Origin of the sequence: Leucobacter viscericola (assembly GCF_011299575.1) — a bacterium.
Classification (GTDB): Bacteria; Actinomycetota; Actinomycetes; order Actinomycetales; family Microbacteriaceae; genus Leucobacter; species Leucobacter viscericola.
This window is the reverse complement of record NZ_CP049863.1, coordinates 2,934,208-3,393,275: the sequence shown is the minus strand read 5'-3', so window position 1 is coordinate 3,393,275 and position 459,068 is coordinate 2,934,208. Positions and strand designations below refer to the sequence as shown.

Here is a 459,068-nt window from a genome sequence, read left to right as displayed (position 1 = left end):
TGCTCCTCTCCATGCGCGGTACCTCACGGGTCTACGAGCAGCGCAGCAACGGGTTCTCTGAGATAGCGCAGCGAGTGCGCGACGAGGCCAACCCGAGCACTCGAAAACTTCGCAAGATCGAGTTGCTTGCGCAGCGCTCGAAGGCCGATCTCGTACACGAGCGCGAGCAACGATTGGGGTGGCGCGAGGGCGCTGTGCTTTCCTGGAGCGGCATGCGTGGTGTGGTCACACTCGCCGCAGCGCAGTCGATTCCGCTGGGTACCCCCTACCGTGCGCACCTGATCCTGGTCGCCTTCGGTGTGGCCGTGGTCACGCTCCTGCTGCACGGGCTCACCCTGCCCCCGCTCATTCGCAAGCTCTGGCCAAAGGGAGCCAACTCGGGTCCAAGCGCCAGCGAACTCGCCTCGCTCAGCAAAGACCTCATTGAGGCGGGCAACGAAGCTATCGATGATGCCGTCGCGAATCAGAAGAAGTCGAAGGAACCAGATCCGGCGTCTTCCGAGGCTATTGACCGCGCCCGGGCCAGTGCGCGCAACGCACTCGCTCCCATTGCACTCGCCCTCCCTGAAACCGGGAGGATCATGATCTCGAGCGAGGAAACACCGGCACAAAGCTATCTGCGCTATGCGCGGCTCGCGCTCGAGGCGCAACGAAACGCTCTGCTCGAGGAGCGCGCTATCGGTCAGTACAGCTCAGAAGCCCTGCGCACCGCGGAGCTCGCTCTCGATGCCCACGAGACCCGGCTCATGCCGCCCTCGTTGCACTAAGAGTTGCCCGCTTAACTCTCCGCCCGAACCGGGTTCAGATGGTGACTGAAGACGATGCTGGTGCGCGTCGATGACACGGCGGGGTGCGCGGAGAGGTTCTCCATCACAAAATCGCGCACGTGATCCGAGTCGCGCGCCGCGAGGTGAATGATGAAGTCTTCGACACCACCGAGGAAAAAGAGCTGCATGACCTCGGGAAGTGCCCGGAGTTCGTTGCTCATTTCGGCAATGCGCTGACGCGCCCCGGATCGAACGGTGACACTCACGAGCACCTGCAGCTCGAGGCCCATTGCACGTGGATCGACGGTCGCGGTAAACCCGGTGATAATGCGGCGAGAAACCAGGTTGCGCACTCGCGCAATACAGGTTGACGCAGCGACTCCCACACGGTCGGCGAGCTCCGCATTCGTAATGCGACCGTTCGCCTGCAATTCCTCAATAATCTTGCGGTCGATTTCATCGAGTTCGACATCGAGGCGCAGATTCTTCGAAGCTTCAGACACCAAAACCCACCTTCCGCTAGCTTTCAACTCATAATCTAGACGAATTCCGAAGAGAATTCACCTTTCCACCACGGAATACGAATATACTGCACAATCAGTACGTTCTCTCGCGCGCAATATCGATTACGCTGTTGGTGCCGCGAGCTAACGCTCGACTATCCACATTTCGCGACTTCTGTTTGGAGCACAACATGCGCGTCGGTATTCCCACCGAGATTAAGAACAATGAGAACCGCGTGGCAATCACGCAGGCCGGTGTCCACGAGCTCGCTCGTCGCGGCCACGAGGTCTTCGTCCAGGCTGGCGCCGGACTCGGATCCGCCATCACCGACGCCGAGTACATTGCTGCTGGCGCAAAGATCGTCGAGGGTGCAGACGACGTTTGGGCGCAGGCCGACATGATCCTCAAGGTCAAGGAGCCCATTGCTGCTGAGTACAGCAAGCTGCGCAAGGATCAGGTGCTCTTCACCTACCTGCACCTCGCTGCAGACAAGACCCTGACCGAGAAGGTTCTCGAGTCGGGCACCACCGCCATCGCTTACGAGACCGTGCAGCTGCCCAGCCGCGGTCTGCCGCTGCTTGCCCCCATGTCTGAGGTCGCTGGTCGTCTCTCGGTGCAGGTTGGCGCTTACAGCCTCATGAAGGCCAATGGCGGTCGTGGCATCCTTCTCGGCGGCGTTACCGCAACCCGCCGCGGCAAGGTTGTTGTTATCGGTGGCGGCGCCGCCGGTGAGCAGGCAGCTCGCATCGCCTACGGCATGGGTGCAGAGGTGACCGTCATCGACATCTTCATCCCCCGCCTGAAGCAGCTGGAGGACGAGTTCAACGGTCGCATCCAGACCCGCACCTCGAACGCTCACAACATCACCGAGGCACTCAAGGAAGCGGATCTCGTCATCGGCTCCGTACTGATCCCCGGCGAGAAGGCCCCCAAGCTCGTCACCGACGAGATGGTTGCACAGATGAAGCCGGGCTCCGTGCTCGTCGACATCGCAATCGACCAGGGTGGCTGCTTCGAGAACTCGCGCCCCACCACGCACGACGATCCCACCTTCGCGGTGCACAACTCGATCTACTACTGCGTGGCAAACATGCCCGGTGCGGTCCCCGAGACCTCGACCGCTGCACTCACCAACGCAACCCTCCCCTACGTTGTCGCACTTGCCGACAAGGGCTGGGTCGCTGCACTGAAGGCTGATCCCTCGCTCGCAAAGGGCCTCAACGCACACGCTGGTGTTATCACCAACGCTGGTGTTGAGCAGGCATTCCCCGAGCTCGCATCGTCGAGTGTCGAGGAAGTACTGGCGGCTCAGGCGTAACACGTCGCGCTTGCAGGCTTTACGTTCACGCAGCGCCTAGGCTGTACTGCATGGATTTGAAGTTTTCGTTCGGAGGGGCCTCTCCCGACCATTCTCACGATGGTCCGGGTGAGGCCCCTTCGGGCATTCCGCTCCCCTTTTCAGTCGCGCCGGCTTCCACGAGCAGCGTGCTCGAGGTGCAGGTGCGTTGCACCGACTCGGCAGTGTTCGCCGAGGCGCTCTCTGGCGACGGGGTCACCTACGGTCGAGCCGAGGTTGACGAGGCGGATCGGGATCCGCGCGCGCTGGCACGCGCTGCGCAGTCGGCGGTGGCGCGCGTTGTCGCCGAGCTGGAGGGCCCGCTTGCTGAGTCAGTCACCGCGATTGTGCTGCAGCTTAACGGCGCAGAGTCGCGGATCATCGAGGAGCTTGGGTTCGAGGCAGCTCAGGATCCTGCACTCGCTCTCACCTCCGAGGCCTTCCAACGCCGCACCGGTGTCGCCTTGGGCACGCCCGTGCGCGCTGCGTAGCTGAGTCGGCAGCTTCTCTGCTCAACACAGGTCTAAGGCCGCCTGATGTGCACCCAGCCTGCACATCGCCTGCGAGCGCCAGATGGCCGCCGCTCACCTGACGAGAGTCCAGCTTACCGACGAGCGGCCCCCTTACCAGCGCGTTGGAAAGGGGGCCGCTCGTCGACTATCTGGACACTCGCCGATATCTGTATTTACCATCCACACCAATCACCTGCGCAGTAGAAGGTCAACAATCATCGACAGACGTTACCCCGCATTCTGAAAGCGAATGATGCGGTCGAGCGCTTCGGCCACGGCGGCCTCACCCGCGGCGTAAGACAGCCGCACAGCTTGCTTTCCGGCGACAGGATCGAAGTCGACACCCGGGACGATCGCGACGTTTGCGCGCTCCAGCAGCGCCCGGGCGTAGTCAACCGAGTTCTCGAAGCGCGCGAGCTGCGGCCCGAGTTCTGAGTAGTAATAGAACGCGCCGTCTGACGGTGCGGCCGTGCCCCAGTTCAGTTGCGGGGCCGCATCAAGGATGAGTGCCCGCGCCCGCGCGAAGCCCTCAACGATCTGGTCTCGCTCGGCGTAGGTTTCGGGCGTGAATGCCGTCAGCGCGAGTTCCTGCGCAGGAGCGGGTGGGGAAAGCGCAAAGTTCGACGCGAGCGCCTCCAACGGTGCAACCAGGTCCTCCGGCAGAATCGCCCAACCGAGACGCCAGCCGGTCATGCCCCAGTACTTTGAGAACGAGTTAATGACGATCGCCTCGGGCTCCACCGAGAGCACACTCGTTCCCCTGGGGTCGGGTGATCCTGGCTCGGGGAAGGTGATGCCGTGATAGATCTCGTCACTGATGAGGGGCACGCCTCGTGCACGACACCACAGGGCGAGCCTCGCGAGTTCTTCGCGCTGCAGCATCGTGCCGGTCGGGTTGGCGGGTGATGCGATGATGAGACCCGCGAGTGATCCGTGTTGCTGGACTGCCTGGTCGAGCAGTTCGGGGGTCGGCTGGTAACGGGTCTCGGGGCCCGTCGGGATCTCAACGACCTGCACCCCGAGCGCCGTCAGAATGTTGCGATACGCGGGGTAACCGGGGCTCGCGAGTGCGACCCGGTCTCCGGGGTCGAACGCGGCGAGAAACACGAGTTGAAATGCGCCGGAGGAGCCTGTGGTGACCGCGACGGTGGTCGGATCAACATCGAGGTCGTACCAGTCGCGGTAGTGGCCCGCGATCGCCTCGCGCAGCGGCATGGTGCCGAGTGGCCCCGTGTAACCGGCGGGCTTGATCGAGCCCGGCACGGGGCGAGCACTCGGCTCACCCGCGCACAGCGAAACAACGTCGTGACCGTCGGCCCGACGGTTCGCGATCTCGTCGGTGATGCGCATAACCTCAAAGGCCGGGATGTGTGATCGCTTCGAAGCTGTCATTGCCTGTACCGCCACCGCGGGGGCGGGCAGGGTGCGAGACGGAGGAGTTTTGAAGGGACCACCTGGTTTTGCCATACCCCCACGCTAGCCGGAAACGCGGGTTCGCGTCGAAGCATCAATGTGACGCAAAAAGATGATGAGCCACCCGAAAATGATTCCTGCCGCCACCAGCTCAAAGGCGGCGAGGTTGTAGTACTGGACCGGCCAGAACAAGATAGCCGAGACGGCAATGCCGATGAGGCAGACATCAGAGAACAGCAGGAACGTTCGTGAGAAGCCGTCGAGCAGCCAGCGCAACCCGATGAGAAGCACTCCGAAGACCACGGCCATGCCCGTTGCGAAGGAATTGTGCACCAGCACACTTACATTGACCGGCACCGTGCCGACACCCGCGAGGCAAGCCCCAATCGCAACAAATGACCAGCCAACCACACGAATATTTCGCGTGCGGCTTGGCGGCGCGCCCTCCGCCCAGGTCTCAAGCGCCGGGGCCATCAGGGTCGCGAGCGAGGCGAGCAGCAAGCCGCTCACAATCAGCGTTGCGTTGAAGATCTTTCCGCTGAGATCAGTTCCCACCCCGAGCTCACTAAAGTGCAGCTTCCACCACTGCGCATCGGAGGTCGTGAGCATCGCCACAACAACCCCGCCCGTCATAAACACCGCAAGCAGCGTCGAAAGTCGTGTGGTGGTGATGTCGCCAGCCGAGAGTGTTGTTGCGTAGGCGGTTACGGCGCAGAGGATCGTCACGATCATGGTGCTCGTGAACACATCAAGCTTCAGCCCCGTAAACCCACGCACAAGCACGGCGTTGGTGAGGCCGACCACCAGCAGCGCAATGCCACCGTGCACCAGCGAGATCGACACAACGTTCACCACACGTTGAATGCGGGCAGACATCGGTGAGGATCCGGGAAGGCTCGGGAGTGGGAATCGTGTGTGTTCGATCGCAGCCGCCGTCATTGCCGTGAGCGCTGCCAGCAGCATTCCAAGCGTGCCGGGCGACACCGGACCCCACAGCGGAACGTCTCCGTAAAACACGATCAACCCGACTATGGCCGCGGCAATCGCTGCGATGAGCGCGGCGGACATTGCCCGCACTTCGCGCTGCGCCGCTGGCGCATCGCGAAGGTGATCCTCTCCCGGGTACAGCAGTTGAAAAAGGCTGTCGGTTGCGCGGCGAATTCTCAACCTCAGTGTCGGCATGGCTTTAGTGTATGGTCTCGGCTGGCGGGGCTTGGGCGATTCCGCGCTCGGTGAGTCGCAGGTACCCAGAGAGCGCGGCTACGCCTTCCGAACTCGTGGGTAGGCCGTCTCCGAGCCTTTCAGACGAGACCAGGTGGGCGGCCCACTGTGCCCTGCTGATTGCCACATTCAGGCGGTTCCGCATGAGCAGGAACTCAAGCCCCCGCGGCACGTCTTCCGCACTCGACGCGGCCAGTGTGACAATTGCAATCACGGCCTCTTGCCCCTGAAACTTGTCGACGGTGCCGACCCGAACCTCACCCAGGCCCGCACCCGCGAGCGCTTGTGAAACACACTCGACCTGGGCGTTGTAGGGCGCCACCACGATGAGATCCTGCTGGGTGAGCTGACGAGGCATGCTTCCAAGCTCGTAGAGAGTACCGCTGAGCGCTTCCCGGGCGATCCGCACCACTTCCGCGGCCTCCTCGACGGAGCTGGTCGAGTTGCCCTCGTGCTCAACGGGGTGCCAGCTGAGGCCAGCGGCTCCCGCCCCCTCGACCATTCGGTGGGAAGCCGTTGGGTGCGCGTGCAGGCGCCCTTCATAAGCGAGCTCGGAGACCACCTCTGCGAGTTCAGGCCGCATGCGACGTGTTTCAGCGAGGAAAAAACCGAGCTCTTCAGGGATCGTCTCGTGCTCACCGAGCAACCAGCCGAGAGCCGAGGTGTCAACCGGTTCGGGGTGGCTACCCTGTGATACCTGGGGCAATTGCTGCGGATCACCGAGCAGCAAGAGTCTCTGCGCGGCAACCGACGCAGCGATCGTCGGGGCAAGCGAGAACTGGCCCGCCTCGTCGATGACCAGCAGGTCGAGCTCCTGGCGAAGAACGCGCGTTTGGTTCGCAAAGTCCCACGCGGTTCCACCGACAACGCAGCCAAACCCACTGCGCGCGTGCTCCGCAAGAAACGCAGCCTGTCCATTCCGCGCAAGCACCGTATAGCCGGGCTGTGGCGCTCCTTCAGTGAGCGCTCCCCCCTGCGGCACCTTGGCAGTATGCTCAGCTGCCAACCCCGCTTCTACAACCCCATCGAGCACGTTCTCTACAACCCTGTGGGACTGCGCGACGACGCCGATACGCCAACCGTGATCTTCGACAAGCGTCTTGATAACTTGAGCGGCGAGATAGGTCTTCCCTGTTCCAGGCGGTCCCTGCACTGCCAGGTAGCTACGGTCGAGTCGAAGCAGCGCCGAAATGACCGCGGCGATGGGATCGTCTTTTTCGTCAAGCTTCGCTGTTCCGTCTGGCCGGTCGCGAAGCCGTGGCGGGGTGCGACGCATAAGGTCGACCACCGGGTCCGCAGGAAATTGCCCTCGCTGCAGTGCCGCCGCCAGCGCAGAGCCCCACTCCTCGATCGCACCGCGCTGCGCCCCCGCTGGAGGGGGTGGTCCCGGCACGAGGGCGGTCGGGAGCCTGTCGTAGCTTTCAATGCCGCCGGCAAGCATTTCCTCAACGGTCACGCCGTCATCGTGACGGTCAACAATTTTCACCCGTCGTGTACCCCGGGATCCGGGTTCCGCTCCGGGCTGCGGGAACGGAGACGGGTACTCGTACAGCAGAAACGCGTCAGCGCCAATCTTGAGGTTGCTCCCCGGGGCGATCTCGCCTCGCAGTCGTAGCCGTCGTCGTTCAACTCGCGCCCGCATGGGCAGGTACCAGTCGGCAACCACCCTGCTCATGCCCTCATCAACGATCAACACGTCACGGGTATCTGCCCAGTCTTCGACGGGGTCAATGAGGCGTGCGAAGTGCGCCCACCAGAAGGACTTCTGCTCACGCTGGTGATAGTCGATCGCACTTGCGGCGAGCGCGGCCGCTTGTCGATCTCGCGGATCCTGTGCCGTTTCCGCGTGCTGGGTGAGCGCCTCGGCTACAGGAGAGAGTTCAAGTCGTGGCGCTTCCGCCTCTGCGATTGTCTCTACCGGGTACGGTGCAATGCGATGCTCTGTGGCGAGCGTCAGCATCCAGTCGCGCAGGCGAAGCGTCGAGACGCAATCGTAGCGGTTGTAATCAGCGATGGCGTCGAGGCGATGCTGCCCTTCAGCGCGGGTTGTGGGGTCGGCGGCACTGAGCTGAGCCATGGCCTCCGCATACTCAGTGACGGACTGCGCGGCACTCGTTACCCCCGCCTCATCGCGCAGCTCGGCTCCCATGTAGAGGGGTTCAAGTTTCTTAATGGAGTACGAGCGGGACCCCACCCGCAGCGCGCGCCGCACGATGGGATACAGATCAACAAACACGTGCTCGCGCAGCAGCTGATCTACCTCAGCCTCGCCCACTCCGTGACGCGCTGCGAGACTCAGCAGATGCGTGCGCTCGTAAGCTGCATAGTGGTAAATCTTCATCGCTGGATGCTGCGCGCGTCGCTTACGGACAAGTTCGAGGAACTCCACGAGTGCCTGCTTCTCGGCGTCAAGCGTGTGCGCCCAGAGCGCCGTGAACCGCTCACTCGCATCCACCATTCCGAAGAGGTAGTCGATGCCCCACCGGGCCGATCCTTCAGCTCCCGGCTCTCGATACATTGGGTCGCCCTCAAAATCGAAGAACAGGTCACCCGGATCAGGTGCGGGGATCGCAGCGAGCGCTGCCGGGTCAAACACTTGAACAGGCGGCGCTTCCCCGGGAAGCGCGGCAAGTTGCACTCTCGCTTGTTGAGAGAGCCGCTCTACTACCTGCGGGTGCAAGCCAGAAATCTCGGGTATCTCACCGTCTGCGATCGTCGCCACGGCGTCGATGATGCGGTAGCCCGCGGCAACGAGTGCGTCGCGCTGGACACTGCGAATCCCCGCTATCAAGAGCGGATCGCGTGCGCGTATTATCTCCGGCTCGCACACCTCGCAGCGGCCACAAGCAAATACGCCGTCGGCACCCCACGAGATCGGCTCCGCACTCTCGCGAGTGCCGTCGCTGCCAGTTACTCTCGCGCGATCGAGCAGAATGTCGTGAAGCCGGCCTCTACGACTTCTGAACACCGGGGAGATATCTGCCAGGCGGTGCCGCGACCTGGCACCGTCTCCAAGAATGAGTGTTGTCTCAGGGGCGGCGCGCACGCCGACGCGTTCCAACTGCTCCGCATACGCCGCGAGCTGCATCAGAGCGGTGACCTTGGCTCGCCTCGCAAGTTTTGTGTCTTGCACCTCATACGCACCATCTGGCATGCGCTGCAAGAAGTCAGCGAAGCCAATAAAACCAATAGCGGGATCTCCCGTCAGCAGGTCGGCCGCACGCTGTTCTGGGTCAAAAAACGTCGCCTGAAACACGATGTCGGCGCCGCCAGTGAATGCGGCTATGGTCGCTTCTGCTGCTTCGAGGAGATCGCTCTCAGCAGTTCGCCGTTCTGACACCGGGATTTCTACAACGCCGCCCGGCTGCCCGACAGCCCCCTCGCCAAATTGCTCGCGATAGCTCTGGAGCACGCGCTTTTCATGCTCGTCGCCAAGGCCAGCTGCTCGCCTAAGCATTGGATCGTCATCGGGCGGAACCTCGACGTCTCGACCAAATTTCACATCGACTCGGCGCAGGAATGCAAACTCACACATGCTCGCAGCAGTGAGGTCACTCGCGCTCGTCATGAGCCGAATGCCGCCGTCGCTGTGTTGCTGTATGAACATGCGTGATCCTCGTTTCTACCGACAACTTGCACTACGAAGAGACTATGCCCGCCCTCAGACATTGACGGTCTTCGCACTAGATAACTCATCGCAGCACTTGCGATTGGGGGTGCACTGCGCGCTAGGGTGGAACGGACGCGCGTCGATTGACCAACCGGGAGGTGTGGCGTGATCGAGTTTGAGCACGTTTCAAAGGCATACGCTGACGGCACCGAAGCTGTCAGTGACTTTTCGGTCACCGTGCCTTCTCGCAAGACTGTGGTCTTTGTCGGTTCATCTGGCTCGGGCAAGACCACTCTCTTGCGCATGGTGAACAGAATGGTGGAACCCACCGCGGGGCGGGTGCTCATCGACGGCGAAAACGTGCGGGATCGCGACCCGGTGCAGCTTCGACGCTCGATTGGCTACGTGCTGCAGCAGGGTGGTTTACTCCCCCACCGCACAGTCATTGACAACGTTGCGACTGTGCCCGTGCTTGAGGGTAGATCGCGCGCAGAAGCCAGAAAAGACGCTCGCGAGCTGCTTGAGCGCGTCGGCCTCGATCCCGCACTGGGAAAACGGTACCCGCCTCAGCTTTCAGGCGGCCAACAGCAGCGAGTTGGCGTGGCACGCGCCCTCGCGGCTGACCCCAATATCTTGCTCATGGATGAGCCATTTGGCGCTGTCGATCCGATTGTTCGACGCGAGTTGCAGCGAGAGCTGATCCGGCTCCAGTCGGAACTTGGCAAAACGATCGTGTTTGTGACCCACGATATTGACGAGGCTTTTTTGCTCGGCGATGAGGTCGTGGTGATGCGCGAGGGCGGGCGGATCGCGCAGCGTGGCACGCCAGCAGAGATTATGGCGAACCCGGCAGACAGCTTCGTACGTGAATTTATCGGAGCGGATCGCGCCGAGCGACGACTCAACACACTCGAGGTGGATGGACGTCAAATTGCGGTCGATGAAGACGGCCGCGCAGTTGGAGTGCTGAACTCGTGAGCTGGTTGCTTGAAAACTGGCCTCGGGTTGTCGAACTCATGGCCGATCACCTCCGCCTGAGCCTTCCTCCGATTCTGTTTGCAACACTGATTGCCGTTCCCCTGGGCCGACTCGCATTTCGGCGCCCAAGAATTGGCGGCCCGCTTCTTTCCACGGCCGCCCTCGCATACTCGATCCCAGCCCTGCCGCTTCTCATTGTCATTCCTGTGGCGCTCGGTGTCCCCCTCCGTTCTTGGCAAAACATGGTGGTTATGCTCACCGTGTACGGTGTTGCTCTTCTCGTGCGCTCAGCAGCCGATTCGTTCGCCTCGGTTGACCCAAAGGTGCGCGAAGCGGCGGTCGCGATTGGGTACTCGCAACCTGGGCTGTTTTGGAGGGTTGACCTGCCTCTCGCGCTGCCCGTTCTTATCTCGGGTGTTCGAGTTGTCGCGGTTTCAACCATCAGTCTGGTGACGCTCGGAGCACTGATTGGTGTGTCGAGTCTCGGAACGCTGCTCACCGACGGATTTCAGCGCGGCATCGCCGCAGAAGTCTGGGTTGGCGTCTTGGCAACGGTTGCGCTTGCGCTGGTGTGTGACGTGCTCATCATCGCGCTGGGCAGGGGGCTCTCGCCCTGGGCCCGGGCGCTCCGGTCCAAGCGCGGCCCACGGTCGCGCGCCGGTTCAACAGTCCGATCGCGAGTCGCCCAGTGAACCTCTTCAGCGAGACTCTCGCGTGGCTCTCCGACCCCGCCAACTGGGCCGGGCCCAGCGGGATACCCACCCGACTGGGTCAACACCTCGCGATCACCGCAATCGCGGTGCTCCTTGCCGCGGTGATCTCACTTCCGGCCGGTGTGCTCATCGGCCACACTCGCCGCGGCGCAGGGTTCGTGGGTGGGCTTACCGGCGCCGCCCGCGCCCTGCCAACGCTGGGTGTGCTGACGCTCCTGGGACTGGCGTTCGGGATCGGTCTCGCTGCGCCACTTCTCGCGCTCATTGTCCTCGCGATCCCCTCACTCCTAGCCGGGGCGTACGCGGGGGTGCAGTCAGTCGATCCCACGCTGCCCTCCGCTGCTCGAGCGATCGGGTTGAGTCCGACGCAGGTCATTCTGCGCGTCGAAGTACCGCTCGCGCTCCCCATCTTGGTCGGGGGCATTCGGGCAGCGACCCTGCAGGTTGTATCAACGGCGACACTCGCCGCCTACACCGCAGATTTTGGACTGGGCCGTTACCTCTTTGCCGGCCTGAAGACAAGGGACTACCCGCAGATGCTCGGCGGCACGATACTCGTCATTGCGCTGACACTTGCCTTGGATGTTGTGCTCGCGTGCTGCCAACGGGCTGCGCAGCGGGTTCGGGATCCTGGCGGCACCTCGGGCTCGAAGAAACTCAGCGATGCAACCAACCATGATCGAACCAACACTGTTCAACACCTACACCTCCGCCGGAAGGGTTCAACTCCATGATTCGCTCCAACCGCAAACGTTCGTTCCCACTCTCCGCGGCCATTCTCGCGGCGGCAACCGCAGGGGTGCTAGCACTCTCAGCCTGTGGCTCAAGCGACCCATTGGCAACCGAGTCGAACAACGACACGAAGGCCAAGGACAGCACCATCGTCATTGGCTCGCAAGACTATTACTCGAACGAGATCATCGCCGAGATCTACGCACAGGCGCTCGAATCCGCTGATTACTCGGTTGATCGGCAGTTCAGGATCGGCCAGCGCGAGGTCTACCTGCCCGAGATCGAAGCGGGCAAGATCGATCTCTTCCCCGAGTACACCGGCAATCTGCTGCAGTACTGGGAGCCCGACACCACGGCACGCCTCTCTGACGATGTGTACGCCGCGCTGACCAAGGCCACCCCGAAGGGACTGCGTGTGCTTGAGCAGTCTCCGGCCACGGACCAGGACAGCTACACGGTCACGCAGGACTTCGCCGACAAGTGGAAGCTGAAGGACGTAGCCGACCTCTCAAACGTGACAACCCCGCTGACGCTCGGGGCTAACTCCGAAGCGGAATCGCGACCCTACGGACCAAAGGGCCTCGCAGATCTCTACGGCATCAAAGATGTCGGATTCACCCCGATCGAAGACAGCGGCGGGCCGCTCACCGTCAAGGCCCTGAAAGACGATTCGATTCAACTCGCTGTCATCTACACTGCCGACCCAACACTCAGCGCGAACCATCTTGTATCGCTCAAAGACACCAAGGGAGTGTTCCTGGCTTCACATGTCGTGCCGCTCGCGAGCGACCGTGTCGACGAGAAGGCCGCCAAGATTATCAACAAGATCAGCGCCGCTATGAGTCCCGAAGATCTCATTGCCCTCAACGGGGAAAGCGTGAACGATGAGGAATCCGCGGCGAAGATCGCTCAAAAGTGGTTGGCGGACAACAAGCTGGTCTAACTTTGAGACGGGCCCTCGCTCACAATCGTGCGAGGGCCTCAATGTCTTCAAGGAACGCAGCCTGTTCTTCGGCCGAGACCGTAGCGCGGGTCACACCGAGCGCGGCGAGATAGTCGGAGGTCGCAAGCTCGGTCGCCGAGTCGTCTTCCTGTCGCACTCCGGCACGCAGCGCGCGTGCGAGCGCATCCTGCGAGGCGCGGCGAGCAGCGTACTCGATGTCCGCGGGTGTGAGGCCTGCGCTGGCCGCGACAAGTGCCGCCACGTCAACGTCCTGGGCGATCTCGGCGGGCACATACCGATGCCAGATCGCGTTGCGCGCTTCGTCGTCGGGTAGTCCGATCGGCAGCACGTAGTCGAACCGCCCGTGGCGTAGGAACGCCGCGTCGAGTGCTCGCACGAAGTTCGTCGCGCACACCAGCAAGAGGCCCTCGCGATCCCGAAACTCCGCGACAATCTTCAGTAGCTCGTTTGTGACTCCCTGCGTGGGAGAGGGCGGATCACCGCGCCGCTGCGAGGCAATCTCTTCAACCTCGTCGATAAACACCACCGCGTGCTCCAGTTGCACGATCTGTTCAAAAGTCTCGCGCAGGGATGCGGCCATGCTTGTGACCCCGTCGCCCAGACGCGAGGGGAACACCTCAACGAAGGGCCAGTCAAGGCGAGAAGCCACGGCTTTGGCAAACGTTGTTTTGCCGGTTCCGGGAGGCCCAAACAGCATCACGGCACGCGGCGGCACTACGCCGTAGCGATCCGCGAGATCGGGTTGGGCTAGCGGCGCGACCAGGCGCTCCTCAAGCAGTTGCTTCTCGTGCCGCATACCGGCAACGTTTCCCCAGAGATGGCGCGGCAGCACTCGTCCGCCCACGTCCTTCAACAGGTCGAGTTCACGTCGCTGCACGGGCATCTGCCGTTCCAGATAACGCAGGCTGTGCCGGGTGACAAACCCGTTTGAAGTCAGCATCTCAAGGCGACTCCCCTCGGGCATCAGCACCGAGAGCGTCGACAGCCCGAGTGGCGCCATCCGCCGCTCAAGCGCATCGAACAGGGCCCCGGAGACGTTCTCTGAACGAGCGCCCTCCTCGATCCCGAAGAACACCACCCAGCCCTGTGCGTGCGCCGCACGTCCCACAGCGGCCGCGACGATCTCATCGTCCCGCACCGCGACAACCGCGTGATCTTCGCGACAGGACGCGGTGACCTCTGCGAGCGAGTAAACCGGCTGTTCCGCTGAGGTGCGCGCCTCCCACCACAGCCGCACAACTGCATCGAGATCGTCATCGTGAAATTCGCGAATGTGAATGCGTGCCATGTTTGCATCATGCCAGACACACGTACTGTAACGACAGTGCTGCACCCCGAAAATTTCCCGCACGGTGATCGGGCGGTGATCCCGAGCCTCGAAGCCGCAGGGAGATTCACAGCCCACCCATTCGAGAAACCAGCTAGGCTGGTGCGGTTGGCGTGAAAACGCCACGCGTCGCTATTCACCGCACCGCCCGCCAGCATCACAGGCCTGGGCGCCGTTCGGCCCGATCCGCGGCGAACGGATGCGCGATCCCGCGCACTCGATATTTTGCAGCGACGCACGGTGTTTGCGGTTCCGTATTCTCTAGATCGTCACAGATCCTCGGAATATTTCGAGCGTGCGCACCGTCGGCTGCTCAAGCATGAAAGGTCCCAGTGACCGAACAGACCACTCCAGCAACGCCCTCCTTCCTGGATCTCGGCGTTCCCGCACCCCTCGCAGACGCACTCGCCAAAAATGGCAAGTCTGCACCGTTTCCGATCCAGCGCGACACCCTGCCCGACACACTCGCTGGCCGCGACGTGCTCGGCCGCGGACGCACGGGATCAGGCAAGACCATTGCGTTCGGGATCCCGCTCGTTGCAAACCTCGCCGAGAACGTGGCGCAGAAGCGTCGTCCGAACAAGCCGCGGGCCATCGTGCTCGCCCCGACTCGTGAGCTCGTCACGCAGATCGCGGAGACCATCAAGTTTCTGGCTGATCCAGTTGGCGTACGCGTCACGACCATCTTCGGGGGCGTCTCGCAGCGCCGCCAGGAAGAGGTGCTTGAGCGCGGCGTCGATATCGTCGTTGCCGCTCCGGGCCGCCTCGATGACCTCATGAAGCAGGGCATCGTTGACCTAGGCTCGGTCGAAATTACCGTGCTCGACGAGGCCGACCACATGGCCGACATGGGCTTTCTGCCCGTCGTCACCCGCATTCTCAACAAGACCCCGCAGCGCGGCCAGCGCCTGCTGTTCAGCGCCACACTCGACAACGGCGTAGACAACATCGTCAAGAAGTACCTGCACGATCCGATCATGCACTCGGTCGATTCGGCAGAGTCCCCCGTGCCCCAGCTCACGCACCACGTGTTTGAGGTCTCGGGCAAGTCCGACAAGGACGCACTCATCGAGGCGCTCGCGAGCGGCACCGCCCGCCGCATCTTCTTCACGCGCATGAAGCACCAGGCGAAGCGTCTTGCCAAGCAGCTGACCGCACAGGGCATCCCCGCGGTGGAGCTGCAGGGCAACCTCTCGCAGAATGCGCGCGACCGCAACCTCGCCGAGTTCGTCAGTGGCGAAGCGCGCGTGCTCGTTGCGACCGACGTTGCTGCCCGTGGCGTGCACGTCGACGGTGTGGACCTGGTCGTGCACATCGATCCCCCGGTCGAGCACAAGGCATACCTGCACCGCTCCGGCCGCACCGCCCGCGCGGGCAACGAGGGTGACGTTGTGACCCTCGTGCTGCCCGAACAGCGCGGCGAGATGAAGTCGCTGCTGCGCCAGGCCAAAATCAAGGTCACACCCCGTCACGTGAACCCGAACGCGGCGAACATCGACCCGGAGGTGCTCGCGCTTATTGGCGAGGTGGCGCCGCGCCTCGATCCCAAGGAGATCGAGCGCAAGCGTGCCGCTAACCAGAACGCTCAGCAGCGCGCTGCGGGCCATGCACCCCAGGGTGAGGGTCGCAGCCAGGGCGCTAACGCAAAGCGCAAGCGCTCGCGCGGCGGCCGCGGTGGATCAGACAATCAGAGCCAGGGCGGCCAGAGTCGGGGTCAGGGCTCCGGGCGCGGTCAGGGCTCCGGGCGCGGTCAGGGCTCGGGTCGCGGTCAAGGTTCCGGATCCGGCCAGAGCCGTAACGGTCAGGGCTCAGGATCCGGCCAAACCCGCGGTGGCCAGGGCGGCTCCGGCGGCCAGCAGGGCGGCCAGCGCCGCACCGGCCGTCGCGCGAGCGGAGGCGGATCCAGCACCGTCTACTCGACCAACAGCTAGCAACACACGCACAAACGGCCCGCAACCCACCAATCTGGTGAGGTTGCGGGCCGTTTCTGATCTGCGCGGCAAGCTGCCCACCGAGCCCGCACCCCAGCGCCGAGCCCGCGGTTCACAGCCGCAGGCTCGGCGCTGGAGCGCACTTTAGACGCAATGCCGAGCCGAACCAGGCCCGACAGCGCTACGCGTTCAGACGCTGAAACTCAGTCCAAATCTCGGCGCAGTCGTCACGGCCCTCGTCGAGGTGCTCCATGTCGAAGGCGGCGGGATCGCTGCCGTCGAGGTAGTCGCGCAGGTGCTGATCCGAGAACCCGTTGTCGGCCGCATCGACACGGGTGGAGGCGAAGAAGCACTTCGAGACTCCCGCCCACATCATGACGGCGACGCACATGGGGCACGGCTCGCAGGTCGCGTACATGGTGGTGCCCGCGAGATCGAGCGTGTTGAGCTTGGCGCAGGCCTCGCGCACAGCCACCATCTCGGCGTGACCGGAGGGATCCGTGTCGCGCAGCACGGTGTTGCCCACCGCGACGATCACCTCTCCGGAGGCGTCGACAAGCGTGGCACCAAAGGGGCCACCGGTGCCGGCTTGCATGCCCTCGATCGTGGCGTCACAGGCGAGTTTGAAGTAGTTGTCCATGATGATCTCCTAGTTACTAGATGCTAGAGGTGGGGATTGCATTCCGGCGCCCGGCAAGCAGCGTGAGGGTGTAGCCCACAAAGCCGATGATGAGGCCAGAGAAGAACGCCAGGTTGTTGACCTGAGCGAAGAACTCAATGGACGACACCCCGGGCAAACGTCCACTCATGGTGAGCACAAAGCTGATCGCCAGTACCGCGATCGCACGCCAGTTGTAAGCGGGGAGGGATCCGCGCTCGCCCCCGCGGTAGTCCGCGTAGATGCCGGGGATGTCTACTCGGCGACGGCGCTCGATGAAGTACGAGGACAGCATGATGCCGACGATGGGCCCGAACAGCGACCCGATAATCGAGTAGAACAGGAACAGCATGTTGGTGTTCTCAACAAACTGCCACGGCAGAATCAGTGTGCCAATCACCGCGGTCAGCAGAGCACCGCGCTTCACCGTAAAGAACTTCGGCAACTGTGCGGCCAACTGCAGGCCAGCTGGCAGCATGTTTCCGAACACCACAAACGCAACAGCTCCCACGTTCATCGCGATAATCAACACCACGACCACAAACGGGTTGCCGATCGAGTTGATCGCCTCAACAAACACACCCGGGCGGTTGATGTCGAAGTTGCCGTTTGTCGCCACCTGCAGCGATGCCACAAACGAGACCGCGACCAGCGCGAACAGCAGATACGATCCGATGACACCAATCGGGAATCCGATGGCGGGCGCTCGCAGCGACTTCGCGTTGCGAGTGTAGTCTCCCGTGTTCACGATCGGGCCTGCCCAGTTCGAGACCAGCATTGAGACGCAGGTGATGAAGATGATCGGAGTCACCGGGCTATCAACCACACGCACCGAGAAGGTCTCGCCAAGGCCGCCTGCGTTAATCACGGCAAGCACCACGGCAATGACAACGAGCACGTACACGACGGGGTTTGCCCAGGTGCTGAACTTACCGAGAAATTTCTGCCCGGCGAGGAACAGACCGACCGTAATCACCCAGGTGATGACGTAAGAAATCAGGGTCGGAATCGGCAGCCCGAGGAACTCGGCGCCGCCACCAATCTGCAGGAATCCCGGGAAGATCGTGTCAAACACGACGTCAAAGGCCTGCGCAGACGAGACACTGGTGATTCCGAAGAACATGAAGCCCGCAATGATGCCGCGAATCCAGGTCGGGATCAGTGCGCCCTTGTGACCAAACGCCTCACGCACCTGCATTGCAAACGGCACCCCGTACTTTGCGGCAGCCTGCCCGTTCAGCACATACCCCACCGAAACGATCACGGCGGCGGTCAGGATCGCGCCAACCACCTGCCACGCGTTCAGCCCGAGAGCGAAGAACGTCATCACGGTGAAGTAGCTCAGAATGTTGTGGATTGGTCCCATCCACACGGTAATAAACTGCGGCACTTTCCAGGTGCGATCCATGGGGCGGATCGGCAGCACATCATCAACGTAGCCGCGCGAGCGGTATTGCTCGACGGCTTCGGCGCCCGGGTCAATCAGACCTCGGGTTTCTGTGTCTGTCATTGTGGCGTTCGCTTTCTGCGCTGGGCGCATGGTGGCGGGTCCTGGGGAGTGCTACGACCGTGCCCTGCCCGCCTGAGGGGCACGTTCGCGGCTTTGGCGGCCGACCCAGCTCTCAGAGCTAGGCGCCGGCCTCTCGCAGCTGCGCGGCGATCTCGGTAAATCCGAGCTTCTCCGCGTGCTGCAGTGGTGAGACGCCCCACTGGTCGACCATCTTCGGGTCAGCTCCGGCGTCGAGCAATATCTGTACGATCTCTTGCTGGGCCGCATCGCCCTCCCGCAAAATGATGGCCTCTAGCAGTGGAGTCCACCCGCAGAGATTTGTGTAGTTCACGTTCATGTCGGGCAGCGTTGCGAGGTAGCGCGTTAGCTCGACATACCCCTTCTCAGAGGTTGGGTGGATCCCGTAGCCGTCGAACCGGGTTCTCCGCTCAATGTCGGCGCCCGCGGCGACCATGTGACGGGCGACTTCAATGTCGTCGTTAATGCACGCCCACAAAAACGGGTTGAGTTTGACGCGGTTCTGCGCGTTGATGTCTGCACCCGCCTCGATCAACGCATCGAGAGCGTCGAAGTTGCGGGCGCGCGCCGCGATCAGGGCGGCAGAGGATCGCTGCTGCTCGGTCGTCGCCGTTGCGCTGGGATCGGCGCCGGCTGCGATCGCCGCACGCACTTCGTCGGCGGAGGCGGTTGCGACAAGCTCGGGCCACAGGGTTTCAGTCATGGGTATTCACTTTCAGGTTCGCGGGCAATTGCCCTGGGATGGGTCGAAGTAAAAGATTGTGGGCATCAACGAGGCCGGTGAGCGCGTCTGAGCCCGAGGTTGATCCGATTGCCGCAGTGGCTGCAAACGTCTCAGAGATCGCCCTCGCATCATGTTCGAGCAGAGCACGGCCCGCCGCGGCAAGGTCATGGTGGAATGAGCGCTTGCAGGCCGCGATAAGAAAGTGTCGACTGATATCCGTGGTGCGTCCAGCACCATCGGAGCCAAGCAGGAGGTCGCTCAGGCACACGGCGACTGCGAGTCGCGCATCTGCTGAGTCGGGGTGCAGGGAGAGTGTCGCGAGTGCACCAACGAGATAGTCATCACCAGACGGGGTGAGACCTATCCCCAAACCGATGAGATCGGCGATGGCCCGGCGCAGGCTGTTGAGAGGGGAGGTGGGGCGTTGGGAGAGCTGCCCGGCGAGGGCGAGGGAAAATGCCGATCTCGCGTGTTGGAGCCGAACAGCGACGGCGCGATCGAACGGGAGCTGAGAGGGGTTTGGGGTGAACGCTCCCGGAGGATCAATGCTGTAGGGAGGTTCTCCGTCGTCAAACGGATCCCGAGTTTCGAGCGCGCTCGCGGTGAGCGGTTCGACGCGACAGGTAAAGTACGTGATCCCGTGCACGTCCACCGCCAGCGCTGAGCTACCGGCGTTCCCGAGCACGACCGCATGTTCGCGAAGAGCGACGGCCTCCCCCGCGCGTACGCCCACGAAATGCCTCTGAGAGGTAATCATGGCTCCCGGTTGCGGCCGCCCGGTGCTCGCGAGCAGGGTGAGCAGCTCACCGTCGACAACGATGTTTACCGCGTGATCAAATGCGCTATGAACCGTCGTGTGAATGGCCTGCTGAGCCGCCTCAGCTAATACGGGCCGCCAGATCTCGTCGGCCACAACCGGGCGAGTTCTTGACGGGTTCTCAAACATGACGCTATGCGGTCTTTTTGACGGGTTGCTTCGCGTAGCGAATACCCTCGTCAAGCTGCGGCACAATTTCCGTGCCGATCCGGCGCGCAAGCAGGTCGTCGAGCCGGTCGAGTGGCCCAATAAGCACTCGGCCACCGGCCCGCGCCACGCGAATCGCGGCATCAACCTTCGGCTGCATCGATCCCTCAGCGAAGGGGATCTGCGAGATCGCATCGGCGGAAGCGGTGAGAATGTCACGCTGCTCGGGGGTGCCCCAGTTCTCACTCACAAAGTCGCCGTCGGTGAGCATGATGAGCATGTCGGCTTTGATGTCGGCGGCAAGCGCGGCACTCGCCGCGTCTTTGTCAACAACGGCCTGCACACCAACGCGCCGCCCCGATCCCTCTTCTTTCACGGGAACACCGCCGCCGCCAACGCAGACAACAAGGCTGCCCGCCTCGAGCAGACGACTCACGAGTGGTGCCTGCACGATTGACTGCGGAACGGGTGAGGGAACGACACGACGGAAGGCGTCGCCGTCTTTAGCGATGGTCCAGCGGTACTCGGCCGCGGCTTCGGCCGCGTCGTGCGCCGAGTACTGTGGGCCGATGAGTTTGGTGGGGCGGTCGAAAGCCGGATCGTATTCGTCAACCACGGTTGTGGTGAGGATCGCTGTCACCTCTCGTTTGCCGCCGAGTGCGTTCGAGAGCTCCTGCTGCACAACGTAGCCGATCATGCCCTGCGTCTCGGCGCCGAGGATATCGAGGGGGTAGGCCGCGACATCCTGGTAGGCCAGATTCTGCAGCGCGAGCAGTCCAACCTGCGGGCCGTTGCCGTGGGTGATGACAACCTCGTTTTCGGTGGCGAACTGCGCGAGCGCGGTGCAGGCCTCGCGCACGTTCTTACGCAGGTAGTCGGCAGTCATGGGCTCGCCACGTTTGGCGAGTGCATTTCCTCCGAGTGCGACGACAGCGCGCATGGGCTTCCTCCTCAGGCACCCCGGGGTGGGGATCCAAACTCCAACATTCGTGGAACACCCTCAGCCTAGCAGGTTTTTGTATACCAAAGATTGCGCACATCGCCACAAATTGCGCAAAACACGTCGCTTGTTCCATTTTTGGCATACCATTAGCAATAAGGACGCACACCCCTGCGATCCTCTCTGGAAAGGAATCCGATGAGCCGGCACATCAGTATTCGCAAGAACACCTACCTTGATTCGGTCTCGCTCATGTCCATGAGCACAAAGGCAAACGGCGTCGATGGCGTCTCGCAGGCATTTATTGCCATGGCGACGCCGATGAACAAGGAGGTGCTGGCCAACCTCGACATCACGGATGCCGCGATCGAAGAGGCGAAGCCGAGTGACCTCATGATCATCGTTGACGCGGAAGACGCGCTGCTTGAGAGCGCGATCACCGCGGTCGATGACATCATCGCCCGCAAAAACGACGGCGGTGCAACTGCCTCCGAGACCCGCTACCGCACCCTCGACAGCGCGTTTGAAGCCGCTGCCGATTCAAACTTGGTACTCATCTCAGTGAACGGTGCATTCGCGGCTCGCGAGGCTCGTAAGGCCCTGAACGCCAACAAAAACGTCATGATCTTCTCTGACAATGTGTCGGTCGAAGACGAGCTCGAGCTGAAGCAGCTCGCTCACGAAAAAGGTTTGCTCGTGATGGGACCCGACTGCGGCACCGCAATCATCAACGGCACCGGGCTCGCCTTCGCAAACGCCGTGCGCCGCGGCTCCATCGGTGTTGTCGGGGCCTCGGGCACCGGCAGCCAAGAGGTCTCGGCGCGCATCCACGATTTCGGCGGCGGCATTTCGCAGCTGATCGGCACGGGTGGCCGGGATCTCTCGACCGAGATCGGCGGCATCTCAATGATCGATGGCATCCGCGCACTCGATGCCGATCCCGAAACCAAAGTTATCTTGATCGTTTCGAAGCCGCCCGCCGAGGAGGTCGCCGAGAAGGTGCTCGCCGTTGCGGGCGCCGCGTCGAAGCCTGTCATCGTTACCTTCCTGGGCTCATCGCGCACCGAATCGGGTTACGACAACGTGCGCATCGTGCAGGGCACCAAACCCGCAGCACTCGCGGCGGTTGTTGCGAGCGGCATCGATGAGTCCACACTCGACCTGCACCCGCTCAACCTTCCCCTGATCGCGGAGGTGCGCGCGAAGCTCGCCCCCGAGCAGCGCTTCATCCGCGGACTCTTCTGCGGCGGAACGCTCTGCGACGAGGCCATGTTTGCCGCAATCGAAAAGTTCGACAACGTCTACTCGAACATCCAGAAGGATCCGGCTCGCGTTCTCGGCGCGACCGATCCGTCGCGGGAGCACACCTTCCTCGACATGGGTGACGACGATTTCACGAACGGACGCCCGCACCCGATGATCGATCCGTCCCTGCGTTTGAAGCGCATCGTTGAGGAGGCGAAGGATCCCTCCGTGGGTGTCATCGCCATGGACTTTGTGCTCGGCTACGGTTCACACGAGGATCCCGTTGGGGTCACTATCGATGCGATCACCGAAGCGAAGGCCATCGCGGCAGCCCGCGGTCAGCACCTCGAAATTCTCGGCTACGTGCTCGGCACCGACCTCGACACCCCGGCCATCGCTGAGCAGGTTGCACTGCTTGAGGCCGCAGGCGTCACCATTTCTTCTTCCTCCACCAACCTGGGCCTGCTAGCCCGCGAATTCGTCGCCTAAGGAGCATCAGATGAGCATCAACGATCTGTTCGCCAGCACCCTCAAGCCAGTCAACCTCGGCCTGGACATGTTCGCCGACGACCTGCGCACGCAGGGCGCCGACCCCGTTCTGATGGACTGGACCCCGCCCGGCGGCGGCGATCCCGAGGTCATCTCGGCGCTCTCCCGCCTCGAACGCCCCGAACTCGCCGAGAAGATCGACGCTGCCAACCAGGTAGCACTCGATCGCATTCTGTCGGCGCAGCCCTTCCTTGAGGGGTTCGGCCAGGCCATCGACACGGTGCCCGGCATGACAAAGAAGACGATCTTGCACGCGGGCCCGCCGATTGAGTGGGAGCGCATGTGCGGCCCCATGCAGGGTGCGGTCACCGGGGCGCTCGTATTCGAGGGCCTCGCAAAAGATCTGAGCGAGGCCGCTGAACTTGCCGGATCAGGCGAAATCACCTTCTCCCCCTGCCACGAACACCAGTCGGTCGGTTCGATGGCCGGTGTCACGAGCGCGAGCATGTGGGTGCACCAGGTCACGAACCGCACGCACGGCAACAGGGCGTTCACGAACCTCTCCGAGCAGCTCTCGAAGATTCTGCGCTTCGGCGCCAACGATCAGTCGGTCATCGACCGTCTGAACTGGATGCGCGAGGTGTTCGGCCCCATGCTCTCCGCGGCAATGGAGCTCAACACCGACGGGATCGACCTGCGCCTGCTGCTGTCGCAGGCGCTGCACATGGGTGACGAAGCACACAACCGCAACGTCGCCGGCACGACGCTACTGATTCAGGCGCTCACGCCGTACATCGTCGAGACCGACTTCTCGACGAAGGAGAAGCGCGAGGTGTTCGACTTTGTCGCCTCGTCCGACTACTTCTCTGGCCCCACCTGGATGGTGACGGCGAAGGCCGCCATGGACGCGGCAAACGGCATCGAAAACTCGACCGTCGTCACGGCGATGGCCCGCAACGGTGTCGACTTCGGCATTCGCGTCTCGGGCACCGGCGACCAGTGGTTCACCGGCCCCGCGCAGCAGGTCGTTGGCCCCATGTTCGCGGGCTACACCCCGGCAGACTCGGGGCTCGACATGGGTGACTCCGCGATCACCGAGACCTTCGGCATCGGCGGCTTCGCCATGGCCGCGGCTCCGGCAATCGTCGCGCTCGTTGGCGGCACTGTCGACGACGCGATGAACTACTCGCGCACTATGAACGAGATCACGACGGGCAACAACTCCAACGTCACGATCCCGGCACTCGACTTCATGGGGGTACCCAGCGGCATCGACGTGCGCAAGGTGATGGAGACCGGCATCCTGCCGCTCATCAACACCGCTATCGCCCACAAAGATCCGGGAATCGGCATGATCGGCGCGGGCATCGTTCACCCGCCCGTCGAGGCCTTCCAACAGGCGCTCGTCGCGCTCTCCGAGAAGATCGCCTAGACACCGTGTCATTCTGCGTGAGCTTGCGAGTCGCAGAATCTACCCGGTCAAAGCTGAACCTTCAGTTAAAGGCAGCCTGTCTTGCGGTAGATCCTGCGACTCGCTGCGCTCGCGCAGGATGACACAATTACGCTATTCAGCCTCAAGCTTCCGCTTCACAATCGGCATCGTCTCGTAGCGGCTGTGCTCAACGTGCGCCAGCGCCAGCGCCGCAGCGCGCTCGACCTCACCGGCAACAATGGCGGTGCACAGGTCGTGGTGCTCGTGGTGCAGGTGGCGCTCGTCACGCTCCGTGACGATGTGAAACAGCCGCTGCGTGCGAGCCCGCACAGGCACCATCAGGGTCTGCAGCAGGCTGTTGTTCGAGAGTGTCACAATCCCGTCGTGGATCGCAGCCGTCGCCTCGGCAATCTCATCTCCGTCGCCGCGGGCGATCACGGCCTCGGCCTCTTCGAGTGTCGCCATCAGCGCCTCGCCAGAGCCCCCGCCGGCGCAGTACTCCGCGGCGAGCCGCGCAGCGAGCACCTCAAGCGAGCGCCGCACCTCAAACAGTTCGACGATCTCTTCAAGCTCCATCGGAGCCACCACCACACCCCGTCGGTGATTGCTCTTGATGTAGCCCTCGGACTCGAGGCGCGGAAACGCCTCGCGAATGGGAACACGCGACACCTGCAGCTGCTCGGCAAGTTCGCGCTCGCGGATCCGGCTGCCGGGCGGCATTGTGCCGTCAATGATGCGGTCCCGCACCCACTGGTACACAAACTCATCGAGCGCCACACCGGTCGCCGTGTCAGACGCAGGCGACGTCATCGTGCGCCTCCGATAACAACTTCCGCAAACCGCGAGGCCATCCCAGACCAGGTCTTGTTCAGTTCGGGATCAGCGGCGCGCACCCTCTCCACCACTTCATCGGCCACGAGGTTGAGCTCCGCGAGCCCCTGAGGGTCATCCGCAGCCCAATCACTCGCGGTCTGGCTCAGAGCCTCCGGGTGAAACTGCACGCCCCAGGCGCGCGGACCAACACGGAACGCCTGATTCTGGCAGCCTGCGCTCGACGCCAACAGTGTCGCTCCCTCTGGCAGCTGATCCGCCTCCAACCAGTGCCACTGCACCGCGGGCACAGTCGAGTCACTTAGTTCGCCGAACAGCGGATCTCCCGCGGCTTCGCGAGAGAACGCGACCGACTGCAGCCCGACCTCGGGCCCCTCGGGGTTCGTTCGTACGTGGCCCCCCAGTGCCGTTGCCATGAGCTGCGCACCGAGGCAAATACCGAGGGTCGGCACCTGCTGCTCAACACCGGCCGCCAGCAGGGCGCGGGTTGAGGGCAGCCAGGGCGCTTGCTCGTCGTCGGTTGGCCCCATTGATCCGCCGAGCACGATGAGTCCGTCGTAGCCGTCGAGTGTGTCTGGTACAGGTTTATCGCTCGTGGGCCCAACTCGGTCGAGTTCAACGCCGCTCTCAGTCAGGCTCGACATGAAAAGCCCGAGTCCTGCATCCGCCTGATGCACTACGACAAGCACGCGTGCGTCGCTCATACTGCGATCTCCCTCGTTTCCATTCTTTCCGCGAGCACTCGCGCACGATCAACCAACCAGCGAAAGATCGCGTGTTGCGCGGGTTCAACCGCGGCGGTGTCTTCAGGATGCCACTGTATCGCGATCAACTCAGCCGTTTCGTGTTCCAGTGCCTCGACAACTCCGTCCGGTGCGAGACCGGCGACCCGGAGACCCATTCCAACCGTCGAAATCGACTGGTGGTGATACGAAGAAACAGGCAGTGATACTGAACCCACAACTGACGCGAGCAACGAGTCAGGTTCGATCGCAACCTCGTGCACGCTGTTGCGGTGTGGACTGTCAGCGGGCAGATCCTGCACGAGTTTTCCGCCGTGCTCGACGTTCAGCAGCTGGAACCCACGGCAGATTGCAAGCACGGGGATTCCACGTTCCATCGCGGCGGCGATCATGTCGGCCTCGAACTGATCCTGAGCCGCAAAATCCGCAACGGAGGTCGCGGGCCCCGGCTCTTCTCCGTAACGACGTGGATCGACATCGGATCCTCCAGGGACCAGCAGCCCATCGAGACCGCGCAGCCGCTCGGCAGCGGGTGACGGCCCCTCGGCAAACAGCGTGAGGGGCTCACCACCAGCGCGCACGACGGAACGGAGCACGGCGGAAGACACCGCGCTGCCGTCAAAGCGCAGACCGTGAATCTGGTTTGACCACATGCCGGTCACGCCAATGCGCGGAACGCTCATCTGGCTCATTCCTCGGTCGCTGCGAGCAGCGCGGGCTCGAGCGGGAACGGCAGCAGCGGCATCCACTTGCCCCACACCGCCTTTAGCGAGCCGTCTGCGATGACCGCCTCGATCGCCACGTTGATCTCGCTGCGCAGCGCATCGTTGCCGGGCGCGACGCCGATCCCCCAGCGGTTGCCGGTGAGCACAGTGAAGGCCTCCACAAAATCGGGGTCCTCTTTGCCGAGCGGGATCATCACCACGTCATCGTCAACAAACCCGTCAATGGCGCCCGAGCGAGTTGCCTCGATCATGTCGCCGAACACATCGTCACTGGCTCCGAAGCTGACCAGTTCAACACCGGGGAAGGTCTCGGCGAGCTTCATATTGGTGGAGTTGGCGATGGCGCCGATCCTGTAGCCGTCGAGGTGCTCGGCGGCGCGGGCAGGATCGTCGGCGCGCACGATGAGCGTCTCGTTGAACACCGCGTAGGGGTGTGTGAAGTCGACGAGCGCGGCGCGCTCGGCTGTCATGCCCTGACCGCACCACACGGCGTCGGCTTCGCCGCGGCGCACCGCCGGGATCATCTCTTCCCACGGCAGCATGACCCACTCGATGTCGGCGCCAATGCGGTCTAACACGAGCCGCGCAGCCTCGGGTTCGTAACCGTCACGGGTCACACCATCGGGGCTCTTCGCGAAGAGCGGCAGTGCCTCTGAATCGATGCAGGCAAGACGAATCTTGCGGATGGTGTTGCCATCCTCAATATTGTTACTCACGGAATTGCCTCCCAGTACTGATCGAACTCCCACTGTGAAATCTGGCCGCAGTAGCGCGCCCACTCATCTCGCTTCAGTTGCAAGAAGATACGCGTGAGCTCTTCGGGGATCGCGCCCATCAGATACTCGTCCGCTTCGAATGCCTCGATCGCGCTGCCCAGGGTGTTCGGCACCACGACCCCGTCGAGAACCGCGCTCGGCTCCCCCGGGTCACCCGGGTCGAGCTGCGCTTCGAGCCCGTGCTCGATCGCGGCGAGCAGGTACAGGTGCGAGAGGTAGGGGTTGACGCTCGCATCGGGCAGGCGGTACTCCATACGGCCGTTTGCCGAAATGCGGATCGCAACACCTCGTGTATCGAGGCCCCAGTCGGCGCCGGAGGGTGCGAACTGGCCCGCGTCCCAGTACCGCTTGTAGGAGTTGACCGTTGACCCCATCACGAGCATTGATCCGGGGGTATGCAGCAGCATGCCACCGATTGCGTGGCGGGCCGTTTCGGTCGCGTGCAGTTCAACTCGACCGTCTTCGATGACGTTTTCGTCTTCACCGTCTCCGGTCACCCGCCACAGGCTGAGGTTGTGGTGGCACCCGTTGCCCATTTTGCCGTTATAGGGCTTCGCCATGAAGCTCGCCTGCAGACCGAGCTCGCGCGCGACCTGCTTGCAGATCTGACGATAGGTTGTCATGCGCTCGGCCGTCAGCTCGGCGCGGTCGTAGTCCCAGTTCAGCTCAATCTGACCGTCGTCTTCGTAGTCACCCTGAATCATGGTGAAGTCGAGGGCCTGGCCGTAGCTAATGACCTTCTTGTACACGGGACGCATCTTCTCGAGGTTTTCGACCTGGTAGGCCGGGCTCTGATCCTCCTTGGAAACCACCTCGATGCCCGGGCCTACCCAGGTCATCTCTGGTTCAAGCCCGCTGCGCAGTTCGAGGCCGGTGCGCTCGGTGAATCCGCGGTGCGCGGCTTTGAAGAGCGCGCGGGTGTCGAGCGGAATGAGACGCCCGCCGCCCTCGTCCAGGTGCGGCGGATCGTAGGCGGTGCAGAAGATCCTGCCCACCTCGGTGTCCCAGGGCAACACTTGGAAGGTCTCCGGATCCGGAAGCCCCCAGAACTCGTGCGCGTCGACACCACCACCGATCAGTTCACCCTCGCGGCTCGTCTGCAGGTCGGTGAGTGCGGTGCGGTGGAACGCGATCCCCTTCTTGAGCATGCGCTTGTAGAGCTCAGCCGGCACGACCTTCGCGACGGTGCGGCTGCCGAGCGTCGGCAGCATGTAGTAGATGTATTTCACACCGCTGTCGACGATCTTGGCGCCAAGCGCCTCGACCGTTTCGGGGCGCATGTTCGCCTCTTGGTGGCGCGAGAAAGCCGTTGTGTCGGCGAGAATCTCGCGGAGCGCGGCGCCGAAGCGCCCGCCCGAACTGAGGTCTGGCATGTGAGCCCTTTCATCGTTGGAAGGCTGGAGGTTTACGTGCGGGTCAATGGTTTGCAGCATAGTTACGCTCCTTTGCGTACCGAAAGGGTGATGGGCAGGCGAACGGGACCGTGGTTGCCGGAGTCGGGCAACCACTCGTCGCCACCGGGGCAGGTGATGTTGGTGAAATTCTGGGCGAGCAGCGGCAGTGCCACCCCCATATCGGCACGCGCGATGTAGTGCCCGAGGCAGTGGTGCACCCCTCCACCAAAGGTGTGGTGCGGCTCGCGATCCTTGGCCTGAATATCGATCTCGGGATCGGGGTAGGCCGCGGGATCGGTGCCACTCGCCATCGTAAAGAGGTGCACGGTCGTGCCCTTCTTGATGCGCAGGCCCTCAAATTCGAAGTCTTCGTTGGCCTCACGGGTTACCCAGCGAGTTGTTGGATTCACGCGAAGGGCTTCTTCGAGCGCGGGTTTGGCAAGCTCCTCCGGGTTCTGAGCGAGCAGCTCCCACTGATTCGGGTTGCGCATGAACGTTTGCAGCACGAGTCCGATCTGGTTGCGGGTGGTATCCATGCCCCCAAACAGCATCAGCACGAGTCCGTTGCGCAGCTCGGCATCCGTCAGTTTGTTGCCCGCCTCGCTGAACTGCACGAGACGCGAGACCACGTCTTGACCGGGGTTTGCCTTCCGCTCCTGGATGAGCTGATCGACAAAGTCATACAGCTCCTGAACGGCAACGTCGATCTTCTCGATGTCTTCCTTAATTTCAACGCTCAGGGCGTAGCCCACGGTGTTGGCGCGATCCGCGATGAAGGGCCAGTGCTCGTGCGACAGCCCCATCATGGTGCAGAGCGCGCGAGTTGCAAACGGCTCCGAGAAGTCGGCGACAAACTCAATCGCTTCGCCGCGCGCGACCTTCGCCTTAATGTTGTCGATCAGTTCATTCGCGAGATCGGCGAATTCAGGTTCAAGGCGACGAGCGGTCGTCGGTGAAAACGCGGGGTTCAGCAGACGGCGGATGCGGTGGTGCTCCTCGCCCTCAAGCACGAGGAGATTCTTGGCCCACCACTCGTAAAAGATTCCGCTGTGAACGCCGTGGTGATCCGGCCACTTGGCACTGCCCTGGTTCAGGCTCGGGTGCTTGAGCAGCTCGGTGACCTCTCGGTAACGCAGCACGCCGATGCCGTAGTTGGTCTTCGCGTACCAGTTGCGCTCGCGGGCATCCCGGACCGCTTCTGAGCTCATCGCGAAGTCTGGGGACGCGATGTCGAGGTACGCCGCGTCAAAGTTGGCAACGTCTGCGAGATCGATGCTGTTGGTCATCCGTACTCCTTTGTCGAATTTCCTGCCGCGTCTTCAACGACGAAGCAATTCTTGAAATAAGTTATATCTGAATGATTTAAAACGCAAGTGCAGATATGAAATTGGCCGCGAACTGAACGACTTGAGAAATAAAACATTCACACAACGAATGTTTATGGTTACAATTACGCTATTGAGATGCGGACTCGCACACCACCACACGCAAAGGAGCCACGATGACGGGCACTCACCCCCTCCACGTCGCCATCGTTGGCAGCGGCCCCTCCGGCTGCTACCTGGCGCAGTCCCTTCTGCGCAGCCTGCCGGACGCTCAGATCGTGATCTTCGATCGACTCGCATCCCCCTACGGCCTCATTCGTTACGGTGTTGCCGCCGACCATCAGCACACCAAGGCCATCACTCGCCAGTTCGAGCGACTCTTTCAATCCCCCAACGTACGCTTCGCCGGAAACATCGAGCTCGGGCGGGATCTGAGTCTTGACGAGCTTCGCGAGCACTTCAACGCCGTGGTGATCGCAACGGGTCTGAGCGGCGATCACGCACTCGGCGTGCCCGGCGACACGCTCCCCGGAGTCATCGGCGCGGGTTCACTCACCCGCGCACTCAACGCGCATCCCGACGAAACCGCAGAGCTTCCCGCGCTCGGAGATGACGTCGTGATTGTTGGTGCGGGCAACGTGGCCCTCGACCTCCTGCGTTTTCTGGTGAAGGATCGTGAGCACTACGAGGCGAGCGACATTGCAGACCCGCTCCTCGAACGCTATCTCGCCGCCCCGGCGAAACGCATCACACTCGTGAGCCGCTCTGCAGCCGCACTCTCAAAGGGCGACCCGCAGATGCTTCGCGAACTCGCGACGCTTCCTCGGGCTAATTATCGGCTTCACGAGGCATCCGAACCACTCAGTAAGGTGCCATCAGATCGAGACCTCGATCGCACCGAAACGGCGCGAGTCGCCGCCTTTGAAGAGCTCCTCTCAGCGGACCGTGACGCTCAGGGTGGCCCCGAAGTCACGCTGTGCTTTGGCATGTCGCCGCTTCGGGTGCTCGGTGACACTGCGGTCGAGGGTATCGAGCTCACCTCGGGTGAAACAGTAACGCTCGTGCCCGCCTCCGCGACCCTGACGGCAATCGGGTTTGCGCCGACGGGCGCGTTCACTGAGCTGATCACCACCCACGCCAGTAACGCAGAGATTGGTCGCGTTGAACCCGGCCTCTACCGCACCGGCTGGGCGAAGCGCGGCCCTCGCGGAGCTATCCCCGAAAATCGCGCCTGCGCCAAATCTGTTGCCGAGGAAATCGTCGCAGACACGACCTCCGGCTCACTCCCGGTTTCGGCGGCTACACTCGGTTTCGAGGGTCTACCCGCCGAGTTGCGAACACGAGCCATTGACTACAACCAGTGGCTCACGCTCGACGCTCACGAACGTGAGCTTGCTCCGGCAAGTCGAATCCGACAAAAGATTTCAGACCACGACCGCATGGTTGCAATCGCGCGAGGCCAGTCCTAGCCCGCCTCCGTTTCAATATGCGTTCTGAAGAAAGGAAGACCCCAGTGAAGTTCACAGTTCTATACGGCACCGAATCCGGCAACTCAGAGTTGATCGCCGAGGATCTTGGCGCCAAGCTTCGCGAGACTGAACTCGATGTCGAGGTGCACGATCTGCAGGATGTTGACCCCGCAGACCTCACCCCGGAGCGCTTCTACCTGGTCGTGTGTTCAACTCACGGCGACGGCGATCTGCCCAATACCGCAATCCCGTTCGCCGAGGCCTTCGACGCCGCGCTGCCCGATCTGACAGGCCTGCACTACGCCATGTTTGGCCTCGGTGACACCTTCTACGAGGCAACCTACAGCCAGGGCAGCGAGCACATTGATCGCCGCTTCACCGCACAGGGCGCCGTTCGTGTCGGCGAGTACGGCCGCCACGACGCTTCGTCGTGGGATCTCGGCAGCGACCTCGCGCTTGAGTGGCTGCCCGGTGTGCTCGAGGTGGCAAGCGAACCAGCTGCCGCGTAGGGGCGGGATCGTTCGGCGCGCTAGACGGTCGTGAACACCTTGCTCACGATGCGCCACGCGCCGTCGCGCCGCAGCAACCCAAAGTGGTTGCGAAAATTCGCGCCCAAGAACTGCTCTTCTTCGAGGATCGCGCTCGCAACGTTGCCGGTGATTTCAATGCCGTGAATGTTCGCGGTATAGGCCCCGGTAGCAGGCTCGGCTGAGCCGACCACGTTCGCGGCGAACTCCTCGCCACTCATGGTCACGTAGTCATCGCCGAGGTATCCCCACATCGTGGCGTTCTCATCGAACGCGTCGCGAACCGCTTTGGGATCGGCGGCGACACAGCCATCAACGTACTTCTGGACTGCGGCACGAACTTCTTCGGTCATGAAAACAGGCTATGCAGCGCCGCCGATGTTCGATAGTACTGGAGTGCTCGGCTGTTGCCTCAGCGCGTGCGTCAGGGCTTGCTGCCTCGCGTCCGCTCCACGAGGGCCCCAAAAATACGCTCTCGATCGGCAACGTTTGCCTCCGGCTCCTCAGGGTGCCACTGTATACCGAGCACCCAACTCGCCTCGCGATGCTGAGTGCCCTCGACAATGCCATCGTGAGCGAACGCCGTGGCACTGAGCGCCGGAGCCACCTCGGCGACGGCCTGGTGGTGCCCGTTGCGCACGGTAATTTCAGTGCGGCCGAGAATCCGCGCGATCTCGGAGTCTCCCTCTAGGCGCACGTCCTCGTGAATGAACAGCGGTGATCCTGAACCGCCGCGGTGTTGCTCCCACTTTTCGATGTCTGGGATCAGGGTGCCGCCAAAAGCGACATTGAGCAGCTGGGATCCTCGGCAGATAGCGAGCGTTGGCAGGTCCCGCGCCACCGCCTCGCGAATCAGATCGATGCAGTACTCATCTGCCCGCCTGTCGACACCGTACTCGTTCTGGGGCGGTGGACCGGTGTAACCGTAGAGCGATGTGTCGACGTCGCCGCCACCAAGAAACACGATGGCGGCGGCGCCCGCGAACACGTCTTCCGTATTCGCGAGCGCCGGGGCGGCCGAGTCGATGAGTCTCGGCTGCCCTCCCGCCAGGCGCACCGCGTCAAACGCGATGCGCGTGAACTCGTCTTGCATCTGCTGCGCGGCAGGTCCAATACCGGGAAAGGTCACCGAAACCACCATTGGAATCAGCGGACCGCCGCTGTTCGCCACGTCAGCCATCCGAACTAGCGCACAACCGTTTTGATGGCACCGCTCGCGTCACCCGCTGGTGCGTCACCGCGCGCGTAGGCCTTCGAAACGAGCATGTAGATCCACCCAACGGCGACAACTCCGACGGTTGTCATGATCAGCAGGTAGTCCTCGGCCCAACCACCACCGGTCGGGCGCGGCCAGATAATGTTGACCACCGCGGCGAGACCCCACACCAGTGCGACGATGTTGACGGGGTACGCCCAGAAGCCCAGTTGGAATTTTCCGGCGGGCTTCCAACCGAGTATGCGGGCGCGCAGTGCAGCAAGCACGACCATCTGGAACCCGGCGTAGATGCCGACCGTGCCGAACCCGACCATCGCGGTGAGCGCGTCCTCGAGAAACAGTGAGAGCACAACAACCGCCGCGGGAAACAGGCCAGCCACCAGCAGCGCATTGTGGGGCACGTGGCGACGCTCGTTGAACCGCGAGAGCACGTGCGACGCCGGCAAAAAGTGGTCGCGAGCCATGGAGTACACGAGGCGACTTGCGGCGGCCTGCAGGCTCGTAATGCACGACAGGAACGCCACGACGATCACCAGCATGACCAGCGGGAAGATGGGGCCAAATGCGTTGTGCAGCAGCACACCAATCGGGTCGGTCACTTCACCACTTGCAACCGCACCAAAATCGGGAACGGCAAGCACAAGCGAGAACACGAGCAGGTTCGCGGCGAATCCGCCAATGTAGAGCGTCATGCGCATCGCCTTCGGCACACGCATACTCGGATTTTTGATCTCCTCGGCAACGTCGCCGTTCGCCTCAAACCCGTAGTACGCGAACATGCCGATCAGCGCGGCGGCGGCAAACGCTCCGAGGTAGCCACCCGGTGCATCGTTGCCAATGCCCTGGTTATCGAACAGGATCGACCAATCGTGCTGACGACCGAAGAGCAACAGGTAGCCGCCGATCACAACGGATCCCACAAGCTCTGCGATGAGCCCGACGGTTGCGGCCATGCCGAGAACTCGGGTGCCCATGAAGTTGAGAATCGTGGCGATCACGAGGGTGCCAAGCGCAATGAGTACCGTGCCGCCCGCATCGAGTTCTGCACCGAATACCGAGGCGACAAATGGCGCCGCACCGTAGGCGACGGCCGCGATGGTGCCGATGAGGGCAACGACGTAGATCCAGCCGTTCATCCAGGCCCACTTGCGGCCCCACAGACGCCTTGACCACGGATACACTCCGCCGGCCACCGGGTAGTTCGACACCACCTCACCGAAAACGAGGGCGACGAAGAACTGGCCGACGAGCGCGATAACGAGCGCCCACGCCATCGGCGGACCCGCTTGTCCGAGTGAAATCGCAAACATCGAGTACACGCCCGCAATAGGCGAGAGGTAGGTAAATCCGAGTGAAACGTTGCCCCAGAAACTCATCTCACGTTTAAACGTTGTGTCGTAGCTGTAACCGAGTGAGGCGAGATGTGCCGCGTCCTCGTCGTGATCGGTGTGTTCGACAGTTGGGTTCGCTGTATCCATGGTCGTCAGGTACTCCCTTGTACGTTGGCCAGAGAAGCCGCACTCACACGAGTGCGGTCTGATACAACCTACATCTAGATGTTTTAAAACTCAACAAATGATTGAGTAAATTCATTCGAGCATGTCCATTTTGAGCGATTTCATTTATTTATAGATGAATAACCTCAGGCAGAAGTCTTGGCTCCCCTTATTGGTCACTCCGCCAGTAAAGGCTAGGATGATGACATCCATGTCCCCATTCACCCAGGAGATCTCGAGATGACTACGTGGCGCATGCCTATTGAAGGACACGAGCAAGAACGGCTCTGGCTGGCATGGCCCACGACCGGCTACACACTCGGTGACACCGAAGCTGAGGTCGAAGAGGCACGCACCACCTGGGCCGCAGTCGCCAACGCCGCGAGCGAGTTTGAGGCGGTCACGGTCGTTGTGAATCCGGGCGACGAGGCAGTCGCGGCCCGTTACCTCTCGAGCCAGATCGATACGCTTACCGCACCTCTCAACGACGCGTGGATGCGCGACATCGGACCGAGCTTCGTGCTCGGCGAGAACGGGGAACTCGGCGCCGTCAACTACGTCTTCAACGGCTGGGGCGGGCAAGACTGGGCGCAGTGGGACAAGGATCAGCACATCGGCCGGATCGTCGCCGAAGCCGCAGGCGCAACCCTCATCAACTCAGAAATGACAAACGAGGGTGGCGGAATTCAGGTCGACGGCACCGGCCACGTGATCCTCACCAAAACCGTGCAGTTGGATCCGGGCCGCAACCCAAACTGGACTGCTGAGCAGGTTGAGGCAGAGCTCACCCGCACGATTGGCGCAACGAGCGCCATGTGGCTTCCTCGCGGTCTCACACGGGATCACGACACCTTCGGCACCCGCGGCCACTCCGACATTCTCGCGGCGTTTGCGACCCCGGACCACCTGCTCATGCACCGTCAGGATTCCGAGTCGCACCCCGACCACACCATCGCCCGGGCGAACCGCGAGGTCGCCGAGCGCTACCGCGATGATCGCTCCGCCGGCTTCGAGATCATCGATATCCCTGCGCCCACAACACTGCGCGATGAAGAAGGCTGGGTCGACTACAGCTACATCAACCACGTGGTCATTAACGGCGCCGTGCTCGCGTGCTCCTTCGACGATCCCGCCGACGATCAAGCGCTCGCAACACTTCGTGAGGTGTACCCCGGCCGCAAGGTGATCGGGATCGATGCCCGCCCGCTCTTCGCGCGCGGCGGCGGCATTCACTGCATCACGCAGCAGCAGCCGAAGGCGTAGACGCGGTTTCTGCCTCGCAGACTCGCAGCAACGAGAGAAGCGGCTGGCCTGTCCGGGTCTTTCGACCCCAACGGTGAACTGGCTGCCGCTTCTTCCTACAGTGTATCAGCGAGGCGAAATTCAGTCACGTTGCCCATATGGTCAAAAACCATCACTTGCTGAATTCGAGTTTGTCCAAAAAACCGATACCCAATCTGCGCGAGAGCTTCACTGTCCAGTAGCCCACATCGCTGCAAATCGATAACCAGGATTTTGGCCTGTTTCCGACCTCTTGTGAACTGATTGCTGATGGTGCTCGCGCCTGCGCCCTGGGGACTCTTAAACTCCCAGAATTCACCATTTACTGTCACGTCAGGGTTCTTTGCATGCTGTGCGTTGTTGATCCGATTGAACACAACCTCATACCCAAGTTGTTTGAGCTTCTCAGCGGTGGCGATCTCATGCGGTTCGACATGCAGTCCGCTCGGAACCACGATCGAACCTGACGGGCGCACACATAATCTCCTCTCCGAGCCAAATTCAGATGAATTTCACGCTAGTCAGAGCGCCGCCCAGAAGGACGTGATCGGTCGAATTGTGGAAAACCCCGTCGCAATTTCGCAGATTTCCGATTGTTAGCGACTCGCTCAACCCGCCGGAGCCAATACCCGACAGGCACGCACTGCCGAGCATTTTCAAACTGTGCGAGATGAACATCGGCCCGTGCCCTCCGTCCATGACAGACTGGCGGGATGCGCCACGCTGGTGACGCCCTCACAACATCGAAGGATTCAGGTATGACCGCCGAAGCTCTCTCCCCGGAACTCGAGACCATCGTCGCGAACGCGACCGCTGCAGCACCCGCGTTTGCAGCCACCAGCCCGAAGACACGTGCCCAGGCACTCGTTGCTGTCGCTGACGCCCTCGAAAACGCAAAGGCATCGCTCGTTGAGATCGCGATGCGGGAGACGGGTCTGACCGAAGCTCGTCTCAACGGAGAGGTCACCCGGACCGCCGTGCAGCTTCGGCTCTTCGCAGACACACTGGTCGACGGCTCCTACCTCGATGCGCGTATCGACTACGCCGATCCCGAGTTCGCCCTTGGTGTTCGCCCCGACATTCGCCGCACTCACATTCCAGTCGGCCCCGTCATCAACTTCTCCGCCTCAAACTTCCCGTTCGCGTTCTCGGTTATGGGCGGCGACTCCGCCGCGATCCTCGCAGCCGGCTGCCCCCTCATCGTCAAGGCCCACTCCGGCCACCCAGACCTGAGTGACGCCACCGCCGAGGTCGCTTCTGCCGCTCTCACCGCCGCGGGAATGCCCGCTGGCACGTTCCAGCTCATTCACGGCCGCGAAGCCGGAGTCGCCGTACTCAAGGATCCCCGGGTCAAAGCCGGTGCCTTCACCGGTTCAATCGGCGTCGGTCGCCTCCTCGCAGACATCGCGGCGTCCCGCCCCGCACCGATCCCCTTCTATGGTGAACTCGGCTCCGTCAACCCCGTGTTCATCACCGCAGACGCAATCGCCGAGCGCGCGGCCGACATCGCCTCGGGCTACCTGGTGAGCGTTTCAGGATCCGCGGGCCAGCTGTGCACCAAGCCGGGCTTCGCGTTCATTCCGACCGACTCCGAGCTTCCCGCCGCAATTCAGGCCGCCGCGGGCGAACTCCCGGAGCACCGGCTGCTCGATCCTCGCATCGCACGCAGCTTCGAGGAGCGCCGCCAGGCAATCGTGAGTGCTCCCGGCGTGCGACCGGTCATCGAGGGCGGCATCCGCTTCGACGAGGCCGGCCACGGCTGGGCTACGCCCACTATCGTCGCTGTGTCGCTCGAAGACTTCCGCGCGAGCAAGGAAGCCCTCGTCGAGGAGGCGTTTGGCCCGCTCTCCATTCTGGTCGAGACCCCCGCTGGCACGGACCTTGCGGCCCTGATACCCGAGTTTTACGAGGGCAATCTCACGGGCACCCTCCACCTCAGCACCATCGAGGGCACCGGCGAAACCGCAAACGCGGCGGAGCTGCGGACCCTCGTTGACGCGATCAGCCAGCAGGTTGGCCGGGTGCTCTTCAACGGCTGGTCAACCGGAGTTGCGGTGACCCCTGCGCAGCAGCATGGTGGCCCCTGGCCCGCGACCACAAACGACACGAGCACTTCGGTCGGGTCTTCAGCCATCAAGCGATTCTTGCGCCCGGTGGCCTACCAGAACGCGCCCGCGGCATTCCTACCCGAAACACTTCGTGACGCCAACCCCCTCGGTGTGCCACAGGCAATCGCACCCGCGGGCGAGTCGAAGACCTGGGGATCCGCAGCGCAGGGTTAGCCCCACAGCGTTAGCTCAACAGGGGGTAGCTGCGCGGGTGCGCCGGGGAATATGCTGAGGCCATGAAATCAGCATCCCTGCGCACCTCAATGATTGCGACGGCAGCGGTCGCGGCGATCCTGCTCTCGGCCTGTGCCAGCTCGACCGAAAGCACAAAGGGCGTCGAGGGAACCTGGGGTGACCCGAAGGCCAAGGGCTCCCCGTCGCTCGAGTTCACGGCAAACGGTGAGTACACGGGCACCGACGGTTGTAACACCGTTGGTGGCTCGTTTACCGAGGCCAAGGACGGCACCATTGATCTTGGGGCGATGCGGTCCACGCGAATGTTCTGCGAGGGTGTCGACACCTGGCTAGAAACAGCTCACGAGGCGACGATCTCCGGCGACAAACTCGTCATAAAAAACGAAGAGGGCGCCGAAATCGGCACCCTCTTGCGTTTCTCGTAAGTGAGGCTAGTTCCAGAGAACCGCCAGGCAGACGTTCACGATTGAGAGCCCAGCGATCGCCCCGAGCACACCCGCCGAAACGTTTTCCTTCTTGCGGTTCATGAGGATCAGCACAATGATGCCGATCAGCACGAGCAGCTTCACGCCGATCTTCATGTTGTTCGGCTGACCGCCCATCATGTAGATCGTGCCAACCAGCAGCAGTCCGGTCGCAAACAGCAGCGATGCGCCGTGCAGCACACCCGGCAGAATGCGAGCCTTGCCAAGCTTCACGGCGGGCAGCTGAGCCAACGTTCCGCCAAGCACCACACCGAACCCGATGATGTGCAGTACAACTAAAATCCCCTTGACAATTTCCATGGGACCATTCTCTCCTATATTTACGGTCGAGGTCTGCGATGCAGCATTACGACCAAACGCGTCCTAGTGGAAGAAGTGCCGCTCACCGGTGAAATACATGGTGACTCCGGCAGCGGTGGCGGCCTCAATCACTTCGGGATCCCGAACTGAACCACCCGGCTGCACCACGGCCCGCACGCCAGCGTCGAGCAGCACCTGCAGGCCGTCAGCAAACGGGAAGAACGCGTCAGAGGCTGCAACTGCGCCCCTTGTGCGGTCGCCCGCGCGCTCAACAGCGAGGCGGCAGGAGTCGACCCGGTTCACCTGGCCCATACCAACACCAACCGATGCGCCGTTGTTGGTGAGCAGGATCCCGTTCGACTTCACTGCGCGGCAGGCTCGCCACGCAAATTCCAGCTCGGCAAGGGTCTCAGCATCGGCCGGCTCCCCCGCCGCAAGCTGCCACTCGGCTGCGGGCGCAAAGGACCGATCTGCGTCCTGCACCAAAAATCCGCCCGAGACCTGACGCAGCTCGATCGGGTTCTGCTCGAAGTCCACGGGCAGCACGAGCAACCGCACGTTCTTCTTCTGGGTGAGGATCGCGAGCGCGTCCGGCTCGAAGTCGGGAGCAACCACTACCTCGGTGAAGATCTCTGAGACGGTCTGAGCCATTTGAGCGGTCACGGTGCGGTTGGCCGCAATCACACCACCGAAGGCGGAGACGGGGTCGCAGGCGTGAGCGAGCTCGTGCGCCGCTGCGATGGGATCAGCCGCCCCCTCAGGAGCCACGGCGATTCCGCAGGGGTTCGCGTGCTTGATGATTGCAACCGCGGGCCGCTCGTGGTCGTAGGCTGCGCGCACCGCGGCGTCAGCGTCGACGTAGTTGTTGTACGACATCTCTTTGCCGTGCAGCTGGGTGGCCTGGGCGATGCCGGCTCCCTGAAGCTCGGTGAAAAGTGCGGCGCGCTGGTGGCTGTTCTCGCCGTAGCGCAGCACGGCCTCACGCATGCCAAGCATTTCATAGCCGATTGTTGAGTCGCTAGGTGAGGCGTCACTGGGAGCCTCGAAAATCATGTCGATTGAGAGTTCTGCCTCTGCCTCGTCGTCGGCCTCGGCGGCCGGGGCATCACTCCAGGTGGCATCCTCTTGATCGAGGAACCAATTTGCAACCGCACCGTCGTAGTTTGCGGTGTGCATGAAGGCCTCGGTTGCGAGCGAACGACGCAGCGCCAGTGTGGTTCCCCCGGCCTGCACAGCCTCGATGACCTCGTCGTAACGGCCCGGATCCACCACGATTGCCGCGTTGGCGTGGTTCTTAGCCGTGGCGCGCACCATCGCGGGGCCACCAATGTCGATGTTTTCGATGATGTCGGCGGCGGGTTTGCCCGACTCCACCGTCTCCTCGAAGGGGTACAGGTTGACGACCACAAGCTCAAACGGAGCGAACCCAAGCTGGTCGAGCTGCTCGCGATGATCCGCGAGGCGCAGATCTGCCAGCAGCCCCGAGTGCACTGCGGGGTGCAGCGTTTTCACGCGGCCATCGAGCGCCTCAGCGAAGCCCGTAACCTCCGCAACGTCGGTCACTGAGTGGCCAGCATCACGAATTGTCGCGGCGGTGGAGCCAGTGGACACCATTTCGACGCCCGCTTCTGCGAGCGCTCCCGCCAGTTCAAGCAGGCGAGTCTTGTCGCTCACAGAGATGAGCGCGCGGCGAACCGGGATCTGATCTCGATGGGTGTAGAGGCTGGGATCGTGGCTCTGGACTGCCATGTAGCGGACTCCTTTGAGGTGGGTGGTGAAACCTGGTGGTGTTCTAGGGAAGGTTGAGGGTGCCCAGGGCAATGTCGCGCACCGTGCGCACGAGAAGCGGGCGTTCGAGCTGCTTGATGCGCTCGTGCAGCTCGGCTTCGGATTCTTCGGGCAGCACCTCGACGCGTGCTTGGCGAAGCACGGGCCCGGTATCGACACCCTCGTCGATCACGTGGACGGTGACGCCCGTTTCTGTTGCCCCCGCGGCGAGCGCGTCTCGCACGGCGTGAGCGCCCGGGAAGAGCGGCAGAAGCGCGGGATGAGTGTTGATGAGATTCGGCGAGAACTCGCGCACAAACCCGGCGGGCAGGATCCGCATGAGCCCTGCACTCACGACCAGCCCGGGCTCGGGCCCCGTTCCGACGCCGTGTTCTTGGATCGCCGTAGCAAGCAACTGACCCCATTCTTCACGGTTCTCGGAATCTTTCGGGCGCACGATGAAGGTGGGAATGCCGGCTGCGCGAGCGTGTTCAAGCCCCGGAGCATCGGTGTCCGATCCGACACACACAATTTGCGCCGGATAGTCGGGATCGGCGGCTGCCTCAAGCAGTGCTTGGAGGTTGCTACCGCCACCGGAGATCAACACAGCGAGTTTCAGCACCCGGCTAGTCTACATTCCTTGGTGACCCGCTCACGGAGCACTGCACTGATACCCCTCGCACGGCAGCTTGGGGTCGCGCGGTGTCACTCCTTCGGGCACTTGCAACAGCTGCTCCGCCCGGGCTGGCCACGACTCCATCAAGCCTCGCGAGGTCATCACGAATAACGAAGCATCACAGTCCGGATCATACGGCGGCTGCTCGTAGTCAAACGCTCGAAGTTTCTCGGGAGACCATTGCTCCCGAAGTTTCTCACTCGCTTTCATCTCCCTATCTTTTGAGCTGCTCAAGCCCCTGATGTATTCAGAGTTCAGCCCAGTGAGACCCTCGACGCTTGGCTCCGCGGGAATCTCAACCCTCTGCTCTTTCGACAAGCCCGCAGACATAATTTTCGGCACCATCAGGATGGGAATCTGAGGGCCTCGTACAATCAGGTCATAGGTGTGGTAATTGCCCAGCCGCACCTCTTTAGCGGGGTTAGTCGTGCAAGAAACAGTCCCCGCTCGCTGAAAAGAACCGCAATCCGTGTACATCGTCGGAATCAGGCTTCTCTTTCCGCTATTTCCCTTCTGATCGATTACCGTACAAGAGGCCAATTTTGCCGCGGGAAACAGTGGGGCGGTTGCCGGAACTCCCCACGCGATTACACCGCCGATAACCGCGAGTCCTAAAAGCGAAGCAAATGCCTTGGGCAGGTTTCGAAAACGCCGCTCATCAGTATCCACGCGATAAGTATTGCAGCGGGCCGATACTACAAGGGCGCACTCACCGGGTGTGTGGATCCGTTCCCGGCCAGCCTTCCAGATCTGGCCTGAAATATCGGCGAGAGTGCGTTTCAGCGTCGAGAATGCGTCTCGGAGCCGCACTCTCGGCATTGAAACGCAAGCTCGGCAAGTAAGTCGGGGCGAGTTTTAGAGAAGAGGGCCTCCTCTTGAGCCGCCCAGCGATCCCAGTGGGGCGCGAACATCTTGCCGTCGCGGGCGAGGGCTCGGGATCGCCGCAGCTCTGTGGGGCACTCGATCCACACGCTGCGAACGTTCCCTACGTTCTCCCGTACCGCCCAGCCTTCAGCGGCGGCGAGGTTCTCTCGGGTGATCGCGCCGCAGCCCTCAATAATGAGAGGGGTTGTTTCGTTTATCGTTACCCACTCCGCAAACGCGCCAAGCTCCCAGTCGTAACGACGGTACCGCCCGGCAGCGAGCGCCTCAGCAACAGCGCGGGATCCCTCGGCGAGCCCGTCCCAGCCCGGGTACAGGTCTTCCACCCGCAGCACCTGCACGCGGCGCCCAAGCGCCCCCAGCCGGCCAACAAGCTTCTCGGCCAGAGAAGTCTTGCCCGATCCCGAACGACCGTCAATGAGCACAACATCGGCCGTCACGAGCTCAGACACCAGTTCACCAAACACTAAAACTCTCCCCGAAATTCGGATCCAATGCGGTCTGCCCGCAGCCGATCCGCCACCAACATCACCGCAGCGGTGAGCGCACCCAGCACAACGGCACCGGCCAATCCAGCCCCGTAGCTGCCGGGCGCCTGGTGCCCAATTAACTGAGCGATCACCACGGGCAGCGTCTGTTCCCCCGGGCGCACCAGAAACGAGGTCGCCCCAAACTCACCGAGCGAGGCCGCAAACGCAAATCCGAGTGCAAGGCCTGCCGAGCGGCCAACCATCGGCAGGTCTATTGTTCGCAATACTGCGAGCGGAGAGGCACCAAGCGAGGTCGCGGCAAATCTCAACCGCTGATCGATCGATCGCAGCACCGGTAGCAGCGTACGCACCACGAGTGGCAAGGCAACGAGCGCCTGCGCGATCGGAATGAGCGCAACGGAGGTGCGCAGATCGAAGCCGATCCCGAGCGGTTTGTTCATGGTGAGCAGCAATCCGAAGCCGAGTGTCACAGCGGAGACACCGAGCGGCAGCATCACAAGGCCGTCAAAGAGGGACATGCCTCGGCGCAGCACGTCCGAACCGGGTCGGCGCGACAGCACCAACGCGATCAGCACCCCCAGGAACATCGCAATCGCCGCCGCCACGCACGAGATTCGCAGCGACAACCAAATCGATTCAAGCACGGTGCCCTCAATCGGCAAATCAGCAGAAGAAAACAGTGCCGCGTAGTTGCCGAAGCTCCAGGAGCCGTCCGCCGCCCGCAAAGATCGCCCCAGCAGGGTCAGGATCGGAAGCGCGTGCAGGATCAGCACCGTCGCACCAAACATCACGAGTGCTGGCAGATCCGCGATCCCCGGCCGTTTTTCCCGCTGCCCCTGTGGCGCCTCGGCGCGCAGTTCAACCGCGCGCTCCCCCGAGCTGCGCAGTCGGGCAGAAACCGTAAGCGCAAGCCCAACAATGACGAATTGCGCCAGCGAAAGCACTGCCGCCGAGCGCAGATCAAGAAACTGCACGGTGAGCCGATAGATCTCTGTCTCCACGTTGGCAAACTCGCGACCACCGAGGATCAACACGATCCCAAACGATGTCGAACTAAAGAGGAACACCAACGCTGCCGCCGAGGCGAGCGCTGGAACAAGTGCCGGGAACGTAACGGTAAGCCAAGCACGCACGCGCCCCGCACCCATCACCCGCGCGGCCATGGCAGCGCTATCGTCGAGCCTGGCCCAAAACCCACCGACGGTGCGCGCAACAACGGTGACGTTGAAGAAGGCGAGCGCAATAATGATGGCGACAAAGCTGCGATCGAGGCCGAGCCACTCAAGCGGGCCTCCCGGCCCGAGCAGAGCCGTGAACGCCGTACCAACAACAACCGTTGGCAGCACAAACGGCACGGTAAGAAATCCTCGCAGGAAGGCTCGTCCGGGGAAATCAAGCCGGTACAACACATATGCAGCAGGCAGACCGAGCAAGAGTGAGATGACGGTGGATCCCACTGCCTGCAGAATCGTTTGCCCAATCACCTGCCAGGTGCGAGCATCTCCAAATACTTCCGGAATCCCACTCAGGTCGAGCTGGCCATCATTCGTGAGTCCCGTTGCGACCAGCGAGACCACCGGCCACACAAAAAACAGCAGGATGAAGCCGAGCGGCAGCAGGGTGGCGAGCGTCCACCCGAGCCACCGCCCGACATGCAGCGAGTGGTTAGAGGCCGATCTTGTCACTGAGTGTGCGCAGCCATCCCTCACGGCCCTGCTCAATCTTGGCGCTGGGCAGGTCGTGCAGTTGGCCCTTGGTCGGCATCGGTGCAAACTCCGCCCAGTTCGCGGGGAGCTTGACCTCAGCATCCATCGGATACATATACATAGCGTCGGGGATGGTCTCTTGGAACTCGCTCGACACTAGGTAGTCGAGCACCGCCTTTGCACCGGCCTGGTTCGTTGCACCGGCAAGCACTCCCGCATACTCGATCTGATTGGAGCAGGTGTCGAGCAAGGCTTTTGTGGTTGTTGCGGTGCCATCATCGTTTGTCGTGAAGGCGGGCGAAGAGCTGTAAGAGACAACGATGGGCTTTGTACCATCGCCTCCACCCTTTGTGAACTGTCCGTTGTAAGCCTCGGTCCAGCCCTGCTCGATCCTCGCACCGTTGTCGACGAGCTTCTGCCAGTAGTCAGCGAATCCGTCCTCACCAAACTCGGAGACCGTGCCGGTAAGAAAAGAAGCACCGGTTGAGGAGGCAGTCGGATCAAGCAGCACCGTGAGGTCCCGGTACTTGGGCGCGGTGAGGTCTTCGTAGTTCTGTGGCTCAGCGATCCCGCGATCCTTAAACCACCCTGTGTCGATGTTGATGCACGTTGCACCGACATCTACCGGGGTAAGCGATCCCTTGTTGTCGAAGGCGTAGTCGGCAGCGCTCTTGGGCAGACCAGCGGGAACATAGGCCTCCACCACATCGTTGTCTACGACCCGCGAAGCAAAGGTGTTGTCGACACCAAAAAAGGCGTCCGCAATCGGTGCCCCCTTTGTGAGCACCAGTTTGTTAGTGAGCTCACCGCCGTCACCAGCCGAAATGACCTTGACGTCGTAGCCGGTCGCTTTGCTCGCCGCGGCTGCAAACTCCTTGTTCGGAAACGAGTCGTGCACCACGAGGGTGACCTTCTTGGAGTCTTTCTCCGTGGCCCCCGCCTGAGAATCAGTCGAGCACCCGCTCAGTGCAAGACTGACCGCTGCGACAAAGACGATTGGGGCGAACATGGCGCGACGAGCGCGCGCGTGGATATGCGTCATTGAGAGTTCCTTCCTCCGCTGGTATGAACCAGATCAGGTTGAACGGTCGGAGCTCGCGTGCTCCCTCTCAGCCCCTCGCGCAGGGACTCCCGTGGATTGCCCTCTTAGCCTAGTGATTCGGGGCAGTGCACGCTAGTCACGCGTGCACTGCACCGATCCCGATTTACCTCGTTCGGCTAGGCATCACGGCGCCGCCTCAGCAGACGCGACCCGCTCAGCAGAATCCCCAACGCAATCAAAGCTGCAGCAAGTAATCCATACCCCCACAGTTGAGAACCGGTAAGTGCAAGACCAGGCATCAAGCCAACCCCTGAGCCGGTTGTGTCGACACCGCCTGACTTCGGGCAGCTCTTTGCATTGCACTTGAAGGTGTTCACCACCGTTATCTGCAGTTGCTGCATCTGCTCCGGTGATCCTGAAGTCACCACAACCGGCTTGCTCGTTGTGGCACTCACGGAGACCGAATCTGCCCCGCCATTGTCAACCTCATTGCCGAAGCACTTCGCCCCTAGCGGCAAGTACTGCGGTTTGCCGTCGTCTTGAACAAGCATTTTGGTTTGCCCGCCCTTGATTTTCACAGTTCCCGAGTACACCTGAGCTGCCAGAGCCTCACCGTCTGAGGTCTTCTCCTCAACCTGGCAAGTCACAAGAACCGAAAAGACCGCTTTGCTGAAGTGATTCACAGCTTCGGTGTCACCCTTGAGCTTCTTCGAGAGAGTGAGGGTGCCTGCAGAGTAGTAGTTGGTTAATGAGGCAGTTACGACCCCCGAGCGTTGCGTTTCGCTGTCCCACGGCACGCTCACACTCACCGGGACAGCAGCTGCGTCAGCAACTCCCGCGTCGGTTTCGGTCACCTTGCACTCACTAAAAGCAGGCAGCGGACCCAGAACATCTGAGGTCACGGAAGCTTTAGCGTGCGCTTCAAGCGTGACCTGCTGTTGCAACACCGATTCTGAGCCGAAAGTACAAGCTACGTCAAACGTGAGTGATTCGTTCGCGGCGAAGGGCTTAACACCCGTCCCGGCCAGCAGCTTGTTGATCTGCAGCCCTCCATTTGGCAACAGCCCGGCGTCGATATTCGGATTACTCTCGTTGATTCCCAGAAGAACCGGATCGGAGTCGCCGGTTGTGGTATCGGCCTTGGAATTGAGTTCGGGGGTAACCCCCTCAGTTTGCTTTGTCGTGAACTCAGTTCCGTCGGGACGCACAAATGTGACTGTGTAGCCGTTGCTGTCAGATGCACGAAGACCAGCTAGGGTGTATTTTCCGCTTGCGTCGGTTACAGCGGTAACGTCTACCGGGTTGCCGAGATCATCGACGCCGTGAACCCGCACTGTGATTCCCTTTGCTCCCGGCTCAGGCACCCCATTGAAATCATCTTGCGCGCCGTTACGGTTGAGGTCCCACCACACACGGTCTCCTAGCGTGGACGCAACCACAACCTCAGGGCGGTTCAGAGGGCCCACCGCGTTATCGAGGCCGGTCGCAGCTGCCATCACCTTATTGACATATTTGTCTCCAGCTCTATTGTCGATACCGACCAGCGAGACCTCCACTTCGATCACCTCTCCTGCAAGGTAGTCACCCGGGCGCTGAACGCGCACGGCCGTCACCTCACTCAGCGAGGTGGGGCAGGCTCCCACTCCACTCACGACCGCTCCGCCGACCGGGGCGTCACACCACACAGTCAAGCCATCCGCGGCATTTGACGCGTTCTTGGGATTCGCCGAAGGTGCGGCAGCATTGGTGTAGAGCACGACAACATTGGGGCCGCCCTGAGTCGCATTTGCCGACACAAACTCAAACGTTCCGTTGTACGTGCTGCCCGTGCGAGTACGGTCGGGCAATACATCAATGACATCAGGGTTTGACACCGCGCTCGTTGTCGCGACAGGCATGGTGTTTGTCAGTCGGATCGCCCAGCGGTTGAGTTCACGTGTCGCGGCCTCCGGACGGTTTACCTGCGTAATCGGGGTTAGAGAAACTTTCTCGAGCTTCACACCCGCGATGTTGCTAATTTGGACCTGCGCGTTTGCACTTCGCTGAGCAAGCTTCGAGGCATCTCCGTCAGCCCACACGACCACTGTGTTCTGGTAAACGCCGTCTTTTGCGGTGGGAGACACCTCAGCGGAGAGCAAGATCGGATCAATTGGGTCGTTGATCGTGTGCTTCGGATAAGTCCAGCGAATGTATGTCTCTCCCGCCGCGCAAGCTGCCCGCTTAGCGTCGCTCGGGGTTGACCCGTTCACGACCGTGGTCGGGACTGGCGTCGATTCGAGATACGTTTGCGAGGCGGGCAAGCAGTCTTCCACCCACACATCGTTCTCTTTGACCTGTGTTATTTTTCCAGAGGTGAGTGAAGGCGACAGCTTGTACTGAACCAGATCACCACCCGTAACCTGCGGAGGCATCGCAAGAAAATCACCGCTGTCTCCTTTTCGCACCTGTTTCACAATGCGCGCCTGAGCTGTCGAGTAGATGAGGCGATCGCCAGGGCTGCCACTGTGCCCATTCGGATCAGTCACGGTTGCACCAGGAACATAGTTCGAGCGAGTCCAAGTACCGGAGTCTGCGAGCACCTGTGCCATCGAAAGTCGCGCGAAGTTCACTCGCTTATTTGCCGCCCAGTTGGGAATGATATCTCCCACCGCAATGCCGGTATCGGCAACACGCATTCCAATAGAAAGGTATGCCTGCACATTGCTGAATTGCCCCAGCGTGGCACCCTGGGTTTTGTCAAGAACCAGGTGCGCACGCACGCGCCCCACTGCGGTGTAGATTCCTTGCCCTGCGAGGTCAGGATCGTTGCCAGGAACCATCTCAGGCGAGTCGTACCAGGGTCCCTGAGCGTCGCCGCACTCAGATCCCGCGTTCGCCGAGCCTGGCAGCGCCGAATATTGCACCTTAAGGCCGGGGGTTTCGCTCTTATCTTTTGCGTTGCGGATGAACCCCGCGACGTCTTTCACATTGTTGTAGCTCGAGATCCACACCGGGTCTCCCCCGGACGGCAGCTGCTGTCCCTTACCCTCTACTGAAGCGGGGTAGTCGGCAGCTCGCAGATGTATCCGCGTGTTGTCCCAGGCATCGCATGCGACAACACTCACGTCAGCGGGCAAAGCCATGTTGGATCCGCCAATCTGCAGAATGCTGACGACGTCTTGATCGCCTGAAACCGTGATGTTTCCGCTGCCTGCGATGGCTCCGCCGGGAGGCCCCTCGTACAAATAGTTGACGCCACTGAAGTCGTAAGGGCTGATATTTCCGCTAGCCCCGGGCACCGCCGCGAAGGACTTGCCAAAGGTACCCGGCACCTCAATCTTGACGCTTGTTGTGCGGTAGTCGTTCCAATTCAAATCGGGATAGACACTCGATTTCGGGCCGGGCTGGTCGGCACTTGTCTCGTGATCCGTCACGTCGAATCCCGACATGCTGAGGTTTGAGTAAACGTTTCGTGTAGTCAGGCTCCAAGAGTTGCCCGTGTCGACACCAAAGTCTTGGATGGTAGAAACCGGAGTATAAACACGCACGTTCAGCGCAACCGCGTACGCGACGTTTGCGGGCAGAGCTGACCCGTCGGAAGAAGTTTTGGAGGGGAAGGTGCGTAGCGTCATGTCTGCCGCAGAAATGTTGATCGTAGCAGGCTTACCCGGCCCCGGCTGCGAGATCGACAGGTTTCCTGAGTCACGAACTGAATTCTCGGCGGTGTAACTACCCCCGTTGATTTTTGAGCCCGGTCCTCCTGCAAGACCCGAAGTGTTGGTACCAATGCGCGTGCCGTACTTATCAAGATCGGCATTCATTGCAGCGTATTGAGCGGCGCTCAGCCCGGGGTACATCGACTCTGGTGAGAGGTCATCTACCAGTGTGATGTCGCCGATGGCTGGCATCGCCCCCTTACCACCCGCGGGTGCGGAAATGTACAGGGGGTAAATTGTCGACATGCAGGCGATCGAGCTATCCCACGGGCATGACTGCGCATAAGCGCCCCAGGCGTAGCCGCTGTTTTCATACTGGCTGATCCCGTTTTTTGAAAGATCCCACATGAGTTTGGCGGAGGCCTTTACCGTAGGCAGTGGGTCGTCAGCGGGAACCGGCGCGGTGAGACCGTCAGCTGTAATGGAGGCGGCGGGAATCGTTAGCTCCTGCCCCTGATGCGCCAGATTCAGCACCTTGGCCGTTACAAACACGAAGTCCGTCGCTGCGGTTTTTGTTCCCAAATTGCAGGTGAGAGTTTGTTCAGAAAGCTCATTGACCGAGTTCGCCGTGAGAGGCAGGTTGGGCGTTCCCGCTGTGGCCGGCGCAATTTGTGATCCTGGCCCTTGGCAGTAACCGGGCACCTGCGTAATCTCCATGCCCTTCGGGAAGGTCACGGACCAGGTGAGGTTATCCGCGGTTGTGTCAGCTACCGCATACTCGACTCGGTAAGTCACGGTGTCATTCACTCGAACGATGTCGTTCGATTCGCCCGAGTCATTTCCCGGAGAATCATCTCCGGGGGTAAACGGAGCGGTTCCGGTGCTGTAGGTAGAGATCGTAAGGGAAATGTCGGGCAAATCCTCGCCTGACAATAGCCGTTTCGGCATCTTTAGTGCGGGCACGTTGTTTACCGCAGTGCCGGTTTCTTTCTCCGTGGCAGAGGGCCCAGGGGTCTCCGCTGTTCTTCCCTGCGTCTCTGAAGATGCCGTTCCTGCGGCTGTAGAGCTCTGGACTCCATTTTCTTGGGATGCATCGTTTGAGTTGTCTTCCGCCCAAGCCGCACCAACAGGGGTGACGGTAGCGCCAATCAATATGGCAAGTGCGCTCGCTAGAATTTTTCTGCGTCTTCCAGAGTTCATTGTTTGTCTCACAACCACTTGCGTCCTCCGTGTGGGGTCATTTTCTAGTCAGATTCGCGTGTCCGGTCTGTCTTTGCGCCGCAGAGACAGACCGGGGGTAGAAAGAGAGACCCCTAACGCGAAAGACTTTTACGCCACTTTGAAAAGAAATTTTCTGTTGGTCTCAGGGGCTATTCGACAAGCGCCCAGTTTGGCGTTGTGTCGTCCCCCGCAGGCATCGCAGATTCATCAACCTCCTGCTTTGCAGGTTCGGGTTCAGTGTCGGCCCGGTTCTTCTCCGCCTGTATGTCTTGTTTTGTGGGGCGAGACACCTCATTCAACTCAGCTCCCGCGGAATCTGTTCGCCCATTGTCCATTTGCGGTTGTGCCTCCTGCGGAGTCAGGAGAAGTACTCCGGCAATCGCAGCCGCCAAAAGAAAGCCCGCAACAACCACCCGAAGACCACCACCCGGAACCAGACCGGCCCCTCGCCCTACCGCTGCTGCGCTGTCTTTTGGCACCAACGCCAAGCTCGCCGCGGTGCCACCAGCGAGCAGCGGCCCAACAATAAGCCTAAGCGACTGGTTCAATCGTTTGAGCTCAGCGAGTTGCCGCACACACGTTCCACAATTGAGCAGGTGGCCCTCGACTCTTGCCCTATCTCGTTTACCCAGGCCACCGCGCAAGTATCCAGCTAACAAGGCTGCCAACCCCGCGCACTCCGGAGCAGCCTGTTTGGAGTACAACTGGAGGTAGGCCACACGCAAGCCTTCGCGTGCCCGAAATCCAAGAGCGGCTGCAGCTCCCGTAGTGATGCCGAGTTCTTCACCGACTTCTTCGTTGGTAATTCCCTCAACTTCAGTGAGCCACAATACGTGTTGCCAGGGCCTCGTCAATGCGCGAAAGGCTGCCATAAGCTGGTCTCGCTCTGAAAGCCTTTCCGAGAAATCATCTTCAATGAGATTAGGGTGTACAGCAAGCTCCTGGTCCGAGAGCGTCTCGGTGCTTCGGTCAGTCTGAGAAGATCGGAATGCTTCACTCCGAACGGCAGTGAAGAGATACGCTGCGAACGACTGCGTGGGCCCAAGTCCGCGTCTGAGCGCGGCGAGAGTCTTCACAAATGCTTCGGCAACTACGTCTTCCGCACGGTGAGGCGAGTCCACGAGCCGCAGCGCGCGGACATACGCGGCTCTGCGATACCGTTCGTACAGTTCTGCAAAAGCTTCCTGTCTCAGGTGTTCCTGAGTTTCGGGGTCGCCAACGATATCAAGCAGCGTGGAGTCGTCAGATTCAACGCCAAAGTGAATGCGAGCCATTGCGACCTCTGTTTACCCGTTGGCACACTTGCGCGTGTGCCAATCACGTCAGCATTCACCCACCCCAGGTGAATGCCCCGGACCATCGTAAGCGTGACTCGCAGAATTGCATAACCCTGTGGGTTGATTACCAGCGAAAAGTCAACATACCTTTCATTCAGCTGTCAGTCGTCTTCTCGCGAAGACCACCACCGAGATCGCGATTTTGGCTGTTCAGGAGTATCCGGTTCTTCCATGGTGTCCCAGGAGTAAGCGCGCAGCAGCTTTTCCTCCTCCGAAATCTCTTCGTTGACAGCCTCGGGAGCAGTTGGCTCAGGATCGTGAGTGGCCTGGTCGTAAAGTTCAGGGTCACGCGTCGGCACCTCAAACGCGTACGGCTCCGTCACGAGCGAGTCTAATTCGCTCACTATGTCTTCAGCGTAGGCCAGCACGTCCTCAGAATTCGATGCCTCTTTGAGATTTCGAACTTCATCAAGCTCAATAGTTTCGTATTCTCCGAGATGAATGATTTCAGCACCGTCGGTCTGACGCGCTTCATCGTCTTCCGAGCGACTCTGCGTCGCGTCAAGTACCGGAGACGGTTCTGAACCTTCCAGTCCGTCTGTCAGATCGGGCAGCATCGCACGAACCCGCGAGTAGTCCGTCTTGCGAGCAGCGACCCCGAGTACAGCGCCGACACCGAGTTCCAGGGCGACCAGTCCGCCAACGAGCCAGGGAGCAGGCCCCACCGTAGCGAGTCGATCAGGCCCGATGGAACCCGTCGCAAACGAGGCCAACGCGGTGACCGCGAGTCCAGCCAGCACTGCGGCTCCCACCGGAATCACGAGGGCGACCGTCCAGCTCGCCCGTCGAATCTCGCCACGACTCGCGAACAGCACTCCGAGCCCAAGCCCAACTAGCGCAAGCAGCAAGGGGGCAATCAGGCCCGCGCCTCCCCACCCCTGCGGAATGGCCCCAAACATCGGTAGCGCGGGCAAGGGCCCCAGCAGCGCATCAAAGGGCGAGGCAGAGCTCCCCGCACCAACGGCGAATCCCGCTCCCGAAAGCCAAGAGATGCCCCAGATCAGCATCGTCGGCAGGTAGGCGAGTTGCAGAAGGAACAATAGGAACGCGCCCACACCGTCAAGCTGCAGGTTCTGACTCAGGGTCATGATGCTCACGTAGCCCGCAATAATCGCAACCGTGAGGCCGACGCTTGCGAGGCCCACCACACCAGCGAGAAACGCTGCGGCAAGCCTCACGGCCTCTGCAAGTCGTGCGGGGAGCGCGGCCGCACCGGGCATTCCCAGCCGGTCAAGACCCTGCTGCTTCCAGCGCAGGATCGTGAGCCACCACTCGTGTTCATCTCGCGCAGCCCGCACGAGAAACGCTGCACCAGAAGCACAGCCGTAGACCAGCGCTGCGACGAAAATTGCGACCCCGGCAGACCAGGCAATACGACCGTGGGCAAAGGGCACAACGAGGCTTGCAGCCACCGCAAACCCGAGAGCGCCTCCAATGACACCGGCAAAACCTATCCCGCCGCGCCGCCCGAAACGCCACCCCGAACGCATCGCGAGCAATGCCGTAATGAGTGTGATGCCGAGCGGTGCAAGTGACAGGGTGAACTTCAGCGGTGCTGCGGCCAGCCCGAAGGAGATGGCCGATTCCTGCGTCAGAGAAAAGGTGAGCGGAACAAAATGGCCGAGCAGCCACACCGCAGAAATATTTGAGGCGACATCGCCCGGCTCAGCCGCCAGACCGAATGTAACGGTCCACAAAAGCAGTGCCGGTATGGCAACAATCGCGATCCCCGCGATGGCCACGGCGAGCGCTTCTATCGCAGCAACCACTGCCGTCAACATGGGTCTCATCGTCCCAAAGTCTAGCGCTTTCGAGAGGGAGGGAGCCTTGGAGCCCCGAGGTACCTCAGCATGCCCTCAACCCGCACGATCACGGATCAGGCACGCAACGCCTCCACCACGTACGCAGAATCTCGAAACTACTTACCTCACTGAGTCGAGTTCGACACTCGAGCCCTCAACATACGTACTTACTGAAATTCGGCGCAATTTTAGGCCTTGTTTACATACCGTCGACTTTGTAAGCACGCATCATCTTACGATTTCAGGAGTCACTTCGTGCGTTCCACAGCAAAAACCATACTCGCCATCGCCGCCGCGTGTGTGCTCGGACTGGGCAGCATCGGGGCAATGGGAGCAGCAGCAAATGCGGCGAACATTTCCGGCGCAATCACCTCGGTGACCACCACGGAACATGTCGTTGCGAGCGGTGATCGACTCACCCTCGATTGCACCTGGGCGATCCCCGATCGCTCCAAGCCCGGCGACCAGTTCACCATGCAGTTACCATCCCAGCTCAAGTGGGACCCGACCGTGGCAACCACGTTTAGCCTGCTCAGCCCGGCACCCGAAAAAGAGCCGGTCGCAACGGCTTCTGTCGACACGACCGGTCTCGTTACGTTCACTCTCACAAATTACGTCTCGACTCACCCGCTTAACGTTCACGGCGACTGCACCTTCTACACCCAGGTCGTTTACTCCGGCGGTACCGCCGAAACGATGGACCTGGACTTCGGAAACGTCGTCATGAAGTTGAGCTACGATCCGGACGCCCACGCCTGTCCTTCGTGCTCGCAGGAGCCGACCGAGGCGAAGAAACTCATGTGGTGGAGCGACGCGGAACAAACAAAGGTCGACGCCTACATCCTCACTCCGAAGACAAGAATCTCGGGTCCGGTCACGATCGTGGATGAACCCGGACCGGGCCTTGCGGTTATTTGCCCCATCCTTGAAGCGAACGTTAGCTCAGACTTCTACCCGGGCAACGGGATGGCCGCGGCACCCTACGATGCGGTCACTCCCGACGTGAACTGCACCGCGTCAAAACTCACCGTCACCTGGCCAGATCTGCCCGCCGACAAGTACATCACCATCCATTTGCAACTCAAAGTGACCGATCCCAGCATCAAGAACTACTCAAACTCGGGAACCGTCACCATGAACTCCGGCGAGGTTACACCCGTCTCGGCGAAGACCGTGCGGCAGGAAGCGGGCGGAAGCGGCAGCGGGGAGGATGACGATACGCCGACAACTCCTCCAACCACACCACCCACCACGCCCCCGACGACTCCGCCCACCACACCACCAACAACGCCGCCCACGAAACCTGGAACCCCGGTGACTCCAGTAACTCCTGCAACCCCAGAAACTTCGGCGGCTCCCAGAGAACTCGCCGTCACGGGTTCCAACGGAGACGCGCTGGGTCTGGGACTTGCAGCAGCCCTCGGCCTCACCGCGATTGGAGCCGGCGTAATCGCCGCTACGCGTCGCACCGCCCGCAAGCAGTAACGGACGCCGCGATCTAGCGGGACTGATCCAAGGCACGCGCTTCCTCGTGGAGCGCGTGCCTTACCGCTTCCAGCGCCGGGTGCATACCGCTTGCGGCGCGGGCCGCGGTGAAGACGGTGCGCTGCGGATCCCCCTTGAGGCGGGCGAGTCGTAGCTGATGGGAGGCCCCGCGGTGCACCAGATCCGGCAGCAAGGCAACCGCGTTTCCGGTTTCGATGAGCCGCACGTGGGTCTGCAAATCGGCGGTTTCGTAACGCACATCGGGCTCAAACCCCGCGCGCCGACACTGCTGCAAGGCCCAGTGACGCGAGGCTGCTCCTTCCGGCTCCATAACCCAGGGCAGCTCGGCCGCGTCTTGCAGTCGCTCGACGGCGTCGAACGCGGGATCACCAGCGCCTTGCGGCGGCAACCCGAGTCTGATGTGATCCCGAATCAGCGGCTCGCGATCCAACCCCGAAAAGTGCGGTGCCGAGTGCCCCGGGTACTGCTCGGCCACAACGAGGTCAAACGCTCTGGCACGCGTCTCTTCGAGGCCGGCTTCGGGTTCGTGCTGCACCATCTCGACTCGTAAGTGCGGGTGGGTCGCACGCAGCCGCCTGAGCACCTGCGGCAACAGCGCCAGCAGGGCCGTCTGAAACACGGCCAGCCGCACCGTTCCGGAGACCTCGGCGTGCGCACGATGCAGCGCCGCCTCAGCGCGTTCAAGCCCCGCGAGCAGCTCCTGGGTTTCTGCGACGAGCGCCTGCGCGGCGGCGGTGAGTTCGAGAGTTCGACCGACTTTATGAAGCAGCGGCACACCGGCTTCACGCTCCAGCAGGGCCAGCTGCTGCGAAATAGCGGAGGGGCTGTAACGCAGCGCTTCGGCGACCGCGGCGACGGTGCCCCGCGTATCAAGCTCCCAGAGCAAACGGAGCCGTTTCATCTCAAGCACATCGCACCCCAAATCATGCAGTTTTGCTTCACACTATCCCACATAAACTGTCGCTTTACTTCATTCTTGCAACGAGTGAAACTGGTGACATGAACAACCGAACGAGCGAGGTAATCGTGGCCACAACTGACGTCCGCCCCCAACAACTCGCGGATGAAGCAATCACCCTCGTACGCCGCTGGCTCGCCGAGGCCGCGCAGGTGCCAGCCGACCCCTCGGCGGAACGCCTCGCGGGTCTGCTGCGCGACCCGAACGGCCTCGATTTTGCCGTCGGCTTCGTTGACGGTGTGGTGCGTCCAGAAGACCTCAGCGTCGCAGCGAAGCGACTCGGTGAGCTCACACCGCTCACCCCCAAGTTTTTGCCCTCGTACATGCGAGGCGGCATGGCGCTCGGTGGTGCGCTCGCGAAACCCCTCTCGGGTGTCGTTGTGCCGGTGGCACGTCGGGTGCTACGCGAGCTCGTCAGCCACCTCATCATCGACGCGAGCGATGCAAAACTGGGCCCGGCCATCGCCAAGATCAAGCGCGACGGTGTGAGCCTCAACATCAACCTGCTCGGCGAAGCAATCCTGGGCAAGTCCGAGGCCGAGCGCCGCATCGAGGGCACCCACAAACTCCTCTCTCGCGATGACGTCGATTACGTGTCGATCAAGGTCTCGTCGACCGTTGCGCCGCACAATCACTGGGCCTTCGATGAGGCCGTTGTCGAGATCGAGCAGCACCTTCTCCCCCTCTTCGAGCGGGCCGCTGCCGCGTCGCCGCGCAAGTTCATCAACCTCGACATGGAAGAGTACAAGGACCTCGACCTCACGCTCGCCGTGTTCATGAGCATCCTTGACCGCCCCGAGTTTCTTGATCTTGAGGCTGGCATCGTGCTGCAGGCCTACCTGCCCGACGCCCTCAGCGCGATGATGCGCCTGCAGGAGTGGTCGGCGGCCCGCGTCGCGCGCGGCGGAGCGCCCATCAAGGTACGCGTTGTGAAGGGCGCGAACCTGCCGATGGAGCTGGTCGAGGCGACAATCCACGGCTGGGAGGCGGCGACCTGGGGATCAAAGCAAGAGTCTGACACGGGTTACAAGGCCGTGCTTGACTACGCTCTGCACCCCGAGCGTGTGCAGAACGTCAGGATCGGCGTCGCCGGTCACAACCTCTTCGATGTCGCGCTGGCCTGGCTGCTCGCGAAGGCCCGCGGCGCCCAGAGCGGAATCGAGTTCGAGATGCTGCTCGGCATGGCCACGGGTCAGGCCGAGGCCGTGCGGCGTGAGGTCGGCGGGCTGCTGCTCTACGTGCCGGTTGTGCACCCGCAGGAGTTCGATGTTGCGATCGCTTACCTGATCCGCCGCCTCGAAGAGGGGGCAAGCCACGAGAACTTCATGTCGGCCGTCTTCGAGCTCAACGACAACTCCGCGCTGTTCGAGCGGGAGAAGGATCGCTTCCTCGCCTCGCTCGCCGCTCTTGAGGCCATCACCGCCGACGGCGATCCCGAGCACTTCAGCGTTCCCGCTCCGCAGCGCACACAGGATCGCCGCGTTTCGCGGGCAGACAGCGCCGACGACAGGGTCGCTGCAAGGGTAGCCGCGGGCATCACCGGGTTTGAGAACACACCGGACACCGATCCTGACCTGCCCGGCAACCGCGAGTGGGGTCGCGGTATCGCAGACCGCATGGTGAACTCGCAGCTGGGCAAGGCGACCGTCGAGGCTGCGCTCGTGACGAGCGAGGCCAACCTCGAAGCCGCAATTGAGCGCGGCCGCGCGGCGGCTGCCGGATGGCAGGCCCTCGGCGCCGACGAACGCGCGCGGATCCTGCACCGCGCGGGCGAGCGGATGGAAGCACGCCGAGCCGCACTGCTTGAGGTCATGGGGTCGGAGTGCGGCAAGACCCTCGACCAGGGTGATCCCGAGGTTTCAGAGGCCATCGACTTCGCGCACTTCTACGCCGCACTCGGCCAGGCGCTTGAACAGGTCGACGGTGCTGAGTTTGTGCCGCAGAACCTCACCGCGGTGATTCCGCCGTGGAACTTCCCCGTTGCTATTCCTGCCGGGGGCGCCCTCGCAGCGCTCGCGGCGGGATCCAGCGTCATCATCAAGCCCGCGACCCGGGCTGCCCGATCCGGTGCTGTCATGGTCGAAGCGCTGTGGGAGGCCGGAGTACCCCGAGACGTGCTGCAGATGGTGCAGTTTGCGGATCGTGCGCTCGGTTCAGCCCTTGTCGCTGACCCCCGGATCGACCGGCTGATCCTGACCGGCGCCTACGAAACGGCAGAAACGTTCCGCGGCCTGCGCCAGGACCTGCCGATTCTCGCCGAAACCAGCGGCAAAAACGCCATCATCGTGACTCCCAACGCCGACTTCGACCTCGCCGCGCGCGACGTCGCGCAGTCAGCATTTGGGCACGCCGGGCAAAAGTGCTCCGCCGCGTCACTCGTGATTCTTGTGGGTTCGGTTGCGCAGTCGAAGCGGTTCCGGGGGCAGCTGCTCGACGCGGTGCGCTCGCTCAATATCGGCACGCCCGATCAGCTGACCAGCCAGATGGGCCCGATGATCGCGGCGCCATCCGGCAAACTGCAGCGAGGCCTCACTACGCTTGAGCCGGGGCAGACCTGGATGGTCAAGCCGGGCGCGGTTGATAGCGATCATCCGCTCGCCCGCGACGCTTCGGGGGCCTCGAAACTGTGGACTCCCGGCGTTCGCGAGGGTGTGCGTCGCGGCAGCGAGTACCACCTCACGGAGTACTTCGGGCCGATCCTGGGCATCATGACCGCGTCGACACTCGACGAGGCGATCGACATGGTCAACGAGATCGACTACGGCCTGACGAGCGGCCTGCACTCCCTCGACCGCGATGAGCTCAAGCTGTGGCTCTCGCGCATCGAGGCAGGCAACCTCTACGTCAACCGCGGCATCACGGGTGCTATCGTGCGCCGCCAGCCGTTCGGCGGCTGGAAGAAGTCGGCGATCGGCGCGGGCACCAAGGCCGGCGGTCCCAGCTATCTCTTTGGGCTCGGCTCATGGACGGACGCCCCGGTTGCTGCTGATTCTCGTGCACCGATGCCGGCCGCTGCCCCGCTCTTGCGCGCAGCGCAGCAGGCTGAGCTGCCGAGCGAGTCATTGGAGTGGCTGCGGGCCGCCCTCGGCTCTGACGCTGCGGCGTGGGAGCAGGAGTTCGGTGTGCACCGCGACGCTTCGGGGCTCGGGATCGAGCGCAACGTGCTGCGGTACCTGCCGACCCAGGCGGTGATCCGTGCAACAGCAGATGCCACACCGGCTCACGTGGTCCGTGCGGTTGCCGCGGGTGTTGCCGCGGGATCGTCGCCCGTACTGAGCCTGCCGGTTGCGCTCCCCCAGGCCGTGCTCACCGCATTTGAGGCTGCTGGTGTTGCGATCCACTTTGAGGACGATGCCGCGTGGTCCTCACGCGTTGCCGCCCTCGCTAAGCGCCAGGGGCCAACCGCAGGGGCTCGCGTTCGTATCGTCGGCGGGGAGTCTCGCGAGGAGGTCGTTCAGGCGACCTACGAGGCATCCGGCGGCAAGCCCGACATCGCGGTCTACGGCGGCCCGGTTGTCTCGGCGGGCCGCGTCGAGATGCTGCCGCACCTGCGCGAGCAGGCAGTGTCGATCACGGCCCATCGATTCGGTACGCCGAATCACCTGAGTGATGGTGTGATCTAGTGAGCGCGGAGGGTTCGTCGACAGCGTCCTGGATTCGCACGACCGATTACCACACGGCGGGCGAACCCTTCCGCATCGCGCACGCCGACTCACCGGTGCCGCCGGGTGCGACCGTCGCAGAGCGCCGCGTCGCCGCAATCGCTGACGCCGCGGGTGCCGATCGGATCCGTCGTTTGCTCTGCAACGAGCCGCGTGGTCACGCCGACATGTACGGTGGCTTCATCGTGCCGCCGGACGACGAAGGGGCCCACTTCGGTGTGCTGTTCTGGCACAAGGACGGCTTCTCAACCGCCTGCGGGCACGGCACGATCGCGCTCGGTGTGTGGGCAACCGACACGGGTTTGGTCGAGAGTGATCCCGATGGTGTGACCGAGGTCAGGATCGACGTGCCATCCGGTCGTGTCGCGGCTCAGGTCGAGCGCCGCAACGGGAAGCTAGTCAGCGCGACGTTCCGCAATGTTGCCTCGCACGTGATTACTCGCTCGGTGCCGGTCGAGACGAGCCGAGGCCGAGTGCTTGCGGATCTGAGTTTTAGCGGGGCGATCTACGCCTCGGTGCGGGCAGCCGATGTGGGGCTTTCCGTTGATCCTGACCACTACACCGAGTTGATCGCAGTTGGTCGCGAGGTGAAGTGGGCGCTCAATGAGGCTCCCGAGGCGCAACACGCAGCCGACCCCCGGCTCTCGGGGGTCTACGGCACGATTCTGTGGGACGACCTGGGTGCCGGGCCCGAGGGTCCAAGGCAACGCAACGTAACGGTCTTCGCCGATGGCGAGGTCGACCGGTCGCCGTGCGGATCCGGCACTGGCGCGAGGGTTGCGCTGCTCGCCGACGATGACACACTCACGTCTTCACAGACGCTGGAGCACCACTCGATTGTCGGCACGGTGTTTCACGCGCGTTGGGAACCGGCTGGAGTGGGTGCCGATAGCGAATCGCTCGTCACACCGTTCGTGACGGGTGCAGCGTTTCAGACCGGTGAGCACCGCTTTGTGCTCGATCCAAGCGACCCCGTCGCAGAGGGGTTCGTGCTGCGGTAGGCGCCGAGGTCCAGTAGCCATGCTCCAGGACCCCTGACCTTGTACCCCAGTCTCCACAAGGACCGAACGTTCGGCAAGGATCCTAACCAGAGGCAAGGAAACCAACGCGACAGTTACTTTGCCTCAGGTTAGTTTCCTTGCCCCGGGTTCGGGGGCCGGGTTCGACAGGGCTCCGGGTTCAGCGGGGCCGGTTCAGCGGACCCCCGCCACCTCAGCGAGCTAGCGCGAGACCTGATCCATCCACGCCTCAAGCCCATCCGCATCGATCGGCAGCACGTCGCTCAGCACGTCGATGCCGTCCGAGGTCACCACAAGGTCGTCCTCGATGCGCACGCCGACGCCGCGCAGCTCGGGCGGCACGGTCTCGTCCCACGCGTGGAAGTACAGGCCCGGCTCAACCGTCAGCGCCATGCCCGACTGAATCGTGCCGCCGAGGTACGTCTCGTAGCGCGACGACTCGCAGTCGTGCACGTCGAGACCGAGGTGGTGGCCCACCCCACACACGATGTAGCGACGGTGCTGCTGGCCCTCGGGCGAGAGAGCCTCATCAACCGAGACCGGCAGCATGCCCCAGTCGTGGAGCCCCTGCGCGATAACCTCCATGCAGGCCGCGTGGAAGTCTGCCCACAGCCGACCCGGGCTGACAGCCGCGAGCCCCGCACGATGTGACTTCTCAACAAGGTCGTGCACCGCGCGCTGCTCGGTACTGAACCGGCCCGATGCCGGGATCGTACGAGTCACGTCGGCCGTGTAGCCGCTGCGGTTCTCAACTCCCATGTCGAGCAGCAGCAGTTCATCACCGCGAATCTCCCCGTCCGCACGCACCCAGTGCAGGATCGGTGCGTGCGCACCGGCTCCCACGATGCTGGCGTAGCCGGGGCCGTTGCCAGCGGTGCGAGCCCAGCGGTCAAACGTGCCCTGCAGCCAGCGCTCGCCGCCGCTCTCAACGGCAGTCGGGATCTCACGCCGCACCTGAGCGAAGCCCTCAGCGGTAGCCAACACGGCCTTGCGCAGCTCGGCAATCTCCCACTCGTCCTTAAACGCGCGCAGTTCCGAGAGCACGCGGGCAAGGGTCGCGGATCGCGGGCGTCCATCGAGCGCGCGGCCCGCGCCCGTGCCGACGACCGCTGCACCGGCCACGAGCGCGTCCTCACCAACCGTCAGCTGCGAGATCGGCGCGGTGCGCAGCTGGAGCGCAGTTTCAAGTTCCGAAAGCCCCGGGATCGGCCCAACCCAAAGCTCGCCGTGGTTCGCGTCGGCGTGGAACGCATCGTCTCCGGGCCGCGCGGGAGGCGTGAGATAGAGCGTCGCGTCGTGCCCGCCCGCGACCGGGTTCATGACCAGCACCCCGTCTTCAACCGAGTGACCGGCCAGCCACAGGAAGTCGCTGTCGGCGCGGAACTCAAAAAAGGTGTCCCCCACGCGCAGCTGGGCGCGTCCCGCGGTGACCACGATGGTCTTGCCAGGAAGCGATTCAGAGAGTCGCCTGCGGTGCGCCGCCGCGGCAGCAACAGCGCCCTCTTCAAGTCGAGGCGTGCGATCCGCGTCGCCCCAGCCCTGCTGGATCCAGTTCGTGAAGCCCGGCACTTCGGCAAGCCGCGGCATGCGGGGATCGCGGCGTACCGCACGCGACATCGGAATGCTCGACTCCCAGTCGACGACCCGCACCTCTCGTGCGAGTCCGGTCAGCGGGTGGTCGTCGTGTTGCAGGGACATGTTTGTGTTCTCCGTTCGGGGGTTTTGGATTAGCGATAGCCGCTGTGTCATTCTGCGCGAGCCTGCGAGTCGCAGAATCTCGTGGAAGATCCTGCGACTCGCAGGCTCGCGCAGCATGACGGTGGGGTCAGTCGCGCGAGCGCTTCGTGCCGCCGAGGCGCACCTCGAGCGCGGCGAAGAGGCGCTCAGCGACATCGCCCAGGCGCAGGCCATCGTGCTCAAACTCGTTGGTCACCCAGGCGTGCAGCCCGGCCACCCGGCCAGCCGTCTCGAGTGAGAGCTGAGCGTCGACATACATATCGTCGTAGTAGACCGCCGCCTCAACCGGCACCTCGTTGCGGGCGAGCACGGCAGCATCGTATAGATCAATCGGCTGCTCGTGCGCGGCCAGATGTTCGACCGCGGCTTGGAAGCCCTGCAGCGGCGAGATCTCCGAGAACATCCACGGAAACACGGTCTCGCCCGTGAAGTTTAACGGCCTGGCGTCCTCCGCGAACTCGAAGTGCCCATCTCGCTCTCGCTGCGCGGCCCACGCCGACGGCCCGGGACCATAGATCGCCTCCTGCAGCGCGATGAACAGCGGGTTCGTCGCAAAGCTAGTGGCCGCCTCGACTTCGGCAAGAAACACATCGCTGAGCCGGGTCTCGGCCTCGTCCGCAAACGCCTCGTCGAAAATCCAGTGCACACGATCGAACCCCGGCTTCATGCCAAAATCGAGCCCGAGCAGCTGCAGGCGGCGCACGGTGAGGCGGTCACCCGAGGGCAATCGCACATCGGTCGAGGCCAACAGATCAGCGACCCGGTCGATCCGCGAGGTCAACTGCGGATGCCTCGCGCGGAACACACGGTTCTTCTCCGCGATGCGCGGGAAGGTGCGCGAGTACACAACAGCGGGATCGGGATCGAGGCTCGGGATGCCGCCCGTGATCGCCGAAGCGACGACCGACTGCGGAAAGTGCGAGAGGTACTGCAGCGTCAAGAACCCGCCGTAGCTCTGCCCGAGCGTCCACCACTGGCGTCCGGAGAAGTGCTTCTCGCGCAGCGCTTCGAAGTCGCGCACGATCGAGTCGGCGCGGTGCAGTGCGAGCCGACGGGCACCTTCCTCGGCGGGCATCGACGCAAAATCAGAAGTCGACAGCGGCGTCGACCGCCCGGTGCCACGCTGATCTGGCAGGATCACGCGGAAGCGCTTCACGGCGCTCGCGATCCAGCTGTCTGCCCCGAGCGGACGGGGTGACTTGCCACCGGGACCACCCTGCAAAAACACGAGCAGCGGAAGATCCTCGCCCTGCTTCGTCGCGTCGATAACCTCGCGCGCGAACACACGAATGGTCTCTCCGTCGGGCTGAGACCAGTCGAGGGGAGTTTCAACCCACAGGTCACGCGCCACAAGCTGTTCGCCAACCGGGTACCAAGTGTCATTCATCGTCGCGCGGTCCTTACTCTCGAATCCAACAGGGCGTACAGCATGTCAACAACCAGGTTCGACACCACCACAAACAGGCCACCGAGCAGCACAATCGCGATAATCACGGGCCGATCCTGCATCGCAACGCTGGTCACGGCCAGCGAGCCGATTCCGTTCAGGCCAAACACCTGCTCGATAACAATCACTCCGCCCAGCAGCATACCGATGTCGATGCCGAGCTGGGTGACGAGTGGCGGCATGGCGCTGCGGAACGCGTGCACGTAGATGACCCGCCGCTCGGTGAGTCCCTTCGCACGCGCGGTGCGAATGTAGTCCTGACCCAACACCTCGAGCATCTGCCCGCGGGTCAATCGCGCGTACACCGCCGCGATCACGAGGGCGAGCGTGATCCACGGCAGCACAAGGTGCCAGGCCCACTGCAGCGGATCCTGCGTAAACGGCACGTACCCCGACGGCGGGAAGAGTGTGATCCCGACCTTCGTTGGCAAAAAGTAGAGCGTGTAGAGCGCGATCATGCCGAGCACAAACGTCGGGAAGCTGATGCCGACAATCGCAAAGCCTTGACCGAGTCGGTCGCGCAGGCTGCCCGGGCGCTTCGCCGACGAGATACCGATCGGGATACCGATGGCGAGCCAGATGATAACGGCGCCAAACACGAGCGACATCGTGATCGGAATGCGGTTCACGATGAGATCGCCCACCGGCATGTTCGTGCGGTAGGAATAGCCGAGGTTGCCCTGCAGCAGGTTACCGATGAAGATGCCGAACTGCTCGATCATCGACTTATCGAGGCCGAGGTTCACGCGAATTTGCGCCATGAGTTCTTCGGTCGCCTTGTCACCGGCGATGATGCGCGCGGGGTCAGACGGCGACACGTAGAACAGCACAAACACAAACACGCTGAGCAAAAACAGCACGAGCGCCCCAAAGGCGAGTCGTGACAGGAAGAACCGAGTCATGCTTTCGCTCCTCTCACTGAAGTTGGATCAAGCGCGTCTCGCAGGCCGTCCCCGAGTAGGTTGAAGGCGAGCGTCAGCGCGAGCAACGCGAGACCCGGAACCAACACCATCCAGGGTGCAACGAGATACATGGAGCCGTTTGCCGCGTCCGCGAGCATGTTGCCCCAGCTGGGTGTCGGCGGCACGATGCCGAGCCCGAGGAACGAGAGTGTCGCCTCGAACACAATCGCCGCGGGGATCATCAGTGTTGTGTAGACGATGATCGGCACAACGAGGTTCGGCAGCACGTCGCGATACATCATGGAGAACCGCGACTCCCCCAGCGAGCGTGCGGCCTCAATAAACTCGCGCTCGCGCAGGGCGAGCACCTGGCCGCGAATCACTCGCGCGAGCCCCGACCAGCTGAAGAACACAATCACCACGATCGATAGGCCCAGGCTCGGCCCGAGCACCGATACGAGAGCGATCGCAACGAGCAAAAACGGCACGCTCATCACGAGGTCGATCACGCGGCTCAGGATCGTGTCGGTCACGCCGCTGAAGAATCCAGCGATCGTGCCGATAATGACGCCGATCGCGGAGGCCGCCAGCGAGGCGACCACACCCACGAGCAACGAGATGCGAGTGCCATAGGCGAGCCTCACGAGAATGTCACGCCCTAGCTGGTCGGTGCCGAGCAAAAACTCGGCGTTTGGCCCCACCGGGATGCCCGCGGACGACAGCCCGGTCTCGCGGAACTGCTCGGTCGGGCCGTGCCCGGTCCACTGAGCAATCAGCGGCGCCCCGATCGCGAAGAGAATCGCGAACAGGATCACGAGCGCCGAGGCGATGCTCGCCGGATCCTTTGACAGGCGCCGCATGGTCAACTGCCACGATCCGCGCGCCTTGATCCCGACGGCCTGTTTTGCAGCCATGCCCGGTGTCAGAATCCGGGTGGTTTTGAGCGCAGTCTTCGGGGTCATCGCGCCACCTCCTCGGTGACTCGCTCCGGCAAATCGAGATAGGCCGCAGCGAGGAGCTTCTTCGTAAAGGGTTGCTGCGGTGACCGATACATCGATTCGGGATCACCGAGCTCAATAATGCGCCCGCCCTCCATCACGGCGATCCGGTCGCACATGTGCCGCACCACCGCTAGATCGTGCGAGATGAAGAGGTACGTAAGACCGAGCTCCTTTTGCAGCCGGTCGAGCAGCCCAAGCACCTGAGCCTGCACCGTGACGTCGAGCGCCGACACGGGCTCGTCGAGAATCACGAGCTCGGGATTCAGTGCAATCGCGCGGGCAATGCCAATGCGCTGGCGCTGGCCGCCCGAGAACTGCGACGGGAACCGGTTGTAGTGCTCAGGATCGAGCCCGACCTGCTCAAGCAGTTCCTGCACCCGGCGCTGGCGATCCTTTCCGCTTGCCACCCCGTGAATGCGGAAGGGATCACCGACGATCGAGCCGACACGTCGCTTTGGGTTGAGGGACCCGAAGGGATCTTGAAACACCACCTGCACCTTTTTGCGCTGCTCGCGCCAGGCGCGGCCCGTGGTCTCTGAGATGTCGCGGCCATCAAACGAGACGCGGCCGCTCGACGGCGCAATCAGCCCGGCGATGGTGCGAGCGAGTGTGGTCTTGCCGCAGCCGCTCTCGCCAACGAGTCCCAGGGTTTCACCCCGGCGCACATCGAGTGAGATGTGGTCGAGCACTGTGCGATCCTCGCCCCGCTTCTGCTTGAACGAGAGTGAGATATCGCTAACTTCGACAATGTTGTCGGCAGGGGCCTCGTCGGCCACCGAGATGACCGGCCGCGAATCCATACTGAACGACGACGAGTCGATCAAACTCATCGTGTAGGGATCCTGCGGATTCGAAAACACCTCGGCGCTCTCACCCAGCTCCATGCGATTGCCCTGGTACATGACCATCACCCGGTCAGCCACACTCGCCATTACGCCGAGATCGTGGCTGATCATCAGCACCGTCGCGCCCGATTCCTGCTGCATCTCTGCGAGCAGGTCGAGGATCTGCGCCTGCACCGTCGAGTCGAGCGCGGTGGTCGGCTCGTCGGCGATAATCAGCGAGGGACCGAGCGACAGGCTCATCGCAATCATGACGCGCTGGCGCATACCGCCGGAGAACTGGTGCGGGTAGGCGTCGAAGCGGCTCGCAGGGTCAGGGATATGAACCTTTGTGAGGAGTTCAATGGCCCTGGCCTTGGCGGCCTGCTTCGACGCCCTCTCGTGGGCGCGAATCTGCTCGACGATCTGCCAGCCGATCGTGTACTGCGGGTGCAGACTCGACAGCGGATCCTGAAAGATCATGCTGATTTCTTTGCCGCGCTTGCGTCGCAGCTGTTCGCTGCCCAGCGTGAGCAGATTCTCACCACGGAAGAGCACCTCCCCCGTGGTCTTTGCCGCAGGGACGAGCCCCATCGCCGACTGCACCAGCACCGATTTTCCCGATCCCGACTCACCAACGATTCCGAAGAACTCGCCCTCCCGAATGTCGAAGGAGACGTTTTTGACCGCGTGCACCGGGCCGTCCTCGGTCGGAATATCGACCACCAGATCCCGCACTTGTAGGAGCGACATGGTTACTGCTTCAGCCAGATGTTGGTCCAGTCGCCGTTCTGGGCGAGGGCGTAGATCTGGAAGTTCTGGACACGATCAGAGTGGTAGTTTGCCTTCTTGCGCGCCACGATACTGACAATCGGCGAGTCTTTCATGACGGTCTCGTCGACCTGGTGCCAGAGCTTGCCCGCTTCTTCGGGGGTGTCAGCGGCGAGCGCCTCACCCGCGAGCTTGCTGGCCTCCGCGTTGTTGTAATCGACGTAGTTGTACGACTGCGGTGTGCCGTCGAAGAAGAACTGTGGCTGGAAGACACTTCGCGCGGCGCCGCCAACCCAGTCGGGTGACCAGCCGACAAGGGCAACGTCCCAGGCACCGCTCTTGGCGTTCTCGGGGTTCGTCATGAAGTTGGCGTAGTAGTCCGTCGGCGGCACGGGGAACAGCTCAACCTTGATTCCCGCCTTTTCGAGGCTCGCCTGCACGGTCTGCGCAATATCTGGCTGCGTGCCCAGGTTGCGGTAGGGAAACTTCAGGGTGAGGTTGGTAACTCCGGCTTTTGCGAGCAGCTCCTTCGCTTTCTCGGGATCAGCCTTGCCGCTGCCGTCGCCGTAGGGTGCGAACTTCTCGTAGCCGTTGATGCCGGGGCCAAAGATGCCGTTTGTGACGGTCGCGATGTCTTCGCCACCCATCACCTGCACAACCGCTGGCTTGTCGATCGCGTACTGCAGCGCCTCGCGCACCTCGGGCTTCTGCAGCGCGCTGGCGTTATTTGTGGTCTTCGTGTTGATCCACAGGAACTGGTCAATGCCGCCGTTCTCCATGGTCGTGAACTTCTTGTCGTTCGCCGCGGTCAGCTGCTGAATGTTCGCGGGGCTCGGCTGCAGGTCAAAGAGTGCGTCGGCAGATCCAGCTTGCAGCTGCTGCATGGCCGCGTCTCCCTCAACGCCCATCGTCATCTCGATGCTGTCGACGTAGGCCTTACGAAGGGGATCACTGTCGGCCTTCCACGACTTGTTGCGCTCGAGGGTGAGCTTCACGTCGGGGGTGTACGAGGAGATCGTGTACGGGCCCGAGGCAATGAAGTGGCTCTTGTATTCGGGAGAGTCGGGCAGGTAGTCGAGCACCTCGACTGGAGCCGGGTTCGCGTTTGGCAGGCTCAGCATCGAGGTGAAGTCTGAGGCGGGCTCAACGAGTTTGAAGATGACCGTTTGGTCGTCGGGGGTCTGAATGCCCGAGATGTCGTGAGACTCGATGTAGTCCTTCATGGGTCCGACCTCGGGCTTCACCGCGGCGAAGCCGGTGCAGAACTCGTCCATGCCCTCGATGAGGTTGATGAAGTAGCTGCCAAGCGCCGAGGCGATGTGGGGGTTGCAGATGCGCTTGATGCCGCGGGCAACGTCACCCGAGACGATGGGACGCGCGCCATCGGGAGCATCCCAGGTCGCGTCGTCGCGCAGCTTGATCTCGTAGGTGAGGCCGTCCTTGCTCGGAGTTGGCACCTCTTTCGCAAGGTCTGGCTGCAGTTTGGTACGCTCGGCCTCGTCGTTCGAGGCGGTGTAGCTGAGGATCGAGCGCGAGATCGAACGGACCACACTCTCCGAGGGCACGTAGGCGGTGAGCTGAGGATCAATGTGGTCGGCGTCGCCGTTGGCGAGCACCTTGAGCACCCCACCTTTCTGCGGTTCTCCTGAGGCATCCGCAGCGGATCCGCCGCCGCTCGCACAGCCTGAGAGCACCAGGGCAAACGCGGCCGCCGCCGCGGCAATTGGCAAAAGTCGTCGTTGTGTCATCGAGTATCTCCTTTGAATCTCGTTCACGACGCCGGAAGGCATCGCAACACCAGCAAAACACCGGGGGTTCACGTGGTGATATCCGGGGGTCAACGTGGTGGCATGTGCCATATTACATTGCATTGAAGTATTCACCAGCACCGGGTAGTTTCCCCACCCCTCCCAGGCTCCTCCCCAGACCCCTTCCCAGACCCCTTCCCAGGTCCCCTCCCAGATCCCCTCCCCGCGCATGCCAGCCGGTACTGGCACACCAACCGGACCGAAATTGGCGTTGTGAACCGGCTGACTTGTGAGCACCGGCCGGCAAACGCGGCGCCGTCCTACCAGACCCACTTCCACCACCAAACTCCACCTCTACCTCCACCACCAGCCTCCACCTCCACTCCAGCCCCACTTCCACCCCAAACCCACTCCCTAACCCCAAATACCCACAATCTCCCCAGCATCTTGCCGACACTCCACCAAGGTGCTACATTGTGCAATGTCACACCTTATTAAACTTTCAACCCCTCAAACACACTCATCGAAAGGCCCGTTCATGACCGAGAAGAAGCCCTGGCACGGAGTCATCGTCGCCACCGCCCTCCCCTTCAACGACGATCTCTCCGTCGATTTCGATGCCTTCGGCGAGCACGTCGCATGGCTCGCAGAGAACGGCTGCGACGGGGTCGCACCGAACGGATCGCTCGGCGAATACCAGAACCTCAGCGAGGCAGAGCGCGCGCAGGTCGTCAAGACCGCCGTCGACGCTGCCCCCGAGGGCTTCACCGTCATGGCGGGTGTCGGCGCCTACGGCGCGCTACAGTCCGCGCACTGGGCAGAGCAGGCAGCAGAAGCCGGTGCGCAGTGTGTCATGCTGCTCCCCCCAAACACCTACCGCGCGAACCGCGAACAGGTGAAGGATCACTACGCCACCGTCGGCAAGGTGGGCCTACCGATCGTCGGTTACAACAACCCCATCGACACCAAGGTCGACCTCGTGCCCGATCTCATTGCCGAGATCCACGCGGCTGGCAACATGGTGGGCGTCAAGGAGTTCTCCGGCGATCCCCGCCGCATCTACGAGATCAAAGAGCTCGCTCCCGACATCGACATCCTCATCGGCACCGACGACACCGTGCTCGAGGTTGGCCTCGCGGGCGCAGTCGGCTGGGTCTCCGGTTACCCCAACGCGATCCCCCAGTCGTGCATCGAGCTCTACAACCTGTGCACCTCGGGCAACGCGCAAGACCTGGTGCGCGCGCAAGACCTGGTGCGCGCGCAAGAGATCTACCGCGATCTCCACTCGCTGCTGCGCTGGGACTCAAAGGTCGAGTTTGTCGAGGCCATCAAGCTCTCGATGGATGTTCTCGGCCGCAAGGGCGGCGCGTGCCGCCCACCGCGTCTCCCCCTGCCGCAGGCTATCGCCGACAAGATTGTTGCCGACACCAAGGCCGCGGTAGCCAAGGGCTACGGCAAGTAATCTCAGGGGGTGAGGATCGGTACCTGCTGATCCTCACCCCTGTTCCCACCCACAACACACGTTCCAGCCCACCCAGGAGCACTCATGCGCACTTCACGGGTTTTTCACGCGGTTGATTCCCACACCGAAGGCATGCCCACCCGCGTCATTACGGGCGGCGTTGGCGTCTTTCCCGGCGACACCATTGCGCAGCGGCGCACCTGGTTCATGGAGAACAGCGACGAGATTCGGCAGCTGCTCATGTTCGAGCCGCGGGGTCACGCTTCAATGAGCGGCGCCATTCTGCAGCCGCCAACGCGGCCCGACGCCGACTGGGGCGTGCTCTACATTGAGGTTTCCGGCTGCCTGCCGATGTGCGGACACGGCACGATCGGCGTCGCTACGGTGCTCGTTGAAACGGGCATGGTCGAGGTCATCGAGCCCGTCACCACGATCCGGCTCGACACCCCCGCGGGACTCGTTGTCGCGGAAGTCGCCGTGCGCGACGGCCGCGCCGAGCAGGTCACCATCGTCAATGTTCCGTCGTATGCAGAGCGCCTCGACGCAGAGGTGGAAGTGCCGGGGATCGGCACCGTCTCATACGACCTCGCCTTCGGTGGCAACTTCTACGCCATCGTGGAGCTCGAAAAACTCGGCATCGAGTGGCGTGAGGATCGCGCCAACAAGAACGAGCTGCTGGGGGCCGGGCTCGCCATCATGGACGCCATCAACAAGGCCGATGAACCGGTCCACCCCGAGCGGCCCGATATCCGCGGCTGCCACCACGTCTACCTGCAGGCACCGGGTTCCACGGCCGAGCGCTCGCGGCACGCCATGGCAATCTATCCCGGCTGGTTCGACCGCTCCCCCTGCGGCACGGGCACGAGCGCCCGCATGGCACAGCTTCACGCGCGGGGCCTGCTGCCGCTCGAGACAGACTTCATCAACGAGTCCTACATCGGCTCCCGCTTCACAGGTCGACTACTCTCAGAGACCGAGGTCGCCGGAAAACCGGCGGTCATTCCCGCCATCACCGGGCGCGCCTGGCTTACCGGTACGGCGCAGTACTTTCTCGACCCGTCCGACCCGTTCCCGAAGGGATTCCTGCTGTGAACAACCTCCCGTACTTCAACGCCGACGAGGTGCGCGCGGCGCTCCCCTACGACCGTGCGGTGCGCGCGCTCGAAGAGGGCCTGCAAGGCGGGGTGAATCCCGAGGAAGACGGGCCGCGCTTGTTCAGCCCGGCACCAGACGGCGAGTTTTTGCTCATGCCCGCGCAAGGCAACGATTTCAGCGGCGTCAAGGCTCTGACGGTCGCCCCCAACAACCCCGCGCGCGGCCTCGAAAAAATTCAGGGCCTCTACATTCTGTATTCTTCAGACACGCTCGCCCCCGCCGCGGTGCTTGAGGGGTCGAGCCTCACGGCGATCCGCACCCCCGCGGTCACGCTTCTCGCGGTGAGCCGCATCGCCGCGATGGACGATTCGTTTCCCGACGCACCCCGGATGCTCGTGTTCGGAGCCGGGATTCAGGCTGCCGGGCACATCGCGGCAGCGCACGCGCTCTTTCCCTCCGCAGAATTCGCGGTCATCGGACGCAGCGCCGAGCGGGTTGCAAGCCTCAGAGCGCAGTTCCCCGACCTCGAGATCACGGATCGCGGAGCCGACCGCGATGCCGCCGTGCGCGAAGCGGACGTGATCCTCTGCACCACAACCTCGACTTCACCCCTGTTTGACGGCTCACTCGTGTGCGACACCGCCATCGTCGCGGCCGTCGGAACACACGGGCTCGACCACCGCGAACTCGATGATGCGCTGGTGTCGCGCGCCGACATCGTGGTCGAGGGCCGCAAGTCCGCCCGCGCTGAAAACGGCAACCTTTCCACTGCGCTCTCCGACGAGGACTGGGAGCGCCGTCCACCGGCAAACCTCAAGGACCTCGTCACTGGTGGCTTCGTTCGCACCCCCGGTCGGCCTGCCTGCTATACCGGAGTAGGCATGTCGTGGGAAGATCTCATTTGTGCGGCCGCGGTGTTCACTAAAGGACAGTCAGCTTCAGGCCGGTGACAAGAGAGCCCTGAGGAGACACCATGTCAGCAGTACCGAGCACCCCCAAAGGCCAGAGCTCTCCGCTCCGGCCACTCACGCGACCGCTCAACCTGCGTGAGACTGTTCTCGAGCAGCTGCGAACGGCGATCATCACCGGTGAGATCGCTGAGGGTGAGCTCGTCTCCGCGCCAACACTTGGGCTGGCGCTCGGGGTATCGGCGACCCCCGTTCGCGAGGCGATGATGGATCTGGTGCGCGAGGGCCTGGTCGAGACGATCAAAAACAAGGGCTTCCGTGTCACCACCATGAGCGACTCCGATCTCGACGACCTCGCTCAGCTTCGCCGCCTGATCGAGCCGCCCGCTATGCAGATGGTTGTTGGCAACATCGATGACAGCACTCACGCGGAACTTGTTGAGCTGGCCGAGGCCTGCCAGCAGGCAGCCAAGCGCGGCGACCTCGTCGAGTATCTCCGCGATGATCGCGAGTTCCATGCCTTCCTGTTGCTGCAGTCAGGCAACCAGCAGCTCGCCAATCTCGCGACTTCACTGCGCCTCAGGGCGCGCATGTACGGCATCGCGACGCTCGCCGAGAACGGGCTCCTCGCCCACTCGGCGCAGGAGCACCAGCAGTTGCTTGAGCTGCTCCGTTCGGGCGACGCTGAGGCCGCCGAACAGCTCATGCACGAGCACATCGCACACACCCGTAAGTCTTGGGCGACGGGTACTCCCGAGGCTGGTGTGCAGGCCTCCTTGGACAAGGAATCAGACAGGACCACATGACAGCCAGCACGGACGTGATCGTTATAGGCTCCGGCATCATCGGAGCCGCAACCGCCTACTTTGCTGTGCAGGCGGGGCTGTCAGTCCGTGTGATCGAGCGGGATCTTCCCGCGAGTGGAACCACCTCCCGCTGCGAGGGCAACATCCTCGTTTCCGACAAAGAACTCGGGCCCGAGTTGGAACTCACGCAGTTTTCTCTTGGTCTTTGGAAGGGCGAGCTCGCCGAGCACGGCGCGCTCTGGGAGTTCGAGTCAAAGGGCGGCATCATTGTTGCGTCCAAGGAGTCGAGCCTTGCTTCCCTCGACCGCTTCTCTACGGCACAACGATCGTTCGGGATCACGTCCCATTCACTGTCCCCCGACGAACTGCGCGGGCTCGAACCGCACATCACTGAACGCGCACTCGGTGCCGCGTACTATCCCGAAGACAGTCAGGTGCAGCCGATCCTCGCGGCCTCCGAACTACTGCGACTCGCTCGCCTCGCCGGGGCCGTCCTCGAGGTTCGCACCCCGGTCACCGGGTTTATCCACGCCAGTGACGGCGACCGCATCACCGGCGTTCGCACTCCCAACGGCGATTTCTCTGCGGCCCACATCGTCAACGCCACGGGAACCTGGGCGGGCGAGGTCGCAGCCCTCGCGGGTGTCAACGTTCCCGTCAAACCGCGCCGCGGCTTTGTGCTCGTGAGCGAGCCGCTGCCCCCGATGGTGCACCACAAGGTCTACGCGGCCGAGTACGTCGACAATGTCGGCAGCTCCGATGCTGGTCTGCAGGCCTCGCCAGTGGTCGAGGGCACTCCTGCTGGCACGATCCTCATCGGGTCCAGCCGCGAACGCGTCGGTTTCGACGGCACGGTGAGCCCCGAGGCCCTGCGCACTATTGCGCGCAACGCGATCCAGCTATTCCCGTTCCTTGAGCGCACGCGGATCCTGCGCCACTATCACGGCTTTCGCCCGTACTGCCCCGATCACCTGCCCGTCATCGGCCCCGACCCCCGGGCGCCCGGACTGTGGCACGCCTGCGGCCACGAGGGTGCCGGTATCGGACTTGCCGCGGGCACCGGAAAACTGCTCGCGCAGGCGCTCGCTGGCGAGACCCCCGAGCTTTCCCTGAGCCCGTTTCGCCCCGAACGATTCGAGGAGGTCACCGTATGAACGACACACCAGCTCCGAACCCACTCGACGAGGCTGCGGCTCCCGCAGCACCGGTTCAGGCCAGTTTCTGCGGCGAACCCATCACTGCCGAAACCGGGGCAAGCGTCGCAGCGGCCCTGCTCGCGAGTGGTCGCCCCGCCTGGCGCACGACCCGCGACGGCAAGCCGCGCGGGCTCTTCTGCGGCATCGGTGTCTGCTTCGACTGCATCGTTGAGATCGATGGTGAATCCGGGCAGCGCGCCTGCATGATTCCGCTTCGGGAGGGCATGGAGATTCGTCCTGTGCAGACGCCATCGCCGTCACCGTCACCGTCACCGTCGCTGGAGAAGGAGACAAACCCGTGAACGAAATACGACAGCCACAAACTCCTCCGCACGTTGACGTGGCCATCGTGGGCGCGGGTCCAGCCGGTCTCGCTGCGGCGAGCGCCGCGGTCGCCCAGGGCGCGAGTGTCGCCGTCATCGACTCCGCCGAGCAACCGGGCGGTCAGTTTTGGCGGCACCGATCCGAGGCTGCGAGGGTTGCTGACGACGGCGCCTTCCACCACGGCTGGAGTGACTATCTGCAGCTGCGCTCAAGCTTCGACGCGGGCGTGGCTTCGGGGCGGATCCGGTACGTACCCGCAACAAGCGTCTGGTTCGCGCGGCAACTCGGTGATGGCCGGTTTGCGCTCGAACTCGCGCCGAGCCACGGCGCTGGTGTGGCCGCCATTCCCTCGTTACGAGCGGCCAAGCTGATTCTGGCGACGGGAGGCTACGACCGCCAGCTTCCGATCCCCGGCTGGGATCTGCCGGGTGTCATGGCGGCTGGCGGAATCCAGGCGTTCGTCAAACAGAACGGCATGCTGCCGGGGTCGCGATTTGTCATCGCGGGCACTGGCCCCTTCCTGCTGCCCGTCGCCGCAAACATTGTGCAGGCGGGCGGCACGGTCGCCGCGGTCTGCGAATCGGCCAACCTCACCGGCTGGCTCCCCCGCGCCCACCGCGCGGCGGGGGTGCCTTCCAAAGCGATTGAGGGTCTGGAATACACCCGAGTATTCCTGCGTCACCGCATCCCGTACCGCGTTCGCACCGTCATCACCGAAATACTCGGAGAGGATCGCGTGCGAGCCGTTCGCACGGCCCGCGTCGACGCGCGCGGCGCGGTTGTTGCCGGCAGCGAGCGCGACATCGAGGGAATCGACGGGGTCGGACTCGGCTGGGGCTTCACCCCGCAAATGGAGCTTCCCGTGCAATTGGGCGTCGAAACCCGCGTCGACGCCGACGGCTCACTGGTGGGTGTGGTTGACGAGGCCTGCCGGTCATCAGTTCCGGGCCTGTTCTTGGCGGGTGAACTCACGGGCGTTGGGGGCGCCGTGCTCGCGGTGATCGAGGGCAGGATCGCGGGGCGCGCGGCGGGGTCAGCGGCCATGAGGGCCGCGATCGGTCCACCCACCGCGCAGGAAAGAAGAGCCGTCAATCGCCAGCGCTCATTCGCCAATGCCATGCACCGGGCCCACCCTGTGCCTGCTGGCTGGCAGGATCGCCTGCACGACGACACGGTCGTGTGTCGTTGCGAAGAGGTGCCCGCTGGCGCTCTACACAGAGCCAACACCGAGCTCGCCGCCGAAGACCTGCGCACGCAAAAGGGCGTGACCCGCGCGGGCATGGGCTGGTGCCAGGGCCGAGTGTGCGGTTTTGCGGTGTCGTGCCTGTCTGCGCCCGCCGATCCTGCCCCGCAAGCCTCACTCAGCACCTCTGCGAAGCGCCCGGTAGCCCAGCCGATCCCGCTAGGCGCGCTGGCTGAGCTCGCCGACGACTAGCTTCAGGCCCCCTGCGGTGAACGCCAGCCACCGCGTCATCCTGCGCGAGCGCCAGCGAGTCGCAGGATCTCCCCCTGGATTCTGCGACTCGCAAGCTCGCGCAGAATGACGCGAACGCCTACGCCCCCAGGTACGCCTCGATCACTCGAGGATCGGCCGCAAGCTCCTCCGCGGAGCCCTGCATCGTGACGCGACCTGACTCCAGCACGTAGGCGCGGTCGGCAATCTTCAGGGCGGCACGTGCGTTTTGCTCAACAAGCAGGATCGTCGTGCCCTGTTTGTTGACCTCCGTGATGATTTCCATGACCTGCTTCACGATGAGGGGCGCGAGACCCATTGAGGGCTCGTCGAGCAGCAGAAGCTTCGGCCCGCCGACGAGCGCCCGCCCGAGCGCAAGCATCTGCTGTTCGCCGCCGGACAGCGTGCCGCCCTGCTGCTCGCGGCGCTCGGCAAGACGCGGCATGAGCGCGTAGGCCTCATCCGCACGCTGGTTGATGAGCTTTTGATCCTTCACCAGGTAGCCGCCGAGCAGCAGATTCTCGTGCACGGTCATCGTGGAGAAGATACGTCGACCCTCGGGAATGTGCAGCAGACCCGCTCCAACCAAATCCCAGGGCTGCAGCTTGGTGAGATCCTTATCTCCCCACTTCGCGATTCCACTCTTGGCCCGCACGAGACCCGAGATCATCGAGAGGGTCGAGGTTTTGCCGGCGCCGTTGTTGCCGAGCAGCGAAACGATCTCGCCCTCGTTGACCTCGAGACTCAAATCTCGCAGCGCGTGCACGCGGTTGTAGAACAGCTCGACGTGTTCCAGTTTGAGCATGCTCATTCTTCTTCCTCCCCGAGGTATGCCGCGATCACAACGGGATCCTGCTTGATCTGCTCAGGGGTGCCGTCAGCGATCTCCTTGCCGTAGTTCAGCACGACGATGCGTTCCGACACCTCCATAACAAGGCCCATGTCGTGCTCGATGAGTACGATCCCGACCCCCAGATCGCGGATCTTGCGGATCAGCCCCATCAGCTCGTTCTTTTCGCTGTGGTTGAGGCCCGCTCCTGGTTCGTCGAGCAATAGCAGCCGGGGCTGGGTTGCGAGCGCTCGCGCGATCTCAACGCGACGCTGCTCGCCATACGGAAGCTGCGTGACGAGCAACTCGTCGTCGGCCCGGAAGCCCACAAAGTCGAGCCAGCCCCGCGCGTCCTCATCGCACTGTCGCTCGCTCTGTTTGTAGCGCGGGGTGTGCAGCATCGCATCAAGAAAGTTCTGCCGCAGGTGGGAGTGCATCGCCGTTTTCACGTTCTCAAGCACGGTCATCTCGGCGAAGAGACGCACGTTCTGAAAGGTGCGCGCCATCCCGCGCTTCGTAATGTACGAGGGTTTGCGGCGCGTAATCGACTCACCGCCAAAGGTCACCGAGCCGCGGTTCGGCTGGTAAAAGCCCGAGATGCAGTTGAAAGCACTCGTTTTGCCCGCGCCGTTCGGTCCGATCACCGAGACGATCTCCCCCTCACTCACCGAGAAGGTAACGCCGTCGACCGCTTTGATGCCGCCGAAGGAGACCGCGAGATCCTTCACCTCGAGTAAAGGTGTAGCAATAGCTGTCTGACTCATCGCCGCTCCTCATCCGTGAACACTTCTTCATCCGATGCACCGACCACGGAAACCGCAGAGGTCGGCGGGACCCCCGGGATCTCGCGCTTCTTCAAGAACGGCAGCACCGCGTTGGCGGGCCAGATTCCCTTGGGCCTGAAGATCATCGCAACAACCAGCAGCACACCGAAGATCAGGTACCGCCACTCAGAGAAGTCGCGGAGCAGCTCCGGGGCAAGGGACACAAACAGCGCGCCGATAATCACACCCGGCGTCGATCCCATGCCACCGAGCACCACCGCCATTAGCACGAGCGCAGAGTACAGAAACTCGAAGCTGTTGGGCGATATCGCCGAGAGGTGACTCGCCATGAGAGTACCCGCGAATCCGCCCCAGACGGCACCGATGATGTAGGCGAGCAGCTTCGTGGCGTAGCCGTTGATGCCCATCGCCTCGCTGACGTCCTCGTCATCGCGCACCGATTTCCATGCGCGCCCGAGTTTGCCCTTGCCGAGACGCGAGACGGCGACAACAGCAAGGCCGATCCCCACAAACAACACGAAGTAGTAGAACAGCACCTTTGCGTTGAAGTGAATCCCTCCGATGTCGAGACCGTCAGCGAACGACCAGCCGAAAAACGACCAGGTCGGGATGCCGTGGATGCCGCTCGGACCACCCGTGATCTTGAGGTTGTTTGCGGTGATGCGAATAATCTCACCGAAGCCGAGCGTCACGATCGCGAGGTAGTCACTGCGCAGCCGCAGCGTCGGGCCGCCGATAATCACGCCAGCAAGAATGCACGCGACGATCACAAACGGGATCGTCTCAAGCATCGACAACCCGAACTGGGTTGTGAGGATGCCGCTCGTATATGCCCCGACCGCCATAAAGGCGATGTAGCCGAGGTCGAGCAGACCGGCATAACCCACCACAACGTTGAGGCCCATGGCCAGCACGATGTAAATGAATGCCGAGGTGAGAATCGAAATGATGTAGGGCGTCGCCGAGATAAAGGGAATGATCGCGGCGACCACAAAGAGCACAAGCGCGAGCAGCTTCATGAACCGCTCGGGCGCGAGGATCCCTGAAATAGCTGGCGGACGCTCGATGGTAGGCCGGGGCGCTTTCAAGCGCGGGGCTTTTGTTTGAGACATGGTCACACCCTCTCCACGACGCGTTCGCCGAGAATGCCGGTCGGTTTGAAGACGAGGAACAGGATCAGGAACCCGAACGCAAACACGTCGCGCCACTGGCCCCCGAGAAAGTGAGTGCCGAATGATTCGAGCAGTCCGAGCACGATCCCACCGAGCATTGCCCCGTAGAGATTGCCGATACCGCCAATCACCGCCGCGGTGAACGCCTTGAGCCCGATCACAAACCCCATCAGAAAGTCGATGGTGCCGTAGTAGGCCGCCGCCATCACGCCAGCAGCACCTGCGAGCGCCGAGCCAATAAAGAACGTGCGTGAAATCACCTTGTTAACATTGACCCCCATTAGCAGGGAGGCTTTCTGGTCCAGCGCAATCGCGCGCATCGCGCGCCCCTCGCGGGAGTGCATCACGTAGCGCTGCAGCAGGAACATGAGGATCGCGGCGACCAGCATGAGCACAAGCTGTGGCATCGTGATCCTCGCCCCGAACACCTCCACGGGAGCGCCCTGCAGCCTGATCGGAAAGACGAGTGGGCTCGCACCGAAGATCTGCCGCACCGCGTACTCAAGGGTGAACGAGACACCAACCGCGGTAATAAGTGCCGCAAGCCTCGGGCTCGTGCGGAGCGGTCGATAGGCAACCCGCTCGATGAGCACACCGATGCCTCCGGTGAGCAGCATCGTGATGAGTAGCACAAGAAGAAGGATCGGGATCGAGCCGAGGCCAAACAGGCCGGTCATGCCGCCGAGCACAACAAACGCGAGAAACGAACCGAGCATATACAGGTCGCCGTGCGCGAAGTTCAGCAGCTTGATGATGCCGTAGACCATGCTGTAACCGAGCGCGACGAGTGCGTAGAACGAGCCGACGAACAGCCCGTTCCATATCAATTGGAACATCGTGAAGCCTCTTTGCTGTCGAGTGGACGTTGCAGAGTTGGGAACGGGCCGCCCGGAGCGAACTCCGGGCGGCCCGTCACGCTAGCTCTTCAGATCGTCCTTCAGCACGAAGGCACCGTCTTCACCCGTGGGCTCGACGATCACGAAGCCGCCACCCTCACGAGAGCCGTCAGCCGCAAAGGTGAGATCTCCGGTCAGTAGCGGGAAGTCCTTGAGATCCTTCAGCGCCTTCACCACCGCGTCGTAATCGGTGCCACCGGCATTTTTGTAGGCCTCGGCGAGGGTCTTGACCGCTTCGTAACTCTGGATCGAGTACGGCCCCGGATCCGCACCGTTTGAGACCTTCTTGTAATCAGCGATCCACTTGTCGCCACCCTCGAGCATGTCGGGGGTTCTGGTGAAGGTACCAACAACGTTCTTGATGGAATCCGGTCCGGCGATTGCCGCGAGCTGCGCATCTACAGAGCCGTCACCGACCAGGATCGGCCCATCGTAGCCACCGCCACGAAGCTGATTGATGAGAAGCCCACCCGCCTGGTAGTAGCCCGTCCACACGACGAAGTCGGGGTTTGCCGAGAGCACACTGTTTACGTTGGCGGAGAAGTCCTTCTCCTTGGGGTTGATCGACTCGCGCTTCACAACTTTGAAGCCGTCGGCCTGCTTCTCAACGGAGTCCGCGAGGTCGACCGAATAGTCAGTGTTGTCGTCGATCACCACGACCGACTTTGCGCCAACCTTCTTGATGTACTTCACCGCAGACTCAGCCTGCTGCGTGCCGGTGCCGTTGATCATAAAGGCGCCCTGACCGACGAGCTCGTTTGAGTTCGCAGCGGGGATCACCATCGGTACCTGGGCATCCGCAAAGATCGGCAGGGTCGGCAGCGTTGCCCCGGAGCAGTATCCACCGACCGAGCCCTTCACACCCGCGGTGACAAGCTTGTTCGCCGCCGCGACCGCCGCGGTGGGATCACAACCGTCGTCTTCGGTGACGAGCTCAAGGTCGCGCCCGTCAACTCCACCGTCAGCGTTGACCTCGTTGATGGCAAGCTGCGCACCAAACTTCATGTAGTCGCCGAACGCTGCTTCAGAGCCGGAGAATGGTGCGAGCATGCCGAGCTTGATGTTGCCCTTGCCGGAGTCACCGGAGTCCCCGCCGCTGGCGAGGCCACCCGAGCAGCCCGTGAGAGCGAGGCCGATTGAGAGGGCAACTGCTCCGGTCGCTACGAGCCTCGACCTGTGAGATTTCCGGGCTGTTGCTGATCGTTTTAGGGACATGTTCTACCTTTCCTGGATACTTCGTTGAATCTTGGGAAGAGTGTGCGACATCACCTCTGACGCCATGTGCAATATTACATTGTATAGTTGACGTGTTTCCATTTTAATGTCACGAATCGGACACAATTCTTATCTACACGGTCGTTATCTCACGAAAAGACCATAAGAAATCAACAGTTTTACCACGCGCCTATCGGCACCATTTCGATCGAAGGAACTAGATATGACCGTCGAAGCTCTCTCCCCCGAACTCGAAACCGTCGTCGCAAACGCGGCCTCAGCGACTGCCATCCTAGCGGCGACCTCCCCCGGCGCTCGCGCTTCCGCGCTCGTTGCGGTCGCCGACGCCCTCGAAGCCGCAAAACCCGCGCTTGTGGCGATCGGCATGGAAGAAACCGGTCTTACTGAAGCGCGCCTCACGGGCGAGGTCACCCGCACCGCTGTGCAGCTGCGCCTTTTTGCCACAACGATCCTCGATGGCTCATACCTCGACGCCCGCATCGACTACGCCGATGCCGACTTCGCGCTCGGAGTACGCCCCGACATCCGTCGCACCCACATTCCAGTCGGCCCCGTCATCAATTTCTCCGCCTCAAACTTCCCGTTCGCGTTCTCGGTTATGGGCGGCGACTCTGCCGCGATCCTCGCAGCTGGTTGTCCCCTCATTGTGAAGGCGCACTCCGGGCACCCCCGGCTCAGTGACGCCACCGCAGAGGTCGCGTCCGCCGCTTTGGCCGCGGCGGGAATGCCCGCTGGCACTTTCCAGCTCATCCACGGTCGCGAGGCCGGTGTCGCAGTGCTGAAGGATCCGCGCATCAAGGCCGGTTCATTCACCGGCTCGATCAGTGTCGGCCGTCTCCTCGCAGACATTGCGGCCTCGCGCCCCGCCCCAATCCCGTTCTTTGGTGAGCTCGGCTCGGTGAATCCCGTTTTCATCACGGCCGACGTCATCGCCGAGCGCGCAACCGATATCGCGTCGGGCTACCTCACGAGCGTTGCGGGGTCCGCCGGCCAGCTCTGCACCAAGCCCGGGTTTGCGTTTGTACCGGCAGATTCGGATCTCCCCGCTGCGATCCAGGCCGCCGCGGGTGAGCCCTCCGAGCACAGGCTTCTCGACCCCCGCATTGCACGCAGTTACGAGGAGCGCCGCACCGCGATCCTCACCGCCCCCGGTGTGCGGGCTCTTGTCGAGGGCGGCATTCGCTTCGATGAGGCAGGGCACGGTTGGGCAACCCCGACCATCGTCATCGTTTCGCTCGCGGACTTCCGAGCCAGCAAGGAAGCGCTCGTCGATGAGGCCTTCGGCCCGCTCTCGATTGTGGTTGAGACGCCTGTTGGCACGGATCTTGCAGCGCTAGTGCGCGAGTTCTTCGAGGGCAACCTCACCGGCACCCTCCACATCAGTGATGCCGAAGGCTCCGGCGATTCCACAAACACCAACGAACTCCGCGTCCTCGTGAACGCGCTCAGCCAGCAGGTGGGTCGTGTGCTGTTCAACGGCTGGCCCACGGGAGTCGCCGTCACCCCCGCGCAGCAGCACGGCGGTCCGTGGCCGGCAACCACCAACGACTCGAGCACCTCGGTCGGCACCGCGGCGATCACACGCTTCCTGCGTCCTGTCGCCTACCAGAGCGCCCCCGCGGCATTTCTACCTGAGGTACTTCAAGACACCAACCCACTCGGCGTCCCCCAGGCCATCGCGCCCGCGGGCGAGTCAAAGGCGTGGGGGTCGGCGGCGCGCGACTAACCCGCGCACACCACGGCCGCTACCAGGCGGCAGCAACCTCGCGGTGAGCTTCGAAGAGCGGAACCGTCGTACCCTCGGGCGCGCGACCAAACCCGCACTCCGTTGCGACCCCGAAGTCACGTGATACGTGACGCTGAGCGGTGGCGATCCGGCGGCGTGCGCCCTCGGCACCGTCCTCGCGGTGCACAAGTCCGAGGTACAGTTCGGTCTCCTCGGGCAACACGAGTTCTGCAAGCGGTGCAAAGAACGCATCGTCGTCACGCTCAATCGGCACGGGCAGGTGGAGCCAGTTCAGCGCTCGAGTCGTCTGCTCTGCCGTGAGATTAGCGAAACGGGTGAGGTTCGCGGCATCGCCGGGTTCTACAAAATGCTTCTCGGCCACGTCGCCGTAACACAGGTGCACACCAACCTCGACGTCCGCGGGCAGTCGGTCAATCTGCCGCGCCAAACGCGAGGTCGTGCCCGCCCACACATCGTCAAACCAGGCGTGGCGTCGCAGGTCGGTGGCCGCCTCTTCCAATATGGCGAATTCCACGGCGGCATCCCACTGCACGGCGATCTCATCGTGCGGGACGACCGCGAGGATCTCGTCGAGCTCCGCGGCGAGCGCGGCCTCGTAGACCGGTTCAAACGCTTCGCGATCCTCTGCGCGAACAAAGCTCCCCACAACACCGAGCGGTGTGGGCAGCGACACTTGGAACCGCGTGCCGCTCGCAATGACCCCCTGCTGCTTCAGCTCCGCGAACACCTTCCAAGACGCGAGGGCAGCCTCCGCGTAACCGAGCGGCGGCAGCACGAGATCGGCGGCGTCCACGCCCTCTGCGATCCGCACCGAGCGAATGTCTAGCATCCGCAGCGGGATAGGAGTGTCTCCCACTCGCTCGATGCCCTCCGCCGCGGCGAGGCGGCCCGGCTGAAACGCGATCCAGTGGAAGCGCTCCCCGACTTCGCCGTCGGGAATCCGCTTAAGCCATGGGCCCAGAGTTTCTGCGGCGACCCGCATGGTCGTCTCCGCATCATCGAAATTGATGCTCCCCACAAGATGAGCACCGCGGATCGTTTGGCTGCTGGGTTTGGTCTCAGTCATGATTGCCAGTGTAGTTCGTGGGCAGCGTGAGGATCACAAGCCGCAATTGCCCCGAGCATCCCCCGCCGGTTCCCGCGTCTGTCCGATGACACTGGCTTCTGAGTAAATACACAGAGCCGGGTTCTCGCCACTGTGAGTGGCAAAAACCCGGCTCGATGTGGATCGCGTGCGATCCTGCGGTGCTAGTTACAGTGCCGCATACACCTCTCGCAGCAGACGCGCGGTCTCGGACGGCGTCTTGCCGACCTTCACGCCCGCAGCCTCGAGTGCTTCCTTCTTTGCCTGCGCCGTGCCAGCCGAGCCGGAGACGATGGCGCCTGCGTGGCCCATCGTCTTGCCCTCGGGTGCGGTGAAGCCTGCGACGTAGCCGACGACCGGCTTCGTCACGTTGGCCTTGATGTAATCTGCGGCGCGCTCTTCAGCGTCACCACCGATCTCACCGATCATCACGATGGCCTTGGTCTCGGGGTCCGCCTCGAACGCTGCAAGCGCGTCGATGTGGGTGGTGCCGATGACGGGGTCGCCGCCGATGCCGATGGCGGTTGAGAAGCCGAGATCGCGCAGCTCAAACATCATCTGGTAGGTGAGGGTGCCCGACTTCGAGACGAGGCCGATCGGCCCCTTGCCCGTGATCGTGGCGGGGGTGATGCCAGCGAGTGCCTCACCGGGGGTGATGATGCCGGGGCAGTTCGGCCCAATGATGCGGGTCTTGTTGCCGGTGGCCTTGGCGTGCGCCCAGAGCTCGGCCGAGTCTTTGACCGGCACACCCTCGGTGATGATGACGAGCAGGCCGATGCCCGCGTCAATCGCCTCGACGGACGCGTCCTTGGTGAACGCGGGCGGCACAAACGCCACCGAGACATCGGCGCCGGTTGCAGCCATGGCTTCAGCGACCGAGGCGAACACGGGCAGCTCAACGTTTGCACCGTTGGCGTCAACGTGCGAGACAGTGGTGCCAGCCTTGCGAGCGTTGACGCCGCCCACTACTTGGGTGCCAGCGGCGAGCATACGCGCGGTGTGCTTGGTGCCTTCGCCGCCGGTGATGCCCTGGACGATGACCTTGGAATCCTTGTTCAGGAAGATCGACATTGTGTTCCTTCTTCTACGTTCCGGTGCGGGCTAGCGTGCGTTGGCGAGTTCGGCGGCCTTGTCGGCGCCCTCGTCCATGGTCGCTGCGAGGGTGACGAGCGGGTGGGCAGCATCGTTGAGGATCTTGCGACCCTCATCAACGTTGTTGCCGTCGAGGCGCACGATGAGCGGCTTGTTGGCCGAGTCACCGAGCTTCGCGAGCGCACCCACGATGCCGTTGGCAACCGCGTCACAGGCGGTGATGCCACCGAAGACGTTCACGAACACCGACTTGACCTGCGGGTCCCCGAGGATCACGTCGAGACCAGCGGCCATCACCTCAGCCGAGGCGCCACCACCGATGTCGAGGAAGTTCGCGGGCTTCACTCCGCCGTGGTTTTCGCCGGCGTAGGCGACAACGTCGAGCGTCGACATGACGAGTCCCGCGCCGTTTCCGATTACGCCGACCTCACCGTCGAGCTTCACGTAGTTGAGATCCTGCGCCTTGGCCTTTGCCTCGAGCGGATCTTCAGCTGCCTTGTCGGCAAGCGCGTCGTGCTCGGGGTGACGGAACTCGGCGTTTTCGTCGAGCGAGACCTTGCCGTCGAGCGCGATGATGTCGCCTGCGCCGGTGAGCACGAGCGGGTTCACCTCAACGAGCGTTGCGTCTTCGCCAACGTACACGGCGTAGAGCTTCTCGAAGACGGCCGCAACCTTCTCAACCAGCTCTTCGGGGAACTTCGCGGCGCGAGCAATTTCGATTGCCTTCGCGGCATCGATGCCTGCGATGGGATCCACCTCGATGCGCGCGAGCGCCTCTGGCTTCTCAACGGCAAGCACTTCGATCTCCATGCCGCCCTCAACGCTGCACAGCGAGAGGTAAGAGCGGTTTGCGCGGTCAAGCAGCACCGAGAAGTAGAACTCCTGGGCGATGTCTGCGCCGGCTGCAACCATCACGCGCTTGACGACGTGACCCTTGATGTCGAGGCCGAGGATTGCCTCTGCGGCCGCGAACGCCTCATCAGCATTCTTTGCGACCTTCACGCCGCCGGCCTTGCCGCGGCCTCCAACCTTTACCTGAGCCTTGACGACGACCACGCCGCCAATCTTTTCTGCGGCAGCGCGAGCCTCTTCGGGAGTGTCCGCGATGATGCCGGCCAACACCGGCACCCCGTAACGCTCAAATAGATCTCGTGCCTGGTATTCGTACAGATCCACGTACTATTCCTTTGCTTGGGATTCTTAGGTGCCCGAGGCAAAAATGTCTCGATGTCGAGATAAATCGACCAGAGGTCAGTCTAACACCGTGCGGCGGCTCGGGATCACCTTACGGTCCCCCGTGCGGAGACTCGGAGGCTACTCCAACTTTTCAATCGGTGCGAGTTTCACGAGCAGCTTTCGCTCGCCCACCGAATCAAACACGGCGTGTGCGATCCGCTTTGAGCCCGCTCCCGTAACCGCAGAGACCCGCCCTTCGCCGTACTCGTCGTGGCGAATCCGGTCACCGGGCGCGAGCTCCATGTCACCGTTGTCGCGCACGTTCCCCATAATCGTGTTGGGAAACCCGCCGCCAGCGGCCTGAGCCTGCTTGGCCGCCTTTTTGCGCTCGCGCCACTTGTCGAGCGCCGACTGCATGTTGCCGCTCGCGGGCTCGCTGACGGCTGCGCTTGAGTAACCACCACTCGACCCAAAACTCACGGAAGAGTCAGTGCGCGAGCGTGATCCCGACCCGCTGCCCCCATAGCCGCTACCGCGCGGAGCGTTCAACGCGCGCGACTCGGTGCCGCCGCGGCTCGTTACCTCACCCGGCGACTGCCGCCAGTCGATGAGCCCCTCGGGAATCTCCTGCAAGAACCGCGAGGGCATCGCCACCGACACGTCACCGAACACCGCACGGGTGCTCGCGAGTGTCAGGTAGAGCCTTTCGCGGGCGCGCGTAATGCCGACGTACATGAGGCGCCGCTCTTCGTTAATGCCGCCGACCTCGTCGACCGACATTTGGTGCGGCAGCAGGCCCTCTTCAACACCGGTGATGAACACGGCCTTGAACTCGAGGCCCTTTGCCGTGTGCATGGTCATGAGCGAGACCGTGCCGCTTGAATCGTCGAGATCATCGGCAGCCGCGACCAGGCTCACCTCGGTGAGGAAAGCAATCAGCCCGGCACCCGGCTGCTTCACGTCAAACTCACGAGCCACCGCTACGAGCTCTTCGAGGTTCTCGGCGCGCGCATCGTCTTGCGGGTCGCGCTTCGCGCGCAGCTTCTCGATCATCTCGGTCTCATCGAGAATCAGCTTCAGCAAGTCGCCCACTGGCGCTGGCGCCTGATCGTGCTCGGGATCCCCCGCTGCCATCTTCGCGGCACGGGTCAGCATCTCAGCAAGGCTCAGGATCGCGCCGCGCACCTTTGGCCCAAACGAGAGTTCGTCGCAACGCAGCATCGCCTCGTGAAAGTTGATGCCCTGCGCCTCCTGGAAGTTCGCGAGGTGCGCCTCCGCCATCGGCCCGATGCCGCGTTTCGGAGCCCCCAGTAGTCGCGACCACGTAATGGGGTCGTAGGGGTTCGCGATGCTCGTCAGGTACGCCATCGCGTCTTTAATCTCGGCGCGCTCGTAGAACTTCGTGCCGCCAAGAACGCGATACGGAATCGCGGATCGAATCAGCAGTTCTTCAAGCGCACGCGTCTGCGAGTTGGTGCGGTAGAACACGGCGATGTCGCTGTAGTTGAGGCCCGCACGGTGCAGATCCTCGACCTCTTCGGCGACAAAGCGGGCCTCGTCGTGCTGGGAGTAGCCGGTAAAACCGACGATCCTCTCGCCGTCTCCCTCTGCCGTCCAGAGGTTTTTCTCCTGGCGGTCGAAGTTATTGCCGATCACCGCGTTTGCGGCCGTCAAGATGTTCTGCGTCGAGCGGTAGTTCTGCTCGAGCTTCACAACCTCAGCGCCCGCAAAGTCGCGCTCAAACTCGACGATGTTGCGAATATCGGCGCCGCGGAATGCGTAGATCGACTGGTCGGAGTCGCCGACAACCGTGAGGCTCGCTGCCGGGATACGCCCGGAGGCGTCGAGCTCGCGGTCCCGGATCGGCGGCACCAGGCGTTCGACTTCTTCGGGTTCAACCGGGCGGGTGAGCTCGCGAATCAGGGAGTACTGCGCATGGTTGGTGTCCTGGTATTCGTCTACCAGGATGTGCCGGAAACGCCGCTGATAGATCGCCGCGACATCGGGATGCGCCCTGAATAAGTGCACGGTCTGCCCGATGAGATCGTCAAAGTCGAAGGCGTTGGCGCGGCGAAGCTCCTGCTCGTACTGCTTAAAGATCTCAACGAAGAGGCGATCCCGCGGATCGCTCTCGTTCATCGTTTTGGAGTAAGCATCGGCGTCGGTCAGTTCGTTCTTGAGGCGCGAGATCTTTGATCCCGCGTTCGCCGGGGTGAACCCGTAGGTGTCAGCGTCAAGCTCTTTAATGATGCGCTTCAGCAGGGCCCGCGAATCGGCAGAGTCGTAAATGGTAAAGCCGGAGACGTAACCGAATCGCTCAGCCTCACGGCGCAGGATCCGCACGCACGCGGAGTGGAACGTGGAGACCCACATGCCCTCCGCCCCCGAGCCGAGGAGTCCATCGATGCGCTCGCGCATCTCGGCCGCAGCCTTATTGGTAAAGGTAATCGCGAGGATCTGGCTCGGCCAGGCCTCACGATTGCGAATCAGGTGTGCAATGCGATGAGTGAGCACACGGGTCTTGCCTGATCCTGCCCCCGCCACAATCAGCAGCGCCGGCCCGCGAGCAACGACAGCTCGCGCCTGCGCCGGATTGAGCCCATCAACCAGTGGATCGGGCCCGTTCGCTGCGGCGCCACCGTCACCGGCACCGGCCGCACCCGGCCCGTAAGGGATCCCAGAAGGGTCAAGAAGTTCGAAGTCGCTCATCGTGCCACCAGTCTAGATTGCACCACTGACATTCACGCTCCGCGACTCCACCACCCTGCAGGCGATCCCGTCACCGCCGCTGCCCCACCCCTGCTGACAAGCCATGGATTCGTCGAGCGGCCATCAATTTTCATAGCTTCTCGACGAATCCATGGCTTCTCAGCGGCACGACGACTGGTGGGACGCCGCAGCACGGAACGCTGAACAAGCTCGCGCAACCCCACCGCGACACTTTCAGACAGAATAGAAGGATGTCCGCCACTTCCCGCGCCAATCCCTCCGTTCTCGTATTCGCAACGGGCGGCACGATCGGCATGCGCAACACCGACAACGGGCTCGCTCCCGATCCCGATTTCCCCGAGATCCTCGAGGCGATCGTTGCCGACATCTCGACTCCACTCGGAATCAACTGGCGCATCAATCATCTGCACCCCTCAATCGACAGCGCCAATGCAGACGCGAGCACGGCCCCGCGCATCGCCCGGGCGATACGTGCCCGAGTACGCACGCAGCGGCCGCGTGGCGTAGTGATCACACACGGCACAGACACCCTCGCCTACACGGCCTCACGCCTCGCCTTCGAACTCGCAGATCTGGGCGTCCCCGTCGTCGTGACCGGCAGCCAGTTTCCCCACGGCGCCGACAACACCGACGCAATCACGAACCTCACACTCGCCATTCGCACCGCCGCGCGGGCCGCGCACGGCTCACCGGTCTCGATCGCGTTTGGCGGCGCGATCCTGCCCGCCGTTCGGGCCAGCAAACACAGCAGCACCTCACTTACCGCGTTCGCGGCTGAGCTTCCGCTCGCTGCACATCCGGTGGGCGTACCGAAGCTGCTCGCAGAACCCGACAGCCGCAACCCCGTTCGCGTTCTGAGTTTCCGCTTCGTGCCGGGTGTCACCGCAGAAGACGTGCGTGCCGCGGTCGGCGGCAAACCCGACGGGCTCGTGCTCGAGTGCTACGGCAGCGGCAATGCCCCCATGGCACGCCCCGGCATGCTGGGGGTGCTGCGTGAGATCTGCAGCGAGATCCCGGTCCTGGCGATCACCCAGTGTTCGACAGGCGGGGTGGATCTCACACGCTATGCCGTGGGACACGAGCTTGCGGCAGCGGGGGTGCTCGATGGCAGCGACCTGACGCTTGAAGCAGCCATCGCAAAACTCGGCTATCTTCTCGACGCGGGATTTAGGGGTGAGGATCTCGCGAAGCTCCTCAAACGTAACCTCGTAGGCGAGTGCGCGTCTCGGGACTAGGCCCGTCTCGCAGCCGCCCCAGCCCGCAATCCGCAATCCGCGATCCCCCATCCGGTGTAGCCATATAGATAGTTGCGGCGAGCCGAACCCGCAATATGGCTACACCCGATTCTGGTGCGGGGGGGGGCTAAGAACTCTCGTCGCGCACCATACGCGCAATGTCAGGGTGATCCACAAATATGCCGTCGACGCCCGATGCGAGCACGAGCTCAAACTCTCCTCGCCAGTCACCCCACTCGGCGCCGTGCACCGAGCCCTGAAATCTCAGATTGAGAAAGCGATTCTCTGGGCGCAGCGTCCAGGTGTACACGTGCAGGCCGCGGTCGTGAGCGCGCTGCACAAGGTCGGTCGTGCCGGTCGCGCGGCCAAGCGCGTTGAGGTGGAGAATATTCCACTTGGCAACGCTGATACCGTCAACAACGGTTGCTAGAAGGTCGAGTCCGGCGTTGCTGCGAAACCAGGCGTAGCTGCGAGCTCTGTGACTGCGGTTTGCTTCATGGGCAGCAACTTCGTCGGCGGGGCTGCCGATCCTCTCGGCAAGAAACACGAGCTGAGCCTGCACATCAGCCTCACGCAAGCGCAGCAAAGCCCCAAGTTCGAACGCCTCGATGATGAGCTGTTCGGGTCGTTCCGACCACCCCGTCGCCGCGAGTTCCGCGAGTAGCAGCTCGACCAGATCGAGCCCCAGCTCACGAAAGTAATGGTCGTGTTTGATCTCAATCACGATCCGCAGCGGCGTACCCTGTGCTTCGCTCTGCGCGTCAGCAATGCTGAGTACGTCACAGAGGCGCAGGATCGGCTCAGTGTTGTCGTAGGTTACGTTTTCAGGCCGGATCTTCGGCAATCTTTCCCTGCAACGCAGAGTTGCAAGTTCTTCCCACGTGAAGTCCTCGGTAAACCACCCGGTGAGGCGCACTCCATCAACGGTTTTGGTGGTGCGCCGGTCGGCAAACTCCGGCCGGTCTGCGACATCGGTTGTGCCCGAGATCTCGTTTTCATGGCGTACGACCAGCACACCATCACTCGTCGCCACGATGTCAGGCTCGACCGCATCGGCGCCCAGCTCGAAAGCGAGCCGATAGGCGGACTCGGTGTGCTCGGGGCGATACCCCGGAGCACCGCGGTGTCCGATGACGAGCGGAGGCGTCGATGATGCAGGCAGTGCTGACATAGTTCGAGCCTAGATCCTGCGCCTCCGGCGAACGAGCCCAAAAGACTCAGCCGCAGCGAAGCTAGACACCACTAGGCTTGAGTAAACTCACACGCCTGGAAAGGAATCCGACGCATGAGCAACCCGGCTCTCAGCAACAACCCGGCTCTCAACGGTAAGACTCTTACCGCTGAAGAACTTCGCCGTATCTACGATCAGCCTGCTGCGCAGACCCAGCGCCCCGGAGTTGATGCGTCGGCAGCCGCTGCTGATAGCGTTCAGCAGCCACCGGTGATCGTCCCCTCCGACAAGCCAATGACCTACGAGAACACCATCTCGAAGACCGTGATGCTGTTCCTCATCGTGCTGGCGTTTGGTGCGGTTGGTTGGTTTATGCCGGCTCTGGCGCTGCCAGCGGCAATCATTGGCCTCGTCCTCGGGCTCGTCAATGCGTTCAAGAAGGAGCCGAGCGTTCCGCTCATCGTGCTCTACGCGGCGTTCCAGGGTGTGTTCCTGGGTGGTATCTCGGGGCTAGTTGAAGCCCAGTATTCGGGAATCGTTTCGCAGGCTATTCTTGGCACGCTTGCCGTGTTTGCGGTTGTGCTGTTGTTGTTCCGCAGCGGTAAGGTGCGCACCAGCCCTCGCGCGACCAAGATCTTCATGGTCGCGATTATTGGCTACGGTGCCTTTTCGCTGGTCAACTTCATTCTCATGCTTACTGGTGTGAACTCGGATCCGTGGGGTGTCTACGGGGCACGAATCAACGGTTTCCCAATCGGTATCATTATCGGCGGCCTCGCGATCCTGCTCGCCTCATACTCCCTGGTCATGGACTTCGAAATGATCCAGAACGGCGTCAAGAACCGCGTTCCCGAGAAGTGGGCTTGGTCGGCAGCTTTTGGACTCATGGTGACGCTGATCTGGCTCTACTTTGAGATCCTGCGCCTGCTCGCGATTCTGCGCGGCAACTAATACCGACGGAGCAACAAGGGTCCGATGACCATAACCGACTACGAGACCGACCAGCGGGAAGCCCTTGGCAGCTTTCTGCGTGCAAAACGTCAGCAGCTGAACCCTGTTGATGTTGGCTTACCCGCTGGCGGCCGTCGCCGCACGCCCGGTCTGCGTCGCGAAGAGGTTGCGGTACTCGCCAACGTTGGCGTCTCTTGGTACACCCGGCTTGAGCAGGGAAGAGATATTAGCCCGTCTGATGCTGTCATCCTGGCGATCGCTGACGCGCTGAGGCTCAACGGCTTTGAACGTGAGTACCTCATGCAACTTAGTGGTCGGCAGGGCAACCAGCCCGAACCCATCGACTGCCGACGCCATAAGAACGTTCAGCGGATCCTGCAGAACCTCAACGAGCTGCCAGCGGTGTGCCTGGACCGCTACATGAACGTGTTCGCAACGAACACACTGGCCGCAACACTGTTCGGGTGCGAGGTCGGCCGCAACTCTCTCGAAACCTTTTTCCGGGAGCAGCAGTGTTCACAAAAGTTCCGCGATCACTCAAACACCGCCGCCATGCTGGTCTCACAGTTCAGGCGCAACGCGGCCAGATACCCCGGTGATCCTCGATTTGCCAATATCTCCCGCGAACTCACCAAGTCATCTCCTCATTTTGCGCAGCTCTGGAGCGATCACACTGTCGGGGCCGAGCTCATATTTGGGCTTCGTTACTGCGATGACGTGCACGGTACCGTCGACTTTGATTCCACCACACTGAGCGTCGCGGGAGAGAACGATCTGAGGGTCATCGTGTACCTCCCGCAGGGCGACGACAATGCTGAGGCACGCTGGGAAGCGATACGAACCTCGGTAACCCAGCAGACAGCGCTGCGCCTCGCCGGCTAACCTGACGCGGTTAGGGTGGCACTCCCAATCCCTGCATAACCAGACTCTGTAGCGAAGGTTTATCCGCCTACAGACTGGTGCAATGAAAACTGCAATCTCCCCTCCCCTGTTTTCCTCTAGGGAACGCATCATCCTGTTCGTTCTGCTCACATCTCAGTTCATGCTGTCGCTCGATTTTTCGATTGTGACAGTCGCGTTGCCCGCGCTCGGTAAGGATCTTGGCATCGCCACAAGCGACCTGCAGTGGGTCGTCACGATTTTTGCGCTCGCTTCAACGAGCCTGATCTTGGTAATGGGAAGGATCGCTGAGCGCTTTGGGCGCAAGCATCTCTTCCTCATCGGCATGGCATTGCTCACAGTCGCTTCCACGATGGGTGGTCTCGCACAGAGTGCAGAGATACTGCTGACGGCGAGGGCTCTTCAAGGAATTGCCATTGCGATCACAACCCCCACTGTCCTGGGACTTCTTACCGCGTCCTTCGCTGAGGGGCCACTGCGCACCAAGGCGCTCTCTTACAACGGACTACTCCTCACGCTCGGATTCTCGGCAGGCTCCCTCCTGGGCGGCGCCCTCACCGATCTGCTTGGTTGGCGTTTCACCTTCTTTATCAACGTGCCCATCGGGGTGGCGGTCTTTGTCTTAGCACTCGCACTCGTGCGGAAAGATTCTCCCGCATCTGCCACCCGTGTTGACCTTCCAGGTGCGGTCGTGATCACTGCGGCGCTCGTGGCCTTTGTGCTCTGGCTTCGTGAGATTGAGACGGGAGGGATCGCGAGCCTTACCTCGGGACTCCTCATCGCATCCGCGGTCGCACTCTTTGCGGTATTCGGGCTGATAGAGCGCAACCGCGCACACCCGCTCGTTCAGGTGGCATTACTTGCCCGGCCCTCCGTGTTTGTCGGCAACTTGGGTGGAATTGTGACGGTTTCCATGGAGACCGCGAAAGCGTTTCTACTCACGCTGTATTTGCAGCAGGTGCTTCACCTCTCTCCCCTGCTCACCGGACTCGCGCTTGGAGTTCTAGGCGTAGGGTGCATTATCGGCAGCTTCGCTGCGTCAAGTCTTATTAATCGCTGGGGAGCCGCAACCACTCTCACCGCCGGGCTCGCACTGCAGGGAGTAACCGCACTCACCCTTGTACTGCTGGGGCAGGATCTCACGAGCGGCTTCACTCACATCCTTGTCGCCACCTTCATAGGTGGCTTCGGGCACTTACTCGCGGTCGTCGCTTACTCCGTTGTTGGCACCTCGGGGCTGAGCTCGACTCAGCAGGGCACCGCAGCGAGCATTATCGGCATGTCTTTCCAAATCGGAATGCTGGTCGGAATTCCAGTGATCTCTATCCTGGCATTTGCCGGAGGGGACAGCCACGTACTTGCAACGGGAGACACGCTCAACGCGCTGCGTTTTGGTTTCGCCGCAGATGCGGTATTCACGCTGGTCGCGGCGGCTGTTGTGCTGATCTATCGCATAACGGCGACGCGCGTGCGTCCAATTGACGCCGGAGAGCAGGATCAGCATTCCCCACACGAACTCGTCGAGGTGACCAACTAGCTTCCTCCCCCTCAGCCGGTGCTCCCCCGTCAGCCGGTTGGATTCGCAAGTTTCCAACCGGCTAACGGGTGAGCACCGGCTGAGGTGTCTTTACAGTGCAACCCGGTGGCCCGTGCGATACTAAATCCATGAGCACCGAGGTGAACGACTACTTGGCCACACTCCCTGACGAGGAGCACGAGCGCATCCTCGAAATCTACACTCGCGCAAGCGAAGTTGTGCCCGAGGCAGAGCAGGGCCTGAGCTATGCGATGCCGTGCCTCATGTACAAGGGCAAGGGCCTCATCGCGGTCATGAGCACCAAAAAGCACATCGGCGTGTACCCCTTCGGAAACCTGGGTGAGCTCGCCGACGCCGTCGCAGAGGCCGGGCTCGACAGCACCAAGGGATCCATCCATCTTAAGATGGGGCAGAAACTCCCCGTTCCGCTGCTCGACCACTTCCTGCAGCGGCGGGTTGCCCAGATCGATAAGTAGCTCGGCACTCCGCATCCGCGAGCCAGCGCCAGCGGTGTCTGTGGGAAGATAACGAAGTGCTTGGTGAACGGATCCGCAATCTTCGGCTGAATAGCGGCATGACTGCGCAGCAGCTTGCTCAGTCAGCCGAGCTTTCCCCTGCACAGGTGAGCCAGATCGAGCGTGGAAACAGCGATCCCAGCCTCGACGCCCTGCGTCGCATCGCGAAGGCACTCAACACGCCGCTGTTCGACCTCTTCGCGGAGCGTGAGGATCGCCCGGTGCGAGTGGTTCGCGAACACAGTCGTATGATCGTGCAATCCCCCAGGGGCGGCATCTCTTATTCCCGGGTCTCCCCCGGAAGCGGCATGCTTGAAGTGCTCGCGGGCGAGCTCGCGCCGGGAGCCGCATCACACGACGAGCCGTGGTCCCATCCCCCGAGCGAGGAGTGTGTGCTCGTCACCAGCGGCACACTCACCGTGGAGGTTAACGGCGAAGACTTCACGCTGGGCCCCGGTGACAGCGCCTATTTTGCGTCGATCCACCCTCATCGTTACGTGAACTACACCGACGAGATTGTGCGTTTCACTATCTCAATTAGCCCTCCCGGCTACTAACGGCATCTACTCCCACGAGCAGCAGCCGCTCATATTCGCGCGCGTGTCAGATTTAATTTAGTTGAAGTTTTATTTAATTTAAGTAAACTGAGAATCGCGCTCACCAACGACCGCGAGCGCACCGCCGCGAAACCTCGGCGGCAACCCCTCTTGGATAAAGGTGTCCTGTGAGCAAAGATCAACCAGCTGCACCCCTTGTGTTTCGAATTGGCCTCTTTGGTGCGTTCATCGCACCAATCGTGTTTGTTGTCTCCACGATCATGTTCTTCGTGGTGCTACGCGCGTTCGATATGAACGCGCTTACGGCCGCGGCCCTTGCCGGGCTTTTCATAGCGGCCCCGTTTGCCCGCGGGTACGAATCGTTCTGGGCAGCCGCGGCGAAGGGAATCTCTTCCAAGACCTCGGTCACACTTCTGCTGCTCTTGTTCTCTATTGGGCTCACTTCATCCCTGATAAAATCAACCGGCATCTCTGAGGGATTCATCTGGCTCTCACTCTCCATCGGCGTCCACGGCGGACTCTTCATCGCCATAACGTTTGCCGCCGTGTGCGCAATTGCCATGGCGACCGCCTCTTCGCTCGGCACTATGTTTACAGCGTTCCCGATCTTCTACCCGGCGGGCGTCATTCTGGGAGCGGACCCCGTCCTACTCGCGGGAGCGATCCTCTCCGGTGCACTGTTCGGCGACAACCTGGCCCCCATTTCCGATTCGACGGTCATCTCTTCAACCACACAGCGCTACCGCACTCGCGAGGGAACCGCAGAGGTGCCCGGAGTTGTTGGCAGCCGTCTACGCTACTCACTCACGGCCGCGACAATCGCGTTTTGTTTGTTCCTCGGTATCGGCACCCTCGTCTCCCCTGGCGGTAGCGCGGTGAGCGATGTCTCCCCCGATGATTTCTCGGCGCAGGGTCTGTGGATGCTCATCGCAGTTGTGGTGCTGCTCGGCACAGCAATCATTACCCGCAATATTTTTAAGGCGGTTACCGCAGGGCTCGTCTCGGGGATCATCGTCGGCCTCCTCAGTGGGGTGCTAGAGCCCTCGGGAATCGTCGGCGTAAAAGACGACGCCATAACCGGCTTCCTGGTTGGCGGGGTCGCCAACATCTTGCCGATCATCGGCCTCAACGTCGTTATCTTTGCCATGCTCGGGGTGCTTGAGAGCGCGGGCGTGCTTGATCGGCTCGTCGACAAGGTTGTGTCGAGCGGCTGGGTTACGACCCCGAGACGGGCGGAGATAGCGATTGGATCCGGGATCCTCGCCACAACAACACTGTTCGCCGGGGTCAACGGTCCGTCGATGCTGGTCTTTGGTCCCATCGCCGATCGGATCGGGGCGCAGGTGGGGCTGCACCCCTACCGCCGCGCCAACGTGATGGACTGCTTTGCGCTTGGCCTCGGCAGTGTCGTTCCGGTGGTGAGCTCGTTCTTGTTCATTGCGAGCCTGCTTACCGCCGACCAGGGCACTGCGCCGGTTCTTGATCCAATGTCGATCTTTACGGGCTCTTTCTACCCGCTGGTACTCACGTGCGTCATCGCTGTAGCCGTTGCAACAGGATGGGGGCGTCGCTACGAAGGCATAGACAGCGCCCTCGAAAAGAGCCAGGCCAACGCGGTGATCGTGCCGGATCATGACACCGAACAGCCGCTCAACCCAACCGGGGCCTCCCTCCCGCAGACCAAGACCCCTCAGACCTCAACACAACACTAAGGAATACCCATGACAACATCTACCAAGCCACTATCGCCGGAGCAGTTCCGAGAGCTTTTTCCGATCCTTGACGATGCCCCGCATTTTGCGAGTTGCAGCCAGGGAGCGCTTTCGGACCACCTGGCCCACACGATGCAGCGCATGACGGCAAGCCTCATTGATGCGCAGGCCCCCTGGGGCGCCTGGGTCGGCAAGGTTGAAGAGTACCGCGCGCTCGCGGGTCAGCAACTCGGCGTGAGCGGCGAGAATGTGGCGGTGCTCTCGTGCGCCTCGGAGGGGGCTTACCAGGCCGTGTCATCGCTCGACTGGAGCGGAACCCGCAACCGTCTGGTCACCTCCGATCTCGAGTTCCCCTCGGTCGGCAACGTGTGGCGTGCGCAGCACGACAATATTGAGGTCGTGAATGTCGCGGGCATCGAGGCGGCTCTGCACGCAGACAACTGGATCCCGCTCATCGACGAGCGCACAAAACTGGTATCGATTCCGCTGGTGAGCTACATCAATGGCACCAGGCCAGAGGTCGAGCGGGTCATCGAACACGCCCATTCCGTTGGCGCCCTCGTCTTCGTCGACGCTTACCAAGCGTCTGGCGTCGTGCCGTTCTCCGCGGCAAAGCTCAACTGCGACTTTCTCGTTACCGGAAACCTCAAGTACCTCTTGGGCCTCCCCGGCATCGCGATGCTGTACGTTCGCGACTGCGCCAACGTCGAGCGCAGTGCTGACCTCACCGGCTGGTTCGGTCGGGTGAACCCCTTTGCGTTCGACCCCGCCGGCGTTGACTACCCCGAAAACGCGCGTCGTTTTGAGATGGGCACACACCCCATCCCGTCTGCATACGCCGGTGTGGCCGGCTTCGAGATGATTGCAAAGCTCGATCCCGAACAAACCTGGAGTCACGTCACCTCGCTGCGCGAGCGCCTGGCAATTGAGGTCGCAAACCTCGGTTTCACTATTGATTACCCGTCGGATCCCGCGCACCGCGGGCCGCAGGTTGCGCTCGTTGGGCTTGATCCCGATGCGCTTGCGGGTCGCCTCGCGGAGCGCAGGATCGGCACCTCGCCACGAGGTGAGCGACTGCGGTTGTCGCTGCACGCGTACTCCAACAACAGCGATATTGACGCCCTAGTGCAGGCGTTGAAGGAGCTGCGCTAGCCTCCAAGAAACGCTGAGGGCCCCAGCTCAAACGAGTTGGGGCCCTCAGTCGTGTGGGTGTAAGAACTTGTGTGGTGCGCTACTCAGCGGCTCCGTCACCATCACCGTCACCGCGGGGCATACCGAGAATGAACCCAGCGACCGCGCCAATTGCGAGACCAACGCCGATCCCGGCACCGATCATGTTGCCGATGGCGCCAACAAAGCCACCAACCGCACCGCCCAGAACGATTCCGGCGATGATCCACACCACGGACACCCCAAACAGAGGGTTTTTGTTGTTGTTCTCGCTCATGGTGTCCACGTTACGCCGTAAACTCGGCGCCCTACTCCCACTCAATCGTTCCCGGCGGCTTCGACGTGACGTCAAGCACCACGCGGTTCACCTCGGGCACCTGGTTAGTGATGCGGTTAGAAATACGAGCGAGCACCTCGTAGGGCACACGTGTCCAGTCGGCCGTCATCGCGTCCTCAGAAGACACGGGGCGCAGCACAATCGGGTGGCCATAGGTGCGGCCGTCGCCCTGCACACCCACGGAGCGCACGTCGGCGAGCAGCACCACCGGGCACTGCCAGATCTCGGCGTCAAGCCCTGCAGCGGTCAGCTCGGCGCGCGCAATGGCGTCTGCCTCGCGCAGCGTTTCGAGACGATCCCGAGTCACCTCACCGACAATGCGGATTCCGAGCCCGGGTCCGGGGAACGGCTGGCGGCCAACGATCGCCTCGGGAATGCCGAGCTCACGACCGATCGCGCGCACCTCGTCCTTGAACAGCGTGCGCAGCGGCTCGATGAGCTCAAAGTCGAGGTCATCGGGCAGGCCGCCCACGTTGTGGTGCGACTTGATGTTTGCGGTTCCGGATCCGCCGCCCGACTCAACCACATCGGGGTACAGCGTGCCCTGCACCAGAAACTTCACCTTTTCGCCGGAGGCGGCTGCCTCGCTGACGAGATCACGCTGCACCTGCTCAAAGGCTCGGATGAACTCGCGGCCAATGATCTTGCGCTTCTCTTCGGGGTCAGTGACGCCGGCAAGGTGTCCGAGGAAGGTGTCAGCGGCCTCAACCGTAATCAGGCGCACACCCGTCGACTCAACGTAGTCCTTTTCGACCTGCTCGCGCTCGCCCTTGCGCAGCAGTCCGTGATCCACAAACACCGCGGTCAGCTGGTCGCCAATGGCGCGGTGCACGAGGGCCGTCGACACGGCGGAGTCAACGCCGCCGGACAGCGCCGAGATGACTCGAGCGTTACCGACCTGCTCGCGAATCCGCGCGATCTGCTCCGAGATCACGTTGTCGGCGTTCCAGTCGTTTGCGATGCCGGCAACGTGGTGCAGGAAGTTCTCGAGCACCTGCTGGCCGTGGTCAGAGTGCTTAACCTCGGGGTGCCACTGCACGCCGTACATGCGCTTTTCCGCGCTGCCGAAGGCGGCCACCGGCGTGACGGCGGTCTTCGCGAGCACCTCAAAGCCCTCGGGGGCCTGCTGCACTGCGTCGCCGTGGCTCATCCAGACGTTTTGCGCGTCGGGCTGACCGCCGAGAATCGCTCCGCCGCCACCGAGAACCTGCGCATCGGTTGCGCCGTACTCGCGGTCGCCGGTGTTGCCAACGACACCACCAAGTGCACGGGCCATCACCTGAAAGCCGTAGCAAATGCCGAGGGTCGGGATCCCGAGCTCAAAAATGGTGTCATCAAACTGAGGCGCGCCCTCGGCGTAAACCGACGACGGACCACCCGAAAGCACGATGCCGAGGGGCTGCTTCTCGCGAATCTCGGCGGCCGTAATCGTGTGGGGCACCAGCTCGGAGTACACACCCGCCTCGCGCACACGGCGCGCAATCAGCTGGGCATACTGTGCACCAAAATCAACGACGAGAACCGGGCGATGCCTGGTGTGGGAGCTTGAGGTCATGAACGGCCTTCCGGGCTGTGCGCGGACGATGCCGCGGTGGATGAATCTGGAGAATCTGAGGCTGCTGCAGCGGGCTCAACATCGTGCGTGGCGAGGAACGCATTGACCTCGCGCACGACCCGAGCCTCAAGGATGAACGACATGAAGGGCACGACACCGCCGAGCGCGATCAACAGGAAGCGCCAGAAGTTCCAGCGCATCGGGCTCCACAGCATGAAGTCTGAGATCAGATAGATCACGTAGAACCAGCCGTGGGCAATCAGGATCGCTTTGAAGAGATCGAAGCCCCCCGGTTGGAAGTCTGACTCGACGCCCGCGGGTGCAAGCGGCTCAAACTTCGCAAAGCCGTCAGGCCCGAAGAGGTACAGCTGCACGTTGAACGCGTACTTCATGACCATGACAGCGCACAGCAGAAGCAGCATCACACCGGTGATCACAGAGGTCACCTTGTAGACGCTCAGCGCTTTGCGAATGCGGGGGTAGTCGGCGGGTTTGGGCTGCAGTTGCATGGCGTCCATTCTATTGCGTCACAATTGAGGGTCGCTGGGTCGGGTCGCAGCGGCCGCGGAGTCGGGATCAGGTTTGCGATCGGCTCCGGGATCACTTCCGACCCCACCCTCAGCTTCTTGCTTGAGGAGCTTCAGCTCGTGCTCCTTCTCCCAGGCGTCGCGCGCGAGGCGGAACCAGAAGAACACGGCGAACCCGGCAAACACGACCCACTCAATGGCGTAAAACACGTTGAGCCAGCTCACCTTCTCAGGCGGCAGCGGTGCGACCGAGTCAATCTTGTCGAGGCCGCTCATCAGCGGCTCGACAGAGGTTCCCTCGTGCATAACCAGGTATCCGGCGTACACGGGCGTCTGCACGTCTGCCCAGAGGTTCGCAAGGTGCGCGGGCAGCATGGTTTGCAAACGTTGAGGATCGTCCGTCGGCTCTGGAATCTGCGCACCCTCGGGTGGCATGTAGCGCCCCTCAAAGGCCCTCGACTGGGCGAATGCGGGATCAGCGTCAAGTCGCTTAATCGCCTTTTCAGCGGCGGCCTGATCCGGGGCCCACCCAATCGCAACAGCGAGGTTCCCGTTGGCCTCAGCCTCGGGGCCCTCGGTTACCAGGTGCCCAATCACCCAGGCACCCGATTTACCCTGGTTTTCACGCGGCGTGAGCACCTGGGAGTCTCCGGGCACAAAGGAGCCACGAACGCTCACAACGACACCCGCGCCATACTCGTTGACGCCCTTGCCGAGTTCGGTCGCCTCCGAAAGCGGACGCAGGGTCTCCGTGTTGTAGTTCTGCTCTTCGTCGCTGCGAATCGCGTTGCTCATTTGCCACTGCCCGAGCCACGCAAAGACGGCAGCCACGAGGAGCGCGAGCAGGAGTGCGAGGATCCACTGGGGCCTGCGCATCACCCGCGCGAGTGTCGGGTCACCGAGGTATTCAGCCTTACGAGATGGTTGCGACAACGAACTGCGCTCTAGCGCTCTGCGTGAACGAGGTCAACGCGCTGGAAGCCCTTGAGGTCTGAGTACCCGGTCGTCGCCATAGCGCGGCGCAGGGCACCCATGTAGTTTGCGGTGCCGTCAGCAATATGCGCGGGACCGTTGATGATCTCGGCCAGGGGCGCAACGGGATCCACGGCGACACGGCGTCCGCGAGGCAGATCCTCGTGGTGCGCTTCTTGGCCCCAGTGCCAGCCACGACCCGGGGCGTCAGAGGCGCGCCCGAGAGCAGCGCCCAGCATCACGGCGTCGGCGCCGCAGGCGACCGACTTAATCATGTCTCCCGAGGTGCCGAGGCCCCCGTCAGCGATCACGTGCACGTAACGGCCGCCGGACTCGTCGAGGTAGTCAGTACGAGCGCCAGCGACATCAGCGAGCGCGCTTGCCATTGGTGCGCGGATCCCGAGCGTGGCCCGGGTTGTGGAGGAGGCTCCCCCACCGAATCCAACGAGCACACCGGCAGCGCCGGTACGCATAAGGTGCAGCGCCGACTGGTACGTCGCTGCGCCACCAACAATCACTGGTACGTCAAGCTCGTAGATGAACTGCTTGAGGTTGAGCGGCTCGCGCCCCTCTTTTGCGACGTGCTCAGCCGAAACGGTGTTGCCGCGAATCACGAACAGGTCGACACCCGCGTTGACGACGGTCTCAGTGAACTCGGCGGTGCGGTGCGGTGAAAGCGCACCCGCAACGGTCACACCGGCGTCACGGATCTCACCGAGGCGATCGCGGATCAGCTCGGACTGAATCGGCGCGGCGTACAGCTCGCGCATGCGACGCACCGCGGCCACCTCATCGGTGATCTGCGAAAGCTCTTCGAGCAGCGGCTCCGGGTTCTCGTGCCTGGTCCACAGGCCCTCAAGATTCAGCACACCGAGCCCGCCGAGTTGCCCCAGTTCAATCGCCGTTGCGGGCGACATCACCGAGTCCATCGGTGCACCCAGCACGGGAATCTCGAACTGGAACGCGTCAATCGTCCACGAGGTCGAAACGAGCTCTGGGTCTCGCGTGCGTCGGGTCGGAACTACCCCGATCTCATCGAACGTGTATACGCGTCGTGCACGCTTGCCGCGGCCAATCTCGATCTCGTTGCTCACTCATCCAGTCTATCTATCCGGGAACTTGGATCCTGCGACTGCGCGCAGGATGAAGGGCTACCGCTTGTAGTTGGGTGCTTCCACAACCATCTGCACGTCGTGCGGGTGCGATTCTTTCAAGCCTGCCGCAGTGATTCGCACGAACTGGCCACGCGCTTTGAGCTCTTCGACGGTGCGCGCACCAACGTAGAACATCGACTGCCGCAGCCCGCCGATCATCTGATGCGCAACCGCACCGACCGGCCCGCGGTAGGGCACCTGACCCTCGATGCCCTCGGGAATCAGTTTCTCATCGCTCGGCACGTCAGCCTGGAAGTAGCGATCCTTCGAGTACGAGGTGCGCTCACCGCGTGTCTGCAGCGCGCCAAGCGAGCCCATGCCGCGGTAGTTCTTGTACTGCTTCCCGCCGACAAACACGAGGTCTCCGGGGCTCTCGTCGGTGCCAGCAAGCAGCGAACCCATCATGACCGAGGACGCACCCGCAACGAGCGCCTTGGCGATGTCGCCCGAGTACTGCAGTCCACCATCAGCAATCACCGGCACGCCCGCGGGGGTCGCAGCGCGTGCGGCCTCGTAGACAGCGGTCACCTGCGGCACACCCACACCCGCGATGACACGCGTTGTGCAGATGGATCCTGGACCAACACCAACCTTGATAGCGTCTGCGCCAGCTTCAACGAGTGCCTTGGCACCCGCGTACGTCGCAACGTTTCCGCCGATCACGTCGACACCGGCAAACGCCGGGTCGGCCTTGATCTTGGCGATGATATCGAGCACACCCTTGCTGTCGCCGTTCGCGGTGTCAACAACGAGCACGTCAACACCGGCTTCGAGCAGCGAACTCGCGCGCTTCCACGCGTCACCGAAGAAGCCGACAGCCGCACCAACACGAAGTCGACCCGAGTCATCCTTCGTGGCGTTGGGGTACTGCTCCTCTTTGTCGAAGTCCTTCACCGTGATGAGGCCGGTCAGCTTGCCCTCACCATCGACCAGGGGCAGCTTTTCGATCTTGTGCGTAGCGAAGATGTTCGCGGCGTCCTCGCGAGAGATTCCAACCGGCGCCGTGATCAGCGGCATTTTGGTCATTGCGTCTTGAACGCGAACCTGGCTACGATCCTTGGGATCGATAAAGCGCATGTCGCGGTTTGTGATAATACCGAGCAGCACACCGGCCGAATCGACAACGGGCAATCCAGATACGCGGTACTCGCCGCACAGTGCGTCAACTTCGGCAACCGTCGCGTCAACCGTTGTTGTCACGGGGTTTGTGATCATGCCGGCTTCACTGCGCTTCACGCGGTCAACCATCTCGGCCTGATCCTGAATCGAGAGATTGCGGTGCAGAATGCCGAGTCCACCGTTGCGGGCCATCGAAACAGCCATGCGCGTCTCGGTGACGGTGTCCATCGCGGCCGAAATGAGCGGAATGCTCAGACGAATACGTCTCGTGAGCAGAGTCGAGGTGTCAGCCTCGCTCGGAATGACGTCGGTGTGCGCTGGCAGCAGCAGCACATCGTCGTAGGTGAGACCGGTGAACGCGAATGGGTCACGCTGTTCCATTGAACCTCGCTTGCTAGTGGATGAGCGGGTGATAAAGGGTGCTGGATGCGGCTCCCCCATACAAATCGACCCGAAGGCCTGTGCAGATTAGTCTAAGGGAATCGGCCCGGTTGCAAGCTGTGCCTGTGGCGAACGGCGCAACTGAATGACCATGTCGGTAATCAGCAGCACGAGCGCAACCCAGACCGCGATAAATCCGATCCATCGTCCGACTGAAACTTCCTCGTGCATCACAAGATAGCCGTACAGGAAGCCGAGGATCGGCGTGAGAAACTGCAGGAATCCGAGGTAAGAGAGCGGCAGTCTGCGCGCTGATTCACCAAACAGGATCAGCGGTACCGCCGTCATAATCCCGCTGCCGAGCACGAGCAGCATGATCCCCGGACCAAACGTGTACGCAGTGAGCCCGGCCGTGGCCGCCACGATAATCATCTGTACAACACCGACGGGCACGGTGACGAGCGTTTCGACAGTGAGGCCGGTCAAGCCGTCAACATGTTCACCGACGTGTTTGTGCACGGCGCCGTACAACCCGAAGGTCAGCGCCACACCAACCGCGATCCAGGGGAACGATCCATAGGCGATTCCCGCGATCACAACACCAACGGTTGCAATAGCCACCGCGGTCCACTGCAGCCGAGAGAGCCGTTCCTTACGAACCACGACCCCGATCAGGATCGTGAACAGCGGGTTGATGAAGTAGCCAAGGGAGGTCTCGAGCACGTGACCCGTCATCACACCGATGACAAAGATCTGCCAGTTGGCGTAGAGCAAAATACCCGAGAGCGCGAACCAGCCGAGCAGTCGCGGGGTGCGCAGTATTGCTGAAATCTGCGGCCATCGCTTTGTGAAGGTCGCGAGGATCGCGCAGAAGATGAGCGAGGTGCCAACTCTCCAGGGAACAACCTCGAGAGGGCTCACCATCGCGATCAAGCCGAAGTAGAAGGGGAACGCACCCCAGATCAGGTAGGCCCCGATTCCATAGCCGAGCCCCGCCCGAGTTTGTTTCATCGAGACAGTCTATCGAGCATTGAGAACGCGAGAGGGCCCGTCGATCCAGTGATCAACGGGCCCTCTCAAAACAGTTCAGCGCTTAGCGCGTGACGACTGCGAGGATGTCGCGAGCCGAGAGAACGAGGTAATCGTCTCCGCTCACCTTCACCTCGGTGCCACCGAACTTCGAGTAGATCACGATGTCACCAACAGCTACGTCGAGGGGAATGCGGGTGCCACTATCCGAGATACGACCGGGGCCTACAGCCACGACCTCGCCCTCCTGGGGCTTCTCCTTGGCGCTGTCAGGGATCACCAGACCGGATGAGGTGGTCTGCTCTGCTTCGACCTGCTTGATAACAATACGATCTTCGAGCGGCTTGATAGCGACCGACACAGTTGACCTCTTTCCAATTGCAAAGTTGATCTCGCGCCCGCCCGATGCGAACGCGCTACAGCAGAGTCTATGACCCCGATTGGCACTCGTGCAAGGGGAGTGCCAACGAGCGGGCGTTGGATCGCGGATAGCGAACAGGGCACGGATTCCCGACCGCCCGCTTCAAAGACTGCACCATTGCCTGTGCTCGGCCATAGAATACGAACATTACCGGAGGAGAAATCATGTCAACACCAAACGTTCCGCAGCAGCCAGCAGCACCCCAGCAGCCGGGGTACCCTGCACAGCAGTACACAACCCAAAACCCCGCGCCTCAGCAGGGCTACCCGCAGGCACCCGCACCGGCTCAGTTCACGCAGCAGGCGCAGCCCGCAGCTTCGAAGACAACAACTCTCGACAAAACAAACACCTTTGCGTTGGTGTCCATCATCCTCGCGTTCATTTCACCGATTGCCGCGATCGTCTTCGGCCATTTGAGCCTGAGCCAGATCAAGCGCACGGGTGACGCCGGTCGCGGCATGGCTCTCACCGGACTCATCATCGGTTACGTCTACGCCGTATCGATTGTCTTTTTCATCATCGCTTATGTTGGGCTAATCGTTGCGCTCGTGGGGTCTGCTAGCTACATGAGCCGCTACTAAACATTTCAAAAGCATGACCGAAGAACCTCCGGGGTGGCGAGCTCTACTCACGCAAGACGGGCTCGACACCCTGCGATGGATCGCGGGCGAACGCGACGCAGGTCGAGCAGCCAGTGAGATCAATAGTTCCCTGCGTGCCCGCGGTCTGCCCGCAGACCAGGTGGCGGCGCTACTCACGCAGGCACTTCTGCGTGAAAAAGCGCGCACGAAGTTCGGCGACCGAGCAGAACAGTTCCTGTTCACACAAGCCGGGCTCGAACAGGCGACTCGATCTCGAGTCGCGGCATCCCACGCTGAGCGTTTCAGGGATGCCGGGTGCACGAGGATCGCCGATCTGGGTTGTGGGATCGGCGCGGAATCCCTCGCGCTCCTTGAATCGGGGATAGACCCGCTCGCTGTAGAGCTCAATCCGCTGACCGCAGAGATCGCAAGTCACAATCTGCGTGTTGCTGCTGCGCTGCTCGGGCGCCCCGAGCCCGAGGTCCAAGTGGGCGACGCAGAGCAGATCGGGCCCGAAGATGCGGACGGCGTATTTCTGGATCCCGCGCGGCGCACCGCAGGGCACAGCGACACCCGCCGAGTGTCTTCTCCTGACGACTACTCCCCCTCGCTCAACTTTGCGTTTGACCTGGCTTCGAGACTGCCCACCGGCATCAAACTCGGGCCAGGCTTCGACCGCGAGCTGATCCCCGACGAAGCTGAAGCGCAGTGGGTATCCGTCGACGGCCAGGTCGTTGAAATGGGACTCTGGTTTGGCGCTGCGGCCAGACCCGGCGTTCACCGTGCCGCGCTTGTTCTCAATGGCGCAACCGGCAGCGCCGAACTTACTGCTTCGGAAGACTCAGCAGACGCCGACCTCCGCGATCTCGGCGAGTACCTCTACGAGCCAGACGGCGCCGTCATTCGAGCACGTCTGATTGGCAGCCTTGCAGCAGACCTGAACGCGGGCATGCTGAGCGAGGGTATCGCCTACCTCACCGCAGATCAGCTCGTCCCGACACCCTTCGCACAGGTATTCCGCGTCGTCGAGACGCTCTCCTCGCGAGAAAAGGATCTGCGCCGCGCAATGAGCGACAGAGGCATCGGATCGCTGGAGATCAAAAAACGCGGTGCAGACGTGGATCCTGCCGCACTCCGAAAACGACTCAAACTGCGCGGGGACAATCACGCGACACTGTTCCTAACGAGGGTCGCAGGAAAACACGTCGCCCTGCTTGCGGAACGCTGCTAACGGCAGTCGCTAGTTTTTCTTCGATTGGTCTTCCAGCTCCTGCAGTTGCTGCTGGAAAGCCGGGTCGTTGAGCGCGGAGTTGATAATGGAGAGAAAGTAGGCGAGCGCGATGATCCCGGAGAGCATCGCGAGTGATCCGACAATAATGCCGATAAGAGACATTCTCTTCGATTGACCTCGCCTGCGGGCCACGATACCCAAGACCAGGGATACTGCGCCCCCGATAATTCCTGCGCCGAGAATCCAGAACGGCCAGGAAAGCAAGGCACTGACGGCACCGATAACGATCGAAGAAAGGGCTAATCCTTTCGGCTCGGCGGGCTGCAACGGCCCTGTGTTCTTAGACATCACTCTCCAGAGCATAGTTTGCTGCGTGAAAAACGTCAGCGAGCCGCCCCCAAAGGTTCGACTCGCTGACGTGGTACCGGCTACTTGAGAGCCCGCAACTTTGGTTTAGTAGTTAATCTCGCTGCAGAGCACTTCGTTGCCCGCAACCATGACCGAGGTTGCGCCATCGAGGCACTGCTGAGCCGCATCGATACCGGCCGAGGCCAGACCGATAATGGCGATGATGGCGATGATCCAGCCGATAGTGGCGATCGCACCAACGATGATGCCGATGAGAGCGGGGATGTTCTTTGCTCCGGCTTTACGGGACTGAACCATCGCAACGATGCTGAGAATCAGGCCGATCAGCGGCATGATGAAGGCCAGGATCAACCCGACGATCCCGAGGGTCTTTCCTGGAACTGCAGCGGGAGCAGCGTTGTAGGCAGGAGCCGCGGGCACACCGGGCGCCGCCGGTGCGGGCTGCGCAGGTGGAACGGGCTGAGCCGGCTGAACAGGCTGGTTATTGTCGGGCAGGTTTTCAGACATGATGCTCCTCAAGGCATAAACGAGTACAAAGAGCGGATCCCCTAATCCACACAACTAAAGATAGCGTGCGGGAAGGACACGGTGCCAACCATTGCCACGCCTTTTCCTAAGACGTACAATCGGTTTGCTGGGTTAGCGCACCTGAATGTCTTGCACAGGAAGTGTTGAGTCCGCGCCAAAATCAAGTGAAGATGGCGCATACCCTGCAGCTACAAGTTGCGCTCCAAGCGAGGCGATCATGGCACCGTTGTCGGTGCACAGCGAAAGCGGTGGCACACGCAGCTCAACGCCCGCGGCGAGCGCCCGCTCCTGAGCCAGCTCACGCACCCGCGCGTTCGCGACAACGCCACCTCCGAGCAGCAACCTGGGCACCCCGAGATCTTTGCAGGCGTTGAGGGCCTTTGTCAGCAGCACATCGGCGACTGCCTCGCGAAAGCTGGCCGCCACGTCTGCGACCGGCACTTCTTCGCCCGCGCCGACACGCTTTTCAACCCATCGGGCAACCGAGGTTTTCAGCCCGGAGAACGAGAAGTCGTAGCGATGCTTTTCCATGTCTTTGGGCAGCGAGAGTCCCCTCGGAAAACGGATCGCGTTCGGGTCTCCGCCCTCCGCTACCCGGTCGATCTGAGGCCCACCGGGATAGGGCAGGCCGAGCAGACGGGCAACCTTGTCGAAGGCCTCACCCGCGGCGTCGTCAATGGTTTCGCCCAGCATCTCGACGTCACTGACGAGGTCACGCACGAGCAACAGCGAGGTGTGCCCGCCCGATACCAGAAGTGCAATGGTCGGCAGTTCGAGCTCGCCGGCCTCCCCCACTGCGCCGCGCAGGCTCGGTCCCTGTAACAGATCTGCACCAACATGCCCGACGAGATGGTTCACCGCGTACAGCGGTTTGCCCAGCGAAACAGCCAACGCCTTCGCAGCCGCCACCCCAACCATCAACGCGCCCGCGAGCCCCGGGCCGCAAGTCACCGCGATTGCGTCAAGGTCACGAAGCTCCACATCTGCGTCAGCAAGCGCACGCTCAATCGTGGGGGTCATCGCTTCGAGGTGCGCGCGCGCCGCGACCTCCGGCACCACTCCGCCGAAGCGAGCGTGCTCGTCCATCGAGGAGGCGATCGCATTGGCCAGCAGCGTGCGGCCCCGCACAATCCCGACCCCTGTTTCGTCGCAGCTCGTTTCGATGCCGAGCACCAGTGGCTCCTGCGGGTTCATGCGCGATCCTTCGTATCGAGTTTCATCACTACTGCATCAATGCTGCCCGGTTGGTAGTAGGCGGGGCGGATCCCAATGTCTACAAACCCCAGTGAGCTGTAGAGCTTGCGCGCCACCGGGTTGTCTGCCCGCACCTCAAGGAAGATCTCGCGCACACCACGTTCAACTGCCTCGTCAATAAGGGCGTTCATGAGGCGTCGCCCCTGACCACGGCCACGCATGTCGGGCACCGTCGCGATCGTCTGAATGTCTCCGTCGGTGCCGATCACCATGAGCCCGGCGTAACCCTTGATCGCCCCAGCCTCGTCCGTCAGCACGATGTAGTGGCGGTGATCCGCGGTCAGCTCCTCGCGCATCATGTCCCGGCTCCAGGCCTCACCGGCGAAGACCGAGGACTCAATCGCCCAGATACCGTCAAGATCGGCCTCGGTGGCGAGGCGCAGGGTGAGCTCACTCACGTGCTCACCCGTTTCGGCGCACCCGGCTGCTTCACGTCGGGAGCCCTGAGGTACAGTGGCTGGTCTGGTTCGAAGCCGTGACCGGCGGCGATCCTACGAGCCGCAAGCTCAACGAGCCGTGCCGCGGGAATACGCTCGGGCCAGACCTCGTGCTGAACGGACACATAATCCGCCCGCGACACCAGGTGCGGATCGACGCTGCGCACGGGCACTCCGGCCCAGTCAAGACCCGTGTACTCGGTCACAAAGAGTTCTCGGCGACGGGCATCCTGCACGACCCTCACCCCTGAGGCCGCCCCGCTGTCGAGCACCTCGAGCGCAACGGCTTCGTGCCCCTGGAGCGGCAGCAGCGGAACCCCTCGACCCAGCGCAAACGCGTGCGCGGCGGCGATTCCGACTCGCAACCCGGTGAAAGGACCTGGTCCGATCCCCGCGACAACCGCGCTCACCGCTTCGGGGCCAACACCCGCGTCGTCCAGCACCCGCGAAATGAGCGAGCCGATACGTTCAGCGTGGCCAAGCGCGTCATCGCTTGCTGCCTCGAATATCTTTCCGTCCAATCCCAGAGCAACGCTCGTGCCGAGAGCGGTATCAATGGCAAGAATGCCTCTTGCGTCAGTGCGCCCGTTCACAGCACGCCCCCTGCCCAGCGCTCACCGTAACCCAGCACGGTCACCTCTCTCGGTTCGACCGGTGCTTCCGACCAGTCAATGTCTTCGTCGTCTCCCGATCCCGTCGGGCGCGCGATCACGACCTCAACCCAGGAGCCGCGCTCTTCAACGAGCCCGGCACCCCACTCCGCCACAACGACGGAGCGTTCAAAATCAATGTCAAGGTCGTCAAGCTCTTCTGCACCCGCGAGCCGATATGCGTCAACGTGCACGAGCGGCGCACCGCCAACAAGCGAGGGGTGCGTGCGGGCGAGCACAAACGTTGGGCTCTGCACGGGTCCACGAACCCCAAGCCCCTCGCCGATCCCGCGGGTCAGCGTCGTTTTTCCGGCTCCGAGCGGACCGGTGAGAATCACCAGGTCCCCAGCCTCGAGCACCCTACCGAGTCGCAACCCGAGGGCGTGCATTTCTTCGGGATCCGCTACCTTGGCCTGCTGGCGAGAACTCACAACCTCACTCACGCCTGCGCTCCGTCCACCGGGCATCGGTGCACGCGCGTGCCGATCCCCACAATAATTTCGTAGTTGATCGTGCGCATGAGACCCGCCCAAATCTCGACGGGAGGGTTGCCCAGCTCGGGATCGCCAAACAGCACAACGGGGTCGCCGAGCTGCAGGCGGCCAGCAAGTGGGCCCACGTCAACGATGAACTGGTCCATGCCGATTCGCCCGACGATGGGCCTGTGCTCACCGGCGATCGTCACCCAGGCGCCAGCACCGTTGAGAGCACGCGGCATGCCGTCGGCATACCCGATCGGCACCAGGGCGAGCGTCGTTGCGGTTTCGCAGACGTGGTTAAACCCGTAGGACACTCCCGTGCCTGCAGGAACCCCTCGCAGGGCAACAATTTCAGAGCGCAGGGTCATCGCGGGAATGAGGCCGAGCTGAGCCGACGTTGTATCGGCGAACGGACTGAGACCAAAGGCTGCGACCCCCACACGAACGGTGTTGTAGTGCAGGTGCGGCGAGCGCATTGTGGCGGCACTTGCCGCGAGGTGGACCATCTCAGGCTCAACACCCGCGGCGCGCAGCATTTCGACCGCCGCGTCAAAACGCGCAGCCTGGGCCCGATCGTTCTCGTCGCCCGCGTTGGCGAGGTGGCTAAAAATACCTCGCACACACAGCACACCCGCGCTCACCAGTTCAGCGGCGCGCTGAAACAGGGGCTGCCATTCTTCGGGTGCTGCACCATTGCGACTCAGTCCAGTGTCAATTTTGAACTGCACGGTGGCGACTTTATTCTGTGCGATTGCCGCTGCCGCAACCGCTTCCAGGTGCCGGGAGTGGCTCACGCCAATTTCAATGTCGGCAGCGACCGCGGCCGCGAAGTCAGTGTGCACACCGTGCAACCAGCACAGGATCGGGCCCGCGATCCCGTTTTCTCGCAGTGACAGCGCCTCTTCGAGATCAGCAGTGGCGATCATTGTCGCGCCGCCGGCAAGAGCGGCGCCAGCGGCAATTGCCGCGCCGTGTCCGTACCCATCGGCCTTAACGACCACAATGACGGCCCCACCCGTCAGCTCGCGAATACGCGCAACGTTGTGCCTGATTGCGGGTAACGAGATCTCAGCGACCCGCATTGCCTCTGCGCCCATGGCTACTCCGATCCGTGTCTTGCATCGAGCGTACTCGCTTCGATCACCACAAAAGCCGTCGCAACTCCGGCGTCGTGTGTCATCGAGAGGTGGATCCGATCCGCTCCCCGGTTGGCAAGCTCACGGCTGAGGGTTTCGCTCTCGACAAACCCCGGCACACGATCATTTCCGCGAGTAACGGCCATGTCGTGCCAGGTGAGTTCGCCGGATCCACCCAGCGCCTTAATCAGTGCCTCGCGAGCGGCAAACCTGGCCGCCAGCGAGTGCAGCGACAGCTCCCGCTCTGCGGGTGCGAACAGCCTGTCGCGCAGCGCGGGAGTTCGAGCAAGCTGCCGTTCGAAGCGCGGAATGTCTACCGTGTCGACGCCGATACCGACAATCACGCTGCTGCGTCCTTTGTTCTACTCAACCGTCACTGACTTCGCGAGGTTGCGCGGCTGGTCAACGTCGAGCCCCTTCGCGGTCGAAAGCTCAAGCGCGAACCACTGCAGCGGAACAACCTGCAAGATCGGCTCAAACAGTGCGTCAGTGAGCGGCAGCCGGATAACCTCGTCGGCGTACGGCAGCACAGCGGTGTCGCCGACCTCAACGATTGCGATGACGCGTGCACCTCGGGCCCGGATTTCCTGAATGTTGGAGACAACCTTGGAGTGCATCAGCGGAGCCGTGCGAGGGCTCGGCACGAGCACAAACACGGGCTGGCCGTGGTCGATAAGCGCGATCGGACCGTGCTTCAACTCACCGGCGGCAAAACCCTCGGCGTGGATGTACGCGATCTCCTTGAGCTTAAGCGCGCCCTCGAGGGCTGCCGGGAAGCCAACGTGGCGACCCAGGAACAGCACCGAACGCGTATCCGCCATCCAGTGTGCGAGCTGCGTGATCTCTGCGTGCGTATCAACGGCAGCGCGCATCTTCTCGGGCAGCTCTTCAAACTGCTGCACAGCCTCTGCCAGCGCCTCTGCGCTCAGCTCGCCGCGCACGCGGCCGAGGTGCAGGCCGATCAAGAAGAGGGCCGTGATCTGAGCGGTAAAGGCCTTTGTCGAGGCAACAGCAACCTCGGGGCCTGCGTGCGTGTACACAGCAGCATCGGACTCGCGAGGGATCGTGGCGCTCTGTGTGTTGCACACGGAAACGGTCGTGACGCCCTTCTCAATCGCGTACTTCACGGCCATGAGGGTGTCCATGGTCTCACCGGACTGGCTCACCGAGATCACCATGGTGCGGTCGGTGAGCACAGGATCGCGGTACCTGAACTCGTGGCTCAGCTGCACATCGACCGGGATCCTCGCCCACTGCTCGATAGCGTAGGCACCGATCTGCCCGGCGTACGATGCCGTGCCACAAGCGATGATGATGATGCGATCGATGCCGCGCAGGCGGTCATCCCCCAGCGCCGTGAGCTCGGGGATCTCGACGGAGTCGCCGACAATGCGTCCGCGCACCGTGTTGGCGATGGCCTCCGGCTGCTCGTTGATCTCCTTCGCCATGAAGGAAGACCAGCCGCCCTTGTCGGCGGCGTCCGCATCCCACTCGACCTCGTATTCGGCAAACTCGATTGAGTTGCCGTCGAAATCAGTGATGCGCACCTCGTCTGGCGTGATGATCGCAATGTTGTTCTCGTCGACTGCAACGGCGCGTCGGGTTGAGGAAACAAACGCGGCAACGTCAGAACCGAGGAAGTTTTCGCCCTCGCCCAGGCCGATAACGAGCGGCGAGTGGTGCCTCGCCGACACAACCTTGCCTGGCTCATCGCGGTGCATTGCGAGCAGCGTAAAGGTGCCGTGCAGGCGCTTTACGACGGAGCGGAACGCGGGTTCCAGTGCGCCCTGCTTCGCAACCTCGCGGCCAAGAAGTGCCGCGACGACCTCGGTGTCGGTCTCGCTGAACAGCTCAATGCCGTCTGCTTCGACCTCAGCGCGCAGTTCGGCAAAGTTCTCGACGATCCCGTTGTGAATGAGCGCGAGTTTGCCGTCATCACCCAGGTGCGGGTGTGCGTTCACATCGGTCGGGCCGCCGTGTGTTGCCCAACGCGTGTGACCGATTCCCGTTCCCTGGGAAGTCACTGGGGATACTTCCAACAGCTCTTCTAGGCGGGCCAACTTGCCCGAACGCTTGCGTACTGACAGCTCTCCAGCCTCATCAATGACAGCGATTCCAGCTGAGTCGTACCCGCGATATTCCAAGCGTCGCAGGCCACTGAGAAGAGCGTCGACCGTATTATTTGGTCCGACATATCCGACGATTCCACACATAGAGTCCAGTTTAGTGGCACCATTGTGAACAATGCCCAAGATGATCATTGACCCAGTAACCGGAAGTCACTCTCTCGTGCGCCCGGAGTTCACTTCTCCGTTCACTGAGATCGGCCGCGAAGAGTGGTCCCGTCTCGCGGGTGAAACACCGATGCCCCTCACCGAGACGGAGGTCGACGCTTTCAGAGGCCTCGGCGAACCGCTCGACCTGCTTGAAGTATCCGAGGTCTACCGACCGCTCAGCCGCCTCATCAATCAGTACGCCATCGCGGCAGCGGAGATGCACAAGCGCACTCGAGGCTTCCTGCAGCGAGAGAACGAGCAGAAGAGCCCGTTTGTGATTGGGATCGCGGGATCCGTTGCGGTGGGAAAGTCAACGGTAGCCAGGATCCTGCGCGATCTGCTGGCCCGCTGGCCCGAAACTCCAAACGTGCAGCTCGTCACGACGGATGGCTTTCTCTACCCGAACGAGGAGCTGGCGCGGCGCGGGATCACCGCCCGCAAGGGATTCCCGGAGTCTTACGACAGACGAGCCCTGCTTCGTTTTGTGTCGCAGGTGAAGTCGGGTGTGCCCGAGGTGCGAGCCCCGCACTACAGCCACCTCATCTACGACATCGTGCCCGGAGAGTGCACCGTCGTGAAGCAGCCCGACATCCTGATCGTTGAGGGTCTCAACGTGCTGCAGCCGGCCTCAATGCTGCACCCGGTTGCCGTGAGTGACCTCTTTGATTTTTCGGTGTACGTTGATGCCCGCACCGCAGACATCAAACGCTGGTACCAGAGCCGGTTTCTGCGGCTGCGCGAAAGCGCCTTTTCGAACCCGGATTCCTACTTCCGCCGCTTTGCCTCGCTCGACGACGAGGCCGCTGCGGCGCTCGCTGACGAGTACTGGAACAACATCAACGAGCCAAACCTTGTCGAGAACATTCGGCCAACCCGCGCCCGTGCCACGTTGGTGCTCCGTAAGGAGGCCAACCACCGCGTGCAGAAGGTGCTGCTGCGAAAGGTATAGCTACTCGCTCGGGTCGTTTTTCTTGCGATCGCGTGATCCAAGCAGCACGGCAACACCGAGCACCGCGCAGAGCGGACGGTAGTACTGCTGGTCAAGCTTCTTGAATCGCTTTCCGCTGGCTGGGAGCCCCAGTCCATCCATCAGCGTGTCTTCGTTCACAACCGCGCGGGCTAGCAGTCCAAGACCCATCACGCGGCGCAGCGCCACAACCGCGCGCCCCTCACCGAAGGCTCCCCGGCGACGAGCCCACCGCCGATCGCGGCGGCAGCGACACCCGCCGTGGCGCCGGCTCCGGGCATCATGTTCGAATTACCGACAACCGCCTCAGCGAGCTTCTTAGGGTTCTTAGCGGGCCAGGCGGACCCCGACGCCCAAACGAGATGCAATGCTCCCACAGCGAGAAGCCCGGTAGATCCAACACTGCGCGCGGTGCGCTTCACAATACCCATGCCACCAACATACCGGCCCTGAGCAAGCGCTACCAGACAACGAGAGCGCAGTTTTACATGTTTCGCCTCTGGCAAATCACGTAAAACTGCGCTCTCGTCGTACTTTCAGAGCTAAACCGCTAGCCGCTCCAACACGATCGCGGCGAGGTCGTCAGCGAGTTCCTGCGCCTGGTGCTCGTGCTCGGCCTCAACCATCACACGAACCACGGGCTCGGTTCCTGAGGGGCGGAGCAGCACACGGCCCTTGCCACCAAGCACAACTTCTGCCTGGTGCACGGCCTGCTGCAGAACGTCATCGTTAGCGACGCCTGAGCGATCCACACCCTTCACGTTCACGAGAACCTGCGGGTACACGGTCATGCAGCTTGCCAGCTCAGCGAGAGTCTTTCCGGTGCGCACCATCTCGGCCGCAATGTGCAGGCCGGTCAGGATCCCGTCACCGGTCGTCGCGTGATCGCTCATAATGACGTGCCCGGACTGCTCACCACCGAGCGAGTAGCCGTTTGCGTTGATCGATTCGAGCACATAACGGTCACCCACGCCGGTCTCAACGACATCAATACCGTTGTCGGCCATGGCAAGCTTCAGCCCGAGGTTCGACATCACGGTGGCCACGAGCGTGTTCTGCTCGAGTTTGCCGCGACGCGACATTGAGAGGGCGAGGATCGCCATGATCTTGTCACCGTCGACGACGTTTCCGTCGGCGTCAACCGCAAGACAGCGATCAGCGTCGCCGTCATGAGCGATGCCAAGATCAGCACCGTTCTTACGCACGGCCTCGACGAGTGGCTCCAGATGCGTGGATCCAACACCGTCGTTGATGTTAAAGCCGTCGGGATCGTTACCAATCACCGTGAGCTTCGCACCGGCATCAGAGAACACGTCGGGCGAAATACCAGCGGCGGCGCCGTGAGCGCAGTCGAGAACAACGTGCAGCCCATCGAGCTTGACGCCCTCAAGCGTGCCGAGCAGGTGGACAAGGTAGCGGTCCTCCGCGTCAGCAAAACGCTGAATGCGGCCAACCTCGCGGCCGGTCACAGCGATCGCAGGCCGCTCCATGGCGGCTTCGATCTCATCCTCAACATCGTCGGCGAGCTTGCGCCCACCCGCGGCGAAGAACTTGATGCCGTTATCGGGCGCGGGATTGTGTGAGGCTGACACCATAACGCCAAAATCGGCGCCGGTGTCGGCAACCAGGTAGGCGGCGGCTGGTGTCGGGATCACTCCCGCATCCAACACGTCGACCCCGGCAGAAGCGAGTCCAGCGGACACAGCCGCAGAGATGAACTCGCCTGATACTCGCGGATCGCGAGCAACGACGGCGACAGCACGACGGCTCTCGCTCCGGGCTGAACGCCCGAGAACGAGAGCCGCTGCGTCGGCGAGGTTCAGGGCCAGCTCGGCGGTCACATCGACCCCGGCTAGACCCCGAACCCCGTCTGTGCCAAACAGGCGTCCCATGGTGGGTACTCCCGCGCTGCTTAGCGCTTCGAGTACTGGGGAGCCTTGCGGGCCTTCTTAAGACCAGCCTTCTTGCGCTCCTTGATGCGAGCGTCGCGGCTCAGGAAGCCGGACTTCTTCAGCGTCGGGCGGTTGTGCTCGGCGTCGATCTCGTTGAGTGCACGTGCGATCGCGAGGCGAAGCGCGCCGGCCTGACCCGAGGGGCCACCGCCAACGATACGTGCGATGACGTCGTACGAGCCGGTCAGCTCAAGCACGGTGAAGGGATCCGTGATCAGCTGCTGGTGCAGCTTGTTCGGGAAGTACTCGGCGAGCTCGCGACCGTTAACGGTCATGGTGCCACTGCCGGGGATGAGGCGCACGCGGGCGATAGCCTGCTTGCGACGGCCAACCGCTGCACCGGGAACGGTGAGTGCGGGGCGGGGTGCCGCTGCAGTTGCCTGCGATGCGGGGGTCTCGGTGGTGTAGCTCTCAGTGGCCACAGTCTGCTCTTCAGTCACGTTGAAGTCTCTCTCTGATTCTCTTGGTGGCGCGACTACTGCGCGACCTGGCCGAAGGTGTAGGGGGTGGGCTGCTGTGCAGCGTGCGGGTGCTCTGCACCGCGGTACACCTTCAGCTTGCGGAACTGATCGGCACCGAGCGAGTTTTTCGGAAGCATGCCACGGATCGCCTTCTCAACGGCGCGCTCCGGGTTCTTCTCGAGAAGCTCGGTGTAGTTGACGGAACGCAGGCCGCCCGGGTAACCCGAGTGACGGTAGTCGCGCTTCTGGTCTGCCTTGTTGGCGGTCAGAACGACCTTGTCTGCGTTGATAACGATGACGTAGTCACCCATGTCCATGTGAGGAGCAAAGGTGGTCTTGTGCTTGCCGCGGAGCAGAACTGCTGCGTGCGAAGCGAGGCGGCCGAGAACCACGTCGGTGGCGTCGATAACGAGCCAATCGTGCTTCTGTTCAGCTGCCTTCGGCGAATATGTGCGAGTCACTGTCGTGCTGCTTTCTGTCGAAATGGAGGTGTTCGTGGATCCCACTCCGTTACCCGGTTTCTCACGAATGCACGGGAAGGTGGAGGGCTCAACAAATCGGGTACTTACGCACCAAAGAGCTACTCTAGCACAGGATCAAGCCGAACTCTCCGGTGTTTCCCTGCGTGCGCGGGTCTGTTCCGCCCTTGCGGCGAGATCTTCGTCCGCCGGATAGGTGATCTCTTCGAGGCTGAGTCCACACGCGGGCATCACGGTGAACCGACTGGTGCGCTCGCGAGCATCTCGCAGTTCTCGCAGTTCAGCTTCCGCGATCCTGCCGGAGCCCACCGCAACAACTGCACCAACGAGTGCCCGCACCATTGAATGGCAGAACGCATCAGCTTCGATACGAGCGGCGTACGCCCCGTCTTCAGTGACCCGCCACTCAAAACTCAGCAGATCTCGCACTGCGGTCGCACCCTCGCGCGCCTTACAGAAGGTCGTGAAGTCGTTGAGTCCGAGAAGCTCGTCGGCTGCCCGCTGCATCGCGTCGAGGTCGAGCGTGCGCGGCACGTCTGCGGTGAAGCGAGCGGTGAGTGGATCGCGCTTCGCTCGCTTATCACGCAGCCTGTACTCGTAGCGACGGCGCAGCGCACCAAAACGGGCGTCGAACTCCCCCGGCACCTCGCGAACGGAGTGCACGGCGATGTCAGCAGAGGATCGCTTCAAAATACCGTTGAGCTTTCGCGCGCTGAGCCGATCCTGAGCCAACTGCTCCTCCGTGACATCGAGGTGCGCAACCTGACCCCTCGCGTGCACCCCGGCGTCGGTGCGGCCACCTACGGTGAGACGCACACCCTCAACCCGCAGTAGAAACGCGATCGCGGATTCCAGCTCCCCCTGCACCGTGCGTAGTCCGGGCTGTGTCGCCCAACCGGAGAACTCGGTGCCGTCGTAGGCAAGATCGAAGCGCAGACGCGCATATGGAATGTCAGGGGTCACACTTCGATCCTGCCAGATACGCTGCCCACTTGGCTGCCAAAACCTCACGTACACTAGTGGGGTCGCGCCACAATCCCGGCGCCCGCAAACAGAAATCTCCCCAGTGTCATCTCCTTCTTCTCCGGCGCCTACTGCGCGCTTTGCTGGGCTCGACGGGCTCCGCGCAATCGCCGTTGCTCTGGTGCTGGTTTACCATCTCTTTCCGACGCTACTTCCCGGTGGTTTTTTGGGCGTCGACGTGTTTTTTGCGATCAGCGGTTTTCTGATTACCTCACTGCTGCTGCGTGAGCTCAATCAACACGGCAAAATTCGACTCGTCGCATTCTGGCGTCGCCGCGCGCGGCGACTCCTGCCCGCGCTCGCCCTGGTGTTGCTGGTCTGCACAACGCTCGCGCTGCTCGTTGGTGGTGACCTCTTGTTCGGGATCGGCAGTCAGATCACGGGCGCCGCGCTCTTCATGAGCAACTGGCTTTTTATTGCGAACGGCGCAGACTACTTCGCCCGAGATACCCCCGAGCTCTTTAGAAACACGTGGTCCCTCTCCATCGAAGAGCAGTTCTACATTCTGTTGCCACTTCTGTTGCTCGCGCTGTGGCGGCTCAGAGGACGCGTCACGCAGGCGCTGCCCCTGATCGCTCTTGCGATCCTCTCCGCCACCCTCATGGCGAACCTTTCTCTGGAGGGCGCCAACCCCACCAGAATTTATTTTGGCTCCGATACACACACCTTCGGCCTACTTCTCGGCGCCGCCGTTGCTTTCCTGTTCCAGCCCTCGGGTGGTGGGAATTCGAAGCCCGCGCCAACCCAAGCGGGGCCAGCGCGGCAGATCATCGCCACCGCTGTCGCAGCGGCAGGTCTCGCTACACTCGCCTGGCTTTCGGTAACACTGATCGAGGGCAGCCCCGCGAGCTTCCAAGGCGGGTTCCAACTCGCAACGGTCGCTGCGCTTGCCGTCGTTGTCGCGGTTACCCGTCCCGGCGTTTGGGTGGGTAGCGCACTCGACGTTCAGCCGTTGCGCTGGGTCGGTGAACGCTCCTATGGCATTTACCTGTGGCACTGGCCTCTGCTACTCATCATCGCGGGCATCGGCGGACCCTGGCGAGGCTCCCCCGCCGACGGTTGGGTCGTGGGTGGCATCACACTCGTCGCAACATTCGGGATCGCCGCACTCTCCTATCGTTTCGTCGAGCAGCCGGTGAGGCGGCTCGGGATCCGCGCAGCCATTCGTGGTTTCTTTGGTGCATTTCGCAAAGTGGGCGCGCAGAGCGAAACGCGGCCGGGTGTTCTCGCTCGCGGGCGGCAGATCTGGCTGTTTGGGCTCACCGCGGCACTTGTAGTCACGATCCCCGCTACGGCTTACGCAGTCGCTACCGCGCCACAACAAAGCTCCGCCGCGCTGGCCATTGCCCGCGGCCAGGCTGCGCTCGATCAGCAGCGGCACGACGCCAAATCCGGCGCCAAAGAGAAAGCCCCGCCGCACGGTAAAGGCGCTGAGACACCTGAACCGTCGGCCACATTCGAGGGACGCAACATCAGCGCCGTGGGCGACTCCGTCATGCTGGCAAGCCTGCCCGAACTCTCAAGTGGGCTACCAGGCATTCAGGTGGATGCGGCCGTCTCCCGCGGTTTGGGCGTTGGCGTAGAAGTTGTCTCAGACCTCGCCGCCGAGGGCAAGCTTCGCGAGGTGCTCGTGGTCGGACTCGGAACCAATGGCCCGGTCGACGCTGAAGAGCTCGATTCTCTGCTCGAGGCGGCCGGCACAAGGCCGATCGTACTTATCAACGCGCACGGCGAACGAGACTGGATCCCCGGCGTCAATCAAACGCTCGCGGCCTATGCGCAAACTCACCGCGGCGTGGTGATGGCTGACTGGAACGGTGCCGTCACGGGGGTGCCCGATGCCCTCGCTGACGACGGCATCCACCCCAACCCGAGCGGCGGAGACATCTACGCTGGCGCGGTCGAGAAGGCCCTGAAAGAGCTGCAATCCCCCAGGGAGGCGCTCGGCTACAAGGTCCCCCGCCGCTAGCCGCTGCCTGCACCCCTAAAGCTCCTGCCCTGCCCTGCCCTGCCTTGCCCGGGCGCCGCTACGGGCACGGACGCGGGCTAGGCGGCCCTAGCCGCACGGTGGTCACTGGGACGAGAAAAGCTCGACACACAAAGAACGCCCCGCTGGTCGAAACCGGCGGGGCGTTCTTTCACGGTGAAGCGAGATTACTCGGACTTCTCCTCGGCGGGAGCCTCGGTTGCCTCAGCAGCCTCGGGCGCCTCAGTGGTCTCTTCCACTACCTCTTCGGTGGCGGGCTCCTCCACGGGAGCAGCTTCCTTCGCAGCAGCCTTCTTGGCGGGCTTTTCAGCCTTAGCCTTGGCCTTCGGTGCGACGGGCTCAAGAACGAGCTCGATCACTGCGAGGGGAGCGTTGTCTCCCTTACGGAAACCGGTCTTGACGATGCGGGTGTAGCCACCCTCACGGTTCTCGACCAGCGGTGCGATCTCGGTGAAGAGCTCGTGAACGACATCCTTCGACAGGATCTGACGCATCACGCGACGGCGTGCGTGCAGGTCACCGCGCTTTGCAAAGGTGACGAGTCGTTCGGCCACGGGCTGCAGGCGCTTAGCCTTGGTCTCCGTGGTCTGAATGCGCTTGTGCTCAAACAGCTGTGAAGCCATCTGGTTCAGCATGAGACGCTCGTGTGCGGGGCCGCCTCCGAGGCGGGGGCCCTTGTTGGGCTTGGGCATTATTTACTCCGTTAAGTGTTCGATCAGGCGAAGAACGCGGGATCGTTAGTTGTTGTCGTCTTCGTAGCTGTAGAACTGTGCACCGTCAAAGCCGGGCACGGCATCCTTCAGCGACAGTCCCATTTCGGTGAGCTTGTCGCGCACCTCGAAGACTGACTTCTGACCGAAGTTGCGGATGTTCATAAGCTGAGCCTCGGAGAGCGCAACGAGTTCGCTCACCGTGTTGATGCCCTCGCGCTTCAGGCAGTTGTAGCTGCGAACCGAGAGATCCAGATCTTCGATCGGGATCGACAGCTCGCCCTCGGCAACAACCTCAACCGGCGCGGGGCCGATCTCGACGCCCTCAGCAGCAACGTTCAGCTCGCGAGCGAGGCCAAACAGCTCCACCAGCGTGGAACCAGCCGAAGCGATTGCATCGCGGGGGCTGATAGCCGGCTTCGTCTCGACGTCAACGACGAGACGATCGAAGTCGGTACGCTCACCAGCACGGGTTGCTTCCACGCGGTAGGTGACCTTGAGAACCGGCGAGTAGATGGAGTCAACCGGAATGCGGCCAACCTCTGCATCTTCGTTGCGGTTCTGGTTTGCCGAAACGTAGCCGCGGCCACGCTCAATGGTCAGCTCGAGCTCGAACTGAGCCGAATCGCTGAGCGTTGCAATGACGAGCTCGGGGTTGTGCACCTCAACACCGGCCGGAGCCGAGATGTCTGCGGCGGTCACTTCACCGGCACCGGTCTTACGCAGGTAAGCGGTGATTGGCTCATCGTGCTCGCTGGAAACAACGAGCGCCTTGATGTTCAAGATGATCTCGGTGACGTCTTCAGTGACACCGGGGATCGTCGTGAACTCGTGAGCAACACCCTCAAAGCGAACGCTGGTAACAGCGGCACCCGGAATCGAGGAAAGCAGGGTGCGACGCAGCGAGTTTCCGAGCGTGTAGCCGAAGCCAGGCTCGAGAGGTTCGATGGCGAAACGCGAACGGTACTCGGAGAGTGACTCTTCAGTCAGAGTGGGTCGCTGTGCAATCAGCAATGTGTGTGGTCCTTTCGCTGGAGTCCGCTATATGACTCATGCGGGTTCGGGATGTAAGTAAGTCTGAACTTCGAGAAAAGCGAATGTACATGTGGCGGCGGGAAGCCGCAGGCTTCGCCGACCGAAGTCGGCGAAGCCATTGGTTCAGACCCGGCGGCGCTTCGGCGGGCGGCAGCCGTTGTGCGTCTGCGGGGTAACGTCGTTGATCGAGCCAACCTCGAGGCCAGCAGCCTGGAGCGAGCGGATCGCGGTCTCGCGGCCGGATCCTGGGCCCTTCACGAAGACGTCAACCTTCTTCATGCCGTGTTCCTGCGCCTTGCGAGCTGCAGACTCTGCAGCCAGCTGTGCAGCGAACGGGGTCGACTTACGCGATCCCTTGAAGCCGACGCCACCTGAGGAGGCCCAGCTGATCACAGCACCGGTGGTGTCAGTGATCGAAACGATGGTGTTGTTGAACGTTGACTTGATGTGGGCCTGGCCCACTGCAACGTTCTTCTTGTCCTTGCGACGCGGCTTGCGTGCCGCAGTCTTTGGTGCAGCCATTTAGTGTTCTCCTGAAAAGCTCTGTGTGATGGTCGCTGTGAACCGGTGATTACTTCTTCTTGCCGGCGACGGTGCGCTTCGGGCCCTTGCGGGTACGAGCGTTCGTCTTGGTGCGCTGACCATGCACGGGCAGGCCCTTGCGGTGGCGGATGCCCTGGTAGCTGCCGATTTCAACCTTGCGGCGAATATCAGCTGCAACCTCACGGCGGAGATCACCCTCGACCTTGAAGTTGCCCTCAATGTAGTCGCGGAGCTGCACAAGCTGCTCATCGCTGAGATCTTTAACGCGGACGTTGCCATCGATGCCGGTGTCGGCGAGAGTCTTCAGCGCACTGGTGCGTCCGACTCCGTAGATGTAGGTGAGTGCAATCTCAACGCGCTTGTCGCGTGGGATGTCTACTCCTGCGAGACGTGCCATTCTGGCTCTCCTTGCGGATTATGGAGGTGTGGAACGCACTGGGGGTTCGGGCCTCCGCCCGAGGTGTCCTTCGCGATCAGTATCGCGAGCTCTTCAATGCGCTTATTTCAAATCCCGATTTCCGTGGTGGATCTCGGGAGGGTATTCAGTTTTGGTGTTCTGCTGGCCGAAGCCGCAAGGAGATTAACCCTGGCGCTGCTTGTGGCGCGGGTTCTCGCAGATCACCATGACGCGGCCGTGGCGGCGGATGACCTTGCACTTATCGCAGATCTTCTTAACGCTGGGCTTTACCTTCATGATGCTTTCCTTTAGGGGTTCGCTGTCCTCGTACCCGCGGGGTGCCGCGAGTCGTTACTTTCCAGCTACCTACTTGTAGCGGTAAACGATGCGGCCGCGGGTCAGATCGTAGGGGGTCAACTCAACGATCACGCGGTCTCCGGGGAGAATGCGGATGTAGTGCTGACGCATCTTGCCCGAGATATGGGCAAGAACCTTGTGTCCATTGGTCAATTCGACTCGAAACATTGCGTTTGGAAGAGCCTCAACGACTGAACCTTCGATCTCGATGACGCCGTCTTTTTTCGCCATAGCCTCACTAATCGCTCACGTAGGTGTACTGGTCATGCGAATGCTCTACGTCCGATTTCGAAATCACGAAAACAGGCGCAAAGCACCAAAGATCAACCCTACTCCCCCACGAGGGGTTTGTAAAGTCAAGAAACTACCGAATTGGAACTGGGGTGATCCCGAGAGGCTCGAGGCCCGAGGCGCCGCCGTCTTCGGCGGTCAATACCCAGATGCCATCCGCGTGGACCGCAACAGAGTGCTCCCACTGCGCGCTCATCGAGCCGTCAGCAATCGTGACGGTCCAATCGTCATCTTCGATGACGGTATCAATGCCACCGGCAGAAATGATCGGCTCAATCGCAACAACCAACCCGGGCTTAACCTCTGGGCCTTTGCGTCCGACCGGCACGTTAAACACTGGCGGATCCTCGTGCATCGAGCGACCGATGCCGTGACCAATGTAGTCCTCGAGCACCCCAAAGTCGCTGTTTGCGCGAACGTACTTGGCGACAGCCTCGCCAACCTCGTTCAAGTGCTTTGCTGTCGCAAGCCGAGCGATGCCTCGCCACATAGCTTGTTCGGTGACGGCGCTCAGTTTTTCGTTCGCTGCCGTGAGATCAGGGCGAGCGGGATCGGGCAGCACTGCGGTAAACGCTGCGTCACCGTGCCAGCCGCCAACGACCGCGCCCGCGTCAAGAGCAACAATGTCGCCCGGCTCGAGCACACGATCGGTTGGGATCGCATGCACGACGTGCTCGTTCACGTTTGCGCAAATGGTGTGCCGGTATCCCGGCTCCAGCATAAAGTTTGGGGCTCCCCCGCGCGCACGAATGGCTTCCTCAGCAAGAGCGTCAAGCTCCAGGGTTGTAACGCCCGGGCGAATCGCTGATCGCATGGCCGCGAGGGCGGCCGCCGTAGCCAGCCCCGGCTCAAGCATCAAGCGAAGCTGAGCCGGCGACTTGTAGATAGAACGGCGCAGCAGCCCTCGACGAGCCACGTGCTAACGACCCAGTACTGCGTCGCGGTCGAGCTGAGCATCGAGGCCGCTCGCGATACGCTCAGCGACCTCCTCGACACTTCCAAGACCGTCAACGGCTACCAAAATGCCTCGCTCAGAGAACAGTTCGATGAGCGGAGCGGTCTGCTCGGCGTACACATTCTGACGGTGCCGGATGACTTCTTCGGTGTCATCCGCGCGACCCTCGAGCTCTGCGCGCTTCAGTAGCCTTGCTACCACCACGTCTGCATCAGCCTCAAGCAGAATTACGGCGTCAAGCGCCGCGTTCTTTGGAGCAAGCATTGCGTCAAGCGCAAGCACCTGATCTACCGTGCGTGGGTAACCGTCGAGCAGAAAGCCGTTCTCCGCATCGCTCTGCGCAATACGATCGGCAACAATCTCGTTCGTGAGCGAGTCAGGAACCAGCTCGCCGCGCTCGATGATCTGCTGGACCTTCACACCGAGCTCGGTGCCACCCTTGATGTTCGAGCGGAAAATGTCTCCGGTCGAGATCGCGGGAACACCGTAGCGCTCGGCAATCTTTGAGGCCTGCGTGCCTTTGCCTGCGCCAGGAGGGCCGATAATGAGCAGTCGTGCGCTTGTCACTTGAGCAGCCCTTCGTAGTGGCGCTGCTGCAGCTGCGCATCGATCTGCTTCACCGTCTCGAGACCAACACCCACGATAATCAGAATCGAGGCGCCACCGAACGGGAAGTTCTGGTTGGCTTCAAAGAAGGCAAGCGCGATAAGCGGCAGCAACGCGATGACACCAAGGTAGAGCGAACCAGCGCTCGTGATGCGGGTCAGTACGTAGTTAAGGTATTCCGCAGTGGGGCGACCAGCACGAATGCCGGGAACGAAGCCGCCATACTGCTTCATGTTGTCTGCGACCTCTTCGGGGTTGAACGTGATCTGCACGTAGAAGAACGTGAAGCCGATCACGAGCAAGAAGAAGACGAGCATGTAGAGCGGCTTGTCGCCCGTGACGAGGTTGTTCTGAACCCAGACAACCCATTCCTTGGGCTCTTCGCCGATCTTCGGCTGGTTGAACTGTGCAATCAGCATCGGGAGGTACAGGATCGCCGAGGCGAAGATAACCGGGATAACACCGGCCATGTTGACCTTGATCGGGATGTAGGTGCTGCTGCCACCGTAGGTGCGGCGACCGACAACACGCTTCGCGTACTGCACGGGAATACGCCGCTGCGATTGCTCAACATACACAACGGCTGCAATGATCAACAGACCAAGCGCGAGAACCAGGATGAAGGTCTCCCAGCCGCGTGCTTCCTGGATCGCCCAGAGTGCACCGGGGAAGGTAGCCGAGATCGAGGTAAAGATAAGGAGCGACATGCCGTTGCCGATGCCGCGCTCGGTGATGAGCTCACCGAACCACATGATGAGGCCGGTGCCGGCGGTCATCGTGAGGATCATGATGAGGATCGCCCACCACTCTTGCGATACAAGGTTCTGGCAGGCCTGGTTGGCAGCAGCGCCAAACAGCTGGCCCGAACGAGCAACGGTAATAAGGGTTGTCGACTGAAGGACGGCAAGTGCGATGGTGAGGTAACGCGTGTACTGCGTCAGCTTCGCCTGGCCTGCCTGGCCTTCTTTGTGCAACGTCTCGAAGTGAGGGATCACAACGCGAAGCAGCTGGGTGATGATCGACGCGGTGATGTAGGGCATGATGCCGAGCGCGAAGATCGACAGCTGCAGCAGTGCGCCACCGCTGAAGAGGTTGATCATGTCATAGAGACCGTTGGTTCCCTGGTTCGCAGCAAGACAGGCTTGCACGTTGTTGAAGTCAACAAAGGGCGCGGGGATAAAAGACCCGAGCCGGAACAGGGACACAATCGCGAGCGTGAAGAGAATCTTCCGCCGCAGATCTGGGGTCCGAAAGATCCGTCCGATGGCGCTGAACAAAATCTGCCTCCTGGAAACGTCGCATATGGCCACCGCCTCGAGACGAGAACCAATTCCCTAGCCTACACGTTAGTTAGGGATACGAAAACAATGACTGCGCTTTGTACGCAGCCTGAAAACTAAAAACGGGGGTGGGTGGGCCAGCAAATCCGCCGACTCACACACCCCCGCACCTCAAGCAACGCTTGAGGGTACTACTTAATTTCGCCGCCGGCTGCAACGATCTTCTGCTCAGCAGAGCTGGAGACCTTGTCAACCTGAACGGTGAGCTTGACCTGAATGTCGCCGTTGCCCAGCACCTTGACGGGCTGGTTCTTGCGGACGGCACCCTTGGATACGAGATCCTCGACGGTCACGTCGCCACCCTTGGGGTAAAGCTCTGCGAGCTTCGCCACATTGACGACCTGGTACTCGGTGCGGAACGGGTTCTTGAACCCGCGCAGCTTCGGAGTGCGCATGTGCAGTGGCATCTGCCCACCCTCGAAGCCAGCCTTTACCTGGTAACGGGCCTTGGTGCCCTTGGTGCCACGGCCAGCGGTTTTACCCTTGGACGCCTCACCACGACCCACGCGGGTCTTGGCCTTCTTGGACCCGGGAGCTGGGCGCAAGTGGTGCGCCTTGAGCACCTGCTCGCGCTCCTCATTCTTCTCGCTCATGCGTCGATCTCCTCAACCTGTACAAGGTGAGCGACAGCGCGCACGTAGCCACGGTTAGCCTTGGTGTCTTCGCGAACGACCGACTGGCCGATCTTGCGGAGACCGAGGCTGCGCAGCGTATCGCGCTGGTTCTGCTTCTCACTGATAACGGACTTCGTCTGCGTAATCTTCAAGCTCTTAGCCATTACGCACCTGCCTTTGCCTTCGCAGCGTCGGCCGCAGCCTTCGCCTCGGCGCGCACGAGGCGAGCCGGAGCGACACGGTCGAACGGCAGACCGCGGCGAGCTGCGACGGAGCGGGGCTCCTCGAGCTGCTGCAGCGCCTCCACGGTCGCGTGCACGATGTTCAGAGTGTTCGACGAACCGAGCGACTTGCTCAGCACGTCGTGGATGCCAGCGCACTCGAGTACGGCGCGGACGGGGCCACCAGCGATAACACCGGTACCTGCTGCGGCGGGGCGGAGCAGAACAACGCCTGCTGCTGCCTCACCCTGCACGGGGTGCGGGATCGTGTTGCCGACACGGGGCACGCGGAAGAAGTTCTTCTTTGCCTCCTCGACACCCTTAGCGATGGCGAGAGGCACCTCCTTGGCCTTACCGTAGCCGACACCAACGGTGCCGTTGCCGTCGCCCACCACAACAAGTGCGGTGAAGCTAAAGCGGCGACCGCCCTTTACAACCTTTGAAACGCGGTTGATGGTTACGACGCGCTCGAGAAACTGGCTCTCGCTGCGGTCACGTCCACCACGCTCGTTACGTGTGCCGCGGTCGCGGCTACCGCGACGCTGCTCACGAGGTTCGTTACGGTGATCCTGAGCGGGTGCCTCAGCGGCTGCGGCCTCAGTGGCCGGAGCCTCGGCCTTCGCCTCTGCGTTCACTTCCTGCTCCTTCGTTTCGTTGCTCACAGGGTCAGACCCCCTTCGCGAGCGCCTTCGGCGATCGCAGCGACCCGACCTGCGTACTTGCTGCCGCCGCGGTCAAAGACCACAGCATCGATGCCAGCACTCTTTGCGCGCTCGGCGACGATCTCGCCAACCTTGCGTGCCTTTGCCGTCTTGTCGCCCTCGAAAGAGCGCAGATCAGCTTCCATGGTCGAAGCCGATGCCAGGGTGAAGCCCTTGGAATCGTCGATGACCTGAACGAAGATGTGACGCGCGGAGCGGGTCACGGCGAGACGGGGGCGAACCTCCGTGCCGACGATCTTCTTGCGGAGACGGGCGTGGCGGCGAACACGCGCAGCCGAACGTCCCTTAGCCCGAGAAATTGAAGCGGCCATGGTTACTTACCAGCCTTTCCAGCCTTGCGACGGACAACCTCGCCCGCGTAGCGAATGCCCTTGCCCTTGTAGGGCTCCGGCTTCTTCAGCTTGCGGATATTCGCTGCGGCTTCGCCGACAGCCTGCTTCGAGATCCCGCTGACGGTGATCTTGGTGTTGCCCTCGACCGCGAGCGTGATGCCCTCAGGGGCATCAATGTTCACCGGGTGCGAGAAGCCGAGCGCGAGCTCAAGGCCCTGGCCCTTCTGCTGCACACGGTAGCCGGTGCCGACAACCTCAAGCTGCTTCGTGTAGCCCTCGGTCACGCCGATGATGTTGTTGTTGATGAGCGTGCGGGTCAGACCGTGCAGTGCTCGTGATTCGCGCTCGTCGTTCGGACGGGTGACAAGCACCTGACCGTCTTCGAGAGCAACGCGGATGGGCTCAGCAACGGTGAGCGACAGCTCACCCTTTGAACCCTTGACCGTGACCTGCTGGCCAGCGATCTTGACGTCTACACCACCGGGAACGGTGATGGGAAGCTTTCCAATACGTGACATGACGGGTTACCACACGTAGGCGAGAACTTCTCCGCCCACGCCCTTCTGCTCAGCCTCGCGGTCAGTCAGAAGACCGGAGGAGGTGGACAGGATCGCGATGCCGAGGCCACCGAGCACGCTCGGGATCTCAGTCGAACCCGCGTAAACCCGAAGGCCGGGCTTCGATACGCGCTTGAGGCCTTCGATCGACCGCTCGCGGTTCGGGCCGTACTTCAGCGACATGGTGATGGTGGTGCCAACGCGTGCGGGCTCCACCTTCCAGTCTCCGATGTAGCCTTCGCGCTTGAGGATCTCCGCGATCCGCTCCTTCAGCTTTGAGCCTGGGAGCGATACCTCGTCATGATGTGCGCCATTTGCGTTGCGCAACCGGGTCAGCATATCTGCGACCGGATCAGTCATCGTCATGAGTGACTCTTTCTTTTTCGCCCGGTTTCACACGCCGTTACACGACGTGGGACCTAGGTGACACGCGGATGGGGTGCCCGGGAAAAACCCGGACACCCTCTCCGCTTGGACTATTCAGTTATTCCGACTTGAACGGGAAACCGAGCGCCTTAAGCAGCGCGCGACCCTCGTCGTCGGTCTTGGCGGTGGTCACGACAGTGATGTCGAAGCCACGCACGCGGTCAATCTTATCCTGATCGATCTCATGGAACACACTCTGCTCGGTCAGACCGAACGTGTAGTTGCCATTTCCGTCGAACTGCTTGCCCGAAAGACCGCGGAAATCGCGGATACGGGGCAGTGCGAGGTTGATGAGGCGATCCAGGAATTCCCAGGCACGGTCACCACGAAGGGTGACGTGGGCGCCAATAGCCTGGCCCTCGCGCAGCTTGAACTGTGCGATGGACTTACGAGCCTTGGTCACCATGGGCTTCTGGCCGGTGATCTTCACGAGATCCGCAATTGCGCCCTCAATCACCTTGCTGTCACGAGCAGCCTCGCCGACACCGGTGTTCACGACGACCTTTACGACGCCGGGAACCTGCATGATGTTGGCGTAGCTGAACTCCTCGCTCAGCTGCGGAACAATCTCAGAGCGGTACTTCTGCTTGAGACGGGGCTGAATCTTCGTCTCAGTCATTAGAGATCCTTCCCAGATTTCTTTGCGTAGCGGACGCGAACGGTCTTCGTCTTGCCATCTTTCTTGACCTCTTCAACGCGGAAGCCAACACGAGTGGGCTTCTTGGTTGAGGGATCAACAACAGCAACATTGGAAACGTGGATCGGAGCCTCAACGGTTTCGATCCCACCCTCACGGGTGCCGCGATCCGACTGGCCAACACGAACGTGCTTGGTGACGTAGTTCACGCCCTCCACAATCACACGATCGGAATCGGTCAGCACATCGATGACGCGACCCTGCTTGCCACGGTAGCCACCGCGCTCCTGGGTCGGGCCCGAGATGACCTCTACGAGGTCACCCTTCTTGATCTTGCTAGCCATGGACTAGATCACCTCCGGTGCGAGCGAGACGATCTTCATGAAGCGCTTGTCGCGCAGCTCACGACCGACCGGCCCGAAGATACGGGTGCCGCGGGGCTCCCCATCGGCCTTCAGAATGACGGCAGCGTTCTCATCGAAGCTGATGTACGAGCCATCTGCGCGACGAGTCGACTTGCGCGTGCGAACGACAACAGCCTTAACGACCTCGCCCTTCTTCACGTTACCGCCGGGGATTGCGTCCTTGACGGTCGCGACGATGGTATCGCCAAGACCGGCATAACGACGACCTGAGCCACCGAGTACGCGAATCGTGAGCAACTCTTTGGCGCCGGTGTTATCGGCAACCTTGAGTCGGGATTCCTGCTGAATCACTTGTTACTCCTTCACTCAGTAAGCCGAGGCTTACTTCGCCTTCTCGAGGATCTCGACCAGACGCCAGCGCTTCGAAGCGCTCAGCGGACGGGTCTCGTGGATGAGTACGAGATCGCCGATGCCTGCGGTGTTCTGCTCGTCGTGAGCCTTCACCTTCGACGAACGGCGCAGGACCTTACCGTAGAGGGGGTGCTTAACGCGATCCTCAACCTCTACAACGACGGTCTTGTCCATCTTGTCGCTGACAACGTAGCCTCGACGAGCCTTACGGTATCCGCGCTGTTCCTTCTCGACCTCAGCCATTCTTAGGCCTCCTTCGTATCAGCGGCGGTGTCCGCCTGCTCGGTCTTCTTGCTGCTCTTCTTCTTAGCGGGAGCAGGAGCGGCAGCCGGGGTAAGCCGAATGCCGAGCTCACGCTCGCGCAGCACGGTGTAAATGCGAGCGATGTCGCGCTTCACCTGGCGTACGCGGCCGTGGCTTTCCAGCTGGCCTGTAGCCGACTGGAAACGCAGGTTGAAGAGCTCGGCCTTAGCCTTCTTGAGCTCTTCGGCCAGACGCTCGTCCTCGAAAGTATCGAGTTCCGTGATGGCCAGTTCTTTAGTACCGATCGCCATTACGCGTCGCCCTCCTCGCGCTTAATAATGCGGGCCTTGAGGGGGAGCTTGTGGATTGCGCGGGTAAGCGCCTCACGTGCAAGCTCCTCATCGACACCGGCGACCTCGAAGAGGACGCGGCCCGGCTTGACATTGGCCACCCACCACTCGGGCGAACCCTTACCGGAACCCATGCGGGTTTCCGCAGGCTTCTTGGTGAGGGGAACGTCGGGGTAGATGTTGATCCATACCTTGCCACCACGCTTGATGTGACGGGTCATCGCGATACGAGCGGACTCGATCTGACGGTTCGTCACGTAAGCGGGACTGAGGGCCTGGATGCCGTACTCACCAAAAGCGACGGTGTTGCCGCCCTTGGACTGGCCACTGCGGCTCGGGTGGTGCGGCTTGCGGTACTTGACTCGACGGGGAATCAGCATGCTTACTTCTCCGCTCCTGCTGCAGCGGGTGCAGCCTCGGCCTGTGCACCGCGAGGTGCACGGCGGCGGTCGCCGCGGTCACGGGCTGGCCGCTGGGCCGCCTGCTCGCGAGCGAGTTCCTTGTTGGTCATGTCACCCTTGTAGATCCAAACCTTCACGCCGATACGGCCGAAGGTGGTCTTGGCCTCGTAGAAGCCGTAGTCGATGTTCGCACGAAGCGTGTGCAGCGGCACACGACCCTCGCGGTAGAACTCCGAGCGGCTCATTTCGGCGCCGCCGAGGCGGCCCGAGACCTGGATACGGATGCCCTTAGCGCCTGCGCGCTGAGCGCCCTGCAGACCCTTACGCATCGCACGACGGAACGCCACACGAGCAGCGAGCTGCTCGGCGATGCCCTGTGCAACGAGCTGAGCGTCAGCCTCGGGGTTCTTGACCTCGAGGATGTTCAGCTGGATCTGCTTGCCGGTGAGCTTCTCGAGGTCAGCGCGAATGCGCTCAGCCTCTGCCCCACGGCGTCCGATGACAATGCCGGGACGTGCCGAGTGGATATCCACGCGAACACGGTCACGGGTGCGCTCGATCTCGACGCGCGAAACGCCGGCGCGATCAAGCTGCTTCGTCAGGTGCTGGCGGATCCGGATGTCTTCTGCAAGGTAGTCAGCGTAACGCTGACCCTTCTTGGTCGAATCCGAGAACCAGCGCGAGACGTGGTCAGTGGTGATCCCGAGGCGGAAGCCATAGGGATGAATCTTCTGGCCCATTATTTGGCTCCCTTCGATGCGGCGAACTCATCAGCGGTCTGCAAAACAACCGTGATGTGGCTAGTCCGCTTGTTGATACGGAATGCGCGGCCCTGTGCACGGGGGCGGAAACGCTTCAGCGTTGTGCCCTCGTCAACGTAAGCGCGAGCAATAACAAGCTCGTCTTCGTTGAGACGCAGGTTTTCCTTGTCGGCCTTCACTCGCGCATTGGCGATTGCAGACGCAACAAGCTTGAAAATTGGCTCCGCCGCGGCCTGCGGGGCGAACTTCAGGATGGCGAGTGCCTCCTGTGCATTCTTCCCACGGACCAGATCAACGACACGACGAGCCTTCTGGGGGGTGATGCGGATTTGACGCACGCGTGCGATCGACTCCACCATTTCTCTTCCTCCTTCACGTCACCGGGGTTAGCGGCGACGGCCCTTCTTGTCGTCCTTCACGTGGCCACGGAAGGTGCGCGTCGGGGCGAACTCGCCCAGCTTGTGCCCAACCATGGTTTCAGTGACGAATACCGGAATGTGCTTGCGACCGTCGTGCACCGCGATGGTGTGTCCCAGCATTGCGGGGATGATCATCGAACGGCGCGACCAGGTCTTGATCACGTTTTTGGTGCCAGCTTCGTTCTGGACAACTACCTTGCTCAGCAGGTGGTTATCAACGAAGGGGCCCTTCTTGAGACTACGAGGCATCTTCTACTCTCTCCGCTGTCCGACTAGCGCTTCTTGCCAACGGTACGGCGACGCACAATGAGCTTGTCGCTTTCCTTGTTTGGACGGCGCGTACGGCCTTCCTTCTGGCCCCAGGGGCTGACCGGGTGACGGCCACCCGAGGTGCGGCCTTCGCCACCACCGTGGGGGTGATCCACCGGGTTCATAACGACACCACGGACAGTCGGGCGAACGCCCTTCCACCGCATACGGCCGGCCTTACCCCAGTTGATGTTCGATTGCTCGGCGTTGCCCACCTCGCCGACGGTCGCGCGGCAGCGCGCGTCGACGTTGCGGATCTCGCCCGAGGGCAGACGCAGCTGGGCGTAGGGGCCATCCTTCGCCACGAGGCGAACCGAAGAACCAGCGGAACGAGCCAGCTTGGCTCCGCCGCCGGGACGCAGCTCAATCGCGTGAATCACGGTACCGGTCGGGATGTTGCGCAGCGGCAGGTTGTTGCCGGGCTTGATGTCGGCGCCGGAACCCGACTCGACAATGTCGCCCTGCTTCAGCTTGCTGGGGGCAATGATGTAGCGCTTCGTGCCGTCCTCGAAGTGCAGCAGCGCAATGCGCGCTGTGCGGTTCGGATCGTACTCGATGTGCGCAACCTTGGCGTCCACGCCGTCTTTGTCATGACGACGGAAGTCGATGACGCGGTACTGGCGCTTGTGGCCACCACCGATGTGACGGGTCGTGATGCGTCCCTGGTTGTTACGTCCACCGGTCTTAGGCAGCGGGCGAAGCAGCGACTTCTCAGGCGTGGAGCGAGTGATCTCGGCGAAATCAGCGACGCTCGCACCGCGACGACCTGGGGTCGTCGGCTTGTACTTACGAATAGCCATGTTGGTTTCCTTTTCGCCCCTTCTACAGCGCAGCCGTGAAGATGTCGATGGAGCCCGACTTCAGGGTCACAATGGCACGCTTGGTGTCCTTGCGCTTCCCGAGACCGAACTTGGTACGGCGAGACTTGCCCTTGCGGTTCAGCGTGTTGATCTTTGCGACCTTCACGTTGAATACCTGCTCGATGGCGAGCTTGATCTCCGTCTTCGAAGCATCAGGCTGCACCTCAAAGGTGTACTGGCCGTTTGCGTCGATGAGGTTGTAGCTCTTCTCCGAGACGATGGGGCGGATGATGACGTCGTGTGCAGGCTTGTTCAGGCTCACTTCGTTTCCTCCTTGGCGGCACGGCCAGCGACGAATGCGTCGAAAGCTGCCTTGGTGAAGACGAGATCGTCACTGACGACCACGTCGTAGGCGTTGAGCTGATCCTGGAACAGCACGTGGACCTGCGGAAGGTTGCGGACGCTCAGCGCGGTCAGCTCGTCGTCACGATCAACGACAACCAGAACGCGGTTGCCCGGCGCGACCGTTGCGAGGTACTCGCGTGCGGCTTTGGTGCTGGGCTTGTCTGCGATGCCGAAGCTCTCAATGACGTGCACGCGGTTCGCGCGAGCGCGATCCGAGAGCAGGCCACGAAGTGCAGCAGCAATCATCTTCTTGGGGGTGCGCTGCGAGTAGTCACGCGGCACTGGGCCGTGTACTACGCCGCCGCCGCGGTGCTCAGGCTGACGGATCGAGCCCTGACGAGCACGGCCGGTTCCCTTCTGCTTGAACGGCTTAACACCCGAACCGGAGACCTCACCACGGGTCTTGGTCTTGTGCGTTCCCTGACGCGCAGCTGCGAGCTGAGCGGTGACCACCTGGTGGATCAGCGGGACGTTGGTCTCAACAGCGAAGATCGCCTCGGGCAGGTCAACAGACCCGGCCTTCTTGCCCTTCGCGTCGAGTACCTCGAGCTTGGTAGCGGTAGCCATGAACTACGCCCCCTTCACTGCGTTACGAACGAATACGAGACGACCGCGTGCGCCGGGAACTGCACCCTTAACCAGGATGAGACCCTTCTCAGCGTCAATCGCCTGCACGGTGAGGTTCTGCACGGTTACGCGCTCGCCTCCCATGCGGCCTGGCATGCGCTGACCCTTGAACACGCGACCGGGGGTCGCGGCGCCGCCGATTGAACCCGGCTTGCGGTGGTTGCGGTGCGCGCCGTGCGATGCCGATACGCCCTTGAAGTTGTGACGCTTCATGGCACCGGCGAAGCCCTTGCCCTTTGAAGTGCCAACGACGTCGATCGACTGACCGGCCTCGAAAACACCATCAACGGTGAGCTCCTGGCCGAGGCTGTAGTCTGCGGCGTCAGAGGTGCGAACCTCGGTGAGGTGACGGCGCGGGGTAACCCCGGCCTTTTCGAAGTGACCAGCGGTCGGCTTGTTCACCTTGCGAGGATCGATCTGTCCCGCGGCGATCTGAACAGCGCTGTAGCCGTCGACCTCAGCGGTGCGGATCTGGGTGACAACGTTGGGTGCCACCTCGATAACGGTAACGGGAACGACATTGCCGTTCTCGTCCCATACCTGCGTCATACCGAGCTTGGTGCCCAGAAGACCCTTCACGTTACGTGTTACTGACATGTTCTGGATCCCCCTTACAGCTTGATCTCGATGTTGACATCGGCAGGCAGGTCAAGGCGCATGAGCGAATCAACGGCCTTGGGGGTGGGATCAACAATGTCGATCAGACGCTTGTGCGTGCGCTTCTCGAAGTGCTCGCGGCTGTCCTTGTACTTGTGGGGCGAACGGATCACTGCGATCACGTTCTTCTCCGTGGGGAGCGGCACGGGGCCAATTACGGTTGCACCCGCGCGGGTGACCGTGTCGACAATCTTCCGTGCGGAGTTGTCAATGACCTCGTGGTCATACGACTTCAGTCGGATGCGGATCTTTTGTCCCGCCATGTGACTCTCTACTTTCTACTTGCGTCGTACCGTGCAGACCTGGGCCTGCCCAGCATTGGACGTCTTGCGTATCAGCGCCCTGACAATCGACACATGTCGCGTCTCGTGTTGGGTCTCTGTTCACCTGTCAATCCCCCACGCACACAAAAATGGCCGGATTGCGCGGATCAACCGCTTAATCTAGCCACACTGAGGCGTGCGGGGCGTGTTCGCTACCCGCGGCCTAACGCCCCGGTAAACCGAGGCAATTATGCACAACCTGGCAGTGATCCCTACCGAAATAGAGAGTACTGAACCTGTCTATTCTGACACAGGGGTGGCGATGCGTGCAACCCGGGCGTGTCGTGGCGTTTCGTAGCGATTCTCAGCGGCCACGCGGCGGCAAAATTCGCGGCAGAGCAAGGTAGAACAGTAGGACTGCTAGACCGCCCGCGAGCAAGGCCAGGGACCCAAACAAACCGGTAAAAATGGATGCCAGACCCAGCAGCGAAGTGAGCAGTGTGCAAAGGGCTGTGATCCCCGAGGCCCACACGTGCGAATACCCAAGCTGCTGTATGCGCTGATACACGTGTTCTTTGTGGGGCTCGTCCCACTTGTGCCCTGCCCGCACACGCTTCACGAGGGTGACGCCGACATCGCCGAAGTAGATGACCATTGGCCCAATCGTCGCGAGGAAGGGCACACCGTCTACAAAGGCTGCGAAACTCAGGATCGCGACGGCTCCCCAAGCAGGTAGCTCCCAACATCGCCGAGAAACGCTCCCGGCTTTGTGAGATTCCAGGGCAGGAATCCGGCGAACCCCGCAGCAAGCACGAGTCCCGCGATTGCAAGCCAAACTGCCCCGGTTAGCCAGCCCGCAACGGCAAACGCGAGGCCAGCGATGACTCCGTGAAAACCGCTAATACCGTTGAGGCCATCCATAAAGTTAGAGACGTTGATGTAACTCGAGATGAAAAACACCCCGTAAACACCAATGATTATCAAGCCCCACAGAGGCAATGCCCAAACATCTAGCCCCAGCACCCATCGGAACGAAGCGGGTCCTTCTGCCTGATCTGCAATCCACAGTAGCGACGCAGAACTCGCTCCCGCAATGATCAGCAACAGAGCGCTGCGCACGGGCACGCTCAGGCCACGCAGGTCTTCCCCGAGACCGAGGAGCCCCGCGGCGAGGGTTCCGATGCCGATCGCAAGCAGAAACTTCCAGGCGGATGCATCGGGGGCGGCGGAGAGCGCAAACGCAAACACCGCGCCGAGGTTGACCGTTATTGCGATGAGCACGGCAAGCCCCAGCCCACGCAGGATCGGACGATCGTGCGAAGAGCGATCCGACGGCACGTCCATGATCCCGAGCCGCATGAGCAGCGGCTTCACGATGAAGGGAAGCAACCCGCTGAGCACTAGCGTGCCGCCGCCAAACACCAATGCGAGCATTCCGAGGGTCACGACACCCTCCCCTCGGCCTCGCGGGTAAGGTCCATACGCGCGACCCAGCCCTCGTGGTCGAGCACATCGGGCGAAATCGTATCGACATGCGCGTGTGTGATCTTCGGGTGGAAAGGCCGATCGTTGCCCTCCCCCTGACCAACAAGCTCTTCGTGGAGCTTCTCGCCGTGGCGGAGACCGGTGAAGACGATCTCGATGTCTTTGCCCGACTGCGCAATCATGCGACGCGCGACGTCGAGGATCAGCACGGGCTCCCCCATATCGAGAATAAGCACCTCGCCGGGCCGCCCGATTCCTCCAGCCTGAATAACCAGTTGGCAGGCCTCGGGAATCGTCATGAAAAATCGTGTGACTTCGGGGTGAGTAACCGTGATCGGTCGCCCCGCCTGAATCAGATTACGGAAGGTCGGCAACATGGATCCCCTGCTGCCAATGACGTTGCCAAAGCGCACCGAAAGGTAACGCTGACCGGTCTGCTCCGCCATCCACGCCGTCAGCTTCTCTGCGACTCGCTTCGAGTGTCCGAGGACGCTCGTGGGGTTCGCAGCTTTGTCCGTCGAAATGTTCACGAAGGTGCCGACCCCGGCAGCCTTGGACGCTCGCAACACACCGAGCGTGCCGAGCACGTTGGTTTTCCACGCCTCGTCGGGGTACTGCTCCAGCATCGGCAGGTGCTTCAGCGCTGCGGCGTGAAACACAACATCGGGCTTTCGCTCGGTGAAGATTCGTGTGAGATTTTCGCCATCTCGAATATCTGCGAGCACAACGTCATTGGTGTCGAGCAGACCGTGCCCGCTGATCGAGAGTTGGCTCTCCTGCAGCGCCGTTTCGTCGCGGTCAAGCATGATGAGTTCGCGCGGTGCAAAGCGAGCGAGCTGCCTGCAAAGCTCTGATCCGATAGACCCGCCCGCCCCCGTAACAAGGACGCGCTTATCTTGCAGGTACTCCGCAATAGATTCAGTTTCGAGACGCACGGGGTGGCGTCCGATCAAGTCCTCAATCGACAGCTCACGCACATCAGAGATCGCCGAGGAGTTCTGCAAAATTTGGTCGAGCGGCGGGAGCACCATGGCGGTAAGCCCCGCATTGTCAGCGGCCTCGTCCACGCGACGCATCATGATCGAGTCTGCATCGCCGATACAAACGATGAGACGAGTCGCTCCAGTCTGCCGTGCAACCGCGGCGAGGTCGTCAAAGCCTCCGAGCACCCTGACACCGCGCACCTCTTGGTTGCGCTTGCGCGGATCGTCGTCAAGAAAACCTACCGGGAGCACAGCTCCCTTGGCGTCGGTCAGGAGCCGCTTTGCGGTCTGCACTCCCAGGTATCCCGCGCCGTAGAGCAGGGCATGCTCTGCTTCGAGACCAGGCTTCAGCTGGCGTTCGCCATACAGCCGCACAATGTATCGCGAGACTCCCATCAGGCTGAAGGTGATGGGAGCGGCAATAATCATCGTGCTGCGGGGTATGCCGTTTCCGAATCCTACCCAGAAGGCAAAGATCCAGGCCACGATCGTGACGGCGGTGATGTTGATGACAAGCGCACGCACCTCGTCAAAACTGCCAACCTCATAGCGGTTTCGATATAGCCAAAAAACCCAGCCACCGATGAGCTGCAGCACAATGGTCACGCAGATGACCGCGGAGGCCCAACCCCAGTGAATGCGCTCGAGGCCAAAGTCAAACCGGAGCACCAGCGCGGCAGTGATGCCGACGGCCCACGACAGAGCATCGAGCCCAAAGAGCACTCCGTACTGTTTTACGAAGTGCGCAATGCGCTGACTTGCGGTGCTCGGCACGCATTCTCCATTCGTCTGTGGCCGTTCCGAGGCCCTGACCGCTAAATGCGGCTACTACCCCCTTCGAGGATACCGGTCCCGGTCCCCGAACCAGAACAGCACACCCCCTCGCCTGAGTATCCGTGCTGCGGCCACACCCGTAGGGAATCAGACAGAAGCCAAGCTGCCAACCCCCTTTTTGTCGAGCGCGGGTCGGGCGATAATTTTGGCGGAGATGTTCATCTCTCAAAGCACGACAAAGGGGAACAGCATGGGGATAGAGGATCTCGGGAAGAAAGCCGGCGATTTCGTCAAGGAGCAGACCGAGAATGTCAAGGAATCGCTCGGCAGTGAAAAAGCTGAGGGCGTGAGCGACAAGGTGCTCGACGGCGCGGCAGAATTTGCGGATAGGACGACTGGCGGCAAGTTCGGCGATCAGATAGAAGATATCCGAGCAACCCTTGATGAGAAGTTCGGGACTGAATAGGTCCGCCCCGCACAGACAACGACAAAGGCCCCCAGGATTTCTCCTGGGGGCCTTTGTTGTGTTCGCTAATGACTAGGCAAGAACCTTGGTCACCGTGCCGGCGCCGACGGTGCGGCCACCCTCACGAATAGCGAAGCCGAGGCCATCCTCCATAGCGATCGGCTGGATCAGCTCGACCGTCATGTCGGTGGTGTCGCCGGGCATAACCATCGGCTTGTCCTCGGGAAGGGTGATAACACCGGTCACGTCAGTCGTACGGAAGTAGAACTGCGGGCGGTAGTTGGTCTCGAACGGGTTGTGACGCCCGCCCTCTTCCTTCTTCAGGATGTAGGCAGTGCCCTCGAAGTTGGTGTGAGGGGTGATCGAGCCAGGAGCAACGACAACCTGTCCACGCTCAACATCTTCGCGCTTGGTGCCACGGAGAAGCAGACCACAGTTCTCGCCGGCCCATGCCTCGTCGAGCTGCTTGTGGAACATCTCGATGCCGGTGACGGTGGTCTTCTGCGTCGGACGCAGGCCCACAATCTCGACCTCGGAGTTGATCTTCAGGGTTCCACGCTCGGCGCGGCCGGTGACAACGGTGCCACGACCGGTGATCGTGAAGACGTCCTCAACGGGCATAAGGAACGGCTTGTCCTTGTCGCGCACGGGATCGGGGATGCTCTCGTCGACAGCTTCCATGAGCTCGAGAACGGAGTTAACCCACTTCTCTTCGCCCTGGAGTGCCTGGTAGCCCGAAACGCGAACAACAGGAGCGTTGTCGCCATCGAAGCCATTCTTGGTGAGCTCCTCGCGGACCTCCATCTCGACGAGCTCGAGGATTTCCTCGTCGTCGACCTGGTCGCACTTGTTGAGTGCAACGAGCAGGTAAGGAACGCCAACCTGCTTCGCGAGAAGGATGTGCTCCTTCGACTGAGCCATGAGGCCATCGGTTGCTGCAACCACGAGGATTGCGCCGTCCATCTGTGCGGCACCGGTGATCATGTTCTTGATGTAGTCAGCGTGACCTGGCGCATCGACGTGCGCGTAGTGGCGCTTGTCGGTCTCGTACTCAACATGCGAGATGTTGATGGTGATACCGCGCTGGCGCTCCTCCGGAGCCGAGTCGATCGTGTCGAAATCGCGCTGTACGTTCACGTCAGACGGGAACTTGTCAGCGAGAGTCTTCGAGATAGCAGCGGTAAGAGTCGTCTTACCGTGGTCAACGTGACCGATCGTTCCGATGTTTACGTGCGGCTTGGTCCGCTCGAACTTGGCCTTCGCCACTATGGTCCTCCTCAGGACATCGAGTACCGTATACCCTCCGACGGTTTCGGAGGGCACGAGTACGGGTGTGTGTATTTATGTTACAAGTTCCGGCCTGTGATCGCGACCTGAACTCACGGGTTGGCGGCGGAAGTTTGTTCCGCCGCCAATCCGTGGGCGGTTTTACTCGCCCTTGGCCTTCTGAATGATCTCTTCGGCCACAGCCTTCGGCACCTCAGCATAGGAGTCAAAGGTCATCGAGAACACCGCACGACCACTGGTCTTCGACCGGAGATCGCCAATGTACCCGAACATCTCGGAGAGAGGAACAAGAGCGCGAATAACCTTCACGCCGCTCGCGTCCTCCATCGACTGGATCTGCCCACGACGTGAGTTCAGGTCGCCGATAACGTCGCCCATGTACTCCTCGGGGGTACGAACCTCAACCGCCATCATCGGCTCGAGCAGCACGGGCTGAGCGAGACGAGCAGCTTCCTTGAACGCCATGGAGCCGGCGATCTTAAACGCCATTTCCGAGGAGTCCACATCGTGGTACTGGCCGTCAAGCAGCGAAGCCTTGACGTTGACCACGGGGAAGCCAGCAAGGATGCCGTACTGCATGGCGTCCTGGATACCAGCGTTAACCGACGGGATGTACTCACGAGGAACGCGACCACCGGTCACCTTGTCCTCGAAGTCGTACACCTTGTCGCCAGCCTCTGCGGTGTCGAGCGGCGCCAGCGAGATCTGCACCTTAGCAAACTGACCGGATCCACCGGTCTGCTTCTTGTGGGTGTAGTCGTACTTCGGCACCTCGCGGCGAATCGTCTCGCGGTAAGCCACCTGGGGCTTGCCGACGTTCGCCTCAACGTTGAACTCGCGCTTCATGCGGTCAACGAGGATGTCGAGGTGAAGCTCTCCCATACCAGCGATAACGGTCTGACCCGTTTCTTCGTTCTGGCTGACGCGGAACGTCGGATCCTCTTCGGCAAGCTTCTGAATAGCTGTACCGAGCTTCTCCTGGTCGCTCTTGGTCTTGGGCTCGATCGCAACCTCGATCACGGGCTCCGGGAAGGTCATCGACTCGAGAACAACCTGGTTAGCCGGATCGCTCAGGGTGTCACCAGTGGTGGTGTCCTTGAGGCCGATAACCGCGTAGATGTTGCCAGCGGTGAGGCTGTCAACCGGGATCTCCTTGTTGGCGTGCATCTGGAAGATCTTGCCGATGCGCTCTTTTTTGCTCTTGGTTGTGTTGATGAGCTGAGCGCCCGACTCAACATGACCGGAGTAAACGCGCACGTAGGTGAGACGACCGAAGAACGGGTGCACTGCAACCTTGAACGCAAGAGCCGAGAACGGCTCATCCGCGTTGGGACGACGCTCAATAACGATGCTCTCGTCGCGGGGGTCATGTGCCTCGATAGCTCCAACGTCGAGCGGGTTGGGGAGGAAATCCACAACCGCGTCGAGCATGGGCTGGATGCCACGGTTCTTGAAGGCAGAACCACAGTAGACCGGGTAGATCTCGTTGTTCACAACAAGCTTGCGGATGCCTGCCTTGATCTCGTCGATCGAGAGCTCCTCGCCACCGAAGAACTTCTCCAGCAGCGCGTCATCGGTCTCAGCAACGGTCTCAACGAGCTTTGCGCGGTACTCTTCTGCGCGAGCCTGCAGATCCGCGGGGATCTCCTGGATCTCGTAGTTTGCGCCGAGCGTCACGTCGCCCTTGGCATCGCCTTCCCAGACGAACGCCTTCATCGAGAGCAGGTCCACAACGCCAACAAAGGCGGACTCTGAACCGATAGGAAGCTGCATAACGAGCGGCTTCGCGCCAAGGCGGTTGATGATGGTGTCTACGGTGAAGTAGAAGTCGGCACCCATCTTGTCCATCTTGTTGACGAAGCAGATGCGGGGTACGCCGTACTTGTCAGCCTGACGCCACACGGTCTCAGACTGGGGCTCAACGCCCTCTTTACCGTCAAACACAGCAACAGCACCGTCGAGCACGCGGAGCGAGCGCTCCACCTCAACGGTGAAGTCAACGTGGCCCGGGGTGTCAATGATGTTGACCTGGTTTTTGTTCCAGAAGCAAGTCACCGCGGCACTGGTGATCGTGATGCCGCGCTCTTTCTCCTGCTCCATCCAGTCAGTCGTCGAAGCACCATCGTGGGTCTCGCCCAGCTTGTGGTTAACACCCGTGTAGAACAGGATGCGCTCGGTCGTGGTGGTCTTGCCAGCATCGATGTGCGCCATGATGCCGATATTGCGGACCTTACTCAGGTCGGTGAGCACGTCTTGTGCCACGGGTGTCTCCTCCGTATAGGGGGTGAAAGTTCGGATTGCGAGTCACAACGTGACCCGCTACCAACGGGTTGGACCGTGCATAACGATCCAACCCGTTGGCGGGTTACCGCAGATTTACCAGCGGTAGTGAGCGAACGCGCGGTTCGACTCAGCCATCTTGTGCGTGTCTTCGCGACGCTTCACAGCGGCACCGAGGCCGTTAGATGCATCGAGAATCTCGTTGGTGAGACGGTCGGTCATCGAGTTCTCGCGACGAGCCTTGGCGTAGCTGGTCAGCCAGCGCAGTGCGAGAGTGTTCGCACGGTGCGGCTTGACCTCAACGGGCACCTGGTAGGTGCTACCGCCGACGCGGCGTGAACGTACCTCAAGGGTGGGGCGCACGTTGTCGAGCGCCTTCTTGAGAACGGTCACTGCGTCCTGGCCGGACTTTTCGGCAACGGCCTCGAGTGCACCGTAAACGATGCGCTCTGCGAGACCCTTCTTGCCGTCGAGCAGAATCTTGTTGACCAGCTGGCTGACCACGGGTGAACCGTAAACGGGATCGGCAACAACGGGGCGCTGGGGAGCAGGGCCTTTACGAGGCATTACTTCTTCTCCTTCTTCGCACCGTAGCGGCTACGAGCCTGCTGGCGATCCTTGACCGCCTGCGTGTCGAGCGCGCCGCGCACAATCTTGTAGCGAACACCGGGGAGGTCCTTTACACGACCGCCGCGCACGAGCACCATCGAGTGCTCCTGCAGGTTGTGGCCCTCACCTGGGATGTAGGCCGTGACCTCGGTACCGTTGGAAAGCTTCACACGAGCGACCTTACGCATCGCCGAGTTCGGCTTCTTCGGGGTGGTGGTGTACACACGTGTACACACACCGCGCTGCTGAGGGTTCGCCTTCAGTGCGGGAGCCTTGGTCTTGGAGACCTTTGGCGACCGCCCCTTGCGAACCAGCTGCTGAATAGTAGGCACTGATTCTCCTAGTTGGTCCTGCACGGTGACAGGAGTGCTTCAATTGGTTAAGCAAGCGTCCGCTTACGCAGACACGTAGCTGCTGTCGGTTCTGGATCTTGCAATCCTGAAACAACTGAGTGCAGCTATGCCGTGGGGGTGTCTTCTCGAAAGAGATGATTAACCCTTAATTAGGAGACTCCGCCACTCATTTGCTCTACCGAGGCACAGCAAACGGGCGGGTGGAATACCCCAACAAACCACTATATGCTCTCGACAGTCTCGCGCGCAATCTATCAGAGACGAAACTCACCACATTCTCTCTGATAACACAAAACGCAAGGGGGTAGACGCCTTTCCCTGGCTTCCCTAGCCTCGAGGCATGAACATTCTCTTTATTATCATCATTGTCATTGCGATCGTCTTGGCTATCGTTGGCGGCCTGTTCGAAGCCGTGAACTTCTTGCTCTGGGTCGGGATCGTTCTCGCCGTCCTCGCGCTCATCGCTTGGCTGTTGCGCAGCCTCAGCGGCAACAAAAACTAGGCCTGCGCCCCCGACGACTACTGCGGGGGCTCGAGGTGCCGACTCAGGTCTTCAATGATGGCCTGAATCTGTGGCTCAACAAAGCGGTGCACGGCGGCCTCGATTCTCGGCCGGTGACCCACAAGCGCGAAGCATACCTCGGAACCGGCTTCTTCGGCGCAGGTGTCTGCAAGCTGAATTTCACGTCGTAGCTGCTGCTTCTCTTCGGAACTCAGCGGCGGTCGAGGCAGCGGTGGTTCGGGCTTCGTTTCTTCCGCTAACCCCGTCAGGGTGAACAGAAAAGGCTGTTCACCCTCGTCTGGCTCTGGGTCGGGATCGATCCCGTCGTACTCGGGTTCGAGCCCGGCAACAGGGTCATAACCCTTGGCTCGCCACAGCTCCTCCCCCGTGAGCTCAGCGTGAAGCGCGGGCAACTCTGCGGCGGTGTAGTCGTCGACCCACTTGTCGATGATGCGCTGCATTCGAGAAACAAGCGCGTGTGTGACCTGGTGTGGAGTTCCCTCGGGAATTCCGGACGCGGCGAGGATCGGCGATCCCGTACATCTGCGGCACAGTTTTGCACGACCGCGATGCGTTCCTGGCGCCCAACTCGGCACCCACCTGAGCCAGCTATCGACAGCGACACTGACCCGTTCTTCGATCGCTCCGGTCACGATCAGTCTTCCTCCTCGGTGCGTTCCCACGGCCACTTAGGTGTTGGGCGATCAGTGTACAGGCGGCGCGCAAGAACCGCCCAGAAGAGGAGGCAAGTCAATCCCCAGATGGGAACGAGCGCGGCGGCGAAAGGACTCACCCAGGTATCGTCGATCGACATACCTGCAAGGTTTCCACCCAGGCTCCACAGCAGGTAAGCGCCCACCGAAACAGCAACAAAGTACCCCCAGACGGGCGTCTTCTGCCCACGAAGCAGCGCAATCGCCTGCTGCCAGAGCGTGAGAGCGAGCGCGGCAAGCGCAAAACAGAGAACCAGGGGGGCTGCCCAGCTCACTACGCCATCACTCGATACAGGATCACGATCCATTCCGAGTGATAAAAGCCCCCAGGTGGCGACAAGCAAAGCCACGGCAACAATCACAGCGGCCAGGATCAGGCTCCCAACATATCCTCGAGTCACCCCGCGGCGGGAGCCCTCAGTCATGGCTGCTTCACCTGCGCTTCAGCCAAAGCCTCTTCGTACTCCGCGAGGGCAACGGCGTTGCGAGCCTTCATCTTGCGCCCGCGGGCACCGATCCAAGCCCCGAACCACACCGTGACCTCACGAGCGAGAACTCCAGCGGCAATCGCGGGTAAGGACAGACCATATACCCGGAGCAATTCTCCGAAGATTTCGCCAGCCTGGCCGGGAAATAGCCCGATTGTTTTTTGGATCCCGTCTGTCATGGCAGATAGCGACAGCGTTGTTGCCAGCCAGACGAGCAGGCCGACGATGAACCCGCCAAGCACGTAAGCCCACCAACCGGCTCTGCCGGCAATAACCACGAGCAGAATGAGGGTCACCAGGAATGTACCGACGGCGGCAAAGAACACCCAGTGCAGATTTGCACCGAAGAACAGGTCAATGGCGCGCGAGGGGTTAATCGTGATCCCGAACTCCGCCAGCATCACTCCCGCGAGCAGCGCAGAGAATCCAATGGTTGCCAGCAGCGAGATGAGAATACCCGCGCCGCGGTTGCCCTTGATGTCTGGCGGAAGTGGAGTCTGCGTGTAAAACCCCGCCATCGGGTGGTCGCTGCTGATCCTGATTTCACCGTCGCGTGCGGGAGTATCAAGCACGGCAGCACCAAACCCGGTGTCCTCCGGCCCCGCACTCGGCATTTCTTCGAGCATGCCAACACGTACGGTTTCAACCGGGGCAGAAACGGGCTCAAGATCGAGCTCAGTATCGACTTTGGAAACCTGTTCGCGACGAAGACGTTCGGCCTCTGCGGCGGCCTCCGCGAGCTCGGCACTGTTGTCTGGTGCGACAACCGGCTCAGCAACAATAACCTCGGCCTCGTCGACGCTGGTTGCCCTGGTTACGGCGTCCTGCACCTCGGTGTTGGTCGCTTCGGTCTCTTCGATCGCGGCTCCAGGGTTCACCGAGGATTCCGGGGTTTCCGCAGCCCTCGACGCGGGTGTCTCGCGGTTCTCGTTCATCGCTGTACCTCTCGTAACGGCTCGGTAGGTTTCGAAATGCCAATTCCGAAACACGAACGTTGTGCCGCAACAGTACAAGCCGTGCGCGAAATTCTTGCGATCACGCGCGGCACGGCGCAAAAAACAGCGGGCTCCCACCTCGGAAGAGGTGGGAGCCCGCTGTTTTGATCCTGCGACTCGCTACGCTCGCGCAGGATGACAGGTGTTAGCTGTAGTTGCCCGGGTTGAACTCGTCAGCGGTGAAGCTGTCGAAGTCCACGAACGACAGGTCGTTCTCGTCGAAGGTGCCCTCGGTAGCGAACAGGCGGTTCGGGTAACGCTCCGCCTTAGCTTCCTCGGTTGCCTGCACGTCAACGTCGCGGTAGACACCCAGGCCGGTACCGGCCGGGATGAGCTTACCGATGATGACGTTCTCCTTGAGACCGATGAGCGGATCCTTCGATCCCTCCATCGCCGCCTGCGTAAGCACGCGGGTCGTCTCCTGGAACGACGCGGCCGACAGCCACGACTCGGTCGCGAGCGAGGCCTTGGTGATACCCATAACCTCGGGACGAGCCGTTGCAACACGCTTGCCCTCGAGCAGCGCCTCGCGGTTGACGCGCTGGTAACGAGCCCGGTCGATCAGCTCGCCCGGCAGCATCTCGGTCTCGCCGTGGTCAACGACGGTCACCTTACGCAGCATCTGGCGAACGATAACCTCGATGTGCTTATCGTGGATCGGCACACCCTGCGAGCGGTAGACGCCCTGCACGCCCTCTACGAGGTACTTCTGCACGGCACGCTCACCCGGAATGTGCTTGCCATTCTCGGTCGAGCCGACCTGAAGGATGTCCTTCGGATCGAGAGTACCGGCGAGGAACGGCTGGCCGAGCTCAACGTGGTCGCCATCTTCAACGAGAAGGGTCGAACGCTTGAGCACGGGGTATGCCTTCTCTTCCGTGCCATCATCGGGAGTGAGGAGAACGCGACGGCTCTTCTCGGTGTCCTCGATAACAACGCGGCCGGCAGCTTCTGCGATCGGCGATGCACCCTTGGGGGTACGTGCCTCGAAGAGCTCCTGCACACGTGGCAGACCCTGGGTGATGTCGTCAGCCGATGCAGAACCACCGGTGTGGAAGGTACGCATCGTCAGCTGGGTACCGGGCTCACCAATCGACTGCGCCGCGATGATGCCAACGGCCTCACCGATGTCGACGCGCTGGCCGGTTGCGAGTGAGCGACCGTAGCAGGTGGCGCAAACGCCAACCGCAGACTCACAGGTCAGTACCGAACGAACCTTGATCTCGGTGACACCAGCTGCAATGAGCTTCTCGATGAGCACGTCACCGACGTCTTCACCGGCGTTTGCCACAACGGCACCCGCAGCGTCGAGCGCATCGGTAGCGAGCGTACGAGCGTAGACCGAGTTCTCAACGTTCTCGTCCATGACCAGCGTGCCGTTGGCGTCAACCTCGGCGATCGGCAGGTCGAGGCCACGCTTGGTAGCGCAATCCTCTTCACGGATGATGACGTCCTGAGAAACGTCGACCAGACGACGGGTCAGGTAACCCGAGTCAGCGGTACGAAGCGCGGTATCAGCAAGACCCTTACGAGCACCGTGGGTCGCGATGAAGTACTCCGCAACCGACAGGCCCTCACGGTACGAGTTGATAATCGGGCGAGGGATAATCTCACCCTTCGGGTTCGACACCAGGCCACGCATACCGGCGATGTTACGGATCTGCAGCCAGTTACCACGAGCACCCGACGACACCATACGGAAGATGGTGTTGTCTGCGGGGAACGCGTCGCGCATGGCAGCAGCAACCTCGTCGGTCGCCTCGGTCCAGATCTCGGTCAGCGCCTTCTTACGCTCGCTGTCCTGGATCATGCCGCGATCGTAATCGCGCTGGATCTTTGCGGCGCGCTTCTCGTGCTCAGCAATGATCTCGCCCTTGTTGGGCGGGGTCACAACGTCAGAGAGCGCAACGGTGATGCCCGAGCGTGAAGCCCAGTAGAAACCGGCGTCCTTGATGCGGTCAAGCGTCGCTGCGACCTCCACCTTCGGGTAGCGCTCAGCCAGATCGTTGACCAGCCCGGAGAGGCTGTTCTTGTCTGCGACACGCTCGAAGTAGGGGTAGTCAGCTGGCAGGGTCTCGTTGAAGAGCGCGCGTCCGAGAGAGGTCTCTACGAGCACGGGCTTCTCATTGGTGACTCCGTTTGCATCGGTGTAACCGATGAGGCGGAGCTTCACCTTTGCGCCCAGGTCGAGGGTTCCCTCGTCCATAGCCAGGATGGCCTCAGCGATCGTGCCGAAGGCGCGACCGGTGCCGATGCCCTCTTCCTTGATCGTGGTGAGGTGGTGCAGACCAATGATCATGTCCTGTGAGGGCAGGGTCACTGGGCGACCATCCGACGGCTTCAGGATGTTGTTCGAAGCGAGCATGAGCACACGAGCCTCAGCCTGAGCCTCAACCGACAGCGGCAGGTGAACTGCCATCTGGTCGCCGTCGAAGTCAGCGTTGAACGCGGTGCAGACGAGGGGGTGCAGCTGGATAGCCTTACCCTCAACGAGCTGCGGCTCAAACGCCTGGATGCCGAGGCGGTGAAGCGTCGGTGCACGGTTCAGCAGCACGGGGCGCTCGCGGATGATCTCCTCGAGTACGTCCCACACCTCTGAGCGTGCGCGCTCAACCATGCGCTTTGCAGCCTTGACATTCTGTGCGTGCGACAGGTCCATGAGGCGCTTGATCACAAACGGCTTGAAGAGCTCAAGTGCCATCTGCTTGGGCAGACCACACTGGTGCAGCTTCAGCTGCGGGCCAACAACGATGACCGAACGGCCCGAGTAGTCAACACGCTTACCGAGCAGGTTCTGACGGAAACGGCCCTGCTTGCCCTTGAGCATGTCGCTCAGTGACTTCAGTGCACGGTTGCCGGTGCCCGTAACGGGGCGACCACGGCGGCCGTTGTCGAACAGTGCGTCGACAGCTTCCTGCAGCATGCGCTTCTCGTTGTTCACGATGATCTCGGGAGCACCGAGATCAAGCAGACGACGCAGACGGTTGTTGCGGTTGATCACACGACGGTAGAGGTCGTTGAGATCCGAGGTCGCGAAGCGGCCACCGTCGAGCTGCACCATCGGGCGAAGCTCTGGCGGGATCACCGGAACGACGTCGAGCACCATGGCTGCAGGGCTTGCGCCGGTCTGCAGGAATGAGCTGACAACCTTCAGGCGCTTAATCGCGCGGATCTTCTTCTGGCCCTTGCCCTCAGAGATCTGAAGGTGCAGTGTTTCGCTCTCTGCCTCAAGGTCAAAAGCCTCGAGACGGCGCTTGATCGCCTCGGCACCCATGAATGCCTCGAAGTAATCGCCGTAGCGATCCATGAGGTCTGCGAAGACCGCATCTTCTGGCTTCAGGTCGCCGACCTTCAGGTTGCGGAAGTCTTCCCAGACGCGCTGCAGACGAGCAATTTCCTCGTCCTTTTCCTTGCGGATCGCGGTCATTTCCTTCTCGGCGGAAGCTTCGGCGCGACGGCGCTGATCTGCCTTGGCACCCTCTGCCTCAAGCGCGGCGAGGTCGGACTCCGCCTGCTGCTGACGCTGAGCAATGCCAATGTCACGCTGATCCTCAAGTGCCTTCAGCTCGAGCCGCAGCTCAGCCTCAAGCTCCGCGAGATCTTCGTGGCGACCCTCTTCATCGATATCGATGATCATGTACGCGGCGAAGTAGATGACCTTTTCGAGGTCCTTCGGCGCCATGTCGAGCAGGTAACCGAGGCGTGACGGCACACCCTTGAAGTACCAGATGTGCGTGACGGGAGCGGCCAACTCAATGTGACCCATGCGCTCACGACGAACGGAGGACTTGGTGACCTCCACGCCACAGCGCTCACACACGATGCCCTTGTAACGGACACGCTTGTACTTGCCACACGCGCACTCCCAGTCCCGGCTCGGACCAAAGATCTGTTCGCCGAACAGACCGTCCTTCTCGGGCTTCAGCGTGCGGTAGTTGATGGTCTCCGGCTTCTTAACCTCGCCGAATGACCAGCTGCGGATATCGTCGGCGGTCGCCAGACGGATCTGCAGCTCGTTAAAATCTGTACCCTCGAGCAATGTCTCTCCTTGGTAACTAAAAAGTCTGATTCAGCTTTAGATTTCGTCGATGGACGAAGTCTCGAAGCGGGATGAAAGGTTAATGCCGAGCTCTTCCGCTGTGCGGTGTGCCTCGTCGTCGTTGTCGCGCAGGTTGACGGCGTTGCCGTCAGCCCCCAGGACCTCAACGTTCAGGCAGAGCGACTGCATTTCTTTCATGAGCACGCGGAACGACTCGGGCACACCTGGCTCGGGGATGTTCTCCCCGCGCACGATCGCCTCGTAGACCTTCACACGACCCAGGATGTCATCGGACTTCACCGTGAGCAGCTCCTGCAGTGCGTAAGCGGCACCGTAGGCCTCAAGCGCCCAAACTTCCATCTCACCGAAGCGCTGGCCACCAAACTGGGCCTTACCGCCGAGCGGCTGCTGGGTAATCATGGAGTAGGGGCCGGTTGAACGCGCGTGAATCTTGTCGTCAACCAAGTGGTGCAGCTTCAGGATGTACATGTAGCCGACCGACACGGGGTACGGGTAAGGCTCGCCCGAACGACCGTCAAACAGACGGGTCTTACCGGAGGAACCGATGAGGCGTTCGCCGTCACGGGTCTCCAGCGTCGAGTCAAGCAGACCAGCGATCTCGGCCTCGGAAGCGCCGTCGAACACTGGGGTCGCAACCTTGGTGTTCGGGGCAGCGGCGAGAGCCTCCTGCGAGAGCTTTGCAGCCCACTCGGGTGCACCCTCAACATTCCAGCCCTGCTTGGCGATCCAGCCGAGGTGAACCTCAAGGACCTGACCGAAGTTCATTCGACCGGGAATACCGAGCGGGTTCAGGATCACGTCGACGGGGGTACCGTCTGCGAGGAACGGCATGTCTTCGACCGGGAGGATCTTCGAGATGACGCCCTTGTTGCCGTGACGGCCTGCAAGCTTGTCGCCCTCGGTGATCTTACGCTTCTGCGCGATGTAGACAACCACACGCTGGTTAACGCCCGAGCCAAGCTCGTCGTCGTTGTCGTTCTCTGCGTCGAACACCTTCACAGAGGTGACCGTACCCGAGACGCCGTGAGGCACCTTGAGTGAGGTGTCGCGCACCTCGCGGCTCTTCTCGTTGAAGATGGCGCGCAGCAGGCGCTCCTCAGCCGAGAGCTCAGTCTCGCCCTTCGGGGTGACCTTACCGACGAGGATGTCGCCGGGGGAAACCTCTGCACCGATGCGGATGATGCCGCGCTCGTCCAGATCCTTCAGCGCCTCCATGCTGGCGTTGGGCAGATCACGGGTGATCTCTTCCTTGCCGAGCTTGGTGTCGCGAGCGTCAACGTCGTACTCTTCGATGTGAATCGAAGAGAGCGTGTCGTCCTTCACCAGGTTCTGGCTCAGGATGATGGCGTCCTCGAAGTTGTGACCCTCCCACGACATGAATGCCACGAGCAGGTTCTTACCGAGTGCAAGCTCACCGTTTTCGGTTGCGGGGCCATCAGCGATGACCTCGCCCTCTTCGATGCGCTCGCCAGCCTTGACGATCACGCGGTGGTTGTAGTTCGTGCCCTGGTTCGAGCGGTCGAACTTGCGCATGAAGTAGCTCTTTGTGCCGCCCTCATCCTGCTGGATGGTGACAACGTCAGCGGATACGTCAGCGATAACGCCGGCCTTCTGCGCGGTGATCACATCACCAGCGTCGATGGCTGCGTAGCCCTCCATACCGGTACCAACGAGCGGCGACTCGCTGCGCACAAGCGGAACCGCCTGGCGCTGCATGTTCGCGCCCATGAGCGCGCGGTTTGCATCGTCGTGCTCAAGGAACGGAATGAGTGAGGTCGCGACCGACACCATCTGGCGCGGCGAAACGTCCATGTAGTCAACGCGGTCAGCGTCAACCAGAACAACCTCGGAGCCACGGGGGCGAGCAAGAACCTGCTTCTCAGCAAACTTGCCGTTCTTATCGAGCGGAGCACCAGCCTGCGCGATGAGGTACTCGTCCTCTTCGTGCGCGGTCAGGTAGTCAACCTGCTCGGTTGCCTTGCCGTCGATCACGCGACGGTACGGCGTCTCAATGAAGCCGAACGCGTTGATGCGCGCGAAGGTTGCGAGTGCACCGATCAGACCAATGTTCGGGCCTTCCGGAGTCTCGATGGGGCACATACGTCCGTAGTGCGACGGGTGAACGTCTCGAACCTCAACGCCAGCGCGGTCACGCGAGAGGCCACCGGGGCCGAGCGCGGAGAGGCGGCGCTTGTTGGTCAGGCCCGCAAGCGGGTTGTTCTGATCCATGAACTGCGACAGCTGCGAAGTACCGAAGAACTCCTTGATCGCTGCGAGCACGGGGCGCGTGTTGATCAGGGTGTTCGGCGTGATCGCCTCAATGTCTTGCGTGGTCATACGCTCGCGTACAACACGCTCCATACGACTGAGGCCGGTGCGCACCTGGTTCTGGATGAGTTCACCCACAGCGCGGATACGACGGTTACCGAAGTGATCGATGTCGTCGGTGTCGAGACGAATATCGACAGGCTTGCCGTCACGAACGCCAGGAAGTGTCTCGGTGCCAGCGTGCAGACCAACGAGGTACTTGATGGTCGCAACGATGTCTTCGAGCGACAGCACCGAGTCGGTGATGGGGGCGTCGAGGCCAAGCTTGCGGTTGATCTTGTAGCGGCCAACCTTTGCGAGATCGTAGCGCTTGTCGTTGAAGTAGCTGTTATCGAGGAGCGCACGCGCGGCCTCGATGGCAACCTGCTCACCCGGGCGCTGCTTGCGGTAGATGTCTTTCAGAGCCTCTTCCTGAGTGACGATAGCGTCCTTCTCAAGTGTCAGCGCGATCGACTCGTACCCGGCGAACTCCTCGAGGATCTCCTCGCTGGTCATGCCGAGTGCCTTCAGGAAGACGGTGACCGACTGCTTACGCTTGCGGTCGATGCGCACACCGACCTGGTCGCGCTTGTCGACCTCGAACTCAAGCCACGCACCGCGGCTCGGGATCACGCGTGCGGTGAAGACGTCTTTATCGCTCGTCTTCTCCTGTGCACGCTCGAAGTAGACACCGGGGCTACGAACGAGCTGCGACACAATGACACGCTCGGTGCCGTTGATAATGAAGGTGCCTTTGTCGGTCATGATGGGGAAATCGCCCATGTAAACCGTCTGGCTCTTCAGAACCTGTGTCTCAGTGTTGTAGAACGCTGCCTCGACGTAGAGCGGCGCGGAGTAGGTTTTACCCCGCTCCTTGCACTCTTCAATCGTGAACTTCTGTTCGTCGAGGATCGGGTTCTCGAACGACAGCTGCATGGTGCCAGCGTTGTCTTCGATCGGCGAGATCTCGTCGAAAATCTCCTCAAGGCCGCTCTTCAGCGCGATGTCATCGCGCCCTTCGGCCTCAGCCTGAACGACGCGTGCTTTCCACGCATCGCTTCCGACGAGCCAATCAAAGCTCTCAAGCTGCAGTGCCAGTAGATTAGGCACCGACAGCGTGTCGGAAATTTTGGCAAAGGAGAGCCGCTTGTGATTGCGGCCGTTCTTCGTATGGGTGGTTGACGATGCGTTACGCGCAGCAGCCAAGGAAACTACCTCCGTGGGCCCCGTCGGGCCGGTTGACCTGGTTTTGCGGGAATTGCATCGGATCAGGCGGGTGAGGCTTATCTGCGCGTAGGCGCCAGCTCCCGGGACCTTCCGCTATATGAAGGCATACCGATGTCCGAAGTGCAACTATCTACTGTAACACGCGCCCTCACGAGTGTCTAGTGATCCGCACCATGTTCCCCTCATATCGATTGGTTAGGGTGAGGGAATGTCAGCCAAGCTTTCACGCGCCCTCCCCTGGGCCATTGTCGGCCTCGTTCTTTTTGCTGCGGTGGCCGTCTACCTGCGGTTTGTCGATAGCGGACCATTCGGCATTGACTCCTGGTGGTATGACGTCGCAGCGGTCAGTCGCGGCTCGGTTGCGCGTGCAGTCGCTGTGTTCATGGCGCAGGTCGGCGGCGGCGTCGGTTCTGTTGCCTGCGCCGCAATTGCGGTGGCCCTATTACTCGTCCTGCGCCGATCGCGGGATGCGGCCGCGCTAGCCACGGCAATGCTCCTGGGGATCGCCGGATCCGAACTCACAAAGCACCTCGTGTTGCGCCCGCGTCCGTGGGATCAGCTCTACGCGTCGAGCGGCACTTCCTTTCCATCGGGGCACACCATGGGAGCCGCAGCACTCGCCATTTCGCTGGCTTTGATCGTTGCGGGTTCCGAGTCAGTGAGCAGGTCCCTGAGCCGAGGAGTGTGGTTCATCGCCGTCGTGTGGGTTATCACTATGGCCTGGAGCAGAACGGCGCTGCACGTCCACTGGCTGAGCGACACGCTCGCGGGTGCCCTTCTTGGCGTCTGCGCGGCGATCATCGCGCGACAAATCTGGTTTCGAACAGAACAACAGGCAAATTCTGCTTCTTCCGTCGTCAATGTCAGACCCACCGCGTAGAGTTTCTAAGCATGAGCGAGCAAGAAGAAAAACTCTCAGAGACCGTTATCTTCGGTGCCGACTGGTGCGGTGACTGCCGCAGGGCAAAGATGATCTTTGACCGCGCCGGGGCGCCCTATCGTTACGTTGACCTGGTGCAGGATCCCAATGCCGCCGATGTTGCAAAAGACATCAGCGGGCGCACAAACATTCCGGTGATCCTCTACCCCGACAGCAGCCACCAGGTTGAGCCGTCAAATGCAGACATGCTCCGAAAAATTGAGGAGTTGGGTCTGGCGTGATCCTCCCCGAACCGATCACACTCAGTTCGGGGCTGCTCGCCGAATTTGAAGAGGACCGTTGGGTGCCGGGAGCGATCCAGCTGGTGGTTGACGGTACACCGCAGTCGCACGTCAACCTTCGCGACCCGAGCGAGCTGTTTTTTGAGTACGTGCGACGCATCGGTCACGTCATCGACCTGTTTCGGCCCGAGCGCAAAGCAATCTCGGCGTTACACCTCGGCGGTGGCGCGTTTACGCTCCCCCGCTACATCGAGGCAACTCGGCCAGGAAGCCGACAGCAGGTCATCGAGATCGAGGGTGCACTCGTCGATATGGTGAGGGAAGCCGCGCCGCTGCCCAAGCAAGCGAGCATTCGCGTGCGGCGAGGTGATGCCCGTGAGGTACTCGCCAAGCTGCCCGAGGGTATGCAGGGTGCGATGGATCTTGTCGTCGTCGATATTTTTGCGGGCTCGCAGACACCGGCGCATGTATCGAGCGTCGAATTCTACGAGCTCGTGCGTCCGCTTCTCGCCCCCGATGGCATGGTGGTCATTAACGCGGCAGACGGCAAAGGCCTGCCGTTTGTGCGGGGCCAGGCCGCAACCCTTGCGAGCATGTTTACGTCGGTCGTTGCTATAGCCGAGCCGCAGGTGCTCAAGGGACGGCGATTTGGCAATGTTGTTCTGATCGCTTCCAACTCAAGCGAGTCGAACGGAGAGCTTGAGTGGCTCCCCCGCCTCCTGGCCGGAGGGCCACATCCCGCAAGACTGCTTGCTGGCCGCGAGTTTGAGGAGTTCACCCGCGGCACCCACCCAGTTACGGACGCAACGGCGGTGGATTCCCCGGCACCGGCACGAGAGCTGTTTGGCAATGGCTGATCCGGCAAGAGTCCGCGTGTGGGCCGACGCACTTATCCGCATGCACCTCGACCCGGAACAGTGGAGTTTTGGCTTTGACAACGCAAAACGTCGCGCGGGGTTATGCAACTTCACGGATCGAAAGATAACCGTGTCGCGCTATCTCAGCGAGAAATTTGAGGATGACGAGATCCACCAGGTGCTGCTGCACGAGGTGGCTCACGCGATTGCGGGCCCCGATGCAGCCCACGGGCCCGTGTGGAAACGCACCGCCGAGCAGCTCGGTTATGTTGGTGGGCGCACCCACGATGGCGAGATTGCACATGAGCGGGCGCCGTGGAAGGGCACCTGCCCTGCGGGGCACGAGCACTTCAGGTTTCGCAAACCGACACGTATTACCTCGTGCGCCAAGTGCAGCCGCGGTTTCTCACGATCGCACCTCATCGTCTGGCACAAACGCTAGTAGCGACAATAGGTACTAGCAGCCAACACTCGCGAGCGCCTGACGCAGCAGCGTGCCCCGACCGCCCTGGAGCTCCAGAAGCGTCGCTTCTGAGAGCGCCTCCTCCGGTGACATCCAGGTGATCTCGAGTGCATCCTGCCGCGGGTTACAGGTACCCGTGACGGAGACCACGTACACGAGAGATATGGCGTGCTGGCGGGCATCAACATATGCCGAAATACCCGGCATCGGAAAGTACTCCGCTACCTGGGTCGGCACGATCGACGCAGGGATCTGCGGGAAGGCCATCGGCCCGAGGTCGTTCTCCAGGTGTCGAAAGAGCGCCTCGCGCAGCGTCTCACCGTAACGAACGCGGCCTGCAACGAGAGAGCGAGTCATCTCGCCCTCGGGTGTGCCACGCAGCAGCAACCCGACCTCGGTCACGCGCCCAATTCCGTCCAGGCGCACCGGCACCGCTTCAATGTAGACGACCGGCATGCGGCCCCGCACGAAACTCAGCTCATCATCACTCAACCAGCCAGGATTGCCCGCGGGTGCGGGGCGATCCTCTGGTCCGTCAGCGTCAGGCAACTCGGCCGTGTCGATGCTCATACTGCCATTCTGCACTACTGCGCTGCGCACTTGGTGCGGCGTAGTCTGGAGAGATGACACAACCACCGACCGCTTCCCGTCGCGTCGCCCTGCTACAGATCGCGAGCCCCGACTCGGAGTCACGGGCCGAACGAATCACTCGGGTTGAAGATCTACTCCGCCAGCACACAGACATCGATCTGTTTGTGCTGCCCGAACTGTGGAGCGCCGGCTACTTCAACTTTGACCGCTATGCCGAGCTGGCTGAGGAGCTAACGGGCCCCACCGTCACAATGGCGCGACGGGTTGCAAAGGATTTGGGATCCGCGATCCACCTTGGCAGCATCATCGAACGGGGCGAGAACGGAGCCCTTCACAACACGGCAGTGCTCATTAGCGCAGCGGGTGAGGTTGTACAGACGTATCGCAAGATCCACGTATTCGGCTATCAGTCGCTCGAGTCGCAGCTGCTCACCCCGGGCGTCCGCCTGAGTGTTGTTGCGAGCCCACTCGGTCAGCTGGGCAGCACGACGTGCTACGACCTCCGGTTCCCTGGGCTCTGGCAAGAGCTCAGCCAGCGGGGCGCGGAGACAGTCGTCGTTCCCGCGGCCTGGCCCGCGGCGCGGCGCGAGCACTGGACGCTTCTTTCACAGGCCAGGGCTGTCGAGCATCAACTCTGGATCGTTGCGTGCAATGCCTGCGGCTCCCAGGGAGACGTGCAACTCGGCGGCTTCAGCCGAGTGATCGACCCGAGTGGCCGTGTTGTCGGCGAGTGCGGCGACGGCGAAGAGGTGCTCGTCGTTGAGATCGATCCCTCACGGGTGGCTGAAGTGCGCGGCGAGTTTCCCGTCATTTCAGATCGGCTGAGCGCGCAGGACTACGCGGCGCTCTCCGCAAGCTCGGGAGCGGCACAGTGAGCCGGATCATTCGCGTCAGCGCAGTTGTTATGCGTAATGAGCAGGGCAGGGTACTCAACGTGCGTAAGCGGGGCACCGATTCACTCATGCTCCCGGGCGGCAAACACGAGCCGGGCGAAGACCCCCGCGACACCGCCGTGCGAGAGTTCTCGGAGGAGCTCGGGATCGACCTCGATGTCACCCGCCTGCGTGATCTCGGAGTGTTCCAGGCCACCGCGGCGAATGAGCCCGGTCACATCGTCGAGGCTACAGTGTTTGAGCACCCGTTTCTCGCCGCGGCGGCGAGCGCGAGTCCCCGCGCCGAAATCGAGTACCTCGAGTGGGTGGATCCCTCGATCGACCGTGACGATATGGCGCCGCTCAATACCGACTACGTTTTCCCAGTACTGCTTGCGGAGTAGCTACTTCTGAGGCTTTGCGGCCTTCGGTTTTTTGGGTTTTGGCACGGGGAGCACCGCGGCGGTCGTGTCGATGAGGCCCGTTAGCCACTCGCGATCCTCCCAGCGATCTCCGCTCACACGAAAGTACATCTTCGAACCGGGGTAGGCCGGGGCCTCCTCCGGTTCTCCAATGTACTCTCGTCCGGCGTCCGTGGGCTTGATGAATAGCTCGTCGTCGCAGACAAACGCGACAACTTTCTCATCGCAGTAGAGGGCGTACTCGCCAAACATCTTTTTGCTGCGAATGTTTGGCAAGCCGCTCAACTGGTCAACGAGAAATTCCATGGTTTCAGCTCTGGTGCCCATGGCTCCAGGTTACCGCGCAGTGACCGCTTACAGCTCGGTGATTTTGCCTGCTTCGAGTCGCAGTCTGCGTGAGGCTCGCTTGGCCACAGCCGAATCGTGCGTCACCAGCACCATCGTGAGGCCGTCTCTGTTCAGGCCCGTGAGCACCTCCAAGATCTCGTCGCGCATGCGCTCGTCGAGGTTGCCCGTTGGTTCATCGGCGAGCAGGATCCGCGGCCCCTTCACAATCGCTCGTGCGATTGCGACCCTCTGCTGTTGTCCGCCCGAGAGCTCTCCCGGTCGGTGGTCACCGCGATCCCCAAGCCCGACCCCGCGCAGGGCTTCCTCGGCTCGGCTGCGGCGTTCGGCCGCTGGAACGCCGATGGGCACGAGGCCCATCTCGACGTTCTCAAGGGCAGTCAACGTGGGGATCAGGTTGAAGGACTGAAAGACAAAACCGATCTCTTCAGCCCGGATCCTTGTCGCTTCCTTGACCCCGGCCTTGGCGAGGTCGGTCTGCCCGACCCAGAGTGACCCTGAGCTCGGCGAATCGAGCGCCCCCAGCAGTTGCAGCAATGTTGATTTGCCACCGCCAGTTGGGCCCTGAATTGTGATGAAATCACCGGCGCTTATGTTGAGGTCGATGCCTTTGAGCGCCTGCACGTCACGCCCTCTGGCCTGATAGGTCTTCGTCACGTCGCGCAGCGAGAGGAGCACGGGTGCCTCGCCTGCAATCTCTGGATCTGTCGCGGTGGTCGTCGTTTTAGTAATCATGATCGTTCCTTCGCTTTCGAGTTAGTTGACCGAACGGAGGGCTTCAGCAGGGCTGAGGCGAGACGCGCGCACCCCACCGAGAGCACCCGCGACCAGACCGCCTGCGATGGCCAAGCCGAGAGCAGCCAGCAGAATCCACGGGGTGAGGGGCGCGTTCAGCACGATGTCTGCTGCTGCCTGCGCCGCACCACCGGGCCCGCCCGAGCCCGGCCCCATGCCGCCGCCCGCACCGCCTGGGCCACCGGCTGCTGCAGCTCCCGTTGCCGCGCTGCCCGCCGCGGACGAGATCGTGGGTGAGACGAGGTTGAGGATCCACACCGCGAGACCGCCAAGCGCAATCCCGAAGATGCCGCCCAGGGCCGCCTGCACCATGGATTCACCCGCGACCTGTCCAACGATGCGCCGGTTCGACCAGCCGATGGCCTTCAGCGTGCCAAACTCTCGGGTGCGCCGGGATACGCCTGACAGGGTAAACAGCGCTGCAAGGAGAACCGCCACGGCAAGCGCGATCACAGAGAGCCACGTGCCCAGACTCGTGATGAGCCCAACCGTGCTGCTCACCGATCCCGATACCTGCGCCGCGAGTTCTGCCTGCGAGCTCACCGTCGCGTCTGGCAGCGCCTTTTCGATGCTCGCCTGAACCGCGGAGATGTCGTCGGCAGAGCCAGCCTGCACGTAGACCGTCGAGACGACATCGCCTACCCCCGAAAGATCCTGCGCCACATCAAGCGGAATATAGGTGTCAGAGGCCGTATCTGCCGAACTCGTGCTGCTCGATACGAGGCCAACCACCTTGAACGACGCGCCACCGATATCGACAGTGCCGCCGACCGCGATGTCTTCATTCTTTGCGTATGTACTGTCGAGCAGGGCGACCTTTTCGCCGGCGTCACTCGCTTTGAGCGCACGCCCATCGTCGACCGTTACCGCTGAGAGCGGACCAACCTCTGCGTTGTCGAGCCCAACACCCATGACGGTCATTGAGTCGATGCCGAAGTCACCACCGCCCGGGCCACCCTGGGGAGGGGCGCCGCCCGATTGACCGTCACCACCCTGCGCCGCGCTGCCGCCCTGGTCGGTAGTCGCTGATTGGTCCGGGATCTGCCCGGAGAATGTGGAATTGGTAAGGCTCAGCGCGCCCGCCGCGTCAGACACACCCTCGATACCGGAGACGGTCTTGAGCGTGGAGCTCTCAAGGGTGCCGCGCCGCGGGTCTGCCATGAGACGAGACTGGCTCAGCGTGGTGGTGCCGTCACTCGTTTGCCCGTCTCCGCTGCCAAACTGAAAGCGTGGGCCGCCTCCCTGGCCGGGTTCGGCAGCTGCTCCGGTGACGGTGAGGTCTGTGCCGACCCCGTACACCGACTGCAGTGATTCCTCTTGAGCTGCCCTCACGCCCGCCGAGAGCGCATTGACAACGATCACGAGCGCCACCGCAATGGCGAGTCCGATCGCAACGATGATTGTTTGCTTCCTGCGGCCGATCAGCTCGCGCCGCAAATATGTTCCATACATGTGCATCCTCAGTTTCACGGGCGCCCACTGCGCCTCCACTTGAAAGGTAAAGATGCGCGCTATGGGAGCCTGATCGGGAACCTGAAAGTTAGCTGAGCCCGTTCGTGAGGCGACTTTCAAAGTTGGCGACCCGAGGGAGTACCGCGATCCGCCCGCACCGGGCACAATGGGGGCATGGACGCTGATGTCATTATTGTTGGGGCCGGGCTCGCCGGACTCGTTGCTGCCCGAGAGACTCACCGCGCGGGACTGCGCACGATCGTTATTGACCAAGAGGGACCGCAGAACCTCGGCGGTCAGGCCTGGTGGTCGTTTGGCGGGCTCTTTTTGGTCGATTCGCCGGAGCAAAAACGGTTTGGAGTGCGAGACAGTTTTGAGCTTGCGTGGCAGGACTGGCAGGGAAGCGCACAGTGGGATCGCCTCAGCGGCGAACACCCGGAGGACGGCTGGGCGGCACGCTGGGGTCGCGCCTACGTTGAGTTTGCGGCGGGTGAAAAACGATCTTGGATACGCGAGGCGGGCATCGAACTCACTCCCGTTGTTGGCTGGGCAGAGCGCGGAGACCTGACGGCGAGCGGGCACGGCAACTCCGTGCCGCGCTTCCACGTGCCGTGGGGAACCGGAACGGGAGTGGTTGATCCCTTCGTGCACGCCGCGCTAGAGGCCACCGCCTCAGGACGACTGAGCATCTTGCATCGACACCGCTGCGACGACCTCATTGTCGAAGGTGGAGCGGTTGTTGGTGTGCGCGGCTCACTACTCGAGTCGGATAACGCCGCCCGAGGAGCCGCCTCATCTCGCACAGTGATCGGAGATTTTGAGTTGCGCGCTCCCGCGGTTATTGTCGCCAGCGGCGGGATCGGCGGCAACCATGACCTAGTGCGTCATTACTGGCCGGAGCGACTCGGCACTCCCCCTCAGCACATGGTGACGGGCGTGCCAGCGTACGTCGACGGCCGCATGATCGGGATCGCCGGCGATGCGGGGGCCCGACTCGTGAACCAGGACCGCATGTGGCACTACACAGAAGGGATTCGCAACTGGAATCCGGTGTGGCCGGGACACGCGATCCGCATATTGCCGGGGCCCTCTCCGCTGTGGCTTGACGCGCGTGGGCGGCGGCTGGCTCCCCCCGGTTTGCCCGGACACGACACCCTGGCGACCCTGCGGATGCTGCGCACGGATCCCGAAATCGCGCCCTTCGATCACTCGTGGTTCGTCGTCACTAGCCGCATCGCGGCAAAGGAGTTCGCGCTCTCTGGATCCGAGCAGAATCCTGACATCACCAACCGCGACCGAAAGCTGCTTCTCAAGACGCGGCTCGGCAAGGGGGCTCCCGGGCCAGTGCAGGCCTTTGTGGATCGCGGGGCCGATTTTGTGGTTGCAAATTCGGTGCCCGAGCTGGTCTCGAAGATGAATGCGCTGACCACTGAGCCGCTGCTCGATGCCTCCTCCGTTGCGCGGGTCATCGCAGAGCGCGATGCTGAGGTGGGCAACCGGTTCTCGAAAGACGCGCAGATGATGAGCATCCGCAATTCCCGCAGCTACCTCGGCGATCGACTCACCCGCACAACCGCACCGCACCGCCTACTCGACCCCGCGGCAGGCCCGTTGGTCGGCGTTCAACTGCACACGCTGACCCGCAAGTCGCTGGGCGGGATCCAAACTGATCTGTCGTCGCGAGCACTCGGCGCCGACGGCTCCCCCGTGCCCGGCCTGTACGCGGCGGGAGAGGCGGCTGGATTCGGTGGCGGTGGTGTGCACGGTTACAACGCGCTAGAAGGCACGTTTCTTGGCGGGTGCCTGTTCTCAGGGAGGGCTGCCGGCCGCGCGGTTGCGGCGGCCCGCTAGCCGACAGGCTTTGCCGGAACCACGTCGTAGACGAGCCTCGCGAACTGCCCCACGGCTCCGGCCGAGACCAGCCGGAGCCGGTCGGGGCCAATACGGCGCGGCAACAGCGGCGCCCCGCCGGTGAGCGCCGCCGGAGCAATGGACACCGCAATGCGGTCGAGTGCCCCCGCGTCGAAGAACTTTGCCGCCAGTTCACCACCCCCAACAACCCAGATGTCGCCGCCGTCGGCCGCTGCACGAATCTCGGGCAGCACCACAGAGATATCACCCGAAACGAAGCGCACATCTGCCCCGTCTGGAACAGGCAGCGTTCGTGTTGTGAACACGTACGTCGGTTTGCTGCCGTAAAACTGCTGCCATTTTTCGGGGTGCGCGAGCAGGTCTTCGTGCTGAAGCACCCACTCGTAGGTGGTGGACCCCTCTACCAGCACACGTGCGTCAGCGGGGTAGAGCCCGTCTTCGGGGGTGTCGCCGCCGTCAACCGCGAACAGCCAGTCGAGTGAGTTATGTTCGTCTGCAATCCAACCGTTGAGCGTGGCAGCGGAGTCAAAGATGATGTTTCCCATGTCTCGACTGTAACGACTACCTCTGACAAAACCACCGGCCGCGAGACCGCCCAGCAGCGACACTTGTCGACTACCCCACATAACGATGAGGTCTCATTCAGAATCACTGATCAGAGGCATTATTTTTACGCATAAGCGCGCCATTTGCCCGTTTTCACCTTGCAGGCCACCGCAGACCTTGTTAGCGTCGTTGCTGTTGTTCAACATTTGAACACGTGTTCGCTGCCGCTGCCAAAAACCTAGTTTTAGGGAGCGGTGGTTTGGTTCGACGTGGTAACGGGTGGTCCCGATGATCGCCCCTAAGCATTGATGGCCCGCCCGGTACGAGTGAGATTCTCCGGGCGTGAGGCAATCCCACACGTGGAAACCAGAACTGCACAGCACGTGCACCTGGCGCACCCCTGAGGAGGCCTAAGTGACCCGTACCATTGACACAACCAGTTCAGTTCCCAAAGACACAGCCACCGAGACCGCTATCTCGGTTTCGAACGTTTTCAAGATTTTCGGCCGCCGTCAAAAAGAGGCCGTTAAGCGTCTCCGCAACGGCGCCAAGCGCGAAGATCTCACCACTGCTTTTGGCACCGCCGCGGTCATCGACGCGAGCTTCGAGGTTCAAAAAGGCGAGATTTTTGTTGTGATGGGCCTGAGCGGCTCAGGTAAATCAACACTCATCCGCATGCTCAACGGCCTGAACCCCACCACCGAAGGGTCGGTGAAGGTGTTTGGCACCGAGGTTGTGGGCCTTCCCATTCCCGAGTTGCGCGAGCTGCGCCGCGACCGCATGTCGATGGTGTTTCAGCATTTCGCCCTGCTCCCCCACCGCACTGTCATCGACAATGTCGCGTACGGCCTTGAAATTCAGGGAGTCGGGCTCAGCGAGCGCCAAGAAACGGCTCGCCACTGGATCGAGCGTGTAGGCCTCGCGGGCTGGGAAGACAGCCTGCCAGGAGAGCTCTCGGGTGGCATGCAGCAGCGTGTTGGCCTTGCCCGCGCGTTCGCGGCGGGAACCGACATTCTCCTCATGGACGAGGCCTTCTCGGCACTCGATCCCCTCATTCGCCGAGAAATGCAAGAGCAGCTGGTTGAGCTGCAGCGCGAGCTCGGCAAAACCATTGTCTTCATTACGCACGACCTCAACGAGGCCATGTTTCTCGGCGACCGGATCGCCGTGATGCGTGACGGCCGCATCGTGCAGCAGGGCACCCCCAACGACATCCTGACCGATCCAGCCAACGACTATGTGGCGCAGTTTGTGCAAGATGTTGACCGCGCGCGCGTACTCACCGCGGGCGACGTTATGGAACCGCCGCGTGCCGTGATCCCCGCATCCGCGGGCCCGCGTGCCGCGCTGCGCACCATGCGCGACCTGCAGACCTCGGCGTGTTTTGTCACGACCAACGGGCGAAAACTGCTCGGCGTGGTGCGCGACAAAGACATGCTGCGCCAGGTGCGCGAGGGTGGAACCGAAATTAAGGATCGGCTGCGCCCGACCCCCTCGGTCGTCACCCCGGATCAGCTCATTGCGGATCTCTTTGAGCTCTCTGCGGAGAGCTCTCTTCCCGTTGCCGTCGTTGACGACAAGGACCGCCTCATCGGTGTTGTGCCTCGCGTCACGCTGCTCGCGTCACTCGCAAACGTACCAACCATGACAACTGAGATTCCGATTATCGAGCCGACCCCGACCGTCTCCGGCGAATCCATCACGGCTGCACTCGCTGAGTCCACCACACCTCAGGAGGCATAACCATGAACGATTTTCGTATTCCCCTGGGCAAATGGGTAGATGTCTTTGTTGACTGGCTCACCTCGAGCTTCAACGGATTCTTCGATGTGCTGCGAGCGATCATTCGCACCATGTACGAGACGCTCGATTTTGCGCTCAGCTCCCCACCCTTCTGGATCATCATCATCTTGATCGCCGCCATCGCTTGGTACGCAAAGGGATGGAAACTCGCGCTCGGATCCACACTCGGATTGCTCGTCATTGTGGGGGTGAATCAGTGGGACAACGCGATGGACAGCCTGGCGCTTGTGCTTCTAGCCGCCATCTTTGCGCTGCTGATCGCGATCCCGATTGGAATCCTCGCGGCCCGCAATGACACCGCGTCCAAGATCATCCGGCCGATCCTCGACTTCCTGCAGACGATGCCGGCGTTCGTGTACCTTATTCCCGCACTGATGCTGTTCCGCCTCGGTGTGGTTCCCGGCATCGTCGCGACCGTGGTGTTTGCGCTCGCCCCCGGGGTACGGCTCACCGAGCTCGGGATCCGCGGCGTCGACCGTGAGGTCGTCGAGGCGGGCTACGCGTTCGGTGCGACCCCTCGTCGCATCCTGCGCCAGATTCAGTTGCCCCTCGCGATGCCCTCGATCATGGCCGGCATCAACCAGGTCATTATGCTCTCACTTTCGATGGTGGTCATCGCCGGCATGGTCGGTGCGGGCGGGCTCGGCGGCGACGTCGTCAAGAGCCTGAACAGCATCGACGTTGGGCTCGGTGTTGAGGCGGGTCTTTCCGTTGTGATCCTCGCCATGATTCTTGATCGGGTCACGGGCGCATTCGGATCGCAGAAATCTCGCAGATCGCGGGGCGCGAAGTCGCCCCAAACCCCGGCAAGCAACAAGAAGCGCAGGATCGTTGTCGCGACGGCTGCCGTCGTCGCGGTGGCACTGCTCGCGTTCTCTGGCTTTGCGGCAAACAATAGCCAGGCCGAGTCAAAGGGCACCATTAAGATCGGCCTGTTCAACTGGGACGAAGCGATTGCGGTGAGCCACCTCTGGAAGCACGTGCTCGAGGAGGAGGGCTACAACGTAGAACTCACCGAGGCAGATCCTGGCGCAGTCTTTCTTGGGCTGGCCGATGGTGATTTTGATCTCGTGCTCGACGTGTGGCAGCCCAACACTCACGCGGAATACCTCAAGAAGTACGGTGACGACATCGTCAAACTGGGCGAGTGGAACGATGAGGCAAAGCTCACCATCGCGGTAAATGAAAATGCCCCGATTGACTCGCTCGACGAGCTCGCGAAGAATGCGGACAAGTTCAACAACCAGATTATTGGCATTGAGCCGGGCGCGGGACTCACAAAGGTCACCACAGAAAAGGTCATTCCGAGCTACGGCCTGGAGAAGATGGATTACACCACCTCCTCCACCCCAGCGATGCTGTCCGAGCTGAAGGCCGCCACGAAGGCAGACGAGAACATCGTCGTGACCCTGTGGCAGCCCCACTGGGCGTACGACGCGTTCCCGCTGAAGGATCTCAAGGATCCTAAGAACACCTTGGGCAAGGCGGAAACGCTGAACGCTTACGGCAGCAGCACCTTCGAGAAGGACTTCCCTGAGGTTGCGGGCTGGATGAAGAACTTCAAGATGGACTCAGAGAAGCTGAACTCGCTTGAAAATGTCTTGCTGAACGAGAACGACGATCCGGCGAAGTACGACGAGATCATCACAACGTGGCTTGCCGACAACAAGGAATACGCGGATTCGCTGACCTCATAGCCTCGCTGGCTTTCGGCAGCCTGGTCGCTTATACGCGATCAGGCTGCCGAGGCGGGAAGACCAAACACTCGGTCAAACACCCAGGTGCAGATCACCGTGAAGACGAGGAAAAACACCAGAAGGCTTCCCTCGATAGCGAAGGCCTCAAGCAGGTTTACCCCGAGCATGATCGCAACCAGCGGGATCGTAAAGAGCAAGACGCCACCCTCATAACCGATGGCGTGCAGCGCGCGGGATCCTGCGCCACGTCCGCTTGCCCCACGACGCTTCTCGATCGCCTCGAACGCGGTGTTCCAGATGTAGTTCCAGCCGGTCGCGACGGTTGACAGCGCAATCGCCGTGAGCGTCGACGAGCCTCCCCCGTGCCCGAGCAGAGTGCTCAGCACCAGGACAGTAAACAGCACGCTGAGCGTTTCGTAACCGACGACAAACACAACACGGCGCAGCACGGGTCGTGATTGGAAAAACCGCTGTTTCACGGCTTGCGGCAGAGCCGCCGGTATGGGCACGGATCCGGTGAGAGTGAGCACTCCGTTGAGAGTGGTTGCGGATTCGCCGAGGTTGTGGCCTTGATAGGTCACGGGTATCTCTCCAGTTGCGTCAGCCTCGCGGAGGGCCCGTTGGCCATACTCCAGAAACACGAGAACGCTTGCATAAGCAGCATACAGCAACTGATTCCATTGCAAAACCCAAAATCTGCCCCGGTTTCGACCGTTTTGCAAACCGGGCACAAAAAACTCCCCGGGCCTCAATAGAGCCCGGGGAGCCAGAACCTTACTTCTTGAAGGCGTCCTTTACCTTCTCGCCCGCCTGCTTAAGGTCGGCACCAGCCTGATCAGCACGCCCCTCGGCTTCTTGCTGTTCATCACCGGTCAGCTTGCCCGCTGCTTCTTTCGCCTTACCTGCAACGCTCTGGGCGGCATTCTTAATTTTGTCTTCAGCACTCACTGTGTGATCCCTCCAATATGGTGGTTTTTCCGGGCACAAGCCACGTTAGGCGATCTCGACTCACAGCATGAGCGCCTTGCAATCACAAGGTCAAGTTGCTACTGCAGCGCCCTCCTAGCTTGCTGCGCGCACCGCCTCCGTGATGTCGGTGTCACCGTCGTTGAAGCGAACGGTGCGATGAATCGTACTTGCGTCGGCGAGTGTTGCAGCAATGACAGCCGCGACGTTTGCACGAGAAACCCGACCCGACCTCTCTGCCGCCGTGTCGATCCGACCCGTGCCCTCTTCGAGAGTGAGCGTACTCGGCCCCAGGACGGTCCACTCGAGCTGCGAGGATCGCAGATGCTCGTCGGCTGCCGCCTTTGCTTCGGCGTAGGTAAAGAAGGAGTTGTCTTCGGGCACACCGTGCTCGAGTGACGCCCTGAAGTAAGAAACCATCACGTAGCGCTTCACGCCCGCCTGCTCGGCGGCCGCCATCGAGCGGATCGCCGCGTCTCGATCAACCGCGATCGTACGAGCCGGGTTGCCACCGCCAGCCCCCGCCGACCAGACAACAGCCTCATGCCCAGCAATGAGACGCGAGAGGCCGTCGACATCAAGCTGCTCGATATCCGCAACAAGCGGCTCGGCGCCTGCGGCTCTTACGTCCTCCGTGTGATCAGGATTGCGGATCACCGCGGTTACCTCGTCACCACGTTCCGAGAGTAGCCGCTCCGCGAGCAGTGCGATCTTGCCGTGTCCACCGAAAATAATGATGCGTGCCATGCCCCCACCCTACGCGGGGTGCGCAGCAGAATGCACTAGTTGAACTGGTTGCGCACCTGCCCCGGAGCATCCTGGATGAGCTGCAGGTCATCGGTCACCGGAAACGGAACACGGTACCGAGGAAGATCGGCGGCCACATCGCCAAAGTCGTCTTCCTTCACCGTGATGCCGTCGGTCGAAACCTCAACGATACGCACGCGAACCCAATCGTCGGGAGCGGCACGGAAGGCATAGATGTCAGCGAGGTAGCCGATCCCAAGCTCGTCCATCGCCTCTTCAGCAACCATCCAATCGACGGGATCGGTGATGCGCGACCGACCCAGCAGGTCAACTGTCACGAACCCGTCACCCTCGGGCACAATCCAGCCAACGTGTTCGCCGTCTTCACGGTTGTGCGGAATCCAGGTCTCGGGCACGTTTGAAACAGCGGGATTTGTCATGCCTTCGAGCCTAGCAATGAGGCGATCAGGTTCCACAGTACGTGCGGTGCGGGCGGGATCCCGGAGGCGAACCCGCAGCGTAGCGCTCGAAGCCGGGGCGCGCGGTAAGCGGGTCGCTCAGAACCTCTAACAATCGCTCAAACGGTTCGAGATCTCCCTCGTTCGCAGCCTCGAGCGCCTCATCAACTAGGAGGTTGCGCGGAATGTAGACGGGGTTCGCCAGGTCCATTGCGGCGCTGTCAGGGTTTAGGCTGATCCACCATTCAAACCACGCACCGGGACCTTCATCGCCCGGATAGAGCCCCAGTAGAGTTTCGCTGTCGCCGCGACCCGCTGCGGCGAGCGAACGGAAGAACTGCGTGTAGTCGATACGGTGTCGCTGCAGCTCCTGCAGCAGTGCTCCCGCAATGTTCGCGACCACATCATCGTCACCACCGACAGCCACGCCGAGCTTTACGCGCATGCCCTCCAACCAGGCGGTCTCATACAGCGCCGAGAACTCTCCGAGCGCCTCACTGGCGAGACGCTGCGCAACACTCTCATCTTCGCTCAGCAGGGGCAACAGCATCTCGGCGAACCGAGTCAGGTTCCACAGCGTAATGCTGGGCTGCGCACCATAGGCATACCGTCCGTTTTGGTCGATTGAACTAAAGGTCGCAGCGGGGTCGTAGGCGTCGAGAAACGCGCATGGCCCGTAGTCGATGGTCTCCCCCGAGATCGCGACGTTATCCGTGTTCAAAACACCGTGCACAAACCCGATCAGCATCCAGGATGACACCAGCCCGGCCTGCGCGGCGATTACCGACTTGAGTAACCCCAGGTAGGGCGCTGAGGATCCCGCGAGCTCCGGCGCGTGGCGTTCGATTGCGAAGTCAGCCACTCTGCGCAGGAGCTCCAGATCACCCAGAGACCGCGCGTACTGGAACGTGCCGACTCGCAGATGACTGCTTGCGGTTCGCACCAGCACGGCTCCCGGCAACAGATCGTCGCGTACCACACGGCGGCCGGTTGCAACCACTGCGAGCGCCCGCGTTGTGGGCACACCGAGAGCCGCCATCGCCTCACCCATGAGATATTCCCGAAGCATCGGCCCCACCGCGGCAAACCCGTCGGCCCTGGCAAACGGGGTTCGCCCCGATCCTTTCAGATGCAGGTCGCGAAGTTGCCCGTGGGCGTCACGAATCTCGCCGAGCAGCAGCGCGCGTCCGTCTCCAAGCCGCGAAACGTAGCTGCCGAACTGGTGCCCCGAGTACAACTGGGCGACCGGAGTGCTGCCCGCCGCCAGCTCATTGCCGAGCAAGACTCGTACCCCTGACTCGGTACGGAGTTCGTCCGGGTTCACCCCAAGCTCCCGGGACAACGCTTGATTCAGGACGAGAAGCTCAGGGCACTCAGGCCGTGCGGCCTGCCAGGGCACCGATAGCTCTGGCAGCACACGCGCGAACGCACTCTCGAGCGTGAGGTCGATGCCTGGATCAAGTTGCGGTTGCATACCCTGAGGTTAGTCCGACTGACTCAATAGCCACCCAGGCTGGGGTAAGTCACGGGGTGCATTTCTCCCCGCAAAACTGATAGGTTTAGCTAGCTAAGCTAGTGATTTGGGGAGAACAAGCATGAATCAGAGCACACACCACGCCCACGCAGCCAAACCTCGGCACCGGTGGCTGCGGGCACTGATTCCCGCGGTACTCATCCTCATCTGGCTGGCGCTCGCGGGCATGGGTGGGCCGCTCTTCGGCAAGATCGACGAGGTCTCGTCGAACGATCAGACCTCATACCTGCCCGAGTCCGCCGAGGCCACCGAGGTCCAGGCATCACTCGGCGACTTCCTCGGGGACGACGCGATCCCGGCGGTTGTGGTGTTCACGTCCCAAGACAAGCTCACCACCGAGCAGACCGACACCATCACGGCTGCCGTCGAAGACGCGGGCAGCATTGACGGCATCAAGGGAGACATCTCCCCCGTCATTCCGTCCGACGACGGCAAGGCCGCTCAGGTGTTTGTGCCGATCGACAGCAAGGCCGAAATCGCCGACGTGGTCGCTTCGCTCGGCGACGAGCTTCGCGACGCGGCCCCCGACGGAGTCAAGGTCTACGTCACAGGCCCCGCGGGGTTCACGGCAGACCTTGTTGCCGGATTCGCGGGGATCGATGGAATCTTGCTGCTCACCGCGCTGCTCGCAGTGTTTGTGATCCTCATCATCGTCTACCGTTCGCTCCTTCTCCCAATCGTGGTACTCAGCACCAGTTTGTTTGCACTCTGTGTTGCGCTGCTTGTCGTCTGGAATCTCGCGAAAGCCGGGGTCTTGTTGCTCAGCGGCCAAACGCAGGGAATCCTCTTTATTCTTGTGATCGGCGCCGCGACAGACTACTCACTGCTGGTGGTCGCGCGGTTCAGAGAAGAGCTGCGGCTGACGCAGGATCGCGCTGTCGCGATCGGCAAGGCGTTGAAGGGATCGTTCGAGCCGATCCTCGCCTCGGGCGGTACCGTGATTGCTGGGTTGCTCTGCCTACTGCTCAGCGATCTGAAATCCAACAGCACACTCGGGCCGGTCGCGGCAATCGGGATCGTGTTTGCGATGCTGTCGGCGCTGACACTGCTCCCAGCGCTGCTCTTTGCCTTTGGTCGCGCGGCATACTGGCCGCGTCGCCCCCACTTTGAGCCGGAGGTTGTGAAGGCCGAAAACGGTATGCCATCGAAGGGCGTTTGGCACTGGCTCGCCGGGTTGATCCGCAGCCACCCGCGCAAAATTTGGATCATCACCGCCGTGGTACTCGCGATTGGTGCGCTCGGTGTGACCCAGCTCGATGCCCAGGGCGTTCCACAGTCTGACCTTGTGATCGGCAAGTCAGGGGCTCGCGATGGCCAGGCAGCTCTCGGTAAGCATTTCCCGGGAGGATCGGGCAGCCCCGCCTACGTGATCGCTCCGAAAGACGATCTGCAAAAGACCACCGATACCCTGCTCGATTCCAAGGGCATCGACAGCGTCTCGGTCACGAGCGCGGACTCCCCAAGCGGCAGTGCTCCTGTAACCGCTGACGGCATCCAGGCATTCGGTCCTCCCGGAACCCCGGCACCCGAGCCGACCGTGCACGACGGTGACGTGCTGCTGCAGGCGACCCTCAGCGACGCCGCCGACTCTGAGGCAGCGGCCGACACGATTACACGCCTGCGCGCCTCCTTCGAGGGCAGCGACGTGCTCGTGGGTGGTGTGACAGCCACAGCGGTCGACACGAACCAGGCATCAATCCACGACCGAAACCTCATCATCCCGCTGATTCTGGTTGTGATTCTTCTCATTCTGATGATGCTGCTGCGCTCGGTGCTTGCACCCGTTCTATTGATTCTGACAACGGTGCTGTCGTTTGGCACCGCGCTGGGGGTTGCGGCGGTCATGTTTAACGGGGTCTTCAACTTCCCGGGGGCGGATCCTGCCGTGCCGCTCTACAGTTTCGTGTTCTTGGTTGCGCTCGGCATCGACTACAACATCTTCTTGATGACACGCGTGCGTGAGGAATCGAAGCTGCACGGCACCCGCGAGGGAATCCTACGCGGTCTCACCATTACCGGCGGAGTGATTACCTCGGCGGGCATGGTGCTCGCGGCTACCTTCGCGGCGCTATCGATCATTCCGATCCTGTTCCTCGTTCAGATCGCCTTTATCGTCGCGTTCGGTGTGCTGATCGACACGTTTATTGTGCGGTCGCTGCTCGTGCCGGCCCTCACCACTGACATCGGCAGGTCGATCTGGTGGCCCTCGAAGCTCGGTCGCACATCATGACCGACACACACGTGGTGATAGCTGGTGGATCCGGCCTCATTGGTGGCGCGCTCACTCAATCGCTGCGAGCCGATGGCGTCCGGGTAACACGGCTCGTGAGACGCCGCGCACTGTCGCCCGATGAGGTTGAGTGGCTCCCCGGGAGTGGCCCGCTAGATCCCGCCGTGCTCGAGGGAGCGAAAGCGGTTGTGGGGCTCAACGGAGCGAGCATCGGCAAGCTGCCCTGGACACGCTCCTACCGTGAAACGCTGCGCCGATCCCGCCTGGAGCCCACTCGCGAGCTCGGTCGGGCTCTTCTGCAGCTCGGCAACAACGCCCCCGCATTTCTCTCGGCCTCGGCAACCGGTTTCTACGGCAGCCAACCGGGCGAGCGACTCACCGAGGGCAGCCGCGCGGGCGACACTTTTCTTGCGGATCTCTGCGTGGAGTGGGAACGGGCCGCGCTCGAGGCGCAACCAGCGTCGCGTGTTGTGCTGCTGCGCACCGCTCCCCTGCTTGATCGCAGGGGCGTGCTCAAACCACTTCTTACGCTCACGCGGATCGGGATCAGCGGGCCGCTCGGCTCGGGCAGGCAGATCTGGCCGTGGATCTCCCTCGACGACGAGGTGCGCGCGATCCGCCACCTGATCGACAGCGACGTTTCAGGGCCGGTCAATCTCACCGGTCCAACCTCTGCAACCGCCTCGGAGATCGGCCGCCGTCTCGCCCAACAGATGCACCGCCCGTTCTTTGTACCCGCACCAGCGTGGGCGCTGCGACTCGGACTGGGCGCGGATGCCGCTGACTCGCTCCTGCTGCCGGATGCAGATACCGCACCCGACGCACTTCTCGCGTCTGGTTTTGAGTTTCACCACCCCACACCCGCTGACGCCATTGTGGCCGCGTTGGGGTCTTAGGACATCCCTCTGACTTCAGTCCGCAACACAGGATCCTGAATCCCACAAGCGGTTTAAACCCACGCCAACATCTGAGTAAGATGAGCAAGGTTTCTCGAAGTAGACGATGGAAAGTAGACGAGTATGTCAAAGAAGACACTGGATAATGCCACTGAGACGGGGCATATCCACGTCGGCAAGGGCCTGAGTGAGGGCACACTCGGTGTGGTCGGTTCGACCGTCATTGGCCTTGCCTCGACGGCGCCCCTCTATTCGCTGGCGGCAACCCTTGGCTACGTAATCCTCGCGGTTGGCGCGCAGGCACCCCTCGTGTTTATTGTCGCGTGTATTCCGATGGTGTTTGCCGCGTTTGCCTACCAAGAACTCAATCGTGAGATGCCCGACTGCGGCACCACGTTTGTGTGGGGCGCAAAGGCGTTTGGGCCCGTGACCGGCTGGATCGGCGGCTGGTCAGTGGCGGTCGCCTCGGTCATGGTGCTCGCCAACGTCGGTGAGATCACCGGCAAGTACTTCTGGCTACTGCTCGGCAACCAAGAATTCGCCGATAACCGCACCATCGTCATCGTAACCTCGGTGATTTTCATGGCGATCATGACCTTCGTCAGCACGGTCGGCGTGCAGATTGGCGAGCGCCTGCAGATGGTGTTGATGACGATCCAGATCGTCGCTATGGCGCTGTTTGGCGGGCTCGCTCTCGTCAACGCGTTGAACGGCAGCAACCCGGGGTCGGTCGACTTCGACTGGAACTGGTTCAACCCGGCACAGCTCACCTCGTGGTCGGGTTTCATGGAGGCCGTGCTGCTCGCCCTCTTCATCTACTGGGGCTGGGACACCTGCCTCGCTCTCAACGAAGAGACGAAGAACCCACGGAAGACTCCGGGGCGCGCGGCACTCTCGAGCATCGCGGTTCTTATTGTGCTCTACGTCGGCATCTCGATCGCCGTCATGATGTTTGCGGGATTCGGCGACACCGGCTTTGGCCTCACCAACGCCAAGAACCTCGACGATGTCTTTACGGTGCTCGGCGGTGCCCTCTTTGGCCCATGGGGTTGGTTCCTGCTGCTCGGTGTGATGCTCTCGGCAGCATCGTCAACACAAACCACGATCCTGCCCACCGCCCGCGGCACTCTCTCCATGGCGGTCTATCGCGCACTGCCCGCAAAGTTCGCTGAGCTGCACCCGAAGTTCAAGACCCCGTGGTTCTCCACGACCGTCATGGGCGCCGCAGCGATCGTCTACTACGTTGGCATGTCGATCCTCTCCGAAGACATGCTCGCCGACTCACTCACCTCGATGGGCCTCGCAGTTGCGCTGTACTACTCGATCACCTCGTTTGCGTGTGTCTGGTACTTCCGTGACACGCTTCGCGATAGCGCCCGCAACCTGTGGATGCGGGGCATCTTGCCCGCGCTCGGCGGCCTCATGCTCGGATACGCCTTTGTGCAATCAGCTATCGACATGATCTCCGTCGACTACAGCTACACGGTGCTCTTCGGGGTTGGCGGCGCATTTGTGATCGGGATCGGCGCGATCCTCATCGGGTTTGTGTTTATGGGCCTGTGGTGGATCCGTCCCAATTCGAAAGCCTACTTCCGTGGCGAGAGCCTGAATCGTGATACCCCGGTTCTGGTGCCCGATGAGTGATGTGGAGAACAGCGTGAATCACTTCGATACCGTCGTTGTTGGTGCGGGAGTCTCGGGGCTGACCGCAGCGCGTTTGCTCGCGCAGGCCGGACAGCGTGTGGTTGTGCTCGAAGCTCGAGAGCGCCTCGGGGGCAGACTCTGGACCGATCGATCCGGTGGCACCATCACCGATCGTGGCGCCTCTTGGATTCACGGGATTGAGAACAGCCCGCTTGCGGATCTGGTCGAGCAACTCGGCATGAAAACCGTCGAGTTCACGGTTGGGGGCTACCAGCCCGACAGTCGCCCGATGGCTCACTACGGGCCCGACGGCAAGCGGCTGAGCGCAGCGGCCGCCGAGGCGTACGTGGCCGATATTCACCGCGTCGACGCCGCGCTTGTCGAAGTGATTGCGGGATCCACCCCGGGCAGTTCTTATGGCGACGTCGTCGAGGCTGCGCTCGCGCAGCAGAGCTGGGACGACGACCGCACCGAACTCGTACGCGAGTACCTGCGGCACCGCTCCGAGGAACAGTACGGTGTGTGGATCGATAACCTCGACGCGCACGGCCTCGACGATGATGCGATTGAGGGTGACGAGGTCGTCTTTCCTGACGGGTACGACGTGCTGGCGCAGCGGCTCGGCGACGGACTTGACGTTCGGCTAGAGCACGTGGTGTCGCGGGTTGCCTGGACCGCCGACGGCGTGACTGTCACGAGCGATCGCGGGGATTTCACGGCAGCCAGGGTCGTCGTGACGGTTCCCGTTGGTGTGCTGAAGTCTTCAGAATTTGCGATCGAACCGGCTCTCCCCGAACCCGTAGCGGGGGCGCTCGACCGGCTCGAGATGAATAACTTCGAGAAAGTGTTCTTGCGCTTCCCGAAGAAGTTCTGGGATGACGACGTCTACGTGATTCGCCAGCAGGGCGAGGCGGGCAAGTGGTGGCACTCCTGGTACGACCTCACCGCGCTGCACGGTGAACCGACGCTGCTGACCTTCGCGGCTGGACCGTGTGCCGTTGCCATTCGCGACTGGGAGGAGTCGGCGGTCGTCGATTCGATTCTGGAAGCGCTCCGCCGGTTGTACGGCGACAGGGTCGAACAGCCAACGCGGGTCGATATGACGGACTGGCAGAAAGACGCGTACGCGCACGGATCGTACGCCTACATGACCGTGGGCTCGACCCCCGAAGACCACGACGTGCTCGCGACGCCGATTGACGGGGTGCTGCACCTTGCTGGTGAGGCGACCTGGACCGACGACCCGGCAACCGTAACGGCAGCGCTGCTCTCAGGGCACCGCGCGGCAGAAAACGTTCTTGGCCGGGAAGTGCCGATCAGTTCGATTCCGGATCAATTGCCGCGCTGACGGCGTCAATGACCCGGGCAGCAGCGTCGAGCTCTTCGTCGGAAAACCCCTCAAAGGCCGCTCGCATCGCTGCGAGCTGCGGCCCAAAGCGCTTAAAGAACTCGGCGCGAGCCGTGTCAGTGAGCTCGATGACCCGCGCGCGGCGATCGGTCGCGTGAGGGGCACGCCGCACGTGCCCTGAGTTTGTGAGGCGGTCCAGCAGTTTGGTTGTCGAGGCGGTTGAAATGCGCAAGTGGCTCGCGATCTCGTGAGGGCTCACCGAGCGCTGCTGCTCCTCGCGGATAATGATGAGGCGCAGGGCAGCAAGGTCAGTGGCGTTCATCTTCATGCCGTGCTTCATGCCGCCGTGCATTCGATCCTGCGCATCACTGAAGCTTCGCACCGCACGCAGCAGCTGCATCTCCTGCGCCATGCGCTCCGAAGGAGGCGTCGACAAGGTCACGTCGCGCTCCTTCCACTCGTTCAACACTCCATTATCCCTCGAAGATGCTGCGGATTAACCCCCACTAGCTCGCTCTTTCAACAGCTAAGAGCTGTCGTCCGAAGAGAGACTCACGGATTTGCTACCACTCGCAAGGTCAATGACACGACGCATTGCCCAATCGATGCGGCTCAGCGCCTGTAACTCTGCCGTGGCCTGGGCAGAGTGGGGCGCGAGCGCGAGGTCGACCCCAGTTGTGGCTGGTGCAGCGGGGAATGAATCCGGTGCGTTCAGCGAACTGCGTGCCCGGTTGAGGGAATGACGTGTCTCATCCACCGCAGCTGGGATATTCGCGTCTTTTACGGACAGCACATCCGCCGCGGAGGCCTCTGCAATGGCAGACTGCACAAATCTTGCGGCGGCTCTGCTAGCGACATACATGAGGTGGACCGCTGAAGACACCTGGTCACGACGCCCGAAGAAGAAAGCGGTCGACATCGCCGAGACCGTCTGCTCGACGCTGACCTGCGCGTTCTCAATTCGCTGCAGAGCGGTAAGCGCTGCTCTTCGCTGTTCAGGTTGGTCGAGCGCCGCGCGGCAGAGCTGGAGCAGCTGGTCGAGGGCGTCAAAATAGGCATTCACTTTGGCCATCAGCGCGGGGTGGGAATTAGCCGAAAATATGAGGTAGGCGCAGAGCACACCAATCACCGCGCCCGTTACGGTCTCGCTGACCCGCAATTCCAAGAGCGTACCGTTGAGTACCCCGAGCATGCTGTAGATCGCGACCAGCATGACGACCATAAAAAACGAGGAATAGGCGTAACTGATGGCGCCGAAGTAGAGCATGCCGAAGACGCTGAGCACGCAGATGAGGATCAGCATGTTCGGGTCGTGGCCGACAACCAGCACGGCGATCACCCCAACCACAATTCCAGCGACGGTTCCGATGACGCGGCGATAGGCGCGGGTCAAAATGTCGCTTCGAGTGGTGGTGCCAACAAAGACGACAAAGGCGGTGAGCACCGCCCAGTACCAGCGCGAAGCGGAGATCGCTTCGCCTGCAACAGTGGCAATCAGGGCGGCAGCCATTGCCTGCACCGCCATGCGACTCGTGGGCGCCCAGTTGCGCCACGGCACCCATTCCAGGCGCTTCTTCTTTTTCCCATTGGCCTGGTGCGGGTGCCCCGCAGCAAGGTCGGGAGCGGACGGTGGTGGTGGTGGTTTTGCCGCTGAGTTGACCGCGGACGACAGCGGTTGCGCCTCACTGCGCCCGCTCTGCCGCAGGGCGTCTTGGGCGACGACGGCTTGGGCGATCAGGATCACCGCCGAATTGGCTGTGCCCTCTGTACCGGCGGAAGCGAGCGTGTGCTCTGCCCACAACACCGCCTCTGCGATCTCTGCGGGGCTCGCATGTTGACTCAGCGAGAGGCCAAGCTGGCCAGCAGCACTCCGCTGCTCGGGCGTAATCGCGGTCGCTGCGTGCCTCGCGACGAGTTCCCCGCAGACCTCCTCGATTGTTATGCGAGCGTCAAGTACGCGCTCGGCAAAGGACTGCTCATCGCAGGCAAGGAACCGATCCGTCTGAAATTCCTGTTGCCACGTGGTGATCGCTCGCCCAATCTCATCAACCCGGGCAAGCCGCGCGCGAAGTGTGCCTGCCTTGCCGTCGGCGAACGCCGACTGCAGGGCTGCTTCAGAGGCCGAGCGTAGCTCGTGCAGCATGACGTTGAGCTCTCGGCGCGGGCGCTTTGCGAGAAGAACCAAGCGGACAACACACTGTGTTGCGACGGCACCACCTACCAGCATGCAGTACACGGGTAGCTCGACCCCAGTGGGTCTCATAAAGAGCGTGAAAAAGTAGGCGAAGAACCCCGCAGCACCCACAGCAGCAGCCCTCGGCCCAAAGCGGCGAACCCAAACAACGAGCCCGGTTAAGACGACAAACACGGCGATCACGGCGGGCCGCCACGGAGACAACACCCAGGCAGCTAACACCGCAATAAGCACGCTTGGAATAAGCATGGCCGCGGTAACCGCTCGTTTGACCGCCGAGCGGTCTTTAATCGCGCTGCCCGCCTGCACTGACAAAAAAGTGGCCATCGCGAGAAACCCGGGTGGCGCGTGGAGAACGTGAATGGCAAAGAGCGCAAAAAGCGCGCTAGCAAGCACCCCGCACGACACCGCAACGGCGGTGGTGAGCCGCCCCCGGCCGGGATCTCGCCCAGCCAACGGCCGCATAACTCGGCTGCGCAGACTCGCTGAACTTGCACCCGACAGGATCATGACACCACACTAGCGAGCCAACTACGCCCTGCACAGGTGTTAACCGGCGCCAGTGCAATCCACTACGCAAACATGGTCAGCGCGTAGACCAGAAACACCATCAGGTGAGCGGCGCCGTGCAGCACCGTCGTGCGTTTATTCGAGAACGTCACCACTGACAGCAGCAGCGTAACCCCGAGCAGAACGAGGTTAACCGGCGACTCAGCGAGCTGCACGGTCTGCCCGGTGAGCATTCCGATCACAAGAACCGCGGGAATCGTCAGGCCAACCGTCGACACGAGCGCACCGTGGCAGAGATTGCTCACCCGCTGGGCTTCTCCCATTGCGGCGGCGCGGATCGTCGTAATCGTCTCGGGCAGAAAAACGATCATGGCGATGAGGAGACCGGACAGAGCGACCGGTGCACCAAGGCGTTCAAGACCCGTATCGAGCAGCGACGCCATGTCGTGGGAAAGTAGCACGATGGGTATAACCGTCGCGATGAGCAGCAGCGTGCGGGCAATAAGCTCACCACGATGCTGACGCAAGACCTCGGCGATCGGTGCGCGTGATCCTGAACCGTCTTCGGTACCCTCATTACCGCGTTCGCCGATCTCGACCGTAACCTCTTGAAAGTCGGCTTTCTGCGCCCCCATCTGGCGCACCAAAAAGAACACGTAAAACACGACCGTGAGCGCGGCAATCGGGATCGCCTGACCCATTGTGTATGCGCCGCCAACACCGATCACGGCCGGGATCGCGAGGGCAAGCGCGAGCAGAACGATGAGGAGCGCGAGGTAGGTCGACGTGCCCGTGCGGTTGTGGCGCAGACTGCCCCGTTTCAAGCCGCCGACCACCAGGGCCACACCGATCACGAGGTTGAGGATGATCATCGAAACGGCCATCACTGAATCGCGGGCAATCGTGGGGTGATCTCCGGGGCCAAGCATGACCGCCGCAATGAGGATCACCTCGATCATCACAATCGAAAGTGTCAGCACGAGGGTGCCGTAGGGATCGCCGAGCCTGTGTGCGAGGTGCTCGGCCTCGATCACCACACCAAACGCACACACAACAATGACCGCAACGATGGCGGCCAGCACGCTGAACAGCACAATCGTCGGCATAGCTGACAGCTTGGCAAACAGCGGGTGCAGAACAAGCAGCAGGCCGAAGGCGCCCCAGCCAAGCACCAGGCGCACGATGGCTGAAGGAGTAATGATTGAACGAGTCACGGTCTGAGTTGGCATAGCCAAAGAACCCAAATCTGCCGGGCCGTCCCCGCTTTAGAGTGACACGAGTGAGTCGTCTCCCCCGCACGTACACGCGAAAGAATATCAACTCGCGCTGTGCATCGCCAGTTCAACATACTCGCCTAACTGCCGAGGTGTACAAGCCCGTTACCCACCAGAATGGCCCCGACCATAATGACCACGATGCCCGTCACAACCCGCTGGTTGCGCTCGATGAGGTTGCGAGCCTCGAGTAGCTTCGGCTCCATCACGTTTGGTCGCAGCATCGTCACGATGACCGGAACGGCGACACTTGAGCACCCCAGAACCGTGTAGACGATGAGGGTCACAACACCACCGAAAATACCCGAGTTTTCAATGCCAACGACCAGTCCCACCGCGGCAGCCAGCAGCAGGGCTTTCGGGCGCAGGTTCAGCACCACTCCGAGCCCAACAGCAGTGAGGGGACGAACCCCCATGAGGCGCTTCGTCCAAGATCCGTTGCTCGAGGATTCGCTCTTTTTGCTTCGCTTGAAAAGAAACACAAACCCGAACCCGAACAGCACAAGACCTAAGACGATCTCGATTGCGTTGAGCAACGGATCCGATTCGGAGGGCGTTGGGGAGGAAATTGCGGAGAGTCCAACTCCGAAGAGCGCGGCCACCCCGAACATGCCGGCGACCCACCCGATCATAAAGTAGAGCGCCCCCGTTCTTCCGTTTGGGGACAGCAGGAGTGCGATCGTCACGAGAATCGGCACCGTGCTGAGCGCGGCAGCCACGGCGATGGGAAGGACCGCGCCGATCGAGGTCAGCATGATCCCTGCCTATCACCCGTCAGCCAACGAGCGAATGTCTCACGGTCGTTGAGCTCTAGCACCAGCATCCTCACCAGCAGTGTCATCGGAATTGAGAGCAGTGCCCCCACAGGGCCAAGAATAACGACCCAGAACACCACGGAGAAAAACGTGAGCGTGAGATTCAGCTGCACAGCGTTGCTCACAAACCTGGGTTGCAGGAAAACCTGCAGGCCAACATTGATCACGCAGTACAACGCTAAGACCACGAGAGCCGTCTGCCATCCTCCAGTCGCAAACGCGAGCAGAACCGGCGGCACGAGGCCGATGATGAACCCAACGCTTGGAATGTAGTTCGTGACAAAGGCCAGGACCGCCCACGTCAGCGCGCCCGGAACACCGAGCCACCACAGAAGAAGACCATCACACACAGCAACGGCCGCGCCAAAGATGGTGTTAATAACGTAGTAGCGCCTCACCGAGGATCCATACCGCGCGAAGGCGGCAAGGGTGAGCGCGTGCCCTCGCCCAAACCGTTCAGCGAGACCGTCAAACAACCGCGCGTCGAACGACATGAAGAGGATGTACACGAGCACAAAGGCGCTCGAAACAACGAGTCCCAATATCGCTTCGGTGAGGGTGGCAACGAGGGCGACGAGCGAGCCCGCATCCATACCCGCGCCGGGTGGCAGCGTAAGCCCCAGATTGTGAACGGCATCCACCAACGCGGCGGAGACGCTCGACACGTCGTTTCCGTACTGCTGGATCAGCTGGCCGAACTGGGCGACTCCAACGATCATCAGCACCAGAATGCCGAGCAGGATCAGCCACGACACAAGCACGATGGCACACGAAGCCGCCCAGTTGGGCCACCCCAGCGACAGCAGCTTCCGCCGCAGGGGGTGGACCGAGATAACGACAACCATGGCGAGCAGTGCCGGCGCGATCATGCCACGAACGAAGTAGATACTTGCGATCGCGACCCCACCCGCCGCGAGAACCATCACGGCCCGGATCGCGGGAGGAATCCCCGTCATCGGGGCCTGTTCTGTGCTCATGTCTCTCCCGAAACGCGACGCAAGAATCTACTGCAGCAGTTTTGCCTTCGCCGCTGCGTACTCCTCGTCATTCAGTCCCCCCTGGGCGTGCAGCGCACTGAGCTTTTGGAGTTCGTCGATCAGGTTTGACCCGCTATCGGTTGCGGCAGCCGCCCGCGGTGCCGCCTGAGCTGCTGCCGCGGCCGCGGCCTGATCAATCTGCTCCTGCTGTTGCTGCGCCTCGTAGGCCTGAGTCTCAGCTGCTTCCTGCGCTTGGCGCTCCGACCGCCGCCGCATGCCCCCGTTGATTGCCGTTGCGGTTCCCGCAACAACGGCTGTGCGAGCGGCCAGACCGATCAAACCCGGGCGACCAAATCGTCTAAACATTGGCATAACAAGATCCTTAATCTATGACCGCAGCAGCGGCGTTAACAATGGCGGCGGGGATGCGATCTGCATGGATAACGTCGCCGCCCGCGGCCGCGGCCGCCACGGTGAGTTCTTTCAGCCAGGTCGATTCGACCGCAAGGAGCAGCGCGCTCTCCCCAGCAGAGAGGGTCGCCGCGAGGTGAAGCGCATCCTCGTCGGAGGTAATGCCCTCCGCAGCAAGCAACAGCGGGCCAAGCGCGCTCCCGGTGATCTCTTCGAAGTCGAGCTCACCAGCTTCTGAGCGACTGATGGCTACAGCGTCAAGCAAACGAACACTGCTCGCCTCGAACTGCTTGGCAATCGCGGTTGTGACCGCGGGAATGGTGTCCCCGTTTGGCACGAGGATCACCACAAACTCTATGGGCCCGAAATTCTCTGACACGCCAGCGTCCTTTCGTTGAGACTGATCACGCATTTACGAATCATCCAAGCGTCGCTCGAATTGCGCTCTCAAGCATCGCCCGAATCGGGTTAGTTCTCGGGACAGGCTGAGAAACACGAGCCCGCGACAGTGAACTCACCCCCTTCGGGTGAAGAACTCCCTCCGCGACCAACCTTGAATGGAGGCAGGGAGCCCTTCTGGGCTCCCGAGGACCCCAGAGAGGCAAGACAATGACGGATAACAAGAGCGCACAGGGCGCCGACAAGCTGCAGCGCTCAAGCCTGCCGATCCCCGATCTCGCTTACACAGGCACGGTCACCTACGACGCCACTTCGCCGGACACGCACTACCCACCGATCGCTCAGGTGTACGCACCCGAGGGTGCCCCCAACGTGCTCATCATCTTGATTGACGACTGCGGCTTCGGCGCGACGAGCGCCTTCGGTGGCCCCGTGCACACGCCGAACTTCGAGCGCGTCGCAGCCCTCGGCGTGAAGTACTCACGCTTTCACACCACTGCGCTCTGCTCACCCACACGAGCCGCTCTACTTTCGGGCCGCAACCACCACACGGTCGGCATGGGCGGCATCACCGAGATCGCGACCAGCGCACCCGGATACAACTCGCTGCGCCCGAACAACTGCGCGCCGCTCGCTGAAACGCTCAAGCTCAACGGCTACAGCACCGCGCAATTCGGCAAGTGCCACGAGGTGCCGGTGTGGGAATCAAGCGCGGTCGGCCCCTTTGACCACTGGCCCCACCCCGGCGGCGGCTTCGAGTATTTCTACGGCTTTATCGGGGGCGAGACCAACCAGTGGTACCCCGCGATCTACGAGAACACGAGTCCTGTCGAGCCCTGGGGCACGCCCGAAGACGGCTACCACTTCATGGCCGACATGACCGACAAGGCGATCGACTGGACCAAGCAGCAGAAGTCACTCGCACCCGACAAGCCGTTCTTCACCTACTTCGCCCCGGGCGCGACGCACGCTCCGCACCACGTGCCCGAGGAGTGGGCCGATAAATACAAGGGCAAGTTCGACCAGGGCTGGGACGCGGTGCGCGAGCAGACCTTCGCGGCACAAAAGAAGCTGGGCGTGATCCCGCCCGACGCGGTACTGACCACTCGCAGCCCGGGCATCCCGTCGTGGGACGAGATGAGCGACGACATTAAGCCGACACTCGCTCGCGAGATGGAGGTGTACGCCGGTTATCTCGAGTACGCGGATCACCACGTCGGTCTGCTGCTCGACGCACTTGAAGAGATCGGCGAACTCGACGACACCCTGGTGTACCTGATCATCGGCGACAACGGCGCGAGCGCCGAGGGCACCATGACCGGCACGACCAACGAGGGCTTCACCATCAACCACATGGAAGACATCGAGACCGACGAGTACAAGATCGCGCACACCGCAGACCTCGGTACTCCGAAGAGCTACAACCACTACGCGATCGGTTGGGCACACGCGATGGACACGCCCTACCAGTGGACCAAGCAGGTAGCCTCGCACTGGGGCGGCACGCGTAACGGCACGATCGTGGCCTGGCCGAACGGCATCAAAGCCCGCGGTGAGGTTCGGGATCAGTTCGCCCACGTCATCGATGTCGCACCGACGGTGCTGCAGGCTGCGGGCATCCCGGAGCCGCACACGGTCAATGGAGTCACGCAGCGCCCCTACGAGGGCACTCCGATGAACTACAGCTTCGACGACGCGGAGGCACCCGAGGAGCACACCACCCAGTACTTCGAGATGCTCGGCAACCGCGCCATTTTCCATCTCGGCTGGACGGCCGTGGCAAAACACAAGGACCCGTGGCTCGCTTCCTCGCACGGCCTCGACGACGACGTCTGGGAGCTGTACAACGTCGAGGAGGACTGGACGCAGTCAAACGACCTTGCCGCCGAGCACCCGGAGAAGCTCGCTGAGCTGCAGCGCCTGTTTCTGATTCAGGCCGCGCGCTTCAACGTGCTGCCGATGGATACCCGCTCGGCGGAGCGGTTCAACGGCGAGTTGGTCGGGCGGCCCGAGCTCGTGAAGGGCACGAGTCAGACGTTCTACTCCGGCATGAAGCGCATGAGCGAGAACTCGGTGCTCAACGTCAAAAACAAGTCGTTCACGGTGACCGCAAACGTGACACTGCCAGAGGGCGGCGGTGCCGGGGTGATCATCGCGCAGGGCGGCGCTTACGGCGGGTGGAGTGTGTACCTCAACGAGGGCAAACTGACCTTCGCGTACAACCTCGGAGGGGTCGCGACCGAGTACACCCGGTCAGAGACCACACTGTCAGCGGGCGAGCACCAGTTGCGCGTGCACTTCCAGTACGACGGCGGCGGGCTGGGCAAGGGAGGATCGGTCACGCTGTACGACGGCGATGTCGAACTCGGCACGGGCCGCGTGTCACGCACCCTGCCGTTCTTCTTCTCGATGGACGAGACCGTCGACATCGGTTCCGACCTCGCGTCTCCAGTTTCGTCGGATTACGGCCCCACAGGCAACGAGTTCACCGGGAAACTCGCGTGGGTGCGACTCGATCTCGGCGACGACGATCACTCGCACCTCGCCGACCCGAATCACCTCATGCAGATTGCGATGACGCGACAGTAAATCCGCTGCCGTTCGGGCTGGTGGGGCGGGATCGTCGCAGTGCGAGGATCAGCACCACCACCTGCCCGAACGGCACGATTGCGAGCCATCCCCACCAGCCGGAAAGCCCGGAATCGTGGAGGCGGCGAACTAATACCGTGATGCCCGGAAGCAGCGTCAGCACGATCCACACCGCGGAAAGCCAGGCACAGACATCACCTGCCAGGGTATGAACCCCCGGCTCGGTAACGATCTCAAAGAGACTGACGTCTGCAAAAATCGCGGAACCGAAGGGCCCAACCCTGAGCGGCCTGCCTACCGAGGCGCCGCTGAGCAGCGGGATCACAACCCACAGCAGCAGAAGCACCAGCACGTTTGTGCCCATCCACCACCAGTACTCCGAACGACTCGCCCTCCCGCGAAGCCGGTACGCATTCTCGAAGAAGGCTCCCATAGCGCGCGACCAGGAGTGCCGCGTGGAGAGGGCAGCTTTACGAATGAAGGCGACGTTGCTCATGTGGAGATTCTAGAGCCCCATGAGTAACGTCGCCTTTCTCGGGAAGCCTAGTGAAACGCTCCAAGCCTGCTGGAGACCCGGCGACGGTGCGACAGCGCCCACCCACCGAGGATCAGCAGAATCGCGATCGACACGAGCCCCGCGGGGAGCATCGCACCCGTGACAGCGAGTCCGCCTCCCTTCGCCGGTGGAACCAGTGGCGGAGTGGGATCCGTCACGGTAACTTTTGCCGCGTCGGAGGCGCGAAGCTGCACGTCTCCGACCGCAACTCCAGAGGCGACAGCCGTATTGGTGAAGCCCTCCTGGGTCTTCTCCTGGGTGAGCACCTTGGTGACGCTCTCGCCCGCGGGCAGCGTGCCAACATCGATGGTTTGGTTGAGCTTCTTGTCTTCAACAGTGACGTCTCGCAGGGGCGCGTTGCCCGTATTACTCACGGTGATCCGCCAGTAACTCTTGGCTCCGCGCGTAACCTCGACCGCATCCGTCCACGGCCCAGCCGCGGCAGCGCTCACCTGCTTGACAACGGTCAAACCGTTCACCGCTCCGAAATACCACGAGTCGTCGGCCCCAACGAGCTGGACGCCCTCTTCCGAGGGGTCCTGCGCCGAGGCGGTAACGGTGTTGTGGTACTGCCCGACCACAGCCGTTCCCTGCTGGCTCAGGGTGGCGGTCTCGCCCACCGCGAGTGTCGCAAGGGTGGTGTTGAACACCTCGTTGCCCGCAGAATCGACGTCACGCACGAGCACGTTGGTGAGAGGCAATTCACCGGTGTTCGTGACGCTATAGCCCCACTCGACGGCCGAGCCAGGCGTCAGGGCAAGACCCGGGGCACTGTCGACATCTTCACCGTTGGTGGTTTTGGTCACGACGAGACCGGTGTCGCCAGCCAAGTACCAGGACCGGTCCGTCTCGGGAGCGGGCTGAGCTGGCAGCACGGTGCCATCCAGTTCAACCGCCGTGGCCGTTGCCGTTGCCGTGTTGGAGTACTGCCCAACAACGGCGGTGCCAGTTTCCGTGAAGGTGCGGGTTTCCCCGGGAAGCAGCTGACCCGTCTCCGAAGAAGTCGGCGTGAGCGTTCCGGTACCGCCGAGGCCGTCAACGTAGTCGTCTTGCACGGCGATGTCGTCGAGGGGCGTATCGCCCGTATTGGTGACCTCGTAGCTCCACGTCACGGGCGATCCTGTCGCGACTCTCGCACCCGGGGCCGCGCTGTACGAAACACCGTTCGTCTTTTTCACGAGGGTGAACGACGGGGTCGGTCCGATCGAAACGCGCGCATCGTTGGACTCGAAAGCCACGGGGCTACCGCCGTAGGTGCCAGTTGCAGACACGTCGTTGGCGGCGGTCTCACCAAAGCTAAATCCGCCCAGATTGTCAGTGGGCACAACCAGCGTGAAGCCACTGCCACTCGTCATGGTTGGCACGATGACCCTAAACGCTTTTGCGCTGGTCGGATTGGTGGTCCAGGTGCCGTTTGTTGCGCTGGTCGCGTCGAGCGAGTACTCGACCGTGGCGCCAACGGGCGCTCCAGTCACCGGCCCCGAGAGTGCGGTGTCGAAATCATCGCCGGTTGCAATGCTCGGCAGCCGGTCAAAGAACGCCACGTTTGAAACGGGGTTGGGAAGCACGTCGCTCACGAACACCTGCCAGAAGGACTCCGCACCCACCACCGAGTTCAGTCCCCACGGCCCGATAGCGGAGGGCCCAGACAGCTTGGAGAGCAGAATGCCACCGGCGGTGTTGACCGTGGAAATGCCGCTGGCAACGGCAACCGAGGAGCGTGCGGGGTCAAAGTCGTGCACGTCTGGACCGAAGAAGGTGTCAGTGCCGATCATCGGAACCGTCACAGCGCCCGTTCCACCGTCCGATGCGGACAGGAACCGGGGATCCCGAACTGTCGCAAACGACGAGGTTGACACGGTTGGGGCGTCTGGATCGTAGGCCTGGGCAAGCGCAAGCACGGGAATGTTGTAGCGCCAACCACTGTTCTCAACGTACCGGTTGCTCACGGCCCCGGGTGCACGCATCGGCGGGAGCGCATCGAACGTGATGCGCACGACCTGCTGACTGCAGCCGTTCGTGTCGGTCACGCGCCCGGTGGCGTCGACGGTGGCGCCGGAACCGATCTGTGGCACCGGTGGCACGCCGATCGTTGTGCCAGCGGTCGTGATCGGCTGGGACTCGTTGTAGAAGATGCCGCAGGGCAGCACAACTGAGAGCGCCGAGTCGGCGTAGATCTCCGAGGGATTTTGGTTCACGATGCCCGCGGTGATCGTTGAGTTTGAGCCCACGGAAATTGAACTCGGTGTGGTGACATTGGTCGTCACGTAGACCGAGTCGAGGGGGGTGAAGCTGCTCGACGCCTGATTCGACAAACCGTCTGCGTCGACCGACACGGTGTTGGTCTGCGGTCCCGGCGACGCCGCAGCTGGCGCGTCAATGGGCTGGATCCCTGCGGCCACATCGCGGAACACCGGCTGGAATCCCATGCGCATGCGCACCTCGGACCCGACTGGAACGGTCTCGGCACCCGGTGCAACGGTGACTCGCCAACCGGTGAGCGTCTGCCCCAGGGGCAAGTTAAGTACGTCCTGGGCCGGGCTCGCCTGCCACCCCGCTGAACCGGTGTTTTGAACGGCGAGGATCAACACGCTGTCGGTCCGGCCCGTTGCCGCTACGTAGTTGGTGAATTCGTTCCAGGTGGAGCTTCCGTTGGTCTGATATTCAAGCCGATAGGGCAGATTGAGTGAGGCCAGGCTCGTCGAGAAGGTCAGGTACAACTGCGTGATGTCGGTGTGACTAAACCAGGAAGCGTTCGGCGATCCTGTCGCACCAGAATCGGTGAGCACCAGATCGTCGGCGTTGGGAGTGCCCGGAGGGCCCGTATACGAGCCGATCGTCTGGGTGTAGTGGATGATGCCACCCGCCGAGGTAAGACCCGAGTCTCCCTTTGCGGCCCCGGTCGCCTCACCCGAGGTCTCCCCAAATGCGGGCCCCTGTGTTGAGGCCGGGGCACCCGTGTGCGTTGCGCCGTTAACGTCTGCCGTTTCTAGAGTCGCCGTGTTTACCGGAGGGCGTGCGCCGGTCTCCCACCCCGGAACGGTATCGGGGTAAAAGACCGTCAGCCAGATCTGCTGCGACGACGGGTCAATGGGGTTCGTGTCGGGGCCGTATGCACCGGAGCGCGTCCACGTCGCGTTAGGCCAGGCCGAAGTGTCCCAGGTGCCACCGTTGAACGCTGCGGAGGAGGCAACCAGCTGCGCGCCCGCCGGGAAAGTGTCCGTAATCTGCTGCATCCAGCTTGTGAAAGTGGTGCCGTCAGTCGGGTGAGAGCTGTAGACGTTGAAGCGGTAGGTCACCGTTCGGTTGTCGCCCCCGGCGACCACGTCGTAGCCCTTGCCTGCGACGTAATCGTTGTCACCCGTCAGGGTCGTGGTGACCGTGTTCGAGGTGACCGGCCCGCTCGGTCCGCCCGTGCCAGACATTGTCGCGGTGAGCTGCTTGCCCTCGAACGCGTTCTGGCGGTCGTTTTGGGTCACGGTGAACACGATTGAAAAGACCGATTGGATCGTGTCCCGCAGCGTGAGCGTGAGCAGTCTGGTGCCGGGATCGTAGGTGTAGCTCTGCACGGGAGAAGACGGGTCGGTGGGCACCGAGTCAAAAGCGACACCCGCTGGCAGTGTGCTCGTGAGCACGACCCCTGTTGCGGGGTTCTCGCTGTTGACTCCCTCAAACTCGAGGGTGGCGGTGTAGTTGAAGTTCTGCCCCACCCCGACCGTCGCGGGCGCCGAAAGCGTGATCTCGAAGTCTCCCACGGCCGCCTGGGCTGCGAGCGGAGCAGCGGTCGTGCCGAACGCGGCGAGGAGCACAACGAGTACACACACCAGCAAAGACCGCGTGTTGCGCCGCACCCCGCCCCACTTTGTTGGTCCCGAAACAGCGAAGTTTTGCAGCATTGGCTTTCCCCTTAGACAAACTAAGCACAGGTGTGCAGAAGTACTGCGCTCCCCAACGCAAAGTGAGATTAATTATATGCACCTCTTGCACTGTGTGTATATGCATTTCTCAAGAGATAACGCCCCTTTGCTTTGGGGTCAATGCTGCGTCAAATCTTCAGCGAGCATCACGATGATGCCGCTCGGCCCACGCACGTAACTGAGCTTGTAGACGTTCTCGTAGTTGGCGACACCGCGAAGCGGGTAGCAGTCGTGCCTCGCCGCGATTCGAAGGGCTTCGTCTATGTCGTCGACCGAAAACGCAACGCGGTGCATGCCGATCTCGTTCGGGAGTGTGTCTTGTGTCTCAATCGCGTCCGGGTGGATGTACTCAAACAGCTCGAGGCGACCGTTACCGTCCGGGGTTTGCAGCATCGCGATCTTCGCGTGGTTTCCGTCGAGGCCCACTGCAGTGTCTGCCCACTCACCGCTTACGGTGTCGCGACCAATCACGGTGAGACCGAGGTCGGTGAAAAACGCGACTGCCGCTTCGATGTCGCGAACAGCGATTCCGACGTTCTCTAGTTTGATAGCCATGATCTCAAGCGGCTACGCGATCGGTGTTCGGGTCCGGTGATCCTCCCGTAGCCACCGACTCAGGAATCTCGCCGGGTTTGAACTTCGGCAGCCGACTCGCCGGCACGATCGCAATGACGCTAATGCCCGACAGGATCAGCAGACCGAGCTTAAGGGCCCTGAGCCTCGCCTCTTCGTTGACGGCCACGGCGGCATCAACCTCGGCGGGGGTTGCGTCCGTCTGCTCGAGCATGTCTTTCAACTGAGGGTTGCTGACGAAGTTCGTGCGGTCAAGATCCACCTGCGAAACAAGTTGCGGCGACAGCTCGGGGTGATCGATCAGCGATGAGGCGATGTTGAGGCTCAAAATACCAACCAGCAGTGCACCTGCAACGGCGGTGCCCACAGCGGAGGCGAGGTTCTGGGTCGTGCCGCGCACCGAGCCGACGTCACCCGCGAGTTCCTTCGGCGATGCGGTCACGAGAACGTTAAACACCAGCGTGACAAGCGCGCCCTGCCCAACACCAAAGACGAAGAGTCCCAGAATCGTAGGCAGTGTCTCCCAGTTGTTGGTGACAACAAACGCCAACCAGATCAGCGCGATCGTCGTCAACGAGAAGGAGAACATTCCGATGGTTCGCGGCGAGAAGCGGCGATAGAACCGCACGACCAACATCGCTGTGAAGAACACCGTGAGGTTGAACGGCAGCATTGCCAGCGACGTGTCGAACGGCGTGCGCCCCTGCACAATCTGAATGTAGAGCGGGATCGTGAAGTTGAGCGCCGCTTCAAGCGCGACGACGATGAACATCGCGTAGACGGCCGCGCGCTCGCGAGACGACTTGAAAACAGAGAGGCTCACGAGAGGCGTTTTGCCGGCCCTGGTGCGCCGCCTCGTCCAGAGGAAAAAGAGCTGAACCAGCACCAGCCCGACGAGAATCAGCACCGGCGCTGGCGAGAGTCCCAGAATCTCGAACGGCGCATCGGGTCGGGCGACCAGCAGGCCCCAGTTGTTGAGGTTGTTGACGCCGAGCGTCAGGGAAACGATGCCGAGGCCGATGAGCACGGCAGCCACCAGGTCGATCTTGACCGCGGAGTTGCCCGGTGCGCTGCGCAGCTTGAAGCTCAGAATGAATACGGCGACGGCAAGAATCAGCACGACGATAAACACCTGCCGCCACCCAACGAGCGTCGCCAGGGTGCCACCGATCAGAAACGCGCTGACGCCAGCAACAGCTCTCGCTGAGCCGAGTGAACCGATAGCCGTTGCCTGCTGATCGCCCCGATAGTTCTCGGCGATGAGCGCGACAAGTGAGGGAACGATGATCGCGGCAGAAGCGCCGGCGAGCGCCTGGGCGAGAATCACGAACCCCACGGACTGCGCGACGATCATCAGGACCGCCGAGACTGCAAACAGGGCAACAACAATGCGGAACACAATGACCCAGCCAACACGCTGCCCGATCTTTGCGCCCACCATCACGAGCGCCGCAACGACAAGACCGTAGGTGACAATCGCGGTGCTCACGTCGGTGGGCGGAACACCGAAGGTGTCCACCATCCCGCCGAGAGACACCGGCAGGGCCGACACATTGTACGACATAAGGATCTGGGCCAGAAACAGCCCGATCATTGGCACCCAGGATGCCCGAGGCGCCTCTGCCTGCGCGGAGTTGATGTTGCTCACGATGTGCTCCTATCAGCGGGGGTTTGCGGATGGGACGCGAAGAGGTTGAGCCCCAGCGCTCCAGAAAGAAAGTGTGCGGCGCGTTGTCCACGCACCGAGTTGCCCGCGGGGTCGAGCCGCGGAGCGTAAGACCCGAGGGCCCCCTTGCCCGGTGAGATCGTCACGAGCCCGCCCGAGACACCGCTCTTACCCGGCATGCCGATCTCGTAGAGCCAATCACCCGACCGCTCGTAGAGCCCAGCCGCGGCGAGCGCAGCCAGGGTGTCCCGGCAGACCGAAGCGTCAACGACTTTCTCACCGGTGAGCGGATTCACACCGCCGTCGGCCAGCGTCGCCCCCATAACCGCAAGGTCTTCAGCGGTCACGTTCACCGAACACTGCCGGGTATATACGTCCACGGTCGAGTCTGGGTCGGCGCCGAACGCGCCGTAACTGTGCAGCAGCCCCGCGATCGCTCGGTTTCGGCCGTTGCTTGCCGACTCTGAGCGGTACACCTCGTCGTCGATGACGAGTTCACGGCCCGCAAAACGCGAGAGCCCGTCGAGAATGAACTCCCAGCGCGATTCAACATCGCCGCCCGGCGCGAAACTTGTCGCGGCAATCGCCCCGGCGTTCACCATGGCGTTCATCGGGCTACCGTGGTTCAGTTCAATCGCCATGACGGAGTTGAATGGCAGCCCAGTGTTGTTGACGCCAATATTTCGGCGAACCGTGTCGTGCCCGAGCAGCTGATCGATCAGGGCGAACACAAACGCCTTAGAGATTGACTGTATTGAGAACTCGACCTGCGCGTCTCCGCTCGAGAAGACTCCCCCGTCTACACCAGCCAAACTCAGTCCGAAGAGATCAGGATCCGCGCCCGCGAGAGCGGGGATGTAATCGGCAACTTCGCCGCTCACATCATCGTTGTAGCGCTCGTGCGCTTCGGCTAAGAGTGAGCGAACCCGCTCACGGTCTGGCAGGGACCCCGTAGAAACCGCCGCAGCCTGAAGCGCGGTCGGCGCACTATCCCCTTCAATATGCAGCGTCTCCACTACCCCTCCCCAGGTGTTCAACACGAGATGAACGTTGTAATCGTAGCGTTCATGATGGGGTTACTGGAAGAGGGAGTATGAATTCCAAAACACTACAAAGAAAAACACCTGAACTCATGGCGCCATGAGTTCAGGTGTTGAGACTGCGGCCAGACCTCAGAAGCCGCAGTCTTCAAACGCACTCGCTACTGAGCGGCGATGTAAACCGGCTGCTCAGTGTTCGGGGCGTACCACATGAACGTTCCCTTGGTGTTTCCAGCATCAACCGCATACAGCATGTCTCCCGTCACCGAGCCATCTGTGACCAGCTCTTCATAGGCCAGCTTGTTCCCGCCCGGAGTTTTTCCGTATGCCGACCAGGATGCCGAGAGTGAGTTGCCTCCTTCAGGCATGTACTGAAGGTTGACCTGAGAGTTATCGCCGACGCCTGCGCCCCGCCAGGTCATTGTCACGTTCATGAGCGCATACTGCTGCCCCTCCGGCAACATTGACAGGTCTCCGCCGTCAGCGACAACAGCGTCATTGATGTTGGGCTGCCACGAGTTGACAGTCACTTCCCAATCACCGTTTCGAACCGGCGTACCAATCGCATACGGGTTCTTTTCGGTACCCTTGTCTGCCTTTTCCTTTGCAGGTTCGGTCATTTTCCCTGGGGCCGCGGTCGTCTTTGGCTTCGAAGTGGCGACAGCTTTGTTGGTGTCTGTTCCGCCTGAAGAACACCCAACCAGCAGCGCAGCAGCGGCAAACACAGCGATCACACTCAGTTTCATTCTCATACGTGTAATACTGCCATTGAATGCGAGGCGACTATAGTCGGCCTCATGAGCGAAGAATCCGAGCGTCGGGCAGCGGAAGCGTTCGAAGCGTCTGGTGTCCCCTTTACCGTGACGCGGCACGGCCAGGTCAGGTCACTTGAGGAAGCGGCTCAAGCCAGAGGCGTAGAGCCTTCGCAGATCATCAAGACCCTCGTGGTGCGGAGAGGCGACGACGACTTTCTGTTTGTGCTGGTTCCCGGCGACCGGCAGATTTCCTGGCCAAAACTACGCGCTTTACTTGGCGTCACACGGCTTTCGATGCCCGATAAAGATGTCGCGCAAGAGGTCACCGGGTATGAACGCGGCACCATTACCCCCTTCGGCTCGCTGCGAGCCTGGCCCGTTATCGCGGATTCGCGTGTGACCGGGGCTGCCGTCTCAATTGGCGCGGGAGCGCACGGTGTTGCCGCGACGCTGGCTGCCAAAGATGTTATTGATGCGCTAGACGCGCAGGTTGCGGATGTGACGGATCCTGCCCCACACGCTTAAGCCAGGGCTCACAGCCGCCCTTACGGTAGCGAGCGTATTATTTAGTTGGCTTTTGTGGAAACATACAGCTGCATTCGCGTGTCTGCCCGGGGAAGGGGCAAGCTTTTTTAGCGGCCGCGAAATTCGTTGAAGAACTCCCGTAATAGAGGGCGGGTTTTCAGATCCTTTAATGCTGAGATGCGTCACAGCTCGGTGTATTGGGCACCGAAATGCTGCTGTGCGCGCGCCATTATTGGAATAATAGTAGGGACCGCATTGCTAACGAAAAATAGCTTCATGCCCAGACGGGGATCCGGTAGACGCCGCAACTTTGGGTCAATGATCGCGATGGCACTGAGCACAGGACTCATTGCCTCTGTACTGACCGCAACGCCTTTTATTCAGGAGGCGGCAAACGCTGACCCCACCCCGGTCACGGCGGTTCAGCCGGGCCAGGTATCCGAGGGTGTGCACGGCACTATCTGGATCGACCTCAACGGGAACGGTGCACAGGACGGCAATGTTCTGGGATCGACCGAGTCCTTTGGTGACCCGAACGTTGCCGCGGCCGGCCTCGAGTCTGCGGGCCGCTCCGGCGTCACAATCGAGCTCCTCGACTCAAGCGGCAAGTCTGTAGCCAGCACCACGACTGACAATGACGGACAGTACCTGTTTAAGGGCATCGCAGACGGTGCGTACACCGTTCGCGCCGTTGCGCCGTCGCAGAACTATCGCTGGATCATGCCGACCACTCCCCACTCCGACCTGGTCGGTCAGGCGGAAGCTCCCCCCACCCTGCACACGGCGATCGCTCCCGTAACGGTCACGGGCGGATCTTCCGTCGCCGTCAACGGCGGCCTGCGCCCTGTTCCCCAGTTGTCCCTGGGACTTGCGAGCACCGACACGAGCCTGCCCAACGGCGGCGGGATCGTCACCGGAACTGACACGCTTCCCGATGTCAACGGCGTCTGCCCGACGGCCGAGCCGGGCAACGACTGCTCGCTCTACGACAACCGCGTGGCAACCAACGACCTCACGAGCATCGCCTACACCGTGGCGGCCACAAACCTCCAGAAGGGCGTTGACGACAAGCTGCTGCCCGTTGGTGACGTGATCCTCGAGGTTCTCCTCAAGGCAACCGACGGTGCCAAGGTCAACTTTCAGGTGACCGGAGCCGCGCAGGTTCCCACCCTCTGCCGCATCGACCGTTCGGTCATGTCAAAGATCATTGTCGAGGCAAACGGCGACCAGCGACTTATCTGTAACGTCGGCCCCATCGACGCGGGCTCGGCTCGCCCCTTCGGCATCAATATTCTGACCACGGGCGAATCCCCCAACGGCTCGTCGTTTGAGACCTCCGCCATCGCATACTCGGCCAGCAACGACGCGCTTCCCAGTAAGCAGTTCGACATCGACCCCATCGAGGTGTCTGCAGCCCCACGGTTCAACCTGGTTAAGCGCCACAACGATGAGGATCCCCAGGGCGGCGTGCAGCTGATCGCAGGCATCTACCCGATCAAGAACCCCGTCACTGGCAAGGTTGAAGACACCCTGCTCGTCACCTACTCGGCCGTTATCGAAGGATACGGCGGCAAGAAGGGACAGCAGTCGATTGGCAGCTCCTTCGAGTTCCGCGACCTGATCGACCCCGAGTTGGCCAAGTACGGCGCAGCTCCGGCCCCGGGATACTGTGGCCCGCTGAACGACACCTACTCCAAGTCGTGGCTCCTGCCCCAGGCGGTTGCAGCGGGTGTTGACCGCGCCGACAACCAGCTTCAGACGAGCGGTTACGCGTGCGATAGCGCAGTCAACGCCTCAGGTTCGTTCGGTGTCAAGGTGACGGGCGCAGACACAACGCTCGCCTCCGTACCGACCACTTCCATGGACCGCACCAACTCGATGGGTGCTCACGCACTCGCGAGCGTTGGTCGCGTTACCGTTGCCTACCCACTGTCAGCCCTCATGAAGGCGAACAAGGCAAACAACCCCGCTCTCGTCGGCTGGAAAGACGGCGATCCCCTGGTCAACGGCGTCTACAGCGTCACGAACTGCTACACCGACTTTGAGCCGGTTTCCCCCGGCGGCGTCAAGAACTTCGGTGGCGGCAACGAGCCCGGCTGGGATGGCTCGAAGGCCAGCGGCGATAACTGCGTCACCCACAATCTCGATGTCCGCGCAAGCGGCGCCCTCGTAAAGGCCTACGGAAAGATCCCCGCCTCGGGTGATCCCCTCACGGTTCACGCCAACGGTGCACCGAGCCCCGACTTCAAGAACACCGAAGAAATCATCCCCACCGGCCTCTCGGGCTGGTTGCTGGGTGACGGCCTGACGACCGGTGACGAGGGAATGTTCACCTACATCAGTGCGAACAACACCACCGGCACGGTTCCTGTTGCCAACGCCCAGGTCTGTGACGTCTGGGACAACTCGGTGCAGACGCTGACTCCCTTCTCGGGTGGCCCGTCAAAGGGACTCCTCGCGTCGCTGTCTCTCGCGACTCCCGGTGGCGCGGCAACCAAGCACGCATTTGACCCGGCTTCGGAGGGCATCACCGTTGAATACGGCAAGCTCACCAAGGGTGGCTCGTGGAACAACCCGCTCATGCTGGCCTACAACTCCGAGACGGGACGCTACACGGGTGACTGGACTGCCCAGCGACTCGCAGCGCAGGACTGTGGAACCGCAGCGGCTGCGCGCGGAGACATGGTCTTCAGCACCAATCCTGTTGCCGACGGCTGGAACCTGGCCGACGTTGCCATGATCCGCGTGACGCCAAAGAACAACCAGCTCGACGCGGGCGTTTCGCTCATGATGCGCGCGCGACTCGACACCCGTGTGAACTTCTACGGCGGACCCAACGACGGTGAGGCAATCAAGTCGGGTGTGATCCTGGCCAACTTCACCGGCAGCCGCGCCAACGGCGGGTACAAGAACCCGTCACCGTACGATCCCAACACTCACACCGGCGCTAGCGCCCGAGGTGACCGTCTCGCGTTCCAGGACGTCGCACTCGGTATCAAGAAGACCGCCAACCAAGACGCGTCAGGTGACGACAAGCTCAACACGACAAACGCCGGTGACAAGTTCACCTGGACGCTGTCGCCCTACGTGTCGTCAAACGTTCCGTCAGCGAAGGCTCGCGACCTCAAGGTCGTTGACACGCTTCCCGCGTCGCTCAAGTACGAGCCCGACTGCACCGTGACCCCAGAAGGAGTCAGCGGACCGATCCTCGGCACCAGCAGCAAGGGTCTAACAACCCTGACCTGGACCTACGGCGACAGGCCCGCGAGCGATACGCTGCCTTCAATCGACGTTTGTACCTCCGGCTCAAAGTTCGTAGCCTCGGGTTCAACGCTCGTCAACACTGCCGATGTGACCGCCGACAACGTGATCTACAAGAAGCAGTTCCACCAGGCAACCCGCGGTGTCATCATGTACGCCCCTGAGGGCCTACAGGTTGAGATGGATGTTGATCAGCGCATCAACGTCACCGATCAGACTCAGAAGTGGTCCCTGAACTGGGGCAACACGGCCTCGGGCGCAAAGATCATGCCCACTGACAGCATCTTCGTGTTCCCCAAGACCGGTGACAACAAAGCCGGTTACGAGTCATCGCGCCACACCTACGGCTCGGACTACGCCGGAACGCTGAAGCTGACAGACTTCCCCGCCAAGCCCGTTGCAACGGGCAGCATGACGGGTGAACTCGCAGGTGACTGGTACTACACCTCTGCCGCGTCAGACACCGTTTCTGATCTGGCCAACGACCCGTCGAACAAGCTCGCAGGCGGAAGCACCGTCTGGTGCAAGCAGGCTGACTTTGGATCGGCAGGGTGCCCGGCAGACATCGGTGATGTCACCGCCATCCGGTTCATTCAGGCAGACAGCCTCGAAGCGCAGACCCTCGTCTCCGCCACCGTGTCGCTCACCGCACACGGCAACGCGGCCGCCAACCTGTACGTTGGTATGTTCGCGGTCTGGTCGGAAACCTACGCAACGCAGCCCGTCGTTTCAAACGAGCCGTACACGCAGGTGCTGGGCTTCAGCATCGGTGACCTGATCTGGCAGGACAACGATGAAGACGGCGTGTTCAACCCCGCGGTCGACACCGGCGCTCCGGCCGGGGTAAAGGTCGAGGTTGTTCGGGTGAGTGGCGGAGTCGAGACGGTTGTACAGACCGTGACGACAAATGCCAACGGCCGCTGGGTCGCAAACAAGCTCGATATTGGCGACTACTACGTTCGCGTTCCGGCAGACCAGTTTGCCAAGGGTGGGCCCCTGTATGGATTCCACGCTTCGCCTCACGGTGTGCAGTCGGACCCGAACACGAACTTTAACGAGGACATCGACAATAACAACGAAGAGATGCCCGACGGTGGTCTTCGCAGCGCGGGCCTCCTCACCCTCTCGGCAGATATTGACCCGCCGAACGTGACGGGCAACGGACCGCTCGGCGACGACGTCGCCGGCATGATCGACAACCCGCTTCTCGGCGACGACTTCACCAACCTCACCCTTGACCTTGCAGTTGAGGCAACCGGTGGAATTGTGATCACCAAGCAGCTCGAGGGTGTTGGTGTTGACCCGTTCGCCTACGGCAACGAGCTCAAGTTCGCCCTTGACTGCCAGGTTCGTGGAACGGCCGTGCCGGTTGACGATGTCGAGCTGACGGTTCCGCAGGGCGCCACAAGCGTCACTTCAGAACCGATCACCGACCTTCCTCTCGGTACCGTCTGCAAGATCACCGAAAAGGTAAAGGGCAAGGCCGACAAGACGGCCGATCCCACAACCGTGACGGTGGTTAAGAAAGCAGCAGAAGGCGCTATTCCCGAGAACACCGTGGTGGCCTCGCTAACCAACTACTACTCGGCGGGCGCGCTTAGCCTCACTAAGAAGGGTGCTGGCCCGGAAAAGGCTCTCGACCAGGTCAAGGATGAGGTCTTCTCAGTGCTCATCACCTGCCAGGTGCCCGAGACCCTTGAGAACGGCGAGAGTGTTATTTCGACGCTCTACTCAGGAACCGTCAAGATCAAAGTTGGCCAGAAGAAGAACATGGTCGATGAAAACGGTGGCCCACGCAAGCTACCCCTCGGCACTCACTGCTTCGCGGCGGAAACCGATGCGGGAAGCGCTGTGAAGCACACGGTCGATTTCGGTTCTTACGACCAGGCCGTTGTTGTGACAGAAGGATCGCCTTCGTCACTGCAAGAGCTGAGCATCACGGCCGTGAACACCTTCAAGGTGCAGGCTGACAAGCCCACTCCCCCGAAAACCAACCCGGTGAAGCCCGGCGGCACAAACCCGTCGACGAATCCTGGCGATCCGACGGGTGGAGATTCTGCGAATGCGGGATCGGGCAGCCTTGCAGTCACGGGTGGCAGCATCACGCTGCTCGCTGTTCTCAGCTTCGCGCTGGTCATCATGGGTCTGGTTCTTGGTGCAAGACGTAGAAGCAAACGTAGTTAGGTAAGTAGCTCATGGGGGGCAACATGGAAAGCGCACAACAAGGGAGTGTCGAAGAACGCAGGGCGGCAACAGATGCTGTGCTGTGTGATCGTGTGCGGCACGGTGATGGGTTCGCCTTCACCGAGCTGTACACCAGGCACTACGAGGGTGGCATCAAGTATGCCGTTCGACTGGTGCGTGACCGACAGGACGCTGAGGATCTTCTGAGCGAAGCTTTCGCACGAACGCTAGACGTGCTGAAGCGAGGCAAGGGCCCTACCGAGTCCTTCCGTGCCTACCTGAATATGGTACTTCGGAACCTGCACATTAAGGCCGCCGATGCGAACACTGTTGCCCTCCCTGATGACGCTGATAACTATCTCTCCCAGCTACAAGAGCCCGACAGCAATGAGAAAATGGGTGAGCGCGAGCTCATCTACGTTGCCTTCACAAGCCTCCCCGAGCGGTGGCAAAGTGTGCTGTGGTCCTTGGAGGTCGAGGGACTTGACCTCTCAGAGGTCGGAGAACAAATTGGTATGAGGCCGAACGCGGTCGCGCAGCTGGCGCTGCGCGCCCGCGACGGCCTCAAAATCGCTTACCTCACGCTCCACACCGAGCAGGCGCCCGCCGGTGACTGCAAGGCAATGTCTGAAAAGCTCGCCCGTTACGTGCGGGGCCAGGCAGGCAAACGAGACAGTGTTGCGGTTCGTAAGCACCTTGAAACGTGCGCAGACTGCCGCCAGTCCGTGAAGTGGATGAGCGACGTCGGGCATCAGATGCGATCGGTTGTCGCCCCCATTATCTTGGGCGGCTCGGGGATCGGCCTCGCCTCCTGGAGTTTGGGCTCTTCAGGCAGCGCGGCGTCTGCCGCCGTCCTCGCTCCCGCCGCAATCGGAATCTCAGGCGGCGCAAAACTGGCGATTGTTGGAGCAAGCGCGTTGGTTGCCGCTGGAGCGATCTTCGGGGGCATCGCCCTCATGGCAAAACCAGAAGCCACTCCGCAGCCAAGCGCAACGAGCATTGAACCTTCACGCGTGGTTACAGAATCAGCGCCCACAGAGAAGCCTGTGACAGAACCACCCGCTGTTGAAGCGCCGGCAGAGGTGGCCCCTGAGCCAGCTCCCGAACCCGCACCCGAGGTTGTTCCTGAGGTCGTTCCGCCGGTGGATACACCGAATCCCCCGGAGACCCCGAACGATACAAACACCCCTAACGCGACTGATACGACAGACACGTCGAACTCGAACGGTAATCCGGCACCGACCACGCCAGAGGACGACACCACCCCTGGTTGGGAGCTCGCAGAATAGCGGCTACGTCGTTGTCCTCATGTTGCGCGCTGCTCTCGCGCTAGGGCGGTCAGTGCCGCCCCAATAAGCGAGAGCAGCGCTGCGGCAGCAAACACGAGCCAGAATCCCCCGACCAGCGCGACAAGCCCCGCCCCGATAATCGGGCCGAGCAATTGCCCGAGCGCTGCAATCACGTTGACGACACCAAGATCACGGGCGTTATTCTGCCCGCTCGGCAACAGGTCGGTGGCGAAAGCCAGGCCCACGGTCATAAACGCACCGTATCCGACTCCCATGAGGGCTGCGGCCACCAGCGTCATCGTAAACGTAGGTGAAACGGTGATCAGGATCCCCGAAACCGCCTGCACCAAGGCCGCCAAGATTGTGAGCGACCGTCGACGCTGCAGGCGGTCTGAAACCAGCCCCGCAACCACCGAGGCACCCACAACAAACACGGTGTAGACGACAATGATGAGCAGCAGGTTGTCTTCGGCTTCGGCGCGATGCTGGCCGATGCCGTACATGAGGAAAAACAAAAAGAGCGCCGTTCCGAGAGCGTTCCCGATGTTGACCGTCAGACGCCCGCTCAGCATCCACATGAAGTCTCTATCTTGCAGGAACGCGAAGCGTGGCTCGTTATGTTGCCGTGTTGCCGCGCCGCCTAGCGCTTTGTTGACTGGATCAGGCAGCAGGAGGCTCGCCGCTGTGCCCAACACGGCCATCGCGATCGCGAGCACCAGGTAGCCCTCGAAAACACCGAGTCCCAGCAGCACAACAGTCCCAACACCAACCACAATACCTACGGCCTGCGCACTGGACGCGGATGAAGATGCGGCTCCCCACTGCTGGGGTGGCAGCTGATCCGCAATCATTGCGGTGAAGGCGGCCGAGGCGATCGCGATCCCGACCGACACGCCAACCCAGGAAGCGCCGATCGCGAGAGGCCCCTCACTCCAGCCCGTCAGCAGCAGGCAAACAGACGTGATCCACACTCCGGCGAGGGCGAAGGGCCGCCTGCGTCGCTGTGATCCGTTTCGTCGGTCAGAGAGCGCCCCCGCTATTGGCCCGGCGACGACTCCGGCGAGACCACCAACCCCGAGCACAAGGCCCGATGAAACCACTCCCGACACCCAGCCGGTGCCGCTGTCGGGGGTATCAAGTTGCAGCGGCAGCAACAGCTGCAGCGGGGTGAGCTGCGCGGTCCAGATGACGAGCCAGGCAACGCTGAACAGGGTGAACCAGCTCGCGCCTACTTTTGTGAGTGGAACGGTGGCTGATAGCGGTGTCGTGCTCATTGAAGACTCGAAACCGGATGTGATGAGATTCCCTGTGGCATGAGATTTCTCCCCTCTGCCCACGCGCAACGCTGCATGTGAGATGGGGGAAGCTTAGCGCTAGTTGGAGTATCTACGCATCAAATTCGGGCGCAGTGGCAACAATATGCGGAGGGACGCTGGCCTTCACTGCATAGTTACGCAAAAGCCATCGTGTCTGAATCGTGTCTACGGGGATCTGAGGCATTCAGCGGAACCAGCAAAGCCCCGGAACTCCGTTGATATTTCAACGATGTTCCGAGGCATTTTGTCGAGCTGACAGGATTTGAACATACGACCCCTTTGAGAGGATCCGATTGTTCTCCGGTCTCCGCCGATCGTCTCGGGAACTCTCGAATTCCTAGTGTTTACAGGGAATCGGGCGGTTCGCTTAATACGGTTGATGGCGGTTCTTGGAGGGTGATTTAGGTGAATTCCTGATGGGTCAAGCGCACGACCCGAACCAAGAACAATGTAGTACTCGTTGCCCGTGGCGCCTGACCGTAGATCGGGCGAGAAACCGAATTTTTCCGCGTTTCTCGTGACAACGACACTACCGAGAGCCATCAGGTGATGCCGGACAACCTGCAATTTTCTGGTCAGGAATCTGGTCACCAGTTCTCGACATTGTCGAGCCACCGGATGGGGACGCTTCTAGGTCTCTCGCGGCCTGCGCAAAGGCCTCGCCGACTTAATCAAGTGCAGCAAGGAACTGCGACGTCGTGAGTACCTCGTATGGACGCGAGACCCAGTAGCCGGCTGGCGTCAGATGGCGAGTAACGAAGCGTGTTTTAAGCACGTGGGCACCGTGATCCGGCAATGGCTCCAGGCAGAGTTTCCTCGCTATGTCTTCAACGTAGGGCTTCAACTCTGCCTCCTTGCGCGCGAGCTGAGTGGCATAGCAAGGCTTGACCCGACCTTTGTTCTCCGAGTCGCCGTAGAAGGTCCGCAGCTGGCGCGCTGTCTCCGCAAAGCCGTAAACTGATGCGGGGTCTTTCGCTTCGATCAGCCAGATGTTCGGATCACCGTTACGCCCGCAAACAAGGTCCACTTCTGTCGTCAGTTCCGGGACACCCAGACGAGCGTGATCGCCAGGCTTCACGCGCGCGATGGTCTTGAACCCAACTCCTTGAAGCTGCCGCTCAAGTGTTCGCTCGAACGCCTTGTTCCTACCTGATCGTCTCTCAGCAAGAGCCTTGGACACCTTGTCAGGCACCTCACCCGTCCAAGGTAGAACGCCTTGCGTCAGGTAGTTGTCGTAAACGCTCAGGGTTGTCAGAAGATACTGCGGCGCGATCAGGATGGTGCCATCCGGACGTCTTACAAGAGGTCGGACGAGTAGACGATGCCTGCGGGTCCGTGTTTGCCACGGCTCCCAACTACTGGATCGGAGGATGTCCGAGGACACCGTGAGTATTTGAAATGCGTGCCGGAGACGCGACCGCTGTTCTTCATCGGGATCACCGGCTGCTTCAAAGACCCAACTGAGAGCTTTGTCCTCCGAAGTAATTGCTATGCTTCTACCGTCGTTGAAAGAATCCCACTGAGCGAGCGCCATCAAGACCACGAAGAGATCGGAAGTGTACGCTCCGAAGGCTTCCAGCATCGCGGGGTCAACGGCATCCTCAAGTCTTCCTGCGCCTACCTCGTCGTCATCGAGTACCGGGCCGAGGCGGATAGTGGCTGCCGCCGTGTTGAGAGATCCCCCATCCATCACCCATGAATCACCAGTCACGTGCTCGTCGTCTTTGAATGTGAGTTCGTATGCAGAGCTGACCTCAATGATCGCAGGAGCAACCCGGTGATACAATCGCTCGCTCAACGTCGTCATTGTGCGGTATGCATCTGCGGCGGCTAGGAGCGCACTCCAGCTCTGAGACGTGACAGGCTGTTGCCCATCAATATCCGCGTCCAGTCTCAATGCGGCTTCGACGATGATCTCGTTGCACTGCCGTAGTTCGAGCGTTTCGCTTGCGAGCTCGGCCATGCGCGCGACTGGATCCCACTCAGTGCTCAGATTCTCGGCGACGCGGGTCAGGTTTCCTTGTTCTTCCTGTAGGTGGTCATAGACCCGATTGAGTTGCTCCATTCCAGTGGCGACGATCAAATCGCGGTTGTGTAATGCGATTCGATCGTTGAGCTGTTCCAGAGCTGCGGGCGCGATATGGGTTCTAACTAGCGCATTAGCTTCGATCTCACGGTACTCGCCGGGTTGTATGCCCGTCGCGTGCAAGCGACGGGCGAAGGATACAGTTGCTGCTGACCGGTCAGACGGGCTCAGCTGCCAAGGCCTCGGCAGATGGTTGAGTTTGGTTCGCGCGGTCTTCGTCTCAAGTATCAGGAATGGTAAGCAGGTGAGCCATTCGCGTCCGATCTCTTGTGCAACGCTCTCACCGACGCCGCCGTGCATGAGAAGCCGTTCGAGGGCGTTGGCTGTGAGCGCATTGGCTGCGAAGGGTTTGCCATCCGCCTTTTGCACGAACTCTTCTAGGCCCAAACTCCAGAGCGCCACGCACGGAGCACCCTCCGTTCGAGTGCGCGGACATGAGAACTCGACCGCTTCATCGCTTAGTTCAACTGTTCGAAGCCAGAGCCGGTATCCGGGAGTTCCGAGGTCTTCGTGGGCGTGTCGCCATGACTCACCGATTGCGTCGAAGGCGAAGATGAGACCTCCACAGACGTCGAACAGGAACCGATACTCCTGGTCGTCGGTCCAGCCCGGGTCGGACCTGACAATTGCGATCGGGGGCGTGATGAGAGGCAGAGACCATCCGATGCGATTGGGGGCGTAGTGGGTTCCCCGTCGATGGTCGTATTCGCTCTCGGGGCTAAGGAACGATACGGACGCGACGTTTCCGGATGAGATTTCGGCCATCTCTGCGTGCCTCAGCGCCGGTAGCCCTGTTCCATGAAGCGCGATCTCTAGGCGCGAGAGATCGACCGCGCGCTCCCACTCGGCTTCTCCAGCATGCGCCTCAAAGTACATGTGTGTTGGGCTGATCCCGCCTTTGAAGAAGGTCTTGTCGTTCATCCTCCATGGTTCCCAGTAGTTGATTGCTTCCCAGCCGAAGCTGGAGGGGAACTCTGGTGAGCTCAAATCGCGGGAAAATCGAAACAGGTCGTCGTCTGCTGTTGCAGTTTCCGCGATCCAGGTGAGGTCTTCCAGTGCAAGGGTCGCCTGCCCATGCGCCTGCGGAGCCACCAGATGGGATGTGCCAGCGACGATGACAAGCGGAACGACGCTTGCACCGGGGAGCAACTTGATGGTGCCGCCGCCCGCGATCTGTACCGAGATGGGGCCGTCCGATGGGTCATGGTCCCGGACGCGGTCTGCCAGCGTTACGCACGCTGGTGACAACGGCCCAGTTCTAGGAAGGTCTTCTGTGAAAAGGATCGACACCGCGATGAAATTGGGACCCTCGACCGGAACAATCCACTGGATTTCATTCCCAGTCAGTGGAGACGTCTCATCGCGTGCTTTGGGGGGTGCCTCGACCAAGGCATTCGAGAACCGCCAGAGTGCGCCGCGGATCGCATCGATGCAGGAAGCCCGGAGTGCTCGCCTGGCATGGTTATCACGTTCAAGGCCATCGACAAGTTCCGTGACCGCGTGAGCAAGCATTCCGGGAACGTAGGTCGGTGGCAACCATCGAAAATGTGGGTCAGTGGTTGAGAGGCGATAACGCAGAGTCCGCCCGAAGGGGCTCGTCAGATTCTCGTGATCGTACTTTACCGAGATCGCCGGCGAGGTCATCCATTCAAGCGCGAGCAGATCCGCTTGGTCGAGTTGGAGCGATTCAAGCGGGTCAGCGGAAACGAGCCTGCCGGCGGCGTCCAGCTCGGCAGCTGGAAGGTCAATTTCGTCGCCGAGTTCGATGTCCGGAGCCGGTTGCCACTCCGGCAACAGAGTATTCAGGCAGTAATCCACGTACCTGAGTGCTACTCGAACAACGTTGGCGATCCCAAACTTGTGCCGCCGCACAAGTCGATCATCGACCGCGTCGGCAAGTCGCAGAGCCCGGGAAAGGTCGGCTATCGGCCTCTCGACCAACCCCGGCACGTAACGCAGCAGTTCGTCACCGACTCGGACAGTAGCGACATTGGTGGGGTCGGTAGAGATGTAGTCCTCGTGCATTACACCAATGCCCTGGGACTCAGCCGCCGCGTCAACCAGCTCCTGTATGTTGGGGAGAAGCTCTCTCGAACTCTCGTTGGTAATGAAGCTCGCACGAAGGCTAGCAGCGAGCGCCACACCTACCGAGGTGGCACGGTGCCGGGCCACCGGCGACGAGGCCGCTGCAAACAACGTGGCCCACAACCGGTCCTGATCGAACCGACCAAAGATTTGCGCGAGTTCATCGCGTGTGGGCACCGAAGGCTTGGCATGAGTGCGTTTGGGTTTTCTCGGCTTGTTCCGCCCCATGCTATTTATCTCCCCACCCATATCGAAGACTTGGCGCGTTGTCGCGCTCGCGTTGCTGCGGCCGAATCAGGCACCCGGACTCCGGACTATCGGGTCCTGCTTCGCCGACCTTCAAAGCCGAGAACCGATAACCAATGAGCGTCCACGGCATTCTGGTAACACTACCGCTGGATATATCAGCCACGGATATCACCCGGAAGCTCCTGCCCCTCAGCTTCTAGAGTGGTGACCAAGGTCGAAACCACCGACGACAGCGCCATTGCTCTCCTTAGGACCTCATTTTTCCAGTCCGGACTCTCGGCGTCGTCTTCGCTGCCGCTGGCGGCGAAACAAACGCGACGGAGAGTCCGCAGCGCACCATCTCCGATCTTCTCCGCCTGCTTGGTCCAGGCCGCGCCATCTTCCACGGCGAGTGCAGCCGCGCGGCCGATCAGCCCATGGACGAGATCGCCGGCGAGTCGATCGACGAGCTGTGCGGCCTTCAGTGTGGTTCTTGTTTCGGTCTCCTCTGGACTTGGCTCGGTGTCAGTGGCGAATGCACCGAAATATGCCCACGGCCTTCGTCCGGGTGTCAGCCTTTCGATTGCCGCTTCCACTTCGTCCACTTCAGCGAGGGGCAAGCGGTCGCCGGGCAGCTGACGACGAAGCGACCAGAGGCGGAGGATTAAGTCGGCGATCTCAGCTTCGGCGGTGTCTCTCGCAGATCCAGTCTTCTGTTCAAGGCTCGTCATGCGCTCCGCAAGATAGTGAGCTATCCAGCGTCCGAGAGTGTCGGTTTGTTCCAGCTCAGCCGCGAGCAGCTTGCCTAGTTCCAACGCGGCCGTTGAAGTCGTTCCATCCAGTTCCTGGTTGGTAGGAGAAGACTCGGAAGTCGTTGTCATGATCGGCGTAACCTCCTTCAGTGTCGTTGTCGGTGACGTCGGCATAATGAGCGCGACGATCTTTGCGCTTCACTTGTACCACTACGATGAGTGCGGAATCGAGTTGTCCCAACATCTGGTCGAGCGCTTCGGTTGTGATCCGGAGCCGGTTGCCTGATGGGCCGTGCCGTTCACGGCCGACGCTAATCTCCGCCCAGGTCTCAGATGCCAAAACGGCCTCTCCGTTCGCGCGCTCCCAGCGGAGGCCACCGTTCCATGAGGTGATGCTGAGAGCCTCCACAATGTCCGCGGAAGGGCGAGACAGCTCGGGCGCGAGTTCGGTGGCTAGGGGATCCAGTCGATCAATGCCGCCTTCAGAATTCGGCGTTGACACCCATCCTCGAAGCTGGAACGGCGGTGAGGAGAACTGGAAATCTTTGTCATCGAGGTCAGCTGAGGGGATTCGGAAGCTCCAATAACCGTCAGCTGTTTGCAGGGCACGCACAAATGCCCCGACGGCCTCCGGGTTGACCAAAGCTGACTCAATGTTGATGCTTAGGGATCGGTCGTATTCGGTGACAGACGCTGATTGCCAGACCGTCACCCATCCGTCCGCAGGCTTGAGGGCGGCCAGGAACTCGGATTCGTGAACTTTGTTACGTTCACGTGGACCGACGGTAGCCAAGGGACCAGGAACTGGGCTTCGCTGATCTGTAATCCATCGCCCGTCGTGGCGCGCGATGTCGAATTCGGCGAGCCATTCAAGGACGTCCAGCCGTTCCGAATCGGGGTCGCGGTACGGCGTAGCGGTCCGCATCAGCCTTCCGGCGATGGTGAGTGCCGCGTGACGTTCTAGGTAGTAGTTGAGGTCCTCAGCTTTAGGTATCTCCCACTTGTATCCATAGGTTTCGCCATCCTGGTATACACCTGCCGTCTGTCTCGGGTCCACTAGACGTTCGCCGTCGACTCGCCACCCCCATTCGTCGAGGATGAGAGCGCTAGCCAGATCGAGCACATCTTGGTGTGTGATGATGAACGCGTCCGTTAGCTTACCGAGTACGTACTCGTCGAAGTCGGAACCGAATCGGTACTCTGCTTGCGGTGCACCTATAATCATTGGGCCGGGGCGGGTAGGGCGACGCCAGCTTTCGAGGACCACGGGTTCTGCCAGCTTGGCCTTCCTGTCGATCCCAACCGAATGACCAGCTGGGGTGGTCAGTCGAGCAACTGATAAGCAGTGCTGTTGAATCGCAGCGTGGTCCGGATAGCGGTCGCTTAGTCCGATCACTGCAGGCATGAGCGCGTCAATGACAGACGGATCGTCGCGTGCTACTCGCTTGACAGCGACCAGGAACCATTCCGCCGCGCTCATATCGTAGAAGAGGAATCGTTCGTCGGCATACCCAGCTGCGTCGCCCCGAATCACTGCTGAGCAGAGCGCAACGATCACGTCATTCGCGCCAAGCTCGATGGCAGTACGCACCGCGTGCGCAGCCTGCCAACGAACTGCAGAACGAGGGTCACCGAGGGCGGTCCAAAGGAAGTTTGCTACAGCGATGTCGATTGGCTCTGCTGGGGCCTGCCTGGTGACTGTCCTGGGACTAATTCCAAGTTCATCCTCGAATGTAGCGAGCGCTTCGCCAAGCACGCGAGCAGCCGTGGAAGGGTCGAGGACCGCTGACGCTCCAGCTGCGAGCATATAGCAGTGATCGGCGTCGGTCAACGCTTCCTCAAGATTCAGGTGATCGAGCGCGCGTTGGAGGAGATCCGTCGTGTGTACCTCCAAGAGGGCGGCCGCCGCAGGCAGGTCAAAACCCATCCAGTTGTGATGAAGTAACTGGGCACCATATCGCTCAACGCAGGTACCAACCGCCCTTTTCAACGAGTCTACGAACGATTGAGCAGTTCGAGGCCGCACGAGGGCCGCGTTCAAGAGTTTTGCGAGCTCATAATCGCTGAGAGCATCAGATTTCAATGCGGCGTCTAGGATTAGGCCCCACTGAAGCATGGGGCGTGTAAAGACCTCTGCGATGAAGAGGCGGTCACTGTATGTACGAGACTCTTGCTGAAGTCGGACCGCCGCGTCCACGCCGCTCACCTGAGTGAGGTCGAGTGCCGCGATCTGCGCCTTGCATTCCTCCAGCTGAGCAGATCGTTCTGCTTCTTCGTCTGATTTGAGGTCAAAGGTTGTGCTCCGAAACTCGTCAGGATCGTTGGCAGGAGGAGGGTCAGGAAGTGAAGGTTGCGCGAACTCGGCATCGATTGAGCGCCCAAGTCGGTTTGCGAGATCGTTTGCGGTAGACAGAGCCTTTGCGTTGAGCCCTCCGGAGGCGACAAGTTCACCGAGCGCGGCGTTTAGATCAAGGTTGGTTGAGAAGGGCGCCAAGACCGTTGTGAGGTCTGGTCGTCCCGCGAACAGGGCCTCATCCCCTTCGACAAGTCCCCTGAACTGCCAGTCAAGCGACCCGAACCGGCGATCCCGCCACTGCCCAAGAACTCGGAAAACGTTGGTGCCTGAGACCAGCGCAAGCGCAGCGACCAGCTGGTGTTGGTTGAATCGATCATAAGTGATCGGTTCGACGGCTTCACCGAGACGAGAGACGCGCGCGGCGAGGGCGATCGCATCAGCGGGGTCGACGCCAGCAGCTGCCCGAGTTAGGGCAACGATTGCATCCCATCGATAGATCGCGTCATCGCCGACTCCAGTAGCGGTTTTCACCGCTTGATCGAAATAGCTTCCAGCTTCGGCAAAGCTAAAGCGATGGAGTCCACGAGCTATATGCACTAGAGTCTCGGCTTTGCCGTCGGCTGTTTCAGCACTGCTGGCAAGAGTGCACCGTGCAGCGTCAGCAAGTTCGAGGACCACCGATGAGAATCGAGTGTCGCCTAGTAGTCCCGGGATCAGGTCGAGAGCCCCGGCAATCGGAGCTTCAGCAGCGATCGTCTGTATCACTTGGATGCAAGCGACTGTCGGTAATTCTTCGTCAAAGGCGGATCCAAGCAAAGGTAAAATCTGCCGAGCGATTCGATTGGACATCGACCAGATCTCATCTTGTGAGTAACGTTTGGAGTAGCTCGCGATCAGTGCTGCTGTGGCTTGCGGGCCAATGTCACCGCGAGCGTATTTTGCCCAGGCGCCGAGCCAGCGGAGCGCGGGACACAGATAGCGATTGAGGTCCTCGTTATTGGACTTCATAGGATCGTACTTGCCACGCTTCGCTGGAACTAAAGTCGGTCGGTAATGATCGACATCGAGTGTCTCTCCCAGGAGTTCCGCGCGCAACGCAACCGCGAAGAGGATGCCCGACCGACCTGGACCGTGTCTGTCACCAAGCCCAACGGGCAACGAAGGTGGCAAGCATTTGCGAAGTCGTTCCGCGGCTTCCGTTGCGTCGACGATCGAGTGACGCACCGCAAGTGCGCAAAGCCATGAAGCACCGCGAAATGCGGTGTCTTCCGCATTCCGCTGTTCGTAGTCTTCGGCGAGAAGGCGAGAACGGAATCGCTTCAGCTTTGTCCACACTGCACTGGCGTCATGTGCGTCCAGGCTCATGCCAACGCGCTGCATCTCGCCAAGGACGCCGAGTAGCACTGCGGGATGAGAGGAACTCGCGACCAAGCCGGAAACCTCCTCATCGCTGGCTGATGAAATGAGCACCCGAGCGAGGGCTGCGCTCGATTCCAGGACGAAATGAGCTGGACGCCAACCTGATAGGTAGCAGGCAGCCGGAGCTGGTCCATCCGTTCGTAGGATCGCCAATGCGATGTGTGCCACCTGTTCTGGAGTGACGTTCTCGTCTCGCGGGTACCGTTCCCTCGGAGCGCGCACCCAGGCGGCTATCGCTGACGCTGCTTGCCGCACTCTGCTCCTGGCTGCACTCGCCCCTCCAGCGGTGTGCGCAAGCAACGCTGCCTCGGAGCCGAGCGTAGAACCCGGCCAGCTCTCTGGAAGTTCGCGTGACGCGATTAGCTCACCAAGCACTCGAGAATCCATCCGTAAACCCGCTAGGTCGGGATTGTCCCTGATAATCGTGAGCTGACGGCTTTTTCCTGCACGTCCGGCACCGGCGCGCATTGCGAGCTGGACGATCGAATCCGGGCGGCGTAGCTGGACAGCGGCACGAAGACCGAACTCCACTCGCAGGTGCTCGACTTGGGCACGCTCGACGTCATTTGTTGACGGCAAGGCATCGTCCGTGGCGACAAGCGCAAGGAGTTCGTCGTAGAGATTCGCACTCCAGAGAACCTCAGGCAAGGACGACGCGGCGTATGCGGACGATCCGCTTAGCGCTCGTAGTTGCGCCGCTACCTGGGCCGCAACCTCTTGAGTTGCAGGGTGCAGCTTTCGGAAGTACGTTTCGGTTGGCTCGTCGAGGAACTGGACACTTTGCCCATCCAAAATTAGACCTCTACCAAGGTCTGATATGAAACTGCGCACGCTCGCGGCCTGCGTGCTAGCAAGTTCCGCAAGCACGTCCAACGGAACACTCGGTCGCAAGAGCGTAAGGAGTTGCGCCGCGCGTTCGAGTTCTACTCGCGATCTGCCGGCGTTGTTGAAAGCGTTCGTGACCTGTTCTTGCATGAGAGAGTCAAGTGCAGACGTGGCGCTTGCCATGCCTGTAACTCGACCAAGAGCATCATGAATCGTTGCGGTTTCAAACAACACTGTTGACACGACTCGCGGATTACCCGCTGTTCGATCATGAATCTCTGAAACGTCCAGATCGGTCGCCGAAGGGTGAGAACTTAAAACAACTTTCGCCGTCTCTTCGGGAGCAAAGGCCGACAATTCGAACGAAGCCATGCCGACCGGAGCCTCAAGGCGATCGAGACGCTCTGGTCTACAGGTCAGCACGATGCGAACATTCGGGGGAATATCGGACTGTAGCCTGAGGAGGTCGCGCACAAACGATCTGGAATCTGCGTTGTCCTCGGCTGCGATCACAGCGTTGTCGGCCGCGTCCACCAAGATGACCAACTGGCGATTTCCGCTCTGCATGAGCACCTCGCTTGCATGATCGAGGCGACGAACGAATGCCTTGGTGTATTCCTCGGGAGCGAGATTCCCGGCATGAACGATTGGAACGCACAGTCGCAGTCCGGCCATCTCAGTCGCGAGTTGCACGAGCCCGTCCCGATGACGATGTCTCGGATGAGCGGGATTCCGATAATTGCCATTCCCAAAGCAGTCGTAGATGATGACGTCGGCACGATCAGATAGCAGGTCCGAAAGCGCGCGAGCGAACGTGCTCTTGCCTACGCCGCCCTCGGCAGTGAGGACCATCGATCCAGGAGTTTCGAGAATCCGATCCGCGAGATCTCTATACGCATCTCGCGAGATAAAAGGTGCGTTGTCGAGTAGGCATGGCGCGGGAGCAAGTTCCTCCTCTCTGCATCCGAAAGCAAGCAGGACATCTGCTTTAAAGATCGGTCCGCTGGACTCGGTGCTCGCTCGTGAGGCGACCAAGTCAACAAGAGAGGCAGACACGCGAATGTCGGTGTCAGCCGTGAGTCCACCAACTTCTCGACTAAGCCCGCGTCGTAAGGCGACAATTCCAGGTTGACAACTTTGAAGATCGAGCCGCCCGCACAGCGACGTTATGTCATCACTATTGAGATTTAGGTTTTTTATCAGCTTGGCAGCTGATGATCCGGCTTCCGGCGTCCGACCGCTTGCCAAATTGTGCACAGCAGTAATCGCACCAGAGGCAATGGGAGTGTTCGTGACTATTGAGAAGCGAATGCTCGCCTGAGGATGTTGCATACGCAATGCGGTGTCCAGCTGAGCGAACTTCTCAAGAACCTTGCGAACTTCGCCCAGAGTGAAATTCTTATCCGGATGAAGTGTTGAATGCTTAAACTGACGGATTTCAATAGAGGTGAACTTCTCATCTGAAGTCCCATAGAACTCAACGAGGTCGATAACCTCGGCACCGGCTGGCTCTTCGTGTGAAGGAACAGTTCCAAGCCCTTCGACCGTAACTCGTTGGAGATTTGACGCGGGACTCAGAAGCTGAAGGAGGCGGGTTGCCGCCCATGTATAGTGGAATCGATCTCCATCGCGTGACGCGCGAACTCGCCCCGATCCAGTGGAGCCACTTTGTTGCTTAGAAAAGCTCTCCGCCATAGCTGATCCTCAGGACTCCAGGCAAAGCCAGTGCCGCCAGCAGTGATACTGCCGACCTTTGGGGGTATCTAGAAGATCGGGCGACATTTCCTTTCGGAGGCCTCCTACCGGTGATCGATTCACCAGCTACTCTTCTGGCGTTGATTAATCCTCTCGCATCCTCAGCTCCCTTTCAAACTAGACGCTTGGAAGCATCATTGGTTCAGTCCTTCTCTGCAGGCATATGTGGCAACGACGTCCCCTTTGCAAGTAGATCAACTAATAACCGCACTTATGGCTTCCGCCTGCAACTCTCACCCTCTCAAAGCTGTCAACCGTCCCTTAAGTGTCCATACCTCCGCTGAGCACAAGGTGGATCGCGGAAACTTACAAGATGACTTCTCCACCCCTGTGCATCGTGAGGCATCTGAGAGGTAAGCTCGGGGCACTCAGCACCGCCGAGATCGTTGATCGCGGCCAGTTTGAACAGGGCCCCGAAGCCCAGAGTTCCAGCGGACAATTGCATATCTGCAAGAGCATCAAATCGCAGACAAGCCGCGGAAAGGCTCTTCATTCTCCATGAGTTCACATTCCAGAACACCTTTTAGATCGCGACGCAAGCACCCGAGAAACAACCACAAACGATTCAGAAAAACTTTGGCAGGCCTGCGCTCTACGACACCGGCCTCGACGCCGGCGAAAGGCTCTGGGAACGTGCCGGCTGGGCGGGCAGAGCACAAACACGTCCGACTCAATCCACTATTTATGGCCGGTAATCCCTGGTAACCCAGAGCTACCAACGAAAAAACACCTGAACCCACGTTTCCGTGGGTCCAGGTGTCCGTGATGTCCTGAAACATCACACTGGTCGGGCTGACAGGATTTGAACCTGCGACCCCTTGACGCATAGGGCCGTTTTGCATCAAGTTCATTGAACCGCAACCAACCGCCATATACATCGTCTGATCTGGCGTTTGTGCAGTTTTTAGATACGCACGAAACGTTATGAACGCAAAGCAACAGAAACGGCCATGTCAACCAAATAACAACCAAACCCCACCCCGGCAAGCATGAATGTCAGTGGCTGCTTTTAGCTTGGCTCCATGACCAATGCAAAAGCCCAAATAGCCGCGTGGCAGCATATTGCCAACGATCCATCAGCCGCCTACCAAGACCCTGTCCAAATTCGCGGGATTCACCCAATGAAGGAGAACATCGAAATCAAGCTGCTCATCACGCGAGAACGTGCCGACAAGTTCATGGATGCTCCCGATTTGGAGCCGTTCGATGTGCTGATCGTATCGGCCACATGTTGGGATCGCGAGATTGGTGAACAAGTCGAAACAGACATCACCCCATTCCTCGCTCACATCGACCGCCTATTGAGTACTGAGCACGCCCTGACCTCGGTGGACTACTCTCACATGTCCGACACCCCAACTGCGTACCGTCTCATCTTCGTTGACAGCGACCAGCGTCCGGTTAGGGCTCAGGCAGTACAGGGGTAGCTACTCGAACATTCCTTCGGGCGCGTGTTAACATGGCTCCACAACCAAATAGCTCTCCCAGGACTGGCCGGGGTGAGGCACGGAGACACTGCACATGCACACGTCAACCACCACTGTCCACACCACCCCTGACACGGATCGAGCTGTCGAACGCCTCACCGAGGCGCACGCCGTCACGGTCAACGGCAACATCGCAATGTCAGGCCCTCTGCTCGAAGAGCTACGGGAGGCCCGCTATCCAAACCTAGGGCGCACCAAGAGCGGCGGTGGAGGCGGTGGCGATCTGCTCGACATGAAAGCATTCAACCTCTACGAGACCACGGACGCCGACGTGAGGGCATGGCTCGACCACTACCGGCAGCCACAACCCGACGATCTACTCGAAGCCACCAAGCTGCTCTACAACACGCTCAAGGCTGAGAACGCCGGCAGTCGCCTCGATAACCCTGACCGCATGTTCGGCATGTTCCACATCTGGGTGCAACGCATCGAGGACATGTTCAATCCTCCCCGTGCATACGAAATCACGGCGGCTTGCCCCGTGTGCGAGACCGAGCATGTAGCAGACAAGGACGGGTGCCAGCTTTGGGCCGTCCGTGTCCCCGTCAAGGAAGGCCGCGCGCTGGTCGCGGAATGCCACCACTGCGGCACACTGTGGGCAGGGCACGAACAACTCACCGCCCTCGCGGAGTCCATGCAAATCAACGTCGACTGGGTAGCGCTGCGAGAGTTCCTGGGCCTCCCCCAAAACCAACCGCAAACGTGTTAACCTATTAGTGCGCGCTACAAGTGCGCCTACATGAAGCTCCACACCTCACGGTTGGGGCTTTTCGTGTTTCTATAGCTTGATACGTGCTCGTGGTCACCGGAGACGCATACGGTGACGGCATGGCCTGAAACTCAACTGGCGGAGGTAGGCACAGTAGCGCTGTGCTGGATGAGCGGGTTCAAGTCCCGCCAGGCCAACGATGACCACGCGCGCGCATGGGTGGGGTGAGAGTGGTCAGGATCCTCGGTTCAATTCCGAGCCACCCCACCCACCTAATCTTCCCGCGTCTTCGGGGCCAGTTTGCACTGGTGGAACCCTGTTCATATACAATTGTCGCATGTCAAAGGCGCATGGGTTTCGAGTTTATTTCGCAAAAGCATTTCGTGACAAGATCAAGGAAAATAGTCCAGTCAACGTATCTGCTGACTCGCGAGCAAAAATGGAAATTTGCTCGATACTAGAGCGCCTCGCCAGTGACGGTACTCATTTCACAAGCGAGTCCGTGGCGGCCGATGGGACTAAAAAACTTCCAGACAGCTTTACGGTATATCAGCCGGAACATATCCGAGATGACCTTATCCACGTTGAGGTATCCGCGGGTTCGGTCGGCTCACATGAGGAAGCCAAGAGTCCAATCAAGGGGAATGCCTCGGTAGACATCTCTAAAACGTCTCCTGAAGCTAGGTACATCCTCACTTTCCTTTTCCCGCGTGGCAAGGGCGACCAGTTCGTGATCATCGCCCAAACCAAACACAAATTTGAGCCAACATATCGACTGTTGCGACGTATGAGTGAGGTTAGCCTGGCAATGAGGCGCGAGGCTGAGGATGCGGAACGTGCTCAACGCAAGCACCTGAGGCAACAAAAGCAGACACTTCCACCTAAAGAGAAACACTCAAAGCTGTTGTTTCGACATGTTCAAGCCGGAGATAACGCGTACTTTGATGAGCTATTTAGGAACGCGAAGGATGCGACGGTGAAGTTTACGTCTAAGGTCCCCTCTGCACGAGGTGGGAAGGCGTTGGAGACTCAGCGCGAGCTCGCGATTCGTGTTAGAACTGAAGAGGAAAAGAAAAAGGTCAAAGTTGTTGCTCAGATTTGGCGAGACGCAGCCAATCAGAACGACACAAAGAGCAACCGCGAGGGAGTCTCTGAACTCGCGGAAGTACTTGAAGAGATTGATCTTCTCCACGAAAACGAGGCCAAGGACTACTCTTATGCGAAGATCTCGCTTAAGGATGCACGAAACGACAGCACCTTGATTGCGGTCGATGCGTTCAAGAACGTATTCACCTACCCCGTCTCTGTCGGTGCCCCTGATTACGATATGCACTACACATTCGTAGCGCCTCGTGTGAAGACAATTGCGAGCGAAGCGAGAATTGAAGTTGACGATATAGATGCGCAGGAGGTTTCAGCATGTCTGGAAGATTTAGCCCCCGCGACGTATTTAGAGGCCTCCTCGACGGACTGAGGTTTCGCCGCCAGGACGAAGGAAACGAACGCCCCGATGTTCTAAGCATTCTGGTACTTTTCGGGCTACCAACGCTTGCCGCGCTAGGAGTCGTTTGTTTCGGTATACAGTTCACCGGCGCAGATCAAATCCTCGCAGGGGCAGCTTTGCTTTGTGGATCGCTGATGGCGGCATTCGCTCAGGTCGCAAGTTGGAGAGAGCGAGTTCTGGCGCGCGCAAGAAGCGTTGAAAAGGTGCGTGTGAGAGCGCTCAACGAGGCGACGGCGCACATTCTGTTCTGCCTGATGGTTTCGGTTGTCACCGTCACTGCAACTTTCATTTTGGCAAACATCGAACTGGGTGACCATCCACCCGTGTGGCTTACCTGCGTAGCGGTTGGCGCGAGCGCGATAAGCGCTGCCACTTTTCTTTATATCGGACTATCAATCGTTATCGTTGCCAACCTCCTCTGGGATGCTTACCAGCACGAAGAAGACGAAGCAGAGCGAGAGAAACTGCCAGAGTAGTCCACAAACCCCCGGCTTTTCAACGGGGGTTTTCGCGTTAACACCCATCCAAATTCTTGCCCGCTTCGTGTCGGGTTCTCCTGTAGAGGGGTAAGCGGTAATCACCGTGCACACGACCTGTGTGGCAGGCACACGATCACCTTTTCATGCGTACAGAGCAAACACACGCGTGTAGACCTGCCACACACAGACCTACAACAGTCGGCTATCTTGGAACAATGACCAAGACGACCCGAGTTGCGGCCATTCTTGCCGCGACCGCACTCCTGTCCTCGTTGACCTCCTGCAGCAGCAACGACGCCGTAGCTCCCACCGCAACTACGCAACCTACTAGTAAGCCGCAATCAACCCCCACCAAAGAAGCATTCGACGCCACCAAGCTCGATCAGATGTCACTCGATGAAATTCTCGCAGAGTTCAGTGCTCAAAAAACCGAGCCTGACAGCGTCGAAGTGCTAGAGATAGTTCAGCGTCTGATTACTCGGGCGCAAACCGACTGCAATCCAACGTTGGAGGGGAAGCAACTCCTGTCGCTACTGGAGATGAAGGCCACTGCCGACAAGAAGACTTCAGAACTAGGGGCAGATCCTTCCGCGCTAAATAACGGCATGGAGTTTTACCTTGCATGGGCTGGATACGCAGCCATGGTAGATGGACTTTGCGGCCCCCACAGCCAACTGTAGAAATAAGACCCAGAAGGCCTGCATCCAATCTCGGATGTGGGCCTTTCTCATACCCACAACAGTCAAGGAGGAACACACCTTGACCCACAACACTGTGAAACGTTCCGATCCTAAACGCGCTCGAATGCACGAACTCCACGCCGAGGACCTATCCCTCTCGGCTATCGCTCGTGAGCTCGGTGTCGCGAAGTCGACGGTCTCTCGTTGGGCGAAAGAAGACAACCTCTCGTTTGATCGCAGTCAGACTGCTGACGCTGTTGCTGCGAAGAGCATTGATCTTGCTGCTGGCCGTCAGAGGCTCGCGGAGAAGATGCTTGCCGCATCTGAAGCGATGCTTGACCGTATCGACGACCCCTATCTTGTGTACAACTTTGGTGGCAAGGACAACGACTACAAGGAGCACGAGCTTGAGTCGGCCCCGGTCGAGGTGCGCCGCAACGTGATCACGACCGCTGCGATCACGTTCGACAAGCTCTCACGCATCGTCGAACGAGACCCTGACGTGTCGGGTGCACAGTCTGTTGTGCAGTCTCTTGAGGCGGGCATTCTCGCCGCTGCCGATATCCTCCGCGCGCCCGAAACGGAGATCACTGAGGAGGCTTAGTTGGATGCCCTCTCTGCCCTGACTTCGATCATGTCTCGTGCACAGCTACTCTCAGTAGCTGACTGCCCAAACGCGAAGATCGCTCTCTGGTCCGGTGCGGTGCGTTCCGGTAAGACCTTCATCAGTCTCTTTGCGTTCCTGTTTGCTGTTCTGCGTGCCCCGAAGACGGGTGTGATCATCATTGTGGGGCGCACGCTCGACACGATCAACGGCAACTTGTTCAGTCTGCTCACGAATCCGGAGATCTTCGGGCCGCTCACGAAGTACATCAAGTACACGCCAGGCGCGAAGACAGCATCGATTCTTGGCCGCACCGTGCACCTGTACGGCGCAAACGACGCTTCGAGTGAGACGAAAATCCGCGGCCTCACCGTCAGCCTCGCCTACGTCGACGAAGCAACCATCATTCCCGAAGGCTTCTGGAACATGCTCGTAACCCGCCTCAGCGTAGACGGTGCACGACTCCTCGCCACAACTAACCCTGGCTCGAAGTCACACTGGCTACGCAAAGGCTGGATACTCGACGCAGCAGAGAAAAACCTCGTCCATTTCGCGTTCACGATGGATGACAACCCCTCACTTTCGGAGTCGTTCAAGAACGACATGAAAGCGTCCTACGCCGGTGTCTTCTACCAACGCTTCATCCAAGGGCTCTGGACCAACGCCGAGGGTGCCGTCTATCCCATGTGGAACGAAGACAAGCACCTCATCAAGCATGAGGATCTCCCACCGATCAAGCGCACCCTTGCTGTCGGTATGGACTACGGAACCACCAACACCACGGCAGCGCTCCTGCTCGGACTCACGGACGAGCCACAGCCACGGCTCGTGTTCATCGACGAATGGCACTACTCATCCAGCGAGCACCACGGCGAAACCATCCCCGATGTGGAACTCTCGCGACGGTTCAGAGAATGGCTTCACTCGAAACACGGGCCAGAGAACATCTACGTTCCCTACCCGGAGTTCGTGTTCCTCGACCCCTCTGCCGCTTCCATGCGAGCTCAACTCCACTCCGACAACCTCACGTCGTGGGCGGCAGACAACACCGTCCTCGACGGCATCGCGAACATCGCCAACCTTCTCTCGCAAGACAAACTCATCGTCACTGACCGGTGCAAGACATTCCTTGCCGAGGTCACTGAATACGAGTGGGACGCGAAAGCCTCCGAAGAGGGCAAAGACGAAGTAGTGAAGCGTGACGATCACGCGATGGATGCCGCCCGGTATGCGGTGCGGTCGTCTATCGGGTCATGGCAGTACGAGGTCTACGGGCTCGCAGCCTAGATAACCTTTGCTGCTTTCAGATCGGCGTTGAGCTGCAGATACTCATCAGTCGTGAGTGGCGTTCCATCCTCACGCTGTGCCTTATCCACGTCACGCAAGACGCTCGCGCTGTTGTAAAACCCAGTCTCAGAAACGGTGTACAGCACTACACCAAGCGTCGGGTGTTCATATCTATCCATATTCAAGACTTTACCGGGAGGTAACCAAATGCCGATGCCTGCCGCGAATGCTCCATGGCCTCCGAAAGAATGGGCGCCTGCGTATGACCAGTACGCCGAGAATGATGCTTGGCTTACCGGTGACGTGAAGACGCTGCAGACGCTTTACACGGGGCAGCAGGGCGCGACGCACACCCACAACGGTGCACCGTACCGCGGTGGGATTGCTGGGGTTGCGTCACGCCTGTTCTGGGGTCGACCTGTACCGCAGGGTGAGCAGCGCACCAGGCTTCATGTGCCCGCGGCGGCTGACCTAGCCACACTCGCATCAGACCTGCAGTACTCCGATCCTCCCGTGACTGACTTCGCCGAGGTGACAGACGGTGCGACGGTCAACGACAAAGCACGCACTCGCCTCGACCTCATCATGAACAGCGACGATACGCACGCGACGCTCAACTCGATGGGTGAAGTGAAGAGCGCACTTGGCGCATCGATCATCATTCCCCGGTGGGATGCCGACATCGAAGATCATGTATGGCTCGACTACGCTGCCGCTGACGCAGCAATCCCCACGTTCAAGCATCGCCGACTCGTCGAGGTCACCTTGTGGTCTGAGTTCGTCGACGGCAACGTGTACTGGCGACACCTCGAACACCACGGACGCGGCTACATCGAGCACGCCCTTTTCCGCGGCAGTCAAACCAGCCTCGGCGCTCGCGTACCGCTGCAGGAGCGACCCGAGACCGAATCTTACGCGGCTCTAGTCGACGGCGAATCCCGGATTCCAACCCAGATTGATCGACTCACCGCTGGCTATCTCCCGAATGCTCCCGCTTTGTCATGGCGCAAGTCAGGACAGCTTGCCGACGCTGGCCGCAGCGACTTCAACCAGTGCATCCCGCTCTTTGACGCGCTCGACGAGACCTTCAGCTCGTGGATGCGCGACCTCAAGCTGGGTGCTGGCAAGCTCATCGTTCCCGAGGCCTACCTGCGCAACAACGGTGCGGGTGCGGGTGCGAGCTTTGACATGTTTCAAGAGATGTTCGTCGGGCTCTCTGTGCCTGGCAAGGTGGCAGACGGTCTCGACCTCACTCCGTCTCAGTTTGAGATCCGTGTTGAACAGCACGAGCAGACCATGCGTGGCATCATGCGCGAGATCCTCCGTAAGGCCGGTTACTCACCCTCGTCATGGGGTGACCCTGACGAGAAGAGCTCACAGGTCACCGCGACCGAGATCCAGCAACGCAACGCCCAGACGGAACGCACACGGTCTAAGAAGAACCTTTACGACCGGCGCGTGCTCTCCCGTATGGGGTCTGTGGCGCTTGAACTCGACGGACTCATCTTCCAAGGGAAGGGCGGCGGCAAGTACGACCTCAATGTCGTATTCCCCGAACTCTCACGCACCGACCCGAAGACCGAAGCCGAAACCATCGGACTCCTCAACGTAGCCGGTGCGATCAGCGCCGAGACCGCAGTGCGCCGCGCGAACCCGGACTGGGACGACACAGCAGTCACGGAAGAGGTTAACCGGATTCAGGCGCGCAAGGAAGAGAACATGCCGCCCGACCCGTTCAGTGCCGGTCGCGTCGACGAGGCAGAGGAATAGCGCGCCCCGTATGTGAGCAGGTGACCCCACTACGAGAGGACACCCCACATGGCAGAACAGTGGCCTGGCGATTCCCCGCAAGCCTGGATCGACGACATTGGACACGCGATAGCGGAACGCTACCGGCGCATCGAGGAAGCGCTCGAAGGGACGCTACGGCGACTCGCTGAGCAACACCTCGACGCTCCCGACGACACGATTGCCCGCTACAACGCGATCCGTGAACTGCGCGAGCAGGCCGAACGCCTCGTGAAGCAGGTCAATCCCGACGAGCTCGCTAGGTGGGCGACTGAGGAAGCCGCGAGCGGGGCTAGTGCGGAGATCGCACGGGTGCTGCTCGACTTCCCCGCGTACGCTGCGCGCGGTGTGACTCAGGTGACGGCGCTCACCGCTGGTGGTGCGTATGCGGTGGCGGCGGTTGAACTTGATCTACGCGACAGCTTGCGAGCCCTCAACGCACGGATCTTACGTGCCCCGGTCGACGCGTACAAGCCGATGACCTCAAAGCACGTCGGCTCACTCCTGACCGGCATGACAACCTCGCAGGCGCTCCACCGGCGCATCCTCGACGAATACCTCGCAGACGGCATCACCGGATTCATTGACAAGGTTGACCGTCGTTGGACTATCGGTGCGTACTCGGAGATGGCCACCAGGACCGCGGCAGCGCGCGCATGGCGAGACCAGAGCGTTGCGTCCATGACGGCGGCAGGGATCACGACGTTCACGCCCGTAATCGGCGTTTCTGCATGCTCTGCGTGTGGGGCGTGGGCGGGGAAGATCGTCACCGATGGCGGACCCACCGGCAAGCTCACGGTGCCGCACGCGATCACCGGGGAACCTACCGAGATCACCGTCGACGGAACCCTCGATGAGATGCGCGCCTCGGGATGGGGGCACCCCAACTGCCGGTGCGTGCTCGTGCCGGGGCTCCCGGGTGGGCCTGACCCGACGCAGTACACGACGCACGACCCGCAAGCTCAGCAAGACCGTGAACGGTTGCGCGAGCTTGAGCGTGATGTGCGCTCCGCGAAACGGGACGGTGACCCTGACGAGATCGGTGCAGCACAAGCCGCACTGCGCGCGCACGTCCGAGATACGGGCCTGATTCGGCGCGAGTTCCGTGAACAGTTGCCATTCGCTGACGGTGGCACCAAGAACCCCCGCGGCAACACGAAGCCGACACCGCCGAAGTCTCGAGAGCGCATGACCTGGGGTGAACGGCAGCGGGCGCTCGGGTTCCCGACTGGTGCAGGATGGGATCTGGACCCGCACGAGATCGAGTTCTACGAACGCTTCACCGACAGTGGACATTCGGTCAAGCTGCTCGCGAAGAGCCTCGACGGTAAACCCACGAACGATTTCATTTGGAGATCGAACGGTGCCATTCAGGTGGAAGTGAAGAAGACGAAGAACAAGAACTCAAGCATCGTCGACCGCATCTCGAAGGCGGTCACGTCGGCGTGGGAGAACCACGGCTTTGTCAAGGATCGCTTCATCATCGACCTGCAAGATTTCCCCGCTTCACCGGGGCTACTCAACCAGCTTGGCAAGTACAACGACCACCGGACACCGGAGCGTCGCATCCGCGAACTGTGGGTGTTCAGTCGCGGGATCTTGCATCGAGTGGTCCTGAAGACAGAAAAGTAGGGGCTGGCCCGCCTTTTCACTTGCCCTGTTATTTCAAGGGTGGGGCGGGAACCCCTACAAGTCCAGGGTACGTCACCTAGACGATTCCCGCCACCCTCTCCGCATGCCGGTGAGGGTTTCGGGGCGTACCGAGTGGATCGGAAGCCGACTGTAAATCGGCTGCGTCAGCACTGCAGGTTCGATTCCTGCACGCCCCACGGTCACATCAACGCCCGCTCTCGGGCACCAACCACGCCTGAGGAGGCACGACCCATGAACACATCAACGTTTCGTCAGGGCGAACCGGCCACGGTCGGCTGGTCTATCGGACGGGCACCACTTGCACTCCGAGGCATTCGCTTTGCGGATGGAGAGAACGGTGCGGCACCCGCAGCACCAGCGGGCGGCGAAGCGGCTAGCTCTGCAGCGTCCCCGGCTGATGTTGCTGCGATGCTCGCCACCCTCGGCAAGGCCACGCCTCCCCAGGCAGCACCGGCACCGGAGGCACCCGCGGCAGCTCAGCAGATCCAGGGGTTCACGCCCGAGCAGGTGCAGAAGCTCATGACCGAGAACCAGACCGCTCTCAAGGCGGCTGAGGATGCGCAGGCGGCACTCGCTGCGGCAGAGAAGGCGCGCGATGAGGCAAGCGCTCAGGTTGCTTCGTTCCAGCGTGACAGCGCCGTGCGCACCGCCGCAGGCGATACCGCGAACGCTGCACTCCTGCTCGATTCCGCGTCATTCCAGGCCTCGATCAAAGAGGTCGACCTGACCGACACCGCCGCGCTCGGTGCAGCGGTCAAAGCGTTCGTCGACGCCAACCCCGCATACGCTGCGGCACCAACACTTCCCGGGACATCCGGGGCAACCCCGTCAGGGGGAACCAACAACACGCCTAAAACGCTCGACGGTGTCGTAGCCGCCGCAATGAGCGCCTAACCGAAAGGAGTAGCCCATGCCGATCACACTGGCAGAAGCCAACCGCAACACCCAGACCGACCTCGATGTCACCGTCATTGACGAATTCCGCAAAGAATCCGTGGTGCTCGACACGATGCTCTTCGACGATGTCGTGAACCCTGCAGGCGGTGGGGCGACGATGGCCTACGGGTACCGTCGACTCAAGACTCAGCCCACCGCCGACTTCCGTGAACTCAACACCGAGTACACGCCCGTGAACGTCGAGACCGAACACCACGTGACCGGCCTCGCCGTGCTCGGTGGCACGTTCCAGATCGACCGCGTGATCGCGAAGCTCGGTCCCGCCGCATCTGGTGGTGTCGCTCTGAACATGCGTCAGAAGGTCAAGGCCACCTCGACGAAGTTCCAGGATGCCGTTATCAACGGTGACACCGCCGTCGAGGCTCATGGTTTCGACGGGCTGGACAAGGCGCTTGCTGGCTCCTCGACTGAGATGGTCACGGCAGCAAACTGGCAGGATCTCGACACGGACCCGTCTGCGCCGCACAAGGCACTGGACCTGTTTGATGAGTTCCTGTCGCTGCTTGATGGCACCCCGACCGTGATCCTCGGCAACGCCAAGGCGCTCGCGAAGGTGCGTGCTATCGTGCGCCGTTCGTCCATGTACAACCGCGAACCAGTTGAGGGCCTGATGGGTGCGAACGGGCGCCCGATCACGCGCGAAAACTACGGCGGGATCTTCTTCGCCGATCCTGGCAACAAGGCGGGCACTAACAGCCCGATCATCCCGATTACTGGGGGCAAGACGAGCCTGTACGCGTACCGTGTCGCGCTCGACGGCTTCCATGCCATCTCGACCGCGGGAGGCCAGCTCATCGAGTCCTGGCTGCCTGACTTCTCGAACGTGAAGGCAGTGCAGGAGGGCGGCGTCGAGCTCGGCCCTGTGGGTGTCGCGCTCAAGTCAACCAAGTCGGCGGCGGTACTGCGCGACCTCACCGTCTAGCAGTCCGCAGTGTGGACCGCACCCTTCGCGTGCGGTCCACACTCACCCGATCTACCCATGAACGAGGAGTAACAACATGGCGAAGATTTACACCCCTGTGAAGGGATTTACCGGCAACGTTGCGGGCGTTGATTTCGTGAACGGTGAGGCCGAGACAGATGACCCGCGGGCGCTCGCCTACTTCGAACGTCACGGCTACAAGGTCGAGTCCGGGAAGAGGCCGCGCGCAAAGACTGAGGCGGTCGAGTAATGACCATCTACAAAGACTCGAACGCACCCCAGGGTCGCGTCGTGTTCGGCGGGACACCGTTTGTTGATGGGCTGACCGCCGACATCAACGTCGGTCCCGAGACGCAGCGGCTGTTTGCATCCGCGGGGATCGTCAAGGTGCCGACCGAGAAGCCGTCACCCGACCCAACCGAGCAGGCCGCTGAGCCTGCACCGAAACAGCGAAAGAAGTGAGACAGATGAGCCGCACCTACGCAACCGACACCGATTACGCCTCTTGGCTTGACGTGAAAGAAGCGCCTGAGGGTGCGGCTCGTCTTCTCCGCGATGCCTCGCTAGAGGTCGACGAAATGCTCCTCACTGCGATCTACCGTGTCGATCACGACGGTGCACCTACCGAGCCGCATGTGATCGAAGCGCTGCGTGACGCGACGTGCGCGCAAGCCGAGTACCGCGCCGAGCACGGCGACGAAGCAACCATCACATTGGGTGACGTGCCGGTCTCGCTCGGCCCACTATCTATCGGTGGACGCAGCAACAGCAAAACCGATGGCACGGCGCTTCCGCAGCACAATCCTGTCGCTGTGCGGATCCTGCGACTGGCTGGCCTGATTCCTGGCACGGTGCAAAATGCCTAGGCTCGTGTCGAAGCGACGGATGGAGCGCACGCTCAACGCGCTTTTGCCACATCGTGAGCTCGTCACTGTCACGCCGTACTTGGGTGGCGGAGCAAATGGGCGCGTCTACGGCACCCCGGTAACGCTCAAGCGTGCGCAAATCCTTGACGACATCAAACTCATCCGTGACCAGTACGACAAGGAAACCAGCATCACCGCGGTGGTCTACTGCGAACGGTCAGAACTTGAGGATATTCCGATCCCGGAAACACGTGTGACGATCTGGGCAGGCACTCGTGACCAGCGAGACGCGCATGTCGAGAGTGCCGGGCGGTACGAGCACCCAGAGTTTGTTGACCTGTTGGAGGTGAGGCTCACATGAGTAACGTCACGACAGAATGGCACGGCGACGCCCTGATTGCGGCGCTGAAAGCCGAAGCACCCGAGGCATTGAATCATGCCGCCGAGCTGCTGCGTGGTGACTCCGTACCGCTGGCCCCTATCGACCGCGGCCCACTGCGCGCCTCTGTGCAGGTCACGCCTGCAACGGCGGGGAGTCTCACCGCGTATGTCTCCTACGACACCCCCTACGCTGCGCGCCAGCATGAAGAGATGGACTGGCGGCACGACGAGGGCCAAGCGAAATACCTCGAAGGCCCACTCACGGAGAACGAAGCGAAGTATCAGCAGGCCATCGCATCCCGACTCGGGAAGGCGCTCGGGCCATGACCACCTACGAACCACAGCGCTACACGGCGCGTCTCCTGGTGGGGATCGCTGAACGGCTTCACGCTGCGGGCCTCGCGATCTACAACGCAGACGGGACACCCTACGGACGGGGTGAACGGGGTATCTACTTCGATCACTCCCCAACTGGTACCGGCGCGGAAACACAGGCCACGTGTGTGATCACGCCGTACATGCCGCAAGCCGGGATCCTCAATATTGAGCGCACTCGTATTCAGATCCGGGCCAGGCACCCCGGTATGGGGGCGCTGCAGGTGCGTGACTGGCTCGACGACATACGGGCCTGCTTCCCCGACCTGACCCCGATAACTCTTGGAGGTCTCGACTTCGACCGCGTACGCCAAATCGGTTCAACCACTTGGGGTGAACCTTCCGCGACCGAGTCGCTTGAGACGACCCAGAATTTTGAGTTTCGCGGCAACCGATACGCCGACGACTAACCACCCACAGTTCATCTAGCCCCTGACACCACGTTGGGGGCTTTTTTGTACCCAAAACCGAAGGAGAACCTCATGGTTTACGCACCTCCCGCCCCAACGAAGGGCATCAACGGACAGAGCTACGAGTTCAAGCTCGACATCGCGTCCATCCCGACTGCACCCGAAACCGAGTACGTGTGGCTGCCCGCACCCGACATCACCGGGCTGCAGCCCAACGCGTCCCCGAAGACCGCTGACGGTGCGACCTACGCAAACCGCGGCCAGGACGACACCTCGACCGTGGGTGAGTCGTTCACTGTCGCGTTTGATGCGAAGGCAGTAAAGAACGCTGAGGGGAAGCTTGCCCCGTATCTGTCGCTGATTATCGCTGCAGCGCAGGCGCACCTTGATGGTGGTGACCATTCCAAGAAGGTCATCGCGGCTCGCGTCTACCACGAGTGGATTGAAGAGCTCAGCTGGCAGTTCACCGTCGAGGCGTCGTTCCAGCGCAAGAACACCGGCAACGCGGACATCGAGTTCCTGTCGATCACGCTCACCTCGAAGGGTGACCGCAAGGTCGTACCGAACCCGGCACTCACTACTACTCCGTAACCCGGATCTCAAGACCCCTCGGGGCGTGCATTGGTCGTGCCGCGCCCCGAGGCACCCCTTAGCGCGACCCACAAGCATTCAAGGAGCACGACCATGACTACCACCGCACGCGAACTCAACGGCAACCTCATCCTCGACTTCGGCGACGGAACCGACTACACCGTCTATCCGGTACCCGGCAAGATCGGCATCGAGATCCAGGCCATCCTCGTGGGAATCACGATGGGCACCACCGGCCACGAGCACGGTTCCGAACGACTCGCCTCCGATACCGAGAAGATCGCGAAGCTCGCTCTCGGCGTCCCGGTGAAGGGGCGCACCAACAAGCGTTGGGCTGAGTTTGACAAGCTGCGTTCTGCGCGCGCAACAGTGGTGTCTCAGGCAGCGGTCTTGTGGAACACGGGTGGTGGTGGCATCGATGCCGTCATGGACCTGCTTGAAGAGGGTGGTGGCTACCCAAAAGCCCTCGGACGCGTGATGCAATCCTCCGGGCTGGGCGATCAGTGGAAAATTCTGAGGACTTGGCTCGATGGGGTGGGGCTCACCTCGGAGACGGCTTCTACGCCGAACCTGACTGGTGGCCTGAATACCTCCGTCTAGAGCGCGAGGAAGCCGACAGCGACACCGCGGGTATTGACTCGCGAGAGCTCTGGCGGCACGTCATTGAGCATTGGCGCGGCTACGTACTCCCTGATCTTGCCCGCTTCTATCCGGGCCTCCCCGTCAACGAACAAGCGCTGCTCGAGACTCCGTGGCGGTCTCTACGCGAGTACGTGCTCGCGCTCTTCGGTATCCGCGACAGCGTGACCGGCGCAACGTTTGCGCGCCTTCATCAGAAAGACGGTGACACATGAGTTTCGAAGTAGGCCGGCTCAGCGCAGCCCTCACGCTTGATGGTGTAGCTGAGTTCCATCGCGAGATGGACGGGGTGGGCCGCAAGTTCGAAGAAGCGGGCCAGAAGGGTTCCGCGTTCGGGCGCGCAGGCGAAGCCGCAGTACGGACCGCTGCCGGTGCCACGACCGGGCTTGTGTCGGCTGCGGGTGCGTATCTCGCGATCCTCACCAAGACCGGCATCAGCTACAACAGTCTGCAGCAGAACAGTCGTGCGGCGCTCAAGGTGCTGCTCGGTGGTACTGAGCAGGCCAACGCGCAGATGTCGAAGCTCGACGACTTCGCGAGGAACTCGCCATTCTCGAAGTCCGTCTTTATCTCGGCGCAGCAGCAGCTCCTTGGCTTCGGCATGGAAGCCGCGAAAGTCATCCCGACCCTGGATGCGGTACAGCAGTCGGTCGCGGCGATGGGCGGCTCGAACGAGCAAATCTCAGAGGTTGTCAACATCCTCGCCAACGTCCAATCGACGGGCAAGATCACCGCCGAAACCCTCAACCAGCTTGGTTACCGCGGCCTCGACGCTGCAACCCTCATCGGTTCCTCGATGGGGAAAACCGGCAACGAGATCCGCGACAGCATTACGAAGGGTACGCTCGGCGGGCAAGATGCCCTCGATGCCCTCGTGTCTGCGATGGATACCCGATTTAAGGGTGCCGCTGATGGAGTGAAAGAACAGTGGTCTGGTGCGGTCGACCGCATCAAGGCGGCAAACCGTGACCTCGGCGCACACATCGCGGAACCGTTCGTGTCTGCTCAGGGTGGCGGCATGGCGGTCACCTGGGGCAACCAAGTCGCCGACGTACTCAGGGCTATCGAGAAGCAGGCCATCCCGGTCATGTCGATCCTCACCCAGAGGGGGATGCCGTTCTTTGCGTCCCTCACTGAGGGGCTCGACAAAGCACGCATGTCGATTCAGCGTTGGGATGCGTCGACGCTTGAGCAGTCACTCGACAAGCTCGGCCATCACGCACCCGGTGTTGCAGCCCTCGCGGGCGCGACACTCGCGCTCGGTGCACAAGTTGGGCCGCTCGGGAAGGTACTCACCACTCTCGGGATCTCGGCCAACCCTGTCGTGGCCGCGCTCGTGGGCATGGCAGCAGCATCCCCCGAGGTACGTGAATCGCTGAAGGGCGTGCTCGAAGCAGGCAAGCCCCTCGTACCTGTCGTGGCGGAGCTCGCAACGACCCTCTCGGGGACCCTCAACGCCGCACTCCCTGTGGTGGCGTCCGGTGTCGACGTTTTTGCGTCTGCCCTCAAGGTAGTGGTCGGGATTGTCGAGAAGATCCCCGCGCCAGTCCTGGTTGGAGCCGCCGCATTCCTCGCGTTCCACAAGGCGACGAGCGCGCTGCAGGGGCCACTAACTCTCGTTGGCGACGCCATGAAGAGATTCATCGAACGATCTGCGATCCAAGCATCGTTGGGCCAGACAAGCGCAGGTATGGGCGCGCTTTCCGCAGCATCAATGACCGCAACCGGGTCGGTAAAGGGGCTCGGCGCTGCTCTGAAAGCTGCATTCCTGAGCAACCCCATCGGCATTGCGATCACTGCGGTTTCAATGGCGCTCGGTGCGTGGGCGATGGCCAACGCAGCCGCCCAGCAGAAAGTTGAAGAGCACAACAGTAGGGTGCTCGCGCTAAAAGACACTCTGAATGAGACCACAGGCGCAATGACGAAAGCGACTGAAGCCACTGTTCTATCGCAGCTCGGAGAGACACGCGCCAAGACACTAGCGGATGAAATGGGCATCTCCTACCGAGATCTGCAGCATGCGATTCTTGGGAACGAAGATGCTTTGAAGCGCGTGAATAGCGCGATGGATGAGCATGTCGCCTCTACAACGACCGGTGACAAGAACTTGGACACTTGGTCGGCAACAGCTACAAACGCTAAGAATCGCGTTAAGGAATTCTCCGAGATCCTTGAAGAGCATAAATCCGCGCTGGAAGATGCGCAGCAAGCGACACGAGAGAAGATCCAGTCGGATCGAGAGGCCGCAGCAGCGCTGACTGACGCTGGTCGAAGCAATCAACGTTTCAATGATGCGCTGGAAGTGGCCCGCGACATCACCCAAGACGCAGAGACACGCGTTAGGGCGTTGACGCAGGCACTTGACGAACTGACCGGGGGCACAAAATCTGCTGCGGAAGCTGATCTAGATTTCGCCCAGAAGAAACTTAATATCGCAGACGCACTCGGCCAAGTCAACAATGAGGGCGTCAAGTTTGCGGAAATCCTCAATGCCGCAAATGGTGAAATCAACAAGGGCACCCAGGAAGGTATCTCCTTTGGGCAGATGCTCACCGGCATGAACAAAGACATGCAGTCACAGATCATGCAAGCGTCGGACGCGAGGATTGCACACAACGACTACGCAGGTGCGCTCGTATCCGCAACAGCCAAAGGCAACGAATATCGCGCGGGCGTTGAAGAACAGCTGAAGGCTATGGGGCTGTCAGACGCCGCAATCCGAAACCTAATTGACACCTATTTCGCTGTGCCCTCGCAAGTCGCAACGGTTCTCCAAGTGGAAAACGTTACCGAGACCGGACAACAGGTCATTGGAATTCTCGGCGAGCTCGCAAAGCTGGACGAAGGAGCGACTTTCTCGATCAAGGCTGAAGGGGCTGAAGAAACAAAGCTTGCCCTCGAAGGCCTCGGATACACAGTGGAATCCTCGCCTGACGGTAAGGAGTTCATCATCACGGCCCAGGGTGTTGATGTAGTGAACCAAAACCTCACCGACATCGCGAACTACGAAGTGCCAGAGAAGCTCTTCCAAATCAAGGGAGACCCCGGTGACGCTTTCGCAAAGCTTGATGATGTCGAGGTTCGAAAGATCAGTGACAAAGAGTCTGTGGTGTGGGGAAAGACCGAGGACGCGAACGAGAAGATCCAAGCCATCGTCGACAAGAAGTTTGACAAGAAGACGGTTGTCATTGATGGCGATAGTTCAAACTTTGAGAGCGTGTGGTCAAGCGTCGCTGGACGCGTAGGCAAGGCGTTTGTGAGCATTTTCGGCGGCGGAGATGACGGGAAGAAAAACTACCAAGGCGGTGCGTATGTCGCAGGTGGACATCATTTTGCTGCGGGTGGGTTCCCTTCGGGAATGTATCGGGGTGTCGTTGGTGGCATCCCAAAGGTAGGCATCGACGGTTCCCCGCACATCTTCGCGGAGAAGGAGCTCGGGGTGCCGTGGGAGGCCTACATCTCCGGCAATCCCGCCTACCGTGAGCGCAACATCGGGCTCGCGCTTGAGTCGCTGAAACGTCTCGCGTTCCCGGTTGTTCCAGCGTCTCAGGTGTATGGGACGCGTGCGTTTGCGCGTGGTGACATGCTCGCGAACCGCACAAGCGCCACGCCCTCGGCGGCGGCTCCGGTCACGGTGTCGCGTGTTGAGCGTGGCCGTGACGCACCCCTCATCGGGTCGGTCTCTATCGGAGCGGGTGTCACGAAGGATCAGTTTGAAGAGTTCAAGACGAGGCTCGATTTTTACGAGAGAGGTGGCCGCTAGATGTATGGCGATTGGCAACTGATCTACGAGGGAACCGACCTACGTTTCGGAACGCGAGAACACAACGTCGAGTTCGTGAAGCTCACCGTCTCCGGCGACGTGTACCGCACCGACGATAGCCAGTTGCCTCGGCAGGATGGAACGGCTTTCGGGCAGGATTTCATCGAGTCGGGGCAACTCGCCATCGCGGTCAAGATTGATTTCACGACGTATCCGGCTGGCCCGGATGAGTGCGCCCGCCTTGCGTGGGCGGCACGGCAGGCGTTTGAGCGGGGGTGGCGTGCCGATCCGGTGCGCCGCACTCCCGGCGCTGTCTGTGAGTTGGTGATGGGTGGCGAGCAAGCCATCGAAGGCAGACCGCGGGGTGTGTCTTGGAATGACGATCATCAAGGGGTCGGGCTCATTACGGGCTCGGCCCTTTTTGTACCCGCTGGCACTGGCGTGTTTGACATGTCGGATGGTGGTGGCTGGCATACCCAGACGGTCGGCCTCGTCCCCCCGCAGACGGGCGGGCTGAAAGCACCACTCAAAGCACCTCTGAGCACGTCTGTGGAGTCTTCTCGTGCGCGTCCGTTCACGGTTGCGGGCGATGTTCCGGCGTGGCCCATCATCACAGTGAAAGGCCCGCTCGGGTCTGGTGCGCAGGTGGAACTCACATCGCGTTGGCGCATGCCACTCAACCGCAGCCTCGGCGCGTTCGATGTTGTCGAGATCGACACCCGGCCCGGTCATCGAGGCATGACCCTCAACGGCCGTGCAGCGAACGTCCTCACCTCGGGCGCGGTGCAGCTTGCTGACGCTGCGATGGCTCCTGGCCCGCAAGAACTCGCCCTACGTGGCACATCACTCGAAGGTACTGCTACCGCGTCTGTGCGGTGGCGCACAACGAAAGAGAGCATCTAAATGGCCAGCATTCAAGAAGCTGGCATCGACCGCTGGTTTATTGGCGGCGGTGCCGAGCACACCCCCGAGTCCGCACGGCGGCTCGTGCACACCGCGACCCGCGGAAATGAGGGCGTCGGCGGTGTCTCTGATCTGAAGGTGATGCCGCTCGCGATCCCGGGACAGGGAGTGCGTGTCATCACGGGCTCAGCTCTTGTACGGAGCCGGTATGTCGGCGGGGAGACTCAGACCTATCAGGCGAACATCTTCCGCGAGGTCGAAGTGCCGATCGCGCAAAACACTACGAATCAGGACCGTTACGACCTCGTAATTCTCCGGGTTGAAGACCCACACGCAGCAGGCTCGACCTACCCGAAACCAGCACTTGAACTGCTTGCGAATGAGCAGTACATCTATGTGCGGGTCATCTCCGGTGTGAGTGCGACTACGACCCGTGTCCAGCAGGTTGTCGGGCATGAGAACGATACGGCGATCACCCTCGGACGCATCAAGGTACCGGCGATGAAGGGCACTATCGACAACATCACAGGCACGATCACGGACCTGCGGAAGGTCGCGCAGCCGATGAGCGAGCGCGTCGTTCGGGCGATCAACCTCACCGAGGCAGGCACCGGATACAAGCAGATCACGAACACTGGCGCATATCCGACAGGCGGACAGACGTGGCCTGCGGAGGCCGAATCCGCGGGAATCCTCGACATCGATATTCCTGAGTGGGCCACTTACATGGCCTACACCATCACCTGGTCACAACTTTTCGTAGGCCCGAAAGACGGTGCAGGGAACGTGTTTGGTGGAATGTGGTTGCAGGTCGGCGCAACGATTGACCCTGATGTGTGGCGAGGACAACTCAGCAATTGGGACATCGCCGAAAAAGCAGGTGGACACACAATGACCATGCGTGTGGCAGATACTGCCTACATCAAGCCAGAGCTGCGTGGCAAAACCAAACGCTTTTTCCCACGAGTCAATCTTCAAGGTGGTTCCGCGGTGAACGCACCGTCAGTGAACTGGGCGTCGTCGTTCGACCTGGACGTGACGTTCAAGCAGACCGCAGCATAGGGAGGACAGCATGACTGACCTCGTATATGTCGCGCAACGATTCGGCACCTGGCAAACGCTGCACCGCTCACTCCCTCTCACCATCACCTCGGGATGCGAGTGGGGGCTGAACATGTACGGGGTTCTCGAAGCGACACTGCCTCATGGCCTCGCCTCTGGTATCGCGGAGGACGGACACCCTCTGATTGAAGAGGGCGGCACGATCATCAACGCAGAGACCGGAAGTGGAGTCGACCGGCGCAGATGGCAAGGCATCGTCCACGAAGTAACCCCGGACGGGCCGAACCTCAAGTTCACGGTTCGCGAAATTGCGGGCTACCCCGACGGACTGACGTTCACAGGCAACATTCACGGCGTGAAAGTCGACCCCGCTGCAGTCGTACGTGACCTTTGGGCGTACACGCAAGCCGCACCATCGGGCGACTTTGGGGTGTCGGTTGTGGGGTCGACTCCGCTCCGCGAAGGAACTGACTCAGACATCAAAGCGACTGCCGCGAAGATCGCAGTCGATAAAGCGAAGGCAGCGCTTGAGCTTCGGTCTAAGCCTCGCAAAGCGAAAGAGGCGCAGATTCGGAAGATACGAGAACAATATGCACCGCTGTTGCGTCCCCTCACCCGTGCTCGTGACGACGCAACTCAAGCGTATGACGCGCTTGTACAGGCGAAAGCCCCGAAAGCTCAGCTCGACGCGGCGAAAGCTCAGGTTACAACAAAGCAGGAAGCGCTCAAGAAGAAACGTGACGAGCGCGACAAGAAGATCGAGCCGTTGCAGACCCAGCTTGAAGACCTGCGCGATGAAGAGACACCGTGGCAGGAACCTTACGACGATGCGGAGGAAGCGTATCGGGCAGCACAAGAACAAGCTCGTAAGGATGGTGGTGGGCTCAAGATTGAGGCCGCTGATTTCCCCGACACGTGGGACGAAATCACAAAGCTTGCGAAACAGTATGGTTTCGACTTCACAACTCGTGCTGTGTGGAGTGAAGGCAAACCGGACTACCGCATCCAGATTGCCTACCCTTCTGCAGGCCGCACACGTGATGACCTGACTTTTCAGCAGGGCATCAACATCATTTCGGAGCTCAAGCCGCGCTCGATTCCGTACGCATCTGAGGTCCTGGGTCGCGGTGCTGGTGAGGGCGATGGCGCAATCCGGGCAAATAGTGCTCGGGTGGATCGTCGAGCACGCCGCAACATCGTTCTCTCACGACCCGAAATATCCACGGTCTCAGCCTTGCGCGCCGAAGTCGCTACCGAGCTGAAGTACGCGGGAGGCTTCTTGGAGATCCCCTCGATTACCGTGCGTGACAACCCTGCGGCACCGTTGTGGTCTTGGAATCCGGGCGACACGATCCTTGTGCAGGGCGTCGTACCCAACGTGGGCAGGATCGCCTGGTGGCACCGGATTCTGTCATGGAAACTACGCAGCCCAATTGAGGCTGAACTTCGACTTGAAAGGGTGAATGCCATATGAGTGATGCACTCGATAGGATCGCCCGCCAACAGGCTGCGCTCTCAAAGGATGTACAAGGATTGATGCGCACACGTCAGGTAGTGAGGTCGACGATCTCCACGCCGGATGGCGAGGTGCAACTCTCTGATGCGTTCGCTGACGCTACGGACGCGGCTGCGGCTTTGCCGGGTCAGCGTGAAGTCCTTGCCGCTCTTGATGCGGCACAGTCCAGCGATTTCGATCTGATTGGCGAGGCAATCACTGAGCAGGAAGCCCTTGCGGATGGTTTGCATGAAACCCAAATGAGTGTCATCGGCACGAATCTTGTGGTGCAGGCGGCCCAAGAGCAGGCCGAGGAAGCAATCCGGGCTGCATCTGAGGTGTCTGAATTTGCGGAGGGTGTGAAAGCGGTCGCGGATGCTGCCGCGAATGATGCTGAGGCGGCGAAGACCACTGCGAATTCTGCTCAGCGTGAGGCGAAGGACGCGGCGCAAGCGGCGATTGATCGTGCCGCTGATGCTGAACTGGCGGCCAAGGAGTTTGCTAAGGCTCAAGCTGAGCAGGCTCAGATTGATGCGAACGACGAAACTGGGCGGGCGGTCGCTGCAGCAAAGGTTGCGGCGGCGAAGGATGCTCAGGACAAGGCCGACGAAGCTGAACGGGCAGCGAAAGAGAAAGCTGCAGAGGCGAAGCTCGCTGCTGATAGCGCCGCGCAAGCCGCCGCTACCGCTGACGCGAAAGCAGTGCAGGCGCGTGAGGATGCGTTGAGGGCGGCACGCTACCGGGTCGGGCCTGATGGCGTGTATTCCCCGGCGATGCCTGAAGGTGGGTTTCGGATCGGCGCTCAGTTGGTGCGTGTGAACGCTGACGGTCATCCATACCGGATTGACCGGTGGGCGGGCGCTGAGTGGGTGCGTGATCAGGTGCTCATGGATCAGTTGTTGATCCCGAGCGAGGATGGCACTATCGCGATTGGGAATGCCCAGATCTATGCGCCGACGATCATTGGTGGCGAGTTTTTCGGCAACCGGTTTGAAGGGTCTACCTTTACACTTCCGTCTGTCGAAGCGTCCGAAACGGTGCTTACGGATCAGTGTGAGTCGGTTGGTCAATGGGTGGGGCCATGGGACCCAATTCCGAAGCCGACGCTCTCAACTGCGCAGAAGCGCAGTGGCAACTATTCCCTACTGCTTTCCAAGAATCCCTCGACCACTGAACGAGGCGCAAAGCGGCCCATCCCAACGACGTCGTTTCCTCGGGGAGGCTATTTTTCCGTATGGGTTTGGAGGTCGGTGGCCGGTTCAATGCTGGTCACCGACGAGGCGCAAGTCTATGGCGGGTATGACATGCCTGCGAAAACATGGGTAGAGATTCGGTGTGCGATTCCCTCTGGCGTGTCAGTAAGCCAGATCAGGGTATCGGATGCTGGCGCTGGTGCCGCGTTGATCTACATTGACGATTTGACCGTGGTTAGATACACCTCGCTCTCTGGGAAGGCTGCGATTGATCGCGCGCCGTCTGGTGCTGCACGCGTCTACAGCGAAGCGGCTGATGGGTCGATGATCAAGTTTCAAGACTCTCAGCTTGAGGCAGACTATGGCGGGCTCTCGGGTTTTGTGCGTCCTCACCTTTTCGGTGCGAGCGCAATTTCAGTCGAGATGGGCGTGTCCAGCACCCAAGCAGACACTCGATCAGAGCTCCGGCTCGATGCTGGCGGATCACTTCTAAGTATCGTTGCCGTGCGCGATGACACGCTGATTGGCCGATTCAGGTTTGATGGCGATGGCGTTATTACGGTCCAGGACACGATCCGGTCGCGTATTGACACTGACTGGCAAAATGTCGCGATCCCTGGCGGTACGGGTACGTGCCGTTGGATGCGCAAGCTAGGAATCATTTATCTCGAATTTGATGTGAAGTACACGGCGAGTGTCGCGGCGAATGGTGTGCTTGCGCCTGCGTTCACGTTGCCTGCTGCCGCGTATCCGCCGCTCAACAAACCGATCTCGGTTGTTGGTGGTGGCAGTGTTCCCGGTCTGGGGTGGGTGGATTCTGCTACTGGGCGATGCACGATCCGTAATTTGCATACCGCGGCCTCTACCTCGTTTTTGGGGCATGGGTCGTGGCCTGCCTCATCGTAAGGAGTATGTGATGTCGTATTTGACTCAGGCGAAGCTTGCCGGGGATCAGTTGATTATTCAGCGGGTGACGGCGTGTGCCGCTTCTGAGGGGGTTCCTGATGCGCCGTTTTGGGCGTCGCAGCAGGGGTGGAGGTTGTCGGCTCAGCCGGGGTGGGATGCCGCGTATGAGTCTGCACTGGCTAGCAAGGTGTCGGAGCCGGGAGGTGATAGCTCGGTGATTAGTGACGGCATGATTCTTGCCGCGGTGCAGGCGATCCGTAAGGCTGAGTCACCCCCAGATCCACCGCAAGCCGAAACCAACTAGACCCCGCCAGGTAGCGGGGTTTTTGCATGTAAGGAGGGGAAATTCATGGCGCAACTTTATTACCCGCTCGATCCGGCGCTCGTGTCTGAGTGGCCTGGGCCTCGTGACGGCGGCAGTTGGTGGCATTACGGCACCGACTTTGCTGTTGGGGTTGGGACACCACTCGCGGCGAGCTTTGATGGCCAGGTCGTGTTTGCTGGCGGCGACGGCGCGCGAGGCCAGATTAACGGGGTTTGGGCGAACGGTGAAGGCCTCACTGTTGATATTCGCCGCTCTGATGGCCTAATCGCAAGGTACGGGCATCTGTCACGTATCGATGTGCAGTACGGGCAGTGGGTGACCGCTGGCCAGATCATCGGCCTATCCGGGAACTCCGGCTACACGACCGGGCCGCACTGCCACTGGGAACTCCGGTGGGATCGTGCATGGTCCGGCGGCGCATGGGCTCACCCACACAACCTCGGCGCGATTGCGCTACCCAAACACGCTGCACCGGCTAAGCCCGCAGCACCAACACCAAAACGCAAGGAGCACAACATGTTGATGGCATTCTACGAGCATGCAGCGGGCAAAGGTCAGGGCCGCTGGCTCATCTTCGGCCCCAAGTTCCAGATGGAACTCTCAACCCAGCGCGCGGCTGATGCGTTCGCGAAGCAGCTCGGAGTGACACCGTTTGTTACTGATGGCGGTGGCTGGGCGAAGTTCAAGCGAGTCTCGAAATGACCGCAGCCCCGCCCGGTGGAATCGGGATGGGTGATCTCTGGAAGCAAGGCCAGAACACCCAGGAGCGGCTTGCAAAGCTTGAAGTGATCGTGGAGCGCCTCGCGAAGGTCGATGAGCGTCTTGATTCGCATTCCAGTAGGTTGCGCATGATCGAGGGCGCGACGATTCGGCAGGAGGGCGACGCCGCGGATATTCGCTCGCTCGATACCCGTGTAACAACGCTCGAATCACAGCTTGGAACGGTTGGCAATCAAGTCTCACGCTTCTCTTGGCTGCCAACTGTTGTTGTCGGTGTGATTGGCGCTGGCGGTGCAACACTTCTCGCACGTCTGATTAACGGAGGATAAGAACATGAAACCTACAGAGTTCGCGCGCCTCGGCGCGTATCTGATCAGCGCGGCCACAGGTGCCGCACTCGCCATTATCGGCGGACTCAACGGCGACGGAGGGCTCGTGACCGCGGGCGTCGGACTTCTCGGAGTTGGCAGCCTCGCTGGCGCGAACATCACACGTACCGGCAGCGACACCGAAGACACGGTGTGACCCTTGCTCCCTCGCTTGACCTACGGGTTGAGCGAGGGGGTTATTTTTGTGTCCGGTGCAGTTTGCCGTGTCAAAGGATCCTGTTTCACAAACAACAAGAGGTGGGACCCGGATGGCCCCACCTCTCATTTACCTGCCCCGCTGATTAGGTGGCGAGTTCTTTGTGTCCGTCTGGCACGCTCATGCCGGTTTGGACTTCAATCTTTCGTGGTTTTGCCTTCTCGCTCATGGGAATAATGAGACTGAGCACGCCGTTCTCGTAGTTTGCTGAGATTGCGGTAGTGTCGACTCCTTCACCGATGCTGAACTGTCGCAGGTAGCTTCCCGCTGGTCGTTCTTTGGCGAGCCATTTCACGCCGTCTGTTCGCGCGGTTGTCCGGTTGGCTCGGATGGTGAGGATTTGTCCGTCAACATCAACGTCGATAGATCCTGGGTCCATTCCTGGGAGGTCGGCGTTGAGCACGTAGGCGTTGTTGTCTCGATAGAGATCGACTGGCATTGCGCGCATCGGTGATCGTTGCGTCACGCTGTTGGCAATGCGTTCCATCTCGGTAAAAGGATCAAAAGACATGGACATAATGAATTAATCTCCTTCCAAGTGTGGTGCTTGAGCTTGGGGCGCTCAAGTGGTTTTAGATTAGCACTCGCTACCTGAGAGTGCTAATAAAGGGTGCTGGAAAATTGCTCAAAAGTGGCTGCTCAGCGATGAGTGTCAGACAGTGCCCAGTAAGAGAAACTGGAAGTAACCAAGTAAGCTCCCTCTCGCGTTCGGGCGAGGGGGTCTTTTGTGTTTACTGGTAGCCGCCTGGCCCGATTCCGCGGTTGCTTTGCGTGGTTGGGCGTGTGCTTGGCCACGGTACGGTTTTCTCGGCCTCGGTCAGTCCGTTGTAGATCCCTGTCATGCGGCGCTGTGCGGGGTCGGATTCCCATTTCATCACCATGTAGCGGTCCGCGCCGGTTGTGTCGGTGATTTTGTGGATGATGGCCTTGGGGTGTTGCCTGATCTCGCGTAGCACGATCCATGTGTTGGTGTCGATTTGGATCAGGTTGTCGATGTATTTCATGGTGCTCTCCTGCGGTCAGGAGTTGAGGGTACGGCAGGGGGCTGACATTCATGCCGCGGTGAGTGTGCGTGAGATTTCGTCGGAGCCGTGCTGCACCTCTGACACGAGCGATTCGTCGCCGGGACGCTTGGGGTCGAGCCAATCGGAATACAGGTCTTGTGGGAGCACGAGCGGCATGCGCGGCCAATAGTCGGCGGCTTCGCCTACGGAGTCGCGGGTGACCATCGAGTAAGTGACAAGCTCGGTGCCGTCTTCTCGAGTAACGGTGTTGGTGAGTGCCGCGATGCCGAACGGCTCATGCTCTGGGAGGTGGAACTTCCCGCCCTTTTCGACGTACCAGGATGCGGGGAGGATTGCGCGGTGCTGAAAGGGGCGCTTCCATGACCGTAGGAGTTTGTCATCGCGCGAGTTGAATGCCGAGAATTTCACCGGGCCGCTGCTGTCGAGCCAGATCCACCACCACGCCATCAGCAGCTCACGCTCCCCCGATTCATTCGCACGGATAATCGGGTTGAGGTTGACTGCGTTCTTGCCGGTGATCTTCGCGCTCCCGCTGCGCTGCTCCATCCACTCAGACAGAAGCGCTTGCGAATCCTTCTCGCTCAGAGGCTCTAACCCGTCCGGCAGCTCGATCCGCTCACCTGATCCGCTGAGTCCGTATGATGCACACATGCAGGCAGAATACGCCCCTGAGCTGATCCGAGGCTAGGGGGTTTCGGGTTCCCAAGGTAGCCGATCCGGGAGCGGCGCGAGGATTCTGCCCTCACCGCATTCGCTGCACCGGAGCACGCTCGCGCTCTCCCTGCCCATTGGTCCACCGCACTTCAAGCAAGTCCACATGCACCCAGCTTGCCCGCGCTTCACGCCCCGATGTGGCGGTTACGGGAATCTGTGGATAACTTACTCTTTGATCCAGGAGATGATGAGCGCGTTTTCCGGGATCACGCACGCTGACTTTGCGGCCTCCCATGTCTCGCCCTCGCCCGTGACCTCCACCATTTCAAAGGTGGAGAGGTCACGGGTGTGACGATCCTCAGGCGGGACCGCGTTAGCTTCGAGAGCGAGATGGGCGCGAGCAATCATGACCCCAGACTAGCCCGCATCGACCGCCCGGACGGTCGAGCACGGTGCGAGCTCACCGCACGACACGCATTCCTCGTCTCGATGACTAAAGCGTCGGTCGCGTGACGGCTCAACTGGTACATGATGTAACGCGCGTACTCTCTCGATGGCGGCGCGTGCTTCTCGGAGCTCAGCGATCAGGGCCCGCACATGTGGGCTATGCTTCGCCACCGGCATGCGTTCTAACTCGTCAAGATCAAGCTTTCCGCTCACCATTCCACTCCCGCCCAAAGTCCAGCGATAAACAGGGTCACGGCAACCGACCCGCACCACACTGCTACACGCGCGGATGTCGTTGCCTTCCGATCATCAATCCCGCTCTCAACACCGGCATTTACTAAGCCGCCAAAAGCGACGATCGCAAACGGGAGCGCGGACAGCATTAGCGCCACGGTTACGCTCATTTCTCTTCCTCTCGTTGATACGGGTTTGTCTGCGCGGCAAGCTTCCCGAGTGGCGCGAGTAGCGTTGACGGTTCCTTGTGCCCCACATAGGCCGCCTCGGCCGCTTCGTACAGCGGGTATGCAATCCGAGCAAGATCGCCCCATGCTTTCTCGGCGGCGGCACGCTCAACCTCAGCAAGCCACCGATCAAACCCTCGCGCTGCCGCTCGCTCATTCGCTGCCGCATTGATCGGGTCGTGGTACTCACCTACTGGGTCGCTCGCATACCCTGAACGCACTTGTTCCGTGGTTGGCGTGTATCCCTCACTCACTACGATCACCCCGCCTCTCAATGAAGACTCCTGTGCGCCCCCTGAGCACCCAGACGAGTGCCACGAGGCGCGCTACCGCATACATTCGGACTTTCGCGGGTGTTGTGAGGCGCGTATTTCCCCATTCGACCAGGTAGGGGAATTTGCGCGGGTTCGAATACCTCCGTTCGTGGCGGTATGGTCGTTGCCGCCACACGACACGCTCACTCATCGCCCACCACCTCGTAGCCAGAGGTCTTTGCCTTCGGTCATCTTTCGCGCGATATTGCGGCCCACCGAAGCACCACTTATCTCTGAGCTATCCACCCACGCCAGCGGCAAGAGCTCACAAACAATCTCGGCGAGTTTCGCTTCGTTTACCGTTACCGGCTCTACCGGCGAGGCAAGTGCAGCCCGTAGTTCCTCGTTCTCGCGGTGTAGACGGTTGTTGCCTGCGTTCTGCCGTTCGCAGTACTCCACCACCTGTTTCCACATGATGTCGCGCACGCTCGGCTTGTACGCGTCTGGGTTCCCGGCACACCCCATCGCTTTCCACACACGCTCCAACGCCTGCTTCTCGCGTTCGAGCCTGATAGCAGTCACGCAATCAGGGCACTCCCCAGAGTTCATGTGGTTGCTACCCACAAGCCCAATTCCATTGCAGGTTTGGCATGTTGGTGCGGGTGGGGTGACACCAGCAGCAGGGAGGGCGGAGCCCTCAGTAAAACCGTCTATCCACGCATCCTCAACGTTTGAGAATGGGTTTCCGTCAATGAATACCCCGCTAGCAACTTTCTTGGCCCGTTCCCGCTGTTCTTCGCTAGGCTCACCCACCAACAAACCAGCAAGCCGGAGAGCATCAAGCCCCGCAGCTACTCGCTCGCCCTCTTTCCCTTCCGCATCAGCCTCATGCCAAGCGGCCTTAAATACCTGCTCTGCCGTCTTAGTCATCGCGACACCACCGTGATCGGGAAACGGTCGGGGTGCTCTTGGTACTCCGAGGCCCACGACATGACCCACTCGGGAGGTGCCGTAACGGTAACCGCGTAACACTGCATCACGTCGCTGGCTTCATATGCGGGGTCGTAGCCCGCGTTCTTACGGTCGTACTCGTTTACCGCTGCGGCGTAGAGTTCGGGGTCGATGTGCCCGAAGGCCATCACATAGTCAGCTTGCTCGTCCTCCACCAACACGACGCCGAGCACGGTATCTCCTGAGCTGGGTGTGAAATCTTCTTGCGTCAGAGCCGGGTAAATCTTCACTTCGTTCATTTCCGATTCTCCTTCAGTTGTGATCGTGGTCGCCTTGCTCATCCCTCGCCCCTCTCCGGTGCGGCAGAATCCATCTCTTCAAGCTCACGCTTGACCTTCTCCACTCGGGCTTCCCCCTCACGCACCCGTGCCCACTCCGCATCATCCGCCCACCACGGGGTAGTGGTGGACACGTAAGGCGAAGTCTTAACGTCGTCTGGTTTCTCGCTCATCCCTCGCCCCTCTCCGGTACTGGAATCCAGTCGTCTTCGTTGCCGCAGATTGTGCATTTTGCGTACTTGCAGGTGTCTGGGTCGCCTTCACCAACTGGGAATGGGTAATTACAGAAGCCGCATTTGTGCGACGGTTTTGGTGCTGTCTCGGGTACAGCAGCACGAGAAAGCGCGATACCCACAAGTGAGTCGATAATCTCGTCATCGTCAGCCGCGAGCGAGAAGTCATCCAGACCCATCGTCCCGTGACTCCACGCGGAATGGTCACGACTGCACCAGTAGATTTCCTGCCCGAGGTATTCGCGGAATTGTGCAGCTAGCATTTTTCGGTCGTTCTCGTCTGGTGTGTCTGGTGTCGCTTCCAAAGCGTCAGCAGCGCGAGTAATTGCCCGCTTTGCCTCGTCGGGAATCGAGAGGTTGAACTGCGAGTCTGCCAACTCGCGCAACTTGTCGATCTGTGCGCGTTTCTGTTCTGGTGTCATCGTCATTTCGTTTGCCCTTCCTCGCAGCATTTCCCGCAGCACGGATGCAGCCACCTGCTAGCGCACGCCGGGCCACAACAACCCTCCACGCAGCCCTCTTCACTCATTTCCGCGGTCCTTCCTGCGCCTTCTTGACCCGTGCAACCATGTCGCTCACTCCACGCTGCAACTCTGCTGCCGAGTACGTGTAGTTCTGCTCGCCCAATCGGAACAGCGTTTCGATCTGGGGTCGTGGGTTGTCAGGGTTGAGGCGTTCGAGGTCTTCGATAGATTGCACGTCTTCGTATGGTGAAGGGCAGGAGCACCCGCTGTCCGTGCCGACGTAGAACACGCGTTTATCGGTGATCGATTGCCAGACCATCACGTAATCGAACTGCCAGCAGCCGTCCGAGAGGTCGAACTCATCGACCTTGATCATCCCGAAATCTGCGGGATTGTCGTGGATATTTTTCATTTCGTTTGTCCTATCTGCGCGAGAACCCGCGCCGCGTCAGCCTCGGCTTCACGTAGCCGCTCCCCCAAGATCACGCACTCGTCTTCCGTGAGTTGCGACTGGTCACAGTTGGCCAGGTCGCTCGCGGTCGCCGTGTTGCCCATCGTTGGGCGGCGACCTAACGACCTTTCGATCTTGAGTGCGGCATCTCGAATGTTGGTGCCCGCCACCAGGTAGGCACCTCCGCGCGCAAACCTGCTCGCGAACGCGTAAATCTTCATCAGCTTCTCCTTTAACGCCTGCGGGGGCCACACGATGCGGCCCCCGGGGTACGAAAATGCCCCGCTCTCTTGGCGGGGCTAGATACTGCGGTTGGTAGGGGCTAGCGGTACACGCCCGTATGTTTCGGGATGTCCTTTTCGTCCATGCGCGAGTTCGCGTCATCGGGGTTTAGGTATGCCTCGATGATCAGATCAGCCCAATACCGATCTCCGATTTCCCATCCAGCGAGCCTACGGGCCGCTTTCATTCCCGCTTTGTCAGGTGTTGCACGCGAAGTCATTTCGTCACGTCCCCTTAAAATGGCTGTTCATCGTCAAAGCCGTTTTGAGCGCCTGCCGGTTGCCCCCAAGCACTCTGCCCCTCGGGTGCCCCTGAACTCGCGCCAGACCCGGCACCGGCTGCGCTGTAGCTGCCAACCTGCCCTCGGTCCTGACCCCGGGTGATCTGTGTGGTTGCGAATCGGAGTGATGGCCCGATCTCTTCAACCTCAAGATCCAACGACGTGCGCTGTACGCCTTGGTTGTCCGTGTACGACCGCTGCGTCAACCTGCCCTGCACAATCACGCGAGTGCCCTTCGTCAACGACGCAACAATGTTGTCGGCATACTCACCATATGCACGACACCCCAGCCACAACGCTTCACCATCCGACCAGTCACCGGACTGGCGGTCACGCACCCTTGGTGTCGAGGCGATACGGAACGTCACCCACGACTTACCGGCCTGCGACACGCGAGGCTCGGGGTCGGCAACAAGGTTACCGACAACAGTGATCAGCGGCTCACCGGCCATTATTTCGCCTCCTCTGAGATGTGCTTCGGGCCTCGGTTTCGCGATGTGCCGCCCTCCGACAGCAACCGGTACGTTTTGCCGCCGTCATCGCTGAACGCTTCCGAGTTGCGCTTGTTCTGCCACAGTGCGTCAGCAACGTTCACCCACTCTTCGGGAGAGTTCGTGAGAGGCCGCAGGTTCTTGAACTGCAACAGATCATGAATGACAGGGATCGCCACCGAGGCAGACCCTCCACTGTGCCCCATGTCCGCGAACGCCTGTACAACGTTGAGGTATCCCTGAACTGTCTGCGGTTCTTCTCCGAGCAGTTCCAGCTCACGTCGTGCGTGTTCTACCAAATTACTCATTGTCTAGCTCTCTTTCTGCGCGGTTTTCCACGCGTCTAATGCCCATCTCTGGGCGGATAGTTCTTCAAGCGAGGGCAGCGTGTTTGTTGGCACGCTCAACCCTCGACGGGTGAGGCTTTCCCGCGGGCGCTCCATGAGCAGGGCGTCGCGGTTCTTCACGACATGCCACTCTCGTGACACCTTCGCCGGGCTGCAGGACAGCAGGAACAGTGCGAGCGGATCTAGGTCTTCCCCGGCCATGATGGTCCACACCTTTCGCATGCCTCATGTCGGGGTAGCCCGTGGGGGCAATACTGTTTTTGTCGCCTGGCCGCTGTGCGTGCTTCTTTCGCGGCACGCACCGCGGCTTCTTCCTGAGCTTCTCGGTCAGCTGCACATGCACGACATGGTTGGTCGTGATCCCAATGTGAATGTTTTCCACAGGTTTTGGGAGGGGCGGCACCCCCCTCTTCTTCGTTAGAAGAAGAGGGGTCGGGTCGGGTCGGGTCGGGCCGGGCCGGGGGTAGCGAACTCACACCGTCGCTCACACCATCTGTCACGCGTGACACTTGCTGTGACTGACTGCGCTTATTCTCCCGAGCTTCACGCACACGACGCTGACGCTCACGCGCATCAGCACGACGCTTCTTCACCGTCTCCGACGTCTCCTGATACTCATCCCAATCGTGAAACCGCCACCCCTCGGACTCATCTACCCAAAGCCCCGCAGCTACAAGCTCTCCCGCAGCGTCACGATCCCCCAGCAGACGCAGCACGGGAGCTTTGATCACCCCATCCGTGAGGTGCTGACACGAGTAAGCGCCTGCACGCACCCACAACGTCACCGCAGCATCTGAGAGGGTCGCCGTTTTAGGGTGCGACCAAAACCCGTCATCAACCTTGAACCACGCCACCGACATCCACCTCCCTTCGTTCGTTGGGGTGGTCTACGATCCTGATAGCGACCGCCTCACGCAGAATCCACGCCTGCCCGCCGTACCCGCGCCGCTCCATATCGTGAGCATCATTGACCATCTCCGGGCTAGAGAACTTGGTTAACGCGATCCGGGCAGCCATCAAATGCTGGTATTCAAGCGCAGCCAGAAACACCGTCACCGGCTTATCCTTCGCCAAAGCGTCAGCGGCAAACCCTTGTAGTTCGTCCTGCGTGTACCGCTCAGCACACACAGTAACTAACCGATCCGGCGTAAACGCATCCATCTAGGTCACCTCCGTTACTTTCCAGTCGTCAGTCAGCTTCACGAACCCGTGCACGGCATGCTCGATAGGCACTTCGGTTGGGTCGGCGTGAAGACTGATCTTGATGCCTCGCCGGATCGCTTCCGCTTGAAATTCGGGGTCCGACTCGATGAGCCCGTTAATGAGCGATTCGAGCCACACCACGTTCGAGCCACGGTGCTTGTCTTTGCGTCCGCCCATGCCGCCCTGACGATGCTGCGGCACCAGTTCGGGGCAATCCTCACCAGTCCATGCAGACACGTGACCGTCACGCCCTTCGAGATCACGAAGCACTGCTTTCGGTGTGTGCTTACTCATCAGGCGTTCCCCTCGTCCACCCTGGGAACAGGTCAGTGCAGTGCAGGTTTTCGCCAGCAGCGTGCGCGGTCGGTCCGTAGTACGAGATCCCGTCGGGCACCTCGACCACCCACCAAAACTCGTGACGCTTCCGGCAGTGAAAACACCAGCGTGTGCCGAGAGATTCACGGGAGTATTCGCGCATGTCCGTTCCGCAGATCGCGACGTTTCCAGACTCAGCGCACCAATCAGCCGTTTGCGTCAACTGGGTTCCTCCGCTCTTTCCGTGTACGCACAAGGGCCGGAGTCAGTACGACCCCGGCCCCGACACTGCTCACAACTAGGCAGCGGGTGGAACATCATTTCGACACCTCAATGGCTCCCGCAAATTCAGTGATGAGCTTGCGAGATTCTGCACTCAACTCATCCACGATGTACGCAATTTGCATCCCAGGGTTGTGCGAACAGGCCACGTTGAGGCTGTGTAGAAACCCGTTCAGAAGTGCACCTTGAACCTCGTTGCTTGCAGGACCGAAATCACGACCGATCGCTTCTGCATATTTGTGGTTGGCGGTTACCAAGTTCTCGCTCATCACTTCTCCTGTGTTGGTTCCTCTGCGGTCGGCGTGCTCAGCCATGCTTTGCGCTCGTTCTTCGCTTCGATAAGCCCCGGATCGTTAGCGAGGCCTTCCTGCTGGATTCGCTGCCATACCCGCTGCAGCTTGTCCATCGACTCAGCAGAATCGATCCATTTCGCAGCCTGCGCCGCATTTACGGCAGGTGTTGTTGCGAGCGGTTGCACGATGAACTGGGCCCGCTTCCCGCGAGCCACCGCCAATATCGGGTCAACCGCCTTGTCAATATGCGACATGTGGCTAATCCGAATCCCGCCGACCTTGCTCTTGCCGAAACGAACTTCTGGATCGGCGTAGAGGCGCATCTGCCGCCCCGTGTAGGCTTCCGGGTTTGGACCCCACGCAGCCACCATGAGGCGACGCATCGTCTTTCCAGGCCGGTACGTTCGTCCGGGGAACTCGGCGAGCTCGAAGAACACGGGCTGCTTCGTGGTGCCGCGTTTCCGACCCGTGATCGTGACGACCTGCGGACCGCCGATGAAGTCTTCTGCGTTCACTTGCTCACTATTGGGTTCGATACTCATCTCACTCATAACTGCATTTCCTCACTCTCGTATTTGTCCTGAAAGTCGTAGACTAACCGCATTGACGGCTTGATCTTTGTGATGCCTTGTTCGAGATAGCCGGGCCATTCGCCGGACTCCATGCAGCGCCGGTATCTGTCCACTGCTTCGAGCGCTTCTGTCTCGCCGAATCGGGCATAGTCCTCAAGCTCGTCGAACCTGATGACATTGACAAGGTAGGGAGGCGCCTTCTCAACCACGACGAAAATCATGTCCCGTTTCTCGCCAGTGATGCGCTCAAGAATGTCCGTGTAGTGGCCGTACTGAATGTGATAGCCAAAATTCTCAACCGACGAACGAAAACCGAACGGTGACGCATCCAATGTGGTTTTCAGATCGACCGCGAAACCGCCCTCAGAGGGAAGATAGTCAAACCTTCCGCGGCGCTTTACTCCATTGAGCTCGTGGAAGATGGACACTTCGGCATTGCCCTCGCGCTCAAACAATCGGCGTGACTCCGGCTCCCGCAACACGGCCTCAGCCATACAGTCCGCCTGCAGTGCTTGAGCGGGCGTGAGGATGATGTGTCCCGCCTCTCGCATTTCGTTCTCCCACAGCACTGTTGCGGCCTTCGTGGACACGTTGCCTGATGCTGTCAAATGCTCGTTGGGATACTCAATAAATTCAGCACCAACCCCGAGCACTTTCGTGTGCACCGCCGTCCCGAGATCGAACGCGGGACGGTGGACCCGGTTCCCGTCGATCACCTGATATTTGAACTTCGCGGCGCATTCGAGAATGAGCTTGGCTCCGGCTGATGACAGCTCATCTCTCGGCGCGTGGTACTCGGCTTCGGGCATCCCGTACACGACACCCTCACGCCTCATTTGCTCGCTCAAGTGCTCGCTCCAATCTGTCGTCTTGAACCTTGTAGTCGTTCGCGAGGTCTTCCGCGGCGATGCGTTGGTACTCGGGATCGTCCCGAAGGTCATCAGCTGCGTCCGCCCAGTCCCGTTCGGGTTCGCCTCGGTCACGCATCGCGCACCTTCTTTCTGGGGCAGTCCTCACGCCCATACGTGAACGGGTTCGCACACCGCCCGCACCTGTGCTTCCGTTCTGGCTGCATGACCGCGGAAACAGTAAGCCCCGCACCATGAGGCTGGTACGGGGCAATGTTGTAGCGCTTCGGCGCAGTCATACGCTCAAGCTCCTCATCAGTCACCGTTCCCTCCGATCCTCAAACACCGACACATCAACACCCGCCGGGTTGAGATCGTCCGTGAATGACTCGTACATCGACACTGCAGTTACGCGAGAATCGTCACGAATCACACCCGACTTCGTGAGCGCATCCATGACCGCACGCAGCAACTTGTCGATGTCCGGTTTCGTGGCCGGTAGATGGAACTTCGGCTTCTTCGGGCGCGGCATGAAGAATGTCACGTGCAGTTCCACGGGACAGTCAAACCCGACACCACCCGCCTCGAGCAGCGCCGCCTCAGCGACACTCTGAACGAGCGCGCGCCACGGCTTCAACTTCGCACCATTCGCGTCACGCAGCCACGCCTTACCGCCACCCTGCGCCACCGTCTTAGAACCCTGCGGCACCGGCACACCATCAACTCTGAACGTAATCATTTACGACACCCCAACCACTCCACGAGCACTGCCCGCTCCCGCCAACCCACGCCAGCAAGCACGAGCACCGCTACCGGCACCGCGATCACCGCATCAATCTGCTCAGTCATCCGACTTCGCCTTCTTCCAACGCTTCACGGTAGCTTTCCCGAGATCCCGCAGCCCCTTGTACTGCAACACCCAGAGCTCCTGCGTATCCTCGTCAGCAACCCATCCGGCGCGACGTCGCTTTACCTCAGCCATCAACGTGCCGAGCGTGCCATCCCAGCACCCCACGTTGAGGCGATGCTTGCCGTTCTTGGTGCGAACGAACGTTGCGGTAACGCCTTCGGATCCAATCGGGCCTACTACGAGGTAGTGCCAGTGCTTTTCGAGATCCGCGTTGCCGGACACCTCCGCGTCGCCGGACACCCTCGCGTCGCCGTACACCCTCGCGTTGCCGGACACCCTCGCGTTGCCGGACACCCTCGCGTTGCCGGACACCCACGCGTTGCCGGACACCCTCGCGTCGCCGGACACCCTCGCGTCGCCGGACACCCTCGCGTTGCCGGACACCCACGCGTTGCCGGACACCCTCGCGTTGCCGGACACCCTCGCGTTGCCGGACACCCTCGCGTCGCCGGACACCCACGCGTCGCCGTACACCCACGCGTTGCCGGACACCCTCGCGTCGCCGGACACCCACGCGTCGCCGGACACCCACGCGTTGCCGGACACCTCCGCGTTGCCGGACACCCACGCGTCGCCGGACACCCTCGCGTTGCCGTTGGGTAGGTCTGCCGACTCTACCCAGCCTCCGAGATCGCCTTTACGGATACCGCGGCGAGGAATGTCCTCGGTCGCACGGATCTGATGGACCGTAACCCCGAGCCGCCCCATACGCGACTCGCCTGTAAGTTCAAACTTCTTCTCCACGACTACCTTCTCTCTACCTAGATGAGGGCGCACATCGCCCAGTGACGGTTGGGGATTCGAACCCCACGTGTGCCCGGGTATCCCAGTCGGCACACGGCACCACACACCGCCCACCCCGCGAACGGGGCAAAAATCATGCCTGAGGTTCCACCCCCAGGACTTCCGCAGGCTTGCCAGCCCGACTCGCGCTCGGTACTCCGTTACTTCCACAAGCGCTCCCCACACACAACGCCCTACACGACGGGTCATTACTCCACGCCGCAACCTCATGTGCTGGTTATCTGTTATTGAATTACTTCGCCCGCTGTCAGTCATGGCCAGCCCGATGAAGGGGTGACTCGTGACGATGGACTCGTCGTGAAACTGCCGCGTATGACCGCGACAGCCCCGTTTTTGGGTACAAAAAGCACCGGTAGGGTCGAAACCCTCGAAATTTTCAAGAGGACTAGGCTGAAACTGTGGCAGAAATCATTTACAACGTCATCGCAACCGCAGCCCTAGTCATTGCTGTAGCCGGATGGATCGACAACCGCCGACGCATCGAAATGAAATCACTCAAACTGAAACTCATCCACCAGACCTCCCTGATGGACGCCACCATCTACCGACTAACCAACGTCGGCGAAATAGACGTGAAGGTATTCGGCGTGGAGTGCGAGGACCGCATCGGACGCTTCCAGGTGTCAATGCAAGAACCTGAGGAGATACTGCGTCGAAATCTCCACTATCCAGTGATGTTCCACATTGACGCGCATACTCGAAAACATCCAGAGCATGTAGACGTGAGCTACCGGTCCTGGACCGGAAGGCGGAAATTGCTTGCCGTTCCCGTTCAGCCTGAGCCTCCCTACGATCCGCTTGCCACGAATCAATCAACGTAGCCGCAAAGAACCCGATAGCCAGCAACGCACACACCTGACCAAACCAAGCACCCATCACGCCACATCTTCTCTACGCGACTTCATGACCTTCATCTGGTGACGTGTCTCACACAAACACCAACCCGTGACCAGCATGATGACCGCGGTCAGTACGCCAATCATCAGGACACCGCCTTCACTGCCCGGTACACGCGAGCCTGACGCCCGTAAACCGTTGCACGTGTCTCGCCGGTAGCCTCAACAAGTCCCCGATCCTCAAGCTCAGACACCGCAGACCGGATCCGCGACGGCGACCAAGTACCCGACAGGAACTCCTCAAGCGCCCCCTGCGTGATGCCGTGATCCATAGTGCGCTCGATAGCCTCCAACACGGCAGCCTGCGACGCATTCACATTCACCGACCGGCCCGCATCAACCGACGTAACCGGATCAGAAGCACGCGACCTTGGCGCGGCACCATCCAACACCATGCTGCTCATCATGCCACCGCCTTCTCGGCGTAACGGTTCACGAAATACTGCTGACCCTTGCCCGTCACCTTCGGCGTCTTAGAGATCGTCACATGACCATCCGAATGCGTGACCGCGGTCTCCTTGATCTCGAACAAGCCAAGCTCCATCGCATACTGGGTCGGCATGTTCCGGTCAGACCCCGCACGCCGGATCAGGTAACCCTCATCACGCAACACCTCAAACAACCGGTTCTGCCCAATATCGACACCATTACCGCGGAGAATCTTCGCGAGCTCCCCAACGAGGATCGTGGACTTCGACGCCGCCACCGAATCAGCAAACAATACCTTCGGCGCATCCTCCACAACCTTCGCCTCAAGCTCGGCACGCTCAGCCTCAACCCGCGCCGCGAGCGCCAACGCCTCAGCAAACGACTGCGGAACCTGATGCTGCACACCATACGAACCCGTGCGTCGAATCTCCGGCAGCACCTTCTCGAACAGCCACCGCTCAAACTGCACTGCCGCGGGGAGCTTCGAGGACACGATCAGGCGCATAACATCAGCCTCACCAATCACACGAGCCTGCTGAACGCCGCCCTTGGTCTGAAGGGGGTGGTGTTTCGCCACCCCCTTGCAGTGCTGCTTGATCGCGTTCGCTACGTCGGCGTATCCGAGCACTTGGGCGATGTCGCGAGCAACGAACCATGTCTCGCCGTCGATCACCACATGACGGACATCCCAGCCTTCAAAGTTGAAAGTCTCTACCGCGTTCACTTTGCTGCTCCGTTCGGGTAGGAAATGGACTCGACGCTCACACCCAGCGCGGACGCTATTCGCCGCAAGACTGGTGGCGATGGCTGACGCGAACCGTTCAACAGCTTTGTGAGATAGCCCGGGTCAATATCGACCCGCTCAGCGAGCACACCTTTCGGTATTTCTAGAAGCGCACGAATCTTGTCAACGGCGGCACCCATAAGAAGGCGTGCGGGGGCCGGAGAAGCAGCCCCCGCACTGGCAGCGTTCAGATCGCCGCCGTTCTCCGCTACGGTCGAAACAGGGCTACCAGGCGTCCCCTCGCCTAACCCACAACCGAACGGAGAAGAACAATGAGTTGGAACCTCTACTACCACGGACAACACGTCGGATCGGGAATTGACGACGCGACCAAAGCCCACATGGTTGACATGATGGAAACCGCAGCAGCAGACGGACAGATCGCCTGGCTCGCCACAACCCACCCTGACGGAGACAGGCTCGAACTCGCCTACACGCCCGGCGTACCCGTCATGTTTATCAACTCGAACAGGTGAACACGAGACTTCCCACTCAACACCAGACTCACGAAACTTCGTGAGGCCTATCGTGCGGGAAGCTTGATTGGCTTCATTGAGATACTTGTCGATCTCTTCCCGCACGATCTCACGCAGTGCCTCATAACCGAGGCCTCTGCTATTCTTACTCTCAGACATTGATTGCCTTTCTAGTTATCTGTCTCGCCCGGTGTTCCAGCACCGGGCTCTTTGTTTTCCAGCCACGCAATAACATCGCGGCGGAAGTACCTGTAGAAGCGATTCGGGAGCTTCGGATGCTGAAAGGCTGGGCCTTCACCGTCCACTCGCCAGCGTTCAAGTGTTCGCACCGACACGTCGAGCACCTCAGCTAGCTGTCCGGGAGACATGATCGCTGGCACGTCCTCGAACCCGCCAGGCTCCGCAACGCGGGCCTCTCGTTCGCCAGCGAGATCAATCACGGCGCTCATGCCGCTGCTCTCCTTTGTTCTTCATTCGCAGAAGGAATGAACGAACGCACACTAACGCCGAGCGCTTCCGCGATGATGAACAGCTCATCAACCGTCATTGGCGCTTCACCCCGCAGTTTGTTCGAGAGCCGCGAAGATGAGAATCCTGTTGCCCTGCAAATGTCCGATTGTCGCTTTCCCTGGCGGGCGATCTCTGCGCGAACCTCGCCAGCGACCTGATTTCGCTTCGTATTGATCTCCATATAGAGAGTAAAACACCTTAGTGGAGACCACGCAAGCTTGACTTGCTGGTTTCCTCAAATTGGATATAATTTCCCACATGGAGAAAAAGGGACGCAACGCGAGAAATATTGGGCCAATGAGTCTGGCCATTGCCGCTGAACTCCGAGCAGCAATCGCTAGGGCGGGTTACAACGTAAAAATGCTCTCCGACGAGACAAGGCTCCCTTTGTCAACACTTCACAAAACCCTCAAGGGGCAGCGGGCGATTGATGTTGAAGACGTGCTTGTCATTTGCGACCATCTGGGCCTAGAACCGGGCGACATTATGAATGCGGCTGCTCAATATGCCAGGCAAAACACGACGGGCGGGCCGAGCGCTGCTCTCACGGAGGCGGTCGAGCGCAATCTTGGAAACGTCACTGTCGGACAGTTCGGGCAGAATGATCCTAGGCGCGAAAGTGTCGAGGACGACATGCTTGCTGTTGCCTCAGAACGCGATAATAACCCCAATGACGAACACGACAACTACGACGCATAATCAACGAGGAGTGAGAAGAATGAAGTTGAAGGCGTACGTTGGCGCAGTTTGTGCCGCTCTTCTATTGGCGATGCCGCTTGCGGCCTGCTCGGGTCCATCTGGGGAGATAAGCGAGGAGACCTATATCAAGCAAGTCAAAGATATCGACTCGTTCCCCGATGCAACTAGCGATCAGATCATCTACCTTGGGAAGGATCTTTGTTCGTCCTTGAGGGAAGAGTCAGGCGCTGCTGGACGAAAGAAGATGTTGGAAGAGTTTGTTGCAGGCATCGCTGAATCGAGTGGTTCCACCAGCGATGCAGAAAAGTTTGTTGAATATTCGACCGCAAAGTTTTGTCCAGAGTTCAAGTAATAATCATGCAGCTTCTCTTTGACTACGCTGAAGCGCTCGGATTGACCGTCGAGTTTGCGCCGCTGCGTGACCGTAACGGTGAGTATCGGCATGATCTGAAGCGCATTCGCCTACGTGAAGGCATGCCAGAACGTCTCGCACGCTGGACTCTCGCGCACGAACTCGGACACGCGGTATTTGGTGACGAACTAAGCATGTTTGGTCCGGCAAACGCCAAGATGGAGCGCCGCGCCGACGAATGGGCAGCACTCCTGCTGATAGATGTTGACATCTACAGGGAAGTCGAGATGCTGCGAGATGGTCATGCACCATCGATGGCGTCTGACCTTAACGTAGCGGAACGATGCGTGATCGTGTTTCAGGGACTCATGGAGCGCATCGGTGATGCGGTGTATCTCGAACCGAAGATGGGTGTCGGCCAATGGTCACGACGTATTGAGGTGGCTTAATGGCTAGGGCTTGGGTTGAGGACCGTTGGACCAAAGATGCGACGGTGACGATGCCGGATGGTACGACTCAGCGCATCAGCCCTACCCCGGCACAGTTGAAGGCGCTCAAGTCGTTGCCAGAGCATTTCAAACGGTCCAGGTTTGGTCAGGGGTCTCGGTGGGCTACGAAGTGGCGTGAGCAGCAGCCTGACGGCAGTATGAAGCCACGCTCGAAGGACTTCAAGCTACGGCGTGAGGCTGAGGCGTTCGCCGCGGAACTCGAAGACGACATCAGGACCGGGCGTTACATCGATCCGTCTCAGCGCGAGCGCCCATTCCGTGAGCTCGCCGAGGCGTGGCTGCAGTCGAAGGGCAAGATCAAGGATTCCACCTACCGCCGTTACCGCCGCGACCTCGACAACTATGTGCTCCCCCGCTGGGCGACTACCCCTATTGGTGCGATCAAGCGTGAAGACGTTGACGCGTGGGTGCAGCAGCTTCGTGACGGCGTAGCAAAGTTCGAGTTCTCTGACAGCAAGCATGTGAACAAGAAGAAACGCAAGTCAGGGAAGCTGTCGGCAGCTTCTATTGACGCGATTGTTGGCGTGACGTTCGGTTCCCCGCTTCGCTACGCCACTGCGCAGGGTTGGATAGGACGAAACCCCATCGTCGGTATCGAGCTACCGCGGGATGAGAAGCTTGATGATGAGATCCCGTACCTGACGTACGAGGACGTTGAGAAGCTCGCTGCCGCTGCCAAGAGCCTCACAAAGCGTGCTGACGATGCAGCACTCGTGCATCTGCTCTGCTATTCAGGCCCTCGCATTGGGGAAGCGACCGCGCTACAGGTGCGTGACCTCGATCTCACCCAAGGTCGTGCTCGCATTAATCGGACCTGGACAGTGGACCGTGAAGGGAAGCGGAAGCTCGGCCCGCCGAAGACGTGGGAGAAGCGTTGGATACCGTTGCCGTCGTTCCTCATCGCCGAGCTCACGACGCTGTGTGAGAACAGGGCAGATGATGACTACGTGTTCCAAACGGCGCGAGGTGAGGCGGTCAATGATCGCAACTGGTACAACCGGGTATGGAAGCCGATTCGCTCGGAGACCGCAGCCGAGAAGTTGAGGGTTCACGACATGCGGCACGTCGCAGCATCGCTCTCAATTGCCGCAGGTGCCGATGTGAAGCTGGTTCAGCAGATGCTGGGACACAAGGACGCAAACGAGACTTTGAACACGTACGCGCACTTGTGGCCGTCGAAGATCGGCGAAGTGATTTCGCTCGTGGAGGCTCGCCGCAAGAAAGCGATCGCTGCGGCTGCGTGATTTCCCATGTTAACCAAATGACAACCAAACCCGGTTTGAACGTCTTGCAGAAACAGCAAAGCCCCAGAACTCCGTTGATATTTCAACGATGTTCCGGGGCATTTTGTCGGGCTGACAGGATTTGAACCTGCGACCCCTTGACCCCCAGTCAAGTGCGCTACCAAGCTGCGCCACAGCCCGTTGTTATTCGCTCAGAAACTCACCGGAGTGCGTTCCTGGCCGAAGCAACCCCTCTATCTTACCCACATCCTGAGACCTCATTTGACCACCGGCGCAAACGAGTGGGTTGCGACCTGAAAGTTGCGCTAACGCCCCCCCTCCTCCCGAGGTCGCGACGGGCAGCACCGCGCTCCATCAACACCCTCTGCAAGACTGTGTGCCCCTCCAGACACGTAGCCCGCTCACGAACAAAAAAAACACGCCTCGAGGCCCGCTGCGCCGGTGCGACGTAGCGGCGATCCTCGCCAGAGTCAGCTACTCGTTGTGCACCGCATCGTGATCCGGCTCCGAGCCAAAGACAAAACTCCGCCCGGTCACTGCCGTCGCCTCAATTCGAACAAACACACGCTTCACCGTCGGCACAAAAGGCTTGAGCGGCAGCAGTTCCGCCGCTGCGATCTCAGCTTCAGTTTCAAGGGCGCGAGCCCGACCGCGCAGCACAACACTCCACCCGGAGGTTTCGCCAAACGAGTCCACCTCAAACACCACGGAGCTGTTCACCGTCAGCTCACTGAGTTTGCTGCCGGGGGCAGTGCGAAACACAACGGTGTCACCATCAACCACAAAATTGATGGGCACAATATCGACCACGTCACCGACACTGGTAACGAGACGTCCGACGCGCTGCGTCGCCAGGTGCTCCCAACATTCTGTGTCGCTAAGAACAGTGATGGGGCCAGAAGAGGGGTTCATGCTCTTATTCTGGCGCGATCCGCCCCGATTGGGAAGAACTTTCCAACAGCTAGGATTGGGGCATGAGCGAAGAACTCCCTCCTTGCCCCAAATGCGGCAGCGTTTACAGTTACGAGATGGGCGCGCTGCTCGTCTGCCCGAGTGCGCACACGAGTGGGCACCCGAGTCGGCGGAGGCTGAAACAGAAGAGACTGACGCGCCAATCCGGGATGCAGTTGGCAACGTTTTGCAAGACGGTGACGCGGTCACCATCGCCAAAGATCTGAAGGTCAAGGGTGGCGGCACGCTCAAGGCCGGCACCAAGGTCAAGAGCATCCGCCTCATCAACGGGGTCGACGGTCACGACATCGACTGCAAGGTCGACGGCTTTGGCCCGATGCAGCTCAAGTCCAGCGTCGTAAAGAAGGCGTAATTCCTTCTCGCTTTTCGGCACCGGCAGTTACTCTAGAGCCATGAGCGACCTTCGAAACCCCGGTGATGCTTGGGTCACCGCTGCCGACGGCGCACAATACTGGGGGCGTTTCGGCGCCGCCGGGCTCCTGGCTTACGACCGCTCCCGTGACGCGATCCTGCTGCAGCACCGAGTCACCTGGAGCGATCACGGCGACACCTGGGGCATCCCGGGCGGCGCCCTCCACGAACACGAATCGGCGGTCGACGCGGCAATCCGTGAGGCTCAAGAAGAAGCGGGTGTGCCCGATAACGCGGTGATCCCGCGTTACACACACGTGCTAGATCGAGGCGGGTGGCGCTACACAACCCTCGTTGCGGAGGTCGCGACCGAGTTCGAGCCAGAAATCACCGATGCCGAGAGTCACGCCCTCGCCTGGGTGCAGCTCGACGAGGTTGAGCAGCACCCGCTGCACCCGGCGTTCGCCGCGAGTTGGCCGATCCTGCGCCCCCTGCTTCGCACCACGCCGGTCGTGGTCGTCGACGCCGCCAATGTCATAGGCAGTGTGCCCAATGGCTGGTGGAAGGATCGCCGCGCCGCTGCCGAAGGTCTGCGTAATCGCATCGACGCCCTTGCATCAAGCGGGCGAGGTATCCGCTCGGGCTTTCTAGACCTCCCCGAAACAGTCGTGCCCGGCCTCGATCTCACCTACCCAGAGTGGGTCATGGTTGTTGAGGGAGCCGCGCGGGGTATCGCGGACGGGGAACGCGTACGGGTTGTTTCGGCACCGGAGCTGGGCGATGACGAGATAGTGGCACAGGTGGAGCAATTGACGGCGGCCGGTGCCGTGTCAACAGTCGTCACGAGCGACGTCGAACTCAAAACGCGTTGCCTTGCCGCGGGAGCAGCGACAACCCGCAGCGTCAGTAAGCTGTTGCGGTTGCTCCCCGAGGTGGCCGGGGCAACTGAGGATCAAGTTGCTGCGCCCGACGCCGCAGCGCAGCCGTAACCCCAAACACGATCAGCCCCTGGCCAAGCGTGTAGGTGAGCATCACCAGACCGCTCGTCCAGTCGGGCATCATCTCGGGTGTAAAAATGCGGAACGCGAGAATAGCGTCCGATGCCAAAAACCAGGCCCCTCCCCACGCCACAACGGTTCCGCAGCGTGAAGCGACCGCGGCCGTGCCAACAAGCAACAGACCGTAAACGCTGACTGGAATAGTGAGCGCACCCGTGTGCGGCAGCAGCAGCGCCATGAGCACCCCATACGCGAGTACGTACACAATCGCCCACATCGGAAATCGGCGCACTTGCAGCCCGCGTCCGCGCAGCATCAGCACCATGTACCCCACGTGTGCCAGCCCGAAACAGAGCAGCATCATCGGCAGAGGGTCCTCGAACATCGGAAAGAAGACGGAAGCCCCGTCGCCGAGCCACGAGAACAGGATCGCCGCGAGCAGCAACACCATCTCGCCACGGGGCCAGGGGCGAAGACTCGCCGTGACCCAAACCGCGGCGAGCGCCAGCGCTGGCATCAGCATCAGCTTGGTCGGTGCATCTACTGGCAGATCAAAAAACCGGGCGACGACGTGCACAACAGACACCACAATGTATGGCGTAAATGCCAGCCAGGGCCGTATCGAACCAGGCATCATTCCGTCTCCGTTCAGCGGTGAACTCACTCCTCCACGTTACAACCCGTGCGCCGACTCTCCCCCGCTAGATTCCGACGAGTATGCCGTCTTCGTCGCACCACACAGTAGCACCGGGCAAAAACTCTACGCCGCCGATTTCGACGGGCACGTCAACCTCCCCCTCGCCGGTCTTTGTCGACTTTGCGGGGTTCGACCCGAGGGCTTTCACTCCGATCGGAAGCGTTCCGATCGCCACCCGGTCACGAATCGCGCCGTTCACAATGAGCCCAGCCCAGTCGTTGTCGGCAGCGAGCGCCGCAATGATGTCGCCGACGAGCGCTGTCTGCAGTGAGCCGCCACCATCGATCACCAGCACCGCACCGTCACCCGGCGTCGACAGCAGGCTCTTGAGCAGTGCGTTGTCTTGAAAGCACTTTACCGTGCGCACTGTGCCGCTGAACCCGGTCACGCCGCCAATATTCTGAAACTGCAGCGCTACCGATTCCAATTCTTCGCCGCGCTCGTCATAGAGGTCTGCGGTGCTGATCTGGGCCATGTCTGGTCTTCCCTTCCGATCCCACAGCCGACTGGCTCCGGGGGCAGAACCCACGCTACCTGTTACCACCGACATTCGGCAGGGTCGCTCTGAAAACTTGCGTCACATTCGAACGTAATGTACAAAAGTACATGTACGAATGTACAGCTTGCGGACCTATCGCGCGCCGCCACACCCAGTCCTGAAGGAATCGCCATGTCAACAGCCCCGACCGCTCGTAGGCGGCGCGATCCCGAAGCACGCCGCCGCGAAATTCTTACCGCAGCAGCAGAGCTGATCATCGAAAACGGTGCCGCGGCGGTCACCCACCGCGCGATCGCAGCGCGAGCAGGGGTTCCCCTGGGCTCCACCACGCAGTATTTCAGCTCCATCGACGAGCTCCGCGAGGCAGCGCTCCAGCAACTCGCGACCGAGATTGATAACGAACTCGAAAAAGTAAAGAGCTACGTTGCCGACATAGAAACGGCCCCCGAAAGGATCGTGGCCGAACTCTCCGATTTCCTTTGTGATTCACGGGCGGTGCAGGCAGAAATAGCCCTCACCACAGCGGGCACCACCGATCCTCGACTCCGCGAGTTGGCCCTTCGCTGGGGAGATCGCCTCACCGACATGCTGGCCGAACAAATCGGACGAACTCGCGCAACCGCCATCTCCGTTTACCTCGACGGCGCCACAATCCACGCGGGTCTTCACGACACTCCTCTGAGTGCCGCCGAGCTCACGGCCACAATCAGCGCTCTCGCAACGATGCCGCTCCCCGATTAGGCGCCCGCACCACAGCCCAGATCGCACCCGCCACACCCATCGAATAGCCCGAAAGGCCCACAGATGTCCGCCCGCTCCGACAACCCGTCAGCGAACACGCTCAGCGCTCCTCCTGCTCCACTGAGCCGCGCGAGAAGATGGGCCGCACTCGCGGTGCTCACCGCGAGCCTGCTCGTCATCACCATGGACATGACGATCCTGAACATCGCACTCCCCGAGATGGCGGCAGAGCTTCACCCGACCTCGGACCAGCAGCTGTGGATCGTCGACATCTACTCACTCGTGCTCGCCGGCCTGCTCGTCTCCTTCGCGGCCATCGCCGACCGCTGGGGCCGCAAGCGCATGCTCATGGTCGGCTACTCGATTTTTGCGGCGGCCTCACTCCTCGTGCTGTTAGCGACCAGCGCCGAGGGTGTCATCGCGATTCGCGCGATCCTCGGAGTTGGCGGCGCGATGATCATGCCGGTGACCCTCTCGTTGATCCGCATCATTTTCACCGACGCCAAGGAGCGCGCCACCGCACTCAGCATTTGGGCGGCGGTATCGGGCCTCGGTGCGGCCGTTGGCCCGCTCGTCGGAGGATTACTGCTCGAACACTTCTCGTGGCACGCGGCCTTCCTCATCAACGTGCCGCTCATGCTCGCGGGTGTCATTGCCGGAATCTGGATCCTGCCCGAATCAAGGGTCGCGAAACCGGGAAAGCTGGACCCACTCGCCGTCATTCTTTCTCTCGCGGGCATGACACTGCTGGTCTGGGCAATCAAGACGTTCGGCAAGGAGGCAACCTTCGCCTCGCCCGCGCTCATCGGGTTCGGGATCGGCGCCGCCCTCCTCGCCTGGTTCATTGTGCGCTGCCTGCGCAGCCCTGAGCCCCTGCTAGATCTGCGACTCTTCCGCAATCGCGAGTTCTCCGCTGGAATCATCGCGGCCCTCGGCTCGACTTTCGCCATGGTCGCCGCGTTGCTGCTCATTGCGCAGTGGATGCAGCTTGTCGACGGCGCCTCTCCAGTAGAGGCGGGCGTCAGGCTCTTCCCGGTGGCTATCGCGGGCGCCATCGCCTCGCTCACAGCACCTCCGCTCGCCCGCGTCATTGGCGCACGCGCCGTGCTCGCGGGTGGCGTTGGCCTCGCGGGCATCGGCATGCTGCTCGTTGGTGCGCAACCGGGTGAGCTCACCAACGTCACCGTGCTCATCGCGCTGACCCTCGTGGGAGCGGGCACAGGATCCCTCGCGATCGGATCCGCCATGATTATGCAGGGCTCCCCCGAAGAGAAGGCTGGCAATGCTGGTGCGCTCGAGGAGACTTCTTACGAGCTGGGGGCTGTGCTCGGTGTCGCGATCCTCGGCAGTATCGCGGCGCTCTTGTACCGCTCTGAATTTACCGCCTCTGGTTTGCTCGATGGCCTCAAGCCCGAGCTCGCAACTCAGTCGCGGGAATCGCTGGGGGCCGCCGTGGCGATATCCGACAACCTCGGGCTCCCCGACCTGGCTCAGGGCGCAGGAGTCGCGTTTACCCACGCGCTGCAGACCACTGGCCTTGTGGGCGGCGCACTGATGCTGGCGGTTGCGGTTGTCGTGTTCTTGACGGCCCCGAAGGGCACGACCCTTACGGGTTCGCACTAGCGAACCCGGTACCGGGGTACGACCTGGCCGGTACTCCGGCAGGACGCGTGGCACCCCCGGTCGCACGTAGTTTTGTTGGTATGAGGATCGAACAGATCCAGAACTACCAACAGAGAGGAACATCATGACTACCACGACGTTCGCAGCAATCGAGGCCACCGCTGACACCAGCACCATGTCTACACCGGCCGCAGAGCCAACCGCGCCTTCTGCTCCCGGTGCTGACTTCGCTGCTACGCAGGCAACGGAGCCCACCCCCGCACCCGCGCCAACCGCCGCCTCAAACCGCGGCTTCGCCATCACGAGCTTCGTGCTCGGGATCGCCTCAGTGGTCGCCGGCTGGACCTTCGTGGCACCGATTATCGGCTTCGTTCTCGGCATGCTTGCGCTGCGGCGAGGCACGTCTGAGCGCACGCTCGCACTCTGGGGCGTCTGGATCAACGGCGTGATCCTTGGGCTGGCAGCGATCGGCATCCTGTTCGCCACGACTCTGATTGGCGCCGGACTCCTCACGTTGCCGATCTTCTTCGCGTAAGCGGGGAAGGCAACCCCGCAGACACTTTACGAGAGGAAGAACTGATGCAGGTATCAATGTTGCGGCTCGCGCTGCTCGGGGGAACCGCGGCCGCTACCGCCCTGTTACTCGTCGCGGGCGGTACGCTTCAGCCGCAGGATCCCCACGTCGACAACCTTGCCCAGGTATCGGCCTCGACCCCTGGAAACGTGACCACGGAACAGCTCGGACCCGTCTAGGCCGTCTCGCCCCCTCTGCCCTTTCTGCCCATCCCCCTTCCTACCCCGCCCCCTCCGCCCCCCTCCGTCCCCAGGATTTTGGGGTCAGTTTCTGGTACCAAAACGCTATTTAGTGCCAGAAACTGACCCGAGGTTTGATAGAAAATCCCGGGGACGTAGCTGAGTGTGTTTCCTCCACAGGTGGCGAGAACCGTCGGTCACCAGCCAAAGTTGGGGATAACTCATAATCGAGGCGCAGAGCTGACAATCTGGGCGTTATGTCCCGTCCAGTCGCACCCCTGCCAAAGGGCCTGAATGAGGTCCTCTCTGCCGCCGAAGCGGAATCAGCTGGCATTTCCGGGCGACGCCTCAAACACCCGGATATTGTACGCATCACCCGCGGTATCTATCGACGCATCGACCCAGAGAGAACACTCGATCAGGGGCAACCTGAATCAGGGCTGGAAATCTCGAACTTCCTCAAGAGAAAGTCGGAGTGGCAAGAGAATCAGCTTGAGTTAGCATCAGCGGTGAGTCGCCACATGCCTCCGAAACACTTCTTCTGTATTCGTACCGCCGCCCTCTTGTGGAAGCTTCCTACCTTTCAAGACCTCAATGAAAACCTCGACATCGCATGCCTCAGCCCGAACCGCCCCCTGCGGCGGCAGGGCTTCAATGCCAGAAGGATCGATCCGCGCCTGGCGACAGTTGTGAAGCTAGCGAGGTCCGGGATCCTCGTCACGGATCCCACTTCAACCTGGGCCATGCACGCCGACGTTCTTCCGCTGGGTGATCTGGTCGCGCTCGGCGATGCCGTCATCCGTCACCGCCGGATTCCAGGAACCACCCGCCTCGAGCGCCCACCACTTGCAGACCTGGCGGACCTGGAGAAAATGGTGGCCGTGGGGCGCCGCCACGGAATTGACCGTTTGCGTCAGGCGTTACCACTACTCTCGACGAAGAGTGCCTCCGTACCCGAGAGCCATCTGCGTCTGGAACTAGAACCGTGGGGCCTACCCAAGGTAGAGCTTGATTACGACGTGTATGACGGAAGCGGTCGCCTGCTCGGGTGCAGCGAGTTTGCGTTTCCCAAATACAAACTCGCCCTCGAATACGAGGGAATTGACCACCGCACAAAGACGGCACAGTGGAACCGCGACATCGAAAAGTATCGGGACTACACCCAAGCGGGCTGGGAAGCGATCAGAGTCACGTCCGAGCTGCTGTACACCAAACAGTGGAAGCTGCGCGCTCAGATCATAGAAGCCCTGCGCCGCCGAGGCTGGACAGGCTGAGTCCGCACGCCGTCAGCCTGACACACACCAAAAGTTGGGGTCAGTTTCTGGCGCTAAAACGTGTTTTAGTACCAGAAACTGACCCCAACTCGCAACGCAGAGCTAGACCCAGGCGAACACTAGCGACGCAGGCGCTTCTCGCGGATGCGCATGTTGATCACGATCGGGCTGCCCTCGAAACCGTAGGTTTCGCGCAGGCGGCGCGTGATGAAGCGGCGGTATCCCGGGTCAAGGAAGCCCGAGGTGAAGAGCACAAACGTCGGCGGACGGTTCTGCACCTGCGTGCCGAACAGAATGCGCGGCTGCTTGCCACCTCGCAGCGGGTGCGGGAATTCCTGCACCAGCTCGGCAACAAAGCCGTTGAACTTGGCGGTCGGGATCCGCGTATCCCACGAATCAAGCGCCATCTCGAGCGCGGGCACCAACTTCTCAAGGTGGCGTCCCGTACGAGCCGAGATGTTTACGCGCGGCGCCCACTCAACGTGAGCCAGATCCTGTTCGATCTCACGCTCGAGGTAACGACGGCGCTCGTCGTCAAGCAGATCCCACTTGTTGAAGGCCAGCACAAGCGCGCGACCCGATTCAAGCACCAGATCGATGATGCGCAGATCCTGGTCACTGATCGACTCGGTGACATCGATCAGCACAACAGCGACCTCGGCCTTTTCAAGCGCGGCGGCGGTGCGCAGCGACGCGTAGAAATCGGCGCCCTTCTGCATGTGCACACGACGGCGGATACCGGCTGTGTCGACGAAGGTCCACACGCGGCCAGCGATCTCCACCTGCTCGTCAACCGGGTCACGTGTAGTGCCGGCGATATCGCTGACAACCGCACGCTCTTCACCAGCGGCCTTGTTGAGCAGGCTGGACTTGCCCACGTTCGGGCGACCGAGCAGCGCCACGCGGCGCGGGCCCAGCAGCTTCGGCTGTGCGACAGCCGACTCGTCGGGCAGCACGGCGATGACCTGATCGAGCAAGTCGGCAACACCACGACCGTGCAGAGCGGAGACGGCATGCGGCTCCCCCAGCCCGAGCGACCACAGCTGCGCGGCCTCGGGGTCGAGCACGGCATCGTCGACCTTGTTCGCGACGAGGAAGACCGGCTTGTCGGTGCGGCGCAGCAACTGCACCACACGCTCGTCGGTCGCGGTCGGGCCAACGCGCGAGTCGACCACAAACATGACGACGTCGCAGAGTTCAATGGCGACCTCGGCCTGCAGTGCGACCGAAGCATCGATGCCCTTTGCATCGGGCTCCCAGCCACCGGTATCAACCAGGGAGAAGCGAATGCCGTTCCACTCGGCGGGGTACGTCACGCGGTCGCGCGTCACACCGGGCACGTCTTCGACAACGGCCTCGCGGCGGCCGAGAATACGGTTGACCAGCGCCGACTTGCCAACGTTCGGACGGCCCACGATTGCGACGACCGGCAGCGCCTCAGAGGTTGGCTCACGGAAACCCAGGAACTCACCGTCTTCACCGATGATCGCGATGTCGTCGTCCTCGAGTTCAAACGCGTCGAGGTTCGAGCGCATCGCGCGCAGGCGCTCCTCGTCGGTCACCGAGTCGTCGAAGTCTTCGCCCACAATCACGTCGTCAGACTCAATGTCTTCAACGACGTAGCTGTCGGCAATATCAATAACCTCAGGCCCATCCTGCTCGGCACCCGTTCCGGGCTTTTGCTCGCTCATTTTTCGCTCTCTTCCGCAGCGGTCGATTGCGCCGACTGCACCACATCAATGACAGCCTGAACTGACTGCCCAAAATCCAACTCGCTCGTGTCAATGAGCGTCACCCCGGGGGCGGGGTTCATGAAGTCAACGACCAATACGTCTTTCGCGTCACGAGCAATAATGTCTGCCAGCACCTGCCCATGATCCGCGCCAGGCATCTCACCAGCGCGGCGCGCGGCGCGCACCTCGGGCGAAGCCGTCATCAAAATCCGCACGGGCGCATCGGGTGCGACGACAGTCGTAATGTCACGCCCCTCGATCACCACGCCGGGCAGCTCCGACTCCGCAACGATCCGGCGGAACATCTCGTTGAGTCGATCCCGAACCGCTGGGTGCTTCGACACACGCGACACCTGACCACTGATGGCAGGATCCCGAATCGCATCGGTCACATCGTGCCCTTTGACTCCGATAGCGGCCGGAAGCACCACCTCAATGGCGGGCTCTCCAACCAGAGTCGTCACGTAGCCCCAGCTTTCGATGAGCTCCGCGACCAGCACCTCGTCGTCGAGATCGATGTCACTTTCGAGCGCCGCCCACGCAAGCGCGCGGTACGCGGCGCCGGTGTCGAGGATCCCAAACCCGAGCTGTTCAGCGGCCGCACGCGACACACTCGATTTGCCACTGCCAGCCGGTCCATCAATCGCGACAAGGATCGGCGCGGCCGCGCCAGAACCGTCAGTGTTCACAGCATCATTCACAGCGTCCTCCATCCGCGTTCGACGAGATCCGTAACCGCACGTTCGGCGACCTCCGGCAGCACCGCGATCTCCGCGAAGCCGATTTGCGCACCTGGCGAGTGCTCAAGACGCAAGTCTTCCATATTAATGCCCAGTTCTCCGAGTTCGGTGAGCAAGCGGCCAAGCTGACCCGGCGTATCGTCGATCAGCACCATGATCGAAGTGAAGCGCTCCGACGATCCGTGCTTGCCAGGAATGCGCGCAACGCCCCGGTTCCCCGAAGACAGCAGGTCGGCAATGCGCCGCTTCGCTCCAGTCTGCTCGGGGTCGCGCAGCGCATCGGCAAAGCTGGCAAGATCTTTTCCAAACGCGTCGAGCAGCTCTACCACCGGCGCACGATTCGCTCCGAGAATCTGCACCCACAGCTCGGGATCGCTCGAGGCAATGCGGGTCGTATCGCGCAGGCCAGCACCGGCCAAGCCCACCGCCTGCTCACTCGCGGGAATCAACCGCGCCGCCAGCAGGCTCGAAACGACCTGCGGCAGGTGCGAAACCAGTCCGACCGATCGATCGTGTTCTTCAGGCGTCATTTCAAGCGGGGTTGCGCCGAGGTCGAGGGCAACGTCTTCCACGAGTGCCAGCGCCTCGGCGGGGGTCTCGTGGTCACGGCAGATGACCCAGGGGCGCGCCACAAACAGATCGGCGCGCGCCATGATCGCTCCGCCACGCTCTCGCCCAGCCATCGGGTGTGAGCCGACGTAGTTCTTGAGGTCGAGTCCGCGTCGCAGCAGTTCCAGGTACGGGGCCAGTTTGACGCTGGCAACGTCCGTGACAACGGCGTTCGGGTACGTCGTCAGCGCGCGCTCAATCACGTCGGCGGTGACATCGGGTGGGGTCGCAACAACCACAAGCGCGGGTTCGGGATCCTGCGCGGTGCGCAGCCGCCCAGCCCCGTAGTCGGCGGCGAGCGCCACGGTCGTTGGCGACTGGTCTTCGAGTGTCACGTCAACACCGCGTTCACGCAGCCCGAGCCCGACGCTCGCACCGAGCAGCCCGGCACCGATCACGTGCACCGTGCCGCGAACGCGCGCGGCGAGTGCGTTGTTGTTGCTCATTGTGAAGCTCCTTTTACGCGGCCGCGAAACCGGTCATTCTGCGCGACGAAGGAGTCGCAGAATCTACCTGGTAGATGCTGCAACTCGCAAGCGAGCGCAGCATGACAAGGGACGCTCATCGTGATCCACCCTGTCTCGGGTTACCGCGGTACCCGCCGTCGTCCGAATTGCGGCCACCGCGTCCCTGCGAGCCACCGCCTGCCCCGCTCGCGCCGCGTCGATTGTGCGGGTTGCCCTTCGCGGCGATCCCACGCATGCCACGGGCGCCCTTGCCGTCGCCGGGTCGGCCACCAGTTACGGCACCGCGGCCACGATCCTGTCGTCCACCCTGGGCGCCGCGATCCTGCCCGCGGTCATCGCCACCCGACTGCTCGGGATCCTGACCGCCTTCGTCAGCCGCAGACAGCAGCGCGCCGCGCTCACCAGCGGACAGCTCGCGCATTTCGCCAACCCGCAGCGTGCCCAGGTGCAGTGGCCCAAACTGCCGACGCACCAGCTCTTCGACCGGGTGCCCCACCTCGGCGAGCATACGCCGCACGATGCGATTGCGCCCCGAGTGCAGGGTCACCTCGATCAGCGAGTGGGTCTTGCTCGAACCGCCAGGCAACAGCTTCGCACGATCCGCCCGGATCGGTCCGTCTTTCAGCTCAACGCCGTCTCGCAGCCGCTGCAGGGCCTCCCCGGTCATCCGACCGCGCACTTTGGCGACGTAGGTCTTCTGCACACCAAAACTCGGGTGCGCAAGCTTGTGGGCGAGTTCACCGTCGTTGGTCAGGATCAGCAGGCCGCTCGTATCGGTATCGAGCCTGCCGACGTTGTAGAGCCGATCCTCAATCTCGTCCGTGAACTCACGCAGGTCGGGTCGACCGTCTTCGTCGCGCATCGTCGAGACCACACCGCGCGGCTTGTTGAGCACAAAGTAGCGCTTAGAAACATCCATCTGCACAACAACGCCGTCAACACGCACGGTGTCAGTTTCGGGGTTGATGCGAGATCCCAGCTCGCGCTGCACTTCCCCATTCACCTCGACCCGGCCGCTGGTAATCAGTGTCTCGCAGGCACGACGCGAGGCCACCCCCGCGGTGGCGAGGGCCTTCTGCAGGCGAATTCGACCGTCATCATTGTGTTCGGGTTTGGCCGAGGCAGCGCTCGGCCGATCCCACCCGAACTCGGCGAGATCCACCTCAACGTCTTCACCGTCGACGGAGAATGACCCCCCGAAATCTTCTTTAGAACTGTTCATGATCGAATCCTTCCGATCCGTCGTCGAGCAGTGGCGCAATCGGCGGCAGCTCGGAAACATCGCCAATGCCCAAGTGCCCCAGCAGGGCCTCGGAGGTTCCATACAGTGTTGCGGTGGTCTCGGCGTCCTGCCCGACCTCAGTAATGAGCCCGCGCCCAAGCAGGGTGCGCACAACCGAGTCAACGTTCACCGCGCGGATCGACGCAATCGCGCCGCGTGAGATCGGTTGCCGATACGCGATCACGGCGAGCGTCTCGAGCGCCGCCTGCGACAGCTTTGACGGCGTCTGCTGCTGCACGAAGTCCGCAACGACCGGGTCAAGGCTCTCGCGCACGTAGAAGCGGTAGCCGCCGGCGACCTCGCGCAGCTCAAAGCCACGCGGTGCTCCCGTTTCCGTGCCCTCAAAATCAGCGATCAGCGACTTGAGCGCGGCGCGCACCTCACGCACGGGGCGGTCCGTGGCCGTCGCCAGCGTCACGGCGCTGAGCGGCTCGTCGGCGACGATAAGCAGCGCTTCGAGCTGCTGCGCGAGCGAGTGGGCCTCGCGGGCGCGGCTCAGCTCGGTCGAGGGCTCTCCGAGTTCCTCGGAATCGATCTCCAGCACGTCAGTGGCGCTTTTCACATCAGTCACGGTTCTATCAGTCATAGTCGCTCCCCAGTGTTGCAAGTTCATCGTCGGACCAGCTTTCGCCGACCCACTGCACGCTCAGTTCTCCCAGCGGTTCGGCCTGCTCGAAACTCACCGCGGCGCGTCGATACAGCTCGAGGATCGCGAGAAACCTCGCAACGATCACCCCTCGCTCCGAGACACCAGCGATCAGTTCCCGAAAGCGATGCACACCGCCGGATCGCAGCGCCGACACCACGATGGCCGCCTGCTCGCGAATCGACACGAGCGGCGCGTGCAGGTGGTCAAGGCCCACGGTGGGGATCTCGCGCGGCGCAAACGCCAACATCGCGATCGCCGCAAAATCTTCTGCTGACAGGCTCCACACCAGCTCGGGAGTTTGTTCTCGATACTTTGCGTCGAGCGGCACCAATCGCGGGTGCCGCGTCTCCTCGGCTTCAAGCTGCCGTTTGAACCAGTCGCTCGCCTGTTTGAAGGCGCGGTACTGCAGCAGACGCGCAAAGAGCAGATCCCGCGCTTCGAGCAGGGCAATATCTTCGGCGTCCACGACTTCGCCCTGCGGCAACAGGCTGGCAATCTTCAGGTCGAGCAGCGTCGCTGCGACCACCAGAAACTCGGAGGCGCGGTCGAGCAGCTCGATCCCCTCCCCCTCGAGCGTCGCCAGATAGGCAATGAACTCATCGGTCACGAGGCTCAGCGCGACCTCGGTGATGTCAAGCTCGTGCTTACCGATGAGGTTTAGGAGCAGGTCGAAAGGACCGTCAAACACCTCAAGTGTGACGTGAAACCCTGCGCCGTCCTCCACATTGGCGACGCTGTCTGCGTTGCCCACGTTTTCGTCCATTGCGACCCGCGTTAAGCGACAACGCCCCGCTGCACGACCTCACGGGCGAGCTTCAGATAAGCCTCAGAGGCGAGGTTCGTCGGCGCGTAATCGAAGATTGACTTCGCGGCGACCGAGGCATCAGGCAGTTTCACGGTGCGGCTGATGACCGTATCGAAGACCGTGTCGCCAAAGGTATCGACCACACGCTCAAGCACCTCGCGTGCGTGCAGCGTGCGGGAGTCATACATGGTCGCGATGATTCCATCGACCTCAATCTGCGGGTTGAGACGATCCCGAACCTTCTCGACCGTTTCGATCAGCAGCGCGACGCCGCGCAGAGCGAAGAATTCGCAGGCAAGCGGGATCAGCACGCCGTGGCTTGCGGTCAGCGCGTTGACCGTGAGCAGACCGAGTGACGGCTGGCAATCGATCAGAATCACGTCGTAGTCGGCCGCGACCTTGCGCAGCACACCCGCGAGAATCTGCTCGCGAGCGACCTCGGTGACGAGGTGAACTTCGGCGGCAGACAGGTCAATATTGGCGGGGATCACATCGAGGTTTTTGGTCTCGGTGTGCTGGATCACCTCTTGGGGATCCTTCTCCTTGCCAAGGATGAGGTCGTAGATGGTGGGCACGTCGTGTGCCTGCACCCCGAGCCCGGCAGAGAGCGCGCCCTGCGGGTCAAAATCAACGAGCAACACACGACGGCCATAGCGCGCGAGAGCGGCACCCAGGTTGATGGTCGTTGTGGTCTTGCCGACGCCACCCTTTTGGTTGCACATCGCGATGATGCGGGCAGGCCCGTGCTGCGCGAGTGGCTTTGGCGCGGGAATAATCGTTTCGGGTCGACCGGTTGGCCCCAGCACTACCTGGCCTTTCGCCATCCCGGTCCCCTTTCGTTACGTTCTCCGACGCTCCATCCTATCGTGGGGAGTGGCACCTAGCTGCCCCAACAATTGAGCGGGCGAGGCGAGTGAATACTGCCTAGGCATTCATCTCTCCCCGCCCGCTCAGTTGCTACCGAAACGCGAGTTACTTGCTGGGCCTGTAGTCCAGCACAAGCCGGTAAATAAACGCGGCCATCGCCTGTCGCGAAAGTTCGTCCTTCGGCCAATATTCCTTCGTCGACCCGACGCGGTTGCCCGTGGAGAGCCCCTCGTCATACATCCACGAGATCTCCTTGTAGAACGACATACCGGGCTTCATATCCACCATCGGCGACACCGCGGGTGCTTTGTAGTTCTTCGGTGCCTCCATGCGGTAGATGAACGCTGCCATTGCCTCACGCGAGAGTGAGTTGTAGGGGCGGAACGTCGGCTTACCGGAAGGCTCTCTCCAGCCAGTGGAGAGTCCGGCCTCGTACATCCACGCGATCTCCTTGTAGAAGGAATCGCCGGGCTTCACGTCCGCGAATGGAGAGACCTTGGGTGCTTTGTAGTTCTTGGGAGCTTCCATGCGATAGATGAACGCCGCCATTGCTTGACGCTCCAGGTTGTTCTGGGGTTTGTAGAGCGGCTTACCTACGGGCTGACGCCATCCGGTGGAGTACTTCATGCACTCCATCCAGTCGATCTCTTTATAGAACTTGTGCGACAGCGGCGTATCGGCGAACACGGGCACCTTGCGAGGAGCCGCGCAGGGACCCGGGTTCACGGCAGTCGGGGCGACCGTCACCTTGACCGACACCTTCGAGGCCGCATGGTTCTTGTCGCCCGCGTACTCAGCCACAATTGTCCGGGTCTCTTTAACCTTCGGGATCGACCAGTTCGTGAGCGTTGCCTTGTAGCTACCGTCATTCGCGACCGTTGCGGTGCCAATATTCTTGCCCGCAGACGTGAGCGTGACAGTACCCGTTGGGATTGTGCCGTACTGCGCTGTCACCTTGCCAGCGACAGACTTCTGATCCTTGTTGAGGGCGACAGCAGTCGCGGTCGTCGCCTGCTTCACCGTCAGCTTCGCTGAGCCCGATGCAAACACGAGCTTCCCAGTCTCGGTGTCAACAACAGACATCGACACGGTGTGCTCTCCCGCGGAGTGCGCAGCAGCGGGAATCGGAAAGCTCAGGTCGGCGGAATTGCCGTCAAGGGCGATCGGGCCATAGGTGGTCCCGTCGATATCAACAACCGCGCTCACGCGCTCCGGAGGATCAACAACACTGACGTCGATCGTCGCCGCCTGACCGTAGGTCACTGTTACATCGTTTGCGGCGATCGTCACGTCGACCGGCTCTCCGATCGTGAACGTGAAGGTTCCCGTGATCACGTTGCCGAACGCATCCGTGCGGGTCACGGTGATCGGAAACGTACCCAATTCGGTTGGTGTTCCGGAGATCTTTCCGGTGGCGTCAACCGTAAGTCCCGGCACCTCTCCACTCGTCAAAGCGAAAGGCCCCTCAACGAAACCGTCAGTGACGCTCAGTTGGAAATTGTAGGCCCGATCCAAAGCTGCAGTTGGCGGAGCCTCGATGAAGTCAGCACGCGACAGGGGGTAGGTGAGCGTCGCCGAGTAGGTGGCGCCCGATCCCGGCCACGGATCACCCGCGACCTTAGTCGTCAGCGCTGTCGCGTCGTCAGCGAGACCCGACCACACGGTGACTCCCTCAGGAGTCGTCGTGGCTCCAGAAGAGGTGGTGAGCACGACATCGTCAAACATCTTGAATGGCGCATTGTTTGCTACGAGCCTACGATACGTTGACTCGGTGCGCGAAGCGACAACGGGCACACCCTCGACGCGCTGGTTGAGGAACCCCACCTGCTGCAGAGCAGGCCAGGTATCGATCATGGTCAAGTCAGAGACCCTTGCTCCGTTGACGTTCACAATTTCAAGTCGCGGAAGCCCGGCGACAGGTGAGAGGTCTGAAACCTCGGTGTTCGGGCCGGAGAGCGACACAAGCTTCGGCATGCCCGCCAGCGGGCTCACATCACTGACGGAGGTCTCCTGAAAATAGACCGAAATCATGTTCGTGAGACCGGTCAAGGGCTCGAGGCTGGAAACCTTCGTTCCCGCAAGCTCGATACGCCAGAGAAGGTCTTTGCCCCTCACCGGCTCGAGGTCTGACACGGTGGTCCAGTTAAATCGCAGGAGGTTGATCTTCGGCATGGTCGCGATCGCGTCTATATCCGAGATCTTTGTACTACTTACGTTGAGCTGAGCCATCTCTGAGATGCCACGCAGCGGCTCAATGGTCGTGAACGGGTTGCCGCTCAGATCCACAATCGACAGTGCCGACGCGTACTCAAGGCCGGTAAGGTCGGCGATCCCAGCGTTCGTCGCGGTCAGTGACCGCAGGTTCTTCATGTTCCCACGAGTCGGCGTTCCGATCGACTTCGTCACAGCGGCTCGCAGCGCAGCATCTGGAATGTCTACCAAGACGTTGTCATCCGCCGCTGCAGCGCGCGCCAGGCGCGTCTGCTTTGGAGCTGGTGCGTCGGGTGTTACGGCAGCAAGATCGTCGTGACCAAGCGGAATATTCGTGACCTGCCCAGGCTTCACAGGCGCAACCGCGGTATCCGCTGACTCCGGCTCAACTGCGTTCGCGGATGCAGCACTACCCACCGGCACAACCGCACCAAACGCCAGGCCGGCAACCAGCACAGCCGCTGTAAGCACCGACCGGCCCGATCGCGCGGTCTCAAAACGTGCACTCAACATTGAACTCCCCCCAAAAGAGCTTGTCTCGGCAACCGAAGCATGGCGCGCTTTTCCCAAACCAAGCAGGCAGAGCAGGAAGACGTCTATGGCGCAGCGAATAATCGCTTACATAGGCGGAGACTCCCCAGTCAATCCACTCGGCACCATGTGTCATCTAGAAGACAGGTGTCACCGATCTATCCATCATCGCACATTTTTCTGGGAGATCAAGTCGAACGCTACTTCGCGCGGGGATGGGCCTCAATGTAGCGCTCCCGCAAGGTGTCCGCCGTCACCTGGGTGTAGATCTGAGTTGTGGTTACAGACGCGTGGCCCAGCAGCTCCTGTACCGTGCGCACGTCTGCCCCACCGGCGAGCAGGTGGGTTGCAAAAGAATGACGAAGGGTGTGCGGCGACACCTCTGCCGTGATGCCGGCCCGCTCTGCCGCCGCACGAATCACAAGCCACGCACTCTGCCGCGAAAGCCTTGCACCACGCGGCCCCACGAACAGCGCAGGGGTTCCTCGTCCGTGAGCCACCATCGCGGGTCGCGCCCTGACCAGATAGGCGGCGAGCGCGCGCCCGGCGTAGCTGCCGTAGGGCACGATTCGCTGCTTCGCTCCTTTGCCCGTGACCCGCAAGAATCCACCCTCCTCTAGTGCGTGTTCAGGATCACCCCAGGCGTCATCGTGATCGGGCGCAGCAAGCAGGTCGTCAACATCAAGCGCGGTGACCTCACTCACGCGTGCACCACTCGCGTAGAGCAGCTCAAGAAGCGCACGGTCTCGCAGAGCGACGGGGTCCTCGCCCCCAGCAGCGGCGAGCAGGGCCTCAACCTCTTCGATTGGTAGCGCCTTTGGCAAGCGCTGGGCACGCTTTGGTGTGCGCACGGTTGTCGCCACGTTCTCCGGGAGCAGGCCCTCGTCGAAAAGAAACCGGTGCATTCCCCGCACCGTCGACAGACGACGAGTGATCGATGCCGAGGCCAGATCCTGCGCCGCGAGTTCTGCCACATAGCTGGCGAGGGTGTCTTGAGTGACCTCGGCGAGGTTCTCGAGCTCCCGTGTTTCCAACCAGGCGGCATACGCTTCAAGATCCCTTCGATAGGCGGCCTGGCTGTTTGCAGAAAGCCCACGTTCTATGGCGACATAGCGCAGGTACCGTTGCGCTCCCTGCGGTGCAGTCAGATCCATTAGGCCGAACGTTCTCCCCGCGAGGCTTCGCGGGCGGTCCAGGGCAGCTGGGGATCGCGCAGCGTTTTCCAACCCCTACCTTTTGCGGCCAGGGTGGCGAGCACGGCACTCGCCGTAACCGCGTTCTTAACGCTGCCATCAAGCACCGCAGAAACGGCGTCTTCGAGCGGCACCCAGTGCGGCACAAACTCCGCTTCCTCTTCACCACGCACGTAGTCGTGCTCAACCGTGTGGAGGTCGCGTGCAAGAAACACGCGCATAGCCTCGCTGGATCCTCCCGGTGAGAGAAAGAGATCTAGCAACAAATCCCAGCGTTCGGCCCCCAGGTCTACTTCCTCGGCCAGTTCCCGTTGGGCGGTTCGCAATCCGGATTCGCCGGGCATGTCCATAAGGCCCGCTGGGATCTCCCAGTCGCGATGCGCAATGGGGTGCCGATACTGCTTGATCAGCAGCACACGATCTTCAGCGTCGAGCGCGAGCACCGCGACGGCTCCGGGGTGATCCATGTAGTCACGCTCAAGCGTGGCCCCACCGAATTCAAACCGGTCTCGACGAATGTCCCAGACGTGGCCGCGCACGAGCAACTCGCTGTCGAGCACCCGCGGCGCGGCCGGCTCGTCAATAAGCGACGAGCCCGCGTCTGAATTGTTAGTCGCCACTCTCTACCTCGAAGAGGCGTGCGGCCTCGCGACGTTCGATTGCGGCTTCCACGAGCCCCGCAAACAGCGGGTGCGGGCGGCCCGGGCGCGACCGCAACTCGGGGTGTGCCTGGGTAGCGATGTAGAAGGGGTGCACCGTTGTGGGCAGCTCAACGTACTCAACGAGCTGGCCGTCGGGGCTGGTGCCGGAGAACGAGAGTCCAGCCTCGCCAATCTGATCGCGGTAGCGGTTGTTGACCTCGTAGCGGTGACGGTGGCGTTCCTTCGACGTGTTTGCACCGTAGAGGCTAGCCGCAAGGGATCCTTCTGCGAGCTTTGCCTCGTAGATGCCGAGGCGCATGGTGCCGCCCAGGTCGCCGCCGTCGATGATGTCGACCTGCTCGTCCATCGTCGCGATGACGGGAACCGGGGTCTCGGGATCAAACTCGGTTGAGGAGGCGCCCTCGAGGCCTGCAGCGTTTCGTGCGTACTCGATCACCATGCACTGCAAGCCGAGGCACAGGCCCAGAGTCGGAATGCCGTTCTCACGAGCGAAGCGCAGTGCGCCGAGCTTGCCCTCGATGCCTCGCACGCCAAACCCACCGGGCACGCAGATGCCGTTGACGTCTCCCAGGGCTTCAAGCGCGCCCTCGGGTGTCTCGCAATCATCGGAGGCGACCCACTTAATGTTGACCTTCGTCGAGTGAGCGAAGCCCCCGGCACGCAGCGCCTCGGTAACCGAGAGGTACGCATCGGGCAGATCAATGTACTTGCCGACGAGCGCGAGCGTCACTTCACCCTTGGGGTGGTGCACGGCGTCGAGCACCGGCTGCCATCCGGCCCAGTCAACCTCGGTCGCCCGATCGTCGAGCTGCAGGTTCTCAACGATGGTCTGATCCAGCTTCTGGCTGTTCAGCAGCTTCGGCAGGTCATAGATGCTCTTCACGTCGATCGCATTGACAACCGCGCTCTCGTCAACATCGCACATGAGCGCGATCTTACGAAGATTGTCGTTTGTCACCGGGCGATCACTGCGAAGCACAAGTGCGTCGGGCTGGATGCCGATGGAGCGGAGGGCCGCAACCGAGTGCTGGGTGGGTTTGGTCTTCTGTTCGCCGGAAGCACCCATAAATGGCACAAGTGAAACGTGCACAAAAAAGACGTTGTTGCGGCCGAGTTCGTGGCGCACCTGACGCGCCGCCTCGAGGAAGGGCTGCGACTCAATATCGCCGACGGTGCCACCAACCTCGGTAATGATCACGTCAGGCTGCGGGGTCTCGGAAGCCTGCAGGCGCATGCGACGCTTGATCTCGTTGGTGATGTGCGGGATGACCTGAACGGTGTCTCCCAGGTACTCACCGCGGCGTTCCTTCGCGATAACGGTGGAGTAAATCTGCCCGGTCGTCACGTTGGCGGCCTGCGACAGGTTAATGCCGAGGAATCGCTCGTAGTGACCGATATCGAGATCTGTCTCTGCCCCATCGTCGGTGACGAACACCTCACCGTGCTGGAACGGGTTCATTGTTCCAGGATCAACGTTGAGATAGGGGTCAAGCTTCTGCATAACGACCCGCAAGCCGCGCGCAGTCAACAGATTTCCGAGACTTGCAGCGGTAAGACCCTTACCGAGCGATGAGACAACACCCCCGGTCACAAAGATGTGTTTGGTGATACCGGCCTGGTCCGCGTTCTTGTCTACTCCCACGGGCTTCAATCCTATCAGTGAACTCACGTGTCGTGTAAGCGTTGGTGTTACCGAAGCTCTTGTCTGGGCACCCACACCTGTTTAATGATCATCAGTACCATCGCCGTCACGGGGATGGCGATGAGGGCACCAAGCAGCCCGAGCAGCGTGCCACCCGCAAGTGCACCAATAACAACAAGGGCACCCGGCACAGAAACCACTCGGTTCATGATGCGCGGTGTGAGCACGTACGCCTCGATCTGCATGTAGATCAAGTAATAAATTGCGGCAATAAGTGCCGTCGTCGGCGAGTCGAACAACCCGACAAGCGCAACAAGCACGGTTGCCATCAGTGACCCGATGAGTGGGATCAGCGCGAGCATAAACACGCCGACCGCAACAAGGCCAGCGAACGGCACACCGACGATCGTCATCATGATGAAGCCGAGCACCGAGTTAATGAACGCGAGTGTCACCATGCCGCTGATGTACCCACCAACGGACTTCGTGACCTGCTCGGTGATGTCGATCACCTTTGAACGCCCAGAGCGTGGCACAAGCGTGTAGAACGCCCGCTTAATGGTCTTTAGTGACGCGAGGAAATACAGGGTGAGGATCAGCACGATCAGACCAGCGGTGAGCCCGTTGGCGATGCCAATACCGGCTTGCCACACACCACCGGCGACCTGCGCCCAGTTCTCGGGTTTGCCAACGAAATTCTGGCCCATTTTCAGCAGACCGTCGAAGTCAATAAACTGCCCAAATCGGTCGTTGAGGTCTGCGAACCAGGGCTGCTTGGTGATATCACTGACCAGGGTCGGGGCGCTCTTAATCAGCTGGGTGATCTGGTTCGCAATCATCGGGATGATAATCGCGAGGAGCCCCGCAATCACAAGCACAAAGCTTGCAAACACGACCGCGATCCCGAGGGGACGATTCAGTCCCTTGCGTTCAAGCCAGCGCACAACCGGATCGAGCCCCAGAGCGACGAACAGCGCCGCCACAACGTACATGATGATGGCACTGAGCTCACCAACGATGGCCCCGAACAGCATAGCGACGAGCACACCAAGGGTGACCGTAAAGCCGAGCTGGAACGGAGCACGAATCACAAACTCGCGTGCGGGCGTCTTCGCGCGCTCCTCCTGCGCATCCGCCGCCGCCTCGCGTGAGTCGCGATACATCGCACGTGTCTCAGCGTCGAGCTGCTCGAGATCGACGTGCACGACGTCAGGGTGCGTGTCTAAATATGCTGCCTGCGCAACACTATCGCCCTCTTTATCGGGCTGGACTTTATCGCCGCGTCGTCCCCAGAACTTAACCATGGATGGAGCGTATCAGCAGCCAAGGACATTTACGTCGTCTGGAGTGGGTTACTTTGGCAGATCAAGCAACTCAGCTGCGTGCTCTAGCGCGCTCGCTGAATCGCTGAGCCCCGAGAGCAGGCGCGCCATCTCGGCGAGACGCTCGTCACCCTCAAGCCTGCGACAGCTACTCTCTGTAAACCCGCCGCTCGAATCTTTCACCACACGCAGGTGATTGTTCGCAAAGGCGGCGACTTGCGCGAGGTGTGTCACAACAATGACCTGCGATGTTCTGGCCAGTCGCGCCAGCCTTCGACCGATCTCAATTGCTGCGGCACCACCGACACCAGAATCAACCTCGTCAAACACAAACGTTGGCACGGGATCAACCGCAGCGACAACAACCTCAAGCGCCAGCATGACCCGCGAGAGTTCACCACCAGAGGCACTCTTTGCGATTGGCCGCGGCGATGATCCGGGGTGCGGGCTCAGCAAAAATTGCACCTCGTCTGCCCCCGAGCCGCCGAGTTCGTCGAGGGGTTTCACCTCGCCAACAAACTCGGCGTCAGGAAGTGCGAGCTGTCGCAGTTCAACTGTCACACGCTTCGAGAGCTCCACAGCTGCGTCCGTGCGCAACCGAGTGAGTTCGGCAGCAAGGTCAGCCTCGTGTTGAGTTGCCGCAGCGAGTCGCGACTCAAGCTCCTCGATGGTTGCGTCGTCACCATCAAGCTCGGCAAGGCGGCGCGCGCCTGCCTCAGCGTAGTCAATCACGGCGGAGGAGTTCGGGCCGTACTGTCTAAACAGCACTCCGAGCATCGCAAAGCGCTCGTTGGCGCGCGCAAGTTCGCCGGGCCCCTCCTGGTCGAGGTCTCCCGCGTAGGCGGCAAGCTCACGGGCCGCGTCAGCTATCTGAAAGCTTGCACTGCGCAGGGTCTCGAGAGTGGCTTCAAGCCGCCGATCGAACCCAGCGGCGCGTTCAACCTCACGAATCGCGGAGTCCACTAGTCCCCCGGCATCTCGGCTCAGTGGATCATCTGACTCTGTTGCAAGCGCCTCGTGAGCTGTCGAGGTGGCTGCCCGCAACGCCTCAACGTTATTCAGAAGCTCGATCCGCTCGGCCAGCTCTGTCTCTTCGCCCGGTTGTGGATCAACGCCGGCGATCTCGTCGAGCTCGGCCCGCAAGCGGGTGGCTTCGGTGATGCGCTCATCAAGCGCATCACGAAGCTCTGCAACCCGAGTTGCAAGTGTCTGTCGTTCCCGGTGAACCCCACGGTACGTGCTGAGCACACGCGAAATCTCTTCGCCGCCGAACCGGTCGAGGGTGTCACGCTGCGCGGCGAGGGATCGAAGCCGCAGCTGTTCAGACTGGCCGTGCACAGCAAAGAGTCGTTCTGCAAGACGCACCAGACTGCCCGCAGGAGCGTTGGCGCCGCCAACACTCGCCCGGCTTCGCCCCTCAGAGCTCACGCTGCGACCCATCAGCAGTTCGCCGTCTTCGACGTCTCCTCCGAGCTCGTCAACGATCTCGGCGACCTGCGGATCGCTCGTGCGAACGATGCCGCTCACTCGCGCCTGGGTGGCCCCGTTCCGCACGGCACTGGCGTCAGCGCGCGCTCCCATCAGAAGTCCGAGCGCACTTACGACCATGGTCTTGCCTGCGCCAGTCTCACCCGTGATCGCTGTAAATCCCGGCCCCAGCGCAAGCGTCGTGTCGACGATCACACCGAGGTCTCTGATCCTCAGTTCTTCAATCATGCGACACCTCCTGTGCCGCTACGGGTCCCTCGCCAGCCGTCGACGGGCAGGTGGAACTTACGAACCAGCCTGTCGGAGAACACCGCCTCGTTCAACCGAGCGAGCCGCACCGAATGCTGGGAACGACGAACACTCACCACAGAACCCGCCGGCAGTTCCGTGCGGCGACGCCCGTCGCACCACAGAACCCCCGGCCCGACGTTCTCCGGTAGAATTCTCACGGTCAGTTCAGAATCAGGGCCGGTGACCAGAGGCTTGTTGAATAGCGCGTGTGCGGCAATCGGCACGAGCAGCATCGCTTGCACTCCAGGCCAAACAACCGGTCCCCCGGCAGAAAACGCGTACGCGGTTGAACCTGTGGGAGTCGCCAAGACCACACCATCGCAGGCAAAAGACGAGAGCGGACGATCGTCGACGCCCACAGCGACCTCAAGCATGCGCCGACGCTTTTCAACGCTCGCTTCATTCAGCGCCCAGGTCTCTGCGATCACATCACCGTCGAGCGTAGCGCGCACCTCGATTGTGAGCCGCTCCTCGACCGTGTAATCGCGTCGTAGCACCCGGTCGATCGTGGAGGCCAGATCGTAGCTCTCCATCTCGGCGAGAAACCCGACGTGCCCGAGGTTGACGCCCACGATGGGGCATTCAGAGCCGCGAATCAGTTCAGCAGCGCGCAGGATGGTGCCGTCACCGCCAAGCACAAGGGCAATCTCTAGGTCTTCAACGGCAACATCTTTACCGAGTTCCGCTGTGCCCGAAGTATCAAAGTATGAGCCGAAGTCTTCGCGATCCTGCGCCTCGAGCACCAGAGCAACCCCGGCCTCGCGCAGCGCAGAAACTACCTCAATCGTGGCAGCGACCGCTTCTTCGCGGTGCGTGTGGGAGACGACAAGTATTCGTCGCGCCCGCTCACCATGCACCGTGGTCATGCCGCTCCGTTCGTTTTGGATTCAGTGTCGGGTTCGGGGTGGCTCGCAGCCAGCTCCAGAATCCGCGCTTCCCATTCTGCCGGATCAAGCCCGCCCGTGCGCGTGAAGTGTCCCAGGTATTCCTGGTTACCCTGTCCGCCAAGAATCGGGGATCGAGCGAGGGCATTCGCGGCGAAGCCATTCTCTGCAGCGGCGCGAAGCACGATCCTGATCGCTTCGGCCCGCAGCTGAGGGTCAGTGACGACCCCATCGCGCACCCGTCCGACCTCGAACTGAGGCTTAATGAGCAGCACGACGTCGGCTTGCGGGCCCACCACCCGGGCGATTGCAGGCAAGATCAAACTCAACGAAATGAAAGACAGGTCACCAACCACCAGCTCCGGCGCATCCGCGATTCCCGTCAGCTCGGCCAGGCTCTCAGCCGTAAGCTCCCGCGCGTTGCAGCCCTCGACCACACGCACGCGCTCGTCTTCACGCAGCTCTGAAACGAGTTGCCCGTGCCCCACATCGACCGCCTGCACAGCTCTGGCGCCACGCTCAAGCAGCACCTGGGTGAAGCCTCCCGTGGACGCGCCGAGGTCGAGCGCGAGCTTACCCGCCGGGTCCACTCGAAATTCGTCGAGCGCTCGAAGAAGCTTGTGAGCGGCCCGGCTCACGTAGTGGTCACTGAGGCTGACCTCAATTCGGGATCCGTGAACCGTCTTCGCCCCGGCCTTCAGCACGATGGCACCATTGAGCGCCACCTTTCCCGCGAGGATCATTTCGCTGGCTTGGCTGCGGGATCTGGCAAGACCCAACTCGGGCAGCGCGCGGTCAAGCCGCTCGGTTTCCCCGTCCCACACGGCCGAGCGCCGAGCTTCTGGGTTCGCCTCTTGCCCGGGCTCAGGCACCACCATGGTCACCCCGCTGCAGCTCAGCGAGCAGTTCGTCATGGACCTGCTCGAACTGCGCCGCGCGCTGTTCAAGTGGTTGAGCCTCGATGAGCTCGATACGACCGAGCAAACCGTCTTCAGAGGGTCGCGCAGCCGCAGGTTTGCTCGCCTCAGCCTCGGTCAACTGATCCTCGATTTCGCTCATGGTTCAAGCCTAGTCATCCCCTCCGACACGGACGGGATTTTCCACAAGCTGCGCTCAGAAGTCCCAGCTGAAACCCCTTAGCGCCAGTGATCCTCATAGAGAATCTCAGGAACCTGAAGTCCATAGATCGCGAGACCCGAGGCCCAAATCGCCGCACATCCTGCACGCAGCAGGTTGATCTGCGAATCACCCTCGGCAACCACCGAGGCGATGTGGCCGTCCATGCGCACGCGCGCGCTGCCGACCCGCACCGATCCGTCCTTCAGCGTCTCCACCGATGGATATGGTTCGTGCAGTTCAGCAAGCGACGCGACGATGTAGTCGGGCTGCATATCTTTGGAGGCCGCAACAAGCTGCTTCGGCCGATCCACCCCGGTGAGCACGTGCACGGAGGCGATGCCCGCGGCGCGCGCGCCCTTAATGTCGGTGTCGAGACGATCGCCGATCATCAGCGCGTTTCGGGTACCAAATCGCTCAAAAGCGGCCTCGTAGATCGGCGTCTCCGGTTTGCCCGCAAAAACAGGCAGACGCTGCACGGCCGTGTGCACAGCTGACACGAGGGTGCCGTTACCCGGGGCAAGTCCGCGAGCAACCGGAATCGTCCAGTCGGTATTCGTAGCGATCCAGGGAAGCGGATCGCGGCCCGGCTCCTCAGCAAGCGCAAAGGCAGCCTCTGCGAGTTGTTCCCATCCGACGGAGGGATCAAACCCCTGCACTACCGCGGCGGGATTGTCATCAGCGCTCCGCGTAATCTCGAAGCCGGCCTTGCCGAGTTCATCGGTGAGGCCCTCACCACCGACCACGAGCACACGGGAACCGCTCGGGATCGTTTCCGCGAGCAACGCAACCGCGGCCTGAGGTGAGGTCACCACGTCAGACGCCTCGGCCCGCAGGCCGAACCCGCGCAGTTGTTCGGCCACTGCACGGTCGCTACGGGAGGCGTTGTTGGTGAGATACCCGAGGCGGATTTCTGCCCGGTTCAGCTGCTCCACAGCGTTCGGGATCGCGCCCGGCCCGCGGTACACAACTCCGTCGAGATCGGTGAGCAGCAGTTCCCGCCCCTCGAATGGAGCGGGATCAAAGGCCGAGCTTTTGTTCCAGAAGGCCATTATTTGGCCTCCTGTTCGTTTCCGTCCTGGTTTGCGCCACTCTGCTCATCGCTGTCAATGATTCCGGCCTCCGCGAGCAACTCGTCCACTTCGTCTTCGATCGAAATGTCGGCGGCCTCAGGCTCTGCATCATTAGCTGCAGACTCATCCGCGCTGTCAGCGATCGCTGAATCTTCGAGGATCTCCTCGCCAACAGTGTCGTCGGTTGCGTCTGCGTCCTGCGCAGCATCGGTGTCGTCGCTGAAGTCCTCTTCAGTTTCTTCGACTGCGTCGTACTCGGTCTCATAGATCTCAAAGACCTCAAGCTCGTCGTGTGCCCCGACAAGATTCTGCACCGCGTTTGCGGCCTGCTCCGAACGAGCCGCCCACTCTGCGGCTTCGCTCTCACGTCCAAGATCCTCGAGCACCGCGGCGTAGGCACCAAACAGGTGCGAGCTCCAGGAGAACGCCTTCGCGGGGTTGAGCTCAGGGATCTCCAGTTCGAAGAGCGCCTGCTGAGTCTGACCCAGGTCAAGGCGCGCACCGGACATCGCAATTGCGAGGTGCACGCGCTGCTCGGTATCCAGAGTCGATGCGTCTGCCGCAAGCCCCGTCTCGATCGCACGCTCGGGGCGGCCAAGACCGCGCTCGCAGTCGACCATCAACGCAACGTGGTTGTCGAGTCCACTGAGGCGACGATAGGTACGCAGCTCACGTAGCGCGAGCGCAAAATCGCCGGTGCGGTAGGCCGTGATCGCGAGAGTTTCGCGGGTGACCGGGATCCGGCCTGCACGGCGACTTGCCGAAAGTGCATGCTGGTGCGCGAGCTCGGGATCCTCTTCAATAAGGAACGCGACCATCGCGAGGTGCCGCGCTACCCGCTCCTGAATGTCGGCCTGCAGCGTCTTAAGCTCATTGCGCGCTGCGGGGTGCAGATCGCGAGGCTGAACCTCTTCGGGAATCACCGGGTCTTGGTGACTGGCTCGCACGGGGCGAAGCTCGTGCTGCAGGCGCTCTGCCTCGGTGAACTCGCGGTCACGGCCGCCCCGGTCGCTGCGGTTGTCGCCGCGCGTACCGCCACGGCCGTAGCTCGCGGCGCTTCCGCGCTGCTCGCGAGGACCGCGGTCGCCGCGGTCGCCGCGGTCGCCGCGGTCGAAGTCACGACGCTCCGGGCGTCCGCCGTCGCGCTGCGGACGGTCATTGCGGTCACCACGATCAAAGTCGCGGCGCGGGCGATCATCACGCTGGGGTCGGTCGCTACGATCAAAGGAGCGCTGCGGACGATCCCCACCCGTCCGCTGGTCGCGACCGCCGCGGTCATCGCGCTGCGGGCGGTCGTTGCGGTCGAATGAACGCTGTGGACGGTCGTGTCGATCATTCCGGTCGAACGAGCGCTGTGGGCGGTCGCCGCCGGAACGCTGGTCGCGACCACCACGGTCATCACGCTGCGGGCGATCGTTGCGGTCGTAGCCACCGCGCTGCTCGCGGCCACCACGATCATCACGCTGTGGGCGCTGATCATCGCGCTTGTACCCGCCGCGCTGCGGGCGCTGATCATCACGACCGTAGCTTGGCCGCTGGGGACGGTCACCGCGATCGTAGCCACCGCGCTGGCCCTGGCTGCCACGATCATCACGGCTGTAACCGCCGCGCTGTGGACGCTGCTCGTCGCGACCGTAGCTGGGACGGTCAGAGCGCTCGTCACGCCCATAGTTCGAGCGCTGGGGACGGTCGCTGCGGTCGTAGCCGCCACGCTGCTCTCGTCCGCCGCGGTCGTCCCGCTGCGGACGCTGGTCATCACGGCCGTAACCTGAGCGCTGGGGCCGATCGCCACGATCATAACCGCCGCGCTGGCCTTGCCCACCGCGATCATCGCGGCTGTAGCCGCCACGTGACGGACGCTGCTCGTCGCGACCGTAGCTGTGGCGCTGCGGGCGTTCATCCCGACCAGAGCCGGAACGCTGTGGCCGATCGTTACGATCGAAGTCTCTCTTGGGACGCTCGCTGCGGTCGTATCCGCCGCGCTGTTCCCTACCGCCGCGCTCGTCGCGCTGTGGCCGATCGTTGCGGTCGCCACGAGCATTGCGGTCGTAGCCTCCGCGCTGACCACCGGCGCCACGCTGGTCGCCGCGGTTGTTGCGATCTCGGGGGTCGCGGTCGGACCGGTCGTTCCTCTGTGGGCGGTCGTTCATGTTGTTTCTCCCGAGTTGTCGCTGTTTAAATAAAAGTCTATAAATGCGAAAAGGGCTGTGTAGTGAGAGCCAGCTTTGGCAATCACTACACAACCCTCCTCTTGAAAAGTTGTCCGGCGGTGTCCTACTCTCCCACGAGGTCCCCCTCGCAGTACCATCGGCGCTGTCAGTCTTAGCTTCCGGGTTCGGAATGTGACCGGGCGTTTCCCTGACGCTATAACCACCGTAACTCTATTGACATGTCCCACACCCCACCAGAACACCCCGAAAGAGTATCCCCGTGTTGGGGTGTGTGGCCGTACGTCAAGAACCACAAAGCGGACGCGATTATCGTTACAAAAATAAGTCTTACGTCTCCACCACAAAGAGTGGAGAGAGAAGTCAAGTCATCGGCTTATTAGTACCAGTCAGCTCCACACGTTACCATGCTTCCACATCTGGCCTATCAACCCAGTCATCTACTGGGAGCCTCACCACCTCAAAGGGTGACGGAAATCTCATCTCGAGGCCGGCTTCCCGCTTAGATGCTTTCAGCGGTTATCCATCCCGAACGTAGCCAACCAGCCATGCCCTTGGCAGAACAACTGGCACACCAGAGGTTCGTCCAACCCGGTCCTCTCGTACTAGGGTCAGATCCTCTCAAATTTCCAACGCGCGCAGAGGATAGGGACCGAACTGTCTCACGACGTTCTAAACCCAGCTCGCGTACCGCTTTAATGGGCGAACAGCCCAACCCTTGGGACCAACTCCAGCCCCAGGATGCGACGAGCCGACATCGAGGTGCCAAACCATGCCGTCGATATGGACTCTTGGGCAAGATCAGCCTGTTATCCCCGAGGTACCTTTTATCCGTTGAGCGACAGCGCTTCCACAAGCCACTGCCGGATCACTAGTCCCGACTTTCGTCCCTGCTCGACCTGTCAGTCTCACAGTCAAGCTCCCTTGTGCACTTACACTCGCCACCTGATTGCCAACCAGGCTGAGGGAACCTTTGGGCGCCTCCGTTACTTTTTAGGAGGCAACCGCCCCAGTTAAACTACCCACCAGGCACTGTCCCAGAACCCGATCAGGGTCCGTAGTTAGATATCCAATATGACCAGAGTGGTATTTCAACAATGACTCCACCTGAACTAGCGTCCAAGCTTCACAGTCTCCCACCTATCCTACACAAGCCACACCGAACACCAATACCAAGCTGTAGTAAAGGTCACGGGGTCTTTCCGTCCTTCTGCGCGTAACGAGCATCTTTACTCGTAGTGCAATTTCGCCGAGTTCACGGTGGAGACAGCTGGGAAGTCGTTACGCCATTCGTGCAGGTCGGAACTTACCCGACAAGGAATTTCGCTACCTTAGGATGGTTATAGTTACCACCGCCGTTTACTGGGGCTTAAATTCAAAGCTTCGACCGAAGTCTAACCTCTCCTCTTAACCTTCCAGCACCGGGCAGGCGTCAGTCCGTATACGTCCACTTGCGTGTTAGCACGGACCTGTGTTTTTAGTAAACAGTCGCTTCCCACTGGTCTCTGCGGCCACCACACCCTTTCGGAGTAAATCCTAATAAGTGGATGGCCCCCCTTCTCCCGAAGTTACGGGGGCATTTTGCCGAGTTCCTTCACCATGATTATCTCGATCTCCTGAGTATTCTCTACCTGACCACCTGAGTCGGTTTGGGGTACGGGCAACAGCAAACCTCACGTCGATGCTTTTCTCGGCAGCATAGGATCACCTGCTTCCCCATACGGGTCCGCATCATGTCTCACCCAAAGCCGAAAACTATTAATAATCGACGGGCTACACATTTACACCGGGACAACCATCGCCCGGCACAGGCTACCTTCCTGCGTCACACCTCACGCTCACCACCCCAGTTCGGGTTCGCAGCCTCCACCCCACATCACCCGAAGGATCCATGAAGTTTCAGTTTGCTTAGCACTACTAGTTAGGTCTTTGACGGTTTACCGCCGGTACGGGAATATCAACCCGTTGTCCATCGACTACGCCTGTCGGCCTCGCCTTAGGTCCCGACTTACCCAGGGAAGATTAGCTTGACCCTGGAACCCTTGGTCTTCCGGAGGACGGGTTTCTCACCCGTCTTTCGCTACTCATGCCTGCATTCTCACTCGTGTGGCATCCACGGCTGGTTCACACCGCCGCTTCACTCGCCACACGACGCTCTCCTACCCATCCATACGGCTGGACCACGAAGGCCTACCTGTTATATGAATGCCACAACTTCGGTGGCGTGCTTGAGCCCCGTTACATTGTCGGCGCGGAATCACTTGACCAGTGAGCTATTACGCACTCTTTCAAGGGTGGCTGCTTCTAAGCCAACCTCCTGGTTGTCACAGCAACTCCACATCCTTTTCCACTTAGCACGCGCTTTGGGACCTTAGTTGGTGATCTGGGTTGTTTCCCTCTCGACAATGAAGCTTATCCCCCACTGTCTCACTGCTGCGCTCTCACTTACCGGCATTCGGAGTTTAGCTGACGTCAGTAACCTTGTAGGGCCCATCGGCCATCCAGTAGCTCTACCTCCGGCAAGAAACACGCAACGCTGCACCTAAATGCATTTCGGAGAGAACCAGCTATCACGAAGTTTGATTGGCCTTTCACCCCTATCCACAGCTCATCCCCTCAGTTTTCAACCTAAGTGGGTTCGGTCCTCCACGCGCTCTTACACGCGCTTCAACCTGGCCATGGATAGATCACTTCGCTTCGGGTCTAGGACATGCGACTGAATCGCCCTATTCAGACTCGCTTTCGCTACGGCTACCCCACACGGGTTAACCTCGCCACATATCGCTAACTCGCAGGCTCATTCTTCAAAAGGCACGCTGTCACACCTACAAGGGTGCTCCAACGGATTGTAAGCAAACGGTTTCAGGTACTATTTCACTCCCCTCCCGGGGTACTTTTCACCTTTCCCTCACGGTACTAGTCCGCTATCGGTCATCTGGGAGTATTTAGGCTTATCAGGTGGTCCTGACAGATTCACACGGGATTTCTCGGGCCCCGTGCTACTTGGGATACACACCACGCAGTGCCACCATTTCGGATACGGGACTCTCACCCACTCCGGTCCGCCGTTCCAAGCGGTTCTCCTATAGCTACACATTCACGTCGGTAGACCGGCAGATCTACCAGGCATGTCCCACAACCCCAACCATGCAACCCCTGCCGGGTATCACACATGACTGGTTTAGCCTCATCCGGTTTCGCTCGCCACTACTACCGGAATCACATGTTGTTTTCTCTTCCTGGGGGTACTGAGATGTTTCACTTCCCCCGTTCCCTCTACCCGCCCTATATATTCAGGCGGGAGTCACCAGGTACGCACGCGCCCTGGCGGGGTTTCCCCATTCGGAAATCCTCGAATCACAGCCCGTTTATCGGCTCCCCGAGGCTTATCGCAGATTACTACGTCCTTCTTCGGCTCCAGATGCCAAGGCATCCACCGTTTGCTCTTAAAAACTTGAAATCACATAAGTATAATCATAAAAAACACACACACTCCCCAAAAGGAATGCATGCGACCAATGAAATTAATTTAAGTATCTCAAGACAAGACAAAGTCTTGTCTTGAAAGATGCTCGCGTCCACTGTGTAGTTCTCAACGTACGGTCGATCCCCGCATCATGGACAACGTGTTCCATGACCCAGGGTCAGAAGATCAGTCCCCACACCAACAATCACACTCTTACGAGCATGACCATCAATGTGACGGCTGGGCCTCCAGGACCCAATAGTATGCACAATACGCACCAACCCACATCAACCAGCAACGTTCCAACCACCCCCGAAGAGACAGCGTACTTATCACCAATCAACACGATCAATGCTTGTCAAATGTTCCACCCATGAGCAGCTCGCAGTGAACATTCGCCACTGTTCGAGCCATTCTGCAACAACATAGTTGTTGAGTGCTCCTTAGAAAGGAGGTGATCCAGCCGCACCTTCCGGTACGGCTACCTTGTTACGACTTAGTCCTAATCACCAGTCCCACCTTCGACGGCTCCCTCCACAAGGGTTAGGCCACCGGCTTCGGGTGTTACCGACTTTCATGACTTGACGGGCGGTGTGTACAAGGCCCGGGAACGTATTCACCGCAGCGTTGCTGATCTGCGATTACTAGCGACTCCGACTTCATGGGGTCGAGTTGCAGACCCCAATCCGAACTGAGACCGACTTTTTGGGATTCGCTCCACCTCGCGGTATCGCAGCCCATTGTATCGGCCATTGTAGCATGCGTGAAGCCCAAGACATAAGGGGCATGATGATTTGACGTCATCCCCACCTTCCTCCGTGTTGACCACGGCAGTATCCCATGAGTTCCCACCATAACGTGCTGGCAACATAGGACGAGGGTTGCGCTCGTTGCCGGACTTAACCGAACATCTCACGACACGAGCTGACGACAACCATGCACCACCTGTTTACGAGTGTCCAAAGAGTTGACGATCTCTCGCCCGTTCTCGTATATGTCAAGCCTTGGTAAGGTTCTTCGCGTTGCATCGAATTAATCCGCATGCTCCGCCGCTTGTGCGGGCCCCCGTCAATTCCTTTGAGTTTTAGCCTTGCGGCCGTACTCCCCAGGCGGGGAACTTAATGCGTTAGCTACGACACAGAACCCGTGGAACAGGCCCTACATCTAGTTCCCAACGTTTACGGCATGGACTACCAGGGTATCTAATCCTGTTCGCTCCCCATGCTTTCGCTCCTCAGCGTCAGTTACGGCCCAGAGATCTGCCTTCGCCATCGGTGTTCCTCCTGATATCTGCGCATTCCACCGCTACACCAGGAATTCCAATCTCCCCTACCGCACTCTAGCTTGCCCGTACCCACTGCAGGCCCGGAGTTGAGCTCCGGGATTTCACAGCAGACGCGACAAGCCGCCTACGAGCTCTTTACGCCCAATAATTCCGGACAACGCTTGCACCCTACGTATTACCGCGGCTGCTGGCACGTAGTTAGCCGGTGCTTTTTCTGCAGGTACCGTCACTTTCGCTTCTTCCCTACTAAAAGAGGTTTACAACCCGAAGGCCGTCATCCCTCACGCGGCGTTGCTGCATCAGGCTTGCGCCCATTGTGCAATATTCCCCACTGCTGCCTCCCGTAGGAGTCTGGGCCGTGTCTCAGTCCCAGTGTGGCCGGTCACCCTCTCAGGCCGGCTACCCGTCGTCGCCTTGGTGAGCCATTACCTCACCAACAAGCTGATAGGCCGCGAGTCCATCCCCAACCGATAAATCTTTCCACCCACACACCATGCGGTGATAGGTCATATCCAGTATTAGACGCCGTTTCCAGCGCTTATCCCAGAGTCAGGGGCAGGTTACTCACGTGTTACTCACCCGTTCGCCACTCTTCCACCCAGCAAGCTGGGCTTCATCGTTCGACTTGCATGTGTTAAGCACGCCGCCAGCGTTCGTCCTGAGCCAGGATCAAACTCTCCGTAAAAAATTACATGCCCACAAACCAGCGGAATAAGCCGGAACGTGAGCGAGTTCAACCTGACAAAAAACAAACATCATTACTGACGTTCATCTATAATTTTGTCCAAAAGGAATCGCCATCAACCAACCACCAAAGCGGTCAGCGACGGGATAAATAATTGGCATTTGACAATTAAAGTGCACACTATTGAGTTCTCAAGGACCAGACACCCCCCGTACACACCCAACCGGGCTTCCGAAGAGCAACCTGTCTAACTTACCACACCCGATTTCATCTTGCAAATCGTGTTGGAATTAGATTCCTTCACATGCAAGACTCACTCGTTCCGAAGACCGAGTTCCACGAGCTGTGGCGGCAAGTCTTTAGCGCAACGTTATCAGCGGGCCGCTCTCGCTACCCGCTCCGTCGCGCTGACAAGAGATAACATTACGGGGATCCCGCCTCCCCCGCAAGCTGCGCCACTTACCCGGGCGTGTCGCGCGCTTCACTCCATCGTGTCGAGGATCGCGGATAGCTGCTCGAAGGTAGTCAGCGGGCTAATAATCGCGAAGCGCGCGTTGGGCCGACCGTTGTACGAGCTCGGCACGACGAAGGCCTGTTGATCCGCAAGCAGACGATCCGACCAGCGGTTGTAGTCCGCGCGTTCCCAGCCGTCTCGCTCAAAGACCACAACAGAGAGCTGCGGATCCCGAACCAGAGTGAGCCCTGGTCGCTTAGCAATCTCCTCGGCAATTCGGCGGGCAAGCTGGATCGCGTGGCCAATCGACTCGCGATACGCCGTCGCACCATACGTCGCGAGTGAAAACCAGAGCGGCAGGCCGCGTGGGCGGCGGGTCAGCTGGGCCGCATAGTCGGAGGGGCTCCAGTCCGCGGCCTCCGTGAGCGTGTCGAGGTACTCCGCGTGCTGAGTATGTGCGCGGCGCCCGGTTTCGGGGTCACGATAGATGAGCGCACACGCGTCGTAGGGGGCGAACATCCACTTGTGTGGATCAACGATCACCGAGTCGGCTGCCTCAACACCGGCATAGAGTTCGCGGGTCAGGGGCGAGAGCATTGCCGTGAGGCCATAGGCCCCGTCGATGTGCAGCCAGAAGTCAAATTCTTGCTTGAGCGCGGCGATTCCCGCAACGTCGTCTACCGTGCCAAAGTTTGTGGATCCGGTCGTCGCAACAACGGCGATTACCCGGTCGCCGTGCTCCTCGAGAGCCGCGCGGACCTCGGGGGCTCGCAACACACCATCGGCACCAACGGGCACCGCAACAACGTCGACGTCCATCACTCGAGCGGCCGATGCGATCGACGAGTGCGCTTCGGCACTGCACACGATCACCCAGCGGCCGCGCGGCGCATCACGATCATCGAGACGCTCTCGTGCATACTCGCGGGCAGCCACGAGCGCCGACAGGTTGCCGATCGTGCCGCCCTGCACGAACACACCACCCGATCCTGCGGGCAAACCAAACTCGTTGGCTAGCCAGGTCAGCACCTCGTTCTCGGCGTGCACGACTCCGGCACCCTCAAGCCAGGAGCCTCCATAGAGCGCGCTGGCTGACACCACCAGGTCGAACGCGACAGCTGCCTTCGATGGTGCGCTCGGAATGAAGGACAAAAACTGCGGGTGGTCGGTTGTGATGCAGGCGGGAGCGAGCACGTGCTCAAACACCGCGAGGGCCCGAGAGGCTCCGATCCCGTCCTCGCTGATGGTGACACCGGCGAGTCGCTTAAGCTCCGCCGCGGTCGCAGCGTGGTCAAGCGGAGTGTCGTCGGACAGGATCCGGCGCCGCGAGTAGTCGAGCACCTGATCCACGATGCGCCGCGTCTCGTCTGAAACCGAGTGCATGCGGGTGTGATCAGTCTCGGGTGTGTTGTCCGGTGACATCCAGACCTCCTCATCTATCCACAAGATCATCTCGGGTTGGAGGGGTCCAGGGCAAGCCCCAGCAAATCTTGTGTCGCGGGTATAGCAAAACGAGCCGAAACCCTGGACGGATCCATGGTTTCGACTCGCGTTGCTCACTCAGCCTGCGGGAGATTCCCGCTTAGCTCATGCGCTCTGCCTGCGCCGGCGAACGAACATCAGCAAGAGGCCCGCTGCCCCGCCGATGGCCGCGAGGATCAGGATCCCCGACACCCCGTAACCCGTGAGTGCCAGAGCAGACGGTCCGAACGTGTTCGTCACGAGGAGTTGCAGTCGCTGCGGATCGGCGGGGTTGCCCGCCGTCACAACCACGCCGTTCTCCCAGCTATCGTGCTCGATTGTCGTGACGTCGGCGCCGCCCCGATCAATCTCCTGCGCGAAGCAGCGGGTACCACCGGGAAGGGCCCACGGATCCCCCGCATCGTCAACGAGCAGCTTCTTTTGTCCACCCTTGATTTTGACCTCGCCAGACCAGAGAACGGACCCCGGGCCTCCGTTTTCGGCGGGTGCCTGACACGTGACAGCGATCTTGAACACCTTGCCCTGCACTGCGGCGTTTCCTGCCGCAAGACCGTCAAGCTGCTTCTCAACAACGAGGTTGCCCGAGGCGGGTGTCACCGGAGTGGTGACCGCGCTGTTGGAGGACACAACAGCGGACTTCTCAGAGATCACCGCGCCAGGCGCACGAGGTGGCAGGCCGGTTGCAAAGGCAACGTTGTCGAGCGACTCAGTCCCAAGGTCAGCCTGCGTGACACGGTAGGTGGCAACGCAGGTGACGGATTCTCCCGGGGCCAGAACGGTCACCGGGCAGGTCACCGCGGAGAGCTTCCCCGTTCCGGAGAACTGCTTCGCATCGTCGACCACCTTGACGTTGCCCATCGTCACGTTTCCGGTGTTTGTGACCTTGAACGAGTAGTTCAGGGTCTGCCCCACCGATTGGATCACCTTCGCGTCAACGGTCTTCACAATGGCGAGCCCCGCGTTCGGCTTGGCTGAAACCGTCGCCTTGCTTTCAGGGGCTGTGACGGCAATCCCACTCGGCGACGCTGCGTTTGCGGTCGCCACGTTGACAACCGATCCCGAGTCGATATCGGCCTGGGTCATTTCATACGTCGCCGTGCACGTTACGCTCTCGCCCGGCGCGAGTTTTGTAGTCGGGCAGCTCACCGCGGAGAGCTTGCCTGTTCCGGTGAACTTCTTGGCGTCGTCCACAACCTTTAGATCGGTGAAGGTTGTGTTGCCGGTGTTCGTGACGGCGAAGGAGTACTTCACCGACTCTCCGGCTTTCGACACCGACGTCTTATCGACCGACTTGACGAGCGAGATAGCGGGTTTCGCATCCGTTGGGATCGTCACCTTGGCCTCAGCGGATTCAACCGCATCACCCCTCGGGGCCTTCCCTGTCGCGATCGCCACGTTCTTCAACGCACCCGAGTCGAGATCTGCCTGCGTCGCCGCGTAGGTGGCAGTGCAGCTCAGAGACTCTGTCGGAGCAAGCACCCGATCTGTCGGGCATTCCAGCGCTGAGAGCGCCTTCGCGTCTCCGGAGAACGAGGTCTCTTCCACAGTCACGTCGTTGATCCTGACATTGCCAGTGTTGGTTACGGTGAAGGTGTAAACAATCGGATCACCGACTGCCTTAATGAGCGAGAGATCGGCTGTCTTAACGAGCTCAAGCTCGGGGCGAGGATCACCCGGCAGTGTCGTCTCACTCGGAGAGGTCTTCACCTCAAGACCAGGTGCGCCGAGCATGCCGAAGGGCATCGCTTTTGCACTTGCTGTGTTGTCCAGGTACCCGGAGTGGACATCGGCCTGCTGCACCACGTAGTTAGCGGTGCACTCAACCGTCTCACCGGGGGCGAGTGGCTCTGTCGGGCACGTGATCTCGGAAAGGAACGCGGGATTCCCCGTGAACGATTCCTCAGACACAGAAACGTCTGTGAGTGTGACGTTGCCCGTGTTGGTCACGCGAAAGCCATACCTCACCGTCTCTCCCAGGATCAGCTCATCGGTGTAGGCGACCTTTTTCAGGGATGCTGCCGGGTTCTGTTCGGCGGTGAGCTTCCACTCGGAGGGGTCTGCGACGACGGCTGCACCAGCCGGCGAGATGCCCTCGGCGGTTGCGGTGTTCAAGACCGATCCGCGATCCACATCGGCCTGCACCGTCGTGTAGGTGGCAGTGCACGTCACCGAAGCGCCGGGAGCGAGCGTTGTAGCCGGGCAGTCAACGGCCGCAAGGTTGCCGGGTTCTCCGGTGAAGCTCGTTTCGGCCACGGTGATTTCTTTGAGGGTCGTGTTCCCCGTGTTTGTGACAACAAACGAGTACTCCACCTTCTCGCCCGCAGCATCAAACTTTGTGCGATCCGCCGACTTCACAAGCGAAATCGCTGGGGCCGCTGGAGCGGTGACGATCACCTCAGATTCGGGCGCGTCTACCGGGTCACCCTCGGGTGAGGTGCCCGACGCTGTCGCAACATTGAGGATCGATCCCGCGTCAACGTCGGCCTGCGTGACTCTGTACGAAGCCAGGCAGTTGAACGAGGCTCCAACTGCAAGTTCGGTCGTCGGGCAGACGATGGCGGAGAGGGCTCCCGAACCCGTAAACTTCGCGGGATCGTCCGTCACCTTCACGTCGGACAGGGGCACGTCTCCGGTATTCTCCACCAGGAACGAGTACTGGATCACGTCGTTCGCCTTCGACACCGTCGAAACACTCGCAGACTTCTGAATAGTGAGTGCCGGGTGCAGCTCGGCAAACACACTCGCTGAATCTTCGTTTGAGTACACTTCGTCACTCAACGAAGACGCGAAGGGCTGGCCGGGCGCATCCGGGTTTGTCACGATCGGAGTAGCTGAAACCTTCGCCGTATTGATCAGGGGCAACAGTTTGTTGGTGTTAGCGACCTTTTGGGTTTTGCAGGAGATCGAGGTCGACGCCCCGACCGCAAGGAGGCCATCGCCCGAGGGGGATGGGAACTTCGTGCCGACCACGCAGTCCGAGAGGTTGCCCGCGTTTTCATTCGTTAAGACATCGGAGTTGAGGGCAACTTCGCCGAGCGGAACATTCCCGGTGTTGGTCACGACGAGAGTCCACTCGACGTCACTCCCCCGGTCAACGCTCGTTGACTTCACCCACGCAGAGGTGTCGCTTTCGTAGGGTTCACAGCCGGTGCCGCTCGCGCACACAAACTTCTCGAGCGTGAGGTCGGCGTGCACAGTGTGGACCGTGGCGCCCGCAACTCCTGAGCCGACCCGGTGCGAATTGTTGTCCATCGGATCCGTGAATCGATCGACCAGCGGGTTTCCGTTGAGGTCTACCTCGCTGAAGGTCGCGTTTGCGTGCGCCGAGTTTGTCAGGTCTGCTTTTCCAACCTCAGTCGCGCAGACGTGCCTCGCGGTCTCACCACCCGGCCACTCGCCGTCCTCGTTTGGCACCTCCGACCACTCGCCCGCACCGGCGTCAAACTCCACACCGGAGGCAAGATCCACGTTTTGGAAGCCCGCAAGGCAGCTGTCGGTGTTGCTTTCGGGAGAGCTCGTCTCAGTTGCAAGCTTCACGTCTTGCAGATTGACGTTGCCGGTGTTGGTCACCGTGAGTCGCCACAGCACTGTCGAATCCGCCGCTACCAGCTGACTCGGCACCCAGAGAGCGTCATCGTTTGGGTCACAACCCTCACCTGCGCCAGTGCCGTCGTTGCCCGCATCGCCCGAGTTGATGCAGACTTCCTTTTTCAGCTTGAGCTGAGGATCGGCAATTCGCAGCGCCTGGGATCCCGTCGTGTTGCCCAACCCCGCCTGAACGACACCCGTCCTGCCCGCAGGTGCGCGGATTCCCGAAACCTGCCGGGTGTAGTAACCCGAGTCAACAACTGGATCGGTCACCGTAACTTTGTACAGCGACGTCGCAAACGTCGGATCCCAGCAGCCGGTGGTTGCCGTCAGCGTGCACAGCGGACCGACGTCTACTGCCTCACCCTTTGTGTCGCCGTCTGGGTCGTACCAGTTGATGCGAGAAGCCGGCGGCGAGAAGTTCAGCTGATCGGGTGTCGAGTTCCACTGATTGTTAATCTGCGCGCAGAGTGTTGTGAGCGCCTTAAACTGCATCGTGTCGCCGCGCAGCAACCAGAAGTCTCGTGAGGGGATCATGCTCGTGTCGCCACTCGCACCCAGGAGGTTCGGCACACAATCTCTCAGTGGTGCTGGCTCGTCGGCCACTGAGTAGTCTTCTGGCGTATATGACGCCGTTGGTAGGTCACTGGGCACCGCCAGCAGCGGGGCTTCTGTCGAGGGGGCGAGCGTTAGGGGCGTCGCACCTGAAACTGTCGCTGACGAAGCACTCAGCGCCGCCGCGCTCAGCGCCGGTACGGCAGCCCCTGCGAGCGATACTCCCAGTAAGACGGCCAGGCTACCGCCGAGACCCGCGCGCAGACGAGAACGTCTGCGCTCACGGGCGGGTGAAAGATGACTGGGTTTGTTGCTCATTACGATATTGCTTCCCTACATTTATGGCTCATACGTTCAGGCAAAAGTGCCACAGATATAAAGAGCGGATTGCGATACAAAATGTGTGCGCTGGACAAAAAGAATTTGTTCGTGTCTCGGCGGCCGCTACTCGATCTCGACCCAGTTCGGAGAATCGTCGTCCTCTAATAGAGCTGGCGGCTCGGGCGCTGGAGGCTCAGGAATCACACTCGGTGGTTCTGGCTCAGGCTGCGGCGGCGGTTCTGGCTCCGGTGCTGGTTCAGGATTGGGCGTCGGCTCGGGCGTCACTATCTCTACTGGCGGGGCCGGCGCCGCGGGCGCAGGAGCTTCCGCGCTCGGCCACAGAACGACCGCGGTCGCCGCTACGGCCACCCCGACAGTCGCCCCTATCCAGATTTTCAGCGCCAGACCGGGCTTCGCCGCGACGACCGTCGACGCACCGACCGCACCGGATCCTGTCAGAGCCGCCGCACCCGCTGAACCGCTGCCACCAAACGATGCGGCACCCGCCAGGCCAATCCCCGCAGCTGCGGGGCCAACCCAACCGCGCAGGTTCTCGTTAATGAGACGCAGCCTGTGGAGCTGCGCGCTGCACGCGGAGCAACCCTGCAGGTGTCTCACCACTTTGGTTTTCTTCTGCGCACGAAGCCCGCCGCGAACGAACCGCCCCAGTGCGGGCGCGATTCCCTCGCACTGCGGTTGCGCTCGCTCCACATACTGTTGCAAATATGTCGTGCGCAGCCCCTCGCGTGCACGAAAGAGGAGCGCGTTGGTCGCACTGACGCTCACTTCGAGGTTCTGCGCCGCGACGACCGGGGGCTCCCCGGCAACCTCGATGAGGTAGAGCACCCGCCGCCAGTCCTCCGGCAACGCTTCAAACGCACGCATGAGTTGGTCGCGCTCGGCGATCCCCACAGCGCTGTCTGGCTCGACCGATTGAGAGAGCCCCTCAAGCTGGTCGTGCGACACCGAGACGGTGGCGCGTTCAGAAGGAGAAACTTTGAACGCCTCCGACCGCACGGCAGTCATCAGGTACCCGTTAAAGGAATCATTGGGGCCGAGACCGCGTTGCAGCGCCCGCAGCGTGTTTGCGAAAGCTTCTGAAACCACGTCTTCGGCGCGGTGATCGTCGCCTAAGAACTGATAGGCGTTCGCCAATGCGAGCGTGTAACTGCGGGAATAGAGCTCAGCGAACGCCGCGCGGCTCCGCGCGGAATCTCCGGGCTCTGTGCGCACAACGTCACACAGCTCAGATTCACTGAATTCACCCCATAAACTCACAACGAACAATACTTGCAGCTAAAGTTCGGCGTCCGTGTACACCGAACGAATAACCCGTAGTAGGAGGCAAAAATTCAGTGGAAAACTCAAGAATGTTGGTGCGCCCAACGGTTTCCACTGCGTAACACGAAAACCAGTGGAGCGCCAGAGTCGTGATGACTCTGGCGCTCCACTGGTTTTTGTTATCTATCAACGCGGGCGCTGAAGCCCGTCGCGACTAGCCGCCCAGCCGCAGCGCCGCAGTTTCGTCAGCGCCGTCGAGCAGGTGACCTGTCGGTTGCGCATCGCGCGGATCCCGCAGCCCCATCGCCCCGTTACGGCCGATAAGCATCATGAGCCCCAGGTAGAGCAGGAAGCTCACCGCAAACGCGGGAATGTTCGCACCAATCGGGCTTGGTGTGATGTAGGCCAGCATGTACGAAAGCACAGCGCCGATGACCCAGACCACAACCGCAACCCAGTTCACGCCGCCGAGGTACCAGTAGCGGCTCTCGGGTCGCTCGTGCAAAATCTGGCGGGAATAACCGCGTCGTTTCAGCAGGTAGTAATCGGCAATCATGATCGCAAACACCGGCACGAAGAACGCGCTGATCACAAACAGGAAGTCGGTGAACTGGTTCAACAGACCGAGGAACGTTGATCCGATTACCGAAATAACCCCGAGCACCAGCGCGGTCGGCAGGAACTTCAGTCGCCACGTGGACTGCGCGTTTACGACGGAGGTCACCATGCCAAACACCACCATGGTGTTTGTTGCCATCACCGAGAGGAAGATGGCGATGCCGAGTGGCCAGCCAAACTCGGAGACAATAACGGTCGGATCGAACGGAACAGCGTCATGCCCGCGCAGCAGCACGGTCGAGAAAGCAACAAGTCCGAGGAACATCGCGATCGAGGTCGACAGCGTGTAGCCGACTCCCGAACCGATGATTCCTGCCTTGCTGCTCTTCGCGTGCCGGTTCATGTCGGCCGAGAGCACCGTCCACGAGATCGCGGTTGCAATCACCATGTCGAGCGTGATGAAAGGTGTGCCGCCGAGCGAGGTATCAACCGGGATCGACGCAAACTCGGACGGAGAGAACGCGCCAAACGCTGCCGCGAACACAAAGCCCATGACGATGAGGATCGCGAGCGCGAGCCAGGGCTCAACCCGCGAGATGCCGGTGTGCCCGAAGATAGCGAGCACCACAACAATCGCCTGGCAGAGCGCGGAGAACAGCATCGGGTTCGAGAACCCCGTCGCCTCGTGCACGAGGTAGTTCACGGTGACGCCGGCGAGCATCGCCTGCACCCAGCTCCAACCCATCAGGATGAGGAGGTTCGCTGCCGCGGGCAACACACTGCCGCGGATGCCAAAGGAGCCACGCGTCAGCGCCATGGTCGGCAGACCCGTGCGGGTTCCCATATTGCCTACGAGCACAAGCACGACAACACCGATCAGGGTGCCCACCACGATCATCGCGCTCGCGGTGCCAAACGACACGGCGGGCGTGAATAGGGTTCCGGTGAGCAGCGTCGTGACCACAAGGTTGGCCGCGAGCCAGATCATGCCGATACGAAGTAGCGACTGTGTGCCTCGTACGGGACCGGCAGAGTCGTCGTCGCCGTCGAGGTTGACGGCCATCGTTTCTGGTGAACTCATGATGCCGCCGCCTCGGTTTCGGGCGTCGTCGAGAGGTGCTCGTGGATCGCGGTCAGCGAACCGTCTTCGTCGGCGCGAAAGATGATGCTCTCGCGCTCAACGTAGGAGTCGGGGCCGTCGTTCGAGTCGATGCTCGTAGCGACGGTGTGGCTAAAGACCGCGCCGCCGGGAAACGCCTGCACAAGACGATCCGTCGAGGTGCAGGAGGTTACCCGCCAGCCAGCCTCGAGCCAGGAAGCCCAGATCTGCTCGTACGCCTCGCGAGAGTCGAGGCGAGCGGCCTCTGGATGGAAGATGAAGGTCGCGTCGCTTGCGAAACCCGCAAAGTATGCGTCGGTATCGGTATCTGCAAACGCGCGAATGATGTTGTCAGCCGCGGCAAGGACTGCAGCTTCGCTTGGTGTGTTCATAATATTTCTCCCCGAGAATATTGAGTTTGGCGAGTCGCCGTTGAAATGGATTGTGAGGTGCGGTTCCCCGGGCCCCCTGCCCATCCGAGAAACCGCACCACACGTGGAAGTTCTAGTCGCGTGCTGCCATAGCGCTCACCAGTTCGTAAACGACGTGGCTTGCGGCCACGGCGGTGATCTGTGCGTGGTCGTAGGCAGGAGCAACCTCAACAACATCGGCCCCAACGATGTGCAGGTCCGCGAGCCCACGAATGAGGCGCAGCATCTCGCGACTGGTCAGACCGCCAGCTTCCGGTGTGCCGGTGCCGGGTGCGTGCGCGGGATCGAGCACGTCGATATCGATCGAGATGTAGAGCGGCTTGTCACCCACTCGCTCGCGGATGCGCTCGAGGGCGGCGGGTACGCCGTTCTCTTCGATGAACTCGCTCGTGACGATCTGGAAACCGAGCTTCACGTCGTCTTCGAGGTCTCCCTTGCCGTAGAGCGGGCCGCGGGTGCCGCCGTGCATGCTGGCGGTGAGGTCGATAAGGCCCTCTTCTGACGCCCGGCGGAACGGGGTGCCGTGAGTTGTCGGGGCACCAAAGTAGGTGTCCCAGGTGTCAAGGTGTGCGTCGAAGTGAAGCACAGCAACCGGGCCGTGCTTCTTGTTGATCGCGCGCAGCAGAGGCAACGCGATGGTGTGGTCGCCACCGATCGTGACGATCTTGTCGACACGCTCGCCGAGTTCGGTCGCTGCCTCTTCGACCTGGCGGACCGCCTCGTCAAGGCTAAACGGGTTGGCAACAATGTCGCCCGCATCAACGACCTGCTTCACCGCGAACGGCGAAACGTCTTGAGCGGGGTTGTAGGGACGCAGCAGGCGCGAAGCCTCGCGCACGTGCGTCGGGCCAAAGCGGGCGCCGGGGCGGAAGCTCACACCGCTGTCAAACGGCACCCCCACGACTGCGATATCGGCGGCGGGCACGTCTTCGATACGCGGCAGCTTTGCAAATGTTGCGATCCCTGCGTAGCGGGGAGTGAGGCTTGCATCAACCGGCCCCTGCGGGGTGTGAGCACTCAAGATTCTTGTCCCTTCAAGTTGCATAGTAGTAAACTTGTGAATTCTAACAGTTAACTTTCTCACACTATAAGCTGGAATCCCCCGCGCGGTCAAAGCCACGCCTCGCGAATTCCGCAGAAAGGGACGGTAAGCCAGTGCGCCCAGTCCACCCGACAGCGGACGAAGGAAACGTGCAGATCGGCGCAAAGCTCCGTACAGCGCGTAATTCGCAGCGACTCACGCTGGAACAGCTCGCAACCGCGACCGGGCTCACGAAGGGATTCATCAGCAGGATCGAGCGCGACGACACCCTGCCCAGCGTGCCGACTCTGGTGCAGCTGTGCCAGGCACTCTCGCTCCCGATCGGCAGCCTCTTCGAGGAACCCAACATTCAGCGCATCGCGCTCGCCGACGCACCGCACATCAATATGGGCGGAGAACTCGTAGACGAGCGGCTCGTTACCCCACGCTCGGTTGACGAGGTGCAGGTGATCCGATCCTCACTCAAACCGCACGCCACCGGCGGCGACACTCTCTACACGGTCAACTGCACGCTCGAGGTGCTCCACGTCATTTCAGGCCGCCTCACACTCGTGCTGGTCGGACGCGAGGAAGAGCTGCTGGCCGGTGACACCATCACCTTCCCCGGCCCGACCCCGCACACCTGGCGCACCGACTCGGAGGGAGCCGAGATCACCTGGACCCTCGTGCCCGCGGCGTGGAGCGGATCGGCCTAGTACTTTCCGCCCCTGACCGTTACGCCCCTGGGCGGTTGACGGGGGTCTCCGGAGCACCCGCAAGCCGCAGTGCAACCGCGTTTTGCGCCTGAATGCGCACGTATTCGATCTCTGTGCGCGCGGAGAAGTAGGCGATGTGCGGGGTCAACACCACGTCTTCCCGACCCAGCATCGGGTGATCCGCAGCCGGGGGCTCCTGCTCAAGCACGTCGAGTGCCGCACCCGAGAGCTGCCCCGCGTCGAGCGCGGCAGCGAGTGCGGTGTGGTCAACGAGCGCTCCACGAGACACGTTCACAAGCACCGATCCGCGCGGCATCGCCGCAATGAACTCCGCGTCAACCATGCGCTCCGTCTGCGGAGTGAGCGGTAGGTGAAGCGAAAGCACATTGGCGGCAGCCCGCACCTCTTCGAGCTCGGCGCGACGAACGCCCAGAGCCTCAAGCTCGGCACGCGCCTCGGGGGTATCGGGCAGCATGGGGTCGTAACCAACGACCTCGCCGAACAGCGGCCCTGCGAGGCGCACGAGTTCGCGCCCAATTTTGCCGAGTCCAATAATGCCGAGGGTGGTCTCGCTGAGCCGCGGCGGAGCAGCGGGAGCGCGGTCGTTCCAGTCGGTCGGGTTCGCTGACGCCGTGTAGAAGTTCAGCTGGCGCACGCTGGCGAGCAGGATCGCGAGCGCGTGGGTTGCCACCTCTTCTGTTGCGGCCCCGGGAACGTTTGTGACCCAAACACCGCGTTCGGTAGCGGCCGCGATGTCAACGTAGTCAAACCCCATCGACATGAGTGCGATGAGCTTGAGTTCGGGCAGCGCTTCGATGACGCGGCGCGGAATCTCGGCGTAGCCGGGCAGCAACACGGTCGCGTCTTTTGCCCCGGCGATGATCTCGTCTGGGTCACGCGTGCCCAGCACTCGAACCTCAAAGCCGTTCGCCTCGAGCAGCCGGATTCCCGGGGTGGGGTCCGTGTCATCAACGTCGGTGTAGACCGCGATGGGTCGCGTGGATGCTGTCATGACTAGGCCCCCTGGGTGGTCGAGAAGGTGTTCTGATCAATGTGGATCAGCTGCAGGCCTCCCGTAGCAACCGCCGCGTCGACCGCCGCGGAGAGTTCAGCGGCATCAGCCACGCGCGTACCCCTGCCGCCAAAGGCCGTTGCGACCGCGGCCCAGTCGGGCTGCACGAGGTCAACACCAATCGGCGCGATGCCCGCGTCGGCCTCGTTCTGCTTGATCTCTGCGTAGCCGCCGTTGTCAACAACGATCACGGTGACGTCTTCGCCCTGCTCGACCACGGTGATGAACTCGTTCATGGAGAACATCAGCGCACCATCGCCGGTCACAACAAACGACGGGCGGTGTGGGGCCGCGATCCGCGAGCCGAGTGCGGCGGGCAGCCCGTACCCGAGTGTGGCGTAGGTTGCCATGTAGGGAGTCGAATTTGCTTCGGCAACGGTGAGCGTATTGAGCAGTCCCCAGTAAGCGATCTGCGACGAGTCGGTCGCCACGATCGCGTTTTTGGGCAGAGCCGCCGCAATCGTCTCGGCGAGCTCGGTATTGACGGCCGACAGTTCCGCCGATTCGGCACGCACCGCGGCGCGGATCTCTTGCACGCGAGCCGCAGTCGTCTCGAGGAGTTCTGTGCTTGCTCCGCGATCCTGAACCACCGCATTCAGCGCGGCGAGGATCGCGGCCGCGTCGCCCACCAGTCCGATGTCTGCACGCTGGTTCTTCGAGATCTGCGACTCGAGCAGGTCAACGCGAATGACGGTGCCCTCGGCTTCGAGCGCGGAAACCCACAGCTCGGCCTCCCCCAGCTTCGAGCCGACAACCAGCAGCACATCGGCCTCTTGGGCTACCCGACGTCCCGCGGCCAGGCGCAGGCACGAGCCGACAGCGAGCGGGTGGGACTCGTCGAGCACACCCTTCGCGTTGAGGGTCGTGACGACGGGCGCACTCAGCCGTTCGGCGAGCGCACGAAGCTCGGTGGCTGCGCCGCGGGAGCCACCGCCCGCGAGGATCGCAGGGCGGTCAGCCCGAGCCAGCAGTGCCGCCGCCTCAGCGATGGCCTTCGAGTCTGCCGCCGCGGGTGCGGCGAAGGTGCGTGGAGCGGTGACCGTCTCGGCGAGCTCGGTGACCTCCTCGAGCACATCGAGCGGCACCTCGATGTAGACGGGTCGGGGCCGGGTCGTCGCGAAAAGTTCGAACGCGTCGTGGATCGCGGCGACCGCTTCCTCGGCGGAGCGCACGCGGCGCCCCCACTCGACAATCGCGGAGGCAGCGCTCAGCTGATCCTTCGTCTCGTGAAGCGTGCCGACGTCGGCGAACTCCGCACCGAGCGCGGGCCCGGGTGAGAGCAGGATCATCGGTCGCGACTCGCAGTAGGCGGTGCCCGCGGCGGAGAGCGCGTTCAGCAGGCCGGGGCCGCTGGTCGTGATAACAACGCCTGGCAGGCCGGTCTGCAGCGACCAACCGTCTGCGCCGTAGCCCGCACCCTGCTCGTGACGCGTTGTCACGGGACGGATCCCGAGCGAAGTGAGCGGGCGGTAGAACTCGAGGTTGTGGGTGCCTGGAATACCGAACACCGTGTCGATGCCGTAGCCGCGAAGGGTTTCCATAACGACCCAGCCGGTCGTGCGCTTGGGGGTGGTTTGCATGTGTTCCTCGAGTTCTTCAAGTGGTGGGTGATCCGGCCCCCGCGTGTGCGAGAGCCGGATCTGGGTCTTACGAATCTGAAATGTTGACCGCTGTGGTGTCTGTGCGGGCGGTAAAGGATCCCGTCACCGGCGCGATGTCGGAGTGCTGCGGCGCGAAGCGCACGCCGATCCAGGCGGCGAGCGTGAGTACCCCGAAGAAACCGACCACCGACCAGAAGTTGCCTCCGGTCGCGAGCAGCAGTGCAGATGCGATGGCCGGTGACAGTCCACCCCAAACCGCGGCGCCAACTCCGTATGAGAGTGACATCGAGGTGTAGCGAGCCTGCGGGCGGAACATCTGCGCCATCAGGGTTGAGAGCGGTGCCCAAGCGCCGCTGAGAGTGACACGAATGAGGATCACAAACAGCCAGATCAGCGCGACGTTCTTTGCCTGGATCGACAGCACCAGCGGAATAATGACCAGGAACGACGGAATGATGCCGAGGTACATGACCCACTTCACGCCGATCTTGTCGCCGAGCGCTGCGATTGGCAGGGTCACGACCATCTCAACAAGAGAGGCGACAGTGAGCGCGCCAAGAATGATCCCGGGATCAAGACCGATCTCGGGGGTATCGGCGTAGTTCTGCACAAACGTTGTCGCGATCACGTAACCACCCGACGACATCGCGATGATGCAGAAGCCGAGCAGAATCGGACGCCAGTTGTTCTTCAGCGCGAATAGAAGTGGAGTCGACTGTTCTTTACCCTCAACCTTTTCTTCGAAGACGGGGGTCTCTTCTACGCGGTAGCGCACCCAGAACCCAACCGCGATCAACACGATGCTGAAGATGAACGGCAGACGCCATCCCCAGCTCAGCAGCGCTTCTTCGCCCAGTCCGGAGAGTGCCCAGAACGCACCCGTTGCCATTGCAGCGCCGAGAGGGTTACCGACCTGTGTGAAGCCACCGTAGAAGCTCTTCCACTTCGGCGGTGCGCTCTCCACGGCCATGAGGCTCGCGCCGCCCCACTCGCCACCGACGGCGAGACCCTGCACAATACGGCAGAGAATCAGCAGCACAGGGCCCCAGATGCCAATCGCGGCGTAGCCGGGGAGCAGGCCGACGAGCGTCGTCGCAACACCCATCAGCACGAGGGTGATGGTGAGCGCGGGCTTACGCCCGAGCTTGTCGCCGATGTGGCCGAAGATGATGCCGCCGAGGGGACGCATGAAGAATGCGACTGCGTAGGTGCCGAACGAGGCGAGCGTCGCGAGCGCGGGATCAAGATCCTCTGGGAAGAAGACGTGCGGAAAAATGATCGCGGCCGCGGTGGCGTAGACGTAGAAGTCGTACCACTCGATGGAGGTGCCGACGAGCGCGGCAAATCCTCCCTTCAGGGCACGCTTATGCGTGTTCGGCTGGGACGCCGTAGTTGCGGACATATGAGCTCCTTTGCTGGATGTGTGAGGGGGTGTCGTGCGTGAGGATCGGCGTTGCGGGTCTAGCGGGTGAAGACTCGTTCGCCACCGATCCAGGTTTCTGCGATGCCGACCTGGGCAAGCTCGGGGATCGGTGTTGCGTGCGGATCGCGATCAAGCACGGCAAAGTCAGCGCGTTTACCGACCTCGATGCTGCCGAGCTCGTCTTCGCGGCCGAGCGCGCGGGCAGCGGAGATCGTGTGTGCGCGAAGCGCGGTGTCGAGCGAGACGGCGAGGTCGTCAGAACCGAGCTGCGTGCCGCGGCGGGTGATGCGCGAAACCGCAGCCTGCACTGCCTCCATTGGGCGAGGATCGGCAACCGGCGCATCTGAGGAGATCGTTACGGGTACTCCCGCACGCTCAAACTCGCCGAGCGGATTGAACCGCTCCCCCGGTGTGCCAACGGCCTGCTCGACACCCTCGCCCCAGTTGTAGTGGTGCTGCGGCTGGTTGACGGGCATGATGCCTGCGGCGGCCATGCGCGTGATCTGTTCCGGGGTCGGCAGACCGCAGTGCTCGATGCGGTGGCGTGCGTCTGCGTCGGGGCGCTCTGCCTGCGCGGCTTCGATTGCGGTGATGACCATCTCGAGTGCGGTGGGCGACTGCGAGTGCGTTGCAGTCTGCAGGCCCACGCGGTGCGCCTTCGCGATGAGGGCGGTGTAGTCGCGGGGGTCGTGGTACAGCTGACCGGTGCGGCAGGGGTCGCCGACGTAGCCGTCGGGGAAGTAGGCGGTCCAGCCGCCGAGGGTGCCGTCGGAGTAGAACTTGATGCCCGCGAAGCTGAGGTACTCGTTGCCGAACTGGCCGTGCAGACCCATCTCGATCGCTTCTTCGAGCAGGTGCGACAGCAGGTACATGCTGACGCGCACCTTCAGGTCACCCGACTCGGCGAGACGCAGGTACATGTCGAACTCTCGACGGCTCACCTGCGCGTCGCCGATGGTCGTGACGCCACCCTCAAGGAAGTTTTCCTGGGCTGCCGCGAGCTGGCGCTTGTGTTCCTCGGGCTCGTCGGCGAGGTGGAAGTTGGGGCCGTGATGGCCGATCTTCACGCCCTCGAGTCCGGTCAGCACGTTGCACGCCGCGTCAGACAGCTCGCCGGTAAGTTCACCGTCGGCGTCGCGGAAGAACTCGCCGCCCTTCGGGTTCGGGGTATCGCGGGTGACACCGTGCAGTTCGAACGTGTAGCTGTTCACAACACCGCCGTGGCCGGAAGCGTTCATCAGGTAGACCTCGCGGTCCTTGGCAACCTCGTCGAGCTCAAAGCGTGTGGGGTGGCGACGCTCGGCAAGGTTTCGCTGCTCGTAGCCGTAACCGCGGATCGGCCGGCCCGCAGGCAGCGACTTAGCGGCCTCGCTGAGCAGCGCAACGATCTCGGGGATCGAGCCAGCCTTATCGGGGCCGCAGTCGACCCAGCTCATCATCTGGCCAAGCATGAGGGGGTGCGCGTGGGCGTCGATGAACCCCGGCACCACCGTTTTGTCGCCCAGGTCGATGAGCTCGGGATCGATTGCGCTGATCCTGCCAGCCGCCGCACGGCACTCAGCCACCGATCCGATGTGCTGAATCCGATCGTCAATCACGAGAAACGCTTCGGGGTTTGAGCCACTGTCATCAAGCGCGTGAATACGCTCGGCGGTGACAATCTTTGGTGCAGACGGCACGGGGGCCTGGGTAAAAGCAAGTTTGCGCACGGTGAACTCCTTTGTTGCGAATCGATATGAGAATACGCAACAATCTCGTCGCCCGCAGACCAAAAATTGTCGATAGATCAATGGAAAGCAAAAATGTCACCCGCATGCGCCAGATACACCTCGATAACTGCAAATATTGCCGATGGCTCGTTTTTATGTCACGCGTCTAGGCTCGACTCTGAGACAATTTACTCGTGGATAGCTTTGACGAAGACCTCATCCGGGCGCTGCAACTCGACGGCAGGGCGCAGTTCTCGACCCTGGCGAACGAACTCGGTGTGCACCGCACACTCGTAGCGCAGCGAGTCAACGAACTGCTCGAGTCGGATGAGATCAGGATCCTCGCGGCCGTGCACCCCAGCGCCGTCGGGCTCCCTGTTCAGGTGAATCTGCAGCTGCGCATCAGCGGGCCAACCACCCCCGTTTTTGAGCAGCTCCTTGAGTTTCCCAACGTGGTATTTCTCTCGGAGATCAGCGGGCAGTCACAGGCGGTGGTGGAGGTCTGGGCCGCAGATCTCGACGATGTGGGCAGATCGGTGCGCGAGATCCAGGCCATCGAGGGAGTGGTCGAGGCTCAGCTCACCATCTACGACCGCGTGCTGCGCCGCCTGCGCCTCGGGCGCGATCCCGAGCCCAGCGATTTGGTGTTTGACGACTTCGACATCGCACTGATGGCCGAGCTGCAGACCGACGGACGACTCACATTTGGTGAGCTCGCGCGGCGCACCGGGCGGTCGACATCTGCATGCCGGGCCCGCACCCTGCGGCTGCTTGAGGCGCGTGTCATGCGCATCGGTGCCGTGCGGCGACGGCGCACAGCCACGACGTCGGTGCTCTCCGGGTTTGGCATCATGCTCACCGGGCAAGAGAACGCAGCCGGTTCAGTCGAGAAGATGCTGCTTGAACTCCCCACCATCGAGTTCGCGGCGCGCACTCTCGGGCGCTACAGCATTATCGCCACCATCGCGGCTCGCTCCCTCACCGGCTTCACCGACATCGCACGACAAATACGCGAGCACCCGAGCGTGCACCTCGTTGAAACCTGGGTGCACGCTCACGTCTGGCTCGAGCGTTACGAGTGGGGAATGGATCGGATCCTGCAGCAAGCGCGGGACTAATAAAATTACGCCCGCACACCCGCGAGGGTCTTTTTGCCGCGGCGCAGCACGGCGAACTCGCCATGCAGCAGGTCCTCGGCGGCAAGCGCCTGATCCTCAGCAGTGACTGCCACGTTGTTCACGTAAACCCCGCCCTGCGCGATCGCACGGCGAGCCTCACCGAGACTCTTCACAAGCTCAGTGTCGACCAGCAACTGGGCGATCGGCGATCCTGCCGCACCCGCTGCCTGGGGCAGTTCGCTGAGCGCAGCTGCCAGGGTTGCGGAGTCGAGCACCGCGAGGTCACCCTGACCAAACAGCGCACCCGAGGCGTCGATGGCGCCCTGGGTCGCCGCCGCACCGTGCACGAGTGTGGTCACCTCGAGCGCGAGGCGCTTCTGGGCGGCCCGTTTAAATGGCTCCTCTGCGACCAAGCGCTCGTACTCTTCGATCTCGGCGCGAGACAGGAACGTAAACACCTTGAGGCGATCCACCACGTCGGCGTCGGCCTGGTTGAGCCAGAACTGGTAGAAGGCGTAGGGCGAGCACATCTCGGCGTCGAGCCAGATAGCGTTGCCCTCGCTCTTACCGAACTTGGTGCCGTCGGCGTTGGTGATGAGCGGTGTGCCGATCGCGTGGGCGGAAGCGCCCTCGACCTTACGAATCAGGTCGGTGCCACTCGTCAGGTTGCCCCACTGGTCACTGCCACCCGACTGCAGCACGCAGTCGTACTGGCGGAAGAGCTCCAAGAAGTCGAAGCCCTGCAAAATCTGGTAGCTGAACTCGGTGTAGCTGATGCCCTCGTCGGAGTTCAGGCGCGCGGCGACGGCGTCCTTCTTGAGCATCGTGCCGACGCGGAAGTGCTTGCCGATCTCGCGCAGGAAGTCGATCGCGCTGAGCGGGGCAGTCCAGTCGAGGTTGTTGACGAGGCGCATGGCGCTGTCACCATCCTGCGACAGGAACTTCGAGACCTGCGCCTGCAGGCGCGAGACCCACTCGGCCACGGTGTCGAGGCTGTTGAGCGTGCGCTCAGCGGTGGGGCGGGGGTCGCCGATCAGCCCGGTGGATCCGCCAACCAGCCCGAGCGGCTTGTGGCCCTTGAGCTGCAGACGACGCAGCAGCAGCAGCTGCACGAGGTTACCCAGGTGCAGGCTCGGTGCGGTCGGATCGAAGCCGCAGTAATAGGTGAACGGCTTGCCCTCAAGCAGTTCCGACAACGCCGTGGCGTCGGTCGAAACATGGATCAGCCCGCGCCACTCCAGCTCTTCCCACAGGGTGGCAAAGCTGTCGTCGTTCTTCTGGGCCGACAGGATCTCGGTGCGTTCATTCACTACAGACACGCCTGCCATCGTACCGCGTTCACGGGCATCACTCGCCGAGATGTTGCAGCTCAGCGAGGAACCAGGCATCTGCGCGCTGGCGGGCCACCTCGATCCGGTCGCTCCAATCTTGCGCGAGTAGCTTCTCATCGCGCAGAGCAGCGCGCTCGAATTCGGCCTCGACGAAGCGGAGCAGCACCGGAGGTCTGGTGCTGCTGCCAAGCTCTCGGGTCACGGCCTTCGCCGCAATGAGCTCGCTCGCAGCTTCGGCAATCTCGGCATTCACCGATGACTCGCGGAGGAGTGTCGGCAGGTCCATCGGGGGCACGGCAGATTCGGGATGATCCTCGAGCCACCGCAGCGTCACCGCCGGTCGCAGCGCATAGAAGAACCGCTTGAGCGATGTGCCACTCGTCAGCTGTTGCTGACCGATATGCAAGTAGTGGCGCAGGATCAGGTCCCTCTCGACGGTCTCAGCGGCGAGCGCCAGCAACCGGTCTCGAAACGCCTCATCGCCGGTGTAGACGATGGGCGAGCGCAGCCACTCCAGTGCAGCCGCATTGCCTTTCAGGAGCAGCCGAACTACCTTCGCGAGATCCCAACCGTTCACGTCGAGCACTGCGTCGAGCGGAGTCTCGATCACGTCGCGCGCTGGCCACAGTGACAGGTAGTCCGAGGCCTGCCGCACGTAAATGAACCGGCAGTCGTAGTCGCTATCCGGCGAGGGGAACCCCCACGCTCGGCTGCCACTTTCGATTGCCCACGGGATCCGTACCCCTTGGTCGCGCGCGACCTGCGCGAGGCGATCGTCGATGCTCTCAACGACAGCAGAGTCCATGGAGGAGGGTATTGCTCGCATCTACAGATTTTATACTTCACCGGCGCAGTGCGCCGGACCCATCCACAATCAGACCTGGGTGCAACGCCGTGGTACCGCGGGGCGATCCCGTGACGCCCGAATCGGGCGAGGGTAGAAGCATGAACGATCACCTCTCACCCAGCACACCCACTTCGAACACGGTGTTGTACGCCAGCCACCTCACAAAGCAGTACGGATCGACCCGCGCGCTCGACGGTGTCTCTCTCACATTCACAGAGGGCACCTCGACCGCGATCATGGGCGCGTCGGGGTCGGGCAAGACCACGCTGCTGCACCTCCTCGCGGGGATCATCACCCCTGACTACGGCTCCGCGACTTACGCGGGCTCAGAGATCAGCGGTCTCTCCGATGCAGATCGCAGCCGCCTGCGCCGCGAGCACTTTGGCTTCGTCTTTCAGCAGGGCCTGCTCGTACCCGAACTCACCGCGGTCGAAAACGTTGCGCTCGCGCTCATGCTGAACGGCATGTCGAAGCGCCAGGCCATCGGACCCGCCGCTCAATGGCTCGCCGCGCTCGGGCTCGCGGGTTTGGAGGATCGCAGGATCGGCGAGCTCTCGGGCGGCCAGGCGCAACGAGTCGCGATTGCGCGGTCGCAGGTGACCGGCGCGCGCATCGTGTTTGCCGACGAGCCAACGGGAGCCCTCGATTCCAAGACTTCGGGCGAAGTCATGGACGCGCTGCTCGGCTCGACCGTGGGTCAGGGGCGAACCCTCGTGGTCGTCACCCATGACCCTTCCGTTGCGGCAAGGTGCCGCAGGGTCGTGACGCTGAGCGACGGCCGGATCCTCGGCGACGTCATTAACTCCGCTGCCACAGAATCCGAGGTTGCTCGATGATTACCAACGTTCTCCCTCTTCTTTCCCGGCCCAGGCGTCAGGGCGCGAGTGCGATCCTGCTCCCCGGGTTCGCGTTTCTCGCGGTCACGGCACTGCTCGCCATCGTGCTCGGCGGTGCCCAAACGTTCTGGGGATACAGCGACGAAATGGCCGGGCTCTACATCGGTTTCGCCGTGATCGCGCTCGCCCTGCTCGTCGTGCCGCTCGTTTCGCTCGGCGCCGCAGCAGCCAGGCTCTCGGCACGCCGGCGCGATGACCGGCTCGCGATCCTGCGACTGCTCGGCGCGACGGGCCGATCCACAGCGAGCCTCGCCGTTATTGAGGCAACGGGTATCGCGTTTGCCGGGGCGCTGGTAGGCGCGGTTCTCGCCTACGCGGTGTCTCCCCTCGTTGGACTCATTCACTTTCGCGGCGAAGCCCTGGGAGCCGCGGGCGTCGCGCTACCGCTCTGGGTCTCAGGACTCCTCGTTGTTGGTGTTGCCCTGATTGCGGCGGTGAGCGCCCTACTCAGTCTGCGTCGTGTCATCATCTCGCCACTCGGCGTCGCGCTGAAACAATCAGCACCCAAGGCCCCATGGCTACAGGCGCTCATCGCAATAGGGGCGATCATTGTTTCTGCCACGGTCGTTAATAGTGTTGGTGCGTTCGACGGCGTCGGAGTCGTGATTGCAGCGCTCGGGATCAGCTTCGCCGTCACGCTCCTTGCCATCGACCTGATCGGGGCGTGGGTGCTCTCGCTGTTCGGTCGCGCGAAGGCTCGCCGTGCGCAAAGACCCGCTGATCTGCTCTCGGCACGGTCCATCCTCGAGTCGCCCCGTGCCGCCTGGCGTCAGGTGTCGGGAGTCGCGATGTCGAGCTTTATGGCCGTGTTTGCCGGCTCAGGCATCGCGCTCATGAGCATTGCCGAGAGCGAAGGCGGAACCGCCAGCGATCCGATGGAGCGCTACCTGATCGGTGATGTTCGCACGGGTGTCGCCATCACCGTCATCGGCACGTTCCTGATGGTGGCGTGCTCGGTCGCGGTCAATCAGGCCGCGCAGATTCTCGACCGACGCGACGTGTCGCGCTCGCTCGACATCATGGGCACACCACTTAAGGTGCAGGATCGGGCCCGCAGGGGCGCAACCATGCTGCCGTTGCTGCTCGCTTCGGTGGGCTCGGCGATCCTCGCTGGAGTCCTGCTCTTTCCGCTCGTCGGCATGGCGGTCATTTTTGCGCCGCTCTCGCTCGTCATAACGCTCTCGAGCATCGCGGTCGGGGTGCTCGTTGTTGCGGGAACCCTCTCCGCGACCAAGCCGCTGCTGCGGCAGGTGGTGCGGGCGTGAGGATCAACTCGCGCTGCGAATCAAGTAGCGCGGCGCAGCACCCCGAGCCAAACCCGGAGTAGGCGCAGCTGCACGATCCCGAACAGCACCCACCAGGCGAAGGCCCCGATCACACCGGCACCAACCAGACCCAGCACCACACTGAGCAGCCAGATGGCCGCGCAGATCACGATGGTCAGAAGTAGCCACACCACGGTTCGCAGCGGTGCCCTCCGCCAGATCAGCCCAAGATCTCGCCAGGGGCGCCGCGCGGCCACGGTCATCAAAATGACGGGCAGGATCGCCGCAACCACCGGGGCCACCATGGGCAGGGCGACCAGCAGTGTGCTGACGACCAGCACTCCGCCGAGGCTCCACAGCATCAGCGCCCAACCGGGGCCACGAAACGCTTCGACGGAGCCAGCGGCAACCCACGCCGCAGAAACGGCGAGCGCGAGCACAATGACGATTCCCGAGAGCACTGCCGCAATCGGTGCGCCTCCGAAGCCCCACAGTAGAGCCTGCAACAGCGCCGCCAGGGTAATCACGACACCTCCAACGGGTGGCGCTGGCTTGACCTTCACTGCATCACTCACGGTGTCACCACCTTCGTGCCGTCGGCTGCTGCAGACAGCAGGTCATCAATCGGCCCCGAATACACCACTCGATCGCCCAAACTAATCTTGACGGTTTCGGGTTTCTCACCCGGTGAGGTCGCGCTCAGCGCTTCGCCATCAACAGTTTTTCCGGAGCAGGTTACCGTCCAGTCCTCGGCGGTCTCGCACGCTGGCACCTCAAGGAACGCGGTGTCTTCCGAGGCCAAAAAGTCGACCGTCGCGATCCGCACGGTCGAGGCTCGATCCCCGCTCACGGGCGCGAGTCCCTGGGTGAGCGAGTACACCGAGAGACCCAGCAGCACAACACCGACCGCGCCGAGCAGGCCAACAATCGACAGGATGATTCTGCGGGCAAGCCGCGTGTGCGGCACCACCTCGGCCACCGCGACGAGCGCACGAATCGGCCAGGCGGGCCTGTTCTGGGCCGTGCCTTGGCCGGTCATCCCTCGACCTCCTTCTCGTGCGCCGCGATCCTCGCCAGGTGTTTCATGCGTTCTGCCTCGATCGTGGCGTCGGTAACGTCGTCGAGCGGGAAAGGTGCTGGCAGCAGCAGCTCGGTGTTGCGATCGAGCGGGGATCCGCGGCGCATTAGTGGCACTTCGATCCAGTCGTTGAGCGCAAACTCGCGGCTGCGCGATGCGAGGTCGGCGGCTGAGCCGTCGCCGGTCGGTGTGGCGGGCGAAGCGTGGTCGATGACGGTCGTGAACAGCGAGAGGGTGCCGTCGCGGTTGTCCATGATCTCGACTGTCTGCTGTTGCTGCGGGAAGTCGATGCAGGATGCGGTTGTGATCTCCCAGAACCCGCTCGTGTCCGTCGTGTGCGCCAGAATCTCGTTGACGTGCGTGTGCCCGTTGAGCCACGCGACCACCACGGGGTATCGCAGCAGCAGGTCAAGCAACTCTTGCGACCAATACAGACGGCCGGTCTCCCCTGGCCTGCGCGAGGGATTGTCGAGCGTGTGGCTGTTGTGGTGCGAGGCGATCAGGATCAGCCTGCGCTCTTTTTCGGCCCGCTTTAGTTCGCCCTCGAGCCATGTGAACTGGGCTTCGGTGACCGCACCATCGGGGCCGGCAACCCCGTTGCAGGTGTCGAGGCCGAGCAGGCGCACGGATCCGCTGAGATCGGCCTTCCACCAGGTCTCGCCCGAGAGCAGGTTGTGCTCGGTGAAGCCGTGACCGACCGGCCCCGGACTCGCCGGAGATTTGAAGTGCTCCGCCATAAACATGTGTTGATCGTGCAGGCGGCGCTTTTCATTGGCGGGCACCGTCTTCATGCCGGCCGCGCCAACAACGTCGCGGATCGATCCGCCCGCCTGCGTCCACGCACTGTTTTGCGAGGAGTACTCGTTCAGCATGTTCGCAAGGGTTGTGGTCATTGAGTACGACTTGCGGTTGCCGACCGCGAGCTGCCGCATCTGGTCGGTCACACCAAAGGCTCCGTAGAGCAGCACGTCGTGATTGCCGAAGACGCTGTACCAGGGGGCCGAGAGCCCGATCGAGGAGATCTTTTTGCTGACCGCCTGGTGCAGCAGTTCGGGGAGCTTCGGAAAGCCGTACTCGGCGAACTCGCTGCCCTCGGGGTCGCCCGGCCGGTAGGCCCAGTTGGCGTCCTTCCAGGCCTGCACGCCGTGGTACTCGTCGCCGCCGGATCCGGGATCGACAGTGCCACCGTCGAGCAGATCGATGTACCAGCGCAGCTCCAGTTCCGAGAGCATGTCGGTGCTGTCGCCGGTCACGACGGCGGCCCCGAGTGGCGCGCCCGTGAGCGGACTATAGCGGGCCTCGTAGTAGCCCTCGACCATCTTGGAGACGACCGCGGCAGTGAGCTGCTCTTGCGGGCGAAACGCTCCTGCCCAGGTGCCGTGGTTCAGATCGATCAGCGGTTCAAGGCGGCACGGTGACTGTGCGTCGATCAGGTGCAGATCGGAGAGGTGCGCGAAGTACAGCAGCGAACGACGATTCTTTGTGCGCGCCGCATCGGCCTTCTTACGAAGGATGTCGAGGCGGGGCAGGTACTTTTCGCCGGGGCCGGTTTCGAGCTTGCGGTACTCCCCCTGCAGCACTGGGCCGCGCAGGAACGTCTGCTGCAGTGTCGTCGGGAAGTCATCGAGCGGCGCGCCCTTTTCGATGCTTTCAAGCCGCCGAACCGTCTGCCGACCAAAGGCGTCGGTCTGGAGTCCGTGCACCACGGCGAGTGCACCAATGCCGTGCATAAAACTGCGCCTGCTCAGTCCCGCCATCGTGAACTCCCTCCGACTGCAATCCTGACTCTACCGGCAGGGGCGATGACTCATCGACAGATCTGTGCGGATTGATTCGAAAATGCGAGATTCACTATCTCAAATCGCGCAGTCTGGCCACGAGTGTCTCTGCCTCCCCCGCTCGTCTCTCATACGTCACAGCGATCGTCAGCAGCACGGCCCCAACAATCGCGAGTGTGATCCACCACGGCATTGACTCGATGCCGCGCCCAATTTGCACGGCAAACGCGATCACGTTTTCAACAGGCAACACAATGATGCCCAGGATGAACGGGGCGGCGAGGCGACGCGCGGCACCGACAACGATGGCGATCAGAGCGATCACAATAACGAGGATCGCCCGCCAGGTCTGCGGGTCGGTAAAGGTCGCAATCACCGAGGCGGAAATGGTTACGATGAGGCCCGGTGCATAAGTGGCCCAGGATCCGACCCACCTGCCCGGCCAATCGTTTAGTGTGCCGCGAGGCTGCGCGCGATCGGCTGCGCCAGCACTATCTGCCTTCGAAGCTGCAAGCGCACCAGCGGCGAGCAAACCGATACCCAGTGGCAGCGAGAACCATTCAACACGCAGGTCGCGAGGGGACCAAGCCACAATCGCGGTGAGGAACGTGACCAAAAACACAAACCACACGGGCGGAAATGCATCTGCGACGCGCGCCAGACGCGAGCGATTCGCTGGGCTCGCGGATCCCGATTCGCCCGCCGACCTGGCTGCGACGATCATCGTGACGATCCCGATGCACATCATGCCCCACATCGCCCAGATGTTGAACCAGTCCCGCTCGATACTGGGCCAAACGCCGACTGCGAGCGCGAGCACGGCGGGCGCGCCCAGCCAGCGGCTCTTTGTGCTCATACCTCCCGCGGCAAACGCCATGACACACGATGCCAGCGCGGCCACTGCCAGGCACACGAAGAACAGCAGTGCACCGTGCATGCTCTCACCGGTTGGGCTGAGCGTGTCTGCGCCGATCCCGAATCTCGCCCCGAACACCGGGCCAGCCACAGCCGCAAGCATCGAAGCCAGCAGCGTCGGCTCGCTCAGCTTGGCGAACCCGCCGCGCGTCTCGGCTCGACGACCCACCCAGCGGAGCCAACTGCCAATCGCGAGCAGCAGCAGCGCCCCACCGAGCAGCCCGAAGCCTCGCGCAACACTGCCGTTGAACGTAAACCGCACGAGCACCGGAAAGATCGCGAGCCCCAGCCAGCCCACATAGAGGTGCGCGGCGGGCTTACCACGCACAGTGAGTACCGCAGCAACACCCGCTGCCCCGAGCGTCGGCGGCAAGAGGTACGCCTCCAGCAGCGTGACACCGGTCATTCCCCACACGCACCAAAGCGCTCCCGTAAGGCACGCACCGGCGACCCACCAGGCATACTTGCGACCAGCGAGCTTTGCAGTCATGGCCGCGGCTGCTCCAAGAATGAGGAGCACGGAGAGTGTCGTACCGAGGCCAGCCGCCTGTCGCATGAGCGAAAGCATGACGGCGATAGCTCCGGTGACAAGCGCAGAGATCTCAATCGCGAGCGACGCCGCTTGGGCAATGGGCACGGCAATACCGCGGCGCTCCAGCAGCCCACGCGTGGGCTTTGCCAGCAACAGAGCGACACCGACGACCACAGCAATAATCGGAAGGATAACCGGAGATGCGCTGCCCGGAATGACCTCGGCACCCAGGCATACAGCAAAGACCGAGAGGCTTGGCGCGAGCATTCCCGCTGCTACAGCCCTCGCGCCCCCTCCAAGCCCAGGCCTGCGAGTGACCATAAGCACAAACGCGAGCGCACACATCAGGCCCGTCGAGAGCGCCGTCCAGCCACTGCGTTCCATGACAACCTGCGCGATCCCAAGACCAAACGGCACGAGCGTAACGAGCAGTATCGCAAGCCACGAGCGAGACTCACACACGCGAAAGATCGTTGCAGCAAGCGCGACAAGCAACCCAAGCGAAGTCACCACACTGAGCTGCAGCGCGCCGCTCAGATCTACGCCAGGGATGTTGTTGAGCTGCGCGAGCGCCACCGCGACAAGTGTGAGGCCGTAAGCGTAGCCGAAACCGACGTACCAGCTGCGCTCCTTCGAGGATGCCTGGGCAACGAGAGCGAGCACTACTAACACGCCAACGCCCGTGACGAGGCCCACCACGGGGTCTCGCCATGACATGATCGCGGCAGCGATAACGAGCACATGGACCGCAAACCGAAGCTGGCTAGATTGATCCGAAATCTTTGCGCGAAGCGCGGGAGACCATCGCACGCCGACGGCCCAGACCGCGGCAGCCACAAGGGGGATCGCTAGGCGCCCGGGCACCCACCCGGTCGGAGGAGACACCATCGCGAGTAGAGCGATCGTTGCAAACGAAACCCCGAGCACAGTGAAGAGGCCGATGACGGCCAGCCTGTTACTCCAACGGCGACGTACGGTCCTGCTCAGGTACAGGCACCCCACCGCCGCGATCGAAACGCTGAAGATGTTTGGCCACGAATCCGCAGCACTCAGAATTCCTGACGTGCCCAGCCCAACCTGTTGAGCCCCGACAAGCCACAGCGGAGCGATCAGGGCTTCCCAGATATTCAAGACGCTCATGACCAGGGGCCCGGCAAGTGACAGACCAAGCACGCTGAGCACACCGGCAGTCATTTGCGCTCGAAAGACACGTTTCGGGAGGGGAATTCGGAGCGTTGCCACCGCAATAACGAAGACAACCGCCACGAATCCGGTCGAAGCGTAAGGAACCCGGCCAAAGATGGCCCCGCCGCTCAATACACGGGTGGCCTCACCAACGACGGTGCTGGCGAAGAGCCCCGCTGAGACTGCAGCGAGCACTCCAGCCGTAACGCTCCAGACGCGCGGGATCTGCAGTCGCGTCGCCAATGCGGAATGCGCAGCGAGAGCCGCCAGCACACCGCAGGCTGCGAGGTCGATCAAGACACCGTTGTAGCCCCACGAGAATTCCGAGATGGCCCACCCGACCGCACTCAAACCTGCAACTATCTGCAGTCCGGTCAGGCTGCCCAGGGCTGTGCGCGGCACGATGGCCCTCACTCGCGCAGCAGCACCAAACCCGACAAACGCCATGGTGACAAACCCGAGCGGCATTGCGAACCAAACATTGCTGGAGCCAGCAAACATGATGGGCACCAACGTCACCGCCACGGCAGCACCGAAGCTCCAGGTTCGCACGCCCCACCATTTTCCGGCCAGAGCCAGGCACCCTGCTGCGACCAGCGTCGCAAAGGCCGTAAGCAGCCAGGGATTTGTGCCGTCGGGGGCCCAGCGCGCGAACGCCCAAATATCGAGCCCGACGAACACAACCGCGAGCCCACCAATGGCTTCAGCAGAAAACTGCAGGCCGCGACGAGCGAGCAGCGATGCACCGCCCGCAAACGCGAGTGTCGTGAGACCAACAATCGCACTCCGCAGGCCCTTGTCAGATAGATCCGGATTGAAAAAAGTGAACACGATCGCGGCGATTGCAACCAGCCCTGCGCCGGCAACCGCCAGCACCGATTGGAGGCTGGCGCTCGAGGCTGGCGCGGGTGTGGGGACAGGGGGCAGAAAGCGTTGCTCTGGCGAGTACGAAGTTTGAGCGGGGTTTTGATTCGTTGGGAGAGAATCAACCGCCGGTACCACTGGCATCGCTGGCGCCACTGGCACCGCTGGCACCGCAACTCGCGGCACCGTTGCAAGCACCATCTGCCGAGCCCGGATAGCGTCTGCCGCCACTGCAGAAAGCTGAGAGAGCTGCGCTCCAGCTGGTCCGCGAAGGTCGGACGCGCACGCAGTGCAGCACCCCTGCACCAGTGGTGTTGCGAAACACACGGGGCAGCGCGTGCCCTCCAGCATCCAACCCGCGACCTCTTCGCTCCAGGCAACGCCCGGAGACATGCGTCCCGGTTGGGCTGTGGCGGCGGGTATAGCTGCCCCCTGGCTTGAGTAATCTGTGTTGGTCAAGCGCCCGTCCCCTCAGTTTCTGGGTCCGCAACCCACCTCAAGATGTCGCCGGGCTGACACTCAAGCACTCGGCAAATTGCGTCGAGCGTGGTGAACCGCACAGCCTTGGCGCGCCCGTTCTTGAGCACTGCCACATTGGCGGGTGAGATGCCGATGGCTGCGGCGAAGTCGCCGACGCTCATCTTCTTGCGCGCGAGCTGCACGTCGATGTCGATAACAATGGGCATTAGACAACCTCTGAAAGATCTTGCTCAAGCTGGAGGGCCTTGGTCAGCAATCCGCGCATCACCATCACGAGCAGCGAAAGCCCGAGCCCAACGACAATCCCGAACACAACGAGCAGGGAAAGCGTCGGTGTAGTTGCCTCGGCGAGGATCAACCCGACAAACGCAATGATCACGATCAGTGTTGCGGCGAGGATGCTGATGAGGATCACGTCAACGTATCTGAACGCGGCCCGACTGAAGATACGGTCGACTCGCACGAGCGACAGAAGCTGCCAGACGCACACAAATACCACCTGCACACACAGGATCAAGAGGATCGCCGCCACAATGCCCGGCAGTTCGAGACCCGCAAACTCTGGATACCGATACGCGAAGGTACTTGCCACGAGCGGCACAGCCACAATCTGCGCAACCAGCAGAAGTAGAAGCATCAGCGCAATGAGTGCCCTGAGTGTCTGAATAAGTCGTGACTGCATGCGATACCCATCGATAATCGTTTGACATGTATCGAAAAACGATAGCACAAGCATTCTGCAGACGCGCTCCAGCGGCGTCAACCTACGCGGGGTGACGCCGAGTCAGGCCAGTAGCGGGGCCGCTCAGACCGCTAGAGCCTCTGCAACAATCTTGGAGACCGCGTCAAAGCTCCGGGCGCGATCTTCATCAACCAGGCCAATGCGAGTGCGACGATCGAGCACATCGTCAGCAGTCAGAGCCCCCTCAACCCGCACCGCATATTCAATTGCGGCGCGGGTCACGGGCACTCCCTCGGCCACTAACTCAGCCGCATCGGACCGCTCCGAGCGAGCGAGCGCATCATCCACCGGAACCAGCCGCAGAGAAGAAGTCCGGCTCGCGAGGGCGTTCAGTCCACGCGCACTCACTGCCAGATCAACGGCGTCCTCGGCCATGCGGCGATACGTCGTCAGCTTGCCCCCGAGCACATTAATAAACCCGGCGGCCGACTGCTTGACGAGGTGCTTTCGCGAAATATCGGCGGTGCTCTCCGCGCCAGCGTCGATCAGCGGTCGCAACCCCGCGAAGGATCCGCGCACCTGATCCCGCCGCACCGGTGTCTCAACAACCCGATTGAGGCTCGCAAGCAGAAACGAAATCTCGTCTTCGGTGGGCTTCGGGATCGCGGGCACTGGCCCCGGGGCATCCTCGTCGGTCAGGCCCAGGATCACGCGCCCATTCCCCTGCGGCAGGGCGAACACATAACGACTCACTGATCCCTCGTGCGGGATCGTGATCGCAGCCCGCGGGTTGCCGAGATCCGCCGCATCGAAGACCACGTGGGTGCCCCGGCTCGGGCGCACGGTGATCGCGCCGTCGAGCCCACCGGCCCACACGCCGGTGGCGTTGATCACACTGCGCGCGCGAACCTCAAGACGCTCGCCCGTGAGTGTGTCTTCAACGCTGGCACCGTCGCCCCGCAGTTCAGTGGCACGCACACGGGTCAGGATCCTCGCCCCCAACCCCGCTGCCGTGCGGGCGACGGTGACAACCAATTTGGCGTCGTCAACAAGCTGGCCATCAAACGAGAGCATGCCTCCGCGTAGCCCTCGGGGATTCAGCGTCGGGGCCAGGCGCAGTGCCTTGCGAGCGCCCACAATCCGCGGTCCAGGAAGCACTCGGCGCGGGGTGCGCGCCTGCATGCGCAACAGGTCCCCCACACCCATGCCAACAACACCAGCGGCACGCTGCATCATGGTGACACCGGGCGCGAACGGCAGGAGTTGAGGCAGCGGCCTGATCAAGTGGGGGGCGATCTTGGTCATCAGCAGGTGGCGCTCGGTGGCACTCTCCTTCGCCGTGGCGAAGTCTCCCGTTGCGAGGTAACGCAGACCGCCGTGCACCAGTTTCGAGCTCCAGCGGCTTGTGCCGAAGGCGAGATCCTCAGCCTCGATAAGCGTCACGCTCAGGCCCCGGGAAGCCGCGTCAAGCGCCACACCCACTCCCGTGATTCCACCGCCCACCACAAGCACGTCAACGGTATCCACCGCAGAGAGTTCAAGTTCGCTGCGGCGCCTGGTTGCGGTCAGAGAAGTGGCGGAGAGGTTCATGGACGTAAGTACCCTTCAAGTGCGACCCGGAGTTCGCGTTCCCACGATTCTTCATCAATGAGCTCAGCAACGGTGCCGTGGGAGAGCACCGCAGACTGTGCGATGAGCAGCAGCATGACCGCGATCTGCTGGGGATCCCCGGCCCGCACAGATCCTTCGCGCTGGGCCGCGGTGATTGCCTGGGTCAGCCAACCGTGAATCAGCCGCTGGCTCGAGCCGACACGCTGCAACATGTAGCGCGTGAAAGCTTCGGGCTCCTGGTCAAGCAGACGGCTGTAGACAGGGTCGGCACGGAAGAGCTCAGAGAACCGCAAAACATCGTCAACAAGAGCGTCTCTGGTTGTGGCAGGGTCAGGAAACGCCTCAAGCACAAGAACCACACGACGCAGCAGAGCCGCCCGCACGACGTCGTCTGCATCGGTCCAACTGCGATAGATCGTGGGTCTGCTGAGCGCGGAGCTTCGCGCCAGCTCAGCGATCGTCACCCCGTGAATGCCGCGCTGTTGAATGAGCACATCGGCAGCGTCAAGCACTCGCGACTGCGTGGAATCCCACGTTGAAGCCGCGTGGCCTAGGGGCGACACAGGGTTATCAGGAGACAACACAGACGCTTGACGTTTTTCCATGATGTGTCACACTGTAATGCATGACCGCAGAAAATGGCAGGGCCAATGATGACCAGCCGATGCGCTGGAACGGTTGGGGCGATCCCGAGCGAGCAAAACCACTCCCTCGCGCCGTGCAGGCTCTACTCCCGCTGTTGCTGGGACGAGTGAGAAAGCCAGCTGCACCCGTCGAGCTTGCGAATGTTCGGCTCACACCTTCCGCACTGAGCGGCGAGGATCTCGACGCGTTTCGCGGCGCCGTCGGTGACGAGAATGTCTCCGCCGCCCCCGAAGCGCGCATTTATCACTCGGGCGGGCGATCCACCCTTGATCTACTTCGTCGCAGAGCGATTGAGCAAGAGGCACCCGACGCTGTTGTGCGCCCCGGCAGTCACGAGGAGGTCCGGGCCTGTCTCGATCTCGCAACCGCTCGCAAGATAGCTGTCATCCCATTCGGAGGCGGCACAAGTGTGGTTGGAGCACTCGACCCCGAGCGCGGCGCGCAGCTGGCGGTCGTGAGCCTCGATCTGCGCCGACTGAGCGGACTCATTCACCTTGATCCGGTCAGCGGAGAGGCCGTGCTCGCCGCCGGCACCACCGGCCCTGAGGCCGAGTCGCTGCTCGCCGAACACGGCTTTGAGCTTGGGCATTACCCGCAGAGCTTCCGCTATGCAACGATTGGCGGATTCGCCGCGGCGCGATCATCAGGGCAAAACTCGGCGGGTTACGGCCGATTCGACACGATGGTGACCGGGATCCGCGTCGCCACCCCAACCGGGGACCTCGAACTTGGCCGCTCCCCCGGCTCTGCCGCCGGACCAGATCTCATTCGTGTCTTTCTTGGTTCCGAGGGGATCTTTGGTGTGATTACCGAAGTCAAGGTTCGGGTGCACCCCACGCCTCAACACCGGGTGTTTGAGGCCTGGACGTTTCCGAACTTTGCAGCCGGAGCAGAGGGGCTGCGCCAGGTCGCCCAGCACGCATCGGGCCCCACGGTTATTCGCCTTTCCGATGAGGCCGAGACCGCAGTCAGCCTGGCGCAGGTCGGCAAGATCGGTAAGGCGCTGGCAAAAGGTGCGAGTGTTGTCACCGTTTACGAGGGCGAGGGGATTCCCCTGCGGCGAGCGCGCACCTCGGAGCTTTTGCGGGCAGCGGGCGGCACCTCTTCGGGCGAAGGGGACGCGGCCGAATGGATGAAGGGTCGCTTCGACGGCCCCTACCTGCGCGACTCACTGCTCGACGCGGGCGTTTTCTGCGAGACCCTTGAGACGGCGACCACTTGGGCGAAATTGTCAGAGCTACGCAGCGCGGTCGAGGCTTCTCTGAAGGATGGCTTTTCCGCCATCGGCTCGAAGTCTTACGTGATGTGCCATGTCTCGCACATCTACCCCACGGGCGCGTCTCTCTACTTCACAGTGCTCGCGAGTATCCGCGAGGATCCACTCGAAGCCTGGCTCAAAATCAAGGCGCACACCAATGACTCGATCCTGGCCGCCGGGGGCACGATCAGCCATCACCACGCAGTAGGTCGGGATCATGCACCGTGGCTGCGGGAAGAAGTTGGGGAAACCGGGATCCGGATCCTCGAGGCGATCAAGCGCGAGCTGGATCCGCACGGAATCCTGAACCCCGGCGCGGTCATTGCCGCTGATTCTGCCAGTTCCTCCGCACAGGATTCTTGATCGTGGGCAAGCACATCGCGGTGCTCTCAAATCCCTTCGCAGGCAAGGGCCGAGGGCGGGGAGCCGCCGAGGAAGCCATCGCAGAGCTGCGCGCTCGTGGAGCTGAGGTGCACGCCTATGCTGGCGCCTCTGCGGCGGATACGATCGAACTCGCGGGTCAGGCACTGCAAGATGATCCTGCGCTGCTCGTGATTGTCGGTGGCGACGGAACACTCACTGAGATCTTGGAAAAGTTGATCGGCAGCGAAGTGCCGCTGGCGCTCATTCCCGCGGGAACGGGCAACGACCTCGCCAGGGCGCTCGCGATCCCCCGCGATACAGCGGAGGCGGCAGGGCTCGCGCTGACCGGAGTCGCGAAGCCCCTCGACATCGGCGAGCTGCACTGCAGCGGACGAGTGAAGCACTTCTTCACAATCGCCGCGCTCGGCTTCGACGCGAAAGTGAGCGACCGCACCAATCGGCTGCGCTGGCCTCACGGGGCGCTGCGCTACTATCTTGCGCTCATCATTGAGCTGATCCAATTGCGCCCACTTGCGTTCAGCGTGACGATCGACGGTGAGGCCGCGGTTGCGGAGCCCGGAACACTCATCGCTATTGGCAACACCGAAACCTATGGCGGGGGCATGCCGATTTGCGCCGGGGCTTTGCCCGACGACGGGCTAATTGACGTTGTGCACGTCGCGCCGCTCAAGCGGCTCAGCCTGATTCGACTGTTTCCGCTCATGCTGAAGGGCGAGCACTTTTCGCGCCCCGAGGTGACGCACCGGCGGGCAAGGTCGGTCCGGGTGTCTGCGCCGGGATTGACGGTCTACGCTGATGGTGAGTTCGTCGGGGCCGACGAGTGCACTATTTCGGTGCGCCCCGCGATGCTGCGGATGATGGTCCCAGAACCCGCTTCTGAGTAGGAGAAATCATGGCTAACTTCAACAGCGCAGTTGAGTTCGATACCGACGTTGTGATTGTCGGATCGGGATTTGGCGGGTCCGTCTCCGCGCTTCGGCTCGCGGAAAAGGGCTACCGTGTGCGAGTGCTCGAGGCCGGCCGCCGCTTCGAAGATGAGGACTTCGCAAAGACCAGCTGGAACCTGCGGCGCTACCTCTGGGCACCCTATTTGGGGTGCTTTGGGGTACAGCGCATCCACCGGCTCCCCCACGTGATGATTCTCGCGGGCGCTGGTGTCGGCGGCGGATCCCTCAACTACGCCAACACCCTCTATGAGCCGGGATCCCCGTTCTTCAACGACCCGCAGTGGCGCGAGATCGCCGACTGGGCCACCGAGCTCTCCCCGCACTACGCAACGGCTAAACGCATGCTCGGCGTTGTCGAGCGGTACCCGCACACCGGGCCGGTCGAGCGGATCATGCAGGGCGCCGCCGAAGATCTCGGGGTTGGATCGACTTTTCGCCACGCACCCGTGGGCGTGTTCCTCGGCACCCCCGGGGTGGGCGTGCCCGATCCCTTTTTCGGCGGAGAAGGGCCTTCGCGCACCGGCTGCACGCTCTGCGGTAACTGCATGGTCGGCTGCCGCGTCGGGGCAAAAAACACGCTCATGAAGAATTATCTGGCACTCGCGGAGCGGCGAGGTGTGACGATCGAGGCGCTGCGCACCGTGACCCGCGTGCGAGAGCTGCCCGGCGGCGGTTTTGCAGTGACCTCGCGGCGCAGCGGAGCGTGGACACAGAGGGACGAGCGCACCGTGACCGCCCGCGAGGTTGTGCTTGGCGCGGGCACCTGGGGCACCCAGCAGTTGTTGCACCGCATGAAGGCGAGTGGGGATCTGCCCCGCGTTTCAGATGCTGTGGGTGTACTCACTCGAACCAACTCTGAGGCGCTGGACGGGGCGGTTGCAACCAAAGTTCCCGCATCCGCCGAACTGACCCGCGGCGTCGCGATCACCACCTCGTTTCACGTTGACGAGCGTACGCACGTCGAAAATGTGCGCTACGGCCCCGGATCCAACCTGATGGGAGCGCTCGCGACCATCATGGTGCCGGGTGACCGGTCTCTGCCCGCGCGTCTTGGGTTTGTGCTCGGGCGTGCGCTGCGCAATCCCGTGAAGCAGTTCAAGCTTGGGTCGCTTCGCCGCTGGAGCGATCGCGGGATCATCGCACTCGTCATGCAGACGGCCGACAACTCGCTGACCCTTTCGCTGCGCCGTCGATTCGGTCGGTTCTCAATGACGAGTGCGCAGGGTCACGGCGAGCCCAACCCTTCGTATCTGCCACAGGCGCACCGGGCGACCGAGGCGATCGCTGCACGCCTGGAGCAAGAGGGCGGTATTCCTACGGAGGCCCGTGGATCCTGGCCCGAGGTGTTCGGCATCCCGCTCACCGCACACTTTCTCGGTGGCGCGGTCATTTCGGCGTCACCGGCTGACGGGGTGATCGACCCCTACCACCGAGTCTGGGGCCACCCTGGGCTATACGTGGTCGACGGCGCGGCGGTCCCCGCAAACCCCGGGGTCAACCCCTCGCTCACCATCACCGCGCTGGCGGAGCGGGCGCTGTCGCACTGGCCCGCCGCGGGCGAACCCGACCACCGGCCGGCGCAGGAGGCGCTGCTTGCGGGGCTAAACGATCGCACCGAACCTGCAGCCTGACGCTGAACCTGCACCCTGACGCCGACCCCGCGACCCAACGCCGAGCCCGCTACCCGACGCCGAGCCCGCAGCCCGACGCCGAACCCGCATCCCAACGCCGAGCCTGCAGCCCAGCATCGAACCCGCGACCCGACGCCGAGCCTGCAATCCACCATCGAGCCTGCATCCCAACGCCGAGCCTGCAGTTAGGAACCGCAGGCTCAGCACTGAACCGCAGGCTCAGCACTGAACCGCAGTCTCAGCACTGAACCGCAGTCTCAACGCTGAAACGCAGGTTCGGCGAATTTGAGGCTACGCCGCCCGAAACTCCGCGATCCTCTCGGCAAGGCGAGCGAGCTGCTCGGTCACACGCACGGTCGCGGTACCACCGGCGCCAACACGAGAGTTGACGGATCCCTCAATCGTCAGCACGTCGCGCACCGCGGGCAGCAGGTGCGGCGACACTGCTGCGAGCTCTTCGTCGCTCGGCTCGTGCAGCTCGATCCCGCGCTCCTCGCAGTAGCGCACCAGTTCGCCAGAGATCTCGTGTGCGTCGCGGAAGATGACACCCTGCTTCACGAGCCACTCGGCGACATCGGTCGCGAGCGAGAAGCCCTGCGGCGCAAGTTCAGCCATGCGCGCCGTGTCGAAGGTCATGGTCGCGACCATGCCGGTGAAGGCGGGCAGCAGCACCTCGAGCTGTGAAACCGAGTCGAAGACAGGCTCCTTGTCCTCCTGCAGATCGCGATTGTACGCGAGCGGCAGGCCTTTGAGCGTCGCGAGCAGCCCGGTCAGGTTGCCGATCAGGCGGCCCGACTTGCCACGCGCGAGCTCGGCGATATCGGGGTTCTTCTTCTGCGGCATGATCGAGGATCCGGTCGAGAACGCGTCGTGCAGGCGCACGAAGCCGAACTCCTTCGTGTTCCACAGGATGATCTCTTCGCTGAGGCGCGAGAGGTCGATGCCGATCTGGGCGCAGATAAAGGTGAACTCGGCAACCACGTCGCGCGCGGCCGTGCCATCGATCGAGTTCTCAAGTGGATCACCGAGACCCAGCTCTGCGGCCACGAGACGCGGGTCGAGTCCGAGTGAGGATCCGGCAAGAGCTCCGCCACCGTACGGCGATGCACTTGCGCGTACGGACCAATCGCGCAGACGCTCAAGATCCCGAACCACAGGCCACGCGTGCGCAGCAAGCTGGTGTGCGAGCAGCACGGGCTGCGCGTGCTGCAGGTGAGTGCGGCCAGGCAGGATCGCGGTCGGGTGTGCGAGGCACTGGTCGAGGATCGCGCCGAGCAAATCGACAAGCAGGTTGCGGATCACGGCAGCGTGATCGAGCAGGTAGAGCCTCACGAGCGTGGCGATCTGGTCATTGCGGCTGCGGCCTGCGCGAAGCTTGCCGCCGAGCTGCACACCGGTGATCTCGATGAGTCCGCGCTCGAGAGCCGAGTGCACATCCTCGTCCTCTTCGGCGGCCACGAAGCGACCGTCGGCGACGCGGGCGGCAAGCTCATCGAGCGCCGCGCGCATGTCATTCAGCTCGTCTGCGCTGAGGTAGCCCGCTGCGGCGAGTGCGGCGGCGTGGGCTTTGGACCCGCGAATGTCGTAGTCCGCAAGCACCCAGTCGAACTGCGTCGACTTGCTCAACGCTGCGAGTGCTGCCGAAGGACCACTCGCGAAGCGACCGCCCCAGAGCGCACCCGCCTCGGCCGCGCGGTTACCGTCGTTGTGATTCTCTACCGTGCTCATTACTTATTCTCCGTTTGAGTCTGGGCCAGCAGCCAAGCCATGAGGGCCTTCTGAGCGTGGACGCGGTTCTCTGCCTCGTCCCACACCACACTCTGCGAGCCGTCGATCACCTCGGCGGCAACCTCGTACTCGCGGTATGCGGGCAGGCAGTGCAAGAAGATAGCGTCGGGCTTTGCCTGTGCCATCAGCTCAGGCGTAACGCGGTAGGCGCCGAAGGCTGCGATCCGCTCAGCCTTCTCGTCTTCCATACCCATCGACACCCAGCTGTCGGTGATAACCACGTCGGCCCCCGCAACGGCGACCGCGGGGTCGACCACTACGGCAACGCTGCCACCGGTTTCGGCGGCGATCTTCTCGGCGTCGGCGATGATGTCGGCTCGCGGGTGGTAGCCCTCAGGGCCCGCAACACGAATGTTCATGCCTGCGGTCGCAAAGCCGAGCAGGTACGAGTGTCCCATGTTGTTGGCTGCGTCGCCGACGTAGGCAGCGGTGAGGCCGCGCAGGTCACCCTTGTTCTCACGAATGGTTTGCAGATCAGCGAGAATCTGGCACGGGTGAAAGTCGTCGGAGAGCGAGTTGATCACGGGGATGGTGGCGCTTGCGGCCATCTCTTCGAGTCCGCTGTGCGCAAACGTGCGCCACACGATCAGCGACATCATGCGCGAGAGCACCTTCGCGGTGTCGGAGAACGACTCCTTGATGCCGAGTTGCGATTCACCGGCATTCACGATGATCGCGTTGCCACCGAGCTCAGCGATACCCGCGGCAAAGCTGAATCGGGTACGCGTTGACGTCTTGTCAAAGAACACCGCCGCAGACTGCGGGCCCTCGAGCGGTCGCTCCGAGAAGGGCGCTCGCTTCAGTCGCGCAGCGAGGTCAAGAACCTCAAGTTGCTCGGCGTGGGTGAGATCATCATCGCGTAGAAAGTGTCGTGTCACCGTTCTAGCCTAGTACGGGCGGGCATTGAGCGGATTCCAAGCGACACCACTCAGCAAGGCGTGAAAGGGTTACTATTAACGCTGAAGTACCGAACCTCGGAGGAACCCATGAGAATTGCAGCAGCCTTCTTAGCTGACGCCGCAAACATTCGCGAGGGTACGCTCGGCGTTCTCTCCGGCTTCATCAACACCATTAACCGCGAGGAGTTCCCCGCCTCGCTGGGTGCGACACTCGTGGTTGTCGTTGAGTACGACGAGAACGAGGCACGCCGCGGCGATCCCGAGCGCACCTTCCGCGCCCGCTGCGAGCCCGCCGTGGGCGGCGGCGAGATCTTCAGCCTCGAGGGAACCTTCAGCCTCGGCGGCGGAAACGACAGCTTTGGCTACATTCCGATGGTATTTCCGCTCACGGAAGCCCAGATTCCGATGCCCGGCAGCTACCGGATCATCTTCGAGGGCACAGGTCTTGAGCGCGTTGACGTGCGTTTCTACGCGAACCCGAGTTCCATGCCGGGTCTCGAAGACCCGGAGTTCAACGACTCCGACTTCGAAGACTAAGCGGGCGCGTGGGAGAATGGCCCGATGACCACGCTCCCTCGCCTCATCGCGTTCGATCTCGACGACACCCTTGCTCCCTCTAAGTCAGCGGTGGATCCGCGTATGCTCGCGGTGTTCTCACGCCTACTTGAGCGCACAACCGTCGCCGTCATCTCGGGTGGCAACTTTGAGCAGTTCGAGATGCAGCTGGTGGAGCGCCTTGAGGGCGTAGACGAGACCTCACTTGAGCGCCTCCACCTACTCCCCACCTGCGGTACCCGCTACGAACGACGCGAAAACGGGGCCTGGCACACGGTCTACCGCGAGAACCTCGACGCCGCGGAGAGCACCGCCGCGCTCACCGCGCTGCGCGAGGAGGCGGAACGCCTCGGACTGTGGGAGACCTCACCCTGGGGCGAGATCCTTGAGGATCGCGGCTCACAGGTCACATTCTCGGCGCTCGGGCAGCGCGCGCCGGTTGCGGCGAAGCAGGCTTGGGATCCCGACGGCAGCAAAAAGAACACGCTGCGCGCGGCGGTGGCGGATCGGCTACCCGGGCTTGAGGTGCGTAGCGGCGGATCGACGTCGGTCGACATTACTCGCCGCGGAATCGACAAGGCGTACGGCATGCGCAAGCTTGAGGAGCACACCGGTATTCCGCTCAGCGACATGCTGTTTGTCGGGGATCGGCTTGATCCTGACGGTAATGACTACCCGGTGAAGGCGCTCGGCGTCGCCTGCCACGCGGTCACCGACTGGGAAGACACCGCAGACTTCTTGGAGCAGTTGCTGGACTAGTCCCTAAAACACCCCTGCGGTGAACGCATCTCAACATTATGAGCGATCACAATGTTGAGATGCGTTCACCGCAGGGGTGAAACGTTAGAGACTACGCGGCTTCAGTGACCCGGTTGAGACCGAGGGTCTCAGCGGTCTCGGCCAGCGATGCCTTTGCGGCAGCAGCGTCGCCGTTCAGGCCCTTGCCGAACGAAGGAACCTGCTCAGTGAAGGTCTTCTTCCACCGCTTTTCGAACTGTTCAGGGAAGCACTTTGCGAGCACTCCGAGCATCGCGTGAACCGCGGTTGAAGCGCCGGGCGATGCGCCCAGCAGGCCCGCGATCGAGCCGCTCGCACCGGTGATAACCTCGGTGCCGAACTGCAAGATGCCGCCCTTCTCAGGGTCCTTCTTCATGACCTGCACACGCTGGCCGGCCGTGATCATCTCCCAGTCGGAAGTGCGTGCGGTCGGCATGTACTGCCGCAGGGTTTCCATCTGCTTCTGACGGCTCGCGACCACTTCACCAGCGAGGTACTTCTCGAGCGACCACTGCGTGAGGCCAACCTTGATCATCGGGCCAAGGTTGTGAAGACGGATCGAGCCGGGCAGATCCCACCACGAGCCCTTCTTCAAGAAGTTGGGGCTGAAGCCGGCGTACGGCCCGAAGAGGATGCTCTCCTTGCCATCAACCACGCGCGTATCGAGGTGCGGTACCGACATCGGGGGCGCACCCACCGCGGCCTTGCCGTAGACCTTCGCCTTGTGCTGGGCGACAATCTCGGGGTTGTCGGTCTTGAGGAACTTGCCGCTGATCGGGAAGCCACCAAAGCCCTTGATCTCGGGGATGCCCGAGGACTGCAGGATCGAAAGCGCACCTCCGCCCGCACCGACAAACACAAACTTCGCGTTGACAACGGTCTTACCGTAGCCCGAGAGGTTGCGCACGAATACGTCCCAGGTGCCATCAGCGCGGCGACGCACCTTGCGCACCTGAGTGCCGAGGTTCATCTTCGCTCCCTCAGAGACGAGGTAGTCGAAGAGTTGGTGGGTGACCGCACCAAAGTCGACGTCAGTGCCACTCTCGGAGCGTGTCGCAGCGAACACCTCGTCCTTTGAGCGGCGGTCTACGAGCAATGGCGCCCACTTGGCGATCTGCTCGGGGTCGTCACTGAACTCCATGTCAGAGAAGAGCGGTTCGTTCTTGAGGATCTCAAAACGGCGACGCAGGTAATCAACGTTTGATTCGCCGCTCACGAATGTCATGTGCGGGGTCGGGTTGATGAAGGAGGGGGGATCGTTCAGGATGCCCTTCTTCACGAGCGTCGACCACCACTGGCGAGACAGCTGGAACTGCTCATTGATGTCAATGGCCTTGTCGGGCGAGAGGCTTCCGTCGGCACCCTCGGGCATGTAGTTCAGCTCGCAGAGTGCTGCGTGGCCGGTACCGGCGTTGTTCCAGGCGTTGGTGCTCTCCGTGGCGACGCTGTTGCGCGACTCGAAAATCTCGATCGACCAGTCAGGCTGAACCTGCTTGATCAAAGTGCCAAGGGTAGCGCTCATCACGCCACCGCCGATGAGGACGACATCTACTGTGTTCTTGCTCACGATCGTTAAGTCTACCTCTGTTACTTCTGGTGATTAGCCGCACAGCTGTCGTTCAACCGCGGCTCCCGCCCCGCGCCATGGATGAGTCGAGGCCCGCGGCGCTTCGCGCGTGATCGAGTCGCTCGACGCTTGAGTCCACGATCGTTGTGTATCCGAGCCGCTTCGCCTCGTTCGCTCGCTGCTGTGGCGCTGTGATGGGACGCACCTCCCCCGCCAGGCTGATCTCACCGTATGCCGCCAGGTTGTGCGGCAAAGGCCGGTCTTCAAGAGCGGAGAGGATCGCGAGCGCAATCGCGAGATCGGCTGCAGGTTCGGTGAGCTTCACCCCACCAACGGTTGAAACGTACACATCTTTGTCACCAGTTTTCGCGTTGAGTCGCCTCTCGAGCACCGCGAGAATCATCGCGACCCTGGCCGATTCAACTCCGCTCGTCACCCGACGCGGGTTGGGTGCCGTCGTCGGCACGACAAGCACCTGCACCTCTACGGGCAGTGCCCTGCGCCCCTCCATCGCGACCGTCGCGCAGGTGCCACTCACTGGCTCTGTGGCGCGACTGAGAAATAGACCACTCGGATCCGTGACCTCGCGAATACCGCTGCCCGTCATTTCGAAGCACCCCACCTCGTCGGTTGGCCCGTAACGGTTCTTGAGCGTGCGCAGAAAGCGCAGCGCCGTGTTTCGATCGCCCTCGAAGTGACACACAACATCAACGAGGTGCTCAAGCAGTCGGGGGCCGGCAACAGCGCCATCCTTGGTGACGTGACCGACGAGAATGACGGGGGTGCTGCGATCCTTCGCGACACGAATCAACGCCGCCGCGACCTCCCGCACCTGCGCGGGACCGCCAGCACCACCCTCAACTTCGCTGCTGGCGAGGGTCTGCACCGAGTCAACGATGATGAGCTCGGGATTCACCGCTTCGATGTGTCCGAGCACCGTCGCGAGGTCGGTCTCACTCGCGAGGAAAAGTGTGTTGTGCAGAGCACCGGTGCGCTCGGCCCGCATACGAATCTGCCCGGTCGACTCCTCACCGCTGACGTAGAGCACACGCGCCCCGACCATTGCGGCCCGCGCTGCCGCGTCGAGCAACAGGGTCGACTTGCCAACGCCGGGTTCGCCAGAGAGCAGGATCGCGGCCCCCGGCACCACCCCACCGCCGAGCACCCGGTCAAACTCTCCGATGCCCGTCTGGCGATGGAAAAGCGCATCCCCCTGAAGCTCAGTAATCGGCCGAGCCTCACGCCCTGGAGCGGGCGCGGTCGCGCGATTGGTGCGGGAAAGAGAGGCTTTCGGCGCCCCCGCTTCAACGACCGTGCCCCACTGCTGGCACTCACCGCAGCGCCCGACCCACTTGGCGGCCTGCCACCCGCACTCGGTGCACACGTACCCGCTCGTCATTTTTGCCATGTTGGGAGCCTAGCGGGAGCCTCCGACATTCACGGCGTTAGCTTGGCAGCGGGCGATCCCCGCGCACCCGTTCGAAGTCCCACGCAAGACTCAATAGCTTGAGGTCGGAGTATGCCGCTCCAGCGAACGTCACACCAACGGGCATACTCGTCGATCGCATCGTTCCCATCGAGGTCGTCACCGTCGGCACCCCCAGGTGGCGGATCACAAGGTTGCCGTTCGAGTAGTGCGTGCCGTTGCGCCAGGCTAGGTCGGCCGCGGCCGGATCCCGATCAGCGTTCGACGGACCAACATCTGCGTTCGCCGGGAACACCACCGCGTCGAATCCTTCAGTCTCGAGCCAACTCTCAAGCAATTCAGCGCGCAATGCTTCGAGGCGACGGAGCGCTGCACTGAACCCTGGGGTCTCCTCAGCGCGGAGTTCAGGACCGCTGGGATTCAAGGCCGCGGGCAACGCGCGCACGACGTCAAAGATGTCACCGTAGCGGTTCAGATTGTCGGCGACTTCGGGGTAACGATCAGCAAGCGCCCCCGTCGGCAGCGGGAAGATCTCTGAGGGATCAACCTGCGCGAGTCGGTTGAGCCGCGGATCTCCGTTTGCTCGAAGAAAGTCATCCCACGCCGCGGCCACAAGCGTCGTGAACTCGTGCACCATCCACTCGTCAGGCAGCTCACCAAACTCGTCGAGACGTTCGTGCGCGGGGCTCGTTCCCTCATAGATATCAACGAGCGGGAAATCCGTCTCAACCACGACTGCACCGGCTTGCTCAAGTCGGGATCGCGTAACCTCCCAAAGTTCAAGCACGTCGGGGTGCACCTCAAGCGGCACATCTCCGTCTCGTCCCAGAAAACGCCTCGGAACAGCAAGCCGCGTCCCAACAAGGGCACCCGGGGTCGCGAGCTCGCGGTAGTCCTCGGGCCTGTGTTCGCTCGGCAACGGCAACTCAACCGCGGTTTGGGCGCGCCAGAAGTCACCTCGCGTCTCGGCGTCATCTCGCATGAGCACGTTCAAAACTTCAAAAAGGTCGGCAACGGATTTTGTGTGGGGTGCGACAACGTCACGGGTTGGGAAGAGCGGCCAGTTGCCCCGCAACGAAAGGAGGCCCCGCGAGGGAGTGTAGGCAACAATGCCGTTATTGGATGCCGGGCTGCGTCCCGACGATACGGTTTCTTCCCCCATACCAAACTGGCACAGCGAGGCCGCGACAGCGACGGCGGAACCGTTCGACGATCCTGATCCATAAGCCGCGGCCAAGTACTCGCGATTGAACGGGCTCTCGGCACGCCCGTATACGCCGCGCTGCATGCCCCCATCTGCCATGGGGGGCATGTTTGTTTTCCCGATCAGTACGGCACCGGCCTCACGCAGCTTCGCAACAGTGAATGCGTCCCACTGGGCGACGAGATCTTTGAACGCGGGAGATCCTGAAGCGACCGTGAGGTCCTTCACCATGTACGAGTCCTTCACGGTGAACGGCACGCCCTCAAGCGGGCGAGCTGATCCTGACCGCAGCCGCCGATCAGACTCCTCTGCTTCTTCCCGCGCTCTCGGGTTCGGTACAACGATCGCGTTCAGCTCAGGGTGCCGCGCGACACGGGCGAGGTGCTGCTCCAACAGTTCGACCGCGGTAAACGAGCCAGCACGTAGTTGCGAGCGAATCTCGGCTATCGAGGCGGTGGGCGCGACTGACGCGGTGGGCGAAAGCGGTGGGTTGGGAATCAACGTTGTCTCCCTTGCGAGTGAAATGAAAACCTTTGACTGAAAATTCAGTCAGTGCTACTGTAGCGCCAAACAACGTTGTTTCCAAAGGAGCAAAGATGAGCAAGGCAACGCAGCCAGACACGGAAGTGGGATCCGCCACCCAACTGATCGATCAGTTTGGCCGGGTCGAGCAGGCCGGCGTCGATTACGTTCCGACAGCTGAGCGACACTCAACTCCGGGCAATATTTTCCGAGTCTTTGTGGGTGGCAACCTCGCACTCTCGGTCGTGATCTTCGGCTGGCTGCCGATCACCTTCGGGCTCAACTTCTGGCAGGCAATCGCGTCGAGCGCCGTCGGCCTGGTCATTGGGCTCGCGCTGATGATCCCGATGACACTGCTTGGCAGCCGCACGGGAACCAACAACCCCGTATCGAGCGGTGCTCACTTTGGCATGAGAGGCCGCCTGCTCGGTTCGACCCTCACGCTCCTCTTCGCCATCGCCTACGCGGCCATCGCAGTGTGGACCTCGGGTGAGGCGCTCGTCTCCGGGGCCCACCGGCTCTTCGGCACTCCTCAGAACGACACCGCATTCATCATCGGCTATGCCATCATCGCCATCGAGGTCATCTTCATCGCCCTCTACGGGCACGGCACCATCGTTGCCCTGCAGAAATTCATCATCCCCATCGCGGGCGTCCTGCTCATCGTCGGCCTGATCGCGTTCGCCCCGGAGTTCGACGCGACACGATCCTCGGGCGAGTACCTACTGGGAGATTTCTGGCCGACCTGGCTCTTCGCCGTCACCATTTCGATCGGCGGTCCTCTCTCCTACGCCCCCTCCGTTGGCGATTACACCCGCCGTATCAACCCGAAAAAGTTCACCGATCTCCAGGTCGCGGTGGCCGTCTGTGCGGGGATCTTCGCGGGACTGTTTGCGACCGCCGCTTTCGGTGCGTTCACCGCAAGCACGTTCAAGGTGCTCTCGCCCTCGTACGTCGCGGACCTCGTTGCGGGGTCGCCGGGCTGGTTCCTGGTGCCGCTTCTGCTTCTCGCCATCATGGGAGGCTTCGGTCAGGGGGTCATTAACATCTACGCGAGCGGCCTTGATCTCGAATCCATCATTCCGCGGTTGAGCAGAACGCAGACGACCCTCATCACGTCCGGGATCGCGATCGTGGTCATGTACCTCGGTGTGATCGCAACTGATGCGATCTCGTCAATCACTGCGATGACCGTTGTGCTGAACGCGATCGCTGGCCCGTGGGTCGTGATCAACGGGATCGGGTTTTTGGTGGCAAGAAAAGGCAGATACGATCCGGTCGCACTTCAGCGCTTCGGCTTGGGAATGGGCGGCGGCCGATACTGGTTCTTCCACGGTTGGAATTTTAGGGCGATTGTGCCGCTGTTGCTGGGGTCAGCAGTTGGCCTTCTGACGGTTCAGAATGAGCTCTACGAAGCACCTCTCGCGAACATTGCCGGCGGACTCGATATCAGCCTGCCCCTCTCCATGCTGGTCGGTGGCGGTGCGTACTTGCTTGCACTCCGCATTTGGCCCGAGACTGGAATCAATGACGGAGTCTCGGCGCAGGGCGACTAGCCCGCGGCGGAGAGCAAAAAGGAGACTGGCATGGCAGAACTGGACGCGCGCGAGCGGATCCTCACCGCAAGTCGACAGGAGATTGCAGCCAGTGGGGTGCGCGGCCTGCGGGTCCAACAGGTTGCGAAGCGCGCAGGCGTCTCGCTTGGCCTGGTGTACTACCACTTCGAGGATCGCACAGGTCTTCTCAATGCCACCATCGACGCCGTCAACCGAGCGGTTCAGGATCGCGGCCCCGTGTCGGATGCCTCGCTCTCCCCCGCCGAGTCAATCACCACCATGCTCGCCGCGGAGTTTGGCGATGCCGGATCCACCCGCGATGACTCCGTCGTCTGGAATGAGATTCGGGCGATCGCCGTCTTTGAAACCGAGATCCAAGCCGCACTCTCACAAACAACTCGGGAGTGGGAGGGACGTCTCTCTGAACCACTTGAGCACGCCGGAGTGCCGTCGGAAGCCATCGCAGAAACCGCGACCCTTCTTACCGGTCTCGTCGAAGGGCTCTCCAGCCGCTGGCTCTCCGGCCAGCTCGATACCGCCACTGCACAAAAACTCATGCGCCGCGGAGTCTCTGCGATCCTCGCCGCAACGATCACATAGCACCACTCACACACCAGAAAACGAGGAATAGTCGTGACCACAAACGAAACCCAGTGGCGGATGCCGAGCGAGACCGACGAGCAGGAGCGCGTCTTCATGGCGTTCCCTCCGCGCGGGGAATCCTTCGGTTCAACCGAGGAGGAGACCGCCGTCGCACGAACGGCGTGGACCGACGTCGCACACGCGACCGCTGACTTCGTTCCAGTCACCATGGTTGTGGATCCTGCTGATCGCGAAGACGCGCAGCGGAGACTCTCTTCGAACATCGAACTGGTGGAAGCCCCGCTTGACGATGCCTGGATGCGCGACATCGGGCCAACCTTCGTCGTCAACGACAACGGACAGCTCGGCGCAGTTGATTGGGAGTTCAACGGCTGGGGCCAACAGGAGTGGGCCTCCTGGGAAAAGGATCGCAGCATCGGCCGGTTTGTTGCTGAACTGGCGGGCGCCGAGATCGTGAATTCAGCGCTCGTGAATGAAGGCGGCGGGATCCACGTCGACGGGCGGGGCACCGTGCTGCTCACCGACACCGTGCAACTCGACCGTTTCCGCAACCCTGATTGGTCGCGAAATGCGATTGAAGACGAATTCCGCCGCACGCTCGGCATCGAACGCGCAATCTGGTTCCCTCGAGGCCTCTACCGAGACTCACAACGCTTCGGCACTCGTGGGCACATTGATATTGTCGCGACCCTGCCCGATGAGCACACACTCCTCGTCCACAGGCAGCACAATCCTGCCCACCCTGATTTCCACCTCGGCCCGGTGTACGACGACCTCATCGAAGACACGACCGCGATCGACGGCAGCCCCTGGAACGTCATCAGCCTTCCCGCGCCCAAGCGAGTGCGGGATGAAGACGGCTGGACCGACTACAGCTACGTCAACCACCTCGTCACCAACGGTGCCGTGATTGCCTGCACCTTCGACGACCCGAACGATGAGATCGCCCTGGCCGGTCTCGCTGAGGCTTACCCGGGCCGCGAGATCGTTGGCGTCGACGCGCGCGACATCTTTCGCTACGGAGGTGGCATTCACTGCATCACGCAGCACCAGCCTCGCGTCTGAGCGCCGTCGGCACCCGAGTTGGGCCAGGTGGCCCAAGGTCGAGGACCCTAGTGGCCTGATTCACGGCTCGACCGTGTAGGCGAGGCGTTTCTCTTCGCCGTTTGCCGCCATCACGATCTCATAGCGACCAGCGCGCGCCGTAACGAGCACCTGCTCCTTACGCACCTCGCTGGGCCCGTCGATGACCGCCCCATCGCGCAGCAGCGTCACAAAACAAGCCTTCTCGCCGGTGTTCTTGGTCGCAAGCTCGACGCCCGCTCCCGAATCTCGATCCCGAACATCTAACTCGCACTGCCCACTGCCGGTGTCGATGGCGAGCCCCTGAGACTCGCTCGAGTTGATGGCGGCAAGCACCCCGAGCACCCCTCCGGTACCAACGAGCAAGGTAATAACGGCCGCCGTGATCCACGTGGCTGCGCCAGCCCCGAGAAGCGCGGCTGCGGCTGCGGAACGACTCAGGTTCACCGACAGTGCAGAAACGCCGAGCCCCGCCGGGAGAATGCCCATTGCAGCGGTTTTCGAGAAGCGCTGCACCAGGTGATCCAGCTGCTCTCGTGTCTCCTGGCATCGCTCACAGCCCTGCACGTGCGCCTCAAGCTGGTTCTGGCGGCGGCCAGACAGCGAAGCGAACGATGACTGCGCAAGTGACTTGCTGTAATCGCGGCATGCCCCGCGGGCCGAAACGATAGACAGCTGCTCCAGATACTTCTTTCGCAACCCCTCGCGAGCTCTCTGGTAGAGCACACTCACCGCGGGTGCAGAGACGTTTTCCACTCGAGCAATGTCTTGCACGGAAGATTCCTGCACTGTGCGAAGCCACAGCACCTTCTGCCAGCGCTCAGGAAGCTGCTGAAACGCCGCCATAATCTCGGCGTCGCCCTCTTCAAGCTCCCGGTCAGCAGCGGGCGCCGTCTCAATCTCAAGGTCATCGATTTCATCGACGGTGTTGTACTTTGCGCGATCGCGCCGCCAGTCGGTCGAGACCGATCGCAGCGCCGCAAAGGTGTACGGCAGAAAGTTGTCTTTGGGTCCTTTGCCGCGGCTGATCGTTTCGAAGACCTTTGTGAAGGTTTCCGAGGTAACTTCTTCAACAGCGCCCGGCGGAACAAAACGATGGGAGAGGCGCATCACACTCTCGCGGTGCCGCACATACAGTGTCGCAGCCGCGCTGGTGTCGCCATTTCTATAGCTCTCAATGAGCTCGGCGTCGGTCACCTCACCGGCGCCGCCCGGGTCCTCTCCCTGAACCATCTGTCATGCCCCCCGCATCACTTCTTATTATCGACTCATTCCGAGGAGTCGATGAGATTTTACACACGCGAAAACCTTCGGGCGGGTAGTAACCATACCCGCCCGAAGGCTCATGTTGTTATCGCTTCTGTCTACGGCCCACCAGTCTTGCAAGCAGCAAGCCTCCACCCAGGAGCAGCGCGAGCAAGCTCCACAGCCACAGCGAGCTAACGCTGCCACCGGTTACGGCGAGGTCCGAGGGCTTCACCGGGCTGAGATAATCCACGATCTCTTGCGGTTCAACCGTGATCTCGTAGCTCACCGCCGCGGTCTGATCGAGGTTGTCTCGCACCGTTACGTCGAAGCGAGTGGTTCCGCTATAGCCGCTGTTTGGTGTGTAGACCACAAGCCCGGTCTTGTTGAGGCTCGTTTTGCCAGAACCAGGAGCACCGACGGCGGCCGCGGTAAGCGACTGCAGTTTGGTTCCCTTCGCTTCGCTGAGCGGATCAACAATCACTCGCTCGGTGCCATAAGCAACCTTCAGCTTCACGACCTTGCCACGCGGCGGCTCCTGAATCTGCACGGTGTACTTCACGGTCACGCTCTGGCCGACGTTGTCGACATAACGAACCTCCCAGGTGTACTTGCCCGGCTTGAGATCGGCTCCGTCAAAGAGGCTTCCGCCGCTCTGCATCGTCACCGAATCTTTCGCGGCGCCACCGAGCTCGCGCGATTCGATGGTGCCCGTGGTGCTCACCGCATCAGCAAAGGTGGTCTTTCCGTTGAGCGGGATGATCCTGAACACCTCAGCATCTGTCTGCACCGGAGCAGCCTGCACCGTAACAGTGAAGGTCACTGTCGTCTCGTTGCCGAGGTTGTCGGTGTAGACCACGTCGAAGGTGTAGACGCCAGGTTCTGCATCGTTGGAGTGGAAGGTTACGCTCCCGGTTGCGACATCGGTCTCAACCGTGGCCCCGTTGATCGACTTCGAGCTTGCGATCGCCTTCGGTGTCACAGAGGCCAGGCTGCCCTCGGTCAAGATCTCACTCGGAACGAACTTAGCGTCCTGGTGGACACCGATGGTGCGGTTCGTCTCAATGTTGATGATCGCCTTCGGCTGCACGTGAACCTTGTAGGTCACCGTTGCGACCTGACCGAGATCGTCGGTGTAGCTCACCTTGAACGAGTAGTCGCCGGTCGGCTTCGACTCGTCGTGCACAAAGCTCGCGCGTCCGGTGAGAGGATCAACCGTCACGTTTCCGCCGGCCGCAGCATCTGCGGTGTCCGAGGTCACGCTGGTGATTGTGCCCGTGGTCGTCACGGTCGGCTCGCCGAAGTTCGCCGTCTGACCGACCCCGATGGTCATACTGTCGGAGTCAACGAGCACCTTCGGACCGGCCTGCACCATGACGGTGTAGGTGGCGGTGGTCGACTGCCCCAGGTTGTCGGTGTAGGTGAGCTGGAAGCTCTGCAGCCCATCAGCGGTGGGCGTGAAGCTCACCCGCTGGTCGCTCGCAACCGACACGGAGCCCGAAGTAACCAGCGAGCTGGTGATCCCCGATGCCGCAACAACGCCCGGGTTCAGGAGCTCGGGATCAAACGAAGCGGTGTCACCCAGCTTGATGGTCGGCAACGAGGTCGCTGCCTGTGCAACCGGAGCACGCTGCACAGTGAGTGTCGCGTTCGCTGAGGCAGCACCACCGTGGCTATCTGTGATCGAGTACTGAATCGACACAGGGTACTCGGTCTCGGTCGCACCCCACACGTGGGTGGGGGTAACCGAGAGACCAGCTGATGTGTAGCTCGCCGTGGCGTCCCCTGTCACAACCGGGTCGGTGGTTGACCAGGTGATGCCGTCGCCAGCGTCATTCAGACGAGGATCAAGCACCACTGGCTTGTCAGCGATCGTTCCGAAGGCATCATCCACTGCGACGGGTGCCGCGTACACGGTAACCGTCACGTTTGCGGTCGAAACCGTACCGCGCACGTTGGTGTAGGAGTAGGTGAAGGTGTCTTCGTAGGAGCTTTGACCGGCCGCGGAAGCTGGCCAGGTCGCTGCTGCTGTGTATGCAATCGTCGAGTACACCGAGGGAGAGACAGGAGCACCCACCGTGGCGGTTCCGAAGCTCGGAGCCGTTGCTACGGCAATTGTGTTCTGCTCAGAGATCACACTTCCCAGTGCGTGCGGCAGTGAGATTTGATCGTTTGCTGTGACGTCAACGCTCACGTTCTGGCCGACAGAAACGCTTGCACTGTCGTCTTCCAGGTTGGCGGCGGGCACATCCTCTTGGTAGAGCAGATCCACCACCGCGTCTTCACCGATAACAGGGGTGACATTCTGGTTGAGCAGGGGCACCCAGCCGTCAGCCTCAGAATCAATCAGCGTAACTGTGTAGTCGTCAGCCGAAATCTCGCTGAAACTGTAGCTGCCGTCAGCTGCGATGTCTGACGTCGCAACGAGTCCAGCATCGTTCAGCAGTTCAACACGATCAGCGCCCGCGGGCCACTTTCCATCCGCCGCCGAAATCGCGCCGTCGAAGTCGAGGTCGCGCCACACGTTTCCACGTATGCCAGAGGCTGACGAGAGCAACGGACGTCGAGCGATATCGGAGGAGATGATCTGAAGGCCAGCATCACCGATCGCACGCACTGCAAGGCTGTTGTTAATGGTCGCATCGGAGGTCAGGTTTGGCATCTCTACTCGTACAGTTGCCGTACCCATGTCTGCGGGGGCCACAGGACCATCCGAGGTAAAGCGCAGAGCAGTCACGCCGTTGGGCACCGAAGCACCGAGCGCGTGCCACTGCACACCTGTCGCGCCGGATTCGTTGCCGGCTGTGTGCACTGCAGTCTCAACGCCTGCTGCCGCATCGGTCGTGTACTCAACATGCACGCTTCCGATGGATCCCGAAGCCATGCTCGCTGACACCTCGGTCACCTTGATCGGACCCAACAGGCCCTGGGTGCCACGCTGGTCACCGTTAAAGGGCAACACGTCAACGATGGAGACGGGGTCGTAGCTCTGCACCGAAGAGTTTGACCAGCTCAGCACGTACGGGAACTTTTCGTGCGGCCCCGCGTAGCCAGCAACCTTGGTTGCCGCCGATTTGCGAACCTTGAAGGTCGACGCACCCGACACTGTCAGGGCGACCTTCTTCGTACGATCCTGATCGAGGCTGGCCGGATTTGCCGACACAATCGTTTCGTTGTTTGCGATGCTTGAGTCGTTGTCGGACTCACTTACGATTGTCGTCACTGCAGTCTGCGGGGCGGAGTGTCCGATTCCCACAGTCACCGGAATCAACCAGTCCTCGAGCGCCGTCGCGTGTCCCTGGTAAGGAGCGGGACCGGCTTCACCGGCCGGCGCCGGCACATCACCAAGCTTGAACACGATCTTGGCGGGGGTGCCGCTCATGCAGTCGCTACCGGGGATCGCCGGAGTCAGTTCAGCGCCCTCCGGCAAGGCAGCTTCCACCGGCTGCAGGCAGGCGTTCGGGAACGTGACGGTGTAGCGGACGTTCTTTGCGGTTGCGTCGGCTCCGGTGACAGGACCAATGATGGTCGGGGTGACCTTCAGGTACGCGAGGTCACCGCGCTCGGCGGTGCCCGCCGCGTAAGAAGCGTCCTCGACCTTCTGCCACGAGGCTTCCGCGCGCACGAGCGGACCGCTCGCCTGAACCATGCCACCGAGCCAGGAGCTTACGCCCATCCAGCTCGCGTAGTTCGACTTCACAAGCGGAGCGTTGTCGGCCCCGACCTGCCAGTTCCAAAGCAGCGGAGTTCCCGACGGAAGTGACGCGCTCGCCTCGGCACGCTGCAGTGGCGTGACGACGCCGATCGCATTGTTCGGGTCGAGCGGCTTGAGGTACTTGATGCGGTAACTCGACACGGAGGAGATTCCTCCGGGCAGCGTCGACGGATCCTGCACCCAGTTGATTGCCGGGTCGTTGAACGACTCGCGTGACTGGCGATCCGACAGATCCGCAAATGCGAAGTCCGTGTATTCGATGGTGTAATCGCTCGACGGGACCGCGGTGGAGACCGCGACATCGTTTTTGTTGGCGAACGTCCAAATGTTTGCCCAGGCCCGAGTCTTCACTGTGGGAGGTGCCACGAGCTGCTGCTCTTTCGGATTCCAGGTCAGGCTTGCATAGGGACTCTGCAGCTGATCAGTAGAGGTCCCGTCGTTGTAGACACTCGTGAGAGCCTCGTAGCGCTGGCCCACGACAACGGACTCGCCACCGTCAATCGAGGATCTCGGGTCACCATAGATCAGACCGTTGTCGGCTGCTAACGAGATCGCATTGCTGAAGCCCGTTCCGATTTGTACAGGCTTGAGTACCTCAAAGTTCACCACAACGCAGTTCAGGCCCGAGTCATCGCAGGTAGCGCCGGGCTGCTGCCCTGGAGCGTACCCCGAACCAAAGTTCGACTGGCCAGAGAGCGACTGCGGGTCAAAATTGACCGTCTGGAAGGTCAGCGGCTTGGGCACCTCAGGATCAAGGTCAGGCCCGTAGGGAATGAAGACCTTCACGCGCAACGCGGCGATGAGGCTCGCTTTTGAGTAGTCTCCCCCACCCATCGGCCCGATGTACTGGCTGAGCTGTGGGTTGAGGAAGCTGGTGTTCGCACCGGTGACCGTGTACGTGATGGGGGTGCCGGGACCACCAGGCTGCGAAGCGGCAACCGAACCGCCACCCACATACATTCCGCTCGAGTACGGAACCGCACCCGCCGGCACATCGATCGTGACTGAGAATGGATTGCTCAGTGACTCATACCCGAAGAAGTTCGGGTTGGCAGGATCAATCTTGGCGCCGAGCAGCGCATCGACGGCCACGGTCATGCCCTTTGTTCCACCAACCATGACGTTCTGCTCGTGGCTGACACCAGACATTCCAATCTCAGTCTTCGGAGCGGCCGAGACCACGAGTGAGTCGGAAGAAACGGCATTGAGACCGTCGGCGTCAGCCGAAACGCTCAACGCGGTGCCGTTGGCGAGCGCGCCAACAACAGCAGAGAACGGAAGCTGGGTGACATCACCGGCAGTGACCTCACGCTGACAGGTAAGCACTGTCTTGTCTGCGCTCAGAGTGCCTCCGGCTGCCCCGTTACAAACGCTTGAGTCGGTCGATCCTGCTGTCCACGTCATGCCCGCGGGCAGGGTGAGAACAAAGTCAACAACTCCGTCTTGAGCAGCGGAGTAGTTGAGCCCCCAAAACACCGTGTCTTGCGTGCGAACGATTCCGTTGTGATCGCCAGCATCACCGCCGGGGCTATTATCAGCGGTGAACGGACTCTGACCGTCTGCGACGAGCTTCCAGCTCATGCTTGACAGCGTGCCACCTGCGGCGAGCGCCGGCACCGTGCCAGAACCAACCGCTGCGACCAAAGCAAGAAGTAGCGCCAGTGCAACGGCAACCACCCGATACATCGGGCTCGTCAAAGACGAACCCTCCACCGCCAACGCGGCGTTGTTTCTATGTTGACTTAAACGACTCAATCTCTTCAACCCATTCCTTGGAGATCCCAAAACACAATTGCCCAACCCAGTATTTTTGAGATGCACGCGCACACACGCGAACACCACAAAATCAACGTTTTGCAACGTTGCTACACAATGGATAACTCCATCGGCGACGGAATCTAACGCGAAGTCAGAACTTTTTCGTGACTCTCGTTCGATCGCAGGCACACAACTGCAACGATCTCCGGCATGGATCGTTGAAACGTCTCCCCAGACGTACCTGAGTTTTATTTTATCTGGATATTGGCCTCTTTCCCTGCCGTTGTGGTGTTTCCCAGGGGTCTTCGGGTGTCTCTTCAGCGGGTCGATTGGCGATCTGGGCGTAAATCCCATAAGCTTTTCCGCGGTGACGTGTCCGAGCGGCCGAAGGTGCGACTCTCGAAAAGTCGTGTAGGGTAACCCCCTACCGTGGGTTCAAATCCCACCGTCACCGCCACAGAAAACCCCCGCAGATCCCTTTCACAGATTGGGATCGCGGGGGTTTCTTATTTTCCCTGCGGCAGCGATTGCGAGTTACCGGCCATTCATAGCGGATGGGGTCGAGTGAATTTTTCTTGCTGGCTTGCTGCTTGCCGCGACCCAAGGCAAGGTTGCGAACCACTGGCCAGGTTGCCGACGAGTGCGTTTCCTTGCCACTTGCGAAGATCCTTGCCACTATTGCAGCACGGCGTCAGCAGCGGGAGGAAGGGCCTGGACCGTCCGAGAAACGGGCTAGATCGGGGGCTCTCTCTACTACGTATGGCCAGTAGCCCGCGTTGGCCCACACTCCAACAAAGAGGAAACACCCGCTGCAGTTCGGCGTTGAGCTGGCTCGACTTCCCTCGTCATAACATTGCCAAGATAGGGTGCGCCTCTGGCCTTCACGTGGCCGCAGTGAGTGCGCGCGAGATCTCGTCAGATCCGTGCTGCACCTCAGACACCAAGCTCTCATCGCCGGCGCGCTCAGGGTCGAGCCATTCCCGGTAGATGTCCTGTGGCAAAACGAGTGGCATGCGCGGGTGATATTCGGCTGCCTCCCCTACCGAATCTCGGGTGACCATCGAGTAGGTGACAAGCTCACTGCCGTCGTCACGCTTGACGGTGCTCGTGACTGCTGCAACCCCGAAAGGCGCATGATCGGGCAGATGAAACTTTCCGCCCTTCTCGACGTACCAGTCTGCCGGCAAGATCGCCCGGTGCTGGAATGCCCCCTTCCAGGGACCGAGCAGCTTGTCATCGCGCGAGTTGAATGATGAGAATTTGTTGGGGCCGACCCCGCTGAACCAGAGCCACCACCAAGCCATCAGCAGCTCACGCTTCCCCGACTCGTTCGCACGAATAATCGGGTTCAGGTTGAGCGCATTCTTGCCGGTGATCTTCGCGTTCCCGCTCTGCTGCTCCATCCATTCCGACAGCAGTGCTTGCGAATCTCGATCATCCATCGGTTCCAACCCATCAGGCAGCTCGATCCTCTTGCCGCTGCCACTCAACCCATATGACGCACACATGGAAGCACGGTACGTCGCGCAAGCCAAGCTCGCTAGGGGCTTGCGGGCTCCTGAAACGGCCTGTTCGCAGGTGGTTCTTTAGCGTGGGAGTGGGCTGGTGCAGGACGGATCACAGCACCGCACATCTGGATCGCCTTCGTGCTCGAACTCGTAGTGAAAGCAGACCCAATGCATGTGCTCGAATAGCTCGTAGTCCTTGCGCCCGGCGACGACATCTTTGCCGCATCGAACGCACAGATAATTTCTTTGCGTCTGGGTCACGCCGCTCACTCCTCACAAAACACGAAGTTTGCTTCGTGGGCGATCCAAACGCGAGCAGTAACCATGAAGCCAGGGTAGTCGGTGCGGCGCAGTCCTGACTGAACGTTGCAGTCCCTTTCTCCCCTACGATTAGGATCATGCCTAACACTCCCCTCAGCGCTGAGGCTTCCTCCGCCCACGCACCTTACGCAGAGGCGCTCGTGCGTCACGCCGAACGCCAGCCCATCTCACTTCTGATCCCCGGTCATCAGTCCGATGGAGAAGGATCCGCCGCAGGGCTGCAAGATCTTCTGGGATCGCAAGCCCTCGGGCTCGACGTCACCGGCCTTCTCAGCGGCATCGACCTCGGCGCAAATTCACCCCGCGTTCAAGCCGAAAAGCTTGCCGCCGAGGCGTGGGGCGCTCGCCGAACCTGGTTCATGACGAACGGATCTTCCCAGGGCAACAAAACGGCCGCCCTGGCAATCGGCCAGCTGGGTCGCGACATCGTGCTGCAGCGCAGTGCCCACTCGAGCATCATCGACGGGGTCATCGCGGCCGGGCTCCGGTCCAGCTTCGTCATTCCCAGCATCGACCTGCAGAACGGGATCGCGCACTGCGTCACCGCGGAGAGCGTTCAGCAGGCGATCACTGCGCATCCCGGCCCGGTCACGGCGGTCTACGTCGTCAGCCCCAGCTACTTTGGTGCGGTCGCCGATATCCCCGCGATTGCCGACGTCGTGCACGCGGCGGGAGCCGCCCTGATCGTGGACTGCGCCTGGGGTGCGCATTTCGGGTTTCACCCCGAGCTGCCGGCCTCACCCGTGCAGCAGGGCGCTGACATCGTGATCATGAGCACCCACAAGATGGCGGCCTCGCTCCACCAGAGCGCCGTGATCCACCTCGGCAACACCGCGCTCGCTGACGAGCTTGAGCCGCTGCTTGATCGCGCCTACCGCATGACGGCCTCAACGAGCGAAAGCTCACTCCTACTCGCATCTATTGACGTGGCTCGCAAAGAACTCCAGCACGGAGCAGAGCGGATCGAAACATCGCTCGCCCTCGTCGCCGAGTTCAGAGATCAGGTGCGCGCAGATAACCTTTGCACCCTCATCGACGAGACCTTCGCCGACTACCCCGACATCGTCGCGTTTGATCCACTGCGCATTCCGCTCGACATCACGGCGACCGGCATGACCGGTCACGACCTTCGCATCCGGCTTGCCGCAGAAGAGGGCATCTGGGTTGAGATGTCGACGCAGACGACCATCGTGCCCCTCGTTGGCGCGGGCAAGCGCCCTCAGCTGGACCAGCTGCTCGGCGCCATCGCTCGGATTGCAGTTTCAAGGGAAGGAGCTGCTGCGGAAGCCGACGCTCCAGCTGCGTGGGATGCCGCGCTCTCGCTGCCCGAGCCGGGGGTCGCTCGCCTGCTGCCTCGGGAAGCGTTCTTTGCGAAGTCTGAGCTGGTGCCGGCAAGCGTCGCGGTTGGCAGGATCAGCGCCGACTCTCTCGCGGCCTACCCACCGGGCATCCCAAATCTTTTGCCGGGCGAAGAGGTCACAGCAGAGACGGTCGCGTTTTTGCAGGCGGTTGCGCAGACCTCAACCGGTTACGTGCGTGGCGCGGCCGATCCGCAGGTCTCGCAGATTCGGGTCGTTGTCGAGTAGCCAGTTACCCCTTCTCGGCACGCTCCGAGATGCGCAGGTCGAGTGGAAAATCTACCGGCACTGATCCGAACATGCGCCTCCCGGCGGTCACCGCTGTTTCAGCGACAACCTCAGCAACCTTCTCTGCAAGTTCGGCCGGTGTATGAACGATAATTTCGTCGTGCAGAAAGAAGACCAGGTGCGGGCGACGCTCAAACATCACCCCGGAGGCCGTGGCCGGCCGCGTGTCTGTCGCCTCACCGAGATCCATTAAGCGCGTGCGCAGGTCGGCGATCCAGGCAAGCGCCCACTCCGCGGCGGTTCCCTGCACCACAAAGTTGCGGGTGAACCGGCCGAAGTCACGCGCAACCCGGCGGGCCCGATCCTCGTCTCGCGAGGTAGCATTCACGCCGTTTGCAACCGCCTGTACCTCGGCCCATTCGGCTCCGGGTGGTGGCGAGGTGCGCCCCAGCCAGGTTGAAACGGTTCCGCCGTGTTCGCCGGTCTCGGCGGACTCATCTACCAGGCGCATAGCCCGCGGAAAACTGCGCCGCAGCCTCGGCACCAGCCTCCCGCTGTCACCGGTTGTTGCTCCGTACATGGCTCCGAGTACCGCAATTTTTGCTTCGTCTCGTGTGGCAACGGCACCGCTGGCGACCACACCGGCGTACAGGTCTTTGCCGCGACCGGCCTCCGCCATCGCGTGATCCGTCGACATCGCGGCCAGCACGCGCGGCTCAAGCTGCGCTACATCAGCGCTCACAAAGAGCCAGCCGGGATCCGCACGCAGCACGGGTCGCAATTGTCTGGGCAGCTGCAGCGCACCCCCGCCACTCGAAGCCCAGCGCCCGGTCACCACACCTCCGGGCACGTACACGGGACGGTAGCGACCGTCGCGCACCCACTCGTCCATCCAGGTCCACCCGTTGGCAGTGAACAGTCGCGCTAGCTTCTTGTAGCGCAACAGCGGCTCAAGAGCGGGGTGCGAGTGCTCTGCTAGCTCCCACTGCGAGGTGGACGACACCTCAATCCCCGCGTTCTTCAGCGCACGCAGCAGCTTCGGCGGCGAATCGAGGCTAGCTTGGGGGTCGCCCAGCGCAGCCCGAACCTCTTCTGCGACCTCCACCATTCGCTGCGGCTTCATGCCGCTAGCCGGCCGCGCCCCCAGCGCTTCTCGCAGCAATCGATCGTGCTCGGCGATGTCCCACGGCACCCCCGCGGTACTCATTTCGACCGCGGCAAGGGCTCCCGCCGACTCGGCCGCAAGCAGAAACCCAAGCCGCGCGGGCTCCGCGGCAGTGGCCAAGGCCTCACGCTGCCGCGCGAATTCGGCGAGCGCCTTTTCAATACCGTGGGGCACCGAGAGAGTTGAGGTGCGTTCAAGCTCGAACAGAGCAAGGCCGCGTGGTTCAGGATCGGGCACGGCCGCGGCGACATCCCATTCTTCAGCCGCGCGCAGTTCGTCTGCCCGCTGAACCGACGCAGCGTTTCGAAGGATCGCGTGCGACAGTCTCAGGTCCGTGCAGCGCGCGACCCTCACGCCCGCCTCAAGCAGCGTCGGATACCAGGTTGGAGTATCGCTCCACACCCAGCGGGGCGCCGCATTGCGTTCCCGTTCGGCAACATACTCCGACAGCTCGGCGAAACTCACGGTTTGCATCGCACCGCGTGAGCCGTCGGCTTGAATATCAACGGCAGTTACGCGACCGTCAACACCGCGCCCAAGCACACACCAGCGCACGGTGAGCGGAGCAGGATCGGTCATATGTTTAGGCTACTGGCAGCCTCCGACATTGTGGTTGCCCACGCAGAACGAAGGCCTCGACCCTCGGCACAAGCTCAAGCTTGCGCAGAGAATCGAGGCCAGCTCGCCGCAACCGGGGAGTCGTCGCGACGCTTAAAGCTCCTGACAGCATCGGGAGCGAACCGCGCCTCCCTTTTGGGAGGCTTGGCGGTTCAGACCTACTCGGAGATACGCTCTCCGCCACCGGCTACGGTCGCGGTGTCGCTCTTGCGCCTGCGCAGAACCGCGACTCCGGTAACCGCGGCACCAAGAAGCACGATTGCGGTACCGGCGGCAAGGAGCATCGAGAAGTCCCCTCCGGTGGTGGCTAGCTCGACAGTCGCGGGAGATTGCTTCGGAGAACAGTCCACACCGGTGCAACCCGGTTTCGGGGTTGGCTTCGGGGCCGGAGACGGCGTCGGCTTCGGGGTCGGTTTCGGAGTCGGCGTCGGCTCAGGATCAGAGTCTTCGACACGCACAAATCCCGCGTCGATCGTTCGGTCGATAAACGCCGCCTGCACCCCATCAGCCGCATCCGACTCCGAGGTTTTACCAACACCCTCTCCAAGCAGCACGACGTGGCTCAAGCCGGTCGAGACATCGGCCACCGAGTCGAGCCCCAGATGCACGGTCGCGCTCGGCTGTGTGAGCTTGAAGCCATCCGGTGCCTCAAAATGCACAACGTATTCGCCCTTGAAGAGCTCATCGAAATGGTAGGCCCCGTTCGAGTCGCTCAGCACCGGGGCGACGGTGTTGCCGTTGGCATCGGCGACAGCGTTTCTGGCCGCATCTCGCAGCGAGACTTTCACACCGCCGAGCGGGGGTTCACCGGCGTCTTGCACGCCGTTTCGGTTCAGGTCGTTCCAGGTGTAATCCCCAATTGCGAAAGTGGGGTCGTCCAACGGTGAGAGCACCTCGGTCGCGGTATTCACCAGCGAGAATCGATACGTACCGCCCGCCACGATGACGGCGTCGACCTCAGACTCGTCGGCCGAGAGCGTCACGCTGGGGTTGGCGTTTGTAGAGAACCGGGGTGTTCCCCACTCGACGTCTACCGGACCCGAGGGCCTGACCTCACTCAGGTGCACGGTTGTGCCCGCCGGAAGGTTGCTCACGCCCTTTGCTTCTCCGCCCGCGGTGAGCTGTAGCGTTTCCGCACGCGGTGCACCGCCGGGTTCCGTGATCACAGCGTCGACCTGAAACTCGGTGTCGACAGGAATCAGGCCCGCTGCGTTTCCTTCAAGCGCTTCCTTCGCAACGACAAAACCACCGCGCTCATCACCGCCCGCCGATCCGCCACCGATCGTGCTGTAGGTGATGGTCTGGGTTCGTGTTGTGCCATTAATCACCGCCGTGTTCTCAAAGACGTCTCCCACAATTGCGTTCTCGGGATGGTCGATGGTGGTCACATAGGTGAAGCGGTAAATGTGGTCTTGCGCGATGGGTTGCTGCATCGAAATGGTGAAGGACTGCGGTCCCGTTGGGTCGACACTCCACTGCGACTGGTCAACGTCGCTCCACTGGTGGGCACCCCAACCGGAGGCCGTGGCCTCGATCGACTTTGCGGTGGGTGCGTTCGCGCCCGATGTCACAAGCGTCAAGCCTGCAGCAAAAGTGTCTTCAATGAGTAGCGGGTTTGCCGTTCCCACAAAGTCTCCCGGCACATCGACGTACCAGGTAATTGCCGTCCGCTCGGGATCCGTCCAAAACGCCCACTTACCGGGTGTCGTCGGGATCGGCCCAAAGTTTGGGGGTTTGATGCCGGAGTCAGGCAGTTTTACCACCACAACATCGTCACCGAGCTTAACCTCGACAGTGTTGTCCGAAGTGGCGGTGAGCGTCTGCATCTCGATCCACAGCGAGCCCGACACCTTGTCGTGGGTGTCAACGTAGTCACCGAGCACGCAGGTGATCTTTGGGCCGACACTCGCGGTGCCCGGAGTGAGCGTGCACACACCGGCTGATTCAGGGCTGCCTGATCCTGCCGTCGATCCAACCGTCAACGGCACCACGCCGCTCGCAAACTGGAAGTTCTGAGGGAGCGTCATGCTGAAGGTGTCTCCCGACACCGCGCGCATGCCCTCGAGGCTCCAGTTAAAGGTGACCTTCGAGTTCTCACCAACGAGCAGGGGCGTATTTGGATCGATGGAATTCGTGAAGACGATCGAGGAGGCATCAATCGCTTCCAACTGGGCCGCCTCGGCACTTGCCACGGGCGAAACCGTGCCCGCAACGATGATGGCAATGGCGCCCAGCGCAACTCCTACGTTGCGGAACCGCTTTACCCAGGGCTTCGACGCTCTGAACATTCTAAATTCTCTCCCTATTATTCAACGAGGTAGCCGTGCGCAAAAGCTAGCTGCGTGGGGGTCCGCAAGATCGTTCATGAGCCTGGAGTCGTCAGGCCCCGATCCCTAGCTTTTGCGCACGGGTACACGATGGAAGACGTGGAGAAATTCGAAATCTAACGCGTTTTCAAAAAATTGTTGAGTCGCTGCGGGCGAGAGTTCAGGCAACCCGCACTTCGTCGCCAATGCGAATAATGCCGCCCCGACCGCTCGGCAGCAACAGTCGCCCGAGTGTTGGCTGCTTCTGACCGATTCCGCGCGTCAGAGTGGTGAGCACCGGGGCATCTCGAACACCCGTGTCGGGGTTCGCGTGTGTGGCCAGGCAGCGCACGATTGGTCCCTCGGTCGAAAACGTGACCTCACCGATGCGCACCTCGCCAGACCACTCGAGTTCCTGCCACGCCGGAAGCCCCTCGATAACCAGGTTGGATCGAAACCTGCGGCTATCTACAACTGACCCGAGTTCCGCCTCAAGCGCGTCCACACTCGCTTGACCGTGCACGGAAACGAACCCTCGCGGCCGATCCTGAAACCGAGAAGTAATGCCATCCCCGACAAGCACGAGTGGCAACCGCCCCGGCCCGCGCAACCGCGCTCCCTCGGGAGTAGACCTGACGTATTCGGTGACCGCCTCTGACATTTGCGCGCGACCGACTTCGTCGAGGCCGGCCTCGATGAGTTCGGCGTCGCCGTGCATGATGCGTACGCGGCGTGCGGCGTAGTCATAGCTCAGGCGCAGGGCCGCCAACGCGGGGAAATCTTGCAGCGCGAGCCCTTTGGATTTGGGCCAATACTCCAGGCCCTCGCGATCCTCGGGCTCCGCAGCACGCGCAAATCGAAACGCGAGCACGCGGTCCCCCTCAACGCGGCCGTCGGGCTGCACGGTGAGGGACTCAAGGGGTTCTGCCGTGAAACCTTTGACTGGGTATCGAGTGAGAGCAACGACGCGGGCCATACATGTATCTTGCCCTACGCCGATCCCGCAACAGCCCTAGGCGAGTCGTGCGTCCCAGAACTCACGCAGCTGTTCGCTCTTGCGGAACACGATCGTGTCCCACTCTTCATCAGTGGTCGAGGAGTCAGCAAAGTCAGAGGGAATTTTGAACACCTGAAGTGGCACGTTGAAGCGCTCGCACACACTCGCAAACGCGTAGGTTTCCATGTCGACGAGGGCGGCGCCCAACTCGTGAATGTGCGCTCGCTGCGCATCATTCTTCACAAACACATCACCGGTCGCAATGGTGGTTGTGTGATCCGGCAGGATCACCTCGCCGGCCGGTCGCAACTCGGGTGACGGGAGTGAAAAGTCGTGCTGCACCGCGCCCGTCACCTGATACACGGTGTTGAGGTCAAGGCGGTGCTGCCCCTCGCCCACCACACCGGCGGTGCCGAGCACAACAACACGATCAACACCATTCGCTGTTTCAGATTTCGGATCCCGCGCGCCGAGAGCCTCCGCCAGCGACACGGCCGCGTTGATCTTGCCAACACCCGTCACAATATGGGCGACATCGGCGAAGGCAGTCGCCTCGTCGCGGTGCGCAAACACCAGGAGCGTTGAGTTGTTCGGCATTAAAACTCCCGAGTTTGAACGTGCTTGCAAGAAATTCTGTCTCAAGCCTAGCGCTCATCAAGAAAGTGTCGTACACTGATCTGTTGAGTACGCTTTTGAACCGCGTGTTTTTCGCAGGAAGCCTCGCCCCCGACTTTTATCCAGAGACGGGTGAGACGGGCAGGGCCCGGCAGAATCACTCCAACTCCGCGAGAGTTCAGCATAGCTCAGCTTGCACGGCTTGACGTTTGGTCTTGATCATTCAGTCGCCGAGCTAGCAGTTCAGAGTGCGCCCCAGCGCACAGCAAAACGACGCCCACAGAATGGGCAATCGGCAGCTCGCCGCTCAGAAAAGCTCGGGCCGCCATGTGCACCTCGTGCACGAGGAAGGACCATCATGAAAAACTACAACACCAAAAACCGCCCGGCCGGCCGCAAGTCCGCCGTGCGCACCAAGACCACAAACAACGCAGTGCGTTCCATCTCGGACGGCACTGCTGTCGCCGCGGCTCGCACGCTTCGCACCCCGTACCACTCGCTTGGCGGCGAGGACGGCATGCAGATTCCCGCTTGGGCTCAGCACCGCTCGGTCTACCGGGCTGCGGGGCGCACGCTCTACCTGGTTGAGACCGATCGGGTTGACGACGCAAAGCTCGACCTGAAGCGGCTTGACCGCGCGGGCTGGGACGTGCAGGTGACCGAGGACCCCACGGGCCCCATCACCCGCATCGCGCTGACCCGCAAAGAGCTCGCTCAGGCGGCATAAGCAGCGCAGTCGCACTCACCACAATCCGGTGGTGCCATATTGATAGTTGAGCAAAGTTCAACTAGCAATATGGCACCACCGGATTTGTTACGTCATGCTTCGCCACCCAGAATCCGGCTCGCTACACTTGGCGCATGAGCGATGTTGAGCTGGCAGAGGTTGAGAGTTTCTCCCTCGATCACACCAAGGTATTGGCCCCCTATGTTCGCCTGATCGGAGTCGAGCACGGCCCCAAGGGTGACGCGATCTCGAACTACGACATTCGCCTCGTGCAGCCGAACGCGGGCGAGATCCCGACCGCGGGCCTACACACCATCGAGCACACCATCGCGGCACTGTTGCGCACCCGCTTCGACGGCCTCATCGACATCTCCCCCTTCGGGTGCCGCACCGGATTCCACCTCATCGCCTGGGGTGAGCCCACGCCAGAGCAGGTCGCCGCAGCCATCAAGAGTTCTCTCGAGGATCTCGTGGAGCGCATCACCTGGGACGACGTGCCAGGCACGGACGCCACGAGCTGCGGCAACTACCGCGACCACAGCTTGCACTCCGCAAAGGAGTGGTCGAAGCAGGTGCTGGATCAGGGCATCAGCCTAGACGCCTTCGATCGCTCAAGAATCGCGTAGATCCTTAAGCAACCAGCACGTCGAGCGCCGCGGTGAGCGCGCCGTCGACCGCCTGGGTCACGATTTCGCGGTAGGGATCGTAGCCGCCCATCGAGTCGTCCTTTTCTGCCAGCGGATTGCCGTCGATCGCAAACACGGCGCCCGATTCGATGCCGTGAAGTGAGGCGATCACAAACAGGGCGGCGGCTTCCATCTCAACCGCAACCACACCGGCACGCTGCCACATGCGGTGATCGATTCCGGTAATCACGTCGCTCGGGTAGAACATGTCGCCGGTCAGCACAATGCCGCTGTGCACCGACAGGCCGGTCGTTGCGGCCGCATCACGCAGCGCGATCGTCAGTTCGGGTGTCGCAATTGCGGGAAACTCGGTTGGCACGAGCTGGTGGCTCACTCCGTCGGCGCGCACGGCACCCGTCGCAACAACAATCGCCCCGTCGACAACCTCTGGCTGAATGCCACCCGCCGTACCAGAACGAATGATTCGCGTTACGCCACCGCGGGCAAGCTCTTCAAAGCAGACCGCCGCGCCCGCAGCGCCGACGCCGTGAGAAGCAACGGTCACGGGAACACCGCGGTACGAACCGGCGTACACGTGGTACTCGCGATTCGCGGTGAGCTGGCGAACATCGTCGAGCCGCTCGGCGACCCGAGCCGCTCGGCCGGGATCCCCCACGACCAGGGCCCGGTCGGCAAGGTCGGCTACACGGGCGCGCAGCAGAGGGAGTTCAGCGTCGGAGGGAAGTTTAACGGGTGACATGCGTGGGCCTTTCAAGGGTCAGTATGTTGATGTGAGTCAGGATCGGGTCTCGGCTCATCGCCGAGCTCCCCTGCGTTTATAGGTAAGTGCAAGCTCGAAGAAAAGCCGCATCGCGTCAGTCGGAATCGCTTTCGACGGAGACAGCACGATGGCGCGGGTTCCCGAGTAGTTCAGGTCAGGATACGAACCCCGAAAGTCGGAGATCAGCGAGGTCTGGCAGTGCACAAACACACCCACTTGAGCGTCCTCGAACGGAGCAAGCCGGATCATTGTGCCGCTCTGTGTCGCCTCGGTGAGATAGCTTGGCTGACCCCATTTCAGGGTCTCCGTGAGCGCACCCACACCATCCGTCGCAGCGGCAACGTCAAAAATCAGTTCTCGCAGCTGCAACAGCGGAGCGCGAACCGCGGCATCGTAAGACTCAAAGGCCTCGCGAACCGCGGGATCGCTCAACTCAGTCACTGTCATGCCCCTGCACCCGCAACGACCGCAGCGCGAATCCGCTGCCCCGCAACAACCGCACGACGTCGAATCGCAGCCGCGTCAAGGGTGAGATGTGCGCCATCGGTGTAAACGTGGTGGCCCCCGATAAACACCTCTCGCACGTCGGCACCTGTCGCGGCAAAGCCGATGTGTGAGACGAGCGCCGCAGCGTCGAAGGGAGTCGCAGACGAGCCCGTCACATCGAGCGAGATAACATCGGCGAGCATGCCCACCTCAAGTGCGCCCGTCTCAGCAAAGCCCAGAGCCTCTGCCCCACCGCGGGTCGCAATATGCACGACCTCAGAGGACCGCACGATCGCGGCATCCTGACGAACACCACGGTGCAAGATCGTGCCGGTTTTGATCTCCTCGAATAGGTCGAGACTGTTGTTGCTCGCCACGGAGTCGGTGCCGAGCGTCAGGCGAACCCCCGCCTCGATCATTTCTGGCAGCTTCGCGATTCCGTTACCGAGTTTGAGGTTCGAAACCGGGTTGTGGCTCACCGCTGTGCCGGTGCGCGCGAACAGCTCAATCTCGCTGTCGGTCAGGTGAACACAGTGCGCGGCAAGTACCTCAGCCTCGAAGAGCCCTACAGAGTCGAGGTGGTCCCCCGGTGTCGCACCATACTGCTCAAGGATCTGTTCGACCTCTGCGGCGGACTCCGAGATGTGGGTGTGGATCGGAATGCCGCGCTCGACCGCCCGGCGCGCAATGTCGCGCAGAAACTCGGGCGGGCTGGTGTACGGCGCGTGCGGGCCGTAGGCGATCCTAATCTGCGGGTCACCGGCGTACTGCTCAGCGAGCGCTTCGGTCGCGGCGACGGCATCGTCGCCATTATTCGAAGAGACACTCGGAAACCCGACGATCTCGGGTGCGAAGGTCGCGGGGGCCGCCATCACTCGCATGCCGGCCGAGCGCACGAGTTCAATCAGTTCCGCATCCCAGTGGTACATGTCGGCGAAGGCGGTCGTGCCGGTTTCGATCATTTCGACCATGGCGAGCTGCAGCCCGAGCGCAACGTCTTCATGAGTGAGGTGTTGCTCGTGCGCCTGCACAGCCGCAAGCCAGGGCATAAACCCCTCGTCATCGGACACACCACGCAGCAGCGTCATCGCCGAATGTGTGTGCCCGTTCACGAGGCCCGGCATTAAGACCTGGCCCACCAGATCTTGCACCATCGCGTCACTCGGGATCGCGGATTCAGGCCGCACGGATCCGGCATACGTAATCCGCCCTTCGGCGTCAAAAGCGAGCTCGGCGCCAATAACCACACCGTTCGGGGTCAACATTGCGTCGGCTCTCAGAATTGTTTCGGCCATGGCGTTCTCCTTGTTCCTCTGCGTTACCAACCGGGGGTGGCGAGCATGCCACCATCCACGGCAAGATCTTGCCCTGTAATAAATGACGCCGCGGGTGAGGCCAGCAGCACACACGCATTGCCGATGTCGGCGGGAGTGGCGAGGCGACCCAGCGGGGCGTTCGCCTTCCAGCTTGCGACTCCCTCTGGCCACGCCTCTTCCAGTCCCGGGCGCTCAACAAGCCCGGGCGAAACCGTGTTCACTCGAATGCCCTCGGGCCCGAGCTCAAGCGCCGCGGCACGCGCGTGCATCACCAGCCCGGCCTTCGCAGCGGAATAGTGCGCGTGTGCGACAGCGGGTCGGCTCGCCTCGATTGATGCGATGTGGGTTATCCAGCGGTTGTTTGGGCGGTCAGGATCGGCGTCGCGATCCTCACCCATCACTACAGCGGCGGCCCGAGACAGTTCGAACACCGCACCCAGGTTTGTGCCGAGCACCTCGTCCCACTCCGCGCGGCTCGTATCGGCGAGCAGGGAAAGCGGCTGAACACCGGCATTGTTCACAAGTCCGTCAAGACCACCAAGCGCTCGGGCAGCTTCGCCCACGAGCGCCTCGGCGGCTCCCGGCTCGCTCAGGTCTCCCCGCACCGCCACGGCATCTGAGCCGTGCTCTCGGAGCTCTTCCACCAGAGCAAACGCAACCTCCACAGAACCCGTTGTCGTTCCGCGGTAGTGCACCGCCACCCGCGCGCCCGCCGCCGCAAAGCTGCGAGCGATCCCGCCCCCGACACCGCCGGAGGCCCCGGTAACCAGCACCCGCTGCCCCGAAAGTTCTGGCAAGCTGCTGTCTCGCCGCGTCATATCAGCTCCCTAGTCTCCGCTGGCGCGTGGAGTAATCGCGCAGAGCCCGCAAAAAATCGACCTCGCGCAGGTCGGGGTACAGCGCCTCAACAAAATAAAACTCCGAGTGCGCCGACTGCCAGATCATAAAGTCAGAGAGGCGCTGCTCGCCCGAGGTGCGAATCATCAGATCGGGATCGGCCTGGCCTCGCGTCCAGAGGTGCTCACCGATGGTCTCTGGTGTGAGTCGCTCAGCGAGGGTGTCAATGGACCCGCCCGCCGCCTGATGCTCAGCAATAACGCTGCGCACGGCCGCGGTGATCTCGCTTCGACCGCCGTACCCCACCGCGAGGTTGATGTGCAGACCCTCGTGCTCGGCGGTCTTTGCCTCGGCCTCCGCGAGCGCTTCCGAAAGCTCAGAAGAAAGCCCCTCGCAAGAACCAACGTGCTTCACACGCCAGCGCGGATTTTCGGCGAGCAGCAGTGCAAGCTCCGCGACGATACCGAAGAGATCTTCCAGTTCTTCGCGATCCCGCGCGTTCAGGTTGTCTGCTGACAGCAGGTACAGGGTGACAACCCCAATACCCTCTTCTTCGCACCATCCCAGAAACTCGGGAATCTTGCGGGCACCCGCGCGGTGTCCGAATGCAGCCCGTTCTTGCAGGCGCTGCTTTGCCCAGCGACGGTTTCCGTCAACGATCACAGCGATGTGGTGCGGGACTCGGTCGAGATCAATCTCTCGCCGCAGCCTGCGCTGATACAGCCGGTACAGCAGGCCGGTGCGCTCGGGCTTTGGCTGAGTGTTCATCCTGATGATTCTATCGGGCGGGCGGGGATCGAAGCTCCGAGTTACACCCGCAACCCCACTGGGGAACTTCTACATGTATGCAACTTCAGATTTGTGGGCAACGTACACTCAGAGCATGACCTCTCATGGTGCTCCCGAGCCCAGCGAACGTGCCTTCCCCGAGCCCGATGCGCTCTCGCTGCCGCTGCTTGAAGATGAGCTCAGTCACGCTGCCGACGCTCCCGCGGCCGCAGATCCCGAGGTCAAACCCCTCTGGCGCGGTTGGCTTCACGCGGGCACCTTTCCCGTCACCATTGCAGCCGGAATAGTGCTCATCTGCCTCGCGCACGGCCCGGTGGCCAAGTGGGCGTCGGCGGTCTACATGCTGTCGAGCATGCTGCTGTTCGGAAACTCTGCGCTGTACCACCGCATCAATTGGCGACCCGAGGTCAAGCAGGTGTTCCGCAGAATTGACCACGCCAATATCTTCGTGCTCATTGCGGGGAGCTACACCCCTCTCGCGCTGCTCGCGCTGCCCTTCGATAAGGGCATACTGCTGCTGGTTTTGGTGTGGATCGGCGCGCTGCTCGGAATCGGCTTTCGGGTGTTCTGGATCAATGCCCCCCGCTGGCTCTACGTTCCGCTGTACGTTCTACTCGGCTGGGCCGCGATGATGTACATCGTCGATATCGCTCACGCCAACCTCGCAACGATGGTCCTCATTGTCGTTGGCGGACTGTTGTACACGCTCGGCTCGGTTGTCTATGGCTTGAAGCGCCCAAACCCCTTCCCCGGCGTCTTCGGCTTCCACGAAATCTTCCACGCACTCACGGTGCTCGCTTTCCTGTGCCACTGGGTGGCGATTCTGCTCATTGCGCTCGATCCGGTGTATCTGCGGTAGTTACCCGTAGTTGCATGCCCCACGGTCACTGGCAGCCCAGCAAAATGGCGCTTAACGCCTGGCGTTATTAACGCAGGACGTTATATAATGCCAATGTGATCAGATCGTTCGGTAGCAAAGACACTGAGCGATTGTGGCGGCGTGAGCGAGTGCCATCGATTGACCCACGCATCCATCAGGTGGCGTTGCGAAAGCTTCGCCAGGTGGGATCGGCAGAGTCCCTCGACGACCTCCGAATTCCACCGGGAAATCGACTCGAACAGCTCAGAGGTGACCGAGCCGGTCAATACAGCGTAAGAATCAATAACCAGTGGCGGATCTGCTTCGTGTGGACCGACACTGAACCAGAGGAGGTTGAGATCGTTGACTACCACTAACAAACTCGAGCCCGTCCATCCCGGTGAGGTACTTCTGGTCGACTTCATTGACGGATTCAGCATCACGCAGAACAAGCTGGCTGTGTCTATTGATGTACCGCCGCGGCGCATCAATGAGATCGTGCATGGCAAGCGTGGCATTTCCGCAGACACCGCCCTCCGGTTGGCCCGTTTCTTTGGAACATCCGCCCAGTTCTGGCTCAACCTGCAAACCCAATTTGACCTCGATCTCGCAGATGACCGCATCGCGGAGCAACTTGCTGCGATTACTCCACTACAGGTTGCGTAACCAACTTCGATTGATCAAGTCACCAACAACCACAGACCCACCGTGGACGAAGAGTTGCTACCGCGGTAGCATTGAGGTATGAAAATCAGCGTTAGTCTCAAGGAGGACGAACTCGCGACACTTGATAGGTTCGTGAAAGAGTCCGGGCTACCTTCTCGCTCGGCAGGACTGCAGCACGCGATCCGACTCTTGAACGGCCCCAAACTCGAGCTCGCCTATGCCACCGCCTGGAACGAGTGGAGCGCCAGCGAGGACGATGAACTTTGGGAACAGACGACTACCGACGGGCTTCCAAGTGCAGCGCGGTGAAATTCGCTTCGTAAATTTCGACCCCTCACTTGGATCCGAAGCGAATAAACGACGGCCCGCTGTCATCGTCAGCAACGATCACGCAAACACAATTGCGGAACGTCTGGGCCGCGGAGTTCTCACTGTAGTCCCGCTCACAACAAACACCGCGCGAGTTTTTCCGTTCCACGTTTTTCTTGAGGCGAGCGAAACAGGTCTCACTCAAGATTCAAAGGCTCAGGCCGAGCAGCTACGCTCAGTGTCGATCGAGCGAATCGGAAAACCCGTCGGCAAGATTTCAACCGCTCAAATGTACGAGCTTGACGAGGCACTTCGCCTCCACCTGGGTTTGTAACCGCAGCGCTTCATCAGAACAAGAGGAGACATCAATGAATCCCAACCTCGATCTCGCCGTTGAACGCGTCATTCGCGCACCCCGCGCCGCCGTATGGGACGCGTGGACCAGGCCTGACCTGTTCGCACAGTGGTGGATCCCCCAACCCTACCTGTGCCGAGTCGAGTCGTTCACGCCGAAAGCCGGGGGCGGATTCGTCACCTCAATGAGCGAGAACGGGAAAGAGTTCGGCCCGCACATGGATGCCGCGTTCCTCGTGGTCGACCGGCACGAGCGTCTGGTGTTCACAAACGCGGTGGACAGCAAGTTGCGCCCTGCGTCACCGGCTCCGGTTGCAGTGACCGGTGAGGTTACCCTCTCGGATCACCCTGATGGCACCCTGTACCGAATCGTTGCGCGACACGGCACCTCTGAAGCGCTTGAACAGCACAATGAACTCGGCTTGTTCGAGGGGTGGACCTTCGTCACGGAGCAGCTTGCCAAGCTCGTCGAGGTATGACGGGAGCTACCCCCGCAATACCTCAAGTACTGCTGCACCGTAACGTTCCAGCTTCACGTCTCCGATGCCAGAAATCGCGAGCAGTCCCGCGTCGTCGCTGGGCAGATGAGCTGAGAGCGCCGCGAGCGTCGCGTCACTGAAGACAACGTAGCCGGGAACTCCCTGCCGTTTCGCCTCCTCCGAGCGCCAGACGCGCAGGCGCTCAAACACCTCGGCCTGTTCGGAGGTGAGATCGGCCGCCGCGGCTGACCGCTTCGCACCAGCGCCAGATCCTGAACTCGAAGAACCGCGCACCGCACGCCCGCTGCGCCCGGCCCGCACAACCACCTCTTCACGCATGTGCACCTCGGTCTCACCCCGCAGCACGGGCTTCGCGGCTTCAGTCGGTGCGAGCACACCCCACTCACCTTGCGCCTCAAGTAAGCCGACTGCGAGCATGTGCCGCACCAGTCCGCGCCACTGCGCAATCGACCAGTCTTTACCGATGCCCCACGTCGAAAGCTCGTCGAGCCGCATTTGTGTCACGCGCTCGGACGCCACACCGCGCAGCACATCGATGTGCTGACCAGCAGCGTACGTGCGGGATCGCTCGCGCTGAGTGCGAATAACTGTTGAGAGCAGCATTTGCGCCGGGATTGTTGCGTCCCAGAGGTGCGGCGGGTTCAGACACACGTCGCAGTTGCCGCAGGCCGCCACTCCGGTCTCACCGAAGTAGCGCAGCAAAAACACGCGCCGACACTCAACACCCTCGCAGAGTGCAAGCATCTGGTTGAGATGCCGCGTCTGATTCGCACGGGTCGCGGCGTCACCGTCCCCCGACTCGATCATCTGCCGCTGCTGCACCACATCGGCAAGGCCGTATGCGAGCCAGGTTTCGGAAGGCAGCCCGTCTCGGCCGGCGCGACCCGTCTCTTGGTAGTAGCCCTCGACCGACTTCGGCAGGTCGATGTGCGCAACAAAACGAACGTCGGGTTTATCGATCCCCATACCAAAGGCAATCGTGGCCACCACAACGACCCCGTCTTCGCGCAAGAAGCGGGTCTGCGCTTCGAGGCGCTGCGACGCAGGCAACCCTGCGTGATACGCAACCGCGTCAACGCCCGCGGCGCACAGGGCGGCAGCGGTCTGCTCGACCCGCTTGCGGCTGAGCGCGTACACAATTCCGGCCTCGCCCGAGTGCGAACCTCTCACAAAGTCGATCAGCTGGGCACGCGCGTTCTGCTTCGATTCGATGCGGTAACGAATATTCGGGCGATCAAAACTCGCAACAAAGTGCTGCGCGTTGCCGAGGTGCAGCCGCTCGGTAATCTCGCGGTGTGTCTCGGGAGTCGCCGTCGCCGTGAGCGCGATCCTCGGCACGTCCGGCCAGTGTTCGGCGAGCGCTCCGAGCCGCAGGTAGTCGGGCCGAAAATCGTGGCCCCACTGCGACACACAGTGCGCCTCGTCAATGGCAAAGAGCGCAATGCGCCCACGATTCAGTAGTTCGACAGTGCCCGGAGCTGCCAGCCGCTCAGGGGCGAGATAGAGCATCTCCAGCTCACCCGCGGCATACGCTCGTTCGACCTCGCGCCGATCCTCCATGCTCATTGAGGAGTTCAGGGCCGCCGCGTTCACCCCCGCGAGCCGCAGCGCGGCAACCTGATCGTGCATCAGCGCGACAAGCGGGGAGAGCACGATGCCCGTCCCCTCCCGAATCAGCGAGGGGATCTGAAAACACATCGACTTGCCGCCGCCCGTGGGCATCAGCACCACCGCGTCGCCTCCAGCGACGACGTGCCGAACCACGGCCTCCTGCTCACCGCGGAAGCTGTCGTACCCAAACACCTCAGACAGCACCTGGAGGGGGTCTCGCCCTAGATGCGCAGAAGCGCCACCAGCAGCGGCAACGGCGGGATTCGGGATCGAGACAGCCCCTGCCCCGGTCACAACTAGGTCAGGAGGCGGCGCACCCCAGGCTTCACCGGGCCAGCGTTCGACGTCATCGAACGCACCGGATCCTGGATCGGAACCCCACTCACCACCCGCCATCAAAAATCAGCCACGCGGCTCGGGATCCTGAGCCTCTCCCGCTGCGAGCTCGTTCGCGATGTCTTCACGAATCTCTGAGCGGTAGGCATTACGACGCAGACGCTTCACCAGGCTGAACCCGAGCAGGATGATGGCACCAGCGAGCACCGCCACCATCACAAACCCCGCGACCCCGGGGGTCACTTTGTCGGGATCAAACTCGGCGTTCTTCTCAGCAATCCACATCATTTGGTTCATCAAAGTCACGCGGTCTTCTCCTCAATCCCCTGAAACAGATCTGCTTCAAACTCGCTCGTCGCAACTCGCGAGGCCGCGAGTCGGTAATCCTCAAACGGCCAGGCCTGGCGCTGCAGCTCGTTTGGCCAGAAGAAGAACGAGCTGTCTGGGGCCACCTGGCTCGCGTGTGCCCGCAGCGCCTCGTCTCGACGCTCGAAGAAACGACCGACATCGATCTTGGCGGTGCTGCGGTTCGGGCGGCGAGACATCCACTCGCGCATCTCAGCGAACTGTTCGATCAGCGGTGACTCCGGCTCGTGCTGCAGCAGCCACTGGTACACCGACTCCATGCGCTCAGCGTTAAAGATCTCTTCGTAGTAGAGCTTCTTAATAGCCCACGGTTCGCCCGCGTCGGGGTAGCTCTCCGCGTCACCAGAGACGTCCCAGGCAATCTTGCTGACCTCGTGGCAACGAATGTGGTCAGGGTGAGGGTAGCCACCCTGCTCGTTGTACGTGATCATGACGTGCGGACGAAACTCGCGCACGATCCGCACGAGTGCCTCCGCCGACACCTCAGCGGGAATATCTGCGAACGAGCCAGGGGGCACCGGATCGCCCTCGTCTGGCAGCCCCGAGTCCTGGTAGCCGAGCCACCGATGCTCAAAACCAATGATGTCGCGCGCTCGCGACATTTCATCGCGGCGCAAACCGGCAAGGTCACGACGGCTCTTGGGGTCGCGGGAGACCAACTCGTTCAAGACGTCCCCGCGCTCGCCACCCGTGCAGCTCACGATGAGCACCTCAACACCAACGTCGAGGTAGTGCGCGTATGTCGCGGCACCCTTGCTGGACTCGTCATCGGGGTGCGCATGCACCGCGATCAACCTGAGCGTCATCCGCTTCCTTTCACAAGTGCCTCCCGGAAGTTCCCGGTACGCTGGCGGTGGCATCTAGTTTAGCTTTGTTCACATCGGAGGAACCCGTGTCACAGGCCGCCTCCCCGGCAGCGCCCCCACTCGACACTGACGCGACCGCAGCTGACGCTTCGGTTTCTGCGTCGGGCGCGACCACTCAAACCCTCGAAGATCGTTACGGTCGCGGCAAAAAACGCCGTGTGGATCGCCGTTTCGCTTGGATCGCCGGCGTCACACTCGTCGTTGGTGGCCTTGCTTTTTTGGTCTTTAGCGGTTGGGAAAGCTCGAACCAGGTTCAGGCGCAAGACATCGTGTTCAAAAAGACCGGCGAGTTTTCGGGCACGATGAAGTTTGAGGTCACGGCTCCGCCGAACACTCCCGTCGCCTGCGTCGTTGAGGCGCTCAATACTTCAAAGGCACCCGTCGGTTGGAGCGTCGTAGAGCTACCGGTGAGCGAAAAACGCATCACCACGGTCAACGCGCCCGTGCGCACGGTTGGCCCTGCAACCGCCGCCTACGCAAAAGAATGCTGGGTCGTCGAGCGCTCCAAGTAGGTTTCGAGCAATTTCGAGTTGTTTCGACATACTTGCGAAAATGCGACCGCTAACAATCTCCACTGATATTCTGGATCGCGCGCCCTGACATCGTTAGGGCGTTGCGCTTATCCCGCGCGGCACTCCGCGCATACTCTGAAATGAGGATCGACCATGGCCGAACCCACGCAGACCTGGCTGACGCAAGAAGCTTACGACCGACTTAAGGGTGAGCTTGATCAACTGACGGGGTTTGGTCGAAAAGACATCGCTGCCCGCATCGAAGCGGCGCGCGAAGAGGGCGACCTGAAAGAGAATGGCGGTTACCACGCCGCTAAAGACGAGCAGGGCAAGATGGAGGCGCGGATCCGCGATCTCGAAGAGCTACTGAAGCACGTTGTCATCGGTGAGGCACCGAAGGCGCAGGGTGTTGTTGAGATCGGCACCGTCGTTACCGCAGAGCTGTTCGGCGATGAAGAGCGCTTCCTGCTCGGCAGCCGCGAGCTCGCCGACGGCTCAGACCTCGACGTCTACAGCGCCGAGAGCCCGCTGGGAGCCGCGATCCTCGGCCTCAAGATTGGCGAGAACGCGAGCTACAAGGCCCCCAACGGCAACGAGATCGCGGTTAAGATTCTCGCCGTCGACACCTACACACGCTGACCCAGCGAGACCTGTCGGCTAGTACTTCTCGCCGACACGCACTGAATACCCGGCGTCTCGCAGCGCCTGCACAACGGCATCGCCGTGTTCAGGCCCGCGGGTCTCAATGTGCAGCTCCAGCTCAACCTCACTGATTGGCAGCTCTGTCGCGTGCCGCGTGTGGATCACCTCGACCACGTTTGCGTTGTTCTCGGCCACGATGGTCGCGGTGCGCACAAGCTGGCCTGGAATATCAGGCAGCAGGATTCGCAGTTTGAGGTAACGAGCAGCAGCCGCGAGGCCGTGTCCGATGACCCGCTGCAGCAGCAGCGGGTCGATGTTGCCGCCGGAGAGGATCGTCGCGGTTACACCGGTGGCCTCGATCTTGCCAGCGAGCATCGCCGCGACGCCGGAAGCTCCCGCTGGCTCAACAACGAGTTTCGCGCGCTCAAGCAACAGCACGATCGCACGTGCGATGTCGTCGTCGCTGACCGTAACAACCTCGTCTACGTAGTCGCGAATAATCTCAAAGTTCAGTTCGCCCGGTCGAGCCACCGCGATGCCGTCGGCGATCGTGGGCTTCGTGGTGATGGTGACCGGTTCACCCATGCGTAGCGAGTCTGGGTAGGCGGCTGCGTTTTCTGCCTGCACCCCGATAACCCGCATCGGGCGCCCCTCACGGGCGGCAATAAGCTTCGCCACCACAGCAACGCCGGCGATCAGCCCACCGCCACCGATCGGAACCACGAGGGTCTCGATGTCGGGAGCCTCGGCGAACATCTCGAGCGCGACAGTGCCCTGCCCCTCGATCACAGCTTCATCGTCAAACGGGGGCACAAAGTGCGCCCCGGTCTCACGCACAAACGCCTGCGCGGCCTCGTTGGTCTCGTTGAAGGTGTTACCGTGCAGAATCACCTCGGCGCCGTAGTTGCGTGTTGCCTGCAGCTTCGGCAGTGCAACACCCAGGGGCGTGAAGATCGTAGCTTTGATGCCGAGCTCTCGTGCCGCAAACGCCACACCCTGGGCGTGGTTGCCCGCGGAGGCAGCGACAACACCGCGTGCCTTCTGCTCATCACTCAGCTGCGACAGGTGGTTGTAGGCACCACGAAGCTTGTAGGCCCCGGTGCGCTGCAGGTTCTCGCACTTGAGGTAGACCTGCGGCACCCCGAGCACATCGGCGAGGAAGCGTGAGGATTCCAGCGGCGTACGCTGCGTAATCTCGTGCACCTTTTTCAGCGCACGCTCGAAGTCTTCGAGGGCGGGAGCGGAGGTTTGGATCATGAGTTTCCTCCCTTGCGCTGCAGGCGCGAGACGATGCGAGCTCGATGTTTAGCTTTTTGGTGAATTTTTGCGCTTCGATGGTAGTCGGCAACCGGATCTGTTCCGTGGGCCCACTCTTTACTCACCAAAACATTGACGATCGAGTTGGCGGCCGCCGCGAGCGGCACTGCAAACAGCGCACCCGGGATCCCGGCCACCAGCGCACCGGTTGATACCGCGAGCACAACACCCAGCGGGTGCACCTTCACGGCGCTGCCCATGACGAGCGGCTGCAGCACGTGCCCCTCGATCTGGTTGACGAGGATCACAACACCCAGCATCACGAGCGCGTTCACCGGCCCGTTGTAGATCAGGGCGACAAACGCGGCTAGCAGGCCGGTCGAGATCGCACCGAGGAACGGGATGAAGGATCCGAGGAACACCAAAATACCGATCGGGATCGGAAGCGGCACGCCAAGCAGCGCGGCGCCAACGCCGATGCCGACTGCGTCGACAAACGCAACAAAGATCTGCACGCGCACGTACTGCCCGACTGAGATCCAGCCAGAAATGCCTGCCGCGTCAACTGGGGCGTGCGCCTTGGCAGGCAGGAAGCCGAGCACCCAGTACCAGATGCGCTTGCCGTCAATCAGCATGAAGATGAGCGAAAACAGCGTCAGCAGGCTGCCGGTGATGACCTGCCCTGCGGTGGTGGCAACACCGAGCGCGCCGCTCCAGATCTCGCCCTGGTGACCCTCGACCGTCTTCATGATCTGAGCGACAAACCCATCGAGCTGATCCGCGGAAAACCCGAAGGAGCTTCCTTCAATCCAGTGCAGAAACTCCCACCACACCTCTTCGGAGCGCTGCGCGAGATCGGAGAATCCGCTTCGCAGCTGCGTCACGATGAGGGTGACGAGAATCCACACCGACGCAATAAACACCGCGAGGGCGATGATGACGCCAAGCCAGCGTGGCGCTCCGCGTCGCTCGAACCAGTGCACGACCGGGTTGAGCAGCGCCGTCAGCAGGATTGCGATGAGCAGGGGGATCACGATGATCCGCACCTGCACGATAAGCCACAAGAACCCCGCGAAGGCAAGACCAATAATAATCAGGCGCCATGACCAGGCAGCCGCCACACGAACGCCAAGCGGCAGTTCATCGGCAGTAATCTCCGGCACCCCGGGTTTGCTCTCGCTGTTGTGTTCTTCCACGACACAATCCTACAGATCAGCGCATGCTCACTCACGCACAGGCACTCAGGAAGCCCTACAGCAGCTTGCCCAGCCAACGCCTCACGAGCCCGTCTTTCGCGGGCGTGTAGGGCGGCATGATGGACGCGGCGAGTGTCTCTGGCATGAGCGGCTTCGAGAGCACCGCTTTCTCATGGCTGAACACGGTGAAGGAACGCTCGCCGTGGTAGGCACCCATGCCACTCGCGCCGACACCACCAAACGGCAGCTCAGGGGCCACCAAATGCAGCACGGGAACGTCGAAGTTCAGCGCGCCCGAACTGGTTTCTCGCTCCCAGCGGCGACGCACTGCCCCGTCGCCCGAGAACACATAGGCGGCGAGTGGTTTGTCGCGACTCGTCACGAAGTTCAGAGCGTCGTCAAGATCCCGAACTTCAACCAGGGGCAGGATCGGGCCAAAGATTTCGTCGCGCATGACGGCGGATTCTCGGTCGACCCCTGTTAGCACGGTGGGCTCGATAAATCGAGTCGCCGCGTCATGGCGACCACCAACAACCACTTCACCGTCAGCGAGGTAACCGGTCAATCGCTCAAACTGCGCATCGTTAACGATGCGCCCATAGTCGGGATTGCGGTCACTCGCGCTTCCGTAGAGCTCGTGGATCGCATCCGCCAGCAGGGGACGCAACTGACGCAGCACCTCGGCCTTACCGAGCACATAGTCGGGGGCTACGCAGGTCTGCCCAGCGTTCATGTATTTGCCCCAGGCGATGCGACGCGCAGCATCTGCGAGGGAAACCGTCTCGTCAACGTAGACGGGTGACTTGCCGCCGAGTTCAAGCGTAATCGGGGTCAGGTGTTCTGCGGCGGCTCGCGCCACGACTCGGCCAACCCGGCCGCTACCGGTGTAGAAAATGTGATCGAAGGGCACCTCAAGCAGAGCGGTCGTTTCTTCAACCCCGCCCTCAACCACGGCCACCGCTCTCCGGTCCAGGGCGTCCGGAACGGTACGAGCGATCAGTGAAGATGTCGCGGGGGCAAGCTCGCTCGGTTTCACCACTACCGCGTTCCCGGCAGCAAGCGCACCGATCATGGGTGAGAGCGCGAGCATCAGCGGGTAGTTCCACGGAGCGATGATGAGAGCGACACCGAGCGGCTCAGGAACGATCTTCGCGGACGCCGGGAGCGCCGCGAGCGGCACCCCTACCCGACGCGGCCGCATCCACTTCGAGAGGTGAGCGAGCACATGGTCGATTTCGGAGACAAGAAACCCGATCTCCGTGAGTTGAGATTCGGTGCCCGACTTTCCGAGATCCTCAAACAGCGCTCGCTCAAACTCTGATCCGCGATCCACCAGCAGCGTCCGCAGTCGGCGCAACTGTTCTCTGCGCCAGGTCTCGGGGCGAGTCACCCCCTGCTGAAATCCCTGTCGCAGTCCGCTTACAATCCCGGGAATCCGCGTAGTCATCGTCGCACTCATGCGCCAAGGCTACTCGCACCCGCCGCGCTTCCCAAGTGTTGACTCAGAAGCCTGCAAACTAACGGTGAAGCGCCGGCACAATCAGGTAGATTCCCACGAGCACAGCGATAACCGAGAAGGTGAAGCAGGTGTAGGCCGCGACAGTCGCCCAGCGTGGACGACCAAGATCGTCCACGTCGTCGTCCTCATCATCGCGTGAGGGACCGTTGGACTCGAGGCTGCCCTCAACAGGGCGCGCAGGGGTCGCGAGGAACCGGATCCCTAGCGAGTAGAGCGCAACAACAAAAACAGCCGAAAAAAGCGCCGCGCCAAAAACTACGAGGAATGCGCCCCAGTCAATCATCATCGGGTCTCCCCCTTCGTATCGCTCTCAGCGCCTGCGTCGGACTTCGCGGCACTCTCTTCGAGCGCCGCCTCTCGCTCCGCTTCGCGCGCAGCAACGTCTTCTCGAGCCGCCGTCTGCGCCACAGTGGTGAGCGGAGGCAGGGTGCCAGTCTCTGTTTTCACTCGCTTAATCTTTGACTTGCGGATCCGCACGGCGTAACCAGATTCAGCAACGTCTGGCACAGCGATGGCGTTTGACGCATCAACCTTGTTGCGGCTTGAGCGCCAGAAGATGAACAGGATGAACCCGAACCCGAGTATCGAGTCAATGATCACACCGACCATTCCCAGGTGCGCGATGAGAGCCGCTACAGCGCCAACAGCGCCGGCCGCGGGAAGCGTGAAGAGCCACCCCGAAACGATGCGGCCAACAGTGCGCCAGCGAACGCTGGAACCACGTCGCCCGAGCCCTGAGCCAATCACCGATCCTGAAGCAACCTGCGTGGTCGACAGCGCAAACCCGAGGTGGGTCGAAGCGAGGATCGTGGCCGCGGTACTGGTCTCGGCCGCAAAACCCTGTGCCGGCTTCACCTGCGTGAGGCCTGCGCCGAGCGTGCGGATAATGCGCCAGCCACCCGTGTAGGTACCGATAGCGATCGCGAGTGCACAGGTGATGATGACCCAGAGGTGCGGGCCGGTGTTCGCGTCCTGCAGATTGGCCGCGACGAGCGTGAGCGTAATAACACCCATCGTCTTCTGCGCGTCATTGGTGCCGTGAGCGAGGGCAATCAGCGACGATGAGGCGATCTGAGCGTGCCTAAAGCGGCCTCGCCCGTCTTTTTTGCCATCGTTGCGCTTGGTGATTGCATAGGCCACCTTGGTCGCGGTAAACGCAACGAGTCCGGCTGTCAGCGGTGCCGCAAGGGCAGGGATGATGATCTTCGAGAGGAACACCCCGCCGTTGATCGCAGAGAACCCCGCGCCAACGATCGCGGCACCGATCAACCCACCGAAGAGGGCGTGTGAAGAGCTTGAGGGCAACCCGTAAAGCCAGGTCACCAGGTTCCAAACAATGGCCCCGATAAGGCCCGCAAAAATCATCTCGGGAGTGATAAGCACTCCGCCGGAGCCCTCGTTAATGAGGCCCCCTGAGATCGTCTTTGCGACCTCGGTTGAGAGGAATGCACCTACCAGGTTCAAAATTGCGGCGAGTAACACCGCGGTCTTTGGCTTCAGCGCACCGGTTGCGATGGGCGTTGCCATCGCGTTTGCGGTGTCGTGAAAGCCATTAGTGAAGTCAAAAAAGAGTGCCAGCACAATGACCAGCAGCACGACGATGGTGAGTTCCACCCGGCATCTTTCGTTCGGAGGCAGCGATCCTGAAAAACGCGCAAACACTTCACCAGACAGCCCCCAAACGTTCAGCGGAATCTGGATCAACGCACGCGTCACACTCATGGTTTCACCTAGTCCCAGAGAGGTCAAGCTGACAGCGCGTGTTCACAATTTGTTTACTTGTTTCTTGTTATGTCACCACTCATGCTGAGGCCAGCTTTGCAGCGTAAACTAGCCGATCAACGACCTAAAAGGAGGCCTCAATGAGCACCGCACAGATCAACGACTTCATTCCCGCCGAGGGAACGATCACGATGTTCTCAACCGAGTGGTGCAGCTACTGCAAGCGCCTCAAGCTCATGCTCGACAAAACCGGCGTCGGGTACACCGAGGTCGACATCGAATCTGTTGACGGCACCGAAGAACTCGTGAAGAGCCTCAACGGCGGCGACGCAGTCGTTCCCACGGTGGTATTTCCCGATGGCACGTCAGCCACTAATCCCTCGCTGCGCGACGTGCAGGATCGCCTCGCTGCTTAACCGAAGTTGAGGCGTGCGGCGGCGTAGCGCTCCTCTGGAACCTCTTTCAGACGGTCCGTGATCTCTGCAAAGGGCACCATTTCGATGCGGTCTCCTCGCAGCGCCGCCAGCGCGCCCCACTCTCCGTTAAGGGCCGCGTCAGCCGCAGCTGTACCCGTTCGGGCGGCGAGAACCCGGTCAAACGCCGTGGGCGATCCGCCTCGCTGCACGTGACCGAGCACCGTTGCGCGGGTCTCAACCCCTGCAACCTCCTCGATGAGCGGAGCGAGCACCTCGGCGATTCCACCGAGCCTGGGCCTGCCAAAGCCGTCGAGCCCCTCGCGAGTGACAGCCCGATCAACACCGACAAGCCGGAATCCTTCCGCGACAACCACGAGTGAGGAGCGTCCGCGATCCCGAACGCTTGTCACCCAGTCGCAGACCTGTTCAAGCGTCTCCGGGTACTCCGGCAGCAGCATGACCTGCGCGCCACCGGCCATACCCGCGTGTAGTGCGATCCAGCCCGCGTCGCGCCCCATCACCTCGAGCACCATGCAGCGGCGATGCGACTCCCCCGTGGTGCGCAGTCGGTCGATCGCCTCAGCAGCGATAGACACCGCGGTATCGAATCCGAAAGTGTAGTCGGTACCCGCTAGATCGTTGTCGATGGTTTTTGGCAAACCAATCACGGGGATGCCGGCTTCGCTCAACATGCCCGCAACGTTCTGAGTGCCGTTGCCACCGATCAGCAGCAACCCGTCAAGCCCGTAGGAGGCGAAGCGCTCGCGAAACTCGGTGAGGTCGATCTCGTCGCCGCGGCGGCCAGTAAATGGCGCCACCCTGCTCGTGCCGAGGATCACACCGCCAAGGGGCGACAGTCCACGAACGGCGAGGCGATCCAGTTGGATCCAGTCGTCCTCGTGGAAGCCACGCCAGCCGTCCATAAACCCGACCATCTCAAAGCCGTGCACATCGACACCGCGCAGAACAGCGCCACGAATGGCGGCGTTCATGCCCGGGCTATCACCGCCGGAACAGAGCACACCGAGTTTCATACGCACCCCTCACGATTACAGGAGTGCCTAGCTTATCGGCCTTCGCGCTCGCGCACAGCCCTCCGCAGCACATGCATAAGCGACTCAAGCTGCACAGAATCGGCGTCTTCAGACTTCGCTTCGGCACCGTCGAGCGCGCGGGCAGCGAGGCCAGCCTTGCCGTCGATGAGTTCTGCGATCTTCGCGTCGATGGTCTGCGCCGCAACAATGCGCCATGCCGTGACCGGCTCGTCTTGGCCGATGCGGTGCACACGGTCGATTGCCTGGGTCTGCTCGGCGTCGGTCCAGCTGAGCTCAGCAAGCACGACGTTCGAGGCAGCCTGCAGGTTCACACCCACACCCGCCGCGGTCAACGAACACACCGCGACAGAAATCTCTGGGTCGTTGTTGAACGCGTCGATCTGCTCCTGGCGGAACGTCGCGGTCTGGTCACCACGAACCGAAACGGTCTTGAGCCCGCGCTCGGCAAAGAGAGCCTCGGCGCGATCCATAACGTCGATGTGCTTTGCAAAGAAGACAACCTTGCCGACCGAGCGCACCAGTTGAGCGGTGTAGTCAGCGGCCAGTCCGGCTTTCGCCTGGCCAATCTTTCGCACCATCGTGAACACGTTCAGACCGTCGGCAGAGGCGTTCGATTCTTCGAGCTCTTGCATGCACACCATACGGACGATGGCTTCATCGCTCAGCTTGAGACCCAGCTTGCCCTTCTTAATCGCAATAAAGCGGTCATAGAGCTTACGAGCAAGCTGCTCTTCGGCCTCGCGGATGCCCCGGCCCAGTTCGTCATCGAGTTCGACCGGCAGGTCGACCACACGCTTCGAGGGCAGATCTGCCGCCACATCGATCTTGCGGCGACGCACGATACCCATGTCGATCACACTCTGGCGAGCGTCGGGGTAGAAGGCGTGATCGGCGGGGGTCCAGCCGTTGTTTTCCAGGCGAGCCATCAGCTCGGGCCCGGGCTTGTCGGCCTCGGTCCAGCCGAGGAAGCGCCAGATCGCGCGGAAATCATCAATGTCGTTGATCAGCGGTGTACCCGTGAGCGCGATCAGCAGCGGCGAAACACCGGGGCTACGCTCACGAATGCTCTCGGCGATCGCGAGCACGTTGCGTGAACGCTGCGACTGCACGTTTTTGATCATGTGGGCCTCGTCAACGACCATGCCCTTAAATCCAAAACGAGAGATCCAGCTCAGGTGGCGATCCAAAATCTCGTAGTTCACCACAAACACGTCCGCAAACGGATCGATGTCGGCCCCGTCACCGTGGATAACGGTGACCTTGCGGTGAGGTGTCCAGTGCTCGACCTCACGCGCCCAGTTCATCTTGACGACGTTCGGCACAACAACGAGCAGCGGGTACGCGCCAGCGACACTCGCGGCGAGCACCGACTGGGCCGTCTTGCCGAGGCCGGGCTCGTCGGCGAGTAAGAAGCTGCGGTGTCCGTTGCGAACACTCGCGAGGAAACGGGCCTGGTGCTTCATCAGTTCCGCGCCGGGAGGGGCGAGGCGATCCGGCACAGGTGGCTCGGGCAGGGGCATGCAGGCGGAGCCGCCACCGCCCTGCTCAAACGACTTCAGCAGGGGCCCGAGCAGTTCCCAGTTGGCGAGGCGCACGACCGGCGTTGGCCGACGCTGGGCCGACAGATCGGGAGCGAGGAAGGGGTTTGCGAGGTGACGCGAGTCGATACCGACCGGCTCGACCTGGCGCTCAGCGAGCTCCGGCGGCACGTAGGTCTGCGCGGGCTCAGAAGCAGCCTTTGGCTCCTCGGGCAGATCAAAGCCAGCCTGCACGAGCATCTTCCGCTTCAGCTGGCGCGTCGCGTCAGTGACCGGTGCGCCCGGCTCGAGCAGCGTGATGAGGCTCGTATCGCGGGCAGCGGTCTTGGCGAGGATCGCGGCAACTCCGTCGAGCCGCTTCAGTGTCTCAGCGCGCTCCGCGTCGCTGACGCCCTCGGTGGTCTTCACGCGCGCACGTTCCTCGCGCATGAGCAGCGCGATCACCTGGAACTTCGTGCGGTTAGCCGGGTTCGCTTTGCCGCGCTGGGTAGCAGCTTCGACCTCACGCACCGCTCTCGCGAGCAGGGGGATGATGCCCTCGTTGTGCGAGTGCTTGCGCCGCCCGTTTGTGCGCGAATGTGTTTTACCCGAGGTGGTGTTCTCGCGGGTGGCAGTGTTGCTTGCCAATGGATCTCCTGATCAGCGTGGAACGTACTCGCATCGAATATCGAGACGCAGGCAGTTCACTAGTTTGAAGTCTGACATCATGCGCAGCATGGGACCCCAGGGTTGCTCGTGAAACACGGCCTTACGCCGATACTAGCACCATCAAGTTAGGCATGCCTGACTCAAAGCAAATTCGCATTCTTCACTCGGCGCGGTCTGCACCCGTCAGCCGTCGCGTGAGCACCACGTCGGCGTCCATCTGCTCGATGAGCGACTCAAGCGAGTCGAAACGCTCCATCGAGCGGATGCGGTGCGTAAAGAGCACCTCTATCGAGCTACCGTAAATATCCTCGTCAAAATCGAGAATGAATGCCTCAACCCTCGACTGCCCATCCGGCGTAAACGTGGGATTGTTGCCGACCGAAATCGCAGCGGGGAGTTGCGCGCCGTCGATCCGCACAAAACCTGCGTACACACCATCAGACGGCACGAGGCCCTCGATCCGCCCGCCCAGGTTGGCAGTGGGAAAACCAAGGTCCCTACCGCGCGCGTCGCCGTGCACGACCTCACCGCGCACCGTGACGGGGCGACCGATCATGCTCGACGCTGCCTCCGCGTCACCGGCCAAGATTGCCTCTCGCACGCGAGTGGAAGATACACACCCGGCCTGGGGATCGACCACCGCGGCGACAACCTCAACGGTGAAGCCGAGCCGGGTGCTCAGACTGCGCAGCAAATGAGCGTCTCCGACACCACCGTGCCCAAACCTGAAATCTGATCCCATGATGATGTGCCGAGCACGCAGCTGACCCACCAGAATTTTCTCGACAAACTCCTCGGCCGGAATCTGCGAGAAGGCCTCATCGAACTCAACCATCACGCAGTTCTCAACACCGGCGTCAGACAGCGCTTCAATGCGCTGCTCTCGGCTCATGAGCGGTAGCGGGCAGACCTCTGGTCGCAGGTAGCTCAGCGGGTTGTTTGCAAACGTGAACACCACCGAGTGTGAGTTGTCTCCTCGTGCTGCCTCGATCAACCTGGCAAGGATTGCCTGGTGCCCGAGGTGCACACCATCAAACTTGCCGATGGCAACCGCGCTCCCCGCAGCAAAATCAGCCTCGGGGATCGCCGCTAGCGACTCAAATACTCGCATCGTGCTCCCCCGATGTTTCGGCCGCAGCTCGCGCAGCGTCACCGTCACGCTTCAACCAGATCAGGCCAAGCACTGGCAGCACCAGCGGAATAAACACGTAGCCGCTGCCAAATTGTGACCATACCGACGGGTGCGCAAAAAACTGGGGAACCACGAGGCTCAGCGTGCCAACGATCACAACGCCACAGAGCTCGAAGATGAGCGCACCCCACGCGATCCCGCGCCACACCCCACGTCGCTTGATGAGCGCGATCGTCGCGACGATGTAAACGAGCCCAGAGACTGCCGACAGCGAGTAGGCGAGCGGAGCCTCATCAAATTTTGCGATGATCTGATAGAGCGAGCGGAACGTCGCGGCGAGCGCAAGCACCACATAAACGGTGATGAGCACACGCCCAAGGCCGCTCAGGCGGTCAGCCCGCTGAGCAGCTTGCTGAGGGGCGGAGGATGACATCGCACCTCGAGATTCGTCGTTAGACACGCCCTCCAGCTTACCGCGCGACCGGGATCAGCTCGTGCGCGCCCGATCCTGAGCCAGCTAACCCCAGATCACCATCATTCGGTACACCATCACGGCGATCGAGAGATGCACCACTGCGAGCACCAGATTCGCCCAGCGGGTGCGATCCATGAGGGCCCAGAATCCGGCTCCCAGCGGCAGTACGAATACAACTATGAGGTACAGCCAAAACTCGAGCGGATCTCCAACCGCGTTGTTCCCGGTGAGGGGCGCCACGATCGCAATGATGAGCTGGGCGACCAGCAGCAGCGCAACAAGCACCGTCGCACCCAGCGTGTAGTCGTTCGGCGCGATCTTGCGAACGGCCGCAACGGCACACACAATCGCAGAGAGTAGGGCCACCGCGATGATGACAATGCCAAACCAGAGAATCATGCCGCTGCCTGCCCGTCGGGAGTTGGAAAATTAGTGACGACTCGAGTGCGGCCGTTTTTTACTTCGAGGAGGCCAATGAGCCTGTCTCCGGGCGCTACGGCGGCAACGAGCGCCGCATCGTTTGCGGAGCCCACTTCGATGCGCTTGCCGTGCCCAATGTCGACGGCCTGCTGCTCGGTCAGCGGAAGCAAAGGAAAGAGCCGCTCGGCAACCGCGGTGGGCGACAGCAGGGTGAGCGCGCTTTCCCCGACGAGCGCCTCCATGCTCGCCGCGTCGGCAACGTCAAACGGTCCTACTGCGGAACGCCGCAGCGCAACCAGGTGCCCGCCAACCCCGAGCTTCTCGCCGAGGTCTCGCGCCAGCGCGCGAATGTACGTTCCGGTGGAGCACCGCACCGTCGCTTCGATATCGATCACTCGTGTGCCGTCGTCTTCCTCTGCTAGACGCGGCTCGCCGATTTCGAAAGAGTGGATGGTGACCGGACGCTTTTTGAGTTCAACGGCCTCGCCCGCGCGAACACGGTCGTACGCCCGTTTGCCGTCAACCTTGATCGCGCTCACCGCGCTCGGCGCCTGCTCGATCGGCCCTGTCAGCTCGGCAACGGCCGCGGAGATTCGTGCGGGATCGGCGGCGAGCGCTTCAACAGCACTATGCTCGGCGGCGCTGATCCGGTCTCCTTCGCGGTCGTCAGTGACGGTCGCGGTACCTAGCCGGATAGTCGTTGTGTACGTCTTGTCGAGACCCACGAGGTGCGTCAGCAGCCGCGTCGCGGGGCCTGCGCCCAGTACCAGCAAGCCCGTGGCCATGGGATCCAGTGTGCCCGCGTGGCCGACCTTTCGGATGCCGAGAGCCCGCCGCGACCTGGCAACAACGTCGTGGCTTGTCCAACCCTCTTCTTTATCAATCAGCAGGATCCCGCCCTGCGGGGGCACGGTTGTCGGCGCGTTCTTCGGGGCTTTCGTCACCGTCCCATCCTAACCGCGCGCCCGATCTAGACTGGGCTGATGCCGTCCGTTCCTGCTCCCGCCGCGTCAACGCCGGATCGTTTCGAGATCGCCAAGGCGCTCAACGATTGGTTTGCTCACGCAGCTCGGGATCTGCCCTGGCGTGCCGAGGGAACTTCAGCCTGGGCTGTGCTCGTCTCTGAGTTCATGCTGCAGCAGACCCAAGTGGATCGTGTGATTCCGCGCTGGACAACCTGGTTGGAACGCTGGCCGACCCCCTCAGCTCTCGCCGCAGAGGAGCCCGGTGAGGCGGTGCGCGCCTGGGACCGCCTCGGATATCCGCGGCGCGCCCTGTGGCTGCATCGCGCGGCCGTCGAGATCGCCACCGAGCACGGCGACGTTGTTCCCAGGGACGTTGAACAACTTCTGGCCCTCACCGGAGTTGGCCCCTACACCGCCCGCGCAATCGCAACTTTTGCCTACGGCGAGCATCACCCGGTGGTCGACACCAATACCCGGCGGGTGCTGGCTCGCGCCGTTCACGGCATTGCGGCAGCTGGGATGCCCAAGCCCAGCGATCTCGACGATATGGCCGCGCTGCTTCCTGCCGACCCGACAGAGGCGGCAGTGTTTAATGCTGCGGCCATGGAACTCGGGGCCATCGTGTGCACGGCTCGCGCGCCACTCTGCGACGCGTGCCCCATAGCCGCGTGGTGTGAGTGGCGCGGTGCGGGCTACCCCGACAATGCTCCGGAGAAGCGGCCGAAGCAGGCAAAGTTTGAGGGTTCCGACCGCCAGGCACGCGGGCGGATCATGGCGCTGTTGCGCCGGTCAGCTGAGCCGGTCTCGCGCGAGACCGCGCTGGGGGCGGCACGAGGCCCGGATCCTCAACCCCGCGATGCCACCCAGCCGCAGCGCGCGTACGACTCACTGCTTGCGGACGGTCTGATCGTGGAGCTCGAGGGCCGGGCCCGCCTCCCCTGATTACAGCTTGGCGATGTTGTAGATCACCAAAAACTTCTTGTCTTGTTTGGTGAGCACAACGGTGACGTTGACCTTCTCTTTGTCGTTGGTGAGAGCGTAGGTGCGAGTGCCGTTTTGCTCGTTGTCGCCAGTCACTTTGAAGCCGTTGTCTTTCAGCTTCGTGATGGCCTCGTCTTGCGCCTTTTTGCTATCGACCTCCACCGAGTACGACCAGTTCGTGGGGCTTGAGGACGCCTTATTTGACACCTCGCCCTGCACCGTGGCGACGGCGGTCGGCACGCCCTTGGGCACGTCTGGGTTACTACCGGCAGCACATCCGGTCAGGGTGAGCCCCAGCAAGAGGGCTGCACCTACAGCAGAAGTAACGGCTGTTGTACGGAGGTTCTTCATTTCTCTTCTTCTTCCTCGGACTCTACGTCGGCCAGTTTTCCGTAAGGATCTTTCTCACCGGCATACTGCGCGTTCGCCGCAAGCGCCTGCGCTGCTTCGTCCCGCTGCTTCGCCTCGGCAAGCAAGTCGTTCAGGTGCTGCGCGCTCTCCGGCAACTCATCGTGGATGAACTCCAGAGTTGGCGTAAGTCGTGTGCCGAGCTGCTTGCCAACCTCGCTGCGAAGCATTCCGGTTGCTGCCTTCAGCGCCGCAGCGGAGTCGGCCTGTTCCTCTTCGTTTCCGTACACCGTATAGAACACGCTGGCGTGCTGAATATCGCCGGTCACTCTCACGTCAGTGATCGTCACGAAGCCAAGGCGCGGATCACGCAGCCCCTTTTCCAGTCTTCTCGCAATGATTTGCTGAATGCGTTCAGCTACCTTGCCTGCACGTGGATTACTCATGCGGCAATCTTACCGCCGGGTGAGAGAATGAACCCTGATGACCGACAACACTGCCAATGAGAAGCGTCTCAGCGAGCTCCGGCTACTTCGTAAGGTGCGCGACCGCATCGACCGGGAGTACGCGCGCCCCCTCGACGTTGACGCGCTCGCCCGCGGGGCCCACGTCTCGGCGGGGCATCTCAGCAGGGAGTTTCGGGCAGCGTACGGCGAGTCCCCCTACAGCTACCTCATGACTCGTCGCATCGAACGCGCCATGACGCTGTTGCGCAGGGGCAACCTCAGCGTTACCGAGGTCTGCTTCGCGGTCGGCTACGGATCCCTCGGCACGTTCAGCACCCGATTCAGCGAACTGGTTGGCATGTCTCCTCGCGCCTATCGTCAGGCGGCAGCGAGCGGGATCGACGAACTGCCGAGCTGCGTTGTTTCTCGGGCTTTGAAACCGGTCAGGAATCGAGAAGTTTCTTCTGGGCACGACGAGTAAGTTTGCAGTTATGAAGATCAACATTCACGTTACGTTCCTGCCCCACACCGATCCCGAAGCCTCACTCGCGTTCTACCGCGACGTGCTCGGCTTCGAGGTTCGCAAAGACGTTGGTTACGAGGCCATGCGCTGGATCACCGTCGGACCCGCCAACCAGCCCGAGACCTCGATCGTGCTCTCACCACCCGCGGTTGACCCCGGCCTGAGCGATGAGGAGCGCCGCGTGATTGGCGAGCTTGTGGCGAAGGGATCCTACGCCTCCATCGTCTTCGCCACGGATGCACTGCAGGAGCTGTTCGAAAAGGTTGAGGGCTCCGGCGCAGACATTCTGCAGGAGCCAATGGATCAGGACTGGGGATCCCGCGACTTCGCCTTCCGCGATCCAGCGGGCAACACGGTTCGCGTGCAGCAGCTTTAGGCATACAGGGGCGGTTCAGAGTAATGAACCGCCCCTTTTTCTTGCTTGGCAATACGATGGAGGCAACGAAGATTGTCGTTCCGTAACCGGGCCAACAGAAAGTCAGATCGTGTCTACACCCTTTAACCCTGAAGAACAGCCGCAGCAGCCGCAACAGCCGATCCAGCCTTCGCAGCCTCCGGCACCGCAGCAGCCAGCACCACAGCAGCCGGCACAGCAGCAGCCACCGGCGCAGCAGCAGCCACCGCAGTACGCACCGCCGCCGCAGCCGCAGCCGCAGCCGAACTATCAGGCGCCCCAGTACACGACACCGCAGTATGCGCCGCCGCAGTACCAGGCCCAGCAGCCCTACGCGGCCGCACCCAGCTACGCCCAGTACGCGGTCCCCGGCGTCCCAGGCCCCGGAGAGCCGTTCGACGGAGCTACTTCACCCGACGATCTGACGCGTCCGCTCTACGGCGCAACCTTCAGCCAGGCCATTCGTCGTTTCTTCAAGAACTACGTCAACTTCACCGGTCGCGCCTCGCGCAGCGAGTTCTGGTGGGTCGAACTCTTTTTGGCCCTCGTGTCTCTCGTGCCTATGGTTTTCTACATCATCGGTTTGATCACCATCACCGTCAGCTCATCAAGCTACGACTCCAGCTACGGTTATTCTTCCGGCTCAAGTGCCGGAGTTGGAGCCGGGGCCCTCTTCCTGGGGCTCGGCGGCATCCTTCTCCTGGTCATTGGGCTTGGCACGCTCTTGCCCTACCTTGGAATTATGTGGCGTCGGCTGCACGACATCAATTTTGCTGGCCCCTTCTACTTCCTGACGTTCATCCCCTACGTTGGAGGACTGATCGTGCTCATCTTTACGATTCTTTCCTCGAAGCCTGAGGGGCGCCGCTTCGACAGGCGCTAGTCTTCGACACATCTAAACGGGGTGGCCTCGGCAGTTTGAAACTGCCGGGGCCATTTCTCGTTTCGGCCCGCATCCAGCCCCCTCGGCAGGATCCGGCACCCTCGACCGACCCAGCGCCCTTGACCGACCCAGCACCCTCGGTCGGCCCTAACATCCTCGGCCGAGCTTGTCGACCGGTGCTCACAATTCAGCCGGTCCAGAACTGGCTTTTTCAACCGGCCGAGATGCCAGCACCGGCTGAGATGCTTGGACACCCGCCACTGCCCTGAGCTGCTGGTATTCCATCCCGTGGGAGTTCAGGAGCCTCGCGCTCGAGGCAAGTATCCGCACCAGTGGCAAGGAAACCGCCCCGTTAGGATCCTTGCCTCGTGTCAATAACCATGCCTTTAGTCGAGTGGAGTCAAGTCGCGCAAGGACACCAGGCACCAACACGCACGCCCCGCAAAACCAAAAGGGTGGCCCCGGCAGTTTAGAACTGCCGGGGCCACCCCTTTGTGTGAGGTCAGACGAGCTTAGTCGCGCGCCTTCTCCACCATCTCGGTCGTCTCGATCTCGTCGCCGATCTGAATGTCGTTGTACTTACCGAGTCCGATACCGGCCTCGAAGTCAACCTTCACCTCGGTGACGTCATCCTTGAAGCGACGCAGCGAATCGATCGCAAGGCCGTCGGCGATAACAACACCCTCGCGGATGACGCGTGCCTTGGCGTTGCGCGTGATGACACCGCTGCGAACGACAACACCGGCGATGTTGCCGAACTTCGAGGAGCGGAACACCTCGCGGATCTCTGCAACACCCGACTGCTTCTCTTCGTACTCGGGCTTGAGCATGCCCTTGAGCGAAGCCTCGATGTCATCGAGTGCGTTGTAGATGACGTTGTAGAAGCGGATGTCGATGCCCTCGCGCGCAGCACGCTCGCGAGCCTTGACATCGGGGCGCACGTTGAAGCCGATAACGATCGCGTTGTCGATCGTTGCCAGATCCACGTCGCTCTCCGTGATCGCGCCCACACCGCGGTGCAGGATGCGCAGCTGCACGGAATCGTCGACCTCGATCTTCATGAGCGACTCTTCAAGCGCCTCAACGGCACCCGACACGTCTCCCTTGATGATGAGGTTGAGCGACTCGACCTTGCCGTCTTCCAGCGCCTTCGTGAACTCTTCCAGGCTGATGCGCTTGCGGGCCTTGGCCAGCAGTGCGTTACGCTCGGCGGCTTCACGCTTCTCAGCGATCTGACGTGCCGTGCGATCCTCAGCGGTAACAAGGAAGGTGTCACCTGCGCGGGGAACAGTCGACAGACCCTGAACCTGCACGGGGCGCGAGGGCAGTGCCTCGAGTACCGGATCACCGTTCTCATCGCTCATCGCACGCACGCGGCCGTAAGCCGTGCCAGCAACGATGGCGTCACCGACGCGCAGCGTACCCGACTGGATGAGCACGGTTGCGACCGCACCACGTCCCTTATCGAGGCGGGCTTCAATCGCGACACCACGTGCGTCCTTGTCAGGATTCGCGCGCATGTCGAGACCGGCGTCTGCGGTGAGCAGCACAGCGTCAAGTAGCTCGGTGATGCCGACGTTGTTCTTCGCCGAAACATCAACGAACATAACGTCCCCACCGTACTCTTCGGCGATGAGGCCGAATTCGGTGAGCTGCTGGCGAACCTTATCGGGGTTCGCGCCTTCCTTATCGATCTTGTTGACCGCGACCACGATCGGCACATTGGCCGACTGTGCGTGGTTCAATGCCTCAATCGTCTGAGGCATGATGCCGTCGTCGGCAGCAACCACGAGGATCGCAATATCGGTGACCTGAGCACCACGAGCACGCATGGCGGTAAACGCCTCGTGACCCGGGGTATCGATGAAGGTCAGCGCACGATCAATACCCTCGTGTTCGGTGTGCACCTGGTACGCACCGATGTGCTGGGTGATGCCACCGGCCTCGCCACCACCGACGTTTGCCTTGCGGATCGCGTCGAGCAGTCGTGTCTTACCGTGGTCAACGTGACCCATAACGGTAACAACCGGCGGACGAGCCTTGAGAACGTCGTCGCCCTCTTCTTCAAGCTCAGCCTCGATGTCGATGTCGAAGCCCTCAAGCAGCTCGCGATCCTCGTCCTCGGGCGAAACAACCTGGATCTTGTAACCCAGCTCCTCGCCAAGGACCTCGAAAGTTGCCTCGTCGAGGGACTCCGTCGCCGTCGCCATCTCACCAAGGTGGAACAGCACGGTAACGAGGTTCGACGCGCTCGTGTTGATCTTGTCTGCGAAGTCGGAGAGCGAAGCACCACGGCGCAGACGGATCATCGTGGATCCGTCGCCGCGGGGTACGCTTACGCCACCAAGCGACGGGGCCTCGCGCAGTTCGAATTCTGCGCGTTTCGCCCGCTTCGACTTACGTGCCTTGCTCTTGGAGCCGCCACGACCGAATGCACCGGCTGTACCAGCACCACGACCACCACGGCCACGACCGGCAAAGCCGCCACCCGGACGGGGTGCACCGAAGCCACCTGCACCGGGAGCGCCGCCACCGGCTGCGCCACCGCCACCGCCGGGACGGTTAAAGCCGCCACCGCCACCGGCGCCGCCGGGACGACCGCCTGGGCGACCAGCGCCACCGGGACGACCGCCGCCACCAGCACCGGCGCCCTGGGGGCGAGGTGTCGGGCGGGGAATGTTTCCGGGCGTGGGACGGCCACTGCCGCCGCCAGCTCCGCCTGCTCCACCAGCACCACGGTTCATACCCTGGTTTGGTGCGAAGGGGTTATTACCCGGACGCGGCGGACGGGGAATGCCCATGCCCTGGCTTGACGCGAAGGGGTTGTTACCCGGACGCGGTCCGCCTGGCTTAGGTGCACTTGACTTTGCGCCCGGCTTTGCTGCGGGCTTTGCGTCCGCTTTTGCCTCGGGCTTGTTTGCTTCAGGGGCTGCAGGTGCAGCCTTTTCTGCGCTGGCAGCAGGCTGCGCAGCGGGGGCCGGAGCCTCAGGCTCAGGCTTCGGTGCTTCGGCCTTCGCGGGAGCCTTCGGGCCGGGGCGCGGTCCAGCAGGCTTCTTTGCGGCGGGCTTGGCAGCAGCGGCAGAAGCCGGCTTCGCTGCGGGTTTCGCATCGGCAGCTTTATCAGCCGAGTCTTCGCCCTTCGCCTTCGTTACACCTTCTGCCTCAAGGGCAGCCTTTACTTTGCGTGCTACCGGGGGTGCAACGCTGGAGGAGGACGCCTTGACGAACTCTCCCATATCTTTCAGCTTGGCCAGAACGACCTTGCTATCTACACCGATCTCCGCAGCGATCTCGTGTACGCGTGGGTTAGCCACTTTTCTCCTGTCTGAGTTCACGCCCAGACAGGCGAGAACCATGATTAACGGACGGGTCTCATTTTGAGCCGCTCATTAGTTATCCATAAGTGTTTTCAGCCTGTTCTCTAAAGGGCTTGCATCAGGCTTCCCCGATGCACGCAGCGCCCGCGACAACATTCCGCGAGTCACTGCTAGTTCCAGACACCGAGCCGAGGGGTGAACCCAAGCTCCTCTCCCCGGCAGAACCGCACGATCATCGGCAATCAGCCGACCATCGCTTAGAACTACCCGGAGCAAATCTGCGCGCGGGGCACGTTTGCGACACGCCACACAGGTCCGGACCGGAACCATCTTACCAGCTTCCTTCTTTCACGCTTGCGCACTCTCAGGGTCGGAACCCTGAGAGTGCGTGCAGGCCAGGCTCAATTAGTCATTCATGATCGAGTCGGGCTGGATGTCAATCTTTGCACCCGTCAGCTTGGCAGCGAGGCGAGCATTCTGCCCCTCCTTGCCAATCGCGAGGGAAAGCTGAAAATCAGGTACGAGCGCACGAACCTGCTTGAGCGACTCGTTCAGCATGAACACATCGGTCACCTTCGCGGGCGACAGCGCATTCGCTACGAAGGTCGGCAGCTCGGGCGAGTAATCAACAATGTCGATCTTCTCTTCGCCGAGCTCAGCCATCACGGCGCGCACACGGCTGCCCATCTCGCCGATGCAGGTTCCCTTCGCGTTGATCCCCGCCTTCTTGGCGCGAACCGCGACCTTGGTGCGGTGGCCAGCCTCGCGGGCGAGCGAGACAATCTCAACAAGCCCTTCAGACAGCTCAGGAACTTCACGCTCGAAGAGCTTACGCACCAGCCCGGGGTGCGTGCGAGACACAACAACCTGCGGCCCCTTCAGACCCTTCGAAACACTCGTTACGTACACCCGCAGGCGCATGCCGTGGGGGTAGGCCTCCCCCGCAATCTGCTCCTCAGGGGGCAGGATCGCCTCAAGTTCACCGAGGTCAATCTGCACCATGCGGGGATTCGGTCCCTGCTGCACAACGCCGGAGACGATCTGACCTTCTTTGTCTTTGAACGCACCAAGAACGGCGTCGTCAGAAAGATCACGAAGGCGCTGGTTGATAACCTGCTTTGCCGCGCTCGACGCAACCCGGCCAAACTCATCGGTCATGACGTGGGCTTCACCAACGACCTGACCTTCATCACCAAGCTCAGGCACAAGAACTGTGATCTCGCCGTTTTTACGGTCGAGCTGCACCTTCACCTGGTGCTCATCTGGAACGGGGATGCCCTGATTCTCTGCGTGCCGCAAATATGCAGACTGAATGGCCTGCTCGATAATTTCGGCGAGCTCTTCGAAAGGGATGTCCTTTTCGCGCTCAAGTCCACGCAACATGGCGAGATCAATCTTCACGATGCCTCCTCGTATTGAAATGTCTATTCAGATGTGAACCCAAATGGGTCAAGTGACCAGGGTACTCCAGCAAGTCGAGGGTCTGCCACACCTGGGCCGCGGCAACGATCACACGGCAGGTGCCGGCAAGAAGTTCTGTACCGTTTCAGCCCGGTACGCGGCGGGCTCTTCGGCTTCTTCTTCACCCTTGAACCGTGCGAGATCTCGAACATTCTTCTGCACCGCTACCGAGGCAAACAGGCTCATCGCAAAACTAATCCCGTAGAACCCCTTCTCGCTGAGCGAGAGGCTCCCGGCGTTCCAAAGCCCGATCGCCAGCAGGCTGAGCGAAGCAACGAGCGCAAACCAGGCGATGCCGTAGTAGAGGTTTGTAACTGCGATACCGTCAGCGCGATCTCGAACTGTCTTTTGCAGCGACACCGCAGCAAAGAGTCCGAACAGCAGGAGGGTGAGGTAGTAACCCTTTTCGTTGAGCTCCATCCCCGCGTTAGACAGCCCGATGAGGTAGGTGCCCATGCCAAGAGCAAGCGCGATCCATGAGGCGCCAATAAATGCCGGGGTCGGTTTCGATGCGTTTTCTTGCGTTTCAACCATTTCAAACTCCTTTGTTGTCATTCGCTTAAGCACCAAATATGGCACCCGCTGCATTCCTGAAATCACTATCCCAGCAGCACGTGACCGTTCGGGAATATAACCAATCGCAAGAATCATTTGACAGATACCCCCAAGGGGTATAAATTCATTACCACGGGATACCCCACAGGGGTATCTGCGTCAAAGAAAGACATCAGATCCCTCCTGAAAGGGTCACCATGAATACCCCAGACCACGGCTACATGCAGAACAAAGCAAAGTACCTCACGCGCCTCCGCCTCATTGAGGGTCAGGTGCGCGGCCTGCAGCGGATGGTTGAAGAGGACCAGTACTGCATCGACATCCTCACTCAGGTCTCGGCGACCTCAAAGGCACTCAAATCGGTGTCACTCAAGATTCTTGACGAGCACCTCGGACACTGCGTTGCAAACGCAGCCATTACGGGTGGTGCAGTCGCGGAAGAGAAACTGGAAGAAGCCTCAGACGCAATCGCCCGCCTCGTTCGGTCTTAGCCCCCCCCCCGAAAAACAGAAGGAGCCCACCATGGCACTCACCACCAATTTCACCGTCACCGGAATGACCTGCGGCCACTGCGTTCTGAGCGTCACTGAAGAGGTCAGCGAGGTCGCCGGTGTCACAGACGTAGAAGTTGATCTCGCAAGTGGCAACCTCGCAGTCACGAGCAACGACCCCGTTGACGCTGAGAAAATCCGCGAAGCCGTCGAAGAGGCTGGCTACCAGGTCGCCTAACCGACCAAAACTCCACCCACCAACGAAGGAGCACCAGCTCATGAACACCGCTCTCAAACTCGGTGGCTTCGTCGCGGTCCTCGCGGTTATCCTGGCTGGTGCTTTTGGCATCGGCAATGCAGTCGGACCCATCGGAGGAACTGACATGAAAACCACAACCGGGCACGGCACAGAGACGGGCACCCAGGAAAGCACCACGGCCAGCAACCTGCCTGCTGGACTACAGGTCTCAGAGCAGGGCTACACCCTCGAACTCGATGACCCGATCCTCTCCTCTGGCGCCACAGAAGTCAGCTTCAGAGTGACCGGGCCAGACGGCAAACCCGTCACCAGGTTCGAGACCAGTCACGACAAAGATCTGCACTTCATCGCGGTGCGGCGCGACACCTCGGGCTTCCAACATGTGCACCCCACGATGTCCACTGACGGCACCTGGAGCACGAGCCTTAACTTAACCCCCGGAACGTGGCGATTCTTTGCCGATTTTGTTCCTCAGGGCGGCGAAAGCAGCATCACACTCGGAATCGACGCATTTGTCGCCGGAGACTACGCACCCCAGCCATTGCCGTCACAGAAACGGACCACCACGGTAGACGGTTACACCGTCGCTCTAGACGGCAATCTCACCCCGGGCGAAACTAGCGAGCTCACGCTCACTGTAGAACGCAACGGCAAACCGATCACCGATATCGAGCCCTACCTCGCCGCTTACGGCCACCTGGTCGCTCTGCGGGTCGGAGACTTGGGCTACCTGCACGTGCACCCCGACGGCGAGCCAGGCGACGGGGTGACCAACCCCGGGCCTCACATCACCTTCATGACGACTGCACCCACAGCGGGCAGCTACCGTCTGTTCCTCGATTTCAAACACGACGGCGTCGTGCGCACGGCCGAGTTCACCGTACACACAAGCGGCGGCCACACGGGCGACAGCCATGCAGGCGAGATGAACAGCACGGACGATGCAGCACCCGCCGCACACGAGGAAGGACACTGATCCTCATGGCCACGCTCAATGAAACACAGCTTCCTGACGCCGCAGACCAACAGGTCGAGCTCGCTATCAGCGGCATGACCTGCGCATCTTGCGCGAACAGGATCGAGCGCAAGCTCAACAAGCTCGAAGGCGTGACGGCCACGGTCAACTACGCCACGGAGAAAGCGAAGGTCAGCTTCGCACCGGAGGTCGACACCGCAGCACTGCTCGAAGCGGTTGAGCAGGCCGGTTACTCGGCGGAGCTACCGAAGCCTAAGAAGTCAAAGGGTAATGATCCCGAGCAGATCGCGGCGGCGGAAGACGCCGAGCGGGAGGCCGCGGAGGCTCCAGTGCGTGAGCTGCGCAACCGACTGATTGTTTCCGCGATCCTCACCGTGCCAGTCATTGCGATGGCAATGATTCCAGCCCTCCAGTTCACGTACTGGCAATGGCTGTCACTCGCCCTCGCCGCCCCGGTGATCGTGTGGGCAGGTCTGCCGTTCCACAAGGCGGCCTGGACCAACCTGAAGCACGCGACCGCCACCATGGACACCCTCATTTCGATGGGCACCCTGGCAGCGATGGCGTGGTCACTGTACGCGCTGTTCTTCGGCACGGCCGGCGTTCCCGGCATGACCCACGCCTTCGAGTTCACGATCTCGCGAGGCGACGGTGCCGGCAACATCTATCTCGAAGTTGGCGCGGGCGTCATTACCTTCATCTTGCTCGGCCGCTACTTCGAGGCGCGCTCCAAGCGACAGGCGGGGGCAGCACTGCGGGCGCTGCTTGAGCTCGGCGCGAAAGAGGTCTCGGTGCTGCGCAACGGCGTCGAAGAGCGCATCAGCACAGATGACCTCGTGGTGGGCGACCGATTCGTCGTGCGCCCTGGCGAGAAGATTGCCACGGACGGCACGATTGTCAAGGGGGCCTCCGCGGTCGATGCGTCCATGGTCACCGGCGAATCCGTACCGGTTGAGGTAGGGATCGGCGATACCGTCGTGGGAGCAACGATCAACGCGGGCGGTCGCCTCGTTGTTGAAGCAACCAGAATCGGCGCTGATACCCAGCTTGCTCAGATGGCGAAGCTCGTCGAAGATGCGCAGAACGGCAAAGCCCAGGCGCAGCGACTCGCAGACAAAATCTCGGGAATCTTCGTGCCGATTGTCATCGGCCTCGCCGTCGCGACCTTCGGGTTCTGGGCGGGCACCGGCGGCGGCATCACGGGCGCGTTCACCGCAGCGGTTGCCGTGCTGATTATCGCGTGCCCGTGCGCACTCGGGCTCGCGACACCAACCGCGCTTATGGTGGGCACGGGTCGTGGCGCACAGCTCGGCATCCTGATCAAGGGACCCGAGGTGCTGGAGACGACCCGTCGCATCGACACCGTCGTGCTCGACAAGACCGGAACCGTTACGACCGGCAAGATGACACTCACCGAGGTGATTGTCGCCGACGGCGAGCACGAAGAAGACGTACTGCGGTACGCGGGAGCACTCGAGGATGCCTCCGAGCACCCGATCGCACAGGCGATCGCTGCTGGCGCGACAGCGCGGGTTGGCGAGCTGCCCCCAGTCGAGAACTTCGCGAACGTCGAGGGTCTCGGCGTGCAGGGCACCGTTTCGTACGAGGGAGACAGCCACGTGACACTCGTTGGCCGCCCGCAGCTGCTCGCCGACTGGTCGTTGCCGCTGACACCAGCACTGGAGAGCGCAATGGCAGCTGCCTCTAAGCGCGGGCAGACCTCGGTTGCTGTCGGCTGGGATGGGAAGGCAAGGGGCGTGCTGGTGGTTGCTGATGCCATCAAGGAAACCTCTGCCGAGGCAATCAGCGGGTTGCGAGCCCTCGGACTGACGCCGGTTCTGCTCACGGGAGACAACGCCGCCGTGGCGACCACGGTGGCGGAAGCAGTCGGCATTGATGCGGGGCCAGATACCGTCATCGCCGAGGTCATGCCCGCCGACAAGGTTGAGGTCGTGAAGCGGCTGCAGGCACAGGGTAAGTCTGTCGCGATGATCGGCGACGGTGTGAACGATGCTGCGGCGCTCGCCCAAGCGGATCTGGGCCTCGCAATGGGCACGGGAACCGACGTGGCGATCGAGGCGTCAGACATCACCCTGGTGCGCGGGGATCTGCGTGCGGCCGTCGACGCGATCAGGCTTTCGCGACGCACGCTCGGCACGATCAAGACAAACCTGTTCTGGGCATTCGCCTACAACGTGGCGGCGATCCCTCTGGCTGCTGCAGGCCTGTTGAACCCGATGTTCGCGGGCGCGGCGATGGCGTTCTCGTCGGTGTTTGTGGTTTCGAACAGCCTGCGGCTGCGCGGCTTCAAGTAGGGGTTACTCCCTACCCTGCCCCGCCCGTCACCCAACACCCACACCCGCACCCAACATTTCGGGGTCAGTTTCTGGTACTAAATTGCGATTTAGTACCAGAAACTGACCCCGATTTTGGGTGTAGAGGCGTAAGAGGGTTAGGGCCTAAGCGCGTAAGGGGTTAGGGCCCTACACCCCGAGGAGCGCAGGCACGTCAGCAATCGCTACGCGATCCTTCGTGCCGGCCGCGCGATCCCACACCTCAACAAAACCCTCGGCTGCATCGCGGCCAACGACCACCACGCGGGGCACACCCAGCAACTCGGCGTCGCCGAACTTCACTCCGGGTGACACCTTCGGGCGGTCGTCGAACAGGACCTCGATACCGGCGGCATCAAGCTGGGCAACGAGCGGCTCCGCAACCTCGTAGACAACAGGATCCTTGCCCGTCGCAACCACGTGCACGTTGAACGGTGCGACTGCTGCGGGCCAGATCAGGCCACGATCGTCGTGGTGCAGCTCGGCCAGAATCGCCATGATCCTCGTCACGCCGATCCCGTACGAGCCCATCGTGACCGTGACCAGCTTGCCGTTTTCGTCGAGCACCTTCAGCCCAAGAGCCTCGGCGTACTTACGTCCGAGCTGGAACACGTGGCCAATCTCCATGCCGCGCGCCGTCTCGATCGGTCCGGATCCGTCAGGTGCCGGATCCCCATCGCGCACGTTTGCGATGTCAGCGGTGCCATCACCGGCAAAGTCGCGCCCGGCAACCAGGTTGGCAACGTGCGTGAGCTCCTTGTTCGCGCCGGTCACCCAGGAGGTGCCGGGAACGATGCGGGGGTCGAGCAGGTAGCGCAGCCCTGTGCTGCCCTCGAGTCCGAGCACGGCAGCGCCCGCGATACCGGGCCCGATGTAACCGCGCACCAGCAGTGGATTCTTTTCGAGATCGGCAGCCGTTGCGGGCTCCACCTCGCAGCCGGGGAACGCAACCTCGGCGCGCTTCATGTCGACGTCGCGGTCGCCCGGGATCGCCACGACCACAATCTCACGCTCACCACCGACAGGGGTCACCGCGAGCACGATGTTCTTCAGGGTGTCGGCGGCGGTCCAAGTCCTGCCGTCTTCGCGCGGCATCTCGCTGTTCAGGTGATCGACCAGTGTTTCGATGGTCGGGGTCACCGCGGGATCGAGTTCCGCGGGTGCAGGCTGGTCCTCAATCGGCAGAGCCTCGGGCGCGGGGGTCACATACGCCTCAACGTTCGCGGCGTAGCCACCGGCCGAGCGCACAAACGTGTCCTCGCCAATCGGGGTCGGCAGCAAAAATTCCTCGCTGCGCGATCCTCCCATCGCACCGGCGTCGGCCGACACGATCACGTACTCGAGCCCGAGTCGCGTGAAGATGCGCTCGTAAGCGTCGCGCTGCTTTTGGTAGGCCGCGTCGAGTCCGGCATCGGTCGCGTCGAAGGTGTACGCGTCCTTCATCGTAAACTCGCGACCGCGCAGCAGCCCCGCGCGTGGCCTGGCTTCGTCGCGGTACTTGTCCTGAATCTGGAACAGCGCGAGCGGCAGGTCCTTGTACGAGGTAACAATGTCCTTCACCATCAGCGTGAAGGCTTCCTCGTGCGTCGGTGCGAGCAGGTAGTCAGCGCCGTGCCGATCCTTCAGGCGGAACAGTGCGTCGCCGTACTCTTCCCAGCGCCCAGTCGCTTCGTAGGGTTCGCGCGGCAGCAGTCCCGGGAAGTGCACCTCGTGCGCACCAGCGGCCAGCATCTCCTCGCGGATAATCTGTTCCAACTTGCCCTTGACCTTGAGGCCGAGCGGCATCCACCCGAACACACCGGGTGCCTGGCGACGAATGTACCCGGCACGCACGAGGAGCTTGTGGCTCATCACTTCTGCGTCGGCGGGATCCTCGCGGAGGGTCTTCAGAAAGTAGTTGCTGAGGCGCGTAATCACCCCACCATCGTAGCCCGCGCTCAGCCGCTTGTGACACACCCAGCCCCATATGCTGTATTCATGCTCGCCGTTCGTCACCACCTGCGCTGGATCGCGCCGCTACTTGTGCTCGGGATCGCGGCCGTCTTGCGGTTCTGGGCGCTTGGTCAGCCCGGCACGCTGGTGTTCGATGAAATCTATTACGTGCGCGATGCCATCAGCCAGCTGGCGCACGGGTATCCCACGACCTGGCCAAATGACGACCCTGCACTCCCGAACCCTTTGGGGTTTACCGACACTGCCTCTTACGCGGTGCACCCGCCGCTCGGCAAATGGATTTTGGGCCTCGGGATTCTGCTGTTTGGCCCTGACAACGGGTGGGGGTGGCGCAGCGCACTTGCGCTCGCGGGGGTCGCGACGGTTGGGATCACCATGCGTCTTGCCTGGTTGATCTCTCGTCGCATGGTCATTGCTTGCCTGGCGGGGCTGTTTTTGGCAATTGACGGAGTGCACATCGTTTTGACCCGTGTGGCTCTGCTCGACGGATTTCTGACGCTGTTTATTGCGCTTGGTGCGCTCCTCTTGTGGCGGGATCACCTGAGTGTTACGGCCAGGGTCGAAGCAATAGTAAAAAGACCACCGCGCTGGTTTCGCCCCTGGCTGCTCGCCGCGGGTCTCACTTTTGGAGCCGCCGCCGCGATTAAGTGGTCTGGGCTGTACCCGCTCGCGTTTTTTATGGTGTTCACCGCGGTCAGAGATCTGATGCTGCTGCGAAGGTTCGGACGATCCTGGGTCATCTCAGTGCTGCGCGCCGGTCTTACCGCAGCTACCGCACTGCCCGCCGCGCTCTTTGCGTACCTCGCCAGTTGGAGCGGTTGGATTTTCACCACGGGCGGTTGGGGACGCAAACCCGGAGAGTTCTGGCTCACGAGCCTGATCCAGTACCACCTCGACATGTTCAAGTGGCACAGCACGCTCACCGCCCCGCACCCGTATCAGGCCGACGCCCTGACGTGGCCGCTCGCTTTGCGACCGACAGCCATGTATGAGCTGAACTGGGACAAGGGTTGCGCCGGAGGCTGCACGGCCGGCATCTCGGCTCTGCCGAATATTCTCGTCACCTGGGGTGGGGTCGCGGCGCTCCTCGTGCTGCTGTGGCTTGTGCTGCGGTCATTTGCGTCGCACCCGAGCCAGCGCCTTGTCACTTCGCTCGCAACCGCAAGCAGTTTCGTGCTGCTCGGCTATCTTTCAGGGTGGCTGCCCTGGGTACTCACGCTGTCGCGCTCTGCCGTGTTTCAGTTCTACGCGGTGACGCTCACACCGTTCTCAGCGATTGCGCTGGCACTCGTGCTGGGAATGCTGTGCGGGATCCCTATCGGAAATGCTCCCGCACGTGTTCCCGGGCTGCGATTGTCACTTGACCGGGAAGCCGTGCGGGGACGCAGAATGGCGGTGGCCATGTTTGTGGCAGCGGCCCTGGTTCTCGCGATCCTGTTCTTTCCGGTGTGGTCGGGCATGCCGGTTGCGGACTGGTTCTGGCAGGCCCACATGTGGCTGCCCGGCTGGGACTAGGCCCTCCCCCTAAAGCAGGCGTCGGCTCAGGGCCCAGGCGGTCAGCTCGTGGCGGTTAGAGAGCTGGAGTTTGCGCAGTACGTTCGAAACGTGGGTCTCAACGGTTTTGACTGAGAGAAACAGCTCGGCCGCGACCTCTTTGTAAGCGTAGCCGCGCGCGATCATGCGCATCACCTCTTGCTCGCGAGTCGACAAACGGTCGAGTTCGTCATCGGCGTCTGCTGTCTCACCGGTACCCGCACCAAACGCGTCAAGAACGAACCCCGCGAGACGCGGCGAAAACACCGCGTCGCCGCCGTGAACCCGCAAGACCGCAGCAGTGACTTCTTGCCCCGAGGAAGTCTTCGTGAGGTATCCGCGCGCGCCCGCGCGGATGACACTCACCACGTCATCAGCCGCATCGGAGACGCTCAGCGCCAGAAACTGCGTCGCCTTCGCGTCTGGCCGCTCAGCAACTGCGCGTAAGACTTCGGCTCCGCCACCGCCTTTGCCACCGGGAAGGTGAACATCGAGCAGAACGACGTCTGGCTTCAAATTCGGGATCACAGCAACCGCCTCGTCGACGGTCGCTGCTTCACCGACGACGTCGAGCTCCGCGCCGAGTTCGGTCCGCAGCCCGGTTCGAAAGATCTGGTGATCGTCAACAATCACCACTCGAATAGGTCTCGACTCTTCGCCAGCAGCGCCGCTCGTCCGGGAACGATCTGGTTCACTCATGAGTTTCCCCCTCGGTAGCGGTCGCGGTGTGAGACGACGTGGTTGTCTGTGTTTCGGTTGGTTGCCCCGCAGCCAACTCCTGGTCCCGCGGTAGCGATAGCCGCACGGCGGTTCCATTCCCGCCGGGCCCCGGAACAATCTTCGCGGTTCCGCCGGCACGTTCCATGCGCCCAAGAATCGATTCCCGCACCCCCATGCGCCCCTCGGGCAGCGCTTCGACGTCCATGCCCGGCCCGCGGTCGGTCACGTCAATTGTCAGGCGATCCGGAGTCACCTCAAGGTACACGGTGACATCACCACCGGCATGCCGCGCAGCGTTCAACATCGCTTCGCGCGCCGCAGCAACAAGCGGCGCGGGGGCGACGACCCCGTCGCCCACCCCGACGGCGACGATCTCAAAGCGAACGGCGTGCTCGTTTTCCAGCGCCGCCGCATGGCCACGCAGCTCAGCGTCGACGGCCTCGAGCTGCTCCGCGGGAGCACCGTCTGCGGTGCGGAACAGCCACTCTCGTAGCTCACGCTCTTGTCTGCGCGCGAGCCGGGAAACTTCGCTGCCGGGCTCTGAGCGCTGTTGAATCAGAGCGAGCGTCTGCAGCACGGAATCGTGCAGGTGTGCAGCGATCTCCGCCCTCTCGCTCTCCCGCGCGCGCGCGGCACGCTCAGCCATGAGCTCGCGGTTCACCCGAAGCACCCAGGGAGCAATTGCGAGGGCGACTCCCGCCAAAACGGCCACTGCCGCTGCGACGACGGTCCACACACTAGGCTCTCGAGCGGTCACAAAAAACATCAGCACCCCGACAGCGACAAGCGCCAATGCGCCCATCACACGCGGCACCTGATTACGGTCTGGCCGATCCCGATCTGCAATTTGCCACCAGGTCAGCCCGACCCCCACCAGCACCGCCATGGCGGGCAGGATGAGTTCAAGATTGATCTGCACTCCCAGCTGAGAGAGCACAAGACCCACGCCTGCTACAAGCAGGCAGGCACCAAGCAGCAGTTCTGCGATAGGCCACCGTGATCGCGAGGGAGCAGCACCCTCCGATGCTGGCGCGCCCTGCGGCTCACCGTCCGATCCGGAGAACGCCGCCTTCCCCGCAAGCAGCGGTGGCAGCGTCGGAGACGAACCTTGTGTGGTCTCAGCACTCTGGTGCTCCGCGGGCCTCGTCAGCGCTCTACGCAGCGGCACGATTCCGTCGGTCTCCCCCTGTGCAGGCACGGTGATCCACAGCCAGAGATAGAGCAGGGCACCAGCTCCCCCGAAGAGTGCGAGCACGAGCATTCCAATACGCACCGCCATCACGGGCAAACTCAAGTGCGTCGCGAGCCCGCTACACACTCCCGCAACAACGCGGTCATCGCGCGAACGGGTGAGGGGAACTGTGGCCATGCTTCTATCCAAGCACCTACCCCCGACATTCAGGGGTGCGAGACGCAAGAGTCAGGGTCGAATCAGGGTGAACCCTGATGGTCACGGGCTTGCCGACTCGACAGACTTGAAACATGAATACAACTCCCGACCCAGCTCCCCAGTCTCCCCCTCCACCCACAGGCGGTTTCTTCGCTTGGATTCGCGGATTGGGCATTACCCGCGGCTCTGATCGCTGGTTCGCCGGTGTCGCCGGGGGCATCGCGGCAAAGGCGGGAATCGATCCGCTGATCGTTCGCGGCATCTTCGTCGTTCTCGCGCTGCTTGGCGGTCCGGGAGTTCTTCTTTACCTCGCCGGCTGGCTGCTATTGCCAGATTTCACCGGTCGGATCCGTCTGGAGGATCTGTTCCGGGGGCGAGCAGAGGGGTGGACGATCGTCGCAGTAGTTGCGGTGGCCCTGATGGCCATTCCAGCACTGCTCAATCTGTTCACCCCTAGCGCCTTCGGTTGGGCCATCGCTCCCTGGGGTGTGTTCGGACTTCCGGGTTGGCTATCTGGCACGATCACCTGGATTGTCTGGATCGCCATCATCGTGTTTGCGTCCATCTGGATTTCACGAACGATGCGAGCCCGAGGCGCAGAACATCTCGCTCGTGAACAGGCAGCAAAGCAGCAAGCGGGGTACTCACACTCCGGTAACGCTGAAAACGCAGCTGAAGCGCCCGGTGCCTCCGCAGCACCAGCGGGATCAGGATCAGTTCCTTCTGACGCCCCTCCCACCACGGAGCAACCGGACACCGCTGAAGCAACCGCTAACAGCGCACAGCAGCAGTGGACAGCAGACTCAGCTGGACGCGGCTCCGCGTGGACGGCAGGATCATCCGCACCGTTCGGTGAGCAAGCGCGCAACTGGGGCGACGACTTCGGCAAAAAGGCCGACGCCTGGGGCCAAGACTTCGGCAAAAAAGCCGACGCCTGGGGGCAGGATCTGGGCAAGCGCGCGGACGACTGGAGTGCGCGCTACGCGGAACAGCACGAGGCCCGAAAACTCGGAGCAGCGCACATCACGATCACCCTCGCGCTCGCGTTGCTCGCCGGAGGCATCACCGCACTCTGGGCGAACAGCATTGGTGGCGTAATGGCGATCCCCGGCAGCACAGCTGTCGCGGCGCTAGTCGCTGCTCTCGCAGTGCTCGCGGTTTCACTGATCATTGCGGGAATTCGAGGCCGCAATACCGGGTGGATCGGGTTTCTGTCCGCCTGTGGCGTTGTGACGTTGATCTTCACGTCGATCCTCCCGTGGGGCACCCAGTTCCAGCCGTTCGGCACGATGGACCTCGACGGTACGGCCTCTCCAGGAGCCGTTCTGATCGCGGGCAGCACACGACTAGACCTGAGCCACCTCGATGACGCCAAAGATACTCGGTCCGCGTCAGACAAAAAGGACGAGTTTGTGATCTGGCAGCTCGCCGGAAACTCGACGGTCACACTTCCGCAGGACCGCCCCACGTCCGTGGATGTCAGGGTGCTCGCGGGGAACATCACGGAGCAGCAGGGCGACACGAAACTCAATGCCGCCGGCCCCTTTCTCGGCAAAACCATCACGGCAAACTTCAACTCGAACGGGGGCAGTTCCGCCCCAGTTATGAAGGTCACCGTGTACCTGCTCGCCGGTAACGTGAAGGTTGTGGATCCGAGCGGGACCACCGTCTCCAAGATCGAACCAACGGTGCCTCGAGCCACAGAAAAACCAAGCCAGCGCACCTCTGAAAAAATTGAGCAGCTTGAAGACAAGCTCGCTACCGTCGAGTGGCAGCTTGATGAGCCTGGGCTCAGCAGCACAAACCGCAACAGGCTCGAGGCAGAGCGTACTCAGCTCAAACAAGACATCAAAGACCTAGAGCTGGAGGCAGCACAGTGAACACCGAGCCACAACCGGCGAACCAGGTTCCGGATCAAGAACCCACGCCTACGGCACCCACCGAACCGCTGGGGCAGAACCAGACCTACCCCTCGCCCACGGCACCCAATCCGCCCATTTCTGAGCCCCACAAGAAGACAGCTGTGCAACAGCCGAGGCCCCGAACAGGTCCCATTGTCTGGGGCGCGTTGATCCTCGCCTTCTGCGGATACGTGGCGCAGCGCACGCTCTACCCGGGGCTACCCGATGCAACAACGTGGATCACCGCAACCGTCATCGGGCTCGGCCTGCTGCTGCTCGGGGTTGGCACCGCGGTGCTACTCCGAAACCGCCGTCGCTAGACCTTTACGCGCGGCATCTCGCGGGTCTGGGTGGAGATCCAGTGCAGCGGCACTTGGATCGCCACCCGGGTCCCACCGCCCGCGTCGGGCCCCCAGGTGATCGAGCCGCCGAGCTCCCCCTCGATGAGGGTGCGCACGATCTGAGTGCCCAGTCCGTCACCAACGGTGCCGCCGGGAAGCCCCGTGCCGTTGTCAATAACTTCAACAGCGAGACGCTCGTCACTGCGGTTTGCGTTAATGATCACTTCACCCTCGCGCCCCGCAAGGCCGTGCTCCACAGCGTTGGTTACGATCTCAGTGAGCGCAAGCGCAAGCGGTGTCGCGTACTCAGAGGGCAGCTCACCGAACTTGCCCTCCTTGCGCGGGTGAACCGTGGTGCCGTGCAAGCTTGCAACCTCGGCCGCGAGGCCCAGCACTCGGTCAAACACAACGTCAAAGTCGACGATCTGTGAGAGTCCGGTCGAAAGGGTGTCGTGCACGACCGCGATCGCAGCGACACGGCGCATCGCCTGCCCAAGCACCTGTTTGGCTTCCTCGCTGCGCGCGCGGCGAGCCTGTACGCGCAAGAGCGACGCAACGGTCTGCAGATTGTTCTTGACGCGGTGGTGAATCTCGCGAATAGTGGCGTCTTTAGTGACGAGCTCTTGGGCCTGCTGCCTCAGCTCCGTGATATCGCGCGTGAGCACAACACCACCGACCCGTTGGCCATCGCGAGTTACGGGGATCGACCGCAGGGTGATGATTCGACCACCCGCCTCAATCTCCACGCGCTTTGCAATTTTCGCCTGTGCGATCAGCGGCAGGGATTCGTTTGTGTCGAACTGCCCCTTCACCACATTTGCAATGACCTCCGAGAAGTCCTCGCCCTCGATTTCGTCGCGGAACCCAATTGTGTAAAACGTGGTCTGGGTGTTCGGGCTGGCGAAGGTTGCGATCCCATCCAGGTTGATCCGCACAAGTCCGTCGGAGGCACGCGGGGATCCCTGCTCGCCACCCCGGGTATTTCCGGGGACCGGGAACTCGCCGTGCTGAACCATGCCAAACAGGTCTTCAGACACCTCACGAAACGCCGCGGCAATTCGAGAGGCCTTTTGGGTGTCGGCAACGCTGGTGTGCACCGTGATCACGGCGAAGGGGCCCAGCGTTTGCCCTGAACTATCTCGCCGGTTCACCGAGTACGCGGCAAGCCGCATGGGGTTTTCCTCATACCAAGCAGGAGAGGTCGAGACGGCTGGCTGTTCGGTTTCCATCGCCTCATCGACGAGCGAACGCCAGTCAGCGCGGAGAAAATCACCAATAACGTCGCGATAAAACAGCGTCACGGACCCTGCCGGGCGGCTGTGAGCGACCGCAAGGTACCCATCGTCTGAGGTGGGCACCCAGAGCACCACATCGCTGAGCGCAAGGTCTGCAAGCAATTGCCAATCGAGGTTGAGCAGCTCAAGCCACTCGATCTCCTCTTCACTGAGAGACGAGTACTTTTCCGCAAGATTCCTCAAAGTTGCCACGAGTTAAGCCTAGGGCACTCGCGAGGGCGATGAGCCTCCAATTTGCACTCTTCAGACACGGCATAAATGACCTATGCACAGGCGATCTTGACGACCATCAGGGCAAACGTTTTATGGTTAATCTTCACAGGTTATTCACAAAAAGAACAAACCATCAATCACTTGGGGTCACAGAAAAGCAAGAAAGGTTCTGTTATGTCAGTGCACGTTACGAGGGGATCACTCGCGCTCAAACCTATCCCCGAGCTCAGAACAGAAGCGCGCAGTTCCGGGCGCCACCTACACGCTCTACCCAGCTTGAAGAGCGCCAGAGATCATGAGCCGTCGGTTTCTGGTGACATCCCGCCACCCGACTCCCGCATGGTCCAAAAGCTCGCCATCTACGGGTACGAGGCGCTCGACGGTTCTCGCACAATTGCTCAACTGGGAGCCTGGATCACCCGGGGCGTCGTTGAACAACTCACCTCACGCCGTGCGGCCTGGACCGAGCGGCGTTCGCTGTACCGCGACGATCGCCGGCTGGTTCCGATCCCGGGCAAAGTCCACCTGAGTCAGCTATCGAACCGCGTTGCTGAGGCAACGGTGGTCGTGCAGACGGAGGCTCGATCAACCGCGGTTGCGATTCGGCTAGAGTTCCTGCATCAGCGCTGGCGAGCCACCGACCTCACAGTGCTATGAAGCGCTCTCGTCCCGCAGTTTTGCGATCTCATACAGGGCGACACTCGCAGCGATTCCAGCGTTCAGCGACTCTGTTGCAGCAGAGATCGGGATCGACACCACCGCGTCACAGGTATCAGTAACAAGACGGGAGAGGCCCTTGCCCTCGCTACCAATCACGAGCACCAGTGGACGATCAGCAAGCTCGAGACCGGGCAGCGACACGTCGCCGTCACCGTCAAGCCCAACGATAAACACTCCGCGCTTCTTTAGCTCCTTGAGCGTCTGCGTCAGGTTCGAGGCCATGGCGACCGGAATTCTCGCGGCTGCGCCAGCAGAGGTCTTCCATGCAGCGGAGTTCAGTCCCGCCGAACGACGCTGCGGCACAATGACGCCCTGGCCACCGAACGCGGCAACCGATCGAATGATGGCGCCGAGGTTGCGGGGATCCGTCACACCGTCGAGCGCAACAAGCAACGGATTGCCGTCGCGGTCGAGCACCCCATCAAGCACGTCCATCGGGTGGGCGTACTCCATGGGCGGCACCTTCAGCACTACACCCTGGTGCACACTGTCACGATCCAGCATCCGGTCCATTTCGGGACGCATGATCTCGAGCACGGGAATATTCCGCTGCGTTGCAAGGCGAAGGATCTCGCGCATGCGATCATCCATCTCGACGCGTGCAGCGATGTAGAGCGTGGTTGCAGGAATCTTGGCGCGCAACGCTTCAACAACCGAGTTGCGCCCGGTTACCAACTCTGAATCATCGTTCTTTTTGCTGCCGCCGCGCTGACCACCGCGATCGGGACCGCCAGCCATATGGCGTTTCTTGGCGGCCTCATAACGCTCCTTCGCCGCCTTCGCTTTACCAGCGGGGTGGTAGGGGCGATCCTCAGCCTTCGGGGTCGCTTTGCGACCCTCAAGAGCCTGGCGGCCCTGCCCTCCAGAACCTACGCCCTTGCCGAGTCCTTTTTTGCGCACGGCTCCCGTGCGATTGCTTTTATTGCTCATGTCAGGCTCCAGCGTGTTCCGGTTGGGTTATCTTCAAGTGTGATTCCAGCCTCAAGCAGGCGATCTCGGATCGCGTCGCTCGTGGCGAAGTCTTTGTCTACGCGGGCCTGGGCACGCTGCTCAATAAGCGCACCCACGAGGGCGTCGAGCGCCGCAGTTTCTCCCCCGGCGCTTGCTTCGAATGTTGAGGATCCGCCCCACTCTTCCGAGCGAGGGTCAATTCCCAGCACATCAAGCATCGCAACTACCTCGCCCGCGCGAGCGAGTACGGCGTCGGCGTCACCCGCATCAATCGCCGTGTTGCCTGCCCGCACAGCACCGTGAAGCACCGCGAGCGCCTGCGGAACGCCGAAGTCGTCAAGCATAGCCGCGACGAAGGCATCTGGCAAAGCCTCACTCGAGGTCGAGCCGTTGTGCGCCCCCAAGTAGAGCGCCGCGTGGGCCTCACCCGCGACGGGGTTGGCCTGGGTTTCAACCACAAATCGCCAGGCGCGATCGAGAAAACTCTCGACGCGACTGAACGCGGTTTCGGCCTCTTCGAGCGCCTCCGCCGAGTAGTCGAGCACGGAGCGGTAGTGTGCCGAACCCAGGTAGTAACGCAGCACAATGGGCCGCGCGGCCTGCAAGAGCTCCGATGCAAACAGCGAGTTGCCGAGCGACTTCGACATCTTCTGGCCGCCGGTGTTGACGAGGCCATTGTGAATCCAGTGCCGCGCGAACCCGTAGCCCGCAGCGGTGGACTGTGCCATCTCATTCTCGTGGTGCGGAAAACGCAGGTCGAGTCCCCCGCCGTGAATATCAAACTCTCCGCCGAGGTAGCGCGATGCCATGGCGGAGCACTCGATGTGCCACCCCGGGCGACCGAGGCCCCAGGGTGAAGGCCAAGCTGCGGTATCCGGCTCAGACTCGCGATGCGCCTTCCAGAGCGCAAAATCACGGGGGTCACGTTTGCCAACGGGTTCAGAGTCAGCGGCGTCTTCCATCTGGTCGCGCTTCTGCCTCGTCAGGGCCCCGTACTCCGGCCAGCTCGCGGTGTCGAAATAGACACTCGCCGAACCGTCAGCTGCCGGATACGCGTGACCGCGCTCGATGAGACGCTCGATCAGCGCAATCATCTCGCGAATATTCGCGGTTGCGCGAGGCTCGTAGGTCGGCGCAAGCACACCAATCGCCTCGTAGGCAGCCGTGAACTCACGCTCGATTCGATACGCGAGAGCCCACCACTCCTCAAACCCGCCAGCCGCCTGACCCTGCTGAGATTTCTCGAGGATCTTGTCATCGATGTCGGTGACGTTGCGGATCAGGGTGACCCGGTGCCCGGTCGCAGCAAACCATCGCCGCATCTGGTCGTAGACGAGCGCACTGCGCAAGTGCCCGATATGCGATTCTGACTGCACCGTCGGCCCACACACGTACATGCCAATCTCGCCGGCCACCCGCGGGGTGAATTCGACGATCTCCTGTGCGCGCGAGTCGTAGATGCGTTGTTTCACGCTCACAGCCTATCGCGGGCCTCGGCATGATGACGTGTGTGGATGTTTACTCCAGCGTTCCGCTCAAGAAGAACTGCATCTGCTTTGCAACACTCACCGCGTGATCCCCGAACCGCTCGTGGTACCGGCTCGCAAGCGTCGCGTCGACGACACCCGTAGGATCGTTCGCGAGCTTGTCACTCAGCACCTTTTCGAACACCTTTGCGTGCAGCTCGTCGAGGTCGTCATCGAGATCACGTACTTCATCGATGACGGCGGCTTCCTGCGTTCGAAGCAGCTCAACAATCTTGCCAGCCATCTCAACGTCGAGGGCTCCCATACGCGCAAACGTCTTTTTCAGCCCCTTCGGGATCGCGCTCTCGGGGTACCGGTAGCGCGCCAGCTGCGCAATGTGCTGCGCAAGGTCTGCCATCCGCTCGAGCGAGGCGCTCATGCGCAGCGCGCCCACAACAAGGCGCAAATCTGAGGCGACCGGCTGCTGCCTGGCGAGAATATCGATCGCGAGCTGGTCAAGCGTTGCCGCCATCTCTTCGATCTCGTCCGCGTTATCAATGACCCCCTCAGCGAGCGCCACGTCCGACTCGCCAAACGCCGTTGTGGCTGCGGTAATCGACGACTCAACAAGGCTGGCAATTTCTACCAGGCGATCCTGTACCTCACGAAGTGACTGCTGAAAGACCTCACGCATGCGGTCTCCTCTCTCGTTTCTGCTGCGCCAGCGGCGCCTAAACTGCGCCAGTGCGCACTGGTTCAAGTGTGGGCCGTTCTCGTGAACCGCGCCACACCACTAGGTGAACAAATGTTGAACTCTACTCTTCCACTCGAATAAGCACCCTACGATAAAGGCATGGATCCGACCGCGCTCGTGCTCGCCTCTGTTGCGCTCGGCATTGCCATTGGAGCGGGAACCGCCACAGCCATAGTCAGCGCCAGGGCAGCTGGTCGACGTCGCTCCGCTGAGATGCGGCCGGAGCTGCCGGAGATCGCGACCTCAATTCTCGACGAGGTCGAAACGTTTGCGGTGATCCTCGATTCCTCTCTCACCGCTGTGTACGCCAACCCCACGGCTCGCCAAGAGCAGCACATCAGCGGTGAAGAACTGCGCGACTCCGCGTTTTTGCAGCGGGTGAGAAACGTCATGACCACGGGCATGCCCGACACACACGAGCCGGATCCGAGCGATCCCGGCGATACCGTACGCATTCATATCGTGCGCCTGCAGCGCCGCTTTGTGGTCGTTCTCGCCGAAGATATAGGCGAAGAACAACGGGTAAACGCCATGCGGCGAGACTTCATCGCAAACGTGAGCCACGAGCTAAAGACCCCCATCGCAGCGATCGGGCTCCTCGCGGAGGCCGTGCAACAGGCGGCGAGCGAGCCCGAGATTGTGCGGGGTTTCGCAAAAAGTCTTGTCAAAGAGTCACGCCGTTTGGGCGAGCTCTCTCGCGACGTGATTCAGCTTTCTGAGGCGCAATCAATACTGCGACCCGAGGATCGCGAACGAGTGCACCTCCGCGACCTTGTGCGCAGCGAGGTCGAATCACACCGCGAGTTTGCGACGCAGAACAGCGTCGAGCTTGTTGTGACCGACGACGCTGATCTGACGCGCGAGGCAGTGATCCTCGGCCGCCCAACCTCACTTGGCTCGGCCGTTGCAAACCTGCTCAGCAACGCGATCCGACACTCGCCAGAGGGCGGCAGGGTCGGGATCGGCATGTCGTTCGATAAAGACAACTTTCTGGTGACCGTGACCGATCAGGGTGCGGGCATGCCTGCGGAGCACCTCACTCGCATCTTCGAGCGTTTCTATCGCATCGACGGCGCTCGCACGCGCGGCGAGGGCGGCACCGGATTGGGTCTCAGTATCGCGCGGCACACTATGCGTGCACACGGCGGCGACATTGACGTGTGGTCGCAGCCCGATGTTGGCTCGAGCTTCACGCTCCATTTTCCCGTCATTGATTCGAACTCCGGCATCTCTCCAAAATCTGCGAAGCGCGTTAAGAAGGCGCGTCGTATCGTGAAGAGTTCCGCCGCCAAAATCTCCGAACGCCCCAATCCCTCGTCAGATCAGTAGAAGGAATCTTGCCCATGCCACAGCACATTCTGCTCGTTGAGGATGAGGAATCGATCTCGCAGCCGCTCGCGTTTCTTCTTGAGCGCGAGGGATACCGAGTGACCGTTGTTGACGACGGCGCAGAAGCAGTTCGATCCTTTGCGGCCAACCCGGTCGACCTCGTGCTGCTTGACCTGATGCTGCCGAGCTTGCCCGGGACCGAGGTCTGCCGCGCAATCCGACTCACCTCCCAGGTACCGATCATCATGCTCACCGCAAAAGACAGCGAGATAGACATCGTTGTCGGGCTTGAACTTGGGGCCGATGATTACATCACAAAGCCGTACTCGACACGAGAACTGCTCGCTCGCATTCGGGCTTCCCTGCGGCGCCCCGCGTCCGCCCCCGTTGACGATTCGGCCGCGCCATCCGTCGACTCACAGGTGCTCGACGAGCTCGGTGTGCGCCTCGACACGGAGCGTCACGCGGTGACCGTGCGGGGAGAAGAGGTCGCGATGCCACTGCGCGAGTTTGAACTGCTTGAGATGCTCATGCGGCACTCCGGGCGAGTGCTGACCCGCGGCCAGCTCATTGACCGAGTATGGGGCAGCAACTACTACGGTGACACCAAAACCCTTGATGTACACGTCAAGCGCATCCGGGCTCGCATTGAAGAGGAACCGTCAAAGCCAACACTCATCTCGACGGTACGAGGCGTGGGGTACCGCTTCGGGTGACGTTTGCAGGATCGCCACGGATCCGCCCGACAACACAAAACGCCCACCGGAACATGTCCGATGGGCGTTTTGAACACTGTGTGACTACTCGTTGGAGTCGCTCTCAGTGCTGTTGTCATCGTTAATCTTGGTGTCGCTTGCCTTGGCGTCTTCGGCAGCCTGCTTCTTAGCCGCTTCCGAAGCGTCGTCCTTCTTCTTGCCGAAGTCAGCGGGCAGCACGTAAGCCGCGTACTCCTTGTGCTCACCGTTCAGCACGGGGATGAACTGCTGCTTTTCTGAAGACTTTGGAGTCTGGAAATATGCGTCGACTGTCTGACCAGCCTCAAGGCCCGGAATCGAGACGAGTACGGGAACCTCGGCGCCATCGGGGTTGCCGAAGCGGGTGTTGCCGGTGGGGATCGTGAACTCAGCGCGAGCCGTCTCCGAGCCCTTGCCGGTGAAGGTGATCGTGAGATCGTGTTCCTGGTCGGTCAGGTTCACCGAGCTGAAGACAACGTTGAAGTTCTCGCCAGTCTCGTCAGCGATCAACATCAGGTTACGCACGTTCACGCCATCGACAGTGACGTCGACGCCATCGCTGGGTGCGTAAGGGATGAGCGTTGCCTGTGGCGCAATCAGGGTGCAGCCGGATGCACCGAGTGCAATAGCCGCCGCGAGTGCGATAGACGAGGCGATCCGAATCTTCAAGGTGATCCTCCGAGCCGTAAATACGTAAGATGGGCCGCGGGAAGCGACCACAGTCTGATATTCATCTTATCTGTGAGCACACAACCAGCGCAGCTTAGGTAATCCTAACCCAATACCGGAGAGCTGTGGTATTCTAGTGGCTGGACTGTAAAGGAGCCACTCGATGCAATTTGAGGTCGGAGAGACCGTTGTCTACCCCCACCATGGCGCAGCCAAGATCATCGAGGTGAAGAAACGCAAACTTGGCGGCGAAGAGAAACTTTTCTTGAAGCTGCAGGTGAATCAAGGCGATCTCACCATCGAGGTACCCGCGGAGAACTGCGACCTAGTTGGTGTGCGTGACGTCATTGATCAGGAAGGCCTCGAGCGTGTGTTCGAGGTGCTACGTGCGCCCTTCACCGAAGAGCCGACCAACTGGTCGCGCCGCTACAAGGCGAATCTTGAGAAGCTGGCTTCCGGAGACGTGATTAAGGTTTCCGAGGTCGTACGCGATCTGTGGCGTCGAGATCAAGAGGTGCGTTCACTTTCCGCTGGAGAGAAGCGCATGCTCGCGAAGGCCCGCCAGATTCTTGTCTCCGAGCTCGCGCTCGCTGAGAAGACGGATGAAGACAAGGCCAACGCGGTTCTCGACGAGGTGCTTGCCACCCCGTAGTGGGAGACTAACGTGAAACGCCCTGCACATTTGTGCGGGGCGTTTCTTTTTGCTGCGGCGACTTCGACCGAACCCCGAGTACCCTAGGCACATGACTGGTTCTGCACTGAGCACCGAACAGAGCGGCGGCGCAACACCGCACACACTCCCCACGCTCGGGGTTGTGCTTGTTGCGGCTGGCCGGGGTGAACGCCTCGGGGCCGCGGCCCCCAAGGCGTTCGTCGAGCTGCGCGGCCGCACCCTGATCGAGTTCGGGATCGCGGTCGCCACGTCGCTCCCCCATCCGGGGCACCTCGTTGTCGTTGTCCCCGAGGATCGCGCCGCGCAGACTCTCGACCTCATCGACAGCGTCGTGCAGCCCGACGCCTCCTGGTCAGTCACGGTCGTGCCCGGCGGCAGAGAACGTCACGAGTCGGTCAGATTTGGCATCGACGCTCTGCCAGAATCGGTCGACACGGTCCTGGTCCACGACGCAGCACGCCCGTTTGCCAGCGCCGAACTCTTCGAAAGAGTCATTAGCGAGGTGCATCGGACTGGCGATTCAGTCGTGCCCGCGCTTCCCATCGCTAACACGCTCAAGCGCGTCGACGCGGAGGGCATCGTGCACGAAACGATCGACCGCGCCCCCCTGGTGGCCGTGCAGACACCCCAGGGGTTCCCTCGGGAAACGCTTGCCGCGGCTCACGCCACAGCGCAGTTGCACACGGATCCTCCAACCGACGATGCCGAGGTCGTGCAGCGCGCGGGTGGTCGTGTGCGCACGGTCGTCGGCGAGATGCGCGCGCATAAGCTCACAACTCCCGACGATCTGCGGATCCTCGAGTTCTTTCTCGCCGCGAACGTGGTCGGTCTCACGGAGGAAGCATGATCCGCGTCGGCACGGGGTTTGACGTGCACGCCTACGACCCGGCAGCGCCGCTGAGGCTGGCGGGCCTCGACTGGCCTGGCGAACCAGGTCTGGCGGGGCACAGCGACGGCGACGCCGTGTGCCACGCCATCGTCGACGCGCTACTCTCCGCGGCAGGCCTCGGCGACATAGGTGGCCTCGTTGGGGTCGATGATCCCGACACAAAAGATGCCGCAAGTACCGGCTTCATCACGGCCGCGCTCAAGCGCCTCGCCGAGCACGGCTGGCAACCCAGCAACGTGTCGGTGCAGATCATCGGTGAGCGACCCAAATTCGCCCCCCGCCGCAACGAGGCGCAACGGGTCATGTCAGAACTCGTCGGGGCTCCGGTCAGTCTCGGCGCCACCACCACTGATCACCTCGGCTTCACCGGACGCGGCGAAGGCGTCGCGGTCATCGCTACGGCGTTAATTACACAGGGTTAGGCCCTGGCTCCTGCCCGTCACGTGGCCGCAAAGTGCGCGACCACAAAACCCCCGCGCCCCGCTGATCCTGTTGGCTCGGTTGCGTGGGGATCGAGCGAGAGAATCCGACTGTAGCGCCGTTGCAGCTCATCAACTCCCGTGTTCCCAGCGATCCATCCCGCTACACGGAGCAGCTCCGCAGGATCTGGCGGGTTCGTGCGGGCGAGAATCTCTGCGATCGACATGCCCGTCTGCGCGGCGAACGCTTCCAGTTTGTCGTCGAGGTCTGGCCCCTGGGTCAGCGGCACGGCGCGCTCAATCACCACCGTTGACTCCACGGCAGACAGGTCCACAACGCCGCGCAACACAGCCGATTGGGCCGCCGCGTCGAGGTAAGGAAACAGCCCCTCAATCACCCACACGGTGCTGATCTCAGGATCAAACCCGGCACCGAGCAGCTCACCCGTCCAGTCGCTATGTCGCAAGTCCACGCCCAGAGCACACCGCTTTGCCCTCGGCCCGACCCCAGCGAGCTCCCGCTCCTTATAGGCGAGTGTTGCCGGCGTATCCAGCTCGAAAACTGTCGCGCTCACCGGCCACTCCAGCCGATAAGCCCTCGTGTCGAGGCCGGCTCCGAGGATCACGCACTGTGATGCTGCGCTGCTCGCGATAACATCATCGATGAATCGCGTGCGCAGCCCGATATACACGGCTGCGAGCAGCGCGGGCTGGTCAAGCGGCGAGGCATCTTCTGGGCGGGCAGGCCAGCTGCTCGGAAAGCGGCCTGCGCCCGGCTCAGCCAGTTTTGCGGCGAACGGATCTCGAATGAGCCCGTCGCTTCGACTCGTCTCCACTGCGCGACAGACGGCAACAGCAAGCGCGGTGCTGTCCACTTCCGTAGTCATGGGTTCATCTCACCCTTTCTTGCCCCGTTGGCGCGTGCGAGTCGCTACTCGGCGAAGGCCCCGACAAGGCGCACCGCGCCACCGTCGACGCCCTTTGCCCCCTGCTCGAAACCCGCGAAGTCGCGCGGCGTGGTCGAGACCGTACCGGCTACCCAGGTGTCGAGACCCTCGGCGGTCAGCGCTGCGGCGACGTGGGCTGAGCGATCAGCGGCGACCACTGCGAACATGCCAACACCAAGGTTCCATGCCCCCTCAAGCGACTCGAGTGAGTGCCCACCGAGATCCGCGAGGTGCCTGAATACAGGGAGAGGAGACCACGTGCCGCGATCCAGCTCGACCCACGAACCGACAGGAAGCACACGAGCGAGGTTCGCCGCGATGCCGCCGCCGGTCACGTGGCTCAGTGAGTGGATCGCACCATCGAGTGCGGGGTCCTCAAGCACTCGCAACAGCGGCGACGTGTAGAGAGCCGTCGGTGTCAGCAACGCCTCACCGTAGCTCGCGCCGAGTTCGGCGCTGTGCCGCTCGTAGCCGATGCCCCGCTCCGAAAGAATGTGTCGCACGAGCGAGAACCCGTTCGAGTGCAGCCCCGAAGCGCCCATTGCGAGTACCACATCGCCGTCCTGCACGCGTGAGGGCATGAGCATCCGGTCGGCCTCGACCACACCGGTCGCGGCACCCGCGACATCGTAATCATCGGGACCGAGCAGCCCGGGGTGTTCGGCCGTCTCGCCACCGACCAGCGCAGTACCGGTAGCCTCGCAGGCCTCGGCGATCCCTCGCACAATGTCAGCGATGCGCTGCGGCACAACCTTGCCGCACGCGATGTAGTCGGTCATGAAGAGCGGCTTCGCACCAACAACAACGATGTCGTCAACGACCATCGCCACTAGGTCTTGCCCGATGGTGTCGTGTTTGTCGATTGCCTGCGCGATCGCTACCTTGGTGCCGACGCCGTCGGTCGATGACGCGAGCAGCGGCTTCTTGTAGCCGAGCAGGGCGGAGGCATCGAACATGCCGGCGAATCCGCCCACACCACCGATCACCTCGGGGCCGTGGGTACGAGACACCGCAGACTTCATTAGCTCGACGGCGAGGTCGCCCGCCGCGGTATCGACTCCGGATTGGGCATAGATCGACGCGTTCTCAGTCACTCCACCAGCGTACCCTGCCGCCGGATGCCGATTCGAACTGTAATAAATGTAATTTCGAGTCAACACACTCAGCCCGAGTGTGGGAAACTATTGTGGTGCGTCGGCGCGGCGCCTACCCATCTCCCAGGGAGCTATTCACAAAGCATGTGCGGCATTGTTGGTATTGTCTCGTCCGAGCCCGTCAACCAGCAGGTCTATGACGCCCTGCTCCTACTGCAGCACCGAGGTCAAGACTCGACCGGCATCGCTACGCTCGACGGCGACTTCTTCCAGATCGTGAAGGCCAAGGGCCAGGTTCGCGAGGCGTACCGCACCCGCGACATGCGCCGGCTGACCGGAAACGTCGGCCTCGGCCACGTTCGTTATGCGACTCGCGGATCGGCCGAGCGCGAAGAAGAGGCCCAGCCGTTTTACGTTGGCGCACCGTACGGCATCATCCTCGTACACAACGGCAATCTGACCAATACCCGCGAGCTGACGGCAGACCTCTACAACGTGGATCGCCGCCACCTCAACACCCACTCCGACACCGAGCTGCTGCTCAACGTTCTTGCGAACGAGTTGCAGGCTGGGATCGCGGGCCTCTCGCTCGACGCCGACCAGGTCTTCGGTGCGGTGTCGCGTCTGCACGACCGGGTCGAGGGATCCTACGCCGCGATCGCCATGATCTCCGGTTACGGCCTTCTCGCGTTCCGCGATCCATTCGGGATCCGCCCGCTCGTTCTCGGTCGCCGCACCGACGCAAACGGTGTCGAAGACTGGGTCGTGGCCTCCGAATCACTCGTACTGGAATCTGGTGGGTACGAGATCGTGCGCGATGTCGAGCCAGGCGAAGCGATCCTCATCTCCCCCGACGGCACGATGCAGTCGCGGCAGTGCGCCAAGAATCCGCGCCTGCTGCCCTGCGCCTTCGAGTACATCTACCTCGCGCGCCCCGACTCCGTACTCAGCGGCATCTCGGTCTACGACGCCCGTTTGCGCCTCGGCGATGTGCTCGCGGAGCAGATCCAGAGCGAACTCCCGGACCTCGACATCGATGTGGTCATGCCGATCCCCGACTCAGCGAGGCCAAGCGCAATGCAGGTTGCGCAGAAACTCGGGATCCCCTACCGCGAGGGATTCTTCAAGAACCGCTACGTCGGCCGCACCTTCATCATGCCCGGCCAGGCAGTGCGCAAGAAGAGCGTGCGCCAGAAGCTCAACGCGATGAGCGTCGAGTTCAAGGGCAAAAACGTGCTGATCGTGGACGACTCGATCGTGCGCGGCACCACCTCACGCGAGATCGTCGAGATGGCCCGTGCCGCCGGCGCCAAGTCCGTGGTCTTCGCTTCGGCTGCGCCTCCGGTCACGCACCCACACGTCTACGGCATCAACATGCCGTCGCGCAACGAGCTCATCGCGCACAACCGCACCCCGGCAGAGATTGCAGCCGAACTCGGTGCGGATCATCTCATCTACCAGACCGTCGAGGGCATGAATCGCGCGATTCTCGACGGTCAGTCCGAGGTCACCGAACTCGAAGAGAGCTGCTTCACCGGCGTCTATGCCGCGGGCAATGTCGACTCCGAGTACCTCGCCTGGGTCGAGGCGACGCAAGAAAGCTAAGCCGCGGCAAGGCTAGACGCCGCGGCTCAAGCTGCTATTTTTCGCTGCCGGGCTTTTCGGCGTCGGGCTTTTCCGCGCTTGGCTCTTCGCCAGCTTTGGCTGCGTCGTCGGGGCGAACTTCCTTCTTCAGGATTCGCATTGACTGCCCCAGGCTCTTAGCCAGGCCCGGCAATTTGGGTGCACCAAACAACAGAAGCACGATGAACAGGATGACAAACATCGTCGGCCCTGACAGGTTTCCAAACATTACGGGATCGCTCCGATCATAGAGGTCTGCCCATTATCGCACGTCAGCGTTTGGATCCTTGGTTGTGGCCTGCTCCGGAGCCGGTGCAGGAACGGGTGATTCTGCGGCAACCGCGGGTGCAACATCTGCCGCAGCAGCTGAACCCTCGGTCTTTTCAGTGTTATCCGACGAGACTTCCTTCTTCAGGATTCGCATCGACTGACCAAGGCTCTTAGCCAGGCCCGGCAGCTTGGGTGCACCAAACAACAGCAGGACGATAAACACGATGACAAGAAGGTGCCAGCCCCCGAGGTTTTGCAGCATGATCTAGACTCCGTTCGATCGGATATGGTGCGATTATCGCACGTCAGACTGGATAGCGACCCCGGTTCCGCGTCGCCGTTTTGCCGCGGCGTTCAGAATCAGCACGAGCAGTGCACCGATACCCAGTCCGATCGCCGCACCGATCAGAGCCGAAAAGCCCATGACCTGCCCCATTGTGTAGTCGGACTTCTCATCAATCGGGAAGAACAAGGCCGCAAGCGCAGCAATGATCGCGCCAGCAATTGCAGCGCCGACGATAACCCGACCGACACGCACAGAACGCTGCAGGGTCACCTCGACCTCGGATGCTTCTACAACGGGCTCCGGCGCAGCCTCTTCACCGTCGAAATCAGCAGATTCGACCGGTTCAGCCGCGGGATCAGACATACTCATACCTCTATTCTCGCAGCTTGCGGCTGGGCAAATGGACAGGCCCTAGACGCGCGGGCGCACAAACGGCAAAAGCCCGTCAAGGTTTGCGCGCGATCCTGAAGCAATCACCCGTGCGGCACCCAGCGCATCACTCCATTCCAGGGTTCCCGTCGCAAGCGCGATCCAGGTTTCGGGGTCCATCTCAATTACGTTGGGAGGGGTGCCGCGCGTGTGCCGCGGCCCGGGAACGCACTGCGTCGCGCCGAAGGGTGGCACCCTCACCTCGACCGAATTACCCGGGGCAAGTTCTGCAAGATCCTCAAGCAAAAAGCGCACCGCGGTCGCCAAGTTACTGCGACCGCCCTCGCCCGCCACAACCGCGGTAAGCGCCGCCTGGCCGTCCTCGATCGAGATCTTACGTTTTGCCACTCGTGCAGCCCCTGTCAATCGTGGCGCTGCTAAGCAGCACAGAATTCGTTTCCTTCAGGATCGCGCATAACCCACCAGCGACCCGCCGGGCCCTGATCGACCAGTTTCAGCCGCTCAGCGCCGAGCGACTCAAGCCGCACGGTAAGAGCCTCAAGCGCCTCAGGAGTGCCGTCGCCGCCGTGCACATCGATGTGCAGGCGGTTCTTCACGACCTTCTTTTCGGGAACTTCCTGGAACAGAATGCGTCTCCCCTGGCCAACACCACTGAGCTCATTAAAGGGATCTTCGGGGTGCCTGATCGCGGCAAGCCCCGCAAACCGCTGCCCACCGCCGTAGTCAACGACGGCTGCATCGGGCAGCTGACCGGCGGTACGCAACTGCGTAATGAGCGCGCTCGGATCCTCCACCAGATATTCCAACGCGGCCGCCCAAAATTCGGCGAGCACGTTCGGTTCCCGGCAGTCAATGACAAGCTTCCAGTTGAGAGCCATGTGCCCATCATAATCCGGCGGACCGACACTGACGAGGGGTCTCCCAACACGCGATCCACGCCCACCGACACAAACCAGTATCCTGGAGCGGTGAAGATCCTCGTGCTGGGCCCGGGTGCCCGCGAACACGCCCTCGTTCTCTCTTTGATCTCTGAGGAGGCTGGCCACGAAGTTGTGTGCGCTCCCGGTAACGCTGGTATTGCCGCGAGCGGGGTGGAGACCCCCGAGCTTGCGTACACGGATCCCGCGGCGGTCGCGGCGTTCGTGCAGGATCGCGGCTTCGACCTCGTAGTCGTCGGCCCCGAGGCGCCACTCGTCGCAGGGGTTGCGGATCCGCTGCGGGCCGCCGGCATTCCGGTGTTCGGCCCGAATCAAGATGCAGCTGCGCTTGAGGGCTCGAAAGCGTTCGCGAAGCGCATCATGGACGCAGCAGGAGTGCCGACGGGCCGCGCTGCTCGTGTGGACTCCGTCGAAACCGCCGGTGCCGTGCTCGATGAGTTCGGAGCACCCTACGTCGTAAAGGCTGACGGGCTCGCCGCGGGCAAGGGTGTGCTGGTCACGGAGGATCGGGCGGCAGCGCTGGATCACGTCGCGACATGGGCGCCGCACGGCGACGTGCTCATCGAGGAGTTTCTCGACGGGCAAGAGGTGTCACTCTTTTTCTTCGCGGATGGCCACGACGTTGTCGCGCTCAGCCCGGCGCAAGATTACAAGCGCATCTTCGACGGCGACGAGGGCCCGAACACCGGCGGCATGGGTGCTTACTCCCCGCTCCCCTGGGTTCCCGCTGACTTCGTTGAAGAGATCACCCGCACCGTGGCGCTCCCAACGGTCCGCCAGCTTGAGGCCGAGGGCACTCCCTTTATCGGACTGCTCTACTGCGGCCTCATCGTGACAGAGAAGGGTGTGCGTGTCATCGAGTTCAACGCGCGCTTCGGCGATCCCGAGACTCAGGTTGTGCTTGCGAGGCTCGAGTCACCGCTCAGCCAGTACCTCTTGGCTTCGGCAAACGGTACGCTCGCCGAGCAGCCTGAGCCGAAGTTCGCTGCGGATCCCGCGGTCATCGTTGTGGTCGCGAGTGAGGGGTACCCCGGCGATGTCACCACTGGCCGCGTGATCAGCGGGCTGAGCCAGGCGGCTCAGGTTCCCGGCGTCCACACGGTGCACGCCGCGACGGCCCGCGGAACGGATGGCGAGTGGATCGCAACCGGTGGTCGTGTGCTCGGTGTAGTGGCGCGCGGCGCAGACTTCACAGAGGCCCGCGCCCGAGCCTACGAGGCGGTGGGCAAGATCGAACTCGAGGGATCCCAACACCGCAGCGATATTGCAGCGCGCGTGGCCTAGCGAGCGTTGACTAGTTCCAGAGCCTAACTCGCGAGCGTCTCGCGCACGTATTCGAGGGCTGACGCTTCGAGCTGCAACACGATTTCTTCGATGAGTGTCGTGGCAGGATCTCCCGGCCAATCGCTCCGGAGCAGTTCTCGCGGCAAACCTGGATCACGCATCGGCAGCACACGCCAGTCGTCTAGAGCGCGAAGATAGTGAATGTAGCTCTCACGCGGCGGCACCTCACCGTCATACTGTCGCAGCAGCGCTTGGAAGTCGCGTTGGTGTCGCGAAATGTAGTCGCGGTAGCCCGCTTCAATCGCCTCAAGATCCCAGCTATCCCGAACCATACGCGCGAGATCCTGACCACCCGCGTGGCGGCCCACCAGAATATTTGTGTACTCCGTCAGCCCGAGCCCGTCAATGAGCTCAAGTGCATCCGCCGTCATGCGGGCCGGGGCAATCCAAGAGCCCTGGCCGACGTTGCCAAACCCAAGGGCCGCGAGGCGTGAGCGCAGCAGGTGCCGCTTGGCTCGCTGCTGCTCTGGCACCGAGAAGGTCGCGATGCACCAGCCGTCTTCAAGGCGCGCGGGCTGTCGAGCATGCCAGATCACAGCGTCTCCAGACGCGAACGACTGTTTTGCCAGTTCGGTGAGCCGGTAGCCGCTTCGACCATCTCGTTTTTCGGGAGCGAGCCACCCCTTCTTTTTCAAGCGGGATACGGCGGTGCGGGTGCTCGAGTCGTCAATCCCCAGTTCTTCAAGCAGCGCAACAACACCCTTGATTGAAAACCAGTCACCGGTTCGCCGCGCGAACGCGCCGATGAGAGTAACAAGGAGTGTCCTTGAAGTGCTGGGACTCATTGGCGGCCTGTTCTGCTTGATTTCACCGGGAGTTCAACCGACCGGGTTCTCGACGTTTGAACCCAGTCATCCAGGTGTGATCATTTCAGAAACAGTCAGCCTTAAGATCGTGCGCCGCGGCGTGTGGTCAGAATGCCAACGCAGACCGAGCCTCTATGAATCAGCGGCGATGTAGGCAACACCCTGGATCTCAATGAGCGCCTCGGGTTGCCACAGCTTCGTCACGCCGATACCCGCCATCGCCGGGTACTCCGTGCCGGCCATCTCACGCCAGAGTTTGCCGATCTCGCGGCCGTTGCGCTGGTAGTCGTCCACGTCGGTGAGGTAGATCGTCACGTCAACGAGATCGCTCGGTTTGCCGCCTGCGTGCTCGAGCGTGGCGAGCACGTTACCGAAAGCCTGCACGAACTGCTCGATGATCCCTCCGGGAACAATCTTGTAGTCGGCGTCTAGGGCGGTCTGCCCGCCAAGGTAAACGAAGGGGCCGGCTTTTACTCCGTGAGCAAATCCAACCGGCTTGCAGAGCTGCGGGGGGTTAATGACCTGTGCGGACAACGCTGTCTCCTTTGAGTAGTGACGGATTCCCTAAACCCGAATCGATTGAGATAGATATCTCGTACTTGTGACGTTCGTGACCAGTCTGACATACTTGGGTTGTTTTCGCGCGGTTTGATTTGCCGCGCCCTCGAAAACCCCACCCCACCTACCTTTCGGAGCAATGATGCACTTAGGAACACTCAGCCTGCCCGACAACCAGACCAGGGCCGCCCTGCGCGAGGGTGACAACTGGATTCTGCTCGAAGCAGCGGATGTCGGCGCGCTCGTTGCCAACCCCGACTGGCGAAACGGGCTCGACAGCGCGCGCGCCACGGGCCAGCGCATCGCAGAAGACGAGGCCGCCTTGCTCACCCCCATTCAGCGCCCCGCGAAGATCGTATGCTGCGGCCTGAACTACCACGACCACATCATCGAGGCGAAGCGTGAGATCCCGACATTCCCAACCCTGTTCGCGAAGTTTGCCGACACTCTGACCGATCCCGATGCAGACATCACGATCACGGGATCACACAAGGTTGACTGGGAGGCCGAGCTCGCCGTCGTTGTCGGATCCTCGGTCCAGCGCGCGACTCCCGTCGAGGCGGCAAACGCAATCCTGGGTTACGCGGCTTCCAACGACGTGTCGGCTCGCGATTGGCAGTCGCGTACGCTGCAGTGGTTCCAGGGCAAAGCCTGGGATAACACCACACCCCTCGGTCCGGTCATCGTGACGGCCGACGAGATCTCCCCTAAAGACGGGCTCGAGATCCGCGCAGATATTGACGGTGAGGTTGTACAGCGGAGCAACACACGAGAACTCGTGTTCGACTCAGCCGATCTCATCTCTTATGTGTCACAGTTCACCACCCTCCGCCCCGGCGACATCGTGCTGACCGGCACTCCGGGTGGGGTGGGGCTTGGAATGAGTCCGCAGCGCTGGCTGCGCGACGGTGAGGTGCTCACCACACACATCGAAGGCATCGGCACGTTGCGCAACCGCATGCGGTTGTCAGCCAGCGAGTCGACGTAAAAGGAGAACGAGATGAGCCATCCCCCCATTACCCGCGAGAATCACGCTAATTCGCAGCGGTTCCTCGCGGCGATCCAGTTGAAAGAGACCTCGCCCGAGGTGTTTGACCGAGCATTCACCGTCATGCCGCAGTACGTGCCGTGGCCAAAGGCCTACGGGGGCGATTCCGTTGCCCAGGCCGCCGCCGCCGCGATCGCGACGATCGGCGACGATCGCGAGCTGCACTCACTGCACAGCTCATTCTTGCGCCCCGTCGAGATCGGCGAGCCCGTGCGCTACGAAGTCGAGCTGCTGCGTGACGGTCGCGGCTACTCAACGCGCCACGTGCGGGGCTACCAGGGCGGCAAAGTGGTGTTTATCACCACGGCCTCATTCCAGGTGCCTGAGAACGGCAACAGCTATGCCCCCGCTTGCCCCAACTACCCAGCGCCGGGCACCCTGCCAAGCTCCGCCGATTATCTCGACGCGCGAGATGCGGCATCCTCACCCGCGGGCGACTACTGGGCGCGCGGACGCAGCTTCGACATGCGACACGCACCCAATCCCGTGTACACGCATTCACCAGAGAACAGTGCCGAGCAGGGGGTGTGGATCCGCGCCTTTGACAAATTACCCGACGACGCACGCACGCAGCAGATCGCCCTCAGCTACGTCTGCGACTACACGATTCTTGAACCCTCACTGCGAGCGCTCGGCCTGAACTGGTCCTCCCCAGGACTCGTCACGGCCAGCCTCGACCACAGCATGTGGTTCCACCAGCCGGCGCGCGCAGACGAGTGGCTCCTGTATGCCCAGGAAAGCGCCGGAGTACAGGGCGGGCGGGCACTCAATCTTGGTCGCTTCTACTCAGAACAGGGTGACCTTGTCGCAACGGTTCTGCAGGAGGGCATGATCCGCCATGCATAATTTTTAGGATTTCCTTTGACACCCGGGCGTCACAGAGGTAATCTTCAACATACGTTCTACGTGACGAGCGTCACGATAAAGACATAAATGGAATTACATTCACTCAACGAAGAGACCCGTCTCGTTTTGAGCATTCACCCCCAGTAATTAATTCAAAGGAGAGTAACTATGTCATCACCATCAGCGGTTGCAGCCGAGCAAGATCTGCGCTGGGACAAGGTTCCCCAGGTCACTCGTTCAGGTGAGGAAGACACCCGAACGCTGTCTTCGGGCGACTGCATTCGGGTCACCGGCGTAGGCCCGCAGCACACCGGAGCCACCAAGATCTGGTTCGGTCAGGTTTCGAACAAACCCGGGTACCGCTCCCTGCCCCACCACCACGGCGAAGCAGAAACAGGCGGGTACGTGCTGCGCGGTAACGGTCGCATCTACTTCGGCGAGGGTTTCAAGACCTACGTCGACATGAAGGCAGGCGACTGGGTGTGGGTCCCCCCGTTCATGCCCCACGTAGAGGTCAACATGTCGGTGACCGAAGAGCTCATCTGGCTCACCGCACGCACCCCCGACAACATTGTGTTCGACCTGCCCGATGTCGATGACTCGGAGCTCGAAGGCTACCGCCGCGCCTAGAGCAGTGGTCGGCCCCTTTCGGGGCCGACCACTCATCACCACCAGCCACGCACATCTATTAGGAAGCATGGATAAGCAATGGAGCTTTCCCCATCCGGCTACACCGACCACTTCGCCAGAGAATCCCTCCCCCAGCAAGCCAGCTGGCCAACCTTCGAGTTCACACTCCCAGAACTTCAATACCCCACCAAGCTCAACGCCGCCGAAGAACTCATTGACGAGGGTGTGCGCAAATTCGGTCGCGACAAGCTCGCCATCCGCGTGCCGGGTGCCGAGATCTGGACCTACGGCGAACTGCAGAAACGTGCCAACCAGGTCGCTCAGGTACTGACCGAAGACTACGGCCTGCAGCCGGGCAATCGCGTCTTGCTCCGCTCCCCCAACAACGCCTGGACGGTCGCGTGCTGGCTCGGCGTCATCAAGGCGGGCGGCATCGTCGCGACAACCATGGTCGCCTGGCGCAAGCGTGAGGTGCGTAACGTGGCAGACAAGCTGCGCCCAAATGTGGCCATCATCGACCACCGCGCAATGTCGAAGATGCCGGACGTCTTTGGCGACACCCCCATCGCGATCCTCGGCGGTGACGACGACACGCTTCTGGCGGCTTGCGCGATGAAGAGCGGTGAGTTCACGGCCGTTGAAACGGCGGCCGACGACGTAGCCCTGCTCGGTGCCACCTCGGGCACCACGGGTGAGCCCAAGGTCACCATGCACTTTCACCGCGACATTCTCGCGAACGCAGACACCTTCGCCAAACACATTTTGAAGCTCACACCAGACGATGTGACAGCTGGCACCGCTCCACTCGCCTTCACGTTCGGTCTTGGCGGGCTCGTCGTGTTTCCACTTCGCACAGGGGGCAGCTCGGTGATTCTCGAGAAAGCAAGCCCGATGGAACTGGCCGATCTCATCACCGATTTTGGGGTCACGGTGTTCTACACAGCCCCAACCGGGTACCGCACGGCGCTCAAGGAGGGCAAGGCGAGCGAGCTCGCGAAGCTGCGCGTCGCGGTATCCGCTGGCGAACACCTGAACAAGGAGACGTTCGAAGCCGTGCGGGAGGCGACCGGGCTCAAGCTCGTGAACGGTATCGGATCCACCGAGATGCTGCACGTGTTTATCTCGGCGGCGGGCGACGACATTCGTCCGGGAGCCACGGGTAAGGCGGTCCCAGGATTCAGAGCCACGGTGCTCGATGACGACGGCAACGAGTTGCCGCCCGGCAAGGTCGGGCGACTCGCCGTGATCGGCCCCACCGGTTGCCGCTATCTCAACGACGAGCGCCAGAAGAACTACGTGGTAAATGGCTGGAACGTAACCGGCGATGCCTATCTGCGGGATGAGGACGGATATTTCTTCTACCAGTCACGCACCGACAGCATGATCATCGCGGCCGGGTACAACATCGGTGCCCCAGAAGTCGAAGAGGTTGTGGAAACGCATCCCGAGGTACTTGAGTGTGCGGTTATCGGGCGGCCGGATCCAGCAAAGGGTGTCATCGTCAATGCCTTTGTGGTGCTGCGCGACGGTGTCGCCGAGTCTGAAGAGATCACCGAGTCGATCAAGACCCACGTGAAAGAGAACCTCGCGATCTACAAGTGCCCCCGGCGCATCGACTTTGTCGACGAGCTGCCTCGAAACCCCAGCGGAAAAGTTCAACATTTCGTGTTGCGTGAACGGGTTGCCGCCGAACTGGCGACCGCCTCAGCGCACTGAACTCATTCCCAACAATCTAAAGGAGAACACCATGCGAGTAGCAATTGTTGGCGGCGGCCCCGGCGGGCTGTACTTCGCCGCACTCATGAAGCAGCTGGATCCCAGCCACGACATCACCCTCTGGGAGCGCAATGCTGCCGATGACACCTTTGGTTTCGGGGTCGTGTTCAGCGACGAGACCCTCGGCGGCATCGAAAACGCCGACCCCATTATCGCGCAGCGCATGAGCGAGCAGTTTGCCCGCTGGACCGACATCGATATCCGCTTTGGCGGTGAGACCTTCACGATCGGCGGTCAAGGCTTTGCCGCCATGGGCCGAAAAGAACTGCTCATGCTGCTGCAGGATCGCTGCCTCGAGCTGGGCGTGACGATCAACTTCAGCACGCTCGCGCCCGACGCCGCCGAACTCATGCGCGACTACGATCTTGTGCTGGCAGCCGACGGCCTTAACTCGTTCGTGCGCACTCAGTTCGCCGAACACTTCAAGCCCACTCTCGACCGCCGCGTCAACAAGTACATCTGGCTCGGCACCGATCGTGTCTTCGAGGCGTTCACCTTCGACGTGCAGAACACTCCCCACGGCGTCATGCAGCTGCACGGTTACCCCTACTCAGACAAGGGCAGCACCTTCCTCATCGAGATGCATGAAGATGTGTGGCGCGCCGCGGGCTTCGACGAGACCGAAAACGAGGTCTTCCCTCCCGGTGTCAGTGACGAGAAGGCAATCGAGAAGATCAAGCACTATTTTGCTGACATTCTCGACGGTGCGGGTACCCTCGCGAACAACTCAAAGTGGATCAATTTCAACGTGGTGCGCGCGGAATCGTGGCACCACAAGAACCTCGTCATTCTTGGCGACGCCGCCCACACCGCGCACTTCTCAATCGGCTCGGGTACCAAGCTCGCGATGGAAGACGCACTCGCACTCGCGGCGTGCATTCACGAAAACTCGACGCTCGAAGCGGCCCTTGATGCCTACGAAACTGAACGGCGCCCGGTTGCCGCTTCCCTACAGCGGGCTGCCCAGGCGGCAATGGAGTGGTTCGAGAACATCGGTCAGTACGCGGGTCAGGATCCGCTGCAGTTTGCGTTCAACCTACTGACGCGCAGTCGCCGCATCACACTCGAAAACCTCGGCATGCGCGACCCCGAGTTCGCGAAGCGTGTGCTTGAGGTTGCGGGCCCGGGACGCACCGAAGATGAACCTCCGCTGTTTCGCCCACGCAATATCGGTCAACTCCAACTGAAGAACCGCATCATCGTATCGCCGATGGACATGTATTCTGCCGCCGACGGACTGCCGGGTGACTTCCACCTCGCGCACCTCGGTTCACGAGCCGCCGGTGGTGCGGGGCTCGTGATGACCGAGATGGTCTGCGTTTCGCCAGAGGGACGCATTACCCCCGGCTGCAGCGGCCTCTACACTGACGAACAAGCGGCCGCCTGGGCGCGCATTGTCGGCTACGTGCACAGCGTCTCCTCCGCAAAGATCGGCGCACAAATCGGCCACTCCGGCCGCAAGGGCTCCACCAAGATTATGTGGGAGGGCATCGACCAGCCTCTTGACGAGGGGAACTGGCCCGTCCTGTCTGCGTCCGCGATTCCGTACAGCCAGGTCAACCAGACGCCGCGCGAGATGGACCGCGCTGACATGGACCTGGTACGCGACCAGTTTGTAACGGCAGCCAAGCGGGCGGCCGCGGCCGGGTTCGACCTGCTTGAAGTGCACGCGGCCCACGGCTACCTGCTTTCTTCGTTCCTGTCGCCCGTGTCGAACAAGCGCAGTGACGAGTACGGCGGCAGCCTCGAAAACCGTCTCCGCTACCCGCTGGAGGTGTTCAATGCCGTGCGTGCCGCCTGGCCCGCGGAGCGTCCGCTCACCGTGCGCCTCTCGGCGACAGACTGGATCGAAGGCGGTAACACCATCGACGATGCGGTCGCGATCGCCGGGGCCTTCATCGAGCACGGTGCCGACGCGATCGATGTCTCCTCGGGCCAGATCTCCTCGGAGGAGAAACCTGCCTTCGGCCGCAGCTACCAGACTCCGTTCGCCGACGCGATCCGCAACCGTGTCGCCGAGTCGGCTGGCGTCGCCGTGATCGCGGTGGGAGCGATCTCGTCGTACGACGATGTGAACTCGATCCTGGTTGCGGGCCGCGCCGACTTTGTCGCGCTCGGTCGCACGCACCTGTTCAACCCGAACTGGACGCTGCACGCGGCGGCCGACCTTGAGTACCGCGGCGAGGGCGCGCAGTGGATCCCGCAGTATCGCGCGGGATCGCGCAAACCACCGAGCTCGCGCACCGACGCGATCCGCCCCCGCTTGTCGCTGATCCGCGATCCTCAAGCGAGCCGCGAGTACCCGCACCGCCGCTGGACGCCCGCCGTGTACGGCACCGCCGTGCGGGCCTAGCTCACTCATGACTGGCAGCGGCCGTCGACGATCTCACAACAGATTGCCGGCGGCCGCTCTTCCCTATACCCACTTCGACTCAACATCTCAAACATTCGGTTCCATCACACTAGGAGACAACGATGTCTACAACTGAAAAGACCGCCACCACCACCCGCTGGCCGATTCCGCGCAGGGTCACGCTTGGCGTTTTGGTCTGCTGCTGGTTCGCGACCCTCTCCGAGGGCTACGACATTGGCGTGCTGGGAGTGATTATCCCGGCACTCAAGACCTACGCTCCGTGGGGTCCGCCTGATCCGCTGCAGCTCGGCGGCCTCGCCGCATATGCGCTCGTCGGCATGCTGATCGGCGCCCTCGTTATCGGCACGCTCAGCGACCGCTTCGGCCGCAAGAACATGCTGCTCGTATCGATGGCGCTGTACACGCTCACCCAGCTCGGAGCAGCGCTCGCAACGACACCCGACATGTTCGGGCTCTACCGCCTGATTGGTGGACTCGGCATGGGTGGCGTGATCCCCGTCGCGGCCGCAATGACCATTGAGTTCTCGGAGCCGAAGCGCCGATCGCTGAACTACGGCTTCATGTTCTCGGCGTACTCACTCGGCATCGTGGTGGCGGCCCTCGTTGGCACCGCAATCTTTGCTCAGTTTCCGCCAACCGTAGGCGAGACCGTCATCGTTGAGAACCAGGAAGTATGGCGCTGGATCGTGGGGCTCGGGGCGATCCCGGTGCTGCTCATACCGGTCATCGCATTCCTTCTGCCAGAGTCACTGGAATCGCTGGAGGCTCGCGGCATGCACGATCGCGCCAAGAAGCTCGCAGAGAAGCTCGGCATCAGCCCGTATGTATCAGCGGACACCGCACCCAAGGAGGGCGTCGCGACGCAGGCCCCCTGGCAGCGAGTTCTATCGCTGCTGTTCTCGCTGCGTTACCTGAGCTCAACGATCCCGCTCTGGATCGCCCTGTTCTGCGGCATGCTGCTGGTCTACGGGCTCAACAACTGGCTACCGAATGTGATGCGCGAGGCCGGTTACGAAATGGGGCAGGCACTCACGTTCCTCTTGGTCTTCAGCCTCTCGGCGGCAGTCGGTGGTCTCATTCTCGGCGCGCTCGCTGATCGCTTTGGCCAGCGGGTGGTGCTGATTGTGTTCTACTTGATCGGCGGTGTCGCGTGTGTACTGATGATGTTTCCGCACTCGCTCGTGCTCACCATGACGCTGGTGGGGCTGGCGGGCATCGGATCGATCTCGACCTCACTCGTGCTCACCGGATACATCGCCGACTACTATCCGGGGTTCATGCGGGCCACCGCGACCGGCTGGGCCCTCAGTTTCGCGCGCATTGGCGCGATCCTCGGCCCGGTTGTTGGCGGCTGGCTGTCGTCGATGAAGGTCAGTACCGAGTGGAATTTCATCACGTTCGGGATCGTGGCGCTGGTAGCCGCGTTCGCGGTGGCCCTGATTCCACGCAAGACCCCGTTCGAGGAACCCGCTGCAGCGCAGCGGACTCCTTCGAGTTAGGAGCTCTGGGGCCCTCGAATGAGGTCGTCGAAGTTTGGTTCTTCGGGGTCGTCATCGTTGGTGTTGGCCTCAGCGCCGCCGTCTTCGTCGGCGCCGATTTCGTCGGGCTCAACAACAGCCTCGACTGGCTGGGCGTCTTCAACAGGCGCTTGATCCTCAACTGATTGCTCGGCATCCTGAGCAGGCTCATCGCTCTCTTCAGGTGCGGCGTCAGCTTGCGCGGTGTCGGTCTGTTCGGCCTCAGCCTGCTCGGCGTCGGCTAGCTCGGCAGCTTCGGTGTCCTGCTCCGCTACTGCAGCAGGCTCAGCATCAGGCTGAGGAGCCTCATCGGGCTCAGCAACCGCGGCTTCAGTGACCGCTTCAGTTTCTTCAGCAAAGGCACCCGAAGCGACAGCGGCCTCAACGGCCTCCACGAGGTCACCCAGCAGCACGTGCCACCCCTCCTGCGAAGCGGCGGCGCTCTCGGCGGGTGACGACAGCGCGTCAAAACCCGTCTCGGTCACTGTGATTCCGGTGTTCGGGCCAGTCGAACGCAGGGTCACCAGAACGGCCGTTGAGTGCTCGTCTCCAGCTTCACTCCAGCGGAATCCGATGGCGTGTCCCTCAACAAGAACGTCAACCTCGCCCGAGGCATCACGACTCACCTCTGAGTCGCCACTGGTCTCGGCCCAGCGCTCTGAAACAGCACCGCCCACTCTGGGGTCAAGTCGTAACTCTGGCCACCACACTTTGCGGCGCTCATCGTCGATCAAATATTGCCATACCGCAGCTCGGGCGGCACGCGCTTTACTGCGAGCTACCACTGGTCCCAACGGGATCATTGCTCCCCTTTCGGATGACACTTCAGAACACTGCAAGTTTCTTCAGATGAGGATCCTCGCAACTCAGCCCCTCGTCTTACATAAGACCTTAATCCTCTCCACTGACAACTCGCCCTATCTGAGTGGGAATGTCGAGACGGAAATCGTCCAATTGCTTGGCCGTCAAGGTGCAAGAATGAGTAAGTGACGCAATCATCCTCAGCTATGTCCCTGCCCACTGCACCAGAGCTGCCTGGCTGGACCCACAGCTACTCAGGCAAGGTGCGCGATCTCTACGTGCCCGCGGAGGGTCCAGACGACACCCTGCTCGTGGTCGCGAGCAACCGGGTGAGCGCGTACGACTTTGTACTTGAGCCGCCGATCCCGGGCAAGGGAGCTCTGCTCACCGCACTCTCCAACTGGTGGTTCTCCCGCATCGACATGCCCAACCACCTCGCTGATCCACAGAGCGCGCCGCGCGTCCCTGAGGAGATTGCAAATCGAGCAATGCTCTCCCGCCGCCTCGAGATGTATCCCATTGAATGTGTCGTGCGAGGCGCGCTCACCGGCTCCGGGTTTCTGGAGTACCAGCAGACGGGATCCGTGTGCGGAATCGAACTGCCACCAGGAATCGAAGACGGCGACCTGCTTGAGACCCCCATCTACACTCCCGCGTACAAGGCGCCGTTCGGTGAGCACGACGAAAACATCAGCTTCGAGCGCAGCGTTGAGCTTGTTGGAAGCGAGGCGGCCGCGGCACTGCGCGACGCCTCACTGCAGATATTCACTGCCGCCCGGGATCTCGCTGCGGAGCGCGGAGTAATCCTCGCCGACACAAAGTTTGAGTTTGGACGGGATCCCGAAACCGGCGATCTGGTGCTGGCAGATGAGGTACTCACGAGCGATTCGTCTCGCTACTGGGACGCGAGTGTTTACTTCGACGCTTCTTTGAACAGGTCAGAACGCCTCGCATCCTTCGACAAGCAGATCGTGCGCAACTGGCTGCGCAGCAATTGGGACCAACAGGGTGTGCCCCCGGTATTGCCCGCCGAAATCGTGGCTCAGACACAGGATCGCTACCGCGAGTTGTACACGCGCCTCACCGGCGCGACATGGGCTTGATCTCACGCAGGCTAGAATGGGCCTGCTCGCTTTCTACGGATTTGGAGAACCGGTGCCCACGATTGTTGTAGATGTCATGCCCAAGGCCGAACTGCTTGACCCGCAGGGCAAGGCAACGACGGGGGCGCTTCATCGCCTCGGTCACGGCAAGTTTCAGAACGTGCGCATTGGTAAGCGCTTCGAGTTCACCGTTGACGGTGAGGTAACGGACGCCGTACTCGCAGAGGTTCGCAAGGTAGCGGACGAAACACTTTCAAACGCCGTGATCGAAGACGTCGTCTCGATCACGGTTGACGGCGCACCCGTAGAGGTGGCCGCGTAATGGCACCCCGCATCGGAGTTGTCACCTTTCCCGGCTCGCTTGACGACCGGGATGCACAGCGTGCGATCCGGCTCGCTGACGCGGAGGCCGTAGCGCTGTGGCACGCGGATCATGACCTGCAGGGTGTCGATGCGATCGTGCTGCCAGGCGGTTTCAGCTATGGCGATTACCTGCGCCCGGGTGCCATCGCCGCGATCTCGCCCATCATGACCGAGGTGATTGCCGCCGCAAACGCTGGCATGCCGGTTCTCGGGATCTGCAACGGGTTTCAGGTACTCGTCGAGGCACACTTGCTGCCCGGCGGCCTGATCCGCAATGCAAACCAGCAGTTTGTGCGCCGCGATCAGCGTCTGATCGTCGAGAACAACCGCACGGTGTGGACGAGCGAGTTCGAGCAGGGTGAAGAGATCGTCATCCCCCTCAAGAACGGCGACGGCGGCTACATCGCAAACGATGAGACGCTGAAGCGACTCGAGGGTGACGGGCTCGTTGCGTTCCGCTACGCGGGCGTGAATCCAAACGGGTCGCTCAACGACATCGCTGGGCTCACAAACGAGCGCGGCAATGTCGTGGGCCTCATGCCCCACCCCGAACACGCGGTCGAGCCGGGCTTCGGCCCGGATGCACCCGAGGCCATGCGCTCCGGGCTCGACGGACTGCGCTTCTTCACGAGCGCTGTGCAGGCACTCGCGCAGAGGGTCTAGCGCGCGACTTCGAGTCCATACGAGATGATGCGGCGCGTACCGCTGATCGTCTCGATCGTGAACTCTCGCTCAGGAATCTGCTGGAAACCAAGGCGTTCGTAGAGCCGGTGTGCCTTCACCATCTGGTCGCCGGTGTGTAAAACCAGACGGCGCGAGCCGCGATCCCGAGCTACGCGAACAACGTGTCGCATCAGTGCCTCACCGACCCCTTTTCCGCGCGCCTCTCCTGAGACCCCCAGCAGTCGCACGTCCATCTCGTCGGGTGCGCTGTTCGACAGCAACCGCTCACCCACGTTCGGGATCGTCACGGACCCCAGGATCCTGCCGTTTTCTTCCGCTACGAGCACCTGCGAGACGGAGTCCCTCCCGGCTACGTCCTCAATCTCGTCAAGGTAGTCGGACTCAAGCACGTACTCGTTCTCATAGGCCGCACGCACGAGGGCACCGACGGTTGCGTATTCTTCCGAGCGAATGCGTCGGACATCAAGGGAAAAGCTCATCAGAAAAGCATAAGGCCCCGCGGCCAGAAGCCGCGGGGCCCTATGAACACTTAACCCAGAACCGAGAAGTCGGGCTGACCGTCAGGGCCCATGGGCAGTGGGCGTCCATCAGCAAACGTCGGCCACGGCAGCAGGTTAGGGGCCTGCTGCGGAGCCGGAGCCGACTGCAGAGGAGGTGCCTGTGGGAACTGCTGTGCCTGCGGGAATGGTTGTGCCTGCGCCTGCGGGAACGGCTGCTGGGCAGGGGCCGCCGGGTAGGGCATCTGGTTCGCGAACTGACGCTGCTGGGCTCGAGCGGCTTCACGCTCGTCTGACCCTGCAGACCAGCGCAGCAGGAGCGTGATGGAGAGCCCCAGTGCGGTGAGGATCAGTAGAGCCGTAGCGATCTTCCAGTAGAGACCGGGAATGTACAGGTCAAACGACGCGATGGCGACCGGAGCCGTGAAGAGAATGCCCGAAAGCACCGCGAACGCACTCGTAACAAACGCGAATCGGTTCACGACGGCGCTCACCTTGGCGCCCATGTTGAGCAGCAGCTGGCAGCACAGAATCACGAGTCGCGTCACCAGAATGACAAACACTGACTTCCAGAAGATCTCAAAGAGAAGCGAGAAATAGCTGTACTTGGTCATCCAGATAACGGTCAACAGCACACCAAGAATGTATGCGTTGGCGACAAGAGCAACGGGCGCGTACCACTCGGATTTCTGCTGACGACGCGTATCGAAAGCGGTAAACAGCACAAACACCGCGAACAACGCGAAGGTCGAGAAGACACGCTCAAACTTGCCCTCAAAATCACCGATGAACAGCAGCGAGATTGACGCGAGCGTCAGCGCCGCGAGCAACACAATGCTGATCTTCAAGAACATCGACATCTTGCGCGAGTCCTTGTTGGTGCCTGCAGGATCGGCCGCGGGTGGGCCCTGCAGAACTGGCGCTGCTGGCGCTGTCGGCGCTGCAGAGGCGGGTGTTGCCGGAGCCGTCGCGGGCGCCTCCGAGTGTGGCAATTGTGCGTTCGAGTCACTCATGCGATTAGTCTTTCGTGTTCGGCTGGGAATCGCCACTTTCAAAGGCAAAAAAACAGCAGCAATTCCCGCGTAGACTGGAGCGGTACTTTCGGCACGCAGCAGGCAGCTACCACGCAGGCGCGAGCCGCCCGATCCCCGCCTAGATCAACGGAGCACATCGAGCGTGACTGAAACCAGCGCAACCATTACCGGTCCCCGCCCCGACACTGTCGCCGACGCAGCAGCGACACCTGAGAAAGAGCAGCCGTACGGCGCACTCGGTCTCAAAGAAGATGAGTACCTGAGCATCCGCGAGATCCTGGGCCGCCGCCCAACCTCGGGTGAGCTTGCCATGTACTCGGTGATGTGGTCGGAGCACTGCTCCTACAAGTCTTCGAAGATGTACCTGCGCCAGTTCGGCAAAAAGGTCAATGACAAGATGAAGGAGCGGCTGCTCGTCGGCATGGGCGAGAACGCCGGTGTGGTCGACATTGGTGAGGGCTGGGCGGTGACCTTCAAGGTCGAGAGCCACAACCACCCCTCGTACATCGAGCCGTTCCAGGGGGCCGCTACGGGCGTCGGTGGCATCATTCGCGACATCATCTCGATGGGCGCTCGCCCGGTTGCCGTCATGGATCAGCTGCGGTTCGGGGCGATCGACGATCCCGACACCGCACGCGTTGTGCACGGAGTTGTCTCCGGCATCTCGTCGTACGCGAACTGCCTCGGCCTGCCGAACCTCGGCGGCGAAACGGTGTTTGATCGTGTCTATCAGGCAAACCCGCTCGTCAACGCGCTGGGAGTGGGTGTGCTGCGCCACGAGGATCTGCACACCGCGAACGCCTCGGGCCTCGGCAACAAGGTCGTACTGTTCGGCGCCCGCACGGGCGGCGACGGCATCGGCGGCGCGTCGATCCTCGCCTCCGATAGCTTCAGTGAGGGCGGGCCAACCAAGCGCCCCGCCGTGCAGGTCGGCGACCCCTTCGCTGAAAAGGTGCTCATTGAGTGCTGCCTCGAGCTGTTCCAGGGTGAGCTGGTTGAGGGTATCCAGGATCTCGGGGCCGCTGGCATTTCGTGTGCAACGTCAGAGCTTGCGGCCAATGGCGACGGTGGCATGTACATCGAGCTCGACAGTGTGCTGCTGCGTGATCCCTCGCTCACCGCTGAAGAGATCCTCATGTCGGAGAGCCAGGAGCGCATGATGGCGGTCGTGGCTCCCGAAAAGCTTGAGGCGTTCCTCGCGGTCACCGCGAAGTGGGATGTCGAGACGAGTGTGCTCGGCGAGGTGACCGACACCAACCGCCTGATCATTAACTGGCGCGGCGAAGAGATCGTGAACGTTGATCCCTCGACCGTCGCCGTCGATGGGCCCGTCTACGAGCGCTCTGTCGCTTACCCGGCTTGGATCGACGCACTGCAGGCCTCCGGTGTGCGTGCCTCCGGTCTTGCCCGCGCAACCGCCGGCGAAGAGCTGCGGGCGCAGATGGTTGCGGTTGCGGCTTCGCCGAACCAGGCTTCGGTCGATTGGATCACCAACCAGTACGACAAGTACGTGCTCGGAAATACCGCGCTCTCCTTCCCCGATGGCGCAGGCATGATCCGCGTCGATGAGGAGAGCGGGCTCGGCGTCGCGATTGCCACCGATGCCAACGGTCGCTACTGCCAGCTCGATCCGTTTGTCGGGTCGCAGCTCGCCCTCGCAGAGGCCTACCGCAACGTTGCCACCTCGGGAGCTGTGCCGACCGCCGTCACCGACTGCCTCAACTTCGGTAGCCCCGAGAACCCCGAAGTCATGTGGCAGTTCTCGCGCGCGGTCGAGGGGCTCTCAGACGCCTGCCTCGCGCTCGAGGTTCCCGTCACCGGCGGCAACGTGTCGCTGTACAACCAGACCGGCGATACCCCGATCCACCCGACTCCCGTTGTTGGTGTGCTCGGCATCATTGATGATGTTGCTCGACGCATCCCGAGCGGCTGGCAGGATCAGGGTGAGCACCTCTACCTACTCGGTGTGACCCGCGACGAGCTCGACGGCTCCGCCTGGGCCGAGACCGTGCACGATCACCTCGGTGGCCGCCCGCCAGTTGCAGACCTTGCGGCCGAGCGCGCACTTGCCGAGCTGCTGCACGCTGCGGCGCAGGGTGGGCTGCTCTCCGGCGCCGTCGACCTCTCTGAGGGCGGCCTCGCGCAGGCCCTGACCGATGGCGCGCTGCGCTTCGGTGTGGGTGCACGCGTGTGGATCGACGAGATCATGTCGCGCGACGGTGTCGATGAGACCGCCGCGATGTTCTCCGAGTCGCAGGCGCGTGTGCTTGTTGCTGTGCCGCACGAGGAAGAAGTGAAGTTCCGCGGGCTGTGCTCGGGTCGCGACTTCCCGGTACTGCGCATCGGAGTGACCGATGGCGCTGGCGCAGAGGCCTCGATTGAGGTGCAGGATCGCTTTACGCTTCCGCTCGCGGAGCTCGGCGCGGCCTCGCGCGAAACACTGACGGCCCGCTTTGGCCCGGTCGTCGCAGAATAAACTTTTCACCCCGGGTTCCCCCGGTTTGGGGGTCAGTTTCTGGTATTAAAATGCGTTTTACCGCCAGAAACTGACCCCCAAATTGTGGGCCCCGACACTTCTTCAGTAAGGAAACACCATGGTGCGCGCAATCGAATGGATCGATGCAGGGACCGAATCGCATATTCGGCTGCTCGACCAGACACTTCTTCCCGGGTCTGAGACCTATCTTGAGGTTTCGACCGTCGACTCACTGATCGACGCGATTCAACGGTTGGCAGTGCGCGGCGCCCCGGCGCTCGGTACCTCCGGCGGATACGGGGTCGCGCTCGCGCTGCACGAGGGTGCGCGTAAGGGCTGGACCGCCGATGAGGTTAAGCAGAACATTGATGCCGTTGCCAACGCACGCCCCACCGCCGTAAACCTCGCCTGGGGTGCACGTCGCGCCGAGACGTTTGTGGCTGAGGGATTTGAGCGGGTGCTCGAGGAGGCTCACGCGATCGGGCTGGAAGATGAGCGGGCGAACCGCGAGCTTTCAAAGCTCGGCGCTGACTGGCTGCTCGCTCAGATCGGAGATCGCCCTCTGCGCGCGGTCACCCACTGCAACACCGGAGCCCTCGCAACAACTGCGTGGGGAACCGCCTACGGCATCTTGCACGAACTGCACCTGCGCGGACGCCTGGAGATGGTCTACGTCGACGAGACCCGTCCCCTGTTGCAGGGCACTCGGCTCACGAGCTGGGAACTCAAGAACGATGGGATCCCGCACCTCGTTGAGGTCGATGGCGCCGCCGCGAGCACCATCTTGCGCGGCCTGGTCGATTTCGCCGTGATTGGTGCCGATCGGATTACCGCAAACGGCGACACCGCCAACAAGGTCGGCTCCGTGGCGCTGGCTCTGGCCTGCGCCCGCAAGGGCATCCCGTTTGTTGTGGCCGCCCCCTACTCGACCGTTGACGAGGCAACCACAACGGGAGACGACATCGAGATCGAGGAGCGCTCAGACGCCGAGGTGCTGGAGTTCGCCGGTGTTCGCGCTGCAGCCGAGGGCGTGCGGGCGTTCAATCCGGCGTTCGACGTGACGCCTCACGACCTCATCTCGGCAATCGTGACGGAGCGCGGTGTGGTCGAGGCCTCCACCGCACCTCAGCCGCTCTTCCCGCAGGCTTCCTAAGCGAAACGCTCTCCGCGCGGTGAGCGTTTTCCAACTTTCTGAGTGACGAAAGTTTGGAGGGCGCTCACCCGCAGGTGGGCCCGCGAATGTATTCGCGCGTTAGCGCGACAGTAGCGGGGATACCGCGGCAAGAATATGTGCGTGAATCTCGTCGGCCGGTGCTGTCGCATCGAGCACGAGAAACCGATCCGATTCTTGCTTAGCGAGTGCCAGGAAACCCTCGCGCACTGCACGGTGAAACTCGATCGCTTCTGCTTCCAGGCGATCGTCCGAGCCTCCGCGCGAAGCCCGTCTCGTTACGCCCTCTTCAGGATCGATATCGAGCAGCACGGTGAGGTCCGGCCACAGTCCCTCGACGGCCCATGTACTAATGCCGCGCACCTCTTCCGCGGAAAGCACCCGGCCAGCGCCCTGATAGGCGAGCGAGGAGTCGATGTAACGATCCTGCACAACTACCGCGTCACGCTCCAGTGCCGGCCGCACGACGGTTGCAATGTGCTGGGCACGATCTGCCGCATAGAGCAGCGCTTCGGCGCGGGGCGAGACGTCTCCCCCGTGCAGCAGCAACTTTCGCAGTTCTACGCCGAGTGTGGTGCCACCTGGTTCCCTGGTGCGCACAACCTCGTGACCGCGCTCGCTGAGCCACCCGGAGAGCATCTCGGCCTGAGTTGACTTTCCAGCGCCGTCACCGCCCTCCAGCGTAACGAAGAGCCCACTCATTGGTTACTCTCCAGCCGCCGCGGCCGCAGCCTTCTTAGCCGCTATTGTTGCGGCGCGTTTTGCGGCAGTGGCGGCCTTCTGCTCGGGGGTACGCTCGGCTCGGGGTTTCGCAGCGGCCGACTTCTTTGCAGCGGGCTTCTTGGCCGCTGGCTTCTTCTTCGCGGCCGCCTTACGAGCGGGAGCCTTTTTCTTTGCCGGCCCCTTTGCTCGCTTAATAGCCAGCAACTCAGTCGCCCGCTCGAAGGTGATGTCTTCGACGCTGTCGCCGCGCGGAATCGTCGCGTTCGTTTCACCGTCGGTCACGTACGGACCAAAGCGTCCGTCCTTCACCTTCACCGGCTTGCCGCTCACAGGATCAGCATCGAACTCTTTCAGCGCGGATGCGGCCTTGCGAGCACCGTACTTTGGCTGAGCGAGCAGTTCGAGAGCCCCCGCCAGGTCGATCGAGAAAATGGCGTCCTCGGTCGGCAAGGTGCGGGTTTCGGTCCCCTTCTTCAGGTAGGGACCGTACCGACCGTTCTGGGCCGTGATTTCAGCGTCAGACTCGGGATCCTTGCCGACAACACGCGGCAGGTCGAGCAGTGCAACCGCCGCGTCGAGCTCGATGGTTGCGGGATCCATGCTCTTGAACAGTGACGCAGTTCGGGGTTTCTGGCCCTTGGGAAGCTCTTCTCCGTCGGCCAGAAGCTCTGTGACATACGGACCAAAACGGCCGTTCTTCGCGACGATCGTCTTCCCTGTTGTCGGGTGGATACCAACCACACGGTCCTCGGCGGGTTCAGCGTCGGCGAGCTCGTGCGCCTTCTCAGGGGTCAGCTCGTCGGGGGCTAAACCATCGGGAATGTTCACGCTTCGCGGCTTAAGTGCGCCGTCTTCGCCAACCTCGCACTTTTCGTCGAACACCTCGAGGAACGGACCGTACTTGCCGTTGCGCAGAGAGATCTCGTCGTCGATCTTGATCGTATTGATGGCCCGCGCGTCGATCTCGCCCAGGTTATCTACGACTCCGCGCAGCCCGGGGTGATCATCACTGCCAAAGTAGAACGTGCTCAACCATGAACTGCGATCGGTTTCACCCGCCGCGATCTGGTCGAGATCGTTTTCCATTTCAGCGGTGAAATCGTAGTTGACGAGTTCGCTGAAGTGTTCTTCGAGCAGACGAACAACCGAAAAAGCGATCCAGCTCGGCACAAGTGCCTGACCCTTTTTGGTCACGTACCCGCGGTCCATGATGGTGCTGATGATTGCCGCGTACGTCGACGGGCGGCCAATGCCGAGCTCTTCTAGGCGCTTGGTCAGGCTTGCCTCGGTGTAACGCGGTGGCGGGCTGGTCTCGTGGCCCTTGGCCTCAGGATCGTTGATGGCAAGTTTCTGCCCACTGCTGAGCTGAGGCAGGGTCACGTTGTCCTCTGAAGCTCCGCGCTTCTCGTCTTTGCCCTCTTCGTAAGCCAGAAGGAAGCCGGGGAACGTGATGACCGTGCCACTTGCCGTGAACTCGGCGTCGGTCTGGTCGGAACTTCCTGCTTCTTGCGCCTGCACACCGAGGGTGACCGTGTCGGTTGATCCCTTGGCGTCGGCCATCTGGCTTGCCACGGTGCGCTTCCATATGAGTTCGTACAGTAAGAACTCTCCGCCGTTCAGCTTGCCCTTGAGCGAGCTTGGCTTATGGAACGTGTCTCCAGCGGGTCGGATTGCCTCGTGCGCTTCCTGCGCGCCCTTGGCTTTGCCGGTGTACACACGCGGTTTCTCCGGCAAGGTTTCAGCACCATACAGTGCTGCAGCCTGCGACCGCGCTGCAGTGATTGCCTGCTGAGACAGCGTCGGCGAGTCGGTACGCATATAGGTGATGTAGCCGTTTTCGTACAGCGACTGCGCGTATGACATGGTCTGACGCGAGCTGTAGCGAAGCTTACGAGACGCCTCCTGCTGGAGAGTTGACGTTGTAAACGGCGCGGCAGGGCGGCGGGTGTGCGGCTTCGTCTCGACCGACAACACCTTGGCTGGCACATCTGCAGCGAGCAGTGCGGCGAGGCTTTGGGCACGATCCTTACCCAGCAGGATCACCCCTGCCTTTGCCGCTTTGTCTTTGAGGGCACCGTCGTCGTTAAAGTCCCCACCCGTCGCGAGACGCTGCTCATTCAGGCGAACGAGCTTTGCCTCGAAACCAGCCGCCCCGTCTGGCTGGAACGTTGCGAGCAGATCCCAGTACTCTGCAGAACGGAACGCGAGACGCTCACGCTCGCGATCGACAACCAGGCGAGTGGCAGCGGACTGCACGCGGCCCGCTGAGAGTTTGGGGGCTACCTTGCGCCACAGCACCGGAGAGATGTCGTAGCCATAGAGGCGGTCGAGGATCCTGCGTGTCTCTTGTGCGTCGACCAGCGCTGTGTCGAGGTCTCGTGTGTTTTGTTTCGCCTGTTCGATAGCTTCTTTGGTGATCTCGTGAAACACCATTCGGCGAACAGGTACCTTCGGCTTCAGTACCTCAAGGAGGTGCCACGCGATGGCTTCTCCCTCGCGGTCCTCATCAGTTGCGAGCCAGAGTTCATCCGCATCCTTGAGCGCACGCTTCAGCTCAGAAACGGTCTTCTTTTTGTTGTCGTTCACCACGTAGTAGGGCGCAAAGTTATTCTCGACATCGACGGCGAACTTGCCGAATGGACCCTTTTTAAGGTCGGCCGGCAGCTCAGATGGTTCCGCGAGGTCACGCACGTGCCCCACCGAGGCGATGACCTGGTAGTCACTGCCGAGGTACGCACCAATGGTCTTCGCCTTGGTCGGCGACTCCACGATGACAAGCTTCTTCGTGCCCTTCACGGGACTCCTTCTGGGTTCAACATGTTCGATGTCTACGGCTCGTTGGCCGTTCGACGAGACAACTACGACTAAAGCCGCGGCGCGGGCTCAATAACTGAAGCCGCACCGTCACGATACACAGTCTGACATGTAAAAGGTATCCTTCCGCTCTCAGGGACCGCGCGCCGATGACGTTTTCAAGGCGGACCTAAATATTTATAGGGGTTCAGATCGGGGTACGCATTCACTGGTTTGCTGCTCAGCGTGAAGTGAGTGTGCAGTCCAGAGGTGCATCCGCTCATGCCTGCTTGGGCAACGGGCTGGCCCGCCACCACTTTCTTTCCGGGGAAGATGCCCCACTGCTCCGGAGAGGTCGGAACGATGTGGTTATGAGAGCTGTAGACGACTCTCCCTTCGTACTCGTGCCGAATCAACACTGTGTAGTTCTGTCCTCGCCACCAGCTCGGCTGGGACCTACAGGCTTCTGGCATTCCAGCACCATCGGGCCCTGCCCGAACAACCACCCCGTCAAACGGGGCGTAGAGCGTTCTTTGACCGTCCACCGCGAGATCAATAGCCATCCCATCGTGGAATCCCTGTGTGACGCCCCGCGCGTTGGAGGGCCAGGCCCATCCGTTGTCACTCACGGGATTTATTTCGTTCCAGGCACTACTCTCGGCTGCGGCATAGGCCCTCGCCTCAGCGACAATTGGCGCCCCGGTTCGCACGAGCACTCTCACGCCCGTGCCTGCCGGGTCGACAGAGCAACCAGCAACACTTGCCCCCGAAGCGACAGCCACCTGCTCTGCGAGCTCACACGGTGTGGCTTCGGAGTTGATCCATCCGTTCGCAGCATCGGCTGCGGCGAGCGCAGCCGCATCCGCAGCATTGGCAGCGCGGTGCTTCGCTTCAAGACTTCCCGAAGCGGCAAGCACCGGCAGTCCTAGACACAGTGCCGCCGCCGAACACGCCAAAAGAACAGGGGCGCTCATCGCGTCGCTCCGGTCATTCGCTCATTCCTATTCTGATCGGCCTAACTTGTCGCAGCGCACGAGCTCGCAGCAATGGTGATTCGAGAGAGGAGCCCCGAAGCGGGGCTTGAACGAAGCGAAACGCAGTGCAATACCCCGTCTTCTGACCGATGGATAGTGACATCACTGCCCACGCGAGCGAGCACCGCATTTGCCGCGTCCGTGTCACCGCGCGCCTCAGCTCGAGATATTTCTCCCGCGAGCGACACCAGAGTGATTCTGTGCGTCGCGAGCAGGATCCCTCCGATAACCAGGCCGAGCACAATCACGACCGCTGGGAGCACAAGCGCAAACTCGGCCGTCACGGCTCCGCGCTCGTCCGCCAACAACACAGACCTTACGCAAGGCTTGTTCTCAGCCACCCGTGCCCAGCGCGTTTTCGATGAGACCGACGAGCATCGTACGTATCGTGTCAGAGCGCATTATGGCCACGAGGATGCCAGCAAACGCGACCGCGGCGACAATAACAATCGCGTACTCCGCGGTGACGGCGCCCTCTTCGTTCTGCAACACACTTCTGACGCGAGCGGCCACCCGACGCACCTTCGAATCCGCGCCGGCCACTGCATTCTTCGGCGAAAAGAAACGGGGCCCCGTGGGGTTCAGTTCTGGCTTCGCTGCCACTTGCGACCGACTTTTATTCTTGGCTGAAACAAGTTCAAGTCTGCTGCTCATGGAAACTCCTTTCGTAAGCACGGCCCGGTGATCACCGGTGATTCAATGTTGCCTTGGCGGGAGCGGCTTGTTGAAGGAAAGCGGGCGATTGTGGAGAGGTTCCAATGATCTTGAGAAATGAGCGAATTGTGAGCGAAGCTGCCGCTTCTAGAAGGGACGATTACCAACCATGCTGATCACGACTGGAAGCACTCCCATCACGATGAAGGAGGGCAGCACACAGAGCCCCAGGGGAATGAGAATCCGCACGCCGAGTCGTTCGGCCGCTGACTCTAGGACTGCGTGGCTGCTTACCCGAAGGGCGGCAGCTTCAGACAGCAGCAGAGGTCCAAGTGGGACGCCCGTCGAATGCGCGCGTCGAACGATCTCGGCAAGCGTTCCGTCCGCACAAAAGCGGTCAAACTCCACCCAGTCGTTCCCAGTTCGATCGAGACAATCGACAACCTGTCGCACGGCGTCATTGGGTGAGGCTCCCCCACCCAACGCGATCCACACAAGTTCGAGCTCTATTCCAGCAACACGATCTTGGGCCTGGAGCTGCTGGGTCAGCCGGTGCGCCCAGTAAACCCCGGCAGCGAGCAGCACCAGTCCGACGGACACCATACAAACTCCCGCCCAGCTGAGAAGCACAGGCGAGGGATCGAATCCCAGCAGCCACCCCATCACCAAAACCAGAGGTGGGAGAGCTGCAACCAGGCGGGTGGTCGCCTTCGGCCCGGATACCAGCACGTCTCGACGCTCCCGCAAGCGACGCAACGTGAGAAGCGCAGCTGAAATTCGTTCAAGAGCAGCTGCGAGCGGTGCCCCTGTGTCTTCAGCAAGCTGCCACGACGAGGCGAGAAGTCTCCACTCAACCGTGTCGTTTGCGCGACCACGGCGTCGTACTTCCGCCCGCTCTGTCGCACAAATCGCGATTGCAGCACCGGGTGTCTCACCGGATTCAACAAGTTGATGCACCCGACGTTCCACCGAGTCGACGGACGCGTCCTCTGCAATCAGTCCGAAAACTCTGTGCGGCATCACGCCTCCGCGCAGCATCGAGGCGCACCGCGCAGCGATGGCACCCGGGGCCGACGGTTTCTCTCCCGCAGCACGATGACGCCACTTCATAGAGCAAGCTTTTCTATCGAGAGAGTGCCCTGCGGCGACAAAAAGAGCTTTCCCAACGCCGCGATCCGATGCCCACCGTTCTGTCTTTCAACGTGCACGATCGTGTGCAACGCAGAAACGACCTGGCGTCCAAGCGCGCGATCCTCCATCCCCGCCAAGGCACCAAGCGCTTCCAACCGAGCTGGCACGTCAGAGAGTCTGCTTGCGTGGAGCGTGCCAGCGCCGCCGTCATGCCCGGTGTTCAACGCAGCGAGGAGGGTCGCAATTTCTGCGCCACGACATTCCCCCAAGACGATTCGGTCAGGGCGCATTCGCAAGGCTTCTCGGAGCAATCGATCCACCGCTATCTCACCGGCGCCCTCAATGTTCGCTTGCCTGGATTCGAGCGCAACAACGTGCGGGTGTTTCAGGCGCAACTCCGCAACATCTTCAATCGTGATAACTCGTTCGTGCTCGCCCGCGAGGTCCATAAGCGCCGCAAGCACCGTGGTTTTTCCGCTACCCGTGCCGCCTGTAATAAGCAGGTTACGCCTGAGTCCCACCTCACGCCGAAGCCTCTCGTCCGTGGCAGATCCGCACAGCCCTGCCCCCACTAGCTCGTCGAAGCCGAGCACCTCCACTCTCGGCAGGCGGATTGACACTGCCGCCCCGGAGACTGAGATCGGCGGGAGAACGGCGTGAACTCGGATCCCATCACCGAGTTGCACGTCGGCACACGGATGCAGCTCGTCGAGGTGTCGTCCCCCGGCCGCAATCAAATCCCTCGCCAGCCGGTGCACAGCCTCAGGCGTCGCCGTCCATTCCGGCACCTCGAGCAAACTCCCGTCGCGATCCAACCAGAGTTCTGCGGCGCCCCCACGTACCTGCACCAGCAGGTCTCGCAGCGCTGGATCGTCGAGCAGCGGCAACAACCCTCCAAGTGCTCGCCGCGCTGCAGCGTTCAGATGATCGCTTCGGGCTGGGGCTCGACTGCGCAAAAGACCCAAGGATTGGCTAGACATACCCGCCCCTGCGCTGCTCCAAGGGGGCCCTCTCACCTCAAACTGTGCGGTCACATAACAAGACAAACAGAGCGTGCGGGGTCGCGTGGCCGATTTTGCGAAACTGTGGATACCTTGGGCAACCCCCTCCGAAAGTAGGGGGTTGTGAGCGAAGTTAGAAGCAAAGATATACGCTGGGAAATGCGGCCCAGCCGCGCCGGTCCCGCAGCATCGCGGCCCAATTCCTTACAAGGTCGACTGAACGGATAACGACGTCCATGACTGAGCATCACGGCACCATTGAAAGCCATCCCCTAGGCCAGGATGAAGCGCAGAACACTTTCCCGCCGTCAGCGGAGTTTCGTGCGCAAGCCAACGTAAATGACCCTTCGGTGTATTGGCGAGCGGCAGAAGATCCCGAAGCATACTGGGCAAAACGAGCCTCAGAGTTGCGCTGGACAAAGCCCTTCACCGAAATTCTCGACTGGTCGAACCCACCCTTTGCAAAGTGGTTTGCCGACGGAGAGTTAAACGTCGCGGCGAACTGCCTCGACCGCCACATCGCCGAGGGTATCGGGGATCGCGTTGCGATTCACTTCGAGGGCGAACCGGGCGACACCCGCACCCTTACATACGCAGAGCTGACCCACGAGGTGAAGCGCGCCGCGAACATGCTCACGAGTCTTGGGGTGGAAGCCGGCGATCGTGTGGCGATCTACATGCCAATGATTCCCGAAGCGGTTATCTCGATGCTCGCGGTTGCCCGCCTCGGTGCGGCCCACTCGGTTGTGTTCGGTGGTTTCAGCGCTGACAGCCTGCGCGCCCGCATCGACGACGCCGAGGCTGAACTCGTTATTACCGCCGACGGTGGCTACCGCAAGGGCCGCGTCTCTGCGCTCAAGCCCACCGTTGACGATGCGCTTGCCCTGCGGGGTGGAGGTAGCACTGTCAAGAATGTGCTCGTTGTGCAGCGCACCGGCAACGACGTCACCATGCAAGAGGGCCGAGACCTGTGGTGGCACGAAGAGGTCGTCGCCTACGACGACCAGCACGAAGCAAAGGGATTCCCGGCTGAGAACCCGCTGTTCATCCTCTACACCTCCGGCACGACCGGAAAACCGAAGGGGATCCTGCACACCTCCGGTGGTTACCTCACCCAGGTGACGGCAACCCACCGCGACATCTTCGATCTCAAACCGGAAACCGACGTGTATTGGTGCACGGCAGACATCGGTTGGATTACCGGGCACAGCTACGTCGTCTACGGCCCGCTCGCAAACGGCGCCACCCAGGTCATCTACGAGGGCACCCCTGAGACTCCAGACTGGGGCCGCTGGTGGAGCATCATCCAGAAGTATGGCGTCACCATCTTCTATACGGCCCCCACCGCGATCCGCGCCTGCATGAAGGTCGGCCGCCAGGTGCCCGAGCAATACGATCTCTCGTCGATTCGTGTGCTCGGCAGCGTCGGCGAACCCATCAACCCCGAAGCCTGGCGCTGGTATCACGAGGTGATCGGCGGCGAAAAGGCCCCAATCGTTGACACCTGGTGGCAGACCGAAACCGGCGCCATCATGATCTCCCCCTTGCCCGGGCTCACGAGCTTGAAGCCGGGCAGCGCGCAGTCACCACAGCCCGGCATTGATGTCAGCATTGTGGACGAAAAGGGCAGGCGCGTGGATCGCGGCCAGGGTGGTCTCTTAACCATCCGACGCCCGTGGCCGTCCATGGTGCGAACCATCTGGGGGGATCCCGACCGTTTTGTCGACACCTACTGGTCTCAGGTCGACGGCCAGTATTTTGCGGGCGACGGCGCGCGCGTCGATGAAGACGGTGACATCTGGCTGATGGGCCGCGTCGACGACGTCATGAATGTGTCGGGCCACCGTCTCTCGACCACAGAGATCGAGTCTGCCCTCGTCGATCACGTCGCGGTCGCAGAGTCCGCGGTCGTTGGCGCTGACGACGAAACCACGGGCCAGGCGGTCGTCGCGTTCGTGATCTTGAAATCACAGCAGCAGATCATTACGGCGGATGAGGCTGAAGCCGAGCTCAAAAAGCACGTGGCCACGCAGATCGGCGCGATTGCGCGGCCGCGGCAGGTGTTTGTTGTGAACGAGCTGCCCAAAACACGCTCGGGCAAGATCATGCGTCGCCTATTGAAGGACGCCGCGGAGGGCCGCGAGATAGGCGATGTCACCACGCTTGCCGATACCTCGGTCATGCAGATCATTTCGGATCGCGTGCGTTCAGAAAAAGGATTGTAACCGCGAGCTCCGGCCGAGGGAGAAACCTGAGTAGATGCGCAACGTTTACTCCAATTCACCGTTTTTGTCAGCAAGCTAACTTAACCTGATGTCCTATGACCCAAAGGACTCCTCAGTCATCGCAGACAAGACCAGTGAAACCTCCCTCGGCCGGCGGTGCCGCGGGCGGGGCAATCGGGGCCCTCGCCATGAGCATGGTGGCCGGTGTACTCGTGGCCGCAGCCGTTACTCCGGTTGTGGCGCTGAGCGGCATGGCGGCAACCACCGCCGTCGACGTGTTCGAAAAGTTGCCGAATCACCTCAATCCTTCACAGCTCGCTGAAGCCTCAACGCTCTACGCGAAGAATGCTGAAGGGGTATACGAAGAGATCGCGGTCGTGTACGACCAGGATCGCAGGACCGCGAAGTGGGAAGACATCTCGCAGTTCGTCAAGGACGCCACGGTTGCCGAAGAAGATCCGCGTTTCTATACACACGGTGGTGTCGACATCCTCTCGTCGGGGCGCGCCGTGCTGCAGAATGCGACCGGTTCCGGTTATTCAGGCGCATCAACCGTCACCATGCAGTACGTGCGTAACGTACTGATTCAAGACGCACTCGCGATTCCCGATGAAGAGAAGAGCGAAGCCGCCTACAAGGCGGCGATGAAAGATAGCATCGATCGCAAACTCAAAGAAATGCGTCTCGCAATCAGCATCGAGAAGAAGTACTCGAAAGACGACATTCTGCTCGGGTACCTCAACATCGCCCTCTTCGGTCGAAAGATTTATGGCATCGAGTCTGCTGCCAATTACTACTTCAGTAAGTCTGCGAAGGATCTGACACTCGCAGAGGCCGCGAGCCTTGTCGCCACGGTAAACAATCCCAGCAAACTGCAGATCGACATTAAAGAAAAAATTCCGGCGAACAAGGAACGTCGGGACAAGATCCTGAACAGTATGCTGCGCCACGGCAAGATCACTCAGGCCCAGTTTGATGAGGCGATCGCAACCGAGGTAACACCGAAAATTACTACTCGTGAGCCTGGCTGCTTCGTGGCTGAGCAGCGTCGCGGCGTCGGCGCATTCTGTGACTACGTGCTGCGCACCATCAAAAAGGATCGGAAGTTCGGGGAGACTCCTGAAGAGAGCGCCTTCAACTTCAGCCGAGGTGGCTACAAGATCTACACCACGATTGACCTAGGGATGCAAGAGGCCGCACTCAGAGCAACCCAGGAAAATGTAGCCCCGCTCATGGAAGGGATCAACGTAGGCTCGGCGACCTCCAGCGTCGAGGTCGGCACCGGCCGCGTGCTCGCGATGACGCAGAATCGGCCGTATAACAACGCTGAAGACTTTTTGAGTCTCCATCCAGAATTCACCACGATCAACTACAACACCAACTACGAAGACGGTGGCTCGAGCGGCTTTCAGGTCGGATCAACGTTCAAGCCGATCACGCTCGCGGAGTGGATCCGTAATGGCAACTCGGTGCAGGACATCGTAAACGTTAATGGCCGCACTGTTCAGGAAAACTCGCTGCGGGCATCTTGCATGCCTGACAAGGTGTATGGATTTGGCTCGTTCACTTTTACCAACGACAACATGGGCACCACAGGTAATCGCTCGGTGCTAACCGCCATCGCGAATTCAGTCAACGGCGGCCTTGTCTCTATGCAGCAAAAACTGGATCTGTGCGACACGATCTCGATGGCGCAAAAACTTGGAATATACCGCGCCTCCGACCAGCCGGTCTGGACGCAGGAGGATGTCGACGCAGAGCGCACGACTCAGGACCAGGTGGGCAAGAACAAACTGCTCACGCTCCATGGAAAGCCTCGGGAACTCACGCTCGCACCCTCAAACGTGTACGGCGGCGTTGACGAGATCGCTCCCATCACCATGGCCTCGGCCTTCGGCGCCTTTGCTGGCGACGGCACCGTGTGTGAGCCCTCACCGATCGATGAGATTTTAGATACCGACGACAAACCAGTGGCTTTCACCAAGGGAAAGTGCACCGAGGCAATTAGCCCCGAGGTCGCAGCGGGTGTGGCTTATGCGCTCCAATACGCAGTGACGAATGGTCTCGCCGACCACGCAAAGTCCACTCGCAACATACCTCACCTCGCGAAGACGGGTACAACGGACCACGTGATCGACAACTGGACCGTGGGTGCAAGCACAAAAGTCGCCACCGCCACCTGGGTTGGCAACGCAGGTCCAACCCAGCTTGCTGATGGCAGCTGGGAGCGGGTCTCAACTCAAGGCTTCCTCGGCCCGAACGGAGCTCTTTTGATGGAGGCGGACCAGCGCATCTGGCCTGCCGTCATGGACGTTGCTGACGCTAATTACGGCGGTGAGTCCTTCCGGCCACCGTCGGAAGCGTCCGTGCGCCAGAACACCGCCCAGATTCCCGATCTGAGGGGCAAGAGCTACGATGAGGCCGCCGCTATGCTCACGCGTATCGGCTTCGCTCCCGCGAATGGGGGCGAAGTGGACTCGTCAGTTCCGCCGGGCCAGGTTGCAAGTACCGAACCCGCGGCGGGTGCAACCGTCGCTGTCGGCTCGGGGATCACCATCTTTGTCAGTAACGGCAGGGCATCGGCAATTCCGGATGGCCTCATTGGAGAAATCGGAAGCAGCGCGGAGGCTACGCTCAACGGCGCAGGTTTCACTTCGGTGACTTCGGTCTGCGAGGCAGGCGGAAAGATCGATAAACGCAAACACAGGGTGGTCTCGGTCGATCCGGCGAGTGGCACGGAGGTGCCGTTCAGCCAGCAGATACAGCTGACGCTCGCGTGTTCGAAGCCGTAACACAATAAAAATGCGGGGTCGGGATCCTTGTGGATCCTGACCCCGCACTCGTTTGTGCTGTGAAGGCTAGTCAGCAACCTTAAACACGAACTCGATCTCGACGGGAGCGTCGAGCGGCAGAACTGAAACTCCCACCGCGGAGCGGACGTGGATCCCGGTGTCTCCAAAGACACGCCCCAGGAACACCGAGGCGCCGTTGGCGACCGCGGGCTGTCCGGTGAAGGAAGGATCGGAGGCGACAAACGCAGTCACCTTCACAACCTGCGTGATCTTGTCGAGTGAGCCGAGCACGCCGCGCGCGGCAGCCAGACCGTTCAGCGCGCACAGCCGCGCAAGCTCTTCAGCTTTTTCGGGAGAGACGAGCCCTTCGCCCTCACCTACCTTGCCAGTGACCGGCAACTTGCCATCGACGAAGGGCAGCTGTCCCGCGGTCAGGACGTAGTTGCCGTCACGGATCGCCGGCACATAAGCTGCGACGGCCGCAGCGACCTCGGGAATCTCAAAACCGAGTTCACTCAAACGCTCTTCAATGACTGACATATCAGGCCTTCCTCTTTAGATACGCGACGTTTCCGCCAGCTGGTCCTTCGATAATCTGCACGAGCTCCCAGCCCTGCGCACCCCAGTTATTGAGGATCTGCGCTTCATTGTGCAGGAGCAATGGTGTTACGAAGTACTCCCAGCGTTGCACTTCTGCGGATTCACTCACGTGCGGATCCTCTCCGGTAGACGAACAAACAAGCGCAAAGAAACCTGGATAGAACCAGTTGATTTCTCCGCCTAGCTGAATTGTCAGCAAGCTTCGCTTACCCTAGATTCTATGACCCCTCGGACATCTAAGTCTTCGCGCGCCCGGACGGTGAAGCCTCGCTCAGCTGGCAGCGCCCTCGGTGGCATCATCGGAGCCGTCGCAATGTGCCTGATCGCAGGCGTTCTCGTGACCGCTGCAGTCACGCCAGTCGTGGCTCTAAGCGGCATGGCGGCAACAACCGCCGTCGATATCTTCGAGAAGCTGCCGAACCACCTCAACCCGGGACAGCTGGCAGAGCCTTCGACGCTCTACGCAAAAGCAGCTGACGGTTCGGACGTTGAGCTTGCAACGTTCTACGACCAGGATCGCAAGACGGTCAAGTGGGAAGACATCTCGCAGTACGCCAAGGACGCGACCGTTGCGGAGGAGGACCCCAGGTTCTACACCCACGGCGGCGTCGACGTGTTGGCCTCAGGGCGTGCCGTACTGCAGAACGCTGCGGGGTCGGGGTACTCGGGTGCATCGACGGTCACCATGCAGTACGTGCGTAACGTGCGCATCCAGGAGGCGCTCGCGATTCCGGATAAGAAGGAGAGCGACGCGGAGTACAAGGCTGCGATGAAAGACAGCATTGAGCGCAAGCTCCAGGAAATGAAGTATGCGATCAGCATCGAGAAGAAGTACTCGAAGGACGAGATTCTGCTCGGCTACCTCAACATCGCGCTCTTCGGTCGTAAGGTATACGGCATCGAGTCCGCCGCAAATTACTACTTTGGAAAGACCGCGAAGGATCTCACCCTGCCAGAGGCCGCGAGCCTCGTTGCCACGGTTAACAACCCGGCCAAGCTGCAGATCGATATTCCAAAGAACATTCCTGCGAATAAAGAACGTCGTGACAAGATTCTAAACAGCATGCTGCGCACCGGCAAGATCACGCAGGCTCAGCACGACGAGGCGATCGCAACGCCTGTTACGCCCAACATTCATGAACGCATCGCTGGTTGCAACATTGCTGAGCAAAACCACGGCCTCGGAGCGTTCTGTGACTATGTCATTCGCACCATCAAGAAGGATAAGAAGTTTGGCGAGACTCCCGAGGAGGCTGCATTTAACTTCAGTCGTGGCGGGTACAAGATCTACACCACGATTGATCTCGACATGCAGTGGGCTGCTAAACAGGCGACAAATGAGACCGTTCCTGCACTAGCAGACGGGATCGACGTGGGATCCGCAACCTCAAGTGTCCAGGTTGGAACGGGGCGTGTGCTCACGATGACACAGAATAAGCCGTTCAATAACGCTGAAAGCTTCTTGAAAGACCACCCCGATTACACAACGATCAACTACAACACCGACTACGAAGACGGCGGTTCGAGTGGCTTCCAGGTTGGTTCTACCTTTAAGCCGATCACACTCGCGGAGTGGATCCGCACTGGCCACTCCGTGCGCGACATCGTACAGATGGATGGTAGGACCGTGCAGCTGCAGAGCTTCAAAGACTCGTGTGCACCCGATGGAGTCTACGGTTACGGATCTTGGTCCTTCACGAACGATAACCTCGGCACACGGGGCAATCAGCCCGCTTTGATCGCCATACGAAACTCGGTTAACGGTGGCTTGATATCGATGCAGCAGAAGATGGATCTCTGTGACACTTACAAGCTTGCGGAAAAGCTTGGCATTCATCGTGCAGCGAAACTGGAAAATCCAGATATGGCCACTTTTGACAACTTTGGGACCACTAAGCTCACTCGTGTGCCTTCCGGAGTCTTTGGCGGTGTCGACGAGATTGCTCCCATCACCATGGCTTCTGCATATGCGGCGTTTGCCGGTGACGGCACGGTTTGCACGCCCATGCCAATCGACAAGATCGAAGATAGCGATGGCAATCCCGTTGCGTTCACCGGGAGTAAGTGCACCGAAGGCGTCAGTCCCGAGGTTGCGGCAGGCGTAGCTTACGCACTGCAGGATTACATTAACAACGGCAACAGCCTTATGAGTTATGCGCGTTCAGCCCATGGCATCCCACACCTCGGCAAGACTGGCACCACTGACGACGCTGTCGACAACTGGTCGGTGGGCGCAAGCAGCAAGGTCGCAACAGCCACCTGGGTGGGAAATGCCGGACCGGTGTGCGCCCCCGACGGCACCAACTGTGGCCGCAGGTCGACCTTCGGCTACTCTTTCCAGACTGCAGACCAAACGATTTGGCCTGCAGTCATGAATGTGGCAGACCTGAAGTACCAGGGCGACGCATTCCCCGAGCCTTCAGCCAGCGCTACGCAGGTGACGATGGATACCATTCCAGATGTGAAGGGCAAGTCCTACGAAGAAGCCTCAAACATGCTTACCCAGGTGGGCTTCAACGTGGTAGATGGCGGCGAGGTTGATTCTTCCGTCGCTCAGGGAATGGTCGCCAACACGGATCCCGGCGCCGGCGCCTCGGTTCCCCGAGGGTCCAACATCGCCATTCTTCGGAGCAATGGTCAGGCCTCACCAATTCCAGACGGTCTCGTCGGAGCCACTGGCAATAGCGCGAAGTCGACACTCAGCGGCGCAGGATTCTCAAACGTCGACTTCAGCTGCCAAGCTGGCGGAAGAGTGAACCCCTCCAAGGACAAGGTCGTTTCGGTCGATCCTGCGAGCGGCACTGAAGTGCGATCTGACAAGCAAATCACGCTCAGCCTCGCCTGCTCAAAGAAGTAACAAAATGACAAGCGCTTCACGCCGCACGGCGGCCGCCCTCGGGACGGCCGCCGTCGGCGTTGCCCTCTGGTCAACACTCATCGAACGTCGACTCTTCACCATCCGTCGACACACGCTGCCGCTACTCAGCGAGGGCACCGCGCCGCTTCGCATCCTGCAGCTCTCCGACCTGCACCTCGCTCCGTGGCAAACCAACAAGATCAACTGGGTCCGTTCTCTAGCTGGATTGCGACCAGATCTGGTTGTGTTGACCGGCGACCTCATGGGGCACCTGGAAGCCCGGGCTGCACTGCTGCACGCACTACAGCCCCTCACCGAGGTCTCGCCGGTCGTATTTGTGCACGGCTCAAACGACTACTACACCCCGCACCTCAAGAACCCACTCAAGTATCTGATGGAGCCGAGTCGCCTCAGCACGCGGAAACCTGACATCGACAACGCCAAGCTCACGAGCGGGCTCGAGAAACTCGGTTGCATCAATCTCAATAACGCCGCAGCCACACTTCAGCTGCGCGACACTCAGCTCGAGTTGTTGGGGCTCAATGATCCTCACATCCGCTACGACAATGTCGACGCGATGCGTGAATCACTTGCGTTGGTCACCTCGTCGAGCAGCTCAGGATCAGACGCCGCCTCTGCGTCTCCCCTGCGTATCGGCGTCGTACATGCCCCTTACCAGGAGCCGCTCGGCGAGCTCCTTTCGGACGGCGCAGACTTGATCCTCGCGGGTCACACACACGGCGGACAGGTACGCGTACCCGGGGTGGGTGCGCTCACCTCTAACTGCGACCTGCCGACAGCGCAGGCCCGGGGCTTAAGCGTCTGGTACGACGCACACCGAGCCGCGTTCCTCAACGTGAGCGCGGGCCTCGGGAACTCAATCTACGCGCCAGTGCGCTTCGCCTGCCGCCCGGAAGCCAGCCTTATCACGCTGGAGCCTGCGAAGTAGGAACTGTGTCGTTCTGAGCGATCCTGTGACTCGTGCCTCGCGCAGTATGACAAGGGCCGTGCCTCGCGCAGGATGACAGGGGCCATGTCTCGCGCAGGATGGCAGGGCTCACTCCGCCCTGTCAGCTCGCTTGCCTCTGGTAAACAGCAACAGAAACAGTGGCCCGAGCACCGGAACTACCAAAATCCCGAAGAACCAAAGAATTGCCGCGGTCAGCGAAAATAACTCACGCTTGCGAATCAATACAACAAATGCCGCGACAAAAAGCAGCGCTGACACCACCACAACGATGCCCCACACGACGTCGAATCCACCCGGAACCAGCGGATTCTGTGCTACTTCGAGCGGGAGCATAAGTCCCTACGCAGCAACCAACAAACGCGCAGCAACCAACTCAGCGATCTGCACAGCGTTCAGCGCCGCGCCCTTACGCAGGTTGTCGTTCGAGATGAAGAGTACGAGGCCGCGGCCTTCAGGGGCCGACTGGTCCTCGCGGATGCGGCCAACAAAGCTGGGATCCTGCCCGGCCGCCTCAAGCGGCGTCGGCACTTCGCTCAGCTGCACGCCGGGAGCGGCGTCAAGCACTTCACGCGCACGATCCGCAGAGATGGGACGTGCGAACTCCGCGTTGATCGACAGCGAGTGTCCGGTGAACACGGGAACGCGCACGCAGGTACCTGCAACGAGCAGCTCAGGCAGTTCGAGAATCTTGCGGCTCTCGTTGCGGAGCTTCTTCTCCTCGTCAGTCTCACCCTGGCCGTCGTCCACGATCGAGCCAGCCAAAGGCAGAACGTCGAAGGCGATGGTCTTGGTGTAAACCTGCGGGGCAGGGAAATCGACTGCAGAGCCATCGTGCACGAGGCGCTCGAGGTTGCCGCTCTCAACGGCGGCAGCCGCCTGCGAGGCAAGCTCCGTTGCGCCGACAAGGCCCGATCCTGAGACAGCCTGGAACGTGGTGACGATGAGGCGCTCAAGCCCTGCCTCGGCGTCAAGCGCCTTCATAGCAGGCATCGCGGCCATGGTCGTGCAGTTCGGGTTCGCAATGATGCCCTTGACTGCCTGATCAATCGCGTGCGGGTTGACCTCACTCACCACGAGCGGAACCTCGGGGTCAAGGCGCCAAGCGCTCGAGTTGTCGATCACCGTCGCGCCAGCAGCGGCGAAGCGCTCAGCGTGAGCCTTCGAAGCTGCGCCGCCCGCGGAGAAGAGTGCGATGTCGATGCCAGCAGGATCGGCGGTCGCTGTGTCTTCTACAATGATCTGCTGGCCACGGAACTCAATGGTTGTGCCGGCCGAACGAGCGCTGGAAAAGAGGCGCAGCGATCCAATTGGAAAATCGCGCTCATCGAGCAAACGGCGCATCACCGCGCCGACCTGACCGGTCGCTCCAACAACGGCGACGGAAACTCCCTGCTGTTCAGACATGGCTACTCCCCTTTA

Annotated in this window: 437 protein-coding genes, 4 tRNA genes, 3 rRNA genes, 2 pseudogenes and 1 riboswitch (2 of these 447 only partly in view); of the genes and pseudogenes, 165 read left to right on the top strand and 281 right to left on the bottom strand. The window is 61.6% G+C overall.

Annotated elements, in window-relative coordinates:
* Positions 1-767 carry the 3' portion of a cation:proton antiporter gene (locus tag G7068_RS14840; protein WP_166292672.1) on the top strand. 967 nt of this gene lie to the left of the window's left edge, so the window shows 767 of its 1,734 coding nt (coding positions 968-1,734); its start codon lies off the left edge, out of view; it ends in the stop codon at positions 765-767.
* 11 nt (positions 768-778) lie between these two features.
* Here the strand turns inward: G7068_RS14840 and G7068_RS14835 are convergent, their stop codons facing one another.
* Positions 779-1,270: an Lrp/AsnC family transcriptional regulator gene (locus G7068_RS14835; protein WP_166292671.1), complete on the bottom strand. Its 492-nt coding sequence runs from the start codon at positions 1,268-1,270 to the stop codon at positions 779-781.
* 191 nt (positions 1,271-1,461) lie between these two features.
* Between G7068_RS14835 and ald the strand changes: the two genes are divergently transcribed.
* Together ald and G7068_RS14825 are read left to right on the top strand one after the other, a co-directional pair.
* Positions 1,462-2,589, top strand: a complete 1,128-nt coding sequence (ald, locus tag G7068_RS14830; RefSeq protein ID WP_166292670.1) for an alanine dehydrogenase — start codon at positions 1,462-1,464, stop codon at positions 2,587-2,589.
* 50 nt (positions 2,590-2,639) lie between these two features.
* Positions 2,640-3,098, top strand: a complete 459-nt coding sequence (locus G7068_RS14825; protein ID WP_166292669.1) for a hypothetical protein — start codon at positions 2,640-2,642, stop codon at positions 3,096-3,098.
* A gap of 249 nt (positions 3,099-3,347) precedes the next feature.
* Here the strand turns inward: G7068_RS14825 and G7068_RS14820 are convergent, their stop codons facing one another.
* From G7068_RS14820 to G7068_RS14810, 3 genes are read right to left on the bottom strand one after another with little or no spacing between them, the layout of a single operon-like run.
* Positions 3,348-4,586, bottom strand: coding sequence for a pyridoxal phosphate-dependent aminotransferase (locus G7068_RS14820; protein ID WP_166292668.1), 1,239 nt, complete (start codon positions 4,584-4,586; stop codon positions 3,348-3,350).
* Between the two features lie 9 nt (positions 4,587-4,595).
* Entirely contained in the window at positions 4,596-5,714 is a 1,119-nt protein-coding gene (locus tag G7068_RS14815; protein ID WP_166292667.1) for a DUF998 domain-containing protein, read from the bottom strand.
* Positions 5,715-5,718: 4 nt separating this feature from the next.
* Positions 5,719-9,360 (bottom strand): TM0106 family RecB-like putative nuclease, encoded by a 3,642-nt coding sequence (locus G7068_RS14810; RefSeq protein WP_166292666.1) that lies wholly within the window; start codon positions 9,358-9,360, stop codon positions 5,719-5,721.
* A gap of 168 nt (positions 9,361-9,528) precedes the next feature.
* On the opposite strand from G7068_RS14810, the gene G7068_RS14805 reads away from it, so the two are divergent.
* Genes G7068_RS14805 through G7068_RS14790 form a run of 4 tightly spaced genes read left to right on the top strand, consistent with a single transcriptional unit; the run spans position 9,529 to position 12,729 of the window.
* A complete protein-coding gene (locus tag G7068_RS14805; protein ID WP_166292665.1) occupies positions 9,529-10,341 on the top strand; it encodes an ABC transporter ATP-binding protein in 813 nt (270 codons plus the stop codon).
* Positions 10,338-11,033 (top strand): ABC transporter permease, encoded by a 696-nt coding sequence (locus G7068_RS14800; protein WP_166292664.1) that lies wholly within the window; start codon positions 10,338-10,340, stop codon positions 11,031-11,033. Before G7068_RS14805 ends, G7068_RS14800 begins: the two co-directional genes overlap by 4 nt.
* A complete protein-coding gene (locus tag G7068_RS14795) occupies positions 11,030-11,788 on the top strand; it encodes an ABC transporter permease (protein WP_166292663.1) in 759 nt (252 codons plus the stop codon). The genes G7068_RS14800 and G7068_RS14795 overlap by 4 nt, the downstream gene beginning before the upstream one ends.
* Complete coding sequence (locus G7068_RS14790) at positions 11,785-12,729, top strand: ABC transporter substrate-binding protein (protein WP_166292662.1); 945 nt, start codon at positions 11,785-11,787, stop codon at positions 12,727-12,729. Before G7068_RS14795 ends, G7068_RS14790 begins: the two co-directional genes overlap by 4 nt.
* A gap of 19 nt (positions 12,730-12,748) precedes the next feature.
* Here the strand turns inward: G7068_RS14790 and G7068_RS14785 are convergent, their stop codons facing one another.
* Positions 12,749-14,038, bottom strand: a complete 1,290-nt coding sequence (locus G7068_RS14785; RefSeq protein WP_166292661.1) for an ATP-binding protein — start codon at positions 14,036-14,038, stop codon at positions 12,749-12,751.
* A gap of 371 nt (positions 14,039-14,409) precedes the next feature.
* On the opposite strand from G7068_RS14785, the gene G7068_RS14780 reads away from it, so the two are divergent.
* The gene (locus G7068_RS14780) at positions 14,410-16,008 is read left to right on the top strand and encodes a DEAD/DEAH box helicase (protein ID WP_166292660.1); all 1,599 of its coding nucleotides are present in this window, start codon (positions 14,410-14,412) and stop codon (positions 16,006-16,008) included.
* Positions 16,009-16,189: 181 nt separating this feature from the next.
* Here G7068_RS14780 and G7068_RS14775 read toward each other — a convergent pair whose 3' ends face one another.
* From G7068_RS14775 to G7068_RS14755, 5 genes are all read right to left on the bottom strand, one after another.
* The gene (locus G7068_RS14775) at positions 16,190-16,648 is read right to left on the bottom strand and encodes a nucleoside deaminase (RefSeq protein ID WP_166292659.1); all 459 of its coding nucleotides are present in this window, start codon (positions 16,646-16,648) and stop codon (positions 16,190-16,192) included.
* 16 nt (positions 16,649-16,664) lie between these two features.
* Positions 16,665-18,176, bottom strand: a complete 1,512-nt coding sequence (locus tag G7068_RS14770; protein ID WP_166292658.1) for a cytosine permease — start codon at positions 18,174-18,176, stop codon at positions 16,665-16,667.
* Positions 18,177-18,294: 118 nt separating this feature from the next.
* Positions 18,295-18,897 carry an ankyrin repeat domain-containing protein gene (locus tag G7068_RS14765; RefSeq protein WP_166292657.1) on the bottom strand — a complete coding sequence of 201 codons (603 nt, stop codon included), beginning with the start codon at positions 18,895-18,897 and terminating at the stop codon, positions 18,295-18,297.
* Positions 18,890-19,864, bottom strand: a complete 975-nt coding sequence (locus G7068_RS14760; protein WP_166292656.1) for an oxamate carbamoyltransferase subunit AllH family protein — start codon at positions 19,862-19,864, stop codon at positions 18,890-18,892. Before G7068_RS14760 ends, G7068_RS14765 begins: the two co-directional genes overlap by 8 nt.
* Before the next feature lie 4 nt (positions 19,865-19,868).
* A complete protein-coding gene (locus G7068_RS14755) occupies positions 19,869-20,822 on the bottom strand; it encodes a carbamate kinase (protein ID WP_166292655.1) in 954 nt (317 codons plus the stop codon).
* Between the two features lie 198 nt (positions 20,823-21,020).
* Between G7068_RS14755 and fdrA the strand changes: the two genes are divergently transcribed.
* On the top strand, positions 21,021-22,556 hold the full coding sequence (gene fdrA / locus G7068_RS14750) for an acyl-CoA synthetase FdrA (protein ID WP_166292654.1): 1,536 nt from the start codon (positions 21,021-21,023) through the stop codon (positions 22,554-22,556).
* Positions 22,557-22,566: 10 nt separating this feature from the next.
* Positions 22,567-23,988, top strand: coding sequence for a YlbE family protein (locus tag G7068_RS14745; RefSeq protein WP_166292653.1), 1,422 nt, complete (start codon positions 22,567-22,569; stop codon positions 23,986-23,988).
* A 132-nt stretch (positions 23,989-24,120) separates the two neighbouring features.
* Here G7068_RS14745 and G7068_RS14740 read toward each other — a convergent pair whose 3' ends face one another.
* From G7068_RS14740 to G7068_RS14715, 6 genes are read right to left on the bottom strand one after another with little or no spacing between them, the layout of a single operon-like run.
* On the bottom strand, positions 24,121-24,798 hold the full coding sequence (locus G7068_RS14740) for a GntR family transcriptional regulator (RefSeq protein ID WP_166292652.1): 678 nt from the start codon (positions 24,796-24,798) through the stop codon (positions 24,121-24,123).
* Positions 24,795-25,523: a type 1 glutamine amidotransferase gene (locus G7068_RS14735; RefSeq protein ID WP_166292651.1), complete on the bottom strand. Its 729-nt coding sequence runs from the start codon at positions 25,521-25,523 to the stop codon at positions 24,795-24,797. The genes G7068_RS14740 and G7068_RS14735 overlap by 4 nt, the downstream gene beginning before the upstream one ends.
* Positions 25,520-26,245: a gamma-glutamyl-gamma-aminobutyrate hydrolase family protein gene (locus G7068_RS14730; protein WP_244304544.1), complete on the bottom strand. Its 726-nt coding sequence runs from the start codon at positions 26,243-26,245 to the stop codon at positions 25,520-25,522. Before G7068_RS14730 ends, G7068_RS14735 begins: the two co-directional genes overlap by 4 nt.
* Positions 26,246-26,250: 5 nt before the next feature.
* On the bottom strand, positions 26,251-27,003 hold the full coding sequence (locus tag G7068_RS14725; RefSeq protein WP_244304542.1) for a substrate-binding periplasmic protein: 753 nt from the start codon (positions 27,001-27,003) through the stop codon (positions 26,251-26,253).
* The gene (locus tag G7068_RS14720; protein WP_244304540.1) at positions 27,000-28,496 is read right to left on the bottom strand and encodes a glutamine synthetase family protein; all 1,497 of its coding nucleotides are present in this window, start codon (positions 28,494-28,496) and stop codon (positions 27,000-27,002) included. The genes G7068_RS14725 and G7068_RS14720 overlap by 4 nt, the downstream gene beginning before the upstream one ends.
* Positions 28,497-28,498: 2 nt before the next feature.
* Entirely contained in the window at positions 28,499-29,743 is a 1,245-nt protein-coding gene (locus G7068_RS14715) for a cytochrome P450 (RefSeq protein ID WP_166292649.1), read from the bottom strand.
* Between the two features lie 215 nt (positions 29,744-29,958).
* Here G7068_RS14715 and G7068_RS14710 point away from each other — a divergent pair, with 215 nt between their 5' ends.
* Both G7068_RS14710 and G7068_RS14705 read left to right on the top strand, forming a co-directional pair.
* Positions 29,959-31,251 (top strand): FAD-dependent oxidoreductase, encoded by a 1,293-nt coding sequence (locus G7068_RS14710; protein ID WP_166292648.1) that lies wholly within the window; start codon positions 29,959-29,961, stop codon positions 31,249-31,251.
* Positions 31,252-31,295: 44 nt separating this feature from the next.
* Complete coding sequence (locus G7068_RS14705; RefSeq protein ID WP_166292647.1) at positions 31,296-31,760, top strand: flavodoxin domain-containing protein; 465 nt, start codon at positions 31,296-31,298, stop codon at positions 31,758-31,760.
* 20 nt (positions 31,761-31,780) lie between these two features.
* On the opposite strand, the gene G7068_RS14700 is transcribed toward G7068_RS14705, so the two are convergent.
* The 3 genes from G7068_RS14700 to G7068_RS14690 form a co-directional block, all read right to left on the bottom strand.
* Entirely contained in the window at positions 31,781-32,131 is a 351-nt protein-coding gene (locus G7068_RS14700; RefSeq protein ID WP_166292646.1) for a nuclear transport factor 2 family protein, read from the bottom strand.
* A gap of 71 nt (positions 32,132-32,202) precedes the next feature.
* Positions 32,203-32,958: a gamma-glutamyl-gamma-aminobutyrate hydrolase family protein gene (locus tag G7068_RS14695; RefSeq protein ID WP_166292645.1), complete on the bottom strand. Its 756-nt coding sequence runs from the start codon at positions 32,956-32,958 to the stop codon at positions 32,203-32,205.
* 5 nt (positions 32,959-32,963) lie between these two features.
* Positions 32,964-34,472, bottom strand: coding sequence for an APC family permease (locus G7068_RS14690; protein WP_166292644.1), 1,509 nt, complete (start codon positions 34,470-34,472; stop codon positions 32,964-32,966).
* 258 nt (positions 34,473-34,730) lie between these two features.
* On the opposite strand from G7068_RS14690, the gene G7068_RS14685 reads away from it, so the two are divergent.
* On the top strand, positions 34,731-35,753 hold the full coding sequence (locus G7068_RS14685) for an agmatine deiminase family protein (protein ID WP_166292643.1): 1,023 nt from the start codon (positions 34,731-34,733) through the stop codon (positions 35,751-35,753).
* Between the two features lie 95 nt (positions 35,754-35,848).
* On the opposite strand, the gene G7068_RS14680 is transcribed toward G7068_RS14685, so the two are convergent.
* Positions 35,849-36,247, bottom strand: coding sequence for a CdiA C-terminal domain-containing protein (locus G7068_RS14680; protein WP_166292642.1), 399 nt, complete (start codon positions 36,245-36,247; stop codon positions 35,849-35,851).
* Between the two features lie 282 nt (positions 36,248-36,529).
* Here G7068_RS14680 and G7068_RS14675 point away from each other — a divergent pair, with 282 nt between their 5' ends.
* Positions 36,530-38,053 carry an aldehyde dehydrogenase (NADP(+)) gene (locus G7068_RS14675; RefSeq protein WP_166292641.1) on the top strand — a complete coding sequence of 508 codons (1,524 nt, stop codon included), beginning with the start codon at positions 36,530-36,532 and terminating at the stop codon, positions 38,051-38,053.
* Positions 38,054-38,115: 62 nt separating this feature from the next.
* Positions 38,116-38,499, top strand: coding sequence for an META domain-containing protein (locus G7068_RS14670; protein ID WP_166292640.1), 384 nt, complete (start codon positions 38,116-38,118; stop codon positions 38,497-38,499).
* A gap of 6 nt (positions 38,500-38,505) precedes the next feature.
* On the opposite strand, the gene G7068_RS14665 is transcribed toward G7068_RS14670, so the two are convergent.
* The 10 genes from G7068_RS14665 to G7068_RS14620 form a co-directional block, all read right to left on the bottom strand.
* Positions 38,506-38,859, bottom strand: coding sequence for a hypothetical protein (locus G7068_RS14665; RefSeq protein ID WP_166292639.1), 354 nt, complete (start codon positions 38,857-38,859; stop codon positions 38,506-38,508).
* A 63-nt stretch (positions 38,860-38,922) separates the two neighbouring features.
* On the bottom strand, positions 38,923-40,608 hold the full coding sequence (purH, locus tag G7068_RS14660; RefSeq protein ID WP_166292638.1) for a bifunctional phosphoribosylaminoimidazolecarboxamide formyltransferase/IMP cyclohydrolase: 1,686 nt from the start codon (positions 40,606-40,608) through the stop codon (positions 38,923-38,925).
* A gap of 43 nt (positions 40,609-40,651) precedes the next feature.
* Positions 40,652-41,248, bottom strand: coding sequence for a phosphoribosylglycinamide formyltransferase (gene purN, locus G7068_RS14655; protein WP_166292637.1), 597 nt, complete (start codon positions 41,246-41,248; stop codon positions 40,652-40,654).
* A gap of 30 nt (positions 41,249-41,278) precedes the next feature.
* Positions 41,279-41,971: a hypothetical protein gene (locus tag G7068_RS14650; RefSeq protein WP_166292636.1), complete on the bottom strand. Its 693-nt coding sequence runs from the start codon at positions 41,969-41,971 to the stop codon at positions 41,279-41,281.
* A gap of 110 nt (positions 41,972-42,081) precedes the next feature.
* Positions 42,082-42,651 (bottom strand): nucleoside/nucleotide kinase family protein, encoded by a 570-nt coding sequence (locus tag G7068_RS14645; RefSeq protein WP_205881313.1) that lies wholly within the window; start codon positions 42,649-42,651, stop codon positions 42,082-42,084.
* Positions 42,651-44,360, bottom strand: coding sequence for an ABC transporter permease (locus G7068_RS14640; protein ID WP_244304538.1), 1,710 nt, complete (start codon positions 44,358-44,360; stop codon positions 42,651-42,653). The genes G7068_RS14645 and G7068_RS14640 overlap by 1 nt, the downstream gene beginning before the upstream one ends.
* On the bottom strand, positions 44,341-45,423 hold the full coding sequence (locus G7068_RS14635; protein WP_166292635.1) for a thiamine ABC transporter substrate-binding protein: 1,083 nt from the start codon (positions 45,421-45,423) through the stop codon (positions 44,341-44,343). Before G7068_RS14635 ends, G7068_RS14640 begins: the two co-directional genes overlap by 20 nt.
* Positions 45,417-45,526: riboswitch (TPP riboswitch) on the bottom strand. It overlaps the preceding gene by 7 nt.
* 73 nt (positions 45,527-45,599) lie before the next feature.
* Positions 45,600-49,976 (bottom strand): SdrD B-like domain-containing protein, encoded by a 4,377-nt coding sequence (locus tag G7068_RS14630; protein WP_166292634.1) that lies wholly within the window; start codon positions 49,974-49,976, stop codon positions 45,600-45,602.
* Between the two features lie 452 nt (positions 49,977-50,428).
* Positions 50,429-51,553 (bottom strand): sigma-70 family RNA polymerase sigma factor, encoded by a 1,125-nt coding sequence (locus G7068_RS14625; RefSeq protein WP_166292633.1) that lies wholly within the window; start codon positions 51,551-51,553, stop codon positions 50,429-50,431.
* 164 nt (positions 51,554-51,717) lie between these two features.
* The gene (locus G7068_RS14620; RefSeq protein WP_166292632.1) at positions 51,718-53,406 is read right to left on the bottom strand and encodes a cell division protein PerM; all 1,689 of its coding nucleotides are present in this window, start codon (positions 53,404-53,406) and stop codon (positions 51,718-51,720) included.
* A gap of 267 nt (positions 53,407-53,673) precedes the next feature.
* On the opposite strand from G7068_RS14620, the gene G7068_RS14615 reads away from it, so the two are divergent.
* Positions 53,674-54,903: an Ig-like domain-containing protein gene (locus tag G7068_RS14615; RefSeq protein WP_166292631.1), complete on the top strand. Its 1,230-nt coding sequence runs from the start codon at positions 53,674-53,676 to the stop codon at positions 54,901-54,903.
* A gap of 13 nt (positions 54,904-54,916) precedes the next feature.
* Here G7068_RS14615 and G7068_RS14610 read toward each other — a convergent pair whose 3' ends face one another.
* Positions 54,917-55,834: a LysR family transcriptional regulator gene (locus G7068_RS14610; RefSeq protein ID WP_166292630.1), complete on the bottom strand. Its 918-nt coding sequence runs from the start codon at positions 55,832-55,834 to the stop codon at positions 54,917-54,919.
* An 89-nt stretch (positions 55,835-55,923) separates the two neighbouring features.
* On the opposite strand from G7068_RS14610, the gene G7068_RS14605 reads away from it, so the two are divergent.
* Together G7068_RS14605 and G7068_RS14600 are read left to right on the top strand one after the other, a co-directional pair.
* On the top strand, positions 55,924-59,505 hold the full coding sequence (locus tag G7068_RS14605) for a bifunctional proline dehydrogenase/L-glutamate gamma-semialdehyde dehydrogenase (RefSeq protein ID WP_166292629.1): 3,582 nt from the start codon (positions 55,924-55,926) through the stop codon (positions 59,503-59,505).
* Positions 59,505-60,545: a proline racemase family protein gene (locus G7068_RS14600; protein WP_205881312.1), complete on the top strand. Its 1,041-nt coding sequence runs from the start codon at positions 59,505-59,507 to the stop codon at positions 60,543-60,545. The genes G7068_RS14605 and G7068_RS14600 overlap by 1 nt, the downstream gene beginning before the upstream one ends.
* A gap of 219 nt (positions 60,546-60,764) precedes the next feature.
* Here the strand turns inward: G7068_RS14600 and G7068_RS14595 are convergent, their stop codons facing one another.
* From G7068_RS14595 to G7068_RS14570, 6 genes are all read right to left on the bottom strand, one after another.
* Positions 60,765-62,261, bottom strand: a complete 1,497-nt coding sequence (locus G7068_RS14595; protein ID WP_244304536.1) for an aminopeptidase P family protein — start codon at positions 62,259-62,261, stop codon at positions 60,765-60,767.
* 127 nt (positions 62,262-62,388) lie between these two features.
* A complete protein-coding gene (locus G7068_RS14590) occupies positions 62,389-63,687 on the bottom strand; it encodes an alpha/beta fold hydrolase (protein ID WP_166292628.1) in 1,299 nt (432 codons plus the stop codon).
* On the bottom strand, positions 63,684-64,649 hold the full coding sequence (locus tag G7068_RS14585; RefSeq protein ID WP_166292627.1) for an ABC transporter permease: 966 nt from the start codon (positions 64,647-64,649) through the stop codon (positions 63,684-63,686). The genes G7068_RS14590 and G7068_RS14585 overlap by 4 nt, the downstream gene beginning before the upstream one ends.
* Positions 64,646-65,611 carry an ABC transporter permease gene (locus tag G7068_RS14580; RefSeq protein ID WP_244304534.1) on the bottom strand — a complete coding sequence of 322 codons (966 nt, stop codon included), beginning with the start codon at positions 65,609-65,611 and terminating at the stop codon, positions 64,646-64,648. The genes G7068_RS14585 and G7068_RS14580 overlap by 4 nt, the downstream gene beginning before the upstream one ends.
* Positions 65,608-67,224 (bottom strand): ABC transporter ATP-binding protein, encoded by a 1,617-nt coding sequence (locus tag G7068_RS14575; protein WP_166292626.1) that lies wholly within the window; start codon positions 67,222-67,224, stop codon positions 65,608-65,610. Before G7068_RS14575 ends, G7068_RS14580 begins: the two co-directional genes overlap by 4 nt.
* 2 nt (positions 67,225-67,226) lie before the next feature.
* Positions 67,227-68,990: an ABC transporter substrate-binding protein gene (locus G7068_RS14570; protein ID WP_166292625.1), complete on the bottom strand. Its 1,764-nt coding sequence runs from the start codon at positions 68,988-68,990 to the stop codon at positions 67,227-67,229.
* Between the two features lie 538 nt (positions 68,991-69,528).
* Here G7068_RS14570 and G7068_RS14565 point away from each other — a divergent pair.
* The 7 genes from G7068_RS14565 to G7068_RS14535 all read left to right on the top strand — a co-directional run bounded on the left by G7068_RS14565 (position 69,529) and on the right by G7068_RS14535 (position 76,216).
* Positions 69,529-70,452, top strand: a complete 924-nt coding sequence (locus tag G7068_RS14565) for a dihydrodipicolinate synthase family protein (protein ID WP_166292624.1) — start codon at positions 69,529-69,531, stop codon at positions 70,450-70,452.
* An 84-nt stretch (positions 70,453-70,536) separates the two neighbouring features.
* Positions 70,537-71,544 carry a proline racemase family protein gene (locus tag G7068_RS14560; RefSeq protein WP_166292623.1) on the top strand — a complete coding sequence of 336 codons (1,008 nt, stop codon included), beginning with the start codon at positions 70,537-70,539 and terminating at the stop codon, positions 71,542-71,544.
* On the top strand, positions 71,541-72,497 hold the full coding sequence (locus tag G7068_RS14555; protein WP_166292622.1) for an ornithine cyclodeaminase family protein: 957 nt from the start codon (positions 71,541-71,543) through the stop codon (positions 72,495-72,497). The genes G7068_RS14560 and G7068_RS14555 overlap by 4 nt, the downstream gene beginning before the upstream one ends.
* A gap of 23 nt (positions 72,498-72,520) precedes the next feature.
* Positions 72,521-73,261, top strand: coding sequence for a GntR family transcriptional regulator (locus tag G7068_RS14550; protein WP_166292621.1), 741 nt, complete (start codon positions 72,521-72,523; stop codon positions 73,259-73,261).
* Positions 73,258-74,415 carry an NAD(P)/FAD-dependent oxidoreductase gene (locus tag G7068_RS14545; protein ID WP_166292620.1) on the top strand — a complete coding sequence of 386 codons (1,158 nt, stop codon included), beginning with the start codon at positions 73,258-73,260 and terminating at the stop codon, positions 74,413-74,415. The genes G7068_RS14550 and G7068_RS14545 overlap by 4 nt, the downstream gene beginning before the upstream one ends.
* On the top strand, positions 74,412-74,759 hold the full coding sequence (locus G7068_RS14540; protein WP_166292619.1) for a (2Fe-2S)-binding protein: 348 nt from the start codon (positions 74,412-74,414) through the stop codon (positions 74,757-74,759). The genes G7068_RS14545 and G7068_RS14540 overlap by 4 nt, the downstream gene beginning before the upstream one ends.
* A complete protein-coding gene (locus G7068_RS14535; protein WP_244304532.1) occupies positions 74,756-76,216 on the top strand; it encodes an NAD(P)/FAD-dependent oxidoreductase in 1,461 nt (486 codons plus the stop codon). Before G7068_RS14540 ends, G7068_RS14535 begins: the two co-directional genes overlap by 4 nt.
* Before the next feature lie 118 nt (positions 76,217-76,334).
* Here G7068_RS14535 and G7068_RS14530 read toward each other — a convergent pair whose 3' ends face one another.
* The 5 genes from G7068_RS14530 to G7068_RS14510 form a co-directional block, all read right to left on the bottom strand.
* The gene (locus G7068_RS14530; RefSeq protein ID WP_166292618.1) at positions 76,335-77,045 is read right to left on the bottom strand and encodes an ABC transporter ATP-binding protein; all 711 of its coding nucleotides are present in this window, start codon (positions 77,043-77,045) and stop codon (positions 76,335-76,337) included.
* Positions 77,042-77,827: an ABC transporter ATP-binding protein gene (locus tag G7068_RS14525; RefSeq protein WP_166292617.1), complete on the bottom strand. Its 786-nt coding sequence runs from the start codon at positions 77,825-77,827 to the stop codon at positions 77,042-77,044. Before G7068_RS14525 ends, G7068_RS14530 begins: the two co-directional genes overlap by 4 nt.
* Complete coding sequence (locus G7068_RS14520; protein ID WP_166292616.1) at positions 77,824-78,960, bottom strand: branched-chain amino acid ABC transporter permease; 1,137 nt, start codon at positions 78,958-78,960, stop codon at positions 77,824-77,826. Before G7068_RS14520 ends, G7068_RS14525 begins: the two co-directional genes overlap by 4 nt.
* A 2-nt stretch (positions 78,961-78,962) precedes the next feature.
* Entirely contained in the window at positions 78,963-79,856 is an 894-nt protein-coding gene (locus G7068_RS14515; protein ID WP_166292615.1) for a branched-chain amino acid ABC transporter permease, read from the bottom strand.
* Positions 79,857-79,937: 81 nt separating this feature from the next.
* Positions 79,938-81,131, bottom strand: a complete 1,194-nt coding sequence (locus G7068_RS14510; RefSeq protein WP_166292614.1) for a branched-chain amino acid ABC transporter substrate-binding protein — start codon at positions 81,129-81,131, stop codon at positions 79,938-79,940.
* A gap of 169 nt (positions 81,132-81,300) precedes the next feature.
* Between G7068_RS14510 and G7068_RS14505 the strand changes: the two genes are divergently transcribed.
* Positions 81,301-82,878 carry an aldehyde dehydrogenase (NADP(+)) gene (locus tag G7068_RS14505; RefSeq protein ID WP_280116222.1) on the top strand — a complete coding sequence of 526 codons (1,578 nt, stop codon included), beginning with the start codon at positions 81,301-81,303 and terminating at the stop codon, positions 82,876-82,878.
* 19 nt (positions 82,879-82,897) lie between these two features.
* Here G7068_RS14505 and G7068_RS14500 read toward each other — a convergent pair whose 3' ends face one another.
* The 4 genes from G7068_RS14500 to G7068_RS14485 all read right to left on the bottom strand — a co-directional run bounded on the left by G7068_RS14500 (position 82,898) and on the right by G7068_RS14485 (position 88,960).
* Positions 82,898-83,965, bottom strand: a complete 1,068-nt coding sequence (locus G7068_RS14500) for a hypothetical protein (protein WP_166292612.1) — start codon at positions 83,963-83,965, stop codon at positions 82,898-82,900.
* Positions 83,966-84,151: 186 nt separating this feature from the next.
* Positions 84,152-85,054 (bottom strand): succinate--CoA ligase subunit alpha, encoded by a 903-nt coding sequence (sucD, locus tag G7068_RS14495; RefSeq protein ID WP_166292611.1) that lies wholly within the window; start codon positions 85,052-85,054, stop codon positions 84,152-84,154.
* A 30-nt stretch (positions 85,055-85,084) separates the two neighbouring features.
* A complete protein-coding gene (gene sucC / locus G7068_RS14490; RefSeq protein ID WP_166292610.1) occupies positions 85,085-86,251 on the bottom strand; it encodes an ADP-forming succinate--CoA ligase subunit beta in 1,167 nt (388 codons plus the stop codon).
* Positions 86,252-86,389: 138 nt separating this feature from the next.
* The gene (locus G7068_RS14485; protein WP_166292609.1) at positions 86,390-88,960 is read right to left on the bottom strand and encodes an ATP-dependent helicase; all 2,571 of its coding nucleotides are present in this window, start codon (positions 88,958-88,960) and stop codon (positions 86,390-86,392) included.
* A 251-nt stretch (positions 88,961-89,211) separates the two neighbouring features.
* Here G7068_RS14485 and G7068_RS14480 point away from each other — a divergent pair, with 251 nt between their 5' ends.
* Positions 89,212-90,216 carry an asparaginase gene (locus G7068_RS14480; protein ID WP_166292608.1) on the top strand — a complete coding sequence of 335 codons (1,005 nt, stop codon included), beginning with the start codon at positions 89,212-89,214 and terminating at the stop codon, positions 90,214-90,216.
* Between the two features lie 127 nt (positions 90,217-90,343).
* Here G7068_RS14480 and G7068_RS14475 read toward each other — a convergent pair whose 3' ends face one another.
* Positions 90,344-91,387 carry a glycerophosphodiester phosphodiesterase family protein gene (locus G7068_RS14475; protein WP_166292607.1) on the bottom strand — a complete coding sequence of 348 codons (1,044 nt, stop codon included), beginning with the start codon at positions 91,385-91,387 and terminating at the stop codon, positions 90,344-90,346.
* Between the two features lie 114 nt (positions 91,388-91,501).
* Here G7068_RS14475 and G7068_RS14470 point away from each other — a divergent pair, with 114 nt between their 5' ends.
* The 7 genes from G7068_RS14470 to G7068_RS14440 all read left to right on the top strand — a co-directional run bounded on the left by G7068_RS14470 (position 91,502) and on the right by G7068_RS14440 (position 98,711).
* Entirely contained in the window at positions 91,502-92,338 is an 837-nt protein-coding gene (locus G7068_RS14470) for a Bax inhibitor-1/YccA family protein (RefSeq protein WP_166292606.1), read from the top strand.
* Positions 92,339-92,362: 24 nt separating this feature from the next.
* A complete protein-coding gene (locus tag G7068_RS14465) occupies positions 92,363-93,220 on the top strand; it encodes a helix-turn-helix transcriptional regulator (protein ID WP_166292605.1) in 858 nt (285 codons plus the stop codon).
* Between the two features lie 82 nt (positions 93,221-93,302).
* A complete protein-coding gene (locus G7068_RS14460) occupies positions 93,303-94,775 on the top strand; it encodes an MFS transporter (RefSeq protein WP_166292604.1) in 1,473 nt (490 codons plus the stop codon).
* 128 nt (positions 94,776-94,903) lie between these two features.
* Positions 94,904-95,251, top strand: coding sequence for an iron chaperone (locus G7068_RS14455; RefSeq protein ID WP_166292603.1), 348 nt, complete (start codon positions 94,904-94,906; stop codon positions 95,249-95,251).
* 56 nt (positions 95,252-95,307) lie between these two features.
* A complete protein-coding gene (locus tag G7068_RS14450; RefSeq protein WP_166292602.1) occupies positions 95,308-95,847 on the top strand; it encodes a helix-turn-helix domain-containing protein in 540 nt (179 codons plus the stop codon).
* A 167-nt stretch (positions 95,848-96,014) separates the two neighbouring features.
* The gene (locus tag G7068_RS14445; RefSeq protein WP_166292601.1) at positions 96,015-97,559 is read left to right on the top strand and encodes a Na+/H+ antiporter NhaC family protein; all 1,545 of its coding nucleotides are present in this window, start codon (positions 96,015-96,017) and stop codon (positions 97,557-97,559) included.
* Positions 97,560-97,568: 9 nt separating this feature from the next.
* Positions 97,569-98,711 (top strand): aminotransferase class V-fold PLP-dependent enzyme, encoded by a 1,143-nt coding sequence (locus tag G7068_RS14440; RefSeq protein ID WP_166292600.1) that lies wholly within the window; start codon positions 97,569-97,571, stop codon positions 98,709-98,711.
* A gap of 79 nt (positions 98,712-98,790) precedes the next feature.
* On the opposite strand, the gene G7068_RS14435 is transcribed toward G7068_RS14440, so the two are convergent.
* The 8 genes from G7068_RS14435 to groES form a co-directional block, all read right to left on the bottom strand.
* Positions 98,791-99,006, bottom strand: coding sequence for a hypothetical protein (locus G7068_RS14435; protein ID WP_166292599.1), 216 nt, complete (start codon positions 99,004-99,006; stop codon positions 98,791-98,793).
* A 31-nt stretch (positions 99,007-99,037) separates the two neighbouring features.
* On the bottom strand, positions 99,038-100,621 hold the full coding sequence (gene guaA / locus G7068_RS14430) for a glutamine-hydrolyzing GMP synthase (protein WP_166292598.1): 1,584 nt from the start codon (positions 100,619-100,621) through the stop codon (positions 99,038-99,040).
* Positions 100,618-101,130 carry a DUF3817 domain-containing protein gene (locus G7068_RS14425; protein ID WP_166292597.1) on the bottom strand — a complete coding sequence of 171 codons (513 nt, stop codon included), beginning with the start codon at positions 101,128-101,130 and terminating at the stop codon, positions 100,618-100,620. The genes guaA and G7068_RS14425 overlap by 4 nt, the downstream gene beginning before the upstream one ends.
* Before the next feature lie 18 nt (positions 101,131-101,148).
* Entirely contained in the window at positions 101,149-102,081 is a 933-nt protein-coding gene (locus G7068_RS14420) for an SURF1 family cytochrome oxidase biogenesis protein (protein ID WP_244304530.1), read from the bottom strand.
* Between the two features lie 11 nt (positions 102,082-102,092).
* Positions 102,093-103,214, bottom strand: coding sequence for a GuaB3 family IMP dehydrogenase-related protein (locus tag G7068_RS14415; protein WP_166292596.1), 1,122 nt, complete (start codon positions 103,212-103,214; stop codon positions 102,093-102,095).
* A 57-nt stretch (positions 103,215-103,271) separates the two neighbouring features.
* Positions 103,272-104,774 carry an IMP dehydrogenase gene (gene guaB, locus G7068_RS14410; protein WP_166292595.1) on the bottom strand — a complete coding sequence of 501 codons (1,503 nt, stop codon included), beginning with the start codon at positions 104,772-104,774 and terminating at the stop codon, positions 103,272-103,274.
* Positions 104,775-104,861: 87 nt separating this feature from the next.
* Entirely contained in the window at positions 104,862-105,785 is a 924-nt protein-coding gene (gene rarD, locus G7068_RS14405) for an EamA family transporter RarD (RefSeq protein ID WP_166292594.1), read from the bottom strand.
* A gap of 82 nt (positions 105,786-105,867) precedes the next feature.
* A complete protein-coding gene (gene groES / locus G7068_RS14400; RefSeq protein ID WP_166292593.1) occupies positions 105,868-106,164 on the bottom strand; it encodes a co-chaperone GroES in 297 nt (98 codons plus the stop codon).
* A 224-nt stretch (positions 106,165-106,388) separates the two neighbouring features.
* Between groES and G7068_RS14395 the strand changes: the two genes are divergently transcribed.
* Complete coding sequence (locus G7068_RS14395) at positions 106,389-106,805, top strand: DUF4190 domain-containing protein (protein WP_166292592.1); 417 nt, start codon at positions 106,389-106,391, stop codon at positions 106,803-106,805.
* Between the two features lie 13 nt (positions 106,806-106,818).
* Entirely contained in the window at positions 106,819-108,036 is a 1,218-nt protein-coding gene (locus G7068_RS14390) for a THUMP-like domain-containing protein (protein ID WP_166292591.1), read from the top strand.
* 9 nt (positions 108,037-108,045) lie between these two features.
* Here the strand turns inward: G7068_RS14390 and G7068_RS14385 are convergent, their stop codons facing one another.
* The 9 genes from G7068_RS14385 to glmS form a co-directional block, all read right to left on the bottom strand.
* Entirely contained in the window at positions 108,046-108,384 is a 339-nt protein-coding gene (locus G7068_RS14385) for a hypothetical protein (RefSeq protein WP_166292590.1), read from the bottom strand.
* 105 nt (positions 108,385-108,489) lie between these two features.
* A complete protein-coding gene (locus tag G7068_RS14380; protein ID WP_166292589.1) occupies positions 108,490-108,912 on the bottom strand; it encodes a DUF4190 domain-containing protein in 423 nt (140 codons plus the stop codon).
* Positions 108,913-109,044: 132 nt separating this feature from the next.
* Positions 109,045-110,127, bottom strand: coding sequence for a tRNA (adenosine(37)-N6)-threonylcarbamoyltransferase complex transferase subunit TsaD (gene tsaD, locus G7068_RS14375; protein WP_166292588.1), 1,083 nt, complete (start codon positions 110,125-110,127; stop codon positions 109,045-109,047).
* Positions 110,124-110,585: a ribosomal protein S18-alanine N-acetyltransferase gene (gene rimI / locus G7068_RS14370; RefSeq protein WP_166292587.1), complete on the bottom strand. Its 462-nt coding sequence runs from the start codon at positions 110,583-110,585 to the stop codon at positions 110,124-110,126. Before rimI ends, tsaD begins: the two co-directional genes overlap by 4 nt.
* The gene (gene tsaB, locus G7068_RS14365) at positions 110,582-111,217 is read right to left on the bottom strand and encodes a tRNA (adenosine(37)-N6)-threonylcarbamoyltransferase complex dimerization subunit type 1 TsaB (RefSeq protein WP_205881310.1); all 636 of its coding nucleotides are present in this window, start codon (positions 111,215-111,217) and stop codon (positions 110,582-110,584) included. Before tsaB ends, rimI begins: the two co-directional genes overlap by 4 nt.
* Entirely contained in the window at positions 111,214-111,663 is a 450-nt protein-coding gene (tsaE, locus tag G7068_RS14360) for a tRNA (adenosine(37)-N6)-threonylcarbamoyltransferase complex ATPase subunit type 1 TsaE (RefSeq protein ID WP_244304830.1), read from the bottom strand. Before tsaE ends, tsaB begins: the two co-directional genes overlap by 4 nt.
* Positions 111,664-111,713: 50 nt before the next feature.
* Positions 111,714-112,850, bottom strand: a complete 1,137-nt coding sequence (alr, locus tag G7068_RS14355) for an alanine racemase (protein WP_244304528.1) — start codon at positions 112,848-112,850, stop codon at positions 111,714-111,716.
* A 2-nt stretch (positions 112,851-112,852) separates the two neighbouring features.
* Positions 112,853-113,233 carry a holo-ACP synthase gene (locus tag G7068_RS14350; protein ID WP_166292585.1) on the bottom strand — a complete coding sequence of 127 codons (381 nt, stop codon included), beginning with the start codon at positions 113,231-113,233 and terminating at the stop codon, positions 112,853-112,855.
* An 18-nt stretch (positions 113,234-113,251) separates the two neighbouring features.
* Positions 113,252-115,102 (bottom strand): glutamine--fructose-6-phosphate transaminase (isomerizing), encoded by a 1,851-nt coding sequence (glmS, locus tag G7068_RS14345; RefSeq protein ID WP_166292584.1) that lies wholly within the window; start codon positions 115,100-115,102, stop codon positions 113,252-113,254.
* Positions 115,103-115,142: 40 nt separating this feature from the next.
* On the opposite strand from glmS, the gene coaA reads away from it, so the two are divergent.
* Positions 115,143-116,114 carry a type I pantothenate kinase gene (coaA, locus tag G7068_RS14340; RefSeq protein ID WP_205881309.1) on the top strand — a complete coding sequence of 324 codons (972 nt, stop codon included), beginning with the start codon at positions 115,143-115,145 and terminating at the stop codon, positions 116,112-116,114.
* Here coaA and G7068_RS14335 read toward each other — a convergent pair whose 3' ends face one another.
* The 6 genes from G7068_RS14335 to truA form a co-directional block, all read right to left on the bottom strand.
* Positions 116,115-116,321, bottom strand: coding sequence for a DUF3995 domain-containing protein (locus tag G7068_RS14335; protein ID WP_166292582.1), 207 nt, complete (start codon positions 116,319-116,321; stop codon positions 116,115-116,117). It lies immediately after the preceding gene.
* Positions 116,303-116,563, bottom strand: a complete 261-nt coding sequence (locus G7068_RS14330; RefSeq protein WP_166292581.1) for a DUF3995 domain-containing protein — start codon at positions 116,561-116,563, stop codon at positions 116,303-116,305. The genes G7068_RS14335 and G7068_RS14330 overlap by 19 nt, the downstream gene beginning before the upstream one ends.
* Before the next feature lie 111 nt (positions 116,564-116,674).
* Complete coding sequence (gene glmM, locus G7068_RS14325; protein ID WP_166292580.1) at positions 116,675-118,024, bottom strand: phosphoglucosamine mutase; 1,350 nt, start codon at positions 118,022-118,024, stop codon at positions 116,675-116,677.
* 20 nt (positions 118,025-118,044) lie between these two features.
* Entirely contained in the window at positions 118,045-118,524 is a 480-nt protein-coding gene (gene rpsI / locus G7068_RS14320) for a 30S ribosomal protein S9 (protein WP_166292579.1), read from the bottom strand.
* Positions 118,525-118,559: 35 nt separating this feature from the next.
* The gene (gene rplM / locus G7068_RS14315; protein WP_166292578.1) at positions 118,560-119,006 is read right to left on the bottom strand and encodes a 50S ribosomal protein L13; all 447 of its coding nucleotides are present in this window, start codon (positions 119,004-119,006) and stop codon (positions 118,560-118,562) included.
* A 135-nt stretch (positions 119,007-119,141) separates the two neighbouring features.
* The gene (truA, locus tag G7068_RS14310; RefSeq protein WP_244304526.1) at positions 119,142-119,987 is read right to left on the bottom strand and encodes a tRNA pseudouridine(38-40) synthase TruA; all 846 of its coding nucleotides are present in this window, start codon (positions 119,985-119,987) and stop codon (positions 119,142-119,144) included.
* Positions 119,988-120,090: 103 nt separating this feature from the next.
* On the opposite strand from truA, the gene G7068_RS14305 reads away from it, so the two are divergent.
* The gene (locus tag G7068_RS14305; protein WP_244304524.1) at positions 120,091-122,016 is read left to right on the top strand and encodes an acyltransferase family protein; all 1,926 of its coding nucleotides are present in this window, start codon (positions 120,091-120,093) and stop codon (positions 122,014-122,016) included.
* A gap of 185 nt (positions 122,017-122,201) precedes the next feature.
* Here G7068_RS14305 and rplQ read toward each other — a convergent pair whose 3' ends face one another.
* The 32 genes from rplQ to G7068_RS14150 all read right to left on the bottom strand — a co-directional run bounded on the left by rplQ (position 122,202) and on the right by G7068_RS14150 (position 141,030).
* Entirely contained in the window at positions 122,202-122,726 is a 525-nt protein-coding gene (gene rplQ, locus G7068_RS14300; protein ID WP_166292576.1) for a 50S ribosomal protein L17, read from the bottom strand.
* A 45-nt stretch (positions 122,727-122,771) separates the two neighbouring features.
* On the bottom strand, positions 122,772-123,758 hold the full coding sequence (locus G7068_RS14295) for a DNA-directed RNA polymerase subunit alpha (RefSeq protein WP_166292575.1): 987 nt from the start codon (positions 123,756-123,758) through the stop codon (positions 122,772-122,774).
* A gap of 144 nt (positions 123,759-123,902) precedes the next feature.
* Positions 123,903-124,301, bottom strand: a complete 399-nt coding sequence (gene rpsK, locus G7068_RS14290; protein WP_053352811.1) for a 30S ribosomal protein S11 — start codon at positions 124,299-124,301, stop codon at positions 123,903-123,905.
* Positions 124,302-124,350: 49 nt separating this feature from the next.
* Positions 124,351-124,719 (bottom strand): 30S ribosomal protein S13, encoded by a 369-nt coding sequence (rpsM, locus tag G7068_RS14285; protein ID WP_166292574.1) that lies wholly within the window; start codon positions 124,717-124,719, stop codon positions 124,351-124,353.
* Positions 124,720-124,902: 183 nt separating this feature from the next.
* Positions 124,903-125,016: a 50S ribosomal protein L36 gene (gene rpmJ, locus G7068_RS14280; RefSeq protein ID WP_009199219.1), complete on the bottom strand. Its 114-nt coding sequence runs from the start codon at positions 125,014-125,016 to the stop codon at positions 124,903-124,905.
* 69 nt (positions 125,017-125,085) lie between these two features.
* The gene (infA, locus tag G7068_RS14275) at positions 125,086-125,307 is read right to left on the bottom strand and encodes a translation initiation factor IF-1 (RefSeq protein ID WP_166292573.1); all 222 of its coding nucleotides are present in this window, start codon (positions 125,305-125,307) and stop codon (positions 125,086-125,088) included.
* 133 nt (positions 125,308-125,440) lie between these two features.
* Positions 125,441-126,283, bottom strand: a complete 843-nt coding sequence (gene map, locus G7068_RS14270; protein WP_166292572.1) for a type I methionyl aminopeptidase — start codon at positions 126,281-126,283, stop codon at positions 125,441-125,443.
* Positions 126,284-126,286: 3 nt separating this feature from the next.
* Complete coding sequence (locus tag G7068_RS14265) at positions 126,287-126,889, bottom strand: adenylate kinase (RefSeq protein WP_166292571.1); 603 nt, start codon at positions 126,887-126,889, stop codon at positions 126,287-126,289.
* On the bottom strand, positions 126,886-128,205 hold the full coding sequence (gene secY / locus G7068_RS14260; protein WP_166292570.1) for a preprotein translocase subunit SecY: 1,320 nt from the start codon (positions 128,203-128,205) through the stop codon (positions 126,886-126,888). The genes G7068_RS14265 and secY overlap by 4 nt, the downstream gene beginning before the upstream one ends.
* A 194-nt stretch (positions 128,206-128,399) precedes the next feature.
* A complete protein-coding gene (gene rplO, locus G7068_RS14255) occupies positions 128,400-128,861 on the bottom strand; it encodes a 50S ribosomal protein L15 (RefSeq protein WP_166292569.1) in 462 nt (153 codons plus the stop codon).
* Positions 128,858-129,046 (bottom strand): 50S ribosomal protein L30, encoded by a 189-nt coding sequence (gene rpmD, locus G7068_RS14250; protein ID WP_166292568.1) that lies wholly within the window; start codon positions 129,044-129,046, stop codon positions 128,858-128,860. Before rpmD ends, rplO begins: the two co-directional genes overlap by 4 nt.
* Positions 129,046-129,765: a 30S ribosomal protein S5 gene (gene rpsE / locus G7068_RS14245; RefSeq protein WP_166292567.1), complete on the bottom strand. Its 720-nt coding sequence runs from the start codon at positions 129,763-129,765 to the stop codon at positions 129,046-129,048. Before rpsE ends, rpmD begins: the two co-directional genes overlap by 1 nt.
* Positions 129,762-130,136, bottom strand: a complete 375-nt coding sequence (gene rplR, locus G7068_RS14240) for a 50S ribosomal protein L18 (RefSeq protein ID WP_166292566.1) — start codon at positions 130,134-130,136, stop codon at positions 129,762-129,764. Before rplR ends, rpsE begins: the two co-directional genes overlap by 4 nt.
* Before the next feature lie 2 nt (positions 130,137-130,138).
* On the bottom strand, positions 130,139-130,675 hold the full coding sequence (rplF, locus tag G7068_RS14235; protein ID WP_166292565.1) for a 50S ribosomal protein L6: 537 nt from the start codon (positions 130,673-130,675) through the stop codon (positions 130,139-130,141).
* Positions 130,676-130,681: 6 nt separating this feature from the next.
* Positions 130,682-131,080 (bottom strand): 30S ribosomal protein S8, encoded by a 399-nt coding sequence (gene rpsH, locus G7068_RS14230; RefSeq protein WP_166292564.1) that lies wholly within the window; start codon positions 131,078-131,080, stop codon positions 130,682-130,684.
* 118 nt (positions 131,081-131,198) lie between these two features.
* Entirely contained in the window at positions 131,199-131,759 is a 561-nt protein-coding gene (gene rplE, locus G7068_RS14225; protein ID WP_166292563.1) for a 50S ribosomal protein L5, read from the bottom strand.
* Complete coding sequence (rplX, locus tag G7068_RS14220; RefSeq protein WP_166292562.1) at positions 131,759-132,121, bottom strand: 50S ribosomal protein L24; 363 nt, start codon at positions 132,119-132,121, stop codon at positions 131,759-131,761. Before rplX ends, rplE begins: the two co-directional genes overlap by 1 nt.
* Positions 132,122-132,124: 3 nt before the next feature.
* Positions 132,125-132,493: a 50S ribosomal protein L14 gene (gene rplN, locus G7068_RS14215; RefSeq protein ID WP_166292561.1), complete on the bottom strand. Its 369-nt coding sequence runs from the start codon at positions 132,491-132,493 to the stop codon at positions 132,125-132,127.
* A gap of 30 nt (positions 132,494-132,523) precedes the next feature.
* On the bottom strand, positions 132,524-132,796 hold the full coding sequence (rpsQ, locus tag G7068_RS14210; RefSeq protein WP_166292560.1) for a 30S ribosomal protein S17: 273 nt from the start codon (positions 132,794-132,796) through the stop codon (positions 132,524-132,526).
* A gap of 2 nt (positions 132,797-132,798) precedes the next feature.
* On the bottom strand, positions 132,799-133,107 hold the full coding sequence (gene rpmC / locus G7068_RS14205) for a 50S ribosomal protein L29 (RefSeq protein ID WP_166292559.1): 309 nt from the start codon (positions 133,105-133,107) through the stop codon (positions 132,799-132,801).
* Positions 133,107-133,526, bottom strand: a complete 420-nt coding sequence (gene rplP / locus G7068_RS14200) for a 50S ribosomal protein L16 (RefSeq protein WP_166292558.1) — start codon at positions 133,524-133,526, stop codon at positions 133,107-133,109. Before rplP ends, rpmC begins: the two co-directional genes overlap by 1 nt.
* A 2-nt stretch (positions 133,527-133,528) precedes the next feature.
* Complete coding sequence (rpsC, locus tag G7068_RS14195; protein WP_166292557.1) at positions 133,529-134,287, bottom strand: 30S ribosomal protein S3; 759 nt, start codon at positions 134,285-134,287, stop codon at positions 133,529-133,531.
* Positions 134,287-134,667, bottom strand: coding sequence for a 50S ribosomal protein L22 (rplV, locus tag G7068_RS14190; RefSeq protein WP_166292556.1), 381 nt, complete (start codon positions 134,665-134,667; stop codon positions 134,287-134,289). The genes rpsC and rplV overlap by 1 nt, the downstream gene beginning before the upstream one ends.
* A 27-nt stretch (positions 134,668-134,694) precedes the next feature.
* Positions 134,695-134,976: a 30S ribosomal protein S19 gene (gene rpsS / locus G7068_RS14185; RefSeq protein WP_017793370.1), complete on the bottom strand. Its 282-nt coding sequence runs from the start codon at positions 134,974-134,976 to the stop codon at positions 134,695-134,697.
* A 23-nt stretch (positions 134,977-134,999) separates the two neighbouring features.
* Positions 135,000-135,836: a 50S ribosomal protein L2 gene (rplB, locus tag G7068_RS14180; RefSeq protein ID WP_166292555.1), complete on the bottom strand. Its 837-nt coding sequence runs from the start codon at positions 135,834-135,836 to the stop codon at positions 135,000-135,002.
* A gap of 22 nt (positions 135,837-135,858) precedes the next feature.
* Positions 135,859-136,158, bottom strand: a complete 300-nt coding sequence (gene rplW / locus G7068_RS14175; protein WP_166292554.1) for a 50S ribosomal protein L23 — start codon at positions 136,156-136,158, stop codon at positions 135,859-135,861.
* Complete coding sequence (gene rplD / locus G7068_RS14170; RefSeq protein WP_166292553.1) at positions 136,155-136,808, bottom strand: 50S ribosomal protein L4; 654 nt, start codon at positions 136,806-136,808, stop codon at positions 136,155-136,157. Before rplD ends, rplW begins: the two co-directional genes overlap by 4 nt.
* A 3-nt stretch (positions 136,809-136,811) precedes the next feature.
* Positions 136,812-137,465 (bottom strand): 50S ribosomal protein L3, encoded by a 654-nt coding sequence (gene rplC, locus G7068_RS14165; protein WP_166292552.1) that lies wholly within the window; start codon positions 137,463-137,465, stop codon positions 136,812-136,814.
* Positions 137,466-137,479: 14 nt separating this feature from the next.
* A complete protein-coding gene (gene rpsJ, locus G7068_RS14160; RefSeq protein ID WP_025133701.1) occupies positions 137,480-137,788 on the bottom strand; it encodes a 30S ribosomal protein S10 in 309 nt (102 codons plus the stop codon).
* A gap of 364 nt (positions 137,789-138,152) precedes the next feature.
* On the bottom strand, positions 138,153-138,470 hold the full coding sequence (locus tag G7068_RS16550; RefSeq protein ID WP_244304522.1) for an MraY family glycosyltransferase: 318 nt from the start codon (positions 138,468-138,470) through the stop codon (positions 138,153-138,155).
* Between the two features lie 23 nt (positions 138,471-138,493).
* Positions 138,494-139,234, bottom strand: coding sequence for an MraY family glycosyltransferase (locus G7068_RS14155; RefSeq protein WP_244304520.1), 741 nt, complete (start codon positions 139,232-139,234; stop codon positions 138,494-138,496).
* Positions 139,231-141,030: a polysaccharide biosynthesis protein gene (locus G7068_RS14150; protein ID WP_166292551.1), complete on the bottom strand. Its 1,800-nt coding sequence runs from the start codon at positions 141,028-141,030 to the stop codon at positions 139,231-139,233. Before G7068_RS14150 ends, G7068_RS14155 begins: the two co-directional genes overlap by 4 nt.
* Positions 141,031-141,280: 250 nt before the next feature.
* On the opposite strand from G7068_RS14150, the gene G7068_RS14145 reads away from it, so the two are divergent.
* Positions 141,281-141,496: an Rv0909 family putative TA system antitoxin gene (locus G7068_RS14145; RefSeq protein ID WP_166292550.1), complete on the top strand. Its 216-nt coding sequence runs from the start codon at positions 141,281-141,283 to the stop codon at positions 141,494-141,496.
* Positions 141,497-141,568: 72 nt separating this feature from the next.
* Here the strand turns inward: G7068_RS14145 and tuf are convergent, their stop codons facing one another.
* The 4 genes from tuf to rpsL form a co-directional block, all read right to left on the bottom strand.
* Positions 141,569-142,762 (bottom strand): elongation factor Tu, encoded by a 1,194-nt coding sequence (tuf, locus tag G7068_RS14140; protein WP_166292549.1) that lies wholly within the window; start codon positions 142,760-142,762, stop codon positions 141,569-141,571.
* Between the two features lie 162 nt (positions 142,763-142,924).
* Positions 142,925-145,045, bottom strand: a complete 2,121-nt coding sequence (fusA, locus tag G7068_RS14135; protein ID WP_166292548.1) for an elongation factor G — start codon at positions 145,043-145,045, stop codon at positions 142,925-142,927.
* A gap of 114 nt (positions 145,046-145,159) precedes the next feature.
* Complete coding sequence (gene rpsG / locus G7068_RS14130) at positions 145,160-145,630, bottom strand: 30S ribosomal protein S7 (RefSeq protein WP_166292547.1); 471 nt, start codon at positions 145,628-145,630, stop codon at positions 145,160-145,162.
* The gene (rpsL, locus tag G7068_RS14125) at positions 145,630-146,004 is read right to left on the bottom strand and encodes a 30S ribosomal protein S12 (RefSeq protein ID WP_166292546.1); all 375 of its coding nucleotides are present in this window, start codon (positions 146,002-146,004) and stop codon (positions 145,630-145,632) included. Before rpsL ends, rpsG begins: the two co-directional genes overlap by 1 nt.
* Positions 146,005-146,365: 361 nt before the next feature.
* Between rpsL and G7068_RS14120 the strand changes: the two genes are divergently transcribed.
* Positions 146,366-146,527, top strand: a complete 162-nt coding sequence (locus G7068_RS14120) for a hypothetical protein (RefSeq protein WP_166292545.1) — start codon at positions 146,366-146,368, stop codon at positions 146,525-146,527.
* Between the two features lie 17 nt (positions 146,528-146,544).
* On the opposite strand, the gene G7068_RS14115 is transcribed toward G7068_RS14120, so the two are convergent.
* The 5 genes from G7068_RS14115 to rpoB all read right to left on the bottom strand — a co-directional run bounded on the left by G7068_RS14115 (position 146,545) and on the right by rpoB (position 156,296).
* On the bottom strand, positions 146,545-147,180 hold the full coding sequence (locus tag G7068_RS14115; protein WP_166292544.1) for a spermidine/putrescine ABC transporter substrate-binding protein: 636 nt from the start codon (positions 147,178-147,180) through the stop codon (positions 146,545-146,547).
* 2 nt (positions 147,181-147,182) lie between these two features.
* A complete protein-coding gene (locus G7068_RS14110) occupies positions 147,183-147,665 on the bottom strand; it encodes a hypothetical protein (protein WP_166292543.1) in 483 nt (160 codons plus the stop codon).
* Positions 147,662-148,663 (bottom strand): hypothetical protein, encoded by a 1,002-nt coding sequence (locus tag G7068_RS14105; RefSeq protein ID WP_166292542.1) that lies wholly within the window; start codon positions 148,661-148,663, stop codon positions 147,662-147,664. The genes G7068_RS14110 and G7068_RS14105 overlap by 4 nt, the downstream gene beginning before the upstream one ends.
* A 205-nt stretch (positions 148,664-148,868) precedes the next feature.
* Positions 148,869-152,762 (bottom strand): DNA-directed RNA polymerase subunit beta', encoded by a 3,894-nt coding sequence (gene rpoC / locus G7068_RS14100; RefSeq protein WP_166292541.1) that lies wholly within the window; start codon positions 152,760-152,762, stop codon positions 148,869-148,871.
* 36 nt (positions 152,763-152,798) lie between these two features.
* The gene (gene rpoB, locus G7068_RS14095; RefSeq protein WP_166292540.1) at positions 152,799-156,296 is read right to left on the bottom strand and encodes a DNA-directed RNA polymerase subunit beta; all 3,498 of its coding nucleotides are present in this window, start codon (positions 156,294-156,296) and stop codon (positions 152,799-152,801) included.
* 229 nt (positions 156,297-156,525) lie between these two features.
* Between rpoB and G7068_RS14090 the strand changes: the two genes are divergently transcribed.
* From G7068_RS14090 to G7068_RS14075, 4 genes are read left to right on the top strand one after another with little or no spacing between them, the layout of a single operon-like run.
* On the top strand, positions 156,526-157,197 hold the full coding sequence (locus tag G7068_RS14090) for a phosphatase PAP2 family protein (protein ID WP_166292539.1): 672 nt from the start codon (positions 156,526-156,528) through the stop codon (positions 157,195-157,197).
* 11 nt (positions 157,198-157,208) lie between these two features.
* On the top strand, positions 157,209-157,478 hold the full coding sequence (locus G7068_RS14085) for a glutaredoxin domain-containing protein (protein ID WP_166292538.1): 270 nt from the start codon (positions 157,209-157,211) through the stop codon (positions 157,476-157,478).
* Positions 157,475-158,335: a spermidine synthase gene (locus tag G7068_RS14080; protein WP_166292537.1), complete on the top strand. Its 861-nt coding sequence runs from the start codon at positions 157,475-157,477 to the stop codon at positions 158,333-158,335. The genes G7068_RS14085 and G7068_RS14080 overlap by 4 nt, the downstream gene beginning before the upstream one ends.
* Entirely contained in the window at positions 158,328-158,777 is a 450-nt protein-coding gene (locus G7068_RS14075; RefSeq protein WP_166292536.1) for a SprT-like domain-containing protein, read from the top strand. The genes G7068_RS14080 and G7068_RS14075 overlap by 8 nt, the downstream gene beginning before the upstream one ends.
* Before the next feature lie 15 nt (positions 158,778-158,792).
* Here G7068_RS14075 and G7068_RS14070 read toward each other — a convergent pair whose 3' ends face one another.
* A complete protein-coding gene (locus G7068_RS14070) occupies positions 158,793-159,368 on the bottom strand; it encodes an NUDIX hydrolase family protein (protein ID WP_166292535.1) in 576 nt (191 codons plus the stop codon).
* A gap of 53 nt (positions 159,369-159,421) precedes the next feature.
* Between G7068_RS14070 and G7068_RS14065 the strand changes: the two genes are divergently transcribed.
* Together G7068_RS14065 and G7068_RS14060 are read left to right on the top strand one after the other, a co-directional pair.
* Positions 159,422-160,264: a carbon-nitrogen family hydrolase gene (locus G7068_RS14065; protein ID WP_166292534.1), complete on the top strand. Its 843-nt coding sequence runs from the start codon at positions 159,422-159,424 to the stop codon at positions 160,262-160,264.
* Positions 160,261-160,665, top strand: coding sequence for an NUDIX hydrolase (locus tag G7068_RS14060; protein WP_244304518.1), 405 nt, complete (start codon positions 160,261-160,263; stop codon positions 160,663-160,665). The genes G7068_RS14065 and G7068_RS14060 overlap by 4 nt, the downstream gene beginning before the upstream one ends.
* On the opposite strand, the gene G7068_RS14055 is transcribed toward G7068_RS14060, so the two are convergent.
* Genes G7068_RS14055 through G7068_RS14045 form a run of 3 tightly spaced genes read right to left on the bottom strand, consistent with a single transcriptional unit; the run spans position 160,666 to position 163,275 of the window.
* Positions 160,666-161,010: a TfoX/Sxy family protein gene (locus G7068_RS14055; RefSeq protein ID WP_166292533.1), complete on the bottom strand. Its 345-nt coding sequence runs from the start codon at positions 161,008-161,010 to the stop codon at positions 160,666-160,668. It lies immediately after the preceding gene.
* A gap of 27 nt (positions 161,011-161,037) precedes the next feature.
* Positions 161,038-161,763: an ABC transporter ATP-binding protein gene (locus G7068_RS14050; RefSeq protein ID WP_166292532.1), complete on the bottom strand. Its 726-nt coding sequence runs from the start codon at positions 161,761-161,763 to the stop codon at positions 161,038-161,040.
* A gap of 21 nt (positions 161,764-161,784) precedes the next feature.
* Positions 161,785-163,275 carry an ABC transporter permease gene (locus tag G7068_RS14045; RefSeq protein WP_166292531.1) on the bottom strand — a complete coding sequence of 497 codons (1,491 nt, stop codon included), beginning with the start codon at positions 163,273-163,275 and terminating at the stop codon, positions 161,785-161,787.
* 174 nt (positions 163,276-163,449) lie between these two features.
* Here G7068_RS14045 and G7068_RS14040 point away from each other — a divergent pair, with 174 nt between their 5' ends.
* Complete coding sequence (locus tag G7068_RS14040; protein WP_166292530.1) at positions 163,450-165,126, top strand: FAD-binding dehydrogenase; 1,677 nt, start codon at positions 163,450-163,452, stop codon at positions 165,124-165,126.
* Here the strand turns inward: G7068_RS14040 and G7068_RS14035 are convergent.
* Positions 165,123-165,692: a dihydrofolate reductase family protein gene (locus tag G7068_RS14035; protein ID WP_166292529.1), complete on the bottom strand. Its 570-nt coding sequence runs from the start codon at positions 165,690-165,692 to the stop codon at positions 165,123-165,125. The genes G7068_RS14040 and G7068_RS14035 overlap by 4 nt on opposite strands.
* Before the next feature lie 415 nt (positions 165,693-166,107).
* Here G7068_RS14035 and G7068_RS14030 point away from each other — a divergent pair, with 415 nt between their 5' ends.
* Together G7068_RS14030 and G7068_RS16620 are read left to right on the top strand one after the other, a co-directional pair.
* The gene (locus G7068_RS14030) at positions 166,108-167,436 is read left to right on the top strand and encodes a quaternary amine ABC transporter ATP-binding protein (protein WP_425280481.1); all 1,329 of its coding nucleotides are present in this window, start codon (positions 166,108-166,110) and stop codon (positions 167,434-167,436) included.
* A gap of 2 nt (positions 167,437-167,438) precedes the next feature.
* The gene (locus G7068_RS16620; RefSeq protein ID WP_166292528.1) at positions 167,439-169,193 is read left to right on the top strand and encodes an ABC transporter permease/substrate binding protein; all 1,755 of its coding nucleotides are present in this window, start codon (positions 167,439-167,441) and stop codon (positions 169,191-169,193) included.
* A 38-nt stretch (positions 169,194-169,231) separates the two neighbouring features.
* Here the strand turns inward: G7068_RS16620 and G7068_RS14020 are convergent, their stop codons facing one another.
* From G7068_RS14020 to G7068_RS14000, 5 genes are all read right to left on the bottom strand, one after another.
* On the bottom strand, positions 169,232-169,774 hold the full coding sequence (locus G7068_RS14020; RefSeq protein ID WP_205881308.1) for a PACE efflux transporter: 543 nt from the start codon (positions 169,772-169,774) through the stop codon (positions 169,232-169,234).
* 193 nt (positions 169,775-169,967) lie between these two features.
* Entirely contained in the window at positions 169,968-170,141 is a 174-nt protein-coding gene (locus G7068_RS14015; RefSeq protein ID WP_166292527.1) for a CsbD family protein, read from the bottom strand.
* A 114-nt stretch (positions 170,142-170,255) separates the two neighbouring features.
* The gene (locus G7068_RS14010; protein WP_166292526.1) at positions 170,256-170,906 is read right to left on the bottom strand and encodes an SDR family oxidoreductase; all 651 of its coding nucleotides are present in this window, start codon (positions 170,904-170,906) and stop codon (positions 170,256-170,258) included.
* Positions 170,907-170,941: 35 nt separating this feature from the next.
* On the bottom strand, positions 170,942-171,346 hold the full coding sequence (locus G7068_RS14005; RefSeq protein WP_166292525.1) for a hypothetical protein: 405 nt from the start codon (positions 171,344-171,346) through the stop codon (positions 170,942-170,944).
* 25 nt (positions 171,347-171,371) lie between these two features.
* Positions 171,372-172,838 (bottom strand): protein adenylyltransferase SelO, encoded by a 1,467-nt coding sequence (locus tag G7068_RS14000; RefSeq protein ID WP_166292524.1) that lies wholly within the window; start codon positions 172,836-172,838, stop codon positions 171,372-171,374.
* Between the two features lie 121 nt (positions 172,839-172,959).
* Between G7068_RS14000 and G7068_RS13995 the strand changes: the two genes are divergently transcribed.
* From G7068_RS13995 to G7068_RS13980, 4 genes are all read left to right on the top strand, one after another.
* Positions 172,960-175,128 carry an MMPL family transporter gene (locus G7068_RS13995; protein WP_244304516.1) on the top strand — a complete coding sequence of 723 codons (2,169 nt, stop codon included), beginning with the start codon at positions 172,960-172,962 and terminating at the stop codon, positions 175,126-175,128.
* Positions 175,125-176,024 carry a TIGR01777 family oxidoreductase gene (locus tag G7068_RS13990; protein ID WP_166292523.1) on the top strand — a complete coding sequence of 300 codons (900 nt, stop codon included), beginning with the start codon at positions 175,125-175,127 and terminating at the stop codon, positions 176,022-176,024. The genes G7068_RS13995 and G7068_RS13990 overlap by 4 nt, the downstream gene beginning before the upstream one ends.
* A 123-nt stretch (positions 176,025-176,147) precedes the next feature.
* Positions 176,148-177,668, top strand: a complete 1,521-nt coding sequence (locus tag G7068_RS13985; protein WP_166292522.1) for an APC family permease — start codon at positions 176,148-176,150, stop codon at positions 177,666-177,668.
* A gap of 13 nt (positions 177,669-177,681) precedes the next feature.
* On the top strand, positions 177,682-179,016 hold the full coding sequence (locus G7068_RS13980; RefSeq protein WP_205881307.1) for a flavin monoamine oxidase family protein: 1,335 nt from the start codon (positions 177,682-177,684) through the stop codon (positions 179,014-179,016).
* On the opposite strand, the gene G7068_RS13975 is transcribed toward G7068_RS13980, so the two are convergent.
* The 7 genes from G7068_RS13975 to G7068_RS13945 form a co-directional block, all read right to left on the bottom strand.
* Positions 178,985-179,458 carry a MarR family winged helix-turn-helix transcriptional regulator gene (locus G7068_RS13975; RefSeq protein WP_244304514.1) on the bottom strand — a complete coding sequence of 158 codons (474 nt, stop codon included), beginning with the start codon at positions 179,456-179,458 and terminating at the stop codon, positions 178,985-178,987. The genes G7068_RS13980 and G7068_RS13975 overlap by 32 nt on opposite strands.
* A gap of 84 nt (positions 179,459-179,542) precedes the next feature.
* A complete protein-coding gene (locus G7068_RS13970) occupies positions 179,543-181,720 on the bottom strand; it encodes an FUSC family protein (RefSeq protein ID WP_166292520.1) in 2,178 nt (725 codons plus the stop codon).
* Positions 181,721-181,782: 62 nt separating this feature from the next.
* Positions 181,783-182,949 (bottom strand): calcium:cation antiporter, encoded by a 1,167-nt coding sequence (locus G7068_RS13965; protein WP_166292519.1) that lies wholly within the window; start codon positions 182,947-182,949, stop codon positions 181,783-181,785.
* Between the two features lie 125 nt (positions 182,950-183,074).
* Complete coding sequence (locus G7068_RS13960; RefSeq protein ID WP_166292518.1) at positions 183,075-183,749, bottom strand: GAP family protein; 675 nt, start codon at positions 183,747-183,749, stop codon at positions 183,075-183,077.
* Positions 183,743-184,786 carry an AI-2E family transporter gene (locus G7068_RS13955; RefSeq protein ID WP_166292517.1) on the bottom strand — a complete coding sequence of 348 codons (1,044 nt, stop codon included), beginning with the start codon at positions 184,784-184,786 and terminating at the stop codon, positions 183,743-183,745. Before G7068_RS13955 ends, G7068_RS13960 begins: the two co-directional genes overlap by 7 nt.
* A 27-nt stretch (positions 184,787-184,813) precedes the next feature.
* Positions 184,814-185,158 (bottom strand): SHOCT domain-containing protein, encoded by a 345-nt coding sequence (locus G7068_RS13950; protein WP_166292516.1) that lies wholly within the window; start codon positions 185,156-185,158, stop codon positions 184,814-184,816.
* Between the two features lie 10 nt (positions 185,159-185,168).
* Entirely contained in the window at positions 185,169-185,576 is a 408-nt protein-coding gene (locus G7068_RS13945) for a DUF6325 family protein (protein WP_166292515.1), read from the bottom strand.
* Between the two features lie 230 nt (positions 185,577-185,806).
* Between G7068_RS13945 and G7068_RS13940 the strand changes: the two genes are divergently transcribed.
* The gene (locus G7068_RS13940) at positions 185,807-188,185 is read left to right on the top strand and encodes an arylsulfatase (RefSeq protein WP_166292514.1); all 2,379 of its coding nucleotides are present in this window, start codon (positions 185,807-185,809) and stop codon (positions 188,183-188,185) included.
* On the opposite strand, the gene G7068_RS13935 is transcribed toward G7068_RS13940, so the two are convergent.
* The 6 genes from G7068_RS13935 to G7068_RS13910 form a co-directional block, all read right to left on the bottom strand.
* Positions 188,157-188,681, bottom strand: coding sequence for a DUF805 domain-containing protein (locus G7068_RS13935; protein WP_166292513.1), 525 nt, complete (start codon positions 188,679-188,681; stop codon positions 188,157-188,159). The two genes, G7068_RS13940 and G7068_RS13935, sit on opposite strands and share 29 nt — an antisense overlap.
* 47 nt (positions 188,682-188,728) lie before the next feature.
* Entirely contained in the window at positions 188,729-192,637 is a 3,909-nt protein-coding gene (locus G7068_RS13930) for a DUF7507 domain-containing protein (RefSeq protein WP_166292512.1), read from the bottom strand.
* Positions 192,638-192,775: 138 nt separating this feature from the next.
* Positions 192,776-193,213 (bottom strand): VOC family protein, encoded by a 438-nt coding sequence (locus tag G7068_RS13925; RefSeq protein WP_166292511.1) that lies wholly within the window; start codon positions 193,211-193,213, stop codon positions 192,776-192,778.
* A gap of 4 nt (positions 193,214-193,217) precedes the next feature.
* Entirely contained in the window at positions 193,218-194,879 is a 1,662-nt protein-coding gene (locus G7068_RS13920) for an MFS transporter (RefSeq protein ID WP_244304512.1), read from the bottom strand.
* Positions 194,876-195,904, bottom strand: coding sequence for a glutaminase A (gene glsA / locus G7068_RS13915; RefSeq protein ID WP_244304828.1), 1,029 nt, complete (start codon positions 195,902-195,904; stop codon positions 194,876-194,878). The genes G7068_RS13920 and glsA overlap by 4 nt, the downstream gene beginning before the upstream one ends.
* A 194-nt stretch (positions 195,905-196,098) precedes the next feature.
* Positions 196,099-196,683 carry a hypothetical protein gene (locus G7068_RS13910; protein WP_166292509.1) on the bottom strand — a complete coding sequence of 195 codons (585 nt, stop codon included), beginning with the start codon at positions 196,681-196,683 and terminating at the stop codon, positions 196,099-196,101.
* A gap of 51 nt (positions 196,684-196,734) precedes the next feature.
* Here G7068_RS13910 and G7068_RS13905 point away from each other — a divergent pair, with 51 nt between their 5' ends.
* The 3 genes from G7068_RS13905 (at position 196,735) to G7068_RS13895 (ending at position 203,951) form a co-directional block, all read left to right on the top strand.
* Complete coding sequence (locus tag G7068_RS13905; RefSeq protein ID WP_166292508.1) at positions 196,735-197,217, top strand: aminoacyl-tRNA deacylase; 483 nt, start codon at positions 196,735-196,737, stop codon at positions 197,215-197,217.
* A 327-nt stretch (positions 197,218-197,544) separates the two neighbouring features.
* Positions 197,545-202,662, top strand: a complete 5,118-nt coding sequence (locus tag G7068_RS13900; RefSeq protein ID WP_166292507.1) for an SdrD B-like domain-containing protein — start codon at positions 197,545-197,547, stop codon at positions 202,660-202,662.
* Positions 202,663-202,685: 23 nt separating this feature from the next.
* Positions 202,686-203,951, top strand: a complete 1,266-nt coding sequence (locus tag G7068_RS13895) for a sigma-70 family RNA polymerase sigma factor (protein WP_166292506.1) — start codon at positions 202,686-202,688, stop codon at positions 203,949-203,951.
* Between the two features lie 17 nt (positions 203,952-203,968).
* Here the strand turns inward: G7068_RS13895 and G7068_RS13890 are convergent, their stop codons facing one another.
* The 4 genes from G7068_RS13890 to G7068_RS13875 all read right to left on the bottom strand — a co-directional run bounded on the left by G7068_RS13890 (position 203,969) and on the right by G7068_RS13875 (position 216,653).
* Complete coding sequence (locus tag G7068_RS13890; protein ID WP_166292505.1) at positions 203,969-205,225, bottom strand: MFS transporter; 1,257 nt, start codon at positions 205,223-205,225, stop codon at positions 203,969-203,971.
* 709 nt (positions 205,226-205,934) lie between these two features.
* Positions 205,935-209,666, bottom strand: a complete 3,732-nt coding sequence (locus tag G7068_RS13885; protein ID WP_166292504.1) for a hypothetical protein — start codon at positions 209,664-209,666, stop codon at positions 205,935-205,937.
* A 176-nt stretch (positions 209,667-209,842) separates the two neighbouring features.
* A complete protein-coding gene (locus G7068_RS13880; protein WP_205881306.1) occupies positions 209,843-210,547 on the bottom strand; it encodes a hypothetical protein in 705 nt (234 codons plus the stop codon).
* Complete coding sequence (locus tag G7068_RS13875; protein ID WP_205881305.1) at positions 210,453-216,653, bottom strand: ATP-binding protein; 6,201 nt, start codon at positions 216,651-216,653, stop codon at positions 210,453-210,455. The genes G7068_RS13880 and G7068_RS13875 overlap by 95 nt, the downstream gene beginning before the upstream one ends.
* A gap of 1,082 nt (positions 216,654-217,735) precedes the next feature.
* Between G7068_RS13875 and G7068_RS13870 the strand changes: the two genes are divergently transcribed.
* The 8 genes from G7068_RS13870 (at position 217,736) to G7068_RS13835 (ending at position 223,463) form a co-directional block, all read left to right on the top strand.
* The gene (locus G7068_RS13870) at positions 217,736-218,140 is read left to right on the top strand and encodes a hypothetical protein (protein ID WP_166292503.1); all 405 of its coding nucleotides are present in this window, start codon (positions 217,736-217,738) and stop codon (positions 218,138-218,140) included.
* 94 nt (positions 218,141-218,234) lie between these two features.
* Positions 218,235-218,909: a hypothetical protein gene (locus G7068_RS13865; protein ID WP_166292502.1), complete on the top strand. Its 675-nt coding sequence runs from the start codon at positions 218,235-218,237 to the stop codon at positions 218,907-218,909.
* 120 nt (positions 218,910-219,029) lie between these two features.
* Positions 219,030-219,106 (top strand) — tRNA-Ala (locus tag G7068_RS13860).
* A 140-nt stretch (positions 219,107-219,246) separates the two neighbouring features.
* Positions 219,247-220,383: a hypothetical protein gene (locus tag G7068_RS13855; protein WP_166292501.1), complete on the top strand. Its 1,137-nt coding sequence runs from the start codon at positions 219,247-219,249 to the stop codon at positions 220,381-220,383.
* Positions 220,329-220,889, top strand: coding sequence for a hypothetical protein (locus G7068_RS13850; protein WP_166292500.1), 561 nt, complete (start codon positions 220,329-220,331; stop codon positions 220,887-220,889). The genes G7068_RS13855 and G7068_RS13850 overlap by 55 nt, the downstream gene beginning before the upstream one ends.
* A gap of 218 nt (positions 220,890-221,107) precedes the next feature.
* Positions 221,108-221,572 carry a hypothetical protein gene (locus G7068_RS13845; RefSeq protein ID WP_166292499.1) on the top strand — a complete coding sequence of 155 codons (465 nt, stop codon included), beginning with the start codon at positions 221,108-221,110 and terminating at the stop codon, positions 221,570-221,572.
* A complete protein-coding gene (locus G7068_RS13840) occupies positions 221,541-222,176 on the top strand; it encodes a helix-turn-helix domain-containing protein (protein WP_341873750.1) in 636 nt (211 codons plus the stop codon). Before G7068_RS13845 ends, G7068_RS13840 begins: the two co-directional genes overlap by 32 nt.
* Positions 222,177-222,206: 30 nt before the next feature.
* On the top strand, positions 222,207-223,463 hold the full coding sequence (locus tag G7068_RS13835; protein ID WP_166292497.1) for a PBSX family phage terminase large subunit: 1,257 nt from the start codon (positions 222,207-222,209) through the stop codon (positions 223,461-223,463).
* On the opposite strand, the gene G7068_RS13830 is transcribed toward G7068_RS13835, so the two are convergent.
* Positions 223,460-223,642 (bottom strand): hypothetical protein, encoded by a 183-nt coding sequence (locus G7068_RS13830; protein ID WP_166292496.1) that lies wholly within the window; start codon positions 223,640-223,642, stop codon positions 223,460-223,462. The genes G7068_RS13835 and G7068_RS13830 overlap by 4 nt on opposite strands.
* 28 nt (positions 223,643-223,670) lie before the next feature.
* Here G7068_RS13830 and G7068_RS13825 point away from each other — a divergent pair, with 28 nt between their 5' ends.
* From G7068_RS13825 to G7068_RS13715, 23 genes are all read left to right on the top strand, one after another.
* Positions 223,671-225,233 (top strand): phage portal protein, encoded by a 1,563-nt coding sequence (locus tag G7068_RS13825; protein WP_166292495.1) that lies wholly within the window; start codon positions 223,671-223,673, stop codon positions 225,231-225,233.
* A gap of 48 nt (positions 225,234-225,281) precedes the next feature.
* Entirely contained in the window at positions 225,282-226,883 is a 1,602-nt protein-coding gene (locus tag G7068_RS13820) for a phage minor capsid protein (RefSeq protein ID WP_166292494.1), read from the top strand.
* A gap of 120 nt (positions 226,884-227,003) precedes the next feature.
* Positions 227,004-227,080 (top strand) — tRNA-Tyr (locus G7068_RS13815).
* A 55-nt stretch (positions 227,081-227,135) separates the two neighbouring features.
* Entirely contained in the window at positions 227,136-227,798 is a 663-nt protein-coding gene (locus G7068_RS13810) for a hypothetical protein (RefSeq protein WP_166292493.1), read from the top strand.
* A 16-nt stretch (positions 227,799-227,814) separates the two neighbouring features.
* Positions 227,815-228,783 carry a major capsid protein gene (locus G7068_RS13805; RefSeq protein WP_166292492.1) on the top strand — a complete coding sequence of 323 codons (969 nt, stop codon included), beginning with the start codon at positions 227,815-227,817 and terminating at the stop codon, positions 228,781-228,783.
* Between the two features lie 76 nt (positions 228,784-228,859).
* The gene (locus G7068_RS13800) at positions 228,860-229,033 is read left to right on the top strand and encodes a hypothetical protein (RefSeq protein WP_166292184.1); all 174 of its coding nucleotides are present in this window, start codon (positions 228,860-228,862) and stop codon (positions 229,031-229,033) included.
* Positions 229,033-229,245: a hypothetical protein gene (locus tag G7068_RS13795; RefSeq protein ID WP_166292183.1), complete on the top strand. Its 213-nt coding sequence runs from the start codon at positions 229,033-229,035 to the stop codon at positions 229,243-229,245. Before G7068_RS13800 ends, G7068_RS13795 begins: the two co-directional genes overlap by 1 nt.
* 5 nt (positions 229,246-229,250) lie before the next feature.
* Positions 229,251-229,649, top strand: coding sequence for a head-tail connector protein (locus tag G7068_RS13790; RefSeq protein WP_166292491.1), 399 nt, complete (start codon positions 229,251-229,253; stop codon positions 229,647-229,649).
* Positions 229,650-229,653: 4 nt separating this feature from the next.
* On the top strand, positions 229,654-230,010 hold the full coding sequence (locus G7068_RS13785) for a hypothetical protein (RefSeq protein WP_166292490.1): 357 nt from the start codon (positions 229,654-229,656) through the stop codon (positions 230,008-230,010).
* Entirely contained in the window at positions 230,007-230,357 is a 351-nt protein-coding gene (locus G7068_RS13780; protein WP_166292489.1) for a hypothetical protein, read from the top strand. The genes G7068_RS13785 and G7068_RS13780 overlap by 4 nt, the downstream gene beginning before the upstream one ends.
* Complete coding sequence (locus tag G7068_RS13775) at positions 230,354-230,815, top strand: hypothetical protein (protein WP_166292488.1); 462 nt, start codon at positions 230,354-230,356, stop codon at positions 230,813-230,815. The genes G7068_RS13780 and G7068_RS13775 overlap by 4 nt, the downstream gene beginning before the upstream one ends.
* 72 nt (positions 230,816-230,887) lie before the next feature.
* Positions 230,888-231,406 (top strand): hypothetical protein, encoded by a 519-nt coding sequence (locus tag G7068_RS13770; RefSeq protein WP_166292487.1) that lies wholly within the window; start codon positions 230,888-230,890, stop codon positions 231,404-231,406.
* 93 nt (positions 231,407-231,499) lie between these two features.
* Positions 231,500-232,006, top strand: coding sequence for a hypothetical protein (locus G7068_RS13765; protein ID WP_166292486.1), 507 nt, complete (start codon positions 231,500-231,502; stop codon positions 232,004-232,006).
* Positions 231,928-232,260 carry a hypothetical protein gene (locus G7068_RS13760; RefSeq protein WP_166292485.1) on the top strand — a complete coding sequence of 111 codons (333 nt, stop codon included), beginning with the start codon at positions 231,928-231,930 and terminating at the stop codon, positions 232,258-232,260. The genes G7068_RS13765 and G7068_RS13760 overlap by 79 nt, the downstream gene beginning before the upstream one ends.
* Positions 232,257-235,808 carry a tape measure protein gene (locus G7068_RS13755; protein WP_166292484.1) on the top strand — a complete coding sequence of 1,184 codons (3,552 nt, stop codon included), beginning with the start codon at positions 232,257-232,259 and terminating at the stop codon, positions 235,806-235,808. Before G7068_RS13760 ends, G7068_RS13755 begins: the two co-directional genes overlap by 4 nt.
* Positions 235,809-236,711 (top strand): phage tail family protein, encoded by a 903-nt coding sequence (locus tag G7068_RS13750; protein WP_166292483.1) that lies wholly within the window; start codon positions 235,809-235,811, stop codon positions 236,709-236,711.
* Positions 236,712-237,773, top strand: coding sequence for a hypothetical protein (locus G7068_RS13745; RefSeq protein WP_166292482.1), 1,062 nt, complete (start codon positions 236,712-236,714; stop codon positions 237,771-237,773). It begins immediately after the preceding gene.
* A 10-nt stretch (positions 237,774-237,783) separates the two neighbouring features.
* Positions 237,784-239,247, top strand: coding sequence for a hypothetical protein (locus G7068_RS13740; protein ID WP_166292481.1), 1,464 nt, complete (start codon positions 237,784-237,786; stop codon positions 239,245-239,247).
* A 62-nt stretch (positions 239,248-239,309) separates the two neighbouring features.
* Complete coding sequence (locus tag G7068_RS13735; RefSeq protein WP_166292480.1) at positions 239,310-241,367, top strand: hypothetical protein; 2,058 nt, start codon at positions 239,310-239,312, stop codon at positions 241,365-241,367.
* 10 nt (positions 241,368-241,377) lie between these two features.
* Positions 241,378-241,671 (top strand): hypothetical protein, encoded by a 294-nt coding sequence (locus tag G7068_RS13730; protein ID WP_166292479.1) that lies wholly within the window; start codon positions 241,378-241,380, stop codon positions 241,669-241,671.
* Between the two features lie 45 nt (positions 241,672-241,716).
* Positions 241,717-242,394 (top strand): M23 family metallopeptidase, encoded by a 678-nt coding sequence (locus G7068_RS13725; RefSeq protein WP_166292478.1) that lies wholly within the window; start codon positions 241,717-241,719, stop codon positions 242,392-242,394.
* The gene (locus G7068_RS13720) at positions 242,391-242,741 is read left to right on the top strand and encodes a hypothetical protein (RefSeq protein WP_166292477.1); all 351 of its coding nucleotides are present in this window, start codon (positions 242,391-242,393) and stop codon (positions 242,739-242,741) included. Before G7068_RS13725 ends, G7068_RS13720 begins: the two co-directional genes overlap by 4 nt.
* A 4-nt stretch (positions 242,742-242,745) precedes the next feature.
* Positions 242,746-242,937: a hypothetical protein gene (locus G7068_RS13715; RefSeq protein WP_166292476.1), complete on the top strand. Its 192-nt coding sequence runs from the start codon at positions 242,746-242,748 to the stop codon at positions 242,935-242,937.
* Positions 242,938-243,082: 145 nt separating this feature from the next.
* Here G7068_RS13715 and G7068_RS13710 read toward each other — a convergent pair whose 3' ends face one another.
* From G7068_RS13710 to G7068_RS13640, 15 genes are all read right to left on the bottom strand, one after another.
* Entirely contained in the window at positions 243,083-243,514 is a 432-nt protein-coding gene (locus G7068_RS13710) for an Hsp20/alpha crystallin family protein (protein ID WP_166292475.1), read from the bottom strand.
* A 214-nt stretch (positions 243,515-243,728) separates the two neighbouring features.
* Positions 243,729-244,001, bottom strand: coding sequence for a hypothetical protein (locus tag G7068_RS13705; RefSeq protein WP_166292474.1), 273 nt, complete (start codon positions 243,999-244,001; stop codon positions 243,729-243,731).
* A 48-nt stretch (positions 244,002-244,049) separates the two neighbouring features.
* Positions 244,050-244,673, bottom strand: coding sequence for an SOS response-associated peptidase family protein (locus G7068_RS13700; RefSeq protein WP_166292473.1), 624 nt, complete (start codon positions 244,671-244,673; stop codon positions 244,050-244,052).
* A gap of 228 nt (positions 244,674-244,901) precedes the next feature.
* Complete coding sequence (locus G7068_RS13695; protein ID WP_166292472.1) at positions 244,902-245,084, bottom strand: hypothetical protein; 183 nt, start codon at positions 245,082-245,084, stop codon at positions 244,902-244,904.
* 248 nt (positions 245,085-245,332) lie between these two features.
* Positions 245,333-245,527: a hypothetical protein gene (locus G7068_RS13690; RefSeq protein WP_166287167.1), complete on the bottom strand. Its 195-nt coding sequence runs from the start codon at positions 245,525-245,527 to the stop codon at positions 245,333-245,335.
* Positions 245,524-245,838, bottom strand: a complete 315-nt coding sequence (locus tag G7068_RS13685) for a hypothetical protein (RefSeq protein ID WP_166292471.1) — start codon at positions 245,836-245,838, stop codon at positions 245,524-245,526. The genes G7068_RS13690 and G7068_RS13685 overlap by 4 nt, the downstream gene beginning before the upstream one ends.
* 207 nt (positions 245,839-246,045) lie before the next feature.
* Positions 246,046-246,768 (bottom strand): hypothetical protein, encoded by a 723-nt coding sequence (locus G7068_RS13680; protein WP_166292470.1) that lies wholly within the window; start codon positions 246,766-246,768, stop codon positions 246,046-246,048.
* The gene (locus G7068_RS13675) at positions 246,765-247,088 is read right to left on the bottom strand and encodes a hypothetical protein (protein ID WP_166292469.1); all 324 of its coding nucleotides are present in this window, start codon (positions 247,086-247,088) and stop codon (positions 246,765-246,767) included. Before G7068_RS13675 ends, G7068_RS13680 begins: the two co-directional genes overlap by 4 nt.
* 38 nt (positions 247,089-247,126) lie before the next feature.
* Positions 247,127-247,300: a hypothetical protein gene (locus G7068_RS13670; protein ID WP_166292468.1), complete on the bottom strand. Its 174-nt coding sequence runs from the start codon at positions 247,298-247,300 to the stop codon at positions 247,127-247,129.
* Complete coding sequence (locus tag G7068_RS13665; protein ID WP_166292467.1) at positions 247,297-247,788, bottom strand: hypothetical protein; 492 nt, start codon at positions 247,786-247,788, stop codon at positions 247,297-247,299. Before G7068_RS13665 ends, G7068_RS13670 begins: the two co-directional genes overlap by 4 nt.
* Positions 247,789-247,885: 97 nt before the next feature.
* Complete coding sequence (locus G7068_RS13660) at positions 247,886-248,236, bottom strand: DUF7574 domain-containing protein (protein WP_166292466.1); 351 nt, start codon at positions 248,234-248,236, stop codon at positions 247,886-247,888.
* The gene (locus G7068_RS13655) at positions 248,233-248,496 is read right to left on the bottom strand and encodes a hypothetical protein (protein ID WP_166292465.1); all 264 of its coding nucleotides are present in this window, start codon (positions 248,494-248,496) and stop codon (positions 248,233-248,235) included. Before G7068_RS13655 ends, G7068_RS13660 begins: the two co-directional genes overlap by 4 nt.
* Before the next feature lie 295 nt (positions 248,497-248,791).
* The gene (gene ssb, locus G7068_RS13650) at positions 248,792-249,289 is read right to left on the bottom strand and encodes a single-stranded DNA-binding protein (protein WP_166292464.1); all 498 of its coding nucleotides are present in this window, start codon (positions 249,287-249,289) and stop codon (positions 248,792-248,794) included.
* Entirely contained in the window at positions 249,289-249,636 is a 348-nt protein-coding gene (locus tag G7068_RS13645) for a hypothetical protein (RefSeq protein ID WP_166292463.1), read from the bottom strand. Before G7068_RS13645 ends, ssb begins: the two co-directional genes overlap by 1 nt.
* Positions 249,637-249,639: 3 nt before the next feature.
* Entirely contained in the window at positions 249,640-249,897 is a 258-nt protein-coding gene (locus G7068_RS13640) for a hypothetical protein (RefSeq protein ID WP_166292462.1), read from the bottom strand.
* A 404-nt stretch (positions 249,898-250,301) separates the two neighbouring features.
* Between G7068_RS13640 and G7068_RS13635 the strand changes: the two genes are divergently transcribed.
* Positions 250,302-250,472 carry a hypothetical protein gene (locus tag G7068_RS13635; RefSeq protein ID WP_166292461.1) on the top strand — a complete coding sequence of 57 codons (171 nt, stop codon included), beginning with the start codon at positions 250,302-250,304 and terminating at the stop codon, positions 250,470-250,472.
* 37 nt (positions 250,473-250,509) lie between these two features.
* Here G7068_RS13635 and G7068_RS13630 read toward each other — a convergent pair whose 3' ends face one another.
* From G7068_RS13630 to G7068_RS13595, 8 genes are all read right to left on the bottom strand, one after another.
* Complete coding sequence (locus tag G7068_RS13630; RefSeq protein WP_166292460.1) at positions 250,510-250,836, bottom strand: hypothetical protein; 327 nt, start codon at positions 250,834-250,836, stop codon at positions 250,510-250,512.
* On the bottom strand, positions 250,837-251,172 hold the full coding sequence (locus G7068_RS13625) for a hypothetical protein (protein ID WP_166292459.1): 336 nt from the start codon (positions 251,170-251,172) through the stop codon (positions 250,837-250,839).
* A gap of 338 nt (positions 251,173-251,510) precedes the next feature.
* Positions 251,511-251,744, bottom strand: coding sequence for a hypothetical protein (locus G7068_RS13620; RefSeq protein WP_166292458.1), 234 nt, complete (start codon positions 251,742-251,744; stop codon positions 251,511-251,513).
* On the bottom strand, positions 251,744-252,319 hold the full coding sequence (locus G7068_RS13615; RefSeq protein ID WP_166292457.1) for a hypothetical protein: 576 nt from the start codon (positions 252,317-252,319) through the stop codon (positions 251,744-251,746). Before G7068_RS13615 ends, G7068_RS13620 begins: the two co-directional genes overlap by 1 nt.
* Complete coding sequence (locus G7068_RS13610; RefSeq protein WP_166292456.1) at positions 252,316-253,188, bottom strand: PD-(D/E)XK nuclease-like domain-containing protein; 873 nt, start codon at positions 253,186-253,188, stop codon at positions 252,316-252,318. Before G7068_RS13610 ends, G7068_RS13615 begins: the two co-directional genes overlap by 4 nt.
* Complete coding sequence (locus G7068_RS13605; RefSeq protein WP_166292455.1) at positions 253,166-253,327, bottom strand: hypothetical protein; 162 nt, start codon at positions 253,325-253,327, stop codon at positions 253,166-253,168. Before G7068_RS13605 ends, G7068_RS13610 begins: the two co-directional genes overlap by 23 nt.
* 180 nt (positions 253,328-253,507) lie before the next feature.
* Positions 253,508-253,927, bottom strand: coding sequence for a RusA family crossover junction endodeoxyribonuclease (locus tag G7068_RS13600; RefSeq protein ID WP_166292454.1), 420 nt, complete (start codon positions 253,925-253,927; stop codon positions 253,508-253,510).
* Positions 253,928-254,029: 102 nt separating this feature from the next.
* Complete coding sequence (locus G7068_RS13595; RefSeq protein ID WP_205881304.1) at positions 254,030-254,842, bottom strand: polymer-forming cytoskeletal protein; 813 nt, start codon at positions 254,840-254,842, stop codon at positions 254,030-254,032.
* A 458-nt stretch (positions 254,843-255,300) separates the two neighbouring features.
* On the opposite strand from G7068_RS13595, the gene G7068_RS13590 reads away from it, so the two are divergent.
* Positions 255,301-255,723: a hypothetical protein gene (locus G7068_RS13590; RefSeq protein WP_166292453.1), complete on the top strand. Its 423-nt coding sequence runs from the start codon at positions 255,301-255,303 to the stop codon at positions 255,721-255,723.
* A gap of 161 nt (positions 255,724-255,884) precedes the next feature.
* On the opposite strand, the gene G7068_RS13585 is transcribed toward G7068_RS13590, so the two are convergent.
* The 3 genes from G7068_RS13585 to G7068_RS16690 are packed head-to-tail and all read right to left on the bottom strand — an operon-like array spanning position 255,885 to position 257,151.
* Positions 255,885-256,205, bottom strand: coding sequence for a MarR family transcriptional regulator (locus G7068_RS13585; protein WP_166292452.1), 321 nt, complete (start codon positions 256,203-256,205; stop codon positions 255,885-255,887).
* A complete protein-coding gene (locus G7068_RS13580) occupies positions 256,202-256,951 on the bottom strand; it encodes a phage antirepressor KilAC domain-containing protein (protein ID WP_166292451.1) in 750 nt (249 codons plus the stop codon). Before G7068_RS13580 ends, G7068_RS13585 begins: the two co-directional genes overlap by 4 nt.
* On the bottom strand, positions 256,948-257,151 hold the full coding sequence (locus G7068_RS16690) for a helix-turn-helix domain-containing protein (protein ID WP_166292450.1): 204 nt from the start codon (positions 257,149-257,151) through the stop codon (positions 256,948-256,950). Before G7068_RS16690 ends, G7068_RS13580 begins: the two co-directional genes overlap by 4 nt.
* Before the next feature lie 132 nt (positions 257,152-257,283).
* Between G7068_RS16690 and G7068_RS13570 the strand changes: the two genes are divergently transcribed.
* Positions 257,284-257,487, top strand: a complete 204-nt coding sequence (locus tag G7068_RS13570) for a hypothetical protein (RefSeq protein ID WP_166292449.1) — start codon at positions 257,284-257,286, stop codon at positions 257,485-257,487.
* 170 nt (positions 257,488-257,657) lie between these two features.
* Here the strand turns inward: G7068_RS13570 and G7068_RS13565 are convergent, their stop codons facing one another.
* On the bottom strand, positions 257,658-257,936 hold the full coding sequence (locus G7068_RS13565) for a helix-turn-helix domain-containing protein (RefSeq protein ID WP_166292448.1): 279 nt from the start codon (positions 257,934-257,936) through the stop codon (positions 257,658-257,660).
* Positions 257,933-258,178: a helix-turn-helix domain-containing protein gene (locus G7068_RS16685; RefSeq protein ID WP_425280480.1), complete on the bottom strand. Its 246-nt coding sequence runs from the start codon at positions 258,176-258,178 to the stop codon at positions 257,933-257,935. The genes G7068_RS13565 and G7068_RS16685 overlap by 4 nt, the downstream gene beginning before the upstream one ends.
* Before the next feature lie 77 nt (positions 258,179-258,255).
* On the opposite strand from G7068_RS16685, the gene G7068_RS13560 reads away from it, so the two are divergent.
* From G7068_RS13560 to G7068_RS13545, 4 genes are read left to right on the top strand one after another with little or no spacing between them, the layout of a single operon-like run.
* On the top strand, positions 258,256-258,696 hold the full coding sequence (locus G7068_RS13560) for a helix-turn-helix domain-containing protein (RefSeq protein WP_166292447.1): 441 nt from the start codon (positions 258,256-258,258) through the stop codon (positions 258,694-258,696).
* Positions 258,668-259,048 (top strand): DUF732 domain-containing protein, encoded by a 381-nt coding sequence (locus G7068_RS13555; RefSeq protein WP_166292446.1) that lies wholly within the window; start codon positions 258,668-258,670, stop codon positions 259,046-259,048. Before G7068_RS13560 ends, G7068_RS13555 begins: the two co-directional genes overlap by 29 nt.
* A 5-nt stretch (positions 259,049-259,053) precedes the next feature.
* Positions 259,054-259,497 (top strand): ImmA/IrrE family metallo-endopeptidase, encoded by a 444-nt coding sequence (locus G7068_RS13550; RefSeq protein WP_166292445.1) that lies wholly within the window; start codon positions 259,054-259,056, stop codon positions 259,495-259,497.
* Entirely contained in the window at positions 259,497-260,801 is a 1,305-nt protein-coding gene (locus tag G7068_RS13545; RefSeq protein ID WP_166292444.1) for a tyrosine-type recombinase/integrase, read from the top strand. Before G7068_RS13550 ends, G7068_RS13545 begins: the two co-directional genes overlap by 1 nt.
* Before the next feature lie 106 nt (positions 260,802-260,907).
* Here G7068_RS13545 and G7068_RS13540 read toward each other — a convergent pair.
* Both G7068_RS13540 and G7068_RS13535 read right to left on the bottom strand, forming a co-directional pair.
* Positions 260,908-260,981 (bottom strand) — tRNA-Pro (locus G7068_RS13540).
* A gap of 294 nt (positions 260,982-261,275) precedes the next feature.
* Positions 261,276-261,713, bottom strand: coding sequence for a pyridoxamine 5'-phosphate oxidase family protein (locus G7068_RS13535; protein ID WP_166292443.1), 438 nt, complete (start codon positions 261,711-261,713; stop codon positions 261,276-261,278).
* Between the two features lie 62 nt (positions 261,714-261,775).
* On the opposite strand from G7068_RS13535, the pseudogene G7068_RS16680 reads away from it, so the two are divergent.
* The 3 genes and pseudogenes from G7068_RS16680 to G7068_RS13525 all read left to right on the top strand — a co-directional run.
* Positions 261,776-261,823 (top strand): annotated as a pseudogene (locus G7068_RS16680) (hypothetical protein); the annotation flags it as partial.
* Complete coding sequence (locus G7068_RS13530; RefSeq protein ID WP_244304510.1) at positions 261,805-262,125, top strand: zinc ribbon domain-containing protein YjdM; 321 nt, start codon at positions 261,805-261,807, stop codon at positions 262,123-262,125. The pseudogene G7068_RS16680 and the gene G7068_RS13530, both read left to right, overlap by 19 nt.
* 40 nt (positions 262,126-262,165) lie before the next feature.
* The gene (locus G7068_RS13525) at positions 262,166-263,113 is read left to right on the top strand and encodes an NUDIX domain-containing protein (RefSeq protein ID WP_166292442.1); all 948 of its coding nucleotides are present in this window, start codon (positions 262,166-262,168) and stop codon (positions 263,111-263,113) included.
* Here G7068_RS13525 and G7068_RS13520 read toward each other — a convergent pair.
* Both G7068_RS13520 and rraA read right to left on the bottom strand, forming a co-directional pair.
* On the bottom strand, positions 263,028-263,786 hold the full coding sequence (locus tag G7068_RS13520) for a lysoplasmalogenase (RefSeq protein WP_244304508.1): 759 nt from the start codon (positions 263,784-263,786) through the stop codon (positions 263,028-263,030). The two genes, G7068_RS13525 and G7068_RS13520, sit on opposite strands and share 86 nt — an antisense overlap.
* A 37-nt stretch (positions 263,787-263,823) precedes the next feature.
* A complete protein-coding gene (gene rraA, locus G7068_RS13515) occupies positions 263,824-264,294 on the bottom strand; it encodes a ribonuclease E activity regulator RraA (RefSeq protein ID WP_166292441.1) in 471 nt (156 codons plus the stop codon).
* 195 nt (positions 264,295-264,489) lie between these two features.
* Here rraA and G7068_RS13510 point away from each other — a divergent pair, with 195 nt between their 5' ends.
* The 5 genes from G7068_RS13510 (at position 264,490) to G7068_RS13490 (ending at position 268,709) form a co-directional block, all read left to right on the top strand.
* Positions 264,490-265,059: a TetR/AcrR family transcriptional regulator gene (locus G7068_RS13510; protein WP_166292440.1), complete on the top strand. Its 570-nt coding sequence runs from the start codon at positions 264,490-264,492 to the stop codon at positions 265,057-265,059.
* A gap of 63 nt (positions 265,060-265,122) precedes the next feature.
* Entirely contained in the window at positions 265,123-266,682 is a 1,560-nt protein-coding gene (locus tag G7068_RS13505; protein ID WP_166292439.1) for an MFS transporter, read from the top strand.
* Between the two features lie 124 nt (positions 266,683-266,806).
* A complete protein-coding gene (locus tag G7068_RS13500; RefSeq protein ID WP_166292438.1) occupies positions 266,807-267,217 on the top strand; it encodes a DUF4190 domain-containing protein in 411 nt (136 codons plus the stop codon).
* A gap of 44 nt (positions 267,218-267,261) precedes the next feature.
* Positions 267,262-267,435 (top strand): hypothetical protein, encoded by a 174-nt coding sequence (locus G7068_RS13495; protein WP_166292437.1) that lies wholly within the window; start codon positions 267,262-267,264, stop codon positions 267,433-267,435.
* A gap of 257 nt (positions 267,436-267,692) precedes the next feature.
* The gene (locus G7068_RS13490) at positions 267,693-268,709 is read left to right on the top strand and encodes a hypothetical protein (protein ID WP_166292436.1); all 1,017 of its coding nucleotides are present in this window, start codon (positions 267,693-267,695) and stop codon (positions 268,707-268,709) included.
* Between the two features lie 119 nt (positions 268,710-268,828).
* Here G7068_RS13490 and der read toward each other — a convergent pair whose 3' ends face one another.
* From der to G7068_RS13400, 18 genes and pseudogenes are all read right to left on the bottom strand, one after another.
* Complete coding sequence (gene der, locus G7068_RS13485; RefSeq protein ID WP_166292435.1) at positions 268,829-270,400, bottom strand: ribosome biogenesis GTPase Der; 1,572 nt, start codon at positions 270,398-270,400, stop codon at positions 268,829-268,831.
* Positions 270,397-271,143 carry a (d)CMP kinase gene (cmk, locus tag G7068_RS13480; RefSeq protein ID WP_341873749.1) on the bottom strand — a complete coding sequence of 249 codons (747 nt, stop codon included), beginning with the start codon at positions 271,141-271,143 and terminating at the stop codon, positions 270,397-270,399. The genes der and cmk overlap by 4 nt, the downstream gene beginning before the upstream one ends.
* Positions 271,140-272,237 carry a prephenate dehydrogenase gene (locus G7068_RS13475; RefSeq protein ID WP_166292433.1) on the bottom strand — a complete coding sequence of 366 codons (1,098 nt, stop codon included), beginning with the start codon at positions 272,235-272,237 and terminating at the stop codon, positions 271,140-271,142. The genes cmk and G7068_RS13475 overlap by 4 nt, the downstream gene beginning before the upstream one ends.
* A gap of 373 nt (positions 272,238-272,610) precedes the next feature.
* Positions 272,611-273,345: pseudogene (locus G7068_RS16535) on the bottom strand (pseudouridine synthase); the annotation flags it as partial.
* A gap of 121 nt (positions 273,346-273,466) precedes the next feature.
* Positions 273,467-274,126, bottom strand: coding sequence for an SMC-Scp complex subunit ScpB (gene scpB, locus G7068_RS13465; protein WP_166292431.1), 660 nt, complete (start codon positions 274,124-274,126; stop codon positions 273,467-273,469).
* Complete coding sequence (locus tag G7068_RS13460; RefSeq protein WP_166292430.1) at positions 274,119-274,952, bottom strand: segregation and condensation protein A; 834 nt, start codon at positions 274,950-274,952, stop codon at positions 274,119-274,121. Before G7068_RS13460 ends, scpB begins: the two co-directional genes overlap by 8 nt.
* 11 nt (positions 274,953-274,963) lie before the next feature.
* Entirely contained in the window at positions 274,964-275,818 is an 855-nt protein-coding gene (locus G7068_RS13455) for a ParA family protein (RefSeq protein ID WP_166292429.1), read from the bottom strand.
* A 148-nt stretch (positions 275,819-275,966) separates the two neighbouring features.
* Positions 275,967-278,585 (bottom strand): Ig-like domain repeat protein, encoded by a 2,619-nt coding sequence (locus tag G7068_RS13450; protein ID WP_166292428.1) that lies wholly within the window; start codon positions 278,583-278,585, stop codon positions 275,967-275,969.
* 218 nt (positions 278,586-278,803) lie between these two features.
* Positions 278,804-279,757: a site-specific tyrosine recombinase XerD gene (xerD, locus tag G7068_RS13445; RefSeq protein WP_166292427.1), complete on the bottom strand. Its 954-nt coding sequence runs from the start codon at positions 279,755-279,757 to the stop codon at positions 278,804-278,806.
* Positions 279,757-280,416: an NUDIX domain-containing protein gene (locus G7068_RS13440; RefSeq protein ID WP_166292426.1), complete on the bottom strand. Its 660-nt coding sequence runs from the start codon at positions 280,414-280,416 to the stop codon at positions 279,757-279,759. Before G7068_RS13440 ends, xerD begins: the two co-directional genes overlap by 1 nt.
* Positions 280,406-282,100, bottom strand: coding sequence for a CTP synthase (locus G7068_RS13435; protein WP_280116203.1), 1,695 nt, complete (start codon positions 282,098-282,100; stop codon positions 280,406-280,408). The genes G7068_RS13440 and G7068_RS13435 overlap by 11 nt, the downstream gene beginning before the upstream one ends.
* Positions 282,101-282,147: 47 nt before the next feature.
* Positions 282,148-283,404: an AI-2E family transporter gene (locus tag G7068_RS13430; protein ID WP_166292425.1), complete on the bottom strand. Its 1,257-nt coding sequence runs from the start codon at positions 283,402-283,404 to the stop codon at positions 282,148-282,150.
* A 48-nt stretch (positions 283,405-283,452) separates the two neighbouring features.
* Positions 283,453-285,138, bottom strand: coding sequence for a DNA repair protein RecN (gene recN, locus G7068_RS13425; RefSeq protein WP_166292424.1), 1,686 nt, complete (start codon positions 285,136-285,138; stop codon positions 283,453-283,455).
* Positions 285,135-286,067, bottom strand: a complete 933-nt coding sequence (locus G7068_RS13420) for an NAD kinase (protein WP_166292423.1) — start codon at positions 286,065-286,067, stop codon at positions 285,135-285,137. Before G7068_RS13420 ends, recN begins: the two co-directional genes overlap by 4 nt.
* Complete coding sequence (locus G7068_RS13415; protein WP_166292422.1) at positions 286,064-286,963, bottom strand: TlyA family RNA methyltransferase; 900 nt, start codon at positions 286,961-286,963, stop codon at positions 286,064-286,066. The genes G7068_RS13420 and G7068_RS13415 overlap by 4 nt, the downstream gene beginning before the upstream one ends.
* On the bottom strand, positions 286,950-287,144 hold the full coding sequence (locus G7068_RS13410; RefSeq protein ID WP_166292421.1) for a hypothetical protein: 195 nt from the start codon (positions 287,142-287,144) through the stop codon (positions 286,950-286,952). The genes G7068_RS13415 and G7068_RS13410 overlap by 14 nt, the downstream gene beginning before the upstream one ends.
* Before the next feature lie 77 nt (positions 287,145-287,221).
* A complete protein-coding gene (locus G7068_RS13405) occupies positions 287,222-288,253 on the bottom strand; it encodes an HAD-IIA family hydrolase (RefSeq protein ID WP_166292420.1) in 1,032 nt (343 codons plus the stop codon).
* Positions 288,253-289,221 (bottom strand): hypothetical protein, encoded by a 969-nt coding sequence (locus tag G7068_RS13400; RefSeq protein ID WP_205881303.1) that lies wholly within the window; start codon positions 289,219-289,221, stop codon positions 288,253-288,255. Before G7068_RS13400 ends, G7068_RS13405 begins: the two co-directional genes overlap by 1 nt.
* On the opposite strand from G7068_RS13400, the gene G7068_RS13395 reads away from it, so the two are divergent.
* The 3 genes from G7068_RS13395 to G7068_RS13385 all read left to right on the top strand — a co-directional run bounded on the left by G7068_RS13395 (position 289,207) and on the right by G7068_RS13385 (position 290,457).
* Complete coding sequence (locus G7068_RS13395; RefSeq protein WP_166292419.1) at positions 289,207-289,584, top strand: hypothetical protein; 378 nt, start codon at positions 289,207-289,209, stop codon at positions 289,582-289,584. The two genes, G7068_RS13400 and G7068_RS13395, sit on opposite strands and share 15 nt — an antisense overlap.
* A gap of 15 nt (positions 289,585-289,599) precedes the next feature.
* A complete protein-coding gene (locus G7068_RS13390; protein ID WP_166292418.1) occupies positions 289,600-290,046 on the top strand; it encodes a hypothetical protein in 447 nt (148 codons plus the stop codon).
* Positions 290,047-290,154: 108 nt separating this feature from the next.
* Positions 290,155-290,457, top strand: a complete 303-nt coding sequence (locus G7068_RS13385; protein ID WP_166292417.1) for a hypothetical protein — start codon at positions 290,155-290,157, stop codon at positions 290,455-290,457.
* A 78-nt stretch (positions 290,458-290,535) separates the two neighbouring features.
* Here the strand turns inward: G7068_RS13385 and rrf are convergent.
* The 9 genes from rrf to speB all read right to left on the bottom strand — a co-directional run bounded on the left by rrf (position 290,536) and on the right by speB (position 306,668).
* Positions 290,536-290,652 (bottom strand): 5S ribosomal RNA (gene rrf, locus G7068_RS13380).
* Positions 290,653-290,801: 149 nt separating this feature from the next.
* A 23S ribosomal RNA gene (locus G7068_RS13375) occupies positions 290,802-293,902 on the bottom strand.
* 453 nt (positions 293,903-294,355) lie between these two features.
* Positions 294,356-295,878: ribosomal RNA gene (locus G7068_RS13370) — 16S ribosomal RNA — on the bottom strand.
* Together the 16S, 23S and 5S rRNA genes form the textbook arrangement of a ribosomal RNA operon.
* Before the next feature lie 481 nt (positions 295,879-296,359).
* Complete coding sequence (locus tag G7068_RS13365; RefSeq protein ID WP_166292416.1) at positions 296,360-297,754, bottom strand: pyridoxal phosphate-dependent decarboxylase family protein; 1,395 nt, start codon at positions 297,752-297,754, stop codon at positions 296,360-296,362.
* A 165-nt stretch (positions 297,755-297,919) separates the two neighbouring features.
* A complete protein-coding gene (locus G7068_RS13360) occupies positions 297,920-302,275 on the bottom strand; it encodes a DUF7507 domain-containing protein (protein WP_166292415.1) in 4,356 nt (1,451 codons plus the stop codon).
* 126 nt (positions 302,276-302,401) lie between these two features.
* Entirely contained in the window at positions 302,402-303,511 is a 1,110-nt protein-coding gene (locus G7068_RS13355; RefSeq protein ID WP_280116221.1) for an RNA polymerase sigma factor, read from the bottom strand.
* A 262-nt stretch (positions 303,512-303,773) separates the two neighbouring features.
* Entirely contained in the window at positions 303,774-305,198 is a 1,425-nt protein-coding gene (locus G7068_RS13350) for a purine-cytosine permease family protein (protein ID WP_166292413.1), read from the bottom strand.
* Entirely contained in the window at positions 305,195-305,608 is a 414-nt protein-coding gene (locus G7068_RS13345; protein WP_166292412.1) for a YybH family protein, read from the bottom strand. The genes G7068_RS13350 and G7068_RS13345 overlap by 4 nt, the downstream gene beginning before the upstream one ends.
* A gap of 112 nt (positions 305,609-305,720) precedes the next feature.
* On the bottom strand, positions 305,721-306,668 hold the full coding sequence (gene speB / locus G7068_RS13340; protein WP_244304506.1) for an agmatinase: 948 nt from the start codon (positions 306,666-306,668) through the stop codon (positions 305,721-305,723).
* Between the two features lie 134 nt (positions 306,669-306,802).
* Between speB and G7068_RS13335 the strand changes: the two genes are divergently transcribed.
* A complete protein-coding gene (locus tag G7068_RS13335) occupies positions 306,803-307,384 on the top strand; it encodes a helix-turn-helix domain-containing protein (protein WP_166292410.1) in 582 nt (193 codons plus the stop codon).
* Between the two features lie 19 nt (positions 307,385-307,403).
* On the opposite strand, the gene G7068_RS13330 is transcribed toward G7068_RS13335, so the two are convergent.
* The 4 genes from G7068_RS13330 to G7068_RS13315 form a co-directional block, all read right to left on the bottom strand.
* Positions 307,404-308,396: a C-terminal binding protein gene (locus G7068_RS13330; RefSeq protein WP_166292409.1), complete on the bottom strand. Its 993-nt coding sequence runs from the start codon at positions 308,394-308,396 to the stop codon at positions 307,404-307,406.
* A 2-nt stretch (positions 308,397-308,398) separates the two neighbouring features.
* Positions 308,399-310,036: a thiamine pyrophosphate-binding protein gene (locus G7068_RS13325; protein WP_166292408.1), complete on the bottom strand. Its 1,638-nt coding sequence runs from the start codon at positions 310,034-310,036 to the stop codon at positions 308,399-308,401.
* 67 nt (positions 310,037-310,103) lie between these two features.
* Positions 310,104-311,459 (bottom strand): MFS transporter, encoded by a 1,356-nt coding sequence (locus tag G7068_RS13320; RefSeq protein WP_166292407.1) that lies wholly within the window; start codon positions 311,457-311,459, stop codon positions 310,104-310,106.
* A gap of 59 nt (positions 311,460-311,518) precedes the next feature.
* Positions 311,519-313,189 (bottom strand): amidohydrolase, encoded by a 1,671-nt coding sequence (locus tag G7068_RS13315; protein WP_166292406.1) that lies wholly within the window; start codon positions 313,187-313,189, stop codon positions 311,519-311,521.
* A gap of 194 nt (positions 313,190-313,383) precedes the next feature.
* Between G7068_RS13315 and G7068_RS13310 the strand changes: the two genes are divergently transcribed.
* Complete coding sequence (locus tag G7068_RS13310) at positions 313,384-314,307, top strand: Lrp/AsnC family transcriptional regulator (protein ID WP_166292405.1); 924 nt, start codon at positions 313,384-313,386, stop codon at positions 314,305-314,307.
* Between the two features lie 5 nt (positions 314,308-314,312).
* Here G7068_RS13310 and tyrS read toward each other — a convergent pair whose 3' ends face one another.
* Both tyrS and G7068_RS13300 read right to left on the bottom strand, forming a co-directional pair.
* Entirely contained in the window at positions 314,313-315,626 is a 1,314-nt protein-coding gene (tyrS, locus tag G7068_RS13305) for a tyrosine--tRNA ligase (RefSeq protein WP_280116202.1), read from the bottom strand.
* Between the two features lie 28 nt (positions 315,627-315,654).
* Positions 315,655-316,464 carry a nucleotidyltransferase domain-containing protein gene (locus G7068_RS13300; RefSeq protein ID WP_166292403.1) on the bottom strand — a complete coding sequence of 270 codons (810 nt, stop codon included), beginning with the start codon at positions 316,462-316,464 and terminating at the stop codon, positions 315,655-315,657.
* Positions 316,465-316,583: 119 nt separating this feature from the next.
* Here G7068_RS13300 and G7068_RS13295 point away from each other — a divergent pair, with 119 nt between their 5' ends.
* The gene (locus G7068_RS13295; protein ID WP_166292402.1) at positions 316,584-317,321 is read left to right on the top strand and encodes an ABC transporter ATP-binding protein; all 738 of its coding nucleotides are present in this window, start codon (positions 316,584-316,586) and stop codon (positions 317,319-317,321) included.
* The gene (locus tag G7068_RS13290) at positions 317,318-318,646 is read left to right on the top strand and encodes an FtsX-like permease family protein (protein ID WP_166292401.1); all 1,329 of its coding nucleotides are present in this window, start codon (positions 317,318-317,320) and stop codon (positions 318,644-318,646) included. The genes G7068_RS13295 and G7068_RS13290 overlap by 4 nt, the downstream gene beginning before the upstream one ends.
* A 20-nt stretch (positions 318,647-318,666) precedes the next feature.
* Here G7068_RS13290 and G7068_RS13285 read toward each other — a convergent pair whose 3' ends face one another.
* The 8 genes from G7068_RS13285 to G7068_RS13250 all read right to left on the bottom strand — a co-directional run bounded on the left by G7068_RS13285 (position 318,667) and on the right by G7068_RS13250 (position 328,376).
* Positions 318,667-319,221 (bottom strand): hypothetical protein, encoded by a 555-nt coding sequence (locus tag G7068_RS13285; protein WP_166292400.1) that lies wholly within the window; start codon positions 319,219-319,221, stop codon positions 318,667-318,669.
* Positions 319,218-319,685 (bottom strand): hypothetical protein, encoded by a 468-nt coding sequence (locus G7068_RS13280; RefSeq protein WP_166292399.1) that lies wholly within the window; start codon positions 319,683-319,685, stop codon positions 319,218-319,220. Before G7068_RS13280 ends, G7068_RS13285 begins: the two co-directional genes overlap by 4 nt.
* A complete protein-coding gene (locus tag G7068_RS13275; RefSeq protein WP_166292398.1) occupies positions 319,682-321,481 on the bottom strand; it encodes a TIGR03767 family metallophosphoesterase in 1,800 nt (599 codons plus the stop codon). Before G7068_RS13275 ends, G7068_RS13280 begins: the two co-directional genes overlap by 4 nt.
* 94 nt (positions 321,482-321,575) lie before the next feature.
* Entirely contained in the window at positions 321,576-325,457 is a 3,882-nt protein-coding gene (locus tag G7068_RS13270) for an SCO7613 C-terminal domain-containing membrane protein (RefSeq protein ID WP_166292397.1), read from the bottom strand.
* Positions 325,454-325,684: a helix-turn-helix domain-containing protein gene (locus tag G7068_RS13265; RefSeq protein WP_166292396.1), complete on the bottom strand. Its 231-nt coding sequence runs from the start codon at positions 325,682-325,684 to the stop codon at positions 325,454-325,456. Before G7068_RS13265 ends, G7068_RS13270 begins: the two co-directional genes overlap by 4 nt.
* The gene (locus tag G7068_RS13260; RefSeq protein WP_166292395.1) at positions 325,684-326,160 is read right to left on the bottom strand and encodes a DUF2975 domain-containing protein; all 477 of its coding nucleotides are present in this window, start codon (positions 326,158-326,160) and stop codon (positions 325,684-325,686) included. Before G7068_RS13260 ends, G7068_RS13265 begins: the two co-directional genes overlap by 1 nt.
* A 123-nt stretch (positions 326,161-326,283) precedes the next feature.
* Positions 326,284-327,750 carry a glycerol-3-phosphate dehydrogenase/oxidase gene (locus G7068_RS13255; protein ID WP_166292394.1) on the bottom strand — a complete coding sequence of 489 codons (1,467 nt, stop codon included), beginning with the start codon at positions 327,748-327,750 and terminating at the stop codon, positions 326,284-326,286.
* Positions 327,747-328,376 carry a TetR/AcrR family transcriptional regulator gene (locus G7068_RS13250; RefSeq protein WP_166292393.1) on the bottom strand — a complete coding sequence of 210 codons (630 nt, stop codon included), beginning with the start codon at positions 328,374-328,376 and terminating at the stop codon, positions 327,747-327,749. Before G7068_RS13250 ends, G7068_RS13255 begins: the two co-directional genes overlap by 4 nt.
* A gap of 20 nt (positions 328,377-328,396) precedes the next feature.
* Here G7068_RS13250 and G7068_RS13245 point away from each other — a divergent pair, with 20 nt between their 5' ends.
* Genes G7068_RS13245 through G7068_RS13235 form a run of 3 tightly spaced genes read left to right on the top strand, consistent with a single transcriptional unit; the run spans position 328,397 to position 332,636 of the window.
* Entirely contained in the window at positions 328,397-330,037 is a 1,641-nt protein-coding gene (locus G7068_RS13245) for an FAD-binding oxidoreductase (RefSeq protein WP_244304504.1), read from the top strand.
* A gap of 2 nt (positions 330,038-330,039) precedes the next feature.
* Entirely contained in the window at positions 330,040-330,942 is a 903-nt protein-coding gene (locus tag G7068_RS13240) for a YegS/Rv2252/BmrU family lipid kinase (RefSeq protein WP_166292392.1), read from the top strand.
* An 8-nt stretch (positions 330,943-330,950) separates the two neighbouring features.
* Positions 330,951-332,636 carry a GMC oxidoreductase gene (locus tag G7068_RS13235; protein WP_166292391.1) on the top strand — a complete coding sequence of 562 codons (1,686 nt, stop codon included), beginning with the start codon at positions 330,951-330,953 and terminating at the stop codon, positions 332,634-332,636.
* A gap of 291 nt (positions 332,637-332,927) precedes the next feature.
* Here the strand turns inward: G7068_RS13235 and argH are convergent, their stop codons facing one another.
* Both argH and argF read right to left on the bottom strand, forming a co-directional pair.
* A complete protein-coding gene (gene argH / locus G7068_RS13230) occupies positions 332,928-334,364 on the bottom strand; it encodes an argininosuccinate lyase (RefSeq protein WP_166292390.1) in 1,437 nt (478 codons plus the stop codon).
* The gene (argF, locus tag G7068_RS13225) at positions 334,364-335,302 is read right to left on the bottom strand and encodes an ornithine carbamoyltransferase (RefSeq protein ID WP_166292389.1); all 939 of its coding nucleotides are present in this window, start codon (positions 335,300-335,302) and stop codon (positions 334,364-334,366) included. Before argF ends, argH begins: the two co-directional genes overlap by 1 nt.
* A 108-nt stretch (positions 335,303-335,410) precedes the next feature.
* On the opposite strand from argF, the gene G7068_RS13220 reads away from it, so the two are divergent.
* Positions 335,411-335,860: a DUF6941 family protein gene (locus tag G7068_RS13220; RefSeq protein ID WP_166292388.1), complete on the top strand. Its 450-nt coding sequence runs from the start codon at positions 335,411-335,413 to the stop codon at positions 335,858-335,860.
* Positions 335,861-335,884: 24 nt separating this feature from the next.
* Entirely contained in the window at positions 335,885-336,637 is a 753-nt protein-coding gene (locus G7068_RS13215; protein ID WP_166292387.1) for an HAD-IIB family hydrolase, read from the top strand.
* A 91-nt stretch (positions 336,638-336,728) separates the two neighbouring features.
* Here the strand turns inward: G7068_RS13215 and G7068_RS13210 are convergent, their stop codons facing one another.
* Genes G7068_RS13210 through G7068_RS13200 form a run of 3 tightly spaced genes read right to left on the bottom strand, consistent with a single transcriptional unit; the run spans position 336,729 to position 341,353 of the window.
* Entirely contained in the window at positions 336,729-338,222 is a 1,494-nt protein-coding gene (locus G7068_RS13210; protein ID WP_166292386.1) for a malate:quinone oxidoreductase, read from the bottom strand.
* A gap of 52 nt (positions 338,223-338,274) precedes the next feature.
* Positions 338,275-339,630 (bottom strand): DNA repair protein RadA, encoded by a 1,356-nt coding sequence (gene radA, locus G7068_RS13205; RefSeq protein ID WP_166292385.1) that lies wholly within the window; start codon positions 339,628-339,630, stop codon positions 338,275-338,277.
* A gap of 37 nt (positions 339,631-339,667) precedes the next feature.
* On the bottom strand, positions 339,668-341,353 hold the full coding sequence (locus tag G7068_RS13200; RefSeq protein ID WP_244304503.1) for an amidase: 1,686 nt from the start codon (positions 341,351-341,353) through the stop codon (positions 339,668-339,670).
* Positions 341,354-341,448: 95 nt separating this feature from the next.
* On the opposite strand from G7068_RS13200, the gene G7068_RS13195 reads away from it, so the two are divergent.
* The 3 genes from G7068_RS13195 to G7068_RS13185 are packed head-to-tail and all read left to right on the top strand — an operon-like array spanning position 341,449 to position 344,598.
* Positions 341,449-342,930 carry a purine-cytosine permease family protein gene (locus G7068_RS13195; protein WP_166292384.1) on the top strand — a complete coding sequence of 494 codons (1,482 nt, stop codon included), beginning with the start codon at positions 341,449-341,451 and terminating at the stop codon, positions 342,928-342,930.
* A gap of 30 nt (positions 342,931-342,960) precedes the next feature.
* Complete coding sequence (locus G7068_RS13190; protein ID WP_166292383.1) at positions 342,961-343,530, top strand: TetR/AcrR family transcriptional regulator; 570 nt, start codon at positions 342,961-342,963, stop codon at positions 343,528-343,530.
* A gap of 33 nt (positions 343,531-343,563) precedes the next feature.
* Positions 343,564-344,598, top strand: coding sequence for an agmatine deiminase family protein (locus tag G7068_RS13185; protein WP_341873748.1), 1,035 nt, complete (start codon positions 343,564-343,566; stop codon positions 344,596-344,598).
* A gap of 60 nt (positions 344,599-344,658) precedes the next feature.
* Here G7068_RS13185 and G7068_RS13180 read toward each other — a convergent pair whose 3' ends face one another.
* Positions 344,659-345,849, bottom strand: coding sequence for an RNA polymerase sigma factor (locus G7068_RS13180; RefSeq protein WP_166292382.1), 1,191 nt, complete (start codon positions 345,847-345,849; stop codon positions 344,659-344,661).
* Positions 345,850-345,967: 118 nt separating this feature from the next.
* Positions 345,968-351,274: an Ig-like domain-containing protein gene (locus tag G7068_RS13175; protein WP_166292381.1), complete on the bottom strand. Its 5,307-nt coding sequence runs from the start codon at positions 351,272-351,274 to the stop codon at positions 345,968-345,970.
* Positions 351,275-351,700: 426 nt separating this feature from the next.
* Between G7068_RS13175 and G7068_RS13170 the strand changes: the two genes are divergently transcribed.
* Positions 351,701-351,791 (top strand) — tRNA-Ser (locus G7068_RS13170).
* A 424-nt stretch (positions 351,792-352,215) separates the two neighbouring features.
* Here G7068_RS13170 and G7068_RS13165 read toward each other — a convergent pair.
* Positions 352,216-352,842, bottom strand: coding sequence for an SOS response-associated peptidase family protein (locus G7068_RS13165; RefSeq protein ID WP_166292380.1), 627 nt, complete (start codon positions 352,840-352,842; stop codon positions 352,216-352,218).
* A 398-nt stretch (positions 352,843-353,240) separates the two neighbouring features.
* On the opposite strand from G7068_RS13165, the gene G7068_RS13160 reads away from it, so the two are divergent.
* Positions 353,241-354,749: an aminotransferase class I/II-fold pyridoxal phosphate-dependent enzyme gene (locus G7068_RS13160; protein WP_166292379.1), complete on the top strand. Its 1,509-nt coding sequence runs from the start codon at positions 353,241-353,243 to the stop codon at positions 354,747-354,749.
* 4 nt (positions 354,750-354,753) lie between these two features.
* On the opposite strand, the gene G7068_RS13155 is transcribed toward G7068_RS13160, so the two are convergent.
* From G7068_RS13155 to G7068_RS13140, 4 genes are all read right to left on the bottom strand, one after another.
* Entirely contained in the window at positions 354,754-356,493 is a 1,740-nt protein-coding gene (locus tag G7068_RS13155; RefSeq protein WP_166292378.1) for a bifunctional 3'-5' exonuclease/DNA polymerase, read from the bottom strand.
* A 197-nt stretch (positions 356,494-356,690) separates the two neighbouring features.
* On the bottom strand, positions 356,691-358,820 hold the full coding sequence (locus G7068_RS13150) for an SdrD B-like domain-containing protein (protein WP_166292377.1): 2,130 nt from the start codon (positions 358,818-358,820) through the stop codon (positions 356,691-356,693).
* A 199-nt stretch (positions 358,821-359,019) separates the two neighbouring features.
* The gene (locus G7068_RS13145; protein ID WP_166292376.1) at positions 359,020-359,814 is read right to left on the bottom strand and encodes an MOSC domain-containing protein; all 795 of its coding nucleotides are present in this window, start codon (positions 359,812-359,814) and stop codon (positions 359,020-359,022) included.
* 36 nt (positions 359,815-359,850) lie between these two features.
* A complete protein-coding gene (locus G7068_RS13140; protein WP_166292375.1) occupies positions 359,851-360,432 on the bottom strand; it encodes a phosphorylase family protein in 582 nt (193 codons plus the stop codon).
* Between the two features lie 376 nt (positions 360,433-360,808).
* On the opposite strand from G7068_RS13140, the gene G7068_RS13135 reads away from it, so the two are divergent.
* Positions 360,809-361,177 carry a hypothetical protein gene (locus tag G7068_RS13135; protein WP_244304502.1) on the top strand — a complete coding sequence of 123 codons (369 nt, stop codon included), beginning with the start codon at positions 360,809-360,811 and terminating at the stop codon, positions 361,175-361,177.
* Positions 361,178-361,311: 134 nt separating this feature from the next.
* Positions 361,312-361,803: an S-ribosylhomocysteine lyase gene (locus G7068_RS13130; protein ID WP_205881302.1), complete on the top strand. Its 492-nt coding sequence runs from the start codon at positions 361,312-361,314 to the stop codon at positions 361,801-361,803.
* A gap of 4 nt (positions 361,804-361,807) precedes the next feature.
* Here the strand turns inward: G7068_RS13130 and G7068_RS13125 are convergent, their stop codons facing one another.
* From G7068_RS13125 to G7068_RS13105, 5 genes are read right to left on the bottom strand one after another with little or no spacing between them, the layout of a single operon-like run.
* The gene (locus G7068_RS13125; protein ID WP_205881301.1) at positions 361,808-362,563 is read right to left on the bottom strand and encodes a nucleoside phosphorylase; all 756 of its coding nucleotides are present in this window, start codon (positions 362,561-362,563) and stop codon (positions 361,808-361,810) included.
* A gap of 54 nt (positions 362,564-362,617) precedes the next feature.
* Positions 362,618-363,025 carry a DUF1801 domain-containing protein gene (locus tag G7068_RS13120; RefSeq protein WP_205881300.1) on the bottom strand — a complete coding sequence of 136 codons (408 nt, stop codon included), beginning with the start codon at positions 363,023-363,025 and terminating at the stop codon, positions 362,618-362,620.
* Positions 363,026-363,027: 2 nt separating this feature from the next.
* Positions 363,028-364,365 (bottom strand): amidohydrolase, encoded by a 1,338-nt coding sequence (locus G7068_RS13115; RefSeq protein ID WP_166292373.1) that lies wholly within the window; start codon positions 364,363-364,365, stop codon positions 363,028-363,030.
* A gap of 23 nt (positions 364,366-364,388) precedes the next feature.
* The gene (locus G7068_RS13110; protein WP_166292372.1) at positions 364,389-365,204 is read right to left on the bottom strand and encodes an SDR family NAD(P)-dependent oxidoreductase; all 816 of its coding nucleotides are present in this window, start codon (positions 365,202-365,204) and stop codon (positions 364,389-364,391) included.
* Position 365,205: 1 nt separating this feature from the next.
* A complete protein-coding gene (locus G7068_RS13105) occupies positions 365,206-365,991 on the bottom strand; it encodes an isoprenyl transferase (protein WP_166292371.1) in 786 nt (261 codons plus the stop codon).
* 115 nt (positions 365,992-366,106) lie between these two features.
* On the opposite strand from G7068_RS13105, the gene trhA reads away from it, so the two are divergent.
* The 6 genes from trhA to G7068_RS13075 all read left to right on the top strand — a co-directional run bounded on the left by trhA (position 366,107) and on the right by G7068_RS13075 (position 368,679).
* A complete protein-coding gene (gene trhA / locus G7068_RS13100; RefSeq protein WP_166292370.1) occupies positions 366,107-366,871 on the top strand; it encodes a PAQR family membrane homeostasis protein TrhA in 765 nt (254 codons plus the stop codon).
* A gap of 95 nt (positions 366,872-366,966) precedes the next feature.
* Positions 366,967-367,248 carry a type II toxin-antitoxin system RelE/ParE family toxin gene (locus G7068_RS13095; RefSeq protein WP_166292369.1) on the top strand — a complete coding sequence of 94 codons (282 nt, stop codon included), beginning with the start codon at positions 366,967-366,969 and terminating at the stop codon, positions 367,246-367,248.
* Positions 367,235-367,537 carry a HigA family addiction module antitoxin gene (locus tag G7068_RS13090; RefSeq protein ID WP_166292368.1) on the top strand — a complete coding sequence of 101 codons (303 nt, stop codon included), beginning with the start codon at positions 367,235-367,237 and terminating at the stop codon, positions 367,535-367,537. Before G7068_RS13095 ends, G7068_RS13090 begins: the two co-directional genes overlap by 14 nt.
* A 78-nt stretch (positions 367,538-367,615) precedes the next feature.
* Positions 367,616-367,846, top strand: a complete 231-nt coding sequence (locus G7068_RS13085; RefSeq protein ID WP_166292367.1) for a ribbon-helix-helix domain-containing protein — start codon at positions 367,616-367,618, stop codon at positions 367,844-367,846.
* Entirely contained in the window at positions 367,833-368,180 is a 348-nt protein-coding gene (locus tag G7068_RS13080; protein WP_280116201.1) for a type II toxin-antitoxin system PemK/MazF family toxin, read from the top strand. The genes G7068_RS13085 and G7068_RS13080 overlap by 14 nt, the downstream gene beginning before the upstream one ends.
* A gap of 34 nt (positions 368,181-368,214) precedes the next feature.
* Complete coding sequence (locus G7068_RS13075; RefSeq protein WP_166292365.1) at positions 368,215-368,679, top strand: SRPBCC domain-containing protein; 465 nt, start codon at positions 368,215-368,217, stop codon at positions 368,677-368,679.
* A gap of 6 nt (positions 368,680-368,685) precedes the next feature.
* Here G7068_RS13075 and recQ read toward each other — a convergent pair whose 3' ends face one another.
* The 3 genes from recQ to mca are packed head-to-tail and all read right to left on the bottom strand — an operon-like array spanning position 368,686 to position 371,819.
* Complete coding sequence (gene recQ / locus G7068_RS13070; RefSeq protein WP_205881299.1) at positions 368,686-370,707, bottom strand: DNA helicase RecQ; 2,022 nt, start codon at positions 370,705-370,707, stop codon at positions 368,686-368,688.
* A 6-nt stretch (positions 370,708-370,713) separates the two neighbouring features.
* On the bottom strand, positions 370,714-370,953 hold the full coding sequence (locus tag G7068_RS13065; protein ID WP_166292364.1) for a hypothetical protein: 240 nt from the start codon (positions 370,951-370,953) through the stop codon (positions 370,714-370,716).
* Positions 370,950-371,819, bottom strand: a complete 870-nt coding sequence (gene mca / locus G7068_RS13060; protein ID WP_205881298.1) for a mycothiol conjugate amidase Mca — start codon at positions 371,817-371,819, stop codon at positions 370,950-370,952. Before mca ends, G7068_RS13065 begins: the two co-directional genes overlap by 4 nt.
* An 86-nt stretch (positions 371,820-371,905) precedes the next feature.
* Here mca and G7068_RS13055 point away from each other — a divergent pair, with 86 nt between their 5' ends.
* Both G7068_RS13055 and greA read left to right on the top strand, forming a co-directional pair.
* Entirely contained in the window at positions 371,906-372,391 is a 486-nt protein-coding gene (locus G7068_RS13055; RefSeq protein WP_166292363.1) for a DUF4307 domain-containing protein, read from the top strand.
* Positions 372,392-372,544: 153 nt separating this feature from the next.
* Complete coding sequence (gene greA / locus G7068_RS13050) at positions 372,545-373,030, top strand: transcription elongation factor GreA (protein ID WP_166292362.1); 486 nt, start codon at positions 372,545-372,547, stop codon at positions 373,028-373,030.
* Between the two features lie 18 nt (positions 373,031-373,048).
* On the opposite strand, the gene ilvA is transcribed toward greA, so the two are convergent.
* The 5 genes from ilvA to G7068_RS13025 are packed head-to-tail and all read right to left on the bottom strand — an operon-like array spanning position 373,049 to position 378,619.
* Positions 373,049-374,290 (bottom strand): threonine ammonia-lyase, encoded by a 1,242-nt coding sequence (gene ilvA, locus G7068_RS13045; RefSeq protein ID WP_166292361.1) that lies wholly within the window; start codon positions 374,288-374,290, stop codon positions 373,049-373,051.
* Positions 374,287-375,486: an AI-2E family transporter gene (locus tag G7068_RS13040; RefSeq protein WP_166292360.1), complete on the bottom strand. Its 1,200-nt coding sequence runs from the start codon at positions 375,484-375,486 to the stop codon at positions 374,287-374,289. Before G7068_RS13040 ends, ilvA begins: the two co-directional genes overlap by 4 nt.
* A 55-nt stretch (positions 375,487-375,541) precedes the next feature.
* Positions 375,542-376,945, bottom strand: a complete 1,404-nt coding sequence (locus tag G7068_RS13035) for an aldehyde dehydrogenase family protein (RefSeq protein ID WP_166292359.1) — start codon at positions 376,943-376,945, stop codon at positions 375,542-375,544.
* 58 nt (positions 376,946-377,003) lie between these two features.
* Positions 377,004-377,291: a hypothetical protein gene (locus G7068_RS13030; RefSeq protein ID WP_244304501.1), complete on the bottom strand. Its 288-nt coding sequence runs from the start codon at positions 377,289-377,291 to the stop codon at positions 377,004-377,006.
* Positions 377,288-378,619 carry an inorganic phosphate transporter gene (locus G7068_RS13025; RefSeq protein WP_166293175.1) on the bottom strand — a complete coding sequence of 444 codons (1,332 nt, stop codon included), beginning with the start codon at positions 378,617-378,619 and terminating at the stop codon, positions 377,288-377,290. The genes G7068_RS13030 and G7068_RS13025 overlap by 4 nt, the downstream gene beginning before the upstream one ends.
* Before the next feature lie 248 nt (positions 378,620-378,867).
* On the opposite strand from G7068_RS13025, the gene G7068_RS13020 reads away from it, so the two are divergent.
* Positions 378,868-379,143 carry a glutaredoxin domain-containing protein gene (locus G7068_RS13020; protein WP_166292358.1) on the top strand — a complete coding sequence of 92 codons (276 nt, stop codon included), beginning with the start codon at positions 378,868-378,870 and terminating at the stop codon, positions 379,141-379,143.
* Here G7068_RS13020 and G7068_RS13015 read toward each other — a convergent pair.
* The 6 genes from G7068_RS13015 to truB form a co-directional block, all read right to left on the bottom strand.
* Entirely contained in the window at positions 379,140-380,177 is a 1,038-nt protein-coding gene (locus G7068_RS13015) for a 6-phosphofructokinase (protein WP_166292357.1), read from the bottom strand. The genes G7068_RS13020 and G7068_RS13015 overlap by 4 nt on opposite strands.
* A gap of 32 nt (positions 380,178-380,209) precedes the next feature.
* On the bottom strand, positions 380,210-382,363 hold the full coding sequence (locus tag G7068_RS13010; RefSeq protein ID WP_166292356.1) for a DEAD/DEAH box helicase: 2,154 nt from the start codon (positions 382,361-382,363) through the stop codon (positions 380,210-380,212).
* Positions 382,364-382,544: 181 nt separating this feature from the next.
* Positions 382,545-383,495: a bifunctional riboflavin kinase/FAD synthetase gene (locus G7068_RS13005; RefSeq protein WP_166292355.1), complete on the bottom strand. Its 951-nt coding sequence runs from the start codon at positions 383,493-383,495 to the stop codon at positions 382,545-382,547.
* Positions 383,482-383,949, bottom strand: a complete 468-nt coding sequence (locus tag G7068_RS13000; RefSeq protein WP_166293174.1) for a hypothetical protein — start codon at positions 383,947-383,949, stop codon at positions 383,482-383,484. Before G7068_RS13000 ends, G7068_RS13005 begins: the two co-directional genes overlap by 14 nt.
* Positions 383,950-384,033: 84 nt before the next feature.
* Entirely contained in the window at positions 384,034-384,390 is a 357-nt protein-coding gene (locus G7068_RS12995; RefSeq protein WP_166292354.1) for a hypothetical protein, read from the bottom strand.
* Positions 384,387-385,355 carry a tRNA pseudouridine(55) synthase TruB gene (gene truB, locus G7068_RS12990; RefSeq protein WP_244304500.1) on the bottom strand — a complete coding sequence of 323 codons (969 nt, stop codon included), beginning with the start codon at positions 385,353-385,355 and terminating at the stop codon, positions 384,387-384,389. Before truB ends, G7068_RS12995 begins: the two co-directional genes overlap by 4 nt.
* Before the next feature lie 39 nt (positions 385,356-385,394).
* Between truB and G7068_RS12985 the strand changes: the two genes are divergently transcribed.
* Complete coding sequence (locus G7068_RS12985; RefSeq protein ID WP_166292353.1) at positions 385,395-386,318, top strand: HhH-GPD family protein; 924 nt, start codon at positions 385,395-385,397, stop codon at positions 386,316-386,318.
* Here G7068_RS12985 and G7068_RS12980 read toward each other — a convergent pair whose 3' ends face one another.
* Together G7068_RS12980 and rbfA are read right to left on the bottom strand one after the other, a co-directional pair.
* Positions 386,319-386,708 (bottom strand): hypothetical protein, encoded by a 390-nt coding sequence (locus G7068_RS12980; RefSeq protein WP_166292352.1) that lies wholly within the window; start codon positions 386,706-386,708, stop codon positions 386,319-386,321.
* On the bottom strand, positions 386,705-387,151 hold the full coding sequence (gene rbfA, locus G7068_RS12975) for a 30S ribosome-binding factor RbfA (RefSeq protein ID WP_166292351.1): 447 nt from the start codon (positions 387,149-387,151) through the stop codon (positions 386,705-386,707). Before rbfA ends, G7068_RS12980 begins: the two co-directional genes overlap by 4 nt.
* 37 nt (positions 387,152-387,188) lie before the next feature.
* On the opposite strand from rbfA, the gene G7068_RS12970 reads away from it, so the two are divergent.
* The 3 genes from G7068_RS12970 (at position 387,189) to G7068_RS12960 (ending at position 388,951) form a co-directional block, all read left to right on the top strand.
* Positions 387,189-387,632: a helix-turn-helix transcriptional regulator gene (locus G7068_RS12970; RefSeq protein ID WP_166292350.1), complete on the top strand. Its 444-nt coding sequence runs from the start codon at positions 387,189-387,191 to the stop codon at positions 387,630-387,632.
* A gap of 10 nt (positions 387,633-387,642) precedes the next feature.
* The gene (locus tag G7068_RS12965) at positions 387,643-388,050 is read left to right on the top strand and encodes a VOC family protein (RefSeq protein ID WP_166292349.1); all 408 of its coding nucleotides are present in this window, start codon (positions 387,643-387,645) and stop codon (positions 388,048-388,050) included.
* Between the two features lie 109 nt (positions 388,051-388,159).
* Positions 388,160-388,951 carry a DUF805 domain-containing protein gene (locus G7068_RS12960; protein WP_166292348.1) on the top strand — a complete coding sequence of 264 codons (792 nt, stop codon included), beginning with the start codon at positions 388,160-388,162 and terminating at the stop codon, positions 388,949-388,951.
* Between the two features lie 512 nt (positions 388,952-389,463).
* Here G7068_RS12960 and infB read toward each other — a convergent pair.
* From infB to yiaA, 4 genes are all read right to left on the bottom strand, one after another.
* Positions 389,464-392,265 (bottom strand): translation initiation factor IF-2, encoded by a 2,802-nt coding sequence (gene infB / locus G7068_RS12955; RefSeq protein ID WP_166292347.1) that lies wholly within the window; start codon positions 392,263-392,265, stop codon positions 389,464-389,466.
* A 75-nt stretch (positions 392,266-392,340) separates the two neighbouring features.
* A complete protein-coding gene (locus tag G7068_RS12950; protein ID WP_166292346.1) occupies positions 392,341-392,598 on the bottom strand; it encodes a YlxR family protein in 258 nt (85 codons plus the stop codon).
* 75 nt (positions 392,599-392,673) lie between these two features.
* The gene (gene nusA, locus G7068_RS12945; protein ID WP_166292345.1) at positions 392,674-393,669 is read right to left on the bottom strand and encodes a transcription termination factor NusA; all 996 of its coding nucleotides are present in this window, start codon (positions 393,667-393,669) and stop codon (positions 392,674-392,676) included.
* Positions 393,670-393,777: 108 nt separating this feature from the next.
* The gene (gene yiaA, locus G7068_RS12940; protein ID WP_166292344.1) at positions 393,778-394,263 is read right to left on the bottom strand and encodes an inner membrane protein YiaA; all 486 of its coding nucleotides are present in this window, start codon (positions 394,261-394,263) and stop codon (positions 393,778-393,780) included.
* Between the two features lie 218 nt (positions 394,264-394,481).
* Between yiaA and G7068_RS12935 the strand changes: the two genes are divergently transcribed.
* From G7068_RS12935 to G7068_RS12920, 4 genes are read left to right on the top strand one after another with little or no spacing between them, the layout of a single operon-like run.
* A complete protein-coding gene (locus G7068_RS12935) occupies positions 394,482-394,775 on the top strand; it encodes a metal-sensitive transcriptional regulator (protein ID WP_166292343.1) in 294 nt (97 codons plus the stop codon).
* Between the two features lie 31 nt (positions 394,776-394,806).
* Positions 394,807-395,013: a heavy-metal-associated domain-containing protein gene (locus G7068_RS12930; RefSeq protein ID WP_166292342.1), complete on the top strand. Its 207-nt coding sequence runs from the start codon at positions 394,807-394,809 to the stop codon at positions 395,011-395,013.
* A gap of 40 nt (positions 395,014-395,053) precedes the next feature.
* Positions 395,054-396,010, top strand: coding sequence for a hypothetical protein (locus G7068_RS12925; protein WP_166292341.1), 957 nt, complete (start codon positions 395,054-395,056; stop codon positions 396,008-396,010).
* A gap of 5 nt (positions 396,011-396,015) precedes the next feature.
* Positions 396,016-398,325 (top strand): heavy metal translocating P-type ATPase, encoded by a 2,310-nt coding sequence (locus tag G7068_RS12920; RefSeq protein ID WP_166292340.1) that lies wholly within the window; start codon positions 396,016-396,018, stop codon positions 398,323-398,325.
* A 168-nt stretch (positions 398,326-398,493) separates the two neighbouring features.
* Here G7068_RS12920 and G7068_RS12915 read toward each other — a convergent pair whose 3' ends face one another.
* Complete coding sequence (locus tag G7068_RS12915; protein ID WP_166292339.1) at positions 398,494-400,260, bottom strand: proline--tRNA ligase; 1,767 nt, start codon at positions 400,258-400,260, stop codon at positions 398,494-398,496.
* 60 nt (positions 400,261-400,320) lie between these two features.
* On the opposite strand from G7068_RS12915, the gene G7068_RS12910 reads away from it, so the two are divergent.
* Positions 400,321-401,811, top strand: a complete 1,491-nt coding sequence (locus G7068_RS12910; protein WP_244304499.1) for a dolichyl-phosphate-mannose--protein mannosyltransferase — start codon at positions 400,321-400,323, stop codon at positions 401,809-401,811.
* Positions 401,812-401,820: 9 nt separating this feature from the next.
* Here G7068_RS12910 and G7068_RS12905 read toward each other — a convergent pair whose 3' ends face one another.
* Complete coding sequence (locus tag G7068_RS12905) at positions 401,821-402,528, bottom strand: response regulator (RefSeq protein ID WP_166292338.1); 708 nt, start codon at positions 402,526-402,528, stop codon at positions 401,821-401,823.
* Positions 402,521-403,918 (bottom strand): ATP-binding protein, encoded by a 1,398-nt coding sequence (locus G7068_RS12900; protein WP_166292337.1) that lies wholly within the window; start codon positions 403,916-403,918, stop codon positions 402,521-402,523. The genes G7068_RS12905 and G7068_RS12900 overlap by 8 nt, the downstream gene beginning before the upstream one ends.
* A gap of 113 nt (positions 403,919-404,031) precedes the next feature.
* Here G7068_RS12900 and G7068_RS12895 point away from each other — a divergent pair, with 113 nt between their 5' ends.
* Together G7068_RS12895 and G7068_RS12890 are read left to right on the top strand one after the other, a co-directional pair.
* A complete protein-coding gene (locus G7068_RS12895; protein ID WP_166292336.1) occupies positions 404,032-405,819 on the top strand; it encodes a PspC domain-containing protein in 1,788 nt (595 codons plus the stop codon).
* Positions 405,816-406,160: a hypothetical protein gene (locus tag G7068_RS12890; protein WP_166292335.1), complete on the top strand. Its 345-nt coding sequence runs from the start codon at positions 405,816-405,818 to the stop codon at positions 406,158-406,160. Before G7068_RS12895 ends, G7068_RS12890 begins: the two co-directional genes overlap by 4 nt.
* On the opposite strand, the gene G7068_RS12885 is transcribed toward G7068_RS12890, so the two are convergent.
* Positions 406,157-407,668 carry a sensor histidine kinase gene (locus tag G7068_RS12885; RefSeq protein ID WP_166292334.1) on the bottom strand — a complete coding sequence of 504 codons (1,512 nt, stop codon included), beginning with the start codon at positions 407,666-407,668 and terminating at the stop codon, positions 406,157-406,159. The genes G7068_RS12890 and G7068_RS12885 overlap by 4 nt on opposite strands.
* 195 nt (positions 407,669-407,863) lie before the next feature.
* On the opposite strand from G7068_RS12885, the gene G7068_RS12880 reads away from it, so the two are divergent.
* Complete coding sequence (locus tag G7068_RS12880; RefSeq protein WP_166292333.1) at positions 407,864-408,346, top strand: Rv3235 family protein; 483 nt, start codon at positions 407,864-407,866, stop codon at positions 408,344-408,346.
* Here the strand turns inward: G7068_RS12880 and rlmB are convergent.
* From rlmB to phoU, 3 genes are read right to left on the bottom strand one after another with little or no spacing between them, the layout of a single operon-like run.
* Positions 408,341-409,339 carry a 23S rRNA (guanosine(2251)-2'-O)-methyltransferase RlmB gene (gene rlmB, locus G7068_RS12875; protein ID WP_166292332.1) on the bottom strand — a complete coding sequence of 333 codons (999 nt, stop codon included), beginning with the start codon at positions 409,337-409,339 and terminating at the stop codon, positions 408,341-408,343. The two genes, G7068_RS12880 and rlmB, sit on opposite strands and share 6 nt — an antisense overlap.
* On the bottom strand, positions 409,336-410,832 hold the full coding sequence (cysS, locus tag G7068_RS12870) for a cysteine--tRNA ligase (protein ID WP_166292331.1): 1,497 nt from the start codon (positions 410,830-410,832) through the stop codon (positions 409,336-409,338). Before cysS ends, rlmB begins: the two co-directional genes overlap by 4 nt.
* A gap of 46 nt (positions 410,833-410,878) precedes the next feature.
* Positions 410,879-411,520: a phosphate signaling complex protein PhoU gene (phoU, locus tag G7068_RS12865; protein WP_166292330.1), complete on the bottom strand. Its 642-nt coding sequence runs from the start codon at positions 411,518-411,520 to the stop codon at positions 410,879-410,881.
* 159 nt (positions 411,521-411,679) lie between these two features.
* On the opposite strand from phoU, the gene G7068_RS12860 reads away from it, so the two are divergent.
* Entirely contained in the window at positions 411,680-412,909 is a 1,230-nt protein-coding gene (locus G7068_RS12860) for a sensor histidine kinase (protein WP_166292329.1), read from the top strand.
* Between the two features lie 14 nt (positions 412,910-412,923).
* Positions 412,924-413,625 carry a response regulator transcription factor gene (locus G7068_RS12855; protein WP_166292328.1) on the top strand — a complete coding sequence of 234 codons (702 nt, stop codon included), beginning with the start codon at positions 412,924-412,926 and terminating at the stop codon, positions 413,623-413,625.
* A gap of 84 nt (positions 413,626-413,709) precedes the next feature.
* On the opposite strand, the gene G7068_RS12850 is transcribed toward G7068_RS12855, so the two are convergent.
* Positions 413,710-414,312, bottom strand: coding sequence for a DNA modification methylase (locus tag G7068_RS12850; RefSeq protein WP_166292327.1), 603 nt, complete (start codon positions 414,310-414,312; stop codon positions 413,710-413,712).
* 163 nt (positions 414,313-414,475) lie between these two features.
* Between G7068_RS12850 and G7068_RS12845 the strand changes: the two genes are divergently transcribed.
* The 3 genes from G7068_RS12845 to ispF all read left to right on the top strand — a co-directional run bounded on the left by G7068_RS12845 (position 414,476) and on the right by ispF (position 416,296).
* Positions 414,476-414,964 (top strand): CarD family transcriptional regulator, encoded by a 489-nt coding sequence (locus tag G7068_RS12845; RefSeq protein WP_166292326.1) that lies wholly within the window; start codon positions 414,476-414,478, stop codon positions 414,962-414,964.
* Between the two features lie 91 nt (positions 414,965-415,055).
* The gene (gene ispD, locus G7068_RS12840; RefSeq protein ID WP_166292325.1) at positions 415,056-415,832 is read left to right on the top strand and encodes a 2-C-methyl-D-erythritol 4-phosphate cytidylyltransferase; all 777 of its coding nucleotides are present in this window, start codon (positions 415,056-415,058) and stop codon (positions 415,830-415,832) included.
* The gene (ispF, locus tag G7068_RS12835) at positions 415,829-416,296 is read left to right on the top strand and encodes a 2-C-methyl-D-erythritol 2,4-cyclodiphosphate synthase (RefSeq protein WP_166292324.1); all 468 of its coding nucleotides are present in this window, start codon (positions 415,829-415,831) and stop codon (positions 416,294-416,296) included. The genes ispD and ispF overlap by 4 nt, the downstream gene beginning before the upstream one ends.
* A gap of 17 nt (positions 416,297-416,313) precedes the next feature.
* Here the strand turns inward: ispF and G7068_RS12830 are convergent, their stop codons facing one another.
* Both G7068_RS12830 and purM read right to left on the bottom strand, forming a co-directional pair.
* On the bottom strand, positions 416,314-417,180 hold the full coding sequence (locus G7068_RS12830) for an SAM-dependent methyltransferase (protein ID WP_166292323.1): 867 nt from the start codon (positions 417,178-417,180) through the stop codon (positions 416,314-416,316).
* A gap of 44 nt (positions 417,181-417,224) precedes the next feature.
* The gene (purM, locus tag G7068_RS12825; RefSeq protein ID WP_166292322.1) at positions 417,225-418,334 is read right to left on the bottom strand and encodes a phosphoribosylformylglycinamidine cyclo-ligase; all 1,110 of its coding nucleotides are present in this window, start codon (positions 418,332-418,334) and stop codon (positions 417,225-417,227) included.
* 144 nt (positions 418,335-418,478) lie between these two features.
* Between purM and purF the strand changes: the two genes are divergently transcribed.
* Positions 418,479-419,939, top strand: a complete 1,461-nt coding sequence (purF, locus tag G7068_RS12820; RefSeq protein WP_166292321.1) for an amidophosphoribosyltransferase — start codon at positions 418,479-418,481, stop codon at positions 419,937-419,939.
* A 34-nt stretch (positions 419,940-419,973) separates the two neighbouring features.
* Here purF and G7068_RS12815 read toward each other — a convergent pair whose 3' ends face one another.
* Genes G7068_RS12815 through G7068_RS12795 form a run of 5 tightly spaced genes read right to left on the bottom strand, consistent with a single transcriptional unit; the run spans position 419,974 to position 421,781 of the window.
* A complete protein-coding gene (locus G7068_RS12815) occupies positions 419,974-420,186 on the bottom strand; it encodes a twin-arginine translocase TatA/TatE family subunit (protein WP_166292320.1) in 213 nt (70 codons plus the stop codon).
* Between the two features lie 33 nt (positions 420,187-420,219).
* On the bottom strand, positions 420,220-420,489 hold the full coding sequence (tatA, locus tag G7068_RS12810) for a twin-arginine translocase TatA/TatE family subunit (protein ID WP_166292319.1): 270 nt from the start codon (positions 420,487-420,489) through the stop codon (positions 420,220-420,222).
* Positions 420,490-420,522: 33 nt separating this feature from the next.
* Complete coding sequence (locus G7068_RS12805; RefSeq protein WP_166292318.1) at positions 420,523-420,882, bottom strand: MFS transporter; 360 nt, start codon at positions 420,880-420,882, stop codon at positions 420,523-420,525.
* Positions 420,883-420,924: 42 nt separating this feature from the next.
* Positions 420,925-421,290 carry a sterol carrier family protein gene (locus G7068_RS12800; RefSeq protein ID WP_166292317.1) on the bottom strand — a complete coding sequence of 122 codons (366 nt, stop codon included), beginning with the start codon at positions 421,288-421,290 and terminating at the stop codon, positions 420,925-420,927.
* Positions 421,291-421,319: 29 nt separating this feature from the next.
* A complete protein-coding gene (locus tag G7068_RS12795) occupies positions 421,320-421,781 on the bottom strand; it encodes a VOC family protein (RefSeq protein WP_166292316.1) in 462 nt (153 codons plus the stop codon).
* A 90-nt stretch (positions 421,782-421,871) separates the two neighbouring features.
* On the opposite strand from G7068_RS12795, the gene purD reads away from it, so the two are divergent.
* The gene (purD, locus tag G7068_RS12790; RefSeq protein WP_166292315.1) at positions 421,872-423,125 is read left to right on the top strand and encodes a phosphoribosylamine--glycine ligase; all 1,254 of its coding nucleotides are present in this window, start codon (positions 421,872-421,874) and stop codon (positions 423,123-423,125) included.
* Between the two features lie 23 nt (positions 423,126-423,148).
* On the opposite strand, the gene G7068_RS12785 is transcribed toward purD, so the two are convergent.
* On the bottom strand, positions 423,149-423,970 hold the full coding sequence (locus tag G7068_RS12785) for a PaaX family transcriptional regulator (protein ID WP_166292314.1): 822 nt from the start codon (positions 423,968-423,970) through the stop codon (positions 423,149-423,151).
* A gap of 153 nt (positions 423,971-424,123) precedes the next feature.
* A complete protein-coding gene (locus G7068_RS12780; protein WP_166292313.1) occupies positions 424,124-424,525 on the bottom strand; it encodes a RidA family protein in 402 nt (133 codons plus the stop codon).
* A gap of 163 nt (positions 424,526-424,688) precedes the next feature.
* On the opposite strand from G7068_RS12780, the gene G7068_RS12775 reads away from it, so the two are divergent.
* The 6 genes from G7068_RS12775 (at position 424,689) to G7068_RS12750 (ending at position 432,722) form a co-directional block, all read left to right on the top strand.
* Positions 424,689-425,537: a fumarylacetoacetate hydrolase family protein gene (locus tag G7068_RS12775; RefSeq protein ID WP_341873747.1), complete on the top strand. Its 849-nt coding sequence runs from the start codon at positions 424,689-424,691 to the stop codon at positions 425,535-425,537.
* A 12-nt stretch (positions 425,538-425,549) separates the two neighbouring features.
* Entirely contained in the window at positions 425,550-426,443 is an 894-nt protein-coding gene (locus G7068_RS12770) for an acyl-CoA thioesterase (protein ID WP_166292312.1), read from the top strand.
* 168 nt (positions 426,444-426,611) lie between these two features.
* Complete coding sequence (locus tag G7068_RS12765; protein WP_166292311.1) at positions 426,612-427,073, top strand: cupin domain-containing protein; 462 nt, start codon at positions 426,612-426,614, stop codon at positions 427,071-427,073.
* A 78-nt stretch (positions 427,074-427,151) separates the two neighbouring features.
* Positions 427,152-428,789, top strand: coding sequence for an AMP-binding protein (locus G7068_RS12760; RefSeq protein WP_166292310.1), 1,638 nt, complete (start codon positions 427,152-427,154; stop codon positions 428,787-428,789).
* A gap of 31 nt (positions 428,790-428,820) precedes the next feature.
* Positions 428,821-431,202 carry a bifunctional salicylyl-CoA 5-hydroxylase/oxidoreductase gene (locus G7068_RS12755; protein ID WP_166292309.1) on the top strand — a complete coding sequence of 794 codons (2,382 nt, stop codon included), beginning with the start codon at positions 428,821-428,823 and terminating at the stop codon, positions 431,200-431,202.
* A gap of 122 nt (positions 431,203-431,324) precedes the next feature.
* Positions 431,325-432,722: an MFS transporter gene (locus G7068_RS12750; RefSeq protein WP_166292308.1), complete on the top strand. Its 1,398-nt coding sequence runs from the start codon at positions 431,325-431,327 to the stop codon at positions 432,720-432,722.
* Here the strand turns inward: G7068_RS12750 and G7068_RS12745 are convergent.
* Entirely contained in the window at positions 432,719-433,543 is an 825-nt protein-coding gene (locus G7068_RS12745) for an SRPBCC family protein (protein ID WP_166292307.1), read from the bottom strand. The genes G7068_RS12750 and G7068_RS12745 overlap by 4 nt on opposite strands.
* 204 nt (positions 433,544-433,747) lie before the next feature.
* Here G7068_RS12745 and G7068_RS12740 point away from each other — a divergent pair, with 204 nt between their 5' ends.
* From G7068_RS12740 to purQ, 3 genes are read left to right on the top strand one after another with little or no spacing between them, the layout of a single operon-like run.
* Positions 433,748-434,644, top strand: coding sequence for a phosphoribosylaminoimidazolesuccinocarboxamide synthase (locus tag G7068_RS12740; RefSeq protein ID WP_166293170.1), 897 nt, complete (start codon positions 433,748-433,750; stop codon positions 434,642-434,644).
* 52 nt (positions 434,645-434,696) lie between these two features.
* A complete protein-coding gene (gene purS, locus G7068_RS12735; RefSeq protein WP_166293169.1) occupies positions 434,697-434,966 on the top strand; it encodes a phosphoribosylformylglycinamidine synthase subunit PurS in 270 nt (89 codons plus the stop codon).
* Positions 434,966-435,670: a phosphoribosylformylglycinamidine synthase subunit PurQ gene (gene purQ / locus G7068_RS12730; protein WP_166292306.1), complete on the top strand. Its 705-nt coding sequence runs from the start codon at positions 434,966-434,968 to the stop codon at positions 435,668-435,670. The genes purS and purQ overlap by 1 nt, the downstream gene beginning before the upstream one ends.
* Here purQ and G7068_RS12725 read toward each other — a convergent pair.
* Both G7068_RS12725 and G7068_RS12720 read right to left on the bottom strand, forming a co-directional pair.
* Positions 435,667-436,170 carry a GNAT family N-acetyltransferase gene (locus G7068_RS12725; protein WP_166292305.1) on the bottom strand — a complete coding sequence of 168 codons (504 nt, stop codon included), beginning with the start codon at positions 436,168-436,170 and terminating at the stop codon, positions 435,667-435,669. The two genes, purQ and G7068_RS12725, sit on opposite strands and share 4 nt — an antisense overlap.
* Positions 436,171-436,220: 50 nt before the next feature.
* Positions 436,221-437,201, bottom strand: coding sequence for a hypothetical protein (locus G7068_RS12720; protein WP_166292304.1), 981 nt, complete (start codon positions 437,199-437,201; stop codon positions 436,221-436,223).
* 163 nt (positions 437,202-437,364) lie between these two features.
* Here G7068_RS12720 and purL point away from each other — a divergent pair, with 163 nt between their 5' ends.
* Both purL and mtnA read left to right on the top strand, forming a co-directional pair.
* Positions 437,365-439,698 (top strand): phosphoribosylformylglycinamidine synthase subunit PurL, encoded by a 2,334-nt coding sequence (gene purL, locus G7068_RS12715; RefSeq protein ID WP_205881297.1) that lies wholly within the window; start codon positions 437,365-437,367, stop codon positions 439,696-439,698.
* Positions 439,699-439,816: 118 nt separating this feature from the next.
* Entirely contained in the window at positions 439,817-440,851 is a 1,035-nt protein-coding gene (gene mtnA, locus G7068_RS12710) for an S-methyl-5-thioribose-1-phosphate isomerase (RefSeq protein WP_166292303.1), read from the top strand.
* A 99-nt stretch (positions 440,852-440,950) separates the two neighbouring features.
* Here the strand turns inward: mtnA and tmk are convergent, their stop codons facing one another.
* The 7 genes from tmk to G7068_RS12675 all read right to left on the bottom strand — a co-directional run bounded on the left by tmk (position 440,951) and on the right by G7068_RS12675 (position 448,091).
* A complete protein-coding gene (tmk, locus tag G7068_RS12705; RefSeq protein WP_166292302.1) occupies positions 440,951-441,571 on the bottom strand; it encodes a dTMP kinase in 621 nt (206 codons plus the stop codon).
* A gap of 3 nt (positions 441,572-441,574) precedes the next feature.
* Positions 441,575-444,388 (bottom strand): type I DNA topoisomerase, encoded by a 2,814-nt coding sequence (gene topA / locus G7068_RS12700; RefSeq protein ID WP_166292301.1) that lies wholly within the window; start codon positions 444,386-444,388, stop codon positions 441,575-441,577.
* 176 nt (positions 444,389-444,564) lie between these two features.
* On the bottom strand, positions 444,565-445,359 hold the full coding sequence (locus G7068_RS12695; RefSeq protein ID WP_166292300.1) for a peptidoglycan DD-metalloendopeptidase family protein: 795 nt from the start codon (positions 445,357-445,359) through the stop codon (positions 444,565-444,567).
* 41 nt (positions 445,360-445,400) lie between these two features.
* The gene (locus G7068_RS12690; protein ID WP_166292299.1) at positions 445,401-445,730 is read right to left on the bottom strand and encodes a TadE family type IV pilus minor pilin; all 330 of its coding nucleotides are present in this window, start codon (positions 445,728-445,730) and stop codon (positions 445,401-445,403) included.
* A gap of 22 nt (positions 445,731-445,752) precedes the next feature.
* Entirely contained in the window at positions 445,753-446,073 is a 321-nt protein-coding gene (locus G7068_RS16350) for a DUF4244 domain-containing protein (protein WP_205881296.1), read from the bottom strand.
* A 147-nt stretch (positions 446,074-446,220) separates the two neighbouring features.
* On the bottom strand, positions 446,221-447,183 hold the full coding sequence (locus G7068_RS12680; RefSeq protein WP_166292298.1) for a type II secretion system F family protein: 963 nt from the start codon (positions 447,181-447,183) through the stop codon (positions 446,221-446,223).
* The gene (locus G7068_RS12675; RefSeq protein WP_244304497.1) at positions 447,180-448,091 is read right to left on the bottom strand and encodes a TadA family conjugal transfer-associated ATPase; all 912 of its coding nucleotides are present in this window, start codon (positions 448,089-448,091) and stop codon (positions 447,180-447,182) included. Before G7068_RS12675 ends, G7068_RS12680 begins: the two co-directional genes overlap by 4 nt.
* Before the next feature lie 350 nt (positions 448,092-448,441).
* Between G7068_RS12675 and acs the strand changes: the two genes are divergently transcribed.
* Together acs and G7068_RS12665 are read left to right on the top strand one after the other, a co-directional pair.
* Positions 448,442-450,430 (top strand): acetate--CoA ligase, encoded by a 1,989-nt coding sequence (acs, locus tag G7068_RS12670; protein WP_166292296.1) that lies wholly within the window; start codon positions 448,442-448,444, stop codon positions 450,428-450,430.
* Between the two features lie 134 nt (positions 450,431-450,564).
* The gene (locus G7068_RS12665; RefSeq protein WP_244304496.1) at positions 450,565-453,222 is read left to right on the top strand and encodes a transglycosylase domain-containing protein; all 2,658 of its coding nucleotides are present in this window, start codon (positions 450,565-450,567) and stop codon (positions 453,220-453,222) included.
* A 66-nt stretch (positions 453,223-453,288) separates the two neighbouring features.
* Here the strand turns inward: G7068_RS12665 and G7068_RS12660 are convergent, their stop codons facing one another.
* Complete coding sequence (locus tag G7068_RS12660) at positions 453,289-453,762, bottom strand: RidA family protein (protein WP_166292294.1); 474 nt, start codon at positions 453,760-453,762, stop codon at positions 453,289-453,291.
* 1 nt (position 453,763) lies between these two features.
* Positions 453,764-453,931: a Sp36 family protein gene (gene sp36 / locus G7068_RS12655; RefSeq protein ID WP_166329141.1), complete on the bottom strand. Its 168-nt coding sequence runs from the start codon at positions 453,929-453,931 to the stop codon at positions 453,764-453,766.
* 111 nt (positions 453,932-454,042) lie between these two features.
* Here sp36 and G7068_RS12650 point away from each other — a divergent pair, with 111 nt between their 5' ends.
* Together G7068_RS12650 and G7068_RS12645 are read left to right on the top strand one after the other, a co-directional pair.
* Complete coding sequence (locus G7068_RS12650) at positions 454,043-456,679, top strand: transglycosylase domain-containing protein (RefSeq protein WP_166292293.1); 2,637 nt, start codon at positions 454,043-454,045, stop codon at positions 456,677-456,679.
* A gap of 4 nt (positions 456,680-456,683) precedes the next feature.
* On the top strand, positions 456,684-457,628 hold the full coding sequence (locus tag G7068_RS12645; RefSeq protein ID WP_166292292.1) for a metallophosphoesterase: 945 nt from the start codon (positions 456,684-456,686) through the stop codon (positions 457,626-457,628).
* Positions 457,629-457,736: 108 nt separating this feature from the next.
* Here G7068_RS12645 and G7068_RS12640 read toward each other — a convergent pair whose 3' ends face one another.
* The 3 genes in view from G7068_RS12640 to G7068_RS12630 are tightly spaced (at most 60 nt apart) and all read right to left on the bottom strand, a layout consistent with a single transcriptional unit that may run on beyond the window.
* Entirely contained in the window at positions 457,737-457,928 is a 192-nt protein-coding gene (locus tag G7068_RS12640; protein WP_166292291.1) for a hypothetical protein, read from the bottom strand.
* Between the two features lie 60 nt (positions 457,929-457,988).
* Complete coding sequence (locus G7068_RS12635; protein ID WP_166292290.1) at positions 457,989-459,053, bottom strand: aspartate-semialdehyde dehydrogenase; 1,065 nt, start codon at positions 459,051-459,053, stop codon at positions 457,989-457,991.
* 12 nt (positions 459,054-459,065) lie between these two features.
* On the bottom strand, positions 459,066-459,068 hold the final stretch of the coding sequence (locus tag G7068_RS12630; RefSeq protein WP_166292289.1) for an aspartate kinase. The gene runs 1,275 nt beyond the window's last position; only the last 3 of its 1,278 coding nucleotides appear in the window; its start codon lies off the right edge, out of view — the gene reads right to left on this strand; the stop codon is at positions 459,066-459,068.

What these genes read in the sequence shown, in the direction of transcription:
- ald (WP_166292670.1), top strand. Translation starts at nt 1,462, where the DNA reads ATGCGCGTCGGTATTCCCACCGAGATTAAGAACAATGAGAACCGCGTG.
- G7068_RS14825 (WP_166292669.1), top strand. Translation starts at nt 2,640, where the DNA reads ATGGATTTGAAGTTTTCGTTCGGAGGGGCCTCTCCCGACCATTCTCAC.
- G7068_RS14820 (WP_166292668.1), bottom strand. Translation starts at nt 4,586, where the DNA reads ATGGCAAAACCAGGTGGTCCCTTCAAAACTCCTCCGTCTCGCACCCTG.
- G7068_RS14815 (WP_166292667.1), bottom strand. Translation starts at nt 5,714, where the DNA reads ATGCCGACACTGAGGTTGAGAATTCGCCGCGCAACCGACAGCCTTTTT.
- G7068_RS14810 (WP_166292666.1), bottom strand. Translation starts at nt 9,360, where the DNA reads ATGTTCATACAGCAACACAGCGACGGCGGCATTCGGCTCATGACGAGC.
- G7068_RS14790 (WP_166292662.1), top strand. Translation starts at nt 11,785, where the DNA reads ATGATTCGCTCCAACCGCAAACGTTCGTTCCCACTCTCCGCGGCCATT.
- G7068_RS14785 (WP_166292661.1), bottom strand. Translation starts at nt 14,038, where the DNA reads ATGGCACGCATTCACATTCGCGAATTTCACGATGACGATCTCGATGCA.
- G7068_RS14775 (WP_166292659.1), bottom strand. Translation starts at nt 16,648, where the DNA reads ATGGACAACTACTTCAAACTCGCCTGTGACGCCACGATCGAGGGCATG.
- G7068_RS14770 (WP_166292658.1), bottom strand. Translation starts at nt 18,176, where the DNA reads ATGACAGACACAGAAACCCGAGGTCTGATTGACCCGGGCGCCGAAGCC.
- G7068_RS14765 (WP_166292657.1), bottom strand. Translation starts at nt 18,897, where the DNA reads ATGACTGAAACCCTGTGGCCCGAGCTTGTCGCAACCGCCTCCGCCGAC.
- G7068_RS14760 (WP_166292656.1), bottom strand. Translation starts at nt 19,864, where the DNA reads ATGTTTGAGAACCCGTCAAGAACTCGCCCGGTTGTGGCCGACGAGATC.
- G7068_RS14755 (WP_166292655.1), bottom strand. Translation starts at nt 20,822, where the DNA reads ATGCGCGCTGTCGTCGCACTCGGAGGAAATGCACTCGCCAAACGTGGC.
- fdrA (WP_166292654.1), top strand. Translation starts at nt 21,021, where the DNA reads ATGAGCCGGCACATCAGTATTCGCAAGAACACCTACCTTGATTCGGTC.
- G7068_RS14745 (WP_166292653.1), top strand. Translation starts at nt 22,567, where the DNA reads ATGAGCATCAACGATCTGTTCGCCAGCACCCTCAAGCCAGTCAACCTC.
- G7068_RS14740 (WP_166292652.1), bottom strand. Translation starts at nt 24,798, where the DNA reads ATGACGTCGCCTGCGTCTGACACGGCGACCGGTGTGGCGCTCGATGAG.
- G7068_RS14735 (WP_166292651.1), bottom strand. Translation starts at nt 25,523, where the DNA reads ATGAGCGACGCACGCGTGCTTGTCGTAGTGCATCAGGCGGATGCAGGA.
- G7068_RS14730 (WP_244304544.1), bottom strand. Translation starts at nt 26,245, where the DNA reads ATGAGCGTTCCGCGCATTGGCGTGACCGGCATGTGGTCAAACCAGATT.
- G7068_RS14720 (WP_244304540.1), bottom strand. Translation starts at nt 28,496, where the DNA reads ATGCTGCAAACCATTGACCCGCACGTAAACCTCCAGCCTTCCAACGAT.
- G7068_RS14715 (WP_166292649.1), bottom strand. Translation starts at nt 29,743, where the DNA reads ATGACCAACAGCATCGATCTCGCAGACGTTGCCAACTTTGACGCGGCG.
- G7068_RS14710 (WP_166292648.1), top strand. Translation starts at nt 29,959, where the DNA reads ATGACGGGCACTCACCCCCTCCACGTCGCCATCGTTGGCAGCGGCCCC.
- G7068_RS14700 (WP_166292646.1), bottom strand. Translation starts at nt 32,131, where the DNA reads ATGACCGAAGAAGTTCGTGCCGCAGTCCAGAAGTACGTTGATGGCTGT.
- G7068_RS14695 (WP_166292645.1), bottom strand. Translation starts at nt 32,958, where the DNA reads ATGGCTGACGTGGCGAACAGCGGCGGTCCGCTGATTCCAATGGTGGTT.
- G7068_RS14690 (WP_166292644.1), bottom strand. Translation starts at nt 34,472, where the DNA reads ATGGATACAGCGAACCCAACTGTCGAACACACCGATCACGACGAGGAC.
- G7068_RS14685 (WP_166292643.1), top strand. Translation starts at nt 34,731, where the DNA reads ATGACTACGTGGCGCATGCCTATTGAAGGACACGAGCAAGAACGGCTC.
- G7068_RS14675 (WP_166292641.1), top strand. Translation starts at nt 36,530, where the DNA reads ATGACCGCCGAAGCTCTCTCCCCGGAACTCGAGACCATCGTCGCGAAC.
- G7068_RS14670 (WP_166292640.1), top strand. Translation starts at nt 38,116, where the DNA reads ATGAAATCAGCATCCCTGCGCACCTCAATGATTGCGACGGCAGCGGTC.
- G7068_RS14665 (WP_166292639.1), bottom strand. Translation starts at nt 38,859, where the DNA reads ATGGAAATTGTCAAGGGGATTTTAGTTGTACTGCACATCATCGGGTTC.
- purH (WP_166292638.1), bottom strand. Translation starts at nt 40,608, where the DNA reads ATGGCAGTCCAGAGCCACGATCCCAGCCTCTACACCCATCGAGATCAG.
- G7068_RS14635 (WP_166292635.1), bottom strand. Translation starts at nt 45,423, where the DNA reads ATGACGCATATCCACGCGCGCGCTCGTCGCGCCATGTTCGCCCCAATC.
- G7068_RS14625 (WP_166292633.1), bottom strand. Translation starts at nt 51,553, where the DNA reads ATGGCTCGCATTCACTTTGGCGTTGAATCTGACGACTCCACGCTGCTT.
- G7068_RS14620 (WP_166292632.1), bottom strand. Translation starts at nt 53,406, where the DNA reads ATGAGACCCATGTTGACGGCAGTGGTTGCTGCGATAGAAGCGCTCGCC.
- G7068_RS14605 (WP_166292629.1), top strand. Translation starts at nt 55,924, where the DNA reads ATGAACAACCGAACGAGCGAGGTAATCGTGGCCACAACTGACGTCCGC.
- G7068_RS14595 (WP_244304536.1), bottom strand. Translation starts at nt 62,261, where the DNA reads ATGTCCCTGCAACACGACGACCACCCGCTGACCGGACTCGCACGAGAG.
- G7068_RS14590 (WP_166292628.1), bottom strand. Translation starts at nt 63,687, where the DNA reads ATGAATGACACTTGGTACCCGGTTGGCGAACAGCTTGTGGCGCGTGAC.
- G7068_RS14585 (WP_166292627.1), bottom strand. Translation starts at nt 64,649, where the DNA reads ATGACTCGGTTCTTCCTGTCACGACTCGCCTTTGGGGCGCTCGTGCTG.
- G7068_RS14580 (WP_244304534.1), bottom strand. Translation starts at nt 65,611, where the DNA reads ATGACCCCGAAGACTGCGCTCAAAACCACCCGGATTCTGACACCGGGC.
- G7068_RS14575 (WP_166292626.1), bottom strand. Translation starts at nt 67,224, where the DNA reads ATGTCGCTCCTACAAGTGCGGGATCTGGTGGTCGATATTCCGACCGAG.
- G7068_RS14570 (WP_166292625.1), bottom strand. Translation starts at nt 68,990, where the DNA reads ATGACACAACGACGACTTTTGCCAATTGCCGCGGCGGCGGCCGCGTTT.
- G7068_RS14565 (WP_166292624.1), top strand. Translation starts at nt 69,529, where the DNA reads ATGACCGAGAAGAAGCCCTGGCACGGAGTCATCGTCGCCACCGCCCTC.
- G7068_RS14560 (WP_166292623.1), top strand. Translation starts at nt 70,537, where the DNA reads ATGCGCACTTCACGGGTTTTTCACGCGGTTGATTCCCACACCGAAGGC.
- G7068_RS14550 (WP_166292621.1), top strand. Translation starts at nt 72,521, where the DNA reads ATGTCAGCAGTACCGAGCACCCCCAAAGGCCAGAGCTCTCCGCTCCGG.
- G7068_RS14545 (WP_166292620.1), top strand. Translation starts at nt 73,258, where the DNA reads ATGACAGCCAGCACGGACGTGATCGTTATAGGCTCCGGCATCATCGGA.
- G7068_RS14540 (WP_166292619.1), top strand. Translation starts at nt 74,412, where the DNA reads ATGAACGACACACCAGCTCCGAACCCACTCGACGAGGCTGCGGCTCCC.
- G7068_RS14530 (WP_166292618.1), bottom strand. Translation starts at nt 77,045, where the DNA reads ATGAGCATGCTCAAACTGGAACACGTCGAGCTGTTCTACAACCGCGTG.
- G7068_RS14525 (WP_166292617.1), bottom strand. Translation starts at nt 77,827, where the DNA reads ATGAGTCAGACAGCTATTGCTACACCTTTACTCGAGGTGAAGGATCTC.
- G7068_RS14520 (WP_166292616.1), bottom strand. Translation starts at nt 78,960, where the DNA reads ATGTCTCAAACAAAAGCCCCGCGCTTGAAAGCGCCCCGGCCTACCATC.
- G7068_RS14515 (WP_166292615.1), bottom strand. Translation starts at nt 79,856, where the DNA reads ATGTTCCAATTGATATGGAACGGGCTGTTCGTCGGCTCGTTCTACGCA.
- G7068_RS14510 (WP_166292614.1), bottom strand. Translation starts at nt 81,131, where the DNA reads ATGTCCCTAAAACGATCAGCAACAGCCCGGAAATCTCACAGGTCGAGG.
- G7068_RS14500 (WP_166292612.1), bottom strand. Translation starts at nt 83,965, where the DNA reads ATGACTGAGACCAAACCCAGCAGCCAAACGATCCGCGGTGCTCATCTT.
- sucD (WP_166292611.1), bottom strand. Translation starts at nt 85,054, where the DNA reads ATGTCGATCTTCCTGAACAAGGATTCCAAGGTCATCGTCCAGGGCATC.
- G7068_RS14485 (WP_166292609.1), bottom strand. Translation starts at nt 88,960, where the DNA reads ATGAGCGACTTCGAACTTCTTGACCCTTCTGGGATCCCTTACGGGCCG.
- G7068_RS14480 (WP_166292608.1), top strand. Translation starts at nt 89,212, where the DNA reads ATGTCCGCCACTTCCCGCGCCAATCCCTCCGTTCTCGTATTCGCAACG.
- G7068_RS14475 (WP_166292607.1), bottom strand. Translation starts at nt 91,387, where the DNA reads ATGTCAGCACTGCCTGCATCATCGACGCCTCCGCTCGTCATCGGACAC.
- G7068_RS14470 (WP_166292606.1), top strand. Translation starts at nt 91,502, where the DNA reads ATGAGCAACCCGGCTCTCAGCAACAACCCGGCTCTCAACGGTAAGACT.
- G7068_RS14465 (WP_166292605.1), top strand. Translation starts at nt 92,363, where the DNA reads ATGACCATAACCGACTACGAGACCGACCAGCGGGAAGCCCTTGGCAGC.
- G7068_RS14460 (WP_166292604.1), top strand. Translation starts at nt 93,303, where the DNA reads ATGAAAACTGCAATCTCCCCTCCCCTGTTTTCCTCTAGGGAACGCATC.
- G7068_RS14455 (WP_166292603.1), top strand. Translation starts at nt 94,904, where the DNA reads ATGAGCACCGAGGTGAACGACTACTTGGCCACACTCCCTGACGAGGAG.
- G7068_RS14440 (WP_166292600.1), top strand. Translation starts at nt 97,569, where the DNA reads ATGACAACATCTACCAAGCCACTATCGCCGGAGCAGTTCCGAGAGCTT.
- G7068_RS14435 (WP_166292599.1), bottom strand. Translation starts at nt 99,006, where the DNA reads ATGAGCGAGAACAACAACAAAAACCCTCTGTTTGGGGTGTCCGTGGTG.
- guaA (WP_166292598.1), bottom strand. Translation starts at nt 100,621, where the DNA reads ATGACCTCAAGCTCCCACACCAGGCATCGCCCGGTTCTCGTCGTTGAT.
- G7068_RS14425 (WP_166292597.1), bottom strand. Translation starts at nt 101,130, where the DNA reads ATGCAACTGCAGCCCAAACCCGCCGACTACCCCCGCATTCGCAAAGCG.
- guaB (WP_166292595.1), bottom strand. Translation starts at nt 104,774, where the DNA reads ATGGAACAGCGTGACCCATTCGCGTTCACCGGTCTCACCTACGACGAT.
- rarD (WP_166292594.1), bottom strand. Translation starts at nt 105,785, where the DNA reads ATGAAACAAACTCGGGCGGGGCTCGGCTATGGAATCGGGGCCTACCTG.
- G7068_RS14395 (WP_166292592.1), top strand. Translation starts at nt 106,389, where the DNA reads ATGTCAACACCAAACGTTCCGCAGCAGCCAGCAGCACCCCAGCAGCCG.
- G7068_RS14390 (WP_166292591.1), top strand. Translation starts at nt 106,819, where the DNA reads ATGACCGAAGAACCTCCGGGGTGGCGAGCTCTACTCACGCAAGACGGG.
- G7068_RS14385 (WP_166292590.1), bottom strand. Translation starts at nt 108,384, where the DNA reads ATGTCTAAGAACACAGGGCCGTTGCAGCCCGCCGAGCCGAAAGGATTA.
- G7068_RS14380 (WP_166292589.1), bottom strand. Translation starts at nt 108,912, where the DNA reads ATGTCTGAAAACCTGCCCGACAATAACCAGCCTGTTCAGCCGGCTCAG.
- tsaD (WP_166292588.1), bottom strand. Translation starts at nt 110,127, where the DNA reads ATGAACCCGCAGGAGCCACTGGTGCTCGGCATCGAAACGAGCTGCGAC.
- tsaE (WP_244304830.1), bottom strand. Translation starts at nt 111,663, where the DNA reads ATGCACGCCCTCGGGTTGCGACTCGGTAGGGTGCTCGAGGCTGGGGAC.
- alr (WP_244304528.1), bottom strand. Translation starts at nt 112,850, where the DNA reads ATGGGCGCAGAGGCAATGCGGGTCGCTGAGATCTCGTTACCCGCAATC.
- glmS (WP_166292584.1), bottom strand. Translation starts at nt 115,102, where the DNA reads ATGTGTGGAATCGTCGGATATGTCGGACCAAATAATACGGTCGACGCT.
- coaA (WP_205881309.1), top strand. Translation starts at nt 115,143, where the DNA reads ATGATCATTGACCCAGTAACCGGAAGTCACTCTCTCGTGCGCCCGGAG.
- G7068_RS14330 (WP_166292581.1), bottom strand. Translation starts at nt 116,563, where the DNA reads ATGGGTATTGTGAAGCGCACCGCGCGCAGTGTTGGATCTACCGGGCTT.
- glmM (WP_166292580.1), bottom strand. Translation starts at nt 118,024, where the DNA reads ATGGGACGCCTGTTTGGCACAGACGGGGTTCGGGGTCTAGCCGGGGTC.
- rplQ (WP_166292576.1), bottom strand. Translation starts at nt 122,726, where the DNA reads ATGCCCAAGCCCAACAAGGGCCCCCGCCTCGGAGGCGGCCCCGCACAC.
- rpsK (WP_053352811.1), bottom strand. Translation starts at nt 124,301, where the DNA reads ATGGCTGCACCAAAGACTGCGGCACGCAAGCCGCGTCGCAAGGACAAG.
- rpsM (WP_166292574.1), bottom strand. Translation starts at nt 124,719, where the DNA reads ATGGCACGTCTCGCAGGAGTAGACATCCCACGCGACAAGCGCGTTGAG.
- rpmJ (WP_009199219.1), bottom strand. Translation starts at nt 125,016, where the DNA reads ATGAAGGTAAAGCCCAGCGTTAAGAAGATCTGCGATAAGTGCAAGGTC.
- infA (WP_166292573.1), bottom strand. Translation starts at nt 125,307, where the DNA reads ATGGCGAAAAAAGACGGCGTCATCGAGATCGAAGGTTCAGTCGTTGAG.
- rplO (WP_166292569.1), bottom strand. Translation starts at nt 128,861, where the DNA reads ATGAGCGAGAAGAATGAGGAGCGCGAGCAGGTGCTCAAGGCGCACCAC.
- rpmD (WP_166292568.1), bottom strand. Translation starts at nt 129,046, where the DNA reads ATGGCTAAGAGCTTGAAGATTACGCAGACGAAGTCCGTTATCAGTGAG.
- rplR (WP_166292566.1), bottom strand. Translation starts at nt 130,136, where the DNA reads ATGGCCGCTTCAATTTCTCGGGCTAAGGGACGTTCGGCTGCGCGTGTT.
- rplF (WP_166292565.1), bottom strand. Translation starts at nt 130,675, where the DNA reads ATGTCACGTATTGGAAAGCTTCCCATCACCGTTCCCGGTGGTGTAGAC.
- rpsH (WP_166292564.1), bottom strand. Translation starts at nt 131,080, where the DNA reads ATGACGATGACTGATCCGGTCGCAGATATGCTGACCCGGTTGCGCAAC.
- rplE (WP_166292563.1), bottom strand. Translation starts at nt 131,759, where the DNA reads ATGACTGAGACGAAGATTCAGCCCCGTCTCAAGCAGAAGTACCGCTCT.
- rplX (WP_166292562.1), bottom strand. Translation starts at nt 132,121, where the DNA reads ATGGCTAGCAAGATCAAGAAGGGTGACCTCGTAGAGGTCATCTCGGGC.
- rpsQ (WP_166292560.1), bottom strand. Translation starts at nt 132,796, where the DNA reads ATGGCTGAGGTCGAGAAGGAACAGCGCGGATACCGTAAGGCTCGTCGA.
- rpmC (WP_166292559.1), bottom strand. Translation starts at nt 133,107, where the DNA reads ATGGCGATCGGTACTAAAGAACTGGCCATCACGGAACTCGATACTTTC.
- rplP (WP_166292558.1), bottom strand. Translation starts at nt 133,526, where the DNA reads ATGCTGATTCCCCGTCGAGTCAAGTACCGCAAGCCGCACCACCCGAGC.
- rpsC (WP_166292557.1), bottom strand. Translation starts at nt 134,287, where the DNA reads ATGGGCCAGAAGATTCATCCCTATGGCTTCCGCCTCGGGATCACCACT.
- rplV (WP_166292556.1), bottom strand. Translation starts at nt 134,667, where the DNA reads ATGGTGGAGTCGATCGCACGCGTGCGTCAAATCCGCATCACCCCCCAG.
- rpsS (WP_017793370.1), bottom strand. Translation starts at nt 134,976, where the DNA reads ATGCCTCGTAGTCTCAAGAAGGGCCCCTTCGTTGATAACCACCTGCTG.
- rplB (WP_166292555.1), bottom strand. Translation starts at nt 135,836, where the DNA reads ATGGCTATTCGTAAGTACAAGCCGACGACCCCAGGTCGTCGCGGTGCG.
- rplD (WP_166292553.1), bottom strand. Translation starts at nt 136,808, where the DNA reads ATGGCTACCGCTACCAAGCTCGAGGTACTCGACGCGAAGGGCAAGAAG.
- rplC (WP_166292552.1), bottom strand. Translation starts at nt 137,465, where the DNA reads ATGTCAGTAACACGTAACGTGAAGGGTCTTCTGGGCACCAAGCTCGGT.
- rpsJ (WP_025133701.1), bottom strand. Translation starts at nt 137,788, where the DNA reads ATGGCGGGACAAAAGATCCGCATCCGACTGAAGTCGTATGACCACGAG.
- G7068_RS14145 (WP_166292550.1), top strand. Translation starts at nt 141,281, where the DNA reads ATGGGGATAGAGGATCTCGGGAAGAAAGCCGGCGATTTCGTCAAGGAG.
- rpsG (WP_166292547.1), bottom strand. Translation starts at nt 145,630, where the DNA reads ATGCCTCGTAAAGGCCCTGCTCCCCAGCGCCCCGTTGTTGCCGATCCC.
- G7068_RS14120 (WP_166292545.1), top strand. Translation starts at nt 146,366, where the DNA reads ATGAACATTCTCTTTATTATCATCATTGTCATTGCGATCGTCTTGGCT.
- G7068_RS14110 (WP_166292543.1), bottom strand. Translation starts at nt 147,665, where the DNA reads ATGACTGAGGGCTCCCGCCGCGGGGTGACTCGAGGATATGTTGGGAGC.
- G7068_RS14105 (WP_166292542.1), bottom strand. Translation starts at nt 148,663, where the DNA reads ATGAACGAGAACCGCGAGACACCCGCGTCGAGGGCTGCGGAAACCCCG.
- G7068_RS14090 (WP_166292539.1), top strand. Translation starts at nt 156,526, where the DNA reads ATGTCAGCCAAGCTTTCACGCGCCCTCCCCTGGGCCATTGTCGGCCTC.
- G7068_RS14085 (WP_166292538.1), top strand. Translation starts at nt 157,209, where the DNA reads ATGAGCGAGCAAGAAGAAAAACTCTCAGAGACCGTTATCTTCGGTGCC.
- G7068_RS14075 (WP_166292536.1), top strand. Translation starts at nt 158,328, where the DNA reads ATGGCTGATCCGGCAAGAGTCCGCGTGTGGGCCGACGCACTTATCCGC.
- G7068_RS14070 (WP_166292535.1), bottom strand. Translation starts at nt 159,368, where the DNA reads ATGAGCATCGACACGGCCGAGTTGCCTGACGCTGACGGACCAGAGGAT.
- G7068_RS14065 (WP_166292534.1), top strand. Translation starts at nt 159,422, where the DNA reads ATGACACAACCACCGACCGCTTCCCGTCGCGTCGCCCTGCTACAGATC.
- G7068_RS14055 (WP_166292533.1), bottom strand. Translation starts at nt 161,010, where the DNA reads ATGGGCACCAGAGCTGAAACCATGGAATTTCTCGTTGACCAGTTGAGC.
- G7068_RS14050 (WP_166292532.1), bottom strand. Translation starts at nt 161,763, where the DNA reads ATGATTACTAAAACGACGACCACCGCGACAGATCCAGAGATTGCAGGC.
- G7068_RS14045 (WP_166292531.1), bottom strand. Translation starts at nt 163,275, where the DNA reads ATGTATGGAACATATTTGCGGCGCGAGCTGATCGGCCGCAGGAAGCAA.
- G7068_RS14040 (WP_166292530.1), top strand. Translation starts at nt 163,450, where the DNA reads ATGGACGCTGATGTCATTATTGTTGGGGCCGGGCTCGCCGGACTCGTT.
- G7068_RS14035 (WP_166292529.1), bottom strand. Translation starts at nt 165,692, where the DNA reads ATGGGAAACATCATCTTTGACTCCGCTGCCACGCTCAACGGTTGGATT.
- G7068_RS16620 (WP_166292528.1), top strand. Translation starts at nt 167,439, where the DNA reads ATGAACGATTTTCGTATTCCCCTGGGCAAATGGGTAGATGTCTTTGTT.
- G7068_RS14010 (WP_166292526.1), bottom strand. Translation starts at nt 170,906, where the DNA reads ATGGCACGCATCATTATTTTCGGTGGACACGGCAAGATCGCACTGCTC.
- G7068_RS14005 (WP_166292525.1), bottom strand. Translation starts at nt 171,346, where the DNA reads ATGACAAATCCCGCTGTTTCAAACGTGCCCGAGACCTGGATTCCGCAC.
- G7068_RS14000 (WP_166292524.1), bottom strand. Translation starts at nt 172,838, where the DNA reads ATGCAACCGCAACTTGATCCAGGCATCGACCTCACGCTCGAGAGTGCG.
- G7068_RS13995 (WP_244304516.1), top strand. Translation starts at nt 172,960, where the DNA reads ATGAATCAGAGCACACACCACGCCCACGCAGCCAAACCTCGGCACCGG.
- G7068_RS13990 (WP_166292523.1), top strand. Translation starts at nt 175,125, where the DNA reads ATGACCGACACACACGTGGTGATAGCTGGTGGATCCGGCCTCATTGGT.
- G7068_RS13985 (WP_166292522.1), top strand. Translation starts at nt 176,148, where the DNA reads ATGTCAAAGAAGACACTGGATAATGCCACTGAGACGGGGCATATCCAC.
- G7068_RS13970 (WP_166292520.1), bottom strand. Translation starts at nt 181,720, where the DNA reads ATGATCCTGTCGGGTGCAAGTTCAGCGAGTCTGCGCAGCCGAGTTATG.
- G7068_RS13965 (WP_166292519.1), bottom strand. Translation starts at nt 182,949, where the DNA reads ATGCCAACTCAGACCGTGACTCGTTCAATCATTACTCCTTCAGCCATC.
- G7068_RS13960 (WP_166292518.1), bottom strand. Translation starts at nt 183,749, where the DNA reads ATGCTGACCTCGATCGGCGCGGTCCTTCCCATCGCCGTGGCTGCCGCG.
- G7068_RS13955 (WP_166292517.1), bottom strand. Translation starts at nt 184,786, where the DNA reads ATGAGCACAGAACAGGCCCCGATGACGGGGATTCCTCCCGCGATCCGG.
- G7068_RS13950 (WP_166292516.1), bottom strand. Translation starts at nt 185,158, where the DNA reads ATGCCAATGTTTAGACGATTTGGTCGCCCGGGTTTGATCGGTCTGGCC.
- G7068_RS13940 (WP_166292514.1), top strand. Translation starts at nt 185,807, where the DNA reads ATGACGGATAACAAGAGCGCACAGGGCGCCGACAAGCTGCAGCGCTCA.
- G7068_RS13935 (WP_166292513.1), bottom strand. Translation starts at nt 188,681, where the DNA reads ATGAGCAACGTCGCCTTCATTCGTAAAGCTGCCCTCTCCACGCGGCAC.
- G7068_RS13930 (WP_166292512.1), bottom strand. Translation starts at nt 192,637, where the DNA reads ATGCTGCAAAACTTCGCTGTTTCGGGACCAACAAAGTGGGGCGGGGTG.
- G7068_RS13925 (WP_166292511.1), bottom strand. Translation starts at nt 193,213, where the DNA reads ATGGCTATCAAACTAGAGAACGTCGGAATCGCTGTTCGCGACATCGAA.
- G7068_RS13910 (WP_166292509.1), bottom strand. Translation starts at nt 196,683, where the DNA reads ATGAAACTGAGTGTGATCGCTGTGTTTGCCGCTGCTGCGCTGCTGGTT.
- G7068_RS13905 (WP_166292508.1), top strand. Translation starts at nt 196,735, where the DNA reads ATGAGCGAAGAATCCGAGCGTCGGGCAGCGGAAGCGTTCGAAGCGTCT.
- G7068_RS13900 (WP_166292507.1), top strand. Translation starts at nt 197,545, where the DNA reads ATGGCACTGAGCACAGGACTCATTGCCTCTGTACTGACCGCAACGCCT.
- G7068_RS13895 (WP_166292506.1), top strand. Translation starts at nt 202,686, where the DNA reads ATGGAAAGCGCACAACAAGGGAGTGTCGAAGAACGCAGGGCGGCAACA.
- G7068_RS13890 (WP_166292505.1), bottom strand. Translation starts at nt 205,225, where the DNA reads ATGAGCACGACACCGCTATCAGCCACCGTTCCACTCACAAAAGTAGGC.
- G7068_RS13885 (WP_166292504.1), bottom strand. Translation starts at nt 209,666, where the DNA reads ATGGGGCGGAACAAGCCGAGAAAACCCAAACGCACTCATGCCAAGCCT.
- G7068_RS13880 (WP_205881306.1), bottom strand. Translation starts at nt 210,547, where the DNA reads ATGACAACGACTTCCGAGTCTTCTCCTACCAACCAGGAACTGGATGGA.
- G7068_RS13875 (WP_205881305.1), bottom strand. Translation starts at nt 216,653, where the DNA reads ATGGCGGAGAGCTTTTCTAAGCAACAAAGTGGCTCCACTGGATCGGGG.
- G7068_RS13870 (WP_166292503.1), top strand. Translation starts at nt 217,736, where the DNA reads ATGACCAATGCAAAAGCCCAAATAGCCGCGTGGCAGCATATTGCCAAC.
- G7068_RS13865 (WP_166292502.1), top strand. Translation starts at nt 218,235, where the DNA reads ATGCACACGTCAACCACCACTGTCCACACCACCCCTGACACGGATCGA.
- G7068_RS13855 (WP_166292501.1), top strand. Translation starts at nt 219,247, where the DNA reads ATGTCAAAGGCGCATGGGTTTCGAGTTTATTTCGCAAAAGCATTTCGT.
- G7068_RS13850 (WP_166292500.1), top strand. Translation starts at nt 220,329, where the DNA reads ATGTCTGGAAGATTTAGCCCCCGCGACGTATTTAGAGGCCTCCTCGAC.
- G7068_RS13845 (WP_166292499.1), top strand. Translation starts at nt 221,108, where the DNA reads ATGACCAAGACGACCCGAGTTGCGGCCATTCTTGCCGCGACCGCACTC.
- G7068_RS13840 (WP_341873750.1), top strand. Translation starts at nt 221,541, where the DNA reads ATGGACTTTGCGGCCCCCACAGCCAACTGTAGAAATAAGACCCAGAAG.
- G7068_RS13835 (WP_166292497.1), top strand. Translation starts at nt 222,207, where the DNA reads ATGTCTCGTGCACAGCTACTCTCAGTAGCTGACTGCCCAAACGCGAAG.
- G7068_RS13830 (WP_166292496.1), bottom strand. Translation starts at nt 223,642, where the DNA reads ATGGATAGATATGAACACCCGACGCTTGGTGTAGTGCTGTACACCGTT.
- G7068_RS13825 (WP_166292495.1), top strand. Translation starts at nt 223,671, where the DNA reads ATGCCGATGCCTGCCGCGAATGCTCCATGGCCTCCGAAAGAATGGGCG.
- G7068_RS13820 (WP_166292494.1), top strand. Translation starts at nt 225,282, where the DNA reads ATGGCAGAACAGTGGCCTGGCGATTCCCCGCAAGCCTGGATCGACGAC.
- G7068_RS13810 (WP_166292493.1), top strand. Translation starts at nt 227,136, where the DNA reads ATGAACACATCAACGTTTCGTCAGGGCGAACCGGCCACGGTCGGCTGG.
- G7068_RS13805 (WP_166292492.1), top strand. Translation starts at nt 227,815, where the DNA reads ATGCCGATCACACTGGCAGAAGCCAACCGCAACACCCAGACCGACCTC.
- G7068_RS13800 (WP_166292184.1), top strand. Translation starts at nt 228,860, where the DNA reads ATGGCGAAGATTTACACCCCTGTGAAGGGATTTACCGGCAACGTTGCG.
- G7068_RS13795 (WP_166292183.1), top strand. Translation starts at nt 229,033, where the DNA reads ATGACCATCTACAAAGACTCGAACGCACCCCAGGGTCGCGTCGTGTTC.
- G7068_RS13790 (WP_166292491.1), top strand. Translation starts at nt 229,251, where the DNA reads ATGAGCCGCACCTACGCAACCGACACCGATTACGCCTCTTGGCTTGAC.
- G7068_RS13780 (WP_166292489.1), top strand. Translation starts at nt 230,007, where the DNA reads ATGAGTAACGTCACGACAGAATGGCACGGCGACGCCCTGATTGCGGCG.
- G7068_RS13775 (WP_166292488.1), top strand. Translation starts at nt 230,354, where the DNA reads ATGACCACCTACGAACCACAGCGCTACACGGCGCGTCTCCTGGTGGGG.
- G7068_RS13770 (WP_166292487.1), top strand. Translation starts at nt 230,888, where the DNA reads ATGGTTTACGCACCTCCCGCCCCAACGAAGGGCATCAACGGACAGAGC.
- G7068_RS13765 (WP_166292486.1), top strand. Translation starts at nt 231,500, where the DNA reads ATGACTACCACCGCACGCGAACTCAACGGCAACCTCATCCTCGACTTC.
- G7068_RS13755 (WP_166292484.1), top strand. Translation starts at nt 232,257, where the DNA reads ATGAGTTTCGAAGTAGGCCGGCTCAGCGCAGCCCTCACGCTTGATGGT.
- G7068_RS13750 (WP_166292483.1), top strand. Translation starts at nt 235,809, where the DNA reads ATGTATGGCGATTGGCAACTGATCTACGAGGGAACCGACCTACGTTTC.
- G7068_RS13745 (WP_166292482.1), top strand. Translation starts at nt 236,712, where the DNA reads ATGGCCAGCATTCAAGAAGCTGGCATCGACCGCTGGTTTATTGGCGGC.
- G7068_RS13740 (WP_166292481.1), top strand. Translation starts at nt 237,784, where the DNA reads ATGACTGACCTCGTATATGTCGCGCAACGATTCGGCACCTGGCAAACG.
- G7068_RS13735 (WP_166292480.1), top strand. Translation starts at nt 239,310, where the DNA reads ATGCGCACACGTCAGGTAGTGAGGTCGACGATCTCCACGCCGGATGGC.
- G7068_RS13730 (WP_166292479.1), top strand. Translation starts at nt 241,378, where the DNA reads ATGTCGTATTTGACTCAGGCGAAGCTTGCCGGGGATCAGTTGATTATT.
- G7068_RS13725 (WP_166292478.1), top strand. Translation starts at nt 241,717, where the DNA reads ATGGCGCAACTTTATTACCCGCTCGATCCGGCGCTCGTGTCTGAGTGG.
- G7068_RS13720 (WP_166292477.1), top strand. Translation starts at nt 242,391, where the DNA reads ATGACCGCAGCCCCGCCCGGTGGAATCGGGATGGGTGATCTCTGGAAG.
- G7068_RS13715 (WP_166292476.1), top strand. Translation starts at nt 242,746, where the DNA reads ATGAAACCTACAGAGTTCGCGCGCCTCGGCGCGTATCTGATCAGCGCG.
- G7068_RS13710 (WP_166292475.1), bottom strand. Translation starts at nt 243,514, where the DNA reads ATGTCCATGTCTTTTGATCCTTTTACCGAGATGGAACGCATTGCCAAC.
- G7068_RS13705 (WP_166292474.1), bottom strand. Translation starts at nt 244,001, where the DNA reads ATGAAATACATCGACAACCTGATCCAAATCGACACCAACACATGGATC.
- G7068_RS13700 (WP_166292473.1), bottom strand. Translation starts at nt 244,673, where the DNA reads ATGTGTGCATCATACGGACTCAGCGGATCAGGTGAGCGGATCGAGCTG.
- G7068_RS13695 (WP_166292472.1), bottom strand. Translation starts at nt 245,084, where the DNA reads ATGATTGCTCGCGCCCATCTCGCTCTCGAAGCTAACGCGGTCCCGCCT.
- G7068_RS13690 (WP_166287167.1), bottom strand. Translation starts at nt 245,527, where the DNA reads ATGAGCGTAACCGTGGCGCTAATGCTGTCCGCGCTCCCGTTTGCGATC.
- G7068_RS13680 (WP_166292470.1), bottom strand. Translation starts at nt 246,768, where the DNA reads ATGACTAAGACGGCAGAGCAGGTATTTAAGGCCGCTTGGCATGAGGCT.
- G7068_RS13675 (WP_166292469.1), bottom strand. Translation starts at nt 247,088, where the DNA reads ATGAACGAAGTGAAGATTTACCCGGCTCTGACGCAAGAAGATTTCACA.
- G7068_RS13670 (WP_166292468.1), bottom strand. Translation starts at nt 247,300, where the DNA reads ATGAGCGAGAAACCAGACGACGTTAAGACTTCGCCTTACGTGTCCACC.
- G7068_RS13665 (WP_166292467.1), bottom strand. Translation starts at nt 247,788, where the DNA reads ATGACGATGACACCAGAACAGAAACGCGCACAGATCGACAAGTTGCGC.
- G7068_RS13660 (WP_166292466.1), bottom strand. Translation starts at nt 248,236, where the DNA reads ATGAAAAATATCCACGACAATCCCGCAGATTTCGGGATGATCAAGGTC.
- G7068_RS13655 (WP_166292465.1), bottom strand. Translation starts at nt 248,496, where the DNA reads ATGAAGATTTACGCGTTCGCGAGCAGGTTTGCGCGCGGAGGTGCCTAC.
- ssb (WP_166292464.1), bottom strand. Translation starts at nt 249,289, where the DNA reads ATGGCCGGTGAGCCGCTGATCACTGTTGTCGGTAACCTTGTTGCCGAC.
- G7068_RS13645 (WP_166292463.1), bottom strand. Translation starts at nt 249,636, where the DNA reads ATGAGTAATTTGGTAGAACACGCACGACGTGAGCTGGAACTGCTCGGA.
- G7068_RS13640 (WP_166292462.1), bottom strand. Translation starts at nt 249,897, where the DNA reads ATGCGAAAGGTGTGGACCATCATGGCCGGGGAAGACCTAGATCCGCTC.
- G7068_RS13630 (WP_166292460.1), bottom strand. Translation starts at nt 250,836, where the DNA reads ATGGATGCGTTTACGCCGGATCGGTTAGTTACTGTGTGTGCTGAGCGG.
- G7068_RS13625 (WP_166292459.1), bottom strand. Translation starts at nt 251,172, where the DNA reads ATGAGTAAGCACACACCGAAAGCAGTGCTTCGTGATCTCGAAGGGCGT.
- G7068_RS13620 (WP_166292458.1), bottom strand. Translation starts at nt 251,744, where the DNA reads ATGAGCGAGAACTTGGTAACCGCCAACCACAAATATGCAGAAGCGATC.
- G7068_RS13615 (WP_166292457.1), bottom strand. Translation starts at nt 252,319, where the DNA reads ATGAGTGAGATGAGTATCGAACCCAATAGTGAGCAAGTGAACGCAGAA.
- G7068_RS13605 (WP_166292455.1), bottom strand. Translation starts at nt 253,327, where the DNA reads ATGCGTGACCGAGGCGAACCCGAACGGGACTGGGCGGACGCAGCTGAT.
- G7068_RS13600 (WP_166292454.1), bottom strand. Translation starts at nt 253,927, where the DNA reads ATGATTACGTTCAGAGTTGATGGTGTGCCGGTGCCGCAGGGTTCTAAG.
- G7068_RS13585 (WP_166292452.1), bottom strand. Translation starts at nt 256,205, where the DNA reads ATGATGAGCAGCATGGTGTTGGATGGTGCCGCGCCAAGGTCGCGTGCT.
- G7068_RS16690 (WP_166292450.1), bottom strand. Translation starts at nt 257,151, where the DNA reads ATGGGTGCCGCCGTTGACAAGATTCGTGCGCTTCTAGAAATACCGAAA.
- G7068_RS13570 (WP_166292449.1), top strand. Translation starts at nt 257,284, where the DNA reads ATGAGTTGGAACCTCTACTACCACGGACAACACGTCGGATCGGGAATT.
- G7068_RS13565 (WP_166292448.1), bottom strand. Translation starts at nt 257,936, where the DNA reads ATGAGCGCCGTGATTGATCTCGCTGGCGAACGAGAGGCCCGCGTTGCG.
- G7068_RS16685 (WP_425280480.1), bottom strand. Translation starts at nt 258,178, where the DNA reads ATGGAGATCAATACGAAGCGAAATCAGGTCGCTGGCGAGGTTCGCGCA.
- G7068_RS13560 (WP_166292447.1), top strand. Translation starts at nt 258,256, where the DNA reads ATGGAGAAAAAGGGACGCAACGCGAGAAATATTGGGCCAATGAGTCTG.
- G7068_RS13555 (WP_166292446.1), top strand. Translation starts at nt 258,668, where the DNA reads ATGACGAACACGACAACTACGACGCATAATCAACGAGGAGTGAGAAGA.
- G7068_RS13550 (WP_166292445.1), top strand. Translation starts at nt 259,054, where the DNA reads ATGCAGCTTCTCTTTGACTACGCTGAAGCGCTCGGATTGACCGTCGAG.
- G7068_RS13545 (WP_166292444.1), top strand. Translation starts at nt 259,497, where the DNA reads ATGGCTAGGGCTTGGGTTGAGGACCGTTGGACCAAAGATGCGACGGTG.
- G7068_RS13535 (WP_166292443.1), bottom strand. Translation starts at nt 261,713, where the DNA reads ATGAACCCCTCTTCTGGCCCCATCACTGTTCTTAGCGACACAGAATGT.
- G7068_RS13530 (WP_244304510.1), top strand. Translation starts at nt 261,805, where the DNA reads ATGCGGCAGCGTTTACAGTTACGAGATGGGCGCGCTGCTCGTCTGCCC.
- G7068_RS13525 (WP_166292442.1), top strand. Translation starts at nt 262,166, where the DNA reads ATGAGCGACCTTCGAAACCCCGGTGATGCTTGGGTCACCGCTGCCGAC.
- rraA (WP_166292441.1), bottom strand. Translation starts at nt 264,294, where the DNA reads ATGGCCCAGATCAGCACCGCAGACCTCTATGACGAGCGCGGCGAAGAA.
- G7068_RS13510 (WP_166292440.1), top strand. Translation starts at nt 264,490, where the DNA reads ATGTCAACAGCCCCGACCGCTCGTAGGCGGCGCGATCCCGAAGCACGC.
- G7068_RS13505 (WP_166292439.1), top strand. Translation starts at nt 265,123, where the DNA reads ATGTCCGCCCGCTCCGACAACCCGTCAGCGAACACGCTCAGCGCTCCT.
- G7068_RS13500 (WP_166292438.1), top strand. Translation starts at nt 266,807, where the DNA reads ATGACTACCACGACGTTCGCAGCAATCGAGGCCACCGCTGACACCAGC.
- G7068_RS13495 (WP_166292437.1), top strand. Translation starts at nt 267,262, where the DNA reads ATGCAGGTATCAATGTTGCGGCTCGCGCTGCTCGGGGGAACCGCGGCC.
- G7068_RS13490 (WP_166292436.1), top strand. Translation starts at nt 267,693, where the DNA reads ATGTCCCGTCCAGTCGCACCCCTGCCAAAGGGCCTGAATGAGGTCCTC.
- der (WP_166292435.1), bottom strand. Translation starts at nt 270,400, where the DNA reads ATGAGCGAGCAAAAGCCCGGAACGGGTGCCGAGCAGGATGGGCCTGAG.
- G7068_RS13475 (WP_166292433.1), bottom strand. Translation starts at nt 272,237, where the DNA reads ATGAGCAACAACAACGCACTCGCCGCGCGCGTTCGCGGCACGGTGCAC.
- scpB (WP_166292431.1), bottom strand. Translation starts at nt 274,126, where the DNA reads ATGACTGATAGAACCGTGACTGATGTGAAAAGCGCCACTGACGTGCTG.
- G7068_RS13460 (WP_166292430.1), bottom strand. Translation starts at nt 274,952, where the DNA reads ATGGACGAAAACGTGGGCAACGCAGACAGCGTCGCCAATGTGGAGGAC.
- G7068_RS13455 (WP_166292429.1), bottom strand. Translation starts at nt 275,818, where the DNA reads ATGGCGAAAGGCCAGGTAGTGCTGGGGCCAACCGGTCGACCCGAAACG.
- G7068_RS13450 (WP_166292428.1), bottom strand. Translation starts at nt 278,585, where the DNA reads ATGTTGAGTGCACGTTTTGAGACCGCGCGATCGGGCCGGTCGGTGCTT.
- xerD (WP_166292427.1), bottom strand. Translation starts at nt 279,757, where the DNA reads ATGGATCTGACTGCACCGCAGGGAGCGCAACGGTACCTGCGCTATGTC.
- G7068_RS13430 (WP_166292425.1), bottom strand. Translation starts at nt 283,404, where the DNA reads ATGGTTAAGTTCTGGGGACGACGCGGCGATAAAGTCCAGCCCGATAAA.
- recN (WP_166292424.1), bottom strand. Translation starts at nt 285,138, where the DNA reads ATGATTGAAGAACTGAGGATCAGAGACCTCGGTGTGATCGTCGACACG.
- G7068_RS13420 (WP_166292423.1), bottom strand. Translation starts at nt 286,067, where the DNA reads ATGACCACGGTGCATGGTGAGCGGGCGCGACGAATACTTGTCGTCTCC.
- G7068_RS13415 (WP_166292422.1), bottom strand. Translation starts at nt 286,963, where the DNA reads ATGGTGGTGCCTGAGCCCGGGCAAGAGGCGAACCCAGAAGCTCGGCGC.
- G7068_RS13410 (WP_166292421.1), bottom strand. Translation starts at nt 287,144, where the DNA reads ATGAGCGAAATCGAGGATCAGTTGACCGAGGCTGAGGCGAGCAAACCT.
- G7068_RS13405 (WP_166292420.1), bottom strand. Translation starts at nt 288,253, where the DNA reads ATGGCCTTCTGGAACAAAAGCTCGGCCTTTGATCCCGCTCCATTCGAG.
- G7068_RS13365 (WP_166292416.1), bottom strand. Translation starts at nt 297,754, where the DNA reads ATGTCACCGGACAACACACCCGAGACTGATCACACCCGCATGCACTCG.
- G7068_RS13360 (WP_166292415.1), bottom strand. Translation starts at nt 302,275, where the DNA reads ATGAGCAACAAACCCAGTCATCTTTCACCCGCCCGTGAGCGCAGACGT.
- G7068_RS13350 (WP_166292413.1), bottom strand. Translation starts at nt 305,198, where the DNA reads ATGAGTTCACCAGAAACGATGGCCGTCAACCTCGACGGCGACGACGAC.
- G7068_RS13345 (WP_166292412.1), bottom strand. Translation starts at nt 305,608, where the DNA reads ATGAACACACCAAGCGAAGCTGCAGTCCTTGCCGCGGCTGACAACATC.
- G7068_RS13330 (WP_166292409.1), bottom strand. Translation starts at nt 308,396, where the DNA reads ATGACAGCATCCACGCGACCCATCGCGGTCTACACCGACGTTGATGAC.
- G7068_RS13325 (WP_166292408.1), bottom strand. Translation starts at nt 310,036, where the DNA reads ATGCAAACCACCCCCAAGCGCACGACCGGCTGGGTCGTTATGGAAACC.
- G7068_RS13320 (WP_166292407.1), bottom strand. Translation starts at nt 311,459, where the DNA reads ATGTCCGCAACTACGGCGTCCCAGCCGAACACGCATAAGCGTGCCCTG.
- G7068_RS13300 (WP_166292403.1), bottom strand. Translation starts at nt 316,464, where the DNA reads ATGCGAGCAATACCCTCCTCCATGGACTCTGCTGTCGTTGAGAGCATC.
- G7068_RS13295 (WP_166292402.1), top strand. Translation starts at nt 316,584, where the DNA reads ATGAACGATCACCTCTCACCCAGCACACCCACTTCGAACACGGTGTTG.
- G7068_RS13290 (WP_166292401.1), top strand. Translation starts at nt 317,318, where the DNA reads ATGATTACCAACGTTCTCCCTCTTCTTTCCCGGCCCAGGCGTCAGGGC.
- G7068_RS13280 (WP_166292399.1), bottom strand. Translation starts at nt 319,685, where the DNA reads ATGACCGGCCAAGGCACGGCCCAGAACAGGCCCGCCTGGCCGATTCGT.
- G7068_RS13275 (WP_166292398.1), bottom strand. Translation starts at nt 321,481, where the DNA reads ATGGCGGGACTGAGCAGGCGCAGTTTTATGCACGGCATTGGTGCACTC.
- G7068_RS13265 (WP_166292396.1), bottom strand. Translation starts at nt 325,684, where the DNA reads ATGCCCATTGTTATCGACATCGACGTGCAGCTCGCGCGCAAGAAGATG.
- G7068_RS13260 (WP_166292395.1), bottom strand. Translation starts at nt 326,160, where the DNA reads ATGCAGTCACGACTTATTCAGACACTCAGGGCACTCATTGCGCTGATG.
- G7068_RS13255 (WP_166292394.1), bottom strand. Translation starts at nt 327,750, where the DNA reads ATGAACCTCTCCGCCACTTCTCTGACCGCAACCAGGCGCCGCAGCGAA.
- G7068_RS13250 (WP_166292393.1), bottom strand. Translation starts at nt 328,376, where the DNA reads ATGGAAAAACGTCAAGCGTCTGTGTTGTCTCCTGATAACCCTGTGTCG.
- G7068_RS13245 (WP_244304504.1), top strand. Translation starts at nt 328,397, where the DNA reads ATGACCGCAGAAAATGGCAGGGCCAATGATGACCAGCCGATGCGCTGG.
- G7068_RS13235 (WP_166292391.1), top strand. Translation starts at nt 330,951, where the DNA reads ATGGCTAACTTCAACAGCGCAGTTGAGTTCGATACCGACGTTGTGATT.
- argH (WP_166292390.1), bottom strand. Translation starts at nt 334,364, where the DNA reads ATGAGCACGGTAGAGAATCACAACGACGGTAACCGCGCGGCCGAGGCG.
- G7068_RS13220 (WP_166292388.1), top strand. Translation starts at nt 335,411, where the DNA reads ATGAGAATTGCAGCAGCCTTCTTAGCTGACGCCGCAAACATTCGCGAG.
- G7068_RS13215 (WP_166292387.1), top strand. Translation starts at nt 335,885, where the DNA reads ATGACCACGCTCCCTCGCCTCATCGCGTTCGATCTCGACGACACCCTT.
- radA (WP_166292385.1), bottom strand. Translation starts at nt 339,630, where the DNA reads ATGGCAAAAATGACGAGCGGGTACGTGTGCACCGAGTGCGGGTGGCAG.
- G7068_RS13195 (WP_166292384.1), top strand. Translation starts at nt 341,449, where the DNA reads ATGAGCAAGGCAACGCAGCCAGACACGGAAGTGGGATCCGCCACCCAA.
- G7068_RS13190 (WP_166292383.1), top strand. Translation starts at nt 342,961, where the DNA reads ATGGCAGAACTGGACGCGCGCGAGCGGATCCTCACCGCAAGTCGACAG.
- G7068_RS13180 (WP_166292382.1), bottom strand. Translation starts at nt 345,849, where the DNA reads ATGGTTCAGGGAGAGGACCCGGGCGGCGCCGGTGAGGTGACCGACGCC.
- G7068_RS13165 (WP_166292380.1), bottom strand. Translation starts at nt 352,842, where the DNA reads ATGTGTGCGTCATATGGGTTGAGTGGCAGCGGCAAGAGGATCGAGCTG.
- G7068_RS13160 (WP_166292379.1), top strand. Translation starts at nt 353,241, where the DNA reads ATGCCTAACACTCCCCTCAGCGCTGAGGCTTCCTCCGCCCACGCACCT.
- G7068_RS13155 (WP_166292378.1), bottom strand. Translation starts at nt 356,493, where the DNA reads ATGACCGATCCTGCTCCGCTCACCGTGCGCTGGTGTGTGCTTGGGCGC.
- G7068_RS13150 (WP_166292377.1), bottom strand. Translation starts at nt 358,820, where the DNA reads ATGTTCAGAGCGTCGAAGCCCTGGGTAAAGCGGTTCCGCAACGTAGGA.
- G7068_RS13145 (WP_166292376.1), bottom strand. Translation starts at nt 359,814, where the DNA reads ATGGCCCGCGTCGTTGCTCTCACTCGATACCCAGTCAAAGGTTTCACG.
- G7068_RS13140 (WP_166292375.1), bottom strand. Translation starts at nt 360,432, where the DNA reads ATGCCGAACAACTCAACGCTCCTGGTGTTTGCGCACCGCGACGAGGCG.
- G7068_RS13135 (WP_244304502.1), top strand. Translation starts at nt 360,809, where the DNA reads ATGAAAAACTACAACACCAAAAACCGCCCGGCCGGCCGCAAGTCCGCC.
- G7068_RS13130 (WP_205881302.1), top strand. Translation starts at nt 361,312, where the DNA reads ATGAGCGATGTTGAGCTGGCAGAGGTTGAGAGTTTCTCCCTCGATCAC.
- G7068_RS13125 (WP_205881301.1), bottom strand. Translation starts at nt 362,563, where the DNA reads ATGTCACCCGTTAAACTTCCCTCCGACGCTGAACTCCCTCTGCTGCGC.
- G7068_RS13115 (WP_166292373.1), bottom strand. Translation starts at nt 364,365, where the DNA reads ATGGCCGAAACAATTCTGAGAGCCGACGCAATGTTGACCCCGAACGGT.
- G7068_RS13110 (WP_166292372.1), bottom strand. Translation starts at nt 365,204, where the DNA reads ATGACGCGGCGAGACAGCAGCTTGCCAGAACTTTCGGGGCAGCGGGTG.
- G7068_RS13105 (WP_166292371.1), bottom strand. Translation starts at nt 365,991, where the DNA reads ATGAACACTCAGCCAAAGCCCGAGCGCACCGGCCTGCTGTACCGGCTG.
- trhA (WP_166292370.1), top strand. Translation starts at nt 366,107, where the DNA reads ATGACCTCTCATGGTGCTCCCGAGCCCAGCGAACGTGCCTTCCCCGAG.
- G7068_RS13085 (WP_166292367.1), top strand. Translation starts at nt 367,616, where the DNA reads ATGAAAATCAGCGTTAGTCTCAAGGAGGACGAACTCGCGACACTTGAT.
- G7068_RS13075 (WP_166292365.1), top strand. Translation starts at nt 368,215, where the DNA reads ATGAATCCCAACCTCGATCTCGCCGTTGAACGCGTCATTCGCGCACCC.
- recQ (WP_205881299.1), bottom strand. Translation starts at nt 370,707, where the DNA reads ATGGCGGGTGGTGAGTGGGGTTCCGATCCAGGATCCGGTGCGTTCGAT.
- mca (WP_205881298.1), bottom strand. Translation starts at nt 371,819, where the DNA reads ATGACGCTCAGGTTGATCGCGGTGCATGCGCACCCCGATGACGAGTCC.
- greA (WP_166292362.1), top strand. Translation starts at nt 372,545, where the DNA reads ATGGCCGAACCCACGCAGACCTGGCTGACGCAAGAAGCTTACGACCGA.
- ilvA (WP_166292361.1), bottom strand. Translation starts at nt 374,290, where the DNA reads ATGATCCAAACCTCCGCTCCCGCCCTCGAAGACTTCGAGCGTGCGCTG.
- G7068_RS13035 (WP_166292359.1), bottom strand. Translation starts at nt 376,945, where the DNA reads ATGAGTGCGACGATGACTACGCGGATTCCCGGGATTGTAAGCGGACTG.
- G7068_RS13030 (WP_244304501.1), bottom strand. Translation starts at nt 377,291, where the DNA reads ATGATGATTGACTGGGGCGCATTCCTCGTAGTTTTTGGCGCGGCGCTT.
- G7068_RS13020 (WP_166292358.1), top strand. Translation starts at nt 378,868, where the DNA reads ATGAGCACCGCACAGATCAACGACTTCATTCCCGCCGAGGGAACGATC.
- G7068_RS13015 (WP_166292357.1), bottom strand. Translation starts at nt 380,177, where the DNA reads ATGAAACTCGGTGTGCTCTGTTCCGGCGGTGATAGCCCGGGCATGAAC.
- G7068_RS13005 (WP_166292355.1), bottom strand. Translation starts at nt 383,495, where the DNA reads ATGCGAGTATTTGAGTCGCTAGCGGCGATCCCCGAGGCTGATTTTGCT.
- G7068_RS13000 (WP_166293174.1), bottom strand. Translation starts at nt 383,949, where the DNA reads ATGTCATCCTCCGCCCCTCAGCAAGCTGCTCAGCGGGCTGACCGCCTG.
- G7068_RS12995 (WP_166292354.1), bottom strand. Translation starts at nt 384,390, where the DNA reads ATGATTCTCTGGTTTGGCATTGTCATCATCGCGGTGGCCCTACTCTCT.
- G7068_RS12985 (WP_166292353.1), top strand. Translation starts at nt 385,395, where the DNA reads ATGCCGTCCGTTCCTGCTCCCGCCGCGTCAACGCCGGATCGTTTCGAG.
- G7068_RS12980 (WP_166292352.1), bottom strand. Translation starts at nt 386,708, where the DNA reads ATGAAGAACCTCCGTACAACAGCCGTTACTTCTGCTGTAGGTGCAGCC.
- rbfA (WP_166292351.1), bottom strand. Translation starts at nt 387,151, where the DNA reads ATGAGTAATCCACGTGCAGGCAAGGTAGCTGAACGCATTCAGCAAATC.
- G7068_RS12970 (WP_166292350.1), top strand. Translation starts at nt 387,189, where the DNA reads ATGACCGACAACACTGCCAATGAGAAGCGTCTCAGCGAGCTCCGGCTA.
- G7068_RS12965 (WP_166292349.1), top strand. Translation starts at nt 387,643, where the DNA reads ATGAAGATCAACATTCACGTTACGTTCCTGCCCCACACCGATCCCGAA.
- G7068_RS12950 (WP_166292346.1), bottom strand. Translation starts at nt 392,598, where the DNA reads ATGGTTCCGGTCCGGACCTGTGTGGCGTGTCGCAAACGTGCCCCGCGC.
- yiaA (WP_166292344.1), bottom strand. Translation starts at nt 394,263, where the DNA reads ATGGTTGAAACGCAAGAAAACGCATCGAAACCGACCCCGGCATTTATT.
- G7068_RS12935 (WP_166292343.1), top strand. Translation starts at nt 394,482, where the DNA reads ATGAATACCCCAGACCACGGCTACATGCAGAACAAAGCAAAGTACCTC.
- G7068_RS12930 (WP_166292342.1), top strand. Translation starts at nt 394,807, where the DNA reads ATGGCACTCACCACCAATTTCACCGTCACCGGAATGACCTGCGGCCAC.
- G7068_RS12925 (WP_166292341.1), top strand. Translation starts at nt 395,054, where the DNA reads ATGAACACCGCTCTCAAACTCGGTGGCTTCGTCGCGGTCCTCGCGGTT.
- G7068_RS12920 (WP_166292340.1), top strand. Translation starts at nt 396,016, where the DNA reads ATGGCCACGCTCAATGAAACACAGCTTCCTGACGCCGCAGACCAACAG.
- G7068_RS12910 (WP_244304499.1), top strand. Translation starts at nt 400,321, where the DNA reads ATGCTCGCCGTTCGTCACCACCTGCGCTGGATCGCGCCGCTACTTGTG.
- G7068_RS12905 (WP_166292338.1), bottom strand. Translation starts at nt 402,528, where the DNA reads ATGAGTGAACCAGATCGTTCCCGGACGAGCGGCGCTGCTGGCGAAGAG.
- G7068_RS12900 (WP_166292337.1), bottom strand. Translation starts at nt 403,918, where the DNA reads ATGGCCACAGTTCCCCTCACCCGTTCGCGCGATGACCGCGTTGTTGCG.
- G7068_RS12895 (WP_166292336.1), top strand. Translation starts at nt 404,032, where the DNA reads ATGAATACAACTCCCGACCCAGCTCCCCAGTCTCCCCCTCCACCCACA.
- G7068_RS12880 (WP_166292333.1), top strand. Translation starts at nt 407,864, where the DNA reads ATGTCAGTGCACGTTACGAGGGGATCACTCGCGCTCAAACCTATCCCC.
- rlmB (WP_166292332.1), bottom strand. Translation starts at nt 409,339, where the DNA reads ATGAGCAATAAAAGCAATCGCACGGGAGCCGTGCGCAAAAAAGGACTC.
- phoU (WP_166292330.1), bottom strand. Translation starts at nt 411,520, where the DNA reads ATGCGTGAGGTCTTTCAGCAGTCACTTCGTGAGGTACAGGATCGCCTG.
- G7068_RS12860 (WP_166292329.1), top strand. Translation starts at nt 411,680, where the DNA reads ATGGATCCGACCGCGCTCGTGCTCGCCTCTGTTGCGCTCGGCATTGCC.
- G7068_RS12855 (WP_166292328.1), top strand. Translation starts at nt 412,924, where the DNA reads ATGCCACAGCACATTCTGCTCGTTGAGGATGAGGAATCGATCTCGCAG.
- G7068_RS12845 (WP_166292326.1), top strand. Translation starts at nt 414,476, where the DNA reads ATGCAATTTGAGGTCGGAGAGACCGTTGTCTACCCCCACCATGGCGCA.
- ispD (WP_166292325.1), top strand. Translation starts at nt 415,056, where the DNA reads ATGACTGGTTCTGCACTGAGCACCGAACAGAGCGGCGGCGCAACACCG.
- ispF (WP_166292324.1), top strand. Translation starts at nt 415,829, where the DNA reads ATGATCCGCGTCGGCACGGGGTTTGACGTGCACGCCTACGACCCGGCA.
- G7068_RS12830 (WP_166292323.1), bottom strand. Translation starts at nt 417,180, where the DNA reads ATGACTACGGAAGTGGACAGCACCGCGCTTGCTGTTGCCGTCTGTCGC.
- purF (WP_166292321.1), top strand. Translation starts at nt 418,479, where the DNA reads ATGTGCGGCATTGTTGGTATTGTCTCGTCCGAGCCCGTCAACCAGCAG.
- G7068_RS12815 (WP_166292320.1), bottom strand. Translation starts at nt 420,186, where the DNA reads ATGTTTGGAAACCTGTCAGGGCCGACGATGTTTGTCATCCTGTTCATC.
- tatA (WP_166292319.1), bottom strand. Translation starts at nt 420,489, where the DNA reads ATGCTGCAAAACCTCGGGGGCTGGCACCTTCTTGTCATCGTGTTTATC.
- G7068_RS12805 (WP_166292318.1), bottom strand. Translation starts at nt 420,882, where the DNA reads ATGAGTATGTCTGATCCCGCGGCTGAACCGGTCGAATCTGCTGATTTC.
- G7068_RS12795 (WP_166292316.1), bottom strand. Translation starts at nt 421,781, where the DNA reads ATGGCTCTCAACTGGAAGCTTGTCATTGACTGCCGGGAACCGAACGTG.
- G7068_RS12785 (WP_166292314.1), bottom strand. Translation starts at nt 423,970, where the DNA reads ATGAGTCCCAGCACTTCAAGGACACTCCTTGTTACTCTCATCGGCGCG.
- G7068_RS12775 (WP_341873747.1), top strand. Translation starts at nt 424,689, where the DNA reads ATGATGCACTTAGGAACACTCAGCCTGCCCGACAACCAGACCAGGGCC.
- G7068_RS12770 (WP_166292312.1), top strand. Translation starts at nt 425,550, where the DNA reads ATGAGCCATCCCCCCATTACCCGCGAGAATCACGCTAATTCGCAGCGG.
- G7068_RS12765 (WP_166292311.1), top strand. Translation starts at nt 426,612, where the DNA reads ATGTCATCACCATCAGCGGTTGCAGCCGAGCAAGATCTGCGCTGGGAC.
- G7068_RS12760 (WP_166292310.1), top strand. Translation starts at nt 427,152, where the DNA reads ATGGAGCTTTCCCCATCCGGCTACACCGACCACTTCGCCAGAGAATCC.
- G7068_RS12755 (WP_166292309.1), top strand. Translation starts at nt 428,821, where the DNA reads ATGCGAGTAGCAATTGTTGGCGGCGGCCCCGGCGGGCTGTACTTCGCC.
- G7068_RS12750 (WP_166292308.1), top strand. Translation starts at nt 431,325, where the DNA reads ATGTCTACAACTGAAAAGACCGCCACCACCACCCGCTGGCCGATTCCG.
- G7068_RS12745 (WP_166292307.1), bottom strand. Translation starts at nt 433,543, where the DNA reads ATGATCCCGTTGGGACCAGTGGTAGCTCGCAGTAAAGCGCGTGCCGCC.
- G7068_RS12740 (WP_166293170.1), top strand. Translation starts at nt 433,748, where the DNA reads ATGTCCCTGCCCACTGCACCAGAGCTGCCTGGCTGGACCCACAGCTAC.
- purQ (WP_166292306.1), top strand. Translation starts at nt 434,966, where the DNA reads ATGGCACCCCGCATCGGAGTTGTCACCTTTCCCGGCTCGCTTGACGAC.
- G7068_RS12725 (WP_166292305.1), bottom strand. Translation starts at nt 436,170, where the DNA reads ATGAGCTTTTCCCTTGATGTCCGACGCATTCGCTCGGAAGAATACGCA.
- G7068_RS12720 (WP_166292304.1), bottom strand. Translation starts at nt 437,201, where the DNA reads ATGAGTGACTCGAACGCACAATTGCCACACTCGGAGGCGCCCGCGACG.
- mtnA (WP_166292303.1), top strand. Translation starts at nt 439,817, where the DNA reads ATGGTGCGCGCAATCGAATGGATCGATGCAGGGACCGAATCGCATATT.
- tmk (WP_166292302.1), bottom strand. Translation starts at nt 441,571, where the DNA reads ATGAGTGGGCTCTTCGTTACGCTGGAGGGCGGTGACGGCGCTGGAAAG.
- G7068_RS12695 (WP_166292300.1), bottom strand. Translation starts at nt 445,359, where the DNA reads ATGAGCGCCCCTGTTCTTTTGGCGTGTTCGGCGGCGGCACTGTGTCTA.
- G7068_RS16350 (WP_205881296.1), bottom strand. Translation starts at nt 446,073, where the DNA reads ATGAGCAGCAGACTTGAACTTGTTTCAGCCAAGAATAAAAGTCGGTCG.
- G7068_RS12680 (WP_166292298.1), bottom strand. Translation starts at nt 447,183, where the DNA reads ATGAAGTGGCGTCATCGTGCTGCGGGAGAGAAACCGTCGGCCCCGGGT.
- acs (WP_166292296.1), top strand. Translation starts at nt 448,442, where the DNA reads ATGACTGAGCATCACGGCACCATTGAAAGCCATCCCCTAGGCCAGGAT.
- G7068_RS12660 (WP_166292294.1), bottom strand. Translation starts at nt 453,762, where the DNA reads ATGTCAGTCATTGAAGAGCGTTTGAGTGAACTCGGTTTTGAGATTCCC.
- G7068_RS12650 (WP_166292293.1), top strand. Translation starts at nt 454,043, where the DNA reads ATGACCCCTCGGACATCTAAGTCTTCGCGCGCCCGGACGGTGAAGCCT.
- G7068_RS12645 (WP_166292292.1), top strand. Translation starts at nt 456,684, where the DNA reads ATGACAAGCGCTTCACGCCGCACGGCGGCCGCCCTCGGGACGGCCGCC.
- G7068_RS12635 (WP_166292290.1), bottom strand. Translation starts at nt 459,053, where the DNA reads ATGTCTGAACAGCAGGGAGTTTCCGTCGCCGTTGTTGGAGCGACCGGT.